The sequence below is a fragment of the Microbacterium lushaniae genome, from assembly GCF_008727775.1.
Classification (GTDB): Bacteria; Actinomycetota; Actinomycetes; order Actinomycetales; family Microbacteriaceae; genus Microbacterium; species Microbacterium lushaniae.
Genome location: NZ_CP044232.1, coordinates 1,811,428 through 2,263,338, shown reverse-complemented (window position 1 = coordinate 2,263,338; position 451,911 = coordinate 1,811,428). Strand labels below are relative to the sequence as shown.

Sequence of the window (451,911 nt, the reverse complement as noted above, 5' to 3'; positions counted from 1 at the left end):
GACCAGTGCGACGTCGATGCGCTGCGTCGTCAGGAGATAGGCGGCGGCGAAGGGGTAGGCGGTGTTGATCCAGCTCACCGGCCGCGAGGAGACGAGCAGCTCACGGGTGACGCGCGCCGCCGACAGCGAGGACGCGCTCATGCCGCCGGCTCCGTCCGGCGCAGGAGAGCGAACACGGCGGGCACCCCGAACGCGGCGCACAGCGGGTAGGCGAAGTCCTCCACCGGCGCCAGGCCGATGCGCAGGCCAGACAGGTGCTCGGGCGGGTAGGTGAACAGGTCCAGCGCGATCATGACGTTGTCGAACACCGCTGTCAGCGCGAGGAGCACCACCGCGGCGACCCCCGAAGCCGCCATCCGCGCGGCGAAGCGCGGCCGCCGCGCCGACAGGGCCGTGACGGCGGCGGTCACGATGAGGAACGGCAGCACGAGCAGCGGATACGTCACCGCCGCACCTCCCTGCGCGAGAGCACGCGATCGGCACCGGCCCAGGCGACGAGGGCGAGGTAACACAGGAAGGCCAGGAAGACCGGCTCCTCCAGCGGCAGGTGGGGCGCGAGGTCGACCCCCAGCAGCAGGTCGCTGCCGCCCTTGACGAACACTCCCGTGAGGATGCCTGCGGCGTCCCACACGAGGAGGAAGAGCGTGCCGATGCCCACGGCAGCCAGAGTAGCCGCCGGTGCGCGTGGCCCGATCAGGCGCAGCCTCAGGTCGAGCACCAGGATGCCGGCGGCGGAGAGCAGGATGGCGAGGAGGTAGGCCCCTGGCACGTCACACCGCCGCGCGAGCGGGCTCGGCGACGGGGCCGGGGGAGCTGTCGCCGCGAAGCCGCTTGAGGACGAGCTCGGCGGAGATGAGGCACATGGGCAGGCCGATGCCCGGGAGCGCGGAGGTGCCGGCGTAGTAGAGGTCGCGCACGCGCCGCGAGGCGTTGCGCGGGCGGAAGACGGCGCTCTGGCGCAGCGTGTGGGCCAGGCCGAGCGCGTTGCCGCGCCACGAGTGCAGGTCGTCGGCGAAGTCGCCGGGCGCGATGGTGCGGCGCACGACGACGCGTTCGGCCAGGTCGGGGATGGCGCACCACTGCGCGATCTGGGCGATGACCTCGTCGGCTGCGGCTTCGATCGCCGCGTCGCCCCCGCCGTCCACGCCGCCGCGTCCGAGGCCCGGGTCGGCGGGCACGGGGACGAGCACGAACAGGTTCTCGTGGCCCTCCGGCGCCACCGTGTCATCGGTCGCACTCGGCCGGCACACGTACAGCGACGCCGGTGAGGGGATGCGCGCATCCGGACCGAAGATCGACTCGAAGTTCTCGCGCCACTTCGGTGCGAACAGCAGCGAATGGTGCGCGAGCTGCGGAAGTTCCCCCCGCACGCCCAGCAGCACCAGCAGGGCACCCGGGCTCGGGGTGCGCCGGTCCCACCACTTCTCCGGATACGTGCGGTCGGAGGCCTGGGTCAGCAGCTGCGTCTCGGTGTGGTGCAGATCGGCGGTGGAGACCACGACGTCGGCGGGGATGATCTCGCCGCCGCGCAGACGCACGCCGCGGGTCGCACCGTCCAGGACCAGGATCTCCTCGACGGGGGCCTCGGTGCGCACCTCCGCGCCGCGCCCGCGGGCCAGGCGCGCGATCGCGGCGATCACCTCCGTGAAGCCTCCGCGCGGGTAGAGCACGCCGTCGTTCATATCGAGGTGGCTCATGAGGTGGTACAGACTCGGCACGCCGTAGGGCGAACCACCGAGGAAAACCGCGGGGTATTCCAGGATCTGGCGCAGGCGGGGGTCGGTGAACCGGGCCTCGACGTGGTCGGCGAGCGTGCGGGTCAGCAGCGGCAGCAGTTGGGGAAGCCGGCGCAGCAGGGCGGGGTCGCGCAGGCCCGCGGTGGTCGTGTAGGGGTCGTAGAGGAAACGCGTGACCGACAGCCGGTAGGCGTCGGCGGCCGATTCCAGGTACGCGTCCAGCCGTGCGCCGGCTCCCGGCTCGATCGACTCGAACAGGGCGATGGCCTCCGCGCGGCCGGAGACGACATCCAGCGGATCGGTGCCGTGCGGGCCGAACACGCGATACGCCGGACGCAGCGGCACGAGGTCGAGCTGCTCCGCCGCGCTCGTGCCCAGCAGCGCGAAGAAGTGCTCGAACACTTCGGGCATGAGATACCAGCTGGGGCCGGTGTCGAAGCGGAAGCCGTCGCGTTCCCACGACCCCGCACGTCCGCCCACCTCCGCGAGCTCCTCGCAGACGGTGACGTCGTGGCCTTCGCCGGCGAGCAGCGCCGCGGTGGCCAGGCCCGCGATGCCGCCTCCGACGATCACGGTACGGGTCATCGGCGGACCTCCCTCGGGCGTGCCGTCGCCGCCGCCCGCAACGCCAGGGCCGCTTTCACGGCGTCGGGCACGCGGACGCGCCCAGAGGCCGGCGGTGTCCGGCGCAGGCGCCGTGACAGCTCGGCGAACAGGTCGTGGGCGGTGCTGACAGCCCGACGGCAGTCGCGCGGCAGGCGCGGGATCACGGCGGCTGCCGCGGCGAGATCGGCGTCGATGCGGTCGAGCACGGCGACCCGCTGCGCGCCGCCGGTGGCCCCGGCGAGGTAGTCGCGCCCGAGCCGTCCGGCGTCGTCGTCGAGGTCGCGCAGGAAGTTGACGTCCTGGAACGCCGCCCCCAGGCGCCGCGCGCCGTCGACGAGATCGGCGGGGGCGGGGGAGGGGCGCGCCGAGCCGGCATTGAGGAACACCTGCAGGCACATCAGGCCCACGACCTCCGCCGAACCGTACACGTACGCGTCGTGCGACCCGGCGTCGTGCGTCGTGGTGTCGATGTCGGTGCGCATCGACGCGAAGAACGGGGCGACCAGGTCTGCTCCGATGCCGCACTCGCGGGCGGTGCGGGCGAAGGCGTGCACGACGAGGTTCGCACTGAATCCACGGTCGATCGCCTCGAGGGTCTCCCGCTCGAGGCTGTCGAGCACCTCGCGCTCGCCCGCGGGGCTGAGGCCGGCGTCGGCGGCGGGACCGTCGACGACCTCGTCGGCCACCCGCACGAGCGCGTACACGTTGCGCACGTGCGGCCGGGGGCGCGTGCCCAGGAGGCGGCACGCCAGGGCGAACGACGTGGAGTAGCCGGCGATGACGGCGGCGGCGGCATCCCGCGCCGTGCGGTCGTACAACGCGAGACCGGTGGGGGCGCGACTCACGGGACGCGCTCCCGCACGGCCTCGACGAGGTCGAGCAGCATCACGCGCCCGGCCTCGGGCAGCACGGAGCGCTCCACCAGCCCGCACGCCTCGTCGAGGGTCTCCCCGACGAGAAGCTCCATCCGCTGACGCGCACCGGATGCGGCGAGGGCGCGCTGCGCGGCACGCACCGCCACGGGCCCGGTGTGGGCGTGCGCGAGGGCATCACTGACCTCGGGCCAGTGATCGCTCTCGCGGGCGAGGGCGATCAGCGGCGTGCGCTTGGCTTCGCGGAGGTCGCCGCCGGCGTCCTTGCCGGCGAGTTCTGCCGGTCCGAAGGCGCCGATGAGGTCATCCACCAGCTGGTACGCCAGGCCCAGGCGGTGACCGAAGTGGCGCAGCGCGAGGCGCACGTCCGGCCGCGCGCCGGCGAGGACGGCGCCGGCTTCCAGCGGGGCCGAGAACGAATAGACCGCGGTCTTGTTGGCCGTGGCCAGCAGGATCGCCTCGGCGGCGACGACGGAGTCGGACACCACCGCGTTCTCCACGTCGGCCAGCTCGCCGACGGCTGAGATGACCACGGCGTCCTCCACGAGGGCCAGCAGGTCGGCCCGCACGTCCGCGGTGACGTCGGCGAGGGCGACGAGGCGGACCGCCTCGTGCAGGAGGAGGTCTCCGGCCAGGATGCCGGCGGCGTCACCGAGCAGCGCCGCGCCCGCGGCATCCGCGCCCCGCACGAGCGCACGCTCACGGAACTCGCCGCCGATGTTCAGGACGCCGCGTCGGTGCGTGTCGTGGTCGATGACGTCGTCGTGCACGACGAACGCGGAGTGCAGCAGCTCGAACGCCGCTGCCACCGCGTACACCGCCGACGGGTCGCGTTGCGCGCCGAGGGTCTCGTAGGTAGCGACGACGAGGGTGGGACGGAAGCGCTTGCCCCCACCGGTGGCGCGCTGGATGGCGGCGCCCAGTGCGTCGGCGGAGCCGTTCATCGGCGTCATGCGGGTGCGCAGGCGCTGCAGCGCCGCGTCGATGGCCGTGTCGATCGCCTCACGCGTGGCCGGGGCCGAGGCGAGGGTGATCATGAGGCCCGGCGCCGTTCACGTGGCGCGCCGAACAGACGCAGCTGCTCGGCCTGCAGCACCAGCCACGGGCTGAACGCCCATGGCGTCGCGCTCAGTGCGGTGGCCAGATCGACGGGGTCGACCCATTCGGCGTCGACGACCTCGAGCGGGTTGAGCTCGGGGTCGTCCGCCGTGCGCGCGGTGTACACGGGGCAGATCTCGTGCTCGACGATGCCGTTGGCGTCGGTGGCGCGGTAGCGGAACAGGGGAAGGGCCAGTTCGATGTCGTCGAGGGTCAGCCCCAGTTCGTGCGACGCGCGACGGCGCACCGCCGAGATCACGGGCTCGGCCGGACGCGGGTGCCCGCAGAACGAGTTGCTCCACACTCCGGGCCACGCGGTCTTGCCCAGCGCACGGCGGGTCACGAGAACCTGCCCGGCGTCGTTGACCACATGGCAGGAGAATGCCAGATGAAGGGCCGTGTCCGTACCGTGCACACTGCTCTTGGGCGCGGTGCCGATCTCGCGACCGTCGTCATCGAGCAGGACGACGTACTCGGTCTCGATCATTGCGCCTCCTATTTGCTAGTTTAGCTAGCGATTGTGGTCGACTATACATAGGTGAGGGAGGAGGTGTCCACATGTCATACGCCGCTTCGGCCCCCGGCGCAAGACGGGAGTCGATCACGGACGCGCTGTTCGCCGTGCGCGCGTTCAGCGACGCCATGGACCGCATGCACAGCGGCATGAAGGGCGACATGGACATGAACACCACCGACTTGGCCGCCCTTCGGATGCTGATCGTCCGGGAGCAGCGCGGGGAGACGGTGAGCCCGCACGACGTCGCGCGGCACCTGCGCATCTCGACGGCATCCACCACGAAGCTGCTGGATCGCCTGTCTGCGACGGGACACCTCGAGCGTCGTCCGCATCCGCATGACCGCCGTGCGCGCGTGGTCGTGCTGACCGAGCGCACGAGACGGGAGTTCTTCACCCACTTCGGCGCGCACCTGGCATCGATGTCCGCCGTCGCCGACGCGTACACCGACGAAGAACTGGCCGTGATCGTCCGCTTCCTCGGCGAACTGGCCGAGGCGGTCGACCCCCGCTGAGCCGCGTCGGCCGCGTGGATGGTGCCGGCAACGAGAAAAGGCGCCCCGTGGGGGACGCCTTCTCTCTTTTCGTTGCGGGGACAGGATTTGAACCTGCGACCTCTGGGTTATGAGCCCAGCGAGCTACCGAACTGCTCCACCCCGCGTCACGAGAATCAGCTTAGCACGGCGCCGACACCACTTCGTGCCGCCCCAGGGGTTGCCATCCGTTCGCGGGGTTGGTCATGATGCCCGAATGCACAGCGACCCGGCGCAGCCGCGCGACGACACGTCCGACGGTCGCGACGAGACCCCGGCCGAGCGCGCCGACCGCAACTGGAACGAGGTGCTGCAGGAGCTGCGCGTCCTGCAGACGGGCACCCAGATCCTCACCGGGTTCCTGCTCGCGCTCGCCTTCCAGCCGGGCTTCTCCGACCTCGACGACGGACAGCGTGTCTTCTACCTCGCGCTCGTGGTCCTCTCCGCCCTCAGCGCGATCGTCGCCCTGGCCCCCGTCGCCCTGCATCGCGTGCTCTTCCGTCAGCGCGCGAAAGGCTCCGTCGTGCGGTACGGGCACGTCGCGCTCCTGTCGGCGCTGCTGACGGTGTCGCTGCTGCTGGCCGGCGTCGTCGCTTTCGTGTTCGACGTGGTGGTGGGGTTGCCCGCGGCCGCGGTGGCCGCGGGTTCGCTGGCCGCGCTCATCCTCGTACTGTGGGTGGTGGTGCCGGTGACGATGCGCGTCCGGCACGCGGGAGGAGACGCATGAGCGCGGAATCGATCGGTCTCGCCATCGCCCAGTTCGCCCCGACGGCATCCATCGCGACGAACCTCGAGGTCATCGGGACTCTCGCTGCGCGTGCGGCGGCGCGGGGGGCACGCGTGGTGGTCTTCCCCGAATACTCCAGCTACTTCATCGACCCCTTCGATGCCTCCCTCGCGGAGAACGCCCAGACCGTCGAGGGGCCCTTCGTGTCCGCCCTGGTGGAACTCGCCCGGACCCACGGCCTCACGATCGCGGCCGGCCTGCTGGAGCGAGGGGATGACGGCGCGCGCGTGCGCAACACCGTCGTCGCCGTGGACGGCACCGGCGTGCTGGCGACCTACCGCAAGCTGCACCTGTACGACGCGTTCGGTCAGCGGGAGTCGGATTGGGTGCAGCCGGGGGAGATCTCCGACCCGGAGACCTTCGTCGTGGACGGCATGAGGTTCGCTCTCATGACCTGTTACGACCTCCGGTTCCCCGAGGTCGCCCGCGTGCTGGCCGATGCCGGCGCCGATGTGGTGCTGATGGCAGCCGATTGGGTGCGGGGGCCGCTGAAGGAGCACCACTGGCGCACGCTCCTGCAGGCGCGGGCGATCGAGAACACCTTCTTCGTGGCTGCGGCCGATCACCCGCCGCCGCTGGGCGTGGGCAACTCGCTCGTGGTCGACCCGCAGGGTGTCGTCATCGCCGGCGTCGGGACGGGCACCGACGTCGCCGTCGCGCACCTGGACCGCGACGCGATCGGGCGCGTGCGCCGCGTCAACCCGGCGCTGAAGCTGCGTCGGTTCCGCGTCGTGCCGGCCTGACGCTCGCCGTCACGGCCGGAGAGCCGCCAGCCGGGATACGGCGTCCTCGAGCACGTCGACGCGCTTGCACGCGGCGAACCGCACGAGCGTGCGGTAGCGGTCGCGATGCCCGGCGGTGGCAAAGGCCGGAAGGGGAACCGCCACCACGCCTGCCCGCTCCGGCAGCGCGCGGCAGAATTCCACGGCATCCGCTGCCCCCAGCGGGGCGGCATCGGCGACCGTGAAGTACGAGCCGGCCGGCTCCGACACGTCGAATCCGGCCGAGCGCAGCCCGGCCCCCAGCAGATCCCGCTTCTCGCGCATGGTCCTCGCCAGGCCGCCGAAGAACGTGTCGGGCAAGCGCAGCCCGGCGGCGATGGCGGGCTGGAACGGACTGCCGTTGACGTAGGTCAGGAACTGCTTGACCGCCAGTACCGCGGCGACCAGGGGAGCCGGCGCGGTGACCCATCCGATCTTCCACCCCGTCACCGAAAAGGTCTTGCCCGCCGAGGAGATCGACACGGTGCGCTCCCAGGCTCCCGGCAGCGTCGCGATCGGCACGTGCGGACCGTCGAAGACGAGGTGCTCGTACACCTCGTCGGTGACGATCACGGCGTCGTGGCGCTCGGCCAGCTCGACGATGCGCGCGAGGACCTCGCGGGAGAAGACGGAGCCCGTGGGATTGTGCGGGTCGTTGAGCAGGATGATCCGCGTGCGGTCGGTGACGGCGGCGGCCAGTTCGTCCAGGTCCGGCTGGAAGTCGGGCCATCGCAGCGGAACCGGCACCAGACGCGCCCCCGCGAGGGCGACGCATGCCGCATACGAGTCGTAGAAGGGCTCGAACACGACGACCTCGTCGCCGGGGCCGTCCACGAGAGCCAGGAGGGTCGCGGCCAGGGCCTCGGTCGCGCCGGCGGTGACGAGCACGTCACGCTCGGGGTCGAGCTGCAGGCCGTAGCAGCGGCGCTGATGCTCGGCGATCGCCAGACGCAGGTCGGGGATGCCCCGGCCGGGCGGGTACTGATTGACACCGCGGGCGATCGCCTCGCGGGCGGCCTCCAGGACCTCGGCCGGACCGTCCTCGTCGGGGAATCCCTGTCCCAGGTTGATTGCCCCCGTTTTCGCCGCCAGTGCGCTCATCTCGGCGAAGATGGTAGGGACGGTCGTTCCGTCCGGTGCCCGCAGGCCGGCACCCTCGGCGGCTCGCCGCCAGGCGCCCGGAATCTCTCGCATCCCCCTCACGCTAGTCGCATAGTCTGATCCCGGTCGCGGCATAGGAAAACCACAGCAACCGGAGCCACGCTGGTAGTGCTTGGCAGAAGGAGCATCCCATGAGCGAGAACCAGGGCAACCGTCCCGAAGACAACGTCCCGGCTGCACCGCCGCACCCGGGCCCCGTCCCGCCGCAGACCGCCTCACAGGCCCCGGCCGGATGGACTGCGCCCGCCGCGCAGAACCCCCAGAGTCCCTACGCCCGTCCCCACCAGGCCTACGGCGCGCCCCAGCCCCCCTACGCCGGCCGGCCAGGGGCACCCGCCGCGCACGCCACCCAGCCCACCACGCCGCTGACCCCGGAGACCCCGGATGAGCCGCGGAAGAAGTCCGGCGCCGGCAAGGTCGTCGGCCTCATCGTGGCCGCGGCCCTCGTCGGCGGCGCGGCGGGCCTCGGCGGCGGCTACGCGGGCGCTGCCCTGTGGGGCGGCGAGTCCGAAGCCGCGCCCGTCGCCGGGCCCGAGTCCATCACCATCAACGACCCCGATGACGCCACCTTGACCACCGCCATCGCTGCGAAGGTCGTCCCGAGCGTCGTGACCATCAGTGCCACCAGCGGCAGCGGCGGCGGCACCGGGTCCGGCGTCATCCTGGACGAGGAGGGCCACGTCGTCACCAACACGCACGTCGTCACCCTCGACGGGCAGTCCGCCGACGCGGCCATCACCGCCACCACGTCCGACGGCCGCGTGTACGAGGCCGAGATCGTCGGCGTCGACCCCATCTACGACCTCGCCGTCATCCAGCTGCAGGATGCCGAGGGCCTCACCCCGATCGAGTTCGCCGACTCCGACAAGCTCAACGTCGGCGACGTGGCCGTCGCGGTCGGGGCGCCACTGGGGCTGTCGAACACCGTGACCACCGGCATCATCAGCGCGCTCGAGCGTTCCATCTCGGTGGCCTCCGCCGCCGTGCCGGACGACGCCGAGAGCGAGGACGGCGGGCAGACACCGCCCGGCCAGGAGGGACCGTTCTTCTTCGACTTCGGGCAGGGCCAGCAGCAGACCGGGTCGAACGAGACCATCAGCATCGCGGTCATCCAGACCGACGCGGCCATCAACCCCGGCAACTCCGGCGGTGCCCTGGTGGACTCCGAGGGACGCCTCATCGGCATCAACGTCGCGATCGCCTCGGCCGGCGGTTCCTCCGGCCAGGCGGGCAACATCGGAGTCGGCTTCGCGATCCCGTCCGACATCGCGGAGCGCGTCGCCGACGAGATCATCGAGACCGGCTCGGCCACGCACGGCCTGCTCGGCGCGACGGTTCAGCCCGCGTCGGCGGTGGAGGGGACCGACATCGCCGGTGCCTACATCGCCGAGGTCACCCCCGGTGGCGCCGCCGACGAGGCGGGCCTGCGGGAGGGCGACATCGTCACGGCGGTGGACGGCAAGCCCATCACGACCTCGATCGACCTCACGGCGCAGGTGCGTGCCCTCGCCGCCGGAGCCGACGCGACCCTCACGTACGTGCGCGACGGGGAGACCCGCACCGCCGACGTGACACTGGGAGAGCTCGGCGCGTAAGCGCAACGGAACGGACGCCACCCCGCGATAGGCTCGCGGGGTGGCGTCCTTCTCGTTCGGCGCGGGGAATGCGCGGAAGCTCCTCAGCATCCCGCTGTACGCCGCCGGGGGACTCCTCACTCGCCTGATCCCGCGCTCGCGCGACCAGTGGGTCTTCGGATGCGCCGTGGGCATCGCCGACGGTGCGCTCGCCCTGTGGGAGGAGGCCACCGCCCGCGGCGAACGGGCCGTATGGCTCGTGGGCACCGAGGGCGAGGCGCGCGAGGCCGAGCGCCGGGGCATCCCGCATGTGCGCAAGACGGGTCTGCGCGGCTTCTGGTGCACCGCCCGCGCGCGCGTCGTGGTCGTCACGCACGGTTTCGGCGACGTCAACCGGTACGCCGTGGCCGGTGCCGTCATCGTTCAGCTGTGGCACGGCATCCCGCTCAAGCGCATCGGCCTGGACTCCGCGGAGACGCTGCGCAGCGGCATCCTGCCCGACTCCCGCGTCGTGCGCGGGATGCTGCGGCGCATGTACGCCGGCGCGACGCGGCGCATCCGCATCCTGCCGGCGGCGTCGCACCTGGTGCGGGGGCGGCTGGAATCGGCGTTCGGGCTGCCCGCCGAGCACGTCCCCGTCACCGGGGAGCCGCGCGTGGACGTGCTGTCGCGTGGCACCGCCGATCAACGCCGCCGCCACGCGCGTGCCGTGATCGACCAGGTCGCCGGGCCCCTCTCCGACGACACGCGCGTCGTGCTGTACGCGCCCACGTGGCGCGACGGCGCGCCCGACCCCGCCGTGCCGTCCGAGGACGAGTGGCGGGCGATCCTCGACGTGCTCGAACGCAACCGCGCCGTGCTGCTGGTGCGCTCCCACCCCCTCGGGGCGGGGGAGTACCGCCCCCCGAACGGCGCCGACCGCGTGCGCGCCCTCGGATCCGACCTGGTCGCCGACGTGACTCCGCTGCTCCCGGGCATGGACGTGCTCATCACCGACTACTCCTCGCTCGCCTTCGATGCCGGTCTGGTGCCGCTGCCGGTGCTGTTCCTGGCCCCCGACCTGGCGGAGTACCGCGCCCGTCGGGGCCTGTACGGCCGATACGCCGACGTCGCGGGAGAGGACTGGGCGCCGTCGTGGACGCAGATCTGCCGGCAGCTGGAGGACGTGCTGCACGCTCCAGCCGAGCGCACCGCGCGCTCGTTCGCTCTGAGCGAACGCGTGCACGCGTACCGTGACGGACGCAACACCCAGCGCGTCTACCGCGCCATCCGCGCCGCTGTCGGCGCGCCGAGAGGAGTCTTATGACCGACGTGCGCTTCCTCGTCCGCGACGACGGCGTCGCGACCCTGGAGCTCTCCGGCACCGGCCCGCGGCCGCAGGCGGTGTCGCTGGTCGGGCGCCGCGCGCGGGCGGAGGGCCGGCTCAGCGGGCGTGGCCGGACGTGGCGGGCGAGCATCGCGCTGCAGGCCGCGCGATGGGGAGGTCCGGAGCTTCCGCTGCCGACGGGGGAGTACGCCATCGCGATCGAGCCCGGCGAGGCCACCGACGCGGATCCACCCGGCGCCCCCGTGCCGATCACGCTCCTCGGCACGCTGCGGGCGTCGTGGGACGGAGCGCACGTGCGGATCGGTCCGCCCGTGAATCCCGCGTACGACTCCGGCGAGGGACAGGAGTCGCTCGAGCGGCGCTACGCCGCCGGGGGCGGCGAGCTGGAGAACGCGGTGTTCTTCGAGAGCTTCTACGGACGCAACGCCAGTTGCAATCCGCTGGCGATCGATCGAGAGCTCGCCCGCCGCGCCCCCGCCGTCACACGGTACTGGAGCGTCGTGGACCTCTCGGTGAGCGTGCCGGAGGGCGCGGTGCCGGTCGTGGAGGGCAGCCCGCAGTGGTGGCGTGCGCGAGGGGCGTCGCGCCTGCTGGTCATCAACGACTGGATGCGGCGGCGCTTCGCACGGCGGCCCGGACAGGTCGTCCTGCAGACGTGGCACGGCACGCCGGTCAAGCGGCTCGCGCTGCACCGGCCGGGATTCGATCCCCGCCGCGCGCTCGCGGTGATCCGGGAATCCCGCCGCTGGAACGTGCTGCTGGCTCAGAACCCGTATGCCGCGGGCATCCTGCGCAAGGCCTACGCCTTCCTGCGGCGGCCGATCTGGGTGGAGGGGTATCCCCGCAATGACATCCTCGTCACCGATGACGGATCGGCCACCCGCGAGGCGCTGGGGATCGCCCCCGATGCGCGCGTCCTGCTGTACGCGCCCACGTGGCGAGACGACCGGGAGGAGATCGTCGACTTCCTCGACCCGGCGGCCCTGGCCGAGCAGACCGGCGCGGTCGTGCTCGTGCGCGGACACTCGCGCACGCTGCAGCCGGGGCGCGACGCGGTGGGTGCGCGGGTGATCGACGTCACCGGGTTCCCCGACACCTCGCGCCTGCTGACGGCCGTCGACGCGCTCATCACCGACTACTCCTCGGTCATGTTCGACTTCTCCGTCACGGGCAAGCCGATGTACTTCCTCGTACCCGACATGGAGCACTACCGGGGAGAGCTGCGCGGGTTCTACTTCGACCTGGGCGACTCCGTTCCCGGTCCGGTCGTGCGCACGCAGGCCGAACTGGTGTCGGCGCTGCGCGACCCGGATCCCGCGGCCTACGCCGACCGGTACGAGCGCTGGCGGCGCACGTTCAACGCCCGCGACGACGGCTCCGCCGCCGAGCGGGTGGTCGCCCGCATCCTCGATCAGGGATTCGTCCGCGGCCCCGAGTAGCCGGCTACGGCAGCGGCGTGTTGCGGTCGCCCAGCCGCGAGGTGTCCACCGTGTCGTGCGCGCCCCGCAGGAGGCCCGCCATGAAGCCCGCCCCCCACGACAGGTGCATCGTGGGCAGCACCGCGAGCGTCCACAGCTTGTCCCGCCAGCCCTTCCCACCGCCCGGTCCCGCGGCGACGACCCCGATCAGGGCCGCGTACACGGCGACGGGGAGGTGCACGATCGAGGCGATCAGCGCCCACGCGCCGCTGAGCACGCGCGTGACCTGGAGGAGCCCCACGCCGATGCTCACGCCCACGGCGACCACGAGCGCCGGGGGAGCGAAGAAGCGCAGCGAGTTGCCCCGCCCGTACCGGCGCACCAGCTCGCCGCGCCACGCCCCGGTGGCGCGGAACTGCCGGACCAGACGCGTCCAGCTCTCCCGCGGCCAGTAGACGACCGACAGCTCCGGATCGAACCACACGCGGTATCCGGCGCGGCGGATCCGCAGGTTCAGCTCCCAGTCCTCGCCGCGGCGGATGGATTCGTCGAACAGACCGACCTCCTCCAGTACCGCGCGCCGCATGACACCGAGGTACGCCGATTCGGCGGGGCCCTCCTTGGTGCCGCCGTGGTACGCGCCGCCGCCCAGGCCGATGGGGGAGTTGTAAGCCCGGGCCACCGCGCGCTGGAAGGGCGTGCGTCCCTCGGCGTGCATGACGCCGCCGACGTTGGCCGCGCGCACGCGCGCGAGGGTCGCCAGCGCTCGGCGGGTGTAGTCGGGGGAGATCTCGGAGTGGGCGTCGACCCGCACGATCGTGGGATAGCGCCCTGCACGGATGGCGCGGTTCAGGCCCACGGGGATGTCGGCGGCGGGGTTGTCCACGAGCAGGATGCGGGCATCGCCCGCCGCGAGGTCGCGCGCGATCAGGTTCGTGCCGTCCGAGGACGGGCCGAGGGCGAGAACGAGCTCGACCGGACCGGGCACGTCCTGGGCCAGCACGGTCTCGACGGCGCGGCGCAGGTACCGCTCCTCGTTCAGGACCGGCATGACGAAGGTGACGCCGGATCCCTCCTCGGGCACGGGGGCGTCCCTGCGTCCGGGCGCGGCGACATGCATCCGACGATCATGCCACGGCGTGGCCGGTGGGTACGCTGGAAGGATGCGATTGATCGGCGACGCCAAGCTCGCGTGGGGGCTGTTCCGCAAGGGACTGTCCAACCGCGCCGCCGCGAAAGCCGTGCGCGGCGCGATCCAGTCGCAGCCGCCGCATCCGCCTCGGCATTACCGCGTTGCGGTGTACTTCGCCGACGGCGCGGTGAACATGTACCAGATGCGCCAGTGGTACAAGCCACTGGCTGCCATCGCGCAGCGGTGGCCCGTGGTCGTGCTCGCGCGATCGGCGTTCGGCACGCGCGCCCTTCTGGCCGATGGCGCCCTGCCGGTGGCCTTCGTGCCGTCGGTGCGCGACCTGGAGCAGTTCGTGGCGGGGCAGGACATCCGCGTCGTGTTCTACGTGAATCAGAACACGCGCAACTTCCAGATGTTCCGGTACGGGCGTCGGTGGCACGTGTTCATCAACCACGGCGAGTCCGACAAGATGTACATGACCACCAACCAGTTCAAGGCCTACGACTACGCGTTCGTCGCCGGCGACGCCGCACGCGATCGCCTGGCGCGGGTCTTGTGGGATTACGACCTGGACGCCCGCACGTTCTCGATCGGACGTCCGCAGGCCGACCACTACTCGGGCGTCCTGCCCTACTCGCCCGACGACCGCACGGTCGTGCTGTACGCGCCCACCTGGGAGGGTGACCGCCCCTCGGCGCACTACGGATCCATCCGCACCCACGGCGAGGCGCTCGTCTCGGCGCTGCTGGCCAGCGGCCGCCACCGCGTCATCTACCGCCCGCACCCCCGCTCCGGGGTCGTGGACCCCGAGTACCGCAGGGCGAATCAGCGCATCATCGCCGCGCTCGCCGCAGCGAACGCATCCGATCCGGGGGCCCAGCACGTGTACGACGACGGGCCCGAGCTGGGATGGCAGCTCGCCGCGGCCGACCTCGCCGTCGTCGACATCTCGGCGATGGTCTACGACCGTCTCGCCGCCGACAAGCCCCTCATGATCACGCGCCCCGCCGACCCGGAGGCGCTCGTGGACACCCACGGCTACCTCTCGGCGTGCGAATGGCTGGATGCGGCGGCGGCGCCCGACATCGTCGCGCAGTCCGAACGCGTGCTCGGCGACCCGGAATCGGTCGCGCGCCTGCAGCACTGGGTGCGGTACTACTTCGGCGACACCACCCCCGGGGCGGCGTCGGCGCGGTTCGGCGCGGCCGTGGAGACCCTCATGGACCGCTGGGAGCAGTGGCACTCACGCCCGGGCGCCGAAGACGACATCATCGACGGCGACGAAGAGGCCGACGTCGACGACTGATCAGCCCGCGGCGATCCGCTGCACGGCCGCCACCGGGATCCGCACCCACCCGGGTCGGTTGCGCGCTTCGTACACGGTCTCGTAGAGCGCTTTGTCGACCTCGAACGCCCTCAGCACGTGGGGGTCGGGGGTCTCGGCCGCACCGGAGCCGGCGTATCCGCGCAGGAAGGCCGCGCGCGCCCTGGCAGCCCAGGCGTGCGCGTCGCCGGCCGTCCCGGCGGGCACGGAGTCCGCGGCGTATGCGAAGGAGCGCAGCATCCCCGCGACGTCGCGGACGGCGAAATCGGGCGCGTGCCGCTCCGACATCGGTCGCAGCGGCTCGCCCTCGAAATCCAGCAGCACCCACCCGCGCCCGGGCACGTCGATGACCTGTCCCAGGTGGAGATCGCCGTGCACCCGCTGCAGCCGCGGCCACGGGGCGGCCAGAGCACGCGCGAAGGTGCGTTCTATCGCCGGAACCGATGCCTCCAGCGCCGGAGCGGCCTCCAGTGCGGCCCGCAGCCGCAGCCGCCACCCCGTCGCCGTGGCATCCAGGTCGTCGGCGGTCGCCGGGCGTGTGGGGAACAGCCGCGCCAGTGCGGCATGGGTCTCCGCCACCGCCACTCCCAGTCGCTCGGCCGGTCCCGCGAAGTCGGTGCCGCGCTCGACCGCGCGCAGAGCGACCCGCCAGGCGTCTTGGACGCCGGGGAAGAACTGCTGGGCGAACGCCAGGGAACCGGCGACCAGATGACCCTCATCACCGGGCGCGCGCCACATGGCCGACACCGCGCCGACCACCGGCGGCACCGAGCGGACGCCGGCCTCGGAGAGAGCGGTCTGCAGCTCGATGTCGGGGTTCAGCCCGGCGTGCACCTGCCGGAAGATCTTGCAGATGACCGGGTGCGCGCGGCCGGCGCCGCGGAAGATGAGGGAGGTGTTGGACTGCTCACCGTCGAGAACGATGGCCGGCAGCGGATGGTGCGAGCCCCGGACATGCGCCGACGAGGGCTCGCCGTACAGCGGCCCGTCCGCGCCGCCGAATCGTCCGCCGCGCGTGACCAGTCCGTAGAGGACGTCGTGGAAGGCGGCGTCGGCGGTGCCGTCGACGAGCACCATCCCGTGTGGGCGCCCGATCTCCGCGGCCGACGGCTCGGATCGCCACACCACCGGAACCTGGTACAGCACGGGGCCGTCTCCGCTGGTGTCGTATACCAGCAGCACCTGCACGCGCGCGTCGGAGGGCCCGCCGAGGTCCCACTCGGCGACCAGTCGCAGCTCGGGCGCAGCGCCCTTGTTCGCGTACCACCTCTGGCGGGGCATCCATTCGCGCAGGCACGCCAGTGTGCTGTCCATGGCTGGGCTACCGTGTGCCGCCGTCGGGGGATCCGGACCCTCCAAAGTGGTCCTCGGCCGGCGCCGCCACCCCGTCTGCCGTGCCGCGGGAGGCGCGTCCGGGCAGGGCGCGGCGTGCGGCCCCACCCGCCCGGCGCGTGGCGCCGCCCACCGACCGCCCCGCCGACGCGAGGCCCCGAGCGGCACTGCCGGCAGCGCCCGCGATGGCCCCGCCCACGCGCTGGGCACCTGCCATCGCGGCCTCTTCGGCACGCCGCGCTCCTGGTAGCGGCTCGAGTTCGGCGGGCCACACGACCGGTGGCGCTCCGAAGGCACGTCGGGAGCCGACGAGCACGCGGCGCCCGAGGATGTTGTTGCCTGCGCCGCCCACGGCGGCCCCGACTCCGAAGGGCAGTGCCTTACCGACCCACGACGCTCCCGCGCGCCCGGCGAACTGCCGCACGAAGACGGATATGAGCCGGTCGACGACGGGGCCGACGGCCGCGCGGGGGAGTGTCTTGGTCACCATCTCGCCCCAGTACCCCGCCCGCGTGGGTCCACGGCCGGTGGCTTCGCCGGCGAGCTGGGCGAGGAGGTCGACGCCCTCCTTGCCCAGCATCAGGGTCAGAACGAGGGCGCGCGCGCGATCGGGGTCGGCGACGGCGATCCCGTGCACTTCGGCGATCGACTGGGCGAAGAGCGTCGTGGCTTCGACGAATCCGACGGTCTCCGCACCGCTGAGCGCGAGGGTGACGCCGGTGCCCACTCCCGGGACGACGGCAGTGGCCCCCACCGCGGCGCCACCGGCGGTGACTCCGGCCAGGTAGCGACGCTCGAGGATCCGTACGAGTTCGGCGGGGGAGGCGTTCGGGTGCCGAAGCCGGACGCTGCGCAGGTGTGCGAGCACGACGGGCCGCTGGATCGCCAGGACGCGGTCGAGGGCTCGAATGGTGCGCGGGTGCTCGTCCGAGCCGACGGGCGGGAGCCCGCCAGACCAGGGCGCATCCTGCGGGAGCGAGTGAATGCGGTGCACTTTATCGCTCATCGGGGCGGTCCGAACGACGACGTGGGCGTGATCTGCCGGGCGCTCAGACGAAGAGGTTGGCGCGCTCGAGGTCTTCGGCGAAGTCCACCTCGACGGCGTAGAGGTCGGAGATGTCCATCGGTTCGAGCCGCAGCCCGTCCTCGGCGATGGCGAGCTCCAGACCGCGCTCGAAGTAGTCCTGGTCGCCCACGCGGGCGAGCTGGCGCTGGAACGACTTCTTGTCGCGCCCCGAGACGAAGTTGATGCCGACGGCTTCGCCGATGCCACCCACGACGGTCTTCGACAGCTCCTTGATGAAGCCGTCGGGGCCGACGGTGTACTTGACCTCTTCGTCGCTGACCTTGGCCGTGTTGACGGTGACGAAGGACTGATCGCGCTCGATGAGCGGGAGTGCCCGGCCGAGGATGCGGGGATCGAACACGACGTCGCCGTTCATCCAGAGCACGCCGCCCTTCCCCGTCTGGGCCAGTGCGCGCAGAAGGCTCTTGGACGTGTTGGTCTGGTCGTAGCGCTCGTTGTAGACGTAGTCCGCGTCGGGGAACGCGTCGACGATGGTCTCGGCGCGATAACCCACGACGGTGAGGATGCGGGCGCCGGGGCCGAAGGCCGCGTGGACGTTGTCGTGCTGCTGCTGCATGATGCTGCGGCCGTCGCTCAGCTCCGTGAGGGGCTTGGGGAGGCTGCGACCGAGCCGCGAACCGAGGCCGGCGGCGAGGATGACGATCTGAGGGGACACTGTTGCTCCTGGGGTTGGTTCATGTCCGGTTAACCGGAATGCCACTCCGTTGTGCGCCCTTCATGGTAGCGAGGAAGCCTGAACAGGGGCATGATATGCGCCACCCGTTGCCGATTCGTGATGCAGGGTGTAGTCCCGGGTCACAGGTAACACCAGGCCTCTGTGTCGGTTCGACTTGCTAGTTTGGGGTGATGACAGCTTCGCTGCCGCTGCCTGACGATTCGCCCCCGGACGTCGATGGGGAAATCGACACGGAGGCGGCTTCGAAGGAGCCGCCGACCCCCGCCGTGATGCCCGCCGACGCGGTCGTCTCCGAGCCCGGGGCGATGGCGAAGACACCCGCTCCCGCGGCTGCCAGGACGACCGCGAAGAAACCCTCCACCGCGAAGTCCGCGGCGAAGAAACCGGCGCCGAAGAAGCCCACGGGGCAAAAGGCCGCGCGCAAGCCCGCCACCAAAAAGGCCCCGTCGACCGCTGCCCGTGCCGTGGTCGATGGCGGCGTGGGCGCGAAGGTCGGTGCGGTCCCGCCGCCCCTGCCCGGCCCACCCCCGCCGCTGCCGGGCCCGCCGCCTCCGCTGCCCGGGCCGCCGGTGCCGGAGGGGCTGGTCATTCCGCCACGTCCGCCGCTTCCGCCCGCCACCGGTCTTTCGGTCGCGCCTCGGCCGGAGGCTGCGGCTGAGCCGGAGCCCGTGGCCGCGCCTGAGCCGGAGCCCGTGGTCGAGCCGGATCCCGTCGTCGAGCCTCAGCCCGAGGCCGCGGTCGAGCCGGAGCCCGTCGTCGAGCACCAGCCGGAGCCGGTGGTCGAGCCCCAGCCGGCGCCCGCTCCCGTTCTGCAGGCCGTCGTGCGGGAGACTGAGCCCGTCGCTGATCCCGAAACCCAGCGGGCTCTCGTCGAGCCCGATCCGCTCGTGGAGTTCGAGCAGCTGGTGGCAGACCTCGAGACCGGACCCGAGGCGCAGACGGAACCGGAACCCACTTCGACCCGCGTTCAGGTGGCCGACGTACCGGGCGCGCCCGCCGTGGACACCGGAGCGTCGGAAGCCCTCCTGGTCGCCCTCGAGCCGGACGCGGAGCCTGTCGCCGACGCCGCCGTGCCCGCGCTCACGCTGCAGGCGGTGACCAAGAGCTTCGGCGGCACGCGCGCTGTCGATCGGATCGACCTCACCGTCCCGGCCGGGTCGTTCTACGGGATCGTGGGCCCCAATGGAGCAGGCAAGACGACGACGCTGTCGATGATCGCGGGCCTCCTCCGGCCCGACGAGGGTGTCATCACCGTCAACGGCATCGACGCACGCGCGCAGTCGACGCAGGCCAAGCGCGCCATGGGGGTGCTGCCCGACCGGCTGCGCACCTTCGACCGGCTGACCGGACGGCAGCTGCTCTACTACTACGGCGTGCTGCGTGGTCTGCCTTCCGCGGTCGTGGAGAGCCGCATCGTCGACCTCGCACGGGCGTTCGACCTCGTCGACGCGCTCGGGCGGTCGGTGTCGGACTACTCCACCGGCATGACCAAGAAGGTCATGCTGGCCGGGGCCATGATCCATTCGCCTCGCCTCCTGGTGCTGGACGAGCCGTTCGAATCGGTCGACCCGGTCTCCAGTGCCGTCATCCTCGACATCCTCTCGACCTACGTCGCCCACGGCGGCACCGTGATCCTCTCCAGCCACGGCATGGAGCTGGTCGAGCGGGTGTGCAGCCGCGTCGCGGTGCTCGTGGCCGGTGAGGTGCTCGCCGAAGGCACGATCGACGAGGTGCGCGGCGCCGGCACCCTCCAGGAGCGGTTCCTCGAGCTGGCCGGCGGACCGGGCGATGTGGAGGGCCTGGAGTGGTTGCACGCCTTCTCCGACTGAGGCTCGCCTCGATGCTCGGCCCCCTGCGGGGCGAGCGCCGTGAGGTGGTCCGTCTGATCGCAGGCCTGGTCGTCCTGGCAGCGGCGACGGCCGTCGCGTGCATCGCGATCCTGAGCCTCGGCGACGCGCCCCCCGCCGAGGCGCTCGTCGTGACGGTGCTGGGTGGGTCGGCGATCACCCTCGGCTTCGCCGTCGCGCCTCTCGTCCTCGGCGCCGTCGACCCGCTCGACCCGCGGCGCTTCGCCGTGCTCGGCCTCCCCCCAGGGCCGCTGTCGGCAGGGCTGGCCGTCGCGGGTCTGATCAGCGTCCCCATCGCCGTCGTACTGGCCCTGACCGTGTGCGCGGCGGTGATGTGGCAATCCCACGGCGCATCGCCGGCCCTGGGGGCAGCATCCGTGGTGCTCTGCGTGCTCACCTGCACGCTCCTGGCCCGCGTGGGCGAGGCCGTCGCGGCGCTCGTCGTGCGCGAACGACGCTCGAGGGAGCTGACCGGGGTCTTTCTGGTCGCGGTGCTGGTGGTGATCGTGCCGGTGGGGGTGTTCCTCGCGTCCTTGGAGTGGGGCGCCGCGGTGCCCGCCGAGCTCCGGGGCGCCGCCGACGCGTTCGCGCTGACGCCCCTGGGAGCCGCGTGGGCCCTGCCGTCCGCGTCCGGCGGCATGGTCGGGACGCTGCTGGGGATCGCGGTCGCGACGGTGGTCGTTCTCGCCGCCATCTGGGTGGGGCTCGTGCACCGCATGCTCTCGCGGGTGGAACGCCCCGTCGCCGTGCGTGAGCGCGGGGGACTGGGTTGGTTCGCCGTGGCGCCGGGCACACCCGGCGGTGCCGTCGCCGCCCGCAGCCTCGTGTACTGGCTGCGCGACCGCCGCTACCTCGTCAACATCCTCGTCGTGCCCGTGGCGGCCGTGCTCACCGTCGTCCCGCTCCTGATCGCCGGTGTGCCGTTGCCGATCGCGGCGCTCGTGCCCGTGCCGATCATGGCACTGTTCTTCGGATGGCTGCCGCACAACGACGTCGCGTACGACTCCACCGCCGTGTGGATGCACCTGGCCAGCGGTATGCGCGGTCGTGCCGACCGGCTCGGCCGGCTCGTGCCGATCATGCTGATCGCGCTGCCGCTGCTGTCGGTCGCCGTCTCGGTCGCCTCCGCGCTGCACGGGCGGTGGGCGGTCCTGCCGGCCCTGGCGGGAGTGAGCGCGTCGTTGTTCCTGTCCGGCCTGGGGCTGTCGAGCATCGCCTCCGCCGCGGCTCCCTACGCCGTCTCCCACCCCGGCGACAGTCCGTTCCAGCAGCCCCAGCGCACGGATTCGCGTGGCGCCATGTCGCAGGCGCTCGTGATGATCGGCGCCATCGTGCTGAGCGCGCCGTCGCTGTGGTGGGGGTGGCTCGCCGTCACCGGCGACCTCTCCTACGCCACCGCGGCGCTGTGGGGCGGCCTCGGAACGGGGGCGCTGGTCCTCGCGGTGGGCGTCGCGATCGGAGCCGTGGTATTCGAGCGCCGGGGCGATCGCATCATGGAGTTCGCCGAGGCGTCCTGACCGACGGTGCGTGCGCGCCGCTACACTGGCACATCATGAGCACGCCACTGGACCAGCCCGATCCGGGCGGAGTCGCCACCCTCGACCGCGAGCTCGAAGAGCTCATCCGCGAAGAGAGCGTCGAGCCGGGCGACCACGAGCGGTTCTCGCACTACGTCAAGAAGGACAAGATCCTCGAGTCCGCCCTCACCGGCAAGCCGGTGCGCGCGTTGTGCGGCAAGAAGTGGACGCCGGGGCGCGACCCCGAGAAGTTCCCCGTCTGCCCGACGTGCAAGGAGATCTACGAGTCGCTTCAGACCTGACCGGCGACCTCGGCCGCCTCGGTGAAGACCGTCGGCAGGGCCGGATCGGAGCGGCTGAGCGCCAGTGCGCGCACCGGCAGCTCCTCACGCACGCGCAGGTGGTGCGCGCGGGCCGCTGCGACGCCCGCCGGGCCTTCGGCAGCGGCATCGATGTCGCCACGGACGACCAGCGGAACCTGCAGCGCGCGAGCGTCGGGGTGTGCGGCGGCATCGTCGAGCTCTTCGTAGCCGTCGGAGACGACGACGAGTTCGCTCGTGGCCACGCCGTCCTCCCGCGTGCGGAACGCGGCCTTCCGGCCGCCGCGTGAGGCCTTGTCGGTGGACGCCTTCGCCACGCCGATCCACGCGCCGGCGTCGTCCTGGCGGGCGACGAGCTTGAACACCATTCCGGCGGTCGGGCTTCCGGAGCCGGTGACCACCGACGTGCCGACACCGTAGGAATCCACCGGGGAGGCGGCCAGTGCCGCGATCGCGAACTCGTCCAGGTCGCTGGTGACCGTGATGCGGGTGCCGGTGGCGCCGAGCGAATCCAGCTGGGCACGCACGTCGGCGGCCACGGTGGGCAGGTCGCCGGAGTCGATGCGGACGCCGCCCAGGCCGGTGCCGGCCACGCGCACGGCCGTCTCCACGCCGGTGCGGATGTCGAAGGTGTCCACCAGTAGTGTCGTGTCGGTGCCCAGCGCCTCGATCTGCGAGCGGAACGCATCCTCCTCGCTGTCGTGCAGGAGCGTCCACGCGTGGGCTGCCGTTCCCATCGTGGGGATGCCCCAGCGCCGGCCGGCGGCGAGATTGCTCGTAGCGCTGAAACCGGCGATGTAGGCGGCGCGGGCCGCCGCGATCGCGGAATCCTCGCCCGCGCGACGCGAGCCCATCTCCGCGAGCGGACGGTCTCCGGCGGCCAGGCTCATGCGAGCGGCCGCCGACGCGATCGCCGAGTCGTGGTTCAGCACCGACAGGACGAGGGTCTCCAGCACGACCGCCTCGGCGAAGGTGCCCTCCACCGTCAGGATGGGCGAGCCGGGGAAGTACAGCTCGCCTTCGCGATATCCGGTCAGGTTGCCGGTGAAGCGGTAGCCGGCGAGGTAGTCGAGCGTGTCGGCATCCACGATCTTCTCGTCGCGCAGGAACCGCAGTTCGTCGTCGCCGAAGCGGAAGTCGCGCAGGAGGGTGAGGAGGCGCCCGGTTCCGGCCACCACGCCGAAGCGGCGGGCGCCGGGGAGGCGACGGCCGAACACCTCGAACACGCACCTGCGCTGCGCGGTGCCGTCGCGCAGGGCGGCGTCCAGCATCGTCAGCTCGTACCGGTCGGTGTGCAGGGCGGAGCTCGCGGTCATGCCGTCACCCTATCCACGGATCCGGCGCCCAGGCGCACGCGGGTAGGGTGGTTTCTCGTGGATGACGCGCCCATCGGGATCTTCGACTCGGGGGTCGGTGGACTCACCGTCGCACGTGCCGTCTCGGCGCAGCTGCCCCGCGAATCCATCCTCTACGTCGGCGACACGGCGCGCTCCCCGTACGGGCCGAAGCCCATCGCCGACGTGCGACGGTACTCCCTCGAGGTACTCGACTCCCTCGTCGAGCAGGGCGTGAAGATGCTCGTCATCGCGTGCAACACGGCATCGGCGGCGATGCTGCGGGATGCGCGCGAACGCTACGACGTGCCCGTGGTCGAGGTCATCGGCCCGGCCGTGCGCACGGCCATGTCGACCACGCGCAACGGCCGCATCGGCGTGATCGGCACCGAGGGCACGATCTCTTCCGGCGCCTACCAGGACATGCTCGAGGTCAATGAGCGCCTCTCGGTGTTCGCTCAGGCCTGCCCCCGCTTCGTGGAGTTCGTAGAAGCCGGCGTCACCGACTCGCCCGAGGTCCTGGACGTCGCCGAGGAGTACCTCGCGCCGTTGCGCCACGCCGGCGTGGACACGCTCGTGCTCGGCTGCACGCACTACCCGTTCCTGGAGGGCGCGATCAGCTACGTCATGGGACCGGACGTGAGCCTCGTCTCCAGCGACACCGAGACCGCGAAGGACGTGTACCGCCAGCTGGTGGGCCGCGACCTGCTCGCCGGAGCGGACGCCGTGGCATCCCACGTGTACGAGGCCACCGGCGCCTCCGTCGACGACTTCGTGCGCCTGGCCCACCGGCTGATGGGCCGCGAGGTGCGCGACGTGCAGCTCGTGCAGACCGGCGCGATCGAGATTCCGCGCTGACGCGCACCCTTCCCTCCTCTGCGGGAGATCGACCCGAACGTCCGCAGAAGAGGGAGACACCCGAATGAAAGGCATCCCATGACCGACATCACCCGCGCAGACGGCCGCGCCGTCGACCAGCTGCGTCCCATCACGATCGAGCGGAACTGGTCCAGCCACGCCGAGGGCTCGGCGCTCATCAGCTTCGGTGGCACACGCGTGCTGTGCACCGCCTCGTTCACCAACGGCGTGCCGCGCTGGCTCACCGGCAAGGGCAAGGGGTGGGTCACCGCCGAGTACGCGATGCTGCCCCGTGCCACCAACGACCGCAACGACCGCGAGAGCATCAAGGGCCGCGTCGGGGGACGCACGCACGAGATCTCACGCCTGATCGGCCGCGCCCTGCGCGCCGTCGTGGACACCAAGGCCCTCGGCGAGAACACCATCGTCCTGGACTGCGACGTGCTGCAGGCCGACGGCGGCACGCGCACCGCCGCGATCACCGGGGCGTACGTCGCGCTGGCGGATGCCATTGCGTGGGGCAAGGAGCGCAAGTTCATCGCCCAGCGCTCCGAAGTGCTGCACGACTCCGTCGCCGCCGTGTCGGTGGGCATCATCGACGGAACGCCCATGCTCGACCTCGCGTACGTCGAGGACGTGCGCGCCGAGACCGACATGAACGTCGTCGTCACCGGACGCGGCCTGTTCGTCGAGGTGCAGGGCACCGCGGAGGGTGCGCCGTTCGACAAGCGGGAGCTCGACCGCCTGCTCGAACTCGGCGTGGCCGGATGCGCCGACCTGCGTGACGCCCAGGCCGCCGCCCTGGCGGGCTGAGCCATGGCAGGGCAGGTCGTCCTCGCAACCCACAACCCGCACAAGGTCGAGGAGTTCCGTGCGATCGTCGCCGCCGTGCGCCCCGACCTCGAGGTCATCGGCTACGACGGGCCCGAGCCCGTCGAAGACGGCGTGACCTTCGCGCAGAACGCCCTCATCAAGGCCCGCGCCGCAGCAGCGCACACGGGGCTCCCGGCGCTGGCGGATGACTCGGGCCTGTGCGTGGACGTGCTCGGCGGTTCACCTGGCGTCTTCTCGGCATACTGGGCCGGGCACGCCAAGGATGCCGCGGCCAACGTGACGCTCCTGCTCGACCAGCTCTCCGACGTCGCCGACCCGCATCGCACGGCTCACTTCGTCTCCACGATCGCGCTCGTGATGCCGGGGGGCGGCGAAGACACCGTCGAGGGCCGCTGGTCCGGGCGCCTCGCCGGCGCAGCATCCGGGGAGGGCGGATTCGGGTACGACCCGATCTTCATCCCCGACGGTCAGGAGCCCGGGGCGGAGCGGACGGTGGGCGAGTGGTCGGCTGCCGAGAAGAACGCCCTGTCGCACCGGGCGCGGGCCTTCGCCGCCCTCGTGCCGCTGCTGGAGCGCATCTGACGCGAGCGAGAATCGTTACCGTTCCCGACTGGGCGAAAGCGGGGCGTGGCCGGTGCGCCGGTTCTAACCTGGGGAACATGCACGATCACGCGCCCGGGATCCGCGGGGCGAGCAATCGCCGCCTGCTGGCGATCTCGCTCGCGATCACGACGGTGGTCATGGTCGTGCAGGTCGCCGGTGCCGCCCTGTCGGGCTCGCTCGCGCTGCTCGCCGATGCGGCGCACATGTTCACCGATGCCGCAGCCCTCGTGATCGCCCTGGTGGCCAGCACGCTGGCCGCCCGGCCGGCGAACGACCGGCGCACCTTCGGTTACCGGCGCGCCGAGGTCTTCGGTGCCCTCGTCAACGGGGTCATCCTGATCGCCCTGTCGGCGTGGGTCGCGGTGGAGGCGATCCTGCGGCTCATCGAGCCGGGCGACACCGAGATCGTCGGCGGGCTGATGCTCGCCGTCGCCGTCGCGGGTCTCGTCGCCAACGCCGTCTCGATGTGGCTGCTCAGCAGCGCTCAGCGGCGCAGCATCAATGTGCGCGGCGCCTACCTCGAGGTGCTGGGAGACCTGCTCGGCTCGGCCGCCGTCATCGTCGCGGCCATCGTGATCCTGCTGACCGGATGGGCCCCGGCGGATGCGGTGGCCTCACTCCTGATCGCCGCCATGATCGTGCCGCGTGCGGTCGGGCTGCTCCGCGAGGTCGGATCGGTGCTGTGGGAGTCGACGCCTGACGGCATGCACGTGCAGGAGATCCGCGATCACATCCTCGGCACCCCCGGGGTGGTGGGAGTGCATGACGTGCATGTGTGGCAGCTCACGCGCGGCGCCCCCGTGTTCAGCGCGCACGTCGTCGTCGACGAGGAGTGTCTGCGCAGCGAAGGGTCCGGGCGCGTCCTGTCGTCGCTGCAGGGATGCCTGTCGGACCACTTCGACGTCGCGCACTCCACGTTCCAGCTGGAGCCGGCGGGGCACGTCGAGCACGACGACGCGCGCCACGCGTGAGGCTCACGACTCCCTGACGACCTCGTCCGGCGCCTTGTCGGGCCGCAGGCCCCGCCAGCGGGCGTGGCGCAGGATGCCGCCGGGGGTGAACTCGGCGAACTCCACCTCGCCGACGAGATCGGGTCGCACCCACAGTGCGTCGCTGGCGTCGGCGCGCGGCACGTCGACGAACGGGTTCTCGTCTGTGCGGCGCGGAGTCAGCTGAGCCTCCAGGTGCGCGAGGGTGGCCTCGCTGAAGCCCGACCCGACGCGGCCGGCGTAGTGCAGGCCGTCGTCGCCGGGCACGCCCAGCAGGAGGGAGCCGATCGTGCCGCTGCGCCCGCCCTTGCCGGGGCGGACGCCGCCGATGACGACCTCCTGCGTGCGCGTGAGCTTGACCTTGAGCCATTGCTCCGAGCGCTCGCCGCGCCGGTACGGCGACGCAGGGTCTTTCACGACGATTCCCTCCAGACCCAGACTGCCGCTGGCCGCGAGCGCGGCGTCGACGTCGTCGAACACCGGGGGGAGCACGAGCGGCCCGGATGCGGAGGCGGCGAACTCCTCCAGGGCGCGACGGCGTTCGCGGAGCGCTCGGGACGCCAGATCCCGCCCGCCACGGGCGAGGAGATCGAAGAGGAAGAGCTTCACCGGGGTGCGCGGTGCCTCGCGGGCGATCTCTCGGGGCTTGGCGAGGTTCATGCGGGTCTGCAGCAGCGGGAAACTCGGCCGACCCTGGCCGTCCAGGGCGACGATCTCACCGTCGATCACCGCGGAGCCGGGGCCGAGACCCAGGTCGACGGTGGTCAGCTCGGGGTACTTCGCGGTGATGTCGTTGCCGCTGCGGGCGCGCAGGTGCAGTCGCTGCCCGTCCCACACCCCGATCGCACGGATGCCGTCCCACTTCGCCTCCACCCACGCGTCACCTTCGCCGGACCAGCGCCGCGCGGCCTGGCGCGCGATCGCCGGGGTCGCCGTGGTGGCGAGCATCGGCCGCAGCCCGGCGCGCGGCGGGATCGTGGCGGCGTCGCCGCCGGGCTCCGGCGGATCGGCGTCGTCCGCACCGGTGGCGGGCGGATCGGCGGCGTCGTCGGCGGGGGCGGGCGGGGCGGGGTCGTCGGCATCGATGGGGACCACGGGCGCGGTCGGCTCGTGGGTGGGTGCCCGCGGGGCGTCGTCGGCGTCGGTGGGGACGACGGGCGCGCCGTCGGACTGCGGATGGCCCGCGGCATCCGTCTTCATCCGGTGCAGCAGCCACGTCGACTTCTCGCCGCTGCCGTCGGTGCGGATGAGGGCGAGGCGGACGCGCCCGAGCGGACCGCCCGGGCGCCCTTCGAGGGTGAAGATGACCTCGTCGTCGCGCCACTTCTCCAGCTCGTAGCGGCCCTCGTCCCAGATCGTCATGGAGCCCGCGCCGTACTGACCGGCAGGGATCGTGCCGGCGAACGTCGCGTACTCCATCGGGTGGTCTTCGGTCTGCACCGCCAGGTTGTTTCGCGCGGTCGTGGCGGGAACGCCCTTGGGGACGGCCCAGCTGGCCAGCACCCCGTCGCGCTCCAGGCGCAGGTCCCAGTGCAGGCGGGTGGCGTGGTGCTCCTGGATCACGAAGCGCGGCAGGCCCCCGGATGCCGTGGTGCCGGCGGGGTTGGCCGGCACCGGCTCGGGCGTGGCGCCGGCGGTGCGCTTGGCGATGTACTGACCCAGGGGACCCTCCTCCGCGGCGCGCGCGCCGGCGGTGAATCCCAGTGCGGCCATCGGGTCGCCGGAGGCCTCCGCCCGCTCCAGCACCTCGGAGAACAGGAGGTGGCGCAGCTCCGGGTCGTCGAGCTCGTCCCACGTGCGGGGCGCGGCGACGGTGGGGTGGGCGCGCCCGCGCAGCGAGAACGGCGCGATCGTGGTCTTGGCGCCGTTGTTCTGACTCCAGTCGATGAAGACCTTCCCCGGGCGGGCGGACTTGGCCATCTGGCTGACGACGAGGTCGGGGGAGTCCGCCTCGATCGCGCGGGCCAGCTCCTTCGCGAACGCCGTGATCGCGTCGCTCGACTGCTCACCGGGCAGCGGCGCGTACAGGTGGATGCCCTTGCTGCCGCTGGTGACCGGGTAGGGCTCCATGCCCATGTCGGTGAGGATGGCGCGCGCCTGGCGGGCCACCTCCGCGCACTCGGCGAGCCCGACGCCGGGCCCGGGGTCGAGGTCGAGCACGAGCCGGTCGGGATTGCCGCGCTCCCCGTCGGGGGTGAACCGCCACTGCGGCACGTGCAGTTCGAGGCTCGCCACCTGGGCGAGGTAGACGAGGGTGGGCACGTCCCCCACGAGCGGATAGTCCTTGGGGCCGGAGGAGTGCGGGATCGCTCGGCGCTGCACCCACGACGGTGCACCGGCTTCCAGATCCTTCGCGAAGAACGACATGCCCGGGTCATCCTCCGTGCCCACGCCGTCGGGCCAGCGCTTGCGCGTGACCGGGCGCCCCGTCACGTGCGGGATGAGTACGGGGGCGATGCGGGTGTAGTACGCGATGACCTCGCCCTTTGTGGTGCCGGTCTCGGGGTAGAGCACCTTGTCGAGGTTCGTGATGCGCAGTCGCCGCCCTTCGATGCGCACCGTCTGTTCACCCGCGGCCATGGCACCACCGTAGCGGCGCGGACGCAAGGGGTTTCGGGGATTGCTGTGACAGGTGTTCACTGGTGGGATGAGGGCGATCTGGAAAGGTGCGCTGACCTTCGGGCTCGTGAACGTGCCGGTCAAGGTGTACTCCGCGACCGAGGACCACGACATGCCGCTGCATCAGGTGCACAACAAAGACGGTGGCCGCATCCGCTACCAGCGCATCTGCGAGGTGGACGGCGAGGTCGTGCCGTACTCCGACATCGACCGGGCCTACGACGACGGTGAGCGCACGGTCGTCCTGACCAAGGAGGATCTGGACTCCCTGCCCTCCGAGCGCAGCCGCGAGATCGACGTGGTGGAGTTCGTGCCCAGCGACCAGGTCGACCTGCTCACCCTGGATCGCGCGTACTACCTCGAGCCCGACTCCGCCTCGCCCAAGGCGTACGTGCTGCTGCGCCGCACGCTGGAGGACACCGACCGCACCGCGATCGTCCGGTTCTCGCTGCGGCAGAAGACGCGGCTGGCCGCCCTGCGCGTGCGCGGCGACGTGCTCGTGCTGCAGACCCTTCTGTGGGCCGACGAGGTGCGCGAAGCATCCTTCCCGGCGCTGGATGAGTCGGTGCGGATCTCGGCAAAGGAACTGGAGATGTCGGCGGCACTCGTCGACAGCTTCGCGAAGGACTTCGACCCGGAGGAGTTCACCGACGAGTACCAGGCGGAGCTGCGCACCCTCATCGACGCCAAGCTGGAGCAGGGCGACGCGCTGGACACCGCAGCCACCTTCGGGGAAGCCGAGGAAGAGGACTCCGGCGGCGAGGTCATCGACCTCATGGAGGCCCTGCGTGCGAGCGTGGAGCGCAGTCGCGCCGCGCGGGACGGCAAGGGGGGCTCGGCTGCCAAGAAGCCGGGGTCCGCCGCATCCGACTCGTCGAAGTCGGGAACGTCGGGGAAGTCGTCCAGCGCCAAGAGCAAGCCCGCATCGAAGTCTTCGACGTCCACGAGCACGGCGTCGAAGAGCTCTGCGTCCAAGAGCCCGGCGTCCAAGACGCCCGCGAAGAAGAAGGCCGCGAAGGCCTCCTGAGCTCAGCCCTTCGGGGCGTCGGGGGAGTGCGGCTGCTCGAACGTGTCGGCGTCGAGGGTGAGCGACCGCGCCTCGGCGGCATCCGTCTCGGGGTCGCCGCCGTGCGGGGCCCGCTTGGCGGCGGCGCGCTCGCGGAAGTAGTGGAACGCGACGAACCCGATCGTGCCGGCGACGGCGACGAGCAGGATCACGTCGATGTACTCGGCCACGAAGTCGCCGACGCCCGGGATGAGGCCGATGCCGTACCCGAGCACCGTCAATCCGAAGCCCCAGATGAGCGCGCCGACGAGGTTGTAGAGGGTGTACTTCCACTTGTTCATGTGGCCCACCCCGGCCGCGATCGGGGCGAAGGTGCGCACGATCGGGACGAAGCGGGCGAGGATGACGGTGAGCCCGCCGAACCGCTCGAAGAACGCATTGGTGCGCTCGACGTTCTTCACGCTGAACAGGCCCGATTCCTTGCGCTCGAAGATCGCGGGGCCGGCCTTGTGGCCGATGAGGTATCCGACCTCGCCGCCGACGAAGGCGGCCAGGCCGATCAGGAGCCCCACGACCCACACGTTGATGCCGAAGACGCCGTGAGGGGCGATGGCCGACGGGTGCGAGAGCAGGCCGGCCATGATCAGCAGCGTGTCGCCGGGAAGGAGGAACCCGACCAGGAGCCCCGTCTCGGCGAAGATGATGAGGCACACCACCAGCAGTGCCCAGGGCCCGGCGGCCGTGATGATCGTCTCGGGGTCGAGCCAGGGGATGAGCGCGGCGTGCGTGATCACGGATTGTCCCGTCGTTTCGGTCGGCGGAGAGGGCGGGTACAGAGCGTCCCCGTGCGGAAGGTGGGACTTGAACCCACATGCCCGGAGGCACAGGAACCTAAATCCTGCGTGTCTGCCAATTCCACCACTCCCGCGAGTGGCTTCAGTCTAGGCGAGCGCTGTGACACCGACAGGGGGATAACCCGACCGTCGGACGGGGGAGCGACGCTGCTGCGTCTCTCTTCCCGCGTGCCGCCGCAAGCCGCTCCGTGCACCCGGCCGGCCGGCCTGACGAGACCGTGGAGATGCGGCTCCGGCCTCAACAGCCGAGTCGGCTGGGCGCCACGCGGCAATACGCGTCGAGCAGCGAACGTGCAGCGGCGGGGCGAGGAACCTCGTCGAGTTCGGAGGATGCCCTGATGAGGTCGTCGGCTGTCGTGAGTACGGCGCGTCGTGCGGGGGGTTTTCCCGTGATCCTCCTGGCCTCGGATGCCAGCTCGCCGCAACTCTTCGCTGTGTCGGGCGCTGCATAGGCGGCTTCGATCACCTCCTCGATCGTGATCTGTTCCAGGGCGGCCGTCTCGACGAACTCCACCGCGCCTTGCGCGCACTTCCACGCGGCGTTCCACTTCGGGGTCGCCTGGGACGTGAAGAGATCGACGAATTCGATGAGCGGAGCGCCGATCGCGCTGAAAGCCAGCCACTGGCGCGTCAGCGCAGGGTCGATGCTCAGGGTGAATCTGCTCCGGTCGAGCGAGACTGTTTCACCCGGGAGGACGAACGCGGGGGCGTACTGACCCGCGTCGCGGTACGCCAGGCTCACCTGCATCCGCATCGCCCTCATGAGAGCTGTCGACCCGGTGGGGGCCGCCACAGCACCGACGACCCACACGGCTCCGGAGTCGTTCGTGAGCTGACTGAACCGGGTCGCCACACACCACCGGAGCTCGCCCAGGTATTGGTCCGACCCTGGATCGTCGGCGTCGAGCGTCCCTCGTTGCGACGACTCGGAGGTGTTCGTCGCGCGGTAGTACACCGTGGGGCAGTCCGCTGTGGCCCCGTGTGCCGGCGGTGAATGCACCGCGCCGCCGACGACGGCGACAGCTGCGATGGCGATGGCTGCGAGAGCACGGAGACGCATGGAGCACCTACCCATCGGCCGAGCCCCAGCGCTCGGCCTGCGTGAGCACGGTACACCCGCCGCGACCACGGTGTCAGGGCTGCGCTCGGGCTTCCCACGCGACACCGCCGGTTCTACGCTCGGGGCCGTGCGACTCATCCGGCGCTCTGCCAACCGCCCGACCCGGCCGGTACGGCGCGAGGTCGCCGACATCGGATGGTTCCTGGCGATCCTCTTCGCCACCAGCGCGGTGTTCTACGTGGTGGGTCCGCTGATCGGCAGTCTGTCGTCGGTGACACGGGCGAATGTGCCGGCGGCGGCGCTCATGTTCGTCTGCCCGGCGATCGCGGCGGTCGTCGTGGCAGCGCGGACGCGGTCTCTGCGGCAGCTGGGCGCCCGGCTGACGGCTCGGCCGCGCGGTGTGTTCACCGGCGTGGTCGCGCTGGTGACGATGCCGGTCGTGCTGGTCGTCTCAGCCGTCGTCACGCGGCACGGGGACGGGTTCGAGGCGCCGGGAACCGCGGCGCTCGGGCTGGCCGGGGTGTTCCTGGTCAGCGCGTTCGCCGAGCAGGTCGGCTGGACCGCGTTCCTGCTCCCTCGCCTGCTCGCGATCACCGGCGAGCTGCGCTGCGGCCTGTTCATCGGGGTGGTGTGGGCGGTGTGGCACGTCATCCCCTTGGTGCAGGCCGGACACGCGGCATCCTGGATCGTCGGTCAGTGCGTGTTCACGGTGGTCCTGATGCTTCTCCTGGTGCGGCTGACCGTGGCCGGCGGATCGGTGTGGTGGGCGGTCATCTGCCAGGCCTCATCCAACCTCGCGTGGGCGCTGTCGCCGGCCGCCGGCAGCGGGTACGACCCGTGGGTCACCGCGGCGCTCACCGCGGCGGTGGTGGCCGTTCTTTACGGCCTCACGCTGCGCTCGTCGAAGCGCGGTGACGGCGGAGAGGCTGCAGCGCCCTCGCCCATGCCCCGAGCTCGTCGAGCATGACGTCGAGCTCCGCCTCGTACCGACCCGTCGCGTGGACACCCTCACGCGTGATGTCGGTGAGATCGATGGCGAGGCTCGTACTGACGTCGGCGAGGTGGAGCTCACCGCAGATGAGCCGGAGGTGCTCGACCGCGCGCACGCCGCCGACGACCCCGTACCCGATGAACCCTGCCGCTTTGTCGTTCCACTCGGAGTAGAGGTGGTCGATGGCGTCCTTGAGCGCGGCGGGGATGGAGCGGTTGTACTCCGGGGTGACGAACACGAACGCGTCGAAGCCGGCGATCAGGTGCGACCAGCGCTGCGTGTGCTCGTCGCGGTACCGGCCGAAGCTGGGCGGGGTCTCCGCATCGAAGCGCGGCAGACCGATCGAGGCGAGATCGACGAGGACGTAATCGGCGTCGCGCCTGCTCTGGGCGTGATCCACAGCCCACCGGCCGACCGAATCACCCTTCCGGCCGCGCCGGATGCTGCCGACGATGACCGCGATGCGCGGCCGTGCAGCCGCGTCATCCGGGCGGCGCTCCGCCGTGCCGGCGGCGCTCACGGCTCGACTCCGACCGCGCCGACGAAGGCGTAGCGGCGACCGGTGGGCGGTTCGGGCGCGCCCTCCTGCCGTCCGGAGATCGTCTGGGCGCCCGACACCGCCCGGTGGGCGTCCTCGGTGGTCCACTCGGCGAGGGCCAGCGCGGGTGAGCCGTCATCGGTGGCATAGAAGGTCGCCGCCACGAGTCCGTCGGCGGCGGCTGTGAGGGCGGCGATCTCGGCGTCGATCCAGATCCTCTGTTCCGCCCGCTCCGCCGGGGGGACGGGTTGCCGGGTGATGACGATGCATCCGGGCTCCTGGTCGATGGCGGGGCCTGTCACGACGCGATGCGGCAGCGCCGTCACGCGCCAGAGCCGCTCGATTCCGGGCACGAGCGCATCGACCGTGCCGCGGGGACTCCGGGTGTCGGCGAGGTAGACATCGCGGGTGGCCGGGTCGGTCCACTGCGCGAGGACCAGGAGCGTGTCGTCGTCGAGGGCGCGGAGAACGGAGAACCTCACCATCCCGGGCGCTGCCGGCATGGTGGCGAGTGCCGCTTCGGCGGCGTCGGACTGATGCTGTCGGTCTCGAAGTCTCCAGCAGCTGATGAACGCGGCGGTGGCGCGGGGATCCCGCATGTTCGGGGCGGCGAATCTCTTCATGCCTCGGTACGCTAAGACTTCAACATTGGTTGAAGTCAAGGCGGTGACCGACATGTCCGGCATTCAGGGCGTGGAAGACGGCATGACGGTGGGACAGGTCGCGGCCGCGACGGGTGTCGCGGCGTCGGCGGTGCGGTTCTACGAGGCGCACGGCTTGATCGCCGGCCGCCGGACGCACGGCAACCAGCGCAGGTTCGACGCCGATGCCCCGTGCCGGGTGAGGATGATCCGCGTGTGTCAGCGGGTCGGGCTCTCGGTCGCCGAGATCCGCGATCTGCTCACGACCCTTCCCACCTCTGGCCGCGCCGAGGTGTCCGATTGGGCGGATCTCGGCGAGCGGATCGAGCGCGAGGTGCACGAACGGATCCGCGACCTCCGCGACGCCTTGGCCGATCTCACCTCGGGCACCATGCTGTGTGAGCTTCCCGGCGTCGCCGACACGCCCACACGCGTCTCCGCCTGAACCGGCCGAGCCTCCCGCGCGGAGCTCTCCAGCTGTGGAGAGCTTCCGCGGGTCCGCCGGGGTTGCGAGCATGCCCGCGTGAGCCTCGCTTACGCGTCCCCCGGTTCGGTCACTGCCGTGGTCACCTGAGGATGAGCCGTCACCAGCCCAGGCGAGATGCCTCCTCGATGTACTTCCGGCGTGCCGCCGAGGACCCTTTGTGCGTCGCAGCAATACTCGGTCCACGCGGCGAAGCTGTTTCTTGCCTTTCTTGATCAATCGCTTGGTGACATCCATCCGAGCCTTCCAATTCCCTGCGCCGTCGCGGTCGAGTGGCGTGGTCACGATCAGGGAGGCTGCGGCGCGGCGGGCACTTCTGCGCACAGGCGTCATCTTGCCGATGCCCACGTGCCCCATCGTGTTGGATGAGGGTCATGTCTGCACCGGTTCGGCCCACCGCGTCGCCTGAGGAAGGACGCGCCGGCGTGAGCGTGCCGACTTTCGTCGAGCGAGAGCAGGAGCTCGAGACCCTGCTCGCGGCCATGCATGGGCGGGATGACCGCTCTGTGTTCTTCGTCGATGGCCCGCTCGGGGCCGGCAAGTCCGCCCTTGTGCGCCGGGCGGTCGGCGTGCTGCGCCGCCAGGCCGAGGATGACCGAACACAGCCACGCGACGTCCGCTGGATCAGCGCGGGACATCCGCGATCCTGCGAACGGCACGGACGGGCGGACTTCGGGGTGCTGAGTCCGGGGGCCGTTCTCGTGGTGGACGACGTGCAGTGGGCCGATGACGATCTTCTCGACACCATCGAGCGCCTTTTGATCGCAGCGACCCCGAGCCCGCTCACGGTCATCCTCGTCCATCGCCCGACCGGTGTTCCGTTGCGGCTGCTCGAGGCGGCACGTCGGTCGGGTGCGCGTCTGGACCGACTCGCCCTGCGGCCCCTGTCCGGTGAAGGCATCGAGTCGCTTCTCGTCGATGTATCGGCGGAGGGTCGTCGCATGATCGCGGCGCACGCCGACGGCAACCCCTTGTTCGCAACGCTGCTGACTCAGGTGTGGCGCAGCGCCCCAGAGGCCAACGCCTTTCGATCTTCTCTCAAGGGCGTTCGGCTCGGCGAGCTGCCCTCAGCCCACGGAGCGCTACGCACCGACATCGAGCGGCTTACGCCGACGCAGCGGATCGTGCTTGGCGCCGTTGCGATGAGCGGGTCGTCTCGTGTTCCAACCGTGCAACGACTCGTCGGACTCGATGCGCAGGTCGTGCGGGCGGCCGAGGCCGAACTGAGGGGCATGGCGATCCTGTCGACACGCAACGACGGCGAAGTGGTCATCGCTCATCCGATTCTTCGGGCCGCGGTGTATCGCAACCTGACGCTCGGCGAACGTCGCCGTATGCACCGCATCCTGATGGAGGATCCGCTCGGCACCGACCCGTTTGCACGCGCGGAGCACTTGTCGATGATCGGCGACGAGCTCTCCGCCGCGGAGGTGGTGGAACTGCGCGAACTCGCGCACGAGCGGCTCATCGACGACCCCGAAGACGCCGTCCGCTGGACGGGGGCGACCCTGCACGTCGTGGACGAACGGCGAGATCTCATCCGGGTGCGTGCGCTCGCCGCAGTCGGTCGCCCCGAAGCGGCGATGCGCGCCCTCGGGTCCTCCCGTGACGATGATGGTCCCGCGCGGCGCCGGGAACGGCTGCGCCTCACTCAGCGACCCGAAGGTGACGTCGACCGCGGGCGGGAATACCTCTGCGTACGGACGGAGTGCGCCGACGCCCTGCTCGCCCGTGACGACTGGTCGGATGCCGCACGCGTCCTTCAGCTGGGGGCAGATGCGAGAGACCGGATTGCGGAGTTGGCGCTGCGCGCGCTCGAAACCACCGAGTTCGCCCATACTGCCGATGCGGTGAAGGCTCTCGCCCGCGCGACGACGGCGCTCGCATCGTGTGACGATCCCGATCTGCTACCCGCGCTGGTGTGGGCGGGAGCCGCAGCCGTGCAGCTTGAGCGATGGGGCGACGCGAACGATCTCTTGGAGAGGGGGGCGCTCGCCGCGCGAGCCGACGGAGATCTCAAGCGTTACGCGATCCTGCAAGCGCTGCTGTCGTACGTGCACGCGGTTCGTGGTGCGGGCGAGTCCGCTTACCGGATGGCGCGGACCGCGCATGAGATCGCCTCCACCGCTCGCGACACCGACACGCTGCGCCTGACTGCCGTCGCGTGTGTGCTCGCGGACGACGTGCGCGGGGGAGCACGGTCGGCGGAGCCGTCACTCGTGCTCCATGCTCCCGCGCCCATGACGGGCTGGATCGCCCGGCTGTCCGCCCCGACGGCGATCTCGCTCGGCGCGCGACGGGGCCGGCCCGCCGCCGACGCGCCCAGTCCTGCGTGGCGAGGAGTGGGGCTGGCGCTTCGCTACTCCGCAACGGCCGAAGCGCGCGCGGCCGAAGGCGACGCGGAAGCTGCGACGCGACTCCTCGACGCAGCATTTTCCGCGCACGAGCGCACGGGCGGGTCCATCGCATCAGGGTGGCTCGGCCTGTCAGCCGCGCGTACCCACCTGATGCTCGGCGACTTCGCACGCGCCGCTGAACGAATGCGACGCGCGCGACACGACTTCGAAGCCGCCGGGATGCCGGGAGCCCGCGTCATCGCCGAGCGAGCCGAGCGAGTCATTTCGGATCGCGCGGCGGCCAGTGCGCTCACAGTGCTCACCAGCCGAGAGACGCAGGTCGCGCGGCTCGTGGCCGATGGGCGGGCCAACAAAGAGATCGCGGCGGTGCTCGGCATCAGCGTGCGAACAGTCGAGGAGCACGTCGCGCGTATCCGCGCGAAGCTCGGCGCCCCCTCCCGAGCCGCCATCGGTGGTGTGCTCAGCCGGCTGGATCCGCGCAACGCCCTCCGGGCGCGGTGAGTCGTGCGTGCCTGTCGAGGCGCCACGCGGCAGGGAGCGGGCCACCCCGGAAACCACGGGTGCAACGCCCGAGTCCGACTTCCTAGTGTCGAGGAGAGATAGTGCGCGCAGCCGGCTCGCGCTGGGGATCATAGGAGGAATCATGTCTGTTTCGCTTCGCCGACTGGCCATCAAGACGGCGGCAGCCGTCGGGCTCGCTGGTGCTTTGACCTTGGGGGGCGCGACGATGGCATCCGCTTCCGAGGGTGAGCTCATCGTCGTCGACACGGGCACGCAATGCGTCGTCTTCTGGCAGACCGCCGATGGCGCCATCACCCACTGGTGGAACACCGACAACACCTGGATCGCTCTGTGACGTCACACCCGTAGTCGCGCGAGAAGCTCGTCGATGGCGGTTCCGACGTTCGTCTCCACGTCGCCGTTCGCCGTGGAACCCTCGCACGACCCGACCGCCCTGTTCGTCGTGTCGGCCCTGTCGCTCGCGGCGACATCGCCGTCGCGGCCTACCAGGTGTACACGGAGAAGGACCGACTGGTCACGGTCTGACCGCTGAGCCCGGCGCTCCGGGCGAGCAGCGGACACCACGCGCCGTGGTCGAGCCTGAACGGCTCGGCCACGGCGTTTCCGCATCTGCGGGGTGTGGACAACTTCCGCGAGCCGTCGGGGGGTTTGCGAGGATGCCCGCGTGAGCCTGGCTTACGCTTCCCCCGTTCCCGCGGCCGCCGCGGTGGCCGAGCGTGTGCGTGAGCGGCTCCGCGCCGAGCAGGCCGATCCCACGCGCGACCCGGAGCTGGCGGCCCGCATCACCGCGGACGAGGTGCGACGGCACAACGACTACGCCCTGGCCCGGGGCCTCGAGCCCGTGGACGACGAAGCGGGGTGCGTGCGCGACGTGCTCGCGCAGCTGTCCGGGTTCGGCCCGCTGCAGCCCTACCTGGACGATCCGACGATCGAGGAGGTGTGGCTGAACGCGCCCGACCGGGTGTTCATCGCGCGCGGCGGATGCGCCGAACGGGTCCCGCTGACCCTCACCGACGCGATCGTCCGGGATCTCGTCGAACGGATGCTGCACACCACCGGGCGGCGGGTCGACCTCAGTCAGCCGTTCGTGGACGCGTCGCTTCCCGACGGATCACGCCTGCACGTGGCGATCCCCGACATCACCCGCCGGCACTGGGCCGTGAACATCCGCAAGTTCTCGCCCGCCTACCGCGACCTCGCCCACCTCGTCACCGCCGGATCGCTCAGCCGGGCCACCGCCGAGATGCTGGCCGAGGCGATGCGCGCGGGGCGCAGCATCCTCGTCTCCGGCGCCACGCACGCGGGGAAGACCACACTTCTGGGCGCACTCGTCGCCGCAGCCGCTCCCGCCCAGCGCATCGTCACGGTGGAGGAGACCTTCGAACTCGGGGTCGAGGCCCCGGATCTCGTGGCGATGCAGGGTCGGCAGCCGAGTCTGGAAGGCACGGGCGAAGTGACCCTACGGCGCCTGGTGAAGGAGGCGCTGCGGATGCGGCCCGACCGGCTGGTGGTGGGCGAGGTGCGGGATGCCGAGGCGCTGGACCTCGTACTCGCGCTGAACACCGGCGTCCCGTGCGCCGCGACGATCCACGCCAACTCCGCTCCGGAGGCGCTCGTGAAGCTCGCCGCGCTGCCGCTGCTGGCGGGGCGGAACATCGATGCGACGTTCGTGACGGCAGCCGTCGCGCGCTCGGTCGACCTCGTCGTGCACTGCGAACGCGACGCGACCGGCATGCGGCGGGTCGCGGAGATCGTGGAGCCCACCGGGCGGATCCTCGGCGATGCGCCGGAGGTGCGCCGCGTCGTTCCGGGGAGCAGGCGATGACCCTCCTGCTGGGCGCGCTGCTCGCCGGGGGAGTCCTGCTGATGGCCTCCCCGTGGCTGTGGCCGCCCGCGCGGCACCCGACGGAGAAGCCCGTCTCGGCGGGAGCGGTGTCGCGACTCCTCGAATCCGCCGGCTTCGGCGGCGTCCGGCCGCGCGTCGTGCTGATCCTGGCGGCCGCGTGCGCGCTCATCGCCGCAGCGGCCGCGTGGCTGGTCACCTCGGTGCCCGCCTTCGCCGCCGTGGTGGCCGCTGCCGGCGCTGCGGCGCCGTTCGTGTGGCTGCGCGCGCGGCGGGTGCGCCTGCTCCGGTCGCGGCGCACCCTGTGGCCCGATGTGTGCGATCTGCTCATCGCGTCGGTGCGCGCGGGGATGTCGCTGCCCGACGCGGTCTCCAGCCTCGCCACGGCCGGACCGCCGCCGCTGCGCTCAGCGTTCGCGGCGTTCGCGGTGGACGTGCACGCCTCGGGCCACTTCGACTCCAGCATCCGGCGTCTGAAGACGGCCCTCGCCGACCCGGTCGCCGACCGCATCATCGAGACCCTGCGGATGGCGCGGCAGGTCGGCGGCACCGAGCTGCCTACGGTGCTGCGGGCGCTGGCGACCTCGGTGCGGGCCGACGCGCTGCTGCGGGGAGAGGTCGAGGCGCGCCAATCGTGGATCCGGGGTGCTGCCGTGCTCGGGGTGGTCGCGCCGTGGGTGATCCTCGTCCTCCTGGCGCTGCGGCCCGAGGGCGCCGAGGCGTACGCGAGCCCCGAGGGCGTCGGCCTCATCCTCGCCGGCGGCCTCGTCTCGGTGGTCGCGTTCCGGCTGATGCTGCGGATCGGGCGCCTTCCCGAGCCCCGGAGGTGGTTCGGATGAGCCCGGGCCTGCTCACCGAACCGGCGCTCGCGGTCATCCTGGGCACGACGCTCGGCGTCGGCGTGTGCCTCCTGGTCTCGCTTGCGCCGCGGGTCAGCGCACCCAGTCTTGTCCGGCGGGTGGCCCCGTACCTCCGGGATGTGACCGACCCGCTCGGACTCGGGCCGGCGCTCTCGCCCGTGCCGACGCTCCGTGAGGCCGTCCGGAGCACCTTCGCGCGTGTGGCGGGGGCGGTCGGCGGCTCGGAGTCGCTCGACCGGCGACTGAGCCAGGCGGGATGGCGGCTGGATGCGGCGGCCTTCCGGGCCCGTCAGCTCGCGTGGGCGCTCGCCGGACTCGCGGCGGGAGGACTTCTCATCGTCGCCGCAGCTCTCGCCGGTCGCTTCACGCCGCCGGCCGTGATCGTGGCGCCCGTGCTCGCCGGCACCGCGGTCGTGCTGTGCGATGCGCGCCTCACCTGGGCGGCGCGCGGCCGCACGCGGCGGATCGAGGAGGAGCTGCCCACGGTGCTCGACTTCCTCGCGCTGTGCCTCTCGGCGGGGGAGGGGATCCTCGACTCGCTGCGGCGTGTGGGCGAGATCGGGTCGGGCGAGCTCACCGGAGAGATCCGTCGCGCCCTGCTGGCCGTGGGTACGGGCGAACCCCTTCCCGACGCGCTCACCGCGCTGGGCCGACGGCTGGAGGTGCCGGCGCTGTCCCGGGCACTCGATCAGGTGGTGGCCGCCCTCGAGCGGGGCGCACCGCTCGCGCATGTGCTGCAGGCGCAGGCCACCGACGCGCGGGAAGGCGCCAAGCGCGCGCTGATCGAGCAGGCGGGACGGAAGGAGATTTTGATGCTCATCCCGCTGGTTTTTCTGATCCTGCCCCTGAGCGTGCTCTACGCCGTCTTTCCGGGGATCTTTCTGCTTCGACTGGGAATCGGCTGACGCCGGAAAGGAGGGTCCGCATGCAACGGATCCATCGCGGGATGCAGCGTCTGCGCACGGCGTGGGGCGACGCGGTATCGGATGAACGCGGCGACGTGCCGGGCTGGGTGCTCATCACGCTCATGACCGCGGGGCTGGTCGTGGTGATCTGGGCGCTGGCGGGGCCGGCGCTCGCGCAGCTGTTCGAGCAGGCCATCTCGCGCGTGTCGGGACTGTAGGCCGCTCATGCGCGGCGCGTCGGTCGGCCACCGGGTTCGGGCAGCCCTGGCCGACGACGCCGGCTCCTCCCCGGTCGAGTTCGTGCTGGTCGGCGCGCTCCTGACCCTGCTGACGCTCGCGGTGATCCAGTTGGCGCTCGGAGTGTATGTGCGCAATGTCGCGCACGACGCGGCCGTCGAAGGCGCGTTCCACGCCGCGCTCGCCGACACGACCCTGGCCCAGGGGGCCGAGCGCACGCGGGAGCTCGTGACGCGTGCCGTCGGTGAGGCCTACGCCGGCGACATCACGGTGGCGGAGTCGGCGGATGCGGGTTCTCCGGCGGTGCGGGTGACCGTGCGCACCACGCTGCCCCTTCTCGGACTGCTGGGCGTCGCCCGGGCGCTGGAGGTGACCGGCCATGCGCCGCTGGAATCCCTGGACTGAGATCAGGACGCGCACCACCGATGACACCGGATCGGCTGCCGTGGAGTTCATCTTCGTCGGACTCCTGCTGCTCGTGCCCGTGGTGTACCTCGTGATCGCGCTCGGGATGATCCAGTCTCAGAGCCTGGGGGCAGAATCCGGCGCGCGCCACATCGCGCGGGCGGTGGCGACGGCCGAGGGTGCGGATGCGGCCGACGCGCGGGCCTCCGGCATCCTGGCGACGATCGTGGCCGAGTACGGCCTGGACGCCGATCGGGTGGAGGTGGAGGTGTCGTGCCGTGATGCGGGCGCGGCATGCCCCGAGGCCGGCGCGACGGTCGTCGTCACGGTGCGCACCGAGGTGCAGCTGCCGCTCGTGCCACCGGTGCTGGGACTCGACCGCTTGGCCCGCATCCCGGTCGAGGCATCGTCGGCACAGAAGGTGTCGCGGTTCTGGAGCGACGGATGAGGCCGGCCCGCCCCCTCGCCGACGACCGGGGGAGCGTCCTGATCCTCACGATCGGCTACGCCGTGCTCGCCCTCGTGCTGGTGCTCGTGTGCGTGAACGCCACGTCGCTGTACCTCGCGCAGAAGCGCCTGGATGCGCTCGCCGATGCCACCGCGCTCGCCGCGGCCGACGGTTTCACCCTCGTCGTGGAGTCCGGCGAGCCGCGCACCGCGCTCACGGACGACCACGTCCGCACGGCGGCGCAGGAGATGGTGGACGCGGTGGGGGAGGAGGCCGTCCTCATGTCGGCGACGGCGGCGGACGGGCTGTCGGCCCGCGTGACGGTGGCGGGGACGTGGCATCCGCCGGTCATCACGATGTTCGTCCCCGACGGCGTCGCGCTGTCGGCGACGGCGACGAGCCGCAACGCGCTGCGCTGATCACGGTCAGGGGGTGCGCGGGACGTACCGGGGCACCCACCGCACGAACCCCGCCGCCCCGAGCAGCCCGATCACGCCGACGAGCGCGATCCCGACCGGCAGCGACACGGCTGCGGTCACGGCCGAGACCAGGAGCGGGGCCGCCGCGCCGCCCGCGTCGGTCAGGGTGCGCCACGATCCGAGGAACGGCGCCGGATCGGCGGGTGGGGCAGCGTCGGCGCCGAGGGTGAGGAGCAGTCCGCTGGACAGGCCGTTGCCCACGCCCAGGACGGCGGCGAACATCCCGAACCACAGGCCGGGGTCTGCGGTGTCGTGGGTGAGGGAGAGGGCGAGGAATCCGGCACCCATCAGCAGCATCGCCGGGAGGGCCGCCCACAGCCGGCCGAAGCGGTCCATCACCTGACCGCTGGCGTAGAACAGGGCGAAGTCGATGGCACCCGAGACCCCGACCACGAGGGCGATGGTCTGCGCGTCCAGGCCGATCGAGACGCCCCACAGGGGCAGCACCACCTGCCGTGCGGAACGGACGGCCGACAGGGATGCCGCGGCCAGTCCCAGCCGCCCGAGCACTCCCCGGAACCGCCACATGGTGCGGAAGACGCCCGCACGCTCGACGACGGGGATCGAACCGGTGACCGCCTCGCCGCTGTCTTCGGCCGCGGCATCCCGGGCGCTGGCCCGCGCCGAGCGTTCCTCGGCGACGAGCGCCTCCTCGGGGTCGCGGCCGAAGAGGACGAGCAGGACGGCGCCGAGCAGCGTGATGCCGAAGAACCAGATCGCCACGTGCTCGTCGGCGAAGATCGCCAGCAGCGCCGCCGAGACGAACGGGCCGAGGAACATCCCCAGACGGAACGTCCCGCCCAGCAGGGACAGGGCCCGCGCGCGGAAGACCAGCGGAACGCGCGTGGTCATGAACGAGTGCCGCGCGAGCCCGAACGCGGCGGCGCAGAACCCGATGAGGAACACCGACGTGGCGAACAGCGCCAGGTTGGGGGCGAGGGCGAGGGCCACGATCGCGCCCAGGGCGAGGAAGCCGGCGCCGGCCATCGCCGGGCGCTCGCCGTAGCGGGCGACGACCCAGCCGGCGGGGATGTTGCCGCACAACTGGCCGACCACCAGGGCGGAGGCCACGAGTGCTGCGACGGCGACGTCGGCGCCCAGGCTCTTCGCGACGACGGGGATGAGCGGCAGCACCGCGCCCTCACCGAGCGCGAACAAGAGCGTCGGCCCGTAGATCATCGGGGCGAAGCGCCCGAGCACGTGCCGCGGCGAATCCGTCATCGTTTCCACCCTAGCCAGGCCCTGGGAACCGGGCGTCCGTATGCATGCCTGGCCGCATGCCCTGCCACGGGGCTCAGTCCCCTGCGCGTTCGGCAGGCGGGCTCCGAGAGCCACCGCGTCAGGCGGTCAGGCCCCATGCGAGGGGATCGAACCGACGTCGACCGCCGAGTCGCGGCGTCCGAGTCGGGTCGACGTGCGGGGGAGGGATGAACCAGACCGAGCCTGCGCTGGGTGGCGCTCCCGGTGGGGTGTCGATGCGGATCTCCCACCCGTCGGCGTGCACGCGATGGTGGCAGGACGTGCACAGCAGGATCGCGTTATCGAGGTCGGTCGGCCCGGAATCCCGCTCCCACCACCGGATGTGGTGCGCCTCGGTGAAGGCAGGAGGCAGATGGCACGACGAGCACCCGCCATCGCGCTCGACGAGGATGAGCCGCTGTGCGGACGTGAAGTGCCGCTTGGCCCGGCCCCAGTCCAAGACTTCGCTGTCGGTGCCGAGCACGCAGGGGATGATGTCGGCAGCAGCGGCCATACGCCGTGCGCTTCCGGCGTCGATGGGCGCCTCCATCCCGTCGATGGTGGCGACCCCTGCGCCGCCTCGCACATCGTCGAGCGTCATCCGCACCACCACGGTCACGGCCGAGGACGGGAGTGCGTCACGATCACAGCCGATGGCGTGACGGCAGATCGCCGCCAGCGCATCGGCACGCATCTGTGTGAGCGAGCGCGATTCTTCGACGGCTGCGCCCTTGCGACGCCAGGACGCGCCGGCATCCGAGTCGCCCGCTGCGTCGACAGGGTCCGCCACGTCATGGTCGCCGTTCCCGGTCGTCGGTGGCGCCGCGTTGTGACCGCGCGATGTCCGGAGCTGGTGGGTGACGATGGCCTCGATCGCGGCCACGACGGGTGCGGCCGACTCCGGGTCGAGCCGTGCCGTGAGGACCGTCATTCCGGCGGCGTCCTGCGCGATCTTCAGTGACCGCTCGCCGTGCTGCTCGGTGACCCGCGGTTCGAGGCCGTCGGGATCGAGATGCGCTTCCGCGCGGCGCAGCACGGCAAGAAGCTCGTCGTAGGTGAGGAGTGGAGCCTTTCGCGCGAGGGTCTCCTCGGCATGGTCGCGGATGGCCTCGTCGACGCGCAGCGACACCCGATCGAGCATGGTCGTGATCGCGCCGGCCGCGGTCACGCTGATGCTGCCGGCGTCGATCGCGGCGGCGATGTGCGGATGCTTCGCCGGGAGGATCTCGCCCGACAGCGACATGCGCGGAGCGGTCGCCTGACCCACCTGGATGAGCCGCACCGCGTCTGCGGTGTGGCCGCCGGTCGCCTCCGCGATCAGCTTCGCGGGCGTCCGGAATCCGTTCTTGCGTGCCAATCCCTCCGTCCCCAGCTCCGGACGTGACCGCGCAGCCACCTCCGCGGCGACGCGTGCGTGCAGCCCATCGACGCGGCGGCGAAGGTCGGCGACACGTTCGTTGATGAGCTTGACCGTCGCATCCGGGAGCGCGCTGGTGTCGGGCGCGTCTCCCCACGCCGCATCCAGTGCCGAGAGGGCCTCGGCGATGGCGGCGGTGGGGCTGGGCATGCCTCGATTCTCGCAGGACCTTCGGACATTTGTTCGAACGATTTCGTATCTGTGGATAACCGCGGCGGTCGCCGGCAGGGCGGCGCAGGACCGTCCGCGCGGGCGGCACCACGGCGGCGGTAGGCTGAACTGCCATGCTCGAATTCGATCTCTCCGCCGACATCCAGGCCCTGCGCTCCACGTTCGGCGACATCAAGGCCGTTGTGGACGTCGAGGCGCTCACCGCCGAGATCGCCCGCCTGAGCGAGGAGGCCGGCGCCCCCGACCTGTGGGACGACGTCGACAAGGCGCAGAAGGTGACCAGCGCCCTCAGCCACCGTCAGACCGAGCTGCGTCGCATCACCGAAATCGAGCAGCGCCTCGATGACCTCGACGTGCTCGTGGAGCTCGCCAACGAGATGGACGACGAAGACACCGCCGAGGAGGCGCGTCGTGAACTCGCCGAGCTCGAGGACGTCATCGGCCAGCTCGAAGTGCAGACGCTTCTGGACGGCGAGTACGACGACCGCGCCGCCGTCGTCACGATCCGCTCCGGTGCCGGCGGCGACGACGCCACCGACTTCGCCGAGATGCTGATGCGCATGTACCTGCGCTGGGCCGAGCGGCACAAGTACCCCGTGAAGGTCATGGACACCTCTTTCGCCGAGGGTGCAGGGATCAAATCCGCCACGTTCGAGATCGACGCGCCGTACGCGTACGGCACGCTGTCGGTCGAGGCCGGCACGCACCGTCTCGCCCGCATCAGCCCGTTCGGCTCTGCGGACAAGCGGCAGACGAGCTTCGCCGCCGTCGAAGTCATCCCCGTCATGGAGGAGGCCGTCGAGGTGGAGATCCCCGAGGGCGACCTCCGCGTCGACGTGTTCCGCTCATCGGGCCCCGGTGGCCAGTCGGTCAACACCACCGACTCCGCCGTGCGCCTCACGCACCTCCCCACCGGCATCGTCGTGTCGATGCAGAACGAGAAGTCGCAGATCCAGAACCGTGCGGCCGCCATGCGCGTGCTGCAGACACGCCTGCTCCTGCTCAAGCGTGAGGAGGAAGCGGCGAAGAAGAAGGAACTCGCCGGCACCATCACGGCGAGCTGGGGCGACCAGATGCGCTCGTACTTCCTCTACGGCCAGCAGCTCGTGAAAGACCTCCGCACCGGCTACGAGGTGGGAAACCCCGCTTCCGTGTTCGATGGAGATCTCGACGGCCTCATCGCCGCCGGCATCCGCTGGCGCAAGCGCAAAGACGACGACTGAGCTCGATTCCACCCGCGGCGACGCGATCGTGACCGGGCGGCGCGTCACGCCGGGTCGCACGAGACGCGCGCTTAGGCTCGATGCGCCATGATCCGGTTCGAAAACGTCAGCAAGAGGTATCGCGGCACCTCCAAACCCGCCCTTGATGCGGTGGACTTCGAGGTGCAGCGCGGGGAGTTCGTCTTCCTCGTCGGCGCCTCCGGCTCCGGTAAGTCGTCGTGCCTGCGGCTCATCCTCCGTGAAGAGGTTCCCAGCAGCGGACGCGTCGTCGTGCTCGGCCGCGACCTGCGGACCCTGTCCAACCGCAAGGTGCCCTACTTCCGCCGTCACGTGGGCGCGGTGTTCCAGGACTTCCGCCTGCTGCCGACCAAGACGGTGTTCCAGAACGTCGCCTTCACGCTCCAGGTGACGGGGGCTTCCCGCGGGTTCATCCAGCAGGCCGTGCCCGAGGTCCTCAACCTCGTGGGCCTCAGCGGCAAGGAGAAGCGCCTGCCGCACGAGCTCTCCGGCGGCGAGCAGCAGCGCGTCGCGATCGCGCGGGCGCTCGTGAACCGCCCGCAGGTGCTGCTGGCGGATGAGCCCACCGGAAACCTCGACCCGGGCACCTCCATCGACATCATGCGGCTGCTGGCCCGCATCAACGCCGGCGGCACCACCGTCGTGATGGCCACGCACGAGGCCGCCTTCGTCGACCAGATGCAGCGCCGCGTCATCGAACTGCAGAACGGGCAGATGATGCGCGACGAACGCCACGGCGGATACGGCGACACGTCGGGCCTGCCGCGCCTGACCCCCGAGGTCGAGAAGGGGGCCGCCGCGGTGGCCGCCCTCACCGCGGTGCTCGAGGTGCAGCGCGAGGTGGCACAAGTGGCCCCCGCCGCGGGTGCCGCGCTGGATGCTGCCGCCGACGAGCTCGCCCCCGCCGTCGCCGACGCTCTCGGCCCCGTCGCCGCCCCGGAGGGCCCCGTCACGCACGAGACGTCGTACGACTTCGGGCGCACGGAAGAGCCCGCCTCCGTGTGGCCGCCGGCACCCGAGGCGTCGCGCGCCGGTCAGCAGACCCGCGCCGCGGAGAGTGCCGCAGACGCACCGCGAGAGGGCGCCGCCGTGGCTGCCGCATCCGCCCCGGTGGTGACCGACCAGGCACCCGCGCACGCCGGAGAAGCCGTCTCGACGCACACGCGCCCCGTCGCCGTCGACTTGCCGCAGGTTGACATCGACGAACTGGGCCTGGCCGACCGGCTTGGTTTGGATGACCGCAAGGATGAAGTGGGGCCCACCTCGTGAGATTCGGCCTCATCCTGTCGGAGGCCTTCTCGGGCCTGCGACGCAACGCGTCCATGGTGATCTCGGTCGTCCTGGTCACCTTCGTGTCGCTGACCTTCGTCGGCGCCGCGATCCTCATGCAGATGCAGATCGCGCAGATGCGCGACTTCTGGGTCGACCGCGCTCAGGTCGCCGTCCACATGTGCACCAGCGTGTCCGACTCCGACACGTGCGTGGAGGGGCTGGCCACCGAGGACCAGGTCACGCAGGTGCGTGCCGGGCTCGATGGTGACGCCCTCGCCCCGCTCATCCGGGACTACCGCTTCGTCACCAGCGAAGAGGCGTACGAAGACGCGCTGGAGCAGCTCGGCGAGGACTACGCCGACATCCTGACTCCCGACCAGATCAACGCCAGCTTCTTCATCAACCTCAAGGACCAGGGCCAGTCGGAGGTGATCGCCGAGGCCTTCGGCGGGATGGAAGGCGTCGAAGAGGTGCAGGACCAGATGCAGTACCTCGAACCACTCTTCGACGCCCTCACGATCGCGACGTATATCGCCGTCGGCATCGCGGCGCTGATGCTCATCGCGGCCGTGCTGCTGATCGGCACGACCATCCGGCTCTCGGCGTTCGCCCGGCGACGGGAGATCGGCATCATGCGGCTGGTGGGCGCATCCAACCGGTTCATCCAGACGCCGTTCATCCTCGAGGGCGTGCTGGCCGCTCTCATCGGGTCGGCTCTGGCGAGCACAGCGGTGTGGGCGATCGTGACCTTCGGCGTCGGCGAGTACCTGCGCGACCGGATCACGTTCGTGACGACGTGGGTCGGCCCGCAGGACGTGGCCCTCGTGGTGCCGGTGATCGTGCTGATCGGCGTCGTACTGGCGGCGCTGTCGGCGGGCTTCGCCATCCGCCGCTGGCTGCGCACCTAGCCGCGCGCGCGACCGCGGCGCAGCACGGTCGGTCGCGCGCCTTGTAGACTGAACGGCTGCGTGTGCCCGGATGCTGAGGGAGGTGGGACATGCCCCGCGAAAAAGGCGAGAAGGTGATCGCGACGAACCGTCGCGCCCGCCATGACTACGCCATCGAGAAGACCTATGAGGCTGGCCTCGTCCTCACCGGCACCGAGGTGAAATCGCTCCGGCAGGGCCGGGCCAACCTCACCGACGGCTACGCCTACATCGACGGCGGTCAGGCGTTCCTGGACGCCGTGCACATCCCCGAGTACTCCCAGGGCCACTGGACCAACCACGCCACCAAGCGCACCCGGAAGCTCCTGCTGCACAAGGACGAGATCATCAAGATCTCCCATGCGGTGTCGGCCGGCGGGTACACGCTCGTGCCGCTGCGGCTGTACTTCTCCGACGGTCGCGCGAAGGTCGAGATCGCGGTGGCCAAGGGCAAGCGGGAGTTCGAGAAGCGTCAGACGATCCGCGAACGCGAAGACAAGCGCGAGGCCGAGCGCGCGATGCGCTCGCGCAACCGCCTCGGCGACTGACCTCAGCGGGCGAGGAAGCGCGCCTCGACGGCCGCGCTGACCACGATGTCGGCCGGCTGGAGTGCGACCCCGGGACCGGAGGACTCCGCCGCCATCGCGCGCATCATCTGCGGACCGCGGTCGGGGTGCGGCAGCAACAGCCCCGCGTCGGCCATCTCCAGCGGCGACACCGACTCCAGACCCAGGGCGCCGGCGTAGGCGCGGGCACGCTCGACCGCGACCTGCACGGCCTCGGCGGCGACCTCGCGCTCGACCTCGGCGCGCGTGGCGGGGGAGAGCTCCCAGTGGACGTCGGTCACCTGGACCGCATCCGTCTCGGCCACTTCGCCGATCCACCACGACAGGGCGACGAAGTCGCGGAACGTCGCGGTGACCTCGATCGAGGCGTGGTGCACGGGCGGCAGCTGTCGGCCATCGGCGTTCCACGGGCGTTCGGACCACACCGACACGCGGCCGCTCGACCACTCCACGACCTCGCCGGAGCGCTGGTGGGCGACCAGGTCGTCGCGCAGCGGCTCGGCCAAGGCCGTGACCCGCTCGATCACCGGCCCCCGCTCGGGTCCGTCTGCCCGTACCGACAGCTGGATGACCGCATGCTCGGGTGTGACGCGTCGCTCCTGCTCACCCCGGACGGTGACGATGACCTCGCTCATGCCGCGAGCATACGGCCAACCCGGGAATGGCGAGGCCCGCGCATCCGTTGTAGTCTGTGAGGCCGGATGCTTCGGCTTCCGGACACACAACTCCACAGCGTGACAGTGGCCCCTCCACACGGAGGATCACGGGGATGATCGGTTTCGACATCGCCTGTGAATTCGCGAGAAGCGGGCCGAGGATACAGGGTTATCTCGTAAACGCTCCCTGTAAACCAATAAGTGCCGAAACCAAGCGCACTGAGTTCGCCCTCGCTGCCTAAGCGAGCCTGAACTCCGTCAGACCGTAGGTGTTCCCGCTACGGATTCTGGCGTCATCTAGGGGACTTGCTGAGCGGTGGCGTCTGGACGCCGCTCGGGACTCTTCCCAGGCTGGGCTCGTCGACTTAGGTGTCTGTGACAAAGGTCGGAGCCGAGCAGAACGTCTGCACAGACTGCGCCCGGAGAAGACGCGATATCTCAGCGATGGACGGGGGTTCGATTCCCCCCATCTCCACCAGCCGCTGTCACAGAGAAGGGCCAGAAACCCGCGGAATTACGCGGATTTCTGGCCCTTTTCGTGCGCTCCGGCGACGCCAGATTCGCCGTTTGCCCACAATTTGCCCACAGAATCGGGGCTTGCCCACAGCTCATACCTGAACGATCCGGATGACGTCGGCGGCGAGAGCGCCCTGATTGAGACGCGCGGCGACGTCGGCCAGGTCGTCCTCGAAGAGGTCGGCGTACGTGTCGAGCGTCATCGCCGCGGACTTGTGTCCGGGCATCCGCTGCACCGCCTCACGTTCGCGCCCGACGAGATCGCGAGGCTCGCGGCCGTGTCATCCAGTTCCGAAGACAGGACTCGCTGATCCCGAGATTACGGGCGGTCTGGCCGACGGGGTTTCCCTGGGCGACCAGATCCAGGGCTCGACGCCGGAACTCCGGCGGGTGGGCAGCAGGCATCTCACGGACTCCTCTCTGAGACGATCATCGCCTCAACTCAGGTGTCCGGAAAAGCGGGTGAGGCTCCGACTCCAACGATCAAGCCACCGGTTGAGCGCCCTACATGGAAGACAGATCCGCGGAGACGGCGGCACGATCGCGGGTGGTTTAGCGTCGCAGACTGTCCACCCGCCTGTACCGAAACGGCTCCAGTCAGATATGGCTGGTAAGTCTCCGCTGCGAGCTCCACTGACTGTGCGCACGCGTCGTCCTGACCCTGTTCGACGTCCGAGTCGCGGCTAGAGTCGCGAACGTGCAGTCCGCCGCCGGCCGTAGTCATGTCCGCCCCACATCCATGTTGACGAGATACGGCGGTGATATGTCGTGAGCGCATGGGCCAACGCCACGAGCCGGATGCACCCCGCGTTGTCGAATCAGCAGGCACTCGCTCTCATCCAGGAGGCGCAGTCAGCACAGAATCTCCTACGCGACGCGCTCGAGGCGATTCGCACAATCCGATTCCCGATCCTGCACACGGACGCCGTATTCACGCTTGGAAGCATCGGCGTCGAAAAAACAATGAAGCTTCTACTGGGGTGCGCCGAAGTGGAGCGGACGGGTCAGTGGCCCAGCAAGAGCACGCTCGTGGCTTGGGGACACGACATCGACGGACTCGCCGATCGATTAGTCGGGACAGCACACGACGGAGCTTCGGGCGCGACCGCGGCAGGCTACGCGAGAACTCTTCTCTCGCGCATCGAGTCGAGCGCAACCCTACCTCTGCTCTTCGCTACGCTGTCGCGGTACGGCAGATCGGGCCGCTTCCACTACCTCGACATATTGGCGACAGATCGCCCGGGCGCGTTCGACTCGCCACTCGATCACTGGAGGCGGCTCGAGACCCACATCGGGCAGACCGAGGCGAGCCTGCGAGGGCCGATTCCCGGAGATGAAGATGAACTAGAGGCTCTGTTGGCGAGGTTGAATGACACCATCGCAGTGGAGTTGGAGGTCTGGTGGTTCGCGGTGCACCGGCTTGGCGTGCAGGGCTGTTTTGGGGAACTGGGCCGCAATGTCGGTTGGGCGCTTTGGGACCCTGCGCGCAGTGCTCCGATCTAGGCTCTTTCCGGGCGCTGAGCCCGCGGACGACACTCCGAGCGCTCCGCTTGCTGGTCGGTCAGCCAGCGTGCGGATCGTGGGCCGCCGCTTTCCTCGAGCCGAGCGAATCCAGCGAAATTGCACAGAGACTCGCGTCCGGCACGCTGACGGGTGGCTCACCGTGCTGGAGCACGCCCGACTCCGGCGGCTGCCAGCATCCCGGCCGATACGAAGGTCGCGATGCCGATGCCGAGCTGCAGCACCGTCGCGATGAGCAGCAAGCCGACACCGCACCACAATGCGACGAATGACCACCGGCGCATCATCAGGGGACGGGCCGCTCCGACTATCAGGCTCACGGTGCACAGGATGATGCTGGGCAGCACCGTCGAGGCCCAGAGGCCCAATCCTGTCTCGCCAGCGGGTCGGGGGCCGGAGTAGAGGGTTGCGGCGTAGTAGGTCCACCAGCCGATCCACCCGATCGGAATCGCAGCCAGAACCAGGAACACGACGGAGCGACCGCGCGACGGCGCCGCAGTCGCAACGAGGAGCCCGGCAACGATGATCAGAGCCGACATCCCGCCGAGCACGACTGCCACACCGAGGTAGCCGATACCGTCGGCGCACACCCATGTGCCGTCCGGGCCCCATTCACCACCGATGCCCCACGAACAGTTGAAGTGGAGCGTGTCGCGCACGAGGCCGAGCGCCGACCATCCGAAAGCTAGTGCTAGGACTCCGCCAATCACGATGGCGAGCGCCGCTTCCGGGCCGCGCTTGCTCCGGACCTCAGCCGCGTTCGGGCGTGCGTCATCCATGGAATTGGCCCTCACCTTCCCGACGTTATCGCCCGCCCGGGCTCTGTGTCGCGTAGCTCCCGATGGTGGTTGAACGTGCCGCCCCTGGAGCGGACTGTCGTGTCGTTGGGAGGTCAGGCCGTCGGTGTGCCGGCTCCCAGGCGAGGCCGTTCTGGTGGCGTCCTCGTTGAGCAGGTGTCGAATGGGCTCCGCATCCTCGGCGGCGCATGACAAGGCAATGAGGCTCATCGTCGACATATCGATGATGCATCCTCGTTTCGCGTAGGCCTCCGCGATCCGGCGCCAGGCGGACGGATCAGCGTCGCTGCCCAACCAGATTCGGAACGTGGCCTGCCCGCCGACGCTTGTCACGTGGCTGATAACGAGCGGCCCCTCGGCCGACGCCACGCACTCGACGGCGTCGCCGTAATTCAGACCGTACGCGTATACCGGGACTGAACGGAGCTGGACCGCATCCCCACGTTCGATTGGGATTGCGATGAGCGCTTCCCAGATCTCGGCCTCGTCCTCAATCCACCCCGTCCATACTTCGACTTCGGCCGCGCTCGACGACTGGACAGGCACCAACCCGGCGCCACCCCAGCGCGCCGGTCGGCTGGGGTGACGAAGATGTCGATCCACTCGCCAACCGTATCCAGTAGCCGCAGCGTCCGGCGCACTAACTCAACTCCAGGCACGCCCGTAGTCGGTCGGTCTCCGGGCGTCGCACGAGAGTCGTAGCTGGCGCTCACCTCCGAGCGCGCGGAGGGGCTCCCCGAGACGTCAGCGGAACGAGTCGAGGGCGCGCTGGTAGCCGTCGCTGTCGTTGCGAGTGGCGTCAGTTATCAGCAGCGCGTTGGGGGTGATCTTGTGTGAGTACTCGCCTTCGCAGGGGATGGGCACGATCTTGGTCAGCCCGGCATGCCATGCCCGGATGAGTGCATCGAGGTCCCTGTGTTCCGGCGAGTGGGACATCCTCTGCCGCATCGACGAGAGGTGAGCATCCATGCCGCGGCGAGACCAGTCCTGGTAGGAGTTGTCGTCGAATAAGGCGTCGCCGAACTCGTCCCGCCACGATGGGCCGACCATCTCGTGAAGGATCTGCTTGCGCTCGGTCGATGCGTCCGCGGTCTGCTGTAGCCGTTCAAACTGTCGGGGATTTTGGCCACGGCCGGCGTGCTCCGCGGCAGCGTGCCACATGCGTGGCCACGCGCGCTCCCACCACACCCGTTCCGCTGCGGACGCACCCCCTCCACTCGCGCCCGCGGGGGTATCGACGAGCAGAGGCGGCAGGTCCGTGCCGTGCAGGTGCAGGTCGTGGGCCTCGCGGATCCACAGCAGCTCCAGCAGCGCGGTGGGTCGGTCGTCCACGGTGATCCCCATGTCGCGTGGCCACGGGCTACCGGGGATCGGTCTGCTCGATCGCATCAACGCTCCTGTCCAGTCACCGCAATCATGCCCACACCTCCGGCCTGCACGCATCCGGTCGCTCAGCGCGCACGGCGGTGCCGTCGCATCGTCACGCCGTTCCGACCTGGGTACGCTAATTTGCGTGCGCGCGAAAGTGTACGTTTGGTCGCTATTGCTTGTCGGCCTCGCGTTGGTCGCCTGGGGCAGCGCGGTACTGTCGTCGATTGGCGGCGTCGCGATCCTCACTCTGGGAGCCGCGGCCTTTGCTGCCGGACTCGTGCTGGTGGGTCTTCGGCTGGTCGGCCAACCGAAGTAGGGATCGATCAGGGGCGCTGGTTGCTGCCCGCGAGCCGGTCGTCAAACGGACGCTCCCTGCACGCTGTGAAGCCGCGTGGCGTGGTTCCTCGATGGGGAGCCGGGGCGATTCAACGCCCGGGGAGGCGAAGCCTCACTCTGAGGGATGGGCCCCGGCTTGTTCGTGCGCGAGGCGGCGATGCCGCTCTCGAGCGAAATCCTGTGCGCGAGGGCCCGCGCCGAGCGCGCGCTGCGATACCGCGAGCACGATGCGAGTGGCCGTCACGACGGGCAGGACAGTGCGACGCACCCCGAGCAATTGTCGGTACGGCCGCGGCAGGCTCGCGACAGCGGCGGCGAACAGCACGCGATAGGCGAGTCGCATCGAGCCGGTGAAGGGCACGTCACGCAAGAACCGCACGACCTCGTCCACGCGCTCGTCGCGGCGGAGCTCTCCACGGTCGAGGAACCCCCGCAGCCTCTCCCTCAGGTCGGCCTCGGTCTCGGGCGGATTCTCCACATGCATGAGGCGCCCAGCGGTCGCCCACTCGCGCACGTATCCGTCGGCTCCTCCAGGGATCGGACCGCCCCACCGCTCGTGCGCGCCCAGAAACGCGTCTGCGAAGGCGAGGTGCACCCATTCCACGAGACGGGCGTCCGACGCCGAGTAGGCGTGAGCCCCGGCATCCGTCGTGTAGGTTCCCGCTACGCGCTCGTGCAGCCGGCCGACGCGCGCCGTCTCCTGCTTCGCCTGCGTCGTCGAGCCGTACGTGACGCAGATGATCCACCGCACGGTGCCCGTCAGTCGGCCTAGTGGATCCTCTCGGTAGCGCGAGAAGTCGTGAACGCCGGCCATCGCGCCGGGGTGGAGGGCTTGGATGAGCAGCGCCCGGATGCCGGCGACGAAGGTCGCGGTGCCGGCGTGGACCGTCCAGACCGCGCCCCCGTCGGGAAAGTACCCGTCGTCGTCGCCCTCGGCGAGCTCACGCACCCACCGGGGCGTGCCGTCCGGATCGCCCGAAAGCGCCGTGAGCAGCCGCGCGCGGAGAGAGGGACCCTTCATGGCTCCAGCGTGCCACGCCCGCTGGAAGACCGGCGCAGGGACGGCCCATCTCGAGCCCACGAGGGGTCTGCCACCGTGCCAGAAATCTCCCGTCGTGAGACTATGGCGCCGTGACCGAACCCGTGCGATTCGTCGTCGATGGTGAAGAGTTCGACGTTGTGAGAGACGGGAGCTCGATTCACCACACCTGGGTGAGCGGCCCGAACGCGAGCTACGGGTTCTCGGTAGGAGGATCGGGCGCGGCAGCGCGCACGGACGATGAGGTTCGCTCCGAGATCCGCGCGTTCTTGTCTGGGATCGACCCGGCCACCGGCTATCTGGCCGAATGACGGTCATTCACCGAACCGGCACAGGCGCATAACCCGGCGGTGCGGCGGGGTCTGTTTTATGCACTGCACGATACCCGCGCGAGCTGGTTGCTCTACGCGGGCGATGCGCGATCCCGCTGATGTAGCCGGGCCGGAGTTGAGGCAGCGCGTTAGAGGATTACGCGGGCGTGGCGAGTTGTCTGTTGTGGAGGGCGATGAGCGCGGTTCCCGGAGCGAAGCCCGCGAGAACTACCGCCACGGACCAGTAGCCCAGCGTCGCCGTGAACATGAAGACACCGACCAACAGGAAGAACACACCCAGTACCCGCATCCAGATGGAACGCTTAGGGGTTTCGTCAGGCTTGGTCCAGTACGGCACTTGACGCCCAGCGTTCGCAAGGTTCACGATCCGGGAGGACCACGTCAGCAGCACGACACCGATGAGGACGCTGAGCCAGCCGACAATCTCCATAGGCAGATTCCACCAGTCGGACACGGTGCAGTCAACGTGGGCATCGCATCTCGTCTCCGCGGATGAGACCGCAAGCCGGTCCGTCTACGCGCGACCGCCTGCTTCGCGGACGACCACATGATCGGGGTGAGGGCCATCGCTGGATTCGTTAGCCGGCAGCGAGCCGATCGGACGCGTGCTTGTTGATGGACTTGCCTAGCTCGAGTGCTTCCAAGGCAATCCTTCGATGGAGCTCGGGAGTCACACGAAGGTTGAGCCGACCGCTGAACGTGCGCGTGGCCAGAGGCTCAGGGACCTCTTCACCTGAATCGCGCATATCGCTTATGACCGATTGCACCAGTTCCTCCAGTCCGGTCAATGCGCTGATTTGATCATCGGCTAGCCATGAGAGGGACGGGAACTCTGCGACGGTGGCTACGAACTCTTCGTCCTCGGCAGACCACTGCACCGCGTAGCGGTAGTGCGTGACGGACGCTTCGATCGTGGTCATTCGTCCATCTCCTTCTTCTTCTCGATCGCAGATATCAGTTGTTTCACTTGGTAGGGCTTGGCCTTCCCGCCCTCACCCTTCTGCAGGTTGATGCGCGGGTCACCCGCCCACGGCATCTTGAAGATCGCCACATGGCTTCCGCTTCCTCTGCGCGGTTCGCCGAGGTAGTGCGATCGCGAGCTTCATGGCGTCACTGAAGCTCACTCCGGTCGGCGAATCTCTCGCGTGTTGCTCTATCTGCCGGACGCCGGTCACGAGACGATGGTGCCACTTTTGGCACCATCCGTCAATCGATCGGGGCGGCCAAGGTTCATTTGCCGGTCCTAGTGTGGGCGCAGGCCCGCGTGAATCGGAGAGTCAGGCCGGGATCAGGCGCTCGACGCGTGCGAGGTCGGCGTCATGCTCGTCGTGCTCGAGTTCGATGTCGTAGTCGTTCTGGATGTTGAGCCAGTAGCGCTCCGAGAGGCCGAGCGCGCGGGAAAGCCGTAGTGCGGTGTCGGTGGTGATCCGCCGCTTGCCGCGGATGATCTCGCTGAGTCTGGTCTGCGGCAGGCCGGTCGCCTGCGCAAGGCGGTAGGCCGTGATCCCTAGTGGCTCGAGGAACTCGGTCTGGAGAATCTCACCCGGGGTGATCGGGTCGTGTGCCTTCGTCATCGGTGGTCACTCCTCAGTGGTAGTCGACAATCTGGACGTCGGTTGGGCCGCCGGATGTCCAGACGACGCGGATGCGGTACTGGTCGTTGATACGAATCGAGTGCTGTCCGTCGCGGTCGCCGGCCAGCTTCTCGAGCCGGTTGCCCGGCGGGATGCGCAGGTCGTTGATCGTCTCGGCTGCGTTGAGCAGGCGAAGCTTCTTCTGTGCAGCACGTTGCAGTTCCTGCCCGAATTGCCGGACATGCTCGCGCGCCCAGACTTTGCGCGTCGGCTCGTCCGCGAAAGAGTGGATCACTCCGCCATGCTAACGCGAGCCGATAGTATTGACAAGCGTAAGTAGGTGAACGAGCGCGCGATCGGTTCGTTCCTGCGCTACACCCAGAGGGCAACGCCGTCCCGCGATACGCGATGATCGCAAGACCCGCCCGCCATGATGCCCGAAGAAGGAGCGGCATCCGTAGCAGCAGCTCCAGTGCCGAAGTCGACGATGGCCGAACTGCGGGGATTGTTCGGCGTTGTTCGCGTGCTGGTGTGCGTCGCGTAGGGTGACGAGATGGATGGGCAGGTTCTCAACGGCGGCAACTCCACCACGGTCGTGAGGGTCGGCGGGACTGTCCATCGAGTGACCGGTTCGTGGACTCCGGCCGTTCACGAGTTGCTGCGTGCTCTGCGCGAGGCGGGCGTGTACGAAGTCCCGGAACCACTGGGCTTCGACGATCTGGGTCGTGAAGTCCTTTCGTTCCTCCCCGGAGACGTCGGCAACTACCCTCTTCCTGACTGGCTCTGGGCGCCGGCGATCCTGGACGATACGGGCAAGCTGCTCCGGCGGATCCACGACGCCAGCGTGCCTCTTGTCGGTCGGGATCTGCCGTGGAGTCTGCCGCGCCACGAACCGGAAGAGGTGATCTGTCACAACGACGTCGCGCCGTACAACATGACGTTCTCTGGTGGCCGCGTGACCGGTCTTTTCGACTTCGACACCGCTTCGCCTGGACCACGCATCTGGGACCTCGCATACCTGGTCTATCGGCTGGCGCCTCTGGGGGAAGACGCTGGGATCGATATCACCCTGGATGAGCGACTGGCTCGCCTCGACCGGTTGGTCGGGGCGTACGGGCTGCCGTTCCGACGCGGTGAGGTGCTCGACACCGTTGCTGCGCGGCTCTTGGATCTCGCGACATATACAGACGGTCGACTACGCCAGACGGGCAACCTGGAGTTTGGCGACCACGCGGCCATGTACCGGCGTGACGCCGCCTACGCCGAGACGCTGTCTCTTCTGATGTAGTGCCGATTCGCGCACGGGGGGATTCGCGGGTGGGTGGGCACTCGACACGGGAGGACAATCTCCCTCGCGTGTTGAGCTCGATGTGGACAGCTCCGCTCAGAGCGCGAGCGCGCGCGGAAGCCACGGACGTCTCGCGGGTTCCTGAAAGGACACGTAAATCGGCATTGCAGCCCACCACCGGGTGCGATGTCCGGACGCGGCGTCTCAGGTGCTGCCCGCTCAAGAGGGCGTCATCGGTGACGTGACCAGGTCGACGGTGGCGAACGGAAACGGCCAGATGTAGGTGCCTGAACCGTCGATGCCGTACAGCGGGATCAGGCTGAACCAGACCTGCGCAATGACGACGGACGCAACCGCGACGACGATCACAGACACCGCCGTCCGATCGATGATGCGGATGGCGGAAGCCTCGTCGTCTGCACGGCGCAGCACCCGTCGCAGTGCGAAGAGCACCATCCCCGTGAAGATGATCACCATGACCGGACTCGGGCGCAGCGACAGACTGACGCACGAGGGTGCGACCCCGGTGAGAGCACCATCGGCGTCGAGGAATTCACCATTTCCGGTGATCCCCCCAGCACACCCGCCCTTGGTTCCTCCGCTGAATACGCAATAGAGCACGCCTGCCGAGACGGCGACGTAGATCAGGCGACGGATCCGCGCGATCACCGCTGCGCCAGGAATCATCTCGCTGGTGGTGGCCGGCACCGCGACGTCATGGGGAACGCTCATGCGCTGAGGTTAGAGGAGCGCGAGCCGAACGTCGACCGCAACCTCCATCTCCATCGATCGCCCTCTTCGTCACATCGACTGAGGCTGGGTCAACGGCACCGTCGCATGGACCCGCCAACCCTCGGGCGTGGGGCCGCTGGTCGCCGCGCCACCCAGTTCCTCTGCGCGATCGACCATCGACCGAAGGCCCACACCCGTGGTCCAGCCGCTCGTGGGGGAGCCGTCGTCCGTCACCGAGAGCTCGAGGATGTCGCCGGAGGCGCCCACCGAGATCGTGCAGTGCGTGGCATCCGAGTGCCGCAGCACGTTCGACACCCCTTCCATGGCGATGCGGAAAGCGGCGAGCTCCACCGCCGGGCTGAGCGGGGGGAGCGCTCCGCCCTCGACGGAGAACCGCACGGTGCGATCGCCCGCCACGATGGGCTGTCGCGTGCGCTGCTCGATCGCCCCGATCAGTCCGAGCTCGTCCAGCTCGATCGGGCGCAGCCCGTACACGACACGACGGACGTCATCCAGGGCCTGTCGGATGTCGGAGCGGACATCGGTCAGCAGCAGCTCGGCGGCGGGTGGATCGGAGCGCAGCATGTTCGACGTCGCATCCGCCTGCAGCGCGGCGCTGGTCAGGATCGGGCCGAGCCCGTCGTGCAGCTCCCGCTGAAGACGCACCCGCTCCTCTTCGCGGGCCTCGATGACGGCGGTTCGGGATGCCTGCACCTGCTCGGCCAGCGTCGAGGCGTGCACGGCCACCGCGAGCGGTGCGGCGATCAGTTCCAGCGAGACGCGGTCATCGTCGTGCATCACGCGTTCGCCCCGCCGCAGGCCGGCGACGAGGTGGCCGACCTCGGATCCGCGATACCGCAGCGGGATCTCCGCCTGCTCACCGTCGCGAAGCTCGCCGGACTCGAATCGGCGCTCGCCGCCGGTGGTGGTCAGCGCGAGATAGGGAAGACGCAGGGCGATCCGCGCCCGCTCGATCACGTCGCCGAGATCCTCTGCGTTACCCAAGCCCTCCCCGACACGGCCCGCGGTCGCCGCCGGATCCGACCGCGTGCCGTAGAAGGCGCGGTCGATGACCCGGCGAAGCGCGAGGCGGAGCGGGTTGAACCCGAGCGCCACCACGATGGCGGCTACGACGGACACCGTGCGGTCCGCGTCCGAGGGCACCACCGCCGAAAGTGCCGCCACCAGGCCCGCGTAGACGGCGATCAGTGCCCCCACGGCAAGGACGTAGAGCAGCGTGCGCGAGAGCACCAGGCGGATGTCGAGCAGCCCGTACCGCACGATGGCGATCGCGATGGAAACGGGAACGAGTCCGAATGTCAGCAGCAGCAGGACCGGCCCGTCGCCGGTGAGCCAGCGCTGCGAGTTGATGACCAGCATGATCACGACGGCGAGGATCACCCAGAGCAGCTGCCGGCGGATGGTCTCATCGCCGCGGACGTAGCGCACGATCAGCGACGCGACCGCTGCCACCAGCACCCCGAGGCCGACGATGCCGGCGGCCACCATGAGCGGCTCAGGCTGGACGAGCCCGATGGAGAGGATGGATGTCGTGGCCCGCGCAGGCGACGGGGCCTCGTCGGCGAGCACCCACGAGACGACCTGGAAGACCGTGTAGCCCACGATCAGCCACGCCAGCGGCGCCCAGCGGCGCGAGGGCAGCCGGCCGTCCGGGAACAGCAGCAGCGCGAGCGGGAAGAGCCCCCCGATCCCGATGATCCACCCGGCGGTCGAGCAGGTGCCCAGCGACCTGGTCACCCACACCGGCCAGCCCGCTTCCACGCCGTAGATGGCACCGAGACCGCAGGCCGGGGTCAGCAGGTGCCCGACGCCGCACGCGATGAAGATCCAGCCGACGGCGTTGGATGGCCGGAACCACGCGATCACCGCGCCGGACACAACGAAGCCGACGGTGAAACTGAGGTTGGTGAGCGTGTAGCTGGAGACGACATCGGCCCACGTCGCCCGCACCATGACGGCAAGGATGACGACGGCGACGGCGAGGGATGCGCAGACCGCCAGCATCCCGACGAGGATCGGCCGCTGAAGCGCCCGGCGCGCCGGTGCCGCCCCGTCGGAGTGTGTCCTCACTTCCGGCCCAGACCGGCATCTCGCGCGAGGACGATCGCCTCACTCCGCGTGGCCACTCCGAGCTTCAAGAAGATCGCCGAGATGTGGTTGCCGACCGTCTTGGGCGCGAGGTGCAGGCGGACGGCGATGGCATCGTTCGCCAAGCCCGCGGCGATGAGGTCCAGAACCTGGCTCTCCCGCGGAGTCAGCGGAGGAAGGGCCGATGCTGCCGGCGACGCGATCCGGCCCAGGATGCGGTCCGCGACGGTCGCGCTGAAGATCGCGTCGCCGGCGGCGACTGCTCGGATCGCGCGCTCGATCTCGTTCTGCTCGGCACCCTTCAACAGATAGCCACGTGCGCCGGCGTCGAGTGCCTCCGAGATCAGCGCGTCCTCATCGAACATCGTCAAGACGAGGACGGCGACGGAGGGGTGGTCGCGCGTGAGCCGGCGCGTGGTCTCGACGCCATCGAGGTCGGGCATCCGCAGGTCCATCACGACGACATCGGGCCGGGACAGCGCTGCCTGTCGCATCACCTCGTGTCCGTTGCCCGCCTCCCCGACGACATCGATCCCCGGGAGCGTGGAGAGCAGGGAGTGCAGTCCGCGACGCACCATCGGGTGGTCATCGGCGATGAGAACCCCGATGGAGGTGCCGTCCGTCTCCCGAGCCCCCATGAGTCGAGTATCGCGGCGGCACGGCGGCGGCGTTAGGGGCAGACCCCCAGCCTGACCGGGAGATTATCCCGGTCGGAGCCGAGTGAAGGCGGGTGCAGCCCCATCCGACCCGGCGCAGGGAGGACGAGGGTCGATCACGTCCGGCGCACACCGCCGCCGGTATCCGCCATCACGAGAAGGAAGCACGACCATGACCAGCAACCTCGGCGCCCCCGCGTCGCACACCGCTCGAAAGACCGCCCCGAACCTGACGCGAGCCGGCATCGTGATCGCCGCCGTCCTGGCCCTCGTCGACATCGTAGGCGGTGTGGCCCAACTCGCTCCGGGCTCCCTCCTTCCGCCCGAGGTCGCCGTCGTTGCGATCGTCCTGGGAGTCGGAACCGCGGTTCTCGTCCCCATCGCCTGGCGTGGTTCGCGGTGGTCGATCTGGCTGATGGCCGCGCTGCGCGCGCTGTCGGCGCTGACGGCAGTGCCCGCGTTCTTCGTGCCGGATGTTCCGACGGCGGCTGTTCTCGCGGCGGCTGTCACCGTCGTCGTCACCGTGGTCGCGATCGTGCTGCTCCTCCTGAAGGGGCAGCGGTCATGAGCGTCACGGCAGGCGCCACCCGTGCGCGGAGGGACACCCGGCGGTTCAGCCGGATCGCCGCCGCCGTCCTCATGCCGGTCGGACCGCTCGCCGTCGCGCTGCTGCGATTCATCATCCCGTTCGACCCGCCGGCTGTTGCGGCGGCCGCAGACCCCGCCAGGCTCGAAGTGGTCATGGCGCTGGGCGCTGTCGCGACGTTCACCCTCGTCCCGGGGGCGTATGCCGCGGTGCACCTCACGCGGCGTTATCAGCCGGTGCTCACGGTGTGGGTCGCGGCCCTCCTGATCCCGGGGTATCTGGGCCTCGCCGGGCTGGCCGTCGTCGATGGTATCGCCCCCGCGGGCGTCCGCCGTGGGGTCGACCCCGCCGCGGTCACGGCGATCTACGACGGCGTCGGCGAGCTCGCGACCGTCACCGTCTTCTTCGGCGTGTTCCTCATCGGGCACATCCTCGGCACCGTGCTTCTCGGCATCCTCAGCTTCCGCGCTCGGCTGATGCCGAGGGCATTCGCCCTGCTCTTCGCCGTGTCACAGCCGTTGCACCTGACCGCGGTGATGCTCGCGAACAACTGGCTGGATCTGCTGGCCTGGTCGCTGACCGCCGCCGGAATGGCGTTCCTGGCGCTTCGCGTCCTCCGCACGCCCGACGAGGAGTGGGACCTCCCGCCCCTGACCGGCCGAACGAGCGAACGTGCGTCACACGCCGTCAGGAGCTGACCGGTCGGCGCCTCGACCACGGGGATCACAGCTCCTCGGGTAGGGGATTGATGGTCGTCACGGCACTCGTGCGGAGCTCGGCGAGCAACGTGTCGAAGCGCGTGGCGGACATGGCGGCACGCCGGCCCGGAAGAAGGGTGCGCATCCCGATGCGTCCGCCGAAATAGCGCGCACGGGGATCCGCCAGGACAAGGCGGGAGTCGTTGCGTGCCACGAGCGCTCGCCGCACGAAGTCATCGAGATGGAAGCGCTCGGGCCCTGCGATCTCGATGTCGTCGTTCGCGGGAGTCGCGAGGATGGTGCGCACGAGTGCGTCCGCCACATCGCCGGCTGCCATCGGCTGGACGAGCGCGCGCGGCAGCCGCACGGAGCCGCCCGCCGTGGCTGCGTCGGCGACCTCGCCGACGAACTCGAAGAACTGCGTCGCGTGCACGAGCGTGTAGGGGGTGCCGGACCCGCGGATCAGGCGTTCTTGCATCGCCTTCGCTGCGTAGTAGGGGATGTCGGTGTGACGGCGCGTCCCGACGATCGTGAGCGCGACATGATGACGGGCGCCCGCGTTCCGGCCCTCGCGGAGAAGGTTGGCCGTGGACCGCCTGAAGAAGGCGTCGGCCGGAGCACCATCGGAGATGGGTGGGCGGGTCACGTCGACGACGACCTCCGCGCCGCGCAGTGCATCGCGCAGCCCGGCTCCCGACGCCGAGTCCACCCCCGTCGAGCGCGCGGCCACGACCACGTCGTGCCCGACCAGCTTGGCGGCGACACGGGTGCCGATCCGGCCCGTCCCGCCCACGAGGACGATTCTCATGGTTCTGCTCCTCTGCTGAGCGGGCGGCGCCGGCGGAAGAGACCGGCGCCGCCCACGGGTTCAGACGGTGACGGCTGCCGCGCGGCCGGCTCGGGAGGCCCTGCCCGCGGCGGCGATGGTGTCGGCCACGGCCGTCGGCTGAGACACCGACACCGCGTGCGACGCACCGGTGATCTCGCGTGTCTCGCGGGCGCCGGCGCGTGCTGCTCCCGCGCGGTGGACGGCGGCGGGGATGTTCCGGTCCAACTCGCCGAAGACGTGCCACGAGGGGATGTCCCGCCACGCGGGCCGATCGGTCGGGAGCCCCTCGGTGAGGGCGGCCTGCGTCACGGGCCGCTGCGTCGCCGCCATCAGCGTCGCGTGCGCCGACGGCACATCGGCGGCGAACTGCTGGGCGAAGACATCCTGCCGGATGACGAACTCGTCACCGCCGCTGTGGACGGGATACGCGTCCAGCGCGTCGGCCAGGGTGCTCCCCGGCTCGCTCGCCGACAGCTCGAATGCGCTCTGCCCGGTGTCGGGCACGAATGCGGCGACGTAGACCAGCGCCACGACGGCGTCGTTGCGCGAGGCCGCTTCGGTGATCACCATTCCGCCGTAGGAATGGCCCACGAGGATGACGGGTCCGCCGGTGGAGGCGATGACATCGCGCACGTAGGCGGCGTCGCCGGCAAGGCTCCGCAGCGGATTGGCCGCGGCCACGACGGCGACACCGTGACCCTGCAGTTGCGCGATGACGCCGTTCCACGAGGCCGACTCGGCGAAGGCGCCGTGGACCAGGACGATGGTGGGCTGGGGATCGGTCATTGTTCTGTGTTCCTTCTCGTCGGGGCGGGTCGTTGAGAGATATGACCGGTCAGGCCGGCGGGATGTGACGGACGCCATCGACCCCGTCGGATCCGGTGAGGGAATGAGGCGGGTTCGGCGTGTCGCGTCACAACACGGCGCGCCGTCCGGTCGACAGTCCAGGGGCACCGTCGCGTGCGCCCACGGCAGAGAGAAGGGTGGAGGGCGCATGGACGACACACCGCGGGCGCAGGAGACGACCGAGGCGCGCACGCCGACAGACGTCTTCGCCGCCGAGCGGCGGCGGCTCTTCGGTATCGCCTATCGGATGCTGGGGAGCGTCGCGGATGCGGAGGACATCCTGCAGGAGGTGTGGCTCCGGTGGGAGCGCACCGACCGCGGCGTCGTGCGAGAGCCTGCCGCCTTCCTCACGACGGTGACCACGCGGCTCTGCATCAACGAGATGCAGTCCGCGCGCGCTCGCCGGGAGACGTACATCGGCCCATGGCTTCCCGAGCCGGTCAACACCGAGGACGACCCCGCGCTCGGCGCGGAGCGCGGGGAGGCCCTGCAGTTCGCGGTGCTCCTGCTGCTCGAGAATCTGACCCCGACCGAGCGGGCGGCCTATGTGCTGCGGGAAGCCCTGGACTACCCGTACGACAAGATCGCGGAGATCGTCCGATCGAACGTCACGAGCGCGCGTCAGCTCGTCAGCCGCGCGCGCCGCCACCTGGCTGAGGGTCGCCGCATCCCTGCGCCCGCTCCGGATCAGCGACGACTCCTCGAAGCGTTCCTCACGGCCGCCCGAGGGGGCGACGTCGCGGCGCTCGAGAAGCTGTTCACCGAGGACGTCGTCAGCTACACCGACGGCAACGGCGTCAAGCTCGCCGCGCGCATTCCGGTGCACGGCCGCGGGCGCGTGGCGAAGTTCGTCGCGGCGTTCTCGAGTCACTTCTGGACGGGCAAGACGGTCGGATGGGTGCAGGTCAACGGCCAGCCCGCGGCCACGCTGTCCGAGGGTGGCGAGGTCACCACGATCGTCACCATCACGTCCGCCGGGGCCGGCATCGCGCAGCTTCTGTGGGTGATGAGCCCCGACAAGCTGCGGCACGTCGTTCCGGCTGGAGCATGACGGCCGGGCGCGGACCCACGTGCGGGAAGCGTGCCCGGGAGCGGACCACCGGCGGCAGACCCACCGCCGTCGACGCTCTCCGGGATGCGGTGGCGAGCGGTCGTACGGCTGCCGTGGCGGCGACACTCCACGCGACCGTGACCCTCGTCGTGGACGGAGGCGGACGCGTCCCGGCGCCCACGGCACCGGTCCGCGGGCGCACCGCCGTGGCGGCCGCTCTTCTCGATGTGCTGCCCCCCGACGCGCGCGCCACGGCGAGGGTCGTCTCCGTCAACGGTGCACCGGCACTGGTCCTGCGGCGTCGCGCGGGCGTGATGGCGGTCGTCGTGACGGCGGTTCGCCGGCGTCGGATCGCCACCGTCTGGGTCGTGGTGAACCCCGACAAGCTCTCCCGCTGGAACAGGTCGTCGTGACGTCACACATCGGTGACTGCTCCGGTCATGACTTGCACGGCGCCGCCCGGGCGCCGACTGGAGAAAGGCAAGAACATGGCAAAGATCGTCGTCATCGGCGGCACGGGTCTGATCGGCTCGAAGGTGGTCGCCAAGCTGACGGAGCACGGGCACGACGCCGTTGCCGCAGCCCCCAACACCGGCGTCAACAGCCTCACCGGCGAGGGGCTGTCCGAGGCGCTCGCCGGCGCTCAGGTCGTCGTGGACGTCTCGAACTCGCCCTCCTTCGCGGACGACGACGTGATGCACTTCTTCACCACGTCGACCACGAATCTCCTCGCCGCCGAGGCGGCGGCCGGCGTGGGGCATCACGTCGCGCTCACCATCGTCGGGACCGATCGTCCGCAGAACATCCCGTACTTCCGCGCGAAGTCGGCGCAGGAGACCCTCATCCGCGAATCCGGTATCCCCTACTCCCTGGTGCACGCCACACAGTTCTTCGAGTTCTTGGGATCCATCGCCGACATCTCCACCGACGGCGACCACACGGTGCACCTGCCCGGCGCGCTCATGCAGCCGATGGCCGCCGAGGACGTCGCCACCGCCGTGGCACGCACCGCGGCCGGCGAACCCGTCAACGGCGATATCGAGATCGCCGGGCCGGAGCAGTTCACGATGGACGAGTTCGTGCGCCGGGGCCTGGCCTTCCGGAACGATCCGCGACAGGTGGTGCAGGATCCCGACGCGCAGTACTACGGCGCGCACATCTCGAAGCAGACGCTCCTCCCGGCCCAGGGCGCCCAGATCTTCACGACGAGCCTGGACGAGTGGCTTCCGGCCAATCCGCCCCGTCGTTAGCGGCTGTGCGGGGTGTCCTCACGGGCGCCCCGCACGGCCCGGGCCGCGGGACGCAGGCGAATCAGGCGTTCGTTCGAAGCAGAGGCTGCAGCTTGTCCGGAGCCATGACCCACAGGACTTGGGACACCCGATCCTCGCGCGCCGCCGTGCGGTGAACGGTTCCCCCGCCGTCGGTGCAGCTGACCGCATCCTCGGCCAGCAGGGTCTCCAGCCGCGCACGATCGCCTCCGCGCGCGGCATCGAGGAACACCCGGAAGAGGCGCCGGTGTCTCTCACCGTCGACGCTGTGCGCTCGGGCGGCGTCCAGATGGGCGCGCGCGCGGCTCACCAGCTGACGGGTGTGGACTGCGGTGACGCCGAGGATCTCCGCGATCTGCCCGTACGGGTAGTCGAAGGCATGGCGCAGGGTGAACGCCGCACGTTCGGCCGGCGTCAGCCGCTCCATGAGGAGCAGGACGGCGAGGCTCAGAGCCTCGTCGCGCTCGGCGCCGAGCGTCGGATCGCTCGATGTGTCGACGGGAGTCGGGAGCCAGGGGCCGATGTAGGTCTCCCGTTGCGCGTGCGCGCTGTGCAGTTCGTTGATCGCCAGGCGGGTCGTCACCGTCGTCAGGAAGGCTGCCGTGTTCCTGACCTCGCCACGGTCGCAGCTCTGCCAGCGGATCCAGGTCTCCTGGACGACGTCCTCCGCGTCGGGCGTGGAACCGAGGATCCGGTAGGCGACGCCGAACAGCCGTCGCCGTTCGGCGTCGAAGACCGTCACAGCGTCGTCGCCGGCGACGTGGGTACCCATGTCACCTCCGCTGCCTGCACCGGCCGACACGCTACCCCGCCCGCCTCGGCGCGGAAGACGCCGTCATGCGCAATCCTCGGCCGCCTCAGCGCGAACTGACGAGGCGCCCCCGCTGCTGCCAGTCGCCGAACCGCGTGGCGGCGAGGTGCGCGCCGGGGGAGGGGAGGAGGTCGTGACGGGACAGCCGGGCACCGAAGTACGTGCCCAGCGGATCGGCGATCACCTCGCGGTCGTCCCGCCGCGACCTCATCTCCCGCACGGCGAGGTCGCGCAGTTCGAAGACCTCGGGTCCGGCGTGCTCGACGATGCCGCGGCGAGGCTCCGCCTCCGCGGCGGCGGCCACGGCCGCTGCGACGTCGTCGGCGGCCATCGGCCGGATGAGCGCGTCGGGCAGGCGCGCGACTCCGCCTTGCGTGGCGGAGTCGGTGATGCTGCGGACGAACTCGAAGAACTGCGTCGCGTGGACGAGCGTGTACGGCCGCGCCGACGTCGTGATGAGCCTCTCCTGATCGGCCTTCGCCTGGAAGTAGCCGCCCTGAGCCCGCGCGAGCCGTTCGGTGTTCACCACCGACAGGGTCGCGTGGTGACGGACTCCGTGCGCAGCACCGAAGGTCAGCAGATTCAGGGTCGAGGCGTAGAAGAACTCCCGCGCGGCGGCCTCGTCGACGTACGACGAATTGGATGTGTCCACGATGACGTGCGCGCCGGCCAGCGAGTCGTCGAGCCCCTCGCCGGTGTACGAGTCCACCCCGGTCGACCGCGCTGCCGCGATCACCTCATGGCCGCGCGACCTGAGCAGTGCGGTTGTGCGGGCACCGATCAGACCCGTGCCTCCGACGACGACGATCTTCATGTCACGGTCTCCGATCCGGCCCACGCGGACCTCTGCCAGGAGTGACCGCCGAGGGGGCCGATCTGTGACACCGCGGCGCATACGACCCCGCGACGGCCGGCGGTCAGCCTGGACGCATCCGCCCCGAGTTCCCACGGATGCCGCGGCTTTCGATGTGCGGCGGGCCGTGCCTGAGCACCCCTACCGGGCAGCTGGAATGGCGAGCATACTGGGCCCGTTCGGGCCGCGCCGAGCACCACGGCGATCTGGGAATCCGATCCACCTCGATGCAGCGAGGAGGCGCCATGTCGCCGAAGCGTCGACGGGACACGCGCGCTCGCGCCGTTCCTCCGCCCCACGTGGAGCGGTTCCTGGGCGGCTGGAGGTATATCGCACTGCCGCCGAGATCCCCCGAGCCGGACGGGGTGACCAGCTACAGCACGCCGAGTGATGTCGCGAACGCGCATGGCGACATCATCATGGTCGACCTCCTGCGCCCGCGGGACCTCCTCGCGCTGACCGCGACCTTCTACGGCGCGGAGCTGTGGCAGGGCGAGGCGGAGGGGCGGCTCTTCCTCGCCAAGCGGGACCAGACCGCTCTGCTCGCCATCGACTACCCCTACCAGCACGGGCACGAGGAAGCGGCTTTCGAAGTCGGCACGGATGCGCCGACGCCGACCCCTCCCGTCGGCTACCGGCCCGCCCGCTCGACCCGGCTGGTGTTCGAGATCGGCGACGACGACGGGATCGACCTGACCACCGAGGGGGTGCTCGCCGCGATGTCGCGGTTGCGGCCCGTCCTGCACCGGCTCGTCGACGACGACGTGAGCCTGCCCGGCGGCCCGCCACCACCGCCGGACCGGATGCCGCCGCATCCCGACAGCGGCGACCCCCGACCGTCTCGGCTGAGGCGGCGGGGCGACGGGACGTTCAGCGAGCCCCCCGGTGCTCGGGAGACCGCGATCGAGGCGCCCTACCGCCTCGTGATCTCGCCCAACCGGACCGGACGGTGGGAGCACGCGACGCGCCCCGTCGCCGAACGGGACGACACCCGCCATGTGGAGCTGTGGCACAGCCGGCTGACGCGGATGCCCCCGGAGCCGGACGCGCCGCCGGCGCCTCCCGAGCCACCCACGGGCACCGCCGTGCGCGCGATCTGGGCACGGGACCGGGACGGGTTGGACCCCTCGGACTGGCAGAAGGTCGCCCCCGCCGCGCTCAGCTCTCCCAGCGAGGCGGAGGACCGGCCGTTCCGCGGGTCGCTCAACCGGCGCGACCGGCACATCCTCGTGCGTCAGAGCGCCGAGACGTGGCCAGGGAAGGCCGGCGCCATCCCGCCGGCCCCCGTGCGGGCCGACAAGCTGTGGCTGTCGGGTCTGGGTGCCTGGCTCGAACTGCACGGTGCGTGGAACTCCACGCCCTACACCGACGCCGGGTACGCCTCGATCCTCGCGTGGGATCACCTCGCACCCTTCGGCCGCGACCAGTACGTGCGGGTGATGTATCCCGGGTTCCTCTTCCCCTTCCGTCATCGCACCGCGCTGGTGAAGATCACCGAGCGCAAGATGAAGACCCGGTCGCCCTCGGTCGCGGCGCTGTTCCAGCGCAAGTTCCTCGTCATCGACGAACCGGTGCGCGAGTACCCCCTGCCGGCCCATCGTGGTTCGCCGTTCCAGCGCGTCGGCATCCGCCCGCTCGTGACCCCGAACCTCGACGATCCCGGCAAGGACGAGGAGAAGTTCTTCTGGCCGACGATCAATCACGTCGACTTCCGCTTCACGATCGACGCCGTCGACCGCGAGGGACGCGCCGTCGCCTTCAGCACGCCGCTGCTGTGGGTGGCGGAGAACCACGTCAGCACCGCCGCGGGCGTCTCCGCCGTCGAGCAGGTGTACGATGCCAGCCCGCACCGCATCATCGACCTCCACGGTCAGGCCGTGGCCTACACACCGCCGACGAACGCCGGCACCTCCGCGACCGAGACCCGGCGCATCCGCCTGCGCGGACGCGCCACGCCCGGGGCGATCACCCCGTTCCTCAGCTCGGCGGACGTCTCGGTCGACGCCGTGCAACGCCTCACCGGCACGGGAGCGACGACCATCGGCTATTACCCCGCGTACGTCGCGGAGGGCGAGAACGCGGGGGAGGTGTGGGCCGCCGTGCTCAACGGCGCGACGCCCATCCCCGCCGTCGTGCCCGGGACGGGGGCTGCCGACGATCCTCCCGTACCCCTCGCGGTGATGGAGTTCGGCACCGCGCCGTCGACCTCGAGCGACCGGGCCGGGGGGTTCGTCACGCCGAGTCTCTCCGTCGGGGGACTGTCCACCGCGAGCGGGCCGGTCAACGACCTCGCGAAGGTCGAGCGGCTCGACTTCGACCCGGCCGGGTTCCTCGCCGGCGTCATGCCGCGCCTGTTCGGCATCTTCAGCCTCGCCGACCTGATCGAGGACGTCGCCGAGAACATCCCCGAGGTCGTGACTCAGTCGCTGGGACCGGCGCTGCAGCTGCTCGACGACCTCCAGCGGGCCGCCGAACGGCTCCAGCGCGCGGCCGGGGTGGTCGAAGACGTCGTGACGCGCGACCTCATGGCGGATGCCGAGGCCGCGGCATCCGGGGCAGCCCAGGCGTTCGCGGACGCACTCGCCGACGTCACGAGCGCCCAGCCCGAGGACCTGGCGGCGACGCTGAAGGCGGCGCTCGAACAGGTCAGGGCACCGCTTGCGGCGCTGCGGCCGAAGCTGCCCGAGCAGACGCCCTTCCTCCGTGACACCCTCACCGACATCATCGACGGGCTCGACGCGGCGATCACGGCGGCCTCCCTCGTCGACGACCTGATCGTCGCGCTGACCGGCCTCGCCGACGCGGTCACCGCCGGCCGCTTCCGCTTCGAGTGGTCGCCGAAGATCGTCACGGGGTGGCCGGCGGCGCCGAACTCCCTCATCACGATGCCCGACGACGCGCTCTCGATCCTGGTGGAGGGCAAGACCGGGGGCCCGGGCCCGTCGACGGCGAGGGCCGCCGCCGAGCTGCGCGACTTCACGCTGCACCTGTTCCCGAGCGAGCCGCTCATGCGCGTGCCGTTCGAGCGCATCGCCTTCGTCGCCGGAGCAGACGGCAAGGCGGAGGTCGATGTCGTGCTCGGCGAGATCGAGTTCGTCGGCGTGCTGAGCTTCGTGGAGACGATCAAGGACCTCATCCCCTTCGACGGGTTCTCCGACCCGCCGCACCTGGAGGTGACGCCGCAGGGGCTCACGGCCGGGTTCAGCCTCGGGCTGCCCTCGCTCGCCGTCGGCGTCTTCAGTCTTTCCAACCTTTCGCTGGGTGCCGATCTGCAGGTGCCGTTCCTCGGCAAGAGCCTGTCGGTCGGATTCAACTTCTGCACGCGCGAGCGCCCGTTCACCCTCGCCGTGGCCTTCATCGGCGGGGGCGGATGGTTCATGATCCGCCTCGCCCCCGACGGCCTGGAGGTGCTCGAACTGGGCCTGGAGACTGGGGCCTCCCTGTCGGTCGACTTCGGCGTGGCCAGCGGCTCGATCTCGGCGATGATCGGCGTCTACCTGCGGCTCGAGTCCGACAAGGGGTCGCTGACGGGCTACTTCCGGCTGCGCGGCGAGGTCGACGTGCTCGGGCTCATCTCGGCCTCGATCGAGCTGTACATGGAACTGACGTACATGTTCGACACCGGCAAGATGCTCGGGCGCGCGCGGATCACCGTCGAGGTCGAGGTGTTCGTCTTCTCCGGGTCGGTGACGATCGAGGCCGAGCGCCAGTTCGCCGGAGCCAACGGCGACCCCTCCCTCGAGCAGCTCATGGTGCGCGACGGCGCCTGGCCCGACTGGGACGAGTACTGGGCCGCGTTCGATACCGAGAGCCTGACGAAAGGACTCCCGGCATGACCACGGAGATCTTCACCGTCATCGCCCTGCCGCGCGCGTGGGTCGCGGGCGTGGGCCCGCACGTGTCGCTCTTCGTGGCACCGAGGCTGGTTCCGGATGCCGCGGAGGGCGCGACCCTCGGCGACTTCGCGTGCTTCCCCGACTGGGCGGGTGCGCTCATGCATCCCGACACCACGATCGTGCTGAGCAATCAGCACGGTCAGCTCCCCGCGCAGGCGAGCCTGACGGTGGCGGATGCATCCCTGTGGGCCGCGGTCTTCCCTGCCGCAACCTCCGTCGCCGGGCCGGCCGCACCGGATTTCTCCGGACGGCAGTGGCGCAGCTTCGACGCGGCCGCCGTGCAGGAGATCGGGCGTGCCTTGACGATGCAGGCGACGCTCATCTCACCGACCGACCCGCCGCTGCCGTCGGCGCTTCCGACCACGCGCCACATGAACCGGGTCATGCCGATGCAGCCGAGCCACGATCCGAAGCCCACGCGCGAAGAGCTGGAGCGACTGCGCGCCCCGCGGCCGTACCGGCGCGGTGAGGACGACCGGGATCAGATCCTCCGTGACCTCAACACCGACATCCGGCGCGAGTTCCCCGACGAGGCGGCGCTGACCGCGCGGTTCGACACGATGCTGGCCGGGTCACTCACCGCGCAGGAGAAGGCCGTGGCCGCCGCATCCGGGTTCGACCGGGGCCTGCTGCAGCTGCATCTCGCGCGCCGCTTCTACGAGCGCCCCGAGTCTGTGGGCGCCTACGCGGAGCAGCCCTCCGTCGCGCCGACGCCGCTCGGGCCGCGCGAGCAGGAGTTCCACGAGCGACTGGCGATGGTGGGAGATCATCCCGAGCTCATGCGGATGCTGGGGCTCGTGGTCGATCTCGAGGTGGACGACCTCGCCGGGCTGTCGCAGTCGACGGTGCTGTCGGCCACGATCACCGTGCCCACCCTGCCGGCCGACGCGTGCCGCTCGCCGCGCGTGCAGGTGCGGGCCGCCCGCGACGGCGCGCTGCTCACCGTCCCCGCATCCGACCAGTGGCAGGACGGCGCGCTCGCCCTGGGCGGCCCCACCTTCACGGTGCTGGATCTGGAGGCGGATGGCACGGCGCTCAAAGCCGAGCGCTACCTCTGGTCGCTGCCCCGGCTCGCCCGGATCGAGGCGAACGGCGCACCCGGTTCGGCGGCCCCGCCCGCCCTCCGTGCCTCCGGATTCACCGTCGCGCGGCGTCAACGGGCGATCGACACGCAGCAGCGGATGTCGCGGCAGACCGCGCTGGGCGCATCCATCGATCTCGGCACCGGCGTCGGCGGGCTCGCGCCGCTGTCGGCCGAGGAGGTCACGCGCGGTTTCCGCGTGGAGGTGTGGGATGACACCGCCAAGCGCTGGGCGTCGTTGCACCGGCGCCGCACCGTGCTCGAGATCAAGGGGCACGAGCCCGTCAAGATCCCCGAGACGCTCGGATACCTGCAGGGCACCACAGCCCACGAGACGCCGGGCGTTCCCGACCCGCCGGTGCACGTGCACGAGGCGCTGTTCGGATGGGACGGCTGGAGCCTGTCGGCCCCCCGCCCGGGCGCGACCATCCGCAACGAACCGGCGTCGGGGGATGACGAGTCCGGGTACGACGAGCAGCCCTATCGTCCCGGGGGGTTCGATGAGCCCGACGCCGACCCGCGGCACGTGCCGAGCCATGTGCTCGGCGCATCGCACACGGTCCTGCCGGGGTCGCTCCCCGTCCTGCGGTTCGGGCGCGACTACGCGTTCCGCGCATGGCAGGTCGACCTGGCCGGCAACAGCCGCGTGCAACCCGGACGGCCTGCCCGCGACCTCAGGAGCGCGCTGGCGCGCGTGCTCGCCGACCGCGTGCTCGGCGCCGACGCCGAGCGGCGCGCCGGGCGTATCGGCGGTGGCTCGTTCGGGCCCGTCGCCACGGCGCTGCGCACAGCGGCCGTCAGCACCATCTCGACCGCACGGTCGGCGACCGCGACGACCCCGCCGACGGGGACGGCCACCGCGCTGCGGACCCTGCTTCCCGACCCGGTCGCCGACGAGGTCAACCGGCGCATCGCCACGCGGCGGCTCGGGGTCGGGGTGCGCGCCGACCTGACGGCGCAGCACGCCGCGCCCAGCCGGCGCGCGATGGTGACCGCCGCGATCCACGACGCCGTCACCCGGGCGCCGCGCATGCCGCTGGCGACCCCGCTCGCCAGCGCGGAGCTCCCGCGGTACCGCGACCTGCTCGTCGACCACGTCGGTCGTGCCGGCGACCTCGCGCCGGCGGTCGTCGGGCGCTCGCTGGCCACGGTCACGCCTCTCCGCCCCTACCTGCGGTGGGACCCGGCGCCCGCTCCCGCCATCGTGCCCACGGGGGCGTACAGCGAAGGCGAGTCGCTGCGGGTCTTCGTGATCCGCAGCGGCGTGACGCAGGATTCCGCGACCGGCGAGATCACCGTCACCGCGCCGGCCGACTACCTGGCATCGGTGCAGGCGACGCATCCGGAGGCGGCGGGGGTCTTCGCCGCCGCCGCCCGGCGCCACCTCGCACCGCCGAAGACCTCCCAGCTGCAGGCGGAGCAGCACGGAGCGTTCGACCGGATCGTCACCGGGCCCGACGGTCCGCGCCGTGCGCTGGCGGCGGCGCTGCGGGAGAACGGCGCCTTCTCCGACCTCGACATCGCCGACCTCGACACGCCCCTGGGGCGCATCCCCGTCGAGCCTCCGCCGCGGATCGTCGCCCAGCCCGGCGTCGATCCCGCCGACGTGCTGAGCCTCCCGCTGGCACACCCGGGCGATCCCGTCCCGGGCGGGCAGTTCGTCGCCAACCCCGGCACGCGCATCCCGCTGCCGTATCTGCCCGATCCGATCGTGCGGGGGATCTCCGTGCAGTTCCCCGAGGCCGGCCTCGATCGCGCCCTCACCGCGCCCTGCGAGTTCGAGGGGTTCACCGTCGACTTCGCGGTGTCGGACCGCGGCTGGCCCGAGGTGTCGACGCTGTCGCTGGCCTTGGAGGGTGCCGACCGGCTGGGGGCGACGGCGGATGCGGCGTCCCTCGTGTTCCGCCTGCCGCCGGGCGACCTCCAGAGCTTCCGGCTCTCCAGCGCCCTCCATCGCGCACGCCTCGAGCACCTCGGCGTGTGGCGGACGCTCGATCCCGCCATCCGCGAGGATCGCATCGTGCGGGAGGCGGTCGCGGACGGACTGCTGTGGGCGTTCACACCCGCCGAGGACGTGCTGCTCGTGCACGCCGTCCCGCGCCCGCTCGAGCGGCCCGACGCCACCGCACTGACCCCAATTCGACCCCTCGGTGCCACGTCGTGCGTGCTGTTCGGCGCGCTGGACGTTCACGGACCCAGCACCGCGCAGGTGACGATGCGCGCCGAGTGGCAGGACGTGTCCGACGACCCCGCCGTCGACGACGACCCCGCCGCCGGCACCGTCGCGGGCACGCGACGCACTCCCGCATCCGCCGTGGCGTTCACGACGCCGATCCGCCCGTCCGAAGACATCGCCATCCTGACCGCCGAAGACGCCACCGTGCCGATCCCGATGCTCGGCACGCTGTCGCTGCACAGAGCCGTGCACGAATTCGGCGACACGCGCCATCGTCGCGTGCGCTATCACGCCGTGGCGAGCACACGGTTCCGCGAGTACTTCCCGCCGGAGCTGCTCGAGGGAGAGCCCGGGACCGAGGCGGGCAGCGTCGCGGGTCGCGCGGTCGAGCTGTCCGTCCCGTCGACGGCGCGGCCGGCACCACCGGTCATCCACTCGGTGCTCCCGCTGTTCCGCTGGTCGCACTCCGATCCGAACGCTCCCGCCTCCGGTGATGCCTCGGAACTCGCCGGCGAGGGCCGCCTCGCGGAGGAGCCGGAGCATCCGATGGCCATCCGGCACCGCCGCCGGGCGGGAGTGCGCATCTACCTCGAGCGCCCCTGGTACACCAGCGGGGAGGGGGAGCTGCTCGGTGTGCTCTTCGCCCTCGGAGCCAAGGACGACCTGCCCGGCCCACCGCCGGCATCCGGCGACGGGCCGGACCTGCTCGGATCGGGCTATCCGTACGTGTCGAAGTGGGGGCAGGACCCCATCTGGACCGGCAACACGATGCCGCTGCGGCCCATGACGCTCATCGACGTGGAGGAGCTCATGCCGTTCCTCGGCTTCGACGAGCACGGCCCCGCCCGACCGGTCACCGCGCAGGTCACGCTGCCCCTGCCGGCGACGAAGGACGTGCCGGCGACGGATGTGGTCATACTCGGGTATCGGCCGCGCTTCAACCCCGACCGCGGCCTGTGGTACGTCGATGTCGCCGTCGATCCGCGCGGGGCGTTCTGGCCGTTCGTCCGGCTCGCCGTCGCCCGCTTCCAGCCCGACAGCGTGCCCGGCGCGCACCTGTCCGACCCCGTGCAGGCGGACTTCGTGCAGCTTCCCCCCGAACGCACCACCACGGTCAGCCGCACCGATGCGACCCACGTGCGGGTCGTGGTGTCGGGCACGGCCTCCAGTGGCACGTCCGGGGCGCCGTCGCGGCCCGTCCCGGTGCCCGGCGCCGACCTCAACCGCTATCTCGTCGCGCGTCTGCAGCGGGCGGATGCGGCGGTGCCGGGCGACCTCGGATGGCGCAACGAGCGCATCGTGGAACTCGTCCGCGCCGGCAGCGGCGAGGTAGCGGCGCAGTGGGCCTGGGCTGCCGACATCGACTCGCCCGAGGCGATACCGCTCACCACCCCCACTGATCGCCCGGCGACGTGGCGCGTCGTCGTGGAGGAGTGGGAGCGCTTCGAGGGCGACCCCGACGGCGACCCGAACAGCGGCGAGCCGGGGCGCTGGGAGCAGCGGCTCGTCTTCGCCGACGAGGTGTACCTCTAGGCGGTGAGTCCGTGCTCCGTCCACGGCCACGAACGCGCGGTCGATGTCGGCGCCAGCGGGTCCATCACCGACCACGACCGGAGCGCGCAGCCGGGCCTTGACGGCTCACTTGTATTTTGCAAGTGTTACCGCATGAGCATCTTCATCACCTGCCCGGTCGAGAGCGTCGACCGCGCGACCGCCTTCTACACCGCCCTCGGCTGGACCCTCAACGACCAGATGTCCGATCACAACGTGTCGTGCTTCGCGATCGCGCCCGAGCAGTACGTCATGCTCGGCAGCCGCGAGATGTACGCGAGCGTCGGCGCCGTGGCGGAGCTGGTGGGTGGACCCGACACGCCCTCGAAGGTCACGGTCTCGTTCGACCTCGGCAGCCGCGAGGCGGTCGACGAGCTCGTCGAGCGTGCCCGCGCCGCCGGCGGACGGATCGGTGACACCGACGACTACCCCTTCATGTACCAGCGCCAGTTCGACGACCCCGACGGCTACCACTACTCACCGTTCTGGATGAAGCCGGACGCCGACGCGACCGCGTGAGCGACCTCGCCGCGGCCCTCGACATCGTCGGAGCACGGTGGGCCCTGCTCATCGTGGAGCGGCTGCTCGACGGGCCGCAGCGCTACGGCGATCTGCAGCGCGACCTCGGAGTGCCGACGAACATCCTCGCGACCCGCCTGCGCGAGCTCGAAGCCGCCGGCGTCCTGTCCCGTCTGCCCCTCCGGCACAACACGCGGGCCTACGCGCTGACCGAGCGCGGGCTTGCGCTGCGCGAGGCGATCGTCGCGCTCGGACGCTGGGGCGCCGAGGGGGCCTAGGTGTGGCTCCGGAGGCGCAGCGTCGAAGCCGCTGGCGTCTCAGCGGCGGAGGAAGTGCTCGCGGGCCAGTGGCGCGATGTCGATGCCATCCACGTCGTCTGCGGCGACCCAGCGGAGTTCGGCGATCTCGGCGCCGATGGTGGGATGCTGCGAGCCGATGTCGGCGGCGAACACCTCGGCGACCACGACGAAGCCCGGTTCGTTGGCGGCGGCGGCCGTGAACGTGCCGAGGGCGGACAGGTCGGCGGGAGCCACATGGATCCCGACCTCCTCGGCGAGCTCGCGGCTGAGGGTCTCGCTCGGCGACTCGCCGGGCTCGGGCTTCCCGCCCGGCTGCATGAACGCCGTCGTCCCGGCCTTGCGCACCAGCAGCAGGCGCCCCTCCGCGTCGAGGATGACCGCGGCCGAGACGTGGATGCGGCGCGCGGGGGCGGGGTCGAGAACGGAGCTCACTGTGGCACGGTACAGGATCCGCCCATCGGCCCCGTCGTAAGATCGTGTGTGCTTCCCGAGACCCCTCCCGCTGCCCTGTCCCCGAGCGGAATCGATCCGGTGGATCTGGAAGTCACGCTCCGTGTCCTGGACGGCATGGCCGGACTCGACGAGTCGCACCCCGACTTCGTCGCCGTCCGGCGGGCGACCGCGCGGATGTTCAAGGCCGTGAAGAAGGTGCGCCGCCGGGAGATCCGGGAGGCGATCGCCACTGCCGACCGCGAGGTCGTCGCGGCCACCGCCACGGGCGCGCCCGACCGCATCGACGACGAGACGCGCGGCATCCCGATCAGCACCGCCACGACCGCGCCCACCGCGGGCACCCTGAAGAAGGCGCGCGGCTGCTATGTCTGCAAGCAGCCCTACACCGTCGTCGACGCGTTCTACCACCAGCTGTGCCCCTCGTGCGCGGAGATGAGCCACGAAAAGCGCAACGCGCGCACCGACCTCACCGGCAAGCGCGCGCTGCTGACCGGCGGGCGGGCGAAGATCGGCATGTACATCGCCCTGCGCCTGCTGCGCGACGGTGCGCACACCACCATCACGACTCGGTTCCCCCGTGACGCCGTGCGCCGCTTCAGCAGCCTGCCGGATGCGCCGGAGTGGATCGATCGCCTCAAGATCGTCGGAATCGACCTGCGCGATCCGGCCCAGGTCATCGGGCTCGCCGACGACGTCGCGTCGGCGGGGAGCCTCGACATCCTCATCAACAACGCGACCCAGACGGTGCGGCGTTCGCCCGGTGCGTACCAGCCGCTCGTCGACGCCGAGCTCGCGCCCCTGCCGGACGGGCCGCTCCCCGAGCTGCTGACCTTCGGTCACACGAACGACCGCCACCCGCAGGCGCTGGAGCGCTCGGTCGCCGGGCATCCCATCCTGGCCGCCGCGGCCGCCCGCGCCGACGAGCTGACCGAGCAGGCGATGGCGGCCGGATCGAGCTCGCTCGAGCGCCTCGCCGCGGGAACCGCGATCGATGCCGGCGGGCTCATCCCCGATCTCCACGACGTGAATTCCTGGACCCAGCGCGTGGGCGAGGTCGACCCCCTGGAGATGCTCGAGGTGCAGCTGGCGAACACCACCGCCCCGTTCCTGCTCGTGTCCAAGCTCCGGCCCTCGCTCGCGGCCAGCAGCGCGCGACGCACCTATGTCGTCAACGTCAGTGCGATGGAGGGCGTGTTCGGCCGGGGTTACAAGGGTCCGGGGCATCCGCACACCAATATGGCGAAGGCAGCGGTGAACATGCTCACGCGCACGAGCGCCCGCGAGATGTTCGAGACCGACGGCATCCTGATGACCAGCGTCGACACCGGGTGGATCACCGACGAGCGCCCGCACCCCACGAAGGTGCGCCTCGCGGAGGAAGGGTTCCACGCGCCGCTCGACCTCGTCGACGGCGCGGCGCGTGTGTACGACCCCATCGTGCGGGGCGAAGCGGGGGAGGACGTGTTCGGCGTCTTCCTCAAGGACTACGCCCCCGGCGCATGGTGAACCTCCCCGCCGTCGGGGCCCGCGTGGTGGTGCGCTATCTCCTGCCCTCGGGGCAGGCCACGGATGCGCTCGGCGAACTCCTCAGCGCCGACGCGGAGACGGTCGTCGTCGACGGCAAACGGGGCGTCGAGCGCATCGCCGTGCGCGACATCGTCGCCGCCAAGCCCGTGCCGCCCGCCCCCGCGCCCCGTGCGCGCCGGACGCCGCGATAGTCGTACCCGGCTGCGGCGTGCGCTGTCACTAGGGTGAGGAGATGTCCGATCCGCGCAGGCGCCCGATCAACGCGGGCGCCCTCTCGATGAGCCCGTCCGAAGCGCCGGAGCGCTGGGACGTGCATGCCGGCGGAGAGGACGCGCCGACGGTTGCCGCGTCTTGGGGCGACTGGGTGCGGCTGGCGCGCCGCATCCTCGACGCCGACGCGCTCTCGCGCGACCTGGAGGCTCGCGGCGACGCGTGGGACCGGGGACACGCGGCCTCCGGGCAGGATGCGGTCAACCCGTACCGGTGACTCAGCGGCGCTTGGCCGGCTTGTCTTCCGCGGATTTCGGCGGCAGGACAGCGACGTCGATGCGCTCCTGACCGGTGCGCGTCGACCACTCGCGGGTGAGCCCCGCCGCGGCATGGTGCGACGCGCGCACCGCACGGTTGTCCGCCCACGAGTTCAACACGTGCCCGGCGTGGCCGCGCACGTGCTCGAGCGTCACCGGGGGGAGCCCGGCGGCCTTGCGTGCGTCTCGGGCGACGATCAGCAGCTCGAGGATGTCGCGGTTCTTCGTCGGCGCACCGGTCGACGTCTTCCACCCGCGTCGGCGGTGACCGTCCATCCACGAGGCGTACGTGTCGATGGCGTACTTGGAATCGGCCTGCACGCGCAGGTGCGGCACATCCGCGTGGTGCTGCAGCGCGCGAAGCAGAGCCAGCAGCTCGCCGATGTTGTTCGTGCCCTCGGGAACCGAGCCGGCGGCCCACTCGCCGTCCATCCCGACCCACGCCCAGCCCGCCGGGCCGGGGTTGCCTTTGCAGGCGCCGTCGGTTGCGACGATGTATTCGGATGGGGCGGGGGAGGAGCTGTCGACCACGTCATCGATCCTTTCACGCTCGCCCCCTCGCTCCTCGCGTCGATGCCGCGCGGGACCCAGGACTCCGCTTGTGCGACACCGGCGTCAGTCGTTTACTGGTGTCATGAAGACGGGTGCGGACGCGGTCGATGCCGTGCCGGCGGCGGTGCGACTCGTGCGCGAGTTCGTCAACACAGTGGAGTGGCAGCGAGATGCCGACGCATGGGAGACGCCGTCCGATCTGGCGGCGTGGTGCAACGGCGAGGGGATCGCGGTGGCCCGAGAACTCACCGGGGACGACCTGACGCTGGCCCGCCGCATCCGGGAGGGAGTGCGTGAGGTGCTGCTGGCGCACGCGGGCCACGACGCCATGCCCGGCGCCCTGGCCGATCTCCGCGATGCGCTCACCCACGTGCCTCTCCGGATGACGTTCGATGCGGAGGGTCGCCCCGGTCTTGCCCGCGGCGACGACGGATCGTCTCCGCTGGCGGCGGTCGTGCTCGCGATCGATACGGCACGGACGGAGGGCAGCTGGATGCGACTGAAGGCATGTTCTCGCGACTCCTGCCGCTGGGCGTACTGGGATGAATCCCGCAACCGGTCTGGCCGGTGGTGTTCGATGGCGGGCTGCGGCAACTACGTGAAGATGCGCCGCCGCAACGCGCCGGCGATCGCGGTGGAGGACGCCATACCCCTGGCCGGCGAGAGCCCGAGGATGCCGCGCATGATCGACGTGGCCGCCCGGGCCGGGGTGTCGGCCAAGACCGTCTCCAACGTCATCACCGGCGCCGTGAACGTCGGCGCCGCCACCCGGCTGCGCGTGGAGGCGGCCATCGAGGAACTCGACTACCGCCCCAACCTCGCGGCGCGGGCGCTTCGGACCGGTCGGAACGTGGCAGGCGGCTAATCCGCGGCGGGAAGCGAAGGCGGAGCCGCCGCGTACGCCGCGGAAAGCCGGCGGTAGGGGGGCGAGACGAAGGCGAGGAGCACGACCACCAGCAGGACCACGCTTCCCCCGACGAAGGCGAGCGCGATGCCGCGGGCCTCGCCCGGGCCGAGGAGCCAGCCGAAGGAGTCGCGCCCCGGCTGCGAATTCATGAACGGGATGAGCCAGAACTGCGCGAGGGGTCCGACCAGGAACGACGACACCGGCGCCGCGGCCGACTCCATGCTCGCGGCGAAGCCGAAGACCCGCCCCTGCTTCTCGAACGGGACGACACGCTGCACGATCGTCTGCTCCGCAGCCTCCGCGATGGGCATGAGGCACATGAAGACGAGGACCCCGAGCGCATAGAGCCACCACCACTCGCGGATCGCGAACGTCATCCCCAGGAGGGCGATCCCGACGTTGACGAGCAGCAGGGTCCGGACGGGGTTCTTCCCGAGACCGAACTTCGCCACCAGGCCGCCTCCGAGGATGAACCCGATGCTCGTGACGCCCAGGACGATGCCCCACACCTCGACGGAGAACAGCGTGAGTCCGTAGGGGTCCATGAGTGCCATGAACACCCCGCCGACGAGATTGTTGAACGTGGAGAACAGGATCAGGGCGAGCAGGCCGGGGACGGCGACGACGGCGGGGATGACCCCGCGGAAGCCCACGTTCTTGGGCGCCTCGCCCTCGACATGCGCCACGCCCTGCTCGGGGAGCGGGACGAACAGGAGATGGACGAGCGCTGCGGCGGTCGCCGCGATCGCGATGACGACCGTCCAGCCCATGCCGAGCAGTCCGATGGACAGGCCGGAGAAGACGCTCGTGACCATGAAGGCGATGCCCTGCACCGCGCCCACCAGGCCGTTCGCCCGATCGCGGCGGTCGGCGGGTACGAGCAGTGTCACCGTCGTGGACAGTGCGATGTTGCGCATGTTCTCCACGACCCCGCCCACCAGGATCACGCCCGCGAACACCCAGAACCACGGCCCGCCCCAGTTCACCAGCACGCTCTCGGGGAACGACAGGTACAGCGCCCCCGCGAGGAGGTAGGTCGTGAGCGTCACGAGGCTGGAGAGCACCATGACGGCCTTCTTCTTCAGGCGGTCCACGATCACGCCGAACACGACGCCCAGGGCGGCCACCAACAGCATGTAGGAGCCGCCGATGATGGCCGTCGCGAGCACCGAGCGCGTCTCCAGGTATGCCCAGAAGGTCAGCGCCCACCACAGATAGCTGGAGGTGACGTTGGCCACCGCGGTGTTGGCGAGCACATGGCCGAACGCGCGCATCGTCCGCGGCCCGGGCGTGACCTGCGCGTCGTCCGGCGGTCTGGTCACGGCGACGGGTTCGGTCATGTGCGGGATCCTTCCGCGTGGTGGGTGGGAAGAGGCAGGAGGGGGAGTACGCTCGATGTGGACGCCGTACACATTCGGTGGTCATACGGTACACACCGGGGTGGAGCTATGCAATGACCAGTGTCAAGACGCGGGCCTATCATCACGGGGACCTCCGACGTGCGCTGATCGAGGAGGGATTCCGGGCGGCGCGTTCCGGGGGCCCCGACGCGGTCACGCTGCGAGAGGTGACGCGTGCGGTGGGCGTCTCACCCAATGCCGCCTACCGGCACTTCGCCGATCGCGGCGAGCTCGTCCGTGCCGCCGCGGCGCAGGCTCAGCTCGCACTCGCCCAGGCGATCTCGGACCGCCTGGAGACCATGCCGGCCGGCTTGCCCGCGCACGACGCATCCGTGGAGCGACTGCGTCTCCTCGGTCTCGGCTACATCGACTTCGCTCGCCGGGAGCGCGGATGGTTCGAGCTGGCGTTCACCGTGCACGACCAGACGCCCAGCGACGCCATCGTCACCCTCGACGACGAGGTCGTCGAGCCTTTCCGCCTGCTGCTGGACGCCCTCGACGGGATGGTCGCTGCCGGAGCGCTCGCTCCAGAACACCGCCCGCACGCGGAGTGGGCGTGCTGGTCTGCGGTGCACGGCTTCGCCGACATCGCGGTGCACGGACCCTTGCAGTGGCAGCCGCCGGCCGTGGTGGACGCGCTCGCCGAGGTCGTCGTGGAAGCCGCCATCACGGGAGTGCGCCGGGCGCCCTCGCCCTCGGCGGTCTCCGCCTCCCGTTCCGCCGGCACCGACGGGACGTCGCTATAGGGAAGGGCATGACCATGTTCGACGGTCGCATCCGCGACGGGTGGGTCGCCGAGCGCATCGCAGGCCGCCATCACGGGTGGGATCCCGATGCGATGGCGGCCCGCATCCTGCGCCTGGGGGAGTGAGCGCTCTCAGTCGCGCTTGGCGCCGCGGGTCCGTCCCCAACTCCTCGGATCCGGGCGGGGATGCGCCGAAACCGGGCCGATGGGGCGGCGGAGGCGCGGGTCTTGAGGAGTTCGGGCGGGGCGGCCGGCTTGGGCGGGGCTGCGGGTCGGACGGGGTTGCAGGGTCGGACGGGGTTGCGGGGTCGGACGGGGTTGCGGGGTCGGGCGGGGCGGCGGTCGGTGCGCGGCGGCGCAGGTTCCGAACTCCTCACATCCGGGCCGGGACGCGCCGGAACTGGGCCGATGGGGCGGTGAAGGCGCGGGTTTTGAGGAGTTCGGGCGGGGCGGCGGGTCGGGCGGCCGGCGGCGGCGTCGGGCGGGGCGGCGGGTCGGACGGTACGGCGGCGGCGTGAAGGATGCCGGGCACAGGCACACCGCGCACCGCCCGCGCGCTGCGCGTATGGGTGCCTCCGCGCGTCAGTGCGCGGCGGCGCCGGTTCCGAACTCCTCGGATCCGGGCGGGGATGCGCCGAAACCGGGCCGATGGGGCGGCGGAGGCGCGGGCTTTGAGGAGTTCGGGCGGATGCGGCCGGTGGACGATCGACGGGGCGCAGGGAGGGTGCGTCGGCGAAGTCGGGCGCCCGCACCGCGGCGCGTCAGCTCGGGGGCCACTCCACGAGCACGAGGCCCTGCTTGGTGTCGGCCATCGTCACCCACGCGTCGCTGAAGAAGTACGTGAAGCCGTACCCGTTCTCATCCGGCGCGATGACGGTATCGGTGCTCTCGGTGACGTAGAACCCGCCCTCGCCCTCCTCGCGGCGCCATCCCGACCCGATGAGCTCGGACTGGGCGCGCTGGATCTGCGCGTCCTCGATGGGAGCCCACCCGTAGATCTGGACGTGGTCGGTGGCGACGGAATAGTCGCCCCACGTGCACTGGATGCCGCCGGGGATCTCGATGCCGCCGATGCGGAAAGGCTGCGCCTGAGCGCTCCATCCGACCTTCTCGAACTCCGCCACGACGCCGGCGGGCACGATCGTCTCGCACGTCGGCTCCGTCGGGTCGACGTCGGCGCCATCGCCCGAGGGCGTCGGAGCGGGGGAGGTGGGCACGGACGTCGGCGGACCCGGCGTCGTGGGGGTGGTCTGTGGCGTGTTCTCGTTCGCGCACCCCGCGAGCAGGACGAGGGGCACAGCGATCGCGAGGGAAGTCACGAGGCGGGGGATTCTCATGCGGGCTCTTTCACGTCGCGGGCGCCGGTGGCGTGCAGGAGGTCGAGGAAGGCGGAGTGCAGGACGCCGTTCGTGGCGAGCGATGACCCTTCGATGAGCGAGTCGGAGCCGTCGTACGCCGTGAACCGGCCGCCCGCCTCCGTGACGATCGGCGCCAGCGCGGCGATGTCGTACTCCTTCACGTCGAACTCGGCGACCATCTCCAGTCGCCCCTCGGCGAGCCACATGTACGGGAGAGCGTCACCGTAGCCGCGGTCGCGCCAGACGCTCCGGGAGAGTTCGAGCAGCGCGGGCAGGTGCCCCGCACCGGCCCACTGCGCGATGCTCTGGAAGCTGATGCTCGCCCGCTCGAGAGTCGACACGTCGGAGACATGGATGCGCCGCACACGGCCGTCGGGTGCGGAGGTCCACGCGCCGGCGGATCGCGCGGCCCACCACCGCCGCCCGATGGCCGGCTGGCTCACCACCCCGACCGTCGGCGCGCCGTCGACGGTGAGGGCTATCAGAGTCGCCCACACCGGGATGCCGCGCAGATAGTTGTGAGTGCCGTCGATGGGGTCGATCACCCAGCGCCGGAGACCGGCCCCACGGGATCCGTACTCTTCCCCCAGGACGCCGTCGTCAGGGCGCTCGGTGGCGAGGATCGCTCGGATCTCCCGTTCGGCGGCCAGGTCGGCCTCCGTGACGTACGACTCATCCGCCTTGGCCGACACGTCGAGGTCGCCGGAATCGAACCGTGCCATCGTCACCGCGTCCGCCGCATCCGCCAGTCTGAGCGCGAGAACGAGATCGTCGGCGTACGGACCGGTCAGAGAAGGCAGCGCGTCGGCGGCAGGGCACACGCGTCCAGGCTACAGGCGCGCGGCGCCCTCGATTCGCGGCGGGGTGGATCCGGATGGTAATGTAAACCCTCGGTTCGCCCCGCTGGAAACGGCATCGGCGACCTGCACCTCTAGCTCAATCGGCAGAGCAACTGACTCTTAATCAGTGGGTTCAGGGTTCAAGTCCCTGGGGGTGCACGAAGCCCCGGAAACTCTCGCCAGTTTCCGGGGCTTTTCTGTTTCCGGCCGCCTCTGCCGTCCGGATCCAGGTCCAGGTCAGGGACACATGGCTCAACGTCCGGGTGAGGCCTCGATCGCGGCGAGCCACGCCATCATGACGGCCTTGGAGTTGCCGTCGTCCACGCCGTCGGCAGGCAGCGCCGCCACGGTCTCCGTCGCGGCGGCGTGAGAGGTGGCGCCGCCCAACGCCGAATACATCAGGACGTACTCGCCCAGCGGGCCGCTGAACGCGCGGGGGCCCGCGTCGGAGACGTTCGCGGCGACGCGATCCGGGTCCTGCCCGAGGTAATTCAGCGTGACGGGGGTCAGGGGCAGCACCTGGATGCCGAGGATCGCCGACGGTTCTGGACTGAACCACGTGGCATAGTCGCGCTTGCCGCCCCACGTCAGCGACACGATGGGGTGGGCGAACCCGTCGGCGAGGGTGGCGGGGTCGGGCTCGAGCCACAGGGCGCGCGCTGCGGCCACTTCCGCCGACAGCAGCCACGCCGCGGTCTGAGCCAGTCCATCGTCCCCGCGGATCTCGGCCCACAGCGCCAGGCCGTTCCACGCCGCGACCGCTTCGGAGCTGGACTCCTGGTTGTTCCCGTCGGCGAAGGGGGACAGCCCCGACGCCCACGAGTGCCCGCGGTACGGGTCGAACACGCGGAGGGGCGGGAGCGCGTCCGCCGCCGCACCGCCGGCGATGTCGGCGGCGAGAGCGTCCATCACCGTTGTCAGTTCAGCGGCCTTGTCCGGCTGGGCGGAGACGAGGGCGGCGGAGGCCGCCAGGAAGTAGCCGTAGTGGAAGTGGTGGTCATTGCCTTCCTCCGACCCGAAGGACGGCGTCAGGCCGACGACGGTCCGCAATCCGTCGTCGTAAACGAAGCAGCGACTGTCACGTTCGCGGCAGCCATCCGCCTCTGCCCACGGTGCGAGCTCGGTCCACAACCGGTCTGCGACGCGTTCGGTCAGTGCCGTGTCGCCGAGGTCGCGCGCCAGGGTGAGGAGCGCGCCGAGCCGGGCGAGGGCCTTGCCGCCGTAGTAGGTGTCGGCGGGGAGTGCGGGCGTGGCATCCAGATCCGCGGCGACCTGAGCCACGATGGCCGCCCGGGTGTCGCCGTCGATCCCGTCCAGATCGAACGACGCGCGCGGCGCGATCTCGGGCACCGTCCACGCCAGCTCCGTACCGCGACAGGCATCCGCGTCGCCGTAGGCCGTAGAGAAAGTGCCCAGCTCGCAGTCCGAACCCGCGTCGGCATAGGTCGGGAACGGCACGAGCACGGTGCTGTCCGTCCCGGCATAGGTCAGGGTTGTTGACGAACCCGAGGCGGTCGTGCCGGGCTCCACGCGCACCGCTTCGATCGGCGCGTCCAGGGCGTCTGCCCACTCGGTCACGTCGGCGCCTTCGGGCATGGCGAACCATTGCGCATGACCTCCCTCCGGGACGGTCAGCGTCTGCCCGTCCCAGCGGGCCCCGGGTGCGACGACCCCGAAGCTCGTTCCGTCTGTGGCGGCGGTCCACACGCCATCGCCGGCCGTGCGCAGCGGCGCGGCGGGAACCAGCGCGCTGTCGCGCGCGGCGGTGAAGCCCACGACGGGCGACCCCTCGGCGATGGTGACGTCGCCGACCGGAGCGTCACCGTCCGACCAGCGCAGGGTGACCGACACCGGATCTGCCCGCACCGCCGCGAAGCGGTCGGCGTCCAGCCCGACGCGCAACCCTCCGCCGAAGGAGGCGGCGATGGTCTTCTCCGTTGTGCTCACCTCTGGCAGGTCGACGGTGAACGCGTCGTCGTCGGCGGCGAAGGCGATGGGGAACGGGTAGACCGGCTGCGGTTCCGCGCCGAAGATCAGGCCGGAATACCAGCGGTTGGTCGGCGGGATGAGATCCTCTGCGAGGCGAGCCTTGCCGATCTGCGCCATGCTCTCCACCGGCAGTGCGGCGATCGATGCCGACGGCTCCGCCGCGCCCGCACCGGCGGGGGCAGCCTCATCCGCAGGCGTCGCGGCGGTGCATCCGGTGGAGACGAGCGCCGCGCTGAACGCCAGCGCCGCCATCAGCCGGCGGGCGGTCACAGCCCGACCTTCCGCAGGAGATCGCGCACCGCATCCCCGACCCCGGCCAGAGGCCCGTCCTGGCGCAGCTGCAGCGTCGCCTGCACGGGGGTCCCGGCCTGGAACATGCCGGTGGCCCTCTTGTTCGACAGCTCCGCGCTCTCGATCCGCACCGTGGACAGCGCCTGCCCGTCGACGGTCGTCACTTCGATGCCGACGACCGCGCCTGGCAGCACCGCTTGATTGGGCAGCAGCAGTTCGACGTCGTTTCCCTCGTCGATGCGCGCGTAGTCCCGTGCGGAAAGCTGGAACTCCGCTTCCACGAACAGCGAGGCATTCTCATCGACGGTCGCCAGCATGCCCCCGGCCTGGGCGAAGCCGCCCTGCGGGACGGCGATCTCCCGCACGGTGCCGTCCACCGTCGCCGCGATGGTCGAGGTGCCGTCGGCGGAGACGCCTGCAGCCAGCGCCGGATCCGCGACCTGGCCCGAGGCGATGTCGCGCTGCAGGTGCAGGCTCCGCACGTCGAAGAGCGGATCGCCCACCGCCACTTCGTCGCCCACCTCGACGTACTGCCGGGTGACGATGCCGCCGTAATCGGTGCCGACCGGGTAGCTCTCCGCGACGATCGTCGCGCTCGTGGAGAGAACGCGCTGCTGCCGCTGGTTGAACACGACCGTGAAGGCGGCCACGAGAAGGAGGACGATGAGGATGCCGGCGGTCATCTTCAGCCGGTTCGCCCACGTCATCGGGCACCTCCCGCGGGGACGAGGGCCGGTTCGTCGGCGGCGGGCTCCGCCGGGCGGGGAGCGAGGGGGAGCGGCCGTGCGACCACCGTCAGCGGCGCCGTCGCGACCGGCGCTGCGGAGCGTGTGGTGCGTTCCTGTGGTCGCGCCAGGGTGCGCGCTTCGCGCAGCGCCGTCACCAGGAACGCACCGAGGATCACGGTGTTGGTGGCGTTCCAGGCGGTCGCGAGGGTCAGCGCGCCGTTGTCGACGTCACGCCAGCCGGCCACGAGGGTCGTCAGCGCGAGGAAGACGAAGAACAGGGTCTGCGGGATGACGAAGTTGAAGGGTGAGCGGCGCGACGCGGAACCGGTGACGTGCCATCCGATGTCCCGCCCCAGAAGGACGTTCCACAGCGCCTTGGCGTAGATCGGGAACGAGACCGTCGCCAGGGTCAGCGTCTCCCACCGGAACGATCCCACGGCGAACCAGGCCAGCAGGATCTGCATGGCGTAGAACCCGCCGTAGTACAGCGCCCAGGTGAAGACGGTGGTCTCGAGGGTCATCGGCCGAAGGTCGAAGTAGATCTCCAGCGGGGGCACGAGCAGGAGCAGGAGCGGGCAGATGCCGGTGAGGTAGAAGGTCGCCGTCACCAGGTACTGGATGCGCTGATCCATGGTCAGCCGGCGTCGCAGGCTCAGCGGGTTGTGACGCAGGAGGATCTCGAAGCCCCCGTCGCCCAGCGCAGTTGCTGCTTGCTGTAGGCCTCGATGGTCTCGGGGGCCTCCCCGACCGCCAGGGCGTCGGGGAGGAAGACCGAGCGCCACCCCCGCTCGTGCAGGAGGAGTGACGTCCACACGTCTTCGGATTTCGAATCGGTGTACATGCCGCCGACCTCGTCGATCGCAGACCGGCGGAAGACCACGTTCGTCCCCACGCAGATCGCCGCGTTGAACCGGTTGCGTCCGGGCTGGACGAACCGGTAGAAGACGGTCTGCATGTACGCGGCTCCGCGTGCCACGACGGTGTGCAGGTTTCCGTACACCTGCGGCGTCTGGACGAACGCGACGTCGTCGTGCACGAACAGCGGCATGGTCTGCAGCAGGAACGTCGGCACCGGGACGAAATCGGCGTCGAAGATGGCGAAGAACTCGCCTTTGGCCAGCGTCACGGCGTGGTTGATGTTCCCGGCCTTGGCGCCGTGGGAGCTGAGCCGGCGGACGTACCGGGCGCCGGCGGCCTCGGCCAGGGCCCGTACATCGTCGGAGCGACCGTCGTCGAGGATCCACGTGCGGTGCGCCCCCTGCATCCCCACAGCGGCCGTGACCGTGCGTCGGACGGTGTCGAGGTCTTCGCCGTACACCGTCACGAGCACATCGATCACGACGGGGCGGCCACTCAGGTGGATGCGGTCGTCGTCGCGGGCCAGACGCGGCAGGAGGCGCGCGGCGGCGTCGTGCGCGGCGTAGTCCCGGGGGTTGCGGCCGCTGGAGAGGATCGTCCACATCGACAGCAGCGCCTGCACGACGAGGATGGACTCGGCGACGATGATCATGACGTACGGCAGCAGATCGCCGCGGCTGTCCGGGGCGAGCAGGAACCCCGCGTACGCCAGCACCCCGATGGTCGCGATCACCACGAGCAGGATCATGACGGGCGTCGGCTCCCCGCCCTTCTCCGGATGCTCTGGCGAGTGGCCGTGGCGGTGTCGGTGCGTGGATGGAATGCGTGCCATTGGGTTCCCTTCCCCATGGACGGCGGTGCCCCCACCCGCAGCGCCGTCGGCACGCATGGATCCCTACCCCAGGTTCCGAGCCCCCAGAGCCCGAAACGTTGACTCCATGCTCCGCACCTCCTGCGTCAACGGTGTTCCCCACGTGTGAACGCTGCATGACGATCGCCTGGGCGGTTGGTGACGCGGGTGCGTTCCGCTCTCGGCGGCGCGAAGGAATCGTCCTCCCCGGCGAGGCGTTGTCGGGGTGGACTGAAGACGACGATCGTCGCCGTCCCGGATCCCGCTGCCGCCGCGGCCGTCGCGGTCGAGCTCGTCGATGACGGAGCGCAGTCGATCGAGCTCTGCGGTGGCTTCGGAACGGAGGTGGTGGCCGAGGTCGCGGCCGCCGTGGATGGCCGCGTCCCCGTCGGCGGAGTCACCTACGGCATGGAATCGGTACCGCTCCTGGCGAAGCTGTTCGACGAAGAGCACTAGGCCCCGGGACCGTCTTCCGGTCCCGGGGCCCAGTCCCCACGCGGGTGTGCGGACAGGCCCGGTGGGTCAGCCCCGTTCGATGACGACGTGCTCGTTCGGCACGACGTGCGTCATCGTCAGACCCGACACGTCGCGTGGGCCGTTGTGGCCGAGGTTCTGCAGGCGCTGCAGCTCCTCCTCGTTCAGCGTCTGGGACTGCAGGGGCGGAAGGCCCTTCACGTCGTCGACGGTGATGCCGAGCCCTTCGCCGACGCGGAGGCCCAGCTCGTCGTCGGCCAGGAGGAAGTGCCACACCATCCGCTGCTGGACCTGCGGCGTCGCCTCGCCGATCAGCGTCACGAAGTTGCGCACCAGGTCGTCCTTCTCCCACTGCTCCATCAGCTGGTAGCGCTGGCCCGCCTGCATGTAGTCGTTCGTGCGCGGGATGCGCGCCCGGGTGAGGCGCCCGCTGATCACCGGTCCCTGCTCGTCCTTGGTCGCGTACTCGGCCTCCCGCAAGCCGCCCATGGTCGACGGCTCGTAGTTGACGTGGGGGTTCTGGCCCTCGCCGAGATCCACGCCGTACGACATCTGCCCACCGCGCTGGTTGGTGGCCACGCGGGCGTTCTTCGGGCTGTTCACCGGCAGCTGCAGGTAGTTCGGTCCCACGCGGTACCGCTGCGTGTCCGAGTACGAGAACGTGCGGCCGACCAGCATCTTGTCGTCGGAGAAGTCCAGGCCGTCCACGAGCACGCCCGTGCCGAAAGCGATCTGCTCGTTCTGGTTGTGATGGTCGCTGACGTTGGCGGTGAGCGTCATGGTGCCCACGAGCTTGGGTTCGAACTCGTTCTCCGGCCACACCTTGGTGTCATCGAGCGGGTCGAAGTCCAGTTCGGGGTGGTCGTCGTCGCTCATCATCTGCACATAGAGGTCCCACTGCGGGTAGTCGCCGGACTCGATGGCCTCGTACAAATCCTTCGAGGCATGGCCGAGGTCGGTGGCCTGGATGTTGGCGGCGTCGTCGTCGGTGAGGCTCTTCACCCCGGCGCGCGGCAACCAGTGGTACTTCACCAGCACCGTCTCGCCGGCGGCGTTCACCCACTTGTACGTGTTCACACCGAAGCCCTGCATCGTGCGGTAGTTGGCCGGGATTCCGCGTGGGCTGAAGAGGTTCACCAGCATGTGCATCGACTCGGGGGTCTGCGACATGAAGTCGAAGATCCGCGCCGGCTCCTGGCGGAAGGTCACGGGGTCGGGCTTGAGGGAGTGGATCACGTCGGGGAACTTGATGGCATCCCGGATGAAGAACACCGCCAGGTTGTTGCCGACCAGGTCCCAGTTGCCGTCCTCGGTGTAGAACTTCACGGCGAAACCGCGCGGATCGCGGGCTGCCTCGGAGGAGTCCCGTCCGCCGATCACGCTGGAGAGACGGATGGCGAGGTCGGTCTTCTTGCCCGGGGTGTTGAAGAGCTTCGCGCGCGTGAACTTCTCGATCGGCTCGTCGCCCCACTTCCCGGTCGCCTCGAAATGGCCGAACGCGACGGCTCCGCGCGCGTGCACGACGCGCTCGGGGATGCGCTCGCGGTCGAAGTGACTGATCTTCTCCAGGAACTGGTAGTTCTCGAGGGTGGCGGGGCCACGATCCCCGACGGTGCGGGAGTTCTGGTTGTCGTAGACCGAGTGCCCCTGACGGTTGGTCAGGATGGGGCGCTCCTCCTCGCTGGGGGCGGGGGGTTCGTTCGCGACATCGCTCATGGCGGTCCTCTCGTTCGTTCCCATCCAGCCTGCGTCGCCGGGTGCAGGTGTCTCACCCCCTCGCGGGCAGCGGGATCGCGAGCTATAGTCGCGGCTCTCCGGCGCGGCCGGTGAAGTGGTCCATGGAGGAGTAGACCCCGAACACCTTGTCGGCCACCAGATCCCACGCGCGGGTGGGAAGGACGCCCCGCGCGGCCATGGCGAGCTTCACCGTCCACGGTCGCAGGACGATCGGCGTGCCCCGCAGCATGCCGTTCCACGCGGCCCGGGTGGCCTGCTGCGGCGTCATGATCGGGGTGAGCAGCGGTCCGCGCGCGCCCTCGAACATCCCGGTCGAGACGTAGCTGGGGCAGTACGTCGTGACCGCGATGTGCCGGTGACCGTCTTTTGCGAGCTCGAGCCGCAGGGAGTCGCTCCAGCCGATCATGGCCCACTTGGATGCGGCGTACACGCTCATGTTGGGGTTGGCGAGCGTCCCGGCCGCCGAGGCGATGTTCAGGATGCGCTTGGGCCGGGATGCGTCCGCCATCATGTCGGGGAGGAGCTCCCGGGTCAGCCACATCGCCGCGAGGGCGTTGATCCGCAGGGTCGCCTCGATGTCGCGGACCGGGTCGTGCTCCCAGAAGGGCGCGCCGCGGACGATCCCGGCGTTGTTGATGAGGATGTCGGGCGACCCGAGGTCGGCCCGCACCGAGGCCGCGGCCGTGCGGATGTCCGCCAGCTGCGACACGTCGACGCGGTAGGGGCGCACGTCGGTCCCCGACCGGGAGAGATCCTGCGCCAGGGCGGTCGCCGCCTCGGCATCGATGTCCCACAGTGCGACGGCACGGGCGCCGGCGGCGACGGCCCGCCGGGCGTAGAGCGCACCCATGCCGCGCGCTCCGCCGGTGATGAGCACGACGGAGCCGGAGACGGGGGAGGATGCCTCGGTGCGAGCGGTCATGACGTGCTCCTCCTCAGTGGGTCGGCGAAGGTCCAGGCGAACGTGCGCTCGGCGTTGGCGAGATACGGGCCGCGTGCCGCGGCATCCTCCCAGGCGTATTCCAGGTCTTCCAGCCACAGGCAGCACGCGAGGAACCGGGCGCGGTCGATGACGGCCGCATCGCTCGCCGCTTCGTCGAGAGCATGCGCCAGCTGCGCGGCCGCGTCCGGACCGAGGTCGCGGTGGATGCGGGCCACATCGCGGGCGGGATCGGTGCGGGCGGCGTCGGTCCAGTCGATCACGCCAGTGATCGCCCCGGACCCGTCGACGAGGATGTGCTCGGCGCCGAGGTCGTTGTGGCACGGGATGCTGTCGCCGGTGTCAGGGGGCAGACGATCGAGCGCGCGGAGGACCTGGCCCGCGCGCTCGGCTCCCAGGCGCGACCGCAGCCGCTCGACCCGTTCGATCGCCTCCTCCCGCCAAGCCTTCATCGGATGGAGGTCACGGGGGAGGGCCTGGGCGGCTCTCGATCGGCGTAGAGCTCGCAGCATCCCGGCCAGACCCGAGATCATCGCGGGGGAGACGGGGAACGCGGTGCGCAGGAGCGGGGTTCCTGGCAGCCGCCGGTAGGCGAAGACGCCGTCCTCGTGCGCGAGGGGCGTCGGCACGGCCACCGGGGAGGTCGCGCCGAGCTGTGTCAGCACGCCGACCTCGCGCTCGACGACAGCAGGCGAACCGAAGCGGGCGATGTGATCGCCGACCTCGACGGTGATGTTCTCTGTTCCGTGGGTCAGCAACCGCGCCGGGGCCTCGGCGGGCCACAGCCGGTGGCGTGCGCCGAACTCCGCGACGCGCGCCAGCGTGCTCGGATCGAGTCCCCGCGTGAGCTCGTCGGCCACGGGAAGCGGGTCAGGCGCGCAGGCGCTTGCGGAGGAGCTTCTGCTCCTTGCCGGAGACGGGTGAGTCCGAGGGCACGATGCCGCCCCGGGTTGCGCGGCGCGTGTCCACGACGCTGCCGATGGCGAGGGCGAGCGAGATCCCCCAGCTGAGGAACGCCAGCGCCGTGCGCCAGGTGAACGGGTCGTTGCTGCGAAGGCTCCGCAGGAGCGTCAGACCGCTGGTGATCGCGCTGACAAGACCGGTGCCGAAGAGGTACTTGCGCATACGCCCACGCTATCGGTGCGGAGGGGACGGGGTCGGCGGGCTTGACATGCAAGGCCCCGGGCCCGCCGGGGACTGCGGGGTAGCCTGGAGAGAACACCGCATGGAGGAGCCCGCGTGACCCAGGCAGAGTTCGTCGTCGTCGCCAACCGTCTCCCTGTCGACCGCATCGCCGACGCCGACCCCGACGACGAGGAAGGCTGGCGTCGTTCGCCCGGCGGCCTGGTGACGGCGCTGGAGCCGGTGATGCGCAAGGCCGAGGGTGCATGGGTGGGCTGGGCCGGTCAGGCCGACCTCGAACTCGAGCCGTTCGACTTCGAGGGGACGCATCTCGTACCCGTCAACCTCTCCGCCGACGACGTGGAGAACTACTACGAGGGCTTCTCCAACGACACCATCTGGCCTCTCTACCACGACGTCATCGCCGCCCCGCGGTTCCGGCGGCAGTGGTGGGAGGCCTACGTCAAGGTCAACCAGCGCTTCGCCGACGCGGCGGCGGACGTCGCGGCGGTGAACGCCATCGTGTGGGTGCAGGACTACCAGCTCCAGCTGGTGCCGCGGATGCTGCGCGAGGCCCGGCCGGATCTGACGATCGGCTACTTCCACCACATTCCCTTCCCCGCATACGGGCTGTACTCGCAGCTGCCGTGGCGACGGCAGGTGCTCGAGGGGCTCCTGGGAGCGGATGTCATCGGATTCCAGCGCGTCGCCGACGCCGGCAACTTCGCCCGCGCCGTGCGGCGGCAGCTGCGCTACGAGACGAAGGCGTCGGGCATCTCGGTGCCCGACGGCAGAGGCGGCACGCGGACGGCCCTGGCAAAGGCCTTCCCGATCTCCATCGACGCCGATTCGTACATCGAGCTCGCCCAGCGACCCGACATCCAGGCCCGCGCCCTGGAGATCCGGGAGAGCCTGGGCAACCCGAAGAAGATCCTGCTGGGCGTTGACCGGCTCGACTACACCAAGGGCATCCGTCACCGTCTCAAGGCGTTCGGAGAGCTCCTCGAAGACGGCCGTGTGAGCGTCGACGACGTCACCCTCGTGCAGGTCGCCAGCCCCAGTCGAGAACGCGTGGAGGCCTACATCCAACTGCGCGACGAGATCGAGCTCACCGTCGGGCGCATCAACGGCGACTACGACACGATGGGCCACACGGCCATCCGCTATCTCCATCAGGCCTACCCGCGCGAGGAGATGGTGGCCCTCTACCTCGCCGCCGACGTCATGCTCGTCACCGCGCTGCGCGACGGCATGAACCTCGTGGCGAAGGAGTACGTGGCCAGCCGCGTGGACAACCGCGGTGTGCTCGTCCTGAGTGAATTCGCGGGCGCCGCCGACGAGCTGGGGAGCGCCATCCTCGTCAACCCGCACGACATCGACGGTCTCAAGGACTCGGTGATGCGGGCGATCAACATGCCCGCCGGAGAACAGGGCCGGCGGATGCGGGCCCTGCGCCGGCGCGTGCGCGAACACGACGTCGAAGACTGGTCGCGTGAATTCCTCGACGCGCTCGCCGCCTTCCACGACCGCACCTCGGCGGTGACGGCATGACCACGACCGTCGCCGAAGACCTCCTGGAGCCCCTCGCCCGCACCCCGCGCCTGCTGGTCGCGCTCGACTTCGACGGCACGCTCTCGCCACTGCAGAACGAACCCATGGACGCGCGGATGCTGCCGGCCGCACGCCGCTGCGTCGAAGCGCTCGCCGCCCTGCCCGACACCGTCGTGGCTCTGGTCTCAGGGCGCAGCCTGCGCGACCTCCGCGTCATCGCCGAGCACGACGATGCCTCGCCGCTGTGGCTGGCAGGTTCCCACGGCGCCGAGTACTGGCAGCCGGGCGTCGGCGCGATCGAACCCCACGAGGACCCGGAGGAGGTCGCCCTCCGCGACCGCCTGCGCGCCCTCGCCGAGGAGGCCACGCGCGGTATGGCAGGCGTGTGGATCGAGCCGAAGACCTTCGGACTCGGCGTGCACACCCGCCGCGCCGACGCCGTGACCGCCGAGCACGCCGACCGCGTCGTGGACGACATCGTGCGCGCGCACGCGCCGGCGTGGCGACGACGCACGGGCCACAACATCCTCGAGTACGCCTTCCGCCACGAAGGCAAGGACACCGCCGTGCGGACGCTGCGCGAACGCGCGGGCGCCTCTGCGGTGCTCTTCGCCGGCGACGACGTGACCGACGAGGACGCCATCCGCTCGCTCGGGCGTGATGACCTGGGCGTGCGGGTCGGGCCGGGGGAGACCGCCGCCACCGTCACCGTCGCCGACATCGCCGCGTTCGCCGACCTTCTCGACGTGCTGGCGCGGATGCGGGGCCGGGCTCTCGGCGTCGCGTCGGACTGAGCTCCCGCCACGCACCGGACTATCGGTAACGCCGATACTCCGCATCGGTGAACCTCTCTTCCCTGATGGTGCGCGTCGTGAAGATAGTGGGTTAGCCGCACCGTTGCGCCCGCCCGGGCTGCCGGTGCGTTCCGGATCCATCAAAGGAGATGAAATGGAACCTCGTCGACCCTTGCGCTACTGGCGCAAGACAGCGGTCGTCACCGCGACCGCCTTGGCACTGACCATGGTGTTCGCGGGCTGCGCCGGACCGTCCACGCCGACCGGTACGTCGGGCGCTCCCGAGCCGGAGGTGCCGGAGGTCATCCCGATGACCGTCGCACGCGGCGCCGTGACGATCGAGAACTCGATCCTCGCGCACGAGCAGGGCTTCTTCGAGGAGGCCGGCCTCGACGTCGACCTCCAGGTCACCGGCGGTGGCGGCGGCGCAGCGACCAACTCGGCGCTCATCGCGGGCGAGATGGACATCGCCGCGACCGACGCGGTCACCGCGGTGCGTGCGATCAACGAGAATATGCCGATCGTCGTGGTCGCGGGTACGAAGTCCGCCGACCCCAACCAGGAGGGCGACGCCTCGGACGGCCTCATCGTGCCGCCCGGCAGCCCGATCGCCGATTGGTCCGACCTGCGCGGTAAGAAGATCGGCGTGCCCGAGCTCGGCGGCCTGCCGCACCTCACGGTCGTCGCGGCGCTCGAGGAGAACGACATCCCGCTCAGCGAGGTCGAGTTCGTGCCGATCCCGGTCGACGCCCTCGTGCCCGCCGCGGAGAACGGCCAGGTCGACGCGATCTTCACGTTCAGCATCTTCCTGCTCCAGGCTGTCGATGGCGGGTTCACCCGTGTCGGCACCGGAGTGCGCGAGTTCCTTCCGTACGCGCCGCAGGTCGTGTGGGTCGCGAGCCGCGAATACGTCGAGAACAATCCCGAGGCGGTCGAGCGCTTCCTGACCGGGCTCGGCGAGGGCACCGAGTTCTCCAACGAGAACCCCGATGAGGTGCGCCGCGTGTACCGCGAGAACACGGAGCTGCCGCCACCCTTCATCGACAACGTGATGGCGCTGGACGTGCTCTCGGTCGAGTTCGACCAGAAGGGCTGGGACCGCATGCTCGAGATCATGAAGACCCTGGGTGAAGTGCGTGACGACCTCACGTTCGAAGAGCTGGTCTGGGAAGGGGCTCGCTGACCGGCATCCGCCGGCAGGTGAGAACACCATCGTGACGTGGACCCAGACCATCCGTGCGAGCGCGGCGGCGGAAACCCGCCGCCGCGCCGTACCGACCATCGCCCTGTGGCGCGTGGGCGTGTTCGTCGCCGGGATCGCGCTGTGGGCGCTCCTCTCGGTGTCGGACGTCGTCCCGGCGGGCTTGCTGCCCTCGCCGTTCGCCGTCGTGGTGGCGCTGACCGAGCAACTCGTGACAGCCGAATACTGGCAGGCGATCGGACTCACTCTGTGGGGCGCAGCCGTCGGGCTCGCGGCCGCAGCCATCGTCGGGATCGCGGTCGGTCTCCTCACGGCGGGTTCGTCCGCCGCGGAACTGTCGATGAGGTTCGTCATCGACTTCGGCCGCGCGTTCCCCGCTGTCGCCCTGATCGCCGTGATGGTGCTCATCCTGGGTCGTGGGATCGAGCTGAAGGCGACGCTCGTGTTCGTCGCCGTCGTCTTCCTCATCATCGTGCAGACGCAGCAGGGCGTGCGCCGCATCCCGCCGTCCATCATCGAGACGGCGCGGGCTTTCCGCACGCCGCGCGCGCTGCTCGTGCGGCGTGTCCTGCTCCCCAGCGCCGCGCCGTCGATCCTGACCGGTCTTCGTCTGGGCGCGTCCGTCGCCGTGCTCGTGGCGATCTCCACTGAGGTCCTCAGCGGGTCGGCGGGCATCGGCAACCGGATCACCGACGCGCAACTGGGAGCGAATCCGCCTCTGGCGTACGCGTACATCGTGACTGCCGGCCTGCTCGGATTCGGCGTGAACGTGGGTCTCGAGAAGCTGCAGTCGGCGATCGTGCGCTGGCGGCCCGCTCTCGATGGGGAGGATTGACATGAACGCGCGCACCTACGGTCCCGTGACCCGGATCATCCTGCTGGCGTGGCTTCCCATCGTCCTCATCGTGCTGTGGTTCGTCGTGTCCGCGCAGTCGACCTCGGTGTTCTGGCCGCCGTTGTCCACGATCCTCGCGAAGTTCGGGGACTGGGCCGCCTCCGGAACGCTGTGGAGCTCGCTGGCGTACAGCTTCGGCAACTACTTCATGGCCCTCATCCTCGCGACGGTCGTGGGGATCGGCATCGGCACCGCGATCGGGCTCATGCCGCGCGCGGGGCAAGTCCTCTCGCCCTACTTGGACTTCTTCCGCACGCTGCCCATCGTGGTGTTCGTGCCCATCGTGATCCTCACGCTCGGCGTGGGCCGCGGGCCGAAGGTGTTCCTGATCTTCCTCGCATGCGTGTGGCCCATCTTGCTCAACGCGATCGAGGGCGTGCGCTCGATCCAGCCCAGCGTGTTCGAGACCGCGCGGTCGTACCGCATCCCGCTCGCGCTGCGCATCCGTCGCGTCGTGCTGCCGGGAGCCGCGCCGCAGATCGCGATCGGCCTCCGGCTGGCGATCTCGATCGGCATCGTGATGCTCGTCGTGAGCGAGATGTACGGCTCGACGGAAGGCGTCGGGCACTTCATCCTGCAGAGCGGGCAGCGGTTCCAGTTGGCGCAAGCGTGGGCGGGGACCCTGCTCATCGGCGTCATCGGATGGCTGTTCACCGCGCTGTACATGTTCGGCGAGCACCGCGTGCTCGTATGGACCCGGCAGGACGCAGAGACGCGTCGTTCCGGGCGCGTCTCGAAGGGAGACAAGTCATGACTCGTGACCTGGCGACGGATGTGGCGCTCACCGCGTCGCACGTGAGCAAGGCGTTCGGCACCGGTGACGATCGCGTGGAGGTGATCCGGGGTCTGCACCTGCAGATCCGCGCCGGTGACGTCACGTGCCTCGTGGGCCCCTCGGGAGTGGGTAAGACGACCCTCCTGCGGCTGCTCGCGGGCCTCGCTGCCCCCACGAGCGGGACGGTGTCGCTGGGTGACGCCGAGATCACGGCGCCGTCCGAGAAGATCGCCGTCGTGTTCCAGGACTACCGCGGTTCACTCATGCCCTGGATGAAGGTCGCGCAGAACGTGGCCTTCCCGCTCGAGGGGCGCGGGGTGGGCAAGGTTGAACGCTTGCGGCGCGCGAACGAAGCGCTCGAGGTCGTGGGTTTGGGTGGCAACGAGGACAAGTACCCGTGGCAGTTGTCCGGCGGCATGCAGCAGCGTGTCGCGATCGCCCGTGCGCTCGCGTACGAGGCGCCCATCATGCTCATGGACGAGCCGTTCGGGTCGCTCGACGCGCAGACGCGCTTCGATCTCGAGGACCTCGTGCTGCGGTTGCGCAACGACATCGGGATCACGATCGTCGTCGTGACGCACGACATCGACGAGGCGGTGTATCTCGGTGATCGCGTGGTCGTGCTCGGCGGGCGGCCGTCGGTCATCGTGGACGACGTGGAGGTGCCACTGGGACGCGAGCGCACGCAGCTGACCACGAAGTCCACACCGACGTTCGTGGAACTGCGCACGCGCGTGCTGGGAGAGATCCAGCAGTACGGCCTGACGCCGACGGCGACGTCCGAGTGAGCGCGCGGCTGCCGTGGGCACGACCCGCAGAGGTGACCGCATGACGACGCAGGGACCGGACGCGCCGTTCGCGCTCGCGCGGTTCCGCGACGGCGAGGGCACGGTGCTCGGGCTCGTCGCGGGGGACCGCATCCGCGCGCTCGGACCCGATGACCTCGGTGCCGCGGACCTGAACTCGTTCCTCGCGACCGGGGAGTGGGGACGCCTCGCCCGTCTCGTGGACGTCGACGGCCCGTGGCGTCCGCTCGCGGACGTGACGCTGACGGCACCCGTCGAGCCGCGTCAGGTCCTCCAGGCCGGGGCCAACTACCGCACGCACGTCATCCAGCTCGCGATCGCGGGGATGACCCGCCGGGACAGCGGTCTGAGCGAGGAGGAGGCGCGTGCGCGTGCGGAACGCGCGATGGACGCGCGGGCCGCGAGCGGTCGCGCCTACGTGTTCATCGGCATGCCGGCGTGCGTCGTGGGCGACGACGAGCCCCTCGTGCTGCCTGCCGGCAGCGAACAGCACGATTGGGAGCTCGAGCTCGCCGCCGTCATCGGGAGCCGCGCGTTCCGCGTGACCCCGGAGGAGGCGCCCGCGCACATCGCCGGCTACACGATCGTGAACGACATCACGACGCGCGACCTCGCGTTCCCGGCGGACATCGGCGGTCTCGGAGCGGACTGGTTCCGTTCCAAGAACTCACCCGGGTTCCTCCCCACCGGTCCTTTCCTCGTCCCCGCGGGCTTCGTGGACCCCAGCGACCTGCGCGTGCGCCTCGACCTGAACGACCGCGCGATGCAGGACGCGACGACCGCCGAGCTCGTGCACGACGTCGCGCACATCGTGTCCACGGCGTCGCACACGCTCCCGTTGCTGCCGGGAGACCTCATCCTCACCGGCAGCCCCGCGGGAAACGGGCAGCACTGGGGCCGGTTCCTGCAGGACGGGGACGTCCTCACCGGGAGTATCACGCACCTGGGCACTCAGGTCGTGCGCTGCGTCGCCGACACGGGGGACCCGGCTGCCTGACCCCGCGCTGCACGCGGTCGCGCGCGCTACGGCGGCGTCACGCCAGGTCGCGCACCGCCTCGGTGAACAGACCCCGCAGCCACTCGTGCTCGGGATCGTTCTCGTGCGCGGGATGCCACCACAGCGCCTCGATGAGCGGAACGGGTTCGAACGGCAGCTCGCACACCGCCACCCCGCCGAGCCCCTGCACGCGCGGGGCGAGCTTGCGCTGGATCAGCGCGAGACGATCCGTGCCGGCGACGTACAGCGGCAGGAGCGAGAAGCTCTCCACGATGGCCTCGATGCGCGGCTGCAGGCCGAGCTGCTCGAGCTGACGCCCCACCGCCGTGAACGACACGCGCGTCTGGTAGGTGAACACCCACGGCGACGCGGACAGCGTCTCCAGGCTCAGCGTCGGGTGCACGCGCGGATTGTCGGCGGCGGCGAGGACCACCCAATCGTCGCGCCACAGGTCCATGCACGGACGGTCGGCCGCGATGCCGTGCGGGAGGATCAGGGCATCCAGCGATGCGAGGCGGTTGAGCACGTCGTCGATGCCCATGCTCGAGGTCGGCACGAAGCGCACGCGCACGCCCGGCGCCTGCGCGCTGGCCAGACGCGACACCGCCGGGCCGATCACCGTCAGCGCGTAGTCGGACCCGTGCACCGTGAAGGTGCGCGAGGATTCCGACGGGTCCCACCGCGATTGGCTCTCGAACACGCGACGGACCGCGTTGAGCGCGTCCGCGGTGTGTTCGGGCAGGCGCGCCGCGAGCGGCGTGAGCTCGTAGGTGTTGCCCCGCCGCGCCAGCAGGGGGTCGTCGAAGTGCACGCGAAGGCGCGCGAGGGCGGCGCTCAGCGACGGCTGGCTCAGGCGCAACCGCTCGGCTGCGCGCGTGACGTTGCGCTCGGTGAGCAGGGCATCCAGCGCCACCAGCAGGTTGAGGTCCAGGCGGGAGAGCAACGGGTCGTCGGGCACGGTCGGGCTCCTGTCTCGGGTGGCCCGACCCTATCGGTAATCCTGATGCTTGCGATAGTGATTCTGCGGTTCCCCAATGGGCTTGCCCTCCCACAGACTCGGCATGCGGCCCCATTCCGCGCCGCTGAAAGGATCGAAGATGATCACTCTGCTTTCGCACTTGTCCTACGTCGCCCTGACCACGCGCGATGTCGATGCGTCGGTCGACTTCTACGTCACGCACGTGGGCATGACCGAGGTGGCCCGTGACGAGGACCGCGTGTACCTGCGCACATGGGGCGACTACTACAGCTACAGCCTCGTGATCGAGCGGGGAGACGAGACGGCGCTGCACTCGATGGCGTGGCGCACGGCGAGCGCCGAGGCGCTCGAGGAGGCGGTCCGTCGCATCGAGGCCAAGGGCGGCGTCGGCGAGTGGTTCGACGGCCACGACATCGGCCGGGCCTACCGCTTCGTGGGACCGTGGGGCCACACGATGGTGCTGCACTGGGATGCAGTGCACCACCGCTACACCCAGGGCGAGCTCGCCTCGACCTTCCCGGACCGTCCGCAGCGCCGGTCGCGTCTCGCCGGCGCGCCGCGTCAGCTGGACCACGTCACGATCTGCGCGAGCGACGTGGACGCGTTCTGCCAGTGGTACCACGAGGTGCTCGGCTTCCGCATCATGGCCCGCACGGTCCTCGAGGAGGCGCCCATCTCGGTGTTCTCGGTGCTCACGACGAACGAGAAGTCGCACGACCTCGGCGTCGTGCTGGACGGATCCACGCGCTCGGGACGGGTCAACCACTACGCCTACTGGTACGACACGCGCGAGGAGATGCTCATCGCTGCGGATCTGCTCATGGAGGCCGGCGTGCACATCGAGTACGGCCCGACGATCCACGGCATCGGCGAGCAGTCGTTCCTGTACTACCGCGAGCCCTCGGGCATGCGCGTCGAACTGAACACCGGCGGCTACCGCAACTACGTACCGGACTGGGAGCCGCAGACGTGGAAGACGTCGCAGGGCTCGTACGACATCTACCGCAACAGCTCGATGCCGCTGTCGCTGACCGAGTCGTTCCCTCCCGCGGACGGACCTACCGCGACCGAGGAAGGCGTCCCGGACGAGATCAAGGGCGACCTGCTCAGGGACAAGGCATGATCCGGCGCGCGACGCGGAGCGTGTCGTGAGCTCCCTGTCCGAGAACCCCGCGGACCTCGACCGCGCCGACGCGCTCGGCGAAGTCGTCATCCGAGCCGAGGAGTACCGCAACTGGGGGCGGTGGGGCGCCGACGACGCGCTGGGGACGCTCAACTTCATCGATGCAGCCAAGCGGGTCGAAGCGGCGCGACTGGTAACGGAAGGCCGGGCCGTCACGCTCGCCCAGGCGTTCAACGAGGACGGTCCGCAGCGCGGGTGGAAGAAGCGCAACAATCCCGTGCACACGATGACGGGTACAGGGCTCGACCACGAGCGCAACCCGGACTACAACCCGCACGGTATCGGGGGCGCGGACGACATGATCGTGATGCCGCTCCAGTGCTCGACGCAGTGGGACGGCCTCGGCCACATCTTCGACCGCGGCCTGGCCTACAACGGGCGTCCCGCGGGTGACGTCGTGACGACGCAGGGCGATCGCGTGACCGGCATCGAGCACGCAGCCGACGTGATCATCTCCCGCGGCGTGCTGCTGGACATGGGCCGCTTCCTGCGCCCCGAGTCCGGCGAGCTCGAGGACGGGTACGCGATCACCGCGGCGGACCTCGACGCGTGCGTGCGCGCTCAGGGTGACAGTGCACGCGTGGGGCGCGGCGACATCGTGCTCGTGCGCACGGGTCAGTTGGCGCGTGCGCGTCGCAACGGATGGGGGGAGTACGCGGGCGGCCCCGCTCCCGGTCTGTCCCTCACGACCGCCGGCTGGCTGCACCGCACCGAGATCGCGGCGATCGCGACCGACACGTGGGGATTCGAAGTGCGTCCCAATGAGTTCGACGAGTCGTTCCAGCCGCTGCACCAGATCGTGATCCCGAACATGGGGCTCACGGTCGGCGAGATGTGGGACCTTGAAGAGCTCGGTGCCGTGTGCGCCGCATCCGGCCGGTACGAGTTCCTGCTGTCCGCAGCGCCCTTCCCATCACGGGTGCGGTCGGTTCGCCGCTGAACCCGATCGCCCTCATCTGAAGTCCCGGGGCACTGCGCCCCATCCACTCTCTGAACGAGGAGGTTCCGAGGTGCCAGCTGTCACCAGTGTCGCGATCGCGGGAGCGGGTGTGTCCGGTCTCGCGGCCGCCATCCGCCTCGCGCGCGCCGGCGTCGCCGTCGACCTGATCGAAGCCCAGCCCGAGCTCACCGCGCTCGGGTCGGGGATCTCCCTGCAGGCCAATGCACTGCAGGCGTTCGCCGCGCTGGGTGTGTGGGAGGACATCTCCGCAGCGGGCTACGCGTTCGACGGGCTCGTACTGCGCGCGCCGGGCCCGGACGCCCCTGTCATCGCACGCCGCGCGGAGGGCTCGACGCGTCTGCCCGGGATGCCGTCGGCGATGGGGATGCCCCGTCCGGCGCTCGCGCGCATCCTCTTCGAGCACGCGCAGGAAGCGGGCGTGCGGGCCCGCTTCGGCATCCGCGCGACCGGGACGCGCGAGCACGACGGCGTCGTGACGCTCGAATCTCCCGACGGGGATGTGGGGACGTACGACCTCGTGATCGGTGCCGACGGACTGCACTCCGCAATCCGCGCGGGTATCGGCATCGCGACCGTGCCCGAGCACACGGGCATGGGGATCTGGCGTGCGTTCGTCTCACGTCCCGCCGAGGTCGAGACGACCGAGCTGTACTACGGCGGGCCCGCGTACATCGCGGGGTACACCCCCACGGGCGCGGACTCGATGTACGCATTCCTCGTGTTCGACGCCGAGAAGCACTTCGACATGCCCGCGGCCGAAGCCGCCGCGTACATGCGCGACCGCTCTCGTGCGTACGGCGGGCCGTGGGACAGCATCCGCGCGGACCTGGACGCGGGGGAGGCCCTCGTGAACTACACGTGGTTCACGCGGCACGTCGTGCCGGCGCCCTGGAACCGCGGGCGCGTCGTGATCATCGGCGACGCCGCGCACTCGTGCCCGCCCACGATCGCGCAGGGCGCCGCGCAAGCGCTCGAAGACGCCCTCATCCTCACGGACCTCCTCGTTGACGCCGCGGAGATCACGCCCGCCCTGTGGGACGAGTTCCACCGTCGCCGCGTCGCGCGCGCGACGGCCGTCGTCGACGCGTCCGTGCAGCTCGCGGAATGGCAGCGCGACGGCGAGGACCACTCCGCGGAGATGCCACGTCTGATCGCCGAGCTCGGCGAGCGCCTCGCCCGCCCGCTGTGAAACCAGGAGGAATCGCATGAAGATCGCACGATGGATGAACCGCGGCGCACTCGAGGAGGGATTCGTCGAGGCTGACGGCGCCGTGCCGCTCCCCGACGGCATCACGGTCGCGGACCTGCTGCGCGGCGGGCTCGCCTTCGCGCACGAGGTGCACGCCGCGACGGTCGGTCGCGCGGCGCGCGCGCTCGCGGACGTCGAGCTGCTGCCGCCTGTCGTGCCCGCCGCCGTGCGCGATTTCGCGGTGTTCGAGGAGCACGTGGAGGGCATGAGCGCGGACGCGCAGGGGCGCCCGAACGTGCCCGCCCCATGGTACGAGTCGCCCCGGTTCTACTTCACGAACCCGCACACGCTGCACGGATCGGGTGCCCGCATCCGCCCGCCTGCGACCGAGCGCCTCGACTACGAGCTCGAGGTCGCCGTCGTGCTCGGCGGTGAGCCGGGGGAGGACCTGGATCCGGCCGAGGCGGCCACCCGCATCTTCGGCTACGCCATCATGAACGACTGGTCGGCGCGCGACATCCAGGGCCGCGAGATGAACGTGCGGCTGGGGCCCGCGAAGGGGAAGGACTTCGCGACGTCGCTCGGTCCCTGGATCGTGACGGCGGACGAGCTGGCCGACCGCATCGACGACGACGGCTTCCTCGCTCTGCGCGCCGAGGTCTCGGTCAACGGCGTCCTCACCGGCGCCGACCTGCTCTCGAACATGGCCTGGACGTTCCCCGAGCTCATCTCGTACGCGTCCCGCGCGTCGCGCGTCGTGCCCGGTGATGTCATCGGATCGGGCACGACGGGCAACGGCGGATGCCTCGCCGAGCTGTGGGGCCTCGCGGGCGGCGCGCTCGTGCCGCCACCGCTGCAGGCGGGCGACGTGGTGAGCATGCGCGTGGAACGCCTCGGCGAACTCGTCGGCATCGTGGATCCGGCTCGCATGCATCCGCACGAGATCCCCCCCGCCCGCCGGCGGCCGCAGCCGCGGGCACGATCGGTGCCCGCCCGGGAATAGACTGCGGGAATGCCCGACAGCACCATCGACATCAAGCCGCGCAGCCGCGTGGTGACCGACGGAATCGAAGCCACCACGTCCCGCGGCATGCTCCGCGGGGTCGGCATGGGCGATGAGGACTGGGACAAGCCCCAGATCGGCATCGCCTCGAGCTGGAACGAGATCACGCCCTGCAACCTGAGCCTGGACCGGCTCGCGCAGGGCGCGAAGGAGGGTGTGCACTCCGGCGGCGGCTACCCGCTGCAGTTCGGCACGATCTCCGTCTCCGACGGCATCTCGATGGGCCACGAGGGCATGCACTTCTCGCTCGTCTCGCGCGAGGTCATCGCCGACTCCGTCGAGACCGTCGTCATGGCCGAGCGCCTCGACGGCACGGTGCTCCTGGCCGGCTGCGACAAGTCCATCCCCGGGATGCTGATGGCCAGCGCACGGCTGGACCTCTCGAGCGTCTTCCTCTACGCCGGCTCGATCGCCCCCGGCTGGGTCAAGCTGTCGGACGGCACCGAGAAGGAGATCACGATCATCGACTCCTTCGAAGGAGTCGGAGCGTGCCTGGCCGGTCGCATGAGCGAGGCCGACCTCAAGCGCATCGAATGCGCCTTCGCCCCCGGCGAGGGCGCGTGCGGCGGGATGTACACGGCCAACACGATGGCCTCGGTCGCCGAGGCGCTGGGCCTGAGCCTGCCCGGATCGGCGGCCCCGCCGTCGGCCGACCGACGCCGCGACTACTTCGCGCACCGCTCCGGCGAGGCCGTCGTGAATCTGCTGCGCCTGGGCATCACGACGCGCGACATCCTCACCAAGGAGGCGTTCGAGAACGCCATCGCCCTCGCGATGGCCCTCGGCGGCTCCACGAACGTCGTCCTGCACCTCCTCGCGATCGCGCGTGAGGCCGAGGTCGAGCTGAACCTGCACGATTTCAACCGCATCGGCGACAAGGTCCCGCACATCGCCGACATGAAGCCGTTCGGCAACTACGTCATGAACGACGTCGACCGCCAGGGCGGCATCCCCGTCATCATGAAGGCGATGCTCGACGAGGGCCTGCTGCATGGCGACGCCCTGACGGTCACGGGCAAGACGCTGGCCGAGAACCTGCGGGATCTGGCCCCCGACCCCGTCGACGGCACCGTCATCCACTCCTTCGACAACCCCATCCACGCCACCGGCGGCATCACGATCCTGCACGGCTCGATGGCGCCCGAGGGCGCGGTCGTGAAGACCGCGGGCTTCGACGCGGCGGTCTTCGAGGGGCCCGCGCGCGTGTTCGAGCGCGAGCGCGCCGCGATGGACGCACTCGAGGCGGGGGAGATCACCGCCGGCGACGTCGTGGTCATCCGCTACGAGGGCCCCAAGGGCGGGCCGGGCATGCGCGAGATGCTCGCGATCACGGCCGCCATCAAGGGCGCTGGCCTCGGAAAAGATGTACTACTCTTGACGGACGGTCGATTCTCCGGCGGCACAACCGGCCTGTGCATCGGCCACATAGCACCCGAAGCGGTGGACGCAGGTCCCATCGCATTCGTGCGCGATGGTGATCTGATACGGGTCGATATCGCGGCTCGCACTCTCGACCTACTCGTCGACGAGACCGAGCTGAGCTCCCGCCGCAACGGCTGGGAGCCGCTTCCTCCGCGCTATACCCGTGGCGTCCTGGCCAAGTACTCCAAGCTCGTGCACTCCGCTGCGGAGGGCGCGGTCACGGGGTAACCCCGGCCCTTCCGTCATCCCTTCTTCGTTCTGAGGATTTCACCATGCCCGTCGAATCCGCCCCGGTCGTTCCGCGGCCACCCGCTCGCGCCGCTGCCGCGCCCGTGCTCACCGGCGCGCAGGCGGTCGTCCGCTCCCTCGAGCTGCTCGGCGTCACCGACGTGTTCGGTCTGCCCGGCGGCGCGATCCTGCCCGTTTACGACCCGCTCATGGACACCTCCGAGATCCGCCACATCCTGGTGCGCCATGAGCAGGGCGCCGGCCACGCCGCCGAGGGTTACGCGTCCGCATCCGGACGCATCGGCGTCGCGATCGCCACGTCGGGACCGGGGGCGACCAACCTCGTCACCGCGATCGCCGACGCCTACATGGACTCGGTGCCGATCGTGTGCATCACGGGCCAGGTCTTCTCCACCCTGATGGGGACGGATGCGTTCCAGGAGGCGGACATCGTCGGCATCACGATGCCGATCACCAAGCACTCGATCCTCGTCAAGCGGGCCGAGGAGATCCCCGCGGCCATCGCGGCGGCCTTCGAGATCGCCGGCACCGGTCGCCCCGGCCCCGTGCTCGTGGACATCACGAAGGACGCGCAGCAGGCCGAGGCGCCGTTCGTGTGGCCGCCGAAGATCGACCTGCCCGGGTACCGTCCGGTGACCAAGGCGCACGGCAAGCAGATCCAGTCCGCTGCGCACCTGCTGGCCGCCGCGAAGAAGCCGGTGCTGTACGTCGGCGGCGGCGTGATCCGCTCCCGCGCGGCCAAGGAGCTGCTCACCTTCGCCGAGACGACCGGCGTGCCCGTGGTCACGACCCTCATGGCGCGCGGTGCGTTCCCCGACTCGCACGAGCAGCACCTCGGGATGCCCGGCATGCACGGCACGGTTCCCGCCGTGCTCGCGCTGCAGGAATCCGACCTGCTGGTCTCACTCGGCGCCCGTTTCGATGACCGCGTGACGGGCAAGGCCGCACTGTTCGCACCCAACGCGCAGGTCGTGCACGTCGACATCGACCCCGCCGAGATCTCCAAGATCCGCGTGGCGGACGTGCCCATCGTGGGTGACCTGCGCGACGTGCTCGTCGACTTGAACGCCGCCTACCGCGACGTCGTGGGCACGAGCACGCCCGACATCTCGGAGTGGTGGTCGTTCCTGGATGGTCTGCGCGCGGAATTCCCGCTCGGTTACGCGCCGACCTCCGACGGCCTGCTCTCTCCGCAGCACGTGATCCAGCGCATCGGGGAGCTCACCGGCCCCGAGGGCATCTTCGCCGCCGGCGTCGGTCAGCACCAGATGTGGGCGGCGCAGTTCATCAAGTACGAACGCCCGAACTCCTGGCTCAACTCCGGCGGCGCCGGCACGATGGGCTACTCGGTGCCGGCTGCCATGGGCGCCAAGGTCGCCGAGCCCGACCGCGTGGTGTGGGCGATCGACGGCGACGGCTGCTTCCAGATGACCAATCAGGAATTGGCGACGTGCGTCATCAACAAGATCCCGATCAAGGTCGCGATCATCAACAACTCCTCCCTGGGCATGGTGCGCCAGTGGCAGACGCTGTTCTACGACGGTCGGTATTCGCACACCGACCTGAACACCGGCCACGACAGCATCCGCATCCCCGACTTCGTCAAGCTCGCCGAGGCTTACGGATGCCTCGCGCTGCGGGTGGAGAAGGAGGAGGACGTGGATGCGGCCATCCGCACGGCCCTGGAGACCAACGACCGGCCCGTCGTGATCGATTTCGTCGTGAGCGCCGACGCCATGGTGTGGCCGATGGTGCCGCAGGGGGTCAGCAACAACTACGTGCAGTACGCCCGTGACCACTCGCCCGCGTTCGAGCAGGAGGACTGAGACGATGCCCAGTCATGTGCTGAGCCTCCTGGTGGAGGACAAGCCCGGTCTGCTCACGCGTGTGGCAGGCCTGTTCGCCCGTCGCGGCTTCAACATCTCCTCGCTCGCGGTGGGCGTCACCGAGATCCCCGGTCTGTCGCGGATCACGGTGGCCGTGGACGTCGAAGACCTCCCGCTGGAGCAGGTGACCAAGCAGCTGAACAAGCTCATCAACGTCATCAAGATCGTCGAGCTCGACCCGGTCAGCTCCGTGCAGCGCGAGCACATGCTCGTGAAGGTGCGCGCCGACAACGCGTCGCGCTCGCACGTGCTGGAGGTCGTCAACCTCTTCCGCGCATCGGTGGTCGACTACGCCCCCGACGCGCTCGTGATCGAGATCACCGGCGACCACGGCAAGGTCGACGCCTTCCTCCGCGCCGTCGAGCCCTTCGGCGTGAAGGAACTCGCCCAGTCCGGCCTCTTGGCCATCGGCCGTGGCGGCAAGAGCATCACCGAGCGCGTCCTGCGCGGCTGACAGCATCCCACCCCCAAAGAGAAAGAACCCCATGGCAGAGATCTTCTACGACGACAACGCCGACCTCTCGATCATCCAGGGCAAGAAGGTCGCAATCGTCGGGTACGGCTCGCAGGGCCACGCGCACGCGCAGAACCTGCGTGACTCCGGCGTCGAGGTCGCCATCGCGCTCAAGGACGGCTCCAAGTCGGCCGCGAAGGCGCAGGAGGACGGTTTCGAGGTGCTCTCCGTCGCGGACGCGACGAAGTGGGCCGACCTCATCATGATCCTCGCGCCCGACCAGCACCAGCGCGGCATCTACAGCGACAGCATCCGCGACAACCTGGCCCCCGGAAAGACCCTCGCCTTCGCGCACGGGTTCAACATCCGCTTCGGGTACATCGACGCGCCCGAGGGCGTCGATGTGATCCTCGTCGCCCCCAAGGCCCCCGGTCACACGGTGCGCCGCGAGTTCGTCGCCGGTCGCGGCATCCCCGACATCATCGCCGTCGAGCGCGACGCTTCGGGCTCCGCGTGGGACACCGCCCTGTCCTACGCCAAGGCCATCGGCGGCACGCGCGCCGGCGTCATCAAGACGACGTTCACCGAAGAGACCGAGACCGACCTGTTCGGCGAGCAGGCGGTGCTGTGCGGCGGTATGAGCCACCTCGTGCAGTACGGCTTCGAGACCCTCACCGAGGCCGGCTACCAGCCCGAGATCGCCTACTTCGAGGTGCTGCACGAACTCAAGCTCATCGTCGACCTCATGTGGGAGGGCGGGATCGCGAAGCAGCGCTGGTCGATCTCCGACACCGCGGAGTACGGCGACTACGTCTCGGGCCCGCGCGTGATCGACGAGCGCGTCAAGGAGAACATGCAGGCCGTGCTCGCCGACATCCAGTCGGGCGCGTTCGCCAAGCGCTTCATCGCCGACCAGGACGCCGGTGCCCCCGAGTTCCTCGCTCTGCGTGAGAAGGAGCAGAACCACCCGATCGAGGCCACCGGCAAGGAGCTGCGCTCCCTGTTCGCGTGGAAGCAGACCGACAGCGACTACACGGAGGGCTCGGCCGCGCGCTGACCCCTTCGCGTTCGCCACGGATGCCCCGGACCTCGCCGTCCGGGGCATCCGTGCGTCGCGGTTCGGGGCATCCGTGCATCGCGGTCCGGGGCATCCGTGCATCGCGGCGGGGCATCCGTGCGTCGCGGCGCTATCGTGAACGGATGCAGAGCGATCCGGACGTTCCCACTTCCCTGGCCATGGACGAGTGGCTCGCGCGCCTGGCCGAGCCCACCGGAGCCCCCGGAGGGGGATCGGCGGCGGGCGTCATGATGGCGCTGTCGGCGGCCCTCCTGCACATGGTGTGCGGATACACACCCGACGAACCCGTCGCCGCCGAAGCGGGCGAGCGTGTGCGGGAGCTGCGGGAGGCGTCACTGCGCGCCTCCGAGGAGGACGGCGTGCGTTCGGTCGCCCTCGGCGCCGCGCTGCGGGAGGACGGCCCCGACCGCAGCGCCCGTCTGTACGACGCGGCCGTGGCGGCCGCAGCATCCTCCGCCGATCTCGCGGAGGTCGGCATCGCCCTCGTGGCGCAGCTGCGCCTGGTCGCGGAGGTGGGCAATCCGCACCTCGTCGCCGACACCGGCGTCGCCTCCGAGTCCCTTCGAGCCGGCCTGGGCGCCGCGCTCATCAACCTGCGCGCGAACATCTCCCTCGCCCGCTCCCACGCCGCCGAAACTCCGGACTCCGGCGACGCTGCGGACTCCGGCGACACTTCGGACTCCGGGCGCACTTCGGACTCCGGCGACCCTTCGGACTCCGGCGTGACGCAGGCATCCGCGGAACTCGGGCGCCTCTCCGACGTCGGCGCCCGCACCGAGCGCGCCCGCTCCGAGATCGACGCGGTCCTCGCCGCCCTCCCGCTCGACTGACTCCGCGAACGTGCACCACCTCGGCGAATCCGCGCCGAATCCGGTGCCGGTTCGCCGAGGTGATGCACTCTCGGCGCGGGCAGCGGGAGGGCACGAAAGTGCATCCCACGATCGCGCCTGTTCGGTGCATCCGCCACGTTTCGAAGTGGCGCGGACGCACGGAAGTGGCGCGGACTCGTGGCGTAGGAAGGCGCGCACGAGGCTGACGCGAACGCACCGGAGTGGCGCGGAACCGGTACCCCGGGCGTGGTGCGGCTGCCGCCCGTGCCCCGGCTCTCCCACGATCGCGCCTGTTCGGTGCATCCGCCACGTTTCAAAGCGGCGCGGACGCACCAAAGTGGCGCGGACTCGTGGCGCGGGCGGGCGCGGACGCACGAAAGTGGCGCGGACGCGCGAGAGTGGCGCGGACTCGTGGAGGGGGCGGACGCGCGCACGGGAAGGGCGCGGATGCGTGAAAGCGCCCCACCGGAAGCGGCGCGGACGCACCAAAGTGGCGCGGACTCGTGGCGCGGGCGGGCGCGGACGCACGGAAGCGGCGCGGACGCGCGAGAGTGGCGCGGTCCGCGGAGGTGGCGGGGCTTACTCTGGGGGAGTGAGCACCGGACGCGACGACGACGCCCTCAGCTGGGGTGGCGACGATGACCCCACGCTCGACCCCGGCACCGAGGCGGCGCCGTCCTCGCCGCCCCCAGCCGGCAAGCAGCCGCGCGACTCGAGCCGTCCCTCGGATGGCTCGCAGCAGCCGCGCGGGTCGCACAGGCTCCCGCGCGGCTTCACCGCCGTAGGGCGGGGGAGTACCGCCGAGCAGCCACCGGCCGCCGCATTCGCCGCCGAGCCCACGGCGCTCGGCAATGCGGGACTCGTGGGAGTCGGGATGATCGCCGCAGCCTTCATCCTCTACTCCGTCGGGTGGCTCATCGTGAGCGTTCGACTGCAGTCCGTCGGCGCGATCCCGGTGCCTTCGGTCTCGCTCATCACGATCACGCTCGCCGCCGCCGCCGCGCCGCTGATCTGGTTCGCCGCGGCGTACTCCCTCACCCGCCGTTCGCGCACGTGGGTGCGCTTCACCTGGCTCATCGCCGGCGTCGTGCTGCTGGTGCCGTGGCCGTTCCTCGTGACAGGAGCATTCGGATGACCGCGGACACCGCACGCGCCCGCGCCACGACGCCGCCGTGGCCCACCCTCGCCGTCGCCGGCATCATCGGGCTGTTCTACGCGTACCTCGTGTGGAGCGCCGTGGATCTGCTCGTGCGCCAGGCGACGGGCCCGCTGGGGCTGAACGGCTGGGGCTGGTTCGTGCACATCCTCCCCATCGTCTTCCCGATGATCGCCTTCGCCGTCGCGTTCGTCATCGGATGGCGCCGCCGGACGTGGGAGTTCGCCCTCGTCCTGGTCGCCGGTCTCGCCGTGGCTGCGGCGTTCTGGACGAACATCCTCGCCTACGCCGTCACGTCGTTCTCGCTGTACGGCGGCTGAGGGCGCCCGGCGTCACACGGTCTTCGCGTCGGGCGAGCCCGCGCTAGGCTGGCGGAGGCCTCGCCGCGCCTCCCGAGGCCGGAGGTGGGCGGCGCCGCATCCGCCCCACCCGTGCGCCAGAAGGATCCCTCTGTGACGAAGCCCGTCGTCCTCATCGCCGAAGAACTCTCTCCCGCCACGATCGACGCGCTCGGTCCCGACTTCGATGTCCGGCACGTCGACGGCACCGACCGCCCGGCGCTCCTGGCCGCACTCGCGGACGCGAACGCCATCCTCGTGCGCTCGGCGACGAAGGTGGATGCCGAGGCCATCGCCGCGGCCCCCGTGCTCAAGGTGGTCGCGCGTGCGGGCGTGGGCCTGGACAACGTCGACATCAAGACGGCCACGACGGCGGGCGTCATGGTGGTCAACGCGCCGACCTCCAATATCGTGTCTGCTGCGGAGCTGACGGTCGGCCACATCCTGAGCCTCGCGCGCCGGATCCCCGCCGCGCACGCCTCCCTCGCGCAGGGGCAGTGGAAGCGCAGCGCCTTCACCGGCACCGAGCTGTTCGAGAAGACCGTCGGCATCATCGGCCTCGGGCGCATCGGCGCGCTCATCGCCGCGCGCCTGCAGGGCTTCGACATGCGCGTCATCGCGTACGACCCCTACGTCACGAGCGCACGCGCCCAGCAGCTCGGCGTGCAGCTGGTCACGCTCGACGAACTCCTCGAGCAGGCCGACTTCCTCACCATCCACATGCCCAAGACGCCGGAGACCACCGGCATGATCGGCATCGACCAGCTCCGGCGCATGAAGCGCACGGCCTTCGTCGTCAACGTCGCCCGCGGCGGGCTCATCGACGAGGATGCGCTGTACGAGGCGCTGACCACGGGCGAGATCGCCGGGGCGGGGCTGGATGTCTTCACCACCGAGCCCCCCGCCGAGGACGGCCCGGCCCGGCGCCTGCTCGACCTCCCCAACGTCGTGGTGACGCCCCACCTGGGTGCGAGCACCGAGGAGGCCCAGGAGAAGGCGGGCGTCTCGGTCGCCCGCTCGGTGCGGCTGGCCCTCGGTGGCGAACTCGTCCCCGACGCGGTCAACGTCGCCGGCGGACTGATCGACCCGTACGTGCGTCCCGGCATCCCGCTCGTGGAGAAGCTGGGGCAGATCTTCGCGTCGCTCGCGCACAGTCCTCTCACGAGCCTGGACGTCGAGGTGCACGGCGAGCTGAGCCAGTACGACGTGAGCGTCCTCAAGCTCGCCGCGCTCAAGGGCGTGTTCACCAACATCGTCAGCGAGAGCGTGTCGTACGTGAACGCACCGCTGCTGGCCGAGCAGCGGGGCGTGGAGGTGCGCCTGCTGACGGATGAGGTCAGCGACGAGTACCGCAACGTCATCACGCTGCGCGGAGCCCTCGCCGACGGGTCGCAGCTGTCGGTGTCGGGCACCCTCACGGGCACGAAGCAGATCGAGAAGCTCGTCGGGATCAACGAGTACGCCCTCGAGCTGCCCATCGAGAAGCACCACCTCGTGATGCTCTACACCGATCGCCCCGGCATCGTCGCGGTCTACGGCCAGCGCTTCGGGGAGGCCGGCATCAACATCGCCGGCATGCAGATCGCCCGTCAGAACGCCGGCGGCCAGGCGCTGTCGGTGCTCACGGTCGACTCGCCCGTCTCCGACGAGCTCGTCGAGCAGGTGCGCTCGGAGATCGACGCCGACCTGTTCCGCCAGATCGAGATCACCGAGTCCTGACCGTCGCCGGCATGCCCGTCAGCCGGCGGATGCGGCGGACTGCACGAGCGCGATGAGCGCGTCGAGCTCGGCGCCGGTGGGGACGGGGCCTGGGACCGAGCCGACCGTCAGCGCGTTGTTGAAGTAGAGGCCGTCGCTGACGAGCATGATCAGCTGCAGCGCCGTCTCATCGCGCGCGTACGGGCGGATCGCCTCCTCCCACGACTCCCGGATGCGGCGCAGCGCCGCCACCGCGGGGGCGCAGCCGTTCTGCGCCAGACGCGACACGGCCACGATGGAGTTGTCCAGGGGAGTGCCGGTGTGCAGCGACGTGCGCATGAACGCCGCCACGGCGCCCTCGGGCGACTGCTTGATCTGCGCGACGTCCTCGGCGGCGAGAGCCTCCATGCGGCTGATCAGTCCGGCCTCGAGGGCGTCCTTGGATGCGAAGTGGTAGAGCAGCCCACCCTTGGACACCCCCGCGGCGCGAGCCGTGGCATCCATCGTGGCGGCCCGGTCGCCTTCGGCGGCGAGGATGGCGGCGAACGCGTCCAGGACGCTCTCGCGGGCGTGCGGTGGTCTGCTCATGGGGTGATCGTGTCCAGGGGTGAGGGGAAGGGCTCCGTGTTACTATACCGGCTGGGCGGTTCAGTTAGGCTTTCGCGCGCACATGCTTCAGATGTCACAACCCACCTCGACCCTGCCCACCCTCCGAGCCGATTGGCGCGGCTGGGTGGCGCTCGTCGTGCTCATGCTGCCGGTGCTCCTGGTCTCGGTCGACAACACGGTGCTCAGCTTCGCGCTGCCGGCGATCGCCCTGGATCTGGCGCCCACCAGCATCGAGCAGCTGTGGATCATCGACGCGTACCCGCTGGTCCTGGCCGGCCTCCTCGTGACGATGGGGACCCTCGGCGACCGGTTCGGGCGCCGCAAGATGCTGCTGCTGGGCGCCACCGGCTTCGGCGTCGTCTCGGCCCTGGCCGCGTTCGCACCGACGGCGTCGCTGCTGATCCTCGCGCGGGCGCTCCTGGGCGTGTTCGGCGCGATGCTCATGCCCTCGACGCTGTCGCTCCTGCGCACGATCTTCCGTGACCGCGATCAGCGGCGCATCGCGATCGCGATCTGGGCCTCGGGGTTCTCCGCCGGCTCGGCCCTCGGGCCCATCGTCGGCGGACTCCTCCTGGAGCACTTCGCATGGGGCTCGGTGTTCCTCCTGGCCGTGCCCGTCCTCCTCCCGCTGCTGATCCTCGCGCCGCTGCTGGTCCCGGAGAGCCGCGACCCGCATCCCGGGCGCGCCGATCCCCTCAGCATCCTGCTGTCACTGGGCACGATGATCCCGATCGTCTACGGCATCAAGGAGCTCGCCGTGCACGGCGTGCTGAGCATCGCGCCGATCATGTTCGTGCTCGGCGTGGTCTTCGGCGTGCTGTTCGTCCGGCGGCAGCTGCGCCTCGAGACCCCCATGCTCGATATGAGCCTGTTCCGGCAGGGCCCGTTCTCGGGGGCCATCGTGGTCAACCTCCTCAGCGTGGTCGGGCTCGTCGGCTTCCTGTACTTCGCCGCGCAGCACTTGCAGCTGGTCGTGGGACTCCCGCCCATGCAGGCCGGACTCGCGCTCGTGCCGGGCCTCGCGGCGATGATCGCCTCCGGTCTCATCGTCGTCCCCATCGCCAAGCGCTGTCCGGCGCGCATCGTCGTCCCGTCCGCGCTGCTGTTCTCCGTCGTCGCGTACGTCGTGGTCGCCTTCGCTGCGGGGAACCTCCCCGTGCTCGTCGCCGCCTTCGCCGCCCTCGGCATCGGCATCGGCGCGGCCGAGACCGTCTCCAACGAGCTGATCCTCTCCAGCGCACCGTCGGCGAAGTCAGGCGCCGCCAGTGCGGTGTCCGAGACCGCCTACGAACTGGGCGCGGTGCTGGGCACCACCATCCTCGGCGGCATCCTCACGGCGCTGTACCGCGCCGGTCTGGTGATCCCCCCAGGGGTTCCGGATGCCGCGGCGGATGCAGCGCGCGAGACCCTCGCAGGGGCCGTGGCCGCCGCATCCGCTCTGCCCCCCGATGTGGGCGCGGCGCTGCACGAGGCCGCCGCGCACGCGTTCGACTCCGGCGTGGTCGTGACCGCCCTCATCGGCGCGGGACTGATCGTCGTGGCCGGGGTCGTCGCGGCCGCTAGCCTGGGAGGGTCCCGCGGCGCGAAGTCCTGACGCGCCGGTTCCTGCAAGGAGTGCCATGTCGCGTGTCGTCAAGCTCGCCGTCGTCCCCGGCGACGGCATCGGTCCCGAAGTCATCGCCGAAGCGGTCAAGGTGCTCGACGCCGCCACCGCGCACAGCGACGTCACCTTCGAGCGCTCGCACTTCGCCCTCGGGGCCGGACGCTACCTCGACACCGGCGACACGCTGACCGACGACGACCTGGACGCGCTCCGCTCGCACGACGCGATCCTGCTCGGCGCCGTCGGGGGAGTGCCCGGTGACCCGCGCCTGAAAGACGCCAACATCGAGCGCGGGCTGCTGCTGCGGCTGCGCTTCGAATTCGACCAGTACGTCAACCTCCGCCCCGCCAAGCTGTACCCCGGGTCCACGGGTCCGCTCGCCGACCCCGGCGAGATCGACTTCGTCGTGGTGCGCGAGGGAACCGAAGGCGCGTACGTCGGCAACGGCGGCTCGATCCGCCGCGGCACTCCGCACGAGATCGCCAACGAGACCTCCGTCAACACCGCCTTCGGCGTCGAGCGCGTCGTGCGTTACGCCTTCGAGCTGGCCGAGCGCCGCCGGCGCTCACTCACCCTCGTGCACAAGACCAACGTGCTCGTGCACGCCGGCGGCATCTGGAAGCGCATCGTCGACCAGGTTGCTGCGGAGCATCCCGACGTGGCCGTAGACTACCTGCACGTCGACGCGGCGACGATCTTCCTGGTCACGAACCCGGGCCGCTTCGACGTGATCGTCACCGACAACCTCTTCGGCGACATCCTCACGGACCTGGCCGGCGCCGTCACCGGTGGCATCGGCCTCGCCGCCTCGGGCAGCATCAATCCCGACGGCGTCCTCCCCTCGACGTTCGAGCCCGTGCACGGATCGGCGCCCGACATCGCGGGACAGCAGAAGGCCGACCCCACCGCCGCCATCCTCTCCGTCTCCCTCCTGCTCGATCACCTCGGGCTCCGCGAGGCGGCCGACCGCATCACCCACGCGGTCGAGGAGGACATCGCCGCGCGGGGCGCCACCGCCCGCACCACGACGCAGATCGGCGACGCGATCGTGGCTCGGCTCCAGGCGTAGTCTGAGACCGAGCTCGCCGCTGCCCTGCTCCCCGACCCGCCAGGACGAACATGACTCTCATCGACACCGATCCCGACACCGGACTCGACCCGCTCGAGTTCGCCGTCACCCGCAACCTCACCGCGAAGTCACCGGCTCAGCGCGCAGAGATCCTCGCCAACCCCGGATTCGGCATGAGCTTCACCGACCACATGGTCGACATCTGCTGGTCGGTGCGCGGCGGATGGCACCGCCCGCGCGTGTCGCCGTACGGGCCGATCTCGCTCGATCCCGCCGCCGCCGTGCTGCACTACGGGCAGGAGGTGTTCGAGGGCGTCAAGGCCTACCGTCACGCCGACGGCTCGATCCACACCTTCCGCCCCGACCAGAATGCGCGGCGGATGCAGCGCAGCGCACGACGCCTGGCCCTGCCGGAGCTTCCCGTGCCGTACTTCGTGCAGTCGTTGCGCGAGCTGATCGCCATCGACGGCGACTGGGTGCCCTCCGGCGATGACCAGAGCCTGTACCTGCGGCCGTTCATGTTCGCCAAGGAGGCGTTCCTGGGTGTCCGCCCCGCGCACAAGGTGGCGTACTACCTCATCGCCAGCCCTGCCGGCGCGTACTTCAAGGGCGGCGTGCAGCCGGTCTCGATCTGGCTGAGCGAGGACTACGCACGCGCCGGACGCGGGGGCACGGGCGCGGCCAAGACGGGCGGCAACTACGCCGCGAGCCTCCTGCCGCAGTCGGAGGCGTACGAGCACGAGTGCGACCAGGTGGTGTTCCTGGACGAGAAGCGCAACGTCGAAGAGCTCGGCGGCATGAACATCGTCTTCGTCTACAAGGACGGCACCCTCGTCACCCCCGAATCCCCGAGCATCCTCGAGGGGATCACGCGCGACTCGATCCTGCAGCTCGCGCGTGACCGCGGGCACAGGGTGCAGGGACGCGCGATCTCGCTCGACGAGTGGCGCGAGGGCGTGGCATCCGGCGACATCACCGAGGTCTTCGCGTGCGGCACCGCCGCAGTGGTGACGCCCATCGGCACGCTCAAGGGCCGTGACTTCATCGACGCGCAGCCCACCGGCTCCCTCGCCCTGGAGTTGCGCCAGGAGCTCACCGACATCCAGTACGGCCGCGCCGAGGATCGCCACAACTGGCTGGTCCGCCTCGACGCCTGACCTCCCACCACGCACCGCGAGACTTCACCCCACCGACGAGACCGCGACATAATGCCGCGGTCTCGTCGGCTGCGTGCAGTCTCGCGGGTGCGGGCGGAGGCCGGGGGACGCGGTGCGTGGGGTGGGGGGTCGGTAGGCTGAGCGGGTGAAGATCGCGCGCTTCAGTCACCAGGACGGCATCCGCTACGGCATCGTCGACGACGGCGAACTCGTCGTGCTCGCCGGAGATCCGATGTTCGCGGGATTCGACACGACGGGGGAGCGCGTGCCGCTCGGAGACGTCGCGCTGCTGGCGCCTGTCATCCCGCGCTCGAAGGTCGTCTGCGTCGGCAAGAACTACGCCGACCATGCCGCCGAGATGGGCGGGGAGGCCCCGGCCGAGCCGCTGCTGTTCCTCAAGCCCAACACCGCCGTCATCGGTCCGGGCGACGTCATCGTGCGCCCGCCGCAGTCCCGCAACACCCACTTCGAGGGCGAGCTTGCGGCGGTGATCGGGCGGATCGCGAAGAACGTGCCCGCCGAGCGCGCGCTGGAGTACGTCTTCGGATACACCGTCGCCGACGACGTCACGGCCCGCGACCTGCAGCGCAGCGACGGGCAATGGTCGCGCGCCAAGGGCTTCGACACGTTCTGCCCTCTCGGCCCGGTCATCGAGACCGAGTTCGACGCCACCAGCGCCGTGCTCACGACCCGGCTGAACGGCGAGGTCAAGCAGCAGGCACCGCTGACCGACATGATCCACTCCGTCGCCGACATCATCGCGTACGCCTCCGCCGCATTCACGCTCCTTCCCGGCGACGTGATCCTCACCGGCACGCCCGCCGGTGTCGGACCGTTCGAGGCCGGTGACACCCTCGAGGTCGAGATCTCGGGCATCGGAGTGCTCCGCAACACGGCGCGGGATGCCTGACACCGACCTTCCCGTCGCGTCCGGGCTCGCCGGCATCCAGCGCCGCACGGTCGCCGTCCTCGCCGCCGCCCAGGGGCTCGGCGGCGTGGCCTTCGGAGCGAGCCTCTCGCTCGGGGTGCTGCTGGCGGCCGATGTGGCCGGAGACGAGTCGGTGGCGGGCCTGGCCACCGCCTCCCTCACCTTCGGCACGGCGCTGGCCGCGATCCCGCTCGCCGTCCTCGCGCGGCGACGCGGACGGCGGCTGAGCCTGACCACCGGGATGCTCGTCGCCCTGGCCGGGGTGCTCCTCGTCCTCGTGGCCACCGGCGTGCGCTCCTTCCCGCTGCTGCTCGTCGCGTTCGCGCTCGTGGGCGCGGGCCAGGCCGTGAACCTGCAGTCGCGCTTCGCCGCCACCGACCTCGCCACCGACGCCACGCGCGGCAGGTCGCTGTCGCTGGTGGTGTGGGCCACCACCATCGGCATCGTGCTGGGGCCGAACCTGGTGGGTCCGGGAGAGGCGATCGGCGCCGTGTTCGCCATGCCCCCGCTCACCGGCCCGTACCTGTTCACGATCGTCGGCCAGGTGCTCGCGGTCGTCGTGTACATGGTGTGGCTGCGCCCGGATCCCCTGCTGCTGGCCGCGCGGATCGCCGTACGCGACGCCGCCTCGCGGCCGGGGACGGCGCATCCCGATCGCCCCGCAGTGGCCCGGTACGCGATCTTCGCGGTGGCCGCCGCCCACGCGGTCATGGTCTCGGTCATGGCGATGACCCCCGTGCACCTCGTGCACCACGGCGCCAGCCTGTCGGTCGTGGGCCTGACGATCAGCCTCCACGTGGCCGGGATGTTCGCGCTGTCACCGGTGTTCGGAATCCTCTCCGACCGGATCGGGCGGGGGTGGACGATCCTCGTGGGTCAGGCGCTCCTGGTCGCCGCGCTCGTCCTCGCGGCCGTCGGCGCCGACAGCATGCCCGCCGTCACCACGGCGCTCGTGCTGCTCGGACTCGGGTGGAGCGCGACGACGGTGTCGGGGTCCGCGCTGCTGACGGAGGCCTCCGCCGAGGAGATCCGCACCCGCCGCCAGGGGCTGAGCGACTTCACGATGAGCCTCGTGGGCGCAGCCGGCGCGGTCGTGGCCGGGTTCGTGCTCGCCGGTATCGGCTACGGCGGGCTCGCGCTCACGGCGCTCGTGTTCGTCGCCGCAGTGTGCGTCGGAGCGCCGATCGCCCTCAAGGCTCGAGTGCGGTGAGAGCGCGGGCGACGTCCTCGACGTCGTTGAACAGGTGGAAGCCCACCCGTGCCCGGCCGGCGCGTCCGGAAGCGGTGATTCCTGCCGCCCGCAGGCGCGCGAGGGCGGTGCCGTCCGCGTCGGGCCACGTCACGATGGCGGATTCCCGTGCGGGCGCGGGCAGGCCCATGCCCTCCCGGAACGCGGCGGCCAGCCCCACCGCGTGGCCGTGCAGCGCGTCGGCGTCCACGTCGGCGAACAGCTCCAGCGCCGGTGCGGCGCCCACGAACGCCTGCCACGCCGGCGAGACGTCGAACCGGCGGGCGGATGCGGCGAACGCGATGTCGGCGCCATAGCACGACGCCCAGGGATCCTCACCGGCATACCAACCCCCCTGCACCGGCCGCAGGTGTCGGCCGAATTCCTCGGTCACGGTGAGGAAGGCCACTCCGCGCGGCGAGCAGAGCCACTTGTAGGCGTGGCAGATGGTCGCGTCGAACCGGGCGGCAGCCACCGGCAGCCAGCCCGCCGCCTGCGAGAGGTCGCACAGCGTCCACGCGCCCACCGCCCGCGCCGCGCCGCTGATGGCTTCGGCATCCGCGATCTCTCCCGTGGCCGATTGGACGAGGGAGAAGGCGACGAGCCACGTGTCGGGGTGCACGGCCGAAGCGAGCTCGGCAAGCGGCGCCGTCCGCACCCGGACGCCGCGCCCGGCCTGCGCGAACGGCAGCATCACGGAGGAGAAGTCACCGTCGGCGCACAGGATCTCGGCGCCGTCGGGGGCGGATGCGGCCACCATCGAGACCGCGACCGACACCTGTGCGGCGATCGCCACGTCGGTCACATCGGTGTGCACGAGCCGCGCGTACGCGGCGCGGGAGCGCTCGGTGTCGTGCACGGCCGCGGCCACGTCGGGCCGGCCGGCGGCGGCTGCGGCCAGGGCGGCCGTCACGGCGTCGACGGTGGCGCGCGAGGGGAGCCCCATCGTGCAGGCGGCCAGGTAGTCGCGGCCGCCGGTGAAGGCGCGCTGGGCATCGGTGAGGGGGAGGGATGCGGGGGAGGTCACGTTTCGAGGCTCCTCTGCGGCGACGCATTGCACCACGACAGGTTCTGGATGCAATCCATGCCGCGCGCTTATGATCCCGGGTGTGACCGATAGTCCCCTCATCGACGACGGCATCGACGCGCACGCGCTCCGCGTGGTCAAAGCCGTGGCCGACCACGGCTCCGTCACCGCCGCTGCACGACATCTCGGCTACAGCCAGCCCGCCGTCAGCCAGCAGCTGCGCCGCCTCGAGCGGAAGGCGGGCATGCCGCTGGTGGAGAGGGTGGGCCGCGGCGTGCGCCTGACCGAAGCCGGGTGGGTGCTCGCCCGCCACGCCGCCGTGGTGACGACCGCGCTGGAGGCCGCGGCCGGAGACCTCGCCGAGCTGCGGGGCCTGCGGGCGGGGCGCGTGCGCATCGCCGCGTTCCCTTCCGCATCGGCGACCCTCGTGCCGCGCGTCATCGCCGCGGTCTCGGCGAGCCGGCCCGGTGTCGAGCTCCGATTCGCGGAGGTCGAGCCGCCCGAGGCGATCACAGCCGTGCGCGAGGACCGCGCCGACATCGCCCTCACCTTCAGCTACGCCGGTGATCGCGGCGATCCGCACGGCGAGAGCGCGACGGGGCTCTCGGTGCGCACGGTCGGGCATGACGACATGTACGTCGTCATGCCCGAAGCGCACCCCGCGGCCGCCGCGGGCGGCGCTGATCTGGCCGCTCTGGCGGGGGAGCGCTGGATCGCCGGCTGCCCGCAGTGCCGAGGGCACCTGCTCGAAGCGTGTGCCCGGGCCGGGTTCACGCCCGACATCGGGTTCGAGACCGACAACTACGTCGCCGTGGAGAGCCTCGTGGCACAGGGGGTCGGCGTTGCACTGCTCCCCGGGATGGCGCTGGCGTCGTTCCCGCTGCTGGCGGGCATCACCGCACGGCGGCTGCCCCGGACCGAGGCGCGGTCACTGCACGTGGTCACCGCCGGCGGCGCCGACCGGGTCCCCCTCGTCCGCGCGACGCTGGCGACGGTGACCGACGTCCTCGACGGCCCATGGGCCCGGGAAGCCCTCGGCTCCGGCGACTAGGATCGGGGGGATGCCTTCCACGCCCGATCCCCGCACCACCACCGCCTCCGGCGCCGACGTCCGCGTCCGCTTCTGCCCCTCGCCGACGGGGCTTCCGCACGTCGGACTGATCCGCACGGCGCTGTTCAACTGGGCGTACGCGCGCCACAACGGCGGCAAGCTGGTCTTCCGTATCGAAGACACCGACGCCGCGCGCGACAGCGAGGAGAGCTATCAGCAGCTCCTGGACGCACTGCGGTGGCTCCGCATCGACTGGGACGAGGGCGTCGAAGTGGGCGGGCCCCACGCGCCGTACCGGCAGTCGCAGCGGCACGACGTGTACCGCGACGTGCTCGCCAAGCTCGTGGCATCCGGGGCGGTGTACGAGAGCTACTCCACCGCCGCCGAGATCGATGCGCGCAACGAAGCCAACGGCCGCGCGAAACAGCTCGGCTATGACAACTTCGACCGCCACCTGACCGACGAACAGAAGGCCGCCTTCCGCGCCGAGGGGCGCGAGCCGGCATGGCGCCTGCGCGTGCCCGACGAAGACCTCACCTACGTCGACCTCATCCGCGGCGAGGTCACCTTCCCCGCGGGCACGTTCCCCGACTTCGTCATCGTTCGTGCAGGCGGAGTGCCGCTGTACACGTTCGTGAACCCGGTGGACGACGCCCTCATGGGCATCACGCACGTCATCCGCGGTGAAGACCTCATGCCCTCCACGGCGCGCCAGCTCGCGCTGTACGGCGCGCTCATCGACGCCGGCGTCACCGACTTCGTGCCGCGGTTCGGGCACATGCCCCTCGTGCTGGGGGAGACCGGCAACAAGAAGCTCTCCAAGCGCGATCCGCAGGCCGACCTCTTCCTGCAGCGCGAGAAGGGCTTCATCCACGAAGGCCTGCTCAACTACCTGGCCCTGCTCGGGTGGTCGATCGCGCCCGACCGCGACGTGTTCTCCCTCGACGAGCTCGTCGCCGCGTTCGACATCGCCGACGTCAACCCCAACCCCGCACGCTTCGACCAGACCAAGGCCGAGTCGATCAACGGCGACCACATCCGGATGCTGCAGCCGGCCGATTTCGCCGAGCGCATCGTGCCGTACCTCGCGCACGCCGGACTCGTGCAGGAGCCGCCGACGCCCGCGCAGCAGGCGCTCATCGACGCCGCCGCCCCGCTCGTCCAGGAGCGCGTGCAGCTGCTGGGGCAGGTGCCGGGGATGCTGGGCTTCCTCTTCGTCGACGACGTGACCTACGAGGCCGACGCGCTCAAGGGGCTCCCGGCGAACGCCGCCGAGGTGCTCGTGGCATGCGTGGGTGCGCTCGAACTCGTCCCGGACGCCGAATTCACCGCGGCCGGCGTGCAGGAGGCGCTCTCCCGCGCGCTCGTGGAGGAGCTCGGCCTCAAGCCGCGCATCGCCTACGGGCCGCCGCGCGTCGCCCTCACCGGGCGCCGGGTGTCACCGCCGCTGTTCGAATCGATGGAGCTGCTGGGCAAGCCGGAGAGCATCCGGCGCCTCGGCGCGCTGGTCGAACACCTGGCGCGATGACACGCCGGTTTGGAGCCGCCGTCGCCGTCGCGTAGACTCGATCCTCGGCAGGACTTCGGTTCTGACCCGGTGGGGTATGGTGTAATTGGCAACACGGCGGTTTCTGGTACCGTTGTTCTTGGTTCGAGTCCAGGTACCCCAGCAAGACGCAGAAAGCCCGGTCCGCATCCCGCGGAGCCGGGTTTCTTGCTTTCCCGCGGTCGTTCGAGCGGGCCGTCGCGGGGACGGCGGTGCAGACTGGGCGCATGGCGCCGTCCGACCCGACTCCTCACGGCCCGCGGAGTCCGATCGACCTCGCCTACCCGTTCACCGGGCGCTGGCTCGTGCAGAACAGCCCCGCCGACCGCGTCCCCAGTCACGGGACACGGCGGTTCGCCACCTCGTTCGCCATCGACTTCGTGCCCGTGGACGACGGCGGTCGATCGGGGGCGATCACGGGCCGCACCCTGGTGCGTCCCGAGCCGGCGCACGCGTTCGTCGGATTCGGGCGAGCCGTCTCGGCGCCCGTGACCGGCACCGTCGTGGCCATGCACGACGGGGAGGACGACCACGACGCCTTCCGAGGGCTTCCCTCGCTCTGGTACGCGCTCACTCAGCCTCGACGAGTGGCGGCGGGCTGGTCGGCGCTGGCCGGCAATCACGTCATGATCAGCCCGGCCCCCGGCGTCGTCGTGGCGGTGTGCCACCTGCGCCGCGGGAGCGTCGCGGCCGCACGCGGTGCGCGCGTCATCGCCGGGGAGCAGGTGGGGGAGTGCGGCAACTCGGGCAACAGTACGGAGCCCCATGTGCACGTGCAGGCCATGGACGGCACCGACCCGTCGTCGGCGACGGCGCTCCCGATCACCTTCGGCGGCCGACTTCCCGCCGGCGGAGCGGTCGTCACCGGTGCGTCCGGATAGCGCGCAGCCCCCGATGGCGGGGGCGGGACCGGTGGCCCTGGCCGCTGCGGTGGCGATAATGAAGCATGGACGCGACGGCGCTGAGTCCTGAGGAGGCTCGGGAGCTCGCCGCCCTGCGCCGCCGGGCGTACGGACCCCACCCCGACATCGCCGCCGATGCCGCTGCGGTGGCCCGGCTGGCCGCCCTCGAGGCGGCGCTGCATCCGGTCGCCGGTTCCGCGTCGCCCCCGCGAACCGACAGCGTCGTCGCGCAGGCGCCGGATGCTGCGTTGCCGGTCGCGCCCGCCCGCGGCGTGTGGCCCGACGAAGAGCCCCGGGCTGTCATCCCGCCCCTCGGCCCACGGGAGGGCCGCATCCCGCCGTGGCGGCGGGCGCGTGCCGCCGCATCCACGGCGATCGGATGGTTCGCCCGACGACGCGCGGTCACGGTCGCACTCGCGTTCGTCGTCGTGGTCGCCATCGCGTGGGGCGGGGCGCAGCTGGCGGCCCCGCAGTCGGACCGGAGCCTGGGTCGGATCCCCGCCGGCGTCGACGGCGAGCGTCTGGCGCGTCAGGGCTTCCTGGACGCCGCCGGTGTCACGGTGGCGGAGGTGCAGCGCTTCGAAGCGTACGAGTCCCTCCAGGTGTGGGTCGTCCTCGCCGACACGGGTGACCGGTGCCTGGTCATCGACGCCGACCGGTACGGCGTGCTGGGATTCAACTGCACGCCGGCGGGCCTTGACCCCGTCATCGACCTGCGGGTGTGGCGGGGGATGCGCGAACAGGTCTTCGGCGATCTCCCGCCCGACAGCTTCCTGCGGTTCGAGCACATCGGATCGCGCGTGCACGTGTGGGTGCGCGCGCCGCTGGACGCCCCCTGACGCAGGCCGGCGACGGACGTCGTCAGATGTCTGCGCTGTCGCCGGGCTCGAGCTCGAGGAATTCGCCGCCGCCCTGTTCGGTCGCCCAGGTCAGGCGCGCGCGGCCCATCCCGCGCCCGGCCACCGACAGCGTCATGTCGTGCGTGCCGAAGGCGCGGCGAGGCGCCACGGCCAGGACGAAGTCCATCGCCTCGCCGATCTTCAGCCACGGGGCGCCGATCGGGGCGGCCAGCAGCTGAATATCGGCGCCCTTGGGAACCGCGTAGGAGTCACCGGGGTAGTAGAAGACGCGGTTGACCAGCACGCCGACGTTGTCGACCACGGGGATCGACTCGTGGATCAGCGCGTGACGTCCGCCGAAGAACTCCAGGTGGAAGGGGCCGAGTTCGACGCGATCTCCCGGAGCCACCACGGTGATGTCATAGCCGGCGGCCGCCCCGGCGACACCGGCCGGCGCGAAGATGGGCACGCCGCCGGTCGCCTTGAGGATGCGGTCCAGATGCTCGGGCGTCCAGTGGTCGGGATGCTCGTGCGTGAGGACGATCCCGATCACGTTCCCGAGGTCGGTGAGGGGCGTCGTGTAGACGCCAGGGTCGATGATCAGCTGCTTGCCCGATACCTCGACCCGCAGCGCCGCGTGCTCGTACTTGGTCACTCGCATACCAGCGAGTCAACCGTGCCGGCCTGTCCACGGCAACCGCGACACCCTCGGGGCGCGCCGATTTGGTCGGGCCGTTCCGGGCGTGGCATAATCGAACGGTTGCCTGACGGCCCCATCGTATAGCGGCCTAGTACGCCGCCCTCTCACGGCGGTAACGCGGGTTCGAATCCCGCTGGGGTCACCAACACGGAAAAGCGCTCGTCCGAACGGACGGGCGCTTTTCCGTTTCCCGCGGCAACTGCGGTCACTGGCGCCCGGTTCGGCGCTCACTTATCGTGTCGTCACGGAGCCGGAACAGCGAGAAGGCGGTGCGACGTGTGCCGATGGCTGGCCTACTCGGGCGAAGCACTCCGGCCGTCGACCGTCGTCCTCGATTCACAGCACTCGCTCGTCGCGCAGTCGCTCCGGTCCTCCCTCGGTGCCGAAACCGTCAACGGTGACGGGTTCGGATTCGGCTGGTACCCCGACGACGGCAGCGAGCCGGCGTTGTTCCACAGCACGGAGCCCGCCTGGAACGACCGGAATCTGCGCGAGCTCACCCGCAGCATCCGCAGTTCCCTGTTCTTCAGCCATGTGCGGGCGGCCACGTCGGCACCGGTGCAGCAGACGAACTGCCATCCGTTCCGCTACGAGAACTGGATGTTCATGCACAACGGCTCCATCGCCCAGTTCCACAAGGTCAAGCGCGACCTGACCTTCGCCGTCGATCCGTCGTTGTACCCGCACATCCTCGGCACCACCGACTCGGAGGTGCTGTTCCACCTCGCCCTCACGTTCGGTCTGCAGGACGACCCCGTCGCCGGGCTGGGCGCGGCCATCCGCCATGTGGAGGAGGTCGGACGCGGTCACGGCCTGCGATTCCCGATGCAGAGCACTGTCGCCGTCTCCGACGGTTCCACGGTATGGGCGTTCCGGTACTCGTCGGAGGGGCGGAGCCGGACGCTGTTCCACTCCGCCGACGTCCCCACGCTGCAGGCGATGTACCCCGACGCCGAGCGCCTCAAGCTGTTCGGCCCACGCGCCCGGCTCCTCGTGTCCGAGCCGCTCAACGACCTGCCCGGGGCTTTCATCGAAGTGCCCGAGTCGACGGTGGCCATCGTCGATTCGTCGGGGTACCACCACCGGCCCTTCCTCCCCGTCGCATAAGCGGGCGACCGACGCGGCATAGCGGTCCCCGGCGGCGCCTGCAACCGTCACCGTGGTCGCCTCCGGCGGAGAGAAAATGAGATATGCCCTCCAATCCCTACGCCTCCCGGCCGTGGCTCGACGCGTACGCCGAAGGCGTGCCCGCCGACATCGCCGAGCCCTCGCAGACCCTGACCGACATGATCGACGCGAGCGTGGCCCGGTTCGGGCGCCGGCCCGCGCTGGAGTTCTTCGGCGCGGTGACGACCTACCGGAGCCTGGGCGAGCAGATCGCCCGGGCGGCGGAGGGCATGCGGCGCCTCGGCGTTCGCAAGGGTGACCGGGTCGCCCTCGTCCTGCCGAACTGTCCCCAGCATGTGGTGGCCTTCTTCGCCGCGCTGCGTCTGGGGGCCATCGTGGTCGAGCACAACCCGCTGTACACCGCGCGCGAGCTCCGGCACCAGTTCGAAGATCACGGCGCGCGCTTCGCGGTCGTGTGGGACAAGTGCGTCGACACCGTCGCCGGTTTCCCGCCCGACCTCGCCGTGGAGCACCTGGTCAGTGTCGACATGACCGAGGCTCTCCCGCTCGCCAAACGCGCCGCGCTGCGCCTGCCGATCCGCAAGGCCAGGGAGTCGCGCGAGCGCCTGACCACGACCCCGCGGACCAAGCACCGGATCGCGTGGAAGAAGCTCCTCGACCACCGGCCGCTGCCGCGCCGCGTCCCGCGCCCCGCGCTGGATGACACCGCACTCCTGCAGTACACCAGCGGCACGACCGGATCGCCCAAGGGCGCCATGCTCACGCACGCGAATCTGCGCGCCAACGCGATGCAGGGGCGGGCATGGGTTCCCGGCCTCGTCGACGGTGAGGAGACCTTCTACGCGGTGCTCCCGCTCTTCCACGCCTACGGCATGACCCTGTGCCTGAGCTTCGCGATGAGTATGGGCGCCCGGCTCGTGCTGTTCCCCACGTTCGATCTCGACCTCGTCACGCAGGCCTCTCGCACGAGCCCGCCGACGTTCCTGCCCGCCGTGCCGCCGATCTACGACCGCCTCGCCCGGGCTGCATCCCGCGGCACGATCGACCTCTCGACGGTGCGGTTCGCCATCTCCGGCGCCATGAGTCTCCCCGTCGCGACCGTGGAGCGGTGGGAGGAGGCCACCGGAGGGATCCTGGTCGAGGGGTACGGGATGACGGAGAGCTCCCCGGTGGCCGTCGGCAATCCGATGGGCCGGACTCGGCGCCCAGGGACCGTGGGCGTGCCGTTCCCCAGCACCGAGATCCGTGTGGTCGATCCGGACGACCCGACGGTCGACCGTCCGCTCGGCGAGACCGGGGAGCTGCTTCTGCGCGGCCCGCAGGTCTTCCAGGGCTACTGGCAGCGGCCCGAAGAGACCGCCGCCACGCTTCTGGCCGACGGCTGGCTGCGCACGGGCGACATCGCATCCGTCTCGCCCGACGGCTTCGTCACGATCGTCGACCGGATCAAGGAGCTGATCATCACGGGCGGCTTCAACGTCTCACCCACGGAGGTCGAGGACGCTCTGCAGGCGCACCCGGATGTGGCCGAGGCCGCCGTGGTCGCACTCCCGCGCCGCGACGGCGGCGAAGACGTGGCGGCAGCGGTGGTCCTGCGGCCCGGCGCCGAGTTCGATGTGGAGGGGCTGCGGGACTACTGCCGCACGCACCTGGCCACCTACAAGGTGCCGCGTCGTTTCGTCGTCGTGGACGAACTGCCGCGCTCGCTCATCGGCAAGGTGCTGCGGCGCGAGGTGCGGGAGAAGCTCCTGGCCGGACGCTGACGGGTCACAGGTAGTCGTTGGCCGCGACCATCCCGATCGGCGTATGCGCGATCTCGCGCCACATCAGCGCGACGCCCGCGTCGAGCGACTCGGCTTGGCGCGAGCGCGCCAGCACGCGCTCGGCCAGCCGGGCGTAGTCGTCGCATCCGTCGGTGAGGACAGCGGTCACGATGACCGAGCGCCCGCCCGCCTGCTCGAGCCGGGTGTGGATGCGGCGGGCCGCCGTGTCGCACTCGCGCCGCACCTCCTCGGCATCCAGCGCGATCCGGTGGACGAGGACGATGAGGTGCTCCAGACGCGGCAGGCGCCGGCACAGCTCCTCGCCGAGGTCGCCGAGCAGGCGCAGCTGCACACGCAGCTCCGCCCGCGTGTGCGCCGCCGTCGCGTCCACTCCCACCACCGCGCCGGAGTGCCCTCCGCACACCTCGGCGACGTCGGCGAAGCTCTCCGCCTCGGGGTGGGCCCGCAGCTCGCGCAGACACGGCAGCGGGTCGCCGAGGACGGCGACGCGTGGGTCCGGTCGCGGCGCGCTAGGCGTTCTCGGCACGGTTCTGGCAATCGATGCAGGTCGCGGCGGAGGGGAGCACTTCCAGGCGGGCGGGCAGGATCGCGCCGTCGCAGCGGATGCAGCGCCCGTAGGTCCCGGCGGCCAGCCGCTCCAGAGCGCCGGTGATCTGCTCGACGGCGCGGCGGGCGCCGGCCAGCGACGCCCAGGCGGCGGGGTCGATGTGAGGGGCGGCGTGGGGAGCGAGTTCGCGGATCTTCTCCTCACGCTCGGCCAGCTGGCTCTCGAGGGTGCGACGGATCGCGGTCAGGTCGAGGTCGGCGTCGGGCAGGGCCGAGGTGGCGTCTTCAGTGCGCATGGTTCTCTTCTCGTTCGGTCGGCGGGTGCGCCGAGGGCGCGGTGGCGGATCGTTCCGCACCGCAGATACGAAAGGCGCGCCGCATGTGCGACGCGCCGAAGCCGGATGAGCCGGAGAGAGGCTCAGGGCGGCGGGGCGCGGTGCGAGGTGCGGAAGAGCAGAACACCTCCGGTGGCGCTCATCCGCGGCGGCAGGATCCCCGCTCGGCCGCTGGACAGCCGCGTCCCGGGCACCGCGAAGCCGCCGCGCGAAGCGGGGGCCGTGGTGCCGATGCAGGAGGAACGGGGCATGGCCTCACCATAGCCCGGAACCAGGAAAAGGCAAGTCGCGCCGTATTTCCTCGACGACGGCGCCCCGACGCGGCCTGTGATGCGGAGCACCGGCGTGTGCGAGGACAATGGCCTCGTGAGCTTCGAGCCTCGCGGCGACGCGCCGGCCGGCGGCGATCCCGCCTGCTGGCTGGCCGCCACGTGCCCCCACTGCGGCGCCGTCGTGGAGCGCGCCGGCTGCTGGCGCTGCGGAGCGCCCCGCGAGGAGGAGAACGGACGTGGCGCAATCATTCACGGGCATGCTCGGTATCGAGCATCCGATCGTGCTGGGGCCATTCGGCGGCCTGTCGTCGGTGGAACTCGTGGCCGTCGTGAGCGAGGCGGGCGGTCTGGGCTCCTACGGCTTGTACGGATACTCGGCGGATCGCATCGCCGACACCGCGCGCGCCATCCGCGCGGCCACCGACCGCCCCTTCGCCCTCAACGTATGGTTGCCGCTGGAGACCGACCCCGGCGCCCCGGCCGCCGGCTTCGACCGTGCCGCCCGGGCCGTGGCGCCCCTGTACGCCGCCGTCGGCGCGGCCGTTCCCACCGCGGTACCCGATGCCCTGCTGCCCCCGGTCCAGGAGCAGTGGGATGCCGTCGTGGAGGCAGCGCCCGCTGCCGTCAGCTGTGTCTACGGCGTGCCGACGGCCGACATGGTCTCCCGCGCCCACGCCCGCGGTATCGCGGTGGTGGGGACCGCGACGACGGTCGCCGAGGCCGTCGCTCTGGAAGGCGGGGGAGTGGATGCGGTGGTGGCCACCGGGTTCGAAGCCGCCGGGCACCGCGTGTCGTTCCTGCGCGGAGCCGAGCAGTCGCTCGTCGGCTCGATGGCACTGGTGCCCCAGGTCGTGGACGCGGTCGCGGTGCCGGTGATCGCCGCGGGCGGCATCGCGGATCGTCGCGGTGTGGCCGCGGCATCCGCCCTCGGCGCCGCCGGGGTGCAGGTGGGCACGGCGTTCCTGAGCACGCGTCAGTCCGCCGCATCCGAGTCGCACCGCCGCAGCATCCGGTCGGCCTCCGCCGATGGGACGGTGCTCACGCGGGCGATGAGCGGGCGCCTGGCGCGGGGGATCCCCAATCACGCGGTCGAGGAGATCGAGGCGGCCGGGGCGATCGCCCCGTTCCCGCTGCAGAACTGGCTCACCGGCGGCTTCCGGGCCGCGGCCGCACAGCAGGATCGTGGCGACCTGCTGTCGCTGTGGGCGGGGCAGGCGGCGCCACTCGCCCGCGAGGACGACGCCCGCCGGGTCTTCGACGAACTGCTGGCGGGAGTGCCGGCCCGCAGCTGAGGCCGGGTGCCGGTGGCGGCGGGAGGCCGCCGAGTCGCGTAGCGTGGAAGGTCGAGTGGGAGGAGACGCCATGCGGGTTGTGCAGTCATCCGATTGGCGGGACGCGATCCCCTTCGACGTCCCGACCCCGGCGGCAGAAGCCGCACCCGGGGAGCTGACACGGTGCTTCGCGTGCGGTGCGAGCGGCGAGCCGCTCCCGCGTACCGAGCTGTGGGCGGTCAAGCATCGCCATCCCAACCACCATGCCGGATTCGTGCGCTTCTACTGCGCGGCGCACACGCCCGCCGCTCCCGCTCCCGCTGCTGCGCCCGCGCCGGCCGCACGCGCCGCCCGGGCTCCCCGAGCGGCGGCGCCGAAGGCTCCCCGCCGGGAGACGCCCGTGCGTCGCACGGTCGACACCGACACGGTCCGCGCGATGTGCCCGGACTGCTTCGTCGAGGTCTCCGCCACCGGCGAGTGCGGCATGTGCGGCCGCCAGGTCGTCTGACTCGTCCAGAATTCAGGAAGATCGGGCCCGGCGACGGCCGTTCCGGGGTCCGGGTCGGCGTGTCTCCTGAGTTTTGAACGGCGCGGCGGCGGCTCAGGAGGCCGGGGGAGCGTCGGGCGGGGAGCGGCGGGCACGGCGCGCGCGGCGGATGAGGCGGACGATGCCCCACACGACCGCCCCGGCCACCGCCGCCACGCCGAGCCACGGGAGCAGGAACCCGACGGCGATCACGATGCCGTTGACGGTGGCGACCAGCCCGTTCCATCCCGCCGCCACACCGTCGGCGAATCCGGCCGGATCGGCCTCCACCGGCGTCGAACGCGGCGTGAGCTGCACCGTGAGGGTGGAGAGGTCCACCTGGCCCTCGAGCCACGCGAGCTGCTGACGGTCGGACTCCAGCGCCGCCTGCCGCTCGGCGAGGGCGGTCTCGGCGGCGATCAGATCCGCCACGTCGGCAGCCTGGGCCAGCAGTTCCGTGAGGCGGGCGACGGATGCTTCGCCCGCGGCCACGCGCGCACGCAGATCGATCGCCTGATCGGTGACGTCCTCCCGCGACACCGTGGAGGAGGTGACCTCGCCCACGTCCGCGAGTGCGGCGATGGCCGCATCCAGGTCGTCGTCGGGGACGCGCACCCTGATCCAGCCCGCGCCCGAGACCGGCCCGGGAACCGGCTCGATGAGCACCTGATCCGCGCCGAAGGGGACGCTCTCGACCGGGGTGTCGCCGGGGATCGCGTCGGCGGCGTTGATGCTGAGCGATTCGACGTACCCGCCGCGCGCCTGCGCGTCTTCCGCGATCCGCTGCGCCGCGTCCGCGACGTCGTCGACCACGATCGTCGCGGATGCGGTGGAGATCACCGCTCGCGGGCTCTGGGCGGCGGCCTCGGCCTGCGCCGGCTCCCGGTCCGCTCCCGCTTCCGGGACGACGGCAGCACCGGAGTCGGTCGCGGGCGCCACGGCGTAACTGTCTCCCCCGCCCGGCAGCGACGACAGGACGCCGGGGGCGATCACCGCCGCGACCACGACGATGGCGGCCGCGGCCGCCCCGACCGACCACCCGAGGGTGCGCCGTCGCTGCTGCCGGCGACGGTCGTCGGCGATGCGTGCGAACACGTCGCGCTCGATGGCCGTGAGGCGCTCGTCGCTGAGTTCGGGCAGCGCCGAAGGGCCGATGTGCGTGTTCATGAGTTCTCCGTCTCGGTCACGGCACCGCGCACGCGTGTGCGGATGCGGGAGAGACGATTGCGCACGACGCCGTGGGCCACGCCGAGCGCTTCGGCGGCGGCCTGATAGGCATAGCCCTCGGCGGCGCACAGCCGGAAGATCTCGCGGTCCAGGTCGCTGAGGCCTTCGACTTCGCGCAGGATCGCGGCCACCGTCACACCGTCGATCACCTGCTTCTCGACGTCGACGGCGTCGGGGATGCTGTCATCCAGCTCGGTCGACCGGTTCCGGTCACGCCGACGGGCGCGCAGTCGGTTCGCCGCCTGCAGCCGGCAGATCGTCGCCAGCCACGGCAGGAGCGACGCGCCCTGCAGCTGCAGGCGAGGGATCTTCTGCCACGCCAGGACGAAGGTCTCCTGCGTGACGTCCTCCGCGTCGGGGGCGTTCTCGAGCAGGCGATGCGCGATCCAGTACACCGGTCGCGCGTACGCCCGGTACAGCGCCCGGAAGGCGAACTCCGATCCGCCCGCGGCCTGCGCCACCAGCGTCGCGTCGTCCACCTGCTCGTGCGTCATGTCGTCCCGTCCCCGGTGGCGCCCCCGCGCCGCCGGCTCATTGTCTCTCAATGAGAGAGTGTCCGGCGGGCGGTAATCGTCTTGTATCGGGGTTCGGCGTACTGTCCTCGCGGTAGACTCGTCGCCGCGAGAGGGAGTATCCCGACAGTGCGCATCCGTCATCACGGGCCCCTCCCCGGGCCCCGGGTACGCGCCGCGACACGCGTCGCGGGGAGAGACTTTCGGCGTCCACCGACCCCTCATTCCCCGAAAGGCCCCGATGGATCTGGAACTGCCGCTCTGGTTCGAGATCGGTTCGCTCGTCGTGCTGACCCTCATCCTGCTGGCCGACCTGCTGCTGATCCTCAAGCGGCCGCACATCCCGTCGACCCGCGAGTCGACGCTGTGGGTGGTGTTCTACGTCACGCTGGCGCTCATCTTCGCCGGTCTCATGTGGGTCTTCGCGGGGGGCGAGTACGCCGGGCAGTTCATCGCCGGCTGGCTGACGGAGTACAGCCTCTCGATCGACAACCTCTTCGTGTTCGTGCTGATCATGTCGCAGTTCTCGGTGCCCCGCCGCTATCAGCAGGAAGTCCTGATGGTGGGCATCATCATCGCCCTGGTCCTGCGCGGCGCGTTCATCCTCGTCGGCGCCGCGATCATCGAGAACTTCAGCCCGATCTTCTACCTCTTCGGCGCGTTCCTCGTCTACACCGCGATCCGGCAGGCGTTCCCCGGCGGCGACCACGACGACGACGCCAAACGCGAGGGCTTCGTCGTCCGCCAGCTGCGCCGCATGATCGACATCAGCGACGAGTACGACGGATCCAAGATCCGCACGGTCGTGGGCGGCAAGAAGATGTGGACGCCCATGATCATCGTGTTCGTGGCGATCGGTGTGACCGACCTGCTCTTCGCGATCGACTCCATCCCCGCCATCTTCGGCATCACCCAGAGCGCCTTCATCGTCTTCACCGCGAACATCTTCGCGCTGATGGGGCTGCGCCAGCTCTACTTCCTGCTCGGCGACCTCCTGGACCGCCTGCGCTACCTGCACTACGGGATCGCGTTCATCCTGGCCTTCATCGGCGTCAAGCTCGTCTTCCACGCCATGCACGTGAACGAGCTGCCGTTCATCAACGGGGGCGAGCACATCGAGTGGGCGCCGGAGATCTCCACGATGGCGTCCCTGGTCGTGATCGTGGCGGCCATGGCCGTGGCCACGATCGCGAGCCTCCTCGCCTCGGCGCGCGACCGGCGGACGGCGGCGACGGCGACCGCCGCAGCGTCCCGCGTGGCCGATGAGAAGGGCACACCGCCCACGGTCTAGCGCTCCTCCACCGAGCGCGGCGAGGGCTGAGTCGCGCGGCGGGAACGACGCTGCGGCGACGCCGCCGCGGCGTCGTCGGGCGCGGCTGACCCGGTGGTATCGTGGGCGCGTGCGGATCGCTCGCCTTCTCCTTAGCGGCCGCGACGAGACCTCGTAACAGGCCTCTCTCGTCGCGGAGTTCGTCGCGGGCTTGATCCCCATTCCGAGGAGAACGGCAGAATCCAATGAGTACGGCGCACCCCGAAATCACGTCCATCCCCGACCGTCCCCGCACTCTGGCCGAGAAGGTCTGGGACGACCACCTCGTCGTCAAAGGCGAGAACGGCGAGCCCGACCTGATCTACATCGACCTGCATCTGGTCCACGAGGTCACGAGTCCTCAGGCCTTCGATGGCCTGCGGGCCGAGGGACGCCCCGTGCGGCGGCTGGACCTCACCATCGCCACGGAAGACCACAACACCCCCACCCTCGACATCGACAAGCCGATCGCCGACCTCACAAGCCGCACCCAGATCGAGACACTGCGCCGGAACGCGGCGGAGTTCGGCGTGCGCCTGCACTCCCTCGGCGACGCCGAGCAGGGCATCGTCCACGTCGTCGGGCCGCAGCTGGGCCTGACGATGCCCGGCATCACGGTCGTGTGCGGCGATTCGCACACCTCGACGCACGGCGCGTTCGGGGCCATGGCGTTCGGCATCGGCACGAGCGAGGTCGAGCACGTCCTGGCGACGCAGACCCTGCCGCTCAAGCCCTTCAAGACGATGGCCATCACCGTCGAGGGCGACCTCCAGCCGGGCGTGACCGCGAAAGACATCATCCTCGCCGTGATCGCCAAGATCGGCACCAACGGCGGTCAGGGGTACGTGCTGGAGTACCGCGGCAGCGCCATCCGCGCCCTCTCGATGGAGGGGCGCATGACGATCTGCAACATGTCGATCGAAGCCGGTGCCCGCGCCGGGATGGTCGCCCCCGACGAGACGACCTTCGCCTACCTCCAGGGGCGGCCGCACGCGCCGACGGGGCAGGACTGGGAGGACGCCGTCGCGTACTGGCGGACGCTCCCCAGCGACGAGGGCGCCGTCTACGACGCCGAGGTGTTCCTGGATGCCGCGGAGCTGGAGCCGTTCGTGACGTGGGGGACCAACCCCGGTCAGGGCGTTTCCCTGAGCGACGTCGTCCCCGACCCGGCCGCGATGACCGACCCCGCCGAGAAGGTCGCCGCCGAGCGGGCCCTGCAGTACATGGATCTGACCCCCGGCACGCCGATGAAGGACGTGCCGGTGGATGCGGTGTTCATGGGTTCGTGCACGAACAGCCGTATCGAAGACCTCCGCGCCTTCGCCTCGATCGTCCGCGGGCGCACCAAGGCCGAGGGTGTGCGCGTCATGGTCGTTCCCGGGTCGGCGCGCGTGCGCCTGGAGGCCGAAGCCGAGGGCCTGGACAAGGTCTTCGAAGAGTTCGGCGCGGAATGGCGCTTCGCCGGGTGCTCGATGTGCCTGGGCATGAACCCCGACCAGCTCGCCCCCGGTGAGCGGTGCGCCTCGACCTCGAATCGCAACTTCGAGGGCCGCCAGGGCAAGGGCGGCCGCACCCACCTGGTCTCGCCGCTGGTGGCCGCCGCGACCGCCGTGCGCGGGACGCTGTCGAGCCCCGCCGACCTGGCACCGCTGCACGAGACCGCGACGATCGGGGCGGAGGCCTGACATGGAGAAGTTCGTCACCCACACCGGTGTCGTCGCACCGCTGAAGCGATCCGCCGTCGACACCGACCAGATCATCCCCGCCGTCTACCTCAAGCGCGTCACCAAGACCGGCTTCGAAGACGCGCTGTTCGCCAACTGGCGCCAGGACCCCGACTTCCTCCTGAACCAGCCGGCGTTCTCGGCCGCGTCGATCCTGGTCGCCGGAGCCGACTTCGGCACGGGTTCCAGCCGCGAGCACGCCGTGTGGGCGCTGCGCGATTACGGCTTCCGCGTCGTCCTCAGCCCCAAGTTCGCCGACATCTTCCGCGGCAATGCGGGCAAGCAGGGCCTCGTCACGGGCGTGATCACCGAGGCCGACCTGGAGCGGATCTGGGCGGCCGTCGACGCCGAGCCGGGGGTGCAGATGACGGTGGATCTCGACAAGCGGGAAGCGGAGATCGGCGATCTCCGGATCGCGTTCGACATCGACGATTACACTAGGTGGCGGCTCCTCGAAGGGCTCGACGACATCGGGCTCACCCTGCGGAACGAACACAAGATCGCGCAGTTCGAGGCACGCCGCGAGGGATGGCGGCCACGGACGCTCCCCGTCCGGTAGCCACGTCAGACCCCACCAGGGTCGGCGCCATCCCCTCGTCAACACCAAGTGAGGTCCCTGCATGAGAGCACTCGTCCCCGACGCCGGTCCCGCCTACTCCGGGCCCGCCGGCGAATCCGGTGAGGTCCTCTCCATCCGCGGGGGCCGCCCGCTGCGTGGAGACGTCGAGGTCAAGGGCGCGAAGAACCTCGTCACCAAGGCGATGGTGGCCGCCCTCCTCGGCGAGACGCCCAGCGTCCTGCGCGACGTGCCGGACATCAGCGACGTGCAGATCGTCCGCTCCCTCCTCGAGGTGCACGGTGTGCGCGTCGAGGACGGCGAGGGCGGCTCGATCCACCTCGATCCCAGCGGCGCCGCGACGGCGCACTTCGAGGAGATCGACGCGTACGCGGGGGCATCCCGCATCCCGATCCTCTTCTGCGGACCGCTGCTGCACCTCCTCGGCGAGGCCCTCATCCCCGACCTCGGCGGCTGCCGGATCGGTGACCGTCCGATCAACTTCCACATGGATGCGCTGCGCGCGTTCGGCGCGGTCGTGGACAAGAGCTACGAGGGCATCCGCATCACGGCGCCCGACGGCCTGCACGGCGCGAAGATCGAACTGCCCTACCCGAGTGTGGGTGCCACCGAGCAGGTGCTGCTGACGGCGGTCAAGGCCAAGGGCGTCACCGAGCTGCGCAACGCGGCCATCGAGCCGGAGATCATGGATCTGATCGCCGTGCTGCAGAAGATGGGCGCCATCATCTCCTACGAGCCGAACCGCGTGATCCTCATCGAGGGCGTCGACTCGCTCCGTGGCTATGACCACCGCGCGATCTTCGACCGCAACGAGGCCGCGTCGTGGGCGTGCGCGGCCCTTGCCACCGACGGCGAGATCTTCGTCCGCGGGGCCAAGCAGCAGGAGATGCTCACGTTCCTGAACGTGTTCCGCAAGGCGGGCGGTTGGTTCGACGTGCAGGAGGACGGCATCCGGTTCCGCCGCGACGGCGCCCTCAAGCCCGTGATGGTCGAAACCGACGTTCACCCGGGGTTCATGACCGACTGGCAGCAGCCCCTCATCGTGGCCCTCACGCAGGCGGAGGGCACCTCCGTCGTCCATGAGACGGTGTACGAGAACCGCCTGGGATTCACCGCTGCGCTCGTGCAGATGGGCGCCGACATCGTCGTGCACCCGCAGGGGATCGACAGCCCCGACCGTCGCGTGCCCCGACGTTCGCTCGAGCAGGCGGCCGTGATCAACGGCCCGACCCCGCTGCACGCCGCGGATGTCGTGGTCCCCGACCTGCGCGGCGGCTACAGCTACGTGATCGCCGCACTCGCGGCCGAGGGGGAGTCGGTGGTCCGCAACATCGGCATCATCCGCCGCGGATACGAGAAGTTCCTCGCCAAGCTCGACGCGGTGGGCGCCGACTTCGACGTCATCGGATGACCGTGGCCCGTCACCGTCGCGTGTCGCGCGAGAAGTCACGGCCGAGCGTCTTCTGGCTGCTGGGGGCCGTGGTCGAGCCCGCGGTGAGCGTGCTCGCCAAGATCGAGATCTCCGGCCGGGAGCACCTGCCTGCGGAGGGCCCGTTCATCCTGGCGGCCAATCACATCTCCGAGTTCGACCCGTGCGTGGTGGCCGTCGCCGTGTGGCGACTGGGCCGGGCGCCGAGCTTCTTCACGAAGGAGAGTCTGTTCCGCATCCCGGTGCTGGGCGCAGCCCTGCGCGCGACGGGGATGGTGCCGGTCGCACGGGCGTCGTCGGGGGTCTCGGCCCGCGAGACGATCCGCAATGCCGAGAAGCTCGTCGCGCACGGGCGCGGCGTCGTCGTCTATCCCGAGGGCTCGCTGACGCGTGATCCCGACCTGTGGCCGATGCGGGGCAAGACCGGCGCGGTGCGCCTGGCCCTCGCGGGAAACCTGCCCATCATCCCGGTTGCGCACTGGGGCGTGCAGGAGATCATGCCCCGGTACGGCAAGCTCCGGCTGTGGCCCCCGCGCCGCCCCGTGCGCGTCGTGTTCGGACCCCCGGTGGACCTCTCCGCATACCGGGAGGGCAGCACGCAGCCGGCGGTGCTCTTGCAGGCGACGTCGGTCGTGATGGACCGCATCACCGATCTGCTCTCGCAGCTGCGCGGCATCCCCGCTCCCCCGAGCGCTGGGATCCCGCGGTGCACGGGCAGAAGGAGACGGGTCGTCTTGAGTCGTAGGCAGGAGGTCCCGCTGCCGCGCGTCGCGGTGCTCGGTGCGGGAAGCTGGGGAACGACGTTCGGCAAGGTGCTCGCCGACGGCGGCGCGCACGTGACCATGTGGTCGCGCCGGCCCGAGCAGGCGGAGGAGATCCGCCAGGCCCACCGCAACACGCAGTATCTGCCGGGCATCAACCTGCCTCGGCAGATGACGGCGACATCCCACCTCGCCGACGCCCTCGAAGGCGCCGACCAGATCTACCTGTCCGTGCCCAGCCAGGCGCTGCGGGAGAACCTCGCGGCCGTGCGCCCGCTCGTGGCGGCCTCGGATGCTCCGATCGTCTCGCTCATGAAGGGCGTGGAGAAGGCGACGGGGATGCGGATGAGCCAGGTGATCGAGGAGGGTCTGCAGTGCGACCCGGCGCGCATCGCCGTCGCCTCCGGGCCGAACCTCGCCCTGGAGATCGCCCGCGAGCAGCCCACGGCCGCGGTGATCTCCTCTACCAGTCAGGCCACCGCCGAAGCCGTGGCGCTGCGGGCCCGCAACCGGTACTTCCGCACCTTCGTGAACACCGATGTCATCGGCACGGAGTTCGGCGGCGTGCTGAAGAACCTCATCGCCGTCGCGATCGGCATCGTCGACGGCGTCGGGTACGGCGAGAACACCAAGGCGTCGATCATCACGCGTGGCCTGGTCGAGATGACGGATTTCGCCGTGGCGCAGGGCGCGCATCCCGAGACGCTGCAGGGGCTCGCGGGTCTGGGCGACCTCATCGCGACGTGCCAGTCGCCGCTCAGCCGCAACAACACCGCCGGAAGGCTGCTGGGGCAGGGGGTGACGCTGCCCGATGTCATCAAGCAGATGCAGCAGACCGCCGAAGGGCTCGCCTCGGTCGCCCCCGTGCTGCAGCTGGCCCGTGAAGTGGGGGTGGAGATGCCCATCGTCGAGCAGGTGAAGATGGTGCTGGACGGCACGATGGACCCTCGCGACATCGCCCCGCACCTCACCACCGACGACGACAAGCCCACGGGCGAAAGGACGCAGAATGGACAAGCCGGTGGTCGTGGTGCTCTTTGGCGGTCGATCCAGCGAGCACTCGATCAGTTCCGCGACGGCGGGCGGCGTCCTTCGGGCGATTGATCGTGACCGTTACCGTGTGATCCCGGTGGGGATCACACGCGAGGGCGCCTTCGTGCTGGAAGACGACGACCCCGACAAGTTCGCGCTGGAGGGTGCGACGCTCCCCGAGGTGGCCGACAACGGCACCCGCATCCGCTGGCCCGAGTCCACGGCGACGCGGGAGCTGACGGTGCTGGATGAGTCGGGGGAGCGCTCGCTCGGCGACATCGACGTGGTGCTGCCGATCCTGCACGGCCGCTTCGGTGAGGACGGCACCGTGCAGGGCATGCTCGAACTGGTCGGCCTGCCCTACGCCGGTGCGGGCGTGCTGATGTCGGCGCTGGGCATGGACAAGCATGTGACCAAGAGCGTCCTTCGATCCGCCGGCGTCCCCGTGGTCCCGTGGGTCGCGGTGAGGCGGGCGGATCTCGTCCGCGACCGCGAGGAGGCCGAGCGCCGGATCGCCGCCCTCGGGCTGCCGGTGTTCGTCAAGCCGAACCGGTCGGGTTCGTCCGTCGGGGTGACGAAGGTCTCCGCGTGGGAGGAGCTGGAGCCGGCGCTGGAGGTCGCGTTCGCGGAGGACTCGGTCGTGCTCGTGGAGCAGGCCGTGATCGGGCGCGAGCTGGAGTGCGGGGTGCTGCCCGGACGCGACGGCGCGCCGACGCGCGTGAGCGTCGCCGGTGAGATCGTCGTCAGCGGCCGCGACTTCTACGACTTCGAGGCCAAGTATCTCGGCGCCCCCGGCATCGACCTGGTGTGCCCGGCCGAGCTTCGCGACGGAGAGCTGGCCGAGATGAAGCGGATCGCCGCGCGCGCCTTCGAGGCGTTGGGCGGGGAGGGGCTGGCCCGCGTGGACTTCTTCTTCACGGGCACGGAGTTCTTCGTCAACGAAGTGAACACGATGCCCGGGTTCACACCCATCTCGATGTTCCCGCGATGCTGGATCGCTTCGGGGATGACCTACCCGGAGCTGCTGACCGAGCTCATCGAGGACGGCCTCTCGCGCGCCTGATCCGTCGCGGCGCCGACCTCACGCGCGTGGCGTGCAGACGGAGCCGGTCTTCTCCAGGATCGGGTTCAGGATCGGTGAGAGCGCACGGAGGGTGTCACCGCTGCGCACGACGTCGTAGTCGAGGTAGACCTCCACCGCGGGGGTGCGTCCGAAGGTCGTGAACCGGTAGTGATCGTCGGCCGCTTCGGATTCGTCGATGAGCCAGTCCACGCCCTCGACCGTTTCGCAGCGCAGGGTCGAGGGGCCGGGTTCTGCCACACCGCACGTGAGGATGATGGCCGTGGGGCTGCCCCACGCGGCGGTGGCCTGCGCATCCGTCCAGCGGCGCTCCTGCCCCGACACCCGGTCGGGGAGACGCACCGAGACCGCGGCGCACGCCGGGTCGCCGGCGTTCTGGGCGGGCTGGAGCGACACCGTCCCCGCGCAGCCGGACAGGGTCGCGGCGGCGAGCAGGGAGAGCGCCGCCGCGGCGAGGAGGCGACGCGGGCGGATCACTCCTCCAGGCTAACCCGCCCGGTAGCGTGGTCGTGTGGGTGAGACAGTGGGCGCGATCGGCGAGGGGGAGATCCTCCGCCGCATCCTGGCCCGGCTCCCGCGCTCGGCGGCCCCCGTCGGCCCCGGTGACGACGCCGCCGTGATCGCGGCTCCCGACGGGCGCGTGGTGGCCACGACCGACACGCTCGTGCATGGTCCGGACTTCCGCCTCGCGTGGTCGTCGCCGTTCGAGCTCGGCTGGAAGGCGGCCGCGGTCAATCTCGCCGACGTCGCCGCCATGGGGGCGCGCCCGACGGCGCTTCTGGTCGCCCTCGCGCTCCCGGATGCCACGCCCGCGGCGTTCGTCGACGGACTCGCCGACGGCCTGGCCGCCGCCTGCGCGGAACTGGCACCCGGATGCGCTGTGGAGGGCGGCGATCTCACGGTGTCCGACACCCTGACGATCGCCGTGACCGCGCTGGGCTCCCTCGACGGGCGCGACCCGGTGCGCCGCAGCGGCGCGCGGCCGGGCGACGAGGTGCGTCTCATCGGCGACCTCGGCGTCGCCGCTCGCGGGCTCGCGGTGCTCTTCGACCGGTTCACCGGGCCCACCGGAGAACCGCTGCCGGTGACCGCGGCAGCGCTGGAGGCCCTTCCACCGCACGAGGCGCACGCCGTCGCACGCCAGCTCGCGCCGTGCCCGCCCATCACGGCGGGAGTGACCGCGGCGATGGCCGGGGCCACCGCGATGATGGACGTCTCGGACGGTCTCGCGCTGGATGCGACCCGACTGGCGCAGGCCTCCGGCGTCACGGTGGAGCTGGACAGCACCACCCTCGGGGCGGATGCGACGGCGGCGCTCACCGGCGGCGAAGACCACGCGCTGCTGGTCACGGCCCGACCGGGTGCGATGTCGCTCGGACGGCGCATCGGCGTCGTCGGGGAGCGCGGTGCGGCTCCGCTGACGGTCGACGGCGTGGAGTACGGACGGCGCGGCGGCTGGGACCCCTACCGCGACTGGGACGCCGGGCGCGGCTGACCCCACCACATGACGGTGTCGCCGTACGCGCGCGTGCGGAGGGCCTCCAGTCCGGCTTCGGCCCACGGCGGTTCGGGCGAGCGGCGCGCCCGCTCGACGATCACCACGGCGTCCTCACTCAGACGTCCGGCCAGCGCCTCCAGAGCGGCGGCCAGATCCGCATCGGGCAGGTCGTAGGGCGGGTCGAGGAAGACGAGGTCGTAAGGGCCCCGGGCGGCGGACCCGAGGAACGTCGTCACGGCGGCGCGGTGCACCCGCAGCGGCGCGGACAGCCGCCCGGACTGTGCGACTCGTGCGGCGTTGCGGCGCAGCACGGATGCGGCCTCCGGAGCCTTCTCCACGAAGTCCACCGCCGCCGCGCCCCGACTGGCCGCCTCCAGTCCCAGCGCGCCGGAGCCGGCGTACAGATCGGCCACCCGTGCGCCGTGCAGGAGGTCCGCCGCATCCAGCGCACCGAACAGCGACTCGCGCACACGGTCGCTCGTGGGCCGTGTGCCGGCGGAGGGGACGGCGATCACCGTGCCGCCTGCGGCCCCGGCGATGATGCGTGTCACCGCATCAGCCTACAAAGAGTGCCGGCCCGCAAAGTCGTGAGCGCGAAATCGGTGTCGTCCGCCATGCCTAGACTCGGATCATGCCCGGCCTCTCCCTCGCCTCGCGCCTGGACGGTGCCGTCGGCGGCAAGACCGCGGGGGCGTTCGAGCGCGCCTTCGGCATGACGACGGTGGGCGATCTGCTGATGCACTATCCGCGCCGGTACGCCAAGCGGGGGGAGCTGACGCCGATCGCATCCCTCCCGCTCGGGGAGCCGGTGACCATCGTCGCGGAAGTCGTCAGCGCCGGTGAGCGCCGCATGCAGAATCGGAAGGGCTCGATCCTCGAGGTGGTCATCAGCGACGGCGACGGCCGGATGACGCTGACGTTCTTCAATCAGACGTGGCGCCTGAAGGACCTGCAGCCGGGGCGACGCGGCATGTTCTCGGGGAAGGTGGGCGAGTACCGCGGCGCGACGCAGCTGACGCATCCCGACTACGAGCTGTTCGAAGACGTCGAGAGCGCACGGATGACGGCGGAAAGCTATGCGCAGCTGCCGATCCCGATCTACCCGGCGACCAGCTCGCTGCCCAGCCCGCTCATCCACAAGACCATCTCCCTCGTTCTGGACGGGCTCGGCGACGTCGAGGATCCGCTGCCGGACGACCTGCGGCGCCGCCACGGACTCCTGGATGCGCGGACGGCGCTCGAGCGCATCCATCGCCCCGAGGTGGAGGAGCAGGTGGGCTCCGCCGTGGCGACGCTGCGCATGCACGAGGCCTTCGTGCTGCAGGCCGCGCTCCTGCAGCAGCGGCAGACCGTGCGGGCGATGTCGGCGCGGCAGCGCCCCGCCGCGCCGGGCGGGCTGCTCGAGCGCTTCGACGCGGCGCTGCCGTTCGAGCGCACGGCCGACCAGGTCGCCGTCGGCGACCGCATCGCCGCTGACCTGGCCGGCGAATGGCCGATGAACCGGCTCGTGCAGGGCGAGGTCGGATCGGGCAAGACGCTGGTGGCCCTGCGCGCGATGCTGCAGGTGGCCGAATCCGGCGGACAGTCCGCGCTGATCGCCCCGACCGAGGTGCTCGCCGCCCAGCACGTGCGTTCGATCGCACGGATGCTGGGACCCCAGCTCGCGCCGGAGCTGATGCCGACGCTGCTGACGGGGCAGCTCCCCGCGGCCGAGCGACGCAGGGCGGCGCTGCGCGTGGCATCGGGTCAGGCCCTCATCGTCGTCGGCACGCATGCGCTGCTGAGCTCGTCGACCACCTTCGCCGATCTGGGACTGGTGGTCGTCGACGAGCAGCACCGGTTCGGCGTCGAGCAGCGCGAGGCACTGCGGGCCAAGGGCACGGCGCCCCACACGCTCGTCCTCACCGCCACCCCGATCCCGCGCACCGTGGCGATGACCGTGTTCGGCGACCTCGACGTCTCCACCATCCGCACCATGCCGGCCGGGCGCGCCGGCATCCAGACGTTCGTCGCACCGGTGGCGGAGAAACCGGCGTGGTTCGCCCGGGTGTGGGACCGCGTCGCGGAGGAGGTCGCCCAGGGCCGCCAGGCGTTCGTGGTCTGTGCGGCGATCGACGCCGAGACCGGCGCGGAGGACGACACCGGCGAGGAGGTCCTCGATGACGCCGGGGAGCCTTCGCGCACGCGGTGGGGCGTGGTGCAGGTCGCCGACGTGCTGTCGCGGCATCCGGCGTTCGCGAGCATCCGCGTGCAGATCCTGCACGGCAAGATGCCCGCCGACGAGAAGGACGCGGTGATGCAGGCCTTCGCTCGCGGAGACATCGACGTGCTCGTGGCCACGACGGTGGTGGAGGTCGGCGTCGACGTGCCCAACGCGTCGACGATGGTCATCCTGGAAGCGGATCGGTTCGGCGTGTCCCAGCTGCACCAGCTGCGCGGTCGCGTCGGCCGCGGGGGAGTGCCGGGGCTGTGCCTGCTGGTCACCGAGGCGAGACCGGGTACGCCGGCTCGCGCCCGCGTGGAAGCGGTCGCCGCCACGCTCGACGGGTTCGAGCTCGCCGAGGTGGACCTGGAGCTGCGCGGCGAGGGGGACGTACTGGGGGCTGCGCAGTCCGGCGCCCGCTCCTCGCTGCGCCTGCTGCGCGTCGTCGCCGACGCCGACCTCATCACGCAGGCGCGGGCGGCGGCCGAAGTCGTCCTCGCGGACGATCCGACCCTCGCCGAGCACCGGGGACTGGCTGCCGCGATCGAACGTCGCGTGAGCGCGGAGGAGCGGGCGGCGCTGGCGAAGGGGTGAGCGCCGCGCCCCGATAGGGTGAGGTCATGAACAGTCGGATCGCCGTGGTGCCGGGGTCGTTCGACCCGCCCACCCTGGGACACCTCGACGTGATCCGCCGGGCCGCCGGGCTGTACGACGAGCTGCACGTCCTCGTGGTGCACAACCCCGGCAAGGAGGCCATGCTTCCGATCGCGCAGCGGCTCGCGCTCCTGGAGCAGTCGGTGGCCGAGAGCGGCATCGACGGCGCGGAGATCGTCGTGGCGTCGTGGACGATGGGGCTGCTCGTGGACTACGCCACCGACGTCGGAGCCGGCGTGCTGGTCAAGGGCATCCGCTCGCAGGTGGATGTCGCCTACGAGACACCCATGGCGATCGTCAATCGGCACCTCGCCCATGTGGAGACGGTCTTCCTGCTGCCCGACCCCGCCCATGCGCTCGTGTCCAGTTCACTCGTGCGCCAGGTGGCGGCTCTGGGCGGCGATGTGTCGCCCTTCGTCCCGCCCGCGGTCGCGCGGTTCCTGGACACCGGCGCCCGCGACTGACGAATCCGCTCCGCTCGTACGCGGGTAGCATTGACGACCGTGAGAAACCGACCTGGACCCTTCTCCGTGGCCGTGCGCGACATCATGCGCCGCCCCGGGGAGATGCGCGAATTCGAGCTGGAGGTCCCTGCACCGGACAAGTGGGGCGAGGGCCTCGTGTCGGTGCCGGGGGGCGAGCCGGTCGACATCGACCTCCGCGTGGAATCCGTCCATGAGGGCATGCTGGTCTCGGGCACGGCCGGCACGACGTACTCCGGCGTGTGCGGACGATGCCTGACCGACATCGCCCAGCCCGTCGAAGTCGAGTTTCAGGAGCTTTTCGCGTATCCTGGGGAAGAAGCGGAGGACTTCGAGGTTCGCGACGACCGTGTGGATCTGGAGATTCTCGTTCGGGACGCGATCGTCCTGTCGCTTCCGTTCCAGCCGGTGTGTCAGCCGGATTGCCCCGGCCTTGATCCGGCTACGGGTGAGCGACTGACCGAGAACATCACGGAGCGGCCGCAGGAATCCGTCGATCCCCGATGGGCCGCCCTGCAGAATTTCACCCCAGAGCCCGACGCCGGCGCACCGCGCCGCGACGTAGAGAACACAGGAAAGAGCTAGACATGGCAGGTAACCCCCCGAAGCGGAAGGTCTCCCGCTCGAACACCCGTTCGCGCCGTGCGCAGTGGAAGGCCGAAGCGCCCACGCTGGTCAAGACGGTCGAGAACGGCAAGGTCGTGTACAGCCGTCCTCACCAGGCGAAGGTGGTCACCGACTCGCAGGGCACCGAGCTGTTCCTGGAGTACAAGGGCCGCAAGGTCGCCGACGTCTGACGTGCCCGAGCGCGAGGCGCTCACCGACGAGCTCGGGGTCGACATCGACCCCGAGCTTCTGTCGCTGGCTCTGACGCACCGTTCGTTCGCGTACGAGAACGGCGGGATCGCGCATAACGAGCGCCTCGAGTTCCTCGGCGACTCCGTGCTCGGGCAAGCCGTGACCGTGCGCCTGTTCACGCAGCATCCCGACCTCGACGAGGGCGAGCTCGCCAAGCGTCGCGCGAGCGTGGTCTCCACCGTCGCCCTCGCAGAGGTCGCACGGACGATCGGCCTCGGCGCGCACCTGCGGCTCGGTCGCGGTGAAGACCTCACGGGCGGGCGCGACAAGGATTCGATCCTGGCCGACACGATGGAGGCCGTCATCGGCGCCACCTATCTCTCGGCCGGTCCGGATGCCGCGACCGCGCTCGTGCTGCGCCTGGTCGAGCCTCTCCTGGCCGATCCCGACCGCTACGGCGCCGCGATGGATCCCAAGACGAGCCTGCAGGAACTGGCTGCGCGTCAGGGACTGCCCGCGCCGGCGTATGAAGTGGACGCACGCGGCCCCGACCACGACCGCCGGTTCACGGCGACGGTGCGGGTGGGGGAGCTGGCCGGCACCGGCGAGGGATCCAGCAAGAAGCAGGCCGAGATGGCCGCGGCGCTGACCGCGTGGCGCCGCCTCAGCACGCATGCCTGAGCTGCCCGAGGTCGAAGTCGTCCGTGGCGGACTGGAGCCCGCCGTCGCCGGCGCCCGCATCAGCGGGGTGACGGTACTGGACGAACGGGCGCTGACCCGTCACCGCGGCAGCGCGTCCGAATTCGAGGCGGCGCTCACCGGCCGGACGATCGAGGGCGCCGCGCGCCGCGGCAAGTTCCTGTGGCTGCCGCTGGCCGGCCAGCCGGAGCAGCCGGAGGCGCTGATGGCACACCTGGGGATGAGCGGGCAGATGCTGCTGCGCTCCCCGGGCGCGCCGACCGAGCGTCACGAGCGCGTGCGTATCGACGTGGATTCGCCGCAGCACGGTGAGCTCGCCGTCGTCTTCGCCGACCAGCGCACGTTCGGCTCCCTCGCCGTCGACGCGCTCGTCCCCACCGCGGACGGCGCTCCGGGCGGCTGGGGAAGCGCTCGTCCGGAGGTGCCCTCGCAGGCCGCGCACATCGCCCGCGACCCGCTGGACCCCGCGTTCGCAGACGCCCGCTTCCGCGACGCGCTGCGAGGCAGGAAGTCCGGCATCAAGCGTGTACTGCTGGATCAGACCACCGTCAGCGGCATCGGAAACATCTACGCCGACGAGGCGCTGTGGGCGGCGCGCCTGCATCCGGCGACTCCCGCGCAGGAGCTGTCGACCCGCGCCGCCCGGCGCCTGCTGGCGGAGGTGCGCGCGGTGCTGGAGAAGGCACTGGCGGAAGGCGGCACGAGCTTCGATGCGCAGTACGTCAACGTCAACGGTCAATCCGGCTACTTCGCCCACTCGCTGAACGCCTACGGCCGCACCGGCCGGCCGTGCCCGCGGTGCGGCCGTCCGATCGTGCGCGTGTCGTTCATGAATCGCTCGAGCCACTACTGCCCGCACTGCCAGCGGGCCCCGCGCGGGGCCTGATCTGCCGGTCCGGAGCCTGACCGGCTGCGCTCCGGTACCCTTGTGTGTAGACCTTGGAAGATCTACGCTTCAAGCGTGTGGAGCGTGGACATCGAGCCCGTTGCCGAATGGCTCGCTTCGCTTGACCAGAAGTCTCGTGAACACGTGGTAGCTGCAATCGAGCTCCTGGAGGAGCAAGGTCCAAACCTGGGCCGGCCCATCGTGGACACGGTGGTCAACTCCAGACACAAGAACATGAAAGAGCTGCGGCCAGGTTCCACAGGTCGATCCGAACTACGGGTGCTTTTCGCCTTCGACACCGAGCGGCAGGCGATCATGCTGGTCGCCGGTGACAAGGCAGGCAACTGGAACCGCTGGTACAAGAAGAACATCCCAAAGGCAGACGACTTGTTCGACGAGCACCTGAGGGACCTGAGGAAGAAGCTGGAAGGAAAGTGAGCGCGATGGCCGTATCGCTGAAGGACTTCGTCGCCGATCACCCCGTCAATCGTGAGCGTGTCGATGCGCACAAGGAGCGGATGCTCTCTGAGGTCCGCGCCTACCGGTTGCGTGAATTGCGCGAGCAGCTGGGACTGACCCAGGCAGAGCTGGCCAAGCGCATCGGCGTCGGCCAGCGTCAGGTTTCGAAGATCGAGCACGGCGACCTCGATAGCGCGAAGGTAGGCACCATCCGTAAGTACCTTGAGGCCGTCGGCGGCGATCTGGTCGTGGAGTACGTCTCCGGCGATCGTCGCCTGCAGGTTGCCTGAGCTCTGAGATCTGGTCTGCGTTCACGCGCTCAGCCCGGCTCAGAGAGGTGTCCACCCGCAGCCCCGGCAGGTTCACTCGCCCGGTGAGAGCACCTTCTTCCAGCCGCCCTCGTAGGCGATCGGGGCGAAGCCGATGGCCTCGTTGATGTCGAGCATGGGCCGGTTCTCCTCCGCGTTGATGGTCACCACGCGAGGCGAGTGGGGTGCGACGCTTCGCCATGCGATCAGGGCTGCGCACTTGACGAGCATCCCCAGCCGGTGGCCGCGGTGCTCGGAGAGGACGAGGGTGTCCTCCTGATGGGTGGCCTGGGTGCCATCGCCCCCGATGACGAGCTCGTTGAACGCGACGATGTCACCGGAGTCGACGTGTTGAGCGGCGGTCACGAGCATCCGGCGACGTGCGTCCAGGTAGAACCGTTCGTGACGGCGCAGGCGATCGGCATCCCACGCCTCCTCGTCGAACTCCAAACCGGCCGCCGGCGCGTCGGTGACCATGCGCGACTTCATCCACGCGTACCCGTCGACGAACTCCGGCGGTGTCGGCAGCTCCCACTGCACGACGCGATAGCCCTCGGCCGCCAGCGTCGCCCGCTGCAGCAACCGGTCGAGGTGGTCGGGCAGGCCGGGATCGGTGAGGTCGAGGGCACCGACCCGCTCCACCTGCTCGAGGGAATGACCGTGCCGCAGGTAGAAGCGGGCCGCATGATCGCGCGGGACGCTGCCGTATCCGGTCGGCGACGGCAGACGGCTCTCGTCAGAGGCGGGATGCTGCGCCCACGACTGCAGCACCGTGCGTCGGTGGGCGCGTGCGGTGTGCTCGACCAACTCGTAGGCCGCACTGCCGATCCCGCGGCCCCACACCGCGCGGCGCAGCTCCACGAGCCAGTAGGCCACGCGGGAGCCCTCCTCCAGCGGGATGTCCACGCCGATCCGGCCGACGATGTCGCCGTCGAGGACGACGGTCCACAGCATCCGGTGTTCGTGCGGCCCGGGCGCGTAGGCGGGGAGCAGCTCGTGCGGGGTGAGGTGGAAGTCGTCGTGTCCGGAGATCTCGGTGGAGACGAGGTTGCGCACGCGCACCATCTCCACGAAATCGCCGGCGTCGTCGGCGTCGGCAGAAGCCGGGAGGGGCAGCGGCCGCAGCTCAAGGCCCGGAGGGGGAGTGCTCATGGGATTCCTTCACGCAGTCGGGGCAGGGCTACCGCGTCGGAGCCGCCGTGCGGCGGCCCCGACGCAGGCATCAGGATCGGGTGGGCAGGAGCGCGGCCATCCGCTGGGCGGTCAGTTCGCGCGCCTCGCGGGCGCGCTGGGCAGAGCGCCGCCGCGAGTGGACGTCGTGACCGGGGGCGGGCTGGATGCTGCGGGTGCCGTGCAGCAGCAGCCACAGGCCCAGGCGCAGTGACAGCCTATCGATCGGCCGCACGGCGTGCGCAAGGGAGCGCAGGTCGTTCAGGACGTCGCGATCGGTGCCGTCGTGTGACCGGGCGAGGTCGAGAGAGGTGTTCATCAGAGGGCTTTCGTGGGTCGAGGAGGTCATCGCCCGATGGGGCGCGAAGGGGCGCGGCGACAAGCGCGCGGGATGCGGGACGGTGCCGCACAGCGGCAGCCGAAGCCGCGGGGGTGGACGGGTCTCCGGCCAGAAGACGGAGTTCTTCCCGGAAGCCGCTCAGCAGGCTGTGGGGGTGGCGCAGAAGGAGACGGTCACAGCGCGGGCCCCGGACGGGGTTCCCATCGGAGTGATGCGAAACGCAATGGGCTGAATCATGGCTGTGACCTCCTCTCGACTTCAGACGCGATCTGAGACGTTAGCGCGCGCGGGCGGCCACGTCAAGCGTTTTCTCAGGAAGCCCCTGCTTCCGGGCGTGTCGGAGCCGGCGGCAGCGCGTCCGCACGGCACGCCGCGCCGGGTTCTCAGACACGTTCGGGTACCGTGAGCCGGTGAGGAACCCGGCCGGGAAGGCGCATCCATGCACCTGAAGAGCGTCACGCTCAAGGGCTTCAAGTCGTTCGCCCAGCCGACGACCTTCGCTCTGGAGCCGGGCGTGACCTGCATCGTCGGGCCCAACGGCTCCGGTAAGTCCAACGTCGTCGACGCGCTCGCGTGGGTCATGGGCGAGCAGGGCGCGAAGACCCTCCGCGGCGGCAAGATGGAGGACGTCATCTTCGCCGGCACCTCCACGCGAGGACCGCTCGGCCGGGCCGAAGTGCAGTTGACCATCGACAACAGCGACGGCGCGCTGCCCATCGAGTACGCCGAGGTCACGATCAGTCGCACGCTGTTCCGCAACGGGGCGAGCGAATACGCGATCAACGGCGAGACCTGCCGCCTCCTGGACGTGCAGGAACTCCTGAGCGACTCCGGCCTCGGCCGCGAGATGCACGTCATCATCGGGCAGGGACGCCTCGACAGCGTGCTGCAGGCCACGCCGGAGGACCGACGCGGGTTCATCGAGGAGGCGGCCGGCATCCTCAAGCACCGTCGCCGCAAGGAGAAGACCCTCCGCAAGCTCGAGGCGATGGAGACGAACCTCACGCGCCTGAGCGATCTGGCCGGCGAGCTGCGCCGCCAGCTGAAGCCTCTCGGGCGCCAGGCGGAGATCGCCCGGGAGGCGGCGACGATCGCCGCTGTCGTCCGAGACGCGAAGGCCCGCCTGTTCGCCGACGAGCTCGTGGCGCTGCGCACGCAGCTGGCCGATCACGCCCGGGCCGAGAACGAGCGGCACACCGAACGGGTCGTGCTCCAGGACCAGGCCGAGAACCTGCGGGTGCGCATCGAGCGGCTCGAGAACGACCAGCGGTCCGAAGCGGTCGACCGTGCGCGGCGGGTGGCGTTCTCGCTGCAGCAGGTGCAGGAGCGGCTGCGCGGACTGTACTCCCTCGCCGGCCAGCGGCTCACCCTCCTCTCGGCGGACGACGACGACCCCGGCGGGTTCTCCGCCACCGTCTCGCGGGGCATGATCGATGACGCCCGCGCCGAGATCGACGAGATCTCCGCGGGGCTGGGAGACGCGCAGGATGCCGCCGCCCAGGCCGCCCGCGCCGTCACCCGCGCCCGCGCCGAACTCGATGCCCTCGACGTGGACATCGCCGCCCAGAGCGCGCTGGTCTCGGAGCACGACATGCGCATCACCGCGCTGCGCGGCACGGCCGAGGCCGCAGCATCCGCCCTGGGGGCCGTGCGATCCGCCGTCGAGCGTCAGCAGCGGGCGCTGGATGCCGCGCTCCTGCGTCGCGCCGAAGCCGAGGCCGAGCGGGAGGGGCTCGAACCCGAGTTCGCGCCCGAGGAGTCGGCCGCCGAGCATTCGGCCGCATACGAACGCGCGCAGCGGGAAGCCCACGAGGCCGAGACGGCCGTGGCGGGGCTGCGCGAACGGCTCCACGCCGCCGAACGCGAGGTGGAGGCGCTCACGGCGCAGACCACCGCGCTGGGCCGCGCATTGGATGTGCGCAACGCCGCCGCCGAGCTCGTGGCCGGGGGAGGAGCCGGCATCCGCGGGCTCGTCAGCGACGCGGTGAAAGTCCGTGCGGGCTTCGAAGCCGCCGTCGCTGCGGCTCTCGGCCCGCTGGCCGAAGGCCTCCTCGTGGAAACGCGCGACAACGCCTTCGCCACGGCGCTCCTCGCGCGCGACGGCGACCTGGGAGTCGTCGACATCCTCACCGCGCAGACCAGCGCCCGCCGCGCCGAGCCGCCCGCGATCGCAGGGGTCGTCGCGGCCGCCGACGTCGTCACCGCCCCCGACGGGGTGAGGGCGCTGCTGTCGTGGGTGCTCGTGGCCGACGATCTGCCTGCCGCCCGCGCCGCCCTCGCCGAGCTCGGGGACGCACCGGCCCCCTTCACGATCGTCACGCGCGCCGGCGAGGTCGTCACGGCCGTGACCGTGCGCGCCGGCTCGGGTGCCGGGCGCTCACGCCTCGAACTGGCCGCCGAGCGCGACGCTGCGGCGGAGCGCCTGACCGAGGTGACCGTCATCGCCGACTCGCTGCGCGAGGCGCTGGTGGATGCGGTGGCCGCGCAGGACTCGGCACGCCAGCGCGCGCGAGAGACGCTGAACGCGCTCCGCGCACAGGACGCCGCCCTCGCCGCCCACGCGGAGAAGGTCAACCGCGCCACCGTCCGCCACGAGGCTGCCGTCGCCGAATGCGAGCGGCTTCAGGCCGGACTCGCCCAGGCGCAGGCCGCCGTGGCCGACGCGGAGGCCGCGGAGCGCGCGGCCGGAGGCGCGCTCGAGCGAGCGCTGGAGGCGCCGCGCCCGATCCTGGATGCCTCAGCCCGCGACGGCCTGCTCGCAGCCCTCGAACAGGCGCGCGACACCGAGATGCGCGCGCGGCTGGACGTCGAGACGCTCCGCGAGCGCGTGCGTGCGGGCGAGGCCCGCGTCATCCAGCTCGAACGCCAGCGCGAACGTGAACGCGCGGCCGCCGAGGAAGCGGCCCGCCGCGCCGTCGTGCGGCGTGCGCAGCGGGAGATCGCCGCCGATGTGGCAGCCCAGCTTCCCGCGCTTCTGGACTCCGTCGACCGCTCGGTCAGTCAGGCGCGCGTGGACCTGGCCGCGGCCGAGTCGGCACGCACGGCGGTGACGGCCGAACTCGCCCAGGCTCGCAGCCAGGAGGCCGCCCTGCGCGATCGCCTGGGCGCGCTCACCGAGAACGTGCACGGCCTCGAGCTGCAGATCCACGAGAAGCGTCTGCACGTGACGAGCCTGCTCGAGCGCGTGCACTCCGAACTGGGCCTCGACGAGGATATTCTCGTTCGGGAATACGGCCCCGACCAGCCGATCCCCTCCGATGCGCCCGCCGCCGAGGGCGAAGACGCGCCGCCGCCGGTCGCGTTCGACCGCGCGGCACAGAAGCGCCGCCTCGCCGACGCCGAGAGAAAGCTCTCCCAGCTCGGGCGCGTGAACCCGCTCGCGTTGGAGGAGTACGCGGCCCTCGAGCAGCGTCACGCGTTCCTCACGGAGCAGCTGGGCGACCTCACGCAGACGCGCAAAGACCTGCTGACCATCATCGACGAGCTCGACGAGCGGATGCAGACCATCTTCGTCGCGGCCTTCGAAGACACCAAGGCCGCGTTCGCGGAGGTGTTCCCCATCCTCTTCCCCGGCGGGACCGGCAGCATCACCCTCACCGACCCGGATTCGCCGCTGACGACCGGGATCGAGGTCTCGGTGCGTCCCGTGGGCAAGAAGATCGAGCGGCTCTCGCTGCTCTCCGGCGGCGAGAGGTCGCTGGCGGCGGTGGCCTTCCTGGTGTCGATCTTCCAAGCCCGGCCGAGCCCCTTCTACATCCTCGACGAGGTGGAGGCCGCCCTCGACGACGCCAACCTCGGCCGGCTCCTCGGCGTCTTCGAGCGCCTGCGCGAGAGCAGCCAGCTCATCGTCATCACCCACCAGAAGCGCACGATGGAGATCGCCGATGCCCTCTACGGCGTCTCGATGCGCCAGGACGGCGTCTCGGCGGTCGTGGGCCAGCGCGTCGGCGACCGCGCGTCGGCCTGACCGCGGCCCGTAGGCTGGAGGCATGGCGGAGAACTCCTGGTCGCTCGGTCGCGCGCTGCGCGGACTGTTCGTCAAGCCCACGATCGACGAGACGACGTGGGAAGCCCTCGAGACGGCGCTGCTCACCGCCGACTTCGGACCCGACATCACCGAGCGCATCGTCGACGAGCTGCGGGAGAAGGTCGAGCGGTTCCACACGACAGACCCGCGTGATCTCCAGCGGATGCTGCGGGAGACCCTGGAGGAGCACTTCGCGAAGTTCGACACGACGCTGCGCCTCACCGAGCGTCCCGCCGTCGTGCTCGTGGTCGGGGTCAACGGCGTGGGCAAGACGACGACCATCGGCAAGTTCGCGAAGTTCCTCCAGCGCTACGGCAGGTCGGTCGTGGTCGGGGCCGCCGACACGTTCCGCGCCGCCGCCGTCGACCAGCTGGCGACGTGGGCCGAACGCGGGGGAGCGGCGATCGTCCGGCCCCAGCACGAGGGTCAGGACCCCGCATCCGTCGCCTTCCAGACCATCGCCTACGCGAAGGAGACCGGCACCGAGATCGTCCTGGTCGACACCGCAGGGCGCCTGCACACCAAGGGCGGGCTCATGGACGAGCTCGGCAAGATCCGCCGCGTGATCGAGAAGCAGGCCCCCATCAGCGAGGTGCTGCTCGTGCTGGATGCCACCACCGGGCAGAACGGCGTCATGCAGGCGCAGGCCTTCCTCGAGCACGCGGGCGTCACCGGGCTGGTCATCACCAAGCTCGACGGGTCCGCCAAGGGCGGGTTCATCCTGGCCGTTCAGGAGCGCACCGGCATCCCGGTGAAACTCCTCGGCCAGGGCGAAGGGATCGGCGACCTCACCGGGTTCACGCCGCATGTCTTCGCCGCGTCGCTCGTGGACTGACCACGGCGACTATCGCAGTACGGAAGGGACTGGTTTCATAGGGCCATGGCGATCGAGCACGACTTCTTCGGACTCCTCGAGTCGGGCCCGGACGGATCCATCTTCTGGTCCGAGAACGTCGAATTGGGCGACCAGACGGTGACGGTCGACCTGACCGCGCCCGATCAGGACGACGTGTCGCAGGGCGCGCTGGATGTTGCGGCGGCGATGGTGTCGTCTCTGGAGGCGATCGACCGCACGGCCCGCAACGCCATGGTGTCCGAGCTCGATGACCGCACGAGCGAGGTGATCGAGTACATCCTCCAGCAGCAGCAGGTGCTGGGCGATGAGCTGGAGGACCTCATGGTCGATGTCTCCGGTGACGTGCACGTGGACGTCATCCGCTCGCTGCAGCTGATGAGCATGACCATCCTCGCCGACGAGCACGGCGGCAGCGAGCCTTTCGCGGTGCTCGAGTACGCGCTCGATCCCGACGCGACCGACGACGTGCTCCTGGTGAACCTCGCCTCCGACGGGCACGTCCAGTCGGTCACCAGCGCCGACTGACGGTGCCTCTGCCGGGAGGGGTCGGTCGCTGAGCGCGTCCAAGCGTCCGACGATCCCCGGGCGGTGCGGACTAGCCTGGGGGGATGCCGGCAGAGGGACGCAGCGGACGCCCGAGGGCCTCGTCCCGCGAGATCCTCGCCGAAGCCGCATGCGAACTGTTCCTCGAGCAGGGGTATGACGCCACCTCGGTGTCCGACATCACCACGCGCGCGGGTGTGAGCCGCTCGAGCTTCTTCAACTACTTCGCCACGAAGGGCGACGTGCTGTGGGCGGCGCTGGATGAACGCATCCTCGCGCTGACGCGACGCCTGCGCGACCAGCCTGCGGGCGACGCGGACGCCGAGGTGCGCAGCGCCGTGGCCGCCCTCGCCGACGGTTTCCGCCCCGACAGCCTTGCGCTGGCGGCGGCGCAGTCCGAGGCGATGGGCATCCGCGACGACCTCCAGCGTGAGGCGGGGGTGCGCAGGGCGCGCATCGCGGAGGCGATCGCCGAGCGGCTCCGGCGCGAGGGCGTCGATGCGCTCCACGCCGACGTGGTCGGGGCAGCGTACGGGGGCGCCGTGCTCGCGGCCATCTGGCGGTGGGCCGTGCGGGGCCCCGGCAGGACGGAGCTTGCCGATGTGCTGGCCGCCGCACTGGCGGTCGTGCCGCGCGCCGACAGCCTCGACCAGGCGGACGGCGCGCTCGCGTAAACTTGCCGCATCATGGCTACCTTCGGCACGCTCTCCGATCGGCTCACCGACACCTTCCGCAACCTCCGCAAGAAGGGCCAGCTCACGCCCGCGGACGTGGACGGAACGGTCCGCGAGATCCGTCGCGCCCTCCTCGAGGCCGACGTGGCGCTGCCGGTGGTGAAGGACTTCACCGCGGCGGTGCGCGAGCGCGCCCTCGGCGACGAGGTCAATCGTGCGCTCAACCCCGCCCAGCAGGTCGTGCAGATCGTCAACGAGGAGCTCGTCGGCATCCTCGGCGGGCAGCAGCGTCGCCTGCAGTTCGCCAAGAACCCGCCGACGATCATCATGCTCGCCGGCCTCCAGGGCTCGGGGAAGACGACCTTCGCCGGCAAGCTCGCGCGCTCGCTGGAGAAGGAGGGGCACACGCCGCTCCTGATCGCAGCAGACCTGCAGCGCCCCAACGCCGTGAACCAGCTGCAGGTGGTGGCCGAGCGCGCCGGGGCGGCGATCTACGCCCCCGAGCCGGGCAACGGCGTCGGCGACCCCGTGAAGGTCGCGCGTGACGGCGTCGAGTACGCGCGCCGCCAGCAGCACGACACCGTCATCATCGACACCGCCGGACGCCTCGGCGTGGATGCCGAGCTGATGAAGCAGGCCGCCGACATCCGCCGCGCGACCAACCCGGATGAGGTCCTGTTCGTCATCGACGCGATGATCGGTCAGGACGCCGTCAACACCGCCAAGGCGTTCCAGGAGGGCGTCGATTTCACCGGCGTGGTGCTGTCCAAGCTCGACGGCGACGCCCGCGGCGGCGCGGCCCTGTCCGTCGCATCCGTCACCGGCCGCCCCATCATCTACGCCTCCACGGGAGAGGGACTCGAGGACTTCGAGCCGTTCCACCCCGACCGCATGGCGTCGCGCATCCTCGACCTCGGCGACATCCTGACCCTCATCGAGCAGGCCCAGTCGGCCTTCGACGAGACCGAGGCGATGAAGGTCGCCGAGAAGCTCGCGACGGAGACCTTCACGCTCGAGGACTTCCTCGAGCAGATGCAGCAGATGAAGAAGATGGGCTCCATGAAGAAGATGCTCGGGATGCTCCCGGGTGTCGGCTCCATGAAGCAGCAGCTGGAGAACTTCGACGAACGCGAGATCGACCGCACCGAGGCGATCATCCGCTCCATGACGCCCGCCGAGCGGCGCAACCCGAAGCTGCTCAACGGCTCGCGACGCCTGCGGATCGCGCGCGGTTCGGGTATGACCGTGACCGACGTGAACTCCCTCGTGCAGCGGTTCGAGCAGGCCGCGAAGATGATGAAGACCATGGCCCGCGGCGGTGTGCCGAACATCCCCGGGATGGGTCCGGTCCCCGGCGCCGGTCGCCCCGGAGCGTCGTCCAAGCGCGGCAAGCAGCAGAAATCCAAGGGATCGCGGTCGGGTAACCCGGCCAAGCGGGCCGCGGAGAACGCCGGCCTGGCCGCATCCGGCCCCGCAGCCCCGACCGGGTCGGGCTTCGGCCTCGGCGGCGGCGCCGGTGCGGCCGAGCCGAGCGAGGCCGACCTCGCCGAACTGCAGAAGCTCCTCGGCCGCGGCTGACCCGCCCGCCCCTCCGTCCCTCCGTCCCCGCGCCCGGATTCAGGGGATTCGCCGAATTCAGGCCGGCATCGGCCCCAGGCGTCCTGATCCGGGCAGATCTCCTGAACTCGGATGCGGCGGAGCCTCCTCCCCACGTGGCGATCGGCGCGTCCTCTCCACGGATCCCGCGCCGAGGTGCCGACCGGCGGCGGCCCGGCGGCACTCTCGGGACATGTCTCGACACCTCGCACTCCTGCAGTGGGTCCGCGAGCGCAACGGCGTGGCCCACACGTCGGCCGCACGCGCCGCCGGATTCAGCAAGCTTGACGTCGCTCGCGCCGTGGAACTCGGGTTGCTGCGCCGCGTTCGCCGTTCTTGGGTCGTCGCACCCGACGCCGATCCCCGGCGGGCGGCGGCAGCGGCGGTCAGCGGCCGGACGACGTGTGTCACGCAGGCCGTCCTCCTCGGGCTGTGGGTTCCGAACCACGACGGGGTGCACGTCGCCGTCGCCTCGAACGCCGCTCGTTTCGACGCGGCCGGCCTCGTCGTGCACTGGGGCGCGGGGCCCGCGCCGGTGGCCGCGACGTCGAACGAAGACCCGCTCGTCAACGTGCTGTTTCATGCGGCGCGGTGTCTTCCACGCACGGAGGCGATGGTCGTGTGGGAGTCCGCTTTACGGGTGCGGCTCGCCGACGCGGCCGTTCTGCAGGCCGTTCAGTGGGGAAGCCCCGCGGCGCGGGAGTTGGCCGACGCGGCATCCTTCCTCTCGGATTCCGGACTCGAGTCCCGTTTCATCGCGGGCATGCGTGCCCTCGGGGTCGCCGTGCGCCAGCAGATCTGGCTGGATGGCCACCCCGTGGACGTGCTCATCGGGGAGCGGCTCGTGGTGCAGCTGGACGGCTTCGCGCATCACCGGGCCGCGGACCGCCGGCGGGACATCGCGCACGACGCTCGACTCCGGCTCCGCGGCTACACGGTGCTCCGGTTCGACTTCCAGCAGGTGCTGTTCGACTGGGCGTACGTCGAGGAGACCGTGGTGCTCGCCATCGCGCAGCGCCTCCACGTCGCCGCTCGCTGATCACGACCGCCCGCCGCTGCTCACCGGATTCAGGAGAATCGCCGAGATCAGGAGCAACGGAGCGAATTGGGTCCTGAATCCGGCGATTCTCCTGAATCGGGGGCCCGGGCGGGGCCGGGGCCGGGGCCGGGGTCAGGAGGCGAAGGTGCGCAGGTGCTCGCGGAGGGTCGGGCCGCTGCGGAACTCCCGGATCAGGTGCTGCGCGACCTCGCGCAGATCGCCGTCGGCGGCCTCGGCCACGGCGATCTGACGAGCCGAGCTCCCGCCGGTGCTCAGGATCGTCTCCAGCGCGGCGAGTTCGCGCCCGCACTTCAGCTCCACGGCGATGTCGGCGATCCCGTCGATCGTCTCGCGCAGGTGCTCCACGACGGGGGCCTGCGTGCCCTCGGCGTCGACGATGATGCGCGCGCCCAGGCCGTACCGGGCTGCGCGCCACTTGTTCTCCCGGATGTACCACGGCGGGATGCGGGGGATCGGCCGCCCTTCGTCGAGGTCGCGGGAGAAGCGTTCCACGAGCGTCTGGGCGAGGGCCGCGACGGCAGCGAGCTCGGGGAGGGTCGACATCCCGTCGCACGCGCGGATCTCGATCGTGCCCCACCGCGGTGCGGGGCGGATGTCCCACCGCACCTCGGTCGCGTCGGCCATCACGCCGGTGCGCATCATGTCGTCCAGGTACGCCTCGTACTGCGCCCAGTTCTCCAGCTGCCAGGGCAGCCCCGCCGTCGGCAGCTGCTGGAAGACCAGCGCCCGGTTCGACGCGTAGCCGGTGCGCTCTCCCGCCCAGAACGGGCTCGACGCCGACAGCGCCTGCAGGTGCGGCAGGTACACCGACAGGGCGTCGATGAGGGGGAAGACCTTGTTGACGTCTTCGACGCCCACATGCACGTGGATGCCCCAGATGAGCATGTTCCGCCCCCACCACTGGGTGCGCTCGATGAGCCTGTGGTAGCGGGTCTTGTCCGTCACCTGCTGGTCGTACCACTGCGCGAACGGGTGGCTTCCGGCGCACAGGAGCTCGACGCCGAGCGGCTCGGTCTGCGTGCGTACGGCGGCGATCGCGTCGGCGATGTCGTCCACGGCGGCGGCCACGGTGTCGCCCACGCCGCTGGTGAGCTCGATCGTGTTGGTGAGCAGCTCCTGCGTGATGGTGAAGCGCTCGAGCTTCGTGCTCTCTTCCAGCGGCTCGACGATGTCGGGTGCGCGGGGGACGAGATCACCGCTTTCGCGGTCGGCGAGCATCAATTCCCACTCGATCCCGACCGACGAACGTGCAGAGGGCGCGAACGGGACCGTCATGGCCACAGTCTGACATGGGGATGCACAGCGGCCGCGCGTTTCGCAGCATCCCCGGATGTCTGGCAGAATAGAGGGCTGGACCGTGTGCTCGACCCTCTATCCAGCCCCGGTCCGACCATTTGAGCTTCCGCCGGATGCGTACCCCACTCCGGCGACCGGTTCGTCACCATCCATACCACCAGGAGAATCGTGGCTGTCAAGATCCGTCTCAAGCGTCTCGGAAAGATCCGCGCGCCCTACTACCGCATCGTCGTCGCCGACTCGCGCACCAAGCGCGATGGTCGTGTCATCGAGGAGATCGGCAAGTACCACCCCACCGAGGAGCCCTCGTTCATCGAGGTCGACTCCGACCGCGCGCAGTACTGGCTCGGTGTCGGCGCGCAGCCGACCGAGCAGGTCGCCGCGCTGCTGAAGCTCACCGGCGACTGGGCCAAGTTCAAGGGCGAGAAGGACACCGCCTCGAAGGTGCGCGTCGCCGAGCCGAAGGCGCCGTTCGAGATCGACTCGTCCAAGAAGTCCGTCGTCAAGCCCAAGGCGGAGAAGAAGGCCCCCGCGGCCGACGCCGCTGCCGACGACGCCGCCGTGGCGTCCGACTCCGAGTAATCCGTTGCTGGCCGCCGCGCTCGAGCACGTCGTCAAGGGGATCGTGGATCACCCCGACGACGTGACCATCCGCTCCAGCACGTCCCCGCGTGGCGACGTGCTGGAGGTGCGCGTGCACCCGGACGACCGGGGGCGCGTGATCGGGCGCGGCGGACGCACGGCCAAGGCACTGCGCACTCTCATCTCGGCGCTCGCGGACGGTCGTCGCGTCCGCGTCGACGTCGCCGACGACTGATGTCGGACGCAGCACAGTCCCGTCCCGCCAAGCCGCCGCGCACACAGCTGCGCGTGGGCCGGCTGGTCAAGGCGCACGGGCTCAAGGGCGCCCTCAAGCTCGAGCTGTACACCGATGACCCCGACGGCCGGTTCGTCCCGGGCGCGACGTTCACGCTGCAGGTGCCGACGTCCTCGCCGTGGCACGGCAAGACGCTCACGGTGCGGGAATTCCGGTGGATGAACAGCCACGCGGTCGCGTTCTTCGAGGGCGTGGACGACCGTTCCGGCGCGGAGGAGCTCGTCCGCGCCATCCTCTGGATCGATGAGGATGCCGCATCCGCTCCCGCCGAAGACGACGCGTGGTACGACCACCAGCTGGTGGGCCTGGACGTCGTGCGCGACGGCGAGGTGGTCGGACGCGTGGCCCGCGTGGATCACATGCCCGCGCAGGATCTGCTGACCGTGACGGTGGGGGAGCGCGAAGTGCTCGTGCCCTTCGTCAAGGCGATCGTCCCCGAGGTCGACGTCACCGCCGGGCGTGTGGTGGTCACTCCGCCGCCAGGGCTGTTCGAAGACCTGCCTCCCGCGGCGGACGACGAACCGGAGCCCGCCGATACGAAGGCCGAGGCAGCCGACGCGACGCCCGACGAGGACGATCACCGGGAGGACTGACGTGCGCATCGACGTCGTCTCGATCTTCCCGTCCTTCTTCGACGCGCTCGAGGTCTCGCTGCTGGGCAAGGCCCGCGGCGCCGGCCTTCTCGACATCCGCGTGCACGACCTGCGCGACTGGACCCACGACCGCCACCGCACCGTCGACGACACCCCCTACGGTGGCGGGGCCGGCATGGTCATGAAACCCGAGCCGTGGGGCGAGGCGCTCGATGACATCGCACGCGACACGTCCGAGCGCCCCGTGTTCGTGTTCCCGTCTCCGGCCGGCGAGGTCTTCCGCCAGTCAACCGCCCGCGAACTCGCGCACGCGCCGCACCTGGTCTTCGGATGCGGCCGCTACGAGGGGATCGACGAGCGCGTGTTCGCGGAGGCGGCGAGCCTCGGCGAGGTGCGGCTGATCAGCCTGGGCGACTACGTCCTCAACGGCGGAGAGGTCGCGGCGATGGCCATGATCGAAGCCATCGGGCGACTCGTCCCCGGCGTCGTCGGCAACCCGCAGAGCCTCGTGGAGGAGTCGCACGAGGACGGTCTCCTGGAGTATCCGTCGTACACGAAGCCGGCCGTGTGGCGCGGTCGGGAAGTGCCGCCGATCCTGCTCAGCGGCAATCACGGCGCCATCGCCGCGTGGCGGCGCGAACAGCAGCTGGAGCGCACCCGCCTCCGCCGCCCCGACCTCCTGGCCGAGTGAGCGCGCCGGCGCGTTGACCCGGCGGGCTCAGTCCACGCCGAGGAACGACCGGTCGGTCAGGATGATGGGGCCCTCGGCGGTGATCGCCACCGTGTGCTCGGAGTGGGCGCCGCGCGATCCGTCGGCGCTGCGCAGCGTCCAGCCGTCCGGGTCGGTCACGAGCCGGTCGGTGGTGGCGAGGAACCACGGCTCCAGGGCCATGACCAGGCCCGCGCGCAGCGGGTAGCCCCGGCCCGGCTTGCCGTCGTTGGGCACGTGCGGGTCGCCGTGCATCTCCCGGCCGACGCCGTGGCCGCCGAAGTCGGTGTTGATGGAGTACCCATCGCCGTGCGCGACGGCGGCGATGGCGGCCGAGATGTCGCCGATGCGATTGCCCACCACGGCGGCGGCGATCGCGGCATCCAGCGCGCGCTCGGTCGTGTCGATGAGCGCGAGGTCTTCGTCACGGGGCGTGCCCACGACGAAGGACACGGCCGAATCGGCGACCCATCCGTCGATCGACACGGCGAAATCCAGCGTCACCAGGTCGCCGTCGCGCAGCGCGTAGTCGTGCGGCAGCCCGTGCAGCACGGCGTCGTTGATCGACGTGCAGATGACCTTCCCGAACGGGCTCGCCCCGAACGAGGGGTGGTAGTCGATGTAGCACGACTGGGCACCGGCGCGACGGATCATGTCGTGCGCGCGCCGATCGATCGCGAGCAGGTTGGTGCCCACCTTCGTCTCATCACGCAGGGTCGCCAGCGCCTCCGCCACGAAGCGGCCCGCCGGCCGCATCGCTTCGATCTCCGCCGGGGTGCGCAACTCGATCATGGGTGTCCTTCCGTCCCCTCCATTGTCGGTCATGTGCCAGCCGAGAGGATGCCGAGGGAAAGCCCGGGCCCGAGACGGCCGCGCGACCCCGGCGTTAGCATCGGAGCATGTGGCTTCGTCGCGCGTTCTTCTGGTGGTTGTTCCCGGCTGCCGTCGTGCTTCCGGCGTGGCTGCTGGCCGGCTGGATCGCCTTCGACGCGAGCGGCTGGGCCCTGCTGTGGGTGCTGTTCCTCGCGATGCCGTCGGTGTTCGTCGCCCAACTGATCCTCGCGTTCCTCGTGCGTGCGCGCTCCAGCGTCCGCATCATGCGCGCCGTGTCGTGGTGGGACGTGCTGGGTTTCGGTGTCTGGCATGCCCTCGTCATCGCCACGGGACTGTTCAGCGCGACGTGGTTCGCCCCGGTCCTCGTCATGGCCCTGTTCGTCGCCGTCGCCCTGTTCTGGCTTACGCTGTGGCAGTTGTTCCGTGAGGCGCGAGACGGCGCGCGGGCGTACCTGCGCGCCGCCGACGGCACCGCCTACCTTCCGCCGCCGCAGCAGCAGCCGCAGCCGAAGGCGAGCGAGACGCCCGTGATCGTCGTCGTCGAGCGGACGCCGGACGCCTGACGGTTTGGGGGCCCACCGCATCCATGGCAGAATGGATGCTTGTGCCCTGACCGGCTCTGCCACAGGGGAGTCCGCCGCGTTCCCGCGGCCTCGGGCACACTCGAAACCTCACCAACCATCGTGCGATCGACCTGTGGCGGTCGCAGGAAGAGAAGATCATGCAGATCCTCGATGCCGTCGACGCGGCCTCGCTCCGTTCGGACATCCCCGACTTCGGTCCCGGCGACACCGTCAAGGTGCACGTGAACATCACCGAGGGCACCCGCTCTCGTATCCAGATCTTCCAGGGCATCGTGCTCGGTCGCTCGGGTGACGGTGTGCGCGAGACCTTCACCGTTCGCAAGATCAGCTTCCAGGTGGGCGTGGAGCGCACCTTCCCGGTGCACAGCCCCGTGATCGACCACATCGAGGTCGTGACCCGCGGTGACGTCCGCCGCGCCAAGCTCTACTACCTCCGTGCCCTGCGCGGCAAGAAGGCCAAGATCAAGGAGAAGCGCGACCGCTGAGCGCAGCTTCGTCCGAGAACGCCCCGGCTTCGGCCGGGGCGTTCTGCGTTTCCCGCTGAACCGCTGGGTGGATTCCCGCTGCGCGCGCCAGGTGTGCGACGCTTGACGGGCGGTTCGCGTCGTCCCTGCGAGCCCGGTGAAGGATCCCATGAGCAGCGAGCAGACCGCATCCGTCCCGTCGGCGGCCGCCGGTCCCGTGGGCGGGGAGCAGGATCGCCGGCGCGGCTGGCTGATCTTCCTGCGCGACGTCGTGGTGATCATGGTCGTGGCACTGCTGGTGTCGTTCCTCGTGAAGACCTTCGTCGTGCGTTCGTTCTACATCCCGTCCGGCTCGATGGCGCAGACGCTGCTCGTGGACGACCGCATCCTCGTCGACGAGGTGACGCCGCGCTTCGGCGGCTACGAGCGCGGCGACGTGGTGGTCTTCCGCGATCCGGGCGGATGGCTCCCACCGTCGGTGAGAGCACCCCGCCCGGCCATCGTGGAGGCGGGGGAGTGGCTGCTGTCCCTCGTGGGGCTCTCGGCGCCCGACAGCGACGATCACCTCATCAAACGGGTCGTCGGTGTCGCCGGCGACCACGTCGTGTGCTGCAACGCCCTCGGTCAGGTGAGCGTGAACGGCGTCCCGATCGACGAGACCGACTACCTCAACCTCCCGCCGGGCCGCAATGCCGCCGAGCCGGTGCCGTACGAGATCGACGTGCCGGAGGGATCGCTGTGGGTCCTGGGCGACAATCGCGACAGCTCCCGAGACTCGCGATACAACCAGGATCAGCCTGGGGAGGGCTTCGTCCCGCTGGAGAACGTCGTGGGCCGCGCGTTCCTCAAGACATGGCCGATGAGCCGTTTCGGTCCCATCGACTTCCACCATGACGTCTTCGCCGGCATCCCCTCCGCCGAGGACGCGCCATGACCGTCGTCGAACCTCGTCTCACGCTCGAGCGGCGCCTGCTGAAGGAGCACGCGCTGATCATCGCGTGCGACGAGGTGGGCCGCGGCGCCCTCGCGGGACCCGTGGCGGTCGGCGCGGCGGTGATCGACCCGGAGCGCTCGCGCAAGCGCATCCCCGCGGGGCTGCGCGACTCCAAGCTCGTGCCCGAGCCCAAGCGTGCTGAGGTGGCCGCGCGGGCGTCGTCGTGGGTCGCCGCCAGCGCCGTGGGGTGGGCGAGTTCCGCGGAGATCGACCAGGTCGGGATCATGCGGGCGCTCGGGCTCGCGGCCATCCGGGCCATCGCCGATCTGCGCAGCCACGGTGTCGTCCCCGAGCACGCGATCGTGATCCTCGACGGCAACTACGACTACATCACCCCCGCCGGGGCGGCAGGGCTCCACGTCACGCCGGTGATCAAGGCCGACCGCGACTGCGCGAGCGCCGCCGCGGCATCCGTCATCGCCAAGGTCGCCCGAGACGCCGTGATGACCGGCCTGCACGACGAGACTCCGGCGTACCAGTGGGTGCGCAACAAGGGCTACGCCAGCCCCGAGCATCGCGACGCGATCCGGGCGCACGGGATGAGCCCGCATCACCGCCAGTCGTGGGCGATCGCCGACGCCCCGACGCTGTTCTGACCCGCCGAGCCCACGCGCCGTGGCCCACCGCACCCGCACGGCGCGCCCTAGGATGGAAACACCATGGATGACGATGTCTTCGAGGACTACGACCGCGAACTCGAACTCGCGCTGTACCGCGAGTATCGCGACGTCGTCTCGCAGTTCCAGTACGTGATAGAGACCGAGCGCAGGTTCTACCTCGCCAACGAGGTCAACGTCGTGCGCCGCGACACCGAGCACGATTTCTACTTCGAGATCTCGATGAACGACGTGTGGGTGTGGGACATCTACCGGGCCGACCGGTTCGTGAAGTCCGTGCGCGTGCTCACGTTCAAGGACGTCAACGTCGAGGAGTTGTCGCGCCGCGACTTCCAGCTTCCCGAAGAGCTCTCGCTCGACGGCTGATCCCGCCTCTCCTCCCCAAGCCCGCCGTTTCGCGCGCCGTCCACGGATGACGCCCGAGCGCGTAGCCGCCCGTGCGTGCACGAGCAGGCTGGGCGCATGGCAGCCAAAGACGACTTCGGCAGGGCGGGCGAGGAACGCGCCGCCGCGCACCTGCGGGCGCACGGGTACACCGTCCTCGACCGCAATTGGCGGTGTCCGCAGGGCGAGATCGACCTCGTCGCGGTGCGCGGGCGCGACCTCGTGGTGGTGGAGGTCAAGTCGCGTCGCTCGGAGGCGTTCGGGCATCCCCTCGAGGCCATCGACGAGCGCAAAGGGGCCCGGTTGTGGCGACTGGCACTGGCGTGGATCGCCGCACACCCGGCGGATGCGCGCGGCCGGCGTCTGCGCGTGGACGCCATCGCCCTGACCGGCATCGACCCGGCCACGGCGATGCTGGAGCATCTCGAGGACGCATTGTGACCACGGCGCGAACGCTCTCGATCGCCCTGTCGGGACTCGACGGCGCCGTTGTCGAGGTCGAGGCGGATCTGACGCCGCAGACACCCGGATTCCGGGTCATCGGGCTCCCCGACAAGGCGATCGGCGAGGCCGTGCAGCGGGTGACCAACGCGTGCGCCAACCGCAATCTGCCCCTTCCGCGGCGTCGGCTGACCGTGAACCTCTCCCCGGCGAGCGTGCCCAAACACGGCTCGGGCTTCGACGTGGCGATCGCCGTCGCCGCCCTGGCCACGGAGCATCCCCTGGATGCGGCACGGTTGGCGGCGACCGTGCACATCGGCGAGCTCGGCCTGGATGGCCGCCTGCGCCCGCTGCCCGGGGTGCTCCCCGCCGTGCTCGCCGCCGCCAGGAGCGGCGTCACCCGCGCCGTCGTGCCGTGGGCGAACCGGGAGGAGGCGCTGCTCGTGGACGGCATCGAGGTCTTCGGCGCCGTGTGCCTGGCCGACGTGCTGCGCTGGCACGGGGCGGCCACCGATGCCCCCGAACTCGACGCCGTCACCGCACTGGGCGGGGTCGAGCCGGTGGCGTCCGACGAGGTGCCCGACCTCGCGGACGTCATCGGACAGCCCGAGGCGGTCGAGGCGATGGTGGTCGCCGCCGCCGGCGGGCATCACGTGCTGCTGAGCGGACCGCCCGGTGCGGGCAAGACGATGCTCGCCCGGCGGCTGCCGGGCATCCTGCCGCCGCTGGATGACGATGCAGCGCTCACCGCCGCGTGCGTGCGCTCGCTCGCGGGCGCGTCCGTGACCGCCCTCTCCCGTACGCCCCCGTGGGAGGCGCCCCACCACAGTGCGAGTGTCGGCGCGCTCGTGGGCGGGGGATCGCGCATCGTGCGCCCCGGCGCCATCGCGCGCGCCAGCGGCGGCGTGCTGTTCCTCGACGAAGCGGGAGAGTTCGCCGCCTCCGCGCTGGATGCCCTGCGTCAGCCACTGGAGTCCGGCACGATCGCCATCCACCGCGCCGGAGCGCACGCGTCGTATCCCGCTCGGTTCCAGCTGGTGCTCGCCACCAATCCGTGCCCGTGCGGTCAGTACGGCGTCCCCGGCGGCACGTGCGTGTGCCCGCCGCACGCGATCCGCCGTTACCTCGGGCGCTTGTCGGGACCGCTGCTGGACCGCATCGACATCGAGCTGTCGCTGCGGCGGGTCTCCGTCGCTCACCGTGACGCCGCACCTTCTGCCACCACCAGTGCCGCCGCGCGCGAGCGGGTGCTCGCCGCGCGCGACCGCACCGTTGCGCGGCTGGCCGACACGCCGTGGCGCCGCAACGCCGATGTACCGGGGACGTGGCTGCGGCAGGGGCCGCTCGCCCTGGCACCGATCGTCCGTCGCCCGCTGGATGCCGCTCTGCACCGCGGCGCCCTCACCCTGCGCGGGTACGACCGCGTCCTTCGGGTCGCCTGGACCCTCGCCGACCTCGCCGGGCGCGCCACCGTGGATGTGGCCGACATCGGCCGGGCGCTCTTCCTCAAGAGGGGGGTCATGGCATGAGGGGGTTCGATCTGTCGCCCGGCGCCTGTGCCGCGGCGCTGCGCGGCGTGCACGTGGCATCCGACGCATCCGCCGACGTGTACGCCCGCGCCGTGTGGAGCGTGCTCACCGAGCCGGGCGACCGTGTCGCCGGGGCGCTGATCGCCCACCTGGGTGCGGCCTCGGCGCTGCGGCACGCCCTGTCGGGCGACACGGAGGAGGTGCCGCTGTCGCCGCGGGATGTGGCGGCCGCACGGGAGCGATGGATGCCGCGTGCCGACCCCGCTCTCGTCGCCACGGCGCTGGAACGAGCCCGCCGGTCGGGCACGCGCCTGGTCGTGCCCGGAGACGCGGAGTGGCCCGCGCGCCTGGACGACCTGGGCGAGCATGCGCCGCACGTCCTGTGGATGCAGGGGACACCCGACGAGTGGGACGCCACCCCGGCCGTCGCCTTGGTGGGGGCCCGCGCGGCGACCGGATACGGCGAGCACGTCGCAGCGGAGCTGGCGTCCGACCTGGCCGGCGGCGGGGTGACCGTGGTCTCCGGCGCCGCGTACGGGATCGACGGGGTCGCCCATCGCGCGGCGCTGTCCGCCGGCGGACGCACCGTGGCGCTCCTGGCCGGCGGTATCGACCGCCCGTACCCGACCGGTCACACCGACCTCATCCGGCGCATCGCAAGCCACGGCGTGGTCGCGGGGGAGACGCCCTGCGGCACCGCGCCCAGCAAATGGCGCTTCCTCGCGAGAAACCGGCTGATCGCGGCGCTGTCCGACGCCACGATCATCGTGGAAGCGGGGGCCCGCAGCGGTTCGCTCAACACCGCCGCGCACGCGGCCTCGCTCGGCCGCGCGCTCGGGGCGGTTCCCGGACCGGTCACCAGCGCCGCATCCGCGGGGGCGCACCGCGTCCTGCGGGAGTTCGACGGCGTGTGCATCACCCGCGCCGACGATGTGCGCGAGCTTCTCGGACTCTCCGTCTCCGCCCCGGCCCTGTCCGGGGGCCGCTCCGCCGAGCTCACGCGCCTCCTGGATGCGGCGAGCACGCGTGTCGCGGTGCCCGCCCTGGAACTGGCTCGCCGCAGCGGGCTCGCCGTGGCCGAGGTCGAGGCGCTCGTGGGACTGGCGTCCCTGTCGGGCGATCTCGTGGCCGACGGGGACGGGTGGCGGCGCGCGCCGACCCGGTGACCCGCCCGCGCGTCCGCCCCCCACGGACGACGCGGCGGGGCATCCTGGGAGGGTGCTGATCAGTGCCGCGATCGATGCCTACCTCGCCGACCTGGAGTCGGTGCGTAGGCTCGCGCCGGCGACCGTGCGGGCCTACCGGTCCGACCTCGACGATCTGACCGCCACCATCGGCGACGTTCCGCTGGCGGAGGTGGACGTCGAGCACCTGCGGGAGTGGTCGTGGGGCGCGGCGCAGCACGGTCTCGCGCGCAGCACGCTGGCGCGACGCACCGCCGCGGTGCGCGGGCTCTTCCGGTGGGCGCGGGAGGAGGGTCTCATCGAGTCCGATCCGACGCTGCGCCTGACCAGCCCGAAGAGGGGGCGGACGCTGCCGCAGGTCGCGTCGGCCGATGCCCTGCGCGGCGTGCTGGAGGCGCTCGCCGACCGGGCGGCCGAGGGCGACCCCGTGATACTGCGTGACTCCGCCGTGCTCGAGCTGCTGTACGGGGCGGGCGTGCGCGTGTCGGAGCTGTGCGGCCTCGACCTGGACGACGTCGATCCGGATCGGCGCACCGTGCGCGTCCTGGGCAAGGGCTCGAAGGAGCGGGTCGTGCCGTACGGCGGGGCGGCCGCCCGCGCGCTGGACGGATACCTCGTGCGTGCCCGGCCCGCACTGGCCGCGCGCGGCGAGGATGCCGGGGCCGCGCTGTTCCTCGGAACTCGCGGGCGACGGCTCGGCGTGCGGTCGGTCTACGATCTGGTCACCCGCATCATCGGCCCGGCGGTGGGTTCGGCGGCGGTCGGCCCGCACGCGCTGCGGCACTCCGCCGCCACCCACCTCCTGGACGGCGGCGCCGACCTCCGCGCCGTGCAGGAGATCCTCGGGCACGCGAGCCTGGGCACGACGCAGATCTACACCCACGTCTCGAGCGAGCGGCTGAAGGAGTCGTACCGGCTCGCCCATCCGCGCGCGTAGCGCCGCGGGGATCGAGGAGCGTGCGGGGGTTCGGGTCCTCGATTCGCGTGATCTCCTCGTTTTCCGGGCCCGGCGACAGGCGGTGGGGGCCGGGCCTACCGTGGGAGCATGACCCGTCGACGTGCACAGCTGGCCGTTCTGGTGGCATCGGTGGCCATCCTCGCCGGATGCGCCGTGCCCGATCCGGTCGTGACCAGGCTGCCTTCCGACCAGGCTCGCCCGGTGCCTTCCGCGACGCCCTCGGACACGGCGACCCCCGCCGTCCCGTCGGCCGATCCCGGCACCGTGCAGGATTGCGCCGGCGCTCCGGTCGCGCTCACGGCGGGTTCGCCCTCCCTCGTCCTGCGCGGCGACTGCCCCTCCGTGCAGGTGGAGGGCAACGACCTGGCGGTGGACCTGTCCGCCGCCGACATCGACGTGCTGGGGGTCGAGGGTGATCGCCTCACCGTCACGGTGGGGGAGACGGATTCGCTCACGCTGCAGGGCAACGACTCCACCGTCACTGCGCGCGACATCGACGACCTGACCATGACCGGCGACCGCAACACCGTCACCGCGACGGACTCCATCGACGCCGTCACGGTGGACGGCAATGACAATGTCGTCCGCGGGATCGACGATGACGCCGTGATCTCCGACGGCGGGGCCCGCAACTCCATCCAGTGACGCGGCCCGCTCAGCAGCACGGCAGGAGGATGGCGCGCGGCACGCCGCCCAGCATCAGCAACGGGTTGATGTAGTCGCCGTTCCGGCGCACCCCGAAATGCACGGCGCCATCGGCGGTGTGGCCACCCGACGAGACCTCGGCGACTTCCTGGCCGCGCGTCACGGCCTCACCCGCGCGCAGCGCCGACTCCACCGGCTCGAACGTGGTCACGAGCCCATCGCCGTGATCGATCGTGAGCACGCCGCGGTCGACCACGATCCCGCTGTACGCGATCACGCCGTCGGCGGGGGAGCGCACCGCACCGTCGGCGGTCAGGTCGATGCCGCGGTGCCCCGCGCCGTAGGCGTGCGCCGGTGCCACGAACGGGCGGACGATCTGCACGGGCGCGGTCGGCCACGTCCACCCCCGCTCCACCGGCACGGGAGGTGCGGTCCCAGTCAGCGCCCACACGGCGGCGACGGCCACGGCCGACAGACGGTGCAACGGATGCGACATGGCCTCAGGATCGCCCGTCACCACCGTCGCGCGTCGCCCGCACACCGCTTCGGTGGACGGTGCCGACGATGCGGGGTGCTGGGGAGGCGCGGCTGGTACAGTAGAAGGGCACCCCGTCCGTCGGGGTGACTCCGCGTGTCCACAGCGCACCGCGGTTCTGAACGAACCGCATCGCGCGGCATCCCGCATCCACCGGTCTCCCGAGCATCCGCCCGGGAGCGGATGCGTGCCGGACACCAGGCTCGCCGCCCACTCGGGCCGGCGCGAAACCAACCGCAACCAGGCGCATCCGCGCCGAGAGAAGGAGAACGGCCATGGCCGTCGTCACCATTCGCCAGCTGCTCGACAGCGGCGTGCACTTCGGACACCAGACCCGCCGGTGGAACCCGAAAGTCAAGCGCTTCATCCTCACCGAGCGCAGCGGCATCCACATCATCGACCTGCAGCAGTCGCTGTCCTACATCGACAAGGCGTACGAGTTCGTCAAGGAGACCGTCGCCCACGGCGGCACGATCCTCTTCGTCGGCACGAAGAAGCAGGCGCAGGAAGTGCTCGCCGAGCAGGCGACGCGCGTCGGCCAGCCCTTCGTCAACCAGCGCTGGCTCGGTGGCCTCCTCACCAACTTCCAGACGATCTCCAAGCGTCTGGCCCGCATGAAGGAGCTCGAGGAGCTCGACTACGAGACCCCCGCCAACAGCGGCTTCACCAAGAAGGAGCTGCTGCTCAAGAAGCGCGAGCTCGACAAGCTGCACAAGTCCCTGGGCGGTATCCGCAACCTGCAGAAGACCCCCTCCGCGATCTGGGTCGTCGACGCCAAGCGCGAGCACCTCGCCGTGGATGAGGCCAAGAAGCTCGGCATCCCCGTCATCGGCATCCTCGACACCAACGCCGACCCCGACGAGTTCCAGTACCCGATCCCCGGCAACGACGACGCGATCCGTTCGGTGAGCCTGCTCACCCGCATCATCGCCGACGCCGCAGCCGAGGGCCTCATCCAGCGTCACCAGCCGGCAGGGGAGGCGACCGAGGTCGCCGCCGAGCCGCTGACCGAGTGGGAGCGCGAGCTGCTCGAGCAGGGTGCCCCGTCGCAGTCCTCCGCCGAGACCGAGAAGGTCGCCGACGTCGCCGAGGCCACCGCCGAGGCGAGCGAGCTCGTCGCCGACGAGCAGGCCATCGAGGGCGAAGCCGCGACCGAGTCGGCCGCCGACGCCGAGGCGGCTGCCGCCGCAGACCAGAACACCGACGAGGCCGCTTCGGCCGAGTCCGCCGAGAAGTAATCGGCACCTGCACCACACTCCCGTCGGCGAGGTCGTGACCAGCGACCTCGCCGACGTCTCCCTCAGAACTCATCAGAACTAGGAGCCACCACACATGGCAAACTTCACGATCGCCGACATCAAGGCGCTGCGTGAGCAGCTGGGCACGGGCATGGTCGACACCAAGAAGGCGCTCGAGGAGGCCGACGGCGACGTCGAGAAGGCCGTCGAGATCCTGCGTCTGAAGGGCGCGAAGGGCAACGCCAAGCGCGCCGATCGCTCCACGAGCGAGGGCCTGGTCACCGCCCGCGAGCAGGACGGCGCCGTGACGCTGCTCGAGCTCGCATGCGAGACCGACTTCGTCGCCAAGAACGAGCGCTTCATCGCGCTGGCAGACAAGGTCGTCGAAGCGGCTGCCGCCGCCTCCGCAGACTCCGCCGAGGCGGCCCTGGCCGCTCCCGCCGGTGACCAGACCGTCGCCGAGCTGATCTCCGACGAGGCGGCCATCATCGGCGAGAAGGTCGAGCTGCGCCGCGTGCGCACCCTGACCGGCGAGCACTTCTCGGTCTACCTGCACAAGACCAGCAAGGACCTGCCGCCGCAGATCGGCGTCGTCGTCGCCTACACCGGCGAGAACGCGGAGGCCGCGCGCAGCATCGCGCAGCACGTGTCGTTCGCCAACCCGAGCTACCTCGCGCGCGAGGACGTGCCCGAGGCCGACGTCGAGAAGGAGCGCGAGATCGTCACCGAGATCTCCCGCAACGAGGGCAAGCCCGAGGCGGCGCTGCCGAAGATCGTCGAAGGTCGCGTGAACGCGTTCTTCAAGCAGGTCGTGCTCCTGGACCAGGACTACGCCAAGGACAACAAGGTGTCGGTGGCGCAGGTCGCCAAGGACGCCGGGATCACGATCACCGACTTCGCTCGCTTCAAGGTCGGCGCGTAACACGAGTGAGAGGCCCGCATCGCTGACCGGTGCGGGCCTTTCCCATGCCCGACGATAAGTTGTACCCGACGAGAGGAAGACACGTGATCGATGAGGCCACGGGACGCCGCCGCGTCCTGCTGAAGCTGTCGGGCGAAGCCTTCGGCGGGGGGCAGCTGGGAGTCAATCCCGACGTCGTCAGCCAGATGGCCCGTGAGATCGCCGCGGCGGTGGACCGCGTCGAGGTCGCCGTCGTCGTGGGTGGGGGGAACTTCTTCCGCGGAGCCGAGCTCAGCCAGCGCGGCATGGACCGCGGGCGAGCCGACTACATGGGGATGCTGGGGACGGTCATGAACGCCCTCGCGCTGCAGGACTTCCTCGAGCAGGCCGGGGCGGCCACGCGCGTGCAGTCGGCGATCTCCATGACCCAGGTCGCCGAGCCGTACATCCCGCGCAGGGCCGAGCGTCACCTGGAGAAGGGGCGTGTCGTGATCTTCGGCGCGGGGGCGGGTCTGCCGTACTTCTCCACCGACACCGTCGCCGCGCAACGCGCGCTGGAGATCGGTGCCACCGAGGTCCTCGTCGCCAAGAACGGCGTCGACGGCGTCTACACCGCGGATCCGCGTCACGACGCCACCGCGACGCGCATCGACACCATCACGTACCGGGATGCCCTGCAGCGCGGGCTCAAGGTCGTGGACTCCACCGCGTTCAGCCTGTGCATGGACAACGGCATGGATATGCGCGTGTTCGGGATGGTGCCTGCCGGCAGCGTCACGCGCGCGCTGCTGGGCGAGTCGATCGGAACCCGCGTCACCGCGTGAGCGGAGCGTGCGCCAGCCGGATGGCGCGCGCTTGTCTAGACTGAGACGTCGAGCCCAACGAATGGAGTCCCCGTGATCGCCGATGTTCTGGCCGACGCTGAAACGCGCATGGACCGCGCCGTGGAAGCTGCGAAAGACGACTTCGCCACCGTTCGCACCGGGCGCGCGAACCCGCAGATGTTCCAGAAGGTGATGGTGGACTACTACGGTTCCCCCACCCCGCTGGCACAGCTTGCTTCGCTGAACAATCCCGAAGCCCGCACCCTCGTGGTCACGCCGTACGACAAGTCCGCACTGAAGGCCATCGAGACCGCGATCCGCGAGATGCCGAACCTCAGCGCGAACCCCACCAACGACGGCAACATCGTGCGCGTCACGCTGCCCGAGCTCACCGCCGAACGGCGCAAGGAGTTCGTCAAGATCGTCCGTGGCAAGGGCGAGGACGCGAAGGTGCACGTCCGCGGCATCCGCCGCAAGTCCAAGGATGAACTGGATGCGCTCAAGAGCGAGGTGGGCGAGGACGAACTCGTCCGCGCCGAGAAGGAGCTGGATGCGTTGACCAAGGCGCACGTCGACGCCATCGACGAGGCGCTCAAGCGCAAAGAGGCCGAGCTCCTCGAGGTCTAGACCCCATGACCGACCCCTCCGGCCCGGAAAGCGCGTCGACTTCGGACGCGCCGCTCTCCCGACGCGAAGCGGCTCGTGCGCGCCGTGCGCAGAGCGCCGCTGACGCCGGAGCCGGCTTCCAGACGCACATCCGCGCCGCACGCACGGAGTTCGAGAGCCAGGTCGCGCACGCGCGCGCGGAGTTCGAAGAGGCCAATGCGCGGATCGCCCAGCGCACGGGACGCAACCTGCTGCTGGCCATCCTCATCGGGCTGGCCGCCGGCGCCGCGGTGCTGGGCTCGCTGCTGTTCTTCAAATGGATCTTCCTGATCTTCGCCGTCACCGCGATATCGCTCGGGATCTTCGAGTTCGGCCGGGCGCTGCAGGCATCGGGACGGCGAGTCGACCTCGTCCCGCAGCTGCTGGCGGGTGCCCTCCTGCTGCTCTCGGGGGCGTTCACGAGCCTGTGGCTGCACTGGGTCGCCGTGATCGCGGCGGTCGTGCTCGTGGTGGTGTGGCGCCTCCTCGGCCAGATGTTCGCGCGCGACGGCCGCTCGTACGGCGATGTGCTCTCCGATGTCCTGATCGGGGGGTTCATCCAGCTGTACGTGCCCTTCATGGGGAGCCTCGCGATGGTGCTCCTCAGTCAGCCAGACGGGGAGTGGTGGGTGCTCGCCTTCCTCATCGTGACGGTCGCCGCCGACACGGGGGCCTACTTCTCCGGCCTGACCTTCGGTCGCGGCGGGCGTCATCTGATGGCCCCGCGGATCAGCCCGAAGAAGACGTGGGAGGGCTTCGCCGGCGCCGCCGTCGCCGCGCTGGCGGCCGGTGTGCTGCTCGCGCTGTTCATGCTGCACCTGCCGTGGTGGGCGGGTCTCATCTTCGGCGCCGTCATCCTCGGCACCGCCACCGCGGGCGACCTGGGCGAGTCCATGATCAAGCGAGATCTGGGCATCAAGGACATGAGTTCGTGGCTGCCCGGACACGGCGGCGTGCTCGACCGGCTGGATTCGATCCTGCCGTCCGCCACGGGCGCGCTGGCGCTGTTCTACCTGCTGAGCCCCCTGGTGGTGACATGACCCTCGAGACGGAGCGGGCTGCCGACCGGGCGGACGACGCCGCGGCCGAGAGCCGCGTGCCGTTCCCCGACGCACCCGGGCGGCAGAAGGGCTATGAGAAGCGTGCGGTGGACGCGTTCCTCGAGCAGGCCCGTGACGCCTTCGAATCCGACGAGCCCGACGCGCTGCGCTCGGCGGAGGTGCGCGCCACGGCGTTCCCCCTCGTCCGCCACGGGTACGCCATCGCCGCCGTGGATGCGGCGCTGGGACGCATCGAAGACGCCTTCGCCGCTCGTGAGCGCGAGCGGGCGATGAGTCGCCGGGGCGCACGCGCCTGGGTGGCGGAGTCGCGCGAGACCGCGCAGGTGGTCCTCGACCGGCTGCTGCGCCCGCACGGACAGCGCTTCGACGGCGTCGGCGTGCTGCGGTACGGCTACCGCGTGGACGAGGTCGATCTCGTCGCCGACAAGATCGCCCGCTACCTCGCAGCGGGGGAGCCGGTGACGGCGGATCAGGTCAGGGCCGTGGCCTTCCGGATGCAGCGCGGCGGCTATCGCGAGGAGCAGGTCGACGCGGTGCTGGATGCCGTCGTCGAGGTCATGCTCGCCGTCGGCTGACGTCGTCCGGGCCGTGCGCCGGCGCCCCGCGCCCCCGGCTCGGCGGATGGCGGGCCGTGGGGCAGGCGACTAGAATCGAGCGCATTGTGACCTCCGGCACCGAGATGACGCGCGCCACCTCCGGACCGATCGTCCGCAGGCCGGGCAACGGCATCGATGTCGTGCCGCCGCCCACCCCGCCGCGCCGCGCGCCGCGCTGGTCGCGTCGACGCGGCGTCCTCGCCGTCTTCGCCGGTCTGTCGGCGCTGGGATTCGTGGCGGCATACGTCGGTCCCACCGGGGCCGCACTCGCGGAGGTCGATCCCGACCGCGTATCGCTTTTCGAAAGCGCCCTCGCCGACACGCAGAGCTATCCGCTGACCACCGGCGACATCGTCCCCGCCACGCTCGAGCGCGGCGCCTACTCCGTGTACGTCACCCCCAAGCCCACGCCGACCCCCACCCCCCGCAGCGTGGCGGCGTCGGCCGGGGCGTCGTCTTCGTCGGGATGGCAGCCGCCGTTCGTCGCGCCCGACCCCGGCACTGCACAGGCGATCGCCTACGAGATGGTCCTCGCGCGCGGCTGGGGCGATGACCAGTTCGCGTGCCTGCGCGCGCTGTGGCAGAAGGAATCCGGCTGGCGTGTCAACGCGTACAACTCCTCCAGCGGTGCGTACGGGATTCCGCAGGCGCTGCCCGGGAGCAAGATGGCCAGTGCCGGCGCAGACTGGGAGACGAACCCGGCGACGCAGATCGCGTGGGGGCTGGGGTACATCGGCGGACGCTACGGCGACCCCTGCGGGGCGTGGGCGAGCTCGCAGAGCCGCGGCTGGTATTGACCGGTGCCCCGCGGGAAGCGGCGCCGTCCGCAGTCATCCGGCGACGACTCCTTGGCGCGCCTGATCGCGGGATGGAAGCGCACCGAGATCCGGCGGGGCATCGAGTGGACCGTGCAGCCGGTCGCCGCCCACGCCGCACAGAAGCCCTACACGTGCCCCGGATGCGGCGGCACTGTCGACCCCGGTGTCGCCCACGTGGTGGTGTGGCGGGCGGACGGCGTGCTCGGTGACGCCGCCGACCTGGCCGGCCGCCGCCATTGGCACACCCACTGCTGGAGGATCGGCTGACATGGAAATCCGGGGACCGCTGGCCCTGCCCGCACGTCGCGAGGAGATCGAGCTGCACACCGACGACGGGCTCACCCTCGTCGGCGAGCTGGCACTCCCCGAGCAGCGCGACCCGGTCGCGACGCTCGTGACGCTGCATCCGCTGCCCACCGCGGGCGGCTTCATGGACTCGCACATCCTGCGCAAGGCCGCCGCGCGCCTGCCGGCGCTGGCCGACCTCGCCGTGCTGCGCTTCAACACCCGCGGCACGAGCTCGCCGCGGGGCACGAGCGAGGGCGCCTTCGACGGCGGTGAAGGCGAACGTCATGACGTGGCCGCAGCCGTGCAGTTCGCCGCCGACCGCGGGCTGCCGCATCCGTGGCTCCTGGGCTGGTCGTTCGGCACCGAGCTCGCCCTGAAGTACGGCCGCGAGCACGACGTCGAGGGCGCCATCCTGCTGTCACCCCCGCTGCACCGCACGAGCGCCGACGAGCTCGCCGCGTGGGCGGGGGACCGCCGTCGGCTGGTCGTGGTCGTGCCGGAGTTCGACGACTACCTCCGCCCGGCCGAGGCCGCCGAGCGCTTCGCATCGGTGCCGGAGGCCACCCTCATCCCGGTCGAGGGCGGCAAGCACCTGTGGGTGGGGGAGAGCCAGACCCGCCGCGTGCTGTCGGAGATCGTGGGTGTCGTCAATCCCGCGGCGCTGCCGCTGCCCACCACGTGGGACGGTCCGGTGCCGCAGGACTGAGCGTCACCGCTCGTTCTGCCGCGGGATGAGCACCTGCCGGTAGATGATCAGGATGCTCGCGGCCACCGGGATCGCCACCAGCGCGCCGAGCAGACCGAGGAGCGATCCGCCGGCGAGGGCGGCGATCACGACGACGGATCCGGGGATCGCGACGGCGCGGTTCATGATCCGCGGGGAGACGACGTAGGCCTCGATCTGCATGTAGATGAGGTAGTAGATCGCCGCGATGAGCGCGGTGGTCGGGGAGCCGAGCCCCGGGAGGAGGCACGTGAGGACGATGATGGTCGATCCCGTCAGGGTCCCCACGAGCGGGATGAGCGAGAAGAAGAACGCGACCACGGCGAGGACCGCGGGGAAGGGAGCGCCGATGATCGAGAGCAGGATCGCGCTGAGCACACCGTTGATGACGCCCAGGCTCGCCTGCCCGATGACGTAGTAGCCCACTGAACGGGTGATCTGCTCGGCCAGGTCGATGAACCGTGCCCGCTTGGATGCCGGGACCAGCTGGTACACGGCAGCCTTCAGCGCCGGCGTGGACGCGGTGAAGTAGATCGTGAGGATCAGCACGATGAACGCGCCGCCCAGGCCCACCACGACGGCGCCGACGAAGCCGAGGATCCCCTCACCGAGGTCGCTGGAGATCGTGCCGAGGTCGAGAGACGTCCACCAGTTCTCGATGTAACCCCACGCGCTGTCCACATCGAGTGCGGGGAACGTGTCCTCCGCCCACGCGCGTGCGTCCTGCACGACGTCGTCCCACTGCAGGTCGGTGGCGATCTCCTCGATCTGGCTGACCAGCTGCGCCACCTGGCTCACGATCACCGGGACGATGGTCAGGATGATGCCGGCGAAGATGCCCAGCACGCCCAGGATCGTGATCAGCACCGCGGCCCAGCGGCGGAGCTTGCGCCGCTCGAGCCACGAGATCACCGGGTCCAGGCCCAGCGAGAGGAACAGCGCGGTCCCGACGTACAGGAGGATCGTGGACAGGGTCTGCACGCTGTTGATCAGCAGCAGGCCGACACCGACCCCGAGCGTCGCAACGAGGGCGACACGGAATGGATTGTGGATCTTCACGCGGGCTCCTGTCAGGCCGCGGCCGAAGCCGCCGATCTCGTTCCGTCAGGATACGCACTGGCGGCCCGCAAACCCCGCAGGCACCCCCTCCCGGTCGACTTTCAGGTCGTTCCCGCTACGCTGGAATGTCGTGTGCATGGCCCCACCCGACGGGCCGGCATCGGGAAGGTGTGGTTCGTGCGTTTCGTGTGGGCAGTCGCAGCGTTCGTCATCGCTGCGCTGATGATCGGTGCGGGCATCGCCCAACGCACGATCTTCGAGCCGCCCCCCGCCGAGGCCACCGCCCTGCCCGCCGGTGAGGAGGAGGCCTACACCGTCATCGACGGCGAGGTCTTGAACCTGTTCCCCGGCGCTCAGACCCTCACGGTGGAGGGGGAGGGCACGCTCTTCGCCGCCTACGGACGCACCGCCGACGTGCAGGCGTGGCTTGCCGACGTGCCGTACAACCACATCACGGTGGACGGGGGAGAGTTCCGCACGCGTGTGGTCGAACCCGAGATCGACCCCGCCGCCGAGGAGCCCGCCGATGCCGCCGAGGAGGCGGAGGGGACAGAGGCCGCCGGACGCACCCCGGTGGGCTCGGACCTCTGGCTCGACGAGTTCCAGCAGGAGCGCCGACTGTCCACGCCCCTGCAGCTGCCGGAGGACATGAGCGTCCTGGTGGCATCGGACGGCACCGCGCCCGCTCCCGCCGACATCACCGTCACGTGGCCGGTCGACCGCAGCACGCCATGGGCCGGGCCGCTCATCGTCGGCGGCGGCATCGTGCTGGTGGCCGGGGTCATCCTGTACCTGCTGGGCATCCGCCATGCCCGGCGCTCGCGCGGGCCGCGCCGCAAGGGGCTCCCGCTTCCGCCCACCGAGCCCATCGACCTGGCCGTCGAAGGCCGCAAGAAGGGCGTCATCAGCTCCGGACGACGCAAGGCGATCAAGGCCCGGCGTCCGTTCGTCGTGGTGCCGGCCATCGCCGTGTCGACCCTGCTGTTCGCCGGCTGCTCGTCCGATGCCTGGCCCGACCTCTCCGTGTCGGCCACTCCATCTCCCACCGCGTCGGTCATCGTCCCGGAGGGTCAGCAGTCGCCGGCGGTCACGGAGACCCAGGCCGAGCGCATCCTCGCGCGCATCTCCACGACGGTGGCGGAGGCGGATGCGGCAGCCGACGCCGACCTGGCCGCGTCGCGTCTGGCCGGGCCCGCACTGGCCGAGCGGCAGACGAACTACGGCCTGCGCGCGCAGCTTCCGGAGCAGACCCCGCTCGCGCCCATCCCCGACCGTCCCGTCGAGATCGTGCTGCCGCAGGCCTTCGACGAATGGCCGCGTTCGTTCATGACGGTCGTGGAGGCCTCTGACGACACCACGGTCGCCCCCACGATCATGGTGATGACCCAGGCCGACCCGTGGTCGGAGTACAAGGCCACCTACATCGCGGGGCTGGAGGCGGCCACGCTGCTGCCCGACCTGCCGGCCACCTACGTCGGGGCCGTGCTGGCCCCGCCGGATTCCCCGTTCCTCCGTCTGCGTCCGGATGAGGTCGCCGCCGCATACGCCGACCTCATCAACAACGGCGAGAACAGCGAGTACTGGAACGACTTCGACACCGCGGGCGACCTGCTCCTGCCCAGCATCCGCGAGAACCAGCAGCAGCGCCTCGATCAGCTCAACCAGACCGGGTCGGGTACGTCGAGCCTCGAGTTCGAGGCGACGGCGGGGTCGGGTGCGCCCATGGCGTTGACGACGCTGGACGGCGGGGCCATCGTGGCCGTCGAGGTCCGCGAGAGCGACATCGTCCGTCCCACCAACGCCGACGCCGTGATCCGGCTGCCCGAGAACCCTGCTGTGCGCGCCCTGACCGGCGTGGAGCAGTCGGCGACGGGCTTCCAGACCACCTACGCCGATCAGCTCTTCTTCTACGTCCCCCTCGAAGGCGAGAACGAACCGATTCGCCTCCTGGGTTACCGGTCAAACATCCTGGAAGCGAAGGTCCTCGAGTGAGCACTCCCCAGCCTGGTGCCGTCCTGCGTGGCGCTGTCGATCTGTCCGCGCTGCGCAACCGCCCGCAAGCGCCCGCGGCTCCCACGGCGGAGCAGGCGGATGCTCCTGCCGGCGCGGTGCCGTCGCTGGTGATGGATGTCACCGACGCGACGTTCGGTCAGGTGCTCGAACTCTCCCGCACGGTGCCGGTCGTGGTGGATCTGTGGGCGGAGTGGTGCGGGCCGTGCAAGCAGCTCTCGCCCGTCCTGGAGAAGGTCGTCACCGAGCTCGGCGGGCGTCTGGTGCTGGCCAAGGTCGACGTCGACGCGAACCCCCAGCTGGCGCAGGGCTTCCGCGCGCAGTCGATCCCGATGGTGGTCGCTCTCGTCGGCGGGCAGCCCGTGCCGCTGTTCACCGGTGCCGTGCCCGAGCAGCAGGTGCGCGAGGTGTTCGCCCAGCTGCTGCAGCTGGCTGCCCAGAACGGCGTGACCGGCACCGTCGCGGTGGCCGGAGCCGAGGACACCGACGGCGAGGAGGCCGCCGCGGAGCCGGCCCTCCCGCCGCTGCACGCCGAGGCGTTCGAGGCGATCGAAAGCGGCCACTACGACCGCGCGGTCCGCGCGTACGAGCAGGCGCTGGCGGAGAACCCGCACGACGCCGATGCCCGCGCCGGCCTCGGGCAGGTTCGCCTGCTCGCGCGCGTGCAGGGCGCCGACCTGCAATCCGCCCGTGCCGCCGCCGCTGCCGACCCGGCAGACCTGGACGCGCAGTTCCTCGTCGCCGACCTGGACATCGCCGGCGGTCACGTCGAAGACGCCTTCGACCGGCTGCTGGACCTGTTCGCGGTGCTCCCCGAGGATCGGCGGGCACCGGTGCGTGAGCGCCTCCTGGAGCTGTTCGGCCTCGTCGGCGACGCCGATCCGCGCGTGACGCAGGCCCGCGGCCGTCTCTCCTCGCTCCTGTTCTGAGGTCATCCGCCGACCGCGCCCGCCGCACGGCGGGCGCCTGCGTCGGCGTGCCCGGAAGCAGGCGCGGCCTGTTCCTGAGAACGATCACAGGTATACCCCTGGGGGTATCGCTACGCTGGATCCAGAGAGAAGAGGAGCCACGTATGTGCGACGTCGCGGGAGTCCGAAAGTGAGGATCGTCATCGTCGGCGGAGTGGCCGGGGGATGAGCTGCGCGGCTCGTGCGCGGCGCCTGGACGAGCATGCCGAGATCATCGTGCTCGAGCGCGGCCCCCACGTGTCCTTCGCCAACTGCGGTCTGCCGTACTTCGTCGGAGGCGAGATCGAGGATCCGGATGCCCTGCTGGTGCAGACGCCCGCGTCTCTGCGGGCGTCCCTGGCACTTGATGTGCGTCCCGGACACGAGGTCGTGGGGGTGGATCCCGACGCGAAGAGCGTGACGGTCCGCGCCGACGGGCGCGTCGAGCAGCTGTCCTACGACGCGCTCGTGCTCGCCCCGGGCGCCACGGCGTTCCTGCCACCCATCCCTGGCATCCGATCGCCGCGCGTGCGGGCGCTGCGTACCGTGGAGGATGCTGTCGCCCTCCGCGATCAGGTGGCCTCCGGCGCCCGGCGGGCGGTGATCCTCGGCGCCGGCTTCATCGGGGTCGAAGCCGCCGAGGCGCTGACGGCACAGGGGCTCGAGGTCTCCCTCGTGGAGATGGCCGCACACCCGCTGCCCCCGCTGGAGCCGGAGTTGGCGTGGTGGGTGTCGCAGGAGCTGCGCCGCCTCGGCGTGGACGTGCACACCGCAGTCGCGGCGACCGCCGTGGAATCCGGCTCAGCCGCCGACGCCGTCGTCCTCGCCGACGGCACGCGCCTGTCGGCGGATCTCGTGGTCGTGTCGGTGGGCGTGCGTCCGGAGACGGCGATCTTCGAGCGCGCGGGGATCCCGTGTGAACGCGGCGCGCTGATCGTCGACGAGCACGGTCGAACGGGCGTCGCAGGCATCTGGGCGGTGGGGGATGCCACCGCGAGCACTGATCCGGTGACGGGGGCTCGTCGTCCCGTCGCGCTGGCCGGGCCGGCCAATCGCGCCGGACGTCTCGTCGCCGACGACATCCTGAGGCCGGGGCTGGCTCGCCCCATCACCCAGCCGGCGGGCACCGCCATCGTCCGGGTGGGCGCGCTGACCGCGGCGCTCACGGGTGCCAATCGTGCAACGCTGGCAGCAGCCGACGTGCCGCACGCCACGCTGCACCTCCACGCGAACCAGCATGCGGGTTACTTCCCCGGCGCGAGCCCCGTGCACCTGGTCGTGCACCTCGACCCCGACAGCGGGCGTCTGCTCGGCGCTCAGGCGGTCGGTCGCGACGGTGTCGACAAGCGCATCGACGTGTTGGCCACCGCGATCGCTGCCGGTCTCTCGGTGGAGGACCTCATCGACCTCGACCTGGCCTACTCGCCGCCCTACGGGCAGGCGAAGGATGTCGTCAACCTCGCCGGCATGGTGGGGGAGAACGTGCGCAACGGGACGCTGGCGCTGTGGTACGCCGACGAACTGGACGAGGTGCGAGCGTCGGCACTCGTGCTCGACGTGCGGCGCGGGGAGGAGTGGCGCTCCGGTCACCTGCCGGGCGCGCTGCACATCCCGCATACCGAACTACGCGGCCGGTTGGACGAGGTGCGCGAGCACGCGGGCGGACGGCCGGTGCGCGTCCTGTGCGCATCGGGCGTGCGCTCTGCCATCGCGCACCGGGTGCTGGCGCAGGCGGGGCTGGACTCCGCGTCGCTGTCGGGCGGCATGCAGACCCTCCGCGCCGTTCTGGGGCACGACGCGGATCACATCCTCGAGAAGGTGCCCGCCCTCGTCGGCGGATGAAGGAGATCGATCATGTGTCGAGCAGTGACATGCAAGACGTGCGGGAAGACCACGTGGGCGGGATGCGGGCAGCATGTGGACCAGGTCCTGGTTGGGGTGCCGCGTGCGCAGCGGTGCCCGGGGCATGACACCGCACCGTCGAAGGGATTCCTCGCACGGCTGTTCGGCCGCTGAGTCGCGTCGGGTCGGCGGGGCTCAGGCGAGCGTCAGGAAGAGCTTCTCCAGCTCCTCCGGAGTGACGGAATCATCGGTGGGATCGGTCAGGCACGACCGCATCGCGGACGCGATGATGGCGTAGCCCGCGCGGTCGAGCGCCTTCGAGACGGCGGAGAGCTGGATGACGACGTCGCGGCAGTCCGCTCCGGAGTCCACGGCGTTGACGACCGCGGCCAGCTGCCCCTGAGCGCGGCGGAGCCGGTTCACGATCCTGCGCTGCTGTGCCTGCGTCTCCGCGTCGCCGCCGCCCGGTCGATCCTCATCCGTCGTCGCGCTCATCTCCGCCTCTCCGTGTGCGCCGGTGCGTGCCCACAGGCGGCCATTCTCCCACGGAAACCGATACCCCGGCGGGTATGAGGGCGTGCACGCGCCGCCGCACTCCGCGTGCGCACTGCCAGCAGCGCGCACGCGACCACGATGACACCGCCCGATATCGTCGTCCACGTGATCGACTCGTGCAGGATCACGCCGGCCCACACGATGCTCAGGACCGGCTGCGTCAACTGGACCTGTCCCACGGTCGCGATCGGGCCGATGGCCAGGCCCCGGTACCAGGCGACGAAGCCCAGGAACATGCTGACGACGCCGAGGTAGGCGAACGCCGCCCACTCCAGCGGTGTCGCATCCGGCGGCCGGTCCACGACGGCGACGCCGGTGAGGACGAGCATGAGCGGGGAGGCGAGGACGAGGGCCCACGAGATCGTCTGCCAGGAGCCGAGCTCGCGTGAGAGCAGCCCGCCTTCGGCGTACGCGATCGCGCACACCACGACGGCGGCGAACAGCAGCAGGTCGGCCGCACCCGCCCTGCCCAGGCCGCCGTGCTGGATCGCGGCGAAGACGACCGCCGCGACGGCACCGAGCCCTGCCGCGCCCCAGAACCACGGGCGCGGACGTTCACCGCCGCGCAGGACAGCCATCACCGCCGTCATGGCGGGCAGGAGCGCCACGACGACGGCTCCGTGACTGGCCGGGACTCCCGTCAGCGCGTAGGAGGTGAGGAGTGGAAAGCCGACGACGGCACCGGCGGCCACGATCCCCACCCGCACCCACTGCCGACCGCGCGGCACGCGCTGGCGAGTGAGTGCCAGGGCGGCGCCGGCGAGGAGAGCTGCGAGCACGGCGCGAGCGGAACCGACGAACAGCGGGGACATCGCCTGTCCTTCGACGGCGACGCGCGTGAACGGCATCGTGAACGAGAACGCGAGGACCCCGACGGCGCCCCACCACAGCCCGGCACCGCGGCCGCGTAGCGGTGGACGATCCGGCGCGATAGCGCTACCTTCAGGCTTCATGAGTGACAGTAGCAGTGAGCGCATCACGGCGGAGCTGCGCTCCTGGATCGCGGCGGCTCCGCCCGGAGCGCAGCTTCCCTCCACCCGTTCGCTCACGCGCAGCCATGGCGCCAGCCCCGTGACCGTGCAGAAGGCGCTGCACACCCTCACCAGACAGGGCCTCATCGAGACCCGGCCGGGGGTCGGCACGTTCGTGAGCAGGCCGCGCGCGACCCGGCCGCACGACTATTCATGGCAGACGGCGGCACTGGGGGCACCCGCTGCACGTCTGCCGCAGTCGACTTCGCTGCGTCAGGCGTCCCCCGACGTCGTCGGACTGCACGAGGGCTACCCCGAGCGCGACCTCCTTCCCCACCGGATGGTGCGGGCCGCCCTGGCCCGTGCGGCGCGCGGCGACGTCGCGGTCACGCGTCCCCCCTCATCGGGAGTCCCCGAGCTGCGGGCGTGGTTCGCGACAGAGCTCGCCGCGGTCACGTCGGCAGGCCTGACGGCCCCGACGGCGAAGGACGTCGTCGTGCTCCCCGGCAGCCAGAGCGGTCTCAGCACGCTGTTCCGCAGTCTCGTGGGTGCCCGCATGCCGCTCCTGATGGAGTCGCCGACCTACTGGGGCGCGATCGGAGCGGCGATGCAGGCGGGCGTGGAGGTCGTTCCCGTCTCCTCCGGGGCCCACGGCCCCGACCCCGGAGAACTGGACCGCGCGCTGACCGAGACGGGAGCCCGGGCCTTCTACGCGCAGCCGACGTACGCCAATCCGACCGGCGCGCAATGGTCGCCGTCCCGGGCCGACGCGGTGCTCCGCGTCATCCGTGCGCACGGCGCGTTCCTCATCGAGGACGACTGGGCGCATGACTTCGGCATCTCCTCGACCCCCTCGCCGCTGGCTGCCCGCGACGACAGCGGGCACGTGGTCTACGTGCGGTCGCTCACCAAGAGCGTCTCGCCGGCCATCCGGGTGGCCGGGCTGATCGCCCGCGGCCCGGCCTTCGAGCGCATCCTCGCCGACCTTCAGGCGCACGTCCTCTACGTCAGCGGCATCCTCCAGGCCGCCGCGCTGGACGTCGTCACCCAGCCGGGCTGGCGCACGCATCTGCGTGGCGTGCGCCAGCAGCTGGCCGCGCGGCGGGATCTCCTCGTCGAGGCGGTCAGCACGCACCTGCCGAGCGCGCACGTGGAGGCCGTCCCGGCCGGCGGTCTGAACCTGTGGGTGCAGCTGCCGGACGACACCGACCTGCCCCGCCTCATCCGCGCCTGCGAGGCCCGCGGGGTCGCCATCGCGGGCGGTGACGACTGGTTCCCCGCCGAGCCGACCGGGCGCTTCCTGCGCCTGAACTACTCCGGGCCCAATCCCGGGGCCTTCCCCGACGCCGTCCGCGTCATCGGGGAGTGCCTCGCCGGGTGAGCACCGCGGGGGTGGAGAGCGTGCCCCGCGCCGACCTCAGCCCCTGCGGGGTGCGGGAAGGCGGACGCCGTCGCGACGGTGGTGCAGCCACAGGACCCCCAGCGGCGGCAGGCTGAGTACGGCGCGGCCGGAGTCGTCGGCGTGCACGACCCCGAGGTTTCCGACACCCGACCCGCCGTACTCGGCGGCATCGGTGTTGAGGATCTCCTCCCACACGCCGTGTTCGGGCAGCGTCAGCTCGTAGCCGTGCAGGGGCGCCCCCGAGAAGTTGCACACCACCGCGACGGTGTTGCCGTGCCAGTCCCGTCGCGCGAAGGCCAGCACGTTGGGGTTCCAGGACGGGGAACCCAGGCGCGTGAACGCCGCGCCGTCGGCGTCGCGCGACCACAGCGCCGCCTGCTCGCGGTACGTGCGGTTCAGCGTCGCCACGAAGTCGTGCAGCTGCGCGTGCGAGGGCTGCTCCAGCATCCACCAGTCCAGGCTCCGGCCCTCGGCCCATTCGGACCTCTGCCCGAACTCCTGCCCCATGAACAGCAGCTGCTTGCCGGGGTGACCCCACATGTACGCCAGGAACGCGCGCATGTTGGCGAGCTTCTGCCAGTGGTCGCCGGGCATCCGCCCGAACAGGCTCCCCTTGCCGTGCACGACCTCGTCGTGGCTGACGGGGAGGATGAAGTTCTCGCTGAAGGCGTAGACGAACGAGAACGACAGCTCGCCCTCGTGGTGCGAGCGGTGCAGCGGATCGCGGGCCATGTACTGCAGCGAGTCGTTCATCCAGCCCATGTTCCACTTGAACCCGAAGCCGAGTCCGGCGTGGTCGGTGGGGGCGGTGACGCCGGGGAAGCTGGTGGACTCCTCCGCGATGATCGCGATGCCCGGGTAGCGCTTGTACGCGGTGCCGTTGACCTCCTTGAGGAAGCGGATCGCCTCCAGGTTCTCGCGGCCGCCGTACTGGTTGGGTACCCATTCGCCGTCGTTGCGGGAGTAGTCCAGGTACAGCATGGAGGCCACGGCATCCACCCGCAGACCGTCGACGTGGAACTCTTCCAGCCAGTACAGCGCGTTGGCGACGAGGAAGTTGCGGACCTCGTTGCGCCCGTAGTCGAAGATCAGCGTGCCCCAGTCCTTGTGCTCACCGCGCCTGGGGTCGGGGTGCTCGTACAGTGGCTCGCCGTCGAAACGGGCGAGGGCGAACGCGTCCTTGGGGAAGTGACCGGGGACCCAGTCCATGATCACGCCGATGCCGGCCTGGTGGAGCCGGTCGATGAGATAGCGCAGGTCGTCGGGCTGCCCGAACCTGCTGGTGGGGGCGTAGTACCCCGTCACCTGGTACCCCCACGAGCCCCCGAACGGGTGCTCGGCCAGGGGAAGGAACTCCACGTGCGTGAACCCCTGCGCGGTGACGTAGTCGATGAGCGGGTCGGCCGCGTCGCGGTACGACAGGCCGGGCCGCCACGAGCCGAGGTGGATCTCGTAGATCGACATCGGAGCCGACACCGGCGCGGTGCGGCCCCGCCGCGCCATCCACGCGTCATCGCCCCACGTGTACGAGGAGTCGGTGACGACGGATGCGGTGGCCGGGGGGATCTCGGCGAAGCGCGCCATCGGGTCGGCCTTGAGGATCCAATCGCCCCGGCGGGTCAGGATCTCGAACTTGTACGTGTCGCCGGCGGCCATCCCGGGCACGAACAGCTCCCACACGCCACTGCCACCCATCGAGCGCATCGCGTGGGCGGTGCCGTCCCACCCGTTGACGTCGCCGGCCACGCGGACGGCACGGGCATCGGGTGCCCACACCGCGAACGCGACGCCGGTGGACCCGTCGAGCGTCCGTACGTGTGCGCCGAGGACCCGCCACAGCTCTTCGTGCCGGCCTTCCCCGATGAGGTGCAGATCCATCTCGCCGAGAGTGGGCAGGTGGCGGTACGGATCGTCCGCGGTGTAGTCGGTGCCGCCTTCATAGGTCGCGGTGATCGTGTAGGCGCCGGGGCGGGTCTGCACGCGGGCGGCCCAGATGCCCGCACGCACATGCTCCAGCCTGGCGCTGGATCCGCCGGCGAGGTCGGCTGTGACGGTGGCGGCGAGCGGTCGCCGGGTGCGAATGATCCACGCGCCGTCGCCGGCGGGGTGCACCCCCAGCACCGAGTGCGGATCGTGATGCGTGCCGGCGGCGACGGCGTCGAGCAGCGCGTCGTCGGGGGTGATGGACAGTGTCATCGTGACTCCTTCACGTGCAGGAGGTGCACCGGTTCGGTGAACGCATCCAGACGCACGAAGTTGTGGTCGGTCCAGGTCCACGTCGCGCCGGTGACGAGGTCTTCGACCTCGTACGGCCGGCCCGGCGGGATGCCCCACACCGTCGTGTCGAGGTGCACCATCGTCTCGCGCACCGAGTGCGGGTCGACGTTGGCCACCAGCAGGACCGTGTCGGAGGCGCCGGTGGGCGAGAGCGCGGCATCCAGATGCTTGGAGTAGACCAGGATCGAGTCGTCGTCGCTCCAATGCACCGAGAGGTTGCGCAGCTGCGCGAGCGCGGGATGTGCGCGGCGTGCCGCGTTCAGCATCCGCAGGTACGGCGCGAGCGACTCGCCACGCTCTTCCGCGCCCTCCCAGTCGCGGAACTTGTACTCGTACTTCTCGTTGTCGATGTTCTCTTCGGATCCGGGCCTGGCCACACTCTCGAACAGCTCGTACCCGGCGTACACGCCGTAGCTGGGGGCCGCGGTGGCCGCGATCGCCGCACGCACCTTGTAGGCGGCCCGGCCGCCGAACTGCAGGTACTCGGTGAGGATGTCGGGGGTGTTGACGAACAGGTTGGGCCGGAGGAAATCGTCGGTCTCGGTGGCCAGCGCCGTGAGGAACTCCTCGAGCTCGTCCTTCGTGTTGCGCCACGTGAAGTACGTGTAGCTCTGCTGGAAGCCGGCCATCGCCAGTCCCTGCATCGGGGCCGGACGCGTGAACGCCTCGGCGAGGAAGACGACGTCGGGGGACTCCGCGTTGACGGTCGCGATGAGCCATTCCCAGAACTGCAGCGGCTTGGTGTGGGGGTTGTCGACGCGGAAGATCTGCACGCCCTGCGCGATCCAGTGGCGCACGATCCGCAGCACTTCGGCGCGGATGCCCTCCGGATCGTTGTCGAAGTTGACCGGATAGATGTCCTGGTACTTCTTCGGCGGGTTCTCGGCGAAGGCGATCGAGCCGTCGGGGAGCGTCGTGAACCACTCCGGGTGCTCCGCCACCCACGGGTGGTCGGGGGAGGCCTGCAGCGCGAGGTCGAGCGCGACCTCGAGGCCCTCGGCGCGCGCGGCGCGCACGAACGCCCGGAAATCGGCGAGGGTGCCGAGGTCGGGGTGGACGGCGTCATGCCCGCCCGCAGACGACCCGATGGCCCACGGCGATCCGGGGTCGCCCGGAGCGGGGTCGAGGGTGTTGTTCGGTCCCTTGCGGTTGGTCTGCCCGATGGGATGGATGGGCGGCAGGTAGAGCACGTCGAAGCCCATCGCCGCCACGGCGGGCAGGCGCTTGGCGGCGGTGCGGAACGTGCCGCTCTTGACGGTGCCGTCCTTGAGGTGCCGGGCGCCCTCGGAGCGCGGGAAGAACTCGTACCAGGCGCCGACGCCGGCCCGCTGCCGTTCCACGAGCAGTTCCAGCTCGTCGCCGACGGAACCGAGCGTTGCCAGCGGACGATCGGCGAAGTACTCCGCCAGCTCCGGGTCGGTCACGATCGCGAGGGCACCCTCGTCGGTGACCGTGGCATCCCGCAGCGCCTTCGCGGCGCCCTGCAGCGCGGTGCGCTCGGCGCGGGGGCGAGTCTTGTCGGCGATCGCCCGATCGAACAGCAGCGCGCCGGACGTGCGCATCAGCGCGGCGTCCACACCCGCGGCGATCTTCACCTCGGCGGCGTGCTGCCACGTGGCGAAGTCATCCGCGAACGCTTCGAAGCGGAACCGCCACACGCCCTGTTCCAGCGGTGCGACGAGCGTCGACCATCGGTCGAGACCGTCGTTGAGGGGCGACAGGCGGTGCAGCGATTCCTCCCCGGCGGGGGAGAAGAGCCGCACGTGCACGCCGATCAGGTCGTGCCCCTCCCGGAAGGCGGTGACGGTGAAGGGCACGGCCTCCTCGACATACGCCGACGGGCGGAAGCGATCACCCGGCACCGAGGGACGGGGGGCGGCGATCGGAATGCGCGGAGTCACGGTCGCGGCGACGGAATCCATCGCCGGCCGGACGGGGATCGCGCTGCCGCTGCGCCACGGACGGGGGGTCGAAGGTCGTGTCGGAGCTGCCACCATCCGAACCTACCCCGGTCGCCGGAAGCGGCACAGGCGGGACCCGGTGGTTGACAAGGGGGCCGGTTTCGGGTCAGACCACCCGGAACAGATGCATCGAGGTGTCGGGCATGACGACCACTTCGCCGGGCTGCAGTTCCCGCGATTCCTCCGTGGGGCGCTCGGTGATGCTGGTCCACAGCGAGATGAAGCGGTCCGCTCCGTCGAGCGGGGGGAGGGTCACTTCGATGGGCGTCTCGTTGCCATGGACGACGAGCAGGATGCGGTTGGGCTCCTCGTGCTCCGGAGTGGAGGCGGCGACGTACTGCAGCGTGCGGTGGGTGGCGCTGGTCCACCGCTGGATCGACATCGTCTCCCCGTGCTCGTCGTACCACTGCATGACGGAGGCCGAGGGCGTGCGGGCACCCGGACGCGCGAACCGGCTGGGGCGCAGCGCGGGGTTCTCCCGCCGGAGCTGCAGGAGCCGCCGCACGTGGGCGGCGAGATCCTCCTGCCAGTCCGCGTGCTCCCACGACAGCCACGTCAGCGCGGAATCGTGGCAGTACGCGTTGTTGTTGCCGCGCTGCGTCCGACCGAACTCGTCGCCGGCGGCGATCATCGGGATACCGGCGGACAGCAGCAGCGTTCCCAGCAGGTTGCGCATCGCCTTGCGCCGCACGGAGAGGATGCGCTCGTCGTCGGTGGGACCCTCGATGCCGTGATTGAAGGAACGGTTCGTGTCGGCGCCGTCCCTGCCGTGCTCGCCGTTGGCGAGGTTGTGCTTGACGTCGTAGGAGACCAGGTCGTGCAGCGTGAACCCGTCATGGGAGGTGACGAAATTGACGCTGGCGAGGGGGCCGCGCTCGGCGCTGAACGTGTTCGACGATCCCGCCAGGCGCGTGGCGAACCCGCCGATACCGGTCGGGGAGGTGTCGGCGCGTCGGGCGTAATCCACGTCGCTCAGCCAGAAATTGCGCACGCGGTCGCGATAGCGGTCGTTCCACTCGTGCCAGCCGGTTCCGAAGTTCCCGGTCTGCCAGCCGCCCATGCCGACATCCCACGGTTCGGCGATCGTCTTGACCCCGGCGAGGGCGGGGTCGTCCACGATCGCGCGCAGCAGGGGATGATCCGGCGTGAACGTGTGCGCGCCGTCGCGACCGAGCGTGACGGCCAGGTCGAGACGGAACCCGTCCACCTGCACGTCGTCGGCCCAATATCGCAGCGAATCCAGCACGAGCCGCGCGGCGGCGTCGGTGGCGGTGTCGACGGAGTTGCCGCATCCGGTCACGTCGATGTAGGTCCCGTCGTCGTGCTGCCGGTAGTACGAGCGGTTGTCCAGTCCGCGCAGACTCGACCGCGGGCCGCCCAGCCCCTCTTCGGCGGTGTGGTTGTAGACGACGTCGAGGATGACCTCGAGCCCTGCTTCGTGCAGCAGCCGGACCATGCCCTTGAACTCCCGCAGCACCGCCTCGGGGCCGCTGCGACGATTCTCGGCGGTCGCGTAGCGGGCGTGCGGCGTGAAGAAGTTGACGGAGTTGTACCCCCAGTAGTTCGTCAGCCCGAGGTTGAGCAGGCGCGGCTCGGTCGCGGAGGCGTGGACAGGCAGCAGCTCGACGCTCGTGACCCCCAGCGCCACGAGGTGTTCGATCATCGCGGGGTGGGCCAGGCCGGCGTAGGTGCCGTGCAGGGCCGGCGGGACGCCGGGGTGGCGCTTGGTGAGTCCCTTCACGTGCGCCTCGTAGATGACGGTGCGATCCAGCGGCACGGCCGGCTTGGGCACCCCGCCCCAGTCGAACCCGCCGTCCACGACGACGGCCCGGTGATCGCCGAACCCGCCGGTGACGATCCCGCGCGCATAGGGATCGAGCAGGAGCGTCTCGCGGTTGAACGTGTTGCCGGGCGCAGCGGGACCGTCGGCGCGCAGGGCGTACCGTGCCCCTGGCCGCAGCAGCTCCGTGGTGACCGCCCACACCCCGCCCCCCACCGGTGCGAGGGGAAGGGTCGCGATCGCCCAGTCCAGGTCGACGTCGTCGAAGACGACGAGCTCGACGGTGTCGGCATGCCCCGACCACACCCGCAGCGTGCCGCCCTCGGGCCCCTGACGCACCCCGAGATCGTCGTAGACGGCGTCCAGCAGGCCCGCCCGGACGGGAGGCACGGGATCAGCTTCGGGTCGCGCCATGCGATCTACAGTAGTTAGGTCGTGCGTCGGGCGCGTGACGACGGGAGGTGGCGGATGCCGGTCTACCTGGACCACGCCGCGACGACGCCGCTGCGGCAGGAAGCGGCCGAGGCGTGGCTGTCGGCCGCATCCGTCGGCGCCAACGCCTCCTCGATCCACGGCGGCGGTCAGGCCGCGCGGCGCGTGCTGGAGGAGGCCCGTGAGCGCCTCGCCGCCGTCCTCGGATGCGAGGCGGTGGAGGTGGTCTTCACCTCCGGCGGCACCGAGTCGATCAACACGGCGGTGAAGGGACTGTGGTGGGCGCGAGGCGATCGCCCCGGCGCCGTCGCCCTGCCCGACGGGGAGCATCACGCCACGACCGACACCGTGGCGTGGCTCGTCGAGCGCGAAGGCGCCGCCCTGCGGCGCGTGCCGCTGGACGGGGTGGGACGCATCGATCCGGGCCTGTTCGAGGAGGCCGCCGCGGAGTCGGCGCTCGCGACGGCGCTCGTCGCCAACAACGAGGTGGGCACCGTGCAGGATGCCGCGGCGCTGGCCGCCGCATCCGCCCGCGCCGGCGCGCCGCTGCACCTGGACGCGGTCTCCGCCCTCGGACACGTGCCGGTGGATTTCGCCGCGTGGCGCGGTGAAGCGCAGGCCGGCGCCGGACTGGTCGCGATGAGCCTGTCGGCGCACAAGGTGGGCGGGCCGGTCGGGGTGGGAGCGCTCGTGGTGGCCCGCTCGGCGCGTCTGGGCGCGCTCGTGCACGGCGGGGGACAGCAGCGGGGCCTGCGGGCCGGCACGCAGGACGTCGCCGGAGCGGCCGCGTTCGCCGTCGCCGCCGAGCTGGCCGAGGCCGAGCGCGAGGGGGAGGCCGCGCGACTCTCGCAGCTGCGCGACACGCTGGTGCGCGGCATCCGCGCCTTCGTCCCGGGAGCGGAGCTGCTCGGCGACCCGCAGGAGCGCCTTCCCGGCAACGTGCACGTCCTGTTCCCCGACGCGGCGGGGGAGACCCTGCTGTTCCTCCTGGATCAGGCCGGCATCGCCGTCTCGACCGGCTCGGCGTGTCAGGCCGGCGTCGCGGAGCCGTCGCACGTGGTGCTCGCCCTGGGTCGCTCCGAGCGCGAGGCGCGCTCGGTGCTGCGCCTGACCCTGGGGCGCACCTCGACCGAGGCCGACGTGTCCGCCTTCCTCGCCGCCCTTCCCGACGCGTACGCGCGCGCCGCATCCGCCGCCGCCCGCGCTCGCCGCTGACGCCCGGCTCACCGGCCGACGCCCTGCCGCCCGGCGTTCGCGTCCGCCGTCGAGGTCGGGTCTCCACCCGCCGTTGCGCAAAACTCAGGAGACACGCCGGTGGGGGTGGCGTTCGGGGCGGCCAGGGGCCCGGATCTCCTGAGTTTTGCGCAGTGCCGCCGGCAGATGGCCCGGGCTGTCGCGGGCCTGCCCCGGGCTGTCGGTGGCGGTGACGGGGAGTGGCGGGTGGACGTCGCGTCCGTCATGCGGTCCTGCCGCCCGGCGTTCGGGCCTCCGTGGATGCCTGGGCGCCGCCCTGCCGTTGCGCAAAACTCAGGAGACACGCCGGTGGGTGTCGGCTCCGGGGCGGCCAGGGGCCCGGATCTCCTGAGTTTTGCGCAGTGCCGCCGGCGGATGGCCGGGCCGACCCCGGGGTGGCGGTGGCGGTGACGGGGAGTGGTGGGTCGACGCCGCGTCCGTCATGCCGTCCTGCCGCCCGGCGTTCGGGCCTCCGTGGACGCCTGGGCGCCGCCCTGCCGTTGCGCAAAACTCAGGAGACACGCCGGTGGGTGTCGGCTCCGGGGCGGCGAAACGCCCGGATCTCCTGAATTCTGCGCAGGGGCGCGGAGAACCCGCCGTCCGCCCAGCCCGCGCTCGGGGCGCGCTCGTAGACTGGAGGAATGCGGATTCTGGCGGCGATGAGCGGGGGAGTGGACTCCGCGGTCGCGGCTGCCCGCGCCGTGGAAGCGGGGCACGATGTGGTCGGCGTGCATCTGGCGCTCTCCCGAGCCGGCGGAACCCTCCGCGCCGGGAGCCGCGGATGCTGCACCATCGAAGACGCGATGGATGCCCGTCGCGCCGCCGACCGCCTCGGCATCCCGTTCTACGTATGGGATTTCTCCGAGCGCTTCCGCGACGACGTCATCGACGACTTCATCTCCGAGTACCGCGCGGGCCGCACGCCGAACCCCTGCATGCGGTGCAACGAGAAGATCAAGTTCGCCGCCCTGCTCGAGCGCGCGCTCGAACTCGGCTTCGACGCCGTGTGCACGGGGCACTACGCGACGCTGATCGACGGGCCCGATGGACGTGAGCTGCACCGGGCGTCGGATGCCGCGAAGGACCAGTCGTACGTCCTGGGTGTCCTGACGGCCGACCAGCTCGCGCACACGTACTTCCCGCTGGGCGACACGCCGTCCAAGGCGCTCGTGCGGGCCGAGGCGGAGGCGCGCGGCCTCACCGTCGCGCACAAGCCCGACAGCCATGACATCTGCTTCATCCCCGACGGTGACACCCGCGGATGGCTCGCCGACAAGGTCGGCGCCGAGCAGGGCCCCATCGTCGACCGTGCCGGTGCGGTCGTCGGCTCCCACGAGGGTGCGCACGCCTACACCGTCGGGCAGCGCCGCGGCCTGCAGCTGGGCACTCCGGCGCCCGACGGCAAGCCGCGCTTCGTCCTCGAAGTGCGTCCGGTGAGCAACACCGTGGTGGTCGGGCCGAAGGAGGCCCTCGCGACGTCGGAGATCTCGGGCTCGCGGTACACGTGGGCGGGCCGCGCGCCCGAGCCGGGGGAGTTCGCGTGTCACGTGCAGATCCGAGCTCACGCCGACCCTGTGCCCGCACGCGCGATGTGGGCGGACGGCACCCTCTCCGTCGTCCCTGACGCCCCGTTCGACGGCGTGGCGCCTGGTCAGACCGCCGTGCTGTACGACGGCACCCGGGTGATCGGTCAGTTCACGATCGACCGGACGGTGTCGGCGGTTCCCGTCCCCGCCTGAAGCCGCAGTGCCGCGCGCGCTCGCCGCATGCCTGCGCCGGGTGGCGGTCTGGGACCTGCGCAAGGGCGGGGCGGCGTCGGTGCCCCTCTCTAGACTGGCCGGGTGGCGAACGGTGACCAACTCCCCGACCTGACCCTCGACGAGGCGCGCACCGAGGCGGCAGACCTCACCACGCGCATCCTCGACGCCCGCGAGGCCTATTACGGACGTGACGCCGAGCTCGTCGACGACGCCACCTACGACGAGTGGATGCGTCGGCTCGAGCAGATCGAGCGGCTCCACCCCGAACTCCAGGGGCAGGACAGCCCGACGCAGTCGGTGGGCGCTGCCGAGAGCACGATGTTCGCGCCGGTCGAGCATGCCGAGCGGATGCTGAGCCTGGACAACGTGTTCAGCTCCGACGAACTGCGTGATTGGTGCGTCAAGACCGCCGCCTCCGCCGGCCGGCCGATCCGCTGGCTCACCGAACTCAAGATCGACGGCCTCGCGATCAGCCTGCGCTACGAGAACGGCGTCCTCTCCTCGGCCGCCACCCGGGGCGACGGGCGGGTGGGCGAGGACGTCACGGGGAACGCGCTGCAGGTGGCTGGCATCCCGCAGCGCCTGTCCGGTACGGGCCATCCGCCCCTCGTGGAGGTGCGCGGCGAGGTGTTCATCCCGGTGGCGGCCTTCGATGAGCTCAACGCACTCCAGGCGCGCCTGCGCGAACGCGTCGTCGCGGAGTCCCTCGCCCGCGGCGGCGACGAGGAGAAGGCGACCCGCAGCGCCGCCCGGAGGTTCCCCGCCTTCGCGAACCCGCGCAACGCCGCCAGCGGCGGACTGCGGCAGCAGCTGGAGAAGAAGAGCGGACTGGAACTGGAGGCCGGGCGGGCCCGCCTGCAGTCACTGCGCCTTTTCGTGCACGGGATCGGCGCGTGGCCGGCGCCCCCGGTGTCATCGCAGAGCGAGGTGTACGGTCTGCTGGCGGAGTGGGGACTGCCCACGAGCCCCTACTTCCGCACATCCGACGACATCGACGGCGTGCTGGAGTTCGTGACCGAATACGGCGAGCACCGCCACACCGTCGAGCATGAGATCGACGGCGTCGTGGTGAAGGTCGACGAGCTGGCGCTGCACGACGAGCTGGGCGCCACCAGTCGCGCGCCGCGCTGGGCGATCGCGTACAAGTACCCGCCCGAGCAGGTCAACACGAAGCTCCTGGACATCGTCGTCTCGGTCGGCCGCACCGGCCGGGCGACGCCGTTCGCCGTGATGGCCCCCGCCCGGGTCGCCGGCAGCGTCGTGCGCCAGGCCACGCTGCACAACCAGGAGGTCGTCAAGGCCAAGGGAGTGCTCATCGGCGACACCGTGGTGCTTCGGAAGGCCGGTGATGTCATCCCAGAGGTGCTCGGCCCGGTCGTGGAGCTGCGGGACGGCAGCGAACGCGCCTTCGTCATGCCCACCGAGTGCCCGGAATGCGGATTCCCGCTGAGCCCGGCGAAAGCGGGAGACATCGACCTGCGTTGCCCCAACACGCGGGCATGCCCCGCTCAGGTGCGCGGGCGGGTGGAGCACATCGGCTCGCGCGGCGCGCTCGACATCGAGGCGCTCGGTGAGGTGACAGCGGCCGCCCTGACCCAGCCGAGCGTGCCCGAGCAGCCTCCGCTGGAGACCGAGGCCGGACTGTTCGACCTCACGCTCGAGCAGCTCGTGCCGATCGAGGTGATCGTCCGCGACACCGAGACCGGCGAGCCGCGTGTCGATGAGAAGACCGGCGATCCCGTGCGGCGGGCGCCCTTCCGACGCAATCCCAGTGCCGCGGAGAAGAAGGCCGGCGCGACCGGCCCGCAGCCGTCGGCGCAGGCGGTGACACTGCTGGAGGAGCTGGAGAAGGCCAAGACCAAGGAGCTGTGGCGCTTTCTCGTGGCGCTGAACATCCGTCACGTCGGCCCCGTCGCTGCGCGCGCCCTCGCCCAGTGGTTCGGGTCGGTCGATGCCATCCGCGCAGCCTCGCGGGACGAGCTCGCCGCCGTGGAGGGCGTGGGCGGCATCATCGCGGATGCGGTGACCGACTGGTTCGCGGTGGACTGGCACCGGGAGATCGTCGAGCGCTGGACTGCGGCCGGCGCGCAACTGACAACGCCCGGCCACCCCGGGCCCGGGGCCGCGGCCGGGGGCGGCGGGGTCCTCGACGGGGTCACAGTGGTCGCCACTGGCTCGCTCGAGGGGTATACGCGCGAGGGTGCCCAGGAGGCGATCCTCCGCGCCGGCGGCAAGGCGGCATCGAGCGTGTCGAAGAAGACCGACTTCGTCGCCGCCGGACCGGGCGCCGGATCCAAGCTCGGCAAGGCCGAAGAACTGGGCGTGCGCATCATCGACGCCGCGCAGTTCCACGTGCTCGTGACGGAGGGTCCTGCCGCGCTCGACGCGATCGCGCCGGACGCGGGATGACCCGGGCCGTCGTCGTGACCGGTGCCGCCGGCGGCATCGGCGCGGCGCTCGTCTCCGCGCTGCGCGAGGAGGGCATCCCCGTGGTCTCCGTCGACGTCGCGCCCGTCGCATCCGCCGACGGGATCGCCATCGTCCGCGGCGACGGGGGAGACCCCGAGGTCGCCGACGAGGCGGTACGGGCGGCGGGAGTGCTCGGCGGCCTCGGTGGCTGGGTGAACGTGTCGGCGGTGTTCTCCGACGTGTGGCTGGACGAGGCGGGCGCCGACGCCACGATGGCCGTGATCGACGCGAACCTGCGCCCCGCCGTGGTCGGATGCGCCGCTGCCGTGCGGGAGTTCCGCCGCATCGGGCGAGGCGGCGCGATCGTCAACGTCAGCTCGCATCAGGGGGCACGACCCGTGCGCGGAAGCCTCCCGTACGCCACGGCCAAGGCCGCCGTGGAAGGACTCACGCGCGCCCTGGCGGTGGACTGCGGCCCCGACGGCATCCGCGTGAACGCGGTGGCCCTCGGATCCATCCGCACGGTGCGATCCGATCGACACCTCGAGGAGCTGCCCGAGCCCGAACGTGCCGCCTTCGGTGCCGCGATCGCCCGGCTGCAGCCGCTGGGACGCATGGGCGAGGCGGAGGAGGTGGCCGCCGTCATCCGGTTCCTGCTCTCGGATGGGGCATCGTTCCTCTCCGGCGCGGTGATCCCGGTCGATGGTGGCCGCGCCGCGCACGGTCTCGACCCCGAGGAGCGCGATCGCTGAGAGCGACCCGGCGCCCCGGCGTTCGTTCGCGTTGACCCGGCGTGTGGCGGGGGAGTTGGACGGCGACCCGTGGCGCGGCGGCGGCTGGTGCTAACCGGAGACGTGCACGCGCGCCGCCGCAGCATCCTCCGCGGCCGGCGCGGACATCCGGCTGAAGTACGCGATCTTGTCGTCGAGGACGCCGATCGCCTTCGCGAGCAGGTCGGCGCGCGCAGTGAGCGCTGCCCGGCGCCCCCGGAGGAAGGTCACGGGGTCCTCTGACGTGTCGCCACCGCGCAGCAGTGCGGCGAACACCCGCAGCTCGGAGATCCCCAGGCCCGCCTCCCGCATGCACGTGACGACCCCGATCCACGCGAGGTCGCTCTCGCTGAACCGCCGACGGTTCGAGGCGTCCCGACCCAGCGGGCCGATGATCCCCTCCTCCTCGTAGTAGCGGAGTGCGTCGGGTGAGAGTCCGCTCGACGCACTCGCCTCGCCGATCGTGAACGTCGCGCTCATCGGGCCACCTCCTCGTCCAGGACGGCTCGCGCGTCGGCACCCAGGTGGAGCTCGAGCGCGTCCATCGTCTCGTCGAGCTGACTGATGCCCGACACCCCCACGATGGGGGTGACCTGCGGGGTGGAGCCGAGAAGCCACGCCAGCACGACCTGGTTCCTCGTGGCGCCGAGCTGTGCGGCGACGCGGTCCAGCGCAGCCAGGCGACGCCGGGTGTCCGCGTGACGGTACGGCTCCTGCAGACGTTCCTCCCGCGTGTACGCACCGGTGAGCAGGGTGCTGTAGGCCCACACCGCCAGTCCCTCCGACCCGGTGTAGTCCAGCGCCTCGGGGGTCGCCACGACGTGGCCCTGGTCCGGGAGCGGGGCGAAGGGAATCGGCTGGAGGTACGTGTGCCGCAGCTGCACGGCCGTGAAGGGCTCCACTCCGCGGGACCGGGCGAGGCTCCGGGCTCGCTCGACGCGCCAGGTCGCGTGGTTGGATGCTCCCAGCCGGCGCACGCGGCCGTCTGCGGCGAGTGCGCCGAACGCCTCCACCTGGGCGTCGAGGTCGACCGAGCGGTCTTCCACGTGCGCCCAGTACAGGTCGACGTGATCGGTGCCCAGCCGGGCGAGGGAGCGGGCGAGGGCGTCACGGATGGTGTCCGGCCGCAGCCCTTCCATGGATTCGGGCCACACTCCGGCGACGGTCGGATCCGCGCCGACCTTGGTCGAGAGGAGAACCTCCTCGCGCACGCCCGGATTGCTCTGGAGCCACGCTCCGATCACCGTCTCGCTGGCACCGCCCAGGCCCGACCCGTCGGTCCAGAACGCATAGTTGTCGGCGGTGTCCAGCCAGCGCCCACCTCGTTCCACGAAGCGATCGAGGATCGCGAAGGACGTGGCCTGATCCAGCCGGGTTCCGAAATACATCGTGCCCAGGGCGATGCCGTCGGTATCTGTCGTCATGGGGGCATGAAACCATCTGGAGCGCACACCATGTCAAGCACACGCGGCCCGCGTCGACCGGCGCACGGACCGGCCGGCCCCTCGGTGGATGCGGGCCGGCCGGTGAGCGCGGGCAGGGTCAGTCGGCGGCGTCGGCGCGGGCGAAGCGATCCTGGTGCTCGGCCACGTCGACGTGCACGGGGGCGGCTGCGGCCGTGCCGTTGTACACGTCGCGGTCGATCTCGTCCGTCGACTGCGCCACGAGCATCGCCACCATCGTGTCGCCGTTGACGTTGAGGAACGTCCGGAAGATCCCGGTGAACCAGTCCACGGCGATGAGGAGTCCGACCGCTTCGATGGGGAGCCCGATGGAGGTGGCGAGGAACATCGCGACCACGGGGAACCCGCCCGGAACCGTGATCGTGCCCATGTTGAGCAGGATCGCCAGCGCCATCCCGAGCACCACCTGACCCGCCGTCAGCTCCACCCGGCCGGCCTGGGCGAGGAACATCACCACGATCATGTAGTTCAGGACCGCACCGTACGAGCCCATCGTGAGCCCGACCGACAGGGTGAAGTTCGCCACCCGCCGGCTGATGCCCACCTTCTCGACGGCGTTGCGCAGGACGGTGGGGAAGGTCACCGCCGAGCTCGTCGTGGTGATGGCCACCACCGTCTGCTCGGCGAGCTTGGCGGGAAGGCGCCACGGGCTCAGACGCGTGCGGACGGTCACGACCACGACGAACAGCGCCGTGATGATCACGACACCGAGGAGGGTCGTGCCGAGGTAGGCCACCGCGGAGGTGATGACGGCGAAGCCGACGTCGCCGGCCAGCGCCGCGAGCAGGCAGAAGACCCCGATGGGGGCGATGTACATCACGAAGCGGATCATCGTCAGGACGATCTGCTGCACCTGGTCGAGGAAGTCCAGCACCAGGCGGCTGCCGGTCTTGGCGATGTAGCTGTTCAAGGCGAGGCCGAACAGCAGCGAGAACAGGATGATCGGCACCATCGTCGCCGTCGACATGGCCGAGAAGATGTTCGTCGAGACGAAACCGAGGATCGTGTCCTGCCATCCCGTCGCCTGCGAGGCCGACTCCGCCAGGGCGGGATCCAGCTCGCCGTCGAAGACCATTCCCGCGCCGGGCTGGATGAGGGTGCCGAGTCCCCAGGCGACGAGGGCGGCGACGGCCGAGAACCCGATCATCCACGAGAACGTGCGTCCGGCCAGCTTGCCCATCCCGGTGCCGCTGAGCGATCCGGTCGCGACGATGACGGAGACCATCACCAGCGGCACGATGGACATCTGGATGAGGCGGATGAACAGATCGCCGATGAACTTGACGTTGGCCGCCCAGTCGCCCACCAGCAGGCCGAAGGCGATGCCCGCGATCGCGGCGATGCCGATGAGGGCGGCCGGGTGGCGAAACGCTCTCCCGTAGCGTCGCGCCCTGGTCGGGGCGGGGGGCGCGCTCGTGAGGGTCGGGGGAACGGTCGTGGCCATGGGGTCCGTCGCTTTCTGTCGAGGACCTCAGTGTGGCGAGGACGGATTTCGGCGCCGGTTCCCCCGCGTTACCGTGCTGTTTCGGCAGCTGCCCCCACCGGGGCGGGCACTCATCGCGGGTGTCAGGTTCCCGACGTCAGCGCGAGCAGGCGCTCGCGGACCTGACGGCGCTGCACCTTCCCGATGAGCGAGCGCGGCAGCTCGTCGACCACGAAGATGCGCCGCGGCACCTTGTAGGGGGTGAGGATGCTGCGCGCGAACGTGCGGATCGCCTCCACGTCTACGTCGTCGTCGGTGTCGTCCAGGACGACGGCGGCGACGACCTCTTCGCCCGAGCGGTCGCTCGGAAGACCCACCACGGCGACGTCGGCGACCTGCGGATGCTGGCGGATCACGTTCTCCACCTCGGTGGGGGCGACGTTGAAGCCGCCGGTGATGATGAGCTCCTTGATCCGGTCGACGATGCGCACGAAGCCGGCCTCGTCGATCGTGACGATGTCGCCGGTGCGGAACCATCCGTCGACGAAGACGGCTTCGGTGTCTTCGGGCTTGCCGTAGTAGCCGCCGAAGACCTGCGGTCCGCGCACCACGAGCTCGCCGCGTTCGCCGGCCGGGACGTCGGTGCGGGGGTCGTCGGGGTCGACGACGCGGCATTCGGTGCCCGGGAGGGGCAGGCCGACGGTGCCGGGCACGCGGTTGTCGGCGACGGGGTTGGCCATCAGCACGGGCGAGCACTCGCTGAGGCCGTAGCCCTCGACGAGGTAGCCGCCGGTGGCCTCCTCGAAGGGCACCACGAGGTCGTGCGGCAGGGCCATCGCGCCCGAGATCGCGATCCCCGTGCCCGCCAGCGAGATGCCCTTCTCCCGCGACGCGGCCAGCAGCCGCTCCGCGATCGGGGGAACGAGCGGCAGGAACGTCGCCGGCCGTTTCTTGGTCACCGCGAGGACCAGGTCGGGGTCGAACTTGGGGAACAGCACGAGCCGCGCACCCATCGACATGGCGAAGGTGAGGCACAGGGTGAGGCCGTAGGCGTGGAACATCGGCAGCACCGCGTACACGACGCATCCGTCGCCCCGGCGGATGGCGGGAACCCAGGCGCGCGCCTGCGCGGCGTTGGCCAGCAGATTCCGGTGCGTGAGCGCGGCGCCCTTGGGCGTGCCGGTCGTGCCGGAGGTGTACTGGATGATGGCGAGATCGTCGGTGCCCGGCCGGGGATAGGTCGTGGGCAGCGGCTCGGCGCGCAGCAGGTCTTCCCACGTCGCCGTGCCGGTGACCTTCTCATGCAGAGCGGCCCGCGACTCGCGCGCCCGCGCGATCGGGAGCCGCAGCGCGGCGCGCGTGCGCAGCGGCATCGCGCGGGTGAGGTCGACGACCACGAGCGTGTCCACGCGGACGTCGTCGGGGAAGGCCTGCACCGCGCCGACGACCTTGCTCCACACGATGGCGTGCGCGGCGCCGTGGTCTTCGAACTGCTTGCGCAGCTCGCGGGGCGTGTAGAGCGGGTTGTGCTCGACGACCACGGCGCCCAGGCGCAGCACCGCGTAGAAGGCGATGATGTGCTGCGGGCAGTTCGGCAGGACGATGGCGACGGGGTCGCCCGCTCGCACGCCCCTGGCCCGCAGGCCCTCGGCGGCGCGGGAGATCTGCTGCTCGAGTTCGCGGTAGGACGTCGTGCGACCGAAGAACTCCAGGGCCGGAGCATCCGGGTAATCCCGCGCCGAAGCGGCGACGATGTCGACGAGCGACCCGCTCACCGGGTCGAGATCGGCGGGCACGCCGTCGGCGTAGCTGTTCACCCAGGGTCGTGGCGGGTCGTACGTGGTCATCCCGCCACCCTATTTCGTGCGCCATGGCCCCGATCGCCCACGCGCCCGCATGCATCGGGGGGTCGCGCGGCAGAACCTAGACTGGGGGGGTGTCTGAAATCACCCCCGATCTCGTGCGCCATCTCGGTGTGCTCGCCCGGATCCAGCTCAGCGACGAGGAGGTCGAGCGCCTCACCGGTCAGCTCGACGTGATCGTCGACAACATCGCGAAGGTCTCGGAGGTCGCCACGCCGGACGTCGTCGCGACGAGTCATCCGATCCCACTGCAGAACGTGTTCCGCACCGACGTGCCCAGCGACGTGCTGAGCCTCGACCAGGTGCTGCAGAACGCCCCGGATGCGGCGGAGAACCGCTTCCGCGTGACCGCGATCCTGGGGGAGGAGCAGTGACCGACGACCTCACGCGCCTGAGCGCGTCCGATCTCGCCGCGCGCCTGTCGGCCGGGGAGGTGTCCAGCGTGGAGGCCACGCAGGCCCACCTCGACCGGATCGCCGCCGTCGACGGCGACCTGCACGCCTTCCTGCACGTCAACGCCCGCGCCCTCGACGTCGCCGCCGACATCGACCGCCGTCGCGCGGCCGGCGAGGAGCTCGGCCCGATCGCCGGCGTGCCGCTGGCGATCAAGGACGTGCTCGTCACGACCGACATGCCCTCCACGAGCGGCTCGAAGATCCTCGAGGGGTACCTCTCGCCCTACGACGCGACGGTCGTCGCGCGCTCCCGCGCGGCCGGCCTCGTGCCGCTGGGGAAGACGAACATGGACGAGTTCGCGATGGGATCCTCCACCGAGCACTCCGCGTACGGCCCGACGCGCAACCCGTGGGACCGCGAGCGGATCCCCGGCGGCTCCGGCGGCGGATCGGCGGCGGCGGTGGCCGCGTTCGAGGCGCCGCTGGCCCTCGGCTCCGACACGGGCGGCTCGATCCGTCAGCCTGCGCACGTCACCGGCACGGTGGGGATGAAGCCCACCTACGGCGGCGTCAGCCGCTACGGCGCCATCGCGCTGGCCTCGAGCCTGGATCAGGTCGGGCCGGTCACGCGCACGGTGCTGGATGCGGGGCTCCTGCACGACGTCATCGCCGGACACGATCCGCACGATGCCACCTCGCTCACCGACTCCTGGCCGTCGTTCGCCGACGCCGCGCGCGACGGCGCGACCGGGCAGGTCCTGAAGGGACTGAAGGTCGGCGTCATCCGCGAACTCCCCGACAGCGGCTTCCAGGCGGGCGTCGCGTCGTCGTTCCGCGATGCGCTCGCGGCGATGGCGGCCCAGGGCGCCGAGATCGTCGAGGTCAGCGCGCCGCACTTCGAGTACGGCGTCGCCGCGTACTACCTGATCCTCCCGGCGGAGGCCTCCAGCAACCTGGCCAAGTTCGACTCGGTGCGGTTCGGGATGCGGGTCACCCCGCACGCCGCTGCCACCGTGGAGGAGGTCATGGCCGCCACCCGTGACGCGGGCTTCGGCGACGAGGTCAAGCGACGGATCATCCTGGGCACCTACGCGCTGTCGGCCGGATACTACGACGCCTACTACGGCAGCGCCCAGAAGGTGCGCACCCTCATTCAGGGCGACTTCGACGCCGCCTTCGCGCAGGTCGACGTCATCGCGACGCCCTCGGCCCCGACGACGGCCTTCCGCTTCGGCGAGAAGATCGATGACCCGCTGCAGATGTACCTCAACGACGTCACGACGATCCCGGCGAACCTCGCCGGCGTGCCGGGGATATCGATCCCCTCCGGCCTGGCCGCGGAGGACGGGCTGCCCGTCGGCATCCAGTTCCTCGCACCGGCGCGGGAGGATGCCCGCCTGTACCGGGTGGGCGCTGCCCTGGAGACGCTGCTCGTGGAGGAGTGGGGCGGCCCGCTGCTGGACCGCGCACCCGCCCTTCCCCAAGCTCAGGGACCGAACGGAGGGAGCCGCTGATGGCGAAAGACACGCTGATGGGCTTCGATGAGGCGCTGGAGCTGTTCGAGCCCGTGCTCGGCTTCGAGGTGCACGTCGAACTGAACACGCGCACGAAGATGTTCTCCGGAGCGCCGAACCCCGCCCACTCCGACAACCACGACGCCGCTCCCAACACCCTCGTCGCTCCGGTGGACATGGGGCTCCCCGGAGCCCTGCCGGTCGTCAACGAGCAGGCCGTGCGCTTCTCGATCTCCCTCGGGCTCGCCCTGGGGTGCTCGATCGCTCCCTCGAGCCGGTTCGCGCGGAAGAACTACTTCTACCCCGACCTCGGCAAGAACTACCAGATCTCGCAGTACGACGAGCCCATCGCCTTCGAGGGCTCCGTCGAAGTGGAGCTGCCCGACGGCACCCTCGTGACCGTGCCGATCGAGCGCGCGCACATGGAGGAGGATGCGGGCAAGCTGACCCACGTGGGCGGCTCGACCGGTCGGATCCAGGGCGCGGAGTACTCCCTCGTGGACTACAACCGTGCGGGTGTGCCGCTCGTGGAGATCGTCACCAAGCCGATCTTCGGCGCCGAGCACTCGGCCCCGGAACTGGCGAAGGCGTACGTGCAGACCATCCGCGACATCGTCCTGTCCCTCGGCATCTCCGAGGCCCGGCTGGAGAGGGGCAACCTGCGCTGCGACGCCAACGTCTCCCTGCGCCCGCGCGGGCAGGAGAAGCTCGGCACGCGCACGGAGACGAAGAACGTCAACTCGATGCGCTCGGTCGAGCGCGCGGTGCGGTACGAAATCCAGCGCCAGGCGGCGATCCTCGCCGCCGGCGGCACCATCATCCAGGAGACCCGTCACTGGCACGAGGACACCGGCACCACGTCGCCGGGCCGGCCCAAGTCGGACGCCGATGACTACCGGTACTTCCCCGAGCCCGACCTGCTTCCCGTCGCTCCCTCCGAGGAGCTCATCGAAGAACTCCGCGCGGCCCTGCCCGAGCCGCCGGCCGCCCGCCGCCGCCGCTTGCAGGGCGAGTGGGGCTTCGCCGACATCGACTTCCAGGGCGTCGTCAACGCGGGCCTGCTCGCCGAGGTCGATGCCACCGTGGCCGCGGGCGCGTCGCCCGCGGCGGCCCGCAAGTGGTGGATGAGCGAGATCAGCCGCATCGCCAACGCCCAGAACCGTGAGGCGACCGACCTCGTCTCGCCGGAGAACGTCGCCGCGCTGCAGCGCCTCATCGACGCCGGCACCCTCACCGACAAGCTCGCACGCCAGGTGCTGGAGGGCGTCATCGCCGGGGAGGGCACGCCGCAGGAGGTCGTGGATGCGCGCGGCCTGGCCGTCGTGTCCGACGACGGCGCGCTGCTGGCCGCGATCGACGAGGCCCTGGCGTCGCAGCCGGACGTGCTGGCGAAGATCCGCGACGGCAAGGTGCAGGCGGCCGGGGCCGTGATCGGCGCCGTGATGAAGGCGATGAAGGGTCAGGCCGACGCCGCGCGCGTGCGCGAGCTCGTGCTGGAGCGCGCCGCGCAGTAGCCCACATCAGGAGAATCGCCCGAGTCAGGAGCATCCGGAGCGATCCGGTCCTGACTCGGGCGATTCTCCTGATTCGGGGCGGTGCCGGGATGTCGGCGGCGGCGGGGAGAATGGACGTATGGGACGCGGCGACGGATCGGGACGCATCGTCTCCGCCGACGGCGCCGACGACACCGGCGCGGGCATCCTGCACGTCGACATGGACGCGTTCTACGCCTCGGTCGAGACGCTCGACGATCCCTCGCTGCGCGGCAAACCCATCATCGTCGGGTCGCCCGAAGGTCGCGGCGTCGTCTCCAGCGCCTCGTACGAGGCGCGGCGCTTCGGCGTGCGCTCGGCGATGCCGGTGTCGCAGGCGCTGCGCCTGTGCCCGACGGCCGTTGTCGTCATGCCGCACTTCGACCGCTACACCGAGCTCTCCCGGGCGGTCATGGAGATCTTCCGCGACTTCACCCCGCTGGTGGAGCCGCTCTCGATCGACGAGGCGTTCCTGGACGTCCGCGGCGCGCGCCGGCTGTGGGGGAGTCCGGCCCAGATCGCACGGATGCTGCGCGCCCGCGTGCTCGAAGAGACCGGGCTCACGTGCAGTGTCGGGGCGGCGGCGACGAAGCACGTCGCCAAGATGGCGTCCACGATCAGCAAGCCGGACGGCCTGCTGGTCGTCCCCGAAGCCGACACGCTCGCGTTCCTCGCCGCCCGTCCGGTGCGCGCGCTGTGGGGCGTCGGCCCGAAGGCCGCCGAGGCGCTGGAATCCCGCGGCATCCGCACCGTCGCCGATGTGCTCGCCTCGCCACGTCCGATCCTCGATCGCGCGCTCGGGCCGGCGATGGGGGAGCGGGTGTGGCAGCTGTCGCACGGGGTGGACGCCCGCGAGGTGCAGACGGAGCACGTCGAGAAGAGCATCGGTCACGAGGAGACGTTCGCCGTCGACATCGCCGACACCCGCGTGCTGCATGTGGAGCTGCGCCGCCTCGCCGACCGGGTGGGCACGCGCCTGCGCCGGCACGGGGTGGAGTCGGCCACCGTCGCGATCAAAGTGCGGTTCTCGGATTTCACCACGCTCAGCCGTTCGCGCACCCTCGCCGAACCGACGGCGGTGGGCCAGCGCATCGGCGAGGCGGCGATCGAGCTGTTCGACGCCATCCCCCGGCCCCTCCCGGTGCGACTGATCGGCGTGCGCGCGGAGAAACTGCGGTCTGCGGCCGGCCCGCTGGGACTGTGGGACGACGACGAGGAGTGGCGGGCCGTGGAGGATGCGCTGGACGGGGCCGCGGAGCGGTTCGGACGGGGTGCCATCACGCGCGCGGCACTGCTCGGCCCGCGCCGCGACGGTGGGTCGCTGCCGTCGCATCCGCTGCCCTCCCGGGAGTGACGCTGGGAACAGCCGCCGCCGGGCACTACGGTGGAAGCATGCCCAACATCGCACTCGAACTCGGTGAACAAGCCGCGCAGTTCGGCGTCACCGCCGCCTACGGAGAGCAGCTCGACGTCGACGGCGTCCGCCTCGTGCCGGTCGCCCTCACCTGGACCGGTTTCGGCGGCGGCGCCGATGAGTCCGGCAACGGCGGCGGGGGAGGTGGCGGCTACACGGTTCCTCTGGGCGCCTACATCCGCCGCGGTGACGACCTGCGGTTCGAGCCGAACATCGTCTCGTTCCTGGCCGTGGCGATCCCGTTCGTGTGGGTGGCCGGGCGCGCTCTCAGCCGTGTCATCCGGGCACTCAAGAAGTAGCCCCGACCCGTTCGCCCGCGCGCTGGAGACGGCGGCGGATGCGGTCGCCCACGCCGTCCGCGGCGTCGCGGCGGCCAACCCGGTCGTTCTCATCGACGGCCGAAGCGGTGCGGGGAAGACCTCCTTCGCGCGGCTGCTGGTCGCGCGCTGGCCCCAGCGGGGGCGCGTTCAGCTGGTCGCGCTGGACTCCCTCTACCCCGGCTGGGACGGTCTGGCGGAAGGTGTGGAGTACGCGCGCTCGTCGGTCCTGGTGCCGCACGCCCGCGGCGTGGTCGGGGTGTGGCAGCGATGGGACTGGGCGCGTGGCGAGCGCGCCGAAGCGCACGCCGTGGATCCGTCTCTGCCGCTCATCGTGGAAGGCTCGGGCCTTCTGACACCCCGCACCGCGCTCCTCGGCGACCTGCGGGTGTGGCTGGACGCGCCCGAGCCGGCCCGCCGGGCGCGCGCGCTGGCACGCGACGGCGACGGCTATCGCCCGCACTGGCAGCGCTGGGCCGCGCAGGAAGACGCGCATCTGGCGGCCGACGAGCCGCAGCGCCACGCCACGGCGAGCTTCACGCTGCTGTGATCAGGCGGCCTCGAGCGCGAGGTCGTGCACGGCCGAGTCGAGGCTCGTGCCGTTGAGGTCGAGGTAGAGACGGCGTTCGGTGATCGAGAGCGTCATCGTGTTGCGCCGTTCGACCAGGGATGCGGCGGCGTCGATGACCCCCGGATCGAAGCTGTGGACGACGATCGTCTCGGCCTGGTGGATGCGCTTCCCCGCCCACGAGGCGACGAGCTTCGCGGGGTCGCGGTGGGTGTACACGCGGGTGCGCTCGGCGAGCCGACTGCCGTAGTGCAGGCGCTCGGCATCCGGTGCCCCCACTTCGATCCAGGCCGTGACGCGGCCGGTGCGGTCGCGCACGAGTACGGCGGGCTCATCCGTGGCCGAGATGCCCTCGCTGAAGCCGATGCCCTCCTCGTACTCGAGGCAGTACGCCAGGACGCGCGTCATCATGAACGCGTCGGTCTCGGAGGGGTGACGGGCCACCCGCAGCGCGAAGTCGTCGTACACGCCTCGATCCACGTCGGCCAGTTGCACTGCGAACGTGTGGACTGTTGCGCCGGCGGCCATAACCATCGAGCCTACGCGTCAGCGGCGGTCTCGCCTGCCGGTGGTAGGTCAGGCCGGGCCGACGGCGGCGACGAGTGCGTCCAGCCGCTGGCCGAGCCAGTCGTACAGGACGGCGCGCGGATCGTCGACCGGATCGTCGTCCTCGTCGACGATGCCCATGCGCGATGCCAGGACCAGACGCAGCGCGGCCAGGGTGCGCAGCCACGCGGCGGATTCCTCGGTGTCGAGGGTCACCGTCAGCGGGCGCATCGCGGTGCGCTCGTCCAGGTCGGCGACGGCGGGGACCGGACCGTGCTGGGCGAGGGTGCCCAGCAGTGTGCGGGCGTCAGCCGCGCGGCGGTCGAGGAGGTCACCGGAGGTGAGGCGGCGGAAATCGCCGGACGCGTCCGGATCGTCGGGGTAGGCGTCGGGCACGAGGCGCGCGACCGCCGGATCGCGCGACGAGCCGGTATCGCCGACCAGTTCGAGGAACTGCTCGGTGATGGCGATCAGATGCGAGACCTCGATGGTCGTGAGCTCGAGCACGAGCAGTCGCCCGCTCATTCGGGAGCCTTCCGGACGGTGGCCCACAGCCCGTAGTCGTGCATCGCTGCGGTGTGCAGCTCCATCTGCTCGCGCGGCCCCTCCGCCACGACGGCATGACTGTCGTGGTGCACGGCGAGCATCAGCCGGGTCGCCTCGGCCGGCGGGTAACCGAAGTACGTCCGGAACACGTGGACGACGTAGCTCATGAGGTTGACCGGGTCGTTCCAGACGACCGTCTGCCAGGGGCGATCGGACACGGCGGCGGTGTCGCGCCGCACGTCCTCTTCGATCAGGGTGCCGCTCATGCCCACCCCAGCTCGTGCAGGCGCGCATCGTCGATGCCGTAGAAGTGGGCGATCTCGTGGACGAGCGTCGTGTGCACCTCGTCGCGCAGGTCCTCGAGCGTCTCGCACGCGGCCAGATGCGACTCGCGGTACAGGATGATGCGGTCGGGCAGTTCGCCGGAGCTGCCGTACCGGTCGCGTTCGGTCAACGACCAGCCGTCGTAGAGGCCCAGGAGGTCCAGGGAGCCGTCCTCGGGGCGGTCTTCCACGACGAAGACGACGTTGTCGAGCCCGTCGACCATGTCGTCGGGGAGGCGGTCCAGTTCCTCGACCACGAGCTGCTCGAAGGTCGCGGCATCCATGCTGCGCGGCCCCGGGGCGTCATCGTTCAGATCGATCATGACGGTGACGGGGCCGGGCGGTGGGAGCGGGTGAGGGAGGAGGGCATGGTCACAGGGTCCGGCGCGGACTGTTCCAACTTAGCCGACCGCCGCGAGCGCACGGCGACCCTCCGGCATGCGCGCTCGCACGACCGTATTGGGGTGAGTAACGGGACTTGAACCCGCGACCCCCTGGACCACAACCAGGTGCTCTACCGACTGAGCTATACCCACCATGCGCCCCGCTCTCGCGGGGCAACCAGACGATTCTCTCACATCGAGAAGGGGTACGCGGACACCGTCGCCGATGCCACTGCGCGCGCGTCATCGCTGGATGGTCCGGGCTCGGGGACGAAGACGGCGCCGCGGTAGTACGCCAGTTCGCGGATGGACTCGTGGATGTCGGCGAGGGCGCGGTGGCCGCCGTTCTTGGCCGGAGCGTGGATGTACGCGCGCGGGTACCAGCGGCGCGAGAGCTCCTTGATGCTGGACACGTCGACATTGCGGTAATGCAGCCAGCGGTCCACGCGCGGCATGTACTTCGCGAGGAACATCCGGTCGGTGCCGATCGTGTTCCCCGCCAGCGGCGCCTTGCCCTCGAGGGGGACGAACCGCTGGATGTACTCCAGTGCCTGGAACTCGGCGTCGGCCAGCGAGACGCCGGAAGGGATCTCCTCCAGCAGCCCGGAGGTGCGATGCATCTCCGTGACGAATTCGCTCATGTTCGCCAGGGCCGACTCGTCGGGCTTGATGACGATCTGGAACCCCGGGTCGATCACGGTCAGTTCGAAATCGGTCACCACGACGGCGATCTCGACGAGCTCATCGACGGTGAGGTCGAGTCCCGTCATCTCGCAGTCGATCCACACGAGGCGGTCGTTCTCGGAAGCTCCCACCATGTGGTCCATCCTAATGAGGACGGCGGGCCCCCCGGTGTCGCACGTCCCCCAGACACGATTCGAACGTGTGACCGGCGGATTAGAAGGCCGCTGCTCTATCCACTGAGCTACTGGGGGTCGATCTCCCAGGTTACCGATGCCGGCGGCCGCGTGCACTGGTGCCCCGCCGCCGTGCGGCGTAGCGTCGGACGCGCACCAGGGAAGGGACGGATCGACGATGAGCCAGACGAGCACTCGACGCCTCTGGGTGGCATATGGACCCGCCGGAGCGGTGGGGAAGATCCAGAAGGACGGCGACGGCTACACCGTTCAGATGGCGGGCGCGGATGCCGCGCTGGGCACGTATCCGTCCATGGACATCGCCAAGCGGGCGCTGCAGTCGCACCTCAAGCCGGGCGCCGAGCCGCCTGAGTACCGGGAGCACTGACCGCACCCGGCTGCGGCGAGCGGTTCTCCGGCGGGATGTCGAAGAGCGGCAGTGCCATGTGCACGAGCGGTCCGATGCTCACGGCGAAGACGACCGTACCGATTCCCACCGTGCCGCCGAGCCACCAGCCGAGGACGAGCACCGAGCCCTCCACCGCGAGCCGGCAGAGCCAGATCGGTGTTCCGAATCGCGCATGAAGGCCGGTCATGAGCCCGTCGCGCGGCCCCGGGCCGAAGCGCGCGCCGATGTAGAGGCCCGACGCCACCGCCACCGCCACGAGACCCGCGCCGAGCATGGCGACGCGGGGGAGCGGTGCCGATGGCGTCGACACGACGGCGAGAGTGGCCTGCATCGCCGTCCCCACCAGCGCGATGTTGGCGAGCGTCCCGATGCCCGGATGCTGATGCAGCGGGATCCACGCCAGCAACACGACCGCGCCCAGCAGGTTCGTCATCCAGCCGACGCCGATGCCTGTCCGCAGGGACAGACCTTCCGCGAGGACCGTCCAGGGGTCCACGCCCAGCCCGGCGGTGACGGTGAGGGCGCACCCGAATCCGTACAGCGCGAGCCCGACGAGCAGCTGAAGGATCCGGCGAGGCACACGCCCATCCCATCATCGGATTGGCCCGCACCCCAGAGTCCAATTCCGCTACGGTGGCATGCATGGATTCGCGCATCTCCGCACGTGCGCTGGCGGCGGGCCTGGGTGGGTGGCGCAGCAGCGAACCGGCGTACGAGGCGCTGGCGGACGCGGTGCGGCTGCTGTGCCTGGACAACCGCCTGGCGGCGCACACGGCGCTCCCGGCCGAGCGTGAATTGGCCTCCGCCCTGCGTGTCAGTCGCACCACCGTGGCCGCGGCGTACCGGAGCCTCCGCGACTCCGGACACATCCGGAGCCTGCGCGGGTCGGGCAGTGTGACCCTGCCACTCGTCCGCACCGACCCGGGCGTCCGGCCGGGTGTCGCCGACGCCATCGACCTGCAGCAGGCCTCACCGCCCGCGTGGCCCGGCCTGGCCGGCGTCATCACCGAGGTGGCCGCCGGAGCGGCGACGCTGGTCGCGCGCTCCGGCTACGACGTGGTCGGACACGCGGGACTGCGGGAGCAGATCGCGCAGCGGTACTGCGAGCGCGGCATTCCCACGGATGCCGACGAGGTGCTGGTGACCTCCGGCGCGCAGAGCGCGATCCATCTCATCGCCGCCGTGCTCCTCGGCCGCGCCGACCGGGTCCTCATCGAGACGCCGACCTACCCGCATGCCGCCGACGCCTTCCGCCGGGCGGGAGCGCGGATGGTGGCGGTGCCGGTGAGCACGGCGGACGGATGGGATCTGGACCGCGCCGAGCAGGCCTTTGCGCGCACGCTGCCGGTCCTGGCCTACCTCATGCCCTCGTTCCAGAACCCGACGGGCCGGACGATGACGCGCGAGGAGGTCGCGTCGCTGTCGGCGGCGGCCGACCGGGTCGGAACGCTCGTCGTCATCGACGAGACGATCGCCGACCTCGTCATCGACGATGACGGCGGGCCGGAGCCCTTCGCCGGCGACACGCGCGTTGTTCGCATCGGTTCCCTCGGCAAGACGGTGTGGGGCGGTTTGCGGGTCGGCTGGGTGCGGGCTCCGGCCGACATCATCCGGCGGCTTGCGGCGGCGCGGCCCGTGCACGACCTGGGCACGCCCGAATTCGAGCAGGCCGTCGCGGCGGCGCTGCTGCCCCGCATGCCCGAGATCATCGTGCAACGCGGCGAGCGTCTGCGCACAGGCCGCGATGCCCTGAGCGCAGCCCTCGCGTCGCTGCTGCCGCAATGGCAGGTTCCGCGGGTGCACGGCGGCGTTTCGCTGTGGGTGGAGCTGGATGCTCCGCTGAGTTCCCCGCTCGTCATCGCCGCGCGCTCGCGCGGCCTGTACCTGTCCGCCGGTGCGCGCTTCGCCGTCGAAGGAGGTCACGACCGGCACCTGCGCGTCCCCTTCACGTCGCCGCCGGACGAGCTCGCGCGCGCGGCCGGGATCCTCGCCGACACGTGGCCCGAGGTGGTCGCCGGCGCTCCGCTGGGACGGGCTGAACGCTTCGACGCCGTCGTGTGACTCAGCCCTGATACCTGCTCAGCCCTGATACCTGCTCAGCGCTGGTACTTGAGGCACTCCAGCGCCTCATCGGACGTCCAGAACTCACCGAGCCGGCGGAACGAGCGGGACGGGGCGTGGAAGCGCTCGGCGGCGTACCGCCATCCGTGGTCGGTGGCGACGCGGTGGACGTGACCGATGACGCGTCCGGAACGGTCGGCCACCCGCCACCGACCGCGGCCGACGACGCGCAGGCGCGCCCAGGCCGGAGCCGGCAGCTCGGGCGTGTCGATCGTGATCATGTCTCCCACGCTAGGCACGCCCTCCGACATCCGGCGCCGGAGGCCGCCGGGGCCGGTGAGCGGAGCGCGTAACGTGGAGGCGACGGCCGATCCCGGGGAGGACTCATGACCACCTTCGTGCTGGCAGGCGGCTGCTTCTGGTGCCTGGATGCCGCCTACCGTGTCCTGCGCGGGGTGACTTCCGTGGTCTCCGGCTACACCGGCGGTGAGACCCCCTCACCGACCTACGAGCAGGTCTGCACGGGACGAACCGGCCACGCCGAAGCCGTCGCAGTGTCCTTCGATCCCGAGGTGATCTCCTCCGACATCATCCTCGACGCGTTCTTCACGATGCACGACCCGCGTCAGCTGAACCGGCAGGGCAGAGACATCGGAACCCAGTACCGCAGTGCGATGTTCTTCGCCGACGACGAGCAGCGCCGAGTCTTCGAGGCCGCGCGCGACCGGGCGTCGCAGTGGTGGGACGGCGGGATCGTGACGACGATCGAGCCTCTCGGCGAGTTCTTCCCCGCAGAGGACGCGCACCAGGACTTCTTCGCGAAGAACCCCACGCAGGGCTATTGCCTGGCCGTGGCCGCGCCCAAGGTCAGCAAGGTGCGCGCCCGCTTCGCCGACTACCTCATCACCGGCTGACCCTCCTCCCCAGGCGGCGTTCGAGCGCCCTTGTCCCCAGCCCGGGCACCGGCCCGTCCGCGCCTCCGTCGGCTCGCGACGATGGTGACAGCTCCGGTGTCCGACGGGCACGCGGTCACCGGAGCATCCGACCGAGAGGATGCGACATGACCGAGATCATCACCGTCACCGGCAACATCGCCACCGAGCCCGAGCAGCGCACGATCGCCGAAGGGGTGCGGGTCACCTCGTTCCGGCTGGCATCATCGCACCGGCGGTTCGACCGCGGGAGCGGGAAGTGGGTGGAGCAGTACACGAACTGGTTCACGGTGTCGGCGTTCCGCGGGCTGGGCGAGCACGCCTACGCGTCGCTGCATCAGGGTGACCGGGTGGTCGTGACCGGCCGGCTGCGGCTGCGCGACTGGGACACCGGAACCAAGCGCGGCACGACCGCCGAGATCGACGCCGACTCCGTCGGCCATGACCTGCTGTGGGGGACCACGTCCTATCAGCGAGCGGACGGCGGGGAATCCGATCGCGGCGCGGGCGACCAGACCCGCACCGGCGAGCAGACCGCGGCGGGCGCCACCGATGCGAGCGGCTGGACCATCCCGGCCGCGACTGCGGATCTGGTGGGTGCCGGTGCGGACCGGGGCTCCGGGGTGCCCGCCGGCTCGGACGAGACTCCGTTCTGAGGCGGCATAGACTTCCCTCGTGGCCCGAACGCTCGTGACCCGGCGTCTTGCCGCCCTCATGTTCGCGGGAGCGCTGGCTGCCACAGTCACCGCGTGCACGCCCGAGCCCGCGCCCACGCCGTCGGCCACGTCTCCGGCACCGGCGCCGTCGACGCCTGCGCCGACGCCGACCGGACCCGCACTGGTTCCCGGCGGCACCGCCGACGACAACCTGCCGTTCTTCACCGACGTCGTGCAGGGGGTGTGGGCCGGGCCGGACGCGGTGGTGGGGCGGGCGTACATCGACGCCCTCACAGCGGCGGGGTTCGACCGGGCGGCCATGCAGGTCACCGCCGACGAGTCGACGGTGGGGAACCCTGCCGAGAGCATCCAGTTCTCCGTGCGGTGGGGCGAAGACTGCCTCATCGGCCAGGTCGGGCCGGCCACGGGCGACCCCGTGACCGCCGTGATGCCCGGGCTCCAGACCGGGGGATGCCTCGTCGGCAACACCCGCCCGATCGACTGGTGACGTCGCCCGCCCGCGCGCGGCAGCGCGTGGGCGGCGGCGGTCGCGGCGGCGGACCGTAGACTGGACAGGTTATGGCGGAATATATCTACTCGATGGTGCGCGCCCGCAAGGCCGTGGGCGACAAGCTGATCCTCGACGACGTCACGATGGCGTTCCTTCCCGGTGCCAAGATCGGCATGGTGGGTCCGAACGGCGCGGGAAAGTCGACGATCCTGAAGATCATGGCCGGGATGGACACTCCGTCCAACGGCGAGGCGAAGCTCAGCCCGGGCTTCACCGTCGGAATCCTCATGCAGGAGCCGGAGCTCGACGAATCCAAGACCGTGCTGGAGAACATCCAGGACGGCATCGCGATCAAGGCCAAGGTTGACCGCTTCAACGAGATCTCCGGTCTCATGGCCGACCCCGATGCCGATTTCGATGCGCTGCTGGCGGAGATGGGCACACTGCAGGAGGAGATCGACGCCGCCGACGCGTGGGACCTCGACTCCCAGCTCGAGCAGGCCATGGACGCGCTGCGCACACCTCCCGGCGACGCCGAGATCGCGCCGCTGTCCGGTGGTGAGAAGCGCCGTGTCGCCCTGACGAAGCTGCTGCTGCAGAAGCCCGACCTCCTCCTGCTGGATGAGCCGACCAACCACCTGGACGCCGAGAGCGTCCTGTGGCTCGAGCAGCACCTGCAGAAGTACCCCGGCGCCGTCATCGCCGTCACGCACGACCGGTACTTCCTCGACAACGTCGCAGAATGGATCGCCGAGGTCGACCGTGGTCGCCTCATCGGCTACGAGGGCAACTACTCCACCTACCTGGAGAAGAAGCGCGAGCGCCTGGAGGTCCAGGGCAAGAAGGACGCCAAGCTGGCCAAGCGCCTCTCCGAAGAGCTGGACTGGGTGCGCTCGAACACCAAGGGACGCCAGGCCAAGTCCAAGGCGCGTCTGGCGCGCTACGAGGAGATGGCCGCCGAGGCCGACCGTACGCGCAAGCTCGACTTCGAGGAGATCCAGATCCCGCCGGGGCCGCGCCTGGGCAGCGTCGTGATCGAGGCGAAGAACCTGCAGAAGCGTTTCGGTGACCGCTCCCTCATCGACGGACTCAGCTTCAGCCTGCCGCCCAACGGCATCGTCGGGGTCATCGGACCCAACGGCGTCGGCAAGACCACGCTGTTCAAGACCATCGTGGGGCTCGAGCCGCTGGACGGCGGCGAGCTGAAGATCGGCGAGACGGTCAAGATCAGCTACGTCGACCAGTCGCGCGCCAACATCGACCCGAGCAAGTCCCTGTGGGAGGTCGTCTCCGACGGCCTCGACATCATCACCGTCGGCAAGGTCGAGATCCCCTCGCGCGCCTACGTGTCCAAGTTCGGCTTCAAGGGTCCCGACCAGCAGAAGAAGGCCGGTGTGCTCTCCGGTGGTGAGCGCAACCGGCTGAACCTCGCCCTCACGCTCAAGGAGGGCGGCAACCTGCTGCTGCTGGACGAGCCGACCAACGACCTCGACGTCGAGACCCTCGGGTCGCTGGAGAACGCCCTGCTGGAATTCCCCGGCTGCGCGGTGGTCATCACGCACGACCGGTGGTTCCTCGACCGCATCGCCACCCACATCCTGGCGTACGAGGGCACCGAGGAGCACCCCGACAAGTGGTACTGGTTCGAGGGCAACTTCGAAGCGTACGAGCAGAACAAGATCGAGCGCCTCGGCCCGGACGCCGCCAACCCGCACCGCTCGACCTACCGCAAGCTGACGCGTGACTGACCGGCCGCGGCTGCACATCCCCATCCACCTGCGGTGGGGCGACCTGGACGCGCTCGGCCACGTCAACAACACCTCGATGCTGAAACTGCTCGAAGAGGCCCGGCTGCGGGCGTTCTGGCGCGGCGACGGCACGGCCGAGCCGCTTCCCACCGCGGTGTTCGACATGGACGTGCTGGAAAACGGCGGCGCCCGGGCGACCCTCATCGCCCGGCAGGAGATCGAGTACTACCGGCCGGTGCCGTACGGGCAGCGCCCGCTGGACGTGCAGCTGTGGATCGGGCGCATCGGCGGCTCCAGCGCCGACGTGTGCTTCGAGGTGTACAGTCCCCTCGGCGACGAGGAGCAGGTGCTGTACGCCCGCGCCACGGCCGTGGTCGTGATCGTCGACACCGCCACCGGCCGCCCGCAGCGCTGGAGCGCCGAGGAGCGCGCCGCCTGGACGCCCTTCCTCGACGACCCGATCGACCACGGGCGGCGCCGTCAGTCCTGAGGGATGCGGACCATGATCTCCTGGGCCACACTGGCGGCCAGGACGCCTTGGCGCGTGTAGATGCGCCCGGTGGCCAGTCCCCGTCCGCCGCGGGCGCTGGGGGACTCCTGCACGTAGAGCAGCCAGTCATCCACCCGGGCGTCGCGGTGCCACCACATGGCGTGATCCAGGCTCGCGACCCGCAGCCCCGGATACGACCACGGGATGCCGTGGGCGCGGAGGATCGGCTCCTGGATCGTCAGATCGCTCAGGTACCCGAGGGCGGCTCGGTGCAGCAGCCGGTCGTCGGGCAGGCGCCGACGCGCGCGCATCCACACCGCCTGCCGCGGCACGGGGTCGCCGGCCACCTCGAAGTAGATCGACGAGGGGACGTGGCGCAGGTCCACGGGTCGCTGAGTGAACAACCGGCGGGTCATGGGATGCTGCGCCTCGGCGCCCAGCGCCGGATCGGGCAGGTCTTCGGGGTTCGGGACCTCGGGCATCGGCTCGTGATGGTCCACGCCCGGGTCCTCGTCCTGGAACGAGGCGATCATGGAGAAGATCGGCACGCCTGCCTGGTAGGCCTGCGTGCGCCGCGTGGAGAAGGACCGGCCGTCGTGGATGCGGTCGACGGAGAAGGTGATGCCGTCCTCGACGTCGCCGGGGCGCAGGAAATAGCCGTGCATGGAGTGGATCATGCGATCCGCCGGGAGGGTGCGCGCGGCGGCGACCACGGATTGCGACAGGACTTGACCGCCGTACACGCGACCGGTGGGCATCGGCTGGGACGTGCCGGTGAAGATGTCCTCGGTGGTGCGTGCGCCGGCGTCTTTCAGATCCAGTACGTCCAGCAGCCCCTGCACCGGATCGATCGCGTCCGACACTCGTCCTCCTACCGGCGGGTGTCCACCGCCCCTTGATAGTTTAGGGCGGGTGTCCCCGCGCCTGATCTTCCCCGACGCCGAGGCCGCGGCGGATCTGCTCACCTTCGCCTCGCGTGCCTCCCGCCTCGGCGACGGCGCGGTGCGACTGCGCGCCGCGGCCGGCACGCTCGTGGTCACCTGCGCTCCGCTGGCCCCCCGGGGCCTGGGCGACAGCACACCCACGATCCTGGGTATGCGCGTGATGGGCGTGGACCCCGAACTCGAGTGCGACCTCGTCGTCGCCGCGGACGCGCTCACGACGGCGCTGGATGACCCCGCATCCGTCGCGCTGCCGGCCACGGCCCTGTCGGCGAGCTGGGCCGGGGTGTCGCCGCCGCGTGGCGGGTGGGCCGCGGCGGGGGAGGTGGCCGCATCCGTCCTGGCCTCCCGCGCGCAGTGGGGGATCGCGGCGGTCGCCGACCGGGTGCCCGTCGATGCCGGGGAGGACGCGGTCCGGGCGGTGCGCGCCCAGGTGTGGGGCCCGCCCGACGACGCCCTGCGCGACCTGCCGCTGGGGGTGGCGTTCACGGCCTTCGCCCTCGGGTTCATCGCCGGCGAAGAGACGGCCGTCCTGCGCGCAGCCGGACCGTGGACACGCATCTCGCTCCAGCGCGGGCACGTCCTGGTCCGCGGGCCCCTGCGGGCGGGACTGACGCCCGTTCGCCGCACCGGCGCGGCCTGAGGAACGGCCGCCGCGCTACAGCGCCGCAGCCGCCGCACGCCCGGCCGCACGGCCGGAGAACAGGCAGCCGCCCAGGAACGTCCCCTCCAGCGCGCGGTAGCCGTGCATCCCACCGCCGCCGAACCCGCTGGCCTCCCCGGCGGCGTACAGGCCCGGTATCGGGGCGCCGCCGTCGCCGAGCACCTGGCCGCCCAGGTCGGTCTCGAGACCGCCCAGGGACTTGCGCGTGAGCACGTGCAGTCTGACCGCGATGAGGGGACCGGCGGCGGGGTCGAGGATGCGGTGAGGTGCGGCCGTGCGGATGATGCGGTCGCCGCGGAAGGCGCGCGCGGAGCGGAGCATCGCGATCTGGGCGTCTTTGGTGAAGTCGTTCGCCATCTCGCGGTCGCGTGCCTCGATCTCGGTGCGCACGCGTGCGCCGTCGAGCGCCTCGCCGCCGGGAAGGGCCCGCATCCCGGCGATGAGGGCGTCCAGGTCGCCCCGTACGACGAAGTCCTCGCCGTGGTCGAGGAAGGCCTGCACGGGGCCGGCCGCGCCCTTGCCCAGGCGCGAACGCACGAGCAGCCCCAGGTCTTTGCCGGTCAGGTCGGGGTTCTGCTCGCTGCCGGAGAGCGTGAACTCCTTCTCGGCGATCCGCGAGGACAGCACGAACCACGAGTGGTCGTAGCCGGTGGTGCGCAGGTGAGCGAGGGTGCCCAGCGTGTCGAAGCCCGGGAACAGGGGAGCGGGCAGGCGCCGGCCGGTGGCATCCAGCCACACCGATGAGGGGCCGGGCAGGATGCGGATGCCGTGGGAGGGCCACACCGGGTCCCAATTGCGGATTCCCTCGACGTAATGCCACATCCGGTCGCCGTTGATGAGCCTGCCGCCGGCTGCGGCCGCGATGCCCAGCATCGATCCGTCGACGTAGGCCGGCACCCCCGCCACCATGGACGTCGGCGGTGCTCCCAGGCGCGCCGGCCACTGCGCACGGACCAGCTCGTGGTTGCCGCCGATGCCGCCGGCAGCGACGACGGTGGCCGCCGCGTTCACCTCGAACGCGCCGACGCCCTCGCGCGAGGATGCGGCGCCCCGCGGCGCGCCGGTGGGTGCGAGCACATCGCCGGCGGCGCCCGTGACCACGCCCCCGTCCGTGCGCAGCTGCGTGACGCGATGACGCGGCAGGATGACGGCGCGTCCGTCCCGCTCGGCGTCTTCCAGCGCGGCCTGGAACGGCGCGAGAACGCCGGGACCCGTACCCCACGCGATGTGGAAGCGGGGCACGGAGTTACCCGGACCGAGTGCGGTGTACCCGCCCCGCTCCGCCCACCCGACGATGGGGAAGAACCCGACGCCCAGCTCCTTGAGCCAGGCGCGTTTCTCGCCGGCGGCGAAGGCGAGGTAGGCCTCGGCCCACTCCCGCGGCCGCGCGTCCTCCGGGCGATCGAAGCCCGCGGTGCCGAACCAGTCCTGCCGAGCCAGGTCGAGCGAGTCGGTGATCCCGAGCCGTCGCTGCTCGGGGGAATCGACGAAGAACAGGCCGCCGAAGGACCACCACGCCTGGCCCCCGAGGTTGGTGCGCGACTCCTGGTCGACCACGACGATCCGCTTTCCCGCCCGCAGAGCCTCGCGTGCGGCGACCAGGCCCGCCAGGCCCCACCCGATGATGAGCAGGTCGGTGTCGTACGTCCGGACGGTCATGGCGACTCCTTCGTCGTCCCGGCGGTCAGCGGCGGTCGTCTCCCGCCAGCGGCAGCGAGGGCCGGACTCCCCGGTCGCCCGTCGCGTCGATCGTGTTCACCATGGCATAGGCGGCCCGGGAGAGGTAATCCCACAGGGTGGCCTCGTGCAGCGGCGGCAGCTCGAGTTCGTCCACCGCCGTGCGCATGCAGCGCAGCCACCGGTCGCGCGCGTCGGCGTCCACGGCGTACGGCATGTGCCGCATCCGCAGGCGGGGATGACCGCGGCCCTGGCTGTAGGTCGTCGGCCCGCCCCAGTACTGCATGAGGAAGAGTGTCAGGCGCTCCTGAGCGGGACCGAGGTCCTCCTCGGGGTACATCGGCTTGAGCACGTCGTCCAGGGCCACCTCGCGGTAGAACACCTCGACCAGGCGGCGGAACACCGCCTCACCGCCGACCTCGTCGAAGAAGCTCAGTGGTTCACTCATGTGCCGGGCCCCTCTGGTTTGTCGGCGGCCGGCTTCCCGGGGGCGCGCTGGGCCGGCGGAGTCTTGGGCGCGGGGGCCGGTGGGGTCTTCGAGGATGCGGCGGCGTCCTTCCCGCCGGAATCCTCCGCGGTGTTGCGCTTACGGCGCGGCTTCCACACGGGGCGCTCCGGCGTCACCGGGTTCGGGCGCGTCCTGGGCGGGTTGGCTCCCCGCACGCGCTGGGCCCCTTCGGGGCCGGAGAGGACGATGGAGTTGAGCTGGGGGATCTTCAGGCCCAGCTCCTCGATGGCGACCTTGAGGCGCATCCGCAGCTCGCGGGCCACATCATCCTTGGTGTTGGCGCGGGTCTTCATCACGATGCGGATGACGAGCGCGTCGCCGCTGACGGACTCCAGGCCCCAGATCTCGGGCTGCTCGATGATGCGCGTGCGCCACTTCGGGTCTTTCGTCAGCGTCTGGGCGGCCCCCAGCATGACGGATTCGACCTCGTCGACGTCGGCGTCGGCCGGGACGGCCAGGTCGACGATGACGCGCGACCAGCCCTGCGACATGTTGCCGATGCGCGTGATCTCGCCGTTGCGGACGTACCACAGCGTGCCGTTGACGTCGCGGACGTGCGTGATCCGGACGCTGACGTACTCCACCACGCCGGTCGCGAGGCCGACGTCGACGACGTCGCCGATGCCGATCTGATCTTCGGCGACGATGAAGATCCCGTTGAGCACGTCCTTGACGATGTTCTGCGCGCCGAAACCCAGGCCCGCGCCGATCGCGGCGGTCAGCAGGGTCAGGGAGGCGAGGATGTTCGGCGCCACGATCCCGGCGATGAGCACGAGGGCGATGACCACGACGGCCACGTTGACGATGTTCTGCAGGATCGATCCGAGCGTGCGCGTGCGCTGCACGAGCCGGACCGCGCTCAGGGGCGAGCGCTCCAGGGCCTGCGTGTCGTCGACGTTCGCCTTGCTCTTGGCGCCGGTGACGATGCGCCCCACGACGCGGCGGATCACGAACCGAAGGAGCCACGCCAGCAGCACGCTCACCGCGATCACGACGACGACGTTGAGGGCCTTGAGGCCGACGTCGGCGGCGACCTCGCCGACGCGCACCCAGAAGTCGGGGGAGGTGACGGAGGTCTCGGGCGGCGGAGTGGGTGCGGACATCCAGCCCATGCTAGCCACGGATGCCTCGGCGCCGGCTGAGCGTCGAGGCATCCGTGCGGCGTGCCGCTCTACTCCGCGTCGCGCTCCTGCACCGACAGCGCGCGCTCCACGCCCGCGAGGTTCTCGTTGACGAGACGGCGGAGGGCGGGCGGGGCGTCGGTGTGCTCGGCCAGCCACGCGCGCGTGGCGTCGCGCAGCGCGACGTTCGCGAGGGGGGCAGGGTAGAGACCGACGATCAGGTACTGCGCGATCTGGTAGGAGCGCGACTCCCACACCGGCAGCAGCATGTCGAAGTAGGCCGTCACGAACTGGGCGAGCGTGTTCACCGTGGCCGGGTGGACGAAGCCGGCCGCCGCAGCGCGCACGATCGTGTTGGGGGCGTCGTCGTTGGCGACGAGCGCGTCCCATGCCGCGGCCTTCGCCGCCGCATCCGGCAGCGCGGCCTTCGCCTGCGCGGCGAACTCCCCGCCCTTGGCGGTGTTGTCGGCCTCGAGCGCGGCGTCGATCTCCTCGACGCCGACCCGCCCGCCCGCGGCCAGGGAGACCAGCAGCTGCCACGACAGGTCGGTGTCGATCTCGAGGCCCTCCAGCGACGTCTCGCCGTCGCGGAGGGCGCGCACCTGCTCCCACTGATCGGCGGTGGCGGCAGCCGAGGCGAACGCGGTGACGAACTGCAGCTGGCTGTCGCTGCCCGCCTCGGCGGCCTGCGCCAGCTCCCACAGTCCCGCCGCGACGCGCTCGCGCGTGGCGTCCCGGCTCTCCGGGGTGACGTAGGAGTTGGCCGCCAGCTGCAGCTGCGCGAGCGTCGTGCGCACGGTGGTCGATTCCGTCTCGGAGCCGATGTTGCGCAGCACCAGGTCGACGTAGTCGCTCGCGGAGGCCTCGGCATCCCGCGTCTGATCCCACGCCGCGCCCCACACCAGCGAGCGGGCCAGCGGGTCGCTGATGTCCTTCAGATGGGCGATCGCCGTGCGAAGCGACCGCTCGTCGAGGCGGATCTTGGCGTAGGCGAGGTCGCTGTCGTTGAGCAGCACGAGGTCGGGGCGGCGGTGCCCGTTCAGCTCCGGCACATCGGTGCGGTCGCCGTCGACGTCCAGCTCCAGGTAGTGCACGCGCTCGAGGGCGCCGTCGGTGAGCTCGTAGAAGCCCACGCCCAGGCGGTGCGGACGGATCGTGGGGTAATCCGCCGGTGCGGTCTGAATGATCCCGAAGCGGGAGATCGTGCCATCGGAGGATTCGTCGATGAGCGGGGAGAGCGTGTTGACGCCGGCGGTCTCGAGCCACTTCTTCGACCAGCCGCTGAGGTCGCGCCCGCTCGTGGCCTCGAGTTCCGACAGCAGGTCGGGCAGCTCGGTGTTGGACCACTCGTGCTTGGCGAAGTACGCCGCCACGCCGGCGAAGAACTGCTCGATGCCCACCCAGGCGGCCAGCTGCTTGAGGACCGATCCGCCCTTGGCGTAGGTGATGCCGTCGAAGTTGACCTGCACGTCTTCGAGGTCGTTGATCTCGGCGACCACGGGGTGGGTGGAGGGCAGCTGATCCTGCCGGTACGCCCACGTCTTCTCCATGGCGTTGAAGGTCGTCCACGCGTGGGTCCACTCGGTGGCCTCGGCCGTGGCGATCGTGGAGGCCCACTCGGCGAACGACTCGTTCAGCCACAGGTCGTTCCACCACTTCATGGTGACCAGATCGCCGAACCACATGTGCGCCAGCTCGTGCAGGATCGTGACGACGCGACGTTCCTTGATCGCGTCGGTGACCTTGCTGCGGAACACGTACGACTCGGTGAAGGTCACCGCGCCGGCGTTCTCCATGGCGCCGGCGTTGAACTCCGGCACGAACAGCTGGTCGTACTTGGCGAACGGGTACGGGTAGGCGAACTTCTCCTCGAAGTAGGCGAAGCCCTCACGCGTCTTGTCGAAGACGTAGTCGGCATCCAGGTACTGCCACAGGCTCTTGCGCGCGTACACGCCCAGCGGGATGACGCGGCCGGACGAGCTGGTCAGCTCCGAGAACGTCGACTCGTAGGGCCCGGCGATCAGCGCGGTGATGTATGACGAGATCCGCGGGGTGGGTTCGAACGACCAGGTCGCCGTCCCGTCGCCGTGTCGCTGCGGCTCGGGCGTGGGGGAGTTGGACACCACCGCCCACGGCTCGGGTGCGGTGACGGTGAACTGGAACGTGGCCTTCAGATCCGGCTGCTCGAAGACGGCGTACATGCGCCGGGAGTCGGGCACCTCGAACTGCGAGTACAGGTAGACCTCGTCGTCGACCGGGTCGACGAAGCGGTGCAGTCCCTCGCCGGTGTTGGTGTAGAGGCAGTCCGCGTCCACGACCAGTTCGTTCTCGCCGGCCAGGCCCGTCAGGGCGATGCGCGAGTCCGAGAAGGCGGCGAGGTCGACCGGGCGGCCGTTGAGGGTGATCTCGCGCACCTCGCGTGCGATGAGGTCGACGAAGGTGTCGGCGCCTTCGGTGGCGGCGAAGCGGATCACCGTCCGCGACCCGAACACCTCCGCGCCCCGCGTGAGGTCGAGGGTGACCTCGTACGAGTGGGTGTCGACGACGGCGCGGCGCTCCTGCGCCTCGATGCGGGTGAGGTTCTCTCCAGGCACGTGCATGCTCCCAGGGGTAAGAGGCGGGATGTCGCGAGGCGCTGCTGGCGCCGGCGGCAACCGTAACAGCCTAGCGCCGGGGTCCCCGGGAACGGAGAGCGGGTGCGGGGGCGGTGAGAGGATGGAGGGGTGCCGCCACAAGCCCCCCAGCCCCCCGCATCCGACCCCGTCCCCTACGCCAGCGCAGCCGCGCGTTCGGGGTTGCCGTGGATCGAAGAACCCGTCGCGTACGACGCGATCCTCCTCGCCGGCTTCGGCGGCCCGGAGGGGCAGGACGACGTCATCCCCTTCCTGCGCAACGTCACCCGGGGGCGCGGCATCCCCGATGAGCGCCTGGAGGAGGTCGCGCACCATTACCGCCACTTCGACGGGGTGAGCCCGATCAACGCGCAGAACCGTGCCCTGAAGGCGGCGCTGGAGGCGGAGATCGAGCGCCGGGGTCTGGGGCTGCCGGTGTACTGGGGCAACCGCAACTGGTCGCCCTATCTCGAAGAGGCCGTGCAGGATGCTGCGTCCGCCGGCGATACCACCCTCCTGGCGATCGCCACCAGCGCGTACAGCTCCTTCTCCAGCTGCCGCCAGTATCGCGAGGACTTCGCGCGGGTGCTGGAGTCGACCGGGCTGGGTGAGACCGTGACGATCGACAAGGTGCGCCAGTTCTTCGACCACCCGGGTTTCGTCACGACGTTCGTGGAAGGGGTGCGCGCGGCGGTCACCGCATTCCTTGCCGAGGGCATCGCGCCCGAGGCGATCCGGGTGCTCTTCTCGACCCACTCGATTCCGCTCGCCGATGCCGAGCGCTCCGGCCCGCGCGATCTGGAGCTCGGGGAGGGCGGCGCGTACGCGGCCCAGCACCGCGCGGTCGCCGAACTGGTGATGGCCGAACTCGCCGAATCCGTCGCCGACGTCGCGTGGCAGCTCGTCTACCAGTCCCGGTCGGGGCCGCCGCAGCAGCCGTGGCTGGAACCCGACGTCAACGACGTGATCGCCGGCCTTCCCGCCGAGGGCGTCGAGGCGGTCGCGATCGTGCCGCTGGGATTCGTCAGTGACCACATGGAGGTTCTGTGGGACCTGGACACCGAAGCGATGGAGGCGGCGGCCGAGGCGGGGCTGCGCGCAGTGCGCACTCCCACGCCCGGCGTGGATCCGGCGTACGTATCGGGACTCGTCGACCTCATCGAGGAGCGGCTGCGGGGGACCCCGGCCGCCGAACGCCCGCACGCCACAGCCCTGGGACCGTGGTTCGACGTCTGCCGGCCGGGCTGCTGCGAGAACGTGCGGGCCGGGTTCAAGCCCGCCGCCGCCGGTGTGGCTCCCTAGGATGACAGTCATGCGCATCCACATCGCCACCGACCACGCGGGCCTGGATTTCTCGACGCAGCTGCAGCATCACCTTGCTGCGCAGGGGCACGAAGTCATCGACCACGGTCCGGTCGACTACGACGCCCTCGATGACTATCCGGCCTTCTGCATCCGCGCGGCCCAGGCGGTCGTGCGCGATCAGGAGGATGGCATCGAGGCCCTCGGCGTCGTCTTCGGCGGCTCCGGCAACGGCGAGCAGATCGCGGCGAACAAGGTGCGCGGCGTGCGCGCCGCCCTGGTGTGGAGCATCGCCACCGCCGAGCTCGCCCGCGAGCACAACGACGCCAACGTGATCGCGATCGGCGCCCGCCAGCACACGTTCGACGAGGCGTCCGCCTTCATCGACCGCTTCGTCGCGACGCCGTTCTCCGGTGAGGAGCGGCATTCCCGCCGCATCGCCCAGATCGCGGCGTTCGAAATCGACGGGGCGCTGGAGCCCGACCCGCGGGCCGGGGCCGCCGGGCCCGCCGTGCTCGCCGACGGCGACGGGTTCGACCCCGAGGCGGGCTGATGCCCGAAGGGCACTCCGTCCATCGCATCGCCCGCCAGTTCGACCGCAACTTCGTAGGACGCCCGCTCGCCGCATCCAGTCCGCAGGGCCGGTTCGCCGAGGGTGCCGAGTTGATCTCCGGGCGCGCAGCGACCTCTGTGCGGGCGGTGGGCAAGCAGATGTTCCTCGAGTTCGACGATGACCTGTGGCTGCGGGTGCACCTGGGCCTGTACGGTGCGTGGGACTTCGCAGGCGAGATCCTCGTCGACCCCACGATCGCTGCGGCGAACGGTCGCATGGGGCAGACCAACCAGCGCGGCACCGACCTCGGCGCCGAGCCGATCCTGGATGCCGCCGGCGAGAACTCGCTGTCGTCCATCGGCGCCCCCCGCAGGGCGCGCGGGCGCGTGCGCATGTCGGAGCAGACCACGGGGCTTCAGGAAGAGCTGGAGTGGCCGCCGCCGGTGGTGGGGCAGGTGCGCCTGCGCCTGCTCACCGACGTCACGTGCGCCGACCTGCGCGGCCCGACCGCGTGCGTGCTGCAGACCCCGGACGAGGTCGCCGCGACGATCGCGAAGCTGGGGCCCGATCCGCTCGTGGACGGCACGGAGGCGGGGGAGGAGCGTTTCGTGGCCGCGGTGCGGCGCCGCGCAACGGCGATCGGCCTGCTCCTGATGGATCAGTCCGTCGTGAGCGGCATCGGCAACGTCTACCGCGCGGAGCTGCTGTTCCGCGCGCGCCTGAACCCGCATACGCCGGGGCGCGATGTCCCCGAAGAGCTCGTCCGTGGGCTGTGGCGCGACTGGGCCCGGCTGCTGACGATCGGCGTCGACATCGGTCAGATGATGACCATGGACGATCTGGATCCCGACGCCTACCGGCGGGCGATGGCCAGCCGTGACGATCGTCATTGGGTCTACCACCGCGCGGGGCTGCCCTGTCGGGTGTGCGGGACGGAGATCGTCGTCGAGGAGGCCGCGGGGCGGAACCTCTACTGGTGCCCCTCCTGCCAGCGGTGATCGCCGCGATCGGAGGGTCCGCGGCATCGGGTCGGCTCCGTCCGTCCCGCCGTGGCGGGGCGCCCGGCCGAGCGCACCGGCGCCGGGCTCTCCCGCGGCAATAGGCTTGCGTCCATGCGACAGAACCCGAGCTTCGCGGTCACCGACATGGGCGAACTGCGGCGGCTGGTGGAGGAGAACCCGTGGGTCACGCTCGTCAGCGCGACCGAGGACGGTCTGGTCGCCTCGCACTACGCCGTGCTGCTGGATGACGACCGCGACGACCTCACCATCGTGGGGCACGTCGGCAAGCCCGACGACCTCATCCACGGGCTGGGTCAGCGGGAGCTGCTCGTGGTCGTGCAGGGGCCGCACGGGTACATCTCCCCGGGCTGGTACGGCGACGCGGCATCCGTGCCCACCTGGAACTTCTTCTCCGCGCACCTGACCGGGGTGCCCGAGCTGCTCACGCCGGAGGAGAACCTGCGGGTGCTCGACCGCCTCGTCGCGCGCTTCGAAAGCGCCCTGCCCCAGCCGCGGCAGCTGTGGGAACGACCCAACGACGCGACGTTCGTGGAGCGGCTGGAGAAAGGCACGGTGGGTTTCCGCCTGACCCCCTCGCGCGTCGTGGCCAAGCGCAAGCTGAGCCAGAACAAGGACCCCGAAGTCGTCGAGACCATCATCGCCGAACTGTCCGGCGACGGTCCGTACGCGCAGCCGCTGCTGGCGGCGGAGATGCAGAGGGCGGCCGACGCGCGGCGGCGCGCATGATCGGGACGCGCGTCGGGACGATCCGCGCGGCTCGGATCGCCGGTGAGGGCAGCGAACTGCTCCCCGACGACGGCCCGGTCGACATCCTCCTCGCGGACGGCCGCATCGCCGACATCGCCCCGACCGGAGCGCTGCGCGCGGTCGGAGAGGTGCTCGACGCCGACGGGGGATGGATCGTGCCGGGGCTGTGGGATCACCACGTGCACATGCTCCAGGCCGCGCTCGCCGGCGAGCGCGTGCCCCTCGGGCACGCCGCATCCGCTGCCGAGGCGGCGGCGGTCATGGGGTCGGTGGCGCCCGTCGACGACCGGCGGGTGGGCACGGGCTTCCGGGACGCGTTCTGGGCCGACCGGCCGAGCCGGGACGCGCTGGACCGGGCCACCGGCGAGGTGCCGACCTACCTCATCAACGCCGACGTGCACAGCGTGTGGCTGAATTCCGCCGCGCTGCGCCGCGAAGGCTTCCCCGCCCCCGCCGACGGCGTGCTGCGCGAGGCGGACGCGTTCGAGATCTCCCGCCGCCTGAACGCGGTGGATGCCGCCGCCGGCGACCGGCGGGTGAGTGCGTTCGCGCGCGCGGCGGCCGCACGCGGGGTGGTCGGCATCGTCGACCTGGACATGGCATGGAACCACGACGCGTGGCAGCGCCGCGTGGGCGACGGCTTCGACCTGCTGCGCATCGAGTACGGGATCTACCCCGAGCACCTCGACCTCGCGATCGCGGCCGGCCTGCGCACGGGCGATCCCGTGCACGGCGACCCCGCAGGCCTCGTCCGGGTGCGGGGACTCAAGGTCATCACCGACGGCTCGCTGGGCACCCGCACGGCGGCGTGCTCGCACGCCTACGGCGACGACGGGGGAAACGGCATGCTCACCGTCGGGCCGGAGAGGCTGCTCGAGCTCATGACGCGCGCGACGGCGGCGGGTCTGGGCTGCGCCGTGCACGCCATCGGCGACGTCGCCAACACCGCGGCTCTCGACGCGTTCGCCATGACGGGCGCGCACGGCTCGATCGAGCACGCCCAGCTCGTGCGCCATGCCGACATCCCGCGCTTCGCTCGTCTGGGGGTGGCCGCGAGCGTGCAACCCGAGCACGCACTGGATGACCGCGACCTCGTGGACACCGTATGGGCACACCAGACGGCGCAGCCCTATCCGCTGAGGTCGCTCGCCGACGCGGGGGCGAACCTCCTGCTGGGGTCGGACGCTCCGGTCACCCCGCTGGACCCGTGGGCGGCGATGGCCGGGGCGGTGTTCCGCACGCGGGGCGGGCGAGACCCGTGGCAGCCGCACGAGCGGCTCCCGCTGGGCGTCGCCCTCGCCGCATCCACCGCCGGAGGCTCCCGCGCCGCGTCGCGGATCGAACCGGGCGCGGTCGCCGACCTGGCGCTGTGCGCATCGGATCCGCGCGCCGCCGACGAGGCCGGCCTGCGGGCCATGCAGGTGCAGGCGACCCTCGTGGCCGGGCGGGTCACCCACGCCCGATGACACGACGAAGCCCCCGGCAGCACCGGGGGCTTCGTCGAGGCATGCTTACTCCGCGAGGTGGGCGAAGAGGAACCAGCGGTCCTTCTCCAGGCCCTCCTTGATCGCGATCGCGACGTCCTGACTGGTCAGGTCGATCTCGTCGAGGCCGTCGATGGCCGCCTGCAGGTCGGTGAGGACGCCGTCGATGTCGGCGATGACGTCGCGGACCATGTCCTCCCACGGGGTGAACCCGGCCGGAACGGCCGACGAGGTCTTCTCGGCGACGGTGGCCAGGCGTCCGTCCACGGGCAGGCCGAGTGCGACGATCCGCTCGGCGGCGTCGTCAGCCCACTCGCGGGCGTGGTCCACGACGGTGTCGAGGAGCTCGTGGATCGCGATGAAGCTGGATCCGCGCACGTTCCAGTGCGCCTGCTTTCCGTTGACCGACAGGGCGGTCAGGCCCGCGACGACCGGGCTGAGGAACTGGGCAGCGGCTGCGGCGACGGTGGGGTCGGCTGCGGTGGCCGGCGTGGTGTGCGTGTGAGTCATGATTCTCGCCTCCGTACTGGGCACGGGATGCCCGAGGAAGACAACGCTACTCAGGCCGAGGCATTGCGCAAGGAAGCGAAGGCTGGGCTTACACGGCGTCGGTGGGCCGAAATCCCGGCCGCGCGCTCCGCGTCGACTACCGTCGAGTGGTGCCTTCCGCCGACCCGCTCCCCGCTCCCCAGAACCTCGGCGACCCGGCGCGACTGCGGCGCCGCCTGCCTCCCGGCCGCTCTCCCGAGCACGCCGAGCCGGCGCGCTTCCTGCCGCACGTGCAGGGTCTGCGCGCGATCGCCGTGCTCCTGGTCGTGCTCTACCACTTCTGGCCAGGGCGGCTGCCCGGCGGCTACGTCGGCGTCGACGTCTTCTTCGTCATCTCCGGGTTCCTCATCACGGGGCACCTCATGCGCGAGCTGACCGCGACGGGCACGGTGCGCCTCGCTCAGTTCTGGGCGCGCCGCGCGCGCCGGTTGCTGCCTGCGTCGCTTCTGGTGCTGCTGTTCTGCGCGCTGGTGGCGATGTCGCCCTACCTCACCCCGACCTCGGCTCTGCCGAACGAGGTGCAGGAGATCGTCGCATCCACGTTCTACGTCGAGAACTGGTTCCTCGCTCTCACCTCCGCCGACTACCTCGGGCACGGCGGCGAGCCCACGACGGTGCAGCACTACTGGTCGCTGTCGCTCGAAGAGCAGTTCTACGTCATGTGGCCGCTGCTCATGCTGCTGGCGGCATGGATCGCGGTGAAGTGGTTCCGCGGCTCCACGCGCCGCGCCGTGCTCGTCGTGCTCGGCGTCGTGTCGGCGGCGTCCTTCGTCTTCTGCGTCGTGTTCACCCTCACCGACCCCGCCCCCGCCTACTTCGTGACCTTCGGGCGCATGTGGCAGTTCGGCGTGGGGGCGATGATCGCGCTCGTTCCGCTGCTGCGGGTGCAGCATCCCGTCGTGAGCTTCGTGCTCGGATGGGGTGGCATCCTGACGCTCGTCTTCGTCGCGTTCCGCTTCGACGGGCAGACGCCGTTCCCCGGCTACGCCGCCGCTCTTCCCACCCTCGGTGCGGCAGCGGTGATCGCGGCGTCGAACACCGAGCGCTGGTGGTACCCGACGCGCATACTGTCGCTGCGCCCGGCGCAGTTCGTCGGCGACATCTCGTACTCGCTGTACCTGTGGCACTGGCCGCTCATCGTGATCGCGCCGTCGGTGCCGTTCTGGGGCCTGACGATCTACCACCGCGTCGCGCTGCTGGTGCTGTGCTTCGTCCTGGCTTGGCTGACCAAGCGCTTCGTGGAGGATCCCACCCGCTCCTGGCGGGCGCTGACCTCCCGCCCGGCGCGCGTGACGCTGTGGTCGTCGCTGGCGGCGATGCTGCTGGTGGGCGGCACCGCGGGCGCGGCGTGGGCCGTGAACGCGCCCGCCTACCGCGACGGGGTGCAGGCGCTCGAGCAGCTGCGGGAGGATCCGCCGGACTGCTTCGGCGCGGCCGCCGTGCTGTCGGAGGAGTGCGCCGAGACGGAGTGGAACGACACCGTGCTGCCGGCGCCGGGCTTCGCCGGCGTTGACCGACCAGCCGACGAGCAGTGCTTCGTCCAGCTGAACAACGCCGACGTCGTCTCGTGCGAGTTCGGCTCCGAGGCCGCCGATGCCCCCACCGTCGCCCTCGTCGGAGACAGTCACGCCTACCAGCTGCTGCCCACGTTCCAGCGGATCGCCCAAGACGAGGGGTGGCGCCTCGTCACGTACTTCAAGGGCGCGTGCCCATGGAATGCCACACCCCTGTCCACGCCCGGGGCGTTCGGGCAGGCGTGCACCGACTGGCGCGCGGGGGTGGCCGAGGAACTGGCCGCCTCGGATGTGGATGCCGTCCTCACGGCGGCCATCGCCACCACGCCGTACTCCGCAGACGGGTTCGACTCCTCGTTCGAGGCGGCGGTGGCCGGTTACCGGGAGGCATGGTCGACGATGACCGATCGCGGGGTGCCGGTCATCACGGTCGTGGACAATCCCGTGTGGGAGACCGATCCCAACAAGTGCCTCCGCATCCGCGACGCCGCCGAGTGCGACGCCCCGCGCTCGGAGGTGCTGGTGGCCGAGGACCCCGTGCGCGCGGCCGCCGAGGGCGCCGACGGCGTGACGCTCCTGGATTTCACCGACGTGTACTGCGCGGGGGAGACCTGCTCCCCGGTGGTCGGCGGTGCCAACGTGTACCGCGACCAGGACCACCTGACGGTCACCTTCGCCGACACGCTCGCGCCGTGGCTGACCATGGCGGTGCGCGATGCGCTCGCGCGGCCTGAGTAGGCTCGCGGCATGACGATCGCCGCCGACGCCACCGTTCTCGCCCTCCCCGACGCGACCCCGTCGATCGATCCGACCGCCTTCGTCGCCCCCGGTGCCCGCATCGTTGGCGCCGTGAGCCTCGCCCCGGAGGCGAGCGTCTGGTACAACGCCGTCCTGCGCGCCGACAGCGCCGCCATCACCGTCGGGGCCGGAAGCAACCTCCAGGACAACGTGTCGGTGCACGTGGATTCCGGTTCGCCCGTGCGCATCGGGGAGAACGTCTCGGTCGGGCACAACGCCGTCGTCCACGGCTGCACCATCGGCGACGGGTCTCTCATCGGCATGGGCAGCGTCATCCTCTCCGGCGCCGTCATCGGCGCGGGGTGCCTGATCGCCGGGGGAGCGGTCGTGCTGGAGGGCACCGTCATCCCCGACGGCTCCCTGGTGGCGGGTGTTCCGGCCAAGGTGCGGCGCGAACTCACCGACGACGAGCGCGCTCGCCTCCGCCGCAACGCCGACGTCTACCGCGACCACCTCCGCACGCACGCCGCCGCCCTGGCCTGACCCAAGCCCGCCGCCGGCTTCTGGCTCGCGGCTCCGACGGCCGCTCGCGTGCCGTGACCCCGTGTGCCGCCGCTCGCGGGCGTGCCGTCCCGAACTCCTCAAATCCGCGCCCGGAGGCGGCAAATACCGGCCCAGTCGCGCCCGTAGGCGCCGTTCTTGAGGAGTTCGGCGCGGGTGCGGCGGCGGAAAGTGCGGAGGTGGAGGGGATGAGCCGGGTTGGAACCCGCGCGGGCGCCTGCCTACCGTGCCCCGCCGCCGCCGCCGCCGCCGCCGCCGCCGCCGCCGCCGCCGCCGCCGCCGCTCCGCCGTACGGGTTTGACGCGCCGGTCCGCTGCTCGGTGCGTGAGCGGGCCTTCCGTCCCGAACTCCGCAAATCCGCGCCCGGAGGCGGCGAATACCGGCCTGGTCGCACCCGTAGGCGCCGTTCTTGAGGAGTTCGGGCGCGGGTGCGGTGGCGCAAAGTGCGGATGTGGAGGGGATGACGGGAATCGAACCCGCACCATCAGTTTGGAAGACTGAGGCTCTACCATTGAGCTACATCCCCGCGGCGGCTCGCGCCGCAGCATCCCGAGTCTAACCGAACGCCGGCGCATCTCCCGACGCGCGGCACGCCGGGCCTCGGGTTCGCGCCACTTCGGTGCGTCCGCCACGTAAAGGGATGGCGCGGATGCGCGGAACAGGCGCGATCGTGGTGTGACGGCGTGCCGGGCGACACACGTACGGCGATGTCCCCACCGGCCCGAGCCGGCGGCACAGGTCGAGCGTGAGCGGATCGACTAGACTTTGCGGGGCCGTTCGTCGTGCGCGCACGTGCGCATCGCCCGGGGCGTAGCTCAGCTTGGTAGAGCGCCCGCTTTGGGAGCGGGAGGCCGCAGGTTCAAATCCTGTCGCCCCGACGTACGAAACCCCACGAACCGGACCTACGACCGCTCGCGTATGCGCGCGGAACACACGAGGAGAACGAACAGGCATGGTCAACAGCACCGTCGAGAAGCTCAACCCCACGCGGGTCAAGCTGCACATCACGGTCTCGCCCGACGAGCTCAAGCCGAGCATCGCTCACGCATACGAGCACATCGCGCAGGACGTGCAGATCCCCGGGTTCCGGAAGGGCAAGGTGCCGGCTCCGATCATCGACCAGCGCATCGGTCGCGGCGCGGTCCTGGAGCACGCCGTCAACGAAGGCCTGGACAGCTTCTACCGCCAGGCCGTCGAAGCCCAGGGCGTCCGCGTCATCGGCCGTCCCAGCGCCGAGGTCGTGTCGCTCCCCGAGCTCAAGGACTTCTCCGGCGATCTCGTGGTCGAGGTCGAGGTGGACGTGCGTCCGGAGTTCGACCTGCCCGACTACGACGACATCACCATCACCGTGGATGCTGCGGAGGTCGACGACGCCGCGATCGACGAGGAGCTCGACCGCCTGCGCGGCCGCTTCGGCACGCTCGTCACGGTCGACCGCCCCGCCGCCACCGGCGACTTCGTCGAGCTGAACCTCGTCGCCACGATCGAGGGCACCGAGATCGACCGCGCCGAAGGCGTGTCGTACGAGGTCGGATCCGGCGAACTGCTCGAGGGCATCGACGAGGCGATCGAATCGCTCACCGCGGGCGAGGAGACGACCTTCCGTTCCAAGCTCGTCGGCGGCGACCACGCCGGCGAAGAGGCCGAGGTGGCCGTCACCGTCACGGCGGTGAAGGAGCGCGAGCTTCCCGAAGCGGATGACGACTTCGCCCAGATCGCCAGCGAGTTCGACACCATCGGCGAGCTGCGTGACAGCCTCAAGGAGCGCGTCGCGCAGCAGTCGACGTTCGCGCAGGGGTCGGCCGCGCGGGACAAGCTCGTCGAAGAGCTGCTCGCGAAGGTGGAGATCCCCGTGCCGCCGCAGCTCATCGAAGACGAGGTGCACACCCACCTCGAGAACGAGAACCGCCTCGAGGACGACGCCCACCGCGCCGAGGTCACCGAGGCCAGCGAGAAGCAGTTCCGCACGCAGATGCTGTTGGACAAGGTCGCCGAGCAGGCGAACGTCCAGGTGTCGCAGGACGAGCTGACCCAGTACCTCATCCAGTCCGCCGCCCAGTACGGGATGGCGCCGCAGGAGTTCGTCGACGCGCTGCAGCAGGGCAACCAGCTGCCGGCCCTCGTCGGTGAGGTCGCCCGCAACAAGGCTCTCGCCGTCGCGCTCAGCAAGGTCACCGTCGTCGACACCGACGGCAAGCCGGTCGACCTGACCGGTTTCGTCGCCGTCGAAGACGAGGCCGCCGCCGAGGAAGAGGTGGTGGAGGAGGCGCAGGAGATCGCCGACGCCGCTGCGGACGCCGACGAGGTGCTCGCGGCCGAGGAGACGCCGAAGAAGGCCGCCAAGAAGGCTCCCGCCAAGAAGGCTGCCGCGAAGGATGCTCCGGCCGAGGATGCTCCGGCCGAGAAGGCTCCCGCGAAGAAGGCGCCTGCCAAGAAGGCGCCTGCCAAGAAGGCCGCCGAGAAGGCTCCGGCCGAGAAGGCCCCCGCGAAGAAGGCCCCTGCCAAGAAGAAGAAGGCTGACGCCGCGGAGTGACCGACGGTGCGTGACAAGGGGGTGGGAGCCACGGCGCCCACCCCCTTGTGCACGGAGAGAGTGAGTATGAGCGACGACTGGAACGCGCGTGTCGACGCGGTGTGGGCCGACGCCGGCCTGAGCGACCTCGAGCGGATCGCCGCCATCGACGCGCTGGCGGCGGAACGGGATGACGACGACCCCCGTGCTCTCTACGAGCGGGCGGGTGCCCGCGACTCCGCGGGCCTCGAGGAGGACGCCGAGCCGCTGTACCGGGCGGCGCTGCGCAGCCCGCTCGCCCCGGACGTGCGCACGCAGGCTGTGATCCAGCTGGCCAGCACGCTGCGCAACCTCGGGCGGGTGGATGAGGCGCTCGCCCTGCTGGAAGCGGAGTACGACCGCACCGAGGGGACGGCGCTGCACGACGCGGTGGCGGCCTTCCTCGCCCTCGCGCTCGTCTCGGCCGGCGACGCCGATCGCGCGGCCGCGGTCGCGCTGCAGGCACTGGCTCCCCACCTGCCCCGGTACACGCGGTCGGTGACCGGGTACGCGCGGGAGATCGCGGAACGACGCGCCTGATCTGCCGACGGCGAACACGCGTACCCCACCCGGGGAGCGCCGGTAGATTCAATGCCAGATCGAACGGAAATTGGAGCACACATGCCCGAACCCCTGGTCGCAACAAGCGTCTTCGACCGGCTGCTGAAGGACCGCATCATCTGGCTCGGCTCGGAGGTGCGCGACGACAACGCGAACGAGATCTGCGCCAAGATCCTGCTGCTGGCTGCCGAAGACTCCGAGAAGGACATCTACCTCTACATCAACTCGCCCGGCGGCTCCATCACGGCCGGCATGGCGATCTACGACACGATGCAGTTCGTGCCCAACGACATCGTCACCGTCGGTATCGGCATGGCGGCTTCCATGGGTCAGCTGCTGCTGACCAGCGGCACGAAGGGCAAGCGCTACATCACGCCCAACGCCCGCGTCCTGCTGCACCAGCCCCACGGTGGCTTCGGCGGTACCGCCAGTGACATCCAGACCCAGGCGCAGCTCATCCTCGACATGAAGAAGCGGCTCGCCGAGATCACCGCGGCGCAGACCGGCAAGCCGGTCGAGCAGATCAACGCCGACGGCGACCGTGACCGCTGGTTCAGCGCCCAGCAGGCGCTCGAGTACGGCTTCGTCGACCACATCCGCGAATCCGCCACCGACGTCATCGGCGGCGGCGGCACCGCCGACAACGGCGCGGACGCCTGAGACCCGCGTCGAAAGAGAAGGACATTCCCGATATGCAGACACCCACTTTCGGTGGCGCGAACCCGCAGGCGTTGCAGATGCCCGGCAGCCGCTACGTCCTCCCGCAGTTCGAGGAGCGCACCGCCTACGGCTACAAGCGCCAGGACCCGTACAACAAGCTGTTCGAAGACCGCGTGATCTTCCTCGGTGTGCAGGTCGACGACGCATCCGCCGACGACGTCATGGCGCAGCTGCTGGTCCTGGAGAGCCAGGACCCCGACCGCGACATCATCATGTACATCAACTCACCCGGTGGTTCCTTCACCGCGATGACGGCGATCTACGACACGATGCAGTACGTCTCGCCCCAGATCCAGACCGTCGTGCTGGGGCAGGCCGCGTCGGCGGCGGCCGTGCTGCTGGCAGCCGGCGCGCCGGGCAAGCGTCTGGCGCTGCCGAACGCCCGCATCCTGATCCACCAGCCCGCGATGGGGGAGGCCGGCCACGGCCAGGCGTCCGACATCGAGATCCAGGCGCAGGAGATCATGCGGATGCGCACGTGGCTCGAGGCGACGCTGGCCAAGCACTCGAACAAGACGGCCGAAGAGGTCAACAAGGACATCGACCGCGACAAGATCCTCTCCGCGGAGGAGGCGGTCGTGTACGGCCTGGTCGACCAGGTGCTCACCACCCGCAAGCGCACGCCCACGGCGGCGCTCACGCGCTGAACGCACTCACCGGAGCCCCCGTCGCATCGCGGCGGGGGCTTCGTCGTTGCGCACACGCTGCGCCATCGGCGTCGCAATACGCTCCGATGTCGGTTGCAGCGGTTAGGCTCGATACACCCTGGACCAAGGTCCTGCACGGGATGAGGAGGAGCGCATGGCACGCATCGGTGAGAGCGCCGACCTGTTCAAGTGCTCGTTCTGCGGGAAGAGCCAGAAGCAGGTCCAGCAGCTGATCGCGGGGCCAGGCGTCTACATCTGCGACGAGTGCGTCGAGCTGTGCAACGAGATCATCGAGGAGCGGATGGCGGAGTCCTCCTCCGGCGTGGTCTCCGACTTCGATCTGCCCAAGCCCCGTGAGATATTCTCCTTCCTCGAGGAATACGTCGTCGGCCAAGACCCCGCGAAGCGGGCGCTGTCGGTGGCGGTGTACAACCACTACAAGCGCATCCGCGCACACGGCACGCTCCAGCCCGCCGAGCAGCGCGCCGAAGACGTCGACATCGCCAAGAGCAACATCCTTCTGCTCGGCCCGACCGGCTGCGGCAAGACCTACCTGGCCCAGACGCTCGCGAAGCGCCTGAACGTGCCGTTCGCCGTCGCCGACGCCACCGCGCTCACTGAGGCGGGCTACGTGGGCGAAGACGTCGAGAACATCCTCCTCAAGCTCCTGCAGGCCGCCGACTTCGACACGAAGCGCGCCGAGACCGGCATCATCTACATCGACGAGGTCGACAAGATCGCCCGCAAGGCGGAGAACCCCTCCATCACGCGCGATGTATCGGGGGAGGGCGTGCAGCAGGCGCTCCTGAAGATCCTCGAGGGCACCGTCGCGTCGGTGCCGCCCCAGGGTGGGCGCAAGCACCCGCACCAGGAGTTCATCCAGATCGACACGACGAACGTGCTGTTCATCGTCGCCGGAGCATTCGCCGGGCTGGAAGACATCATCTCCTCACGCGTGGGCAAGCACGGCGTCGGATTCGGCGCGCCGCTGCACGACAAGGGCGGCGACCTCAACCTCTTCAGCGAAGTGCTCCCCGAAGACCTGCACAAGTTCGGTCTCATCCCGGAGTTCATCGGACGTCTGCCCGTCGTCGCCTCGGTGCACCCGCTCGATCAGGACGCGCTCATGGAGATCCTCACCGGACCCAAGAACGCCCTCGTGAAGCAGTACCAGCGCATGTTCGAGCTCGACGGGGTGCAGCTCGAGTTCGAGGAAGAGGCCCTGCGTGCCATCGCCGACCTCGCTGTCGGGCGCAAGACGGGCGCGCGCGGTCTGCGGGCCATCCTCGAGGATGTGCTCGGTCCGATCATGTTCGACATCCCCTCGGCCGACGACGTGGCCAAGGTGATCATCACGCGCGCCGCCGTCGACGAGGGTGCCGCGCCCACGCTCGTCCTGCACCAGAAGCGCAAGAGCGCCTGACCGTCGCGGTGTCGGCGGCCGCCTCTAGCGTGGACGCATGATCCCCGTTTCACCGTTCCGCATCTCCGTCCCCGACGAGGTGCTGACCGATCTGCGCGAGCGGCTGGCCCGCACTCGGTTCCTGCCCGACTCGCCCCGCCGCATGCCTTCGGGGATGACCGACGAGTACCTGCGTGAGCTGGTGGCGTCATGGTCGACCTTCGACTGGCGTGCCCGCGAAGCCGAGCTCAATGCGCACCCCCAGTTCACGGCAGACATCGACGGCGCACGCGTGCACTTCGTCCATCTGCGCGCGGAGGATCCTGACGCCCCGGCGCTGCTCGTCATGCACGGGTGGCCCCACACGTTCGCCCTGCAGCTGGACTTCGCCGACCGCCTGCGCGACTTTCATGTCGTCGTGCCGAGCTTCCCCGGGTTCGCATTCTCCTCGCCGTATCCCGACGCGCCGATGACCGAGGAGCGTCTGGCGCATACGATGCACGTTCTCATGACCGAGGCGCTGGGATACGAGCGGTACGTGACATATGGCGAGGACGTATCGGCGAACGTCAACGACCTGCTCGCCTCGGCACATCCGGACGCGGTGCTCGGGATCATCGCGACGCACGCGCACTTCGGTACGCAGGAGGAGCGCGACGCGGCGACCGAGCCCGAGGTGCAGGCGTTCTTCGCGCGCCTCGCCGCCGACCACGGCCCCCACGGCGCGTACGGGCACGTCCAGGCGACGCGACCCGACACCCTCGCCGCGGCACTCAACGACTCGCCGGCGGGACTGCTGTCGTGGATCGTGGAGAAGACCGTCGAGTGGGCCGATGTGCCCGCGGGCGACCCGCGCGCCATCGAGACGCGAATCGGGCGCGACCGGCTCCTCACGGAGGCGATGATCTACTGGGTGACGCAGTCCATCGGCACGTCGTTCCGCCCCTACTACGAGGGGGCCGACGAACCGGGTCCGATGGCCCCGACCGATGTGCCGGCCGCGGTGTTCATCCAGCGGCACGAGCACGACTACCCGGAAGTGCTCGCACGTCGGTTCTACCGCGATCTGCGCGTGTTCGAGCGGCTGTCCGCCGGAGGCCACTTCACCGCGGCGGAGATCCCCGACGAGTTGGCCGCGCGTGTGCGATCGTTCGTCGGAGAGCTCGCCGCGCCCTAGCGTTCGCGGTCAGTCCGTGAGACCCCGTCGCTCCAGCAGCGGCTGGATGTCGGCATCCCGTCCCCGGAAGTCGCGATACGCCTCCAGCGGATCCTTCGAACCGCCCACCCCCAGCAGGCGCTGCCGGAACCGGTCGCCGTTCTCGCGGCGAAGCCCGCCGTTCTCGCGGAACCATTCCACGGTGTCGGCGTCGAGCACCTCGCTCCAGATGTAGGAGTAGTACCCGGCGCTGTATCCGCCGGAGAAGACGTGGGCGAAGTACGTCGAGGCGTACCGGGGTGGGACGACCGGGTTGTCCAGTCCGATGTCGGCGAGAGCGGCAGCCTCGAAGGCGCCGACGTCGATGCTCTCCCCGGCCGCCGTCGGCGACAGGGAATGCCACGCCTGGTCGAGCCAGGATGCGGCGAGGTACTCGCTCGTGGCGAAGCCCTGGTTGAACGCCTCCGACGCGTGCAGCCGGTCCACGACGTCCTCGGGCAGCGGCTGTCCGGTCTCGATGTGGCGCGCGTAGTTCGCGAGCACCTCCGGCCAGAACATCCACATCTCGTTGACCTGGCTCGGAAACTCGACGAAGTCACGGAACACCGCCGTGCCGGCGAAGTGCGGATACGTCACACGCGCGAACAGGCCGTGGAGGGCGTGTCCGAACTCATGGAAGAGCGTCGTGACCTCGTCGAGCGTGAGGAGAGTGGGAGTGCCCGGCGCCGGCTTGGAGACGTTGAGGTTGTTGACCACGACCGGCGTCGTGCCCAGGAGCTCGGACTGCGCGACGATCGAGTTCATCCACGCGCCGCCGCGCTTGGTGTCGCGTGTGTAGAGGTCGAGGACGAACAGCCCGAGGGATGAGCCGTCCGGCTCGAACACCTCGAACACGCGCGCATCCGGGTGGTAGGCGTGCAGGTCGTCGCGTTCGCGGAACCCGATGCCGTAGAGCTGCTCCGCGGCGAAGAAGACGCCGTCGCGCAGGACGCGCTCGGCCTCGAACCACGGCCGGAGAGCGGCGGTGTCGAGGTCGTACTCGGCGGCCCGCACCTTCTCCGTGTAGAAAGCCCAGTCGTGCGCCTCGAGCGCGAACGGCACGGACTCGCCGTCGATGATCGCCTGCAGCTTCTCCTGTTCCCGGCGGGCATTGCGCGCGGCCGGCACCGCCAGGCGGCGGAGCATCGCGTGCACGGCCTCCGGCGACCCTGCGGTTTCGTCGGCGGTGACGTACGCCGCGTGGTCCGGGTAGCCGAGGAGCTGGGCCCGCTCGGCGCGCAGGCGCACGATCTCGCGCAGCACTTCGCGGTTGTCGTGCGCGTTGCCCCGTGCGCCCCGCGCGCGGGATGCAGCGAGGATGCGGCGACGGCTCTCGCGCACCGTGAGAGAGGACAGATAGGGGTGACCCGTGGAGAGCGTCAGCGTCACGACGTGCGTGCCGGTGAGCCCGCGCTCGGTGGCGGCCTGTGCGGTCGCTGACAGTTCCCCGGCGGTGAGCCCGTCGAGATCGGCGGCGTCCTCGAAGACGACGGCCAGCTCGTTCGTGTCGGCGAGGAGGTTCTTCTCGAACGTCGTGGTCAGCACCGACAGTCGCTGGTTCAGCGCCATCAGGCGCTCCTTGGCCGCATCGTCCAGCCCCGCCCCCGCCCGCGACATCTCCCGGAACCAGCGTTCGACGAGATAGCGCTCCTCATCCGTCCCCGCGCTCTCGCCGAGGGCCTCGTGCAGCGTGCTGATCCGGGCGTACAGGCGCGCGTCCAGGACGATAGCGTCCTGGTGCGCCGACATGAGGGGTGCGAGGGTCTCCTCGATCTCCTGGATCTCGGCGGTGGCGTCGGCCGAGGCCACGGTGTAGAAGGTGTGGGCAGCGCGCTCGAGCAGCTCTCCGCTGAGCTCGAGGGCGCGCATGGTGTTCTCGAACGTGGGGGAGGCGGGCTGGGCTGCGACGCGGTCCACCTCGGTCCGCTGCACGGCGCAGGCGTGCTCGAATGCGGGGAGATAGTCCTCGGGCCGGATCGCGGAGTAATCGGGCAGGCCGTGGGGGAGGGGGCTCTCGGCGAGGACGGGGTTGGTGCGATCCATCCCGCCAGCGTAGCCGTGGGGGTGAGTATGCAAAGAGAGGGTTGCAAAACAATCTATGCAAAGGTACCTTTGCATTATGGCGAGCGAGACGACGACCGAAGCAGAAGGCGGCCCCGAGCGTCCCAATCGCATTCTGGATGCGGGGGCCCTGCGTGCGCTGGCGCATCCACTGCGCGTGCAGATCTACGACATCCTGAGCCAGTACGGCCCGCAGACATCCAGCTCCCTGGCGGCCCTCACCGGTGAATCCTCCGGAGCGACCAGCTACCACCTGCGCGCACTGGCACGGCAGGACCTCATCCGCGAGGTGACCGGGCGCGGAACCGGCCGTGAGCGGTGGTGGGAGCGCCCGGTGGGCGGCGTGGAGCTCTCCGGGCCCGAAGCGGCGCGCACGCCGGCGGGACGCGCCGCCATGCAGGTGGTCATGACCGAGACCCTCAACCGGCGCCACCAGCAGCTCATGGCGTGGATCGCCACGGCCATGGACACGGAGCCGGAAGAGTGGCGCGGGGCGTCCATGATCTCCACCGGGACCGCGCGCCTCACCTCCGCGCAGCTGGCGGCTCTGACCAGCCGCATCCAGACCATCATCGACGAGACCGTCGACACCTATCGCGATCAGCAGGGCGAAGACGTGCGCCCCGTGACGATCCGCTCCGACGTGTTCCCGCTGCCCCCGGAAGGAGCCTGAGATGACCTCCCTCGCATCGCCCACCCCTCGTGCGCTCGCGCCGTCGCCTGCCGATCGGCTGCTCCTGTGGCTCGCCCGCGAGCTGGAGCGCGTCGCCCAGGCCCGCATCCGCGCGCGGGCCGAGCGCTCCGCCGCGCCCGCGGAACCGTCTGCCGGTCGGATGCCGCGCATGCACGAGCATGCCGCCGCGGTGCACTTGGGCCTCCTTCCGCGGTGACGTGACCATGTCCGTCCGCGATTCTCGGCGAAGGCCGCTCGGGCCGGATTTCGGGAAGCTGTGGACGGCCGCCGCCTTCAGCAACCTCGCCGACGGGATCGGGCGCATCGCCGTCCCGCTGGTGGCCACGACGCTCACTGACGACCCGCTGCTGATCGCGCTGCTGGCGGCGGTGTCATTCCTGCCGTGGCTGGTCTTCGGCCTTCCCGCCGGCATGATCGTCGATCGCTTCGACCGCCGTATCGTCATGGCGATCGCCAACGGGCTGCGCGCCGCCGTGGCGCTCTGGCTTGCGCTGTACGCGCTGTGGGGTGCGCTCGACATCACCGCGCTGCTGATCGGCACGCTGCTGTTCGGGCTGGGGGAGACCCTGTTCGACAACGCCACCAACGCCGTGGTGCCCGGCGTGGTCGGGCGCGACCAGCTGGATCGCGCCAACGGGCGCATCCAGACCGCGCAGGTGACGATCGACGGCTTCGTGGCTGCGCCCGTCGGCGGCGTGCTGTTCGGGGTGGCCATCACGGTGCCGCTGTGGGCCGGCGCGGTCGGGTTCGTCGTTCCCGTGCTCCTGGCGCTGCTGCTGCCCGCATCCGCTGCGCGGCCGCTGCGGGGACCTGTTCCCGCGCCCGACGTGGAGACGACGGGACCCGCCGCCACCCCGGTCGCCGCGCCGCTTCCCCCCGCCTCCGTCCCGGCCCGCGAGGCCATCCGCTACCTGTGGCGTCACCGGTACCTGCGGGCCATGGTCGTCTTCACCTCGGTGATCGGCTCCGCGCTGACGTTCGCGCAGGCCACCATGGTGCTCTACTTCCTCGACGAACAGCACGTGCCGCCCGCGGCGATCGGCTTCGTGACGGCGGGGATCGGCGTCGGCGCTCTCCTCGGTGCCCTCGTGGCAGCCCGCCTCGTGGAGCGGTTCGGACGCGGCGCGGTGATGTTCAGCGCGAACCTCGTGTGCGCCGTCGGTCTGGCCTGCACGTGGCTGGCGCCGGGGCCACTGCCCGCCGCGGCATCCTACGCCGTGTTCGCCTTCGCCGTCTCGCTCTGGAACGTGCCGTGGGGGGCGCTGCGCCAGCAGATCGTTCCGGGTCACCTGTTCGGACGCGTCCTGGGGGTGAACCGCATGCTGACGTGGGGTCTATTCCCCATCGCGACGGTGATCGGCGGGTGGGTGGCGCGGTTCGATCTGCGTCTGCCGTTCGCCATCGCCGCCGGCATCGTCCTCGTCGCCGCGCTCGTGAGCGCACGGCTCCTGATCCGCGGCACGCGTGAGGCCGGCGCCGAGGCCGACGCCGCATCCGTGACTGGGGACTAAGAGATCCCGGTGTCGTCGTCCTTGCGGACGACGACCTCTCCGTCGCGGCCCACCGTGACGATCACGCCGGTGTCCAGCTCGGCGACGGGCCGGTGTTCGAGCCACGTGAGCGTCCAGCGGGGGGTGGGCTGGTGCGCCAGCTGGTCGGCCGGGAGCAGCCGCTCAACGGCGGCGATCTGCTCGTGGAGCGCCTCCGGCACGGCTGCCGGGGGACGCTCACCCATGCTCCAACGGGTTCCGAGTTGCATCAGTCCTCCTGCGGGCTCAGCGTGATGGCGACGACGGACGTCGTCTCCGCGTCGACGATCTCGAGCTGCTCGATGCGGCCGACTGCCCGCAGATCGCCCTCGGCGAGGCGCAGGGCGTCGGCACGCGGCGAAGCGATCGTGATCGAGGCGACCGAGGTCTTCTGCGAGACCTTCGCCTCGGTCTTCGCTCGCCGGATGCCGATGAGGGCTTCCCCGACGGCCGACAGGACGGCTGGGTCGCCGTCGATGCCGAGCGGCTCGGGCCACGCCGAGGTGTGCACCGACCCGTCGTTGAACCATGACCACGTCTCCTCCGCGGCGAAGGCCAGCACCGGGGCGAACAGTCGCACCATGGTGGACAGGGCGGTGCGCAGGGCGAGGGCCGCCGAGGCCTGACCGACATCCGTGCGGTCGTATGCCCGCTCCTTCACCAGTTCGAGGTAGTCGTCGCAGAACGTCCAGAAGAACGCCTCGGTCACTTCCAGGGCGCGCGCGTGGTCGTATGCGTCGAACGCCTTGGTCGCCTCACGCACCACCTGGTCGAGGGACGCGAGCATCGACGCATCCAGGGCGTGCGTGACTTCTGCCCCTTCGGGCACGGGGAAGGACAGGACGAACTTCGCGGCGTTGAGCAGCTTGATCGCGAGGCGGCGACCGATCTTCACCTGCGTCGGATTCTGCGGATCGAACGCCGCGTCGGCGCCGAGGCGGCTGGATGCGGCCCAGTAGCGCACCGCGTCGGTGCCGTGTGCGTCGAGGATGTCGGCGGGCGTCACCACGTTGCCCTTGGACTTCGACATCTTCTTGCGGTCGGGGTCGACGATGAACCCGGAGATGGCCGCATCCGTCCACGGGGCACGGTCATCCTCCAGGACGCTGCGCACCATCGTGGAGAACAGCCACGTGCGGATGATGTCCTGCCCCTGCGGGCGCAGGTCGAACGGCGCCACGAGGTTCCACAGCTCCTCGTCGCGCTGCCATCCGCCGGCCAGCTGGGGGGTGAGGGAGGACGTGGCCCACGTGTCGAAGATGTCCTTCTCGCCCTCGAACCCGCCCGGCACGCCGCGCTGGTCTTCGGTGTAGCCGTCCGGCGCATCCGTCGTCGGGTCGACGGGAAGCCGCGCGGGATCGGGCGTCAGGACACGGTCGTAGTCGCGCTCACCGTTCTCGTCCAGCGCGTACCAGACCGGGATCGGCACGCCGAAGAACCGCTGACGCGAGACGAGCCAGTCACCGGTGAGGCCGTTGGTCCAGTTCTCATAGCGCACGCGCATGAAGTCGGGGTGCCAGCCCATGCCGCGTCCCATCTCGATGAGCGTCTCGCGCAGCTTCGGGTCGCGAGCGCCGTTGCGCAGGTACCACTGCCGCGTGGAGACGATCTCGAGCGGGCGGTCGCCCTTCTCGTAGAACTTCACCGGGTGGGTGAAGGGCTTGGACACCTCGAGCAGATCGCCCGACTCCTGCAGGAGTTCCACGACGCGCTTCTTGGCACTGAACACGGTCTTGCCGGCGAGTTCGGCGTACGCCGCCTTGGCCGCATCCGTCGCGATGACCTCCGGAGCCTCGGTCAGCACGCGACCGTCTTTGCCGAGGATGGTGCGGTTGGGAAGGTCGAGTTCGCGCCACCAGATGATGTCGGTGACGTCGCCGAAGGTGCAGATCATCGCGATGCCGGTGCCCTTGTCCTTCTGCGCGAGCGGGTGCGCGAGCACCGGGACCTCGACATCGAACAGGGGCGTGCGCACCGTCTTGCCGAAGTACGGCTGATAGCGCTCGTCGTCCGGGTTGGCCACGAGGGCGACACACGCGGGAAGCAGCTCCGGACGCGTCGTCTCGATGAGGATGTCGCCCGAGCCGTCGGTCTTGTGGAACGCGACGCGGTGGTACGACGCCTGCTGATCGCGATCCTCCAGTTCGGCCTGGGCGATCGCCGAGCGGAAGTCGATGTCCCACAGCGTCGGGGCCATCGACTGGTACGCCTCGCCCCGGTCGAGATTGCGCAGGAACGCGAGCTGACTCGTGCGGATGGTGTCGTCGGAGATCGTGCGGTAGGTCTGGGTCCAGTCCACCGAGAGGCCGAGCTGGCGGAAGAGATCCTCGAACTGCTTCTCGTCCTCGAGGGTCAGCTGCTCGCACAGCGCGATGAAGTTGCGACGGCTGATCGGGATCTGATCGGCCGGCTTGAGGCTCTTCGCGTCGCCGCGGAAGGGCGGCGTGAAGTCGGGGTCGTACGGCAGGGAGGTATCGCACCGCACGCCGTAGTAGTTCTGCACGCGGCGTTCGGTGGGCAGGCCGTTGTCGTCCCAGCCCATCGGGTAGAACACGGTCTTGCCGCGCATGCGCTCGAAGCGCACCTTCACGTCGGTGTGCGTGTAGCTGAACACGTGGCCGATGTGCAGGCTGCCGGATGCGGTGGGCGGAGGTGTGTCGACGGAGAACACGCCCGGGCGGCCCGCTTCGAGGGCGCGGGCGCGGTCGAAGAGGTACGTGCCCTGCGCGGACCACGCCGCATCCCACTTCTGCTCGAGACCCTCCAGGGCGGGCTTGTCGGGGATGTGCGCGTCGGCCATGGGGTCTCCTCCATATGTGCGGCACTGTGTGAGCGTGCCTGAGTGTGGGATCGCTCCGATTCTACCGTTCGGCCGCTGCCGCGTTCCGGCCCGCTCCCCGGCCCGCGCCCCCCGAGCGGGCCGCCGTGGGAACGCGCCGAGCGGAGGGGGTGTCGGGAAGGGAGGGGGGATTCGACCCGATCGGCCCTCCGCTGCCGACATCTCCTCCGCTCGCTGAGGCCACGGGCGGCGGCGCGAGGCGGCGGGAGGGAGGAGAGGGGGAAGGGGAGAGCAGGGGGGAATGCGGGGACGGGAGGATGCGTTGATCGACTGCGTCCAGAAACCGGATACGGTTGACCCGCCCCTTCTTCGTCTCGAGGTCCACGATGCCCTTCTCCCGCTCGCGTCGGCTCCTGCCCGTCGCACTCGCCGCCGTCGCCGCAGTGACCCTCAGCTCGTGCGCCGGCTCCGGAGGGGATGCGGATGGCGGGGGTGAGGTGGTCTGGGCGATCGAAGGCGCGAACCTCTCGGCCGGGCACATGGATCCGCAGACGAGCCAGCTGGATGTCTCGGCCATGATCCAGCGCGTCGTCCTGGACTCGCTCGTGCACCAGGAGCCCGACGGCACCTTCTCGCCGTGGCTCGCGGAGGACTGGGAGATCGAGGACGACGGCGCCGCGTACGTGTTCACGCTGCGCGATGACGTCGCCTTCCACGACGGCGAGGTCTTCGACGCGACCGCGGTGAAGGCGAACTTCGACCGCATCGCCGACCCCGAGACGGCATCCGCCCAGGCGGCGAGCATGCTCGGCGGCGAGTTCTACGCCGGCACCGAGGTGGTGGACGAGGACACCGTCCGCGTGAGCTTCACGCAGCCGTACGCCCCGTTCCTGCAGGCGGCGAGTACGGCGCTGCTCGGGTTCTACTCCCCGGCGGTGCTCGAAGAATCCGCCGACCAGCTGAAGGCCGGCGGGCCGGGGATCACCGTGGGCACGGGGCCGTTCGAGCTCACCGAGTACACCCCCGATCAGGAGATCGTGTACACGCGCAACGAGGACTACGCGTGGGGACCGTCGGGCGCGGATGCGGCGCAGTTCGAGACGCTGCGCGTGGAGATCCTGCCCGAGGCGGCCGTGCGCGCCGGCGTCGTGGAAAGCGGCGAGGCGGATCTGGCCAGCAACATCCCGCCGAACCTCGCCGCGGAGCTGCCGGACTCCCTCACGGTCGACTCGGTGGAGTACCCGGGCCTGCCGTACTCCCTCTACCTCAACGAGGCGTACGGCGTCTTCGCCGATGAGCGCGTGCGCCAGGCGTTCTCCCGCGCCATCGACGTGGACACCGCAGTGACGGAGATCTTCCACGGCCAGTTCCCGCGCGCGTGGAGCATCCTCGGATCCACCACGCCCGCGTACGACGCGTCGCTGGAGGGGACGTGGGAGTTCGACCCCGACGAGGCCGGCAGGCTGCTGGATGAGGCGGGGTGGACCGCGCGCGACGCCGAGGGCTACCGCGTGAAGGACGGCACGCGCCTGTCGGCGCGGTGGATCGCGTGGACGCCGGTCCCCGATGACCGCGTGGCGCTGGCCAACGCCATCCAGTCCGACCTGAAGGCGGTCGGGTTCGAGATCGTGCGGGAAGTGCTCGAGCCGGGCGCCTACAACGAGCAGTACGGTCCGAAGACGTTCGACCTGACGGACTGGGGGTTCTCGGGCGTCGACCCGGATCTCCTCCGCAGCCACCTGGCCACCGACGGGTTCCAGAACGCCTCGCAGGTCAGCGACCCCGCCGTGGACGCCCTGCTCGCACAGGGCATCGCCACCACCGACCCGGATGCGCGCGCCGACATCTACGCGCAGCTCCAGCAGTGGAACGCCCAGCACGTGGCGATCGTCCCGCTGTACAGCCCGTCGCTCATCACGGCCGTGGGGGAGACCGTTTCCGGGCTCACCTACGATCTGTACGGGCGCCCGCTGTTCTACGACGTCACCCTGGGCTGACCCGCTGACGGCGTCGCGGGCACCCGGCGCGGAGGAGACGATGACCACCGGCAGTGCAACGCGCGTGCTGGCGAGCCTGGGCCGCATGGCCGTCTCCGTCGTCGTGGTGCTGTGGGGTGCGGCGACGCTCGCCTTCGTCGCCTTCCGGCTCATCCCCGGCGATCCGGTCGAGGTCATGCTCGGACCGCAGGCGCAGGTGAGCGACGCCGTGAAGGACGCGATCCGCGCCGATCTGGGCCTGGATCGCCCGCCGTTCGAGCAGTATGTCGCCTACCTCGGCGCGCTGCTGCGCGGCGACCTGGGGGAGTCGTACCAGCTGCGGATGCCGGTGGCCGAGGTCATCGGCCGTCAGCTGGCGCCCACCCTGCAGCTGACGGCGACGGCGCTCGCCGTGGCGGCGATGCTGGCGCTGGTGGTCGCGCTCCTGGCGCGCGGGCGCGTCGCGCGGGGCACCGTCGCGGCCGTGGAGCTGATCGTCCTGTCGTCCCCGGTGTTCTGGATCGGGCTGGTGCTGCTGAGCGTGTTCGCATTCGGCCTCGGATGGTTCCCGGTGTCGGGCACGCGGAACCCGGCGACGATCGTCCTCCCCGCCGTGACGCTCGCCCTCCCGGTGGCGGCCCTGCTCGGACAGGTGCTGCGGGACGGCATCGAAGCGGCCGAGCGGCAGCCCTTCGCCACGACCGTGCGGGCACGCGGTGCGGGCACGGCGTGGCTGACGGTGCACCACACGCTGCGCCATGGCGCGACGGGGGCTGTCACCCTCGCGGCATACTTCGTGGGGTCGCTCCTGGGCGGGGCGGTGCTGGTGGAGACGGTGTTCGCCCGGCCGGGCCTGGGCAGGGTCACCCTCTCCGCCATCACCGACCGCGACCTGCCGGTGATCACCGGGATCATCCTGTTGAGCGCTCTCGTGTTCGTCGTCGTCACGCTGGTCGTCGAAGTGCTCTACCCGATCCTCGATCCGCGCCTGCGCGACGCCGGCACCACCGCGGCACGCGTGCGGAGCGTGGCATGAGCGTCGGCGCGCGGGTGCTGGTGGGTGCCGCCGCCGCCGTGCTGGGCGCGGCGGCGCTGATGGCGATCGCCCCCCAGTTGTTCGCCACGCAGGATCCCCTGCAGACCGACGTGACGCAGGCGCTGCTCCCGCCCAGCGCCGAGCACTTCTTCGGCACCGACCAGAGCGGTCGCGACGTGTACTCGCGCGTCGTCCACGGCGCGTCGCGGTCTCTCGGGATCGGTCTGCTGGCGACGGGCCTGGCACTGACGATCGGCCTCGTGATCGGGTCGCTCTCGGGCGTTTCGCCGCGACTGGTGGATGCGGTGGCCATGCGTGCCACTGATGTGCTGCTGGCCTTCCCGGAGTTCCTCATCGCCCTTGTGGTCGTGGCGATCCTCGGCCCGGGCGGCGCCAACGTAGCGATCGCGGTGACGATCGCCGCGATCCCCGTCTATGTGCGGCTCGCGCGCGCGCAGACCCGGACGCTGCGCACCGCCGAGCACGTCGAGGCCGCGCGGATCCTCGGCGTGCCCGCACCGAGGGCGTTCGCACGCCACGTGCTGCCGGCGGTGCTGGGGGCCCTGAGCGTGCTGGCCACGATCGGCATCGGTTCGAGCATCCTTGCCGCAGCCGGCTTGAGCTTCCTGGGCCTGGGGCCGACCGAGCCCACCCCCGAGTGGGGACTGATGCTCTCCGGCGGTCGCAACGTCCTGGGGCAGGCATGGTGGGTCGCGGTCTTCCCCGGTGCCGCGATCACGCTCACGGTCGTGGCCGCCACGGTCCTCGGCCGCACCCTCCGGGCCCGCGCGGACGGGCGGACGCCATGACGGGCCTGCGGGTGCGCGGCCTGCGCGTGTCGTTCGGAGCATCCGTCGTCGTGGACGGGGTGGATCTGGACGTCGCGCCGGGGGAGTGCCTGGCGATCGTCGGGGAATCCGGCGCCGGCAAGACGCTCGCCGCCCGCGCGCTGCTGGGGCTGACCCCCGCCGACGCCGTCGTCACCGCCGACGAACTCGAGGTCGACGGCGTCGACGCGCGCACCCTCGGCGAACGAGGGTGGCGACGGATGCGGGGCGCACGCGTCGCGCTGGTGTCTCAGGATGCGCTGGTGTCTCTGGACCCGCTCAGACGCATCGGTGCCGAGGTCGCCGAACCGCTGCGACTGCACGAGCCCGGCATGCGCCGCGCTGCCCGCCGTGCCCGCGTGCACGATCTGCTCGCCGACGTGGCCCTGCCCGAACCCCGGCGACGCGCCCGCCAGTACCCCCACGAGCTGTCGGGCGGGCAGCGTCAGCGCGCGCTGATCGCCTCCGCCCTGGCAGCGGAGCCGGCGATCCTCATCGCCGACGAGCCGACCACGGCGCTGGACGCGACGGTGCAGGCGCGCGTGCTCGACCTTCTGCGGGGCATCGCCGACGGCGGGGTCGCGGTCGTCCTCATCAGCCATGACCTGGCCGCGGTGCGGCGCGTCGCCGATCGCATCGCGGTCATGCGGGAGGGCGGATTCGTGGAGACGGGGACCGCGGCCGACGTCCTCGGTGACCCGCGGCATCCGTACACGCGCGCGCTCGTGGATGCGGCGCGCCACGAGCCGCGCGCGGTGTCGACTGCGGACGGGCCGCCGGCGGTGACCGTGCGTCACGTCTCGAAAACGTTCGACCGCCCTGCCGTGCGCGACGTCTCGCTGGAGGTGCCCGCCGGGCGCACGCTGGCCGTGGTCGGGGAGTCGGGGTCGGGTAAGACCACGCTGGCCCGCATGATCGTCGGTGCCACGCGCCCGGACGCCGGTGAGGTGCGCATCGGCGGGGTGGAGTGGGGGAGCGGACACGACGCCGCGCTGCGGCGGCGCGTGCAGTTCGTGCACCAGAACCCGCTGGGCGCCTTCGATCCGCGATGGAGTGTGGGGCGATCGCTGCGTGAGGCGCTGGCGGCCGGAGGCGTGCCGCGAGCGGAGCGTCCCGCGGCGGTGGCGGCTCTCCTCGCGGAGGTCGGCCTGGACCCCGGCCTCGCCCGCCGCCGCCCCGCGCAGCTGTCGGGCGGACAGCGTCAGCGCGCCGCGATCGCCCGCGCGCTCGCGCCCGCCCCCGACATCCTCGTGCTCGACGAACCGGTCTCGGCGCTTGACCCGACCGTGCGCGAACGTGTGCTCGCCCTCCTGCACCGGCTCCAGCAGGAGCGGGGCCTGACCATGCTGTTCGTCTCCCACGACCTGGACGTGGTGGCCTCCGTCGCCGACGAGGTCGTCGTCATGCAGGACGGCGCGGTGGTGGAAGCGGGCGCGACGGCTGCGGTGTTCGCCGTGCCGCAGCATCCGTTCACGCGGGAGCTGCTCGCCGCGCGGTAGCCCTCGGGCGGGTACAATCGTGGACACGAGCATCGATCCGGCCATCACCGGGGAGCTCTCGGAAGAACAGGGCGATCGGCCCTCAGTAGAACCGAGCGGGTCAGGCCCGTCACAGCCGCAGTGAGAGAGGGCTCCTCTCGGCGCGAACCGCCGGGGAAGTCACGCGGGGTGGTACCGCGGTCCGCAAGGGTCGTCCTCGCAGGTGAACACCGACCTGCTGGAGAGACATGACCTACCCGAAGTCCGCGTTCGGACCCGCTGCCGATGCATCCACGAGCCCGGAGCCGGCGGCCGTGGCCGCCGTCGTGCCGAGCCCGAAGTTCCCGGCGATCGAGGCCGACACGCTCGCGTTCTGGCGTGATGACGACACCTTCCGCGCGTCGATCGCCCAGCGCGACGGCGCCGAGGAATGGGTGTTCTACGACGGCCCGCCCTTCGCCAACGGGCTGCCGCACTACGGCCATCTGCTCACCGGGTACGCCAAGGACGTGTTCCCGCGGTTCCAGACGATGCGCGGCAAGAAGGTCGACCGTGTGTTCGGGTGGGACACGCACGGTCTGCCCGCCGAGCTGGAGGCGATGAAGCAGCTCGGGATCACCGAGAAGGACGAGATCGAGCGGATGGGCGTGGCGACCTTCAACGCCAAGGCCCGCGCCTCGGTGCTGGAGTACACGCACGAGTGGCAGGACTACGTCACGCGCCAGGCGCGGTGGGTCGACTTCGAGCGCGGCTACAAGACGCTCGACACCACGTACATGGAGTCGGTGCTGTGGGCGTTCCAGTCGCTGCACGAGAAGGGGCTCGCCTACGAGGGCTACCGCGTGCTGCCCTACTGCTGGCGCGATGAGACGCCGCTGTCCAGCCACGAGCTGCGCATGGACGACGACGTCTACAAGACCCGTCAAGACCCGTCGGTCACCGTCACCTTCCCCCTCGTGGGGGCCAAGGCCGAGGTGCTCGGACTCACCGGCGTCCGCGCACTGGCGTGGACCACGACGCCGTGGACGCTGCCGACCAACCTCGCGCTCGCGGTGGGTCCCGGCATCCGCTACGTCGTGGTGCCGGGTGGCCCGGCGGGAGCTGCCGATGTGCACCGCACGCCCGGCGGCGAGGCCGACGACGCCATCGAGACCTCGGCGCACCGGTACCTGCTGGCCGAAGACCTCCTCCCCGGCTACGCGAAAGACCTCGGTTACGCCTCGGCGGAGGACGCCGCGGCCGCCGTCGAGCAGACCGTGCTCGGTGCCGAGCTGGCCGGCGTCGCCTACGACCGGCTCTTCGACTACTACGCCGACGCCGACCAGTGGGGCACGCACGACGCGTGGCACATCGTCGCCGACGACTACGTCACCACCACCGACGGAACCGGCATCGTCCACCAGGCGCCCGCGTACGGTGAGGACGACAAGCGCCTCGCGGATGCGGCAGGGCTGCCGACGATCCTCTCCCTCGACGACGGCGGGCGGTTCCTGCCGGAGGTGGCCGATGTCGCCGGGATGCTGTGGATGGATGCCAACACCCCGCTCATCCGGCTCCTGCGCCAGAGCGGGCGCCTCGTTCGCGAGGCGAGCTACGAGCACTCCTACCCGCACTGCTGGCGGTGCCGGAACCCCCTCATCTACAAGGCGGTCTCGAGCTGGTTCGTGCGGGTCACCGACATCAAGGACCGCCTGATCGAGAACAACGCGCAGATCACGTGGGCGCCGGAGAACGTCAAGGAAGGGCAGTTCGGCAAGTGGCTCGAAGGCGCCCGCGACTGGTCCATCAGCCGCAACCGGTACTGGGGCTCGCCCATCCCGGTGTGGAAGAGCGATGACCCCGCCTACCCCCGCGTGGACGTGTACGGCTCCCTCGCCCAGATCGAGGCCGACTTCGGCCGGCTTCCGCGCAACGAGCAGGGGGATGTCGACCTGCACCGGCCGTACATCGACGAACTCACCCGTCCGAACCCCGACGACCCGACCGGGCGCAGCACGATGCGGCGCATCGAAGACGTGCTCGACGTCTGGTTCGACTCCGGGTCGATGCCGTTCGCGCAGGTGCACTACCCGTTCGAGAACGCGCAGTGGTTCGATGAGCACGCGCCGGCGGACTTCATCGTGGAGTACATCGGGCAGACGCGCGGGTGGTTCTACGTCATGCACGTCCTGTCGACCGCGCTGTTCGACCGGCCGGCGTTCAAGGCCGTCTCCGCGCACGGGATCGTGCTCGGAAGCGACGGGCAGAAGATGTCGAAGTCGCTGAGCAACTATCCGGACGTTCGCGAGGTGTTCGACCGCGACGGCTCTGATGCCATGCGCTGGTTCCTGATGGGAAGCTCCGTGCTGCGCGGGGGCAATCTGGTCGTCACGGAGGAGGGCATCCGTGCCGGCGTGCGCGAGTTCCTCCTGCCGCTGTGGAACGCGTGGTACTTCTTCGCGACCTACGCCAACGCCGCAGGCCCCTCGACAGGCTCGGGGACCGGGGGCACCGACGGGTACGAGGCGGTGTGGCGCACGGACTCCACCGACGTGCTCGACCGCTACATCCTCGCCCTCACCGGCGAGCTCGTGCGAGACGTCGCCGCCGACTTGGACGGACTGGATTCCACGACCGCGTGCGAGCGGCTGCGCGACTTCGGCGAGGTGCTCACCAACTGGTACATCCGCCGCTCGCGCGACCGGTTCTGGCTCGGAGTGAGCGAAGACGACCCGTCCTCGACCGAAGCGTTCGACACGCTCTACACGGTGCTCGAGACCCTCACGCGCGTCGCCGCCCCCCTCCTGCCCCTGGTCACCGAGCGGGTGTGGCAGGGCCTCACCGGCGGTCGCAGCGTGCATCTGGCCGACTGGCCGGATGCGGCCGCCTTCGCCGGCGCGGAAGACATCCGCTCGGCGATGGATGCCGTGCGCGAGGTCTCGCGCGTGGCCAACGCCCTGCGCAAGAAGGAGGGCAAGCGCGTCCGGCTGCCGCTGCCGCGGCTGACGGTCGTGATGGCCAACGCCCACTCCCTGCGGCAGTTCGAGGGCATCCTCAGCGACGAGCTCAACGTCAAGCGCGTGGATCTGATCGAGCTGGAGCCGGGAACGGCGGCCGAGTACGGCATCTCGCACCGCTTGACGGTGAACGCGCGGGCAGCCGGACCCCGCCTGGGCAAGCTCGTGCAGCAGGCGATCAAGGCCGCGCGGTCGGGCGAGTGGCAGGAGGTCGACGGCGTCGTGACGGCCGGGGGGATCGCGCTGGAGCCGGGCGAGTACGACCTCCTCGTCGAGACGGCGGGCCGCCCAGAGGGCGAGGCGCTGGCTGTGCTGCCCACCGGAGGTTTCGTGGTCCTGGACACCACGACCAACGAGGCGCTGGAGGCCGAAGGGCTCGCGCGGGACGTCATCCGGGCCGTGCAGGACACGCGGAAGGCGGCGGGCTTCGATGTCAGTGACCGCATCCGTCTCGTGCTCGCGTTCGACGACGATGCCGATGCGGCCGCGGTGACGACGGCCTTCGACGTCGCCGACATCGCGGGGGAGACCCTCGCCCGCGAAGCGTGCGTGGTCGCCGGCGGGGCCACGGTGCTCGCACGCGGCACGCTGCGCTCGACGCCGGACGCCGACGCCGACCACACCGGCGAGTTCGCCGCAGGCGCCTTCGCCAACACCGGCGCGTTCCGCGTCGGGGTGACCCGGCTGGCAATGGAGGAGAACGCATGAACGACCGCGCACGCGCCGACGCGGTGTACGCCGCGCTGCTGCAGCGACAGGGTGAGCAGTGGGTGCAGCCGCGCGTGGAGCGCACGCGCCGCGTGCTCGAGCTGCTCGACGATCCGCAGCGCACCTACCGGGTGATCCACATCACCGGCACCAACGGCAAGACGTCGACCAGCCGCATCATCGAGAGCCTCGTGCGTGCGCTGGGCCTTCGCACCGGCATGTTCACGAGCCCGCACCTGGAGCGTTTCACCGAGCGGATCCTGATCGACGGCGAACCGGTCTCCGACGCCGCCGTGGCCGATGCGTGGGACGAGATCACCCCGTTCGTGGACCTCGTCGACGCGGAGCTGATCGCCGCCGGTGATGCGCCGCTGACGTTCTTCGAGCTGCTCACGGTCCTGGCCTTCGTCGTGGCCGCCGACGCCCCCGTCGACGTGCTCGTCCTGGAGGTGGGCATGGGCGGGTCGTGGGATTCCACGAACACCGCCGACGGCGACGTCGCCGTGATCACCCCGGTCGATCTGGACCACACCGATCGGCTGGGGTCGACGCTCACCGAGATCGCGCGCGTGAAGGCGGGGATCATCAAAGACGGTGCGGCCGTCGTGTCGGCCCAGCAGGATGCGGCCGTCGCACGCGTGCTGCGCGAGGCCGCATCATCCCGCGGCGCGACGATCGCCTTCGAGGGGGACGAGTTCGCCCTCGCCGAGCAGCGCCTGGCCGTCGGCGGACAGCAGATCTCCGTGCGGGGCCTCGCCGGCACGTATGCGGACGAGTATCTGCCGCTGTACGGCGCGCACCAGGGCTCCAACGCCGCACTGGCGATCGCCGCCGTGGAATCGCTCATCGGCGGCGCCTCCCAGCCGCTCACCGAGGAGGTCGTGGGCGATGGCCTGGGGCAGGTGACCTCTCCCGGTCGCCTGCAGCTGGTCGGCGCCCACCCCACGGTGCTCGTGGACGCCGCCCACAATCCCCACGGCGCACGTGCGCTGGTCACGGCCCTGCGGGAATCGTTCGATGTGGACGAGTGGGGTGTCGTGCTGGGAGTGCTGGGCGACAAGGACGCATCCGGGATAGTCGAGACGCTCGCCCCGGTCACCGCACACCTGTTCGCGACCGCACCGGATTCGGAGCGCGCGAGCGACCCCGATTCCCTGGCGGATCTGGCCGAAGCCGCCGGTCTCGCCGTCACCGTGCACCACGGGGTCGAGGACGCCGCGGACGCGGCGCGTGAGTGGGCCGCGGCATCCGATCGCCGGGCGGTCGTGATCGCCGGTTCGGTCGTGCTGGCCGGCGAGGCCCTGAGGGTTGCCGAGGTCGAAGGCTGGAAAGACGGGTGGCAGGCATGACGTCGCGCGTTCGGCGGCGCCGGGGCGCGGCGGAATCACTGGGGGCGGTCGTCCTCGGGTTCGAGTCGATCGTCGTCTTCCTGGGCGGCCTCGTCGTGTTCGGGCTCAAGGAGGTGCCGCCGGGGATCGAGCCGTGGTGGGCCGTGGTGGGCGGCAGTGTCCTGGCCGCCCTGATGGTCATCACCGCGGGCATGCTGCGCCACCGCTGGGCCATCGCGGTCGGGTGGGTGCTGCAGCTGATCCTGGCCCTGGGCGCTCTGCTCCTTCCGGCCCTGGGGCTCGTGGCGCTCATTTTCGGCGGCATGTGGGCGTATGCGACCATCAAGGGGGCGGCTCTGGATCGGCGCAACGCCGCCGCCTCGCACGGAACCTCGAACGGAGAATGAACATGGCAACCGAAGAGACCCTCGTCCTGGTCAAGCCGGACGGTGTGGCCCGCGGGCTGACCGGGGCGATCCTCGCGCGCATCGAGGCGAAGGGCTACGCGCTCGTGGACATCCGGCTCGTCGAGCCCGACCGCGCACGTCTGGAGCGCCACTACGCCGAGCACGAGGGGAAGCCGTTCTACGAGCCGCTCCTGGAATTCATGATGTCCGGCCCCGCCGTGGCGATCCGCCTCGCCGGAAACCGGGTCATCGAGGGATTCCGTTCGCTGGCCGGCGCCACCGACCCCACCTCCGCGGCACCGGGGACGATCCGCGGTGACTTCGGACGGGACTGGGGCGTGGCCGTGCAGCAGAACCTCGTGCATGGCAGCGACAGCCCCGAGTCCGCGGCCCGCGAACTCGAGATCTGGTTCGGCTGACCTATTCGCGCACCTCGAAGGTGACGGAGGCGTCGGCGCAGCTCGCGCCGTCGGGGCACGTGGCCGATTCCCAGTAGTTCGCGATGTGCGCGATCGCCGGTCCTGGGCCGATCGTGGGTGGGACGGTGATACGCACCGCGAACGAGCCGTCCGCCTCGGGCTCGACGAAAGCACGTGCGAGCGGGATCGTCGCGTCCGCGGGCTGGATGCGCACCTCCCATCGCACCCCCTCCTCGGCGGGGCATGCGCGGACCGTCTGCACGGTCACGATGCGCCCGGGGCGGGGGGCGTCGGGAGTGACCGCGAGCTCCGGAACGCACACCTGCTCCGGCGTCGTCGACGCGCAGCCGGCGATCGTCGCGCCGGCGAGGATGCTCAGCGCCAGTGCGACCGCAGAACGCCGCGACCTCACAGCGACCCGATCACGTCGAGGCGCAGCTGCGCGATGATCGCGATGACGGCGAAGGACAGGACCACCACGAGCGGCAGCCAGCTCATCAGCACACCCGCGGCGCGGCGTACCGCGGGGGAGGCGGGGAGGATTCCCTCCCGCAGCACGTGCAGCAGCACGGCGTAGAAGGTGGGGATCGTCACCGCCCACGTCACCATGCACCACGGGCACAGGGTCGACAGCGAGAAGATGCTCTGCGCGATGAGCCACACCACGAATGCGAGCGCACCGGCCGTCCCCAGCGTGAACAGCCACCAGAACCAGCGGGCGAACCGCGCGCCGGCCAGTAACGCCATGCCCACGACGACGGGGGCCATCCACCCGGTGAGTCCCAGGATCGGATTGGGGAAGCCGAAGACGCTGCCCTGCCACGAGTCGAGATTCTTGCCGCACTGGATGAGGACGCTGAAGTCGCACGACGCCGTCGATCCGGGATCGGCGAGGAGCTGCAGGCGCTCCATCGTGAGCGAGTATGCCGCCCACCAGCCGACGACCCCGGCGATCACCAGCCATACCGCCAGAGCCTTCGGTGAAGCGGGGGAGGGCGCTGTGGTCATGGCGGGATTATGGCACCGCGGCCTGGACGCCGCCGCCCTCGCGCGCCGGAGATAAGACCGGTTCGGTGAGTTGACTGCGCTGAGCTCCCGGAAGTGCGATAATGGACGATGATGCACCGCGGCCGCGCCGCAACCGCATCACGACAGACTTCGGGCGATGGACGCCTTTCGCAGTACGAGCTTCGGGCCGACTGCAGACCGAGAGAGTTCGTGGCACCGCCGGGTGCGGCGCCGCATGAGTTTCCGGGTGACGCGCGGTGTCGCCCTCGAGGAGTACGCCAGAGATGGCCGATGCAACAGAAAACCAGCCGGAACACACCGACGAGACCCTGAGCGCGCCGGAAGCCTCCGCCGCCTCGCCTGCCTCGACCGAGGCCGAAGCCGTGCTCGACGCGGTCGAGGCCGTGGAGGGTGACGAGGGCGCGCCCGCCGCGCTCACGCTGCCCGAAGCGGAAGAAGACCCCGCACCCGAGGCGCAGCCGGACGAGGATGCAGCGTCCCAGGCGCAGCCAGACGAGCCCGCCGCATCCGAGGCGCAGCCGGACGAGCCCGCCGCATCCGAGGCGCAGCCGGACGACGCTCCCGCACCCGAGGCGCAGGCTGCCGAGCCCGAGCAGCCCGCCGCATCCGAGGCGCGGCCCGCCGAGCCCGAGCAGCCATCCGGACCGCCGACGGCGGTGTCGCTGGGTCTGCTGCCGGAGACCTTCGTGTCGTCGGTGAGCACCGCGCTGCACTTCTACGCTCCCGAGATCCCCGAGCTGCCGGCCGCCCGCCCGGTCGAGGAGGAGCCCGCCGGTCCTGCCGGCGCCCGCCGCCGCAATCGCCGGCGCGGCGCCAACGGCGCCGACGACCTGGTGGAGGCCGAGCAGCCGCCGGCTCCCCGTCAGCGCGCGGTGGAGTACGTCACCGAGCCGCAGCGGATCAAGGGATCCACGCGCCTGGAGGCGAAGAAGCAGCGTCGCCGTGACGGGCGGGAAGCGGGGCGTCGTCGCCCCGTGGTGACGGAGGCCGAGTTCCTCGCCCGCCGCGAGGCCGTGGACCGCGTCATGGTCGTGCGGTCCAAGTACGGGCGTGTCCAGATCGCCGTGCTCGAGGACAACGTGCTCGTCGAGCATTACGTCGCCCGCAATCAGGATGCATCCCTCATCGGCAACGTGTACGTCGGACGCGTGCAGAACGTGCTGCCCAGCATGGAGGCGGCCTTCGTCGACATCGGCCGCGGCCGCAACGCGGTGCTGTACTCGGGCGAGGTCGACTGGGACGCCGTCGAGACCGGCAATCAGCCGCGGCGCATCGAACTGGCGCTGAAGTCGGGCGATCGCGTGCTCGTGCAGGTGACGAAGGATCCGGTGGGCCACAAGGGCGCCCGCCTCACCAGCCAGATCTCCCTCCCCGGTCGCTACCTCGTGTACGTCCCCGGCGGCGCGATGAACGGCATCTCCCGCAAGCTCCCCGACACCGAGCGGGCACGGCTGAAGAAGATCCTCAAGGAGGTGCTCCCCGAGTCCTCCGGCGTCATCGTGCGCACCGCGGCCGAAGGAGCCACCGAAGACCAGCTCACGCGCGACGTGCAGCGGCTCACGGCGCAGTGGGAGCACATCTCCCAGCAGGTCGAGTCCATCCAGGCGCCCGCCCTCCTGCACTCCGAGCCCGACCTCCTCGTGAAGATCGTCCGCGACGTGTTCAACGAGGACTTCACCAAGATGCTCATCCAGGGGGAGGACGCGCAGCAGACGATCTCGTCGTACCTCGCCGGCGTCGCCCCCGACCTGCTCGAGCGTGTCGAGACCTACGAGGGCGACGGCGATCCGTTCGACGAGCTGCGGATCACGGAGCAGATCGAGAAGGCGCTGGACCGCAAGGTGTGGCTGCCCTCCGGCGGGTCGCTGGTGATCGACCGCACCGAGGCCATGACGGTCGTCGACGTCAACACCGGCAAGTTCGTCGGCTCAGGCGGCAACCTCGAGGAGACCGTCACCAAGAACAACCTCGAAGCGGCCGAGGAGATCGTCCGCCAGCTGCGCTTGCGCGATATCGGCGGCATCATCGTCGTCGACTTCATCGACATGGTGCTCGAATCCAACCGCGACCTCGTGCTTCGTCGCCTGGTGGAGTGCCTCAGCCGCGACCGCACCAAGCACCAGGTCGCCGAGGTCACCTCGCTCGGGCTCGTGCAGATGACGCGTAAGAAGCTGGGTCTGGGCCTGCTGGAGACCTTCAGTGAGCCGTGCGAGGTGTGCGCCGGTCGCGGGGTCATCGTGCACCACGATCCCGTCGTCAAGCACCGCTCCAGCAGTGCCGCACCCTCCTCCGGACGCCGTGGACGCGGAGGCGCCGGTGCCAACGGAGGCGGCAACGGCGGCTCCAGCGGAACGCACGTGATCACGGAGGGCGTGAAGTCGGCGCTCGCCCAGATCGCCGCGTCCACCATTGCCACCCCGGCAGCCGACGAAGACGGTGAGCAGGTCGCCCCCGAGCCGATCGAGCAGGTCGTCGAGGCCCCGGCGCGCAAGACGCGCAAGAAGCGTTCGGATGCGTCGAAGTCCGAGCGCACGGAGAAGGACCTGCTGCTGGATTCGGTGCTCAATGCGCTCCCCGAGCCCAAGGCGCCCGGTCAGGGGCGGTCGCGGCGACGCGTCACCACGGCGGCCCTCAGCGGGACACCGGTGCAGGCCTCGCCCTCCGACGAGGACTGAGGGATCAGCGGTTCCGGCGCCGATCGCGCGCCGGAACCCGCAGTCCCGACGCGATGAGGCGCCGCGTGAGCTCGCGGCCGTCTACGTGTTCGGCGCCGCCGGCGACCAGCCTCGCGTGCGCCTCCTGGGGCACGTCGTAGTGGTCGAGATCGAAGCTGCGGCGGGGGATGCCGTGAGCCTGCGCGAAGGCGTGGAGCTCGCCGAGATCGGAGTCGCTGACCAGGTGCGCCCACAGGCGCCCGTGTGCCGGCCACATCGGCTGATCGATCAGGATCACCACGCTCAGATCCTACGGGGGCCGCTCCGACACGCGGCTGGAGCCGCCACTTTGCCAGGCGTTCGGCCATCGGGTAAACTCGACCCTTGGTGCGTTGCGTTCGCCCCTCCCATGCCCGCGATGAGACGATTCGCGGGCGGTGAGACGGGGAACCGCACCAAGACTTTCCGTCATCAGACAAACCGGAGCCGTGCGCTCCCAAACGAAACAGGTGTGAAGTGGTTTACGCAGTTGTGCGCGCCGGCGGCCGGCAGGAGAAGGTCGAGGTCGGCTCGGTGGTCGTTCTCGACCGCCTCGCCGCATCGGTGGGCGACAAGGTGCAGCTTCCCGCGGTTCTCCTCGTCGACGGTGACGCTGTCACGACCGATGCCGAGAAGCTCGCGAAGGTGAGCGTCACCGCCGAGGTTCTCGGCGAAGAGCGCGGCCCGAAGATCGTGATCCAGAAGTTCAAGAACAAGACCGGTTACAAGAAGCGCCAGGGGCACCGCCAGGACCTCACGCGCGTCAAGATCACCGGCATCAAGTAAGCCAGGGAGACGTAGACATGGCACATAAGAAGGGCGCAAGCTCCACCCGTAACGGTCGCGACTCCAACGCTCAGCGACTGGGCGTCAAGCGCTTCGGCGGCCAGGTCGTCGGCGCCGGCGAGATCATCGTCCGCCAGCGCGGCACCCACTTCCACCCCGGCGCCAACGTCGGTCGTGGCGGGGACGACACGCTCTTCGCGCTGTCGGCCGGCGCTGTCGAGTTCGGCAGCAAGGGCGGCCGCAAGGTCGTCAACATCGTCGCCGCCGCGGAGTGATCCGCAGCACCGACACTGTTTACCGAGGGGGTGGGCATACGCCCACCCCCTCGTTTCATCCCGCGGTGCGCCTGACGGCGCCGCCCGCATCCGCCCCCCACGCACGAAGGGAACCCGCATGGTCACGTTCGTCGACCAGGTGACGCTGCATCTGCGTGCCGGCAAGGGCGGCAACGGCTGCGTGTCGGTGCGCCGCGAGAAGTTCAAACCGCTGGCCGGCCCCGACGGCGGTAACGGCGGACACGGCGGCGACGTCGTGCTCGTCGCCGATCCGCAGGTGACGACGCTGCTGTCCTATCACCACTCGCCGCACCGCTCCGCCGGCAACGGCGGCTTCGGAATGGGCGACCACCGTTCGGGCGCCGCGGGGGAATCCCTCGAGCTTCCCGTGCCCGTGGGCACCGTCGTCAAGTCACCGGACGGCGAGACCCTCGTCGACATGATCACCCCGGGCATGCGCTTCGTCGCCGCCCCGGGTGGGCAGGGCGGGCTCGGCAACGCCGCCCTCGCCTCGCCCAAGCGCAAGGCCCCCGGCTTCGCCCTCCTCGGGACCCCCGGGTGGGAGGGCGACCTCGTCCTGGAACTGAAGACCGTCGCCGACGTGGCGCTGGTCGGATTCCCCTCGGCCGGCAAGTCGAGTCTGGTCGCCGCCGTCTCGGCCGCGCGTCCGAAGATCGCGGACTATCCGTTCACCACCCTGCACCCCAATCTCGGCGTCGTGCAGGCCGGCGATGTGCGCTTCACCATCGCCGACGTCCCCGGCCTCATCGAAGGGGCGAGCGAGGGCCGTGGACTGGGGCTGGAGTTCCTCCGCCACGTCGAGCGATGCACCGTCCTGGTGCACGTCCTGGACTGCGCGACGCTCGAGCCCGGTCGCGACCCCCTCACCGACCTCGATGTCATCCTCGCCGAGCTGGCCGCCTACCCCGTCCCGGAGGGGCAGGTGCCCCTGCTGGATCGGCCTCAGGTGGTCGCCTTGAACAAGGTCGATGTGCCCGAGGCGAAGGATCTCGCCGACCTCGTCCGCCCCGACCTCGAAGCCCGCGGCCTGCGCGTGTTCGAGATCTCCACGGTGAGCCGGGCGGGTCTGCGCGAACTGACCTTCGCGCTGGGCGATCTGATCGCCCAGCACCGCATCGACCAGGCCGCCGAGCAGCCGGAGGAACGCATCGTCATCCGGCCGAAGGGCTCGGAGCGCGAGTTCAGCGTGCGCGTGGAGGGCGGCTCGTGCGGTCCGCTGTACCGCATCCTCGGTGACAAGCCCGTGCGGTGGGTCCAGCAGACCGACTTCCAGAACGACGAAGCGGTGGGCTATCTCGCCGACCGGCTGGAGCGTCTCGGCATCGAGAACGAGCTGTTCCGCGTCGGTGCCACTCCTGGTGCCACCGTCGTCATCGGCGAGGGCGACGGCGTCGTCTTCGACTGGCAGCCCTCGCTGTCCTCGGCCGCGGAGCTCATGGTCGCCCCGCGCGGCAGCGACCCGCGTCTGGACGACAGCACTCGGCGCACCACCGCCCAGCGGCGCGAGCGGTACCACGAGCGCATGGATGCCAAGGCCGACGCGCGCGCCGAGCTCGAAGCGGAAAGGCGTGCGGGCCGAGACGGAGCGGACGGATGACCGCACTCACGCGCGGCGCGATCCCCGCGGCCGACCGTGTGGTGGTGAAGGTGGGGTCCTCCTCCATCAGCGGTGACAACGCCCATCGCATCGACACCATCGTCGAGGCGCTCGCGGCGGCCCATGCTCGGGGCACGGAGATCGTGCTGGTGTCCTCCGGCGCGATCGCGACCGCTCTGCCTTTCCTCCAGCTCGAGGGCCGCCCCACCGACCTCGCGACCCAGCAGGCGGCCGCCGCCGTGGGCCAGAACGTGCTGATGTGGCGGTACCAGACCTCGCTCGACCGGTTCGGTCTCCTCGCCGGCCAGGTGCTCCTCACCGCCGGCGATCTCGAACACCCCACGCCCCGTTCCAACGCCCGTCGGGCGATGGAGCGACTGCTGGGCCTGCGGATCCTTCCGATCGTCAACGAGAACGACACCGTCGCCACGCAGGAGATCCGCTTCGGCGACAACGACCGTCTCGCGGCGCTGGTGGCCCAGTTGATCGGCGCCGACGCGCTCGTCCTCCTCAGCGACATCGAGTGTCTCTACACCCGGCCCCCCGGGGAGCCCGGGGCACGCCCCATCCACACGATCGAAGCCGGCGACGACATGCAGGGCTACGAGTTCGGCACGGTCGTGGTCAACAGCGTCGGCACCGGGGGAGCGGCGACCAAGGTGTCCGCAGCGCGGCTGGCCGCCGCATCCGGTGTCGGAGTGCTCGTGACCAGCGCCGACCTCGTCGCCGACGCGTTGGGCGGGCGGGAAGTCGGCACGTGGTTCGCTCCGGCCGCCGTCGCCCGCCCCGCGCCCACCGGCCCGGTCGGAACCGTCGCCGCGCCCCGTCGATAGACTGACACGATGACCACCGTCGCCACCTCCGCGCGCGAGCGGATGCTGCTCGCCAAGGACGCGTCACGCTCGATCGGGCTGCTGGACGGAGCGACGAAGGAACAGTTGCTGCACGCGATCGCGGCGCGGCTCGAGGCCGACACCGACGACATCGTCGCGGCCAACGCCGAGGACCTGGAGCGGGGACGCGAGCAGGCCATCGGCGACGCGCTGCTGGACCGGCTGCGCCTTGACCGGCCCCGCGTGGCGGCGCTGGCCGACGCCGTGCGCGCCGTGGCCGAACTGCCCGACCCCGTCGGCAGGGTGCTCGACGAGCGAGTGCTGCCCAACGGCCTGCGCCTGCAGAAGGTGGCAGTGCCGTTCGGTGTCGTGGGCACGATCTACGAGGCGCGCCCGAACGTGACCGTCGACATCGCCGCGCTCGCGCTGCGATCGGGCAACGCCGTGGTCCTGCGCGGCGGCACGGCGGCGGAGCGGACCAACGCGGCGCTCGTGCGCAGCATGCGCGGTGCCCTGAGCGAGCTCGGATGCGACCCCGAAGCGGTGCAGACCGTGGACGAGTTCGGTCGGGACGGGGCGCGCGAACTCATGCGGGCGCGCGGGATCGTCGACGTGCTCGTGCCGCGCGGGAGTGCGCAGCTGATCGAGACCGTCGTGACCGAGTCGCTCGTTCCGGTCATCGAGACCGGTGCCGGCGTCGTGCACATCCTCGTGGACGCCAGCGCACGCGCGGACTGGGCCCGCGACATCATCGTCAACGCCAAGGCGCAGCGGCCGAGCGTGTGCAACGCGGTGGAGACGGTGCTCGTGCACCGCGACGCCGCCGAGCGCGTGCTCCCCGGCGTCCTGGCGGCGCTGGCGGAGGCCGGTGTGACGGTGCACGGAGACGAGTCGGTGGTGCGGATGCATCCCGCCGCCGTCCCCGCCGGCGAGGAGGACTGGGCGACGGAGTACCTCAGTCTTGACCTGGCCGTGCGCGTCGTGGACGATCTGGACGACGCACTGGAGCACATCCGGCGCTACTCGACCCACCACACCGAGTCGATAATCACCGAAGACCCCGGCCACGCCGAGCGGTTCCTGGCGGAGGTGGACTCCGCGGTCGTGATGGTGAACGCCTCGACGCGGTTCACCGACGGCGGGGAGTTCGGTTTCGGCGCCGAGGTCGGGATCTCGACCCAGAAGCTTCACGCCCGCGGACCCATGGGTCTGGCCGAGCTGACCAGTTCCAAGTGGCTGGCGCGCGGTGACGGGCAGATCCGCGCGTGAGCGCACTAAAATGGCAGGGCGCGCCGCGCTCGACCCGAACGGAGACCGGATGACCACCGCCACCTTGATCGCCTTCGCTGCCGCGGAGGCGGAGCACCACGGGAACGTCGCTCTGGAGACGTTCTGGTACGGAGCGGTGGCGCTGGTCGTGTTCGCCTTCCTCGGGATCGTCACGCTGTCCTACCGCAACGTCGCGAACCGCCACGCGCCGAAGGCGGAGGCCTACGCGCGCACTCACCCCGCGCCGAGCCGCGAGGGACACGGCCACTAGGCCCACTGGATGTCGGGGGAGCGCGCGCCGCGGATCGGGGTCATGGGTGGGACGTTCGATCCCATTCACCATGGCCACCTGGTCGCCGCCAGCGAGGTCGCGCAGAGCTTCGACCTCGACGAGGTCGTGTTCGTCCCCACGGGACTGCCGTGGCACAAGGAGCACGTCACCTCCAGCGAGCACCGCTACCTCATGACGGTCGTCGCGACGGCGTCGAACCCGCAGTTCACGGTCAGCCGCGTCGACATCGACCGCGGGGGAGTGACCTACACGATCGACACCCTCCGCGATTTGAAGGCCCAGCGACCCGACGCCGAGCTGTTCTTCATCTCCGGTGCCGACGCGGTGGCGCAGATTCTCAGTTGGAGGGACCATGATGAGTTGTGGGACCTCGCGCACTTCGTCGCAGTCTCACGACCCGGCCACGTACTGAACACGGAAGGCTTGCCCACCGACGACGTCAGCCAACTCGAGATCCCCGCGCTCTCGATCTCGTCGACCGACTGCCGTGATCGCGTGCGTCAAGGTCATCCCGTGTGGTACCTCGTCCCCGACGGGGTCGTCCAGTACATCGCAAAGCATCACCTCTATCGGAGCAAGGCATGAGCACATCAGATCAGCCCGAATCCACCCCACTGACCCGTCGCCGTCTGCGCGAGATCCGCGCCACCGGGGCCACCCCGATCATCCCGCCGGCCGGCGCGGAGGTCGATGACGACGTCCGCGAGACCCCTGCACCCGAACCTTCCGTCCCCGTCGTCGCAACTCCGCTTCCGCGTGCGGCCGATCCCGCTCCCGTGCCTCCGGCGCCGCTGCCCGAGGCCGCCGTCGATCTCGGAGTGTCGCCGCTGACCCGGCGGCAGGCCCGCACGCAGGAGCGCATCCGCACGGCGTCCGTCCCCGTCATCCAGGTCGACGCGATCCCCGTGCACGCGGCGACGGTCGTCCCGCCGGCGACCGAGCCGGCGACGGCTGCGGCGGATCCCGCGGACGACGAGGACAGGCCCGAAGAGACGGATGCTGCAGCCGAGCCGGTGTCGGCAGTGCCGGCCTCTGCCGTGCCGACGTCCGATCACGGCGGCCCCGCCCACGACCTGACGAGCCTCACCGAGTCCGAGTCCGAGTCCGACTCCGAGCCTGAGAGTGAGCCCGAGCTCGAGTCCGAGCCAGAGGACGCGCCTGCGGCCTCGGTGGTGAACCCGGAGCTGGGATCGGGTCTTCTCGCCGGCGAGCAGCCGCCGGTCTCGATCCCGCCGTCGTTCGACCAGCTGATCGCGCGGAGCGGATCGGGATCGGGATCCACATCCACGCCCAACGCCCTGATCCTCTCGCAGACCCCTGCAGCCACGCCGCTCTCACCGATCTCGGCCACCGGCGAGGTGCTCATCACGGGATCGTTCGACCTGCCCGCGGGGCTGGGATCCAACGGACACGCCCACGGAACCACCGACGGCAAGGATGTCGACGCCACCCTGATCGACGGAGAGCTGCCGGCCTCCTCCTCCCCGACACCCATCGCCGCCAGCGCCGCGATCAGCACGGCCCGGCACTCCGGCGAAGAGATCATCCGTCCCCCCGCCCCGGAGAAGGGCAACAAGCTCATGCTGGCGCTGGTCATCACCGCCGGTGTGCTCGCCCTCGCCCTGGTGGGCGTACTCATCCTCGCCGTGACGACCGGAGTGTTCTGATGGCCGCCACCGAGTCCTCCCGCACGATGCTCGACGTCGCCGCCCACGCGGCCGACTCCAAGGGCGCCGAAGATCTCATCGCCCTGGATGTGTCGCAACCGCTCCCGCTGGTCGACATCTTCCTGCTGGCCACCGGGCGCAACGAGCGGAATGTCGCTGCGATCGCCGACGAGGTCGAGGCCAAGCTGCTGGAGGCCGGCCACAAGCGGCTGCGCCGCGAGGGTCGCGCCGAGTCCCGCTGGATCCTGCTGGACTTCGGCGACCTCGTCGTACACGTCTTCCACGAGCAGGAGCGCGTGTACTACGGTCTCGAGCGGCTCTGGAAGGACTGCCCGCTCGTGCCGATCGACCTGCCTACGCCCGCGGAATAGCCCCCGCCCCGCTCACTGCAGGCAGAACTCGTTCCCCTCCGGGTCGCGCATCTGCCAATAGCGTTCGGGCCACGGTCCCCAGTTCTGCTCCACGAGGCGCACGACCTGCGCGCCGAGCCCCACGAGCCGGTCCTTCTCCGCATCCAGCAGCTCCGGCGAGATCTGCAGCTGGCCGTCGGGACGGTCGGCGGTGACGTCGATGTGGATGCGATTGCGGTCGGTCTTCGGCCCGTCGGCATGGTGGAAGAACAGGCGCGGCCCGCGGCCGGAGGGATCTTCGGCGAGCCCGCGTCGTGCGAGGTCGTCTTCGGTCAGGCCGCTCGCGAGCAGGGCTTCGCGCAGCTCACCGTCGAACGTCGAATGCGGGTACCTGAAGACGTCGGACCAGAACCGCGCGAGCGCGGGCGGATCGTCGGCGTAGAACACGATGTTGCCGAGTGAGGGCATGGCATTCCCTTCGTTGTGAGCACCATATCCGGCACCGCCGACGCCCGTGCTGGTTCGAGCGAGGTCTCGGAATGTAGTAACCTTGGGGGGTTGCCTCGTGAGGCAGCATCCGGGCCTGTGGCGCAGCTGGTAGCGCACCTGCATGGCATGCAGGGGGTCAGGGGTTCGAGTCCCCTCAGGTCCACCAAAACTCCCGGTAAAGCACCGAATCTTCACTCTCTGATCAGGGAGCTTGGATGTTTGGTCGTCGTTTACTGGACACTTCACCGGAGCGCCGCAGTGCGCTCTCGGACCTTCTCGAAGTATCTGGAAGGTACGCGGAAAGGGACGCGCACCTTCGCTATATGGACGCTGTTGGCGCCTCCGAGTCAGGACACGGGAACTACGTCTCGTTGGCCGAGCTTGCTGCCGAGCTGAAGGTCTCCGTCCAGACGATCTACGACCTGCGGAGCAAGGGCCGTGGACCCCGTGGATTCCGCGTCGGCACGCAGCTGAGATTTCGCAAGAGCGAGATCGACGCATGGGTGCACCGAATGGAGCTGGCAGACGAGTAGCGACACAGCGGGGGAGTGTTGTGAACGGGGGGCGGCCGCGCACCCAGATCGGTTCATACGGAACCATCAGTGTCAGGAGGCGAGGATCGTCGTACGTGGCGTTGGCGCGGATTCGCGACGCCGACGGGCGCTTGCGGAGAGTGACGGGCGCCGCCCGCACGGGCTCGGCAGCTCGAGCGAGGTTGAGGCAGCGTCTGCTCGAACGGCCCGGTTTCGGGACCGGGGGATTGCTCGACCTCACCAGCTCCTTCCGGGATCTCGCCGGCCTGTGGCTCGAGGACCTCGAGCTGCAGAAGCTATCCGATGGGACAAAGGAGAACTACCGTGACGATCTCCGTCTCCACGTGCTGCCTCAGTTCGAGCACTTCACGCTGGGCGAGATCACGACGGGGCGGGTCGAATGGTTCCTCCGCTCCGAGCGCGCGGTGTCATACTCGCGAGCGAAGCACTCGCGGACCATGCTCAATCTCCTCTTCGGTTTCGCGCTCCGGCACGATGCCATCCCGCGGAACCCGGTGCAGGGAACGAGTCCGCTGCGTCGGCCGAAGGGCGAGCCGCAAGCGCTGACCGTGGCGCAGATCAGCGCCATCCGCGACGCCGCGACGCCGCGACTCGGTGGCGGACGGGACCGGACGTGAAGGGTCCGAAGCCCGACGGTCAAGTGCGCGACGTCATCGAAGTGCTCCTCGGCACTGCGTTGCGCATCGGTGAGTGCCTCGCTCTCCGCGTGTGCGATGTCGAGGACGGTCCCAGCGGGATGACGATCTCGGTGAAGGGGACGGTCGTGTTGCGCACCGGCAGCGGGGCCGTACGCCAAGACCACCCCAAGTCCGAGCACTCCATCCGCCGAATCGCGGTCCCCGACTTCGCCGCGGACGTCCTTCGTGCACGGCTTGCCGGCATCTCGGCCATCGATCCGACACGGACCATCTTCGCCAATCGTGCGAGCAAGCCACTGAGCCTGTTCAATGTGCGACGGGCCTTCCGAGCGTTCCTCGAGCTGGCAGATCTCGTGGGGGAGCGGATCACGTTGCGCTGGTACCGACGGACCGGTGCAACGGTTATCGCGCGCGGGGCGAGCGCCGACGCTGCCGCCACCTTCCTCGGCCACGGATCGAGCGCGATCACAGAAGGGCACTACATCAAGCCCGACCGCAGCGTGGATCGGGGGCTGGCGGGAATCCTCGAACGGACGCTACGCCGGGTCGACCCCGATACCTCGTTGCTCTCGACCGACGACGGAGCGGTCGATGATCCGGCGCTGGACTTCCTCGACGAGGAAGACATCGAAGTGGCATAGTAACTATTCGATCGGTCCACCTCGATCGTTCGTGTCCCAACTCGCGAACGGTCCGCCGTTCGGGCCGTGGTTCCGCAGGAACTCACCGTGGACCCGCTCGTAGGCGAGGCGGAGGGTTCTTGACCAGCCGATGACCCAGGAAGCTGGCACGATAGCGGACTTCGGTGGCGTTCACCCGGCGATCTCGATGGTGCCCTACACGCGGTCGAACGCGTCCACCAAGATCCACGTGCTCGTCGGCCCTTCGCGCGCTGCGAGGAGCGGGTGCCACGGGCGCGGTTCGGCCATTGGGCTTCCTCCTCGGGCCGAACATGCACGACAGTAGACCGACCAGCAGACATCGCCGCGCGAATCGTGGGCGCTGGGTGCGCACCTTCATGCCATGAGCGATCGTGAGCGCGCTGACGCCGTCCTGGAGTACGTGGCTGTGCTCGCGTTCTTGTACTACCCCGGCATCGAGGTGGATGATCCGAGCTATAGCCTCGCCGACGACATTGAATGGTGTCTCGCGCGGCTCGGCGATGTGTCCGACGCCGAGCGGGAACGGATGCGTGCGCTCTTCGCAAGAGCGATCACCGACCCCACCGCGACGCGCGAGGAGTTGTTCACAGCTCTCGTTGAGCTCGACGGCGCTCTCGCAGTGGACCACCATGAGTGACGCGCCGCCGAGCGACGACGAGCGGGCAGCGCGCCTGGCCGCACAGCGGAACGCATGGAACGACGCGCACCCGACCTACTGGGGTGTCGTGACCATCCACGCGCGCTGATGTTCAGGCGGAGGGTGGGAGCGTCTCGTTCTGGACGACGTGCACACGGAGCGCAGGTGGATCCTGCAGGACCCATCCCTTGGACTCGGCATATGCGACGGTCTTCTCGAAACCCGCCTCCCATCCTGCCGGGAGGTTCGCGCCGAGGGCAGACGCGCGCAGGAATGCCAGGGTAACGGCGATGTGGTCGTCATCGACGACGTGGCCCGCATGCGTCGAGCGCAGGATGCTGTCGGCATCCACCCCGGGTTCGATGACAGCGTCGAGCGCGCGGAGCTCCTCGAGATCGGTGACGGTGACGCCGTCTGTTGTGATGTGTATGTGCAAGACCGTCCTTTCGTGAGGTGGGATGACGCGAGTACAACGTCCTCGGGTCAAACGATGTGCATGGCTCGCAACATGAGCCAGACGCTGGCGCGCGTATCGGGATCTTGGAACGAGGCGCCAATGGCTTGCTCGACTGCGTGCAGGTGTGCGCGCAGGGTATGGCGGTGAACTCCGAGCTCGGCTGCCGCCTGCGTGATCGAACCGTTGGTGCGCAAGTATGCGGCGAGCGCAGCGATCGCGTCTTCATACCGCGCCTCACCCAGGACCGTCTTCAACTCGGACACGGCATCTCGCGCCCACGTCCCGAGAACCTGCTGTGGAACGAGCGCCGTGATCGGGCTGGCCAGGCTCGATGACGACCGCACCACGTCTCTGGCGAGCGCTCGAGCCGTCGCGTGCGCGCGCAACGCGCTGTCGTACGCGTCCGCCACGTCGTCGAAAGCAACCGGTCGTGAGACACCGATGCGCATGGCGCGAGTGAGGAGGTCATCGATGTTGCGCTCGCTGCGGTCGGCGGTTGTGATCACCACGATCCGCTGCTCGAGCAGAGCCATCTCGCAGCCCGCGAGCGCGGGAGACCGCTCGAGCTCGTCGATGAGCTTCGCATTGTCTTCTGGGGCCGTCGCGACCAGCACCACGACATCATCGTCGCGGTAGGGGAAGGGAGCGAGGTCGGCGATATCGCTGAGAAGGTCGACATGGTCTTGTACGCCTGTCACCAGTGCGCCCACGCGGCGCCGTCGGGCAGCCCGCTGTATGCGTGTCTCCCCGGCGCCACGATCCAGGTGGAGGGCGAGCATGGCAACGGCCGATGCGATCACGCCGCGGTCGGAGTCGCCGAGCTTTGATGCGTGGGTCACAGCGAGATAAGCGGAGGGGCGTTCGTCGAGGCCAATCGGATAGATGAGCGCGTTCCCCGCATTTCCGAGAGCGATGCTTGCGGTGATGTGCAGGCCCCGCGGGATGATCTGCGTGATCTCGTCTGCGATCACCGGAAGCTGGTCGTGCGGAAATCGGGAGCTGGCCTCCTGGACTTTGCCGTCCGCGCGGATGAGAGCTGCCGCAGCCGCGTCGATGGCGCCTCCCAGACGGTCGACGATGAGGTGAGCCCCGTCCGCCCGTAGCGCTGCACGAGAGAAATCTCGTTGCACGTCGAGGGCGCGGATGCGCGCTTCGTACTTCGCGCGACTGAGTAGATCCACGATCGCCTGTGTGACGCCGATGAATCGTGTGCTCAGCGGCACCTCGAAGACGGTCACCCCCTGCGCATCTGCTTCATGCAGGAGTCGATCGGGCGCCTTCCCAAGGACGTGGGGTCCGATCGCGATGCCGACGGCGATGACCCCACCCTCGCGCAGACGAGAGACATAGTCGCGCATCGCGGAAGAGGAGTCGCGGTCCAGTGAGAGTGCCGTCGTGAGGAGGATGGTTCCCGGCTCATCCCAATATGCAGTGGGGTCGGGCAGCTCGCTCACCGAGAAGCCCGTGAGCGAGAGGTCGGGGGTGTAGGTCGCGGAAACGACGCGGAGTCGGAGGGTGGGGTCCTCGACGATGTCGCGGAGAGCTGGACCATTCACAGGCACGGCATCATCATGGCGCATCTATAGACACTTCGGCAGGAGAAAACGAGCGAAAAGTGTTACCGATTTGTTTCGTGCTCGAAACGGATGCCCTCGTGGCGCGCGGTCGGCACTGATTTATACAACTTGGCGTCTTGGGACGGGTTTACGGCATGTCAGAGTATTCCCACCTCCAGCGGCTCGTTGAGCGTGTCGCCGACTACCCCCAAATTGAAAGGTGCGCCGATGTCGCGTACGAAGAAGGCTGTTCTCGCCACAGTCGTCACGGGTTCACTGCTCGCAATCGCGGGGTGCGCCGGGGACACCGGTGCCGATGCAGAGACCGCGACGGATGGGTACAGCACCGTCACGCTCAAGGCAGTCGCCAACTCGCGATCGTCACTCCCGTTCCAGGCTTGGGAGGCCTTCGCTGAAGACCTCGCAGAGCGCACCGACGGAGCGATCACGGTCGAACTCACGGACATGGCCGAACTCGGCTTCAACGGTTCCGAAGCGATCAGCCTCGTCTCCGATGGCCTTGCAGACATGATGGAGATCATCCCTGGATTCGTCGCCGGTGAGCAGCCGCTCATCGAGGGCGTGCAGCTGCCGGGCGTCTTCGATGGCTTCGACACCTCCAAGTCTGCGTGGGAAGCGTGGTCCTCGGGTCTGGATGGACTCCCCGAATCCACTGGCGGTCACGTACTCGGTTCGATCGGGTGGGAGTGCATCTACCTGTGGAGCGACCGCGATATCACCGACCTCGCAGACATCCAGGGCATGAAGGTGCGCGCGTTCGGTGAAGCACAGTCCGACATCGTCCGCTCGCTCGGTGCCGAGCCGGTCTCCATGCCGCTGGCAGACACCTACGCTTCGATGCAGCGCGGTGTCATCAACGGTGTCATCACGGGTGCCACCGCCGGCTCCGACCTCAGCCTCGGAGAGGTCTCCTCGCACCTCGTTGACGTGAACCTCGGTTGCACCGGTGCGCTCGCCGTCATGAACGAGCCGATGTGGGAGTCTCTGACGGACGCTGATCGCGACGCGATCACGGCATCCGCCGAGGTCTTCAGCGAGACGAGCTGGGACATCGCCCGTGAGGCCACCGAGGGTGGCACGGTCCGCGCCGAAGAAGCAGGCGTCGTCGTCGTTCCCGTCGACAGCGAGTGGAGCTCCAAGCTCGCCACGATGTCTCAGGACGTTGTGGTGAAGAACTGGGCTGCTCGTTCCGGCGAAGACGCTGTCGCCGTCTTCAACGAGAACCTGGCCACCTTCGCCGGCTTCTCGATCAAGTAGTTTCCTCCCGGCCCTCGGCCTTCTATTCCTAGAGGAGTCATCACTCATGACAATTGTCACGCGAGCGCGAGCGCTCCTGGGACACGTCGCCCGAGGGCTGGGATTTCTCGCGGGGGGGTTGATCGCGGTGATCGCGGTCTTCCTCCTCGCGGACACCCTCTCGCGGCACTTCTTCTCGATCTCCACTGGTGCGACCGAGCAGATCGTCTCGGTTCTCGCCGCCTTCACCCTCGCCGCGGCATTCCCCTACGGACTGCAGGCGGGGTCGCACATCATGATCGAGGTCATCGTCACCCGCTATCCCGCGAAGCTGCACCGTCTCTGTGCGCGTTTCAGCTCGCTCGCGATGGCGGCGTTCACGGGCATCATCGCGGCGGCGCTGTGGACGGTCGCTGACCGCTCACTTGCCACCGGCGCTGTCGTGCAGTCCACCTCCGTCCCCATCGCTTTTCCGCAGACGTTCGCTGTCATCGCCTTGGTGTTCATGACCGTTCTCGCGCTGCTCGACGCCATCGTCGGACCGGCGGCGCACCCTGCACTCGACGGTGAGGTCGCCTGATGCTGCTGGAAGCCCTACTCGTCCTGATTCTCGTTCTCGCGGGCGCGTTCGTCTTCGGAACCCATGTCGCCGTTGCGCTCGGGTTCGTCGGCATCATCTTGCTGACCTTCTTCTCCGACCGGCCGACGCTCGGCCTCATGGGTCACTCTGCCTGGGAACTTTTCTCCGACACGACCCTCATCGTCATTCCGCTGTTCGCCTTGATGGGCGACCTGCTCGTGCGCAGCGGTGTCACCGACAGCATGTATCGCACGATGGCGATGTGGATGGGCCGCGTCCCCGGCGGGCTCCTCCATACGAACGTCATCGCTTCGGCGATGTTCGGTTCGGTGTCGGGAACCTCAGTCGCGGTCGCCTCCACGATCGGTTCTGTCGCCATTCCTCAGCTCTATGAAAAGGGCTACCCCCGCCCCATGGTGCTCGGCTCGCTCGCCGCGGGCGGAACCCTGGGAATCATGATCCCGCCGTCGATGGTGCTCGTCATCTATGGCATGATCGCGAAGGAATCCATCGGAGACCTGCTCATGGCCGGCATTGTGCCGGGCATCATGCTGACGCTGCTGTTCATGCTCGTCGCGCTGTATTTCGGCATCCGACGTAGTGACCTCCCGCGCGGCGAGAGCGTGCCCGTGGGGGAGAAGATCCGTGCGTCGCTGTCTCTCGTTCCGTTCATCGCGCTCATGCTCATCGTGGTGCTCTCGATCTACCTCGGTATCGCGACGGTCACGGAATCTGCCGCCTTCGGCGTCGCGGGAGCGTTCGTCCTTGCCCTGCTGAAGAAGCGGGTCAACTGGTCGATGCTCAAGGAGACGTTCGCGTCGACGGCGGCGACCACCGCGATGATCATGTTCTTGCTTCTCGGGGCGAACATCATGCAGACGGCGCTGGGATACCTCGGTGTTCAGAGGGCCGCGGGTGAAGCACTCGTCGCAGCCAACCTGTCGCCGTTCATGCTGATGCTCATCATCGTGATCGTCATGCTCATCGCGGGCGCATTCCTTGACTCGCTCGCCGTCATCGTCACAACACTTCCGATCATTGTTCCCCTCGTCGCGGCGGCCGGCTTCGACATGATCTGGTTCGGCGTCATCGTCGTCCTCCTCGTCGAGGTGGGAATGATCACCCCGCCGTACGGGATGAACCTGTTCGTGCTGCACGGCGTACAGAAGAAGCTGTACCCCGACGCGAAGCTCGGCGACGCGTACCGCGGTTCGTGGCCGTTCGTGTTCGCCATGATCGTCGGCTTGGTGTTGCTCTGGGCCTTCCCCGATCTCGCCACCTGGCTTCCATACTCCGCCTCGTCCTCCTAACGGCGCTGTATCGCTGGTCGCCCGATGATTCCGGGTGGCCGGCGGTGATTGCCGCACCCGAAAACTTCTACTGATCCGTTCCGACAAAAAGGAGGGTGGCATCGTGCTGCTCAAATTCCGTGAACTGGCACCCGGTACTCGCCCGGACGCCGCAACACTGGTTCTACTCAACGCGATGGGTTTGGACTCCCGTGACTGGCCGGCTCTGCCCGAGCTCGACGGGCGTCGTGTCGTCGCGCTGGATCGTCGTGGCCACGGCGAAAGCGCGTACGAGCCCACGCCCGGCGCGGACGTGTTCGCAGATGACGTCATCGAAACGCTCGACGCGGAAGGCATCGAGACCTTCGCGGTCCTCGGCGTCTCGATGGGCGGCTGCGAGGCGATCGACATCGCCACTCGGCATCCCGAGCGCGTGACTGACCTGATCGTGATCAACACCTTTGTGCAGGTGACCGCTGAGGAACGCGAACGTCGCCTCACTGGCCTGGATTCCGACTTCCAGACCTTCACGGTCGCGGAGTACGCCGTACGCCTGGTCGAGGGGATGACCTTCGCCGCGCTTACCGATCAGACCAGGGCGACCCTCATCGAGCGCTTTGTCGGCGTATCGCGGGAGGCCTTCCGGGGCCTCATGGAGGGTCTCTACACCCTCGATCTCACGCCGCGTCTGGGCCAGATCACGGCGAACGTGACCGTGATCGGCGCGAGCGAGGACCGTCGAACGCCGATCGACAGTGTCCGCGCACTAGCCGCGGACCTTCCTGGCGCGTCGTTCGAGTCCATCACCGACGCCGGCCACTTCCCGCACATCGAACAGCCCACGCAATTCACCGACCTCGTCAGCGCAGCTCTCGCGCGACCCACCAACGACAAGGAATAGCACCATGATCTCGCGCTTCAGCGTTCTCTATCAGGGCGGCGTCATCGACGGCGATCAGCTTGGGTATGACGGTCCGGCCGTCCACGAGCGTCGCTACGACAACGACCGGCTCATGTCGGTCTACGACGCGAGCCTCCGCATTGCACGGGCATGCGACGAATGGGGCTACGACACTCTGTGGCTGGCCGAGCACCACTTCCAGCACGAGGGCTACGAGGTTCTGCATAACCTCCCTATGACGTCGCTGTGGCTCGCGCAGAACACGACGAAAGTGCGCCTGGGCTGCGGCTTCAACATCATTCCGACGTGGAATCCGCTTCGTCTGGCGGAGGACTACGCGACGGCAGACCACCTCACCGGCAACCGCATTCGGTTCGGTGTCGGCCGGGGGTACCACGAGCGTGAGATCGTCACCATGAACCCGGCCATGATCGGGATGCCCGACGCTGAGCGTCGCGCGTACTTCGAGGAGGAGGTCGAGGTTCTCCGCAAGGCGTTCTCCGAGGACGACTGGCAGCACCACGGCACCTACTTCGATCTTCCCCCGAAGGGATCGACCCACCGCGGCGAGGCGTTCGAGACGATCACGCTTGTCCCCAAGCCCACTCACGAGGTGGAGATCTGGCAGCCCACCACGAGCGGTAACCCCGCTGGGCTCGACTTCATGGCGCGCAACAACATCCGCGGCATGGTTGCGGGAATGCCGCTCACCGTGACGTACGCCATCGCTGAGGGCTACCGCGACGCCTACGCACGCCAGGGTGTTGAGCTCGAGCTCGGAGAGAACCTCATCGTCGGTATGCGCGCGTTCGTCGCGCCCACCGAAGAAGAGGCGCGCGCCCAAGCGCTGCCCAACTTCGAGGAGTACGCCAAGTTCGGTGCTCCGCTGGGTGTGTTCCTCTACACCGACGAGCTCATCGAGCTGCACAAGGAAGCCGGTCTGCCGATTCCCGAGCAGCCGCGCATGACGAGCTTCGAAGACACGCTCGCCTCGGGCGCGTGGTTCGCAGGCACCCCCGAGCAGCTCGTGACCTGCCTGCGCGAGATCGAAGCGCGGCTTCCCGGTCTGGAGGAGTTCCTCTTCAACCTGCACATTCCCGCGTCGCACGCTGACAACCTCGAATTGCTCCGCATCATCGCGGACGAGGTCATGCCGCACTTCGCCCCGAAGGAGGCGTGATGACCACGCTCAGCCCCGACCGCACGCTCATCATCGACGGCTGCAACCCCTCGAACTGGGATTCGCCCGTCGTCTACGACTCTCTCCTTGCCGGGGGAGTGGCGGCCGCCAACGCGACGGTTGCTGTCTGGGAAGGCTTCGAAGAGAGCGTCGACGAGTGCGCCAAGTGGCAGCGCCGGTTCAAGGCGGATAACCGCCTCATCCAGGTGCGCACGGCGGCGGACATCGAACGCGCCCACGTTGAGGGAAAGCTCGGCGTCATTCTCGGATGGCAGAACATCTCGCCGATTGAGAACGACTTCGAGCGCCTCGAGGTGTTTCATACCCTCGGCATCCGCATTGTGCAGCTCGCGTACAACCTGCGCAACCTCGTCGCGAACGGATGCTACGAGGAGAAGGACGAGGGTCTGTCGACCTTCGGCAAGCTCACCGTCCGCAAGCTTAACGAGCTCGGCATGCTGATCGACCTCTCGCACGTCGGTGATCAGAGCAGCCTCGACACCATCGAGCACTCCACGGCCCCGGTGGCGATCACCCACGCCAACCTGCGCGAGTTCTCCAATCACGCGCGCAACAAGCCGCGCGCCGTCGTGAAGGAACTCATCGATCGCGGTGGAGTCATCGGCGCGAACGCGTTCCCGCGCTTCCTGCCGGGCGGTTTCGACGCCACGATCGACGCGTTCTTGGACGCCATCGACGACGTCGTTCAGTTCGCGGGCCCCGACCATGTCGCCATCGCCACCGACCTCTGCGAGGGGCAGGACATGGCGTACTGGCACTACCTCCGCCGCCTGCACGGCAAGATCCCCGGTGCACAGCCCCAGGTGCCGCGCCCGGACCCCGCGCTGGCTGGTCTGGATACCGGCAAGGAGATGCCGAACATCGAGGCGGGCCTGAAGGACCGGGGTTATGACGACGCGTCGATCAAGAAGATTCTCGGTGGCAACTGGCTGCGCCTGTACCGCGAGGTGTGGGGGTCGTGACGACCGCGTCCGGGGCGGCCGCTGCATCTGCGGTAGCCGCCCCGGCGGGACGTGCCGCCAGCTCGCTATCCTTGCGTGGCGCGCGCGCGGACGGCGGCGCTTTGTGGTCTGCGGTGACCCACGCGCCGACGAGCGTGTGCGCGATCACGGCTCTCCATCCCGATGGCGAGGCCGTTTCGATGGTGGTGGGCACGTTCGTGTCTGTCTCCATCGAGCCGCCCCTGATCGGGTTCTTTCCCTCGGCGGGCTCTTCCTCGTACGCGAGACTGCGAGAGTGTCCAACATTTGTCGTCAACGTGCTGGCGCACGGCCACGAGGAGCTCGTGCGGGTGCTCGCGACGAAGGGCGCGTCGGACAAGCTCGCGGGTGTCGGGGTGAACTCCTCGCCCGGGGGCCTGCCGATTATCGACGGCGTGGCGGCGTGGTTTGAGTGTTCCCTCGCCGGATCGATGTCGCTCGGGGACCACGACTTCATCGTCGGCGAAGTCCTCGCGTTCGAGGCTTTCGCTTCTGTCGTTCCGCTTGTGTACTTGCAGGGCAGCATCGGGTCCTTTCGGACAGCCACGGCGGCTCTGCCGAGCGAAACGTCGATCGTGCCGGTTGTGCGCGCGATTGAAGCGGAGCGTCCTGCTCTTGACGGGCTTGCTTCGGATCTCGGTCGCGAAGTCGTGGTCTTCGCCCGTGTGGGCGACGAGCTCATTGCGGTGGCTTCCGTGGGCGAAGAGCCCAATCGTGCCACGAGTGTGCTCGGTCGGCGGCTGCCCTTTGCCCCGCCATTCGGGGCACTCCTGATCGATGGGGACTCCGAGCTACGGGATTGGCTCGCTCGGTCGCGCCGCAGTGAACGGCTCGAGGACTGGCCGGATCGTGTGGAGCGCGCGCGTGAGCGTGGAGCCTCGGTCGCGCTGGTCTCGCAGCCTCACGGAGCATTCGACGGCGTGGTGGAGGAGTTCTCCCGCGGCAGCCACACCCCGCATCTGCGGCGGCAACTCCTCGCGGCGATGAGCGAGCTCGAGGAAAACTACGAGCCCGATGACGGCGCGCTGCATTCGGGGGCAGCGGTCCGGTCCGTCCAGGTGCGCGGCAGAATCGCGGATGTAGATGTGCTCTTGGCGGTGCACGGCATCTCCCAGGAGATCTCGCCCTCCCAGTGCGAGGACATCATCGCTCAGCTGGCGCGCGCGGCGGCACAGCTGCGGTGACGCGTAGACGCCTCGTCGATCCGTGGAATGATTCCTCGAGAACCCGCGAGCGCTCGTGGACTTCCGACCGGAAGGACTCTCGATACGTCGCTGCCCCCTGACTCCGCCTTGCATCGCGTGGGTGCGCTCGCTCTCACCGCAGGGACCGCCTTCGTCGTCGCGGGCAGCGCCGCGTGGCTCGTCGTGACGAAGCAGCTCCGGGCCGAACGGATCGAGGTGCCGGGCAACGCTCCGATCTTCGCAGGCCAGCCCGTACAGGGTCCTGTCAGTGCGTACGTCGAGGCGCTCGTCATCAAAGGCAACGCTGAGCGTGGTGCGGGCGGTCGGACTTTCGCCGACATCAGCGCCGCGCTACGCGGCGTCGACGCTCACAGCTATGAGGCGCGGGACCTGCGCAACCAGAGCTCTGCGCTCTCGACAGCGGCCTCGCTGCGCACGTCCCTCATGACGTCGGTGCTGGCTTTCGGTGTGAGCGCCCTCGTGGCGGGCCTCGGGCTCTTCCTCACAACCGCGGCGACCCAGCTGCTCCGGGTCGGGAAGCAGTCATGACCGATCCGAATCTCGACGCTCTCCCTGCGTGCCCGCAGTGCCATGAGGCGCACACCTACGAGCAGGGCGCACTGCTCGAGTGTCCGATGTACGGGCACGAGTGGTCGGCTGAGTCCGCCGAGGACGTCTCGGAATCGGCGGCAGCGATCACGGATGCCGTGGGCAACGGGCTCGCCGATGGCGACACCGTGACGGTCGTCAAGGATCTCAGGGTGAAGGGCGCCGGCGGGGGTGTGGTGAAAGTCGGAACGAAGGTGCGCGGCATCCGCCTCATCGAGGATGGCGTCGGAGACCACGACATCGTGCGAACGTGCCGTGATTCGGTCGGATGCAGCTCAAGTCGAGTGTCCTGAAGAAGGTTCTATGACCCCCACGCACGCACCCATTTGCCGCAACACGCCCTGACCGGGCTCGGCGTTAGGGCGTGTTGCGGCAAAAATGGGTCGTTGCAGCGCCCGCGAGGCGGCGGCGCGGAGAAACCACGAGGGGCCCGCTCTTGCCGGATCGAGCCGGGTGAGGCCTACACGAACCATTGCTTCAGTGCGCTGCTGGCCTGACCGCGAACGGCGACTCGAGTTGTAGTCACCAACTAGACGGTTCAGAAACATCTAGAGTCTTCGATGACCGTCCTGATCCCTCGAGGGCCAGTCGCGTATGGTGGATCTCACCACCACTGGAGTGAAGCTGAGGGGCTGGATTCCGGGGGTTTTGGCAGTCGGTGAGAGACCATCCGGGCCTGTGGCGCAGCTGGTAGCGCACCTGCATGGCATGCAGGGGGTCAGGGGTTCGAGTCCCCTCAGGTCCACCGAAGTCGAGAATCCCGAAAACGCCCCGTCCGATCGGCGGGGCGTTTTCGTGTCCGGGCGCTCCTCGGCCGCCTATCCCGCGGGCCCTTGGCGCGGGGTGGGAAGCGTGCGAGCGAAGGCGCGGAGTTCCCGGACGTAGCCGGCTCGGTCGTAGCGGTGGATCACGTGGTTTGCGCGCGATCGCCAGAGTCGGGTCTGTGGGGGCGAGGGCGACGACTCGGCGGGCATCGTCGTCGTCCATCGCGCCGACGAGGCCGTAGCGCTCCAGTCGCATCCACCGGGCATGCATCAGCAGGATCGGCGCGGTGGTCGTGCGCAGAGCCTGTTCGTGGGAGAAGTCGGCGTAGATGCGCCCGTCCACGAACGACCGGGCGAAGTCGGGGTCGAACATCGACAGTGAGCGGAACAGGTCGCCGAAGGATGATGGTGCCCACCACGCCTGGAAGCCGGATGGCTCACCGGGATGCTGCTGCTCCCAACGGGATACACCACGGCCCAGGGCGTCGACCACCCAGTCGGGCATGCGCTTGACCCGGCGGGGGGAGACCGGCAGCTCCTGGCCGCGGAAGTAGTCCGCCAGCTGCCGGTGCGTGACGTCGCCGAGCACGTCCACGGCGTGGACCAGACCCTGGTAGACGAAGCGATCGCGATCGCGGAACCGCGGCCACTCGACGGAGAAGACCGGGGCGTCCTCCAGCACGATGGCCGCGACCGAGTCGGGAGCGTTCGCCGCCAGCCAGAGCGCGAGGATCCCTCCGGAGGAGTTGCCCGCCACGACCGCCGGACGTCGGACGACCCGCTCGAGGAAGTCTTCCAAGTGACGCCCGACCGTGTTCCACGTGTAGTCGCCGGGGGTCCACGTCGAAGACCCATGGCCGGTGACGTCCACGGCGAACACCTCGAAGTCGTCGGACAGATCCGCAGCGACGGCCGTATACGTCTGCCACGTTCCCATCTGCGCGGGGATGAGCACGAGCGGCGTGCCGTGCGCGGGCCCCCGCACGAAGCTCAGGGTGACGCCGTCGGCGACCGGGGCGAACTCGTGCGTGAACCCGCGGCGCGCGAGGCTCGGCGGCAGGGGTCCGTGCCAGCCTTCGTGAGGATTCCGATACATTGATGGGAGTGTCCCACGATCTTCTCGCGACCGCGAGTAGTGGATACGCTCGGGGCATGGGTTCCCCCCACGAGCAGGCGGAAGCGGATGCGGTACTGCCGCCGCGATTGGCCGCCAGCACCCCCTACCTGCTGACCCGCGCCGTCCGCTCGGCGGCGAGGCTCTCCCAGAGCCACTTCGCCGGCGAGGCCCTGCGCTTCCCCCACTACGTCGCCCTGTGCTGGCTCGAGCATCTCGGCCCGTGCGCGCAACGCGACCTCGCGCGTGCCATGTCGGCCGATCCCAGCGACCTGGTGACGGTGCTCGGTGCACTCGATGACGCGGGGCTCCTCACGCGCGAGCACGATCCCGCCGACCGGCGCCGCAACCTCCTCGCCGTGACCGAGACGGGGCACATCTGGTTGAGCGAGCGTCACGCACGCGCCCGCGATTACGACGCGATCCTCTGCTCCGCCACATCCGACGGCGGGGCTGCCCTGCGTCGCCAACTCACCGCGCTTGTGGTGACCGACCCGGCGCTGTGACGTTCGCGGAGCATCCCCCCGTCAGCGGATCAACTCGGCCACGACGAGATCCACGGCCGCGTCGTCGTGCAGGAAATGCGTCGACAGGCGCACGGACATGGCCACCACCGTGCGGAACTCCGCCTCCTGCTCGCTGCAGTATGCGCGGAAGAGATCCCGGAGGAATGCAGCCTGCGCATGCTCGACCCGCTGGACCGTGGCGCGGGCGGTCGGGTCACGCCGCGACCAGGTGCGAATCGAGACCTCCGTCTGCACGCCGAGGGCGGGCGGTACCTCGGATCGCAGTGCCAGAGCCAGCGCGCGCACACGCTCACGCGGGTCGCCCTCGACGCCGACCCGGCCGGCGATCCCCTCGGTGACCTCCTGCTCCCACGTCGACAGCACCTCCGCGAGGAAGCGGGCCCGAGTGCCGAAGTATCCGTAGAACCCGCCCTTGCTCACCCCCAGGCGACGTGCCAGCGCTTCCGGCCCGACGGCGTCCACCCCCTCCTCGGCCAGGACGACGAAGGCAGCGTCGATCCAAGCCGATCTCGTCGTCTTCAGATTCACCATGCGGCGCTCCCACCCTTGCCGCCCTGGCGGGAGGCGGCTAACCTCTCGAACTATACGCTCGCGCACACTTGGAGGGCGCCATGACACGCATCACACCCGGCGGCACTGCAGGAGACGTGCGCGGCGGGGTTCTGTCGCCCGCGGAGGCGCCCTTGCGTCTGGACATCACGCCCACGTACGCGGATCGCTTCACCCTGGTCACCGACGTCCGCGCGAGCCCGCGACGCTGGGCGGAAGCGACCTTCGAAGAGGGCATCGATCGCGCCAGCCGTTCCCTCATCTTCCACACCGTGCTCGGACTGGAGGTGGGGCCCGACGGCCGCCCCGACGCCGTGGCAGGGTGGAAGATCCACGCCGAGGATCAGGAACACATCCTTCTCGGTGTCCGCGGCCCGGGGGCGGTCGCACGACTCTTGATCGACACGTCTGCCGGGTCGGTGAGTCTGACCACGGCCTTCGCGTTCTCGTCGCGCCGCCGCAGGCTCGTGTGGGCGCTGGTCTCCCGCGTGCACCGACGCCTCGCCGCGCCCACGCTGCGTACGGGCGCACGGCTGCTCAGCAGCACCGGCGATGCTGGCGCCGGTGCGGGGGAAGCGCACTGACGGGGACGGTCGGGCCCGGGTAGCCTGCGGGCATGACCGGTACGGGCTGGAGGGGGCCGGGACCGCCGTGCCCACACCCCGAGGAGGACGCATGACGATGACGGACGCATCGTGGCCGCCGCTGCCCGTGCAGGAGTGGGCCGATACCCGGGACACCGTTCAGCTGTGGACGCAGATGGCGGGCAAGGTCCGCCTGGCCCTCACGCCCCTGGTGAACCACTGGTGGAACGTCCCGCTGTATGTGGACAGCCGCGGGCTGACCACGTCGCTCATGCCGCTGGGAACCGGAGGCCTGGAGATCCGGTTCGACTTCGTCGACCACCGGCTGCGGATTCTGCACACCGACGGTCGCGAAGGCGACCTCGCCCTTCGCCCGGGGACGATCGCGGCGTTCTACGCCGAGTTCACCGGGCTGCTGGCCGAGCTCGGCGCAGACGTCGAGCTCTACCCCGTACCAGTCGAGCTTGCCGATGTCGTCCCCTTCGATCAGGACACGCGCCCTGCCGCGTACGACCCCGAGGCGGCGCATCGGTTCTGGATCTCCCTGGTCTCCGCCTCGCGCGTGTTGAACGGGTTCCGCGCCGCCTACCGGGGGAAGGCGAGTCCCGTGCACTTCTTCTGGGGCGCGTTCGATCTCGCCACCTCGCGCTTCTCGGGCCGCCCGGCTCCGCGTCATCCGGGCGGCGCGCCCAACTGCCCCGACCGGGTGATGCACGAGGCGTACGACTCCGAGGTCTCCAGCGCCGGATACTGGCCCGGCGGCGCGGGAGAGGGTGCCTTCTACTCGTACGCCTACCCCGAGCCGCCCGGCTTCCGAGAACGAGACCTCGGCGTGGACGGCGCCTACTTCGACGACGACCTGGGCGAGTTCCTGCTGCCGTACGCCCGGGTCCGCACCGCCGAGGACCCGGATGCCGCCCTGCGGGGATTCCTCGACGCGACGTATCGGCGCGCGTCCGCATCCGCCACGTGGCCCCGCGAGACCGGTCGCGCATGACCGCCGCGGAGGGCCGCCCGCCCGCGGGCGCGCGGAGCGACGCCGAGCCGGGCGGCGCGGAGGAGATCGCGGTCGCCCGCGACGCACTGCGCACAGGCCCGTGGACCAGGCCGTCGGACGCGACGGCGATGGACCCTCGGACTGAGGGGACCACCAGGCACGACACGTAGGCTCGCGGGCATGATCCGGCTTCCTCTCGCCCTGCTGGGGGCGGCAGCGATGCTCCTTCTGGCCGTGGCTGCCCCGCATCCTGCCGCGCACGCGGACAGCGCGCCCGAAGTGCGCGTGGTCGCCGCCCCGGAGGACGCGGAGGACCGGCTCGCACGTGCCGCCGACCTCGCGGCGGGGATGTCGCTGCGCGAGAAGGCCGCGAGCGTCGTGATGGGACACATCCCCACGACCGACCCGGCCGCCGCGTCCGCATACGTCACCGGCAACGGGCTGGGCGGATTCATCCTGATGGGCGCCAACGTCCCCGGCGACGAGGAGTCGCTGCGCGCGCTCACCGGTGCGCTCACGGCGGACCCCTCGTTCCCGCCGCTCATCGCGATCGACCAGGAGGGCGGCGATGTCTCCCGCCTGCCCTGGGACGGCTTCCCCGGTGCCCGCACGCTGCGGGAGGAGGCATCCGGTGCGACCCAGGACGCGTTCGCCGCACGCGCCGCGCTGGTGGACCGAGCGGGCATCTCGGTCAACTTCGGCGTCGTCGCCGATGTCACCGCCGACCGGTCGATGTTCATCTTCGGCCGGAGCCTCGGGGCCGACCCCGACGGCGCCGCTGCGCGCGTCGCCGCTGCCGTGGCGGGGGAGGGCGCGCACGCGGCATCCACCCTCAAGCACTTCCCGGGGCATGGTGCCGCTCCCGGCGACTCGCACGCGGGCATCCCCGAAAGCGGAAAGAGCCTCGCCGAGTGGATGGAGACGGATGCGGTGCCCTTCGCCGCGGGCATCGACGCCGGTGCTCCGTTGCTCATGTTCGGCCATCTCCGGTATCCCGCGGTGGATGAACTCCCCGCATCCCTGTCACCGCAGTGGCACCGGATCGCGCGGGAGGAGCTCGGCTTCACGGGGGTGTCGGTGACCGATGACCTCGGGATGCTGCAGGCCTCCGGCGATCCCGCCTACGCCGACCCGGTGGCCAACGGCGTCGCCGCGCTGGCAGCCGGCAGCGACCTGGTGCTCTCGGTCATGTTCAGCACGGCCGACTCCGCTCCCCGGATGGTGGACGGGATCGTCGCCGCGGTCGAGTCGGGTGCGTTGCCGGCGGCGCGGCTCGACGAGGCCGCCACCCGCGTGGCAGCCCTGCGGCTCGCCCGCGCCGACGCCGGTGCGGGCTTCGTGCCGTGTCCGGGGTGCAGCCCCGCGGGCTGAGGCACCGTCGTCAACACGACGACCGTGCACCGGAGAGGAGCGCCGTCGTGCCCGAACTCCTCGCATCCGCCCGCCAGGCCTGGTCGACGCTCGTGCCCGAACTCCTCGCATCCGCCCGCCGGGCCCGGCCGGCGCTCGTGCCCGAACTCCTCAAATCCGCCTGCTCGACGGCCGCGGGCCCGGTCGGCCCCGGGTGCCCGAACTCCTCGAATCCGCCCGCCCGATGGCGCCGGGCCCGGTCGGCCCCGGGTGCCCGAACTCCTCAAATCCGCCCGCCCGACGGCCGCGGGCCCGGTCGGCCGCGGGTGCCCGAACTCCTCAAATCCGCCCGCCGGACGGCCGCGGGCCCGCGGGATTCCGGGCCGCGGCCGCGCCCCACGCCGGGTTTTTGAGGAGTTCGGGTACAGGCCGGGCGGGTAGGGCCGGAGGCGCAGCTGCGCCTCGCGCGGGGTCTTTGAGGAGTTCGGGTACGGGCGGGGGCGGGTAGGGCCGGGCGCGGCTGCGCCTCACGCGGGGTTTTTGCGGAGTTCGGGCACGGCGGGCGGCGGGTTCGCGCCCTGCCCTCCGTGCCGGGCGCGGGGTGCAGCCCCCGGGCTGTCACGCCACGAGAGCCAGCAGCCGCTCGCGCAGGACACCCGCACGCTCGGCGAATCCGCGCTGCTGCCGCACGTAGTCTGCCTTGCCGTCCGAGGTTTCGATCGCCACCGGCGTGTACCCCCACTCGGTGAGGTCGTACGGGGAGGCGCGCATGTCGAGCTCGCGGATGTCGCGGGCCAGGGTGAAGCAGTCCAGGAGCAGCTCGCCGGGCACCAGGGGCCCGAGCTTGACGGCCCAGCGGTAGACGTCCATCCCCGCGTGCAGGCAGCCGGGCTGCTCGAATGCGACCTGTCGGTCGCGCGAGAGGGCGTCGCGGTTGCGCGGAACGGCGTCGGGGGTGAAGAAGCGGAACGCGTCGAAGTGCGTGCACCGCAGATCGTGCGCCTCCACGACGGCGTCGGTGCCGGCCTGGCCCAGGCGCAGGGGAGCGGTGTGACGGGCGCTCGGGCTGCGGTACAGCATCGCCCACTCGTGCAGCCCGAAGCATCCGAACACCGCGCTGCGGCCGGCGGTGGCCGACAGCACCCCGCGGATGCTGCGGATCAGGTCGCCTCGCTCGGCGCGGTGGCCCTCGACGTCGACCCGGGCGCTGCCGGGGCCGTTCCCCGGGCGGTACCACCGCCACGCGGTGCGCTCCGGGGCGTCGGCCAGCTCCACGCCACCTCCCGGGTGCCACCGGCGCAGCAGGGCCGGCCGGTACGAGTAGTACGTGAAGAGGAAGTCCTCGACCGGGTGCGTCTGACCACGCGCGGCGCGGGCGCGTCGGCCTGCCGTCAGCGCGTCGGCACGCTCGGCATGGGCATCCACCCGCGCGCGCCAGTCCGCCGCATCCATCACCACGGCGTCCATGGCCAGTGGGTCCATCACCACGGCGTCCACGGCCGGCGGGTCCATCACCACGGCGTCCATGGCCAGTGGGTCCATCACCACGGCGTCCATGGCCACTGGGTCGGAGACGTCGGCGCGCATCCTTCGAGGATAGGCGCCGCACCGGTGCGCACACGGGGCCGGAGACGCGAAAGGCAGGGGATGCCCTGCCACGTCCAGGATATCGCCCGGACGGGGGCTTGCGGCAAGACCCCCGTGTGGGAGCAGGATGGGCGGTCCCGCGCGCCGAACAGGCGCGGGAGAGGACACGGGATGAGTGATGTGATCATCGTCGGCGGGGGGCCGACGGGGATGATGCTGGCCGCCGAGCTGCGACTGCACGGCGTGGAGGTGCTCGTCGTCGAGCGGGACCTGGAGCCCACGCGGCAGGTGCGAGCCTTGGGACTGCACGTGCGGAGCATCGAGCTGATGGATCAGCGCGGGCTCTTGGAGGAGTTCCTGGCGCACGGCACACAGCACCGGATGGGCGGGTTCGTCGCGAGCATCGAGGCGCCCTGGCCGGACGACCTGGACACGGCGCACGGGTACGTCCTCGGCATACCCCAGCCCGTCACCGACCGGCTGCTGACCGCGCACGCGGAGCGCCTCGGCGCGCAGGTGCAGCGGGGCGCGGAGGTGGTGGCTCTCGCACAGGATGCGGCGGGGACGGAGGTGACGCTCGAGGACGGGTCGGTGCTGCGCGGGGGGTTCGTGGTCGGGTGCGACGGCGGGCGCAGCACGGTGCGCCGGCTGCTCGGGCTCGCCTTCGACGGTGAGGCGGCCACCGCGGAATGGCTGCTGGGGGAGATGCGGGTCACCGCCTCGTCCGAAGACATCGCCGCGACCGTGACGGAGGTGCGCCGCATCCATCACGACTTCGGGCTGGGGCCGTCGGGGGAAGGGCTGTACCGTGTGCTCGTCCGGGCCGCCGCCGTCGCCGAGGATCGGACCGCGCCGCCCACGCTGGCGGAGATGAGGCAGCAGCTGCGGGCCTACGCCGGCACCGACTTCGGCGTGCACGACCCGCGCTCGCTGTCGCGTTTCAGCAACGCCACCCGGCTGGCGGAGCGATACCGGGTCGGGCGCGTCCTGCTTGCCGGCGATGCCGCGCACGTGCATCCGCCGCAGGGCGGGCAGGGGCTCAACCTCGGCATCCAGGATGCGGTCAACCTCGGCTGGAAGCTGGCCGCCGAGGTGACCGGCCGCGCGCCGGCGGGGCTGCTGCACAGCTACGAGAGCGAACGCCGTCCGGTCGCCGCCGACGTGCTGGCCACCACCCGCGCGCTGGGGGAGCTGCAGTCCACTGAGCCCGGTCCCCGGGCCGTGCGAGGGCTGCTCACCGAGCTCATGGGCGTCGAGGGGGTCAACCGTCATCTCGTCGGGAAGATCACCGGAATCGGCATCCGGTACGACCTGGGGGAGGGGCCGGACCTCGTGGGGCGGCGCCTCCGCGACGTGCCGTTGGCGCACGGACGCCTGTACGAGCACATGCGGCGAGGGCGGGGGCTGCTGCTGGATCGCACCGGCACGCTCACCGTCGCCGCGGGGTGGGCCGACCGAGTGGATCATGTGGTCCACCACAGCGAGCGGGTGGATGCCGCCGGCGTGCTGCTGCGACCGGACGGCTACGTGGCGTGGGAAGGGGAGGATGAGGCCGGCCTTCGCTCCGCGCTCGAACGGTGGTTCGGCGTACCGCTGCCCTGACGCTCACGCGGCGTCGAGGAAGCTCCGCACGTCCCGGTAGTAGCGCCGCCGCAGCGTCGTGCCCAGGTGACCGGTCCGCGGGTACAGCACCAGCTGCGCGTGCGGGATGCCCTCGGCCGTGCGGCGGAACAGCTCCGCCGAGTAGTAGCGATCGCGCTCGGCGCCGACGATCAGGGTCGGGGCGGCGATCTCGCCCAGCCGGTCGCCGACGTCGAACGTGTCCTCGGCGTCGACGACGGCGAGGAGGTCAGGACCCGAGCGCCCGAACACCCCGCGCCCCATGAGCCACCCCACCGCCCCGAACGCGGCGGCACCCCACGATCCTGCCGCCATCGCGCCGATGCCGGCGGCGCCGGCCCGCCGGGGCCTCCCGGCGCGCACGGCCGCTGCCAGTTCTCGCTGCACGCGGCGGCCCTCGTCGCTCAGCCGGTGCGCCGAGGCGACGACGACGAGGCGCCGGACCAGCTCGGGATGGTCCAGGGCGAGCTGCAGCGCGACGCTGCCGCCGGTGGACACCCCGATGACATCCACCGGCGGCGACAGCTGCGCGCGGATGGCGTCGGCGCCGTCCTGCGCGATGCGGCCGATCGTGGTGGGCGGGACGAGATCCTTGCGCCGGTTCATCCAGATCAGCTCACGGCCCCGGGCCAGCGGTGCCAGCAGCTGCCGCTGCATCCACATGTCCGCACCGGAGGGGAGGTCGGGCGTTCCCGACAATCCGGGGAAGAACACCGTGTGCGCGCCAGCCCCGAGGCGGAAGTACGCCACTCCTGGCGGCCATTCGCCCCGCGCGGTGATGGCGGGTCGCGTCACGGGCGCGTCACTCCTCGACGGGCTCGATCAGCTCAGGGCCATTGTTGCGGACGTTCCCGACAGCTTTGGACACGACGTGGTCCTCGAGGGTGTCTGCGATCGCCGGTGCGGCATCGATCGCGGCGTCCAGGACGTCGCGCACGTTCTCGGTCGAGGGGTCGAGCCACGCGTCCGCATGGTCGGGATCCATGAACAGGGGCATCCGGTCGTGGATCGACCCGAGGTGTCCGATGGAGTCGCGGGTGAGGATCGTGAAGCTCAGCAGCCAGCGGCCGGGGTCATCGTCGGGGACGGCGGGGTTCTTCCACCACTCGTACAACCCCGCGAAGAACATCGGGCTTCCCGCGGCGGGATGGATGAAGTGCGGCACCTTCCCCGTGTCGGTCACCTTCCACTCGTAGTACCCGCTGGCGGGGATCACGGCGCGGCGCTTGTGCAGCGCGCGGCGGAACATCGATTTGTCTTCGAGCTCCTCGCTGCGCGCGTTGAACGCCCGCGCACCGATCTTGGGATCTTTCGCCCACCCCGGAACCAGTCCCCAGCGCGCGGCTTCCAGGCGACGCGTGGGCGGGTCGGTCTTGGCCGAATCCAGCACGATCGCTGCGCGATCGGTCGGGGCGATGTTGTACGACGGCGCGGGCAGATCCTCTGCCTCCGCATCCACCCGGAGTACCCCGACGAGCTCGGAGCCGACGTTCGCCACCACGAATCGACCGCACATGCGTCAACGGTACGCGAGACCGCCGACGTCAGGCGTGCGGGTCGGTGGAGACGATCCCCACGTCCTCCAGCCGCTCCAGCAGGCCCGCTCCGTCGGACTCGGTGACCCACGGCACGTTGGCGGCCGAGTGGTCGTCCACCACCGTGCGGCCACCGGCGAGCACGGCTTCCGTGGGGGAGAGCCGGCGGATCGCCACGGCGGCCACGTGGCCCGGATGTTCGATGGCGAACTTCGTGTAGATCTGGTCGTCGTGCTGGCCGTCGTCGCCGACCAGGAGCCAGCGGATCTGGGGGAACTCCGCCGCCAGACGCTGCAGATTGCTCGACTTATGGTCCTTTCCGCTGCGGAACCACCGGTCGTGCGTGGGCCCCCAGTCGGTGAGCAGGATCGACCCGGGCGGGAAGAGGTGACGACGCAGGAAGCGGATGAGGGTGGGGGCGACGTTCCACGCCCCCGTGGACAGATACAGCACGGGCGTGCCGGGGTTCTCCCGCGTCAGCCGCTCCAGCAGCACTGCCATCCCGGGCACGGGCTGGCGGGCGTGCTCGTCCACCACGAAGGAGTTCCACGCCGCCAGCAGCGGCCGGGGAAGCGCGGTGACCATCACGGTGTCATCGACGTCGGAGACGACGCCGAAGCGCACGTCGGAGGCGACGATGAACACGCGTGTCTCGGCGGGCTCGCTGTCTTCCACCGACATCGTCACGGTCTGCCAGCCGGGGTCCAGGCGAGCGGGGACGACGGTGTCGATGACGCCGCCGCGATCGGCGACGACCTCGTGGGTGGTGCCCTGCACGGTGATGCGCACCTGCGCGTACCCGACCGGGACGGCGACGAAGCTGCGCCAGCCCCGCACGCTGGCGTATTCGCCGGAGGCATCTTTGCGCATCGGTGGGGCGATCAGGACCCGGCCGACCACGCGCACCCAGTCCTCCCCGCCGTAGCCGGGGAAGCCTGTCACCTGCGGGCGCAGCCCCCTCCCGCGCGCGCGACGCTCGCGCCAGGAGTGCAGGCGGCGCTCGAGACGGGCGAGCCAGAGGATCTTGGTGCGTGGGGGCGGGGAGGAGGACATCGTCTCTAGCTTTCCACGTCCTCAGGCTCCGGCTCGTCCAGGTGTCGCCGCTCGAGGCGTTCGATGACTTTCTTGCCGACGAAGACCAGCACGAGGAAGACCACGATCACACCGACGAAGATGTAGCCCGCGGAGTGGAGCGTGTCGGCCAGCTCACGGTACGTCCCCGCCGCCAGAGCCGCAACCGAGATGTACAGCGACGACCAGACCACGCACGCCGGTGCCGTCCACGCGAGGAAGCGCCGGTAGCTGTATCCGCTCATCCCCACCGTGAGGGGAACCAGTGAATGCAGCACCGGCAGGAAGCGCGACAGGAAGATGGCGGGGCCCCCGCGGCGGCGCAGATACCGCTCCGAGCGTTCCCAATTGCGCTCGCCGATCCGCCGGCCCAGCCGGGACGCCCGGATGCGGGGGCCGAGGAAACGGCCCAGGGCGAAGCCGATGCTCTCGCCGATCAGCGCCCCCACCAGCACGGCGACGCCGAGCGCGACGCCCTCGACGACCGACGAGACCGCCGTTGCGGCGACGATGACGATCGTGTCGCCGGGGACGACCAGGCCCACCAGCACGCTGGTCTCGAGCAGGATCGCCAGGCCCGCCACGAGCGTGCGCACGACGGGATCCACGCTCTGCACCACATCGAGCACGTCCGTGAGGATCTCGTTCACGGGTGAGAGCCTAGAGCCGCTCACCCCCTCTAGCCTGAGAGCGTGCTTCCGCCGATTCCCGCCGCGCCCCTCCCACGGTGGGTCGACCCCGCGGCCGCGTTCGCCATGCTCGCGGCCGACCGCTCCCACGTGTTCTGGCTCGACGCCGGCCCCGACGCCCGGACGGGGTGGAGCTGGGTGGGCGCAGGCGACCCCGAAACAGACACGGCCAGGGTGCGATCGGTGGATGCGACGCAGCATCCGAAGATGTCGCCGGCCGGTCCGTTCCTCGGCGGGTGGGTCGGATGGGTGGGCTACGAGGCCGGAGCGGAGGCGGCCGGCGCCCCGGTCCGCGATCGCGGCGACGCGACCCCGGACGAGATGTGGGTGCGAACGGACGAACTGATCGCGTTCGATCACGCCTCCGGGCGGGTGTGGGCGATGTCGGCATCCGGCCGCGCCGAGGCGGTGGTCGACGCTCTGCTGGCGGCGCCTCCGGCCACCACGCCCCCCGCGGCCGACGAGGCCCGGGCCACCGCGCGGCACGCCCCGCGGGAGTACGCCGCGCTGATCGAACGCTGCCGCGACGCCATCCGCGAAGGCGACGCGTACCAGCTGTGCCTGACCACGCGTTTCGAGATCGAGATCGAGGGCGAGTTCGACCCCCTCGCCGTCTACGGGCGTTTGCGTCGGGCGGCACCGTCACACCACGGCGGTCTCCTCCGTTTCGGCGACGTCGCACTGGTGAGCGCCACCCCGGAACGCTTCCTGGAGCTGGCGGAGGGGACCGTGCGCACGCACCCGATCAAGGGCACCCGGCGGCGGGGCGCGGATGCGTCGGCGGATGCGGCCCTTATCGAGGATCTGCGGAGCGATCCGAAAGAGCGCGCTGAGAACGTCATGATCGTGGATCTGATGCGCAACGATCTGTCGCGCGTGTGCGACGCCGCCAGCGTCACGGTCGAACGGCTCCTGGAGGTGGAGACGTATCCGACGGTGCATCAGCTGGTCAGCACGATCGCCGGGACGCTGGAACCCGGTACGACCGTGGGGGACGTCTTGGAAGCGACCTTTCCGGCGGGCAGCATGACGGGGGCACCGAAGCTGTCGGCCATGTCGATCCTCCACGACCTGGAGGGCGGCCCGCGCGGGGTGTTCGCCGGGTGTTTCGGCTGGATCGGCAGCGACGGGTCAGGCGACCTCGCGATGGTCATCCGCAGCATCCTCACCCGCCCCGACGGGGCGTACGTCGGTGCGGGAGGCGGCATCACGTGGCGCTCGCAGGCACAGGCGGAGGTGGCGGAGGTGGCGTTGAAGGCGCGCGCACCGCTGGCCGCGCTGGGTGCGGGGCTGCCCCCCGGCTGGTGAGGACGGCGTTCCGGTAACGTTGACAGAGCGCCTTCGGCGCGAAACCCGACGTTCCAGATTGGCTTCTCCGTGTCCCGAACCACGACCCCCCCGACCGCTGCCGAGAGCGGTGGATTCGACCCGCACGCGATCCAGCGGAAGTGGCAGAACCTCTGGGCCGAGCGCGACCCGTTCCGTGCCGGTGGCGACGAGGATTCCCGCCCGCGCAAGTACGTGCTGGCGATGTTCCCTTACCCGTCGGGCGACCTGCACATGGGGCACGCCGAGAACTACCTCTACTCCGACATCGTGGCGCGGTTCTGGCGTCACCGCGGATACAACGTCCTCAACCCGATCGGGTGGGACTCCTTCGGGCTGCCCGCCGAGAACGCCGCCATCCAGCGCGGCGCCGACCCCGTGAAGTGGACGTACGCGAACATCGCGCAGCAGAAGGCGAGCCTGCACGACTACGGTGTCTCGTTCGACTGGAGTCGCGTGCTGCACACCAGCGACCCCGAGTACTACCGCTGGAACCAGTGGCTGTTCCTGAAGCTCTACGAGCGGGGGCTGGCGTACCGCAAGGAGAGCCCGGTCAACTGGTGCCCGTTCGACCAGACGGTGCTCGCCAACGAGCAGGTCGTGGACGGTCGCTGCGAGCGCTGCGGCAACGAGGTCGTCAAGAAGAAGCTGACCCAGTGGTACCTGAAGATCACCGACTACGCCGACCGCCTGCTGGATGACCTGAACCAGCTGGAGGGCTTCTGGCCGCAGAAGGTCATCCAGATGCAGCGCAACTGGATCGGCCGCTCGATCGGCGCCGACATCGACTTCGAGATCGAGGGCCGGCCGGGCACCGTGACGGTGTTCTCCACGCGTCCCGACACCCTGTACGGCGCGACGTTCTTCGTCGTGGCCCCCGACTCCGATCTGGCCGCCGAGCTGGTGGCGGATGCTTCGCCCGAGGCGCGTATGCGCTTCCAGGACTACCTGGACGGCGTGCGCAAGACCACCGACATCGACCGGCAGTCCAGCGACCGGCCGAAGACCGGTGTCTTCCTTGAGCGCTACGCCATCAACCCCGTCAACGGGGCGCGGCTTCCGATCTGGGCCGCCGACTACGTGCTGGCCGACTACGGGCACGGGGCGGTCATGGCCGTCCCCGCGCACGACCAGCGCGACCTTGATTTCGCGCGCGCGTTCGACCTGCCCGTGACCGTCGTGGTCGACACCACGGCGCCGGTGACCGGTGCCATCCCGGTGATCGAGGTGGACGAGGACGGCGTGCCCATCGATCCGCTCGGCGGGCAGCTGGACGAGGTCCACCCGGCCCGTACGGGCGTGGCGCTCACCGGCGAAGGCCGGATGGTCAACTCCGGGCCGCTGGACGGACTGTCCAAGCGCACGGCGATCGCCAGGGTCATCGACATCCTCCAGGCCAGCGGCCACGGTCGTGCGGCGAAGACCTACCGCCTCCGCGACTGGCTGATCTCCCGCCAACGCTTCTGGGGCACGCCCATCCCGATGATCCACACCGAGGACGGGCGCATCCTGCCGGTACCCGAGGATCAACTCCCCGTGCGCCTGCCCGATGTGGAGGGGCTGGATCTCACCCCCAAGGGCACGTCACCGCTGGGCGCGGCATCCGGGTGGGTGGACACGGTGGACCCCGAGACGGGAGCGCCCGCGCGGCGTGACCCCGACACGATGGACACGTTCGTGGATTCGTCGTGGTACTACATGCGCTTCCTCTCGCCCGGAGATGAGACCCAGCCGTTCTCCAGCCGCGAGGCGGACAAGTGGGGGCCGGTCGACTTCTACATCGGCGGCGTCGAGCACGCGATCCTGCACCTGCTGTACGCCCGGTTCGTGACCAAGGCGATGTTCGACATGGGCATGGTCGAATTCACCGAGCCGTTCTCCAACCTCATCAACCAGGGCATGGTCATCCTGGGCGGCACGAAGATGTCCAAGAGCAAGGGCAACCTCGTGCTGTTCCAGGAGGAGCTGGACACCCACGGGGCCGACGCGCTGCGCGTCGCGCTTGCCTTCGCGGGGCCCGTGGAGGATGACAAGGATTGGGACGACGTCTCCACCACCGGGGCGGCGAAGTTCCTGGCGCGGGCGATGCGTGTCGCGCACGACGTCGACAGCAGCCCCGACGTGGTGTGGGCCGAGGGCGATGCAGCGCTGCGCCGTGTGACCCACCGCCTGCTCGCCGACGCGCCCGGCCTGGTCGAGCAGACCAAGTTCAACGTCGTCGTGGCGCGTCTCATGGAGCTCGTGAACGCCACGCGCAAGGCGATCGACTCGGGCGCCGGCGCGAGCGACCCGGCGGTCCGCGAGGCGGCGGAGGTCACGGCCATGGTGCTCGACCTGTTCGCCCCGCACACGGCCGAGGAGATGTGGGCCGTGCTCGGCTACGAGCCGTTCGTGGGCCTCGCGACGTGGCGCTCGCCCGACCCCACCCTGCTGGTGGAGGAGACCGTCACGACCGTGGTCCAGGTGGACGGCAAGGTGCGTGCCACCCTCGAGGTGCCCGCCCGCATCGATGCTGCCGCACTGGAGGCCCTGGCCCGCGGCGACGCCAAGGTGCAGCGCGCGCTCGGCGAGCGCGAGATCGTCCGTGCGGTCGTGCGCGCCCCGAAGGTCGTCAGCTTCTCCACGAAGTAGCCCCGGCCGGCGGGTCTGAGCACCGGCGTCGCTGCCCTCAGGGGGCGGCGACGCCGGGGATCTGCTCTCCGGAGAGCTCCTCCACGACGCGGACGGCAATGGGCCAATACCTCCCATAGTGCTGAGGGTCGCGGTTGATCTGCGTGCGGTGGGCGATGAGGGTCGGTTCCGTCTGCAGGCGCTCCGGCTCGGGGACTTTCTCGAGCATGGCGGCATAGAAGAGGGTCGCGGCGGTGCGGGCATCGAGGCGCTGTTCGCGGGTCCCCCAGCCGTCCTGCTGCTGGAACAGTCCGATCGACGTCGTGCGCGATCCGTCGGGGTTGGTGACGCCGCTCGTCTCCCAATCGCCGTAGTCGATGTTGCGCAGTGACGACTCACCCATCGCGGTCATGACGGCGATGGCCTGGTCGCGCAGTGACAGGCCCATATCGGCGCCCGCGGCCATGATGGTCGCCGCATTGCCGAGTTGCTCGGCGTCGTACGCCGGGGGCGGTGCCACCGTGAGCGGTACGGCGGTGAAGTCGCCGCCGATCTCGCCCAGGCCCTGCGCGGCGTCCTCGAACGCCTGGACGGCTGTGCCGACCAGGACGGCGACGCCGGCGATCAGCACGACGCAGACCGTGCTGACGATCGAGGTCACCGTGATGCGCGCGCGGCGAGCGCGTCTCGCCCGCGCTGTGCGGCGGCTCCGGCACCGTGTGCGCGTGCGCGCGCGCTTGCGTGCGGCAGCTGAGGAGGAACCCGTGCGCGTCACCCCCGGATTCTCGCATCCTTCGAGGCCTCTCCTCCCCAGTCCGCGTCTCCGGCGCCCCGCTCCACGGGTGGTCCGTCTCACCGCGCTCCGGAGTCGCGCGCGCCCTAGCCTGGCGCATGTGGAGTCGGGACATGAGCGAGGCCGGGCCCGCCGGCGGCTGGGCGCGGGAGCAGCCATCGTCCTGGTGCTGGCGGTGTTCGCCGTGACCGTCGGCATCGGCATCGTCCGGGGCGCGTCGGGCGCCGCCGAGACCGTGCCGCTCGCCTCCGAGCCCCCGTCCTCGCCGTCTGCCTCGGCCGTCGTCTACGTCCATGTCGCCGGGGCGGTCGGCGCACCCGGGCTGTACGCCCTGCAGCCGGACGCGCGGGCCGTCGACGCGATCGCCGCTGCCGGCGGCTTCGCGCCCGACGCCGACCGCGGTGCCGTCAACCTCGCGCGGGCCGTGCAGGACGGCGAGCAGATCGTCGTGCCCGTCGCGGGTGCGATGCCGGACCCGGCCGCGGCGTCACCGGTGGATCCGATGGTCGACCTCAACACCGCGGATGCGGCGGCGCTGGAGGAGCTCCCCGGTATCGGGCCGGCGTTGGCCGACCGCATCCTCACCTGGCGTGAGGAGAACGGGCGATTCGCGAGCGTCGAGGACCTTCTGGCCGTGCCCGGGATCGGCGAGAAGCTCCTCGCGGGCCTGCGTGAGCAGGTGCGGGTGTGAACGCTCGGCGCGGGGTGCGCGTGGTGCCGCTGGCAGCGACGGCGTGGGCGGCCGCGGTGTTCGCGGTCCTCGCCCCGCCGTGGGCGGGCTCGGTGGCGGTCATCCTGTGCGCCGGCGCGGCGACGGTGGTCACCGGGATGCTCGTGACCACCCGGGCGCGCGCAGGATGGGGCGTGGTGGCGGTGTGCCTTGCCGTCGGTGGTGCGGTGTGCGCGCACGTCGGCATCGTGCAGCCCGCGCGAGCGGAGGCGCGCTCGGTCGCGGAGCCGGGGCGCGCGGTCGACGTGGAGGCCACCGTGACGGGCCGGCTCGACCCTTCCTCGTCCGGGGATGTGTGGTTCGACGCGACCGCCCGCACCATCCGCGCCGGCGCCGAGGCGGTCTCCGGTGCGGCCACGGTGCGCCTGGGGGTGCCGGCGGCGGATGCGGCGTCGCTCGCGGGCGTCGACCTCGGGGCGCGCATCCGTGTTCGGGGCGTCCCGCTTCCTCCCGAAGCCGGGGAGCGGGAGGTCGCCGTCATCCGTGCGTCCGCACCCGTGGAGGTGGTGGACCCGCCCGCGGGGATCTGGGCGCCGCTCGCACAGCTGCGCCGCGGCCTGGCGGATGCGGCTGCACGTCTTCCGCCGCCCGGGGCGGCACTGATCCCCGGTCTGGCCCTCGGCGACACCGCGGCGGTGGACGCCACGCTGGAGGAGTCGATGCGCAGCGCCGCGCTGACGCATCTGACCGCCGTCTCCGGCGCCAACTGCGCGATCGTGGTCGGGCTGGCGTTCGGCGTCGCGGCACTGTGCGGGGCTCGCCGCGGGGCGCGCGTTGCCGCGGGCCTCGGCGCGCTCGGCGTGTTCGTTCTGCTCGTGACCCCCGAACCCAGTGTCGTGCGCGCGGGTGCGATGGCCTCGATCGCGATGCTCGCGGTGGCACTGGGGCGTGCCGGCTCGGGCCTGGCGGTCCTGAGCGTCGCTGTCGCGGCGCTGCTGATGATCGATCCGTGGCTCGCTCTCACATGGGGCTTCGCCCTCTCGGTGGTCGCAACCGCCTCGCTGCTCGTGCTCGCCGGTCCCCTCGCCGCAGTCCTGGGTCGGTGGATGCCGCGGATGCTTGCGCTGGCCATCTCCGTTCCGCTCGCGGCGCAGCTGGCATGCGGGCCTCTCCTCATCGTGCTCGATCCGCACGTGGCGATCCTGGGCGTCCCGGCGAACATGCTCGCCGGACCCGCTGCGCCACTGGCGACGGTCGCCGGGCTCCTGGCGTGCGTGGCGGCGCCCCTGCCCCTGGTGCAGGACGGCCTGGTGGCCATCGCCTGGCTTCCGGCTGCGTGGATCGCCGGTATCGCCGACACGGTCGCCGCGCTGCCGGCCCAGCGACTGCCCTGGCCCGAGGGGGTACCGGGAGCCGTGGCGCTGGCTGTCGTGTGCAGCGCCCTGATCGCGGCTCTCCTGGTGCCTCCGGGCACGAAGGGCCGACGCATCCTGCGCGGCGCGAGCGTCGCGGTCGTCACAGCGACGCTCGGTTGGGGTGCGGGGCAGGCGGCGCTGGTGGGCGTCGCCGCGCCGTGGACCGTTCCGGCCGCATGGCAGATCGCGATGTGCGACGTGGGCCAGGGGGATGCCGTGCTGGTGCGCTCGGAGTCCTCCGTCGCGCTGATCGACACCGGGCCCGATCCCGCCCTCCTCCGGCAGTGCCTGGACCGATTCGGCATCGCGCGTCTCGACCTGCTCGTCCTCACGCACTTCGACGCCGACCACGCCGGGGGAGTGGAGGCGGTGATCGGCCGGGTCGCCCGCGTGTGGCACGGCCCGCCCGACACCGACGGGGCCCGCACGCTGGCCCGGCTGGAGGCGGGCGGAGCCGCGCGCCGGCAGGTGCTCACCGGCGACGCCATACCGCTGGGCACCGCCGCCGTGCGCGTCCTGTGGCCCGCGGCATCCGTGCACGAGGCCGGGAACGACGCGAGCATCGCCATCGAGGTGCGCGACGGCGGCGTGCCGCCGATCCTGCTGCTCGGCGACCTCTCGGCCGAACCGCAGGCCCGCATGCGGGCGAGTGCATCATCGCGGGACTACGCCGTGGTCAAGGTCGCCCACCATGGCAGCGCCGACCAGGATCCCGCTCTCTACGACGCGGTCGATGCCGAACTCGCGCTCATCCCGGTCGGACGGGACAACGACTACGGACATCCTCGGGACAGTCTCCTCTCAGTGCTGCGTGCCGGTGGCACGCGCGTGGCCCGCACCGATGTGGATGGAACCGTGGCGGTGTGGCAGGAGGACGGTGGGCTCCGGCTGTGGCGGGAGCGGAGCGTCGCAGACGGTCATTAGGCTGGAGACATGGCCTCGACATCCCGGCGCAGCGCGCCCGCCAAGGCGCGCTCGGCGATCCCGCAGGTGTCGTGGCGCGATCCGCAGCCCGCGCCGATCGTGCTGGTCTCGGGGCCGGAGGAGATCTGCGCCGAGCGGGCCACCGCCGGCATCCGGGAGTACCTGAAGGCCGAGGATCCCAGCCTCGAGGTCACCGATCTGCGCGCGGATGATTACGCACCCGGAACCCTCCTCGCCGTCACATCGCCCTCGCTGTTCGGCGAGCCTCGTCTGGTCCGCGTATCGGGTGTGGAACGGTGCTCCGACGCGTTCCTCGCCGAAGCCGTGGGCTACCTCGCCCAGCCGCAGGAGGGTGCCACCGTCATCCTGCGGCACACGGGAGCGAGCGTGCGCGGCAAGAAGCTCCTCGACGCCATCCGCGCCGGCGAGGGCGGGGGCATCGAGATCGCCTGCCCGGCGATCAAACGGGATTCGGACCGCTACGACTTCGCGGCGGGGGAGTTCTCCGCCGCGCGCAAGCGGATCGCGCCGACGGCGCTGCGTGCGCTGGTGTCGGCCTTCGCCGACGACCTCACCGAGCTGGGCTCTGCGTGCCAGCAGCTCATCGCCGATGTGCCCGGCGATATCGATGACCGGATCGTCGAGCGGTACTACGGCGGGCGCGTGGAGACCTCCGCGTTCACCGTCGCCGATTTCGCGATCGCCGGACGATACGGGGATGCGCTGCTGGCGCTGCGCCACGCGCTCGCATCGGGCTCGGACCCCGTGCCCCTCGTCGCGGCCGTGGCATCCAAGCTTCGCACCATGGCCCGCGTGGCCGGGAGCCGCGAACCCTCCCGGGCGCTTGCCGCGCGCCTGGGCATGAAGGACTGGCAGGTCGATCGCGCCCGCCGCGACCTCGTCGGATGGTCGCAGGTGACCCTGGGCATGGCGATCCACGCCACCGCGCGGGCGGATGCCGAGGTCAAGGGCGCCTCGCGCGACCCCGTGTTCGCGCTGGAGCGGATGATCACCGTGATCGCCACCCGGGCGCCGTTCGCGGCCTGAACCTCCGCGGCCTGGATGCGCCCGGGCACGACGAAGGCCCGTCCCGCGAACGGGACGGGCCTTGATCGTGGTCTTAGAGGGCTGCGACCTTCTTGGCGATGGCCGACTTGCGGTTCGCCGCCTGGTTCTCGTGGATGACGCCCTTGCTCACGGCCTTGTCGAGCTTCTTGGTCGCCGTGACCAGTGCCTTCTGCGCGGCGGCCTTGTCGCCGGCGGCGATGGCCTCGCGCGTACGACGCACTTCGGTCCTCAGCTCGCTCTTGACGGCCTTGTTGCGCGCACGCGCCTTCTCGTTGGTCTTGTTGCGCTTGATCTGCGACTTGATATTCGCCACGTTCGACGGTCTTTCGTTCGGAGTGATCTGGTCAATGCCGCGAGACAAGAGAGGGGTGTCGCACGGCGGTCGTGAGGGTGGGAACCCACACGCAAGCCAATCACCGAGTCTATCAGTCTTGCTCGATGGTCGTGATCGCGAGGTTCAGCACCGCGTTGAAGACCTCCGGGCGCATCGCGGAGACCAGGTGTGTGGTGCGCGGGACGACGATCAGTTCGGCGTCGGGGGCGACCTTGCGGAACAGCCGCTCGTTGATCCGGAGCTGGTCGTACTGACCGTTGACGAACCACACGGGCACGCGGATGCGTCGGAGCGCCGTCAGCAGATCCAGCACCGACAGGCTCGCCATCGCGGCGTCCTGGGCGTCGAACGCGTAGCCGCCGGCGCCGAAGTCGTCCCGCGTCTCGGCGGGGAGCGTCTTGCCCAGCATGTACTTCGTGATCTTGATGCCGCGGCCCGGCAGCGCGTCGAAGCCCCGCGCGATCATCCGGTAGGCGGCGAGCCCCACGCCACGTGGGATGGCGGTGCAGGATGCGGCGACGAGACCGGCGACCGGCGGCGCATCGGCCGCCCCGGCGTACTCGATCGTCAGGAGCCCGCCCATCGAGTGCCCGACCAGCAGGACGGGCCCGTGCTCGGCAGCGGCACGGACGGCGGAGTCGATGGCGGCGAAGGCGCCCTCGAGGCTGAACGTCTCGCCGAGGCGCGATCCGTGCCCGGGCAGGTCGACGGCGGTCACAGGGATGCCGCGTTCTCGGAGGTACGCCACCTGCGCGCGCCACATGGTGGCCGACGTCCGGATGCCGTGCACGAGCACCACCTGGACCGTCATGCCGTCCAGCCTAACCACGCCCCGCGCGCCCCTCGAATGTGCATCGAGTCGGCGAGAGTGCACCGAATCCGGTGCACTCTCGCCGAGTCGATGCACTCTCGGCGTGGCGCCCGGTGGACGGGCTGCGGCGCCTGCCCGTTCCTCAGGCGCCGCCCCCGTAGAATCGACGGGACATGTCACCCCGTGCCCTGAAGCCTCTCGAGCCGTCTGCGACCCCTCCCGAGCTGATCCGCAACTTCTGCATCATCGCCCACATCGACCACGGCAAGTCGACGCTGGCCGATCGGATGCTGCAGATCACCGGCGTCGTCGCCGACCGCGACATGCGCGCCCAGTACCTGGACCGCATGGACATCGAGCGCGAGCGCGGCATCACGATCAAGAGTCAGGCCGTGCGCATGCCGTGGGCCTCCGCCGCCGAGACGTACGCGCTGAACATGATCGACACCCCGGGTCACGTCGACTTCACCTACGAGGTGAGCCGGTCGCTGGCCGCCTGCGAGGGCGCGATCCTGCTCGTCGACGCCGCGCAGGGCATCGAGGCGCAGACCCTGGCGAACCTGTATTTGGCGCTGGAGAACGATCTGCACATCATCCCGGTGCTGAACAAGATCGACCTCCCCGCCGCCGACCCGGAGAAGTTCGCCGCCGAACTGGCCGGCCTCATCGGCGGCCGCCCGGAGGACGTGCTGCGGGTCAGTGGCAAGACGGGCCAGGGCGTGGAAGAACTGCTGGACCGGATCGTCGAGGAGATCCCCGCGCCCCGCGGTGACGCCGACGCGCCCGCGCGCGCCATGATCTTCGACTCGGTGTACGACGCCTACCGCGGTGTCGTCACCTACGTGCGCATGATCGACGGCGCACTGGAACCGCGCGAGCGCATCCAGATGATGTCGACGAAGGCCACCCACGAGCTGCTCGAGATCGGGGTCTCCAGCCCGGAGCCGGTGCCCTCGCGCGGGCTCGGCGTCGGCGAGGTCGGGTATCTCATCACGGGCGTGAAGGACGTGCGCCTGTCGAAGGTCGGCGACACGATCACGACGGCGCGCAAGCCCGCCACCCAGGCTCTGCCGGGCTACACCGACCCCAAGCCGATGGTGTTCTCCGGGATCTACCCGATCGACGGCAGCGACTACGGCGACCTCCGCGAGGCGCTGGACAAGCTGAAGCTGTCGGATGCGTCGCTCCACTACGAACCGGAGACCTCGGTCGCGCTCGGCTTCGGGTTCCGCTGCGGCTTCCTGGGTCTCCTGCACCTGGAGATCATCACCGAGCGGCTGTCCCGTGAGTTCGATCTCGACCTCATCACCACCGCACCGTCGGTGACGTACGAGGTCACCACCGACACCGGCGAGACGATCTCGGTGACCAACCCCAGCGAGTATCCGGATGGGCGCGTCGCAGAGGTGTCCGAGCCCATCGTGAAGGTCGGCATCCTCCTGCCCAAGGACTACGTGGGCACCGTGATGGAGCTGTGCCAGTCGCGTCGCGGCTCGCTGCTCGGCATGGACTACCTCAGCGAGGACCGCGTGGAACTGCGGTACATCATGCCGCTCGGCGAGATCGTCTTCGATTTCTTCGACCACCTGAAGAGCCGGACGCAGGGATACGCCAGTCTCGACTACGAACCGGCCGGCCAGCAGACGGCCGACCTCGTGAAGGTCGACATCCTGCTGCAGGGCGAAGCGGTCGACGCGTTCTCCTCGATCGTGCACCGTGAGAAGGCCTACGCGTACGGCACGATGATGACCGAGCGCCTGCGCAAACTCATTCCGCGGCAGCAGTTCGAGGTCCCCATCCAGGCGGCCATCGGTGCGCGGATCATCGCCCGCGAGAACATCCGCGCCATCCGCAAGGACGTGCTGGCCAAGTGTTACGGCGGCGACATCACCCGCAAGCGCAAGCTCCTCGAGAAGCAGAAGGAGGGCAAGAAGCGCATGAAGATGGTCGGCCGCGTCGAGGTGCCCCAGGAGGCGTTCATCGCCGCGCTCTCCGGCGACGTCGAGGGCAAGCAGAAGTAGGCGCGCGAAGGCCGCGACGTCACGCCGCGGGCGTCCGGAACGCCTTGACCAGGCGAGCCGCCTCGCTCCGGTCGCCCCCGACGACGACGCCGCCGTCGTGCTCGGCGGCGGCAAGCGACGTCGTGCCGAAGAGCACCTCGCTCCACGCGGTCGCGTCGGCGCGGATGCTGGTGCGCGCTGCCGCGGGGAGTCCCGGCGTCACCGTGAGTCGCCCGTCGTCGGAATCGACCGTGTAGGGGAACGAGGGCGGATCGGAGAGCCGTCCGTCGTGCAGTGTGAGGGCGAGGGCGGGGCCGCTCGACCATCCGGGTGGTGCCATGGTGCGCATCGCCAGCGCCACGCCGTCCGGGGTCATCCCGCCGGCGGTCTCGGGGGAGGGGCCGGCGGAGTACCATCGGCCGAGCGACTCCAAGACCGACTCGAGCCCGCGCCCCCACGGCGTGGCCTGGTAGGCGCGCGTGCGACCGAGGTCGCTCAGCACGACCGGTTCGACGACCCCGGCGGCCTGCAGTGTCCGCAGGCGCTCGCTCAGCACGCTCGGGGTGATGCCCCGCACCGAGGCGAGCAGGTCGGCGAAGCGCTTGGGGCCGAGGACCACCTCGCGCGCGATGACGAGCGACCACCGATCGCCCACGACGTCCAGCGCGTTCGCCGCGCGGCAGGCATCGCCGTGCTCGGCGTAGGTGTGCTTGATCGGCACGTCGGCCCGCCCTTCAGCAATGTTCGCCGCAATCTTTACACGACTGCGCGATAGGTTTAGCGTACCGCGCATGGACACTCACCGCACACCGCTGCCACCGATCGTCGACGGCGAGGAGTGGGACCGCCGACGCGCCGTCCTGCTCGCGCGCGAGAAGGCGCACACTCGCGAGGGCGATGCGATCGCCGCGGAGCGCCGAAGGCTCCCCATGACGGAGATCGACCCCGTGGCCCTGATCGGGCCGAACGGCGCGACCTCGCTCCTGGACATCTTCGACGGCCGCGACGAACTCGTCGTCTACAAGCACATGTGGTTCGACGGGCAGCCGTTCGAAGAGCAGTGCGAGGGCTGCACGATCAGCATCTGGGACTTCCAGGATGCGGTCTACCTCCGCGAGGCCGGCGTCTCCTTCGCCGTCTTCACGGAGGGCCCCTACGAAGAGGTCGCGCCGTTCCGCGAGTTCATGGGCTACACGCATCCGTGGTACTCCACTCGCGGCATCACCGATCCCGCGATCGCGGGGGGTGGTGGCATCTCGAGCTACCTGCGCGTCGGTGGCCGCGTCTTCCTCACGTACGAGACGTACGGCCGCGGGGTCGAGACGATCATGAGCTCGCTGCACCTGCTCGACCTGACGCCCTACGGACGCCGTGAGGCGTGGGAGGACTCGCCCGAGGGCTGGCCTCAGATCGCGCCGTACTCGTTCTGGCGCAGAGACGGCCGTCCGACGGCGCAGTGGACGCGGCCGGGAGCGACCGCCGTGCACAGTCACGAGCACGCGCACGTTCATCAGTGACGCCCCTCGGGGTGCGGCCGCAGACATCACTCGGCAACGCGAAGTAGCCTGGAAGGCATGCGCCGCGGGACTTTTCGAGATGAGACGGTGGACTATGCCGCCGTGGGGGCCACGCAGGCGCCCGACCTCCTCCAGTACCCGCCGGAGCGCTCGATCCCCGCGGAGGAGAGCTGGCGGATCGGCAGCGGCGAAGAGCGCTTCACCACCGCGAGCGAGGCCCTGCTGTCGTGGGCTGCACAGCGGGAAGGCGGCCTGACCATCACCGATGTGCGCCCAGCTCCCGGCCCGATGTACTCGGGTGTCGGATACGACGCCGAGGGCAACCCGATCGCACCCAGTCGCCTTGAGTCCGAGCAGCGGTTCGACGCGGAGGGCATGCCGTTCGTGGCCCCGGGGACGACCGTCCGCCTGCACGGACGCGTGCGCCGTCTGCGCGCCGACGCCGAACTCCGCGTGATCTCGGTCGTCGAGGAGCCCCGCCGCGTCGGGTTCATCCTCGGAACCGTGGGGAATTCGGTCGTCAGCGGGGAGGAGTTCTTCCTGCTGGAGTGGCGTGACAACGACGAGGTGTGGTTCACCGTGCGCGCCTTCGACGCACCCGCCGCGCTGATCTACCGCCTGTATCCCCGGCTCATCCGCCACCGCCGGCGCGACCTCTTCCAGCGTTATCTGCGCGCGATCTCGCCGCTGTACGCCACGTCGTCCTGATGGGCGCTGCCCTTCCTCTCGGCGACCCGGCACCGGCCGACGGCGCGCTCCCACTCGACGTGCGCACCGATGCCGGCGTCGACTTCGGCGTATACCTGCACGTGCCCTTCTGCCGCGTGCGGTGCGGGTACTGCGACTTCAACACGTACACCTCCTCCGAGTTGCGAGGCGCGCGTCAGGACCAGTACGCCGACACGCTGCTGCGTGAAATCGAACTGTCGGTCGGCGTGATGGCGGCGGCCGGCCCGCTGCGGGCCGCATCCACCGTCTTCCTCGGCGGCGGCACGCCCACCCTCCTGCCCGCGGGCGACCTCGCGCGGATGCTCGACGGCGTGCGCGATGCGTACGGCCTCGTTCCCGGGGCCGAGGTGACGGTGGAGGCCAACCCCGACACCGTGACGGATGCGGTGGCCGCCGAACTGGCCGCGGCCGGGGTGACCCGCATGTCGATCGGAATGCAGTCCGCCCGCCCGCACGTGCTGGCGGCACTTGACCGCACGCACGACCCCGCCAACGTGCGCACCGCGGTCGCCGCCGCGCGTGCGGCCGGCCTGGATGTGAGCGTCGATCTCATCTACGGCACACCGGGGGAGTCGCTGGAGGACTGGCGCGCCTCGCTCGAGGAGGCGATCTCGCTCGGACCCGATCACCTGTCGGCGTACGCGCTCATCGTGGAGGACGGGACGAAGCTGGCCCGCCAGATCCGCCGCGGAGAGCTGGCCGAACCCGACGACGACCTCGAAGCCGACATGTACGAGCTCGCCGACGACATGCTCGGCGCCGCCGGACTGCAGTGGTACGAGGTCTCCAACTGGGCGCGTGGGCCCGAGCACCGCTCCCGTCACAACCTCGCTTACTGGCGCGGCGCCGACTGGTGGGGCTACGGCCCCGGCGCGCACAGTCACGTCGCGGGGCTGCGGTGGTGGAACGTGCGTCACCCCGCCGCTTACGCCGCGCGGCTCGCGCAGGGCGCCTCGCCGGCGGCGGGGCGGGAACGGCCGGATGCGGCATCCCGGCGTCTGGAGGAGGTCCTGCTGCGCTCGCGCATCCGCGAGGGCTACCCCGTCGCGGAGCTGCTCGCGGAGGGGCGGCACGCGGTGGCAGGGCTCGTGGCGGACGGCCTCGTCGAGGGAGCGGACGCGGTGCGCGGCCACATCGTGCTCACGCGGCGCGGGCGGCTGCTGGCCGACGCGGTCGTCCGCACCCTCACGCAGTGAGCCTCGGCGGCCGTTCGGACTTCTCCGCTAGAATTGGCACTCAGAGTGTATGAGTGCCAGCGCCTGGAAAGGAGTGCCATGGTCACCGAACGCGGGCTCCAGGTGCTGCGGGCCATCGTGCAGGACTTCGTCGACACGAGAGAACCGGTCGGCAGCAAGGCGATCGTCGAGCGGCACGCGTTCGGCGTATCGGCGGCGACCATCCGCAACGACATGGCGCTGCTGGAGGATGAGGAGCTGATCATCGCTCCCCACACCTCCTCCGGGCGCGTTCCCACCGACAAGGGCTACCGCGTCTTCGTCGACCACCTGGCGGAGCTGCGCCCGCTCTCGGCTGCGCAGCGTTCGGCGATCGTGTCGTTCCTCGACGACTCGGGCGACCTCGACGACCTGCTCGGCCGCACCGTGCGCGCTCTGACGCGCCTCACGGGCCAGGTCGCGATGGTGCAGTACCCCTCGTTCGCGACGGCGAACGTCACCCACGTCGAGCTCGTCAGCCTGGGCGGCGGCCGCATGCTCGTGGTCGTCGTCACCGACACGGGTCGCGTGACGCAACGGATGGCGTTCTCTCGCGAGGAGCCCACCGAGTCCGATCTGGCCCAGCTGCGCAGCCGGATCGGAGGCCTCGTCGTGGGGCACTCGGTGCGCGATGCGTCCGAGCGCCTGGCCACGATCCTCAGCGGCAGCTCGCCCGCTGCCGGCGGCGTCGACGCCATGGCGCAGCCGATCCTGCGGGTGCTGGCGGAGGAGCTCGAGGAGTTCCGGCAGGACCGGCTCGTCATGGCCGGTGCGGCGACGCTCGCGCGCCGAGAATCCGACTTCCGCGGCAGTATCTACCCGCTCCTGGAGGCGATCGAGGAGCAGGTGACGCTGCTGCGCCTGATGAGCGAGATGGTCGCCGACGAGCAGGGTCTGTCGGCGAGCATCGGACGTGAGAACGAGCCGTTCGGCCTGACCGAGGCATCCGTGCTCGTGAGCGATTACGACGCGCCGGCCAGCGGTGCCCGGGTCGGGCTGCTCGGTCCCACCCGGATGGACTATCCCTCCAACCTCGCGGCGGTCCGCGCCGTCGCGCACTATCTGACCCGGATGCTCGAAGAGGACGAGAACAGCCGCTGAGGCGCATCCGGTCTACGAACGATCCCGCCGAGAGCGGGCAGGAAGGCGACTGTGGCTGACCATTACGAGGTCCTTGGCGTCGCGCGCGACGCGTCACCCGACGAGATCAAGCGTGCGTACCGGCGACTGGCACGAGAACTGCATCCCGACGTCAATCCCGGCGAGGATGCGGCGGAGCGCTTCAAGCTCGTCACGCACGCGTACGACGTGCTCAGCGACCCGGATCAGCGCCGCCGGTACGACATGGGCGGCGACTCGAATCCGTTCGCCGGCGCGGGAGGGGCCGCAGGCTTCGGCGGCTTCAGCGACATCTTCGAGACCTTCTTCGGCGGTGCCGGCGGCGGGCGCGCCGGGCGTCCCCGGTCGCGGCGCGAGCGCGGGCAGGATGCGCTGGTGCGCGTCAACCTGGAGCTCGGCGACATCGTGTTCGGCACGCACCGCGACCTCGAGGTCGACACCGCCGTGCTGTGCGAGACGTGTCAGGGCTCGTGCTGCCAGCCCGGCACGTCCGAGGTGACGTGCGACATCTGCCACGGCAGCGGCAACGTCCAGCGCACCGTGCGGAGTCTCCTCGGCAACGTCGTGACGTCCCAGCCGTGCACCACGTGCCAGGGCTACGGGACGACCATCCCGTACCCGTGCGCGACCTGCCAGGGCCAGGGCCGCGTCCGCGCGCGCCGCACCGTGTCGGTGGACATCCCCGCCGGCGTGGAGACCGGCCTTCGCCTCCAGCTCCCCGGCTCGGGCGAGGTCGGCCCCGCGGGCGGCCCGAACGGCGACCTGTACCTGGAGATCCACGTCGCCGCGCACGAGGTGTTCAGCCGCGAGGGCGATGACCTGCTGGCGACCCTGGAGGTGTCGATGCCCGACGCCATCCTGGGCACCGAGACGACGATCGAGGCTCTGGACGGCGAGGTGGAGCTGGAGGTGCGTCCCGGTGTGCAGTCCGGTGACGTCCTGACCATCAAGGGCCGCGGCATCACGCCGCTGCGCGGCACGCAGCGCGGAGACCTGCGGGTGGGCGTGCATGTGGTGACCCCCACCCGCCTGGACGGCAAGGAGCGGGCCCTCATCGAGGAGTTCGCCCGCCGCACGAAGGCGCCGGGGCCGCACCTGGCGGAGTTCCATCAGGGGCTGTTCGCGAAGCTGCGCGACCGGTTCCGGAACGGCTGACCCGTGGCGCTGCACTTCCTCGCCGACACCGCGTCCACCGCGCAGCCCGGCGATGACGTGGTGCTCAGCGGAGCCGAGGCACACCACGCCGCGAACGTCCGGCGCCTGCGTGCGGGGGAGACGGTGACCGTGGGCGACGGCCGCGGAGTGTGGCTGGAGGGTGCAGCGACGCAGGTGTCTGCGCGGGAGGTGGTCGTGCGCGTCGCGACGCGCACGACGGTGGATGCGCCCACCCCGCAGCTGATCCTCGTGCAGGCCCTCGCGAAGGGTGACCGCGACGAGCTCGCGGTGCAGGCGGCCACCGAGCTCGGCGTCGACCGCATCATCCCGTGGCAGGCCGAGCGCAGCGTGTCTCGCTGGGACGGCAAGGCCGACAAGGCCCTCGCCCGCTGGCGCACCATCGTGCGGGAGGCCGCCAAGCAGGCCCACCGCGCGTGGCTGCCCGAAGTGGCGGAGCCCGTCGACACCGCCGGGCTCACGCGGCTGATGCCGGGGGTTCGGATGCTGGTGCTCGAGCCGTCGGCGACACAGCCGCTGACCGCTTTGGACCTCGGCGCCGATTCCCGCGGAATCGCTCTCGTGGTCGGTCCCGAAGGCGGTGTGTCGCCGAACGAGCTGTCGGCGCTGTCGACCGCCGGCGCGGAGCCGGTGCGCCTCGGGACGACGGTGCTTCGGACCTCGACCGCGGGCGCGGCGGCCCTGTCGGTCGCCAACGTCGCGCTCGGCCGCTGGTGACACCGGTCTCCTGATCGCCTACCCGCCCCGTCGGCAGCGGGGTCGCGAGGGGCTCGCCTCGTAGGGGTGGCCGGTGAATAGACTGGACCTATGAGCGAACCATCGATCTTCACGCGCATCCTCGAGGGCGAAATCCCCGGCGAGATCATCGCGGAGACCGAGAACGCCTTCGTCATCCGCGACATCGCACCCAAGGCTCCCGTCCACCTGCTGGTGATCCCCAAGTCGAGCGAGTACCGCAACGTCGTCGAACTGGCCGCCGGTGACCCGAGCCTCCTCGCCGAGATCGTGGGCCTTGCCAACAGCGTCGCGGCCGAGCACGCGGGGGGCGACTTCCGCCTCGTGTTCAACACCGGACCCAAGGCGGGGCAGACCGTCTTCCATGTCCACGCGCATGTGCTCGGCGGCGACCTGGATGAAGCGAGCCTCGGTGCCTGACGATTCCGACGTCGCCGTCGATCACGTCTACGCGGACGGCGTGGCGATGGTGCAGCTCCTCGGCCCGCAGGACCGGCTGCTGCGTGTCGTGGAGAAGGAGCATCCCGACGTGGACGTGCACGTGCGCGGGAACGAGATCACGCTCACCGGGCCCCGCGAGGCGGTCGCTCGCGCGCGCTCCCTCGTGGACGAGCTCCTGGCGATGACCAAGGCGGGACACGGTCTCGACCCCACCGACGTCTCCAGCTCCAGCCGCATCCTGCGCAGCAGCGCCGAGGCCGGTGGCGGTCCGCGCCCCTCCGAGGTGCTCGGGGAGGCGATCCTCTCTTCGCGCGGCAAGGTCATCCGGCCCAAGACGCTCGGCCAGAAGGCGTATGTGGACGCCATCGACGAGAGCACCATCGTCTTCGGGATCGGGCCGGCCGGTACGGGGAAGACGTATCTCGCGATGGCCAAGGCAGTCCAGGCGCTCCAGCGCAAAGAGGTCAGCCGCATCATCCTCACCCGGCCCGCCGTCGAAGCCGGCGAGCGGCTCGGGTTCCTTCCCGGCACGCTCACCGACAAGATCGACCCCTACCTGCGACCGCTCTACGACGCCCTCAACGAGATGATCGACCCCGAGATCGTGCCGAAGCTCATGGCAACGGGCACGATCGAGGTCGCACCGCTGGCCTACATGCGCGGGCGCACGCTCAACGATTCGTTCGTCGTGCTCGACGAGGCGCAGAACACCACGCCCGAGCAGATGAAGATGTTCCTCACGCGTCTGGGCTTCGGCACGCGGATGGTCGTCACCGGCGACATCACGCAGGTCGACCTGCCCCAGGGCACGTCCGGTCTGCGCCTGGTCACCCGCATCCTCTCCAGCGTCGACGACATCCACTTCGCCTACCTCACGAGCGACGACGTGGTGCGGCACACACTCGTCGGCCGCATCGTCGACGCGTACAGCGAGTACGACGAGAAGCGCCTGGTCGCCAAGCGCGAGCGCGACGAGGCCGGCGAGTTCGCCAATCGCGCCGAGCGCCGCGCCGGCCGCACCGGCGGGCCGCGCGACCACATGCCGAGGCGAGGCCGATCATGACCATCGAGATCAACAACGAGTCCGGCGTCGAGGTGGACGAGAAGGTGCTGCTGCGCCTCATGGAGTACAACCTCGACGAACTGCACGTCAGCCCCGACGCCGACGTCGCCATCGTCCTGGTCGACGAAGGCGCCATGGAGGCTCTGCACGTGCAGTGGATGGACGAGCCCGGTCCCACCGACGTGCTGAGCTTCCCCATGGACGAGCTGCGCCCCGGCACCGAAGACATGCCCACACCGGCGGGGCTCCTGGGCGACATCGTGCTCTGCCCGCAGGTGGCCGAGGCGCAGGCGGTCGCCGCCAAGCACTCGACCCAGGACGAGCTCATCCTCCTCACCACGCACGGCCTGCTCCACCTCCTGGGGTTCGATCACGCGGAGCCGGCCGAGGAGCGGGAGATGTTCGCGCTGCAGAAGGACCTCATCGTGGGCTTCCAGTCGGCTGAACGCCGCCGTCGCGCATGACCGAAGCGCTCCTGCTCGTCGGCGCGCTCCTCCTGGTCGCCTTCGGCGGGCTCATGGTCGCGGTGGAGGCGGCGCTGGGCGTGACGTCGCGCTCCGACCTGGCCGACCTGGCCGCCGAGGGGCGCAGCGCCACCTCCCTGCGCCGGATCGCGGCAGACCCCGACGCGCACGCCAACGCCGTCTCGTTCATCCGCGTCCTGGCCGAGACCAGCGCGGCCGTGCTGGTGACGGTGGCGTTCGTGCTGCTGTTCGACAACCTCTGGTGGGCGACGCTGGCAGCGGCGGTCATCATGACCGCGATCTCCTTCGTCGCGGTCGGGGCCAGCCCGCGCTCGGTGGGCCGCCAGCACGCCCGGGGGCTCCTGCGCGCCGCGGCGCCGGTGATCCGGGGTCTGCGCATCATCCTCGGCCCGCTGGCGTACGCTCTGGTGGCTCTGGGCAACCGTGTCACGCCCGGCGTCTCGCACGGCTCATCCTTCGCCTCAGAGGAGCAGCTGCTCAGCATCATCGACGAAGCCGCCGAGAACGAGCTCATCGAAGAGGATGACCGCGAGCTCATCCATTCGGTCTTCGATTTCACCGACCGCTACGTGCGCGAAGTGATGGTGCCGCGCACCGACATGGTGTCGGTCGACGCCGGGGCGAGCACCCGCGAGGCGCTCACGCTGTTCCTGGAGAAGGGCATCTCGCGCGTCCCGCTGATCGACGACGAGGCCGACGACGTGGTCGGGATGCTGTATTTGAAAGACCTCGTGCAGTTCGGGTTCCGCGACGAGCAGGGGTGGCGGGATGCTCCCATCCGCCGCATCGCCCGCCCTGCGGTGTTCGTGCCCGAGTCGATGCGCGCCGAGACACTCCTGCAGCAGATGCGGCGTGACGCCGTGCACGTGTGCCTGGTGATCGACGAGTACGGCGGCGTGTCGGGGCTCGTGACCCTGGAAGATCTCATCGAGGAGCTCGTGGGCGACATCTCCGACGAGTACGACGCCCGCTCGAGCGAGATCACCGAACTCGAGCCCGGGAAATTCCGCGTCAGCGCGCGGCTGGGCGTGGACGAGGTGGGCGACCTGTTCGGCATCGAGGTGGACGACGAGGACGTCGACTCCATCGGCGGCCTGCTGGGCAAGGCTCTCGGCCGCATCCCGCAGCCGGGGGCCACGGCCGAGTACGCCGGGCTCGTGATGACCGGCGGCGCATCCCGCGGACGCGGGCGCGGGATCGCGACGGTTTTCGTCGAGCGCGCCGAGGAGCCCGCATCCGAGGAGACGCCGACGCGTCCGCGCACCGGGGAGATCCGGGTGGACCCTAGACGGGACACCGACACCTCTGCCTAGGATGGGTGCCCCCGGCGCCCATCGAACCGACGCGGGACACACGAGAAGTCGGAGGCAGCCCGATGTGCACGGCAACCAATTACACGACCAAGGACCACTACTTCGGTCGCAACCTCGACCTCGAGTTCTCCTACAACGAGGCGGTCACCGTCACCCCGCGGAGTTTCCCCTTCGAGTTCCGTAAAGAGCCGGCGCTGGACACGCATCACGCCATCATCGGAATGGCGACGGTGGTGGACGGCTATCCGCTGTATTACGACGCCACGAACGAGAAGGGCCTCAGCATGGCGGGGCTGAACTTCCCGGAGAACGCCGACTACAAGCCTGAAGCCGACGGCAAGACGAACATCACGCCGTTCGAATTCATCCCGTGGATCCTCGGGCAGTTCGAGACGGTGGCGCAAGCGCGCACGGCGCTCGCTTCGCTGAACCTCGTGAAGATCAATTTCAGCGACGCGTACCCCCTTTCGCCGCTGCACTGGATCATCTCCGACCGGAACGAGTCGATTACTGTAGAGAGTGTGAAGGAGGGGCTGAAGGTCTACGACAACCCCACCGGTGTCCTCGCCAACAACCCCACCTTCGACATCCAGAGCTTCAAGCTGAACGACTTCATGCACCTGTCCACGTACCCTCCCGAGAACAGGTTCTCCGAGGACCTGCCGTTGGACACCTACAGCCGCGGAATGGGCGCGATCGGCCTTCCCGGGGACCTGTCGTCCTCCTCCCGCTTCGTCAAGGCGGTGTTCACGAAGATGAACTCGGTCTCGGGAGACTCCGAATCGGAGTCGATCAGCCAGTTCTTCCACATCCTCGGATCCGTCGCCCAGCAGCGGGGATGCGTGCATGTCGGCGACAAGTTCGAGATCACGATCTATTCGTCCTGCTGCAACACCGATCAGGGCGTCTACTACTACACGACCTACGAGAACAGCCAGGTCACCGGCGTCGACATGCACAAGGAAGATCTCGACGGCACGGCGCTGGCCTCCTACCCACTGATAAAGGGCCAACAGATACACATGCAGAATTGATGGACCACGCCTCCGCACCCGATAAACGATCCGGCTTCGTCACCTTCGTGGGTCGACCCAACGTGGGCAAGTCCACGCTGACGAACGCGCTCGTCGGGGAGAAGGTCGCGATCACCAGCGACAAGCCGCAGACGACGCGCCGCGCCATCCGCGGCATCGTCAACCGCCCCGGTGGGCAATTGGTGATCGTGGACACCCCGGGCATCCACCGCCCGCGCACCCTGCTCGGCCAGCGCCTCAACGACCTCGTGGAGCAGGTGCTGGGCGACGTCGACGTCATCGCCTTCTGCGTGCCCGCGACCGAGAAGGTGGGCCCCGGCGACCGCCGGATCGCGGATTCGCTGTCGGGGTACGCGCGCGCGAAGAAGGTCGCCATCGTGACCAAGACCGACGCCGCCTCGCGCGAGCAGATCACCGAGCGCCTCATCGAGGTCGACGCGCTGCGGGAGGACTGGCATGCGGTGATCCCGCTGTCGGCCCTCACCCACGATCAGCTGGACGTGCTGGCCGACGAGCTGCTCCCGCTGATGCCGGAGGGGCCCGCCCTGTACGAGGAAGGCGTCGTCACCGACGAGTCGCTGGAGGACCGCATCGCCGAGATCATCCGCGAAGCCGCGCTGGAAGGCGTGCGCGACGAGCTCCCGCACTCGATCGCCGTCACGATCGACGACATCGCCACGCGGGAGACCGGATCGATGACCGACATCCACGCGAGCGTGGTCGTCGAGCGCGACAGCCAGAAGTCGATCATCATCGGTCACAAGGGATCCCGGCTGCGGGATGTGGGCGCGCGGGCGCGCGCGCAGATCGAACCGCTCGTCGGCACGCGGGTGTTCCTGAAACTCCACGTGCGCGTGGCCAAGGAATGGCAGCGCGACCCCAAGCAGCTCGGGCGCCTGGGCTTCTAGCCCTCCCGCACGGAGCGCAGCGCCGAGGTGACCACGACCAGGCCGTCGCCGTACTGGGCGTCGGCCTGGCGCTGCCACGTCCCGTCGTCCCACACCACGACGACCTCGAGCCGGCCGTCGCGGGGGGTGGCGGTCAGGAACGCGTCGGCGAAGCGGCCGACCGCCTCCTCGCCGATCCGCGCCAGCTCCTCCTCGTCGGCCGTTCCCGTGCCGTCGGGCCAGGGGAACGGCTCCGGGTCGTACAGGGCCAGAGGCGTGGCATCCGTCGTCACCGTGAGCGCCTCACCGTCGTAGCGGCCCTGCACCGCGTAGGCCCCCCAGCGCACGTCGCCGGAGGAGGCATCGGGCACGACGTCGTCCCACGACCAGCCGTGCAGAGGGATGCCGCGGCATTGCGGCGGGAACGACTCGGCCACCGGCCCGAGGCACAGCTGCGCGCCGTCGCCCTCGTCGAGCACCGTTCCTGCTCCCACCACCTCCTCTTCCGGCAGCGCGGGCTCCTGCCGGCCGGCGGCGGAGGGGGTGCTCGCGCACCCGGAAAGCAGGGCCGCCGCCGTGCACACGGCAAGCAGGGGGGTCGAACGCAGGATCCGCCGCATACCTGAGTGTGTCTCCACAGCCCGGATCGTCTCACGTCGTTCGACCGCGCGAGCGAGCAGGTGTAGCCTGACATCGTGCTTTCCGGCGGTCTGCTCCTTCTTAGCTGCCGCGGCGAGGCCTCGTTCTAAGGGCCTTCCTCGTCGCGGAGCTTGTCGTCGGCCCGAATCCTCGACAACCGGAAGCGATCCCTCATGAAGAACACCCAGCAGCCGTCGGGCATGCCGACGCACAAGTACCGTCCGTTCCACGAGCAGATCCGTGTCGACCTGCCCGATCGCACGTGGCCCGACGCACGCATCACGACCGCGCCGCGCTGGTGCGCCGTCGACCTGCGTGACGGCAACCAGGCCCTCATCGACCCGATGACACCCGAGCGCAAGCGCGTGATGTTCGAGCTGCTCGTGCGCCTGGGCTACAAGGAGATCGAGGTCGGTTTCCCCAGCGCCAGTCAGCTGGACTTCGACTTCGTCCGCCAGCTCATCGAGGAAGACCTCATCCCCGACGACGTCACGATCCAGGTGCTGACCCAGGCGCGCGAGCACCTGATCGCCCGCACGTACGAGTCTCTCGCCGGCGCGAAGCGCGCCATCGTGCACCTGTACAACTCCACGAGCGTCGTCCAGCGCGAGGTCGTGTTCCGCACCGACAAGCAGGGCATCATCGACATCGCGCTCGAGGGAGCGCGCCTGTGCCGCCAGTACGAGAAGACCGTGCCCGAGGTGGAGATCTTCTACGAGTACTCGCCGGAGAGCTACACCGGCACCGAGCTCGAGTTCGCCGTGGACATCTGCAACCAGGTGCTCGAGGTGTTCGAGCCGACCCCCGAGCGCAAGGTCATCATCAACCTGCCCGCCACGGTGGAGATGGCCACGCCCAACGTGTACGCCGACTCCATCGAATGGATGTCGCGGCACCTGAACCACCGCGAGAACGTCATCCTGTCGCTGCATCCGCACAACGACCGCGGCACCGCCGTGGCAGCGGCGGAGCTGGGCTACATGGCCGGCGCCGACCGCATCGAGGGATGCCTGTTCGGCAACGGCGAGCGCACCGGCAACGTCGACCTCGTCGCCCTCGGCGTGAACCTGCTGACGCAGGGCGTGGACCCGCAGATCGACTTCAGCGACATCGACCAGATCAAGCGCACCGTGGAGTACTGCAACCAGCTGCCCGTGCCCGAGCGCAGCCCGTGGGCCGGCGACCTCGTCTTCACCGCGTTCAGCGGGTCGCACCAGGACGCCATCAAGAAGGGCTTCGAGGCGATGGAGGCCCGCGCGCAGGCGGCCGGCGTCAGCGTCGACGAGATCGAGTGGGCGGTGCCGTACCTCCCGGTCGACCCGAAGGACCTCGGCCGTTCGTACGAAGCCGTCATCCGCGTCAACTCGCAATCGGGCAAGGGCGGCGTCGCCTATCTGCTGAAGAGCGATCACGCGCTGGATCTGCCGCGGCGTCTGCAGATCGAGTTCTCCGGTGTCATCCAGGCCAAGACCGACACGGACGGCGGCGAGGTCACGAGCGCCCAGATCTGGGAGGTCTTCACCGACGAGTACCTCCCCACGTCCGTCGAGGACAACCGGTGGGGACGGTTCGAGCTGGTGGGAACGCGCACCTCGAGCGATCTGACCGGTGACGTCGAACTGAACGTGCGTCTGCGCGACGGCGACGAGGTCGAGGAGGCCACCGGCCACGGCAACGGCCCCATCGCGGCGTTCCTCGACATCCTGCACGACCGGGGCTTCGACATCTCGCTGTACGACTACGTCGAGCACACCCTCAGCGCCGGCGGCGACGCGCAGGCGGCGGCGTACGTCGAGCTGCAGGTCGATGACCAGCGGCTGTGGGGCGTCGGCATCGACGGCGACATCTCGACAGCGTCGCTGAAGGCGGTCGTCTCCGCGGTGAACCGCGCCATCCGCGCCCGCCGCGAGTCGCCCTCGCTCGCCGCGGTCTGACCACCTGCCGCTCCGCTCCTGCCCCGAGAAGCCGCGCAGGCGGCATCTCACGGCAGGAGCGGGCGGGAGGTCAGTCTGCGTCGTGGGGGCGCACGACCGGGATGGTCGAGGTCTCGACGGCGACCTTGCGCCGATGCAGCATCCGCTGTTCCGGCAGCGACACGTCGAAGACGACGGCGAGGATGCGGATGACCGTCGTCACGACGATCCCGGCGATCGCCGCGATCTGCAGCGGCGCGCCGAGCGCCTCCGCGGTGGCCAGGACGGCGCATCCCGCACCGGCGGCCACCGCATAGAGCGATCCGACGTGCATGATCGCCACCGGCAGGCCCATCATCATGTCCCGCAGCACGCCACCCCCCACCGCCGAGCACACCCCGACGAAGACGGCGGGCACCGGCGGAAGGCCGATTGCGAGCGCCTTGCTCGTCCCGAACGCGCCGAACAGCCCGATCACGAGCGCGTCCAGCGCGATGATGGCGGCGTTCAGGCGCTGGAAGATGCCGGCCAGCAGCATCCCGACCAGGGCGGCGCCCGAGGCGGTCAGCAGGTACCAGTTGCTCTGCAGCGTCGCGGGGACCACCCCCAGCAGCAGATCGCGGATGAGGCCGCCGCCCATCCCGGTGACGATGCCGATGATCGCCACGCCCAGCAGGTCCAGCCGCTGCTGACCGCGGAAGCCCGATGCGAACAGCGCCCCCTGAACGCCGCCGAGGCCGACGGCGAGGAGGTCGGCCCACAGAGGGATGATGAGCATCTGCGACGTCATGGAACCATTCTCCTGGCGCGCGCTTCGCGGGGAAGCCTCAGGCGGGCGGATAATGGGGTGGTGCCCACCTACCGCGACGAGGTCGTGGTCCTGCGGACCCACAAGCTGGGCGAAGCGGACCGCATCGTGACGATGCTCGGTCGCCGGCACGGGAAGATCCGCGCGGTGGCCAAGGGGGTGCGCCGCACGTCGTCCCGGTTCGGCTCGCGCCTGGAACCGTTCATGGTGGCCGACGTGATGCTGTACAAGGGCCGCTCGCTCGACATCGTGCAGCAGGCGGAGTCCCTCGGTGCGTACGGTGCCGACATCGCCGTGCACTACGACCGGTACACCTCCGCGAACGCGATGGTGGAGACCGCCGACCGCCTGAACGAAGCGGAGGCGACCCCGCAGCAGTACCTGCTCCTCGTCGGCGGCCTGCGCGCGCTCGCGCGTGGCGAGCACGCCTCCCGCAGCGTGCTGGACTCGTACATGCTGCGGGCGATGGCGCTGTCGGGATGGGCGCCCGGCCTGGACGAATGCGCGCGGTGCGCAGCCCCCGGTGAGCATGAGGCGTTCGTCGCACAGCTGGGCGGGATGGTGTGCGCCGCGTGCGCCCCGGTGGGGTCGGCGCGCGTGGCGGCCCCGACGGCGTCGCTGCTGCGCTCACTGCTGCGCGGTGAGTGGCAGCAGGTCGACGAGGCGGCACCGGCGGCGACCAGCGCCGCATCCGGGCTCATCGCGGCATACGCGCAGTGGCATCTGGAACGTGGCATCCGCTCGCTCGCGCACGTGGAAGCCGGATGATGGCAGCCAAGCCCTACACGCATCGCGACGCGGTGCCCTTCCGACCCGTGGACTGGACCGGCGAGTATCCGCCGACCTACCCGCGGGGGGCGGTGCCGGCACACGTGGCGATCGTCATGGACGGGAACGGCCGGTGGGCGAACCGCCGCAGCCTGACCCGTGTCGAGGGGCACCGGGCGGGGGAGGCGGCGCTGCTGGACGTCGTGGCCGGGGCCATCCAAGCCGGGGTGAAGCACCTGTCGGTGTACGCGTTCTCGACCGAGAACTGGAAGCGCTCTCCCGACGAGGTGCGCTTCCTCATGGGGTTCAACCGCGAAGTGCTCCACCGTCGTCGCGACCAGCTCAACGAATGGGGCGTGCGGGTGCGGTGGGCCGGACGCAAGCCGCGCCTGTGGGGATCGGTCATCAAGGAGCTGCAGTTCGCCGAGCAGCTCACCGCCGGCAACGACGTGCTGACCCTCACGATGTGCGTCAACTACGGCGGGCGGGTCGAGCTCGTCGATGCGATGCGACGGATGGGGGAGGAGATCGCCGCCGGACGATTGAAGCCCTCCGCCATCACGGAGCGGCTGGTGGCCCGGCACCTCTACCAGCCCGACATGCCCGACGTCGACCTGTTCGTGCGCTCCAGCGGCGAGCAGCGCACGTCGAACTTCCTGCTGTGGGAGTCCGCGTACGCGGAGTTCGTGTTCCTCGACACGCTGTGGCCCGACTTCCGGCGCACCCACCTGTGGGATGCGATCGACGTCTACCTCGACCGCGACCGCCGGTTCGGGCACGCGGTGGATTCGCCCGGCGGCATCTGACCACATTCCGTCCGATCATGCCGCTCCGGGAATACGAGAGGCGCCGGTGCTCGTTGCACGTGTTGTGAGTGAAGCGATCAAGATCGACGTGTGGAGTGACATCGCCTGCCCCTGGTGCTACATCGGCAAGCGGAACCTGGAGCGTGGCCTGGCGGAGGTGTCGACCGACCCCGACGCCCCGCAGGTGGAGGTGGAGTACCACTCGTTCGAGCTGTCGCCGGACACTCCGGTCGATTTCGAGGGGAGCCAGATGGACTACCTCTCCCAGCACAAGGCGATCTCCCGCGAACAGGCCCAGCAGATGCTGGAGCGCGTCACCGGCGTCGCCGCCGAGGCGGGGCTCTCGTACCGGTTCGATCTGCTCCAGCACACCAACACCGTGAAGGCCCACGAACTGCTGCACTTCGCCAAGGCGCAGGGCCGTCAGCTGGAGATGGTCGAGCGGCTGATGTCGGCGTACTTCGTCGAGGGCCGCCACCTGGGCCGAACCGACGAGCTCGTCTCGCTCGCATCCGAGGTCGGTCTGCCTGCCGACGAGGCGCGCGCGGCTCTGGAGTCGCAGCGCCACCTCGGCGATGTGCGGGCCGATCAGGAGCAGGCCGCCGCGTACGGCATCAACGGCGTCCCGTTCTTCGTGATCGATGGTCAGTACGGCGTCAGCGGCGCGCAGCCCCCGGCGGCTTTCGCTCAGATCACGCGGCAGCTGTGGGCCGAACGCGCCGGGCAGCCGGCTAACGTGTCGGCCGGATAGGGCCCGTCAGCGGGGGAGCGCGTCCTCGATGACAGAGACGATCGCCTTGTCATCGGGCGCGACCTGCGAGCGGAACCGGTGTACGCCTCCCGCGGGCGTGATCACGAACTTCTCGAAGTTCCACAGGACGGGACCGTGCGTGCCGTCGAGGTCGGGTGCGCTCTTGAGCGCCTTGTAGACCGGCGCTGCGGCCGACCCGTTGACGCGCACCTTGTCCATGATGGGGAAGGTCACGCCCCACGTGGTGGAGCAGTACTCCAGGATCTCCTCCACCGAACCCGGCTCCTGCCCCAGGAACTGGTTGCAGGGAAAGCCCAGCACCGTCAGTCCCCGATCGCCGTAGGTGCGCTGGAGCTCCTCGAGCTTCTCGTACTGGGGAGCCAGTCCGCACTTGGAGGCGACGTTCACGACCATCACGACACCGTCGCCGTAGTCGCCGAGCGTGGCGGTGTTTCCCTCCGCCGTGCGGAAGGGGATGCTGCGCAGATCTGTGGACTCCGTCGTCATCTCCCCAGGTTAGTTCCTGCCCGCGGCGGCAGGCTCCGTTCGTCTGGGAGAATATGACTGTGACCACCGCCCTCGCCCCGACGCGCCCGCTGCGCATCGGACCCCACGTGCTCGACGCCCCCGTCGTGCTTGCGCCGATGGCAGGCATCACCAACACCGCGTTCCGGCGTCTGTGCCGCGAGTACGGCGCAGGCCTCTACGTCAGCGAGATGATCACGACCCGGGCACTCGTGGAGCGCAACGCGACCACGATGCGCCTCATCCGCCACCACGAGTCCGAGACGCCGCGCTCGATCCAGCTCTACGGCGTCGATCCCGCCACGGTCGAGGCGGCCGTGCGCATCCTCGTGGAAGAAGACCGCGCCGATCACATCGATCTGAACTTCGGATGCCCCGTGCCCAAGGTCACGCGCAAGGGCGGGGGAGCGGCCCTGCCGTGGAAGACGTCGCTGTTCCGCGACATCGTGACCCGCGCGGTGCGCGCAGGAGGCGACGTGCCGGTCACCGTGAAGATGCGCAAGGGCATCGACGACGATCACCTCACGTTCCTGGACGCGGGCCGGATCGCGGAGGATGCCGGCGCCGCCGCCGTCGCGCTGCACGCCCGCACCGCGTCGCAGTTCTACTCCGGCGTCGCGGACTGGGCGGCGATCACGGCGCTGAAGGAGGCCGTGACGAGCATCCCCGTGCTGGGCAACGGAGACATCTGGTCGGCGGAAGACGCCGTGCGCATGATGGCCGAGACCGGATGCGACGGCGTCGTCGTGGGCCGCGGCTGCCTCGGCCGCCCGTGGCTGTTCGGCGACCTCGCCCGCGCGCTCGGGCCTTCGACGGCCGCGGCCGGTGCGCCGGTGGATGCCACGCTCGGCTTCGTCGCGCAGGCGTTCCGGCGCCACGCCGAGCTGCTCGTGGAGTTCCTGGAGGACGAAGCCCGCGGATGCCGCGACATCCGCAAGCACGTGGCGTGGTACTTCAAGGGCTACCCCGTGGGCGGTGACGTGCGCGCGGCGCTGGCCACGGTGTCCACCCTCGCCCAGATCGATGAGCTGCTGGCCGGGCTCGACCACGACGCCCCGTACCCCGGCGCCGCCGCCGAAGGGCAGCGCGGCCGCGCGGGCAGCCCCAAGCGCGCAGCGCTGCCGGACGGCTGGCTGCAGTCCCGCGAGCTGGGCGACGCCGCATCCCGCCACCTGGCCGAGGCGGAGCTGGATTCCAGTGGCGGTTGAGGTCACGTCCGGCGGCTCCGCCCGGCCCGCCGGTTACGGCGACTCCGACGCCGACCGCTTCCGTCCGGAGGAACACCGCTCCCGCCGCGACGACTTCGCCCGCGATCGCGCCCGCGTGCTGCACTCGGCGGCACTGCGGCGCCTGGCCGCCAAGACACAGGTGCTCAGCCCGGCCAGCCCCGCCGACTTCGCCCGCAACCGCCTGACGCATTCGCTCGAAGTCGCGCAGGTGGGCCGCGAACTCGCCACGGCTCTGCAGCTCTCACCCGACGTGGTCGACACCGCGTGCCTCAGTCACGACCTGGGGCACCCGCCGTTCGGTCACAACGGCGAACGAGCCCTCAACGAGTGGGCCGAGGACATCGGCGGATTCGAGGGCAATGCGCAGACCCTGCGCATCCTGACCCGGCTCGAGCCCAAGGTGATCGATGCCGATGGACGCAGCCATGGGCTGAACCTCACTCGGGCGAGCCTGGATGCCACGTGCAAATACCCGTGGACGGCGGATCACCCCGTGCCCGACCCCGGCGGCCGGCTGAAGTTCGGGGTCTACCCCGACGACGAGTCGGTCTTCCGGTGGATGCGCGAGGGCGCGCCCGGCCGGGTGCGCTGCATCGAAGCGGAGGTCATGGACCTCTCCGACGACATCGCCTACTCGGTGCACGACTTCGAAGACGCCATCACCAACCGCTACCTCGATCCCTCCCGGCTCTCCGATACCGCCGAGCACGGCGCCCTGCTCTCGGCCATCCAGACGTGGGTGGGATACGACTTCGCCCGCGACGAACTGGAAGACGCCCTCTTCCGGCTCATGCGCCTTCCGGAATGGATCGACGGCTTCGACGGCACGCGTCCCGCGCTGGCACGGCTGAAGAACCTCACGAGCGACCTGATCGGACGATTCGCGCGAGCGGCGACCACCGCGACGCGCGAGGCCTATCCCTTCGAGACGCTCACGCGCTACCGTGCCCACGTGGTGGTGCCCCGCGTGATCGAGGCCGAGATGGCCGTGCTCAAGGGCATCATCGGCGCCACCGTCGTCTCGATCGAGGGGCGCCGGGCGCTGTACAAGGAGCAGCGCCGCGTGCTCAAGCGGCTCGCCACCGCCCTGTGGGAGGCGCCGGAGGCGCTGGACCCCCTGCATGCGGCCGACTTCGGCGCGGCAGAGGACGACGCGCAGCGCAAACGCGTCGTGGTCGACCAGGTCGCCAGCCTGACGGATCAGCTCGCCCTGGCCTGGCACAGCCGCCTGGTCGGCGAGGTGGACGCCGCATCCATCGGGATCTGGGCACCCGGAGCGACGCGCTCGGCGGGGATCGGACGCTGATGGCCGGCCGCATCCGCCAGAGCGACATCGACGAGGTCAAGGCCCGCACGAACATCGCCGACATCGTGGGGGAGCGGGTCGCGCTCAAGGCCGCCGGGGTCGGATCGCTCAAGGGCCTGTGCCCATTCCACGACGAGCGCAGCCCGAGCTTCCACGTGCGCCCGCAGGTCGGCTACTACCACTGCTTCGGATGCGGCGAATCCGGCGATGTCTATTCGTTCCTGCGGGCGATGGACCACGTGTCGTTCACGGAGGCGGTAGAGCGTCTGGCGGCACGGGTCGGGTACACCCTGCACTACGAGGACGGCGGCGCAGCGCCCGAGACCAGCGGCCGGTCGCGGCTGTACGCCGCCAACGCGGCGGCGGCGGAGTTCTATCGTGCCCGGCTGTCCGACCCCGACGCCGACGCAGGCCGGCGCTTCCTGGGGGAGCGCGGATTCGATGCCGGCGCCGCTGCGCACTTCGGAGTCGGCTACGCGCCCAAGGGTTGGTCGGCGTTGACCGACCATCTGCTGGCGCAGAAGTTCACGCGCGAGGAGATCACCCAGGCGGGGCTGGTGTCGCAGGGCCAGCGCGGGGTGTACGACCGGTTCCGCGGGCGCCTGGTGTGGCCGATCCGCGACGTGACCGGTCAGGTCATCGGCTTCGGCGCACGCAAGCTGTACGACGACGACCCCGGCCCGAAATACCTCAACACCTCCGAGACGCCGATCTACAAGAAGGCGCAGGTGCTCTACGGCCTCGACGTCGCCAAACGCGAGATCTCCCGCGCCCACCGGGTGGTCGTGGTGGAGGGGTACACCGACGTGATGGCCTGCCACCTGGCCGGCGTGACGACCGCGGTGGCCACGTGCGGCACGGCGTTCGGCACCGACCACATCACGGTGCTGCGACGGGTCATGGGTGATGACTCGGCGTCGGGCGAGGTGATCTTCACGTTCGACCCGGATGCGGCGGGCCAGAAGGCCGCGCTCCGGGCTTTCGGCGAGGAGAAGAGGTTCGCGGCGCAGACGTACGTCGCCGTGGCGCCTGGAGGCCTGGATCCGTGCGACCTGCGGCTGGAGCGCGGTGACGGAGCCGTACGGGCGCTTCTGGAGACGAAAGCCCCGATGTTCGAGTTCGTCATCGACCAGCGCCTGGCCGGCTTCGACCTCGCCACGGTGGAAGGGCGAGCCGGCGCTCTCCGCGCGGCGGCGCCCATCGTCGCCGAGATCCGCGACCCCTCCCTCCGCCCCGGGTACACGCGCGTGCTCGCGCGCCGCCTGGGGCTGGACCTGCCGGAGGTCGCCGCCGCCGTCGAGCGGGCCGCACGGGCGGCGAGCCGCACGGGGAGCACCGAGCGCCCCGCCGCGCCGCGTGCGGGCGCTGCCCAGGACGAGCAGCCGGTGCAGGTGCGCGTGTCGATCGCCTCGCTGCCACGTGACCGAGACACGGCGCTCGAGCGCGATGCGCTGATGTCGTTCCTGCAGTACGGACACAGGGTCGACCCCGTCATGCTCGCCCGGGCCCTGGCGGTGACGTTCCGTTCGCCCGCGCTGGAAGTGGTGCGCACGGCCATCGCCGCCGGTGTGGATGCCGCCCGACCGGGGTGGGCCGCCGATGTCGTGGGTTCGGTGCGCGAGCCGTTCCGCTCGCTGGCCGCAGAGCTGCTCACCGCCGATTTCCCTGCGCGCGACGAGAACCACGCCGTGGCGTCGGCGAACGACCTCGCCCGGCGTCTGGTGGTGCGTTCGCTCGAGCGCGAGAAGACCGACCTCCTCGGTGCGATTCAACGCGTTCCCGCCGACTCCGAGGAGGGCCGGGGCTTCCGCATCCGACTGCGCGATCTCGACCGGGAGCGGCAGCGTCTGATCTCGGCCGAGTAGCGCGAGGCTCCCTGCGCACGGCAGGATGGAGGGGTGCGTCGCCTCACCGAAGCGGATACCGCCGTCCGCGCCGACGATCTGTCCCTCGCTCGTAGCGGCACGAGGGTGGTCGAGGGAGTGTCGATCACCCTGCCGCGCGGGGGAGTGCTCGCCGTCATGGGCCCCACCGGCGCCGGCAAGTCCACGCTCGCGGCCTTCCTCGCCGGCCGCACCGAAGACGGGCTGAGCGCCGTCGGCGGCTCGGCCGACGTCGAGGGCATCGATGCGCGCCATCCCGGCCGCGCACGCCGGCAGCTGACCTACGTGGTCGGATACATGCCGCAGCGCGCCGGCGCTGACCTGCCCTCGCGCCTGACCGTGTCGGAGGTCATCGCCGAGCCGATCACCAGTCGCGACCGCCGCGTGAACGCGCGTGCGCTGGCGGTGCGCGTGGCGACGCTCCTGGACGAGATGCAGCTGCCCCTGGGCGCCGCGGCGAAGTACCCGTACGAATTGAGCGCCGGGATGCGCCAGCGTGTCGCCCTGGCGCGTGCCCTCGTGCTCGAGCCCCGACTGCTGGTCGCGGACGACCCCTACGCGAACCTCGACATCGAGGTGCGCACCGCAGCCCGCGACGCGATCATCCGGCGCCGCGACGATCACGGGATGGCTGCGCTGATCGTCACCAACGACGTGGACGCGACGCGCGAACTCGACGCCGACGTGCTCGTGCTGCGGGGCGGGCACCCGGTGGCGTACGGCCACGGCGCCGACGCGCTCCTGTGGACCCCCGACGGCACCGATGCGCAACGCGCGGCGGTGCGCTGAGTTCGGAACTCGCGCGATGCTTTGCTAGCATGGTGGGGTTGCGCGCACGACGCGGAACATATTCCTCGGTAGCTCAATTGGCAGAGCAATCGGCTGTTAACCGATAGGTTCTTGGTTCGAGTCCAAGCCGGGGAGCGAGAGTACCGCGTCATCTAACGCGGCTCTCACCTAAGGCCCGGGCTTCCACCCCGGGCCTTTCCCTTTGTGCCCGACACGCCGGGTGCCGACGATGTCGGGAAACGGTTCTCGCGTGTCCGGATGCTGCGTCGCACCGCTGCCGGGTAGCCTCGGACGCAGCGGAAGGAGTGCGGCGGATGGGGGAGCGCAGGATGCGGACGAAGGGTGAGCGGGTACCGCGCCACGGACACGCGTTCGTCACGGTCACCGCCCGTGACGCGAACGGCTTCCTGCACCACTTCGACGAGATCGAGGCCCCCGTGGGCGCACTTCATGAAGCCCTCGCCATCCTCCAGCTGAAGTCCACGGCCATGGAAGCCGCGCACCGCGAGGCCCACTCGGCCTGACGGCCCGCGTCAGGCGGCGCGGCGCAGCGGCGGGTACTCGTCAGCTCGGGCGGCGACCTCATCGGCCGGGTGCTCGACGAGCGCGATGACCCGATTGGCCATGAAGCGGGCTGTGCGCACCGGCGTTCCCGAGCGGGTCACCTCGGAGACTTCGACGAGGCCTCTGCCATGGGTCACGTCCACTCGGCGCCCTGCGCGGCTTGCTTCGATCTCATACGTGCGAGCGGCGCCGCCACCCGCGTCGATCACGATCTCTACCCGATCACCCTTCATGCGTTCTCCTCCGCAGGGGAGAACAGTCCAGGTCAGCCGCTTATTCCTGCCCTCCGCTGAGCGGGCTTGCATCCAGTTCGCGCAGGAGCGCCGCCACATCGTCGTACACGGCGACAGCGCCGGCGGAGCGAAGGTCATCGCGTCCGGTTCCGCCGCTGAGCACGCCGATGCAGGGCACCCCGGCGCGAGCCGCGGCCTGCACGTCCCACACCGCGTCGCCGACCATGACGGCGCGGTCCGGCGTCACGCCCGCGCGCTCGACCGCGACATTGAGGATGTCAGGTTCGGGTTTCGCGGTCTCGGCGTCCTGAGCCGAGGTGACCACATCCAGCGTGTCGCCCATGTCGAGCACCTGCAGCAGGATCTCGAGCTCTTCCGGCGGAGCGGAGGTGGCCAGCACGATGGTGTGTCCGCGATCGGCGAGAACCTGCAGCAATTCGTGTGCACCGTCGAACACACGCAGGCGCTCGGACATCGCTGCATAGAGCCGCGCGTGCGCCTCCTTCACGGCCGGGCCGACCGCGTCGGCCTGCTCGCCGAGCAGTTCGTCCAGGAGTATTCCGGAGTCCATCCCGATCGCGCGATGGATCCGCCACGTATCCACGGGGTGATCCGCCTCCCTGAACGCACGTGACCACGCGTCCACGTGGAGGTAGTTCGAATCCACGAGGGTCCCGTCGATGTCGAACAGCACGGCCAGAGGCGTCGAGCGATCGGATGCGTCCATGCGCCTACTCAAGCGCCCACCCGGCCCCTGAGAACAGGGGTGGCGGCTGGAGGCCGGATGTGACAGACGCCGCCGTCCGTCAGGCGTCGAGGTCGTCCACGCCCGGCAGCCAGGCGGCGCCGGGCCGGCCCCACCCGCGCTTACGGGCGATCTTCTGCGTCGTCTTCCAGTCGCTGTCATCCAGGCGGTCGATGTAGAGAACGCCGTCGAGGTGATCGAATTCGTGCTGCATGATCCGTGCGCGCCACCCCGACACCTGGATGCGCACGGCCTCTCCGTCGAGGTCGGTTCCGGTGACCACGACCTCTTCCGAGCGACGGAGCGGGAACCGCTCGCCGGGGAACGACAGGCACCCCTCCGACTCGTCGTCGGGATCGGGGACGCCGGGCTCCAGCGGACGCATCCACAGGTCCGGGTTGATGATCACACCCCGCCAGGGGGCACCGTCGTCGTCGGTGTAGCTGTACACGTACAGCCGCAATCCGACGCCCACTTGGGGAGCGGCGAGGCCCACGCCGGGCGCAGCATCCATCGTCTCGAACATGTCGGCGACGAGCCGGCGGATGTCGTCGGTGATCTCGGTGACGGGGTCGGCGGGGGCGTGCAGGACGGGATCGCCCATGATGCGAATCGGGAGAACAGCCACGCCTTGAGCCTATCGAGCGGCTTGGGCGGATAGTGTCGAGGGGTGATTGGCGTCGACCTCTCGCTGGGGGATGTCACCGACGAACTCGTCGGCATCTTCCGCGACCCCGGGATCCTGCTGGGGATCCCCTTGGCGTTGCTGGGTGCGGTGTTCATGTCGTTCGGTGCGCAGTACCAGCACCGCGGTGTCGCGAAGGTGGAGCGGCTCTCCGGCAAGGCGGGAACCTCCGGCCTGAACGGCGGGCAGCTGCTCGCGCTCCTGAGTCGCCCGTCATGGGTCGTGGGCACCGTCATGCTGGCGCTCGCGATCGCGTGTCAGCTGGGTGCGCTCTCGGTGGCTCCGCTGATCCTCGTGCAGCCGCTGGGGGCGGTGGCGCTGGTCGTCACGACGCTGCTGAACGCTCGCCTGTCAGGGCATAAGCCGACGCGGCAATCGATCATCGCGATCGGCGCGTGCATCGGCGGCATCCTGATCTTCGTCACGATCGCGGCCTTCTTCGCCACCGAGCACGAGGTCGGCACCAGCGAGCTGTTCATCATCCTCGCGATCCTCGCCGTGGTGATCGTGGTCTTCGCGGTGCTGTGGGTGTGGTTGCGCAAGCGGATGCGCGCGCTGTTCTACATCACCGCGGCCGGCGTCATCTACGGCTTCGTCGCCACCCTTGCCAAGGTCGTGATCAGCCGCATCCAGAGTGGCGACTTCGAGTGGCTCACGCTGCTGTGCGTCGTGGCCCTCCTGGCCGCCGTCGCCGTCGGGGCGTACTTCGTGCAGACGGCCTATTCGGTGGGCCCTCCCGACCTCGTCATCGCCGGCCTCACGGTCATCGACCCTCTCGTGGCGGTGCTCATCGGACTGCTCGTGCTCGGCGAGGCCTCGACCGCTCCCGTCTGGGCGCTGGTCGGATTCGCCGTCGCCGGCGCCGTGGCGATGTGGGGCGTCATCCAGCTCACGCGGCATCACCCGCAGATCGTGAGCGACTCCCAGGAACTGCCCATCCCGCGCAGCAGGGGCAGCAGGAAGCCGCGCACCGACTGATCGCGGAGGCGTCCCGGCCGGTAGGCTCGATGCGCAGGGGGCGGTGGCCAAGCTGGTCAAGGCAGCGGGCTCATAACCCGACGATCGTGGGTTCAAGTCCCACCCGCCCTACAGATCGCCACCGCGTGGCGCTGGTGCGGCGCGTGGCCCCAGGGCCGTGCGTACGCGCGGCGCTGGTGCGGCGCACGGCGGTGCGTACGCGCGTCGCGTCGCCCGGGACCGGTCGCTCCCGTTCGCCCCACGGTCGTCCCGAACTCCTCAATGGCGGCGCCGAACCGGCGCACGAGGGCCGGGTTCGGGACGATCCGGCTCGTATTTGAGGAGTTTGGGACGCCGGCGGTTGGCTGGTGCCCTAGGCGGGCTGTAGGGGGCGCGTGGAGCCTGGCTGGTGGTCGGAGCGGCGCGGGTGCGGGCGCGCCCTCCCGAACTCCTCAAAATCAGCGCGCAGGGTCGGCCAGAGGTCGGATCGAGGCGGATCCGGCTCGGATTTGAGGAGTTCGGGAACCGGCGCGGTGGATCGCGACGGCTCAAGTGGCATACGCACGCGGGTGCGTTTTGCGTGTGAGCGCGCCGGGACCGCGGCGGAACCGGCGGCGATGGCCAGCGACCGTCTCGTTCGCGGGCAGGATCGCCGAGCGTGCATACGCAGCAGATGCCCGAACTCCTCAAATGCGGGCGGTTGCAGGTGACAAGGGGCCCGATCCGGGCGGATCCGACTCGGATTTGAGGAGTTCGGGAACTGGCGCCGTGCGTGGTGCGGCGGGCACGTGGTCAGGGCATCGCGTTGCCGATGTAGGAGTACTTCACGAAGACCTCCGACGCGAACCCGGCTTCTTCGAGCACACCCTGCACGGCGGCGAGCATGTAGCGGGAATCCCACCCCATGTAGAGGAAGTGGCTGTCATCGAGGTCGTCCCATTGGCCGTTCCACGACTGCGCGTCGTACACCGGTCCGCCGCGACGGGCGCTGAAGGCGACGACCGACTCGCGTGAGTCCGCCCACAGGCGCTTGAAGATGCGGTTGAAGAGGTGCTTGACGTCGTAGACCTCCCAGTGCTCGCCCCGGTACTCGACGTAGTCCCACTCCCGCTGCCACCCGCGCGGCCATCCGCGGCGCTTCTTGGCGTCGAGGATGGGGGTGAGGTCGTCGTCGTCGATGGCCACCACGGGCGGCTTGGCCCACAGCCGCAGGAACCGCTCGCTCAACGCGGCGGATCGGGCGGAGATCGCGGCAGTGCCCCACCCGGCGACGTCTCCGAGTTCGGTCGACAGCTCGATCGCGCTGCGGATGTACGCGGCATCCCGCTTGTCGGGGAAGGACCGATCTGCGGCCCGCTCTGCCAGCCCCTCCTCGAGCAGGGTCAGGTTCCCGAGGGTCTTCGCGAGCGCCCGGTGACTGTTCTGCTCGTCCTCGCTGTACTCCGACCACGCTCGCACCCCGTCGCCCGACCAGGCGTCACCCGGCGCGAGCGGGAAGATGTATTCGACCTCGAGGTCGGCGGGATTGTCCAGACCGCTGAGGCGGCTGAGGACATACGCCGGATGCGGCAGATCGCTGTACTTCAGACCCACTCGAACCCGCTCGTCCGACGGGGTGATGCGGGAGATCGCCCGCTCCAGCGCGTCGCCGCCGTCCGCCCGCGCGCGGCACAGGCGCGCCACGAGCCGGTCGTTGGTCAGGCCCGAGACCGTCCGCCGCAGCAGCAGCGACTGCACGTAGCCGATCGTCCGCAGAAGGTCGGACGTGGGGAGGGTGCCCGCCTGGTGCTCGCCGTACGCCTGCATGACGAGTGGATACATGCCGCGCCCGAACACGTTGAGGTACTGCAGTTCGCGCGCGACGTCGGGATCGGCGGCGTGTGCGGGTTCCAGCAGCACGCGGTAGATCTCGGAGTACGCCTTCCACTCCGCCGCCGCGGCGCGCAGATTCGTCCGGTCCAGGCGCGGGAACTCGGCCCGGAACGCGTCGTACACACCCCGCTCGCCGACCGTCGTGACTTCGCGTCCCGTGCGCATGACGAGGTAGTGCCGCCAGAACGCAGCGATCGAATCGCCCGTGTTCTGCTCGATCGGGAGCCAGTACTCGTCCTCGATCTCGGTCTGCTCCGCGTGGGTGAGCCCCATGAGCACGTAGTTGTGGATGAGCTCGTGATCGCGCAGCGGCTCCCCGGTGGAGTTGAGGCTCTCGAAGATCTGCTGCGCGTTCGCGCCGGCTCCCAGGGTGATCGCGACGTGCTCGAGTTTCTGCAGTCCGCGCCAGATGCGCGGCGCCTCATCCAGGCTCACCTGGCTGCGGAAGAAGGAGTAGTTGTCGTTGAAGCGCGACTCCCGATCGCCGCCCTCTTCGAGCCGGTCAAGGACCACGGCTTCGAACAGGTCGGCCCAGGCGCGATGCGGGCGGAGTTTCGTCCGGGTGGGGTCGGCGGCCCGCACGAGAACACGCTCGAGGTCGCCTGCGAGCGCCGGGTCGGTGGCGCGAACGGTGTGGTGCAGGGCGGCGATGAGGAGCATCAGCGTTGTGATGCGCTGCTGCCCGTCGATCAGCACGAGCTCGGGAGATCCGTTGGCCCGGTCGCTGTTCGCGGCGGAGAGGATGGAGCCGATGAAGTGCATCGTGCGCTCATCGGCGTCGGCGACGGCGCGGATGTCGGCGAGCAGCTGCTCGCATCCGCCGATGTCCCACCGGTACTGCCGCTGGTAGACCGGGACGACGATGTTCGTGCCGGGGGAGGAGAGCCAGCCGATGGTGTTGACCGCGTTCGCATCGACATTCGTGGCGCTGACCATGACCCGTTCCGACCTCCACTCGCACGAATGGGCCGCGTGTCGTCCGGATCGGCGCACGGAAGCCCACGCGAGTCTAACCGAGGGGGCCTGAACGAACGGGGAGGGCGATTTTCCCCGGCTCGCCTCCCCGAGCCCTCGCAGAGGCCGCAGGTAGGCTTGCCTTACCAGGGCCTGGAAAAACGTACTGGCCCCCTACGGAAGGCATGACTCACCTCATGGGTTACATCAAGTCCGCCGCTCTCGAAGAGACCGGCTACGTCGTCCTCGACCGCTACAACCAGGAACTCGACCCCAAGGAGTGGCTCGACCTGGAGTACGTCGACTGGAAGTCCTCCGGCGACACGCGATTCGCCCCGCTGGCCTCGAAGGACGGCGAGATCGAGTGCGGCGGTTTCTGGAGCGGCAAGACGCCCCGCACCGACAAGGACGGCATCTGGATCCCCTCGCAGGTCGAGAAGGCGCCGAACCTCGTCCGCCGCGCGCAGGAGCCGGGCGCGAACGTCGGTCGTTGCCGCATCATCGAGCTGCAGCCGAACACCTACGCCGACTGCCTCTACAACCTGCACCAGGACGACAACAACCGCCTGAACCCGGATGGCACGGGCTGGGTCGTCCGCGGGTTCTTCAACCTCACCGACGACAAGGACAGCTTCTTCGTCCTGCGCGACAACCGCACCGACCCGAGCGTGGAGTACCGCATCGCACTGCCCGCCGGCGCGCAGCTGATCGTCGACACGCAGCGCCTGTGGCACGCCGCGACCCACCCGGGCAAGGACCCCCGCTACTGCCTCATCACGTCGTGGACGTCCGGTCCGGAGCTGGACGCGTACATCGAGAAGTACAACGGCCGCACGCACGTGCCGAACTACGAGGTATCGCAGGAGTACCTCGAGGCCGGACAGGCGGAGCAGACCCGTCGCCTCGCCGCGCGTGCCGCCGCTCTCGCGGCCCGCGGTCAGGCGGACCAGACCGTCATGAGCGAGGCCTGACCCCGTCTCACCGAGAATCGACGAGGGGCGTTCCGACTGGATCGGGGCGCCCCTCGTCGTTCCCGCCGGTGAGGGCGGGGCGGGTCAGCGCGGGGACGGCGCGCCGGATGCGGTGGCCGCGGCGATGAGAGCCGTCACGTCGAGCGGTTCGGTGGGGGGCAGGTCGACGTCGCTGGAGGTGACCTCGCGCACACGGGCTGTGTGCTGACGACCGGGGGCGAGGTCGGTCATGACGAGTTCTTCTCGTCGCCGCCGCCGATGGCGATGCTCCGGGGTGCTGCACCACCGCTGAGCGGGATGGTGACTTTGAGCACCCCCTTCGTGAACTTCGCGGTGATGTCGCCCTCCTCCGCCTGCTCGGGGAGGACGATGCTCCGGTAGAAGCTGCTGCTGCTCTCCCGGATGACGTACTTCTTGTCCTTGTCCTCTTCCTTCTCGCGCCGCTCGGCCGAGATGACGAGAGCACCGCGGTCGACCGTGACCGTGACGTCCTTCTCGTCGAAGTTCGGGAGGTGCGCTTCCACGATGAGCGCCTTGTCGCCTTCGGTGTAGATGTCGGTGGTCGGAACCTTGCCACGCACGTCGGGGAGGAGGTCGTTCATGACGCTCCGGCGGAGCGCATCGAGCCCGGTGAAGGGGTCGAATCGAACCAGATTGCGGGCCATTGTTGCGTCCTTTCGCCGAAGCGCGCCGTGTGGCGAGCTGCCGTGGTGCTGCCGGGGCAGCACGGCCACACTCACGCACATCGAGAGGGGCGGGTAGTGCCATTGGTCCTGCCGGCGGGTGGCCCTCGCGCGCGGCCTGCTGACGCGCCCGGCCAGGCCGCCGGCCGACCCTTGCGGGCGCTGTGCGGCCACCTGAGGATGGGGGCATGGCCCGCCCTCCGGAAGCCGCGTCATCGCCGTACGGCGTCCCCGACCCGGTCCGCACGGATGCGGCGGCCATCGCGCGCGCCCTGGATGTCGATCCCGATCACGGCCTCTCGGCGGCAGAGGCCGCACGACGCCTGGCCGAGGTGGGACCGAACGAACTGCGCAGCGCGGAGCGCAACCCGCTGTGGCGGCGCATCCTGGTGCAACTCGCCGACCCCCTGACACTGCTTCTTCTGGCCGCCGTGGTCATCTCGGTGATCGCGTGGATCCTGGAAGGGGCCCATGGACTGCCCATCGACGCGATCGTGATCCTCGTGATCATCCTCGTGAACGTGGCGCTGAGCATCATCCAGGAGGCACGGGCTGAGGATGCGGTGGCTGCGCTGTCTGTCATGACGAGAACGCGCTCGACGGTGCTCCGCGACGCGCAGAAGATCACCGTGCCCAGCGCGGAGCTCGTCCCCGGTGACATCCTGGTCCTCGCGGAGGGCGACGAGGTCGGAGCCGACGGTCGCCTCCTCAGCGCCAACTCCCTGCGCATCGCCGAGGCATCCCTCACGGGTGAGAGCGAAGCGGTCGAGAAGCGGCCCGACACCCTCCGTGGGCCCGGATCGATCCCGCTCGGCGACCGCGCCGACATGGTCTACAAGGGCACCGCTGTCAACCGGGGCACGGGCAGGGCGATCGTGACGGCGACGGGGATGTCGACGGAGATGGGCGCGATCGCGACCATGCTCGATCGGACGGTGCAGGACGCCACGCCGCTGCAGAACGAGGTCAACCACATCGGCAAGCTGCTCGGGCGGATCGTGGTCGTCATCGCGATCGTGGTGATGATCACGGTCGCGCTGATCCAGGGCCTCGACACAGCGGCCGATTTCGTGCAGGTGCTGCTTCTGGGGGTGTCCCTCGCCGTCGCGGCGGTGCCCGAGGGGCTGCCCGCGGTCCTCTCGGTGGTCCTCGCCCTCGGCGTGCAGCGCATGGCCAAGCGCAATGCGGTGGTCAAGAAGCTCTCCAGCGTGGAGACCCTCGGATCGGCATCGGCCATCTGCACGGACAAGACCGGAACGCTCACGACCAACCAGATGACGATCCAGCGGGTGCTGACCGCTTCGGGGGCGGTCGAGATCGAGGGAGTGGGCTACGCGCCGGTGGGACGGGTCATCGGCGCCGGAGGGGACCCTCCCGTCGGCGACCTGCAGCGGGAGGCTCAGCTCGCGCTGGCTGCCGGCGCTCTCGCCAACGACGCGCAGCTGACCGAAGACGCCGGGAGCTGGACGATCCAGGGTGACCCCACGGAGGCGGCCTTCCTCGTGGCGGCGCGCAAACTCGAGGGCACGGGGGAGTTCGTCTCGCGTTTCGATCGGGTGGGGGAGGTGCCCTTCAGCTCGGAGCGCAAGATGATGTCCACCGCCGATCGCAACAGCGACGGCGCGGTGGTGATCTTCAGCAAGGGGGCGCCGGACGTGCTGCTGGAGCGCTGCACGCACGTTCAGGTCGGTGCATCCGTCGTGCCTCTGGATGCGGCGCACCGGGACCGCGCCCTCGCCGACGTGGACAACCTGTCGCAAGCGGCCTACCGCACGCTCGGGGTGGCCTACCGCATCGCACCCGAGCTGAAAGCCGATGGGGACGCCGTCGAGATCGACGACGCGCACGAACGGGATCTGGTCTACGTCGGGGTGGTCGGGATCATCGATCCGCCACGGCCGGAGGTGCGTCCCGCGATAGCCGAGGCCCATGCGGCGGGCATCCGCGTCATCATGATCACCGGCGATCATCCCGTCACGGCGGCGCGGATCGCGCGCGACCTGGGCATCATCTCCGGCGGGGAGGAGGCGTTGCCGGGAGCGCGGCTGGACCGCATGGACGACGCCGAACTGCGGGAGGCGGCGCGCGCCTATTCGGTGTTCGCGCGCGTCGCGCCCGAACACAAGCTCCGCATCGTCGACGCCCTCCAGGACGACGGCTACATCGTTGCGATGACCGGCGATGGCGTGAACGACGCACCCGCGCTCAAATCCGCCGACATCGGGATCGCGATGGGGATCACCGGCACCGAGGTGACGAAGGAAGCGGCGAACATGGTGCTCGCCGACGACAACTTCGCCACCATCGTCGAGGCCGTGCGCGAGGGCCGGGTGATCTTCGACAACATCCGGAAGTTCCTGCGCTACCTGCTGTACTCGAACATGGGCGAGGTGCTCACCGTCTTCTTCGGCATCGTGTTCGCCGGGGCGCTGGGCCTGACCGGCGCCACCGAGGGAGAGCTCGTGCTGCCGCTCCTGGCCACGCAGATCCTGTGGATCAACCTCGTCACCGATTCCGGCCCCGCACTCGCCATGGGCGTCGACCCCGAGATCGACGATGTCATGGAGCGTGCCCCGCGCGGACCCCACGACCGCGCCATCGACGGCGGCATGTGGATCGGGATCGTCGTGACCGGCCTCGTCATCTCGATCGTGACCCTGCTGACGATGGACGTCTTCCTGCCGGGTGGTCTGGTTCCCGGCGGCACCGACACCCTCGATGTGGCGCGCACAGCCGGGTTCACCACGCTCGTCTTCGCGGCGCTGATCACCGCCTTCACGGCTCGGTCGGCGGAATCCAGCGCAGCGCGCGGGCTGTTCTCGAATCCGTGGCTGTGGGGCGCGGTGACACTGGCGGTCGTCCTGCAGGTGGCCGTCGTGTCACTGCCGCCGCTCCAGGCCGCCTTCGGCACCGCGACGCTGCCGTTCGGTCACTGGATCGTGTGCCTGGGCATGGCGTCGGTCGTGCTGTGGGTGGAGGAGGCCCGGAAGCTGTTCGTGCGGGTGCGGGCGCGCCGCAGGGAGCTCGCGCGCGTCGCGGCGGGGTGACCGGGAGGAACGCCGAGCGGCGCCGCTCGCGGCGGCGCCGCGCGGATGGAGGGGCCACGCGGGTCGAGGGGATCACCCGGGTCGAGGGGATCACGTGGGTCGAGGAGCGGATGCTCCCGCGGCATCCTCCATCTGCCGGATCTCCTCGAAATCGGTGCCCCACGCACGCCGACGGCGTCAGGACCTAGTGCTCTGGCCACGCTCCTGCGCCCGGCGGACAGTGAGTCCAACGGAAAGGACTGCCCCCCATGACAGACCCCAACTACTCCCTGCTCGTCGCGGCGTACGACGACGAGTCGTCGGCGCAGGGCGACTTCACGGAGATGAAGCGGGCGGACGACCTCAACGTCGTCGCAGCCGTGGTGCTCTCGCGTGATGCCGAAGGCAAGGTGCATGTGAAGGAGCACGGCGGCCGAGTGGTCGTGTACGGAACGACGATCGGCGCCGTCGCCGGTCTCGTGATCGGGCTCTTCGCTCCGCCCCTGCTGCTCACCGGCGTGATCGGAGCGGTCGTCGGAGCCGGCGTCGGCGCCGGTGCGGGTGAGCTCATCCAGCGCCATGAGGAGAAGCAGATCGGCGTGGATGCGGACGAGTGGCTGCCGGTGGGATCCTCGGCCATCGTGGCCGTCGTCGACGACGTCTACCTGGACCGCGTCGACAGGGCCTTCGAGAAGGCGAGCAAGCACATCGCCAGGGCGATCGACAAGGGCGACTACGACGCCGTCGTGAAGGCGGTCAACAAGGGCGACGAGAAGATCGTCGAAGCTCTGAACTCCTGAACGCACGCCCGACCCGTCGACGCGCGGGAAAGACGCATAGGCGGGTCGGGCGAACGTGCTTGTCATTTCCCTCGTCAGCGGGCGATAATGGCGGCAGCACAACTGAACACGCCGGTTTCGGTCAGGTCGTAGGGGAAGACGCACCTGACGAAGGAGAGACCATGGCGAGCACGTCTTCGCGCGGAGTGATTCTGATTCACTCGGCGCCGCGCGCGTTGTGCCCCCACCTCGAGTGGGCCGTCGGCCGTTCGCTCGGCCGGGCCGTCAATTTCGAGTGGGTGGATCAGCCCGTGCTGACTGGAGCACGCAGGGCGGAGTTCTATTGGGAGGGCCCGGTGGGCACCGGTGCCGCACTCGCGACCGCCATCCGCGGCTGGGAGCACCTCCGCTTCGAGGTCACGGAAGACCCCACTCCCCGCAGCGACGGCGGACGCTGGATGCACACGCCGGGTCTGGGCATCCACTACGCGCAGACCGATGCGGCCGGCAATGTCGTGATCGGCGAAGACCGCCTGCGCTATGCGATGGAAGTCTCCGCAGGCGACGCGCATGAGCTCCGCCGTGAACTCGAGGTCGCCCTCGGGGCGGCGTGGGACGAGGAGCTGGAACCGTTCCGGCACGCGAGCGACGACGCTGCCGTGGTGTGGCTGCACAAGGTGGGATGACCCGCAGACCTCGGGCGCGGCGACGCGTGGGTACCGGAGGCCGGTGAGCACTCCCGGCGGCTGGGACACCGTGCGCTCGCCCGATACATGACGAAGACCCCGTGCCACGAGCACGGGGTCTTCGTCATGCAGGGTCACACCGAGGCGAAGGCCACCACCGCGTTGTGCCCGCCGAACCCGAAGGAGTTGCTGATGGCTAGGTGGTCTCCCGCGCCGAGCTGCGTGGGCTCGCCGGAGATGCGGAACGGCACGTCGGGGTCCTGCTCGGTGAGGTTGATGGTGGGGGGCGCCACCCGATCGCGCAGCGCGAGCACCGTGAAGATCGCCTCGAGCGCGCCGGTCCCGCCCAGCAGATGTCCGGTCGAGGCCTTCGTCGCGGAGACGGGGATGTCGTCGACGCGAGCGCCGAACACGGCGCGCAGCGCCTGGTACTCGTTCGGGTCGCCCACGGGCGTGGAGGTCGCGTGCGCGTTGATGTGCGTGACGTCATCCGGCGACGCCCCGGCCATCTCCAGCGCCTGCCGCACGGCGCGGGCCGCGCCGTGGCCCTCCGGGTCGTTGGCGGTGATGTGGTGCGAGTCGGCGGTCACGCCTCCGCCGACGAGGGCGCCGTAGATCTTGGCGCCGCGGGCGCGGGCGTGCTCCTCGGTTTCGAGGATGAGCACGGCGGCCCCCTCTGCCATCACGAAGCCGTCGCGGTCGATGCTGGCCGGTCGCGAAGCCGTCTCGGGGCTGTCGTTGCGCTTGGACAACGCCTGCATGGAGGCGAAGGCGGCGAGGGTGATCGGATGGATCGCCGACTCGGTGCCGCCGGCGATCACCACGTCGGCGAGGCCGTCGCGCAGGTGTGAGAGGGCGTTGACGAGCGACTCCGTGCTCGACGCGCACGCGCTTGCCACGGTGCGCGCATAGGCACGCGCACCGAAGTGGAGCGAGAGGTTGCCCGCGGCGGCGTTGGGCATGAGCATCGGCACCGTCATCGGCATGACGCGGCGCGGACCCTTCTCGCGGAGGGTGTCCCACGCGTCCAGCAGCGTCCACACGCCGCCGATGCCGGTGGCGAAGTCGACGCCGAGGCGGTCGGGGTCGACGTCTGGGCTGCCCGCATCCGCCCATGCCTCCATCGCCGCGACCATGGCGAACTGGGAGGCGGGATCGAGGCGCTTGGCCACTGGCCGCTGCAGGACCGTGTCGGGGCGCACCTTGGCCTCGGCGGCGAAGGTGACCGGAAGCTGATACTCCTGGACCCAGTCGTGCTCCAGGCTGCGGGCGCCGGATTCGCCCGCCAGGAGGGCGGACCAGCTCTCCGGCGCGGTGCCGCCGATGGGGCTGGACGCGCCGATGCCGGTGACGACGATGCGAGTGGTGCTCATAGGGCTCCTCAGGGAACCGGTGGGGGCGAACCCCCACCGGCAAGCGATTACGCCTGGTTCGTGGTGATGTAGGTGACGGCGTCACCCACGGTCTTGAGGTTCTTGACCTCGTCGTCGGGGATGGTGACGCCGAACTTCTCCTCGGCGTTCACCACGATCGTCATCATCGAGATCGAGTCGATGTCGAGGTCGTCCGTGAACGACTTCTCCAGCGCGACCTCGTCGGCCGAGATGCCGGTCTCATCGGTGATGAGCTCGGCCAGTCCGGCGAGGACCTCTTCGTTGGTGAATGCCATGGGTTTCTCCTGTTCTTGGGGTTCGCGGGCCCCGGAGGGCCTTGTTCAGTCTAGAGTCCGCGCCGCGGCGGCTAAGGGAGCACGACCACCTGCGCGCCGTACACCAGTCCCGCTCCGAACCCGATCTGCAGTGCCAGACCGCCGCTGACTTCGGGGTGCTCCTCGAGGAGCCGGTGCGTGGCCAGGGGGATGGATGCGGCCGACGTGTTGCCGGTGGTGGCGATGTCTCGGCCGATCACGACGGTGTCGGGGAGTCCGAGCTGCTTGGCGAACTCGTCGATGATGCGCATGTTGGCCTGGTGCGGGACGAACGCCGACAGGTCGGATGCCTCCACCCCGGCGGCCTCCAGGGCCTGCCGCGCGACCTTCACCATCTCCCACACCGCCCAGCGGAACACCGTGGGGCCTTCCTGACGCAGCGTCGGCCACGGCGCGCGCCCCTCCCGGAACTCCTGAAGGGTGTGGTTCATGCCGACCGCATCCGACTTCGAGCCGTCGGAGCCCCAGATGGTCGGACCGATGCCGGGGGTGTCGCTCGGGCCGATCACGACGGCGCCGGCGCCGTCGCCGAGGAGGAAGGAGATGCTGCGATCGGTGGGATCGACGATGTCGCTGAGTTTCTCGGCGCCCACGACCACGGCGTGGCGGACGACGCCCCCACGCACGAGTGCGTCGGCCTGCGCGACGCCGTACGCGAAGCCGGCGCATGCGGCGTTGACGTCGTAGGCGGCGGCCGGATTCGCGCCGATCCGGTCGGCGACGATGGCCGAGACCGACGGCGTCTGCTTCGGGTTCGTCACGGTGGCCACGATGACGGCGTCGATGTCGGATGCGGGGATGCCCGAGTGCTCTACCGCCTCGGCGGCGGCGGCCGTGGCCAGTTCGATCGCGGTCGTGCCGGCGCCTGCTCGCACACGGGTGATGATGCCGGTGCGCTGGCGGATCCACTCGTCGCTGGAATCGATCGGGCCGACGAGGTCGTCGTTGGGCACCACGTTCTCGCCGCGCGCGGCGCCGTAGGCGTAGATCCTCGTGTGGGCGGGGCCTTGCGCCTGCCTGAGAGCGGCGGTCATGCGGTGTGTCCCTTCAGGAGCGCGACGGCGGCGGGAATGTCGTCCGGCGTCTTGACGGCGACGGTGGGCGTGCCGCGCAGTCCTCGCTTGACCAGCCCCGTCAGGGTACCGGCGGGGGCGAGTTCGACGACGCCGGTGACGCCGCGCGTTCCGAACGATTCCATGCACAGATCCCAGCGCACGGGTGAGGCGACCTGCGAAACGAGCAGGTCCAGAGCCGCACGGCCATCGGTGACCACCGATCCGTCGGCGTTGGTCCAGAGTGTGAGAGCGGGATCGGCCGGGGCGATCTCAGCAGTCGCCGTACGAAGCACCTCGACCGCCGGCTGCATGTACCGGGTGTGGAATGCACCGGCGACCTGCAGCGGGATCACTCGGCTGCCGGGCACCGGGTTGTCGGCGAGGTCGGCCAGCGCCGGCAGGCTTCCGGCCGCCACGATCTGGCCGCCGCCGTTGTGGTTGGCGGCGGTGAGGCCGAGACCCTCCAGGTGCGCGAGCACCGCGCCGGAGTCGCCGCCGATCACAGCACTCATGCCGGTCTGCTCCAGCGCAGCGGCATCCGCCATCGCCCGTCCGCGGAGCCCCACCAGCCGCATCCCCTCGGCCTCGGAGAGCACGCCGGCCGCGACGAGCGCGGCGATCTCGCCGACGGAATGGCCGGCGACGCCGTCGGCTGAGCTCCCCGCCTCTTCGACCAGCGCCGCCCACGACAGCAGGCTCGCCGCGACGATGAGCGGCTGGGCGATCTTGGTGTCGCGGATGCGGTCCGCGTCCCATTGCGTGCCCGCGGCGATGAGGTCGACGTCCGCGGCCTCCGAGGCACGCTCGAGGCGCTCACGCGCTCCGTCGAGGGCGAGCCACGGGGAGAGGAACCCGGGGGTCTGCGAACCCTGTCCGGGGAAGACGGCGATGATCACCGTTCCATCCTGTCAAGGAAGTGGGGGACGGTTTCGGAGATCGTCGGACAAGTATCGGCGAGACCTTTGTGGGCACTCCACATCATTGCGGTGTCCTTCTGAGCGTCGTGGGGCGGCGGCGCGTCGCATCCGTACCGATCGCGCCGAGGATGAGAGCCGTCTGCAGGATGAGCGCTTCCCGCGGGCCGGTCGCATCCCATCCGATGACCTCCGACACGCGCTTTAGGCGGTAGCGCACGGTGTTCGGGTGCACGAACAGCTCGCGGGCGGTCGCCTCGAGGGAACGGCCGTTGTCGAGGTAGCTCCACAGGGTGGACACGAGATCGGTGCTGTGGGTGTGCAGCGGGCGGTAGATGCGCTCGACGAGGGTCTGCTTGGCGAGAGGGTCGCCGGCCAGGGCTCGTTCGGGGAGCAGGTCGTCCGCCTCGACGGGGCGCGGGGCGCCGCGCCACGCACGTGCCACCGCGAATCCTGCGAGCGCCGCGCGGGCGCTCTGTCCGGCGTCGACGAGGGCGGGGACGGTGGGGCCCAGGACGAGGTGGCCGGTGCCGAATCCGGGCTCAAGGCGCCGGGTGATCTCGACGAACGGGAGCTCGGGGGTGGTGTCGTCGTTGCGGGCCGGCTGCGCGCGCCCCACCACGAGGACCAGCCGTGTGCCCTGCACGCCGATCAGCACGTCTACGCCGAGCTTGCGGGCGGTGCGACGCAGTTGATCGACATCGAGCTGCGGGGGAGTGGTGCCCACGAGCACGGCGACCTCTCCGTGACCGTGCCAGCCCAGCGCCGCGATGCGGCTGGGCAGCTCCTCGTCGGCCTCGCCGGTGAGGATCGAATCCACCACGAGTGCTTCCAGACGTGCGTCCCACAGGCCCCGGGCCTCCGCCGCTCGCGCGTAGACGTCGGCGGCGGCGAAGGCGACTTCACGCGAGTACAGCAGGATCGCGTCGCGGACGTCGTCGCTGCGGCCGGTGACGCGCTCCTCCGTCACTTCCACCGTCGCGCGGATGAGCTGCAGCGTCTGCTGCAGGCTCACGCTGCGCAGCAGTTCCCGCGGCGCGACAGCGAAGATGTCGGCCGCGATCCACGGCGTGGACGTGGGGTCGTCGTACCACTGGATGAACGAGGTGATGCCCGCCTGCGCCACCAAGCCCACCGCTGAGCGGCGGGCCGGTGGCATCTCGGCGTACCAGGGGAGGGAGTCGTCGAGGCGCTTGATGGTCGCCGTCGCCAGATCCCCCGAGATCCGGCGCAGCCACGCCAGCGTCTCGGCTTTCTCGGCGGGCTTGGTCTTACCCGCGGTCATCGGTGGATCAGCTCTCCCCGCCGGCGTTTCCGCTCGTGCCGGCCGTCACATCGTGCAGACGGTACTTCTCGATCGCCTGCACCGACAGCTGCGGATCCACCGCGCCTTCGGCAGCGAGCGCCTGCAGTGTGCGCACAACGATCGACGGGCCGTCGATCTTGAAGAAGCGCCGCGCTGCCGGGCGGGTGTCGGAGAATCCGAAGCCGTCGGCGCCGAGCGTGTGGTAGTTGTGCTGCACCCAGGGGCGGATCTGCTCCTGCACGGCGTGCTCGAAGTCGCTGACGGCCACGACGGGACCGGGCGCGCCGGCGAGCTTCTCGGTGACGTACGCCGTCCGTGGCGCGTCCTCGGGGTGGAGGAAATTGTGCGAGTCCGCGGCGAGCCCGTCGCGACGCAACTCGTTCCAGGACGTCACCGACCACACGTCCGCGGCCACGCCCCAGTCGTCCTTGAGCAGCTGCTGCGCCTCCAGCGCCCACGGCACCCCCACGCCGGAGGCGAGGACCTGCGCGCGGGGGCCTTCGCCCGAACCCGGGGAGATGCGGTGGAGGCCCCGGACGATCCCATCGACGTCCACGCCCTCGGGCTCCGCCGGCTGCACGATCGGCTCGTTGTACACCGTGAGGTAGTACATGACGTTCGGGTCGGGGTGGTTGCCGCCGTACATCCGCTCGATGCCCGAGCGGACGATGTGAGCGATCTCGTACCCGTACGCCGGGTCGTAGGTGATCACGGCCGGGTTCGTCGAGGCCAGCAGCGGGGAGTGGCCGTCGGCGTGCTGAAGTCCTTCGCCGGTGAGGGTGGTGCGTCCGGCCGTGGCGCCGATGAGGAAGCCACGCGCCATCTGGTCGCCCGCCGCCCACAGGGCGTCGCCGGTGCGCTGGAAACCGAACATCGAGTAGAAGACGTACACCGGGATGAGCGGCTCACCATGAGTCGAGTACGCCGTCCCGGTGCCGGTGAACGCCGCGAGGGCGCCGGCTTCGTTGATGCCGACGTGGATGATCTGGCCCTGCGGGCTCTCCTTGTACGCCAGGAGCAGCTCACGGTCGACGGAGGTGTAGTGCTGACCGTTCGGGTTGTAGATCTTCGCGGTCGGGAAGTACGCGTCCATCCCGAAGGTGCGGGCCTCGTCGGGGATGATCGGGACGATCCGGTGCCCGAAGTCCTTGGCGCGGAGGAGGTCCTTGAGCAGGCGCACGAACGCCATGGTCGTGGCGACCTCCTGCGTTCCCGAGCCCTTCTTGGGCAGGGCGTAGGCGTCGTCTCCAGGCAGCGACAGCCCCACGTGGTGCGTGCGACGCTCGGGCAGGAACCCGCCGAGGTCGCGGCGGCGCTCGAGCAGGTACTGGATCGTCTCGTCCTGCGCGCCGGGGTTGTAGTACGGCGGGAGGTAGGGGTTCTCCTCGAGCTTGGCGTCGCTGATCGGGATGTGCATCGCGTCGCGGAAGAGCTTGAGGTCGTCGAGGGTCATCTTCTTCATCTGGTGGGTCGCGTTGCGGCCCTCGAAGTGCGGACCCAGGCCGTAGCCCTTGATGGTCTTGGCGATGATCACGGTCGGCTGGCCCTTGTGCTCGACGGCCGCCTTGAAGGCCGCGTACACCTTGCGGTAGTCGTGACCACCGCGTTTGAGGTTCCAGATCTGCTCGTCGGAGTAGTCCTTCACGAGCGCGGCGGCGCGCTCGTCGCGCCCGAAGAAGTGCTCGCGCACGTAGGCGCCGCTCTCGGCCTTGTAGGTCTGGTAGTCGCCGTCGGGGGTGGCGTTCATGAGGTTCAGCAGCGCACCGTCGGTGTCGCGCTTGAGCAGGTCGTCCCACTCGCGGCCCCACACCACCTTGATGACGTTCCAGCCGGCGCCGCGGAAGAAGCTCTCCAGCTCCTGGATGATCTTGCCGTTTCCGCGGACCGGGCCGTCCAGGCGCTGCAGGTTCGCGTTGATGACGAAGGTCAGGTTGTCCAGGCCTTCGTTGGCGGCGACCTGGAGCTGACCGCGGCTTTCGACCTCATCCATCTCGCCGTCGCCGAGGAAGGCCCACACGTGCGACTCGCCGGCGTCCTTGATGCCACGGTTGGTGAGGTACTTGTTGGTCATCGCCTGGTAGATGGCGTTGATCGGCCCGAGCCCCATCGAGACGGTGGGGAACTGCCAGAACTCCGGCATGAGGCGCGGGTGCGGGTAGGAGGGGATGCCGTTGGGTGCGGCCGACTTCTCCTGGCGGAACCCGTCGAGCTGGGCCTCGGTGAGGCGTCCCTCCAGGAATGCGCGGGCGTAGGTGCCGGGGGAGGCGTGGCCCTGGATGAAGATCTGGTCGCCGCCGGAGGGGTGGTCGTGGCCGCGGAAGAAGTGGTTGAAGCCGACCTCGTAGAGAGCCGCCGACGAGGCGTAGGTGGAGATGTGGCCGCCCACGCCGATGCCGGGGCGCTGCGCGCGGTGCACGGTGATCGCGGCGTTCCACCGGACCCACGCGCGGTAGCGGCGCTCGATCTCCTCGTCGCCGGGGAACTCCGGCTCGTTCTCGGGGGCGATCGTGTTGATGTAGTCGGTGGTGGGCACCATGGGCACGCCCAGGTGCAGGTCCTTGGACGCCTTGAGGAGGCTCAGCATGATCTCCCGGCCGCGTCCGTGGCCCTTGGCCTGCACGAGCTGCTGGAGGGATTCCTGCCATTCAGCGGTCTCGTCGGGATCGCTGTCGAGCGGTCCCTGCGAGTACGGATCCTGATCGTGAACAGTCACGGAAGACCTTTCTTCGGCTGGCAGATCGTGCCAGGCAATCGCCAATGGTGCGCACGAAGCGTTGTCCGCTCTGTACAACGCGCACCTCGACCAGCCTAGCGAGTCAGCAGCGCGGCCGGACCCCCGGAGGACGCGCGGTAAGGACCTCAGGATGCTGTCCGTTCCCTCCTGGCGGGGGCCCACTCCTCGCTCCCGCCGCGGGGATCATCGGGAAAAATGATTTCCAAATCGGAAAGCATTTGTTATCGTTTCCGTTATGGAAACTACCGCTGCCATTCCGGATCCTGGTGAAGCCGCCGCGAGCCTCGACGCCATCGCCGACGCTCAGACCGCGGTGCGAGACCGCCCCTGGCCGATCTGGCTGTATGTGATCAACGCCCTGCTCCTGGGAGGGGTGGCCATCGCAGGACTGGTCGACTCATCGACGATCGGGGCTCTCGTGGTGGGGGCGCTGGCGGTCGCACTGGTCGCCCTCAACTACTGGGCCGGACGACGAATGGGGGCGCCGTTCGCAGTTCCCACCAGTCGCGGGTTCCTCCTGCTCGTTGCCGTCGCGAGCGTGTTCGTGCTCGGCTCGTTGCTCGCCCGCTTGGCAGACTTCGACTGGGGCATCATCGCGTGCGCGGTCGGGGCGACGTCCTGCTACAGCATCGGCGCGGTCCTGCACTTCCGGAGCACGCGCCGATGAGTGGACAGCTCGACGCGGTGATCCACCCGATGCACCGGCTGAAGGTGTGCGCCATGCTCGAGACCGCGGGGAGCGTCGAGATGTCCGTCATCCGCGACGCGGTGGGCTTGAGCGCGTCTGCGCTGAGTAAGCAGGTCAGCGCACTCGTGGAGGCGGGATACGTCCGTCAGGAACGATCGCGCGGCGATTCGCGGCGCATCTGGCTGTCGCTGACCGAAGACGGCAGGAACGCCTACCGAGGCCACGTTCAGGCACTGCGCGAGATCGTCGCCGCACAGGGCAGCTCCGCAGATGAGGGTTCTCCCCAGCGGCTATGACCGTCGGGCAGAGACGGGCGGGCCGCATCGCAGTCGGAGAACGTGAGCGCCCGGGGACGGTGCGCCGATGTGGTGGTGGGCCCTGCCGGGATCGAACCGACGACATCCACGGTGTAAACGTGGCGCTCTACCAGCTGAGCTAAAGGCCCTCGCCGTCCAGTCTAGGGCGGCGAGCAGTCTCCGCCCGAGGTCAGAGGCCCTGCCCCACGGACCACAGCCGGTCGGCCCGCCCGGAGATGGCCTCCGAGAACGTGAACGCCTGCGCGTCGGTGAGGGATGCGACATAGTCGAGCACCCCGCGGGCCTGGGCCAGCCGGTCGCGCTCGTCCGCGGTGCGGGGGGAGCGGCCGCTGCGACGGAACGGCTCGTATCCGTCCCGCGCGAGCTCGATGAGTTCCTGCAGCCGGCGGGGGACGCGGTCGCGATCGTGTTCGTCTTCGAGCCAGGCCATCAGAGCATGCACGGAGCGGCTCAGGATGCGGCTGAGCCCGCGCTGGTGGATCGCGAGGTCGGGGCGGCTGAGGACGAAGTGCTTGTGCACGAACTTCAGCACCTCGACGTGGTGCCACGCCGTGGTCGACAGGCGGATCGGCCCCGAGCGCGGGTCATCCGCCGAGGTCGGCGCCGCGGAGGCCTGGAGCGCGCGGATCCACCGGTCCGTGAAGGTGGCGAGTTGCCGTTCGGCGGTCAGCGACCCGTCGAACGGACGCGCCAGCAGGTCGTCCACGAGCTCCTCGTGCACGGTCGAGACCGCGTCGTGGAAGGCGTCGTCGTCGGCCACCCACGCGTCGTCGCGGCGCATCTTGCGGCGGAGCCTCTCGATGGCCGCACCGCGCTCGGTCTCCGCGCGCACCTCGTCGTCGTCGCGCCCGCGCCACTGGGCGGCCGCCTCCAGCCATCCGTCGAACTCCGCCGCGATCGGTGCGTGGTTGAGGATCCCCGCGCGATAGAAGTCGTCGACGTCGTGGACGGAGTACGCGATGTCGTCGGCGATGTCCATCACCGCCCCTTCCACCGACTGCCGGAAGGGTGCGATCCCCAGCTGGGTGCGCGCCTGCTCGAGGTCGGCCCCGTCGATCTCGTAGGCGGAGTACTTGAAGACGTGCAGCCCCCGCTCCGCCGTCCGCCGCATGCCGCGGGGTGCACCACGCTCGCCCAGCTGCTCGCTGTTGACCGCGGGCGTCCACGGGTATTTCGCCGTCGCCACCCGCACGGCCGACGTGAGGTTGAGGCCTGTGGGCACGTGCTCGGTGACGTCCAGTGCGGTCAGGATGCGGTAGGTCTGCGCGTTGCCCTCGAACCCGTCGGTGAGACCGAGCTCTTCGCGCGCGACCCGGTTGAGCACCGACTCCCCGAGGTGACCGAACGGAGGATGCCCGAGGTCGTGCGCGTGGGCTGCGCACTCCACGACGGTCTCGTTGCAGACCTCAGGTCCTCCGGAGCGCTGGGAGCGATCGTTCAGATGACGGGCGACGGCGCGCGCGATGGCGCTCACCTTGAGGGTGTGGGTGAGGCGGTTGTGCACGGGAGCGCCGGAGATGGACGGCGAAACCACCTGGGTCACGGCCGACAGCCGGGAGAAGTACGGGGAGAACTGGATGCGCTGCAGGTCCAGCCCGAACGGATCGCCGACCTGACGGCCGTGCTCCGGATGCACCCGTGCCGTGCCCCCCTCTTCCGTGACGGTCGGTTCGTCTTCCACAGAGTTCCTCTCGCTTACCCGGCAGTGCTCCGCCCGCAGTGTAGCCACGGCATCCGCCCCCTCCGGCCCCCTTGCGCCCGGCGCGGGCGCCCGGCAATCGCTCTCGCGCCGATCGGCGGGGGTGGCCGTCGCCCCCCGGCGGTAGGTTGGGAGCGTGAACGCCGACCCCGCCGACCAGCGCAAACTGCTCGATCTCGCCGAACTCGACGGGCGCATCAAACGCCTGCGTGCCGCCAAGGCCAATCCGCCGCAGGCCGCGCGGGTGCAGGAGCTGCTCGCCCAGCGCACGACGCAGACCCACGAGCTGACGCGCCTGATCGGCCTCCGTGACGATCTGCTTGCCGAGCTGGCGCGGATCGAGGCGGATGTGGCCGTCGTCGACGCGCGCGCAGAGCGCGACGCCCAGCGGCTGGCCACGAGCGCCAACGCGAAGGAGGCGCAGAGCCTCGAGAACGAGCTCGCCTCGCTCGCGCGGCGCAAGTCCGACCTCGAAGACGGCGAACTGTCCGTCATGGAAAGGCTCGAGACGGCCGACAGCGAGGTCGCAGCTCACGAGGCGCTCATCGCCGCGACCAACGACGAAGGCGCGCGCCTCAGCGCCGAGGCCAAGACCGCCGTCGCCGACGCCACTCGCGATCTGGAGGCCGCCGAGCGCGACCGCGCGGCGATCGCCGCGGCCATGGCCGCCGACCTCGTCGCGATGTACGACCGCATCTCCGCACGCGGGCCCGGCGCCGGGCTGCTGCGCCGGGGCACGTGCGAGGCGTGCATGATGGTGCTCTCCGGCACGGACATGAGCGCGGTGCGCCAGGCTGCCTCCGACGCGGTGATCACGTGCCCGGAGTGCGGAGCGATCCTGGTCCGCACCGACGAATCCGGTCTGTGACCACGCTCGTCGTCGAGGCGGACGGCGGATCCCGCGGCAACCCGGGGATCGCCGCCGGAGGCGCGGTCGTGATGGACCCCGACGGCCACGTCGTGACGGAGCTCGGCGTGTACGTCGGGGTCGCCAGCAACAACGTCGCCGAGTACAACGGGCTGCTGGCCGGGCTGTCGGCGGCGTTCGAGCGCGATCCCGAGGCCACGGTGCACGTGCGGATGGACTCCAAGCTCGTCGTCGAGCAGATGACGGGGCGCTGGAAGGTGAAGCATCCCGACATGCGGGCGCTCGTGGAGCAGGCGAACACGCTCATCGCCGGTCGCCCCGTGACCTATGAGTGGGTGCCGCGCCTGTCGAACGCGCGGGCAGACAAAGCCGCGAACGAGGCGATGGACCGCCGCGAGAGCTTCCGCCGTGACCTCGACCCGCGTGGACAGCGCTGACCGCGTCTGGACCGTTCTCGGTCGAGCCGACGGCCGCGTCATCGCAGTCGACCTGGATGCCGAGGGCCGTGAGCGCGCGCGCATCGAGCTGACTCCGGCCGCGCTGCCGCGGTGGCTGGCCGAGCGCGAGGCGGCGGACGCGCCGCGGTGGGTGTGGCACGACACGCCGGGGTGGTACGACGCCCTGCTGGCCGACGGCATCCGGGTGACCAAAGCGCATGACCTGCGCCTCGTGCACGCGATCCTCCGTGACGCCGTGGCGGTGACGGAGGATGCCGGCTTGCGCGCCGCCCGCGGATGGGACGCGCCGGCGGTCGTGCCCGGCGGCGAGGCAGCACTGTTCGACCTGGGTGAGCATGCAGCCGGGCCGCCCGATGACATCTCCTCGGCCCTGGCCGAGTTGACACGGCAGCGGCAGGCGCTGGCCCGCTCCCGCACGCCGGGCGCCCTGCGGCTGCTGGCGGCGGCGGAGTCGGCGGGAGCCCTGCTGGCGTGCGAGATGCGAGCGGCAGGCCTGCCATGGGATGAGTCGGCCCACGATGCGATCCTCCGCGACGCGCTGGGGGAGCGGGAGGGCGGCGCACTCCCCGCCCGGATCCAGCAGCGGGCAGCGGACGTGCGCGCAGCCCTCGGCGATCCGGCGGTCAGCCTCGATTCCCACCCGAAGCTGCTGCGGGCGCTCCACCGCGCCGGCGTGCTGGTGGATTCCACCAGCCGGTGGGAACTGGAGCGGCACGAGCATCCGGTGATCGCGCCCCTGGTGGAGTACAAGCGCCTCATGCGGCTGTACACGGCGAACGGCTGGGCGTGGCTTTCGGAGTGGGTGCGCGACGGGCGCTTCCGGCCCGTCTATGTTCCCGGCGGGGTCGTCACGGGCCGGTGGGCGTCCTCGGGCGGAGGCGCGCTGCAGATCCCGCGCCAGCTGCGCGCGGCCGTGCGCGCCGACCCGGGATGGTGCCTGGTCATCGCCGATGTCGCGCAGCTCGAACCACGGATCCTGGCCGCAATGGCACGCGACACCGCGCTGGCCGAGGCTGCGCGAGGCCGTGACCTGTACGAGGGGATCGTGGCGCAGGGCGCCTTGCCGACACGCGCCGAGGCGAAGGTGGCCCTGCTGGGCGCCATGTACGGCGCGACCACCGGAGACAGCGGCCGCCTCGTCCCTCGCCTGCGCCGCGCGTTCCCGCACGCCATGCGGCTGGTCGACGAGGCGGCGCGCACGGGTGAGGACGGCGGCACCGTCTCGACGTGGCTCGGGCGCACCTCCCCGCGCCCGGATGCCGCGTGGTCGGCGTCGCAGTCCCAGGCCAGCGATGCCGAAGCCGCAGAAACCGACCGCACGCGGGCTCGCCGGTCGGCCCGCGACAGGGGGCGGTTCACCCGCAACTTCGTCGTGCAGGGGACCGCCGCGGAGTGGGCGCTCGCGTGGCTGGCCGATCTGCGGCTGCGCCTTGCGGCTCTTCCCGACGTTGCGGAGGATGACGCCGCGCCACGCTCGGGCTCGGCCTTCGCGCGGCGACCGCACCTGGCGTTCTATCTGCACGACGAGATCATCGTGCACGCCCCGCTGTCCTACGCCGATGCGGTGGCCGCGTGCGTGCGGGAATCCGCCGCATCCGCGGGGCGCCTGCTTTTCGGCGACTTCCCGGTGGACTTCCCGCTCGACCTGTCGATCGTGGAGACCGCAGGCGCGAAGTGACGGCTGTCAGCGCCCCGACGGCTAAACTCGGGGTGCGAATGGGTCGGCTGGACGGTCGCGTCGCGTGCGGTTCGCCGCATCGCGCCGAGGAACGTCCGGGCTCCACAGGGCAGGGCGGTGGGTAACACCCACCCGGAGTGATCCGCGAGACAGTGCCACAGAGAGCAGACCGCCCCGGTTCCGACCGGGGTAAGGGTGAAAGGGTGGTGTAAGAGACCACCGGGATCGTGGTGACACGATCCGCACGGCAAACCTCGCCCGGAGCAAGGTCAGACAGGGGATGTTGACGCGGCCCGCCGAGTCCCCGGGTAGACCGCTGGAGCGGCACGGCAACGTGTCGCCGAGAGAGATGACCGTCCACGGAGCTTCGGCTCCCGGACAGAACCCGGCGTACAGGCCGGCCCATTCGCCCTCTCGCTACTCGGTGACCGCCGGGACGGCCCCCGGCACCGCGAGGCCGAGGGCGGCGGCGCCGATGATGCCGGCGTTGTTGCGGTGCACGGCCGGGACGATGGGCGTCTTCAGATCGAGCAGGTGCAGGAACTCCGACGCGTGCTTGGACACGCCGCCGCCGACGATGAACAGGTCGGGGCTGAAGAGGAACTCGACGTAGTCGTAGTACCACTGCAGGCGCTCCGCCCACTGCTCCCACGACAGGCTCTCCCGCTCCATCGCGGAGTAAGCGGCGTAGCCCTCGGCGTCGCGCTTGTGGTTGGCGCGCTGAAGGTGACCGAGCTCGGTGTTGGGCACGAGCACGCCGTTGTAGATCATCGCCGACCCGATGCCCGTGCCGAGGGTCGTCAGGAGCACGAGTCCGTCGACGCCCTTCGCCGCGCCGTAGCGCACCTCGGCGATGCCGGCCACGTCGGCGTCGTTGGCGAAGTGGATGTCGCGGCCCAGGCCGTCTTCGAAGAATTTCTCGGCCTCGAAACCGATCCATTTGTCCGACACGTTGGCCGCCGACAGCGTGCGGCCGTTCTTCACGATCGCGGGGAACGCGACGCCCAGGGCGACGTCATGGTCGTCGGCGACGCCGAGCCGGTCCAGGACGGTCCGCACCGCGGTCAGGACATCGTCGGGCTCCGCCCCGCGCGGGGTCGGGACCTTCATCCGGTCGCTGAGAAGCTCACCCGCCTCGAGGTCCACGATGCCCGCCTTGATGCCGGTTCCGCCGATGTCCACTCCGACCGCACGAGTCGCCTTCGATGCCATGGGCCCAGCCTATCCAGCGGGCACGTGCAGGTCAGTAGGATCGACGGAGGTGCCCGGACCGATCCGGGGCGCACGCGAACGCAGGGAGTCAGGGTGAGCACCGAAGGCGAGAAGTACTGGTACAACCTCTCCACCGGCGAGGTCGAGCGTGGGTATGCGTCTCCGGCGATCGACCGGGCAGGACCGTTCGACACGGCCGAGGAGGCCGCCCGCGCACCCGAGCTGTTCAAGGAGCGTTCGCGCGCATGGGCCGACGACGAGGCGCGCGAGGACAACTGGGGCGCGGAAGGCTCCCGGAACTGAACCGGGAACGAGGGGGAAGTATGGACAAGCAGCGGGACTTCGTACTGCGCACGATCGAGGAGCGCGGCGTGAAGTTCGTGCGCCTCTGGTTCACGGACGTCATCGGCACGCTCAAATCCGTCGCGATCGCGCCGGCGGAGGTCGAGGGCGCCTTCGGTGAGGGGCTCGGCTTCGACGGGTCGGCGATCGAGGGCCTGACCCGCTCATACGAATCGGACCTGCTCGCCCACCCCGATCCCACGACGTTCCAGATCCTGCCATGGCGGGGCGAGATCGACCCGACGGCCCGGATGTTCTGCGACATCACCACGCCCGACGGGGCTCCCGCCGTCGCCGATCCCCGGCACGTCCTCAAGCGCACGCTCGCGAAGGCCGCCGATGCCGGCTTCACGTTCTACACGCACCCCGAGATCGAGTTCTATCTGCTCAAGTCCTCGGCGCTCGGGGTGGACGGACGCCCCGTGCCGGTGGACTCCGCCGGATACTTCGACAACGTGCCCGGCGGCACAGCGCACGATTTCCGCCGCCGGTCGGTGCGGATGCTGGAAGACCTCGGCATCTCGGTGGAATACAGCCACCACGAAGGCGGGCCCGGGCAGAACGAGATCGACCTGCGCTACGCCGACGCTCTCACCACCGCCGACAACATCATGACCTTCCGCACCGTGATCAAAGAGGTCGCGATCGAGCAGGGCGTGTACGCGACGTTCATGCCCAAGCCGATCAGCGGACAGCCCGGCAGCGGCATGCACACGCACATGTCGCTGTTCGAAGGCGACATGAACGCCTTCTACGAGGAGGGCGCTCAGTACCAGCTCTCGCGTGTCGGGCGGCAGTTCATCGCAGGGCTCCTGCGTCACGCGAACGAGATCTCGGCTGTGACGAACCAGTTCGTCAACTCCTACAAGCGGCTGTGGGGCGGCGACGAGGCCCCCAGCTTCATCTGCTGGGGGCACAACAACCGTTCCGCGCTCGTGCGCGTGCCGCTGTACAAGCCGAACAAGGGGCAGTCCTCGCGCGTCGAGTACCGCGCGCTGGATTCTGCCGCGAACCCCTACCTCGCCTACGCGCTCATGCTGTCGGCGGGTCTGAAGGGCATCCAGGAGGAGTACGAGCTCCCCGCGGAGGCGGAAGACAACGTCTGGTCGCTCAGCGACGCGGAGCGGCGCGCACTCGGCTATGCGCCGCTGCCGCAGAGCCTCGACCACGCGCTGGGGTACATGGAGGAATCCGAACTGGTCGCAGAGACGCTCGGTGAGCAGGTGTTCAACTACGTGCTGCTGAACAAGCGTCGCGAGTGGCAGCAGTACCGCTCGCAGGTGACGCCGTTCGAGTTGCACAGCAACCTCGAGATGCTCTGAGCCCAACCGCAGATGACGTCGGGCGAACGCTCCACCGCGCTGACGGCGCTGGCCCGCCGCGGTTTCACGCGCCTGGGCGAAGCTGACGGGCTGCTGACGGAGCTGGCCGAAGCGACCGGGCTCTCGCGGGAGAACCTCGCCGACGCGGCGTCGCTCGGGTCCGACCCCGACGACGCCCTCGGCGCGGTGGTGCGGATCGCGCGCCGCGATCCGGCCGCCGTCACCGACCTGTCCGACGACGTGCTGGGCTGGGCGGCTCTGTGGCGCCTGGTGGGGGCCTCCAGCGGATTCGCCGGGTTCTTCCTGCGTCACCCCGATGAGCTCGCCCACCTGCGCGGTGCCGGGTACCTCCTGCCCGACGATGCCTCCCTCCGCCGGGAGCTGGCGGAGGCGGTGGGTGAGAGCGACGGGTTCGCTGCCTCCGGCGGTGAGGACGCGTGTGTCGCGCTGCGGGTGGCGTACCGGCGGGTCCTGGCCCGCATCGCCGCGTTCGACCTCGCCCAGCCCGACCCGGCCGATGTGATCGACCGGGTGTCGGCGCGTCTGGCGGATGCTGCGGGGGCGGCGCTGGAGGCATCGCTCGCGGTCGCGAGGGCCCGTGTGTCGGGGTCGGGCGGGACGTCGACCCTCTTCCCGCGGGAACAGGTCGCCGCCGCCCGGCTGGCGATCGTCGGCATGGGCAAGGCGGGCGCCCGGGAGCTGAACTACGTCAGCGACGTCGACGTCATCTTCGTCGGTGGCACCGCCGACGAGGACGTGGTGACCGAGGCGCGAGCGATCGACATCGCCACGCGCCTGGCCGTGCAGACGATGAGAGGGATCTCCGGCCCCGAGATCGAGCCGGCGCTGTGGGAGGTCGACGCGAACCTCCGGCCGGAGGGCAAGCAGGGAGCGCTCGTGCGGTCGCTCGCGTCCCACCTGTCGTACTACGACCGGTGGGCGAAGAGCTGGGAGTTCCAGGCGCTGCTGAAGGCCCGCCCCCTCGCCGGCGACGTCGGCCTGGGCGACGCCTATGTCGACGCCGTGCAGCCGAAGGTGTGGACCAGCGCCGGGCGGGAGAACTTCGTCGACAGCGTGCAGCGCATGCGCGAGCGGGTCACCGACAACATCCCGGCCGAGGAAGTGCCGCGGCAGGTCAAGCTCGGGCCCGGCGGCATCCGCGACGTGGAGTTCACCGTGCAGCTGCTGCAGCTGGTGCATGGACTCACCGACGACCGCATCCGCCAGCGGGGCACTCTCGAGGCCTTGGACGCGCTCGTGGCCGAGGGGTACATCGGCCGTTCCGACGCGAGCGCGTTCGCGCGCGATTACCGGATGCTGCGCCTCATCGAGCACCGCCTGCAGCTGCGTGCGCTGCGCCGCACGCACCTGATGCCGACCCGCCCGGAGGAGCTGCGGTCGCTGGCGCGGGCCACCGGCCTCGCCGACACCGGCGCCGGCGTGCAGGAGCGATGGGAGGCGATCAAGCGCGAGGTGCGCGACATCCACGTGCGGCTGTTCTACCGCCCTCTGCTGAGCGCGGTGGCGGGGCTGGCGGAGGAGGAGCGGTCACTGTCGCCCGCACAGGCGCACGACCGCCTGGCGGCGATCGGTTTCCGCGATCCTGCCGGTGCGCTGCGGCACATCGCCGCACTGACGACGGGTCTCAGCCGCAAGGCCACCATCCAGCGGCACCTCATGCCGATCATGATCCGCTGGTTCGCCGACGGCGTGGATCCCGACTACGGGCTGCTCGCCTTCCGCCGCATCAGCGAGCGCCTGGGCGACACGCCCTGGTTCCTGCGGATGCTGCGGGATTCCTCGGGTGCCGCCGAGAGCCTCACGCGGCTGCTGTCGGGCTCGCGCTATGTCGGCGAGCTGATGGAGTGGATCCCGGAATCGGCGGCGTGGCTCGACGACGACGATCTGCTGCGGCCCCGCAGCGGCGTCGCGCTGCAGGAGGAGGCACGCGCCATCCAGACCCGGCACGCGTCGGTGGAAGACGCGATGAGGTCGGTGCGAACGCTGCGGCGACGGGAGATGCTGCGCACCGCGATGGCCGCCGTGCTCGGCCTGCTCACGATCGACGAGCTCGCCGGGGCGCTCACGACCATCACGGAGGCGACCATCCAGGCCGCGCTGCGCGCGGTGCGCCGGGAGATCGTGCCGCCCGAGGACGACGCCCTGGACTTCTCCGTCATCGCGATGGGGCGCTTCGGCGGTGGGGAACTCGGGTTCGGCTCCGACGCCGACGTGATGTACGTCTACCGCCCGAACGGGATCGACCCCCAGCGGGCGCACCAGCTGGCGCTGCAGCTGGTGACAGCGCTCCGCCAGTACTCCGAAGACCACCGGCTGCCGCTGGATCTGGACGCGGGACTTCGCCCGGAGGGGCGCAACGGTCCCATCGCCCGGTCGCTGGATGCGTACGCCGAGTACTACCGGCGCTGGTCGCTCTCGTGGGAGGCGCAGGCTCTTCTGCGCGCCCGGGGCGTGGCCGGCAGCGTCAAGCTCATCGACGCGTTCATGTCCCTGGCCGACGAAGTGCGCTATCCCGAAGCGGTCGACCCGCACGGGCTGCGGGAGATCAAACGCATCAAGGCGCGGGTCGAGAACGAGCGGTTGCCGCAGGGCGCCGATCCCGCGCGCCACCTGAAGCTCGGACCGGGTTCCCTGAGCGACGTGGAATGGCTCGTGCAGATCCTGCAGCTCCAGCACGCCCACGCCGTCCCCGGGATGCGGACGACCTCGACCCTGGCCGCCCTCGAGGCGGCCCGGGCGGCAGGTCTCGTGGGCGACACGGATACGGAACGGCTCACGGCAGCCTGGCGCCTGGCGAGCCGCCTGCGCTCCGCGGCGACCCTGCTGTCGTGGCAGACGAGCGATGTGCTGCCCACCGACCGCGCGAAGCTCGACGGCATCGGCCGCATCCTGGAGTACCCACCGCGCTCGGCCACGCGCGTGGAGGAGGACTACCTCGCCACCACCCGCCGCGCCCGGCGGGTCTTCGAGAAGCTCTTCTACGGATGAGCGGGGGAGCGGTGCAGCCGCGCGCCGTCGTTGCCGGGGCGAGCGGCTTCGTGGGTTCCGCGCTGGTGGACTCTCTGGGCGGGCGCGGCTATGAGGTGAAGACGATCGGCCGCTCCGGCGACGCGGTGTGGGGCGACACCGCAGGCATCGCGGCCCTCATCGACGGTGCCGAGGTGCTCGTGAACCTCGCCGGCAAGTCGGTGAACTGCCGATACACCGACGCGAACCGCGACGAGGTCCTGCGTTCGCGGGTGGAGACGACCCGGCAGCTCCGGGAGGCGGTCCGGGTCGCCTCACGGGCCCCGAGAGTGTGGCTCAACGCCTCGACGGCGACGATCTACCGGCATGCGATGGACCGCCCCCACACCGAGGCGGCGGGCGAGGTCGGCACGGGCTTCTCGGTCGATGTGGCGCGGGCGTGGGAGCGGGAGTTCTTCGCCGGCGATCTGCCCGGGACACGACGTGTGGCGCTGCGCATGGCGATCGTCCTCGGCGACGGACCGGCGACGCGGATGCTGCTGCGACTGGCGCGGGTGGGCCTGGGCGGTCCGCAGATCGACGGATGGTGGTTTCCGCACCGCCGCTATCGCGGCATCGGAACGCAGGCCTCCGGTGACGGCCGGTCGGCGGTGCACCGCACCCGCGGGCGTCAGCGGTTCAGCTGGGTCCACCTCGAGGATGTGCTGGCGGCGACGCACTTCCTCATCGAGCGGGACGACCTCAGCGGTCCGGTCAACCTCGCGGCGCCGCATCCGGTGGACAATCGCACGCTCATGCGGACGCTCCGGCGTGCCGTCGGCATGCCGGTGGGGCTGCCCGCATACCGGTGGATGCTGGAGCCGGCGATGTGGGTGCTGCGGACGGAACCCGAACTCGTGCTCAAGAGCCGCTGGATGCTGCCGAAGACGCTGACGGACGCGGGATTCGAGTTCCGGCATCCGGAGCTCGAAGGCGCGGTCGCGGAGCTGCGTTCACGCCGACGAGTTGCAGCGCTCAGCGAGCCGATGCCGTCGCCAGTGAATCGCGCAGCTGTTCGGCAGCGCTGACGGCGAAGTTCTTCAGCAGGGCACCCTTGCGCAGGATCTCATCCTTCGACATGCGGACCGACGGGTAGAGGAGCAGCCGGACCATGAGTTCGGGTGCGGTGCCCTCGGCGAGGAAGATGGGCGCCACGAAACCGATCACCTGGTACTGGGCGTCGTCAAGGAGACTGTCGATCTCGCGCCCGCGGGTGCTCTCCGCCATTCGGCGCGTCACCATCGCATGACGTCCTTTGACCGCGTCGTCGCTCCCGTCGACCTCCGGGAACACCGCCGGCCAGTGGGCGGCGTCGTCGGGGGCCACGTTCACCGACCAGCCCCAGCGACGAGCGTCTTCGAGGTGACGTCGGTATGAGGCGATCTCGTCGCGGGTCGCGCCGATCGCTTTGTCGATCCACGAATCCTGTTCGCGTGCATCGGCCCACGCGACGTACTGGGCACCGATGGGAGGGGCGATGGGATACCTGGTGCCCAGGGGGGTGATCTGACTGCCTCCCGGCGCAGCGGCGGTGGCCAGTGCGACCGAGTCGCCCGCTACTCTCCCGAACAGCGTCAGCTCCCCGCCGAGCTCTCCGGCTGCCTGCTCCACCGGGGAGCGGAGCACCTGCGCCTGCGTCACGGCACCGCTCATCCCACGGCCTTCCGTCACGACGAAGGACTTGGGCGCGAACTCGCCGTACCCGCCGCGGAAGAACAGAAGCGGGACCGTGGGGCGCTCGGTGTAGAGGTCGGTGACCGCGCCGATCACGATGTAGTGGTCGCCCGCTTCGGCGACGGAACTGAGATCGCACTCGATGACGGCGACGACACCGTCCAGAACGGGATTCCCCGCAGGGGAGAGCCGCCAGTTCTCGTCGTCCATCTTCCGTGGGTCTGAGCGAGCCAGTCGGCGGACGAGCTCTTCCTGATCGTGCGCGAGGATGTTCACGGCAAAGCGGGACGCGTCCTTCAGTCGGGCGAACGAAGTCGAGGTGCGGTTCGGAAGGAATGCCACCAGTGGGGGGTCCAGGGAGACCGACGTGAACGTCCCGACCACCATGGCCATGGGCTCGCCGGCGGCGGAGAGGGCGGTGATGACGCTGACGCCCGTCGGGTAATGACCGAGGACATCGCGGAACTGCTGGGGATCGATCGATGGAGCCATGGCGGTGTACCTCCGGGAGGGCGGACTAGAGAAGCCCCGCCTGTCGACGGTTGAAATCGACAGTCCGGGGGTCGACGTCGGCGCGCGTCTGCGCCATGGATTGGGACACACGGTTCGCCGCCGCGAGGATCGGCTGGACCAGTCCGGCGGGATCATGACGTCCCACGAAATAGATTGCGTTCACGGCAGCGATCACCGACAGATCCGGCCCGAGTACGGGCGCCGCGACGGATCCTGTCTCCAGGGAGATCGTTTGTGGTGCGATGAAGTACCGCCGGCGCCGGATGTCGGCCAGATGCTCGCGGATCACCACGGGGTCCACCATGGTGTGCGGCGTGTACTGGTGCAGGGGGCGGGATAGGTACTCATCGACGAAGTCGTCGCTGGAGTACGCCAGGAGGACCATGCCGGTTCCTGCGGCATGCAGCGGGAGACGGCCACCGATACGGTTCTCGCCGGAGTAGTTCGGCAGGGTCCGCAACGCCTCGAGGAAGAACACATGGTGGTCCTCCCGGGCTGCGAGCTGGACACTCAGCCCCGTTTCCTGGTGGAGGCGGATCAGGCTGGGAAGCGCGCGTTCGCGTAGCTGAAGAGCGCGTGTGGAGCTCGAGGCCAGCTCGAGGATCTTGTTGCTGAGACGGTACCGACCCGATGGATCCTGTTCGACGCCGCCCCACTCGACGAGCTCTTTGACCAGTCGGTGCGTCGTGGTCAGGGTCAGGTCGGCGTAGCGGCTCAACTCGGAGAGGGTGAGCGCGCCACCCCCGCGCGCGAAGGCGCCGAGCAGCGAGAGAACACGACCGGCCGCGGTACGAGTTGGCCCGCGGGTGGCCCCGGCATCGACCGCTTCGTCATCGGGCCGTGCAGAAACGTCGGGGGGCGCTTCCGAGTGGATCATGACGTGCGCCGTCAGACGCGATCGGCCGTCAAACTCAGCCACGCAAGGCAGTTGTCCGAAGCCACCTGCGCGTACGCGGCCGGATCGAGATCGAGCGGCTCGAGCAGGTCCGCCAGCTGAGCCGGGCGATTCATCGCGGGGAAATCCGTGCCGAGCATCACACGGTCGGCGCCGATGTAGTCGATCAGGAACCGCAGCCCACGGGGATCGAACACCATCGAGTCGTAGGAGAATCGGCGAGCGATGGAGCTGGGTTTCTCCGCCGAGCGGGATTCCGCGGGTGTCGTCTCCCAGAAGTAGTCGGCGCGCGCCACCATCGCCGGGAACCCGCCGGCTGCGTGGCTGAACATGACGTTGGTCAGCGCGCAGTGCGCAGGGTGGTCGCCGAAGGCGATGGATGCAGCGCCGCGGGACGCTTCGATGCCCACCCCGATGGACGCACGCATCTGGGGAGGTACGCCCACCTCGTCGGCGCGGGGGAGCGTGTGGACGAAGATCACGAGACCGAGCCTCTCCGCCTCCTGGAAGACCTCCAAGAATCGCGAATCCCCGATCGCGACGCCGTTCACATGTGAGCCCACTTCGATCCCGCGAAGACCGAGGTCGCGAACTCGGGTCAGCTCGTCGGCGGCCGCGGCGGGGTCCTGGAGGGGTACCATTCCGAGCGCGTGGATACGGCCGGCTCCCGCTTCGGCGAGCCCAGCCAGCTTCTCGTTGACGTATCTGTGGAGCGAGCGCGCGGTCTCGGAGTCGATCGTGTAGTTCAACAGTGGCGGCATCGGCGAGATGACTTCGGCATCCACGGCGGCGTCGTCCATCGCCTCGATACGACGCTCCACCTCGAAGTAGGCATCGCGTAGCCGCATTCCGAAGGAGCCGAAGGCCAGATCCCGTGCAGTGTCGCCTGACACCGGTGTCATCGTGGGGAAGCCGGAGTCTGCCGGATAGTCCTTGGGGACGACATGTGCGTGGGCGTCGATGATCATCGTTCTCTCCATTGAGTGGTGACTGCGTGTGGGCAGTCGGCGCGTGCGTGTGCCAGGTCGTCGGGCGTCGATCAGGCGGGTTGGGGATTCCCCTCCGTCGGGTATACGAGCTCGATACGTGTCTCCGGGAGTCCGAGCGCGGAGCTCAGGAAGCTCTTCATGACCTCCTTGGGCACGAGACAGTCTCCGCAGATCCCGTCCGCGGCGGAAACCGTGACCACCGCGTCGTCGGGCGTTCGGGCGACGGCCATCTCGTAACCGTCAGTCGCGAGTGACTCCGTCAACTCCTCGAGATTAACAGTCATGACAGGTCCTCTCTGAACAGGGCGGTGGGCGGCGTCGCTTCTCCCGCACCACCGATTATCCGGAGGTCAGTGGCCGACGCGCGGCGCGCATTCCGTCACGCGGAAGGATCCCGGCGTCTCGGGGAGCGTTTCCGTCGGACGGAAGTGCCGGTATCCAGCAGCGCCGGCCGCCGCGCTAATGGGTACCACGGGTGTTGCGGGCTGCCGGCACGGCTCACCCGCGAGTGAAGGGCCCATCGATGGAGATGCCGACTGTGCGTGACCTGCCCAGTGCCAAGATGCATGCGAGAGGACCTGCGGGTCGCGTCGCTGTCGGAGCGGTGGTCCGCTCGTGAAGGCGGCACTGCTCCATTACGGCAGGCTGCTCATCTCCTCGCTCGTGCTGTTCGTCGCTGTCCTGACGGTTCTGTTCCTCCTGCTCGAGCTCGCGCCAGGCGATCCCGTCCAAAGCCTCGTCGGTGACAATCCCGTTTCGGAGGAGTTCCGCTCGGAGCTGATTGCCGCCTTCGGCCTCGACCGGCCACTGTGGGAGAGGTACCTGATCTTCCTGGGCAACGTCTTCACCGGAAACCTGGGCTACTCGTTCGGCACATCGATGACTGTGGCCGAGCTGATCATGAGCCGCATCGGCAACACCCTGGCGCTCGCGCTTCCCGCTTTCATCCTGTCCACCGTGGGCGGGCTCGCTCTCGGTGCGTTGGCGGCGCGCACGCGCTCCCGTGCCCTCGATGGCGCGATCTCGGGTACCGCGGTGGCGCTGTTCTCCATCCCCAACTTCTGGCTCGGTCTCCTCCTCCTGATGGTCTTCTCCCTTTGGCTCGGCTGGTTTCCGACTCAAGGCAAGAGTCCCTACGGGCAGGAAGGCATCGATATCCAGTACCTCGTCCTTCCGGTCATCACTCTCGCCACGACCGAGCTCGCCTACAAGACGCGCATCATGCGTTCGTCGGTCATCGAGGCACTGGGCCAGGACTTCATCGACACGGCTCGCTCGAAGGGGCTGAGCAAACAGCGCGTGCTGTGGCGCCATGCGATCCCCAACGCTCTGCTGCCCATGATCACCATCAGCGGTTACAGCCTCGGATTCACCCTCGCCGGCTCGGTGGTCATCGAACGCGTGTTCGGTTGGCCCGGGATGGGGTTGCTGCTGTACGACGCGGTGCAGCGCAACAACAACCAATTGGTGCTCGGTGTGGTCGTGGTGCTGACGCTGTCGATCATCGTCATCAACTTCCTCACGGACGTCGTCTACGGGCTCGCCGACCCCCGACTGCGGGCGCGGTTCACCGCTGGAAGGAGAACGGCATGAGCGGTCAGAACATCCTGGCCGGGGTCGGAGCACCCCTGGATGCACCCCCTACCGGTGCTGTGCCGACCGCCCCAGCAGGGGAGCGGACCCCCTCGGTCTCGAAGCGATTCTTCAGCCGGCCCGCAAACATCTTCTTCCTGGCGCTTCTTGCTCTGATGGTGGTGGCGGTCGCGGTGGGTCCGTTCCTGGCAGCCAACCCGGTCACCACCAGCTCCGACGTGCTCGTCCCGCCGAGCGGTGACGCCCTCCTCGGTACCGACCAACTCGGACGGGACTATCTCTCGCGCATGCTGCTCGGTGGACGGGTCTCACTGGTGGTGGGATTCAGCGTGGCTTTGGCATGCATGACGGTGGGCTTGATCATCGGCGGTCTCGCCGGCTTCTATGGCGGCTTCGCCGACACGGTGCTGGTCCGGCTGGCCGAGTTCTTCCAGGTCCTCCCCGGAATCGTTCTCGCGATCGTCGCCGCAGCGCTGTTCGGTGCGAACGTCTGGCTCATCGTCATCATCCTCTCTGTGACGATGTGGCCGGCGGTTGCCCGTATCGTGCGGGCGGAGGCGATGCGGATATCCCAGCTCGGTTACGTCGAATCGTCGCGGGCCGCAGGCTTTCACAGCCTGCGCATCCTCTGGTCGGACGTCCTGCCCAACGCGATGCCGCCGGTCATCGTCGCCACGACGATGACGGTAGGACGGGCGATCCTGGTCGAGTCCGCGCTGGCGTTCCTCGGCATCGGCGACACCAACACCCCCAGCTGGGGTGCGTTACTGAACTCCGCCCAGTCCTACATGCAGACCGGGTGGTGGTTGGCTCTCTTCCCCGGCCTGTGCATCTTCCTCGTCGTCCTCGCCGTGAACATGCTGGGCGATTCCCTCAACGACACGCTCAATCCCACGATCGGGAGAGTGAAATGACCCAGCTGGATTCCCTGCCCACGATGACGAGTGCCGACGCTGAACGGGAGCCCCTTCTTCGTGTCCGCGGACTCGCTGTGGAGCTTCCCACGGGTGAGCGCAGCAGCGTGCGCGCTCTGCGGGGTGTGACGCTCTCCGTCCGCCGGGGGGAGCGCGTGGGCATCGTCGGAGAGTCGGGATCGGGGAAGTCGGTCACGGGCCGGACGATCGCCGGACTTCTGCCGACCTCACCACGGGTGAGGGTCGAGGGCTCGGTCCAGTTCGACGGAACGGAACTCGTCGGCGCCTCCGCTCGTGATTGGCAGAACATGCGCGCCCGGAACGTGGGCATGATCTTCCAGGACCCGCTCACGTTCCTGAACCCGACGATGAAGATCGGTGTGCAGGTCGCAGAATCGGTCCGAGCCAGCGGACGAGTGCAGCGCGCCTCGGTCAGGGGGGAGGTTCACCGTTTCCTGGAGCTGGCCGGCTTCGAAGAGAGCACCAGGGTGGCGAACCAGTTTCCCCACGAGCTCAGCGGCGGGATGCGACAGCGGGTGCTGATCGCGATCGCGATCGCCAAGAAGCCGCATCTGATCATTGCGGACGAGCCGACGACGGCACTCGACGCCACCGTGCAGGCCGTGGTTCTGAAGACCTTGGAGCAGACCGTTGAAGAACTCGGGAACTCCCTCGTGCTGATCTCGCACGACCTCGCGGTGGTCTCCGGGATGACAGATCACCTGTACGTGATGTACGGCGGTCGCGTGGTCGAGTCGGGCCCGACACGGGAGGTCATGACCGATCCGCGTCACCCCTACACCCAGGCGCTGTTGCGCAGCGTCCGCAGTATCACCGACGACGACGTCGACCTCTATTCGATGCCACCCGCGTTGCGGGAATGGCTCGCGCAGGATGACACCTGCATCGCGCACGACCGGAGGGACGACTGATGTCGGCATCGTCGAAGCCAGAACCCCTCCTGGAAGTGAAGGGTGCGTCAAAGACGTTCCGATCACGACGGGGCATGGGTGCTGCCCACGCGGTCATCGACGCCAGCCTCGAGGCGCGCCCCGGGCAGTTCGTCGCGATCGTCGGCGAAAGCGGCAGCGGGAAGAGCACCCTGGCACGGATGATCCTCGGGCTGACGCCGGTCACCACCGGCTCGATCGAGTTGGGCGGCGTGGATCTGACTGCCATGAACCGCGCACAGCGATGGGAGTACCGCCGAGCGGTCCAGGCTGTGCTGCAGGACCCCGCCGGCTCACTCAATCCGCGAAAGACGGTGCGGCGTGCGCTGGAGGAGATCGTCCGTCTGCACCATGTCGCCGCCGGCTCGTCGGCGCGGGCCGGCGCCGTCAGTGAAGCCCTTGAGCTGGTGGGCCTGAGTCCCCCAGACGCCTTCCTGGATCGCTTCCCGCACGAGCTGAGCGGCGGACAGCGCCAACGAGTTCTGATCGCCCGCGCCGTCGTTCTGAATCCACGGATCATCGTCGCGGACGAGGCGGTCTCTGCCCTTGACGCGTCCGTGAAGGCGGGGATTCTGCGCGTGATGATGTCGCTCAAGGAGCGTCTCGACGTCGGGTACCTCTTCATCACGCACGATCTTCCCGTCGTGAAGAAGGTCGCGGACTACGTGTACGTCATGAAACTGGGGCGCGTGGTGGAACACGGCTCGAAGGAGCAGATCTTCGCCGACCCGTCCCATCCATACACCCGCACGCTTCTCGCCGCATCCCCCATCCTCTGACGCACGTGGCCTCCTTCCCGGGCAACCGTTCCAGCCAAACCAAGAGAAAGGCTCAACGATGAGCAACAGGACCAAGAGAACAGCTCTCGTCGCAGGCGCCGCCGCGATGCTGCTGGCGATGAGTGCGTGTTCCGCGCAGAACCCCGAGGCCGACAACGGCGGCGGCGACGACGTCGAACGCGTGTACATCGAGGCCATCAGCGCGGACCCGACGGGCCTCAACCCGCAGTTCGCCGGTGGCCCCATCCCACTGCGTTTCGGGTTCGCCATCATCGGCACCCTCGTCGAGACCAACGACCAGTACGAGATCAGTCCGGGTCTGGCGAAAGAGTGGGAAGTCAGCGCCGATGGGCTGAGCATCACGCTCCACCTCGAGGAGGACGTGCAGTGGCATGACGGCGAGCCATTCACGTCGGAGGACGTGAAGTTCAACTTCGAGGAGATCATGCCGCTTCAGACGTTCGGCAAACCGCTCACCGATGTGGTCACCGCGATCGAGACGCCTGATGACACCACCGTCGCACTCACTCTGTCCCGTCAGTACGGTCCGTTCATGGAGGCGCTTTCCCAGCAGGCCATCCTCCCCAAGCACGTCTATGAGGGCACCGACTACGTCACCAACCCGGCCAACATGGCGCCGATCGGTACCGGGCCGATGATGTTCGAATCCTTCACGCCCGGCGAGTCGGTCATTCTCGTCAAGAACCCGAACTGGTGGCGCGGAGAGACGCAGGTCGACCGTGCCGTGTACCCCGTGATGACCGACGTCAACGCGCGCACCATGGCGCTGCTGGCGGGGGAGCTCGACTCCGCGGTCATCGACCCGGCGCAGCAGGATCAGGTGGAGACGAACCCCGCATTGACCCTCACCGAGCGGGGCGTGTTCCGCCAGACCATCCCGGTCTCGTTCAACACCCAGCTTCCGGAGCTGGCAACGCCCGAGGTGCGGTCGCTGATCTTCTCCGCGCTGGATCGGGACGCGATCACCGAGCTGGGACTCAACGGTCTCGGCGAGCCCGCGACCACGATCTTCCCCGACAGCCTCGAGTGGGCACAGAATCGCGAGGTGGACTTCGACGCCGACTTCGCGAGGGACCTGGAGGCGATCGGCGAGGGACTCGACGAGGCCGGTTACCCGGTGAAGGACGACGGGTGGCGCTTCTCGCTCGACCTCCGCTACATCTCCGCACTGACGGATGTGGCAGCGGTCGCCGAGGTGGTCAAGTCCTCCCTGGAGGACATCGGCGTCCAGGTCAACCTCCTGGGCACCGCCGAACCCGTCTACCTCGAGGCGGTCTACCAGCAGAGCGACTTCGGTCTGATGCTGCTGCGCAACACCGTCGGCGCCGACCCCAGCCTGGGCCTCACACGGTGGATGGCGTGCAACCCGAACCGTATCCCGCTCAGCAACCCCACCGGGCTGTGCGACGCAGAGGTCGACGGGGCATCGGCCGGCGCCCTTGCCACGATGGACCGTGACGAGCGCGCGAAGCACTTCAAGGCCCTTCAGGCGCGTGCAGCAGAACTCGTCTACTGGATGCCGTTGACCTGGTCGAACGGCGCGAACTACACCGTCAGCTCGGAGCGCTGGACCGGTCTGGCCGAAGGAACCGGCCAGACGAACACGCCGGCGTGGGCGGACATGGAGTGGAACGGCTGACGCCTTGACTGCGGAGACGCCCGTGCGTCTCCGCAGTCGAGCCGCACGGCGCGAAAGGGAGCGCGCATTCACGCGCCCCCGGCCAGAGAGAGAGAGCGATCATGGCAATGAGGATCATCAACCCCACCGCGAGTCGCGCCACGCACAGCGCGGAGCAGTCGCCGCAGCCCGCCCCGCGGCCGCGCGAGCTCGCCGGTCTACGGGTAGGGCTGCTGGAGAACACCAAGCGCAACGCGGCGGAGGTCCTCGCGGACATCGGCCGTGCACTGGCCGAGACCGACCGGACGGCCGACCTCATTCCGTACCGGAAGGAGGACTTCGCCCTGCCGCTGCCGGAGGACTTCCTCGCGGAGATCTCCGGCACGTGCGACGTGGTGGTGATCGGAGTAGGGGACTGCGGCTCCTGCAGCGCGTCGGCGGTGGCTGACGGCATCGCGCTGGAAGCGCTCGGAATTCCGACTGCGGTCATCTGCACCGAGGCTTTCGAAGTGACCTCCAGCGCCATGGCGCGACTGAAGGGCCGCGCCGACTTCCCGTTCATTCTGACGCCGCATCCGGTGGCGAACCTGGACCAGGTTCAGGTCCACGAACGCGCGGGCACCCTCGTGGACGCCGTCCGCGCGCGGTTGCTCGGCGCATGAAGGAAGGAACACCATGACTGACTCCCCTTCCGCGGAGACGACCCTCGACGCGGACGCGACCGTCGCAGTCATCGAGCACATGTACGCGGAGGGCTGGTCGGATGGTCTGCCGCTGGTGCCGGCTACCGAGGCCGGTGTGGCGGAGTTCCTCCGTTACACCACGCGCGATCCCGACGAGGTGATCGCGCGGGCCATAGCGCTGGGCAGCAGCGCGACCGTCCGCGACGTCGCCGTGCACGCGCTCATGGCAGGATGCCGGCCGGAATACCTTCCGGTCGTGCTCACGGCATGGGAGGCCCTCTCCGCGGAGCGCGCGGCGCGCGGCGGCGGATGGCAGTCCACGAGTGGGCCGGCGCCCCTCGTGGTCGTCAACGGCGAAGTGGCCGCGGAAATGGGCTTCAACTCGACCGGCGGAGTCCTCGGTCCCGGCTTCCGCCCCAACGCCACAGTGCCACGTGCCATCGGCCTCACCGTGCGCAACAGCCTCGGGATACGCCCGCACGAGCTGGAACAAGCCACCCAAGGGCTTCCCGGGCGGTGGTCTCTCTGCATTGCAGAGAACGAGGAGGAGAGCCCCTGGGATCCCGTCTCGGTGGACAACGGCTTCGCCCCCGGTGAGAGCGCAGTCAGCGCGATGCTGCTGCGCACGTGCGAGTTCGTCGACAACCGCAGCTTCCGCTCCCCTGAGGAGGTCTTGCGCGACTTCGCGGATACCATCCGTCGGTCGGGTTCGTGGATGTTCCGCTACGCCTCGGTGGGCATCCTCCTCAACCCCGAGCACGCGCGACTGTTCGCGTCGGCCGGGATGAGCAAGCAGGACGTACGCGCCTGGCTCGTCGAGCACACGGGCCGCACGGAGGCGGACCTCTCCCGGAACGGGAAAGGGCTGAGCCACCTCCCGGAAGGTCCATTCCCGCCCGATCATCATCATCCGCTGTTCCGGGATGCCTCGCCGTCGAGCCTCCCCATCATCGTCGCGGGCTCATCCAACGCGGCCATGTCGATGGTGCTCCGGGTGTTCGGCACGTGGTCGGGCCAGTCGTTCGCGCTGCGATGAGTTCCGCTCCTGTCGCCCTCGTGACCGGTTGCGCCAAGCCGGACGGAATGGGCGCGGCCATCGCGAGACGCCTCGCCGCCGAGGGACGCGCCGTCGTCGTGACGGACCGATCCTCCGGGGGCATTCCCAATGACGGGGATGTCGCAGCGGAGCGCCCGGAGGATTCGCTCGGGGAGCTCGCGGCAGAGATCGCGGCCGCCGGCGGGAGCGCCGCGTCGCTCCTCTGCGACATCGGGGACGAGGCATCGGTCGCGAACACCCTCGAGGAGGTCGATCGTCGATTCGGACGGCTCGACATCCTCGTGAACAACGCGGCGGCACCCCAGGGCGCGGACCGGGCAGACATCCTGGACGTCCCGCTCGATGCGTGGGAGACCCAGTTGCGCGTGAATCTCACCGGGTCCTTCCTCATGGTGAGGGGGGCGGTCGCGCTGATGCGTCCGCGTCGCTACGGCCGTATCGTCAACATCTCGTCCATGGCCGCGTTGGAGGCCGCGGGCCGATCCACGGCCTACTCCGCCTCCAAGGCGGGTGTGCTCGGGCTGACGAGGTCGCTCGCCATGGATGTGGCCGGTTGGGGTATCACCGTCAACGCGGTGTGTCCGGGCCTGGTGGCCACCAGCCGTTCGATGCTGGGGCGGCGCGGGGAAGACCGGCATGCCGCGATGCGTGCGAGGGGTGAGAGGATCGCGGTCGGCCGAGTGGGGACGACGGGAGACATCGCCCACGTCGTGGCTTTCCTCGCGCACGAGGACTCCGGCTACCTCACCGGGCAGGCGATCGCCGTCGACGGCGGCGGAATGAGCCCGTATACCGTGGGGCGCCCGGACGTGCCGCAATCCTGACCGACCAGCACCGCGGACGACGCGAGGCATGAAAAAGTGGGGCCGCCCTGAGTGCGGCCCCACTTTGCTGTGGGTCAGACGAGGTGGGTTGCTCGTGCTTTCCCGAGCTCCTCCTGGGTCATGGCGAGACCCGAGCGTTCGCGGAACGTGTCGCCGACGTAGTCATCCCGGAAGTATCCCCGCTCCTGCAGTTCCGGAACCAGCAGGTCGAAGACCGCGTTCATCCCCAGGGGGATGCTGGGCATGTTGAAGTTGTAGCCGTCGCACGCACGTGACTCGAACCACTCGATCATGCTTTCGGCGATCTTGTCGGGTGTGGCGACCATGACCCGGTGACCGACGGCGCGTGAGAGATGCAGCATGAGCTCCCAGACCGTCCGCTCCTCTGCGAGCTGGCGGAACAGGTTCCACCGCTCCATCCGGCTGGGGTCGGGGATGAAGCGCTCCTGCGGAATGCGGTCGGTGAGCTCGAGGTCGCTGAGGTCCATGTCGAGGAAGTGCTCGAGCATCCGTCTCCCATTGGTCTCGTGGATGCAGTTCTCGAGCTCCTTCGCGAGTTCCTCCGCCTCTTTCTGCGTACGTCCCGTGATGGGCATGATGCCGGGCAGGATGCGCACCTTCTCAGGGTCACGGCCCTTGTCCTGGACCTTTCGCTTGTAGCTGGCGTAGAACGCCTCTGCGTCGGCGCGGTCCGGCTGCACGGTGTAGATGAGGTCGGCGACGGAGGAGCCGAGCTCTATGCCCGCGGGGGACTGGCCGGCCTGCACCAGCACCGGCTGGTTCTGTGGCGAACGCGGGATCGCGAGGGGACCCTCGACGCGGAAATGCTCACCGACGTGATCGATCCGTCGGATCCGGTCTGGATCGACCCACAGCCCGCGCGTGCGGTCGTTGATGATCGCATCCGCGTCCCAGGCGTCCCACAGCTTCTGGACGACGTCCACGAACTCCGTGGCGCGCTCGTATCTCCAGTCCTTGGGGGCAGGTCACGGCCGTAGTTCTCGTTGCCATTGATCGAGGTGACGATGTTCCACCCCGCGCGGCCGCCGCTGAGCATGTCGAGAGCGGCGAACTGACGGGCCACGGTATAGGGCTCGTTGAAGGTGGTCGACTGCGTTCCGATGAGCCCGATCTTGTCGGTGTGCCCGGTCAGAGCGGACAGCGTGACGACCGGCTCGTACACGGACACACCGCGGTAGCTGGACCGCTGCAGAGGCTGAGCGCTCACACTGTCGGCGATGAAGATCGCATCCAACTTCGCGCGCTCGGCCGCCTGAGCCATGTCACGGATGATGCTGAGCTGACCGATCTCATCCGCGCGGCTGGTCGGATGCATCCAGGCATCGTTGTGGTAGCCGAAAGCCGTCATGAAGATGGTCAGCGTCATCTGTCGATTCGGTCGTGCGACCATGGGCCTAGCCTCCTTGCTGGGTACTCGGCGCCACCGCGCCGAGTGTCGAATCCACGATTCCGTGTCTGCAGTCCGCGGCCTATCGGGCATTCCGCGGGGCGGAACGCCCGCCGGTCATCTCTGACCGGCGCCGTCTTCTCCGGGGACGACGATCACGTGCACGGCATCCTCGCCCGCCACGTCGCCCGCCAGCACCGCCAGCGCGGTGTCCAGCTCCCGCAGGGAGAAGGTGTGCGTGTGCATGAGTTCCAGGGGGTGACGCCCCGACTCGATGACCCCGATCGCGGCCCGGATCGCCAGCGCGTCGACGCCCCGTGCGCCTCGTATGGTGATCGCCTTCGTGATCAGGCGGTCGGTGACGATGGGTGCCGGCCGGCCGTTCTTCAGGCCGGCGATCACGATCGTCCCGCCGATCCTCACGACCTCGAGTGCATCTTGGATCGGGTCGAGGGCGACGGGAGTCACGTCGAGCACCACGTCGGCCAGGCGACCCCCGGTGATCTCGAGGACACGTGCGACGACGTCTTCCGTCTCGGCGTTGATCGTGGCATCCGCACCGAGCCGCTCCGCCAGCTTCAGCTTGTGCGCATCGCGACTCAGGCCCGTGACGATCACGGTCTCGGCTCCCGCGTCCTTCGCGGCCAGCGCGGCGGCGATGCCCCGCTGCCCGGCACCGAACACGACGACGACGTCGCCCTGGCCGGCGCCACCGAGGTGACACGCCCAGCGGATTCCTGCGGCGATCGGATTGTAGAGCGCGGCCACCTCGATGGGGACCTCACGGCTGATGGGGTGGACCACCGAGTTCGGGTGGACGTACATGTATTCGGCGAACCCGCCGGTGAGGGGGGTGGGGGCTTCGAATGGGCGATACCCGTAACTGCCGAGCGTGTCCGTGCACTCGGTGAACTCTGCCGACGCGCACTTGTCGCAGGCTCGGCACGGGACGACGACCTCGACGCAGATGCGGTCACCGACTGCCACTCCCCATTGCTGCGCAGCCTGCGCGCCGATCGACTCGATGATGCCGAGGGGCTCGTGACCGGGGACGATTCCGTAACGTACACGCGGATCCTCGCCGAGATACTGCTCGACATCGCTGCCGCACAGCCCTGCCGCCTCGATACGGAGGACGGCGCCATCGGCTCCCGCGTGCGGCATCGGGAAGTCAGTCATCTCGATCTGGGAAGGCCCCGTCAGTACGGCCGCTCGCGCGTTCGTCATCGCTACCCCTTTGTGGTTCTGGCGATCGGTCATGACTGCATGATCCGACTGGATGAAAGTCAGCGTAGGTGGCGGCACCCCCCACAGAAGGCGGTCTTCCGTCATGTGGGAGGAGTCTTCTTCGTACCTCGCCAGGCGGTTTTACGATCGCGCGGGAGGAGTAATGATGAGGACGATCTCCGTATCCGTAGTGGTCGGCAACCCAAAGGCGAATTCCCGCACGCTGGAGGTGGCAAAGACGCTCGCAGAGTGTCTCCTGGTGCCCGGCACCTACGACATGTCGGTCATCGACCTGGCAGAACATGCGGGGGACATCTTCGATCAGACAGCCGCAAGCGTCAACGAAGCGGTCGCGAGGGTAGCCGGCAGCGACCTCGCGATCTTCGCCGCTCCGACGTACAAGGCCGCCTACACCGGGCTGCTCAAGGCATTCCTGGACCGGTATCCGTCTGATGGGCTGAGCGGTGTCACGGCGATTCCGCTCTTGACGGGGGCGGACCTCGGCCATTCGCTCGCTCCCTCCGCGACACTCACGCCGTTGCTGACAGAGCTGGGAGCCGTCGTGCCCGGGCGAGGGTTCTATTTCGTGACGTCGCAGATGGACTCCATGCGCGACATCGTGCAGCGAGCGGCGGAGGTGTACGTGCGGAACATGGGCCAGGTCGCACGGTTGCTCCCCGTCCTGGCAGATCAGGAGCAAGCGTGATGACAGGTCAGTCGCCGATGGCGTACGTCAGCGCGTTCTTGTAGTCGCTGACCGGCAGCACGCCCCGCGGGAACGGCTCGACGCTGACGTGCACGCGGAGGCGCCGGCGCACTTGCTCCTCCGCGGCTTTGAGGGCCGATGCCGCCGCATCCGGATGCGCGTCGTCACGCAGTTCCACTTCCAGCGGGATGGGCTCATCGAATCGCACCTGGTCGAGGGAGGTCTTGCGTACGCGCATCAAGCCGGTCAGGTGTTGGGTCGCAACTTCCAGGACGACATCGCGGATCGACGTCGGATACACCTTTGTGGACTCGAAGATCAGCATGTCGTCGGTGCGCCCCACGCACCGCACCGTCGGTGAGGTCCGCCCGCACGCGCACTCCGTCGCCGTCACGAGCAGTTGATCGCGGGATCGGAAACGCACGACTGCCGACGCTTCACGGCTGAGCGTCGTATAGACGGCCTCGCCGGTGACACCCTGCTCCCACGGCACATGCCCGAGCGTCTCGGGATCGATGAGTTCGACGAGTACGTCGGGTGCCGCGGTGAAGTGCATGCCCTGCCCCACGTGGCACTCCGCCCACAATGCGGGGAGGACATCGCCGATCCCCATCATCTCGCTCACTCGCGTGGCGCTCCACCCGTCCATGATCGCATTTCGGATATGGGGTACCCCCGCGCCGGGTTCGCCCCCGGCGATGATCGTTCGAACCGCGAGATCCGACGTGGGGCGCTCGAGAATCTCTGCACAGCGCTCGGCGAAATGCGCAGCGAAGGACGCGGTTGAGACGAGGACATTCGCCCGTGTCCGCTCGAGGGCCGTCACCATACGCGGTAGCGTCTGGCCGCCCACCCAGGCGAGGGCGCCGCCTGCCGCACGAATGCCGTCGGCATATGGCAGTCCTCCGGCCACGATCGCCATGCCGGTGGTGTGTGCCACGATCGAGCCCGGCCCCACTCCGGCGGTTCGGTAGGCGTTGCCGATCGCAGACCGCCACCGTCGGAGATCGGGCCCCGTCAGGCCGAAGAACACGGGCGTACCCGTTGTCCCGGATGAGCTGGTGATCTGGCGCAGTTGATCTGTGGGCGCAAGCTGGTACGGGCCCAGCGGGCGCTCGGGGTCGATCGTCGACTGAGTCGAGCGGAGGTCTTCCTTCGTGGTGAAGGGGACCGCGACGAGGTCCTCTATGGCGCGAACCTGCGCGACGCCCCGCAGCCGGCCGCGCCACTCCTCATTCTCCCGGAGGCGGTCCAGCATCACCACGAAATCGCGGACGAGTCGCTCTTGCAACATGGGCCACGGCATGGTGTCCATGTCGGGATTCCACAGCGGGGTCTGCGGTGCGCTGGTCACGATTTGCCGGGCTCCGGCTTCGCGCCTGCCTGGCCCATGTTCCTGGGTGCGAAGCCGCCGCCGTCTACGGCGAGAGTCTGACCGGAAACCCACCTCGCTTGGTCCGTCAGCAGGAACACCGCCGCGGCGGCCACGTCCCACACCGTACCCTCAGTGCCCAGCGCGACCGCACGACGACGCTGCTCACGTTGGTCGGGCGTCATGCCGCGCGCCGCGAACGCACCCCAGATCATTCCCACGCGCACGACGTTCGCGCGAATCCCGCGCGGCGCCAACGTCGCAGCCAAGCCGGTGGTCATCTTCTCAAGAGCCCCTTTCGCGATGCTGTAGGGGAGTGAGGGCCCGGTGGCCTGGGCGGCACTGGAGGAGATCGTGACGATCGCGCCTCCCGAGCGGACATGTCGATGTGCATGACGCAAGAGGCTCCACGCTTGTGTGAGGTTCAGAGCGAAGGCTCTCTCCCACTGCTCGACCGAGGACTCCAGCGTGGGCTCCAAGCCCAACCCGCCGATGGAATCGGCCACGACATCGATACCGCCGAAACGCTCCACGACAGCCTCGACAGCAGCCGCCACGGCGTGATCGTCGGTCATGTCAAGAACGAAACGCTCCGCTCGCGCACCCGCTTCGTGGAGTAGGCGAACAGCGCGGTCTGCTGCTTCCGAGTCTCTGTCCAAGATGGCGACCGCTGCGCCTTCGCGTGCGGCAAGCCACGCGATGGCGAATCCGACACCGCCTTCGGGACCGCTCAGACCGCCTCCTGCGACGAGGGCGACCTTGTCCTTCAGCCAGGGCGAACCACCTCGAGCGATGGGATCGTGGGGGACATCGAAGGTGCCTGAGTGCGTCGCCGCGTCATTGCTCGGATTCACGTGACCACTTTCGTTCGCGCAGAGCGTGGCACGTAGGATCCCTCCCATCCAACGGAAGACTGGCTCCGTCGACGAGCAGGGGGGCGATTGCGCGTGACGGGGCCGCTCCGCGCTCCGAAGACCGCCGTCTGCCACTGGATCTGCCCCGCGGCCCGAGGGGGACTGCGGGGGCGCCGTCGGCGGGGTGCTTGTCTAGCGCGCCGCCGACGTCACGGCGGGGGCCGGAACCGAGCGTTCTGTCGTTCCGTCGGGTCGGATGGGGTCCGACACCTTCGGGCGAAGCGCGCGGGCGAAGGCGAGGAACTGAGCGACCGGTAATGAGGCATTCTGCGGTTGCCACGCGAATCCGATGATGCGCCGGATCGGCCGGGGCGGTGCTGCCAGATCCATCCCCTGCGCGCGGGCGGCCGGCGCTGCGATGCGCGGGAGCACCGCCACCGCTCGTCCCGACCTGGCGACCGACACCGCCGCCGTCGTCACCGGGCAGGCTGGAGGACGCCGGGTGTGACGGATGCGGGGATCGGACGCAATCGCGGCCACCAGCAGCGCACCTGCTCGCGGTACCGGCGGAACGCGTCTCCGAATCGCGCTTCGAGGTCGCGCTCCTCGTGAGGACGCACGATGAAATTCCACACCAGCGATCCGCACACGGCGTAGATCACGACGAGCCACGATGACACCATCAGCCCCACCGCCGCACCCTGGACGATCCCCGCCAACGCCATGGGGTTGCGGACGAACCGGTAGGGCCCGCCGACGACGAAGCGCGTCGCCGCATCCGAGGGCAGCGGCGTGCCCGCGCCCCGTGTGGACATCACGACCGCCGCCCAGATCCCGAGTGCACTGGCGAGAAGGAAAACGACCCACCCTGCCACGGTGACGGCGAGCGGGAACTCCACCGAGAGCTGCCAGCGCTGTTCGAAGGCGCCGATCACGAACGGGACGACGCCGAGAAGCACACCCCAGAAGATCGCGACCTGCACCGCGGTGGCGCGGACATGCCGTGCCCGTGCGGCGGTGGGCTTCGCCGTGCGGAACCGCAGCGGCCCGATCAGCAGCAGCTCCGTGGGAACGCGTCCGGTTCGCACCAGGAACAGCGCCACGACCGAGCCGGCCGCCGACGCGATCATCAGCACCGCTCCCACTCCGGCCAAGCTCGTCAGCGTCGCGTAGCCCGCCAGCAGGGCCGCGACCAGCGAGGTCCACAGCGTGGCGAGCGCCGCGGGCGCGCGGGCGCCGAACGCGGCAAGCGCCGACATCACGACGAAGAGGGGCACATCCCACAGCGCGACCACTACCGGGTCGAGCTGGCCGAGAGTCGCGGTGCGGAGGTCGGGGGAGAGGAACACCGCGATCCACCACAGGGCGCCGGCCGACGCTTGCACACCGAAGTATGCGCGGCCCCACCCCATCGCTGCACAGTAACAGGCGCCGCTCGCGCGTGCGGTATGTCTCGGGCCGCGCTGGACGCCAGAGCTGCCAGGGCGCGCCGCTCGGTTCGACGCCTCCGCCACCATGGCGTCCCGCCTCGCCACGTTTGCACTTGGCGGTGAGCAGTGACAGCCTGGCCGCGAGCACCCGCACAGGAGGCGTCGATGCATCCGATCGAAGCGCCACTCCCGGCGGAAGCCGATCACACCGCGCTGACCCGCGCCGTCGAGCGCAACACCGCGGAACTGCTGCTTCGCATGGGCGACGCGGCCGGCGGACACCGGCGCGACGGCGAGGTGTCGTGGACGCTCGGCGGTTCCCCGCTCGACTACCACAACGCCGTTGTGGCGGCGCGACTGGACGAGCATTCCGCCGACACTGCGATCCTGGAGAGCCGAGAAAGGCTCAGCCGCGCCGGGGTGCCCGGCTCCTGGCACGTCGGCCCATCCATGCGACCGCCCGACCTGCCGGCACGGCTGCAACGCGCCGGCTTCGACCCGGATGGCGAAGAGCCCGGCATGACCGCTCGGCTCGACCGGATCCCACCTGGCCCTTCAGCCGCCCTGGCCATCGAGGTCGTGCGCGATGCCCAGACCCTGGCGGAGTGGATCCAGGCCCTGGGCAGCGGGTTCGGCGAAGGGCCGCGTGAAGCCGAGTGGGTGGGTGAGGTGTTCCTCCGCATCGGCCTCCACCGGCCCGAGCTCCGCCACCTCCTCGCGCGGCAGAACGGCCGGGTGGTCGGCACCGCAACGCTGCTGATCGCCGGAGGGGTCGGCGGTCTGTACTTCGTCATGACGGTGCCGGATGCTCGCCGACAGGGGATCGGCGCCGAGATCACCCGAGCGGCGATGCGCCGTGCACGCGATGCGGGCATGCACCATGCGGTGCTCACGTCGTCGGCCATGGGCCGCACGATCTACCGGTCGGTGGGCTTCCGAGAGGTGTGCACCATCCGGATGTTCACGTGGCGACCGAGCTGAGTCGTCTTCCCGCGACGAGACGCCGGCGGAGAACGAGGAAGGCCCTCCGAGCCCCTGTTCGCACGCGGGACTCGGAGGGCCTGTGACCCTGCGAGGAGTTACACCCCGAAGTACAGCTCGTACTCGAACGGGTGCGGGCGCTGGGCGATCGGCTGGATCTCGTTCTCGATCTTGTACTCGATCCAGGTCTCGATGAGCTCTTCGGTGAAGACGCCGCCGGCGAGCAGGAACTCGTGGTCGGCGCGCAGCGCTTCGAGGGAGTCCAGCAGCGAGTTCGGAACCTGCGGGATGTTCTTGGCCTCTTCGGCGGGCAGCTCGTACAGGTCCTTGTCGACCGGCTCGTGCGGCTCGATGCGGTTGTTGATGCCGTCGATGCCGGCCATCAGCTGCGCCGCGAACGCGAGATACGGGTTGCCCGAGGCATCCGGCGCACGGAACTCGATGCGCTTGGCCTTCGGGTTCGACCCCGTGATCGGGATGCGGATGGCGGCCGAACGGTTGCCCGCCGAGTACACCAGGTTCACCGGCGCCTCGAAGCCCTTCACCAGACGGTGGTAGCTGTTCAGCGTCGGGTTGGTGAAGGCCAGGATCGCCGGGGCGTGCGCCAGGATGCCGCCGATGTACCAGCGCGCGACGTCGGAGAGGCCCGCGTAGCCGGTCTCGTCGTAGAACAGCGGCTTGCCGTCGTTCCACAGCGACTGGTGGGTGTGCATGCCCGAGCCGTTGTCGCCGAACAGCGGCTTGGGCATGAAGGTCGCGACCTTGCCCCACTCCAGCGCCGTGTTCTTCACGATGTACTTGAACTTCAGGATGTCGTCGGCCGCGTGCACCATCGTGTCGAAGCGGTAGTTGATCTCGGCCTGACCGCCCGTGCCCACCTCGTGGTGGGCGCGCTCGAGGATGAGACCCGCCTCGATGAGCTTGAGGCTGATGTCGTCACGCAGGTCGGCCTGCTTGTCGACGGGGGAGACGGGGAAGTAGCCGCCCTTGTAGGGCGTCTTGTTCGCGAGGTTGCCGCCCTCCTCGGCGCGGCCGGTGTTCCAGGCGCCCTCCTCGGAGTCCACGGAGTAGAAGCTGGAGTTCTGCTTCACCTCGTAGCGGACGTCGTCGAAGATGTAGAACTCGGCCTCGGGGGCGAAGTAGGCGGTGTCGGCGATGCCGGTGGAGGCGAGGTACTTCTCCGCCTTCTTGGCGACCTGACGCGGGTCCTTCGAGTAGATCTCGCCGTTGCGCGGGTTGTAGATGTCGAAGACCATGATGAGCGTCTTCGCCTCGCGGAACGGGTCGAGGTAGGCGGTCGTGACATCCGGGATCAGCTGCATGTCCGACTCGTGGATGTTCGCGAACCCGCGGATCGACGAGCCGTCGAACAGCTGTCCGACCGTGAAGAAGTCTTCGTCGACGGTGGATGCGGGGATGTTGAAGTGCTGCTGCACGCCCGGGAGATCCGTGAAACGGATGTCGAGGAACTTGACGTCCTCGTCCTGGATGAACTTCAGCACCTCGGATGAATCTTTGAACATGTGAAGACTCCAGAGGTAGGGCATCGGGACGCGCCGGCCTGCCATGGCTGGCCCCTTTAACCTACCCAGAGGGCATTGCCCAGCAGTGTCTCCTATGTTTCGGGCATGTTACGCGCGGCTGATTAGGCTGGAGCCATGCCCGACGAACTGCCCGCCGACTCCTACCCAGGCGAGCGTCTGGGGCTGCCCGCCCATGGCAGCGGCAGTCTCGCTCCGCTGGGCCGACGGGTGCTCGCGATCATCGTCGACTGGACGTGCGCGGTGGTCATCTCGATCGCGTTCTTCTCGTATGACGCGCTCGCGACCTCGACGATCTTCGTCATCGTGCAGATCCTCTTCATCCCGACCATCGGCGGAAGCCCCGGGCACCGCCTGTTCGGGATGCGGGTGCAGCGGGTTCCGAGCGGGTGGCCGGGACTGTGGCGTCCGGTCGTGCGGTCGGTGCTGCTGGCGCTGGTCATCCCCGCTGTCATCTGGGACGCAGACAACCGCGGCATGCATGACAAGGCCGCCGGCACCGTGCTCGTTCGCGCCTGAGCGCGTCCGGCCGCGGCGTGCTGCGGCCCGATGCGGGTCAGCGGGGGCGCGGGGCGCGGACCTTGGTCGGGTCGACACCCTTGGGGATCGGCAGCGACGTGACCGATTGCGAGATCGAGTCGATGCGCTTGATCACCGCGGCCATCGTGGCGCGGTCGATCTTCTTCGGCAGCGCCTTGATCGTGGAGGCCAGGTCTTTGATGGGCACCTCGTCGGGTCCGTGCCCGACGTAGAAGACGTGCACGGGCACGCCGGAGGCGACGCGCTGCACCTTCGAACGCTCATCGTTCACCAGGCGCGTGAGGCGCCCGCGTGCGCCTTCGCCGATGATGACGACACCGCCTCGTCCCACGGCGCGGTAGACCGCCTCCTGGGTTCGGGGGTTCACCCCGACGGGCATCTCCGAGGCGCTCCACTTGCGCCCGAGCCCCGTCGACAGGACGTGCCCGGCTGCACCGGGCATTCCGTCGATCTTGCGGTACATCGCCTTGGTCGACAGGCGGGTCATGGTGATCATGGCGCCCAGCGCACCGGCCATGAGGCCCGTGACGCCCCACAGGATGATGCTCCACACCGCGACCGGCGGGATGAGGAAGCCCACCCCGATGCCGAGGGCGATGCCGGCCAGCAGGACACCGATCAGCGCGTAGGGAAGCCAGCGGTAGGCCTCGCGCGTGAACCGGAAGAGGGTACGGAGCTGCGAGAAGAAGCCGGGGCGCTTCTCGGGTGCGGAACTGCGAGCGGCCATGCTTCTGATTGTAGCTACGGCGCGCGCATCTCCCGTCCTGCACAGGGCGCCATCCCGACGGGTTCTCCCCGAAGCTGCAGCGACCGCGGATGAGAGGCCGTGGCGCGGCGAAGCTGGCACGGTGTCGTCGCAGCCTGATCTGTCCGCGTACACCGTCTTCTCGGTCATGCGGGCGGTCGGTCCGCCCGACGCGCCCTTCGAAGGCGTCCTGGCGCGAGGACCGGGCGGAGGCATGGCCTACCTCGTCGATCGGGAGCGGCTGGAAGACTGGCCCGCGTGGCGGCTGCCGCCTCACGCGCACGTGCTCGCGCCGTTGGACATCATCCGCCGCCGCGACGGCCACGACATCCTGCTTCCCGCGCTCGCCGATCGACTCGACCGCCTGCTGTCGCGCCGAGGCGGTTCGTCGGTCCCACTCTCCGACGGGGAGGCGCTGACCGTCGCCGTCAGCGTGCTGCGCGGTCTGCAGATCGCGCACGGTGAGCAGGTCGACGGTGAGACCGCGTCGTGGTGGGTCACGGCGGAGGGAATGCCTGTCTTGGTCTACGGACCCGGCGACGGCTCCGCCGTGCGGGCATCGGCCGACATCCTCTCGACGCTCGCGGACGGCGCGTCCGACGAGGGCTTCGCCGAGGTGCTCGCGCAATCGGCCGCGGCGGTCGTCGAGCCCCGCACGCTCGTTCGCGACATCGAGCGGTGGGAGGACGCGCTGTTCGCCGCCGTGCAGCCCGAACCGCTGGCGACCGACATCGTCGGGCCGACGGGCCGACGCGCGAGGGCGCACGCGGCCGATCCGCTCCCCGTGGACCGCGACGCGCATCGGCGTCCGTGGTGGAGCGCGCTGGCGTTCGCCACCGACGCGGTACTCGGCGATGCCGCATCCGATCTGGTGCACCGCACCAAGGCGCAGCTGGCCCGCCGCAGCGGCGGACGTGTTCGGCCCGTGCTCCTGGCTGCGGGCCTTGCCGCCGTCGTACTCGTGGTGGGACTCAGCTGGCCGGACGGGGGAGAACCCGACCAGGCCTCGGGCGTCGAGGTCGATGAGCCGACCCCGGTGCCCTCGGAGAGCTCGGCGGAGCCGCAGGTGGATGCTGCGGCCGAGGATGCTGCCGCCGCTCTGGTGCGTCTGCTGGACGCGCGGGCCGGATGCTCCGATGCGGCGTGCCGCGCGGCGGCTCAGGAGGATGCGGCGCAGGACCTGCCCGCGGGAGCCATCGATGCCCCGGCGCGCACCGTGACGCTGCTGGATGACTTCGGTGGTCTCGCGGTGCTGCGGGTGGACGCACCGGATCTGCGGTCCCAGCTGGTCACGGTCGTGGTCACCCCGGCGGGATGGCGGATCCGCGACGCGTTCGACGTCGCGGATCCGCCACCGTGATCAGATGCCGAGGTTGCCCTCGAACTGTGCGGCTTCGAGGCGGTTCTTGACCGCCGAGAGGAAGCGCGCCGCATCCGCGCCGTCGACCACGCGGTGGTCGTACGACAGCGCGAGGTAGACGTAGGAGCGCACCGAGATGGCGTCCTTCCCGTCGACGCTGACCACGCCGGGGCGCTTGACGACGGTGCCGGTGCCCAGGATCGCCGACTGCGGGAGGAACACCAGCGGGGTGTCGAACAGTGCGCCGCGCGACCCGGTGTTGGTGACCGTGAAGGTGCCGCCGGCCAGCTCGTCGGGCTTGAGCTTGTTGTTGCGCGTGCGAGCGGCGAGGTCGGCGATCTCGTGCGCGATCTGGGCGAGGTTCTTCCCCGCGACGTCACGCACCACCGGGGTGAGCAGACCGCGCTCGGTGTCGACGGCGATCGAGATGTTCTCCGTCGGCGGGTAGACGATGCTCTCGCCGTCCACCGTCGAGTTGATCACGGGGTAGGCCTGCAGGGCCTCTGCCGCAGCCAGCACGAAGAAGGGCAGGAACGACAGCTTGTCGCCGGTCTTCTCCTGGAACTCGGCCTTGACCCGGTCGCGGTACGAGGCGACCTTCGTGACATCCACCTCGACGACGGTCGTCAGCTGGGCCGTGGCCTGCATGGACGCGACCGCCCGCTCGGCGAGCACCTTGCGCAGGCGCGACATCGGCTGGGTCGTGCCGCGCAGCGGCGAGACCTCAAGCGGCGCAGGCGCAGGAGCGGACGCGGCAGCAGGTGCCTGCTCGGCGGGGGCCTTCGCGGCTGCCTCGGCGGCCTTCAGCACGTCTTCCTTGCGGATGCGGCCGCCGACGCCCGTGCCGGTGACCTTCGTCAGGTCGACTCCCTGCTGCTGGGCCAGACGACGCACCAGCGGCGTGACGTAGGTGATTTCGTCGGCCGATGCCGCCAGCGACTCCGAGGAGGTCGAGGGGGGCTGAGGAGCAGGGGTCGATGCGCCCGTCTCCGGTGCGGGCTGTGCCGGAGCAGGCTGTGCAGCTTCGGCGGGCTTCTCCGGCTCGCTCTGCTTCGCAGGCTCGGCCGCTGCGGGCTCGGGCTGCGCGGCGGGCTGGTCGGCGTCGACGGGCTTCTCGGTCGAGGGCGCCTCTGGGGCGGACTCCGCGGCCGCAGCGGGGGCGGCGCCGCTGCCGATGCGGGCGAGCGCTGCGCCGACGGCCACCGTCTCGTCCTCCTTGACCAGGACCTCCTGAAGCACGCCGGCAACCGGCGAGGGGATCTCGGTGTCGACCTTGTCGGTGGAGATCTCCAAGAGGGGTTCGTCGACGGCGACATCGTCACCGACCTGCTTGAGCCAGCGGGTGACGGTGCCCTCCGTGACGCTTTCGCCCAGTTCGGGCAGCACGACTTCGCGGCTCTCGCCACCATCGGAGGCCGGCTGCTCGGCAGGCGCCGAATCCGACGACGCCGCTTCGGACGATGCGGCGGGCGCGGGCTGCTCGGCCGGTGCGGCCTCAGCAGGAGCCTCGGCGGGCGCGGCCTCGGCGGCGGCAGGCGCCTCCTCGGCGGGCGCGGGGGCTTCGGCGGCGGGGGCGTCATCGCTGGAGGAACCGGACCCGTCGCCGATCTTGGCCAGGACGGCGCCGACTTCGACGGTCTCGTCCTCCTGGACGAGGATCTCCTCGAGCACCCCGCTCACGGGGGACGGGATCTCGGTATCGACCTTGTCAGTCGAGATCTCCAGCAGGCCCTCGTCCTCCTGGATCGTGTCACCGACCTTCTTGAGCCAGCGGGTGACCGTTCCCTCGGTGACGCTCTCTCCGAGCGCGGGGAGGACGACGGAAGTGCTCATGAGCTTGTCTCCTTCGGAAGCGGATTCATGTCTAGCTTAGTGACGCGTTGCGCACCCTCAGAGCGAGTGCAGCGGAGAACCCGCCAATGCGAGGAACGCTTCGCCCAGCGCTTCGCTCTGGGTGGGGTGGGCGTGGACGTAGGGGGCGACGTCTTCGGGGTGGGCCTCCCACCCCACGACGAGCTGCGCCTCGGTGATGAGTTCGCCGACGCGATCGCCGACGAGGTGAACGCCCACGACGGGGCCCCCCTTGAGGCGGATCACCTTCGCCACACCGGCGGTGCCGAGGATCTCGCTGCGGGCGTTGCCGGCGAGGTTGTACTCGGTCACCTCCAGCGCGTCGGCGCCGTGCTGCTCGGCCGCCTGGGCGTGCGTCCAGCCGACCGAGGCGACCTCCGGGTGCGAGTAGGTCACGCGCGGGATGTGGTGCTCGGGGATGCGGACGGGGGAGCGGCCGGCGATCTCCTCGGCGACGAACATCCCCTGCTGGAATCCGCGGTGGGCGAGCTGCAGGCCCACGACGACATCGCCCACCGCCCACACGTGCGGCACATCCGTGCGCAGGCGCTCGTCGGTGCGGATGAACCCGCGGTCGAGCACGACGCCGGCCTCTTCCAGGCCGAGACCGGCGGTGGCGGGGCCGCGGCCGACGGCCACCAGCAGGTAGTCCGCCTGCACGCTGGTGCCGTCCGCCAGTTCCACGGTCACGGCATCGGCGGTCTGCGCGACCGAGGAGAACCGCGTGCTCAGCCGCAGATCGATCCCGCGCTTGCGGTAGGCCCGCTCGAGACCCTTGCTGGCGGTCTCGTCCTCGGCGGGCACGAGGTGGTCGAGTGCCTCGATGATCGTCACCTCGGCGCCGAACGATCGCCACATGCTGGCGAACTCGGCGCCGATCACGCCGCCGCCGAGCACGGCCACGCGGCTCGGGATCTCGTCGAGTTCGAGCGCCTGTTCACTGGTGAGGACGCGTCCGCCGATCTCCAGGCCGGGCAGCGTCCGGCTGTACGAGCCCGTCGCGATGACCACATCCGTCCCGCGGTAGAGGTCGTCGCCCACCCGGATGGCCGGTCCCGCTTCGAGCCGGCCTTCACCGGCGACGACGGTGATCCCGCGGGCGGACAGCAGCCCCTGCAAGCCACGGTGCTTCTTCGCGACGATGCCCTCGCGGTACGCCCGGACGGCCGGCGCGTCGATGCCCTCCAGGCTCACCCGCACTCCGACGGATGCGGCGGCCCGGGCGGTATCGGCCACTTCGGCGGAGTGCAGCAGCGCCTTGGTGGGGATGCAGCCGCGATGCAGGCACGTGCCGCCGACCTTGTCCTTCTCGATCACGACGACCTTCGCGCCGAGTTCGGCCGCGCGCAGTGCGGCGGCGTACCCGCCGCTGCCGCCGCCGAGGACGACGAGATCGGCGGTGTGCTCGGTCACGACGCCGCCTCGGTGGCCAGAAGCTCGATGAGCGATCGCACCGTTGCGCCGGTGACGCCCTTGTCGGTGAATCCGTAGGGGGCGCCCTTGTTCATGCCGACACCGGCGATGTCCAGGTGCACCCAGGGGATGCGCGGCGCGTCGTCGGCGTCGGAGGTGCGGCCCACGAAGTGGCGCAGGAACAGACCGGCGAACAGCGATCCGCCGGCGGGGTCGCCGATCTTGGCGTTCTGCAGGTCGGCGATGGGGGAGTCGAGTTCGTCGACCATGTGGTCGGGCAGGGGGAGCTGCCATGCGAGCTCGTCGACTCGGGCGGCGGCGCCGAGGTAGCGGGCGACGGCCTCGTCCTCACCCATGACGCCGGTGTGACGGTTGCCCAGGGCGACGGTGATCGCGCCGGTGAGGGTCGCGACGTCGATCAGCAGGTCGGGCCGCTCCCGGCTGGCGGCGGCCAGCCCGTCGGCGAGCACCACACGGCCCTCGGCGTCGGTGTTCAGCACCTCCACGGTGGTCCCGTCCAGAGTGCGCACGACGTCGCCGGGACGGGTGGCCCGGCCCGAGGGCATGTTGTCGGCGATGCACATCCACGCGGTGACCCGTACGGGCAGGCGCAGTGCCGCCGCCGCGCGCACGACGGCGAGCACGGTGGCCGCGCCGCACATGTCGTACTTCATGCCCACCATCGACGCGGCAGGCTTGAGCGACAGGCCGCCCGTGTCGAACGTGATGCCCTTGCCCACGAGCGCCACCGAGCGCTTGGCCCCCGCGGGGGAGTATTCCAGTCGCACCAACCGCGGCGGTCGATCCGATCCTTGACCGACCGCGAGGATACCGCCGTACCCGCCGTCGCGGAGCGCCTCCTCGTCGAACACCGTCACCGTGACCGGCAGCTCGGCGACCGACTCGCTGGCGCGCTCGGCCAGGTCGGCGGGGCCGAGCCACTCGGCCGGGGTGGTGACGAGGTCCTTCACGAGGGCGACAGCGTCGGCGATGGCTGCGACGGCGTCGACATCGGCAGGGTCAGGCGCCGCCGAGGTCGACACGATGACCTCCGTCGCGCGGGAGGGCGGCGCCTCCGACTTGTAGCCGCTGAAGCGGTATCCGCCGAGAGCGGCGCCTTCGGCCAGCGCTCGCCACGACGCATCCGCCGTCGCTGGCGCGGCCAGGGCGACACGCGCGAAGCCGGTCAGCTGGCGGATGCCGACACCCGCCGCCGCACGCAGGGCCGCCGGAGTGGGGGCGGGTCCTGCGCCCACGACCGCGACCGGGGTCGTGCGCCCGGGAAGCGACACCCGCTGGAACGACCCTGCCGCACCGGTGAAGCCGACGGCGGCGGCCGCCTCCGTCAGGCCCGGCCACTGGGGGATCCGGGTGTCGTCCTGCAGGGTCGGGAGGACGAGGAGGATGGCGTCGGCAGGGATCTCATCGAGGGGGGCGCTGCTGTGCGACACGGAGGGGAACGGCATGCGTCCCATCCTAGGTACGCGTGTTCGCTGTGAGCGGGATGGGGCGATGTGCCTTGCGCTCCGCGCGCTCGTAGAGTTGAGGCATGCCCCATCCCGCGCCGTTGTTCGAACGCGCCGTCTCGGCCCCGCCGGTGCCGTCCGGGCTTCCGCTGGTGATCGCGCTGACCGGTTTCACCGACGCCGGTTCAGCCGTGTCGCGTCTCATCGAGTACTTCCGTGACGACCTCGAGCCGGCCCCTGTCTTCGTCTTCTCCAACGACGCGCTCCTGGATTACCGTGCGCGTCGTCCTGTCGTGTCCTTCGAAGAAGACCACCTGACCGGATACCGTCCGCCCCGGCTCGAGCTGTCGCTCGCCCACGATGCGCTCGGTCAGCCGTTCGTCCTGCTCGCCGGGTACGAGCCCGACTTCGCGTGGGACGCGTTCGCCGACGCGGTCATCGAGCTCAGCGCCGGGCTGCAGGTGTCGTCGGTGACGTGGGTGCACGCCATCCCGATGCCCGTACCGCACACCCGTCCGATCGGCTCGACCGTGAGCGGGACCCGCGGCGATCTGGTCGAGGCGCATTCGGTGTGGCGCCCGCACACGCGGGTGCCGGCAACGGTGGGGCACCTCCTGGAGTACCGGTTCTCTGAAGCCGGCGCCAAGGTCGCCGGCTTCGTGCTGCTCATCCCGCACTACCTCGGCGACACCGAGTATCCCGCCGCGGCGTTGGCGGGCATGGACAGCATCACGGTGGCGACCGGGCTCGTCTTCGACGGCGACGGTGTCCGTGAGGAGAACCGGGAGTATCTGGAGAAGGTCGACGAGCAGGTGTCGGGCAGTGACGAGCTGACGCGGATGCTCGAGGGCCTCGAGGAGCGATACGACTCCTATATGGCCGGCTCCACGCACGCCACGCCCATCATCCACACGGGCGACCTGCCCAGCGCCGACGAGCTGGCCGCGGAGCTGGAGCGGTTCCTCGCCACCCGGCCCAGCGGTGACGACGACAAGCGCGGCGGCCCAGCCCTGGGCTGACCGGTTTCTTGCCCGACCGAGGAATAAGCGCCGGATCCGGCGGGTTGTCTCTGGTGTATTCTCCGCGCGTAATGCCGGTCGGAGAAGGTATGAGACAATGAAGGAACTGACCCGTTGTCGGCCGTCGGAGGAAGCCCAGCTTTCGCCGCGGACTTGACAAGGGTCTTACTAGTGTCCGAGAACGACCGGCGAGCGTGCGACCCACGACCCCGGTGAAAGGCGAAACGTGGCAGGCACGAACACCAAGACCCGCTCCCACAGCGGCGAGGACACCGAACTCGACGCGGTCGACGAGACCGCTGCTGCGTCGTCGAAGAAGACGGCAGCGAAGAAGGCGCCCGCGAAGTCGAAGGCGGCCCCCGCCAAGGCGAAGGGCAAGGCCAAGACGAAGGCCGACGACGACGAGGAGATCGACGACGTCGAACTCGACGCGGATCTCGAGGACGGCGACGAGGCGACCGGCGACGACAGCGCCGAGGAGGCGGCTCCCGCCGCCGCCAAGGCCACCCCCGATGCCTCCGAGGAGGAGGACGAGGAGGAGACCACCAAGCCGGCCTTCACCGAACCGCTCCCCACGGGTGCGATCGTCATCTCCTCCACCGACGAGGACGACGTCCCCGTCTACTCGGCGCAGATCACCGGCGCCACCGCCGACCCGGTCAAGGACTACCTCAAGCAGATCGGCAAGGTGCCGCTGCTGAACGCGGCCGAAGAGGTCGAGCTCGCGATGCGTATCGAGGCGGGGCTGTTCGCCGAAGAGAAGCTGTCGCACATGTCGGCGGCGGAGAAGACCAGCCAGCTCGGGCTCGACCTGCAGTGGGTCGCCCGCGACGGCCAGCGCGCCAAGTCGCACCTGCTGGGCGCGAACCTGCGCCTCGTGGTCTCCCTGGCCAAGCGCTACACCGGTCGCGGCATGCAGTTCCTGGACCTCATCCAGGAGGGCAACCTCGGCCTCATCCGCGCCGTGGAGAAGTTCGACTACACCAAGGGCTTCAAGTTCTCGACCTACGCGACGTGGTGGATCCGTCAGGCCATCACGCGCGCCATGGCCGACCAGGCCCGCACCATCCGCATCCCGGTGCACATGGTCGAAGTCATCAACAAGCTCGCCCGCGTCCAGCGGCAGATGCTGCAGGACCTGGGTCGCGAGCCCACGCCCGAGGAGCTCAGCCGCGAGCTGGACATGACGCCCGAGAAGGTCGTCGAGGTGCAGAAGTACGGCCGCGAGCCGATCTCGCTGCACACCCCGCTCGGCGAGGACGGCGACAGCGAGTTCGGTGACCTCATCGAAGACACCGAGGCGGTCGTCCCCGCGGATGCCGTGGGCTTCACGATGCTGCAGCGTCAGCTGGAGTCGCTGCTCGACTCCCTGTCCGAGCGTGAGGCGGGCGTGATCCGCATGCGCTTCGGCCTCGGCGACGGCCAGCCCAAGACACTCGACCAGATCGGCGACACGTTCGGCGTCACGCGCGAGCGGATTCGTCAGATCGAGTCGAAGACGATGGCGAAGCTGCGTCACCCCAGCCGTTCGCAGTCGCTGCGGGATTACCTCGAGTGACCGGTGAAGCCAACGCCGGCAAGGCGTTGACGGTCACCGTCGAGGGAGCCTCGTTCGCCCGCATCCCGATCCGTACGCGAGTCGTGATGCCGGGCGACGAGCTCGACCCGTTCATCCGCGAGTACGCTGCGGACGTCGTCCAGCCGGGCGACATCTTCTTCGTCACGGAGAAGATCGTCGCGATCACGCAGGGCCGGTCGTACCTCGTCGAGCAGATCCACCCGCGGCGTCTCGCGCTGTTCCTGTCCCGCTTCGTGGTGCGCACGCCCTACGGCATCGGCCTGGGCATGCCCGAGACGATGGAGATGGCGCTGCGGGAGTGCGGGGTGCCCCGCATCCTCTTCGCTGCCGCGGTCTCGGCCGTCACGAAGGCGTTCGGTCGCAAGGGCGACTTCTATCGCATCGCAGGGGACAAGGCCCGGGCGATCGACGGGCCCACCAGCGGCACGATCCCGCCGTACAACAAGGCGGTCGTACTGGGCCCCGAGCGTCCGCGCCAGGTCGCCGCTCACCTGAAGTCGCTGTTGGGCGGCACGGCCGAGGTGGCCGTCGTCGACATCAACGACCTGGGCGGGAACATCCTCGGCTCGACGCTCGACAAGGCCGGTGAGCGCCGCCTGCTCGCGATCCTAAAGGACAACCCCCTCGGCCAGGGCCACGAGTCGACGCCTCTCGGCGTCGTCCGCCCCGCCTGACCCCTCCCGCGCCACCGCCGGCCCTGGTCCTTTCGTGCGCGGCCGGCCCCGCCCGGCGCCCGGCCCCGCCCGGCGCCCGGCCCCGCCTCGTCCTCGCGTGCGCGCCACCACCCGGCGCCCGGCATCGCCTGGACTTGCTCGCCTGCCTCGTCCTTGCGTGCGTTCCTCGCCCAGCGCCCGGCCTCGCCCGAGCTCCTCAATTGCGCCGCGTCCGCTGCCGGTTCGGCCGGTTTATGCCCGACCCGGCCGCGTTCTTGAGGAGTTCGGGATAGCCGGAGGCGTGCCCGGCGGGGAGCACGGCGGTGCCACGCCGCGCACGTCAAGATCCGGCGATCCGGCGGCGTGGGGCCTCGCCAGTCGCCCGCCCCGCCCGAACTCCTCAATTCCGCCGCTTCCGGTGCCGGTTCGGCCGGTTCATGCCCGATCTGGCCGCGTTCTTGAGGAGTTCGGGATGGCCGGAGGCGTGCCGAGCGGCGAGGACCGGGGCGTCACGCCGCGCACGTCAAGCCGCGGCGAGGACCGGGGCGTCACGCCGCGGACGTCACGGCGCGGGGATTTGGCGGCGCCGGGGCGTCGCCCGTCACCAGCCCCGCCCGAACTCCTCAATTGCGCCGCGTCCGCTGCCGGTTCGGCCGGTTTAGGCTCTGCCCGGCGGCGTTGAGGAGTTCGGGCTAGCGGGAGCCGTGACGGGTGGCGAGCACGGCGGTGTCACGCCGTGCACGTCACGCCGCGGCGAGGCGGCGGTGCCACGCCGCGCACGTCAAACCTCGGCGGTCCGGCGGCGCCGGGGCCTCGCCAGTCGCCCGCCCCGCCCGAACTCCTCAATTCCGCCGCTTCCGGTGCCGGTTCGGCCGGTTTACGCCCGATCTGGCCGCGTTCTTGAGGAGTTCGGGATGGCCGGAGGCGCGCCGGGCGGGGAGCACGGCGGCGTCACGCCGCGCACGTCACGCCGCGGCGATCCGGCGGCGCGGGGATTTGGCGGCGCCGGGGCCTCGCCAGGCGCCCGCCCCGCCCGAACTCCTCAATTGCGCCGCGTCCGCTGCCGGTTCGGCCGGTTTATGCCGGGTCTGGCGGGGTTATTGAGGAGTTCGGGATAGCGGGAGGCGTCAGAAGGGCGAGGGCCGGCGGTGGTGCCCGGGATGCCGGCGGAGGTGCCCAGGATACCGGCGGTGGTGCCGGGGATACCGGCGGCGGTCAGAAGCCGATGGCGGCGCGGTAGCGCGGCTTGTGGCCGGTGCGGATGCCCGTGACGCTCGGCTTGTTCTCGTACACGCCGGCGCCCCAGTTGCCCTCCACGAGCACCGGACCCTCGGGGGTCACGACGATGTCCCAGCCGACGTACTGCACCTGCGGCACGACGCGGGCGACACGGTCCACGAACGCCCGCACCTCATCCATCATCGGCAGCTGGAAATCCGCGATGCGGAAGCCGGAGTCGGGGTGATGCTCGTGCACGTGACCGTGCGAGTCGTAGCCGGCGCCGACGGCATGCCCGTCGTCGTCGAGCATCGTGTAGAAGCCGCCGAAGGTCATCTGGTCGCTCACCGCGCCGCGTCCGAACTTCTGCGCCATCGCCAGGATGTGCGTCGTCGTACCGTCGAAGAACGCCGTCACGCGCGTGGTGTTGACCGTGCCCGGGCACACCGCGGCGAGATCGGGATGCTGCTGAATGACCTGTTCGAGGAGCAACTCTCCGCGCTCCCGAAGTCCGGCGTGGAACGCGCTCCAGTCCTCGACCTCGGCGGCGTGGTAGCGGTGCACGCCGGTACCGGCCTGGCCGACGGGCTCCTTCGTCACGATCGTGCCGTGGCGTTCGGTGAACGCCCGCACGGCGTCGGCGTTGTCGTCCTCGACCACCATCCACTCGCGGTGCAGGTGCTCGCTGAAGACGCGGTCGAAGGCGATCTTGTCCTGGAACAGATGCCGGTAGTCGGGGTGATCGTACTTCTGCGAGATCTGGTTCGACACCGGATGCGTCATGTACGTCGCACGCTCGGCAGGGGTGAGGATCGCGAAGTCGTAGTCGATGTAGTCCTGGAATCCCACGTTGCGGAATCCGGCCTGCCACAGCATGTCGACCACCACCGCGGGCATCCACTTCCCGTGCTGCTGCGAGGCCTCGCGGGCCCGCTCGAACACCGACCCGACGTCGATGCGGCGCGCGCGGCCGATCAGGTAGCGGACTCGGGGCGCGAGGGCGAAGCCTCTTCCAGGCATGCGGTCTCCGGGGTGGGCGGGAGGGGACCCGGATAGTCTAGGGGGCGTGACTGCGCCGTACCTCGGAAGCTCCCGGGCCGTGCCCGGTGCAGCGGCCACGGTGGCGCGGCTGTCCGCAGCGGCGCTCGAACACAACGCCGCTCTGGCGCTCGAGCGCGGGCCCGGCCCTGTGCCGGCCCTGTATGCCGACGCGTGGGGCCACGGCGCCGAATGGGTGACCGCAGTGCTCGCGCACCTCGACATCGACCCCGCGGCCGTCGACGCCGAGACGCTGTTCGGCCTTCCCGAGCCCGACGCCCGGACGCGTCCGGTCCTGACGCTCACCGGACGCGTGCTGTCCACGAAAGACCTGCGCGCGGGCGAGGGCGTCTCATACGGCTACGCGCATCGCGCCGCCGCCGACACGCGTGTCGCGCTCGTCACCGGCGGCTACGCCCAGGGGATCGTCCGGATGCTGGGGAACCGGGTGGCCGTGCGGATCGGCGCGGCGCTGCATCCGCTCATCGGACGGGTGGCGATGGACGTGTGCGTCGTGGACATCACCGAGCACCCGGTCTCCCGCGGCGACGAGGTCGTCTACTTCGGAGACCCGCGCGACCAGGCGCCGTCGCTGGCCGGCTGGGCCGCCGCGACGGGGTGGACGGCGGGCGAGCTGGTCACCGCGGCGGGGCTGCGCGCCGTGCGGGAGGTGCGCGGATGAGCGCCCGACTGATCGTCGACCTCGATGCCTTCGCCGCGAACCTGCGCCTCGTGCGGGAACGGATAGCCCCTGCCGACCACATGCTCGTGGTCAAGGACGACGCGTACGGTCACGGGCTCCTGCCGATCGTGCGTCGGGCCCACGCGGAGGGGGTCCGCTGGTTCGGCGCCTTCGACACGGCCACCGGCCGGACGGTGCGCGAGGAACTCGGACCCGACGCACGGATCTTCGTGTGGATGCTGGAGTCGGCGGCCGATCTGTCCGCCGCGGTGGACGCCGACCTGGATGTCGGTGTCGGCAACGCGCTCCTCCTGGAGGATCTCGCAGCCCTCGGGCCTCGTCCCGCAGACGCCCTGCGTCCGCGGGTGCATCTGAAGATCGACACCGGGCTGCACCGCAACGGCATCCGAACCGAGGAGTGGCCGGACGCCGTCGCTCGGGCCGCCGAGCTGCAGCGGGCCGGCGTGCTCGGAGTGGAGGGCGTGTGGAGTCACATCGCCGAGGCATCGGATGCGGAGGACGACGCGGCCCGGGCACTGTTCCTGCAGGCCCGCCAGACCGCCGCCGCCGCCGGGCTGTCGCCGGGATTCGCGCATCTCGCCGCCAGCGCCGCCGGTTTCACCCGGCCGGAGTTCCGCGAGGACCTCGTCCGCATCGGCGCGTTCGCCTACGGCATCGCGCCGGCCGGCGGGCCGGATGCCGATTCGCTGGGCATCGTCCCGATCGCCTCGCTGCGCGCCGAGGTGATCACCACCGACGGCACACATGCGCACGTCGGGGTGGGAAGCCTCGACGGCATTCCCTCGCCGTTCGGGGGGATGCTCAGCGTGCGGACGCCCGGAGGGGTGCGCCGCGTCGTGACCGTGCGAGCGGATCGGCTGATCGTCGAGGGGTGGGACGGGATGACCGTCGGCGACGAGGTCATCGTGCTCGGCGCGGGTGGGCTGCACACCGCGACGGAGCTGGCCGAACGGATCGCCACGATCGGCGAGGAGATCGCCGTGCGGATCTCGCCCCGGATCGAGCGGGTCTACCCGGGTGCGCCTGCCAGGTGAGGGTCAGGCGTTCTCGGTGAGACGCGCGGTCTCGTCGTGCCACGAGGTGGCGACGTTGCGCAGCTTCTCCTCGTACTTGCGGCCGTGGTGCGCGCAGAACAGCAGTTCACTGCCGTTCACCTCTGCGGCGATGTATGCCTGAGCCCCGCACGAGTCACACCGGTCGGCTGCGGTGAGACGGTACTCGAGGACGGCAGCGTTGTCGGTCGGTGTCGATAGCGTGTTCATCTCGGTACCCTCCTCCGGTGCTCGCGGTGCTTCGCTCAATTCATACAACCACGCCCCGGGGTGGCCGAAGCCCGCCGTGCACGGCATTTCGCTCACCGCGTACGGCGGCCCAGGGCCGCCGTGTGTCTGCAGCCCCGTGGGGGAGGGCGCGGTTATCGTGGGAGATTGTGACCGCCGAGTATTCCGCCCACCACCTTCAGGTGCTCGAAGGCCTCGAAGCCGTCCGCAAGCGCCCCGGGATGTACATCGGGTCCACCGACTCCCGTGGCCTCATGCACTGCCTGTGGGAGATCATCGACAACTCCGTCGATGAGGCCCTGGGCGGACACGGCGATCGCATCGAGATCACCCTGCACGGCGACGGCAGCGTCGAGGTGCGCGACCATGCACGCGGCATCCCCGTCGACATCGAGCCGCGCACCGGGCTGTCGGGCGTCGAGGTGGTCTTCACGAAGCTGCATGCCGGTGGCAAGTTCGGTGGCGGATCGTACGCGGCTTCCGGCGGTCTGCACGGTGTCGGCGCATCCGTGGTCAACGCCCTCTCCGAGCGTCTCGACGTCGAGGTCGACCGCGCCGGCAAGACGTACGCGATGTCGTTCCACCGGGGCGAGCCGGGCGTGTTCGCCGGCCCCACACCGGATGCGCCGTTCACCCCGTTCGACAAGAGCAGCGAGCTGCGCGTGGTGGGCAAGGCCCGCAAGGGCGTCACGGGCACCCGCATCCGGTACTGGGCCGACCGCCAGATCTTCACGAAGGATGTCGCCTTCGGGTTCGACGAGCTCGAGCAGCGCGTCCGTCAGACGGCGTTCCTCGTGCCGGGCCTGGAGATGGTGGTCCGTGACGAACGCGGCGCCGATCCCGTCGAGACCTCGTACCGCTTCGACGGCGGCATCTCGGAGTTCGCCGAGTTCCTCGCCCCCGACGCCGGCATCACCGAGACCTGGCGCCTGACGGGGTCTGGCACCTTCACCGAGACCGTCCCCGTGCTCCAGCCCACCGGCGCGATGGTGCCCACCGATGTGGAGCGCGAGTGCGAGGTCGACGTGGCGCTGCGGTGGGGAACCGGCTACGACACCGTGATGCGCTCGTTCGTCAACATCATCGCCACCCCCAAGGGCGGCACGCACCAGCAGGGGTTCGAGCAGGGCCTCATGAAGGTGCTGCGCAGCCAGGTCGACCAGAACGCACGCCGCTTGAAGGTGGGCAACGACAAGCTCGAGAAGGACGACATCCTCGCCGGGCTCACCGCCGTGCTCAACGTGCGGCTCCCCGAGCCGCAGTTCGAGGGGCAGACCAAGGAGATCCTCGGGACCCCGGCCGTGCGGCAGATCGTGTCGTCGGTGGTCACGAAGCAGCTCGCCGCGCGCTTCGCCTCCACCAAGCGCGACGACAAGGCGCAGACCTCCCTGCTGCTGGACAAGGTCGTCTCCGAGATGAAGTCGCGCATCTCCGCGCGCACGCACAAGGAGACCCAGCGCCGCAAGAACGCCCTCGAGTCCTCATCGCTGCCGGTGAAGCTCGTGGACTGCCGCTCGAACGACGTCGCCGACTCCGAGCTGTTCATCGTCGAGGGAGACTCCGCGCTCGGCACCGCCAAGCTGGCCCGCTCCAGCGAATACCAGGCGCTGCTGCCCATCCGCGGCAAGATCCTCAACGTCCAGAAGGCGTCGGTCAGCGACATGCTCTCCAACGCCGAGTGCGCCGCGATCATCCAGACCATCGGCGCCGGGTCGGGTCGATCGTTCGAGCTGGATGCGGCGCGGTACGGCAAGGTCATCCTGATGAGCGACGCAGACGTGGATGGCGCGCACATCCGCACCCTCCTGCTCACGCTGTTCTTCCGCTACATGCGGCCCCTCGTGGAGGCCGGCCGGGTCTTCGCCGCCGTGCCGCCGCTGCACCGGGTGGTCGTGATGAACCCGGGCACGAAGCCCCACGAGACGATCTACACCTACAGCGAGCAGGAGCTGCACGCCCTGCTGACCAAGCTCACCAAGTCGGGCAAGCGCTGGCAGGAGCCGGTGCAGCGCTACAAGGGTCTGGGCGAGATGGACGCCGACCAGCTGGCGACCACGACGATGGACCGGGCAGGGCGCACGCTGCGCCGCGTACGCGTGGAGGACGCCGAGCTTGCCGCGGGCGTCTTCGAGCTGCTCATGGGCAACGAGGTGGCTCCGCGCCGCGAGTTCATCGTCGAAGCCAGCGACCGCCTCGCACGCGAGCGCATCGACGCCTGACCCCCGCTCGGTCGCCGACCTTGCCGGAGCCGCGCGAACGACGGGGTCAGCGGGCCGTCGTGCCCAGCGCGCCGATCACGCCGTCGACGGGCGTGCCGGAGGCGTCGCGCTTCGCGCCGGAGGGCGGCAGCTGACGGACGGCCCCGTCGGAGCCCACCGCCCGCGGGTCCGATCCGACCCACGCGAGGGTCAGGACGTCTTCGCCCTTGAGGAACCGCTGCGCGCGCACGCCACCGGTGCCGCGGCCCTTGGCCGGGTATTCGGTGAACGCCGACACCTTCGCGCTGCCCGCGTCCGTGCCCGCGATCGCCGACGCCGACCCCGCGACGGTGACCACGACCGCGTCGAAGGCGGATGCTCCGACCGCCGAGAATCCGATCGCCTCGACACCGTCGGCCAGGCGCATGCCCGCCATGCCGCCGGCGGCGCGCCCCTGCGGGCGCACCGATGACGCGTCGAAGCGCAGCAGCTGCGCGTCGCCGGAGATGAAGACGAGCTCGGCGCCGTCGGAGGCGGGGGCCGCGCCGATGACGCGGTCGCCCTCGCGCAGCGTGATGATCGAGATGTCGTGCTTGTTCGAGGGCAGCTCGCTCGCCGAGACGCGCTTGACCACGCCCTGGGCCGTGCCCAGGGCGATGGGTGGATCGGCCACGAGCGGCACGATCGCCACCACGTGCTCGCCACCGGTGAGGCCGAGGTACTGGTCCGCCTTCGTGCCGGCCGCCAGCTGTACGGCGTTACCCGGAACGGAGGGCAGGTCGACGGGGGAGAAGCGGACCAGGCGGCCGGCGCTGGTGACCGCGCCCACGTCGCCGCGGGTGGTGCTGTCCACCGCCGAGCGGATCGCATCGTGCTTCGAGCGCCGCGCCGGCGTCACGATGCCCTCGTTCGGGGCGTCGGGGGAGCGCTCGGCCCGCACCATCCGCCCCGTCGCGGAGAGGAAGACCCGGCACGGCGCATCCGCGATCTGCAGGTCTGCGGCGGCTGCGGCACGGGAGGAGCGAGCGGTGACCGGACCACCGTTCAGGAGCATCGTGCGACGAGGCGTGCCGAGAGCCTCGGAGGTGGCCTCCAGCTCCCGCGCCACCTGGGCACGAAGCAGTGCGGGATCGCTCAGCAGCTTCACCAGCGCGTCGATCTCGGCCTGCAGCGTGTCTCGCTCGGCCTCGAGGTCCATGCGCGAGAACTTCGTGAGCCGCCGCAGCCGCAGCTCGAGGATGTACTCCGCCTGCGCCTGGCTCAGGTCGAACACGTCCATCAGCCGCGCGCGGGCCTGTTCGCCATCGTCGGAGGTGCGGATGACCTGGATGACCTCGTCGATGTCGAGGATCGCGATCAGGAGGCCCTCGACCAGGTGCAGGCGCTCCCTGCGGCGGGCGAGGCGGTATTCGCTGCGCCGCGTGACGACCCGGATGCGGTGATCCAGGTACACCCGCAGCAGGTCGCGCAGGCCGAGCGTCTGCGGCTGGCCGTCGACGAGGGCGACGTTGTTGATGCCGAAGGAGTCCTCCATCGGCGTCAGGCGGTACAGCTGCTCGAGCACCGCATTCGGGTCGAACCCGGTCTTGATGGCGATGACCAGGCGCAGCCCGTTCGTCCGGTCGGTGAGGTCGGTGACGTCGGCGATACCGGCGAGCTTCTTGCTGGTGACGGCGTCCTTGATCTTCTCGATCACCCGCTCCGGCCCGACGAGGTAGGGCAGTTCGGTGACCACGAGCCCTGTGCGCCGCGGGCCGAGCGACTCCACCGACACCTTCGCGCGCGTGCGGAACGTGCCGCGGCCGTTGGCGTACGCATCCCGGATGCCGTCGAGTCCGACGATGATGCCGCCGGAGGGCAGGTCGGGGCCGGGCACGAACTCCATGAGCTCTTCGAGCGTGGCCTCCGGATGCTGCAGCAGATGGACGGCCGCCGCGACCACCTCGATGAGGTTGTGCGGCGCCATGTTCGTCGCCATGCCCACGGCGATCCCGGATGCGCCGTTGACGAGCAGGTTCGGGAACGCCGCCGGCAGCACCTCGGGCTGCTGGAACTGCCCGTCGTAGTTGGGGATGAAATCGACGACGTCTTCGTCCAGGTCGGCGGTCAGCGCCAGCGCGGGCGGGGCGAGACGGGCCTCGGTGTACCGGGGGGCGGCCGGCCCGTCGTCGAGGGACCCGAAGTTGCCGTGGCCGTCGACCAGCGGAACGCGCAGCGAGAACGACTGGGCCAGGCGTACGAGGGCGTCGTAGATGGGTGCGTCGCCGTGCGGGTGCAGCTTTCCCATCACCTCGCCCACGACGCGGGCGCTCTTGACGTGGCCGCGGTCGGGCCGCAGGCCCATCTCGGCCATCTGGTACAGGATGCGCCGCTGCACCGGTTTGAGGCCGTCGCGCGCGTCGGGCAGGGCACGGGAGTAGATCACCGAGTACGCGTACTCGAGGAACGACCCCTGCATCTCGGTGGAGAGATCGACGTCTTCGATGCGTTCTTCGACGGCAGGGGAGGGGCGGGAAGAGGGCATGTCCGTGTGGGCCTCGGGTCGGCGGAGTCGGGCGAGGCGGTTGCGCCTCGACGGAGGGCCGCCCGCCTGTGCGAGACTGGCCCGGATGCCTCTCAGCCTACCGGCGTACCCACCCCGAGCCCGGAGCCTCACCGGTGTGCTGACCGATGCGCTGGCCGCACTCGGCGGCACGTCGGAGTCTCTGCCTCCGGCCCGAAGCGCCATCGTGTTCGTCATCGACGGGCTCGGCGCCGCCAACCTGGCCGCACGGCGGGGTCATGCGCGCTTCCTCTCGTCGCTGTCCTCACGCCAAGCGGTCGCCCGTACGGTGTTCCCCTCCACGACGGCCGCCGCACTCACGAGCCTCCTCACCGGCACCGATCCCGGTCGGCACGGGATCGTCGGCTACCGCGTGCGCGTGCCGGGCACATCCTCCGCGCCCAACCAGTTGCGCGGGTGGGAGACGGACGGCCTCGATCCGCTCACGTGGCAGCGCTCGGCGCCGATCCTCGAGCGCGAGCGAGAGCTGGGCCGGCCCACGTTCGTGGTGACGCGCTCGGAGTACCGCGGCACCGGGTTCACCGAGGCGACCATGCGCGGCGCGCAGATCGTGGGGGTCGACGACCTCGGCGAGCGGGTGGAGACGGCCGCGCGCGTGGCGGCGGAGCATCCCGGCGCCCTCGTGTACCTCTACGCCCCCGACCTCGACAGCGTCGGACACCGCCACGGGTGGGAGTCGGATCAGTGGACGGCCGCGCTGGAGCGCGTGGATGCCGCGGCCGCGCGACTGTCGGGTGCGCTGCATCCCACCACCGGCGCGCTCATCACCGCCGACCACGGCATGGTCGACGTCCCTGCGCACCGCCGGCTGCTCTTCGGCGAGGACTCACCCCTGTGGGCCGGTGTCGCCGTCGTCGGCGGTGAGCCGCGGATGCTGCACCTGTACGCCGAGCCCGGCCGTGCCGCGCACGTGCATGCGGCGTGGGCCGCGGCCGAATCCAGCAGGGCATGGGTTCTCACCAGGGCCGAGGCCGTCGAGGCGGGGCTGTTCGGGCACGTGGACGCGGAGGTCGCCGAGCGGATCGGCGACGTGCTCGTGGCCGCCCGTGCCGCCGTGGCGTATTACGACGACCGCGAGCCCGACAAGGCGTCGCAGCGCATGGTCGGGCAGCACGGGTCGCTCACCGTCGAGGAGCGGATCGTGCCGCTGCTGCGGCTGGGCGCGTTCGCCTGATCCGTCAGCTCTCGTCGCCGCGGGCGCCGAAGACGATCTCGTCCCACGACGGCATCGACGTGCGACCCCGGCGGCGTCCGCCGGAATCGGATGCGGGCGCCTGCGTGACGGACGCCTCCGCGTCGGGAGCACCGGATCCGTCGTAGCCCGGCTCGAGTGCATCGAACAGCGCCACGGGTGCGGAGGTGCGGTGCGGTGCGGTCTCGGTGCCGGGAAGAGGCTCGCGCTGGCCACGACGGCGACGGAGCGCCTCGAGCAGATCGGCGGTCTCTGTGGAGGTGACCGAGGCGTCGGGGGCTCGACGGGCGGCGTCCTGCGTCGCGTGCGGCGGCGGGCCTGCCTCGGGCATCGGCTCGGTGTCGTTCTCGATGCGACGGGGGCCGAACGCCCCGCTGTCGAAGCGGGAGTCGTCCTTCGCCAGCGGTACGTCCAGGGCGCGCAGGCGGGGGATGAGCCCTTCGGGCAGTGAGCCCTGGCGCGACAGCTGGATCGCGTCGGCGTTCTGCGGCGACAGCGTGCTCCGACGGGGGTCGAATCCCCAGCGCGCATCGTGGTCGATCGCGTTCGCGGTGAACTCGAGCTTGACGACCCAGCCGGTCGATTCCTTCCAGCTGCTCCACCGCTCGCCCGTGGCGTGGGCCTCGGCGAGCTTGGCCCGGACGGCGGCGCCGAAGGTGACGTGCTCGTGCTCGAGTTCGCCTCCCAGCAGCACCGGCACGGCGAGAGCCTGACCGACGACGTGCTCACGCTCGGCGAGGACGGGCCGCTCGAACTTCACGACGTCCTCCAGGCGAGCACCCATGAGGGCAGCGACTTCAGGGGCCGACATGCCGGCGCGGATGTGCGCCTGCACCTCACGGGGACTCGGGCGCGGGCCTCGGTCCTCTGCGGTGCGTTCACGCCGCGCTCGGCGCATCTCGCCGCGCAGCACCTCGTCGACGGCGAGAGTGAATCTCTCGCCGGACTCCGTCGCCAGGACCAGGAGGTTCTCCTCGGTGCCGATGACTTTGAGCTGTTCCATGCGAAACACCCCTTCGATCTGCGGTCAGCGCCCATGCTGACACAGCCATCGCCCGGCGCCGGGAATATCGCGGGCGCGCCGCGCGTTTTGCCGGTGTTCCTCCGATGACGGCGATGCCGTCCCAGCCGTGCGCATTTGCGAAACGTCGGGCCGTCATGCAAACTATGGCCGCCCGATCGGGCACGGCACCCCCTTCAGTTCCGCCCGAAACCCCCCTTTAGTTCCACCCGAAAGAAGAGACGTTCACGCATGGCGACCGATTACGACGCACCCCGCAAGACCGAGGACGACAGCGAGTCGATCGAGGCCCTGAAGGAGCGCGTCCCGGACAAGACCTCCGGCGCGATCGACGTCGAGGATGCCGACAACCCCTCCGGCTTCGAGCTCCCCGGGGCCGACCTCTCCGACGTCGAACTCGACGTCGTCGTCCTCCCGCCCCAGGAGGACGAGTTCACCTGCTCCAACTGCTTCCTCGTGAAGCACCGCTCGCAGCTCGACCACGACGGCGGCTCCGGCCCTATCTGCGTGGAGTGCGCGGCCTGACCTGAGCGCGGCGAATAGCCGCGGACAGCCGCTCCGGCGTGCGCGTGGAGATCACCCACGCCGGAGTGGGGTCGTCCGGGTCCGTCACGGGCACCGTGACCACCCCGTCGATCCCGCCCCGCAGCAGCATCCACGCCCGCCGGTCGATCTGAGCCCCCCTCGCCTGCCGCGCCTCCTCGTGCGTGGCCGGCACGGGCTCACCGAGCAGGTCTGCATCGATGTGGGCGGGTCCGGCGTAGAGCACGCCATCACGCACCTCCACGACCGGAGACAGCGCGATCAGGCCTACGACGACTCCGATCCCCACCACCGCTCCGACGATGAGGGCGACCGTGCGGTCGACCGGAGTCAATACGAGCGCGGCCATCGGACCGCAGACGGCGGCGGCCACGAGCACCCACAGGGAAGGGCTCAGCCGCTCGCGATAAGTGATTGCACCGCGGATGCTGCACCTTCCCATCTGCATTACCCTCATGGGGTGACCGATACCGTCGACGTCCCCATTATCGCCGCCGCGGCTCCCGTGTACGCCCACCCCGGCGACGCCGGCGCCGACCTCACGGCGGCCGAGGCCGTCCGTCTCGAGCCGGGGGAGCGCGCCCTCGTGGGCACGGGCGTTCGCATCGCCCTTCCCGACGGACACGTCGCCTTCGTCGTCCCGCGCAGCGGCCTGGCCGCCAAGCACGGCATCACCGTGGTCAACGCGCCGGGCACGGTGGACGCCGGCTACCGCGGCGAGATCAAGGTCGCCCTGCTCAACACCGACGCACGCGAACCGTTCGAGGTGGCGGTGGGAGATCGCATCGCCCAGCTGATCGTGATGCCGGTTCCCCCGGTGCGCTTCCTGCCCGTCGACACTCTGCCCGACAGCTCGCGGGGGAAGGCGGCTTCGGATCCACCGGATACTCGACTTCGAAGGAGGGGGCGCGCGCATGACCGATGTGTCCCCCGAGGCCCCCGTCGGCAAGGAAGCCCCCGCCGACCGCGACACCGCCGGCCCGTTCGACGAGTCCGAAGCCAATCCGGTCCGGCCCTACATCGATCTGGGCGGCATCAAGGTCCTGCCTCGCGAAGGACTGAACCTCCGCCTGGAAGTCGAGGAGCAGACCAAGCGCATCGTGGCGGTGGGCCTGGACTACGCCGATTCGACGCTGCAGGTGCAGCCCTTCGCAGCTCCCCGCACGACGGGGCTGTGGACCGAGACACGCGAGCAGATCCGCCAGCAGGTGCGACAGCAGGGCGGCCGCGTCGAGGAGCGCGAGGGACCGCTCGGGCCCGAGCTGCTCGCGGAGGTCCCGGTCGTGGCCGGGCCCGACGGCACCGGCAAGCGGCTCGCCCGCTTCGTCGGCGTCGACGGCCCGCGGTGGTTCCTGCGCGGCGTGATCGGCGGAGCTGCCACGAGCGACACGGATGCCGCGGCCAAGGTCGAAGACCTCTTCCGCTCCATCGTCGTGGTGCGGGGGACGGCTCCCATGCCGCCGCGCGATCTGATCCCGCTCAAGATGCCTGCGGTCCCGGGTTCGGCGTGACCGACCCCGAGCGGCCGACCGGCCCGGCCGACGTCGGCTCCGGAGCATCCACGCCCGACACCCCGCCTCCCGCCTCCGAAGCGCTGCGCGCGGCGTTCGGTCAGGCGGCTGCCCGGGCGGCGGGGCTGAGCGCCGACGGCGCGGAATCCACCGGGGCGGCGGTGTGGACCGCCATGGGCGGATGGCGCGGCATCCTCGAATCGGTGCTGCCGAGCCTCGCGTTCGTCGTGCTGTTCACCCTCACCTACGACGACCGCGTCGGGCAGGGGAACCTGTGGCTGAGCCTCGGGGTCTCCGTCGGGATCGCCGTGGTGTTCAGTGTCATCCGCCTGGCGCAGCGGTCGCCTGCCAGTGCCGCCCTGGGCGGACTGGTCGCCACGGCGGCGGCGGCGGGCCTGGCGCTGTGGACCGGCCGAGGGCAGGACAACTTCCTCTTCGGCTTCCTCACCAACGGCGCCTACGGCACCGCGTTCCTGATCTCGGCGCTCATCGGGTGGCCCCTGATCGGGCTGGCCGTCGGTTTCCTCATGAACGAGGGCACCGGATGGCGCCGGGACCGGCGGAAGCGTCGCGTGTTCTTCTGGCTATCGGTGGCGTGGGCGGCACTGTTCATCGCGCGCCTCGCGGTGCAGCTTCCGCTCTACTTCGCCGGCGAGGTCGCCGCCCTCGGCACCCTCAAGATCATCATGGGACTGCCGCTGTTCGCCCCCCTCGTGGCGGTCACATGGCTCGCCGTCCGGACGCTCTACCCGGCGCGGCAAACCTGATACATTTATCTTGACATCGAGATAAATTCTCTCGTCTTCCCGGTTAGGACAGCCTTCCTAGCCGCCGCGAGATGCGGCGGGGAAGATGAAGAGGGCGGGTTCGCCCCCGCATCCGCCGACGAAGGAGACGAACGTGTCCACGGTTGACAGCTTCGGTGCGAAGAGCACCCTGACAGTCGGCAGCACCGACTACGAGATCTTCCGCATCGACACCGTCGAGGGTTACGAGAAGCTCCCGTTCAGCCTCAAGGTGCTGCTGGAGAACCTGCTGCGCACCGAAGACGGTGCCAACGTGACCGCCGAGCAGATCCGGGCACTCGGATCCTGGGATGCCGCGGCCGAGCCCGACACCGAGATCCAGTTCACGCCGGCCCGCGTGGTCATGCAGGACTTCACCGGCGTGCCCTGCATCGTCGACCTCGCCACGATGCGTGAAGCCGTGGCCGCGCTGGGTGGAGACCCGTCGCGCATCAACCCCCTCTCACCGGCCGAGATGGTCATCGACCACTCGGTGATCGCCGACCTGTTCGGCACGCCCAACGCCCTCGAGCGCAACGTCGAGATCGAGTACGAGCGCAACGGCGAGCGGTACCAGTTCCTCCGGTGGGGTCAGACCGCCTTCGACGACTTCAAGGTCGTCCCGCCCGGCACCGGCATCGTGCACCAGGTGAACATCGAGCACCTCGCCAAGGTCGTCTACGACCGCACCGTCGACGGCGTGCTCCGCGCCTACCCCGACACGTGCGTCGGCACCGACTCGCACACCACCATGGTCAACGGCCTGGGCGTCCTGGGCTGGGGCGTCGGCGGCATCGAGGCCGAGGCCGCGATGCTCGGCCAGCCGGTGTCGATGCTGATCCCGCGGGTCGTCGGCTTCAAGCTCACCGGCGCGATCCCCATGGGCGTCACCGCCACCGACGTCGTGCTGACGATCACCGACATGCTGCGCAAGCACGGCGTGGTGGGCAAGTTCGTGGAGTTCTACGGCGAGGGCGTCGCATCCGTCCCGCTGGCCAACCGCGCCACCATCGGAAACATGAGCCCCGAATTCGGCTCCACCGCGGCGATGTTCCCCGTCGACGACGTGACCCTGGACTACCTGCGCCTGACCGGTCGCAGCGACGAGCAGGTCGCGCTGGTCGAGGCGTACGCCAAGGAGCAGCACCTGTGGCACGACCCGGCGGTCGAGCCGGTGTTCAGCGAGTACATGGAACTCGACCTGTCCACCGTGGTCCCCTCCATCGCAGGACCCAAGCGCCCGCAGGACCGCATCGAGCTGTCCCGCTCGAAGGAGCAGTTCGAGCACGACCTCCTCGACTACGCCGAGCCCGGCGCGCACACGCCCGTGGACGCGGCGGTGGAAGGAACCTTCCCCGCCTCCGACCCGATCGGCTTCACGCCGCAGGATGAGACGAGCCAGGGCGAGCCGCCCTCGGAGGTCAGCCACCAGCACGAGCACGAGGCGCAGTCCCTGAATCACGCGCCCTCGGCGGTATCGAAGCCGACGAAGGTGACGCTGGAGGGCGGGGAGTCCTTCATGCTCGACCACGGCGCCGTCACGATCGCGGCGATCACCTCGTGCACCAACACCTCCAACCCCTCGGTCATGCTCGCCGCGGGCCTGTTGGCCCGCAACGCGGTCAAGAAGGGGCTGAAGGCCAAGCCGTGGGTGAAGACCACGCTGGCTCCCGGCTCGAAGGTCGTCACCGACTACTACGAGAAGGCCGGCCTGACGCAGGACCTCGAAGACCTCGGCTTCTACACGGTCGGCTACGGCTGCACGACGTGCATCGGCAACTCGGGCCCGCTCATCGAAGAGGTCTCGACCGCGATCAATGACAACGACCTCGCCGTCACCGCGGTGCTCTCGGGCAACCGCAACTTCGAGGGCCGCATCAACCCCGACGTGAAGATGAACTACCTCGCGTCGCCGCCCCTGGTGATCGCGTACTCGCTGGCCGGATCGATGAACTTCGACTTCGAGACCGACCCGCTGGGCAAGGACACCGAGGGCAACGACGTGTTCCTCAAGGACATCTGGCCCGACGCCGCGGAGGTCCAGGCCACCATCGACTCGTCGATCAACGAGGAGATGTTCACGCGTCAGTACGCGACCGTCTTCGAGGGCGACGAGCGCTGGCAGAACCTGCCCACGCCCACCGGTGACGTGTTCGAGTGGGACGAGGCATCCACCTACGTGCGCAAGCCCCCGTACTTCGACGGCATGACGATGGAGCTCACCCCCGTGCGCGACATCACGGGTGCGCGCGTCATGGCTGCGCTGGGCGACTCGGTCACGACCGACCACATCAGCCCGGCCGGCAACATCAAGGTCGACAGCCCCGCGGGCCGGTACCTCGCCGAGCACGGCGTGGACCGCAAGGACTTCAACTCCTACGGATCGCGCCGAGGCAACCACGAGGTGATGATCCGCGGCACCTTCGCCAACATCCGCCTCAAGAACGAACTGGTGCGCGCGGTCAACGACGGCGCGATCGTGGAGGGCGGCTACACGCGCGACTTCACCCAGCCCGGTGGTCCGCAGTCGTACATCTACGACGCCTGCCAGAACTACGCCGCGCAGGGCACGCCGCTGGTGGTGTTCGGCGGCAAGGAGTACGGCTCCGGCTCGTCGCGCGACTGGGCGGCCAAGGGCACGAGCCTCCTGGGCGTGAAGGCCGTCATCACCGAGAGCTTCGAGCGCATCCACCGCTCCAACCTCATCGGCATGGGCGTGGTCCCGCTGCAGTTCCCGGAGGGCCAGAGCTGGGCCTCGCTGGGTCTGGACGGCACCGAGATCGTCTCCATCCAGGGTCTCGAGCAGCTCAACGAGGGCGTCACGCCCAAGACCGTGCGCGTCACGGCCGAGCCGAGCGAGTTCTCGCCGGAGGGCAAGGAGACGGTCGAATTCGATGCGATCGTCCGCATCGACACCCCCGGTGAAGCGGACTACTACCGCAACGGCGGCATCCTGCAGTACGTGTTGCGCTCACTGGTCTGAACATCGCGCAAGGCGGCCCCGGGGGAGACCTCGGGGCCGCCTTGCGCATCCCCGGGGACGCGGCGCAGATCGTACACGTCGGCCTGTTCGCGCGCTGTGCAGGCCCCGTCCAGCGGCGCGCGGCTAAACTCGGAGCACGGCGCCCCGGCGCTGCGACCGGTCGGAGAAGGATCCCATGGAACTGCTACCCACCATCACGAGTCCCCGTGACATCGACGCGCTGGATGTGACGCAACTCCAGCAGCTGAGCGCGGAGATCCGGGCGTTCCTGGTCGAGAACGTCTCCCGCACCGGCGGACACCTCGGTCCGAACCTCGGCATGGTCGAACTCACGATCGCCCTGCACCGGGTCTTCGACTCCCCGTCCGACCCGATCATCTTCGACACCGGTCACCAGTCCTACGTCCACAAGCTCCTCACGGGTCGTCAGGATTTCTCCCGTCTGCGCTCGCGCGGGGGCCTGGCCGGCTACCCGCAGCGATCCGAGAGCCCGCACGACGTCGTGGAGTCTTCGCACGCGTCCAGTTCGCTGAGCTGGGCCGACGGCGTCTCGCGCGCGTTCAGCCGCACGGGGCGGCGTGACCGCCACGTCGTGGCGGTCGTCGGCGACGGCGCCCTCACCGGCGGCATGACGTGGGAGGCGCTCAACAACATCACCGACGACAACGACCGCAACCTCGTCATCGTCGTCAACGACAACGGCCGGTCCTATGCGCCGACGATCGGCGGGATGGCCCGCTACCTCAACCGCGTGCGCACGAACGACGCCTATCGCACACTGCACCGCGGCTCCGACTCGCTCTTCCGCAGCCTCGGTCCGGCCGCGCGCGCCCTGTATCGCGGCGTGCGGGGAGGGACGCACGGCTTCCTCTCGCGCTTCACCAACAACGTCGCGCTGTACTCCAACCTCGACATCAAGTACCTCGGACCGGTGGACGGCCACGATCTCGAGGTGCTCCTGGAGACCCTCGAGCTGGCCAAGTCGTACGGCGCGCCCGTGATCGTGCACGCGATCACCGAGAAGGGCCGCGGCTACGCGCCGGCCCTCAGCGACGAGGCCGACCAGTTCCACGCCGTGGGCAAGATCGATCCGATCACCGGCGAGCCCCTTTCGGCCAGCAACGGCAACGACTGGACCGACGTGTTCGCCCGCGAACTCGTCGAGATCGGGGGAGAGCGCGACGACGTCATCGCGATGACCGCCGCGATGCTGCGCCCCACGGGCCTGCAGCTGTTCGCCGAGCGCTTCCCCGACCGCGTCTACGACGTCGGGATCGCCGAACAGCACGCTGTGGCTTCGGCTGCGGGCCTGGCGTTCGGCGGGCTGCATCCGGTCGTCGCGATCTACGCGACCTTCATGAACCGCGCCTTCGACCAGGTGCTCATGGACGTCGCGCTGCACGGAGCGGGTGTCACCTTCGCGCTGGACCGGGCCGGGGTCACCGGGCCGGACGGTCCGAGCCACCACGGCATCTGGGACCTCGCGATGCTGCAGCTGGTGCCCCGCATCCGCATCGCGGCGCCGCGGGATGCCGCGCGCCTGCAGGAGGAGTTGCGCGAAGCGGTGGGCGTGGACGACGCCCCCACCGTCGTGCGCTACCCGAAGGGCGCGGTCGCTCCCGACCTGCCGGCCCTCGAGCGGCTTCCCGACGGCGTCGACGTGCTCGCGCGCTCCGACGCGGAGGACGTGCTGCTGATCGGCATCGGGCCGATGGCCCACGTCGCGATGGATGTCGCCGCGCGCCTGCGCGCGCAGGGCATCGGCGCCACGGTCGTCGACCCGCGCTGGGTGATCCCCGTGCAGCCGTCGATCGTCGAGCTCGCCGGTCGCCACCGCCTCGTCATCACGATCGAGGACGGCATCCGCGTCGGCGGTGTCGGCACGCGCGTCCGGCAGGTGCTGCGCGAGGCCGGCATCGACACGGCAGTGGATGAGCTGGGCGTTCCCGACGAGTTCATCCCGCATGCCTCCCGCGAGCAGGTACTCGAGGATGCGGGCCTGACCGCCGCGAAGATCGCCCAGGACGTCGTCGCCCAGGTGCTCGGCACGCGCATCCCCGTAGCCCGCCCGACGGAGCAGGAGCCGGTGTGGCTCCTCGACGTCTCGGCCCGCCGCGACGCGCAGGAGCGCTGACGCGCCCGCCTCACCCCTCGCCCGCGTCACTTTCGTGCGTCCGCGCCACTTTCGTGCGTCCCGCGCCACTTTCGTGCGTCCCGCACCCGCGCCGCTTTGGTGCATCCGCGCCACATCCGTGCGTCCCGCATCCGCGCCACTTTCGTGCGTGCGCGCCACATAGAAGCGTGGCGGATGCACCGAACAGGCGCGAACGTGGGGCTCGCCTGTGGCGGCGACATCGCCCGCGCGATCTCGGCAACCCCCGGGCCACTCCCGTGCGCCCCGCATCCGCGCCATTTCCGGGCGTCCGCGCCACATAGGAACGTGGCGGATGCGCCGAACAGGCGCGAACGTGGGGTTGCACTACGGGTAGCCCACGTCACCGCGCCACATCGGCAGACTCCGCGCCACTCAGGTGGGTCCGCGCCATCCTCGTGCGTCCGCGACACTCCCGCGCATCGACGCCGCGCGGATCACGCATCCGCGCCATTTCCGTGCGTCCGCGCCACATAGAAGCGTGGCGGATGCGCCGAACAGGCGCGAACGTGGGGACAGGCCCCCGGCGGCGCGGCCACAGGCGCAGGCGAGGGACGGCGGGAGTCGAGGGGAGAGGCGACGGGGGAGAGGCGAAGCGGGCAAGGGAAAGGGCGGCCCCGGACGGCCGCCCTTTCCCGGATGCTGCTCAGCCGCCGATGCCGCGGATGGGCGGGTGGTGGAACGTGTCGCCGAACACGCGCTCCGACGCGCCCTCGCGGTCGAGGTACGGCGAGGCCCCGCCGTCGATGAACGGCCATCCGGCACCGAGGATGAGGCACAGGTCGATGTCTTCGACCTCCGGCACGACGCCCTCATCGAGCATGATGCGGATCTCCTGCGCGAGCCCGTCCTGCACGCGGCGCAGGATCGTGTCCTCGGATGCGGGGGAGGAGCCGGTCTTCAGCACCTTCTGTGCGGCCTTCGTCCAGCCCGTCACGCGCCCGCTCTTGTCCTTCTCGACCACCTCGGGCAGCTCGGCGAGCTGGTGGAAGTTCTCCGATGCGAAGAAGCGGTCGGGGAAGGCTGTGGCCATCGTGTCCTGCACGTGGGCGGCCACCTTCCACCCGACGAGGTCGATGAGCTGGAACGGCGTCATCGGCAGCCCCAGCGGCGCGAACGCCTTCTCGACCGTCAGGAGCGGCGTGCCCTCGTACACGGCGCGAGCGGCCTCGCCCATCACCTTCGCCAGGAGCCGGTTGACGACGAACCCGGGCGCGTCGGCGGTGAGCACCGCGTTCTTGCCGAGGGTCCGCGCGACCACGAACGCGGTCGACAGCGCCGCATCCGACGTGTTCGGCGTCCGCACGATCTCGATCAGCGGCATCACGGCGACGGGGTTGAAGAAGTGGAAGCCGACGAGCCGCTCCGGGTGGGCGAGCTTGGCTCCGATCTCCTCGACCGAGAGGGATGAGGTGTTGGTCGCCAGGATCGCGTCCTCCGCGATCAGCGGCTCGATCTCGGCGAACACCTGCTGCTTGACGCCGACCTCCTCGAATACCGCCTCGATGACGAAGTCGCAGTCGGCGTACTGGGCCTTGTCGGTCGTGCCGCTGACCAGGGCCCGCAGGCGGTTGGCGGTATCGGCGTCGATGCGGCCCTTCTCGTGCAGCTTGCCGATCTCCTCGTGGATGTGGGCGACGCCCTTGTCCACGCGCGCCTGGTCGAGGTCGGTGATGAGCACCGGAACCTGCAGCTTGCGCACGAACAGCAGCGCGAACTGGCTCGCCATGAGACCGGCTCCGATGATGCCGACCTTCTGCACCTTCTTGGCCAGCGCCTTGTCGGGAGCGCCGACGGGCCGCTTTGCGCGCTTCTGCACGAGGTCGAAGGCGTACATGGATGCGGCGAACTGGTCGCCGACGATGAGGTCGGCGAGGGCTTCGTCCTCACGGGCGAAGCCTTCGGCCTTCGTGCCGCTCTTGGCCTTGTCGAGCAGCTCGAGCGCGGCGTACGGCGAGCGGGGGACGGTGCCGATGCGGCTTTCGAGCATGTTGCGGGCCATCTTGATGGCGATGGGCCACTTGGTCAGACGCTCGATCTTGCCGGGCTCGTTCTTGCGCGTGACCTTGACGGCGCCGGTGAGCACGCCGTCGGCCCAGCGCAGCGAGTCTTCGAGGTAGTTCGAGGCCGGGAAGATGGCGTCCATGATCCCCAGCTCGTGGGCCTGCTTCGGCTTGAGCACCCGGTTCTGCTTGAGCGGGTTGGAGATGACCACCTCGAGCGCGTTCTCGATGCCGATGAGGTTCGGGAGCAGGTACGCACCTCCCCAGCCCGGGATGATGCCGAGGAACACCTCGGGCAGCGCGATGGCCGCGGCCGACGCATCCACCGTGCGGTAGGTGGAGTTCAGCGCGATCTCCAGGCCGCCGCCCAGGGCCAGGCCGTTCACGAACGCGAACGAGGGCACGCCCAGGTCGGAGAGCGAGCCGAGCACCTGGTGGCCGCGCTGCGCGATCAGTCGCGCGACGTCCTTGGACGGCAGGTTGGAGACCTCCGACAGGTCGGCACCCGCGGCGAGGATGTACTGCTTGCCCGTGATCCCGACCGCGTGGATCTCGCCGGCCGCCGCGCGCGCCTTCAGCTGCGCAAGCGTCGCGCCCAGCTCGGCGAGGGTCGCCGGGCCGAGCGTGTTGGGGCGCGTGTGGTCGCGGCCGTTGTCGAGGGTGATGAGGGCGAGCACCTTGCCCGATGCCAGTCGCACGTCGCGCACGCGAGAGTGCGTGACGACCTCGTCGGCGGACAGGGACTCCAGCACGGTGAAGTCGATGTCGTCGTAGTTGGTCATTCCTGCCGTCACTTCCGCTTCTTGCCGTCGAAGTAGGGGTTCTCCCAGATGATCGAGCCGCCCTGGCCCAGGCCCACGCACATGGCGGTGAGGCCGAAGCGCACGTCGGGACGCTCGGCGAACTGCGCCGCGAGCTGGATCATCAGGCGCACACCGGATGCTGCGAGGGGGTGGCCGACCGCGATGGCACCGCCCCACGGGTTCACGCGAGGGTCGTCATCGGCGATGCCGAAGTGGTCCAGCAGCGAGATCACCTGGATCGCGAACGCCTCGTTCAGTTCGAACAGGCCGATGTCTTCGATGGTCAGGCCCGCCTTGCGCAGCGCCTTCTCCGTCGAGGGGATGGGGCCGATCCCCATGATCTCCGGTTCCACACCGGCGAACCCGAACGACACCATCCGCATCTTGGGGGCGAGGCCCAGTTCCTTCACCGCGGCGGAGCCCGCCAGCAGCGACACCGTCGCGCCGTCGGTCAGCGGCGACGAGGTGCCGGCGGTGACGCGCCCGTGCGGACGGAACGGGGTCTTCAGGCTCGCAAGCCCTTCCATCGTCGTCTCGGGGCGTCGGCCCTCATCCTCGGCGGCGAGGTTCCACGCGCCTTCGGCGTCCTTGACCGCCACCGGCACGAGGTCTGGCTGGATCTTGCCGGCCTCGTATGCCGCCTGCAGCTTCTGCTGGCTGAGCATGCCGTAGCGGTCGGCGCGCTCCTTCGTCAGGTGGGGGAAGCGGTCGTGGATCCGCTCGGCCGTGACGCCCATGTTCAGGGCGCCCGGGTCGACGAGCCTCTCGGCCACGAATCGAGGGTTGGGGTCGGCGTTGGCGCCGATGGGGTGGCGACCCATGTGCTCGACGCCGCCGGCGAGGGCGAGGTCGTACTGCCCGAAGCCGATCGAGGCACCCATGGTGGTCACAGCCGTCATCGCCCCCGCGCACATGCGGTCGATCGCGAGGCCCGGCACCGTCATCGGCAGTCCCGCGAGGATCGCGGCCGTCCGCCCGAGGGTGAGGCCCTGATCTCCGGTCTGCGAGGTCGCGGCGATGGCGACGTCGTCGATGCGGTCTTTGGGCACCGCGCCGTTTCGTTCCATCAGTCCGATGATCGCTTTGACGATGAGGTCATCGGCGCGGGTGTTCCAGTACATGCCTTTCTCGCCGGCGCGGCCGAAGGGCGTGCGCATTCCATCGACGAAGAAGACGTCCGAGATCTCGGCCACTCTGCCTCCAAAAGTAGGGATGCCGTCAGCCTATGAGGCGGGCCGTAAGGCCCCGAATCGGTTGGATCGAACCTACGAAGGGTCCGACGCCGCGTCGACGGGCGGATTGATGGATTCCACAAAGGCATCAGCGATTGACTGTGCGGTCTGCTCAATCTGCCAGGGCCGGGCACCCAATTCCTGCAACGCCTGGCCGATGGTGTCCGCCGTGATGTCGGCCGGCGGCGCCCAGGCGACGCGGCGGAGCACCTCGGGGGTGAGCAGGTTCTCGGTCGGCATCCCCAGCTCGTTGGCGACAGCCTCCACGACGGGGCGCGCCGCCCGCAGGCGCGCATCGGCCTGCGGGTTGCGATCGGCCCACGCGCGCGGTGGCGGAAGGGAGTCGGAGGGCACGCGGTCCGGGGGCAGTTCCGCCGTCTCGCGCCCTGCGACGATGGCGTTCCACCACCGGTCCAGCTGGGTGCGGCTGGCGCGCCCGTTGAAGTCCTTGATGGCGGCGAGCTCCTGCTTGGTCTGCGGATCCGCGATCACCGCCGCCACGAGCGAGCGATCCGGGACCAGGCGCCCGGGCGCCACATCCTGATCGCGCGCGAACTCCTCGCGGGCCAGCCACAGCGACCGGGCCACCGCCAGCGAGCGTCGCCCGCGCACGGTGTGCAGACCGCTCATCCGGCGCCACGGATCGTCGCGTGGTGGCTTCGGCGGCCGCGCGCGGACGGCTTCGAACTCCTGTGCGGCGAACTCGGTCTTGCCCTGCTCGCTCAGCTGCGCGACGAGCGCATCGCGCACGTCGACGAGGTGCGCGACATCCAGCGCGGCGTATTCCAGCCACGATTGGGGCAGCGGGCGCGTCGACCAGTCGGCAGCCGAATGGGCTTTTGCCAACGTGATGCCGAGAGTGGACTCGACGACCGCGCCGAGTCCCACCCGCTCGTGCCCGAGCAGCCGGGCCGCCAGCTCCGTGTCGAAGATCTCGATCGGGTCCAGTCCACGCTCTCGCAGCGACGGGAGGTCTTGACTGGCGGCGTGGAAGACCCACTCGGCGTCGCCGATGGCCTCTTGGAGAGGCGTGAAATCGGCGATCTCGACGGGGTCGAACAGATAGATGCCCGCGCCGCGGCGGAACACCTGGATGAGGTAGGCGCGCTGCGAATAGCGGAACCCGGAGGCGCGCTCGACGTCGACGGCCACCGGCCCCGTTCCGGCCGCGAGCGCGCGGACGGCGGCCGAGAACGCCTCTTCGTCGGCGATCACGGAATACTCAGTCACCCACAGACCTCCGCGCGCCGAAGACGGCGATCCCCTCGGAACCAGGCGGAAGTCCGGCGAGCATGCACACCAGTTCCGCCCACGCTTCCACGTGCGGCCCGAACGGCGCGTCCGGCGACCACGACGCGCGCAGTTCGATCTGCGCCCCGTCGCCGTGCACGGCGAGAGACCCGAAGCCCTTGGACAGCGTCTTGGTGGCGGTGCCCGATGCCGAGTGATGCCCGGCACCGCGCGAGGCCAGTGCGTCGGTCAGCCACGACCACGCCACATCCGCCAGAAGGGGATCGATGCCGATCTCGGCCTCCAGCGGGGCCTGCGCGAAGCACACGATGCGCCACGCTCCGCCCCATGGCTCCGGCTCGTCGGGGTCATGCAGCAGGATGAAGCGGCCGGTGCCGTAAGGGGAGTCGGTACCGCTCTCGTCCGGCCGCACGTCGCCGGCCAGCGCGAGGGCGTCAGGGGCCAGTCCCGCCGGCGCGGGAATCTCTCGCACGGCGAAGTCGGATCGGAACGTGAGCGACCGCAACTGCTCGGCGGCTTCGACGAAGACGCTCGACGTCCCGTCGGGAGGAAGCTCGGTCACGGCCACAGACTAGAGTGAGGCCTCGATGAACGCCTCCAGGCGCGCCGCAACCTCCGGCGCCTCCCCTCGTTACGCGGGCGCCCTCCACGCGGCGATCGCGCTTCTGGGGATCTCCCTCGGGGTCGTGGTCACCGCCATCGGCGCGATCTCGGTGCGGGTGGCCCGCCGCGTCGTCACGCCGGCCGACCGCGTGACCGATACCCGCATCGTCGACCTGGACACCAGCGCGCAGACGGTCACGCTGACCCGCAACGCCGACACCGAGCTGCCGGGACGGTACGGCCTGTTCACCTCCGGCACCCTCCCGTACGTCAAGCTGGGATCGGTGCTGTCCGAAGATCAGGGCACCGTCAAGCGCAAGCTGCTCACCCACGTGGATTCGGGAGCGCACCTGTCACCCGACGCGGCGTTCAGCGGCTGGTACTACGACCGGCCCGAAGACCTCCAGCTCCCGTTCCGCAACGAACTGGTCGGCTCGCCCCTGGGCCCGTGTCCGGCGTGGATCTTCCCCGCCGAGGTGGACTCGGATCTGTGGGTCGTGCAGGTGCACGGGCGAGGCACGACGCGCGCGGAGGCGCTGCGCGCCGTGCCGCTGTTCCATTCGCTCGGGTACACCTCGATGCTCGTGTCCTACCGCAACGACGGCGAGGGGCCGCGCAGTCGCACGGGCACCTACGCGCTGGGCGCGACGGAATGGCGCGATGTGGATGCTGCGATCGGCCACGCACGGCGGCTCGGCGCGCGTCGGGTGGTCGTGATGGGGTGGTCGATGGGTGGTGCCATCGCCCTTCAGGTCGAGCTCAACTCACCCCACCAGGACGTGCTGGTCGGCCTCATCCTCGACTCTCCCGTCGTGGACTGGCGGGTCGTCCTGCAGTACCAGGCGCGCCAGCTGCGCCTGCCCGCGCCCGTGACGGGGATGGCGCTGGGCGCCCTGGGCTCGGAGTGGGCCGCCCCGGTCGCGCGCACGGGCGGCGCGATACCGTTCGATCGGCTGGACGGGGTGGCACGCGCGAGCGAGCTGCACCACCCGATCCTCCTGCTGCACAGCGACGACGACGGCTTCGTGCCCTCCGACGCGTCGCACGATCTCGCCGCGGCACGCCCCGACCTGGTGGAGATGCACACCTTCACCGTCGCTCGCCACACGAAGCTGTGGAACTACGACCAGGAGCGGTGGTCGCAGGCCATCACCGAGTGGCTGAGGCGGCGGGGTCTCACCGTCGAGGGCGAAGACGCAGGTAACTGAACGCCGCCTCGTCGACCAGCATCCCCGCGAGATCCGTGGCGACCCGGGCGTGGATCGGCAGGAACGGGCGGGCTGCGGCCTCGAGCGCCGGCGCCACCGAGACGCAGTATTCGTCGATGACCCCGGCAGCGGCGAAACGGGCGGCCAGTGTCGGCCCGCCCTCGCACACGATGCGCGGCAGGCCGCGGTCGGCGAGGGCGTCGCAGATCGCCGCCGGCTCGAGGTCGTCGCCGCCGGCGACCGCGACCACCTGCGCGCCGGGCAGACCCGAGCGATCCTGGACCTCGGCGGCGCGGGCCTCAGGGCAGATCAGCAGCACGCCCTCCATCGTGTCGCCGAGCCGATGGCCGTCGAGATCGCCGCTGACCGTGACGACGGCCAGGCGTGCACGCCGGGGGAGGACGTACCCCTCCGCGCGCACGGTCGCAGCACCCACGACGACGACGTCGGCTGCCGCGCGGATGATGCCCAGGAGCGCACGATCGGTCGGACTGGTCAGCGTCTCACTCGTGCCGTCGGAGCCGGCCGCGGCGCCGGTGAGGCTCGTGATCATGTTCAGGCGCACGTAGCGGGCCTCATCGCGCGCGTAGAGAGCCTCGAGCCACGCGCGCCCTTCGGGGGTTCCGATGTCGTGCGCGCCGCCGCCGGCGGGCACGACCTGCGTGACCTGCACCTCAGGCCGCGCGCTTGGCGCGCACCTGGCGCTTGGCGCGCATCAGCATGCCGGTCATGCCGGCGATGCGGAGGGGGCTGACCGCGCGGGTCAGTCCGATGCTCTGCGGGAAGTCGTCGGGGATGGCGAGCACCTCGTCGGCGCTCAGCCCGCTGATGCCCTGCACCAGGATGCTGGCGAACCCGCGCGTGGTGGGGGCTTCCGCCGGAGCGGTGGCGTGCATGGCCACGCGGTCGTCGGAGTCGACGTCGATGACGATGTACACCGGCGACTGGCACTCCACGACGCGCTCGCACATCTCGGGGTGGCCGTCGTACTGCGCAGGCACCGGCGGGAGCTCCTGGGAGTACTCCAGCAGCAGCTGCAGACGCTCGGGCTCCTCGAGCTCGAGGAACTCGTCGCGGATTTCCGCCAGGGTCGCGGGGAGAAGGGTCTCGGTCATCCCCGCCATCATCCCACGCTCCACGGCCATCCGGCCGGGCCGCAGTCCGACACCGAGACCCGTCCCGTCACTGCGCGTGCAGGGCCACTGAGCGTGCAGGGTCACTGAGCGTGCAGGGTCACTGAGGCTGTCGAAGTGTCCCCGGCTCGGTGCCGGTTGCGATGGGAACGCGCACGGCGCTGCCCCACTCCGTCCACGATCCGTCGTAGTTGCGGACGTTGTCGAAGCCCAGCAGGTGCTGCAGGACGAACCACGTGTGGCTGGATCGCTCCCCGATGCGGCAGTAGGCCACGATCGCGTCGCCGTCCTTGAGGCCGGCTCCATCGCGGTAGATCGCATCCAGCTCGGCCCGTGGCTTGAAGCCGCCGTCTTCGGCGACGGCCTTCCCCCACGGCACGTTCTGGGCGGTGGGGATGTGGCCGGCCCGCAGCGCACCCTCCTCGGGGTAGGCCGGCGCCGTCGTGCGCTCTCCCGAATACTCCTCCGGGCTGCGCACGTCCACCAGCGGGTTGCCGAGATGGGCCAGCACGTCGTCCTTGTAGGCGCGCAGCAGCGCGTCGTTGCGCTCGACCACGGGGTACTGCGTGGCCGGGCGCCCGGCGGGCTCGGTGGTCATCGGGCGCCCCTCGGCGATCCACTTGTCGCGTCCGCCGTCCAGCAGCCGCACGTCCTCGTGGCCGAACAGCGAGAACACCCACAGCGCGTAGGCGGCCCACCAGTTGTTCTTGTCGCCGTAGAGCACGATCGTGTCGTCGCGGGAGATCCCCTTGCGGCTCATGAGTTCGGCGAATCCGGCGCCGTCGACATAATCGCGCACGACCGGATCGTTCAGCTCGGTGTGCCAGTCGACCTTGACCGCGCCGGGGATGTGCCCGATCTCGTACAGCAGCACATCCTCGTCGGATTCGACCACCACCAGTCCCGGCGTGCCCAGACGCTCCTGCAGCCAGTCGCCGGAGACCAGGCGCTCGGGGGCGGCGTACTCGGCGAACTTGGGGGTCGTGGTGTCGTACTCGACGGTCATCGTTGCTCCTCGGTCGGGACGGGGAAGGGTTCGGCGTAGGCTGGATCGCGCCCCTTCGACCCTAGATCCGCTGCGGGGTGCGGGCTCCACTCGAGTAAGACGGCGACACAGGACGGGCAATGACCTCGACAGGCACCTCCACCGGGACGGGGATCGTCCATCTGGTCGATCGGACGCCGGAGGTGACCGGATCGGAGATGGTCGCGGCGCTCGTGCCGCCGCCCCAGTTCGACGAGGCCACGTTCGACTCGTACCGCGCGGATGCGGAGTATCCGTCTCAGCAGGACGCGAAAGAGCGCCTGCTGGCCTTCTCCGGCCACGGCCCGGCAGCCGCCCGCGGCGGACTGTTCCGCCGTGCCAAGAAGGTGCCGGAGACGAAGCCGGGTGTGTACCTGGACGGCGGCTTCGGCGTCGGCAAGACCCACCTCCTCGCGGCGGTCTACCACGCGCTGCCGGCTCGCCGGAAGTACTTCGGGTCGTTCATCGAGTACACGGCCCTCGTCGGCGCCCTGGGCTACCAGAACACCGTCGAACTCTTCCGCGGATCCGATCTGCTGTGCATCGACGAGTTCGAGCTCGACGACCCGGGCGACACGATGGTGATGACCCGGCTGCTGGGAGAGCTGGTGTCTTCGGGGACGCGACTGGCCGCCACCTCCAACACCCCGCCCAACGCCCTCGGCGAGGGCCGGTTCGCGGCGCAGGACTTCCTGCGCGAGATCCACGCGATGTCCGCCAGCTTCGACACGATCCGCATCGACGGCACCGACTACCGCCAGCGCGCGATCGACGGCGCCGCCGTGGTGCGCACGCCCGCCGAGTACGCCGCCGACGTGGAGGCTGCCGGCACCGACGGCGTCGCCTCGGACGATGACTTCACCGCGCTCCTCGCGCATCTCGCTCGCGTGCACCCCTCGCGGTTCATCCGGCTCATCGACCGGGTCGATCTCGTCGGTCTGCGCGACGTCGCTCCGCTGGTGGACCAGTCCGCTGCCCTCCGCTTCGTCGCCTTCATCGACCGCGCGTACGACGCGCAGATCCCGCTGCGGGCCACCGGCGCTCCGCTGAACGAGGTCTTCGGGGCCGACATGCTCGCCGGCGGCTACCGAAAGAAGTACCTGCGCGCGATCTCGAGGCTCGTCGCCCTCACGCACGCCTGATCGCCGCGGCGTCCGCGCCTCCACGGCGCCCTCTCACGCCGCTTCGGCGGCGGATTCGTGCGATCCTCCCGGGCCGTCGAAACACGATGTTTACCGGCGGGCCCTCCGTGTAACCAACGCGAAACACGTTGCGCACGCCCCCGGAAACCGCTCGTCGCGAAACTGGGCTCGCCCGAACCGTCCGCTACCCGATGTTCTGCGGATGCCCGGGTCCTGAGTTACACGACACATGGATGAGGATTCTCATGGACAGCGGAAATCTTGCCTGGGCCGTCGCCGCAACGGCGCTCGTGCTCTTCATGACGCCCGGGGTGGCGTTCTTCTACGGCGGGTTGGTCAAGGCCAAGAGCGTCGTCAGCATGATGATGATGAGCTTCGGTGCGCTCGGACTCGTCAGCGTGCTGTGGATCCTCTACGGCTTCAACATGAGCGCGGTGGAGAGCACGTGGTCGTTCGCCGGCAACCCGTTCTCCGACTTCGGTCTCGCCTCCCTCGATGACAACGGACTGGTCGGCGCCGCCTACGGCGCGACGTTCGCGATCATCACCGTCGCCCTGATCTCCGGCGCCATCGCCGACCGCGCGAAGTTCGGGTCGTGGATGATCTTCGCCGGCATCTGGGCCACCGTGGTGTACTTCCCCGTCGCCGCGTGGGTGTGGGGCGGAGGCTGGATCTTCAACCTCGGCGAGGTCTTCGGCTTCGACGCCGCCGTCATCGACTACGCCGGTGGCACCGCAGTGCACATCAACGCCGGCGCCGCCGCCCTCGCGCTCGCACTCGTGCTCGGTAAGCGCGTGGGCTTCCAGAAGGGCGCCCACAAGCCGCACAACGTTCCGCTGGTCATGCTGGGCGCGGCCATCCTGTGGTTCGGCTGGTTCGGGTTCAACGCCGGCGCGGAGGGCACCTTCGGCCTGCTCGGCACCGAGGACTCCTCGGTGGGCCTCATCATCATCAACACGATCGGTGCGACGGCCGCGGCCGTCATCGGCTGGATGATCATCGAGAAGGTCAAGGACGGCAAGGCCACCTCGGTGGGGGCCGCCTCCGGTGCCGTCGCCGGCCTCGTCGCCATCACCCCGGCGTGCGCCGCCCTCGCCCCCGGCTGGGCGCTGCTGCTGGGCGTCGTCACCGGCGCGGTGTGCGCCCTCGCGGTGGAGCTGAAGTGGAAGTGGGGCTTCGACGACTCCCTCGACGTCGTCGGCATCCACCTCGTCGGAGGACTCATCGGAACCATCTACCTCGGCTTCTTCGCCACCGGCACCGGACTGTTCCTCGGCGGCGGCTGGGAGCAGCTCGTGCTCCAGGTGATCGCCGCAGCCGGCGTGCTGGTGTATTCCTTCGTCGTCGCCTTCATCATCGGCTTCGCGATCGAGAAGACGCTCGGCTTCCGCGTCAAGAACGAAGACGAGATCGCCGGTGTGGACACCTCCGTTCACGGCGAAGAGGGATACGCCATCGTCAACGACTGACGATGCTGACCGGGGGGCCCCGCGGATTCGTCCGCGGGGCCCTCTCGTGCGCGTGGGCGCTCGCTAGGGTGGGGCGGTGCCGTCCCGCCTCGTCTCCGCCCTCACGCGCCTCCTGCGGCCCGCCCGGAGGAGCGCGGTGCCGGCGGATTCCGATCCCGGCCGCTCGGGCGCGACGGCCACGGTGCAGGTGACCCCGCCGGGTCGGCGCGGCGTCGTGATGACCTACGCGCCGGATGCGGACGGTGCACCGGATGCCGGCGAGATCGTGTGGACGTGGGTGCCGTATGAAGAGCGGGACGGCCGCGGGAAGGACCGGCCGGTGCTTGTCATCGCGCGGCAGAGCCGCGACCGCGTCTACGCCGTGCGGCTGACCAGCACGCCGCATCCGGGTTCGGCCGACCACGTGGCGCTGGGCCCGGGGGAGTGGGACAGCCGGCGCCGACCGTCGTGGGTCGACCTCCACCAGCTCTACAGCGTGCACGACCGGGGCATGCGCCGAGAGGCATCCGCCCTCGACGCCGTCCGCTTCGCACGGGTGTCCGACGCGCTGCAGCAGCGCTACGGATGGCGCACCGGCCGCTGATCAGCTCAGGAGTCCCTCGTGGAGCGCGCGGAGCACCGCGTTCGTGCGGTCGCGGGCGCCGAGCTTGGTGAGGATCGCGGACAGATGGTTCTTCACCGTGCCTTCCGCCAGGAACAACGCCTCGGCGACCTCCCGGTTGGCGTAGCCGGATGCGACGAGCCGGAGCACCTCGCGTTCCCGATCGGTCAGCCGCTGCGCGGGAGGGGCGTCGGATCCGGCCGGTGACGGCCCCGACCGGAGCGCACGGAGCATGCGGTCGGTCAGCGCCGGGGCGATGAGCGTGCCGCCGTCGGCGAGGATCTGCACGGCGGAGGTGAGCTGGTCGAGCGTGACGTCCTTCAGCAGGTAGCCCCGTGCTCCCGCGCGCAGGGCGTCGAGGACGAGCACGTCGTCGTCGAAGGTGGTGAGAACGAGCACCGGCACGTCGATGTCACGCCGCTGCAGCTCCTGCAGGGTCCACACGCCGTCGTACTGCGGCATCCGCATGTCCAGCAGGACCACGTCGGGGCAGGCGTCGAGGATGATCCCGATCGCGGCGCTTCCGTCGCCCGCCTCACCGACCACCTCGATGCCGGCGACGGCGAGCAGCCCGCCGATGCCCTGCCGGATGAGCGCCTGGTCGTCGACGATGACCACGCGCGTCATGTCGCCGGCACCCTGGCCACGACGGCGAAGCCGGCCCGCCCGTCGAAGGCGATCTCGCCACCGAGGGCCACCACGCGTTCGCGGAGTCCCGACAGCCCGTTGCCCAGGACCACGTCGGCGGTGCCGCATCCGTCGTCTTCGGCACGGAGGGTGATGACATCGTCCTCCGACGTGACCTCGATCCGCAGCTTGGTCGCTTCGGCGTGGCGGAGGGTGTTCGTGACGATCTCCTGCGCGGCCCGGATGAGCGCCACGCGCTGCTCCTCGCCGATGCGCACCCCTGGCGACACCGCCAGCGAGACGGCGAGCCCTGGCACCGCCGCGGTGATCTGTCGGAGGGCGGTTTCCAGGTCGGGAGCCTCGGTGCGCAACTGGCCCACGGTGGCGCGGACGTCGCGCAGCAGGTCGCGCGCGACGCGGTCGGCGCGGTCCAGGTGCGCCCGCGCCGCGATCGCGTCGACGTGACGGGCGGTCTCCAGTTCCAGCGTCAGCAGGGTCAGCTGATGACCGAGCAGATCGTGGAGGTCGCGCGAGATGCGCAGCCGTTCGGCCGTGCGCGCCGACTCCGAGAGCAGGATGCTGGCCGCCTGCAGTTCGACGTGGGCGGCAGCGAGCTCGCGCCGCATCCGCCGCTCCCGGATGAGGGTGGCACTGCTGAGCACCGTGGCGACCTGGATCAGCAGGTAGAACCCGGTGACGAGGGCCGGCTCGGTGGGGTTGGCGGAGCCCGGGAGGGTCACGGCGAGCACGACGGCCGTGTTCAGGACGGCCACCGTCAGTCCCACCCACAGCGGGAACAGGTACACGCTCGTCGCGGCCGTGACCACGAGCAGGATCAGCAGAAGCCCGGTGTTGCGGGCGGTGAGCACCGCCACCCACACGCTAACGACCGCCACCGCGTATGCGCCGTGCCCCACGATTGCGGGGGAGCGGACCATCGTTGCTGTCAGCAGCGCTGTCAGGAAGAGGGCGAACAACGCGATCCACCAGCCGCGGGGGATCGCCGGGTCGCCCGCCCCGAACAGCGTGGGTGCGGCCACGCCCACTGAGACGACGAGCATGGCCAGGCCCGCCCCTGCTTCCGTCCCGAGCCGCCGCACCCTCCCACCATAGAGCGGCGCCCGGGCGTCCCATCCCTGCCGAAAGTCATGGCGCACAAGGGTGACTTCCCGCACGCGAGGCGTGCGGTGACCGCTTCCTAGCGTGGAGTCATGACGACAGCTGAACCGGCGATCCGCGTCGAGGGCCTGACGAAGACATATCGGCGCAAAGTGGCCGTCGCCGACCTGAGCCTGCGGGTGGCGCAGGGGGAGACCGTCGGGATCCTCGGCGCCAACGGGGCGGGAAAGACCACGACCGTCGAGATGATCGCGGGGCTTCGTGCACCGGATCGGGGGCGTGTCCGTGTGCTCGGGCTCGACCCCCGACGCGACCGCGCGCAGGTGCGGCAGGTGCTCGGGGTGCAGCTGCAGGAGGCGTACCTGCACGGAGCGCTGCGCGTGGAGGAGCTGGTGAAGCTGTACCGGAGCTTTTACCCCCGGCCGCGACCGGCCGACGAACTCATCGAGATGGTAGGCCTGGGCGAGCATCGCCGCACGCCGTTCGAGAAGCTCTCCGGCGGTCAGCAGCAGCGCCTCTCGATCGCGCTCGCCCTGGCCGGGCGCCCGCGCGTGCTGATCCTGGACGAGCTGACGACGGGACTTGATCCGCAGGGCAGGCGTCGAATCTGGAGCACGATCGAGCAGCTCAAGCGCGACGGCGTGACGATCCTGCTCGTGAGCCACGCCATGGAGGAGGTCGAGCGGCTGTGCGACCGCGTGGCACTGCTCGATGCCGGCCGACTGCGGGCGCTGGGGACACCGCAGGATCTCATCGACCTCGCGGGAACCGGATCGTTGGACGACGCCTTCGTCGCACTGACGGGCAAAGACCTGGAGGATGCCGCATGAGCGCCGTGATCTCCGCACACCGGCCGGGGCTCCGGTCGATGCTGATCCTCATCGCGTGCGAGGGGAAGATGGTCGCCCGCGATACCGCGGGACTGATCGTGCCCTTGGGGGTGCCGCTGATCATCCTCCTCACCAGCGCGGGAGCTGCGGGCAGCCAGGAACTGGGCAACGGCTTCACGGCCCTCGATCTCTTCGTGCTGCCCCTCGTGCTCGTGATGGTGATCGCGACCATCGGCATCGTGAACATGCCGAGCTTCCTCGCCTACTACCGGCGCTCCGGGATCCTGCGCCGGCTCGCGGTGACGCCGGCCTCCCCGGCCATGGTGCTCATCGCGCAGGCCGTCGTCAGCATCCTGCAGACCCTCATGGGCACCGCTCTGGCCCTGGGAGTCGCCTTCCTCGCCTTCGGTGCCCACCCGCCGCGCCACCTCGGCGTCACCGTCGCCGTCATCGGGCTGACCATGGCCGCGATGTACAGCGTGGGCATGGTTGTCGCCGCTGTGGCGCCCACGCCCAACTCCGCCGTGGCCATCGGCCTGGCGGCCTTTCTCGGGCTCGCCGCCCTCGGCGGCATGTTCGGCGGTCGCCAGGCGCTTCCCGAACCGCTCGCCGAACTGGGCGGGTGGCTGCCCTTCGGAGCGGCGGTGGATGCGATCTCGGCGGCGTGGGCGGGCAGCGCCGTGGATGCCGCGTCGCTGGTGAGCCTCGGCGTGACCGTCGTCGTGGGGGCCGGTGTCGCCGCCGCACTCTTCCGCTGGGAGTGAGCGCCGCGGCTGCAGAAAACACGAAAGCCCCTGAATGATCAGGGGCTTCACGTGGGCGATACCAGACTCGAACTGATGACCTCTTCCGTGTGAAGGAAGCGCGCTACCAACTGCGCCAATCGCCCGTGCGGTCCTCTGCAGGACCTCCACGATCCTAGCGGATGCAGCCACGGTGATCGAACCGCGCCGGCGGGACACGCGCGGGGTGCGCCGGTTTGGCGCGTGGGCTCAGGATCGGCTAAAGTCGATCAAGTGCCCGGGTGACCGGGTCACGCGGATGTAGCGCAGTTGGTAGCGCACAACCTTGCCAAGGTTGGGGTCGCGAGTTCGAGTCTCGTCATCCGCTCGAGTGGATCGCCACCCGGGGAAACCCGAAAGCCGATCGCGACACGTGGGTCGAACCACACACGGTGGCGTGGCCGAGCGGCTAGGCACCGGCCTGCAAAGCCGTTTACACGGGTTCGAATCCCGTCGCCACCTCCACTCAACAAACGAATAGCCTTTCAGGCGCGATTGGCGCAGCGGTAGCGCGCTTCCCTGACACGGAAGAGGTCACTGGTTCGATCCCAGTATCGCGCACCACCTTGAGACCCCCGGTTCGCCGGGGGTTTTCTCGTTCCCGGGCGCCCGCGGCTCATGCGTGCCGCATGCATCTCCGAATCAGGAAGATCGCCCGGATCAGGCTTCGTGGGACCGCAGGCGTCCTGATTTGGGCGATTCTCCTGATTTCGGGCAAACAGCGCGAGGCCCCCTCGCCTCAAGCCCGGCGCCGACCTGTTGACCGTGTTCCGGCAACACGGTGGAGGCTGTTCGGGCGCGAAGAGACCTTCGCTCGCACGAGAGGAGGATGGATGCGCTCGCTCGTCCCCGACTATCTCGCCGACGTGCTCGCCGACGTCGCATCGGACACCTCCGGTGAGCTGGCGGGCTACATCCCCGAACTGGCCAGCGCGGATCCTGACCGACTCGCCGCAGCCTTCGCCACCGTCGACGGCGAGGTCTACGGCGCGGGAGACATCGACGCGGCGTTCACGATCCAATCCGTTTCCAAGCCCTTCGCCTACGCGCTCGCACTCTCAGACCGCGGCTTCCCCGCTGTCCTGGACAAGGTCGGAGTGGAGCCCTCCGGGGAGGCCTTCAACGAGATCTCCCTCGAGACCGGCACGGGGCGCCCCCGCAACCCCATGATCAACGCCGGTGCGATCACCGTGCACTCACTCGCTGGGGCGGACGATCCCGAGCCCGGTGCCCGCGTCGAACGGATCGTTTCCGGACTGTCGGCGTTCGCCGGCCGGCCGCTCCGGATCGACGAGGCGATGTGTGCCTCCGAGATGGACAATGCGCACCGAAACCTCGCGATCGCGCACATGCTGCGCAGTCACGGCATCCTCACCGAGGATCCCCGGGCAGTCGTCGATGGCTACATCCGCCAATGCTCGGTGCTCGTCACCCCGCGCGACCTGGCCGTCATGGCCGGGACTCTCGCCAATGGCGGAGTGAACCCCGTCACCGCCGAACGGGTGGTGGACGCGGCAGTGGTGCGTCAGGTCCTCAGCGTCATGGCCACGTGCGGGATGTATGACGCGGCGGGGGATTGGGCGACCCAGGTCGGCATACCCGCCAAGAGCGGCGTGTCCGGCGGGTTGATCGGTGCGTTACCCGGTCAACTCGGCATCGCGACCTTCTCACCGCGACTGGACGAACACGGCAACAGCGCCCGCGGCGTGTCCCTGTTCGAACGGTTCACCACCGATATGGGTCTGCACGTGATGGATGTCCCGCCCGCCGCTCAGGCCGTCGTCCGCTCCAACCACATCCGCGGTCACGGGTCGGCCGCGGTGCGCATCCTGCAGGTGCAGGGCGGGATCCGCTTCGCGGGAGCCGAGCGCATCGTGCGGGAGTTCGTCGCCGACCCGCCTCTGCAGCGCACGGTGGTCCTGGATCTCGCGCGCGTCTCCTCGATCGACGATGTGGCACGGCGCATGCTCCTCGAACTCGCACGCCGCCTCACCGCGGACGGCCACGACGTCTCCTTCGTCGATCCGGAGTCGCTCGTCACCCGCAGCAGAGGGTCGGGCGGATGAGGTGGACGGCTTCATCTCCGACGCTCGCTGTACGTATGGCCCCGAGTCGCCCCGTTGTAGCGGCGCCGGAGCGCGTCACCGGACGAGTTTCCCGTCGGAGTCCCGGGGGCGGACCGGATGCCCGCTGAGGACGGAGATGCGGTTGAACGCATTGATCGCGATCGCCACCCATTCGGCCGCCACGAACGTCGACTCGCCGAGAACAGCGAGGGCGCCAGACAGTTCGTCGCCCGACCCCTCGGACAACGGCAGCTGCGTGGTCGCCTCGGCTATGGCGAGCACGGCACGCTCTCGCTCGCTGAAGATGCCGCTCTCGCGCCAGGCCGGCAACACGTCCAGCTTCTGCTGCGGCATGCCGGCCTGTCTCGCCTCGCGCGAATGCAGGTCGAGGCAGAAAGAGCACCCGTTCAGCTGCGAGGCACGCACCTTGATCAGTTCCGACTCCTGCGCCGAGACGCCCTGCTGCACCGCACCCTCGCGGATCACCGACGAGAACGCCACGACCGCCTTCCACGCCTCAGGCATGACCTTGTCCACCGCTGGACGCATGTGACTCCTCCTCCGTGTATTGATCGATTCCGTTGCCGCTGTTCCCAGACGACACCACATGTTCTCGGCACAGGGTCAACTCCCGCAGAAGGCACCCGTGCAGCTCGCCGCGTCGCTCACGCACACCCGAGGCAGGAAGCACTTGACCCGGTTCCGACAACACGGTGTGTCCTTGCGGCTTGGGCGGCACTCGGCCGCCGGGATCGAAAAAGGACGAGCATCATGGGATACCTCACCGTCGGAAACGAGAACAGCGCCCCGATCGAGTTGTACTACGAAGATCAGGGAGCCGGCCAGCCTGTCGTCCTGATCCACGGCTATCCGCTCGACGGGCATAGCTGGGAACGTCAGACCCGCGAACTGCTCGCCCAGGGCTACCGTGTCATCACGTACGATCGCCGCGGATTCGGCCAGTCATCCAAGGTGAGCACCGGCTACGACTACGACACCTTCGCGGCCGACCTCAACACTCTGCTCGAAACGCTCGACCTGCGCGATGTCGTGCTGGTCGGATTCTCGATGGGCACCGGAGAACTCGCCCGCTACGTCGGCCGCTACGGACACGAGCGCGTCGCCAAGCTCGCCTTCCTCGCCTCGCTCCAGCCCTTCCTCGTGCAGCGAGATGACAACCCCGAGGGCGTGCCTCAGGCGGTCTTCGACGGCATCGAAGCCGCGGCCAAGGAAGACCGCTTCGCCTGGTTCACCGACTTCTTCAACGACTTCTACAACCTCGATGAGAACCTCGGATCCCGCATCAGCGCGCAGGCCGTGACCGCGAGCCAGAACGTCGCGGCCGGGAGCGCACCCGTCGCCGCCTACGCGGTCGTGTCGTCGTGGATCGAGGACTTCCGTGACGATCTCGAGGTCGTGCGCGCGGCGGGCAAGCCCACGCTCATCCTGCACGGCACGAAGGACGACATCCTCCCGATCGACGCGACGGCCCGCCGCTTCCGCCAGGCGGTGCCGGCAGCCGACTACGTGGAGATCGAGGCCGCTCCCCACGGGCTGCTGTGGACGCATGCCGACGAAGTGAACCAGGCCCTGACCGGCTTCCTGGCCAAGTAGCCGCCGCAGCGCGAAAGGAGAACCCTCATGGATGCATCGCACAACGTCACCGCGCCCAGACGCGCCACGCCGACCGCGCCGGGTTGGCCGGAGATGCTGGCAGGCGGAGCGGCATACGGCCTGATGATCGTTCTGGTCGTGTGGCTGCTCCCCGGGGTGGCGGACCCTGCCGTCGCCGGGGTCGTGGGACTGCTCGCATCGGGGGTGATGGGGCTCGTGGCTCTCGCGGTCGCGGTGCTGATCCGCATCCGCGGTCTTTCGGCGTTCGGCTTCCGCCGGGCCAGGCCACGCCATCTGGCGATCGGTGCGGTGCTGGGTGTGGCTGCGTACGTGCTGGGGGTCGTCGCCGCCGTCATCTACACCGCCGTCACCTCCGACGCGGAGAACATTCAGACGAGCTACCAGGCTGCCGCATCGGGAGGGTGGTGGTCACTGGTTCTCGGCCTGATCGCCGGGGCGATCCTGACCCCTGTCGGGGAAGAGAGCTTCTTCCGTGGTGTGGTGGCCAACGCTCTCCTCGCGCGATACGGCGCGTGGGTGGGGATCCTCGGGAGCGCGGCCGTCTTCGCGATCGCCCACGGCATCAACACCGTTCTGCCGGTCGCGTTCGTCGTCGGGGTTCTCACGGCGCTGCTGTACCGCGCGTCCGGCTCGATCTGGCCGAGCGTCGTCCTCCACGGCACGAACAACGCGGTCGCTTTCGTGCTCCCGGTGATCGTGGGGCTCGCCACCTCGTGACGTCGTCCGATCCGGCACCAACCACCCTCATGCCCCCGAAACCCGAAGGAGAAGCACGTGAATGAATTCAAGGTCGGCGACACCGTCCAGGCCACCGGATCCAGGATGACCGGCAACGTCGGAACCGTCATCTGGATCGACCACAAGCGGGAGAGGTACCTGGTGCTGATCACCCCGCAGACGCAGAACTACTTCACGGCGGACGAGCTGAAGCTGTACGCACGGCGCAACGGCGGAAACTGACCCCAGAACAGGAATATCGCCCAGATCAGGCCCCGTGGGGCGGCAGAGATCCTGATTCGGGCGATTCTCCTGTTTTCGGTAGTCAGCGTAGGTAGGCGCCGACCACGAGGGCGCCGCGGATGTCGCGGAACGCGTCGATCAGACGCGCCACCGCCGGCCGGCCGAGGGTGCTCAGCTGCAGATCATGCGGACCGAGCTTCTCCAGCTTCCCGGTGCGGATGCGGACCACTTCCCAACCGGTCGCGCGCAGCAGTCGGTCCTTCCGGATGTCGGCCTGCTCGCGTTTGCCGACGTGCTCGAGGCCGTGCCGGCCGGTGCTGTCGTACTCGACGGCGATCCGCAGCTCGGGAAGCAGGATGTCGGGCCACACCTCCAGGTGATCGAAGAACGGGCGGCTCGTCCGCAGCGCGTTGCGGTCGGCGGTGACGGAGAGCCGCTCGAACAGGTCGCTGCGGAGGCGGGCTTCGACGGCGGAGGCCGGCTTCGGGGCGCACGCGCTCACGAACGCTTCACCGCGGGCGACGGATGGGGTCTTCGGGCACAGCTGTCGTTTGGGGCGCGGCGCGCGGGCGGGGGAGTCGGGCGTGCGCAGCCGTGGAGGCTGGGCGAGGGCGGCGCATTCGGGACACCACGCAGAACGCCGGCGTTCGCGCCCCGGGCGGTTGCGCTGCTCCATCGGGGTGGCGGCGAAACGATGACCCGCATCGCACTCCCAGCACAGCAGCACGTCGGCCGCCGGCGGGATCTGCGTGAGGGTGATGCCGGCATTCACGTCCGGATGGTACTGACGGATGAGCACCGGGAAGGGTGCCCACGCCTCCCGGTACGTGCCGACCGGGTACGGTACGTCGGCACCTTTGGAGAACTGCCGGCGCGCCCACCACAGCTCCACGCGCTCCGCCATGCGCCGACCGTACCTGTGACCACCCCCACCGGCCCGGGGCCGTGTCGGGGCCACCGGCTATCGTCTGAGGCGGCCGGAAGGAGGCACCGGCCGTGGGCACGAATCGGAGGTACGCGCATCGCGTCGATGCGCGGATGGATGACCGCATCCTCGAGCGCGTGTCGCACGACGGCCCGCTGCAGACGCTGACACCGGGTGAACTCGAGCTCGACCGGCATCCGCTGACCATCACGCCGATCCCCGAGCCGGTGCGGGCGTGGGTGCGTTTCGGGGAGACTCCCGTGCGGGTGGATGCCGAGGCCCTGCGCTGGACGCCGCGGGCCATCGGCATCCGGTTCCGGGTGGGCGAGAGGGAAGTCCGCACGTGGGTGTGGGCCTCGGCCGTGGACCGCGACACTTCCCGCTGAGCGTCCGAGGCCTCGGGGGAGTCCGACACTTCCTATGACTCGGCTATGCCCGATAGCGAACCTCCGGGCGCGGCGCAAGTGGAATCGTGAGCGGTCCCGGATTCTGGCAGAGTCAGACTGGCGCGCGCCTGCGCGCCACCCGACGACGACGAAAGACCACCGATGCGAAAGCCCATGATTCCCACCCTTGCCGTCCTCGCTGCTGCGGGACTGTTCGCCCTGACCGGATGCGCCGGCCCGGCCGACACGGCCAGCGACAAGGAATCCACCGGTTCCGGCTCGAGCAGCCAGGAGCCGACGACCGAGGCATCGGAGCCGGCCGAGGAGGACCAGAGCGTCGAGGAAGCGTGCGCGATCGCCAACGAGGCGGTCTCGTCGGTGCAGGGTGACCTGAACGACGCGATGGCGAATCCCACGGATGCCGCCATCGTGACCTCCGCGATGGAGAAGGTGAACGTTCAGCTGACCGGGGCGGTGGAGGAGATCACCAACCCCGAGGTCGAGACGGCGATCACCACGTTCCAGACCCAGTTCGCGTCGCTGAGCGACCAGCTCGTGGCCATCCAGTCGGGCACCCCGACGCAGGAGCAGGTGACGGCGCTGCAGGCCAGCGCGACGGAGCTGCAGGCATCGGCCACGGAGATGGCTGAGATCTGCTCCTGATCCCACACGAAGGGGCGTCATCGGCAACGGTGGCGCCCCTTCGCCGTTCCTTCGGACGGCGCACCGTCGTGGAGCGGCGGCGCACCGGTCTTCGAGCGGTGTCGTGCCGCGTGGTCAGAGCGCCAGCGGCAGCACGGCCGCCGCGACGGTGAGCGGGGCGACGACCAGCCCGAGGACGACGAATCGCGTCCACCGGACCTCCACGCCCATGGCCTTCAGCCGCCCGAACCACAGGAGCGTCGCCAGCGACGCCCACGGTGTCAGGAGCGGTCCGGCATTCACGCCGACCAGGAGCGCCGCCAGACGCTCTCCGCCGCCGGCAGCCGATTCCAGCGCGAGGAAGGCGGGCAGGTTGTTCACCGCGTTGGCGGCGACGAGGCCCGCTCCGGCGACCTGCCACACGCTCTCGTGGCCCACCAGAGCAGCCGTCAGGACACCGAGGCCCAGCTGCTCGGCCGCACCGACCACGACGAACAGGCCGCCTGCGAACAGCAGCAGCGACCACGGGACGACGGTGGGCCGGATCGCGCGCGGGGCGCGCCACAGGAAAGCCGCGCCCAGGACTGCGGCTGCCGCCAGCGCCGGGATCCATGGCGCGATGCCGATCACGAGCAGCGGCAGGAGAACGGCCACCACGACGCCGGCCACCCGCAGCAGCACCGGATCGGAGACCTCCGGCGGCGCCGCGGGTTCGTGGCGGCGGGGGAGGCGCGGGAGGAAGACGACCGTGAGCACGACCGCCGAGACCACGATCGCGATGGCAGCCGACGGCCCCAGGAGCGTCAGGAACCGCCATGGATCCGTCACGCCGGCCCGCTCCGCCGCGAGCAGGTTGGTGAGGTTGGACACCGGCAGCACGAGCGATGCGGTGTTGGCCAGCACGACGGTCACGAAGGCGAACGGCAGCGGATCGAGCCGGTGCTGCCGGGCCATCGTCACGACCACCGGGGTCAGCAGCACCGCGGTGGTGTCGAGGGAGAGGAAGGCCGTCGTCACGGTGGCGAGGCCGAGCACCAGCAGCCACAGCAGCCACGTCCGCCCTCGTGCCGCGCGGGCGAGGCGCTCCGCCACGAGGTCGAACAGCCCGGCCGCGGCTGCCAGCTCCGCCACGATCGTGGCGGCGACCACGAACAGCAGCACCGGCCACACGCGCTCCGCGATGGTCGCGAGCTCGGAGGGCGGCAGCACCCCGGCGAGCACGGCGACGCCTCCGATGACGCACAGTGCGCCGCCTGCCAGCCCCAGCCTCACCGCTCCATCATTCCGTGCCGCGGCGGTAGACTCGCGCCATGGAACTCCGGATGCTGCGCAGCCCTCATGCCGCGGCATCCGTGCGCCCTCCGGCGCGAACGCTCGGCGCCTGAGCGGGCGGGGCGCAGCGGCGCCCGAAGCTGAGACACCCTTGCGCCGGGCCACTCGAGGGCGGCCCGGTAGCCTAGATCCCGAGCCACCCCAGGAGAGTTCCCGTGACTGATGTCGCCTCGCCGTCGGACGTGTCGTACCCGGCCGACGGCTTCGCCCTGTTCCCCGACCGCTCGGTCGTCGCCCTCCGCGTCAACGGCGAGCTGAAAGACCTCGCCACCACGGTGCAGGAAGCGGATGCGGTCGAGCCCGTCCGCATCGACAGCCCCGACGGCCTGTCGATCCTGCGGCACTCGACCGCGCACGTGCTCGCCCAGGCCGTGCAGCGCATCAACCCGCAGGCCAACCTCGGCATCGGCCCGCCGATCACCGACGGGTTCTACTACGACTTCGGCGTCGCAGAGCCTTTCACGCCCGAGGATGTCAAGGCCATCAAGAAGGAGATGGAGCGCATCGTCCGCGAGGGCCAGCGATTCGTCCGCCGCGTCGTCACCGACGAGGAGGCGCGCGCCGAGCTCGCCGACGAGCCGTTCAAGCTCGAACTCATCGACCTCAAGGGCGGGACTGCCGCCGAGGGCGCCGACGTCGAGGTGGGAGCGGGCGAGCTCACCATCTACGACAACGTCAACCGCGACGGCGAGACGGTGTGGAAAGACCTGTGCCGCGGCCCGCATGTGCCCGGGACCCGCATGATCGGCAACGGGTGGGACCTCACCCGCATCGCCGGCGCCTACTGGCGCGGCAGCGAGAAGAACCCGCAGCTGCAGCGCATCTACGGCACCGCGTGGCCCACGAAGGACGAACTGCGCGCCTACCAGCACCGCCTCGAGGAGGCCGGCAAGCGCGACCACCGCAAGCTCGGCAAGGAGCTCGACCTGTTCTCCTTCCCCGATGAGATCGGCTCCGGCCTGTCGGTGTGGCACCCCAAGGGCGGCGTCGTCCGGGGCGAGATGGAGCAGCACGCGCGTCGCCGCCACATCGAGGGCGGCTACACGTACGTGTACACCCCGCACATCTCCAAGCAGGACCTCTTCCTGCAGTCCAACCACCTCGTGACCTACAAGGAGGGCATGTTCCCGCCCATCCGCCTGGACGAGGAGCGCGACGCGGCGGGGGAAGTCACCAAGCAGGGCGTGGACTACTACCTCAAGCCCATGAACTGCCCGATGCACATCCTCATCTACAAGGAGCGTGCGCGCAGCTATCGCGACCTGCCCATGCGCCTGGCCGAGAACGGCACGGTGTACCGCAACGAGCTCTCCGGCGCGCTGCACGGGCTCACCCGCGTGCGCGGGTTCACCCAGGACGATTCGCACCTGTTCGTGACCCCCGATCAGCTCGAGGCGGAGACCACGCGCGTGCTGGAGTTCGTCCTCTCGATGCTGCGCGACTTCGGCCTGGACGACTTCGAACTCGAGCTGTCGATGCGCGACGACGAGAAGTCGAAGTGGATCGGCTCGGACGAGTTCTGGGAGTACTCCACCAACGCCCTGCGTCACGTCGCCCACGCGAGCGGTCTGAAGGTCACCGAGGTGCCCGGCGAGGCAGCCTTCTACGGCCCGAAGATCGACCTCAAGACGCGCGACGCCCTCGGCCGGGTGTGGCAGCTGTCCACCGTGCAGGTCGACGTCAACCTGCCCGAGCGCTTCGAGCTCGAGTACACCGGACCCGACGGCGAGAAGCACCGGCCGATCATGATCCACCGTGCTCTGTTCGGCTCGGTCGAGCGCTTCTTCGCGATCCTCCTCGAGCACTACGCCGGCGCCTTCCCGGTGTGGCTGTCACCGGTCCAGGCCGTCGGCATCCCGGTGGCCGACGAGTTCGCCGACTATCTCGGCGACATCGTGGATCGCCTCCGCACGGAGGGCGTGCGGGCCGAGCTCGACCACAGCGATGACCGCATGCAGAAGAAGATCCGCACGCACACCACCCAGAAGGTGCCGCTCCTGCTGATCGCGGGGGAGCAGGACCGGGCAGCGGGCACCGTGTCGTTCCGCTTCCGCGACGGCAGCCAGGAGAACGGCGTCCCAGTGGACGACGCGGTGCGCCGCATCCGCGAAGCCATCGCGACGCACGCACTCGTGAACACCGCGGAGGACCTCGCGTGACCGAGGCGCCGGAGGAGGACGCGCGGCTCATCGCCGCCGCCGACCTGCCCGGCGTGCCCGACGAGTTCCAGCGACTGTGGACCCCGCACCGCATGGCGTACATCCAGGCCGGCCCCGAGCCGCTGCGCGAGGTGTGCCCCTTCGATGAGGCACCGCTCAAGAGCGACGAAGACGGCCTGATCGTCGCGCGCGGCGAGACCGCGTATGCGCTGCTGAACCTGTTCCCGTACAACTCCGGGCACCTGCTCATCTGCCCCTACCGCCACATCGCGACCTACGACGAGGCGACGGCGGACGAAGTGGCCGAGATCGGCGCGATGACGCAGACCGCGATGCGCGTGCTGCGGGCGGTGTCGCGATGCGACGGGTTCAACATCGGCATGAACCAGGGTGCGGTCGCCGGCGCCGGGGTCGCCGCGCACCTGCATCAGCACGTCGTACCGCGGTGGGCGACGGATGCGAACTTCTTCCCGATCATCGCCAAGACCAAGGCGCTGCCTCAGCTGCTCGGCGAGGTTCGTCAGGCCGTCGCCGACGCGTGGCCGGCAGCCTGAGCCGCTCCGGTCGGGGCTGGGCCTGTGGAACGTCGGGGCGGGACACGCGGCGACGGTAGCGTGAAGGCATGACCACCGCCCCGCCGCGCCGCGCGCGTGCCGCCAGCCTTCTCGTCCTGATCGCCGCTGCGACCCTCGGAATCTCCGCGTGCACGGCCGTCCAGCCCCGCCCAGAGCCCTCGAGCACAAGGGAGTCGGCGCCGGAGGAGACGACCCCGGCCCCGGAGGAGACGGCCGCGGGGTCGGCACCCGTCGCCGATGCCCTCGCCGAGCGCGACGAGTTCTTCGCGACCCAGGGGCAGCCCGTCGACGGCTCGCTGCCGACGCCGCAGACGCCCGAGCAGCAGGAATTCCTCGACCAGCAGCGTGCCTACGTCGAGTCTCAGGGCGGCACGTGGGACGAGTTCTACGACGGCGTCGCCCTCGCCGTGACCCTGGATGCGTGCGAGACGTCGATCCTCAACGGCCACGAGATCGACGTCGACACCGCGCGACTGCACATCGACAGCTCGCCGTTGATCGCCGAGATCTCCGGTGGAGACGCCGACGCCACCCAGGGGCTTGCGAGCATCATGGTGTTCGGCACCGGGTTCATCTGCCCCGCCGACGCACCCCAGTGGGAAGCGGCCTTCACGGCCCTGTACAGCTGACCTCAGCGGAGCTGTCGCACCGCGAACTGCATGCGGGGGTGCGCGTAGGCCTCCTGCGACTCGACGAGCTGCAGCTCCCGCTCGCCCGAATCGAGCGTGCGCTGAAGCAGGTCGAAGACACTGGATGCGGTGCGCGCGAGCGCGTCCGCGGCATCCCGCGTGCGCGCGTAGTGGGCGGTGAACAGCGCCGCCGTGACGTCACCCGATCCGTTGGCCTTCATCGGCAGCAGAGGGGTCTGCACGATCCACGCGCCGGAGTCGTCGGCCACGAGCATCTCGATCGTGTCCGGCTCGCGGTCGGGGCGCTCCACGCTGGTGACCAGGATCGTGTGCGGTCCCATCGCACGGGCGGCATCGACGGAATCGAGCGTGGACTCCAGAGTGTCCGGCTGCGTGCCGGTGAGGAAGCCCAGCTCGAACTGGTTGGGCGTGATGATGTCGGCCACCGGCACGACGCGTTCGCGCAGCAGCTCGGGGATCGCCGGTGCGACGAAGCATCCCGACTTGGCGTTTCCCATCACCGGGTCGCATGCGTACAGGGCGCTCGGGTTGGCGGCCTTTACCCGCCCGACCGCGTCGACGATGACATCGCCGATCCCCGCACCGCCCTGGTATCCCGACAGGACGGCGTCGATCTGCGGGAACACCCCCCGCTCCTCGATGCCGGTGATGACAGCTGCGACATCCGCCGGATCGATGAGCGGTCCGCGCCACGCTCCGTACCCGGTGTGGTTGGAGAAGTTCACGGTGTAGACCGGGAGCACCTCCACACCGATGCGCTGCAGCGGGAACACCGCCGCGGAGTTGCCCACGTGACCATAGGCGACGGCGGACTGGATCGACAGGATCTTCACCGCTCGATCATCCCACTTCCTCGCACGCCTTCACGCCGTCCGTGCCCGCAGATACGCTCTGCGTCATGAACGACGCGAGCGTCCTGTCCGCCCCCGCGCCGTCCAGGCCGCGCATCGATTCCCTCGACGTGGTGCGCGGTGTGGCGATCGTGGGAACGCTCGGCACGAACATCTGGGTCTTCTCCCACCCGTGGGGCTTGGTGGGCCTGCTGGCCTCCCCGGTCCCACCCGGAACGGGAGAGGCCGAAGGCGTGACGCAGCTGGCCCTCATGGCTCTGGCGCAGGGGAAGTTCCTCGCCCTGCTGTCCCTCGCCTTCGGCATGGGCGTGCTCATCCAGCACGACGCCGCGCAGCGTGCGGGTCGTCGATGGCCCGGGCGCTACCTGTGGCGGTCCGCCCTGCTGTTCCTGGACGGCGTGGTCAACTACATCCTCATCGCCGAGTTCGACGTGCTGATGGGCTACGCGGTGACGGGTGCCATCGTGGCCTGGCTGCTGATCACCAGGCCCCGCACGCAGCGGGTCATGATCGCGGTGTTCGGCGCCCTGCACCTCGTCCTCATCACCGGCATCGTCGCGCTCGTCGCCCTGAACCCGTCCAGCGGCAGCCTCCCGCCGGGGCCGAGCCCGTACGCGACCAACTCGTTCCTGGAGCTGGCCGCGTTCCGCCTGGACAACGTCGTGCTGTTCCGTGCGGAGCCGGTGCTGATCGGGTTCCTGACCCTCGCCATGTTCCTCATCGGAGCCACGCTGCTGCGGGCGGGGATCTTCGCCGCCGAGGGCCGGCGACTTCGTCGCCGGCTCATGATCCTCGGCGCCGTGGCCTTTCCCGTCGACTTCGCCCTCGGCGTGGCGGGAGGACAGGCGGGACTGCTGGCGGAGCGCTACATCCTCGCGCCGCTCGTGGCGCTGGGCCTGCTGGCGCTCATCGCAGAGCTGTGCCTGCGACGCGGCACGGAGGGATGGGTCGCGCAGCGGACTCGGGAGGTCGGCCGGGTCGCCCTGAGCGCGTACATGCTGCAGAACCTGCTGGGCGGCGCACTGTTCTACGGATGGGGACTCGGGCTCGCCCAGACAGCCGCGGCCTGGCGCATCCCGGTCACCGTGGCGGGGTTCGTCGCGATCACCGCGGTCGTGGTGCTCCTGGCGCACCTCTGGCTCCGCCGCTTCGCCCTCGGCCCGGTCGAATGGCTGTGGAAGCGCGCGGCGAACATCGGCTCCCGCCCCGCCGCGCGAGACACGGCCCGGACAGCGCAGGGACGATAGCGCCGCTCACGGTCAGCGACCGGCGCGTGCCGCCTCCGCGATGTCCGCCGCGAGGCGGTCGGCATCCGCATCCGGCAGATCGTGCACCGTCACCCGCAGGTGAGGGGTCTGCGCCACGCCGTCGAGCGCGAACTCGTCACCGGTGCGCGCGAGCCAGCCCCTGCGCATGAGGTGCTCGGAGGCGACGCGGGCGGGTGCCGTCATCGGTACCCACAGGTTCAGCCCGTCGCCGGGATCGCACGCCACGCCGTGGGCGCGCAGGCGTTCGGCGAAGGCGGCGTTGCGCTCGGCGTAGTGCAGCGAGGCGCGGGCCAGCAGCTCACCCACGTCGGGATCGGTGACGAGCGCGTGCACGAGGCGCTGCAGCAGGTGACTCACCCACGTCGTGCCGGGACTCAGCCGCATCGCCAGACGCTCGGCCGTGCGCGAGTCGGTGCCGGCCACCGCGAGGCACATGTCCGGCCCCAGGAACTTCGACACCGACCGTACGAGCGCGAAGCGGCGGTGGGCGGGGCCGATGATCGAGTGGTACGGCCGGCGCGAGAGCATCGAGAAATGATCGTCCTCGATGATGAGGACGTACGGATGCTGCGCGAGCACCGCGCGCAGGTCGGCGGCGCGCTGGGAGCTGAGGCTCACCCCGGTGGGGTTCTGCGCGCGCGGTGTGCACACGATCGCACGCACCCCGGCATCCAGCGCCGCCTGGAGGCCGGCGACGGTCATGCCTTCGTCATCGACGGGCACCGGCACCGCGCGGTAGCCGCCGAGTCGGACGGTGTGGATCGCGGAGAGGAAGCACGGCGTCTCCAGCGCGACGGCATCATCGCGCGTGAGCGCCTGGGCCAGCAGCCGTTCCACCGCATCGACGGCGCCGTTGGTGACGGTGACCGCCACCTCGGCGGGCGCGAGATCGGAGCTCAGCCATCGGTGCGCCCACTCCTGAAGGTCACGGTCGATCACGGGTTCGCCGTACAGCACCGGGCGCCCGGCCACGCGCGCGAGGGCCGAGGAGAGATCGGGGATGAGGGTCGCGTCGGGGTTTCCCGTTCCCACATCGCGCAGCACGCTGTCCGCCGCGAACCCCTCCTGGGCGACGGCGGATCGGGGCGCGATGCGGGTGCCGGCGCGGCCGCCGGCCACGACGAGGCCCGCTTGCGAGAGCTGCCGGTATGCGGCCACAGCCGTGTTGCGGTTCACTCCCCGCTGCTCGGCCAGCGTGCGCACGGGGGGGAGGGTGTCGCCGGGGCGAAGGTCGCCGCGCTCGACGAGGGCGCGGATGCTGTCGGCGATCTCGCTCGCCGAGCGCCCGGCGATCTGAGGGTGCATGTTGTCCGTCATCACGCGTGAGTCTACGAAACGTGCCGTGCTATGTTCTGGCCTAGGTCAAAGATGCCCGCGGCATCGGACCCCCTTCGAAAGGACGTCGACATGGTCACCACCGGCACTGAACGAGTCAAGCGCGGACTCGCCGACATGCTGAAGGGCGGCGTCATCATGGACGTCGTCACCGCAGATCAGGCCCGCATCGCCGAAGATGCCGGCGCGGTGGCGGTCATGGCCCTCGAGCGGGTGCCCGCCGACATCCGCTCCCAGGGCGGCGTCGCGCGGATGAGCGACCCCGACCTCATCGACCAGATCATCGCGGCCGTGTCGATCCCCGTGATGGCCAAGGCCAGGATCGGACACTTCGTCGAGGCGCAGGTGCTGCAAGAACTG

437 protein-coding genes, 18 tRNA genes, 2 other RNA genes and 8 pseudogenes (2 of these 465 cut by a window edge) are annotated in these 451,911 nt (G+C 70.3%); 296 read left to right on the top strand and 169 right to left on the bottom strand.

Translation table 11 applies throughout. The features are described from left to right. The 7 genes in view from F6J85_RS10840 to idi are tightly spaced (at most 1 nt apart) and all read right to left on the bottom strand, a layout consistent with a single transcriptional unit that may run on beyond the window. Positions 1-141 carry the beginning of a prenyltransferase gene (locus F6J85_RS10840; RefSeq protein ID WP_150924984.1) on the bottom strand. It extends 756 nt beyond the left edge of the window, so the window shows 141 of its 897 coding nt (coding positions 1-141); its start codon is at positions 139-141; its stop codon lies beyond the left edge, outside the window. Continuing rightward, positions 138-446 (bottom strand): lycopene cyclase domain-containing protein, encoded by a 309-nt coding sequence (locus F6J85_RS10835; protein WP_150918242.1) that lies wholly within the window; start codon positions 444-446, stop codon positions 138-140. Before F6J85_RS10835 ends, F6J85_RS10840 begins: the two co-directional genes overlap by 4 nt. After that, entirely contained in the window at positions 443-769 is a 327-nt protein-coding gene (locus tag F6J85_RS10830; RefSeq protein WP_150918244.1) for a lycopene cyclase domain-containing protein, read from the bottom strand. The genes F6J85_RS10835 and F6J85_RS10830 overlap by 4 nt, the downstream gene beginning before the upstream one ends. 1 nt (position 770) lies before the next feature. Further along, on the bottom strand, positions 771-2,321 hold the full coding sequence (crtI, locus tag F6J85_RS10825) for a phytoene desaturase family protein (RefSeq protein ID WP_150924983.1): 1,551 nt from the start codon (positions 2,319-2,321) through the stop codon (positions 771-773). Beyond that, complete coding sequence (locus F6J85_RS10820; protein WP_150924982.1) at positions 2,318-3,187, bottom strand: phytoene/squalene synthase family protein; 870 nt, start codon at positions 3,185-3,187, stop codon at positions 2,318-2,320. The genes crtI and F6J85_RS10820 overlap by 4 nt, the downstream gene beginning before the upstream one ends. Further along, positions 3,184-4,251, bottom strand: coding sequence for a polyprenyl synthetase family protein (locus F6J85_RS10815; RefSeq protein WP_150924981.1), 1,068 nt, complete (start codon positions 4,249-4,251; stop codon positions 3,184-3,186). Before F6J85_RS10815 ends, F6J85_RS10820 begins: the two co-directional genes overlap by 4 nt. Then, positions 4,248-4,799: an isopentenyl-diphosphate Delta-isomerase gene (gene idi, locus F6J85_RS10810; RefSeq protein WP_150918252.1), complete on the bottom strand. Its 552-nt coding sequence runs from the start codon at positions 4,797-4,799 to the stop codon at positions 4,248-4,250. Before idi ends, F6J85_RS10815 begins: the two co-directional genes overlap by 4 nt. Positions 4,800-4,870: 71 nt before the next feature. Between idi and F6J85_RS10805 the strand changes: the two genes are divergently transcribed. Next, positions 4,871-5,341 (top strand): MarR family winged helix-turn-helix transcriptional regulator, encoded by a 471-nt coding sequence (locus tag F6J85_RS10805; RefSeq protein WP_150924980.1) that lies wholly within the window; start codon positions 4,871-4,873, stop codon positions 5,339-5,341. A 72-nt stretch (positions 5,342-5,413) separates the two neighbouring features. Here F6J85_RS10805 and F6J85_RS10800 read toward each other — a convergent pair. Then, positions 5,414-5,487, bottom strand: a tRNA-Met gene (locus F6J85_RS10800). A gap of 89 nt (positions 5,488-5,576) precedes the next feature. Here F6J85_RS10800 and F6J85_RS10795 point away from each other — a divergent pair. Next, on the top strand, positions 5,577-6,086 hold the full coding sequence (locus F6J85_RS10795; RefSeq protein ID WP_150924979.1) for a DUF6328 family protein: 510 nt from the start codon (positions 5,577-5,579) through the stop codon (positions 6,084-6,086). After that, on the top strand, positions 6,083-6,889 hold the full coding sequence (locus tag F6J85_RS10790; protein WP_150924978.1) for a carbon-nitrogen hydrolase family protein: 807 nt from the start codon (positions 6,083-6,085) through the stop codon (positions 6,887-6,889). Before F6J85_RS10795 ends, F6J85_RS10790 begins: the two co-directional genes overlap by 4 nt. 9 nt (positions 6,890-6,898) lie before the next feature. On the opposite strand, the gene F6J85_RS10785 is transcribed toward F6J85_RS10790, so the two are convergent. Next, positions 6,899-8,101 (bottom strand): pyridoxal phosphate-dependent aminotransferase, encoded by a 1,203-nt coding sequence (locus F6J85_RS10785; protein WP_150924977.1) that lies wholly within the window; start codon positions 8,099-8,101, stop codon positions 6,899-6,901. Between the two features lie 98 nt (positions 8,102-8,199). Here F6J85_RS10785 and F6J85_RS10780 point away from each other — a divergent pair, with 98 nt between their 5' ends. From F6J85_RS10780 to F6J85_RS10770, 3 genes are read left to right on the top strand one after another with little or no spacing between them, the layout of a single operon-like run. Next, on the top strand, positions 8,200-9,663 hold the full coding sequence (locus F6J85_RS10780) for a S1C family serine protease (RefSeq protein ID WP_150924976.1): 1,464 nt from the start codon (positions 8,200-8,202) through the stop codon (positions 9,661-9,663). A 40-nt stretch (positions 9,664-9,703) separates the two neighbouring features. Continuing rightward, positions 9,704-10,948: a CDP-glycerol glycerophosphotransferase family protein gene (locus F6J85_RS10775; RefSeq protein ID WP_150924975.1), complete on the top strand. Its 1,245-nt coding sequence runs from the start codon at positions 9,704-9,706 to the stop codon at positions 10,946-10,948. Continuing rightward, positions 10,945-12,408 (top strand): CDP-glycerol glycerophosphotransferase family protein, encoded by a 1,464-nt coding sequence (locus F6J85_RS10770; RefSeq protein WP_150924974.1) that lies wholly within the window; start codon positions 10,945-10,947, stop codon positions 12,406-12,408. The genes F6J85_RS10775 and F6J85_RS10770 overlap by 4 nt, the downstream gene beginning before the upstream one ends. A gap of 4 nt (positions 12,409-12,412) precedes the next feature. Here the strand turns inward: F6J85_RS10770 and F6J85_RS10765 are convergent, their stop codons facing one another. Then, on the bottom strand, positions 12,413-13,507 hold the full coding sequence (locus tag F6J85_RS10765; protein WP_150924973.1) for a glycosyltransferase family 2 protein: 1,095 nt from the start codon (positions 13,505-13,507) through the stop codon (positions 12,413-12,415). A gap of 43 nt (positions 13,508-13,550) precedes the next feature. Between F6J85_RS10765 and F6J85_RS10760 the strand changes: the two genes are divergently transcribed. Next, positions 13,551-14,825 (top strand): CDP-glycerol glycerophosphotransferase family protein, encoded by a 1,275-nt coding sequence (locus F6J85_RS10760; protein WP_150924972.1) that lies wholly within the window; start codon positions 13,551-13,553, stop codon positions 14,823-14,825. On the opposite strand, the gene F6J85_RS10755 is transcribed toward F6J85_RS10760, so the two are convergent. From F6J85_RS10755 to F6J85_RS18010, 4 genes are all read right to left on the bottom strand, one after another. Further along, a complete protein-coding gene (locus F6J85_RS10755; protein WP_150924971.1) occupies positions 14,826-16,157 on the bottom strand; it encodes a maltokinase N-terminal cap-like domain-containing protein in 1,332 nt (443 codons plus the stop codon). It lies immediately after the preceding gene. A gap of 7 nt (positions 16,158-16,164) precedes the next feature. Next, positions 16,165-17,181, bottom strand: a complete 1,017-nt coding sequence (locus F6J85_RS10750) for a hypothetical protein (RefSeq protein WP_238706925.1) — start codon at positions 17,179-17,181, stop codon at positions 16,165-16,167. Between the two features lie 43 nt (positions 17,182-17,224). Then, the gene (locus F6J85_RS10745) at positions 17,225-17,917 is read right to left on the bottom strand and encodes a phosphocholine cytidylyltransferase family protein (protein WP_150918272.1); all 693 of its coding nucleotides are present in this window, start codon (positions 17,915-17,917) and stop codon (positions 17,225-17,227) included. A gap of 178 nt (positions 17,918-18,095) precedes the next feature. Then, a complete protein-coding gene (locus F6J85_RS18010) occupies positions 18,096-18,527 on the bottom strand; it encodes a hypothetical protein (RefSeq protein ID WP_238706924.1) in 432 nt (143 codons plus the stop codon). Positions 18,528-18,606: 79 nt separating this feature from the next. Between F6J85_RS18010 and F6J85_RS10740 the strand changes: the two genes are divergently transcribed. Genes F6J85_RS10740 through F6J85_RS10730 form a run of 3 tightly spaced genes read left to right on the top strand, consistent with a single transcriptional unit; the run spans position 18,607 to position 21,604 of the window. Then, entirely contained in the window at positions 18,607-19,767 is a 1,161-nt protein-coding gene (locus tag F6J85_RS10740; RefSeq protein ID WP_238706923.1) for an ABC transporter ATP-binding protein, read from the top strand. Between the two features lie 11 nt (positions 19,768-19,778). After that, complete coding sequence (locus F6J85_RS10735; protein WP_238706922.1) at positions 19,779-21,302, top strand: hypothetical protein; 1,524 nt, start codon at positions 19,779-19,781, stop codon at positions 21,300-21,302. A gap of 35 nt (positions 21,303-21,337) precedes the next feature. Further along, positions 21,338-21,604 carry a DUF3039 domain-containing protein gene (locus F6J85_RS10730; RefSeq protein ID WP_135067488.1) on the top strand — a complete coding sequence of 89 codons (267 nt, stop codon included), beginning with the start codon at positions 21,338-21,340 and terminating at the stop codon, positions 21,602-21,604. Here the strand turns inward: F6J85_RS10730 and F6J85_RS10725 are convergent. Next, a complete protein-coding gene (locus F6J85_RS10725) occupies positions 21,595-22,938 on the bottom strand; it encodes a nicotinate phosphoribosyltransferase (protein ID WP_150924969.1) in 1,344 nt (447 codons plus the stop codon). The genes F6J85_RS10730 and F6J85_RS10725 overlap by 10 nt on opposite strands. 57 nt (positions 22,939-22,995) lie before the next feature. Here F6J85_RS10725 and murI point away from each other — a divergent pair, with 57 nt between their 5' ends. The 4 genes from murI to F6J85_RS10705 all read left to right on the top strand — a co-directional run bounded on the left by murI (position 22,996) and on the right by F6J85_RS10705 (position 26,222). Next, a complete protein-coding gene (gene murI / locus F6J85_RS10720; protein ID WP_150924968.1) occupies positions 22,996-23,814 on the top strand; it encodes a glutamate racemase in 819 nt (272 codons plus the stop codon). Between the two features lie 78 nt (positions 23,815-23,892). Then, a complete protein-coding gene (gene rph / locus F6J85_RS10715; protein WP_150918280.1) occupies positions 23,893-24,627 on the top strand; it encodes a ribonuclease PH in 735 nt (244 codons plus the stop codon). A gap of 3 nt (positions 24,628-24,630) precedes the next feature. Further along, complete coding sequence (rdgB, locus tag F6J85_RS10710; protein ID WP_150924967.1) at positions 24,631-25,230, top strand: RdgB/HAM1 family non-canonical purine NTP pyrophosphatase; 600 nt, start codon at positions 24,631-24,633, stop codon at positions 25,228-25,230. 77 nt (positions 25,231-25,307) lie between these two features. Then, entirely contained in the window at positions 25,308-26,222 is a 915-nt protein-coding gene (locus tag F6J85_RS10705) for a cation diffusion facilitator family transporter (protein ID WP_150924966.1), read from the top strand. A 3-nt stretch (positions 26,223-26,225) separates the two neighbouring features. Here F6J85_RS10705 and F6J85_RS10700 read toward each other — a convergent pair whose 3' ends face one another. After that, positions 26,226-28,820, bottom strand: a complete 2,595-nt coding sequence (locus F6J85_RS10700; RefSeq protein WP_150924965.1) for an ATP-dependent DNA ligase — start codon at positions 28,818-28,820, stop codon at positions 26,226-26,228. A 67-nt stretch (positions 28,821-28,887) separates the two neighbouring features. Here F6J85_RS10700 and ku point away from each other — a divergent pair, with 67 nt between their 5' ends. Continuing rightward, complete coding sequence (ku, locus tag F6J85_RS10695; protein ID WP_150924964.1) at positions 28,888-29,886, top strand: non-homologous end joining protein Ku; 999 nt, start codon at positions 28,888-28,890, stop codon at positions 29,884-29,886. Positions 29,887-29,888: 2 nt separating this feature from the next. On the opposite strand, the gene F6J85_RS10690 is transcribed toward ku, so the two are convergent. The 3 genes from F6J85_RS10690 to F6J85_RS10680 all read right to left on the bottom strand — a co-directional run bounded on the left by F6J85_RS10690 (position 29,889) and on the right by F6J85_RS10680 (position 31,779). Further along, positions 29,889-30,659 carry a DedA family protein gene (locus F6J85_RS10690; protein WP_150924963.1) on the bottom strand — a complete coding sequence of 257 codons (771 nt, stop codon included), beginning with the start codon at positions 30,657-30,659 and terminating at the stop codon, positions 29,889-29,891. A 52-nt stretch (positions 30,660-30,711) separates the two neighbouring features. Further along, a tRNA-Leu gene (locus F6J85_RS10685) sits at positions 30,712-30,793 on the bottom strand. 164 nt (positions 30,794-30,957) lie between these two features. Continuing rightward, the gene (locus F6J85_RS10680) at positions 30,958-31,779 is read right to left on the bottom strand and encodes a hypothetical protein (RefSeq protein ID WP_150924962.1); all 822 of its coding nucleotides are present in this window, start codon (positions 31,777-31,779) and stop codon (positions 30,958-30,960) included. A gap of 127 nt (positions 31,780-31,906) precedes the next feature. On the opposite strand from F6J85_RS10680, the gene F6J85_RS10675 reads away from it, so the two are divergent. Next, complete coding sequence (locus F6J85_RS10675; RefSeq protein WP_150924961.1) at positions 31,907-32,746, top strand: CPBP family glutamic-type intramembrane protease; 840 nt, start codon at positions 31,907-31,909, stop codon at positions 32,744-32,746. Here the strand turns inward: F6J85_RS10675 and F6J85_RS10670 are convergent. Together F6J85_RS10670 and F6J85_RS10665 are read right to left on the bottom strand one after the other, a co-directional pair. Continuing rightward, the gene (locus F6J85_RS10670) at positions 32,667-33,290 is read right to left on the bottom strand and encodes an NADPH-dependent FMN reductase (RefSeq protein ID WP_238706921.1); all 624 of its coding nucleotides are present in this window, start codon (positions 33,288-33,290) and stop codon (positions 32,667-32,669) included. The two genes, F6J85_RS10675 and F6J85_RS10670, sit on opposite strands and share 80 nt — an antisense overlap. Further along, positions 33,287-33,931 (bottom strand): hypothetical protein, encoded by a 645-nt coding sequence (locus tag F6J85_RS10665; RefSeq protein ID WP_150924960.1) that lies wholly within the window; start codon positions 33,929-33,931, stop codon positions 33,287-33,289. Before F6J85_RS10665 ends, F6J85_RS10670 begins: the two co-directional genes overlap by 4 nt. Between F6J85_RS10665 and F6J85_RS10660 the strand changes: the two genes are divergently transcribed. The 10 genes from F6J85_RS10660 to F6J85_RS10615 all read left to right on the top strand — a co-directional run bounded on the left by F6J85_RS10660 (position 33,906) and on the right by F6J85_RS10615 (position 42,429). Then, positions 33,906-34,394: a MerR family transcriptional regulator gene (locus tag F6J85_RS10660; protein WP_202980825.1), complete on the top strand. Its 489-nt coding sequence runs from the start codon at positions 33,906-33,908 to the stop codon at positions 34,392-34,394. The two genes, F6J85_RS10665 and F6J85_RS10660, sit on opposite strands and share 26 nt — an antisense overlap. Before the next feature lie 464 nt (positions 34,395-34,858). Beyond that, a complete protein-coding gene (locus tag F6J85_RS10655) occupies positions 34,859-37,291 on the top strand; it encodes a helix-turn-helix transcriptional regulator (RefSeq protein ID WP_191906585.1) in 2,433 nt (810 codons plus the stop codon). A gap of 142 nt (positions 37,292-37,433) precedes the next feature. Then, positions 37,434-37,646: a hypothetical protein gene (locus tag F6J85_RS10650; RefSeq protein ID WP_150924958.1), complete on the top strand. Its 213-nt coding sequence runs from the start codon at positions 37,434-37,436 to the stop codon at positions 37,644-37,646. 330 nt (positions 37,647-37,976) lie between these two features. Beyond that, positions 37,977-39,137: a TadA family conjugal transfer-associated ATPase gene (locus tag F6J85_RS10645; RefSeq protein WP_150924957.1), complete on the top strand. Its 1,161-nt coding sequence runs from the start codon at positions 37,977-37,979 to the stop codon at positions 39,135-39,137. Further along, positions 39,134-39,994, top strand: a complete 861-nt coding sequence (locus tag F6J85_RS10640; RefSeq protein ID WP_150924956.1) for a type II secretion system F family protein — start codon at positions 39,134-39,136, stop codon at positions 39,992-39,994. The genes F6J85_RS10645 and F6J85_RS10640 overlap by 4 nt, the downstream gene beginning before the upstream one ends. After that, positions 39,991-40,920: a type II secretion system F family protein gene (locus F6J85_RS10635; RefSeq protein ID WP_150924955.1), complete on the top strand. Its 930-nt coding sequence runs from the start codon at positions 39,991-39,993 to the stop codon at positions 40,918-40,920. Before F6J85_RS10640 ends, F6J85_RS10635 begins: the two co-directional genes overlap by 4 nt. A 20-nt stretch (positions 40,921-40,940) precedes the next feature. Then, positions 40,941-41,138: a hypothetical protein gene (locus tag F6J85_RS10630; protein ID WP_150924954.1), complete on the top strand. Its 198-nt coding sequence runs from the start codon at positions 40,941-40,943 to the stop codon at positions 41,136-41,138. 7 nt (positions 41,139-41,145) lie between these two features. Beyond that, entirely contained in the window at positions 41,146-41,562 is a 417-nt protein-coding gene (locus tag F6J85_RS10625) for a TadE/TadG family type IV pilus assembly protein (protein ID WP_150924953.1), read from the top strand. Beyond that, the gene (locus F6J85_RS10620; protein ID WP_150924952.1) at positions 41,537-42,010 is read left to right on the top strand and encodes a TadE family protein; all 474 of its coding nucleotides are present in this window, start codon (positions 41,537-41,539) and stop codon (positions 42,008-42,010) included. Before F6J85_RS10625 ends, F6J85_RS10620 begins: the two co-directional genes overlap by 26 nt. After that, complete coding sequence (locus tag F6J85_RS10615; protein ID WP_150924951.1) at positions 42,007-42,429, top strand: pilus assembly protein TadG-related protein; 423 nt, start codon at positions 42,007-42,009, stop codon at positions 42,427-42,429. Before F6J85_RS10620 ends, F6J85_RS10615 begins: the two co-directional genes overlap by 4 nt. Positions 42,430-42,435: 6 nt before the next feature. Here F6J85_RS10615 and F6J85_RS10610 read toward each other — a convergent pair whose 3' ends face one another. Continuing rightward, positions 42,436-43,710, bottom strand: a complete 1,275-nt coding sequence (locus tag F6J85_RS10610; RefSeq protein ID WP_150918333.1) for an MFS transporter — start codon at positions 43,708-43,710, stop codon at positions 42,436-42,438. Positions 43,711-43,828: 118 nt separating this feature from the next. Beyond that, positions 43,829-45,295: an HNH endonuclease gene (locus F6J85_RS10605; protein ID WP_150924950.1), complete on the bottom strand. Its 1,467-nt coding sequence runs from the start codon at positions 45,293-45,295 to the stop codon at positions 43,829-43,831. A 134-nt stretch (positions 45,296-45,429) separates the two neighbouring features. Between F6J85_RS10605 and prfB the strand changes: the two genes are divergently transcribed. From prfB to smpB, 4 genes are all read left to right on the top strand, one after another. Then, positions 45,430-46,539 (top strand): peptide chain release factor 2, encoded by a 1,110-nt coding sequence (prfB, locus tag F6J85_RS10600; protein WP_150918337.1) that lies wholly within the window; start codon positions 45,430-45,432, stop codon positions 46,537-46,539. An 87-nt stretch (positions 46,540-46,626) separates the two neighbouring features. Then, the gene (ftsE, locus tag F6J85_RS10595; RefSeq protein WP_150924949.1) at positions 46,627-47,826 is read left to right on the top strand and encodes a cell division ATP-binding protein FtsE; all 1,200 of its coding nucleotides are present in this window, start codon (positions 46,627-46,629) and stop codon (positions 47,824-47,826) included. Continuing rightward, positions 47,823-48,737 carry a permease-like cell division protein FtsX gene (gene ftsX, locus F6J85_RS10590; protein WP_150924948.1) on the top strand — a complete coding sequence of 305 codons (915 nt, stop codon included), beginning with the start codon at positions 47,823-47,825 and terminating at the stop codon, positions 48,735-48,737. Before ftsE ends, ftsX begins: the two co-directional genes overlap by 4 nt. A gap of 89 nt (positions 48,738-48,826) precedes the next feature. Then, positions 48,827-49,303, top strand: a complete 477-nt coding sequence (gene smpB / locus F6J85_RS10585) for an SsrA-binding protein SmpB (RefSeq protein WP_135067402.1) — start codon at positions 48,827-48,829, stop codon at positions 49,301-49,303. Positions 49,304-49,305: 2 nt separating this feature from the next. Here smpB and F6J85_RS10580 read toward each other — a convergent pair whose 3' ends face one another. Further along, a complete protein-coding gene (locus F6J85_RS10580) occupies positions 49,306-49,956 on the bottom strand; it encodes an SIMPL domain-containing protein (protein ID WP_150924947.1) in 651 nt (216 codons plus the stop codon). 130 nt (positions 49,957-50,086) lie between these two features. Between F6J85_RS10580 and ssrA the strand changes: the two genes are divergently transcribed. Continuing rightward, positions 50,087-50,455: a transfer-messenger RNA gene (gene ssrA, locus F6J85_RS10575) on the top strand. A 130-nt stretch (positions 50,456-50,585) separates the two neighbouring features. Here ssrA and F6J85_RS17815 read toward each other — a convergent pair. Together F6J85_RS17815 and F6J85_RS18335 are read right to left on the bottom strand one after the other, a co-directional pair. Further along, positions 50,586-50,782, bottom strand: a pseudogene (locus tag F6J85_RS17815) (site-specific integrase); the annotation flags it as partial. A 32-nt stretch (positions 50,783-50,814) separates the two neighbouring features. Beyond that, positions 50,815-50,898, bottom strand: a pseudogene (locus F6J85_RS18335) (hypothetical protein); the annotation flags it as partial. Between the two features lie 363 nt (positions 50,899-51,261). Here F6J85_RS18335 and F6J85_RS10560 point away from each other — a divergent pair. Further along, positions 51,262-51,996, top strand: a complete 735-nt coding sequence (locus tag F6J85_RS10560) for a hypothetical protein (protein ID WP_150924945.1) — start codon at positions 51,262-51,264, stop codon at positions 51,994-51,996. A gap of 155 nt (positions 51,997-52,151) precedes the next feature. Here F6J85_RS10560 and F6J85_RS10555 read toward each other — a convergent pair whose 3' ends face one another. Together F6J85_RS10555 and F6J85_RS10550 are read right to left on the bottom strand one after the other, a co-directional pair. Further along, complete coding sequence (locus F6J85_RS10555) at positions 52,152-53,414, bottom strand: DUF4265 domain-containing protein (protein ID WP_150924944.1); 1,263 nt, start codon at positions 53,412-53,414, stop codon at positions 52,152-52,154. 141 nt (positions 53,415-53,555) lie between these two features. After that, on the bottom strand, positions 53,556-54,155 hold the full coding sequence (locus tag F6J85_RS10550; protein ID WP_150924943.1) for a hypothetical protein: 600 nt from the start codon (positions 54,153-54,155) through the stop codon (positions 53,556-53,558). 169 nt (positions 54,156-54,324) lie between these two features. Here F6J85_RS10550 and F6J85_RS17695 point away from each other — a divergent pair, with 169 nt between their 5' ends. Next, positions 54,325-54,498: a hypothetical protein gene (locus F6J85_RS17695; RefSeq protein ID WP_191906584.1), complete on the top strand. Its 174-nt coding sequence runs from the start codon at positions 54,325-54,327 to the stop codon at positions 54,496-54,498. Between the two features lie 132 nt (positions 54,499-54,630). Here the strand turns inward: F6J85_RS17695 and F6J85_RS10545 are convergent, their stop codons facing one another. Then, a complete protein-coding gene (locus tag F6J85_RS10545; RefSeq protein WP_150924942.1) occupies positions 54,631-55,539 on the bottom strand; it encodes an oxygenase MpaB family protein in 909 nt (302 codons plus the stop codon). Between the two features lie 110 nt (positions 55,540-55,649). Here F6J85_RS10545 and F6J85_RS10540 point away from each other — a divergent pair, with 110 nt between their 5' ends. Further along, positions 55,650-55,868 (top strand): hypothetical protein, encoded by a 219-nt coding sequence (locus tag F6J85_RS10540; RefSeq protein WP_150924941.1) that lies wholly within the window; start codon positions 55,650-55,652, stop codon positions 55,866-55,868. Positions 55,869-56,025: 157 nt separating this feature from the next. Here F6J85_RS10540 and F6J85_RS10535 read toward each other — a convergent pair whose 3' ends face one another. The 5 genes from F6J85_RS10535 to F6J85_RS10515 all read right to left on the bottom strand — a co-directional run bounded on the left by F6J85_RS10535 (position 56,026) and on the right by F6J85_RS10515 (position 57,758). Further along, a complete protein-coding gene (locus F6J85_RS10535) occupies positions 56,026-56,319 on the bottom strand; it encodes a hypothetical protein (RefSeq protein ID WP_150924940.1) in 294 nt (97 codons plus the stop codon). Between the two features lie 148 nt (positions 56,320-56,467). After that, a complete protein-coding gene (locus F6J85_RS10530) occupies positions 56,468-56,809 on the bottom strand; it encodes a type II toxin-antitoxin system HicB family antitoxin (RefSeq protein ID WP_150924939.1) in 342 nt (113 codons plus the stop codon). Next, positions 56,806-56,940, bottom strand: coding sequence for a hypothetical protein (locus F6J85_RS18165; RefSeq protein ID WP_275094039.1), 135 nt, complete (start codon positions 56,938-56,940; stop codon positions 56,806-56,808). The genes F6J85_RS10530 and F6J85_RS18165 overlap by 4 nt, the downstream gene beginning before the upstream one ends. Before the next feature lie 226 nt (positions 56,941-57,166). Continuing rightward, complete coding sequence (locus tag F6J85_RS10520) at positions 57,167-57,463, bottom strand: HigA family addiction module antitoxin (protein ID WP_150924938.1); 297 nt, start codon at positions 57,461-57,463, stop codon at positions 57,167-57,169. Positions 57,464-57,476: 13 nt separating this feature from the next. Next, entirely contained in the window at positions 57,477-57,758 is a 282-nt protein-coding gene (locus F6J85_RS10515; RefSeq protein ID WP_150924937.1) for a type II toxin-antitoxin system RelE/ParE family toxin, read from the bottom strand. Between the two features lie 258 nt (positions 57,759-58,016). Between F6J85_RS10515 and F6J85_RS10510 the strand changes: the two genes are divergently transcribed. Beyond that, positions 58,017-58,751 carry an aminoglycoside phosphotransferase family protein gene (locus tag F6J85_RS10510; RefSeq protein WP_150924936.1) on the top strand — a complete coding sequence of 245 codons (735 nt, stop codon included), beginning with the start codon at positions 58,017-58,019 and terminating at the stop codon, positions 58,749-58,751. A 219-nt stretch (positions 58,752-58,970) separates the two neighbouring features. On the opposite strand, the gene F6J85_RS10505 is transcribed toward F6J85_RS10510, so the two are convergent. The 3 genes from F6J85_RS10505 to F6J85_RS10495 form a co-directional block, all read right to left on the bottom strand. Beyond that, a complete protein-coding gene (locus tag F6J85_RS10505) occupies positions 58,971-59,483 on the bottom strand; it encodes a hypothetical protein (RefSeq protein ID WP_150924935.1) in 513 nt (170 codons plus the stop codon). Positions 59,484-59,552: 69 nt separating this feature from the next. Next, on the bottom strand, positions 59,553-61,508 hold the full coding sequence (locus tag F6J85_RS10500) for a sensor histidine kinase (protein WP_150924934.1): 1,956 nt from the start codon (positions 61,506-61,508) through the stop codon (positions 59,553-59,555). A 62-nt stretch (positions 61,509-61,570) separates the two neighbouring features. After that, complete coding sequence (locus F6J85_RS10495; protein ID WP_191906583.1) at positions 61,571-62,230, bottom strand: response regulator transcription factor; 660 nt, start codon at positions 62,228-62,230, stop codon at positions 61,571-61,573. 190 nt (positions 62,231-62,420) lie between these two features. Between F6J85_RS10495 and F6J85_RS10490 the strand changes: the two genes are divergently transcribed. Further along, positions 62,421-62,816: a hypothetical protein gene (locus F6J85_RS10490; protein WP_150924933.1), complete on the top strand. Its 396-nt coding sequence runs from the start codon at positions 62,421-62,423 to the stop codon at positions 62,814-62,816. Beyond that, a complete protein-coding gene (locus tag F6J85_RS10485) occupies positions 62,813-63,532 on the top strand; it encodes a hypothetical protein (RefSeq protein WP_150924932.1) in 720 nt (239 codons plus the stop codon). The genes F6J85_RS10490 and F6J85_RS10485 overlap by 4 nt, the downstream gene beginning before the upstream one ends. Before the next feature lie 25 nt (positions 63,533-63,557). Here F6J85_RS10485 and F6J85_RS10480 read toward each other — a convergent pair whose 3' ends face one another. Both F6J85_RS10480 and F6J85_RS10475 read right to left on the bottom strand, forming a co-directional pair. Further along, on the bottom strand, positions 63,558-64,340 hold the full coding sequence (locus F6J85_RS10480) for an SDR family oxidoreductase (protein WP_191906582.1): 783 nt from the start codon (positions 64,338-64,340) through the stop codon (positions 63,558-63,560). A gap of 60 nt (positions 64,341-64,400) precedes the next feature. Continuing rightward, entirely contained in the window at positions 64,401-65,147 is a 747-nt protein-coding gene (locus F6J85_RS10475) for an alpha/beta fold hydrolase (RefSeq protein ID WP_150924931.1), read from the bottom strand. A 208-nt stretch (positions 65,148-65,355) separates the two neighbouring features. On the opposite strand from F6J85_RS10475, the gene F6J85_RS10470 reads away from it, so the two are divergent. The 3 genes from F6J85_RS10470 to F6J85_RS10460 all read left to right on the top strand — a co-directional run bounded on the left by F6J85_RS10470 (position 65,356) and on the right by F6J85_RS10460 (position 67,508). Beyond that, positions 65,356-66,258, top strand: a complete 903-nt coding sequence (locus F6J85_RS10470; RefSeq protein WP_150924930.1) for an RNA polymerase sigma-70 factor — start codon at positions 65,356-65,358, stop codon at positions 66,256-66,258. Next, the gene (locus F6J85_RS10465; protein WP_150924929.1) at positions 66,255-66,671 is read left to right on the top strand and encodes a sigma-70 family RNA polymerase sigma factor family protein; all 417 of its coding nucleotides are present in this window, start codon (positions 66,255-66,257) and stop codon (positions 66,669-66,671) included. Before F6J85_RS10470 ends, F6J85_RS10465 begins: the two co-directional genes overlap by 4 nt. A 75-nt stretch (positions 66,672-66,746) precedes the next feature. Beyond that, the gene (locus tag F6J85_RS10460; protein ID WP_150924928.1) at positions 66,747-67,508 is read left to right on the top strand and encodes an SDR family oxidoreductase; all 762 of its coding nucleotides are present in this window, start codon (positions 66,747-66,749) and stop codon (positions 67,506-67,508) included. A gap of 61 nt (positions 67,509-67,569) precedes the next feature. Here the strand turns inward: F6J85_RS10460 and F6J85_RS10455 are convergent, their stop codons facing one another. Both F6J85_RS10455 and F6J85_RS10450 read right to left on the bottom strand, forming a co-directional pair. Further along, positions 67,570-68,298, bottom strand: coding sequence for a sigma-70 family RNA polymerase sigma factor (locus F6J85_RS10455; RefSeq protein ID WP_150924927.1), 729 nt, complete (start codon positions 68,296-68,298; stop codon positions 67,570-67,572). Positions 68,299-68,383: 85 nt separating this feature from the next. Next, a complete protein-coding gene (locus F6J85_RS10450) occupies positions 68,384-69,151 on the bottom strand; it encodes an SDR family oxidoreductase (protein WP_150924926.1) in 768 nt (255 codons plus the stop codon). A gap of 404 nt (positions 69,152-69,555) precedes the next feature. Here F6J85_RS10450 and F6J85_RS10445 point away from each other — a divergent pair, with 404 nt between their 5' ends. The 4 genes from F6J85_RS10445 to F6J85_RS10430 all read left to right on the top strand — a co-directional run bounded on the left by F6J85_RS10445 (position 69,556) and on the right by F6J85_RS10430 (position 78,691). Then, a complete protein-coding gene (locus F6J85_RS10445) occupies positions 69,556-73,026 on the top strand; it encodes a hypothetical protein (RefSeq protein WP_150924925.1) in 3,471 nt (1,156 codons plus the stop codon). Beyond that, on the top strand, positions 73,023-77,876 hold the full coding sequence (locus tag F6J85_RS10440; RefSeq protein ID WP_150924924.1) for a hypothetical protein: 4,854 nt from the start codon (positions 73,023-73,025) through the stop codon (positions 77,874-77,876). The genes F6J85_RS10445 and F6J85_RS10440 overlap by 4 nt, the downstream gene beginning before the upstream one ends. Positions 77,877-78,008: 132 nt before the next feature. Continuing rightward, positions 78,009-78,413, top strand: coding sequence for a VOC family protein (locus F6J85_RS10435; RefSeq protein ID WP_150924923.1), 405 nt, complete (start codon positions 78,009-78,011; stop codon positions 78,411-78,413). Beyond that, positions 78,410-78,691 (top strand): winged helix-turn-helix transcriptional regulator, encoded by a 282-nt coding sequence (locus F6J85_RS10430; RefSeq protein ID WP_150924922.1) that lies wholly within the window; start codon positions 78,410-78,412, stop codon positions 78,689-78,691. The genes F6J85_RS10435 and F6J85_RS10430 overlap by 4 nt, the downstream gene beginning before the upstream one ends. Positions 78,692-78,730: 39 nt before the next feature. Here the strand turns inward: F6J85_RS10430 and F6J85_RS10425 are convergent, their stop codons facing one another. Further along, positions 78,731-79,144, bottom strand: a complete 414-nt coding sequence (locus tag F6J85_RS10425; protein ID WP_191906581.1) for an NUDIX hydrolase — start codon at positions 79,142-79,144, stop codon at positions 78,731-78,733. Between the two features lie 48 nt (positions 79,145-79,192). Here F6J85_RS10425 and F6J85_RS10420 point away from each other — a divergent pair, with 48 nt between their 5' ends. The 3 genes from F6J85_RS10420 to F6J85_RS10410 are packed head-to-tail and all read left to right on the top strand — an operon-like array spanning position 79,193 to position 81,179. Further along, on the top strand, positions 79,193-80,671 hold the full coding sequence (locus F6J85_RS10420; RefSeq protein WP_150924921.1) for an SDR family NAD(P)-dependent oxidoreductase: 1,479 nt from the start codon (positions 79,193-79,195) through the stop codon (positions 80,669-80,671). After that, positions 80,665-80,883 carry a putative acetyltransferase gene (locus F6J85_RS10415; protein WP_150924920.1) on the top strand — a complete coding sequence of 73 codons (219 nt, stop codon included), beginning with the start codon at positions 80,665-80,667 and terminating at the stop codon, positions 80,881-80,883. Before F6J85_RS10420 ends, F6J85_RS10415 begins: the two co-directional genes overlap by 7 nt. 41 nt (positions 80,884-80,924) lie before the next feature. Continuing rightward, the gene (locus F6J85_RS10410) at positions 80,925-81,179 is read left to right on the top strand and encodes a hypothetical protein (RefSeq protein ID WP_150924919.1); all 255 of its coding nucleotides are present in this window, start codon (positions 80,925-80,927) and stop codon (positions 81,177-81,179) included. A 1-nt stretch (position 81,180) separates the two neighbouring features. Here F6J85_RS10410 and F6J85_RS10405 read toward each other — a convergent pair whose 3' ends face one another. Next, positions 81,181-81,750 carry a ribonuclease H family protein gene (locus F6J85_RS10405; protein ID WP_150924918.1) on the bottom strand — a complete coding sequence of 190 codons (570 nt, stop codon included), beginning with the start codon at positions 81,748-81,750 and terminating at the stop codon, positions 81,181-81,183. A gap of 103 nt (positions 81,751-81,853) precedes the next feature. Here F6J85_RS10405 and F6J85_RS10400 point away from each other — a divergent pair, with 103 nt between their 5' ends. Then, positions 81,854-82,636 (top strand): CGNR zinc finger domain-containing protein, encoded by a 783-nt coding sequence (locus tag F6J85_RS10400; RefSeq protein WP_150924917.1) that lies wholly within the window; start codon positions 81,854-81,856, stop codon positions 82,634-82,636. Here the strand turns inward: F6J85_RS10400 and F6J85_RS10395 are convergent. Next, positions 82,633-84,018 carry an MFS transporter gene (locus F6J85_RS10395; protein WP_150924916.1) on the bottom strand — a complete coding sequence of 462 codons (1,386 nt, stop codon included), beginning with the start codon at positions 84,016-84,018 and terminating at the stop codon, positions 82,633-82,635. The genes F6J85_RS10400 and F6J85_RS10395 overlap by 4 nt on opposite strands. Before the next feature lie 113 nt (positions 84,019-84,131). Between F6J85_RS10395 and F6J85_RS10390 the strand changes: the two genes are divergently transcribed. After that, complete coding sequence (locus F6J85_RS10390) at positions 84,132-84,824, top strand: TetR/AcrR family transcriptional regulator (RefSeq protein ID WP_150924915.1); 693 nt, start codon at positions 84,132-84,134, stop codon at positions 84,822-84,824. Between the two features lie 760 nt (positions 84,825-85,584). Here F6J85_RS10390 and F6J85_RS10385 read toward each other — a convergent pair. Continuing rightward, complete coding sequence (locus tag F6J85_RS10385; RefSeq protein ID WP_150924914.1) at positions 85,585-86,160, bottom strand: hypothetical protein; 576 nt, start codon at positions 86,158-86,160, stop codon at positions 85,585-85,587. Further along, a complete protein-coding gene (locus F6J85_RS10380; protein ID WP_238706920.1) occupies positions 86,157-87,002 on the bottom strand; it encodes an inositol monophosphatase family protein in 846 nt (281 codons plus the stop codon). Before F6J85_RS10380 ends, F6J85_RS10385 begins: the two co-directional genes overlap by 4 nt. Positions 87,003-87,106: 104 nt before the next feature. Here F6J85_RS10380 and F6J85_RS10375 point away from each other — a divergent pair. Next, positions 87,107-87,179: transfer RNA gene (locus tag F6J85_RS10375), tRNA-Lys, on the top strand. A 93-nt stretch (positions 87,180-87,272) separates the two neighbouring features. Here the strand turns inward: F6J85_RS10375 and F6J85_RS10370 are convergent. From F6J85_RS10370 to F6J85_RS18000, 4 genes are read right to left on the bottom strand one after another with little or no spacing between them, the layout of a single operon-like run. Then, positions 87,273-89,279: a glycosyl hydrolase gene (locus F6J85_RS10370; RefSeq protein ID WP_150924913.1), complete on the bottom strand. Its 2,007-nt coding sequence runs from the start codon at positions 89,277-89,279 to the stop codon at positions 87,273-87,275. Continuing rightward, the gene (locus tag F6J85_RS10365; RefSeq protein WP_150924912.1) at positions 89,276-90,007 is read right to left on the bottom strand and encodes an HlyD family efflux transporter periplasmic adaptor subunit; all 732 of its coding nucleotides are present in this window, start codon (positions 90,005-90,007) and stop codon (positions 89,276-89,278) included. Before F6J85_RS10365 ends, F6J85_RS10370 begins: the two co-directional genes overlap by 4 nt. Further along, entirely contained in the window at positions 90,004-90,660 is a 657-nt protein-coding gene (locus tag F6J85_RS18005) for a hypothetical protein (RefSeq protein WP_238706919.1), read from the bottom strand. Before F6J85_RS18005 ends, F6J85_RS10365 begins: the two co-directional genes overlap by 4 nt. Before the next feature lie 20 nt (positions 90,661-90,680). Continuing rightward, a complete protein-coding gene (locus F6J85_RS18000; protein ID WP_238706918.1) occupies positions 90,681-91,718 on the bottom strand; it encodes a glycosyltransferase in 1,038 nt (345 codons plus the stop codon). 186 nt (positions 91,719-91,904) lie between these two features. Between F6J85_RS18000 and F6J85_RS10355 the strand changes: the two genes are divergently transcribed. Next, positions 91,905-92,192, top strand: a complete 288-nt coding sequence (locus F6J85_RS10355) for a DUF6506 family protein (RefSeq protein WP_150924911.1) — start codon at positions 91,905-91,907, stop codon at positions 92,190-92,192. Positions 92,193-92,258: 66 nt separating this feature from the next. Here F6J85_RS10355 and F6J85_RS10350 read toward each other — a convergent pair whose 3' ends face one another. From F6J85_RS10350 to F6J85_RS10335, 4 genes are all read right to left on the bottom strand, one after another. After that, the gene (locus F6J85_RS10350) at positions 92,259-93,926 is read right to left on the bottom strand and encodes a catalase (RefSeq protein WP_150924910.1); all 1,668 of its coding nucleotides are present in this window, start codon (positions 93,924-93,926) and stop codon (positions 92,259-92,261) included. Between the two features lie 82 nt (positions 93,927-94,008). Next, positions 94,009-94,869 (bottom strand): SDR family NAD(P)-dependent oxidoreductase, encoded by an 861-nt coding sequence (locus F6J85_RS10345; protein WP_150924909.1) that lies wholly within the window; start codon positions 94,867-94,869, stop codon positions 94,009-94,011. Next, the gene (locus F6J85_RS10340) at positions 94,866-95,747 is read right to left on the bottom strand and encodes a phosphotransferase family protein (RefSeq protein ID WP_150924908.1); all 882 of its coding nucleotides are present in this window, start codon (positions 95,745-95,747) and stop codon (positions 94,866-94,868) included. The genes F6J85_RS10345 and F6J85_RS10340 overlap by 4 nt, the downstream gene beginning before the upstream one ends. Before the next feature lie 10 nt (positions 95,748-95,757). Then, entirely contained in the window at positions 95,758-96,012 is a 255-nt protein-coding gene (locus tag F6J85_RS10335) for a hypothetical protein (protein ID WP_150919925.1), read from the bottom strand. 114 nt (positions 96,013-96,126) lie between these two features. Between F6J85_RS10335 and F6J85_RS10330 the strand changes: the two genes are divergently transcribed. The 7 genes from F6J85_RS10330 (at position 96,127) to F6J85_RS10300 (ending at position 103,028) form a co-directional block, all read left to right on the top strand. Then, positions 96,127-97,560: an alpha,alpha-trehalose-phosphate synthase (UDP-forming) gene (locus F6J85_RS10330; protein ID WP_150924907.1), complete on the top strand. Its 1,434-nt coding sequence runs from the start codon at positions 96,127-96,129 to the stop codon at positions 97,558-97,560. After that, entirely contained in the window at positions 97,557-98,354 is a 798-nt protein-coding gene (otsB, locus tag F6J85_RS10325) for a trehalose-phosphatase (RefSeq protein WP_150924906.1), read from the top strand. Before F6J85_RS10330 ends, otsB begins: the two co-directional genes overlap by 4 nt. A 154-nt stretch (positions 98,355-98,508) precedes the next feature. After that, positions 98,509-99,537 (top strand): ABC transporter substrate-binding protein, encoded by a 1,029-nt coding sequence (locus F6J85_RS10320; RefSeq protein ID WP_191906580.1) that lies wholly within the window; start codon positions 98,509-98,511, stop codon positions 99,535-99,537. Between the two features lie 31 nt (positions 99,538-99,568). Then, the gene (locus F6J85_RS10315) at positions 99,569-100,390 is read left to right on the top strand and encodes an ABC transporter permease (protein ID WP_191906579.1); all 822 of its coding nucleotides are present in this window, start codon (positions 99,569-99,571) and stop codon (positions 100,388-100,390) included. A 1-nt stretch (position 100,391) separates the two neighbouring features. After that, positions 100,392-101,204, top strand: coding sequence for an ABC transporter permease (locus F6J85_RS10310; RefSeq protein WP_191906578.1), 813 nt, complete (start codon positions 100,392-100,394; stop codon positions 101,202-101,204). Continuing rightward, a complete protein-coding gene (locus F6J85_RS10305) occupies positions 101,201-102,013 on the top strand; it encodes an ABC transporter ATP-binding protein (protein WP_150919931.1) in 813 nt (270 codons plus the stop codon). Before F6J85_RS10310 ends, F6J85_RS10305 begins: the two co-directional genes overlap by 4 nt. Before the next feature lie 40 nt (positions 102,014-102,053). After that, entirely contained in the window at positions 102,054-103,028 is a 975-nt protein-coding gene (locus tag F6J85_RS10300) for a fumarylacetoacetate hydrolase family protein (protein ID WP_150924902.1), read from the top strand. A 37-nt stretch (positions 103,029-103,065) separates the two neighbouring features. Here F6J85_RS10300 and F6J85_RS10295 read toward each other — a convergent pair whose 3' ends face one another. Then, positions 103,066-103,986, bottom strand: coding sequence for a LysR family transcriptional regulator (locus F6J85_RS10295; protein ID WP_150924901.1), 921 nt, complete (start codon positions 103,984-103,986; stop codon positions 103,066-103,068). Between the two features lie 139 nt (positions 103,987-104,125). Here F6J85_RS10295 and F6J85_RS10290 point away from each other — a divergent pair, with 139 nt between their 5' ends. The 12 genes and pseudogenes from F6J85_RS10290 (at position 104,126) to serA (ending at position 117,535) form a co-directional block, all read left to right on the top strand. Continuing rightward, a complete protein-coding gene (locus F6J85_RS10290; RefSeq protein ID WP_150924900.1) occupies positions 104,126-105,130 on the top strand; it encodes a VOC family protein in 1,005 nt (334 codons plus the stop codon). Positions 105,131-105,155: 25 nt separating this feature from the next. Further along, positions 105,156-106,150: pseudogene (locus F6J85_RS10285) on the top strand (cyclase family protein). Positions 106,151-106,200: 50 nt separating this feature from the next. Continuing rightward, positions 106,201-107,340 (top strand): FAD-dependent monooxygenase, encoded by a 1,140-nt coding sequence (locus F6J85_RS10280; RefSeq protein WP_150924899.1) that lies wholly within the window; start codon positions 106,201-106,203, stop codon positions 107,338-107,340. Positions 107,341-107,356: 16 nt separating this feature from the next. Continuing rightward, positions 107,357-108,343: a fumarylacetoacetate hydrolase family protein gene (locus F6J85_RS10275; RefSeq protein ID WP_150924898.1), complete on the top strand. Its 987-nt coding sequence runs from the start codon at positions 107,357-107,359 to the stop codon at positions 108,341-108,343. A 9-nt stretch (positions 108,344-108,352) separates the two neighbouring features. Beyond that, positions 108,353-110,053: a dihydroxy-acid dehydratase gene (gene ilvD, locus F6J85_RS10270; protein ID WP_150919953.1), complete on the top strand. Its 1,701-nt coding sequence runs from the start codon at positions 108,353-108,355 to the stop codon at positions 110,051-110,053. A 44-nt stretch (positions 110,054-110,097) separates the two neighbouring features. Further along, positions 110,098-111,900 carry an acetolactate synthase large subunit gene (locus tag F6J85_RS10265; RefSeq protein WP_150924897.1) on the top strand — a complete coding sequence of 601 codons (1,803 nt, stop codon included), beginning with the start codon at positions 110,098-110,100 and terminating at the stop codon, positions 111,898-111,900. A 4-nt stretch (positions 111,901-111,904) separates the two neighbouring features. Beyond that, positions 111,905-112,414, top strand: a complete 510-nt coding sequence (gene ilvN, locus F6J85_RS10260) for an acetolactate synthase small subunit (RefSeq protein WP_150919951.1) — start codon at positions 111,905-111,907, stop codon at positions 112,412-112,414. A gap of 31 nt (positions 112,415-112,445) precedes the next feature. Beyond that, on the top strand, positions 112,446-113,471 hold the full coding sequence (gene ilvC, locus F6J85_RS10255; protein ID WP_150924896.1) for a ketol-acid reductoisomerase: 1,026 nt from the start codon (positions 112,446-112,448) through the stop codon (positions 113,469-113,471). 143 nt (positions 113,472-113,614) lie between these two features. Then, positions 113,615-114,322 carry a cyclodeaminase/cyclohydrolase family protein gene (locus F6J85_RS10250; protein WP_191906577.1) on the top strand — a complete coding sequence of 236 codons (708 nt, stop codon included), beginning with the start codon at positions 113,615-113,617 and terminating at the stop codon, positions 114,320-114,322. A gap of 592 nt (positions 114,323-114,914) precedes the next feature. Further along, a complete protein-coding gene (locus F6J85_RS10245; protein ID WP_150924894.1) occupies positions 114,915-115,457 on the top strand; it encodes a DNA polymerase III subunit gamma/tau in 543 nt (180 codons plus the stop codon). After that, positions 115,454-115,798, top strand: coding sequence for a bacitracin resistance protein (locus F6J85_RS10240; RefSeq protein ID WP_150919947.1), 345 nt, complete (start codon positions 115,454-115,456; stop codon positions 115,796-115,798). The genes F6J85_RS10245 and F6J85_RS10240 overlap by 4 nt, the downstream gene beginning before the upstream one ends. Before the next feature lie 132 nt (positions 115,799-115,930). Further along, positions 115,931-117,535 carry a phosphoglycerate dehydrogenase gene (gene serA, locus F6J85_RS10235; RefSeq protein WP_150924893.1) on the top strand — a complete coding sequence of 535 codons (1,605 nt, stop codon included), beginning with the start codon at positions 115,931-115,933 and terminating at the stop codon, positions 117,533-117,535. An 18-nt stretch (positions 117,536-117,553) separates the two neighbouring features. On the opposite strand, the gene F6J85_RS10230 is transcribed toward serA, so the two are convergent. After that, the gene (locus tag F6J85_RS10230; RefSeq protein WP_150924892.1) at positions 117,554-118,102 is read right to left on the bottom strand and encodes a TetR/AcrR family transcriptional regulator; all 549 of its coding nucleotides are present in this window, start codon (positions 118,100-118,102) and stop codon (positions 117,554-117,556) included. 82 nt (positions 118,103-118,184) lie between these two features. Here F6J85_RS10230 and F6J85_RS10225 point away from each other — a divergent pair, with 82 nt between their 5' ends. From F6J85_RS10225 to F6J85_RS10205, 5 genes are all read left to right on the top strand, one after another. Further along, the gene (locus tag F6J85_RS10225; RefSeq protein ID WP_150924891.1) at positions 118,185-119,717 is read left to right on the top strand and encodes an MFS transporter; all 1,533 of its coding nucleotides are present in this window, start codon (positions 118,185-118,187) and stop codon (positions 119,715-119,717) included. 25 nt (positions 119,718-119,742) lie between these two features. Further along, positions 119,743-120,795 (top strand): 3-isopropylmalate dehydrogenase, encoded by a 1,053-nt coding sequence (locus F6J85_RS10220; RefSeq protein WP_150924890.1) that lies wholly within the window; start codon positions 119,743-119,745, stop codon positions 120,793-120,795. A gap of 50 nt (positions 120,796-120,845) precedes the next feature. Beyond that, positions 120,846-121,952 (top strand): branched-chain amino acid aminotransferase, encoded by a 1,107-nt coding sequence (locus F6J85_RS10215; RefSeq protein ID WP_150924889.1) that lies wholly within the window; start codon positions 120,846-120,848, stop codon positions 121,950-121,952. 145 nt (positions 121,953-122,097) lie between these two features. Further along, positions 122,098-122,862, top strand: a complete 765-nt coding sequence (locus F6J85_RS10210; RefSeq protein ID WP_150924888.1) for a fumarylacetoacetate hydrolase family protein — start codon at positions 122,098-122,100, stop codon at positions 122,860-122,862. Beyond that, the gene (locus F6J85_RS10205; RefSeq protein ID WP_150924887.1) at positions 122,855-124,090 is read left to right on the top strand and encodes an MFS transporter; all 1,236 of its coding nucleotides are present in this window, start codon (positions 122,855-122,857) and stop codon (positions 124,088-124,090) included. The genes F6J85_RS10210 and F6J85_RS10205 overlap by 8 nt, the downstream gene beginning before the upstream one ends. Here the strand turns inward: F6J85_RS10205 and F6J85_RS10200 are convergent. After that, on the bottom strand, positions 124,071-125,135 hold the full coding sequence (locus F6J85_RS10200; RefSeq protein WP_238706916.1) for an aminotransferase class V-fold PLP-dependent enzyme: 1,065 nt from the start codon (positions 125,133-125,135) through the stop codon (positions 124,071-124,073). The genes F6J85_RS10205 and F6J85_RS10200 overlap by 20 nt on opposite strands. A gap of 82 nt (positions 125,136-125,217) precedes the next feature. Between F6J85_RS10200 and F6J85_RS10195 the strand changes: the two genes are divergently transcribed. The 5 genes from F6J85_RS10195 to F6J85_RS10175 all read left to right on the top strand — a co-directional run bounded on the left by F6J85_RS10195 (position 125,218) and on the right by F6J85_RS10175 (position 129,473). After that, positions 125,218-126,186, top strand: coding sequence for a LysR family transcriptional regulator (locus F6J85_RS10195; RefSeq protein WP_238706915.1), 969 nt, complete (start codon positions 125,218-125,220; stop codon positions 126,184-126,186). Positions 126,187-126,196: 10 nt separating this feature from the next. After that, positions 126,197-127,714, top strand: a complete 1,518-nt coding sequence (gltX, locus tag F6J85_RS10190) for a glutamate--tRNA ligase (RefSeq protein WP_150924884.1) — start codon at positions 126,197-126,199, stop codon at positions 127,712-127,714. Positions 127,715-127,784: 70 nt separating this feature from the next. Continuing rightward, positions 127,785-127,856, top strand: a tRNA-Gln gene (locus tag F6J85_RS10185). Between the two features lie 103 nt (positions 127,857-127,959). Then, positions 127,960-128,613 carry a M23 family metallopeptidase gene (locus F6J85_RS10180; RefSeq protein WP_150924883.1) on the top strand — a complete coding sequence of 218 codons (654 nt, stop codon included), beginning with the start codon at positions 127,960-127,962 and terminating at the stop codon, positions 128,611-128,613. A gap of 65 nt (positions 128,614-128,678) precedes the next feature. Then, positions 128,679-129,473 carry a hypothetical protein gene (locus F6J85_RS10175; RefSeq protein ID WP_150924882.1) on the top strand — a complete coding sequence of 265 codons (795 nt, stop codon included), beginning with the start codon at positions 128,679-128,681 and terminating at the stop codon, positions 129,471-129,473. Positions 129,474-129,495: 22 nt separating this feature from the next. Here F6J85_RS10175 and F6J85_RS10170 read toward each other — a convergent pair whose 3' ends face one another. Continuing rightward, entirely contained in the window at positions 129,496-130,134 is a 639-nt protein-coding gene (locus F6J85_RS10170; RefSeq protein ID WP_150924881.1) for an MBL fold metallo-hydrolase, read from the bottom strand. Between the two features lie 108 nt (positions 130,135-130,242). Between F6J85_RS10170 and F6J85_RS10165 the strand changes: the two genes are divergently transcribed. From F6J85_RS10165 to F6J85_RS10155, 3 genes are all read left to right on the top strand, one after another. Continuing rightward, positions 130,243-130,318 (top strand) — tRNA-Glu (locus F6J85_RS10165). A gap of 131 nt (positions 130,319-130,449) precedes the next feature. Beyond that, on the top strand, positions 130,450-131,280 hold the full coding sequence (locus tag F6J85_RS10160) for a class II glutamine amidotransferase (RefSeq protein ID WP_150924880.1): 831 nt from the start codon (positions 130,450-130,452) through the stop codon (positions 131,278-131,280). Positions 131,281-131,363: 83 nt separating this feature from the next. After that, on the top strand, positions 131,364-133,064 hold the full coding sequence (locus tag F6J85_RS10155) for a long-chain-fatty-acid--CoA ligase (protein ID WP_150924879.1): 1,701 nt from the start codon (positions 131,364-131,366) through the stop codon (positions 133,062-133,064). Positions 133,065-133,068: 4 nt separating this feature from the next. Here the strand turns inward: F6J85_RS10155 and F6J85_RS10150 are convergent, their stop codons facing one another. From F6J85_RS10150 to F6J85_RS17690, 3 genes are all read right to left on the bottom strand, one after another. After that, the gene (locus F6J85_RS10150; protein ID WP_150924878.1) at positions 133,069-133,611 is read right to left on the bottom strand and encodes a hypothetical protein; all 543 of its coding nucleotides are present in this window, start codon (positions 133,609-133,611) and stop codon (positions 133,069-133,071) included. Then, complete coding sequence (locus tag F6J85_RS10145; protein ID WP_150924877.1) at positions 133,595-133,927, bottom strand: TraR/DksA family transcriptional regulator; 333 nt, start codon at positions 133,925-133,927, stop codon at positions 133,595-133,597. Before F6J85_RS10145 ends, F6J85_RS10150 begins: the two co-directional genes overlap by 17 nt. Positions 133,928-134,049: 122 nt before the next feature. Then, positions 134,050-134,217 (bottom strand): hypothetical protein, encoded by a 168-nt coding sequence (locus F6J85_RS17690; RefSeq protein WP_191906576.1) that lies wholly within the window; start codon positions 134,215-134,217, stop codon positions 134,050-134,052. 257 nt (positions 134,218-134,474) lie between these two features. On the opposite strand from F6J85_RS17690, the gene F6J85_RS10140 reads away from it, so the two are divergent. Next, entirely contained in the window at positions 134,475-135,530 is a 1,056-nt protein-coding gene (locus F6J85_RS10140) for an NAD(P)H-dependent flavin oxidoreductase (protein ID WP_420846072.1), read from the top strand. 70 nt (positions 135,531-135,600) lie between these two features. Next, positions 135,601-136,017, top strand: coding sequence for a glucose-6-phosphate dehydrogenase (locus tag F6J85_RS10135; protein ID WP_150924876.1), 417 nt, complete (start codon positions 135,601-135,603; stop codon positions 136,015-136,017). Between the two features lie 93 nt (positions 136,018-136,110). Here the strand turns inward: F6J85_RS10135 and F6J85_RS10130 are convergent, their stop codons facing one another. Together F6J85_RS10130 and F6J85_RS10125 are read right to left on the bottom strand one after the other, a co-directional pair. Then, on the bottom strand, positions 136,111-137,202 hold the full coding sequence (locus tag F6J85_RS10130) for a DUF4349 domain-containing protein (protein WP_150924875.1): 1,092 nt from the start codon (positions 137,200-137,202) through the stop codon (positions 136,111-136,113). Continuing rightward, positions 137,199-137,756, bottom strand: coding sequence for an RNA polymerase sigma factor (locus F6J85_RS10125; protein WP_150924874.1), 558 nt, complete (start codon positions 137,754-137,756; stop codon positions 137,199-137,201). The genes F6J85_RS10130 and F6J85_RS10125 overlap by 4 nt, the downstream gene beginning before the upstream one ends. Before the next feature lie 259 nt (positions 137,757-138,015). On the opposite strand from F6J85_RS10125, the gene F6J85_RS10120 reads away from it, so the two are divergent. From F6J85_RS10120 to F6J85_RS10095, 7 genes and pseudogenes are all read left to right on the top strand, one after another. Then, entirely contained in the window at positions 138,016-139,065 is a 1,050-nt protein-coding gene (locus tag F6J85_RS10120; protein ID WP_191906575.1) for a TerC/Alx family metal homeostasis membrane protein, read from the top strand. Between the two features lie 224 nt (positions 139,066-139,289). Then, positions 139,290-140,768, top strand: a complete 1,479-nt coding sequence (gene leuC, locus F6J85_RS10115) for a 3-isopropylmalate dehydratase large subunit (RefSeq protein ID WP_150924873.1) — start codon at positions 139,290-139,292, stop codon at positions 140,766-140,768. A 1-nt stretch (position 140,769) separates the two neighbouring features. Next, on the top strand, positions 140,770-141,366 hold the full coding sequence (leuD, locus tag F6J85_RS10110; RefSeq protein ID WP_150924872.1) for a 3-isopropylmalate dehydratase small subunit: 597 nt from the start codon (positions 140,770-140,772) through the stop codon (positions 141,364-141,366). Between the two features lie 61 nt (positions 141,367-141,427). Beyond that, the gene (murA, locus tag F6J85_RS10105) at positions 141,428-142,795 is read left to right on the top strand and encodes a UDP-N-acetylglucosamine 1-carboxyvinyltransferase (RefSeq protein ID WP_150924871.1); all 1,368 of its coding nucleotides are present in this window, start codon (positions 141,428-141,430) and stop codon (positions 142,793-142,795) included. Then, positions 142,792-143,232 (top strand): annotated as a pseudogene (locus F6J85_RS17995) (lysophospholipid acyltransferase family protein); the annotation flags it as partial. The gene murA and the pseudogene F6J85_RS17995, both read left to right, overlap by 4 nt. 354 nt (positions 143,233-143,586) lie before the next feature. Further along, positions 143,587-144,678, top strand: a complete 1,092-nt coding sequence (locus tag F6J85_RS17990) for an NAD(P)H-dependent glycerol-3-phosphate dehydrogenase (protein ID WP_420846145.1) — start codon at positions 143,587-143,589, stop codon at positions 144,676-144,678. Next, positions 144,584-145,669, top strand: coding sequence for a D-alanine--D-alanine ligase family protein (locus F6J85_RS10095; protein WP_150924869.1), 1,086 nt, complete (start codon positions 144,584-144,586; stop codon positions 145,667-145,669). The genes F6J85_RS17990 and F6J85_RS10095 overlap by 95 nt, the downstream gene beginning before the upstream one ends. An 18-nt stretch (positions 145,670-145,687) precedes the next feature. Here the strand turns inward: F6J85_RS10095 and F6J85_RS10090 are convergent, their stop codons facing one another. Next, entirely contained in the window at positions 145,688-146,164 is a 477-nt protein-coding gene (locus F6J85_RS10090) for a DUF3515 family protein (RefSeq protein ID WP_224793621.1), read from the bottom strand. A gap of 34 nt (positions 146,165-146,198) precedes the next feature. Between F6J85_RS10090 and thiL the strand changes: the two genes are divergently transcribed. Further along, the gene (gene thiL, locus F6J85_RS10085; protein ID WP_150924868.1) at positions 146,199-147,182 is read left to right on the top strand and encodes a thiamine-phosphate kinase; all 984 of its coding nucleotides are present in this window, start codon (positions 146,199-146,201) and stop codon (positions 147,180-147,182) included. Here the strand turns inward: thiL and rsmD are convergent. Beyond that, positions 147,152-147,736 (bottom strand): 16S rRNA (guanine(966)-N(2))-methyltransferase RsmD, encoded by a 585-nt coding sequence (gene rsmD, locus F6J85_RS10080; RefSeq protein WP_150924867.1) that lies wholly within the window; start codon positions 147,734-147,736, stop codon positions 147,152-147,154. The genes thiL and rsmD overlap by 31 nt on opposite strands. Positions 147,737-147,816: 80 nt before the next feature. Between rsmD and F6J85_RS10075 the strand changes: the two genes are divergently transcribed. The 8 genes from F6J85_RS10075 (at position 147,817) to F6J85_RS10040 (ending at position 153,656) form a co-directional block, all read left to right on the top strand. Then, on the top strand, positions 147,817-149,982 hold the full coding sequence (locus F6J85_RS10075; RefSeq protein WP_150924866.1) for an ATP-dependent DNA helicase RecG: 2,166 nt from the start codon (positions 147,817-147,819) through the stop codon (positions 149,980-149,982). A gap of 26 nt (positions 149,983-150,008) precedes the next feature. After that, a complete protein-coding gene (gene coaD, locus F6J85_RS10070; protein ID WP_150921622.1) occupies positions 150,009-150,506 on the top strand; it encodes a pantetheine-phosphate adenylyltransferase in 498 nt (165 codons plus the stop codon). A 102-nt stretch (positions 150,507-150,608) separates the two neighbouring features. Then, positions 150,609-151,109, top strand: coding sequence for a YceD family protein (locus tag F6J85_RS10065; RefSeq protein ID WP_150927336.1), 501 nt, complete (start codon positions 150,609-150,611; stop codon positions 151,107-151,109). A gap of 2 nt (positions 151,110-151,111) precedes the next feature. Then, positions 151,112-151,321: a 50S ribosomal protein L32 gene (gene rpmF / locus F6J85_RS10060; RefSeq protein WP_127818873.1), complete on the top strand. Its 210-nt coding sequence runs from the start codon at positions 151,112-151,114 to the stop codon at positions 151,319-151,321. A 1-nt stretch (position 151,322) separates the two neighbouring features. Then, positions 151,323-152,003, top strand: coding sequence for a ribonuclease III (gene rnc / locus F6J85_RS10055; protein ID WP_150921621.1), 681 nt, complete (start codon positions 151,323-151,325; stop codon positions 152,001-152,003). Next, positions 151,996-152,907 carry a bifunctional DNA-formamidopyrimidine glycosylase/DNA-(apurinic or apyrimidinic site) lyase gene (gene mutM, locus F6J85_RS10050; RefSeq protein WP_150924865.1) on the top strand — a complete coding sequence of 304 codons (912 nt, stop codon included), beginning with the start codon at positions 151,996-151,998 and terminating at the stop codon, positions 152,905-152,907. Before rnc ends, mutM begins: the two co-directional genes overlap by 8 nt. An 84-nt stretch (positions 152,908-152,991) precedes the next feature. Next, on the top strand, positions 152,992-153,345 hold the full coding sequence (locus tag F6J85_RS10045) for a type II toxin-antitoxin system RelE/ParE family toxin (protein WP_238706914.1): 354 nt from the start codon (positions 152,992-152,994) through the stop codon (positions 153,343-153,345). A gap of 5 nt (positions 153,346-153,350) precedes the next feature. Then, positions 153,351-153,656, top strand: coding sequence for a helix-turn-helix domain-containing protein (locus tag F6J85_RS10040; protein ID WP_150924863.1), 306 nt, complete (start codon positions 153,351-153,353; stop codon positions 153,654-153,656). Between the two features lie 72 nt (positions 153,657-153,728). On the opposite strand, the gene F6J85_RS10035 is transcribed toward F6J85_RS10040, so the two are convergent. Then, a complete protein-coding gene (locus F6J85_RS10035) occupies positions 153,729-154,826 on the bottom strand; it encodes a GNAT family N-acetyltransferase (RefSeq protein WP_150924862.1) in 1,098 nt (365 codons plus the stop codon). Positions 154,827-154,896: 70 nt separating this feature from the next. Continuing rightward, a complete protein-coding gene (locus F6J85_RS10030) occupies positions 154,897-155,163 on the bottom strand; it encodes a hypothetical protein (protein WP_150924861.1) in 267 nt (88 codons plus the stop codon). 460 nt (positions 155,164-155,623) lie between these two features. On the opposite strand from F6J85_RS10030, the gene smc reads away from it, so the two are divergent. From smc to F6J85_RS10000, 6 genes are all read left to right on the top strand, one after another. Continuing rightward, complete coding sequence (gene smc / locus F6J85_RS10025; protein ID WP_150924860.1) at positions 155,624-159,151, top strand: chromosome segregation protein SMC; 3,528 nt, start codon at positions 155,624-155,626, stop codon at positions 159,149-159,151. Positions 159,152-159,173: 22 nt separating this feature from the next. Then, positions 159,174-160,046 carry a signal recognition particle-docking protein FtsY gene (ftsY, locus tag F6J85_RS10020; protein ID WP_150924859.1) on the top strand — a complete coding sequence of 291 codons (873 nt, stop codon included), beginning with the start codon at positions 159,174-159,176 and terminating at the stop codon, positions 160,044-160,046. A 45-nt stretch (positions 160,047-160,091) separates the two neighbouring features. Further along, positions 160,092-160,592 carry a DUF2004 domain-containing protein gene (locus F6J85_RS10015; RefSeq protein WP_150921615.1) on the top strand — a complete coding sequence of 167 codons (501 nt, stop codon included), beginning with the start codon at positions 160,092-160,094 and terminating at the stop codon, positions 160,590-160,592. An 83-nt stretch (positions 160,593-160,675) separates the two neighbouring features. After that, positions 160,676-161,284 (top strand): TetR/AcrR family transcriptional regulator, encoded by a 609-nt coding sequence (locus F6J85_RS10010; RefSeq protein WP_150924858.1) that lies wholly within the window; start codon positions 160,676-160,678, stop codon positions 161,282-161,284. A 12-nt stretch (positions 161,285-161,296) separates the two neighbouring features. Then, positions 161,297-162,862, top strand: a complete 1,566-nt coding sequence (gene ffh / locus F6J85_RS10005; RefSeq protein ID WP_150924857.1) for a signal recognition particle protein — start codon at positions 161,297-161,299, stop codon at positions 162,860-162,862. A gap of 211 nt (positions 162,863-163,073) precedes the next feature. Next, the gene (locus F6J85_RS10000) at positions 163,074-163,919 is read left to right on the top strand and encodes an endonuclease domain-containing protein (RefSeq protein ID WP_150924856.1); all 846 of its coding nucleotides are present in this window, start codon (positions 163,074-163,076) and stop codon (positions 163,917-163,919) included. A gap of 132 nt (positions 163,920-164,051) precedes the next feature. Here the strand turns inward: F6J85_RS10000 and F6J85_RS09995 are convergent, their stop codons facing one another. Further along, on the bottom strand, positions 164,052-165,215 hold the full coding sequence (locus F6J85_RS09995) for a glutamate--cysteine ligase (protein ID WP_150924855.1): 1,164 nt from the start codon (positions 165,213-165,215) through the stop codon (positions 164,052-164,054). A 189-nt stretch (positions 165,216-165,404) separates the two neighbouring features. Between F6J85_RS09995 and rpsP the strand changes: the two genes are divergently transcribed. The 4 genes from rpsP to trmD are packed head-to-tail and all read left to right on the top strand — an operon-like array spanning position 165,405 to position 167,397. Beyond that, entirely contained in the window at positions 165,405-165,818 is a 414-nt protein-coding gene (rpsP, locus tag F6J85_RS09990) for a 30S ribosomal protein S16 (RefSeq protein WP_150924854.1), read from the top strand. 4 nt (positions 165,819-165,822) lie between these two features. Further along, positions 165,823-166,053, top strand: coding sequence for an RNA-binding protein (locus F6J85_RS09985; RefSeq protein ID WP_135067122.1), 231 nt, complete (start codon positions 165,823-165,825; stop codon positions 166,051-166,053). Beyond that, complete coding sequence (gene rimM, locus F6J85_RS09980) at positions 166,053-166,706, top strand: ribosome maturation factor RimM (protein ID WP_150924853.1); 654 nt, start codon at positions 166,053-166,055, stop codon at positions 166,704-166,706. Before F6J85_RS09985 ends, rimM begins: the two co-directional genes overlap by 1 nt. Before the next feature lies 1 nt (position 166,707). Then, positions 166,708-167,397, top strand: a complete 690-nt coding sequence (gene trmD / locus F6J85_RS09975; RefSeq protein ID WP_150924852.1) for a tRNA (guanosine(37)-N1)-methyltransferase TrmD — start codon at positions 166,708-166,710, stop codon at positions 167,395-167,397. 27 nt (positions 167,398-167,424) lie between these two features. Here the strand turns inward: trmD and map are convergent, their stop codons facing one another. Further along, complete coding sequence (gene map, locus F6J85_RS09970) at positions 167,425-168,207, bottom strand: type I methionyl aminopeptidase (RefSeq protein WP_150924851.1); 783 nt, start codon at positions 168,205-168,207, stop codon at positions 167,425-167,427. A gap of 107 nt (positions 168,208-168,314) precedes the next feature. On the opposite strand from map, the gene F6J85_RS09965 reads away from it, so the two are divergent. The 10 genes from F6J85_RS09965 to F6J85_RS09920 all read left to right on the top strand — a co-directional run bounded on the left by F6J85_RS09965 (position 168,315) and on the right by F6J85_RS09920 (position 176,049). Beyond that, positions 168,315-168,812 (top strand): MFS transporter permease, encoded by a 498-nt coding sequence (locus tag F6J85_RS09965; RefSeq protein WP_150924850.1) that lies wholly within the window; start codon positions 168,315-168,317, stop codon positions 168,810-168,812. Positions 168,813-168,970: 158 nt separating this feature from the next. Next, positions 168,971-169,318: a 50S ribosomal protein L19 gene (gene rplS, locus F6J85_RS09960; RefSeq protein ID WP_135071207.1), complete on the top strand. Its 348-nt coding sequence runs from the start codon at positions 168,971-168,973 to the stop codon at positions 169,316-169,318. A 148-nt stretch (positions 169,319-169,466) separates the two neighbouring features. Continuing rightward, positions 169,467-170,231 (top strand): signal peptidase I, encoded by a 765-nt coding sequence (gene lepB / locus F6J85_RS09955; RefSeq protein ID WP_150924849.1) that lies wholly within the window; start codon positions 169,467-169,469, stop codon positions 170,229-170,231. After that, the gene (locus F6J85_RS09950; protein ID WP_150921914.1) at positions 170,228-170,887 is read left to right on the top strand and encodes a ribonuclease HII; all 660 of its coding nucleotides are present in this window, start codon (positions 170,228-170,230) and stop codon (positions 170,885-170,887) included. Before lepB ends, F6J85_RS09950 begins: the two co-directional genes overlap by 4 nt. A gap of 63 nt (positions 170,888-170,950) precedes the next feature. Continuing rightward, on the top strand, positions 170,951-171,274 hold the full coding sequence (locus F6J85_RS09945) for a DUF2469 family protein (protein ID WP_135067100.1): 324 nt from the start codon (positions 170,951-170,953) through the stop codon (positions 171,272-171,274). A 96-nt stretch (positions 171,275-171,370) separates the two neighbouring features. Continuing rightward, complete coding sequence (locus F6J85_RS09940; protein ID WP_150924848.1) at positions 171,371-171,733, top strand: YraN family protein; 363 nt, start codon at positions 171,371-171,373, stop codon at positions 171,731-171,733. Next, complete coding sequence (locus tag F6J85_RS09935) at positions 171,730-173,262, top strand: YifB family Mg chelatase-like AAA ATPase (RefSeq protein ID WP_150924847.1); 1,533 nt, start codon at positions 171,730-171,732, stop codon at positions 173,260-173,262. The genes F6J85_RS09940 and F6J85_RS09935 overlap by 4 nt, the downstream gene beginning before the upstream one ends. Then, positions 173,259-174,428, top strand: coding sequence for a DNA-processing protein DprA (dprA, locus tag F6J85_RS09930; protein ID WP_150924846.1), 1,170 nt, complete (start codon positions 173,259-173,261; stop codon positions 174,426-174,428). The genes F6J85_RS09935 and dprA overlap by 4 nt, the downstream gene beginning before the upstream one ends. Positions 174,429-174,480: 52 nt before the next feature. Then, a complete protein-coding gene (locus tag F6J85_RS09925) occupies positions 174,481-175,383 on the top strand; it encodes a tyrosine recombinase XerC (protein ID WP_150924845.1) in 903 nt (300 codons plus the stop codon). A 108-nt stretch (positions 175,384-175,491) separates the two neighbouring features. Further along, positions 175,492-176,049 carry a DUF3060 domain-containing protein gene (locus F6J85_RS09920; protein ID WP_150924844.1) on the top strand — a complete coding sequence of 186 codons (558 nt, stop codon included), beginning with the start codon at positions 175,492-175,494 and terminating at the stop codon, positions 176,047-176,049. A 10-nt stretch (positions 176,050-176,059) separates the two neighbouring features. Here the strand turns inward: F6J85_RS09920 and F6J85_RS09915 are convergent, their stop codons facing one another. Further along, positions 176,060-176,545, bottom strand: coding sequence for a murein hydrolase activator EnvC family protein (locus F6J85_RS09915; RefSeq protein ID WP_191906574.1), 486 nt, complete (start codon positions 176,543-176,545; stop codon positions 176,060-176,062). 314 nt (positions 176,546-176,859) lie between these two features. On the opposite strand from F6J85_RS09915, the gene rpsB reads away from it, so the two are divergent. From rpsB to F6J85_RS09870, 9 genes are all read left to right on the top strand, one after another. After that, on the top strand, positions 176,860-177,822 hold the full coding sequence (gene rpsB / locus F6J85_RS09910) for a 30S ribosomal protein S2 (RefSeq protein ID WP_150924843.1): 963 nt from the start codon (positions 176,860-176,862) through the stop codon (positions 177,820-177,822). 94 nt (positions 177,823-177,916) lie between these two features. Beyond that, positions 177,917-178,744 carry a translation elongation factor Ts gene (gene tsf, locus F6J85_RS09905; protein ID WP_150919658.1) on the top strand — a complete coding sequence of 276 codons (828 nt, stop codon included), beginning with the start codon at positions 177,917-177,919 and terminating at the stop codon, positions 178,742-178,744. Between the two features lie 83 nt (positions 178,745-178,827). Further along, complete coding sequence (gene pyrH / locus F6J85_RS09900; RefSeq protein WP_150919659.1) at positions 178,828-179,547, top strand: UMP kinase; 720 nt, start codon at positions 178,828-178,830, stop codon at positions 179,545-179,547. Between the two features lie 72 nt (positions 179,548-179,619). After that, the gene (gene frr, locus F6J85_RS09895; protein ID WP_150924842.1) at positions 179,620-180,174 is read left to right on the top strand and encodes a ribosome recycling factor; all 555 of its coding nucleotides are present in this window, start codon (positions 179,620-179,622) and stop codon (positions 180,172-180,174) included. Positions 180,175-180,179: 5 nt separating this feature from the next. Beyond that, positions 180,180-181,232: a phosphatidate cytidylyltransferase gene (locus F6J85_RS09890; protein ID WP_150924841.1), complete on the top strand. Its 1,053-nt coding sequence runs from the start codon at positions 180,180-180,182 to the stop codon at positions 181,230-181,232. Beyond that, a complete protein-coding gene (locus tag F6J85_RS09885) occupies positions 181,229-181,828 on the top strand; it encodes a DivIVA domain-containing protein (protein ID WP_150924840.1) in 600 nt (199 codons plus the stop codon). Before F6J85_RS09890 ends, F6J85_RS09885 begins: the two co-directional genes overlap by 4 nt. Before the next feature lie 86 nt (positions 181,829-181,914). Continuing rightward, positions 181,915-182,646 (top strand): aggregation-promoting factor C-terminal-like domain-containing protein, encoded by a 732-nt coding sequence (locus tag F6J85_RS09880; RefSeq protein WP_238706913.1) that lies wholly within the window; start codon positions 181,915-181,917, stop codon positions 182,644-182,646. Between the two features lie 3 nt (positions 182,647-182,649). Continuing rightward, a complete protein-coding gene (locus F6J85_RS09875) occupies positions 182,650-182,934 on the top strand; it encodes a hypothetical protein (RefSeq protein ID WP_150924839.1) in 285 nt (94 codons plus the stop codon). Between the two features lies 1 nt (position 182,935). After that, entirely contained in the window at positions 182,936-183,661 is a 726-nt protein-coding gene (locus tag F6J85_RS09870) for an alpha/beta hydrolase (protein WP_150924838.1), read from the top strand. A gap of 3 nt (positions 183,662-183,664) precedes the next feature. Here F6J85_RS09870 and F6J85_RS09865 read toward each other — a convergent pair whose 3' ends face one another. Further along, entirely contained in the window at positions 183,665-184,738 is a 1,074-nt protein-coding gene (locus F6J85_RS09865) for an AI-2E family transporter (RefSeq protein WP_150919665.1), read from the bottom strand. A 177-nt stretch (positions 184,739-184,915) separates the two neighbouring features. Here F6J85_RS09865 and F6J85_RS09860 point away from each other — a divergent pair, with 177 nt between their 5' ends. The 3 genes from F6J85_RS09860 (at position 184,916) to F6J85_RS09850 (ending at position 189,537) form a co-directional block, all read left to right on the top strand. Continuing rightward, complete coding sequence (locus tag F6J85_RS09860; protein ID WP_191906573.1) at positions 184,916-186,730, top strand: DUF8094 domain-containing protein; 1,815 nt, start codon at positions 184,916-184,918, stop codon at positions 186,728-186,730. Beyond that, a complete protein-coding gene (locus F6J85_RS09855; protein ID WP_150924836.1) occupies positions 186,727-187,677 on the top strand; it encodes a tetratricopeptide repeat protein in 951 nt (316 codons plus the stop codon). Before F6J85_RS09860 ends, F6J85_RS09855 begins: the two co-directional genes overlap by 4 nt. A 204-nt stretch (positions 187,678-187,881) precedes the next feature. After that, the gene (locus F6J85_RS09850) at positions 187,882-189,537 is read left to right on the top strand and encodes an FAD-dependent oxidoreductase (RefSeq protein WP_338037084.1); all 1,656 of its coding nucleotides are present in this window, start codon (positions 187,882-187,884) and stop codon (positions 189,535-189,537) included. A 195-nt stretch (positions 189,538-189,732) separates the two neighbouring features. Here the strand turns inward: F6J85_RS09850 and F6J85_RS09840 are convergent, their stop codons facing one another. Both F6J85_RS09840 and F6J85_RS09835 read right to left on the bottom strand, forming a co-directional pair. Beyond that, entirely contained in the window at positions 189,733-190,032 is a 300-nt protein-coding gene (locus F6J85_RS09840; protein ID WP_150924834.1) for a metal-sensitive transcriptional regulator, read from the bottom strand. Next, positions 190,029-191,045: a DMT family transporter gene (locus F6J85_RS09835; protein ID WP_150924833.1), complete on the bottom strand. Its 1,017-nt coding sequence runs from the start codon at positions 191,043-191,045 to the stop codon at positions 190,029-190,031. The genes F6J85_RS09840 and F6J85_RS09835 overlap by 4 nt, the downstream gene beginning before the upstream one ends. On the opposite strand from F6J85_RS09835, the gene F6J85_RS09830 reads away from it, so the two are divergent. Next, complete coding sequence (locus F6J85_RS09830) at positions 191,044-192,444, top strand: aminotransferase-like domain-containing protein (protein ID WP_150924832.1); 1,401 nt, start codon at positions 191,044-191,046, stop codon at positions 192,442-192,444. The two genes, F6J85_RS09835 and F6J85_RS09830, sit on opposite strands and share 2 nt — an antisense overlap. Before the next feature lie 36 nt (positions 192,445-192,480). On the opposite strand, the gene glgB is transcribed toward F6J85_RS09830, so the two are convergent. From glgB to glgX, 3 genes are all read right to left on the bottom strand, one after another. Continuing rightward, the gene (gene glgB, locus F6J85_RS09825) at positions 192,481-194,661 is read right to left on the bottom strand and encodes a 1,4-alpha-glucan branching protein GlgB (protein ID WP_150924831.1); all 2,181 of its coding nucleotides are present in this window, start codon (positions 194,659-194,661) and stop codon (positions 192,481-192,483) included. After that, complete coding sequence (locus F6J85_RS09820; protein ID WP_150927330.1) at positions 194,658-196,664, bottom strand: alpha-1,4-glucan--maltose-1-phosphate maltosyltransferase; 2,007 nt, start codon at positions 196,662-196,664, stop codon at positions 194,658-194,660. The genes glgB and F6J85_RS09820 overlap by 4 nt, the downstream gene beginning before the upstream one ends. A 145-nt stretch (positions 196,665-196,809) precedes the next feature. Further along, complete coding sequence (glgX, locus tag F6J85_RS09815) at positions 196,810-198,897, bottom strand: glycogen debranching protein GlgX (RefSeq protein WP_150924830.1); 2,088 nt, start codon at positions 198,895-198,897, stop codon at positions 196,810-196,812. Positions 198,898-198,951: 54 nt separating this feature from the next. On the opposite strand from glgX, the gene F6J85_RS09810 reads away from it, so the two are divergent. From F6J85_RS09810 to F6J85_RS09795, 4 genes are all read left to right on the top strand, one after another. Further along, entirely contained in the window at positions 198,952-200,130 is a 1,179-nt protein-coding gene (locus F6J85_RS09810) for a cysteine desulfurase family protein (protein WP_150924829.1), read from the top strand. Positions 200,131-200,789: 659 nt separating this feature from the next. Next, complete coding sequence (mnmA, locus tag F6J85_RS09805; protein ID WP_150924828.1) at positions 200,790-201,887, top strand: tRNA 2-thiouridine(34) synthase MnmA; 1,098 nt, start codon at positions 200,790-200,792, stop codon at positions 201,885-201,887. A 102-nt stretch (positions 201,888-201,989) separates the two neighbouring features. Next, positions 201,990-204,317 (top strand): NAD-dependent DNA ligase LigA, encoded by a 2,328-nt coding sequence (ligA, locus tag F6J85_RS09800; protein ID WP_150924827.1) that lies wholly within the window; start codon positions 201,990-201,992, stop codon positions 204,315-204,317. Then, the gene (locus F6J85_RS09795) at positions 204,314-205,069 is read left to right on the top strand and encodes an SDR family NAD(P)-dependent oxidoreductase (RefSeq protein ID WP_150924826.1); all 756 of its coding nucleotides are present in this window, start codon (positions 204,314-204,316) and stop codon (positions 205,067-205,069) included. Before ligA ends, F6J85_RS09795 begins: the two co-directional genes overlap by 4 nt. A gap of 90 nt (positions 205,070-205,159) precedes the next feature. Here the strand turns inward: F6J85_RS09795 and F6J85_RS09790 are convergent, their stop codons facing one another. The 4 genes from F6J85_RS09790 to F6J85_RS09775 all read right to left on the bottom strand — a co-directional run bounded on the left by F6J85_RS09790 (position 205,160) and on the right by F6J85_RS09775 (position 209,820). Next, a complete protein-coding gene (locus F6J85_RS09790) occupies positions 205,160-205,567 on the bottom strand; it encodes a MerR family transcriptional regulator (RefSeq protein WP_150924825.1) in 408 nt (135 codons plus the stop codon). Beyond that, on the bottom strand, positions 205,564-206,511 hold the full coding sequence (locus F6J85_RS09785; protein ID WP_150924824.1) for an aldo/keto reductase: 948 nt from the start codon (positions 206,509-206,511) through the stop codon (positions 205,564-205,566). Before F6J85_RS09785 ends, F6J85_RS09790 begins: the two co-directional genes overlap by 4 nt. 118 nt (positions 206,512-206,629) lie before the next feature. Further along, the gene (locus tag F6J85_RS09780) at positions 206,630-207,994 is read right to left on the bottom strand and encodes a dicarboxylate/amino acid:cation symporter (protein WP_150924823.1); all 1,365 of its coding nucleotides are present in this window, start codon (positions 207,992-207,994) and stop codon (positions 206,630-206,632) included. Positions 207,995-208,116: 122 nt separating this feature from the next. Beyond that, positions 208,117-209,820: a long-chain-fatty-acid--CoA ligase gene (locus F6J85_RS09775; protein WP_150924822.1), complete on the bottom strand. Its 1,704-nt coding sequence runs from the start codon at positions 209,818-209,820 to the stop codon at positions 208,117-208,119. 89 nt (positions 209,821-209,909) lie between these two features. Between F6J85_RS09775 and gatC the strand changes: the two genes are divergently transcribed. The 6 genes and pseudogenes from gatC to F6J85_RS09745 all read left to right on the top strand — a co-directional run bounded on the left by gatC (position 209,910) and on the right by F6J85_RS09745 (position 215,557). Next, positions 209,910-210,209 (top strand): Asp-tRNA(Asn)/Glu-tRNA(Gln) amidotransferase subunit GatC, encoded by a 300-nt coding sequence (gene gatC / locus F6J85_RS09770; RefSeq protein ID WP_150924821.1) that lies wholly within the window; start codon positions 209,910-209,912, stop codon positions 210,207-210,209. Beyond that, positions 210,206-211,744, top strand: coding sequence for an Asp-tRNA(Asn)/Glu-tRNA(Gln) amidotransferase subunit GatA (gene gatA / locus F6J85_RS09765; RefSeq protein ID WP_150924820.1), 1,539 nt, complete (start codon positions 210,206-210,208; stop codon positions 211,742-211,744). The genes gatC and gatA overlap by 4 nt, the downstream gene beginning before the upstream one ends. Then, entirely contained in the window at positions 211,744-213,258 is a 1,515-nt protein-coding gene (gatB, locus tag F6J85_RS09760; protein ID WP_150924819.1) for an Asp-tRNA(Asn)/Glu-tRNA(Gln) amidotransferase subunit GatB, read from the top strand. Before gatA ends, gatB begins: the two co-directional genes overlap by 1 nt. Before the next feature lie 85 nt (positions 213,259-213,343). After that, positions 213,344-214,630 (top strand): annotated as a pseudogene (locus F6J85_RS09755) (DNA polymerase IV); the annotation flags it as partial. Between the two features lie 38 nt (positions 214,631-214,668). Further along, a complete protein-coding gene (locus tag F6J85_RS09750; RefSeq protein WP_150924817.1) occupies positions 214,669-214,989 on the top strand; it encodes a hypothetical protein in 321 nt (106 codons plus the stop codon). Next, entirely contained in the window at positions 214,964-215,557 is a 594-nt protein-coding gene (locus F6J85_RS09745; RefSeq protein WP_238706912.1) for a nucleoside/nucleotide kinase family protein, read from the top strand. The genes F6J85_RS09750 and F6J85_RS09745 overlap by 26 nt, the downstream gene beginning before the upstream one ends. On the opposite strand, the gene F6J85_RS09740 is transcribed toward F6J85_RS09745, so the two are convergent. The 7 genes from F6J85_RS09740 to F6J85_RS09710 all read right to left on the bottom strand — a co-directional run bounded on the left by F6J85_RS09740 (position 215,558) and on the right by F6J85_RS09710 (position 218,308). Next, entirely contained in the window at positions 215,558-216,103 is a 546-nt protein-coding gene (locus F6J85_RS09740; protein ID WP_150924816.1) for a YaeQ family protein, read from the bottom strand. A 48-nt stretch (positions 216,104-216,151) separates the two neighbouring features. Then, on the bottom strand, positions 216,152-216,646 hold the full coding sequence (locus F6J85_RS09735; protein WP_238706911.1) for a DUF2017 family protein: 495 nt from the start codon (positions 216,644-216,646) through the stop codon (positions 216,152-216,154). After that, positions 216,643-216,933 (bottom strand): ATP-dependent Clp protease adapter ClpS, encoded by a 291-nt coding sequence (gene clpS, locus F6J85_RS09730; protein WP_150924814.1) that lies wholly within the window; start codon positions 216,931-216,933, stop codon positions 216,643-216,645. The genes F6J85_RS09735 and clpS overlap by 4 nt, the downstream gene beginning before the upstream one ends. After that, positions 216,930-217,313: a metallopeptidase family protein gene (locus F6J85_RS09725; RefSeq protein ID WP_238706910.1), complete on the bottom strand. Its 384-nt coding sequence runs from the start codon at positions 217,311-217,313 to the stop codon at positions 216,930-216,932. The genes clpS and F6J85_RS09725 overlap by 4 nt, the downstream gene beginning before the upstream one ends. Before the next feature lie 137 nt (positions 217,314-217,450). Beyond that, positions 217,451-217,526 (bottom strand) — tRNA-His (locus F6J85_RS09720). 38 nt (positions 217,527-217,564) lie between these two features. Next, positions 217,565-218,191, bottom strand: a complete 627-nt coding sequence (gene orn / locus F6J85_RS09715; protein WP_150924813.1) for an oligoribonuclease — start codon at positions 218,189-218,191, stop codon at positions 217,565-217,567. A gap of 44 nt (positions 218,192-218,235) precedes the next feature. After that, a tRNA-Arg gene (locus F6J85_RS09710) sits at positions 218,236-218,308 on the bottom strand. Positions 218,309-218,408: 100 nt separating this feature from the next. Between F6J85_RS09710 and F6J85_RS09705 the strand changes: the two genes are divergently transcribed. Continuing rightward, a complete protein-coding gene (locus tag F6J85_RS09705) occupies positions 218,409-218,618 on the top strand; it encodes a methyltransferase (RefSeq protein WP_150921456.1) in 210 nt (69 codons plus the stop codon). Here F6J85_RS09705 and yczE read toward each other — a convergent pair. Continuing rightward, complete coding sequence (gene yczE / locus F6J85_RS09700) at positions 218,578-219,219, bottom strand: membrane protein YczE (protein WP_238706909.1); 642 nt, start codon at positions 219,217-219,219, stop codon at positions 218,578-218,580. The genes F6J85_RS09705 and yczE overlap by 41 nt on opposite strands. A gap of 62 nt (positions 219,220-219,281) precedes the next feature. Between yczE and yczR the strand changes: the two genes are divergently transcribed. Beyond that, positions 219,282-220,700, top strand: coding sequence for a MocR-like transcription factor YczR (gene yczR / locus F6J85_RS09695; RefSeq protein ID WP_150924812.1), 1,419 nt, complete (start codon positions 219,282-219,284; stop codon positions 220,698-220,700). Between the two features lie 35 nt (positions 220,701-220,735). Here yczR and F6J85_RS09690 read toward each other — a convergent pair whose 3' ends face one another. Beyond that, positions 220,736-220,981 carry a hypothetical protein gene (locus F6J85_RS09690; RefSeq protein WP_150924811.1) on the bottom strand — a complete coding sequence of 82 codons (246 nt, stop codon included), beginning with the start codon at positions 220,979-220,981 and terminating at the stop codon, positions 220,736-220,738. Between the two features lie 105 nt (positions 220,982-221,086). Between F6J85_RS09690 and msrA the strand changes: the two genes are divergently transcribed. The 5 genes from msrA to F6J85_RS09665 all read left to right on the top strand — a co-directional run bounded on the left by msrA (position 221,087) and on the right by F6J85_RS09665 (position 225,037). Then, a complete protein-coding gene (gene msrA / locus F6J85_RS09685) occupies positions 221,087-221,614 on the top strand; it encodes a peptide-methionine (S)-S-oxide reductase MsrA (RefSeq protein WP_150924810.1) in 528 nt (175 codons plus the stop codon). 146 nt (positions 221,615-221,760) lie between these two features. Further along, positions 221,761-222,288, top strand: coding sequence for a single-stranded DNA-binding protein (ssb, locus tag F6J85_RS09680; protein WP_150921452.1), 528 nt, complete (start codon positions 221,761-221,763; stop codon positions 222,286-222,288). A gap of 19 nt (positions 222,289-222,307) precedes the next feature. Continuing rightward, positions 222,308-222,796 carry a DUF6993 domain-containing protein gene (locus tag F6J85_RS17985; protein ID WP_238706908.1) on the top strand — a complete coding sequence of 163 codons (489 nt, stop codon included), beginning with the start codon at positions 222,308-222,310 and terminating at the stop codon, positions 222,794-222,796. Between the two features lie 71 nt (positions 222,797-222,867). Continuing rightward, the gene (gene ettA, locus F6J85_RS09670) at positions 222,868-224,547 is read left to right on the top strand and encodes an energy-dependent translational throttle protein EttA (protein ID WP_150924809.1); all 1,680 of its coding nucleotides are present in this window, start codon (positions 222,868-222,870) and stop codon (positions 224,545-224,547) included. After that, positions 224,540-225,037: an acyl-CoA thioesterase gene (locus F6J85_RS09665; RefSeq protein ID WP_150924808.1), complete on the top strand. Its 498-nt coding sequence runs from the start codon at positions 224,540-224,542 to the stop codon at positions 225,035-225,037. The genes ettA and F6J85_RS09665 overlap by 8 nt, the downstream gene beginning before the upstream one ends. Here the strand turns inward: F6J85_RS09665 and F6J85_RS09660 are convergent. After that, positions 225,028-225,900: an acyl-CoA thioesterase gene (locus F6J85_RS09660; RefSeq protein WP_238706907.1), complete on the bottom strand. Its 873-nt coding sequence runs from the start codon at positions 225,898-225,900 to the stop codon at positions 225,028-225,030. The two genes, F6J85_RS09665 and F6J85_RS09660, sit on opposite strands and share 10 nt — an antisense overlap. A 49-nt stretch (positions 225,901-225,949) precedes the next feature. Between F6J85_RS09660 and F6J85_RS09655 the strand changes: the two genes are divergently transcribed. Continuing rightward, the gene (locus F6J85_RS09655; protein ID WP_150924807.1) at positions 225,950-226,621 is read left to right on the top strand and encodes a DUF8185 domain-containing protein; all 672 of its coding nucleotides are present in this window, start codon (positions 225,950-225,952) and stop codon (positions 226,619-226,621) included. Positions 226,622-226,636: 15 nt separating this feature from the next. On the opposite strand, the gene F6J85_RS09650 is transcribed toward F6J85_RS09655, so the two are convergent. The 4 genes from F6J85_RS09650 to pepN all read right to left on the bottom strand — a co-directional run bounded on the left by F6J85_RS09650 (position 226,637) and on the right by pepN (position 232,542). Beyond that, entirely contained in the window at positions 226,637-228,301 is a 1,665-nt protein-coding gene (locus F6J85_RS09650) for an FAD-binding dehydrogenase (RefSeq protein WP_150924806.1), read from the bottom strand. A 25-nt stretch (positions 228,302-228,326) separates the two neighbouring features. Continuing rightward, positions 228,327-228,767 (bottom strand): globin, encoded by a 441-nt coding sequence (locus tag F6J85_RS09645; RefSeq protein ID WP_150924805.1) that lies wholly within the window; start codon positions 228,765-228,767, stop codon positions 228,327-228,329. Further along, positions 228,764-229,930: a mechanosensitive ion channel family protein gene (locus F6J85_RS09640; protein WP_150924804.1), complete on the bottom strand. Its 1,167-nt coding sequence runs from the start codon at positions 229,928-229,930 to the stop codon at positions 228,764-228,766. The genes F6J85_RS09645 and F6J85_RS09640 overlap by 4 nt, the downstream gene beginning before the upstream one ends. Before the next feature lie 68 nt (positions 229,931-229,998). Then, on the bottom strand, positions 229,999-232,542 hold the full coding sequence (gene pepN / locus F6J85_RS09635) for an aminopeptidase N (protein WP_150927320.1): 2,544 nt from the start codon (positions 232,540-232,542) through the stop codon (positions 229,999-230,001). Positions 232,543-232,671: 129 nt separating this feature from the next. Here pepN and F6J85_RS09630 point away from each other — a divergent pair, with 129 nt between their 5' ends. From F6J85_RS09630 to F6J85_RS09610, 5 genes are all read left to right on the top strand, one after another. Next, the gene (locus F6J85_RS09630; protein ID WP_150924803.1) at positions 232,672-233,862 is read left to right on the top strand and encodes a ferrochelatase; all 1,191 of its coding nucleotides are present in this window, start codon (positions 232,672-232,674) and stop codon (positions 233,860-233,862) included. A 10-nt stretch (positions 233,863-233,872) separates the two neighbouring features. Beyond that, positions 233,873-234,415, top strand: coding sequence for a ribose-5-phosphate isomerase (locus F6J85_RS09625; RefSeq protein ID WP_150924802.1), 543 nt, complete (start codon positions 233,873-233,875; stop codon positions 234,413-234,415). Then, positions 234,415-235,413, top strand: coding sequence for an Fpg/Nei family DNA glycosylase (locus tag F6J85_RS09620; protein WP_150924801.1), 999 nt, complete (start codon positions 234,415-234,417; stop codon positions 235,411-235,413). The genes F6J85_RS09625 and F6J85_RS09620 overlap by 1 nt, the downstream gene beginning before the upstream one ends. Positions 235,414-235,527: 114 nt before the next feature. Then, a complete protein-coding gene (locus tag F6J85_RS09615) occupies positions 235,528-236,163 on the top strand; it encodes an FMN-binding negative transcriptional regulator (protein ID WP_150924800.1) in 636 nt (211 codons plus the stop codon). Beyond that, the gene (locus F6J85_RS09610) at positions 236,160-237,650 is read left to right on the top strand and encodes an amidohydrolase (protein WP_150924799.1); all 1,491 of its coding nucleotides are present in this window, start codon (positions 236,160-236,162) and stop codon (positions 237,648-237,650) included. The genes F6J85_RS09615 and F6J85_RS09610 overlap by 4 nt, the downstream gene beginning before the upstream one ends. Positions 237,651-237,695: 45 nt before the next feature. Here the strand turns inward: F6J85_RS09610 and F6J85_RS09605 are convergent, their stop codons facing one another. Continuing rightward, positions 237,696-238,178, bottom strand: coding sequence for a Dps family protein (locus F6J85_RS09605; RefSeq protein ID WP_150924798.1), 483 nt, complete (start codon positions 238,176-238,178; stop codon positions 237,696-237,698). Positions 238,179-238,327: 149 nt separating this feature from the next. Between F6J85_RS09605 and F6J85_RS09600 the strand changes: the two genes are divergently transcribed. Together F6J85_RS09600 and F6J85_RS09595 are read left to right on the top strand one after the other, a co-directional pair. Then, complete coding sequence (locus F6J85_RS09600) at positions 238,328-240,469, top strand: acyltransferase family protein (RefSeq protein ID WP_150924797.1); 2,142 nt, start codon at positions 238,328-238,330, stop codon at positions 240,467-240,469. 9 nt (positions 240,470-240,478) lie between these two features. Beyond that, complete coding sequence (locus F6J85_RS09595) at positions 240,479-241,012, top strand: gamma carbonic anhydrase family protein (RefSeq protein WP_150924796.1); 534 nt, start codon at positions 240,479-240,481, stop codon at positions 241,010-241,012. Between the two features lie 470 nt (positions 241,013-241,482). On the opposite strand, the gene F6J85_RS09590 is transcribed toward F6J85_RS09595, so the two are convergent. Continuing rightward, positions 241,483-241,556: transfer RNA gene (locus F6J85_RS09590), tRNA-Gly, on the bottom strand. A 278-nt stretch (positions 241,557-241,834) separates the two neighbouring features. Between F6J85_RS09590 and F6J85_RS09585 the strand changes: the two genes are divergently transcribed. From F6J85_RS09585 to F6J85_RS09555, 7 genes are all read left to right on the top strand, one after another. Next, positions 241,835-241,908: transfer RNA gene (locus tag F6J85_RS09585), tRNA-Pro, on the top strand. A 74-nt stretch (positions 241,909-241,982) separates the two neighbouring features. Then, on the top strand, positions 241,983-243,563 hold the full coding sequence (gene tig, locus F6J85_RS09580; RefSeq protein ID WP_150924795.1) for a trigger factor: 1,581 nt from the start codon (positions 241,983-241,985) through the stop codon (positions 243,561-243,563). Between the two features lie 66 nt (positions 243,564-243,629). Next, positions 243,630-244,121 carry a tetratricopeptide repeat protein gene (locus F6J85_RS09575; RefSeq protein ID WP_150924794.1) on the top strand — a complete coding sequence of 164 codons (492 nt, stop codon included), beginning with the start codon at positions 243,630-243,632 and terminating at the stop codon, positions 244,119-244,121. An 81-nt stretch (positions 244,122-244,202) separates the two neighbouring features. Continuing rightward, positions 244,203-244,802 carry an ATP-dependent Clp protease proteolytic subunit gene (locus F6J85_RS09570; RefSeq protein WP_150920825.1) on the top strand — a complete coding sequence of 200 codons (600 nt, stop codon included), beginning with the start codon at positions 244,203-244,205 and terminating at the stop codon, positions 244,800-244,802. Positions 244,803-244,834: 32 nt separating this feature from the next. Beyond that, positions 244,835-245,509: an ATP-dependent Clp protease proteolytic subunit gene (locus tag F6J85_RS09565; RefSeq protein ID WP_150924793.1), complete on the top strand. Its 675-nt coding sequence runs from the start codon at positions 244,835-244,837 to the stop codon at positions 245,507-245,509. A gap of 154 nt (positions 245,510-245,663) precedes the next feature. Further along, positions 245,664-246,932 carry an ATP-dependent Clp protease ATP-binding subunit ClpX gene (gene clpX / locus F6J85_RS09560; RefSeq protein ID WP_150924792.1) on the top strand — a complete coding sequence of 423 codons (1,269 nt, stop codon included), beginning with the start codon at positions 245,664-245,666 and terminating at the stop codon, positions 246,930-246,932. Positions 246,933-246,969: 37 nt separating this feature from the next. Continuing rightward, positions 246,970-248,088: an epoxide hydrolase family protein gene (locus F6J85_RS09555; RefSeq protein WP_150924791.1), complete on the top strand. Its 1,119-nt coding sequence runs from the start codon at positions 246,970-246,972 to the stop codon at positions 248,086-248,088. A gap of 9 nt (positions 248,089-248,097) precedes the next feature. Here the strand turns inward: F6J85_RS09555 and F6J85_RS09550 are convergent, their stop codons facing one another. Next, positions 248,098-250,149: a M3 family metallopeptidase gene (locus F6J85_RS09550; RefSeq protein WP_150924790.1), complete on the bottom strand. Its 2,052-nt coding sequence runs from the start codon at positions 250,147-250,149 to the stop codon at positions 248,098-248,100. Positions 250,150-250,225: 76 nt separating this feature from the next. Between F6J85_RS09550 and F6J85_RS09545 the strand changes: the two genes are divergently transcribed. Genes F6J85_RS09545 through F6J85_RS09535 form a run of 3 tightly spaced genes read left to right on the top strand, consistent with a single transcriptional unit; the run spans position 250,226 to position 252,372 of the window. Next, positions 250,226-250,840 carry an ArsR/SmtB family transcription factor gene (locus F6J85_RS09545; RefSeq protein ID WP_150924789.1) on the top strand — a complete coding sequence of 205 codons (615 nt, stop codon included), beginning with the start codon at positions 250,226-250,228 and terminating at the stop codon, positions 250,838-250,840. 1 nt (position 250,841) lies between these two features. Next, complete coding sequence (locus F6J85_RS09540) at positions 250,842-251,057, top strand: hypothetical protein (protein WP_150924788.1); 216 nt, start codon at positions 250,842-250,844, stop codon at positions 251,055-251,057. A 7-nt stretch (positions 251,058-251,064) separates the two neighbouring features. After that, entirely contained in the window at positions 251,065-252,372 is a 1,308-nt protein-coding gene (locus F6J85_RS09535) for an MFS transporter (protein ID WP_191906808.1), read from the top strand. Here the strand turns inward: F6J85_RS09535 and F6J85_RS09530 are convergent. After that, a complete protein-coding gene (locus F6J85_RS09530; protein WP_150924786.1) occupies positions 252,369-252,620 on the bottom strand; it encodes a hypothetical protein in 252 nt (83 codons plus the stop codon). The two genes, F6J85_RS09535 and F6J85_RS09530, sit on opposite strands and share 4 nt — an antisense overlap. Then, positions 252,620-255,190: a valine--tRNA ligase gene (valS, locus tag F6J85_RS09525; RefSeq protein WP_150924785.1), complete on the bottom strand. Its 2,571-nt coding sequence runs from the start codon at positions 255,188-255,190 to the stop codon at positions 252,620-252,622. The genes F6J85_RS09530 and valS overlap by 1 nt, the downstream gene beginning before the upstream one ends. A gap of 365 nt (positions 255,191-255,555) precedes the next feature. On the opposite strand from valS, the gene F6J85_RS09520 reads away from it, so the two are divergent. The 8 genes from F6J85_RS09520 to ndk all read left to right on the top strand — a co-directional run bounded on the left by F6J85_RS09520 (position 255,556) and on the right by ndk (position 266,344). Further along, positions 255,556-257,166: an ABC transporter substrate-binding protein gene (locus tag F6J85_RS09520; RefSeq protein ID WP_150924784.1), complete on the top strand. Its 1,611-nt coding sequence runs from the start codon at positions 255,556-255,558 to the stop codon at positions 257,164-257,166. A gap of 40 nt (positions 257,167-257,206) precedes the next feature. Continuing rightward, positions 257,207-258,181: an ABC transporter permease gene (locus F6J85_RS09515; RefSeq protein WP_150924783.1), complete on the top strand. Its 975-nt coding sequence runs from the start codon at positions 257,207-257,209 to the stop codon at positions 258,179-258,181. Then, positions 258,178-258,990 (top strand): ABC transporter permease, encoded by an 813-nt coding sequence (locus tag F6J85_RS09510; protein WP_150924782.1) that lies wholly within the window; start codon positions 258,178-258,180, stop codon positions 258,988-258,990. Before F6J85_RS09515 ends, F6J85_RS09510 begins: the two co-directional genes overlap by 4 nt. Next, positions 258,987-260,507 (top strand): dipeptide ABC transporter ATP-binding protein, encoded by a 1,521-nt coding sequence (locus F6J85_RS09505; protein ID WP_150924781.1) that lies wholly within the window; start codon positions 258,987-258,989, stop codon positions 260,505-260,507. Before F6J85_RS09510 ends, F6J85_RS09505 begins: the two co-directional genes overlap by 4 nt. Positions 260,508-260,734: 227 nt before the next feature. Next, positions 260,735-264,190, top strand: coding sequence for an isoleucine--tRNA ligase (ileS, locus tag F6J85_RS09500; RefSeq protein WP_150924780.1), 3,456 nt, complete (start codon positions 260,735-260,737; stop codon positions 264,188-264,190). Further along, a complete protein-coding gene (locus F6J85_RS09495) occupies positions 264,187-265,539 on the top strand; it encodes a bifunctional folylpolyglutamate synthase/dihydrofolate synthase (protein WP_150924779.1) in 1,353 nt (450 codons plus the stop codon). The genes ileS and F6J85_RS09495 overlap by 4 nt, the downstream gene beginning before the upstream one ends. Next, positions 265,536-265,925 carry a DUF4233 domain-containing protein gene (locus tag F6J85_RS09490; protein ID WP_150924778.1) on the top strand — a complete coding sequence of 130 codons (390 nt, stop codon included), beginning with the start codon at positions 265,536-265,538 and terminating at the stop codon, positions 265,923-265,925. Before F6J85_RS09495 ends, F6J85_RS09490 begins: the two co-directional genes overlap by 4 nt. 2 nt (positions 265,926-265,927) lie before the next feature. After that, the gene (gene ndk / locus F6J85_RS09485) at positions 265,928-266,344 is read left to right on the top strand and encodes a nucleoside-diphosphate kinase (RefSeq protein WP_150924777.1); all 417 of its coding nucleotides are present in this window, start codon (positions 265,928-265,930) and stop codon (positions 266,342-266,344) included. Between the two features lies 1 nt (position 266,345). Here ndk and F6J85_RS09480 read toward each other — a convergent pair whose 3' ends face one another. Further along, positions 266,346-266,756: a hypothetical protein gene (locus F6J85_RS09480; protein ID WP_150924776.1), complete on the bottom strand. Its 411-nt coding sequence runs from the start codon at positions 266,754-266,756 to the stop codon at positions 266,346-266,348. Then, positions 266,753-267,352: a vitamin K epoxide reductase family protein gene (locus F6J85_RS09475; protein ID WP_150924775.1), complete on the bottom strand. Its 600-nt coding sequence runs from the start codon at positions 267,350-267,352 to the stop codon at positions 266,753-266,755. The genes F6J85_RS09480 and F6J85_RS09475 overlap by 4 nt, the downstream gene beginning before the upstream one ends. A 284-nt stretch (positions 267,353-267,636) precedes the next feature. Here F6J85_RS09475 and F6J85_RS09470 point away from each other — a divergent pair, with 284 nt between their 5' ends. After that, positions 267,637-270,048 (top strand): Rne/Rng family ribonuclease, encoded by a 2,412-nt coding sequence (locus F6J85_RS09470; RefSeq protein WP_191906571.1) that lies wholly within the window; start codon positions 267,637-267,639, stop codon positions 270,046-270,048. Between the two features lie 4 nt (positions 270,049-270,052). Here the strand turns inward: F6J85_RS09470 and F6J85_RS09465 are convergent, their stop codons facing one another. Next, a complete protein-coding gene (locus F6J85_RS09465) occupies positions 270,053-270,328 on the bottom strand; it encodes a DUF4031 domain-containing protein (protein ID WP_150921107.1) in 276 nt (91 codons plus the stop codon). A 215-nt stretch (positions 270,329-270,543) separates the two neighbouring features. Between F6J85_RS09465 and rplU the strand changes: the two genes are divergently transcribed. The 9 genes from rplU (at position 270,544) to rsfS (ending at position 277,177) form a co-directional block, all read left to right on the top strand. Continuing rightward, the gene (gene rplU / locus F6J85_RS09460; RefSeq protein ID WP_135066842.1) at positions 270,544-270,852 is read left to right on the top strand and encodes a 50S ribosomal protein L21; all 309 of its coding nucleotides are present in this window, start codon (positions 270,544-270,546) and stop codon (positions 270,850-270,852) included. A gap of 17 nt (positions 270,853-270,869) precedes the next feature. Beyond that, positions 270,870-271,127, top strand: a complete 258-nt coding sequence (rpmA, locus tag F6J85_RS09455; protein ID WP_135066839.1) for a 50S ribosomal protein L27 — start codon at positions 270,870-270,872, stop codon at positions 271,125-271,127. Between the two features lie 118 nt (positions 271,128-271,245). Then, positions 271,246-272,745 (top strand): GTPase ObgE, encoded by a 1,500-nt coding sequence (gene obgE, locus F6J85_RS09450; RefSeq protein ID WP_150924774.1) that lies wholly within the window; start codon positions 271,246-271,248, stop codon positions 272,743-272,745. Then, entirely contained in the window at positions 272,742-273,578 is an 837-nt protein-coding gene (proB, locus tag F6J85_RS09445; protein WP_150924773.1) for a glutamate 5-kinase, read from the top strand. Before obgE ends, proB begins: the two co-directional genes overlap by 4 nt. Positions 273,579-273,587: 9 nt before the next feature. Further along, positions 273,588-274,847 (top strand): glutamate-5-semialdehyde dehydrogenase, encoded by a 1,260-nt coding sequence (locus F6J85_RS09440; protein WP_150924772.1) that lies wholly within the window; start codon positions 273,588-273,590, stop codon positions 274,845-274,847. 49 nt (positions 274,848-274,896) lie between these two features. Continuing rightward, the gene (locus F6J85_RS09435) at positions 274,897-275,118 is read left to right on the top strand and encodes a hypothetical protein (RefSeq protein WP_150924771.1); all 222 of its coding nucleotides are present in this window, start codon (positions 274,897-274,899) and stop codon (positions 275,116-275,118) included. A 9-nt stretch (positions 275,119-275,127) separates the two neighbouring features. After that, a complete protein-coding gene (nadD, locus tag F6J85_RS09430) occupies positions 275,128-275,724 on the top strand; it encodes a nicotinate-nucleotide adenylyltransferase (RefSeq protein WP_150924770.1) in 597 nt (198 codons plus the stop codon). Then, complete coding sequence (locus F6J85_RS09425; RefSeq protein ID WP_150924769.1) at positions 275,721-276,806, top strand: hypothetical protein; 1,086 nt, start codon at positions 275,721-275,723, stop codon at positions 276,804-276,806. The genes nadD and F6J85_RS09425 overlap by 4 nt, the downstream gene beginning before the upstream one ends. Beyond that, positions 276,806-277,177: a ribosome silencing factor gene (gene rsfS, locus F6J85_RS09420; RefSeq protein ID WP_150924768.1), complete on the top strand. Its 372-nt coding sequence runs from the start codon at positions 276,806-276,808 to the stop codon at positions 277,175-277,177. Before F6J85_RS09425 ends, rsfS begins: the two co-directional genes overlap by 1 nt. A gap of 12 nt (positions 277,178-277,189) precedes the next feature. On the opposite strand, the gene F6J85_RS09415 is transcribed toward rsfS, so the two are convergent. Next, positions 277,190-277,624, bottom strand: coding sequence for a VOC family protein (locus F6J85_RS09415; RefSeq protein ID WP_150924767.1), 435 nt, complete (start codon positions 277,622-277,624; stop codon positions 277,190-277,192). A 111-nt stretch (positions 277,625-277,735) separates the two neighbouring features. On the opposite strand from F6J85_RS09415, the gene F6J85_RS09410 reads away from it, so the two are divergent. From F6J85_RS09410 to F6J85_RS09390, 5 genes are all read left to right on the top strand, one after another. Continuing rightward, positions 277,736-277,811, top strand: a tRNA-Ala gene (locus F6J85_RS09410). A 49-nt stretch (positions 277,812-277,860) separates the two neighbouring features. After that, the gene (locus tag F6J85_RS18280) at positions 277,861-278,178 is read left to right on the top strand and encodes a helix-turn-helix transcriptional regulator (RefSeq protein WP_420846065.1); all 318 of its coding nucleotides are present in this window, start codon (positions 277,861-277,863) and stop codon (positions 278,176-278,178) included. Positions 278,179-278,360: 182 nt separating this feature from the next. Beyond that, positions 278,361-278,816, top strand: a complete 456-nt coding sequence (locus F6J85_RS09400; protein ID WP_191906570.1) for a tyrosine-type recombinase/integrase — start codon at positions 278,361-278,363, stop codon at positions 278,814-278,816. A 23-nt stretch (positions 278,817-278,839) separates the two neighbouring features. After that, positions 278,840-279,478 carry a tyrosine-type recombinase/integrase gene (locus tag F6J85_RS09395; RefSeq protein ID WP_191906569.1) on the top strand — a complete coding sequence of 213 codons (639 nt, stop codon included), beginning with the start codon at positions 278,840-278,842 and terminating at the stop codon, positions 279,476-279,478. 382 nt (positions 279,479-279,860) lie between these two features. Further along, positions 279,861-280,136 carry a hypothetical protein gene (locus tag F6J85_RS09390; RefSeq protein ID WP_150924763.1) on the top strand — a complete coding sequence of 92 codons (276 nt, stop codon included), beginning with the start codon at positions 279,861-279,863 and terminating at the stop codon, positions 280,134-280,136. A 112-nt stretch (positions 280,137-280,248) separates the two neighbouring features. Here the strand turns inward: F6J85_RS09390 and F6J85_RS09385 are convergent, their stop codons facing one another. Continuing rightward, entirely contained in the window at positions 280,249-280,572 is a 324-nt protein-coding gene (locus F6J85_RS09385; protein WP_150924762.1) for a hypothetical protein, read from the bottom strand. A gap of 47 nt (positions 280,573-280,619) precedes the next feature. After that, on the bottom strand, positions 280,620-282,173 hold the full coding sequence (locus F6J85_RS09380; RefSeq protein ID WP_150924761.1) for a helix-turn-helix domain-containing protein: 1,554 nt from the start codon (positions 282,171-282,173) through the stop codon (positions 280,620-280,622). A 204-nt stretch (positions 282,174-282,377) separates the two neighbouring features. On the opposite strand from F6J85_RS09380, the gene dctP reads away from it, so the two are divergent. From dctP to F6J85_RS09330, 10 genes are all read left to right on the top strand, one after another. Then, positions 282,378-283,427 carry a TRAP transporter substrate-binding protein DctP gene (gene dctP / locus F6J85_RS09375; RefSeq protein ID WP_191906568.1) on the top strand — a complete coding sequence of 350 codons (1,050 nt, stop codon included), beginning with the start codon at positions 282,378-282,380 and terminating at the stop codon, positions 283,425-283,427. 46 nt (positions 283,428-283,473) lie between these two features. Next, complete coding sequence (locus F6J85_RS09370; protein WP_150924759.1) at positions 283,474-283,986, top strand: TRAP transporter small permease; 513 nt, start codon at positions 283,474-283,476, stop codon at positions 283,984-283,986. Beyond that, positions 283,986-285,296, top strand: a complete 1,311-nt coding sequence (locus F6J85_RS09365) for a TRAP transporter large permease (RefSeq protein ID WP_150924758.1) — start codon at positions 283,986-283,988, stop codon at positions 285,294-285,296. Before F6J85_RS09370 ends, F6J85_RS09365 begins: the two co-directional genes overlap by 1 nt. A gap of 103 nt (positions 285,297-285,399) precedes the next feature. Then, the gene (locus F6J85_RS09360) at positions 285,400-286,176 is read left to right on the top strand and encodes an alpha/beta fold hydrolase (protein WP_150924757.1); all 777 of its coding nucleotides are present in this window, start codon (positions 285,400-285,402) and stop codon (positions 286,174-286,176) included. Between the two features lie 4 nt (positions 286,177-286,180). After that, entirely contained in the window at positions 286,181-287,356 is a 1,176-nt protein-coding gene (locus tag F6J85_RS09355; RefSeq protein WP_150924756.1) for an LLM class flavin-dependent oxidoreductase, read from the top strand. Next, positions 287,356-288,339, top strand: a complete 984-nt coding sequence (locus F6J85_RS09350; RefSeq protein WP_150924755.1) for a dipeptidase — start codon at positions 287,356-287,358, stop codon at positions 288,337-288,339. The genes F6J85_RS09355 and F6J85_RS09350 overlap by 1 nt, the downstream gene beginning before the upstream one ends. A 113-nt stretch (positions 288,340-288,452) precedes the next feature. Further along, entirely contained in the window at positions 288,453-289,541 is a 1,089-nt protein-coding gene (locus F6J85_RS09345; protein WP_191906567.1) for a flavin reductase family protein, read from the top strand. A gap of 117 nt (positions 289,542-289,658) precedes the next feature. After that, entirely contained in the window at positions 289,659-290,090 is a 432-nt protein-coding gene (locus F6J85_RS09340; RefSeq protein WP_150924753.1) for a hypothetical protein, read from the top strand. Beyond that, the gene (locus F6J85_RS09335) at positions 290,087-290,443 is read left to right on the top strand and encodes a PhnA domain-containing protein (protein WP_338037083.1); all 357 of its coding nucleotides are present in this window, start codon (positions 290,087-290,089) and stop codon (positions 290,441-290,443) included. The genes F6J85_RS09340 and F6J85_RS09335 overlap by 4 nt, the downstream gene beginning before the upstream one ends. Before the next feature lie 379 nt (positions 290,444-290,822). Continuing rightward, positions 290,823-290,895 (top strand) — tRNA-Ala (locus tag F6J85_RS09330). A gap of 230 nt (positions 290,896-291,125) precedes the next feature. On the opposite strand, the pseudogene F6J85_RS18275 reads toward F6J85_RS09330, so the two are convergent. Further along, positions 291,126-292,010: pseudogene (locus tag F6J85_RS18275) on the bottom strand (alpha/beta fold hydrolase); the annotation flags it as partial. Positions 292,011-292,066: 56 nt separating this feature from the next. On the opposite strand from F6J85_RS18275, the gene F6J85_RS09320 reads away from it, so the two are divergent. Continuing rightward, on the top strand, positions 292,067-292,534 hold the full coding sequence (locus tag F6J85_RS09320; RefSeq protein ID WP_191906566.1) for a MarR family winged helix-turn-helix transcriptional regulator: 468 nt from the start codon (positions 292,067-292,069) through the stop codon (positions 292,532-292,534). A 21-nt stretch (positions 292,535-292,555) separates the two neighbouring features. Here the strand turns inward: F6J85_RS09320 and F6J85_RS09315 are convergent, their stop codons facing one another. Next, the gene (locus tag F6J85_RS09315; protein ID WP_150924751.1) at positions 292,556-293,086 is read right to left on the bottom strand and encodes a TetR/AcrR family transcriptional regulator; all 531 of its coding nucleotides are present in this window, start codon (positions 293,084-293,086) and stop codon (positions 292,556-292,558) included. A gap of 80 nt (positions 293,087-293,166) precedes the next feature. On the opposite strand from F6J85_RS09315, the gene F6J85_RS09310 reads away from it, so the two are divergent. The 3 genes from F6J85_RS09310 (at position 293,167) to F6J85_RS09300 (ending at position 296,056) form a co-directional block, all read left to right on the top strand. Beyond that, positions 293,167-293,688 carry a hypothetical protein gene (locus tag F6J85_RS09310; RefSeq protein ID WP_150924750.1) on the top strand — a complete coding sequence of 174 codons (522 nt, stop codon included), beginning with the start codon at positions 293,167-293,169 and terminating at the stop codon, positions 293,686-293,688. A gap of 91 nt (positions 293,689-293,779) precedes the next feature. Then, on the top strand, positions 293,780-294,685 hold the full coding sequence (locus F6J85_RS09305) for a DUF5996 family protein (protein ID WP_150924749.1): 906 nt from the start codon (positions 293,780-293,782) through the stop codon (positions 294,683-294,685). A gap of 180 nt (positions 294,686-294,865) precedes the next feature. Next, on the top strand, positions 294,866-296,056 hold the full coding sequence (locus tag F6J85_RS09300; RefSeq protein ID WP_150924748.1) for a glycoside hydrolase family 3 N-terminal domain-containing protein: 1,191 nt from the start codon (positions 294,866-294,868) through the stop codon (positions 296,054-296,056). Between the two features lie 597 nt (positions 296,057-296,653). On the opposite strand, the gene F6J85_RS09295 is transcribed toward F6J85_RS09300, so the two are convergent. Beyond that, complete coding sequence (locus F6J85_RS09295; RefSeq protein ID WP_150927316.1) at positions 296,654-297,487, bottom strand: 3-methyladenine DNA glycosylase; 834 nt, start codon at positions 297,485-297,487, stop codon at positions 296,654-296,656. A gap of 306 nt (positions 297,488-297,793) precedes the next feature. Here F6J85_RS09295 and F6J85_RS09290 point away from each other — a divergent pair, with 306 nt between their 5' ends. Then, positions 297,794-299,224, top strand: coding sequence for an FAD-dependent monooxygenase (locus F6J85_RS09290; protein ID WP_150924747.1), 1,431 nt, complete (start codon positions 297,794-297,796; stop codon positions 299,222-299,224). 3 nt (positions 299,225-299,227) lie between these two features. On the opposite strand, the gene F6J85_RS09285 is transcribed toward F6J85_RS09290, so the two are convergent. From F6J85_RS09285 to F6J85_RS09270, 4 genes are read right to left on the bottom strand one after another with little or no spacing between them, the layout of a single operon-like run. Then, positions 299,228-300,037 carry an alpha/beta fold hydrolase gene (locus tag F6J85_RS09285; protein WP_150924746.1) on the bottom strand — a complete coding sequence of 270 codons (810 nt, stop codon included), beginning with the start codon at positions 300,035-300,037 and terminating at the stop codon, positions 299,228-299,230. 7 nt (positions 300,038-300,044) lie between these two features. Further along, positions 300,045-300,758, bottom strand: a complete 714-nt coding sequence (locus F6J85_RS09280; RefSeq protein ID WP_150924745.1) for an SOS response-associated peptidase — start codon at positions 300,756-300,758, stop codon at positions 300,045-300,047. Between the two features lie 28 nt (positions 300,759-300,786). Then, the gene (locus tag F6J85_RS09275; protein WP_150924744.1) at positions 300,787-301,830 is read right to left on the bottom strand and encodes an App1 family protein; all 1,044 of its coding nucleotides are present in this window, start codon (positions 301,828-301,830) and stop codon (positions 300,787-300,789) included. A gap of 5 nt (positions 301,831-301,835) precedes the next feature. Continuing rightward, a complete protein-coding gene (locus tag F6J85_RS09270; RefSeq protein ID WP_150924743.1) occupies positions 301,836-302,498 on the bottom strand; it encodes a DedA family protein in 663 nt (220 codons plus the stop codon). 42 nt (positions 302,499-302,540) lie between these two features. Here F6J85_RS09270 and F6J85_RS09265 point away from each other — a divergent pair, with 42 nt between their 5' ends. Together F6J85_RS09265 and leuS are read left to right on the top strand one after the other, a co-directional pair. Next, positions 302,541-303,845: an anthranilate synthase component I family protein gene (locus F6J85_RS09265; protein WP_420846064.1), complete on the top strand. Its 1,305-nt coding sequence runs from the start codon at positions 302,541-302,543 to the stop codon at positions 303,843-303,845. Positions 303,846-303,914: 69 nt separating this feature from the next. After that, entirely contained in the window at positions 303,915-306,494 is a 2,580-nt protein-coding gene (leuS, locus tag F6J85_RS09260; RefSeq protein ID WP_150924742.1) for a leucine--tRNA ligase, read from the top strand. A gap of 37 nt (positions 306,495-306,531) precedes the next feature. On the opposite strand, the gene F6J85_RS09255 is transcribed toward leuS, so the two are convergent. Then, positions 306,532-307,134 (bottom strand): peptidase M23, encoded by a 603-nt coding sequence (locus tag F6J85_RS09255; RefSeq protein ID WP_238706906.1) that lies wholly within the window; start codon positions 307,132-307,134, stop codon positions 306,532-306,534. Positions 307,135-307,366: 232 nt separating this feature from the next. Here F6J85_RS09255 and F6J85_RS09250 point away from each other — a divergent pair, with 232 nt between their 5' ends. From F6J85_RS09250 to holA, 3 genes are read left to right on the top strand one after another with little or no spacing between them, the layout of a single operon-like run. Next, complete coding sequence (locus F6J85_RS09250) at positions 307,367-307,957, top strand: ComEA family DNA-binding protein (protein WP_238706905.1); 591 nt, start codon at positions 307,367-307,369, stop codon at positions 307,955-307,957. Continuing rightward, entirely contained in the window at positions 307,954-310,275 is a 2,322-nt protein-coding gene (locus F6J85_RS09245; RefSeq protein WP_238706904.1) for a ComEC/Rec2 family competence protein, read from the top strand. Before F6J85_RS09250 ends, F6J85_RS09245 begins: the two co-directional genes overlap by 4 nt. A 9-nt stretch (positions 310,276-310,284) precedes the next feature. Next, entirely contained in the window at positions 310,285-311,322 is a 1,038-nt protein-coding gene (gene holA, locus F6J85_RS09240) for a DNA polymerase III subunit delta (RefSeq protein ID WP_150924739.1), read from the top strand. Between the two features lie 73 nt (positions 311,323-311,395). Here the strand turns inward: holA and rpsT are convergent, their stop codons facing one another. Both rpsT and F6J85_RS09230 read right to left on the bottom strand, forming a co-directional pair. Continuing rightward, positions 311,396-311,656: a 30S ribosomal protein S20 gene (gene rpsT / locus F6J85_RS09235; RefSeq protein ID WP_150924738.1), complete on the bottom strand. Its 261-nt coding sequence runs from the start codon at positions 311,654-311,656 to the stop codon at positions 311,396-311,398. A 112-nt stretch (positions 311,657-311,768) separates the two neighbouring features. Continuing rightward, a complete protein-coding gene (locus tag F6J85_RS09230) occupies positions 311,769-312,488 on the bottom strand; it encodes an alpha/beta fold hydrolase (RefSeq protein WP_150924737.1) in 720 nt (239 codons plus the stop codon). Positions 312,489-312,661: 173 nt separating this feature from the next. Between F6J85_RS09230 and lepA the strand changes: the two genes are divergently transcribed. Next, a complete protein-coding gene (gene lepA / locus F6J85_RS09225) occupies positions 312,662-314,509 on the top strand; it encodes a translation elongation factor 4 (protein WP_150924736.1) in 1,848 nt (615 codons plus the stop codon). 19 nt (positions 314,510-314,528) lie between these two features. On the opposite strand, the gene F6J85_RS09220 is transcribed toward lepA, so the two are convergent. Continuing rightward, entirely contained in the window at positions 314,529-315,209 is a 681-nt protein-coding gene (locus tag F6J85_RS09220) for a winged helix-turn-helix transcriptional regulator (protein WP_191906565.1), read from the bottom strand. A gap of 70 nt (positions 315,210-315,279) precedes the next feature. Here F6J85_RS09220 and F6J85_RS09215 point away from each other — a divergent pair, with 70 nt between their 5' ends. The 12 genes from F6J85_RS09215 to era all read left to right on the top strand — a co-directional run bounded on the left by F6J85_RS09215 (position 315,280) and on the right by era (position 326,219). Next, positions 315,280-316,005, top strand: a complete 726-nt coding sequence (locus tag F6J85_RS09215) for a DUF899 family protein (RefSeq protein ID WP_150924734.1) — start codon at positions 315,280-315,282, stop codon at positions 316,003-316,005. Between the two features lie 57 nt (positions 316,006-316,062). After that, positions 316,063-316,713 carry a DUF1990 family protein gene (locus F6J85_RS09210; protein WP_150924733.1) on the top strand — a complete coding sequence of 217 codons (651 nt, stop codon included), beginning with the start codon at positions 316,063-316,065 and terminating at the stop codon, positions 316,711-316,713. After that, positions 316,713-317,930: a radical SAM family heme chaperone HemW gene (hemW, locus tag F6J85_RS09205; RefSeq protein WP_150924732.1), complete on the top strand. Its 1,218-nt coding sequence runs from the start codon at positions 316,713-316,715 to the stop codon at positions 317,928-317,930. Before F6J85_RS09210 ends, hemW begins: the two co-directional genes overlap by 1 nt. Positions 317,931-318,008: 78 nt before the next feature. Next, positions 318,009-319,049 (top strand): heat-inducible transcriptional repressor HrcA, encoded by a 1,041-nt coding sequence (gene hrcA, locus F6J85_RS09200; protein ID WP_150924731.1) that lies wholly within the window; start codon positions 318,009-318,011, stop codon positions 319,047-319,049. A gap of 51 nt (positions 319,050-319,100) precedes the next feature. Beyond that, entirely contained in the window at positions 319,101-320,222 is a 1,122-nt protein-coding gene (gene dnaJ, locus F6J85_RS09195) for a molecular chaperone DnaJ (RefSeq protein WP_150924730.1), read from the top strand. Between the two features lie 3 nt (positions 320,223-320,225). Further along, complete coding sequence (locus F6J85_RS09190; RefSeq protein WP_150924729.1) at positions 320,226-320,957, top strand: 16S rRNA (uracil(1498)-N(3))-methyltransferase; 732 nt, start codon at positions 320,226-320,228, stop codon at positions 320,955-320,957. 90 nt (positions 320,958-321,047) lie between these two features. Continuing rightward, entirely contained in the window at positions 321,048-321,395 is a 348-nt protein-coding gene (locus F6J85_RS09185; protein WP_150920324.1) for an HIT domain-containing protein, read from the top strand. Next, positions 321,373-322,479: a PhoH family protein gene (locus F6J85_RS09180; RefSeq protein WP_191906564.1), complete on the top strand. Its 1,107-nt coding sequence runs from the start codon at positions 321,373-321,375 to the stop codon at positions 322,477-322,479. Before F6J85_RS09185 ends, F6J85_RS09180 begins: the two co-directional genes overlap by 23 nt. Further along, complete coding sequence (gene ybeY / locus F6J85_RS09175; RefSeq protein ID WP_150920326.1) at positions 322,476-322,943, top strand: rRNA maturation RNase YbeY; 468 nt, start codon at positions 322,476-322,478, stop codon at positions 322,941-322,943. The genes F6J85_RS09180 and ybeY overlap by 4 nt, the downstream gene beginning before the upstream one ends. Then, positions 322,940-324,277: a hemolysin family protein gene (locus F6J85_RS09170; RefSeq protein WP_150924727.1), complete on the top strand. Its 1,338-nt coding sequence runs from the start codon at positions 322,940-322,942 to the stop codon at positions 324,275-324,277. The genes ybeY and F6J85_RS09170 overlap by 4 nt, the downstream gene beginning before the upstream one ends. Positions 324,278-324,339: 62 nt before the next feature. Continuing rightward, positions 324,340-325,311 carry a choloylglycine hydrolase gene (bsh, locus tag F6J85_RS09165; RefSeq protein ID WP_150924726.1) on the top strand — a complete coding sequence of 324 codons (972 nt, stop codon included), beginning with the start codon at positions 324,340-324,342 and terminating at the stop codon, positions 325,309-325,311. After that, complete coding sequence (gene era, locus F6J85_RS09160) at positions 325,311-326,219, top strand: GTPase Era (protein ID WP_150920329.1); 909 nt, start codon at positions 325,311-325,313, stop codon at positions 326,217-326,219. The genes bsh and era overlap by 1 nt, the downstream gene beginning before the upstream one ends. On the opposite strand, the gene F6J85_RS09155 is transcribed toward era, so the two are convergent. After that, complete coding sequence (locus F6J85_RS09155; protein ID WP_150924725.1) at positions 326,216-326,836, bottom strand: hypothetical protein; 621 nt, start codon at positions 326,834-326,836, stop codon at positions 326,216-326,218. The two genes, era and F6J85_RS09155, sit on opposite strands and share 4 nt — an antisense overlap. Positions 326,837-327,010: 174 nt before the next feature. On the opposite strand from F6J85_RS09155, the gene leuA reads away from it, so the two are divergent. Then, positions 327,011-328,771: a 2-isopropylmalate synthase gene (gene leuA / locus F6J85_RS09150; RefSeq protein WP_150924724.1), complete on the top strand. Its 1,761-nt coding sequence runs from the start codon at positions 327,011-327,013 to the stop codon at positions 328,769-328,771. 70 nt (positions 328,772-328,841) lie between these two features. On the opposite strand, the gene F6J85_RS09145 is transcribed toward leuA, so the two are convergent. Continuing rightward, the gene (locus F6J85_RS09145; protein ID WP_150924723.1) at positions 328,842-329,540 is read right to left on the bottom strand and encodes a trimeric intracellular cation channel family protein; all 699 of its coding nucleotides are present in this window, start codon (positions 329,538-329,540) and stop codon (positions 328,842-328,844) included. A 60-nt stretch (positions 329,541-329,600) separates the two neighbouring features. On the opposite strand from F6J85_RS09145, the gene recO reads away from it, so the two are divergent. The 3 genes from recO to F6J85_RS09130 all read left to right on the top strand — a co-directional run bounded on the left by recO (position 329,601) and on the right by F6J85_RS09130 (position 331,883). Beyond that, positions 329,601-330,326 (top strand): DNA repair protein RecO, encoded by a 726-nt coding sequence (recO, locus tag F6J85_RS09140; RefSeq protein ID WP_150920333.1) that lies wholly within the window; start codon positions 329,601-329,603, stop codon positions 330,324-330,326. Then, complete coding sequence (locus F6J85_RS09135) at positions 330,326-331,132, top strand: isoprenyl transferase (RefSeq protein WP_150924722.1); 807 nt, start codon at positions 330,326-330,328, stop codon at positions 331,130-331,132. The genes recO and F6J85_RS09135 overlap by 1 nt, the downstream gene beginning before the upstream one ends. 64 nt (positions 331,133-331,196) lie before the next feature. After that, on the top strand, positions 331,197-331,883 hold the full coding sequence (locus tag F6J85_RS09130) for a DsbA family oxidoreductase (RefSeq protein ID WP_150924721.1): 687 nt from the start codon (positions 331,197-331,199) through the stop codon (positions 331,881-331,883). Between the two features lie 6 nt (positions 331,884-331,889). On the opposite strand, the gene F6J85_RS09125 is transcribed toward F6J85_RS09130, so the two are convergent. Continuing rightward, a complete protein-coding gene (locus F6J85_RS09125) occupies positions 331,890-332,390 on the bottom strand; it encodes a glutathione peroxidase (protein ID WP_150924720.1) in 501 nt (166 codons plus the stop codon). Positions 332,391-332,443: 53 nt separating this feature from the next. Here F6J85_RS09125 and dusB point away from each other — a divergent pair, with 53 nt between their 5' ends. The 6 genes from dusB (at position 332,444) to F6J85_RS09095 (ending at position 338,139) form a co-directional block, all read left to right on the top strand. After that, entirely contained in the window at positions 332,444-333,616 is a 1,173-nt protein-coding gene (gene dusB, locus F6J85_RS09120) for a tRNA dihydrouridine synthase DusB (RefSeq protein WP_191906563.1), read from the top strand. Continuing rightward, entirely contained in the window at positions 333,606-334,943 is a 1,338-nt protein-coding gene (locus tag F6J85_RS09115) for a deoxyguanosinetriphosphate triphosphohydrolase (protein WP_191639910.1), read from the top strand. The genes dusB and F6J85_RS09115 overlap by 11 nt, the downstream gene beginning before the upstream one ends. Beyond that, a complete protein-coding gene (dnaG, locus tag F6J85_RS09110; RefSeq protein WP_150924718.1) occupies positions 334,943-336,808 on the top strand; it encodes a DNA primase in 1,866 nt (621 codons plus the stop codon). The genes F6J85_RS09115 and dnaG overlap by 1 nt, the downstream gene beginning before the upstream one ends. Before the next feature lie 33 nt (positions 336,809-336,841). Then, positions 336,842-337,615, top strand: coding sequence for an ATP-binding cassette domain-containing protein (locus F6J85_RS09105; RefSeq protein WP_150924717.1), 774 nt, complete (start codon positions 336,842-336,844; stop codon positions 337,613-337,615). Between the two features lie 62 nt (positions 337,616-337,677). Then, positions 337,678-337,750, top strand: a tRNA-Asn gene (locus F6J85_RS09100). 179 nt (positions 337,751-337,929) lie between these two features. Then, positions 337,930-338,139: a hypothetical protein gene (locus F6J85_RS09095; protein WP_150924716.1), complete on the top strand. Its 210-nt coding sequence runs from the start codon at positions 337,930-337,932 to the stop codon at positions 338,137-338,139. 9 nt (positions 338,140-338,148) lie between these two features. Here F6J85_RS09095 and F6J85_RS09090 read toward each other — a convergent pair whose 3' ends face one another. The 3 genes from F6J85_RS09090 to def form a co-directional block, all read right to left on the bottom strand. Next, positions 338,149-338,412 (bottom strand): hypothetical protein, encoded by a 264-nt coding sequence (locus F6J85_RS09090; RefSeq protein ID WP_150924715.1) that lies wholly within the window; start codon positions 338,410-338,412, stop codon positions 338,149-338,151. A gap of 40 nt (positions 338,413-338,452) precedes the next feature. Next, entirely contained in the window at positions 338,453-339,139 is a 687-nt protein-coding gene (locus tag F6J85_RS09085) for an HAD family hydrolase (protein WP_150924714.1), read from the bottom strand. A 79-nt stretch (positions 339,140-339,218) separates the two neighbouring features. After that, the gene (gene def, locus F6J85_RS09080) at positions 339,219-339,785 is read right to left on the bottom strand and encodes a peptide deformylase (protein WP_150924713.1); all 567 of its coding nucleotides are present in this window, start codon (positions 339,783-339,785) and stop codon (positions 339,219-339,221) included. 42 nt (positions 339,786-339,827) lie between these two features. Between def and F6J85_RS09075 the strand changes: the two genes are divergently transcribed. Both F6J85_RS09075 and F6J85_RS09070 read left to right on the top strand, forming a co-directional pair. Continuing rightward, positions 339,828-340,820, top strand: a complete 993-nt coding sequence (locus F6J85_RS09075) for a DMT family transporter (protein ID WP_150920343.1) — start codon at positions 339,828-339,830, stop codon at positions 340,818-340,820. A 37-nt stretch (positions 340,821-340,857) separates the two neighbouring features. Then, positions 340,858-340,931 (top strand) — tRNA-Ile (locus F6J85_RS09070). Between the two features lie 660 nt (positions 340,932-341,591). On the opposite strand, the gene F6J85_RS09065 is transcribed toward F6J85_RS09070, so the two are convergent. Continuing rightward, entirely contained in the window at positions 341,592-343,607 is a 2,016-nt protein-coding gene (locus tag F6J85_RS09065) for a DUF262 domain-containing protein (protein WP_150924712.1), read from the bottom strand. Between the two features lie 215 nt (positions 343,608-343,822). On the opposite strand from F6J85_RS09065, the gene F6J85_RS09060 reads away from it, so the two are divergent. Beyond that, positions 343,823-344,596: a hypothetical protein gene (locus F6J85_RS09060; protein ID WP_150920345.1), complete on the top strand. Its 774-nt coding sequence runs from the start codon at positions 343,823-343,825 to the stop codon at positions 344,594-344,596. A gap of 84 nt (positions 344,597-344,680) precedes the next feature. Here F6J85_RS09060 and F6J85_RS17685 read toward each other — a convergent pair whose 3' ends face one another. Further along, the gene (locus F6J85_RS17685; protein ID WP_191906562.1) at positions 344,681-344,827 is read right to left on the bottom strand and encodes a hypothetical protein; all 147 of its coding nucleotides are present in this window, start codon (positions 344,825-344,827) and stop codon (positions 344,681-344,683) included. Beyond that, entirely contained in the window at positions 344,824-345,261 is a 438-nt protein-coding gene (locus F6J85_RS09055; RefSeq protein ID WP_191906561.1) for an Hsp20/alpha crystallin family protein, read from the bottom strand. Before F6J85_RS09055 ends, F6J85_RS17685 begins: the two co-directional genes overlap by 4 nt. A gap of 206 nt (positions 345,262-345,467) precedes the next feature. Here F6J85_RS09055 and F6J85_RS09050 point away from each other — a divergent pair, with 206 nt between their 5' ends. From F6J85_RS09050 to F6J85_RS09040, 3 genes are all read left to right on the top strand, one after another. Continuing rightward, on the top strand, positions 345,468-348,326 hold the full coding sequence (locus F6J85_RS09050; RefSeq protein ID WP_150924710.1) for a cation-translocating P-type ATPase: 2,859 nt from the start codon (positions 345,468-345,470) through the stop codon (positions 348,324-348,326). A 248-nt stretch (positions 348,327-348,574) separates the two neighbouring features. Beyond that, the gene (locus tag F6J85_RS09045) at positions 348,575-349,105 is read left to right on the top strand and encodes a DUF1269 domain-containing protein (protein WP_150924709.1); all 531 of its coding nucleotides are present in this window, start codon (positions 348,575-348,577) and stop codon (positions 349,103-349,105) included. Positions 349,106-349,266: 161 nt separating this feature from the next. Then, complete coding sequence (locus tag F6J85_RS09040; RefSeq protein ID WP_150924708.1) at positions 349,267-349,770, top strand: DUF3145 domain-containing protein; 504 nt, start codon at positions 349,267-349,269, stop codon at positions 349,768-349,770. 134 nt (positions 349,771-349,904) lie between these two features. On the opposite strand, the gene F6J85_RS09035 is transcribed toward F6J85_RS09040, so the two are convergent. The 6 genes from F6J85_RS09035 to aceE form a co-directional block, all read right to left on the bottom strand. Continuing rightward, positions 349,905-351,143, bottom strand: a complete 1,239-nt coding sequence (locus F6J85_RS09035) for a beta-ketoacyl-[acyl-carrier-protein] synthase family protein (RefSeq protein WP_150924707.1) — start codon at positions 351,141-351,143, stop codon at positions 349,905-349,907. Between the two features lie 47 nt (positions 351,144-351,190). Beyond that, entirely contained in the window at positions 351,191-351,439 is a 249-nt protein-coding gene (locus F6J85_RS09030) for an acyl carrier protein (RefSeq protein ID WP_135066657.1), read from the bottom strand. Positions 351,440-351,510: 71 nt separating this feature from the next. Further along, a complete protein-coding gene (locus tag F6J85_RS09025; protein ID WP_150924706.1) occupies positions 351,511-352,512 on the bottom strand; it encodes a beta-ketoacyl-ACP synthase III in 1,002 nt (333 codons plus the stop codon). Beyond that, positions 352,509-353,429 carry an ACP S-malonyltransferase gene (locus F6J85_RS09020; protein ID WP_150924705.1) on the bottom strand — a complete coding sequence of 307 codons (921 nt, stop codon included), beginning with the start codon at positions 353,427-353,429 and terminating at the stop codon, positions 352,509-352,511. The genes F6J85_RS09025 and F6J85_RS09020 overlap by 4 nt, the downstream gene beginning before the upstream one ends. A gap of 82 nt (positions 353,430-353,511) precedes the next feature. Then, positions 353,512-354,732, bottom strand: a complete 1,221-nt coding sequence (locus F6J85_RS09015; protein ID WP_150924704.1) for a PucR family transcriptional regulator — start codon at positions 354,730-354,732, stop codon at positions 353,512-353,514. A 7-nt stretch (positions 354,733-354,739) separates the two neighbouring features. Continuing rightward, positions 354,740-357,466 carry a pyruvate dehydrogenase (acetyl-transferring), homodimeric type gene (gene aceE, locus F6J85_RS09010; RefSeq protein WP_150924703.1) on the bottom strand — a complete coding sequence of 909 codons (2,727 nt, stop codon included), beginning with the start codon at positions 357,464-357,466 and terminating at the stop codon, positions 354,740-354,742. Between the two features lie 256 nt (positions 357,467-357,722). Between aceE and F6J85_RS09005 the strand changes: the two genes are divergently transcribed. Together F6J85_RS09005 and F6J85_RS09000 are read left to right on the top strand one after the other, a co-directional pair. Next, the gene (locus F6J85_RS09005; RefSeq protein ID WP_150924702.1) at positions 357,723-358,154 is read left to right on the top strand and encodes a hypothetical protein; all 432 of its coding nucleotides are present in this window, start codon (positions 357,723-357,725) and stop codon (positions 358,152-358,154) included. After that, entirely contained in the window at positions 358,151-358,471 is a 321-nt protein-coding gene (locus F6J85_RS09000; RefSeq protein WP_150924701.1) for a transcriptional regulator, read from the top strand. Before F6J85_RS09005 ends, F6J85_RS09000 begins: the two co-directional genes overlap by 4 nt. A 73-nt stretch (positions 358,472-358,544) precedes the next feature. Here the strand turns inward: F6J85_RS09000 and F6J85_RS08995 are convergent. After that, positions 358,545-358,620, bottom strand: a tRNA-Val gene (locus tag F6J85_RS08995). A 41-nt stretch (positions 358,621-358,661) separates the two neighbouring features. Further along, positions 358,662-360,173, bottom strand: a complete 1,512-nt coding sequence (locus tag F6J85_RS08990) for a deoxyguanosinetriphosphate triphosphohydrolase family protein (RefSeq protein WP_202980823.1) — start codon at positions 360,171-360,173, stop codon at positions 358,662-358,664. A 154-nt stretch (positions 360,174-360,327) separates the two neighbouring features. On the opposite strand from F6J85_RS08990, the gene F6J85_RS08985 reads away from it, so the two are divergent. The 4 genes from F6J85_RS08985 to rnpB all read left to right on the top strand — a co-directional run bounded on the left by F6J85_RS08985 (position 360,328) and on the right by rnpB (position 363,604). Then, positions 360,328-361,059, top strand: coding sequence for a zinc ribbon domain-containing protein (locus tag F6J85_RS08985; RefSeq protein ID WP_150924699.1), 732 nt, complete (start codon positions 360,328-360,330; stop codon positions 361,057-361,059). Continuing rightward, positions 361,056-361,496 (top strand): reverse transcriptase-like protein, encoded by a 441-nt coding sequence (locus F6J85_RS08980; RefSeq protein ID WP_191906560.1) that lies wholly within the window; start codon positions 361,056-361,058, stop codon positions 361,494-361,496. Before F6J85_RS08985 ends, F6J85_RS08980 begins: the two co-directional genes overlap by 4 nt. Beyond that, positions 361,468-363,195, top strand: coding sequence for a bifunctional 3'-5' exonuclease/DNA polymerase (locus tag F6J85_RS08975; protein WP_238706903.1), 1,728 nt, complete (start codon positions 361,468-361,470; stop codon positions 363,193-363,195). The genes F6J85_RS08980 and F6J85_RS08975 overlap by 29 nt, the downstream gene beginning before the upstream one ends. 39 nt (positions 363,196-363,234) lie before the next feature. Then, an RNA gene (gene rnpB / locus F6J85_RS08970) (RNase P RNA component class A) lies at positions 363,235-363,604 on the top strand. An 8-nt stretch (positions 363,605-363,612) separates the two neighbouring features. Here the strand turns inward: rnpB and ppgK are convergent. Then, positions 363,613-364,407, bottom strand: a complete 795-nt coding sequence (gene ppgK / locus F6J85_RS08965; protein WP_150924697.1) for a polyphosphate--glucose phosphotransferase — start codon at positions 364,405-364,407, stop codon at positions 363,613-363,615. A gap of 93 nt (positions 364,408-364,500) precedes the next feature. On the opposite strand from ppgK, the gene F6J85_RS08960 reads away from it, so the two are divergent. The 4 genes from F6J85_RS08960 to F6J85_RS08945 are packed head-to-tail and all read left to right on the top strand — an operon-like array spanning position 364,501 to position 370,126. Continuing rightward, positions 364,501-364,710, top strand: coding sequence for an SPOR domain-containing protein (locus F6J85_RS08960; RefSeq protein ID WP_150924696.1), 210 nt, complete (start codon positions 364,501-364,503; stop codon positions 364,708-364,710). Positions 364,711-364,730: 20 nt separating this feature from the next. Further along, positions 364,731-366,071, top strand: coding sequence for a glutamine synthetase family protein (locus tag F6J85_RS08955; protein ID WP_150924695.1), 1,341 nt, complete (start codon positions 364,731-364,733; stop codon positions 366,069-366,071). Positions 366,072-366,083: 12 nt separating this feature from the next. Next, positions 366,084-369,080 (top strand): bifunctional [glutamine synthetase] adenylyltransferase/[glutamine synthetase]-adenylyl-L-tyrosine phosphorylase, encoded by a 2,997-nt coding sequence (locus F6J85_RS08950; RefSeq protein ID WP_150924694.1) that lies wholly within the window; start codon positions 366,084-366,086, stop codon positions 369,078-369,080. Then, positions 369,077-370,126, top strand: a complete 1,050-nt coding sequence (locus tag F6J85_RS08945; RefSeq protein WP_150924693.1) for an epimerase — start codon at positions 369,077-369,079, stop codon at positions 370,124-370,126. The genes F6J85_RS08950 and F6J85_RS08945 overlap by 4 nt, the downstream gene beginning before the upstream one ends. Here the strand turns inward: F6J85_RS08945 and F6J85_RS08940 are convergent. The 4 genes from F6J85_RS08940 to F6J85_RS08925 all read right to left on the bottom strand — a co-directional run bounded on the left by F6J85_RS08940 (position 370,074) and on the right by F6J85_RS08925 (position 373,453). Further along, on the bottom strand, positions 370,074-371,264 hold the full coding sequence (locus tag F6J85_RS08940) for a flavin reductase family protein (protein ID WP_191906559.1): 1,191 nt from the start codon (positions 371,262-371,264) through the stop codon (positions 370,074-370,076). The two genes, F6J85_RS08945 and F6J85_RS08940, sit on opposite strands and share 53 nt — an antisense overlap. 25 nt (positions 371,265-371,289) lie before the next feature. After that, entirely contained in the window at positions 371,290-372,204 is a 915-nt protein-coding gene (locus F6J85_RS08935; RefSeq protein WP_150924691.1) for an IclR family transcriptional regulator, read from the bottom strand. Continuing rightward, complete coding sequence (locus F6J85_RS08930; protein WP_150924690.1) at positions 372,174-373,148, bottom strand: amidohydrolase family protein; 975 nt, start codon at positions 373,146-373,148, stop codon at positions 372,174-372,176. The genes F6J85_RS08935 and F6J85_RS08930 overlap by 31 nt, the downstream gene beginning before the upstream one ends. A gap of 71 nt (positions 373,149-373,219) precedes the next feature. Further along, on the bottom strand, positions 373,220-373,453 hold the full coding sequence (locus tag F6J85_RS08925; RefSeq protein ID WP_150924689.1) for a hypothetical protein: 234 nt from the start codon (positions 373,451-373,453) through the stop codon (positions 373,220-373,222). Between the two features lie 331 nt (positions 373,454-373,784). Here F6J85_RS08925 and F6J85_RS08920 point away from each other — a divergent pair, with 331 nt between their 5' ends. The 8 genes from F6J85_RS08920 to F6J85_RS08885 all read left to right on the top strand — a co-directional run bounded on the left by F6J85_RS08920 (position 373,785) and on the right by F6J85_RS08885 (position 381,608). Next, a complete protein-coding gene (locus F6J85_RS08920; RefSeq protein ID WP_150924688.1) occupies positions 373,785-374,762 on the top strand; it encodes an ABC transporter permease in 978 nt (325 codons plus the stop codon). After that, complete coding sequence (locus F6J85_RS08915; protein WP_150924687.1) at positions 374,759-375,676, top strand: ABC transporter permease; 918 nt, start codon at positions 374,759-374,761, stop codon at positions 375,674-375,676. Before F6J85_RS08920 ends, F6J85_RS08915 begins: the two co-directional genes overlap by 4 nt. Next, complete coding sequence (locus tag F6J85_RS08910; protein ID WP_150924686.1) at positions 375,673-376,608, top strand: ABC transporter ATP-binding protein; 936 nt, start codon at positions 375,673-375,675, stop codon at positions 376,606-376,608. The genes F6J85_RS08915 and F6J85_RS08910 overlap by 4 nt, the downstream gene beginning before the upstream one ends. 74 nt (positions 376,609-376,682) lie before the next feature. Then, positions 376,683-377,405, top strand: a complete 723-nt coding sequence (locus tag F6J85_RS08905; RefSeq protein WP_191906558.1) for an ATP-binding cassette domain-containing protein — start codon at positions 376,683-376,685, stop codon at positions 377,403-377,405. A gap of 58 nt (positions 377,406-377,463) precedes the next feature. Next, the gene (locus tag F6J85_RS08900; RefSeq protein ID WP_150924684.1) at positions 377,464-379,065 is read left to right on the top strand and encodes an ABC transporter substrate-binding protein; all 1,602 of its coding nucleotides are present in this window, start codon (positions 377,464-377,466) and stop codon (positions 379,063-379,065) included. A 101-nt stretch (positions 379,066-379,166) separates the two neighbouring features. Beyond that, complete coding sequence (locus F6J85_RS08895; RefSeq protein ID WP_150924683.1) at positions 379,167-379,706, top strand: UGSC family (seleno)protein; 540 nt, start codon at positions 379,167-379,169, stop codon at positions 379,704-379,706. Positions 379,707-379,719: 13 nt separating this feature from the next. Beyond that, a complete protein-coding gene (locus tag F6J85_RS08890; protein WP_150924682.1) occupies positions 379,720-380,763 on the top strand; it encodes a hypothetical protein in 1,044 nt (347 codons plus the stop codon). Further along, positions 380,760-381,608: an SDR family NAD(P)-dependent oxidoreductase gene (locus F6J85_RS08885; RefSeq protein ID WP_150924681.1), complete on the top strand. Its 849-nt coding sequence runs from the start codon at positions 380,760-380,762 to the stop codon at positions 381,606-381,608. The genes F6J85_RS08890 and F6J85_RS08885 overlap by 4 nt, the downstream gene beginning before the upstream one ends. Before the next feature lie 74 nt (positions 381,609-381,682). Here F6J85_RS08885 and F6J85_RS17980 read toward each other — a convergent pair whose 3' ends face one another. The 3 genes and pseudogenes from F6J85_RS17980 to F6J85_RS08870 form a co-directional block, all read right to left on the bottom strand. Continuing rightward, complete coding sequence (locus tag F6J85_RS17980; protein ID WP_150924680.1) at positions 381,683-382,552, bottom strand: LLM class flavin-dependent oxidoreductase; 870 nt, start codon at positions 382,550-382,552, stop codon at positions 381,683-381,685. A gap of 56 nt (positions 382,553-382,608) precedes the next feature. Beyond that, a pseudogene (locus F6J85_RS18160) lies at positions 382,609-382,977 on the bottom strand (LLM class flavin-dependent oxidoreductase); the annotation flags it as partial. A 156-nt stretch (positions 382,978-383,133) separates the two neighbouring features. Then, complete coding sequence (locus F6J85_RS08870; RefSeq protein ID WP_150924678.1) at positions 383,134-384,243, bottom strand: zinc-dependent alcohol dehydrogenase; 1,110 nt, start codon at positions 384,241-384,243, stop codon at positions 383,134-383,136. Between the two features lie 166 nt (positions 384,244-384,409). On the opposite strand from F6J85_RS08870, the gene F6J85_RS08865 reads away from it, so the two are divergent. Further along, the gene (locus F6J85_RS08865; protein ID WP_202980822.1) at positions 384,410-384,949 is read left to right on the top strand and encodes an NADPH-dependent FMN reductase; all 540 of its coding nucleotides are present in this window, start codon (positions 384,410-384,412) and stop codon (positions 384,947-384,949) included. Positions 384,950-384,956: 7 nt separating this feature from the next. Here the strand turns inward: F6J85_RS08865 and F6J85_RS08860 are convergent, their stop codons facing one another. From F6J85_RS08860 to F6J85_RS08850, 3 genes are all read right to left on the bottom strand, one after another. Further along, a complete protein-coding gene (locus F6J85_RS08860) occupies positions 384,957-386,303 on the bottom strand; it encodes a phenylacetate--CoA ligase family protein (RefSeq protein ID WP_150924677.1) in 1,347 nt (448 codons plus the stop codon). Further along, a complete protein-coding gene (locus F6J85_RS08855) occupies positions 386,300-387,175 on the bottom strand; it encodes an SDR family NAD(P)-dependent oxidoreductase (protein WP_191906556.1) in 876 nt (291 codons plus the stop codon). Before F6J85_RS08855 ends, F6J85_RS08860 begins: the two co-directional genes overlap by 4 nt. Positions 387,176-387,651: 476 nt before the next feature. Continuing rightward, positions 387,652-388,587 carry a methyltransferase family protein gene (locus tag F6J85_RS08850; protein ID WP_150924675.1) on the bottom strand — a complete coding sequence of 312 codons (936 nt, stop codon included), beginning with the start codon at positions 388,585-388,587 and terminating at the stop codon, positions 387,652-387,654. 183 nt (positions 388,588-388,770) lie between these two features. Here F6J85_RS08850 and F6J85_RS08845 point away from each other — a divergent pair, with 183 nt between their 5' ends. Continuing rightward, positions 388,771-389,586, top strand: coding sequence for a GNAT family N-acetyltransferase (locus tag F6J85_RS08845; protein ID WP_150924674.1), 816 nt, complete (start codon positions 388,771-388,773; stop codon positions 389,584-389,586). 98 nt (positions 389,587-389,684) lie between these two features. Here the strand turns inward: F6J85_RS08845 and glnA are convergent, their stop codons facing one another. Beyond that, complete coding sequence (glnA, locus tag F6J85_RS08840) at positions 389,685-391,109, bottom strand: type I glutamate--ammonia ligase (protein WP_150920386.1); 1,425 nt, start codon at positions 391,107-391,109, stop codon at positions 389,685-389,687. A gap of 135 nt (positions 391,110-391,244) precedes the next feature. On the opposite strand from glnA, the gene F6J85_RS08835 reads away from it, so the two are divergent. After that, the gene (locus tag F6J85_RS08835) at positions 391,245-391,646 is read left to right on the top strand and encodes an RDD family protein (protein WP_150924673.1); all 402 of its coding nucleotides are present in this window, start codon (positions 391,245-391,247) and stop codon (positions 391,644-391,646) included. A gap of 37 nt (positions 391,647-391,683) precedes the next feature. Here F6J85_RS08835 and F6J85_RS08830 read toward each other — a convergent pair whose 3' ends face one another. Next, positions 391,684-392,394: a DUF4191 domain-containing protein gene (locus F6J85_RS08830; protein ID WP_150924672.1), complete on the bottom strand. Its 711-nt coding sequence runs from the start codon at positions 392,392-392,394 to the stop codon at positions 391,684-391,686. A 121-nt stretch (positions 392,395-392,515) separates the two neighbouring features. Here F6J85_RS08830 and F6J85_RS08825 point away from each other — a divergent pair, with 121 nt between their 5' ends. After that, positions 392,516-393,772, top strand: a complete 1,257-nt coding sequence (locus F6J85_RS08825; RefSeq protein ID WP_150924671.1) for a hypothetical protein — start codon at positions 392,516-392,518, stop codon at positions 393,770-393,772. Here the strand turns inward: F6J85_RS08825 and sucB are convergent, their stop codons facing one another. From sucB to F6J85_RS08810, 3 genes are read right to left on the bottom strand one after another with little or no spacing between them, the layout of a single operon-like run. Next, positions 393,773-395,605, bottom strand: a complete 1,833-nt coding sequence (gene sucB / locus F6J85_RS08820; protein ID WP_150924670.1) for a 2-oxoglutarate dehydrogenase, E2 component, dihydrolipoamide succinyltransferase — start codon at positions 395,603-395,605, stop codon at positions 393,773-393,775. It abuts the gene before it with no gap. Positions 395,606-395,662: 57 nt separating this feature from the next. Continuing rightward, the gene (lpdA, locus tag F6J85_RS08815; RefSeq protein ID WP_150924669.1) at positions 395,663-397,036 is read right to left on the bottom strand and encodes a dihydrolipoyl dehydrogenase; all 1,374 of its coding nucleotides are present in this window, start codon (positions 397,034-397,036) and stop codon (positions 395,663-395,665) included. Continuing rightward, a complete protein-coding gene (locus F6J85_RS08810) occupies positions 397,033-398,502 on the bottom strand; it encodes a leucyl aminopeptidase (RefSeq protein WP_150924668.1) in 1,470 nt (489 codons plus the stop codon). Before F6J85_RS08810 ends, lpdA begins: the two co-directional genes overlap by 4 nt. An 83-nt stretch (positions 398,503-398,585) precedes the next feature. Here F6J85_RS08810 and F6J85_RS08805 point away from each other — a divergent pair, with 83 nt between their 5' ends. From F6J85_RS08805 to F6J85_RS08795, 3 genes are all read left to right on the top strand, one after another. After that, positions 398,586-399,521 carry a proteasome assembly chaperone family protein gene (locus F6J85_RS08805; protein WP_150924667.1) on the top strand — a complete coding sequence of 312 codons (936 nt, stop codon included), beginning with the start codon at positions 398,586-398,588 and terminating at the stop codon, positions 399,519-399,521. A gap of 226 nt (positions 399,522-399,747) precedes the next feature. Continuing rightward, entirely contained in the window at positions 399,748-401,079 is a 1,332-nt protein-coding gene (locus F6J85_RS08800; protein WP_150924666.1) for an RNA polymerase sigma factor, read from the top strand. Further along, on the top strand, positions 401,076-401,774 hold the full coding sequence (locus tag F6J85_RS08795) for a coenzyme F420-0:L-glutamate ligase (protein ID WP_150924665.1): 699 nt from the start codon (positions 401,076-401,078) through the stop codon (positions 401,772-401,774). Before F6J85_RS08800 ends, F6J85_RS08795 begins: the two co-directional genes overlap by 4 nt. 1,194 nt (positions 401,775-402,968) lie before the next feature. Here the strand turns inward: F6J85_RS08795 and F6J85_RS08790 are convergent. After that, on the bottom strand, positions 402,969-403,991 hold the full coding sequence (locus tag F6J85_RS08790; protein WP_150921010.1) for a sugar-transfer associated ATP-grasp domain-containing protein: 1,023 nt from the start codon (positions 403,989-403,991) through the stop codon (positions 402,969-402,971). 46 nt (positions 403,992-404,037) lie between these two features. Between F6J85_RS08790 and F6J85_RS08785 the strand changes: the two genes are divergently transcribed. Together F6J85_RS08785 and F6J85_RS08780 are read left to right on the top strand one after the other, a co-directional pair. Further along, positions 404,038-404,691, top strand: a complete 654-nt coding sequence (locus F6J85_RS08785) for an alanine racemase C-terminal domain-containing protein (protein WP_238706902.1) — start codon at positions 404,038-404,040, stop codon at positions 404,689-404,691. Continuing rightward, positions 404,688-405,746 (top strand): alanine racemase, encoded by a 1,059-nt coding sequence (locus tag F6J85_RS08780; RefSeq protein WP_150924663.1) that lies wholly within the window; start codon positions 404,688-404,690, stop codon positions 405,744-405,746. Before F6J85_RS08785 ends, F6J85_RS08780 begins: the two co-directional genes overlap by 4 nt. A 3-nt stretch (positions 405,747-405,749) precedes the next feature. Here F6J85_RS08780 and F6J85_RS08775 read toward each other — a convergent pair whose 3' ends face one another. Further along, positions 405,750-405,974: a DUF7455 domain-containing protein gene (locus F6J85_RS08775; RefSeq protein WP_150921013.1), complete on the bottom strand. Its 225-nt coding sequence runs from the start codon at positions 405,972-405,974 to the stop codon at positions 405,750-405,752. Between the two features lie 167 nt (positions 405,975-406,141). On the opposite strand from F6J85_RS08775, the gene F6J85_RS08770 reads away from it, so the two are divergent. Further along, positions 406,142-408,211 (top strand): DNA gyrase/topoisomerase IV subunit B, encoded by a 2,070-nt coding sequence (locus tag F6J85_RS08770; RefSeq protein ID WP_420846061.1) that lies wholly within the window; start codon positions 406,142-406,144, stop codon positions 408,209-408,211. Between the two features lie 46 nt (positions 408,212-408,257). Here F6J85_RS08770 and F6J85_RS08765 read toward each other — a convergent pair whose 3' ends face one another. Beyond that, positions 408,258-410,714, bottom strand: a complete 2,457-nt coding sequence (locus tag F6J85_RS08765) for a DNA gyrase/topoisomerase IV subunit A (protein ID WP_150924662.1) — start codon at positions 410,712-410,714, stop codon at positions 408,258-408,260. 85 nt (positions 410,715-410,799) lie between these two features. On the opposite strand from F6J85_RS08765, the gene F6J85_RS08760 reads away from it, so the two are divergent. Continuing rightward, positions 410,800-411,927, top strand: a complete 1,128-nt coding sequence (locus tag F6J85_RS08760) for an alkaline phosphatase family protein (RefSeq protein ID WP_150924661.1) — start codon at positions 410,800-410,802, stop codon at positions 411,925-411,927. Positions 411,928-411,931: 4 nt separating this feature from the next. Here F6J85_RS08760 and sepH read toward each other — a convergent pair whose 3' ends face one another. Continuing rightward, positions 411,932-412,948, bottom strand: a complete 1,017-nt coding sequence (gene sepH / locus F6J85_RS08755) for a septation protein SepH (RefSeq protein ID WP_150924660.1) — start codon at positions 412,946-412,948, stop codon at positions 411,932-411,934. Between the two features lie 249 nt (positions 412,949-413,197). Here sepH and F6J85_RS08750 point away from each other — a divergent pair, with 249 nt between their 5' ends. Next, a complete protein-coding gene (locus tag F6J85_RS08750; protein WP_150924659.1) occupies positions 413,198-413,491 on the top strand; it encodes a DUF4193 domain-containing protein in 294 nt (97 codons plus the stop codon). Here F6J85_RS08750 and F6J85_RS08745 read toward each other — a convergent pair. After that, on the bottom strand, positions 413,466-413,951 hold the full coding sequence (locus F6J85_RS08745) for a DUF3093 domain-containing protein (protein WP_338037082.1): 486 nt from the start codon (positions 413,949-413,951) through the stop codon (positions 413,466-413,468). The genes F6J85_RS08750 and F6J85_RS08745 overlap by 26 nt on opposite strands. Before the next feature lie 18 nt (positions 413,952-413,969). Here F6J85_RS08745 and dut point away from each other — a divergent pair. The 5 genes and pseudogenes from dut to dxs all read left to right on the top strand — a co-directional run bounded on the left by dut (position 413,970) and on the right by dxs (position 420,922). Then, positions 413,970-414,427, top strand: a pseudogene (dut, locus tag F6J85_RS08740) (dUTP diphosphatase). After that, positions 414,424-415,020, top strand: a complete 597-nt coding sequence (locus F6J85_RS08735; RefSeq protein ID WP_150921019.1) for a DUF3710 domain-containing protein — start codon at positions 414,424-414,426, stop codon at positions 415,018-415,020. The pseudogene dut and the gene F6J85_RS08735 overlap by 4 nt, the downstream one beginning before the upstream one ends. Next, positions 415,017-415,787 carry a DUF3159 domain-containing protein gene (locus F6J85_RS08730; protein WP_150924658.1) on the top strand — a complete coding sequence of 257 codons (771 nt, stop codon included), beginning with the start codon at positions 415,017-415,019 and terminating at the stop codon, positions 415,785-415,787. Before F6J85_RS08735 ends, F6J85_RS08730 begins: the two co-directional genes overlap by 4 nt. A gap of 133 nt (positions 415,788-415,920) precedes the next feature. After that, on the top strand, positions 415,921-418,788 hold the full coding sequence (locus F6J85_RS08725; protein ID WP_150921021.1) for an aconitate hydratase: 2,868 nt from the start codon (positions 415,921-415,923) through the stop codon (positions 418,786-418,788). Between the two features lie 175 nt (positions 418,789-418,963). Beyond that, positions 418,964-420,922 carry a 1-deoxy-D-xylulose-5-phosphate synthase gene (gene dxs / locus F6J85_RS08720; RefSeq protein WP_150921022.1) on the top strand — a complete coding sequence of 653 codons (1,959 nt, stop codon included), beginning with the start codon at positions 418,964-418,966 and terminating at the stop codon, positions 420,920-420,922. A gap of 664 nt (positions 420,923-421,586) precedes the next feature. Here the strand turns inward: dxs and F6J85_RS08715 are convergent. The 4 genes from F6J85_RS08715 to F6J85_RS08700 form a co-directional block, all read right to left on the bottom strand. Beyond that, complete coding sequence (locus tag F6J85_RS08715) at positions 421,587-423,725, bottom strand: 3-hydroxyacyl-CoA dehydrogenase NAD-binding domain-containing protein (RefSeq protein ID WP_150927304.1); 2,139 nt, start codon at positions 423,723-423,725, stop codon at positions 421,587-421,589. 8 nt (positions 423,726-423,733) lie between these two features. After that, a complete protein-coding gene (locus tag F6J85_RS08710; RefSeq protein WP_150924657.1) occupies positions 423,734-424,939 on the bottom strand; it encodes a thiolase family protein in 1,206 nt (401 codons plus the stop codon). A gap of 72 nt (positions 424,940-425,011) precedes the next feature. After that, positions 425,012-426,208 (bottom strand): ribonuclease D, encoded by a 1,197-nt coding sequence (locus F6J85_RS08705; RefSeq protein WP_150924656.1) that lies wholly within the window; start codon positions 426,206-426,208, stop codon positions 425,012-425,014. Then, positions 426,201-426,791 (bottom strand): DUF3000 domain-containing protein, encoded by a 591-nt coding sequence (locus F6J85_RS08700; protein ID WP_420846059.1) that lies wholly within the window; start codon positions 426,789-426,791, stop codon positions 426,201-426,203. The genes F6J85_RS08705 and F6J85_RS08700 overlap by 8 nt, the downstream gene beginning before the upstream one ends. A gap of 25 nt (positions 426,792-426,816) precedes the next feature. On the opposite strand from F6J85_RS08700, the gene F6J85_RS08695 reads away from it, so the two are divergent. Then, entirely contained in the window at positions 426,817-428,040 is a 1,224-nt protein-coding gene (locus F6J85_RS08695; RefSeq protein ID WP_150924654.1) for an alpha/beta hydrolase family protein, read from the top strand. Here the strand turns inward: F6J85_RS08695 and F6J85_RS08690 are convergent. The 3 genes from F6J85_RS08690 to F6J85_RS08680 form a co-directional block, all read right to left on the bottom strand. Beyond that, positions 428,009-428,713: a dihydrofolate reductase family protein gene (locus F6J85_RS08690; RefSeq protein WP_238706901.1), complete on the bottom strand. Its 705-nt coding sequence runs from the start codon at positions 428,711-428,713 to the stop codon at positions 428,009-428,011. The two genes, F6J85_RS08695 and F6J85_RS08690, sit on opposite strands and share 32 nt — an antisense overlap. A 1-nt stretch (position 428,714) precedes the next feature. Further along, complete coding sequence (locus tag F6J85_RS08685; protein ID WP_150924653.1) at positions 428,715-429,155, bottom strand: SufE family protein; 441 nt, start codon at positions 429,153-429,155, stop codon at positions 428,715-428,717. A 118-nt stretch (positions 429,156-429,273) separates the two neighbouring features. Further along, entirely contained in the window at positions 429,274-430,179 is a 906-nt protein-coding gene (locus F6J85_RS08680; protein WP_150924652.1) for a sulfurtransferase, read from the bottom strand. A gap of 119 nt (positions 430,180-430,298) precedes the next feature. On the opposite strand from F6J85_RS08680, the gene zapE reads away from it, so the two are divergent. The 3 genes from zapE to F6J85_RS08665 all read left to right on the top strand — a co-directional run bounded on the left by zapE (position 430,299) and on the right by F6J85_RS08665 (position 433,391). Continuing rightward, the gene (zapE, locus tag F6J85_RS08675) at positions 430,299-431,339 is read left to right on the top strand and encodes a cell division protein ZapE (RefSeq protein WP_238706900.1); all 1,041 of its coding nucleotides are present in this window, start codon (positions 430,299-430,301) and stop codon (positions 431,337-431,339) included. A 245-nt stretch (positions 431,340-431,584) separates the two neighbouring features. Continuing rightward, positions 431,585-432,808, top strand: coding sequence for an ammonium transporter (locus F6J85_RS08670; RefSeq protein WP_150924651.1), 1,224 nt, complete (start codon positions 431,585-431,587; stop codon positions 432,806-432,808). Positions 432,809-432,884: 76 nt separating this feature from the next. Next, on the top strand, positions 432,885-433,391 hold the full coding sequence (locus F6J85_RS08665; protein WP_150924650.1) for a type II toxin-antitoxin system PemK/MazF family toxin: 507 nt from the start codon (positions 432,885-432,887) through the stop codon (positions 433,389-433,391). On the opposite strand, the gene F6J85_RS08660 is transcribed toward F6J85_RS08665, so the two are convergent. Beyond that, on the bottom strand, positions 433,392-434,036 hold the full coding sequence (locus tag F6J85_RS08660) for a response regulator (protein WP_150924649.1): 645 nt from the start codon (positions 434,034-434,036) through the stop codon (positions 433,392-433,394). Continuing rightward, positions 434,033-435,136, bottom strand: coding sequence for a sensor histidine kinase (locus tag F6J85_RS08655; RefSeq protein WP_238706899.1), 1,104 nt, complete (start codon positions 435,134-435,136; stop codon positions 434,033-434,035). The genes F6J85_RS08660 and F6J85_RS08655 overlap by 4 nt, the downstream gene beginning before the upstream one ends. A gap of 111 nt (positions 435,137-435,247) precedes the next feature. On the opposite strand from F6J85_RS08655, the gene F6J85_RS08650 reads away from it, so the two are divergent. Both F6J85_RS08650 and F6J85_RS08645 read left to right on the top strand, forming a co-directional pair. After that, a complete protein-coding gene (locus tag F6J85_RS08650; protein ID WP_150924648.1) occupies positions 435,248-435,985 on the top strand; it encodes an ABC transporter ATP-binding protein in 738 nt (245 codons plus the stop codon). Next, complete coding sequence (locus F6J85_RS08645; RefSeq protein WP_150924647.1) at positions 435,982-436,749, top strand: ABC transporter permease; 768 nt, start codon at positions 435,982-435,984, stop codon at positions 436,747-436,749. Before F6J85_RS08650 ends, F6J85_RS08645 begins: the two co-directional genes overlap by 4 nt. A gap of 52 nt (positions 436,750-436,801) precedes the next feature. Here F6J85_RS08645 and F6J85_RS08640 read toward each other — a convergent pair. After that, a tRNA-Val gene (locus F6J85_RS08640) sits at positions 436,802-436,874 on the bottom strand. Between the two features lie 148 nt (positions 436,875-437,022). Here F6J85_RS08640 and F6J85_RS08635 point away from each other — a divergent pair. From F6J85_RS08635 to F6J85_RS08620, 4 genes are all read left to right on the top strand, one after another. Next, positions 437,023-437,095: transfer RNA gene (locus tag F6J85_RS08635), tRNA-Gly, on the top strand. A gap of 63 nt (positions 437,096-437,158) precedes the next feature. Then, positions 437,159-437,232 (top strand) — tRNA-Cys (locus tag F6J85_RS08630). Between the two features lie 24 nt (positions 437,233-437,256). Beyond that, positions 437,257-437,331, top strand: a tRNA-Val gene (locus F6J85_RS08625). Positions 437,332-437,600: 269 nt separating this feature from the next. Further along, complete coding sequence (locus tag F6J85_RS08620) at positions 437,601-438,833, top strand: glutaminase (RefSeq protein WP_150924646.1); 1,233 nt, start codon at positions 437,601-437,603, stop codon at positions 438,831-438,833. A gap of 75 nt (positions 438,834-438,908) precedes the next feature. On the opposite strand, the gene F6J85_RS08615 is transcribed toward F6J85_RS08620, so the two are convergent. Continuing rightward, positions 438,909-439,334: a carboxymuconolactone decarboxylase family protein gene (locus tag F6J85_RS08615; protein WP_238707104.1), complete on the bottom strand. Its 426-nt coding sequence runs from the start codon at positions 439,332-439,334 to the stop codon at positions 438,909-438,911. A 270-nt stretch (positions 439,335-439,604) separates the two neighbouring features. Between F6J85_RS08615 and F6J85_RS08610 the strand changes: the two genes are divergently transcribed. Genes F6J85_RS08610 through F6J85_RS08600 form a run of 3 tightly spaced genes read left to right on the top strand, consistent with a single transcriptional unit; the run spans position 439,605 to position 441,428 of the window. After that, positions 439,605-440,447 (top strand): alpha/beta fold hydrolase, encoded by an 843-nt coding sequence (locus tag F6J85_RS08610; RefSeq protein WP_150924644.1) that lies wholly within the window; start codon positions 439,605-439,607, stop codon positions 440,445-440,447. A gap of 27 nt (positions 440,448-440,474) precedes the next feature. Next, positions 440,475-441,185, top strand: coding sequence for a CPBP family intramembrane glutamic endopeptidase (locus F6J85_RS08605; protein WP_150924643.1), 711 nt, complete (start codon positions 440,475-440,477; stop codon positions 441,183-441,185). A gap of 57 nt (positions 441,186-441,242) precedes the next feature. After that, complete coding sequence (locus F6J85_RS08600) at positions 441,243-441,428, top strand: KOW domain-containing RNA-binding protein (RefSeq protein ID WP_150924642.1); 186 nt, start codon at positions 441,243-441,245, stop codon at positions 441,426-441,428. Between the two features lie 82 nt (positions 441,429-441,510). Here F6J85_RS08600 and F6J85_RS08595 read toward each other — a convergent pair whose 3' ends face one another. Continuing rightward, positions 441,511-442,332 (bottom strand): zinc-ribbon domain-containing protein, encoded by an 822-nt coding sequence (locus F6J85_RS08595; protein ID WP_150924641.1) that lies wholly within the window; start codon positions 442,330-442,332, stop codon positions 441,511-441,513. Positions 442,333-442,424: 92 nt separating this feature from the next. On the opposite strand from F6J85_RS08595, the gene F6J85_RS08590 reads away from it, so the two are divergent. Continuing rightward, on the top strand, positions 442,425-442,739 hold the full coding sequence (locus tag F6J85_RS08590) for a hypothetical protein (RefSeq protein ID WP_150924640.1): 315 nt from the start codon (positions 442,425-442,427) through the stop codon (positions 442,737-442,739). A 174-nt stretch (positions 442,740-442,913) separates the two neighbouring features. Beyond that, a complete protein-coding gene (locus tag F6J85_RS08585) occupies positions 442,914-443,402 on the top strand; it encodes a hypothetical protein (protein WP_150924639.1) in 489 nt (162 codons plus the stop codon). 114 nt (positions 443,403-443,516) lie between these two features. On the opposite strand, the gene F6J85_RS08580 is transcribed toward F6J85_RS08585, so the two are convergent. Further along, positions 443,517-444,653, bottom strand: coding sequence for an SLC13 family permease (locus F6J85_RS08580; RefSeq protein ID WP_238707103.1), 1,137 nt, complete (start codon positions 444,651-444,653; stop codon positions 443,517-443,519). 215 nt (positions 444,654-444,868) lie between these two features. Between F6J85_RS08580 and thrS the strand changes: the two genes are divergently transcribed. From thrS to F6J85_RS08565, 3 genes are all read left to right on the top strand, one after another. Further along, on the top strand, positions 444,869-446,872 hold the full coding sequence (gene thrS / locus F6J85_RS08575) for a threonine--tRNA ligase (RefSeq protein ID WP_150924637.1): 2,004 nt from the start codon (positions 444,869-444,871) through the stop codon (positions 446,870-446,872). Next, entirely contained in the window at positions 446,869-447,426 is a 558-nt protein-coding gene (locus F6J85_RS08570) for an HIT family protein (RefSeq protein ID WP_238707102.1), read from the top strand. The genes thrS and F6J85_RS08570 overlap by 4 nt, the downstream gene beginning before the upstream one ends. A 68-nt stretch (positions 447,427-447,494) precedes the next feature. Then, positions 447,495-448,076, top strand: a complete 582-nt coding sequence (locus F6J85_RS08565; protein ID WP_150924636.1) for a hypothetical protein — start codon at positions 447,495-447,497, stop codon at positions 448,074-448,076. A 2-nt stretch (positions 448,077-448,078) separates the two neighbouring features. On the opposite strand, the gene pdxY is transcribed toward F6J85_RS08565, so the two are convergent. Continuing rightward, a complete protein-coding gene (gene pdxY / locus F6J85_RS08560; protein WP_150924635.1) occupies positions 448,079-448,930 on the bottom strand; it encodes a pyridoxal kinase PdxY in 852 nt (283 codons plus the stop codon). 65 nt (positions 448,931-448,995) lie between these two features. On the opposite strand from pdxY, the gene F6J85_RS08555 reads away from it, so the two are divergent. Continuing rightward, positions 448,996-450,195, top strand: a complete 1,200-nt coding sequence (locus tag F6J85_RS08555) for a DUF418 domain-containing protein (RefSeq protein WP_150924634.1) — start codon at positions 448,996-448,998, stop codon at positions 450,193-450,195. 12 nt (positions 450,196-450,207) lie between these two features. On the opposite strand, the gene F6J85_RS08550 is transcribed toward F6J85_RS08555, so the two are convergent. Further along, the gene (locus tag F6J85_RS08550) at positions 450,208-451,521 is read right to left on the bottom strand and encodes an aminotransferase class I/II-fold pyridoxal phosphate-dependent enzyme (protein ID WP_191906806.1); all 1,314 of its coding nucleotides are present in this window, start codon (positions 451,519-451,521) and stop codon (positions 450,208-450,210) included. 102 nt (positions 451,522-451,623) lie between these two features. Here F6J85_RS08550 and pdxS point away from each other — a divergent pair, with 102 nt between their 5' ends. Beyond that, on the top strand, positions 451,624-451,911 hold the 5' portion of the coding sequence (pdxS, locus tag F6J85_RS08545; protein WP_150924632.1) for a pyridoxal 5'-phosphate synthase lyase subunit PdxS. Its footprint extends 597 nt past the window's final position; only the first 288 of its 885 coding nucleotides appear in the window; its start codon is at positions 451,624-451,626; its stop codon lies beyond the right edge, outside the window.

Bases quoted from the DNA above. Each gene is read 5' to 3' on its own strand.
- crtI (WP_150924983.1), bottom strand. From the start codon at position 2,321: ATGACCCGTACCGTGATCGTCGGAGGCGGCATCGCGGGCCTGGCCACC.
- F6J85_RS10815 (WP_150924981.1), bottom strand. From the start codon at position 4,251: ATGATCACCCTCGCCTCGGCCCCGGCCACGCGTGAGGCGATCGACACG.
- idi (WP_150918252.1), bottom strand. From the start codon at position 4,799: ATGATCGAGACCGAGTACGTCGTCCTGCTCGATGACGACGGTCGCGAG.
- F6J85_RS10805 (WP_150924980.1), top strand. From the start codon at position 4,871: ATGTCATACGCCGCTTCGGCCCCCGGCGCAAGACGGGAGTCGATCACG.
- F6J85_RS10795 (WP_150924979.1), top strand. From the start codon at position 5,577: ATGCACAGCGACCCGGCGCAGCCGCGCGACGACACGTCCGACGGTCGC.
- F6J85_RS10790 (WP_150924978.1), top strand. From the start codon at position 6,083: ATGAGCGCGGAATCGATCGGTCTCGCCATCGCCCAGTTCGCCCCGACG.
- F6J85_RS10785 (WP_150924977.1), bottom strand. From the start codon at position 8,101: ATGCGAGAGATTCCGGGCGCCTGGCGGCGAGCCGCCGAGGGTGCCGGC.
- F6J85_RS10780 (WP_150924976.1), top strand. From the start codon at position 8,200: ATGAGCGAGAACCAGGGCAACCGTCCCGAAGACAACGTCCCGGCTGCA.
- F6J85_RS10770 (WP_150924974.1), top strand. From the start codon at position 10,945: ATGACCGACGTGCGCTTCCTCGTCCGCGACGACGGCGTCGCGACCCTG.
- F6J85_RS10765 (WP_150924973.1), bottom strand. From the start codon at position 13,507: ATGCATGTCGCCGCGCCCGGACGCAGGGACGCCCCCGTGCCCGAGGAG.
- F6J85_RS10760 (WP_150924972.1), top strand. From the start codon at position 13,551: ATGCGATTGATCGGCGACGCCAAGCTCGCGTGGGGGCTGTTCCGCAAG.
- F6J85_RS10755 (WP_150924971.1), bottom strand. From the start codon at position 16,157: ATGGACAGCACACTGGCGTGCCTGCGCGAATGGATGCCCCGCCAGAGG.
- F6J85_RS10750 (WP_238706925.1), bottom strand. From the start codon at position 17,181: ATGAGCGATAAAGTGCACCGCATTCACTCGCTCCCGCAGGATGCGCCC.
- F6J85_RS18010 (WP_238706924.1), bottom strand. From the start codon at position 18,527: ATGACCAGCCCCTCCGGCACCGGCGGCCCGGGCAGCGGAGGCGGCGGG.
- F6J85_RS10735 (WP_238706922.1), top strand. From the start codon at position 19,779: ATGCTCGGCCCCCTGCGGGGCGAGCGCCGTGAGGTGGTCCGTCTGATC.
- F6J85_RS10730 (WP_135067488.1), top strand. From the start codon at position 21,338: ATGAGCACGCCACTGGACCAGCCCGATCCGGGCGGAGTCGCCACCCTC.
- F6J85_RS10725 (WP_150924969.1), bottom strand. From the start codon at position 22,938: ATGACCGCGAGCTCCGCCCTGCACACCGACCGGTACGAGCTGACGATG.
- rph (WP_150918280.1), top strand. From the start codon at position 23,893: ATGACCGACATCACCCGCGCAGACGGCCGCGCCGTCGACCAGCTGCGT.
- rdgB (WP_150924967.1), top strand. From the start codon at position 24,631: ATGGCAGGGCAGGTCGTCCTCGCAACCCACAACCCGCACAAGGTCGAG.
- F6J85_RS10705 (WP_150924966.1), top strand. From the start codon at position 25,308: ATGCACGATCACGCGCCCGGGATCCGCGGGGCGAGCAATCGCCGCCTG.
- F6J85_RS10700 (WP_150924965.1), bottom strand. From the start codon at position 28,820: ATGGCCGCGGGTGAACAGACGGTGCGCATCGAAGGGCGGCGACTGCGC.
- ku (WP_150924964.1), top strand. From the start codon at position 28,888: ATGAGGGCGATCTGGAAAGGTGCGCTGACCTTCGGGCTCGTGAACGTG.
- F6J85_RS10680 (WP_150924962.1), bottom strand. From the start codon at position 31,779: ATGCGTCTCCGTGCTCTCGCAGCCATCGCCATCGCAGCTGTCGCCGTC.
- F6J85_RS10660 (WP_202980825.1), top strand. From the start codon at position 33,906: ATGTTCGGGGCGGCGAATCTCTTCATGCCTCGGTACGCTAAGACTTCA.
- F6J85_RS10665 (WP_150924960.1), bottom strand. From the start codon at position 33,931: ATGAAGAGATTCGCCGCCCCGAACATGCGGGATCCCCGCGCCACCGCC.
- F6J85_RS10650 (WP_150924958.1), top strand. From the start codon at position 37,434: ATGTCTGTTTCGCTTCGCCGACTGGCCATCAAGACGGCGGCAGCCGTC.
- F6J85_RS10640 (WP_150924956.1), top strand. From the start codon at position 39,134: ATGACCCTCCTGCTGGGCGCGCTGCTCGCCGGGGGAGTCCTGCTGATG.
- F6J85_RS10635 (WP_150924955.1), top strand. From the start codon at position 39,991: ATGAGCCCGGGCCTGCTCACCGAACCGGCGCTCGCGGTCATCCTGGGC.
- F6J85_RS10630 (WP_150924954.1), top strand. From the start codon at position 40,941: ATGCAACGGATCCATCGCGGGATGCAGCGTCTGCGCACGGCGTGGGGC.
- F6J85_RS10625 (WP_150924953.1), top strand. From the start codon at position 41,146: ATGCGCGGCGCGTCGGTCGGCCACCGGGTTCGGGCAGCCCTGGCCGAC.
- F6J85_RS10620 (WP_150924952.1), top strand. From the start codon at position 41,537: ATGCGCCGCTGGAATCCCTGGACTGAGATCAGGACGCGCACCACCGAT.
- F6J85_RS10615 (WP_150924951.1), top strand. From the start codon at position 42,007: ATGAGGCCGGCCCGCCCCCTCGCCGACGACCGGGGGAGCGTCCTGATC.
- F6J85_RS10610 (WP_150918333.1), bottom strand. From the start codon at position 43,710: ATGACGGATTCGCCGCGGCACGTGCTCGGGCGCTTCGCCCCGATGATC.
- F6J85_RS10605 (WP_150924950.1), bottom strand. From the start codon at position 45,295: ATGCCCAGCCCCACCGCCGCCATCGCCGAGGCCCTCTCGGCACTGGAT.
- prfB (WP_150918337.1), top strand. From the start codon at position 45,430: ATGCTCGAATTCGATCTCTCCGCCGACATCCAGGCCCTGCGCTCCACG.
- ftsE (WP_150924949.1), top strand. From the start codon at position 46,627: ATGATCCGGTTCGAAAACGTCAGCAAGAGGTATCGCGGCACCTCCAAA.
- smpB (WP_135067402.1), top strand. From the start codon at position 48,827: ATGCCCCGCGAAAAAGGCGAGAAGGTGATCGCGACGAACCGTCGCGCC.
- F6J85_RS10580 (WP_150924947.1), bottom strand. From the start codon at position 49,956: ATGAGCGAGGTCATCGTCACCGTCCGGGGTGAGCAGGAGCGACGCGTC.
- F6J85_RS10550 (WP_150924943.1), bottom strand. From the start codon at position 54,155: ATGGGGATCACCGTGGACGACCGACCCACCGCGCTGCTGGAGCTGCTG.
- F6J85_RS10545 (WP_150924942.1), bottom strand. From the start codon at position 55,539: ATGAAGGGTCCCTCTCTCCGCGCGCGGCTGCTCACGGCGCTTTCGGGC.
- F6J85_RS10535 (WP_150924940.1), bottom strand. From the start codon at position 56,319: ATGGAGATTGTCGGCTGGCTCAGCGTCCTCATCGGTGTCGTGCTGCTG.
- F6J85_RS10530 (WP_150924939.1), bottom strand. From the start codon at position 56,809: ATGACCACGATCGAAGCGTCCGTCACGCACTACCGCTACGCGGTGCAG.
- F6J85_RS10520 (WP_150924938.1), bottom strand. From the start codon at position 57,463: ATGACGAAGGCACACGACCCGATCACCCCGGGTGAGATTCTCCAGACC.
- F6J85_RS10510 (WP_150924936.1), top strand. From the start codon at position 58,017: ATGGATGGGCAGGTTCTCAACGGCGGCAACTCCACCACGGTCGTGAGG.
- F6J85_RS10505 (WP_150924935.1), bottom strand. From the start codon at position 59,483: ATGAGCGTTCCCCATGACGTCGCGGTGCCGGCCACCACCAGCGAGATG.
- F6J85_RS10500 (WP_150924934.1), bottom strand. From the start codon at position 61,508: ATGCTGGCGGTCTGCGCATCCCTCGCCGTCGCCGTCGTCATCCTTGCC.
- F6J85_RS10495 (WP_191906583.1), bottom strand. From the start codon at position 62,230: ATGGGGGCTCGGGAGACGGACGGCACCTCCATCGGGGTTCTCATCGCC.
- F6J85_RS10490 (WP_150924933.1), top strand. From the start codon at position 62,421: ATGACCAGCAACCTCGGCGCCCCCGCGTCGCACACCGCTCGAAAGACC.
- F6J85_RS10485 (WP_150924932.1), top strand. From the start codon at position 62,813: ATGAGCGTCACGGCAGGCGCCACCCGTGCGCGGAGGGACACCCGGCGG.
- F6J85_RS10480 (WP_191906582.1), bottom strand. From the start codon at position 64,340: ATGAGAATCGTCCTCGTGGGCGGGACGGGCCGGATCGGCACCCGTGTC.
- F6J85_RS10475 (WP_150924931.1), bottom strand. From the start codon at position 65,147: ATGACCGATCCCCAGCCCACCATCGTCCTGGTCCACGGCGCCTTCGCC.
- F6J85_RS10470 (WP_150924930.1), top strand. From the start codon at position 65,356: ATGGACGACACACCGCGGGCGCAGGAGACGACCGAGGCGCGCACGCCG.
- F6J85_RS10465 (WP_150924929.1), top strand. From the start codon at position 66,255: ATGACGGCCGGGCGCGGACCCACGTGCGGGAAGCGTGCCCGGGAGCGG.
- F6J85_RS10460 (WP_150924928.1), top strand. From the start codon at position 66,747: ATGGCAAAGATCGTCGTCATCGGCGGCACGGGTCTGATCGGCTCGAAG.
- F6J85_RS10455 (WP_150924927.1), bottom strand. From the start codon at position 68,298: ATGGGTACCCACGTCGCCGGCGACGACGCTGTGACGGTCTTCGACGCC.
- F6J85_RS10450 (WP_150924926.1), bottom strand. From the start codon at position 69,151: ATGAAGATCGTCGTCGTCGGAGGCACGGGTCTGATCGGTGCCCGCACA.
- F6J85_RS10440 (WP_150924924.1), top strand. From the start codon at position 73,023: ATGACCACGGAGATCTTCACCGTCATCGCCCTGCCGCGCGCGTGGGTC.
- F6J85_RS10435 (WP_150924923.1), top strand. From the start codon at position 78,009: ATGAGCATCTTCATCACCTGCCCGGTCGAGAGCGTCGACCGCGCGACC.
- F6J85_RS10415 (WP_150924920.1), top strand. From the start codon at position 80,665: ATGGTGAACCTCCCCGCCGTCGGGGCCCGCGTGGTGGTGCGCTATCTC.
- F6J85_RS10410 (WP_150924919.1), top strand. From the start codon at position 80,925: ATGTCCGATCCGCGCAGGCGCCCGATCAACGCGGGCGCCCTCTCGATG.
- F6J85_RS10400 (WP_150924917.1), top strand. From the start codon at position 81,854: ATGAAGACGGGTGCGGACGCGGTCGATGCCGTGCCGGCGGCGGTGCGA.
- F6J85_RS10395 (WP_150924916.1), bottom strand. From the start codon at position 84,018: ATGACCGAACCCGTCGCCGTGACCAGACCGCCGGACGACGCGCAGGTC.
- F6J85_RS10390 (WP_150924915.1), top strand. From the start codon at position 84,132: ATGACCAGTGTCAAGACGCGGGCCTATCATCACGGGGACCTCCGACGT.
- F6J85_RS10385 (WP_150924914.1), bottom strand. From the start codon at position 86,160: ATGAGAATCCCCCGCCTCGTGACTTCCCTCGCGATCGCTGTGCCCCTC.
- F6J85_RS10365 (WP_150924912.1), bottom strand. From the start codon at position 90,007: ATGACGTGGGCGAACCGGCTGAAGATGACCGCCGGCATCCTCATCGTC.
- F6J85_RS18005 (WP_238706919.1), bottom strand. From the start codon at position 90,660: ATGGATCAGCGCATCCAGTACCTGGTGACGGCGACCTTCTACCTCACC.
- F6J85_RS18000 (WP_238706918.1), bottom strand. From the start codon at position 91,718: ATGGCACGCATTCCATCCACGCACCGACACCGCCACGGCCACTCGCCA.
- F6J85_RS10350 (WP_150924910.1), bottom strand. From the start codon at position 93,926: ATGAGCGATGTCGCGAACGAACCCCCCGCCCCCAGCGAGGAGGAGCGC.
- F6J85_RS10345 (WP_150924909.1), bottom strand. From the start codon at position 94,869: ATGACCGCTCGCACCGAGGCATCCTCCCCCGTCTCCGGCTCCGTCGTG.
- F6J85_RS10335 (WP_150919925.1), bottom strand. From the start codon at position 96,012: ATGCGCAAGTACCTCTTCGGCACCGGTCTTGTCAGCGCGATCACCAGC.
- otsB (WP_150924906.1), top strand. From the start codon at position 97,557: ATGACCACGACCGTCGCCGAAGACCTCCTGGAGCCCCTCGCCCGCACC.
- F6J85_RS10320 (WP_191906580.1), top strand. From the start codon at position 98,509: ATGGAACCTCGTCGACCCTTGCGCTACTGGCGCAAGACAGCGGTCGTC.
- F6J85_RS10310 (WP_191906578.1), top strand. From the start codon at position 100,392: ATGAACGCGCGCACCTACGGTCCCGTGACCCGGATCATCCTGCTGGCG.
- F6J85_RS10305 (WP_150919931.1), top strand. From the start codon at position 101,201: ATGACTCGTGACCTGGCGACGGATGTGGCGCTCACCGCGTCGCACGTG.
- F6J85_RS10300 (WP_150924902.1), top strand. From the start codon at position 102,054: ATGACGACGCAGGGACCGGACGCGCCGTTCGCGCTCGCGCGGTTCCGC.
- F6J85_RS10290 (WP_150924900.1), top strand. From the start codon at position 104,126: ATGATCACTCTGCTTTCGCACTTGTCCTACGTCGCCCTGACCACGCGC.
- F6J85_RS10275 (WP_150924898.1), top strand. From the start codon at position 107,357: ATGAAGATCGCACGATGGATGAACCGCGGCGCACTCGAGGAGGGATTC.
- ilvD (WP_150919953.1), top strand. From the start codon at position 108,353: ATGCCCGACAGCACCATCGACATCAAGCCGCGCAGCCGCGTGGTGACC.
- F6J85_RS10265 (WP_150924897.1), top strand. From the start codon at position 110,098: ATGCCCGTCGAATCCGCCCCGGTCGTTCCGCGGCCACCCGCTCGCGCC.
- ilvN (WP_150919951.1), top strand. From the start codon at position 111,905: ATGCCCAGTCATGTGCTGAGCCTCCTGGTGGAGGACAAGCCCGGTCTG.
- ilvC (WP_150924896.1), top strand. From the start codon at position 112,446: ATGGCAGAGATCTTCTACGACGACAACGCCGACCTCTCGATCATCCAG.
- F6J85_RS10250 (WP_191906577.1), top strand. From the start codon at position 113,615: ATGCAGAGCGATCCGGACGTTCCCACTTCCCTGGCCATGGACGAGTGG.
- F6J85_RS10240 (WP_150919947.1), top strand. From the start codon at position 115,454: ATGACCGCGGACACCGCACGCGCCCGCGCCACGACGCCGCCGTGGCCC.
- F6J85_RS10230 (WP_150924892.1), bottom strand. From the start codon at position 118,102: ATGAGCAGACCACCGCACGCCCGCGAGAGCGTCCTGGACGCGTTCGCC.
- F6J85_RS10225 (WP_150924891.1), top strand. From the start codon at position 118,185: ATGCTTCAGATGTCACAACCCACCTCGACCCTGCCCACCCTCCGAGCC.
- F6J85_RS10220 (WP_150924890.1), top strand. From the start codon at position 119,743: ATGTCGCGTGTCGTCAAGCTCGCCGTCGTCCCCGGCGACGGCATCGGT.
- F6J85_RS10215 (WP_150924889.1), top strand. From the start codon at position 120,846: ATGACTCTCATCGACACCGATCCCGACACCGGACTCGACCCGCTCGAG.
- F6J85_RS10205 (WP_150924887.1), top strand. From the start codon at position 122,855: ATGCCTGACACCGACCTTCCCGTCGCGTCCGGGCTCGCCGGCATCCAG.
- gltX (WP_150924884.1), top strand. From the start codon at position 126,197: ATGCCTTCCACGCCCGATCCCCGCACCACCACCGCCTCCGGCGCCGAC.
- F6J85_RS10180 (WP_150924883.1), top strand. From the start codon at position 127,960: ATGGCGCCGTCCGACCCGACTCCTCACGGCCCGCGGAGTCCGATCGAC.
- F6J85_RS10175 (WP_150924882.1), top strand. From the start codon at position 128,679: ATGGACGCGACGGCGCTGAGTCCTGAGGAGGCTCGGGAGCTCGCCGCC.
- F6J85_RS10170 (WP_150924881.1), bottom strand. From the start codon at position 130,134: ATGCGAGTGACCAAGTACGAGCACGCGGCGCTGCGGGTCGAGGTATCG.
- F6J85_RS10155 (WP_150924879.1), top strand. From the start codon at position 131,364: ATGCCCTCCAATCCCTACGCCTCCCGGCCGTGGCTCGACGCGTACGCC.
- F6J85_RS10145 (WP_150924877.1), bottom strand. From the start codon at position 133,927: ATGCGCACTGAAGACGCCACCTCGGCCCTGCCCGACGCCGACCTCGAC.
- F6J85_RS17690 (WP_191906576.1), bottom strand. From the start codon at position 134,217: ATGCCCCGTTCCTCCTGCATCGGCACCACGGCCCCCGCTTCGCGCGGC.
- F6J85_RS10135 (WP_150924876.1), top strand. From the start codon at position 135,601: ATGCGGGTTGTGCAGTCATCCGATTGGCGGGACGCGATCCCCTTCGAC.
- F6J85_RS10130 (WP_150924875.1), bottom strand. From the start codon at position 137,202: ATGAACACGCACATCGGCCCTTCGGCGCTGCCCGAACTCAGCGACGAG.
- F6J85_RS10125 (WP_150924874.1), bottom strand. From the start codon at position 137,756: ATGACGCACGAGCAGGTGGACGACGCGACGCTGGTGGCGCAGGCCGCG.
- F6J85_RS10120 (WP_191906575.1), top strand. From the start codon at position 138,016: ATGGATCTGGAACTGCCGCTCTGGTTCGAGATCGGTTCGCTCGTCGTG.
- leuC (WP_150924873.1), top strand. From the start codon at position 139,290: ATGAGTACGGCGCACCCCGAAATCACGTCCATCCCCGACCGTCCCCGC.
- leuD (WP_150924872.1), top strand. From the start codon at position 140,770: ATGGAGAAGTTCGTCACCCACACCGGTGTCGTCGCACCGCTGAAGCGA.
- murA (WP_150924871.1), top strand. From the start codon at position 141,428: ATGAGAGCACTCGTCCCCGACGCCGGTCCCGCCTACTCCGGGCCCGCC.
- F6J85_RS10095 (WP_150924869.1), top strand. From the start codon at position 144,584: ATGGACAAGCCGGTGGTCGTGGTGCTCTTTGGCGGTCGATCCAGCGAG.
- F6J85_RS10075 (WP_150924866.1), top strand. From the start codon at position 147,817: ATGCCCGGCCTCTCCCTCGCCTCGCGCCTGGACGGTGCCGTCGGCGGC.
- coaD (WP_150921622.1), top strand. From the start codon at position 150,009: ATGAACAGTCGGATCGCCGTGGTGCCGGGGTCGTTCGACCCGCCCACC.
- F6J85_RS10065 (WP_150927336.1), top strand. From the start codon at position 150,609: ATGCGCGAATTCGAGCTGGAGGTCCCTGCACCGGACAAGTGGGGCGAG.
- rpmF (WP_127818873.1), top strand. From the start codon at position 151,112: ATGGCAGGTAACCCCCCGAAGCGGAAGGTCTCCCGCTCGAACACCCGT.
- mutM (WP_150924865.1), top strand. From the start codon at position 151,996: ATGCCTGAGCTGCCCGAGGTCGAAGTCGTCCGTGGCGGACTGGAGCCC.
- F6J85_RS10040 (WP_150924863.1), top strand. From the start codon at position 153,351: ATGGCCGTATCGCTGAAGGACTTCGTCGCCGATCACCCCGTCAATCGT.
- F6J85_RS10035 (WP_150924862.1), bottom strand. From the start codon at position 154,826: ATGAGCACTCCCCCTCCGGGCCTTGAGCTGCGGCCGCTGCCCCTCCCG.
- F6J85_RS10030 (WP_150924861.1), bottom strand. From the start codon at position 155,163: ATGAACACCTCTCTCGACCTCGCCCGGTCACACGACGGCACCGATCGC.
- smc (WP_150924860.1), top strand. From the start codon at position 155,624: ATGCACCTGAAGAGCGTCACGCTCAAGGGCTTCAAGTCGTTCGCCCAG.
- ftsY (WP_150924859.1), top strand. From the start codon at position 159,174: ATGGCGGAGAACTCCTGGTCGCTCGGTCGCGCGCTGCGCGGACTGTTC.
- F6J85_RS10015 (WP_150921615.1), top strand. From the start codon at position 160,092: ATGGCGATCGAGCACGACTTCTTCGGACTCCTCGAGTCGGGCCCGGAC.
- F6J85_RS10010 (WP_150924858.1), top strand. From the start codon at position 160,676: ATGCCGGCAGAGGGACGCAGCGGACGCCCGAGGGCCTCGTCCCGCGAG.
- ffh (WP_150924857.1), top strand. From the start codon at position 161,297: ATGGCTACCTTCGGCACGCTCTCCGATCGGCTCACCGACACCTTCCGC.
- F6J85_RS10000 (WP_150924856.1), top strand. From the start codon at position 163,074: ATGTCTCGACACCTCGCACTCCTGCAGTGGGTCCGCGAGCGCAACGGC.
- F6J85_RS09995 (WP_150924855.1), bottom strand. From the start codon at position 165,215: ATGACGGTCCCGTTCGCGCCCTCTGCACGTTCGTCGGTCGGGATCGAG.
- rimM (WP_150924853.1), top strand. From the start codon at position 166,053: ATGTCGGACGCAGCACAGTCCCGTCCCGCCAAGCCGCCGCGCACACAG.
- map (WP_150924851.1), bottom strand. From the start codon at position 168,207: ATGATCGAGTTGCGCACCCCGGCGGAGATCGAAGCGATGCGGCCGGCG.
- F6J85_RS09965 (WP_150924850.1), top strand. From the start codon at position 168,315: ATGTGGCTTCGTCGCGCGTTCTTCTGGTGGTTGTTCCCGGCTGCCGTC.
- rplS (WP_135071207.1), top strand. From the start codon at position 168,971: ATGCAGATCCTCGATGCCGTCGACGCGGCCTCGCTCCGTTCGGACATC.
- lepB (WP_150924849.1), top strand. From the start codon at position 169,467: ATGAGCAGCGAGCAGACCGCATCCGTCCCGTCGGCGGCCGCCGGTCCC.
- F6J85_RS09950 (WP_150921914.1), top strand. From the start codon at position 170,228: ATGACCGTCGTCGAACCTCGTCTCACGCTCGAGCGGCGCCTGCTGAAG.
- F6J85_RS09945 (WP_135067100.1), top strand. From the start codon at position 170,951: ATGGATGACGATGTCTTCGAGGACTACGACCGCGAACTCGAACTCGCG.
- F6J85_RS09940 (WP_150924848.1), top strand. From the start codon at position 171,371: ATGGCAGCCAAAGACGACTTCGGCAGGGCGGGCGAGGAACGCGCCGCC.
- dprA (WP_150924846.1), top strand. From the start codon at position 173,259: ATGAGGGGGTTCGATCTGTCGCCCGGCGCCTGTGCCGCGGCGCTGCGC.
- F6J85_RS09920 (WP_150924844.1), top strand. From the start codon at position 175,492: ATGACCCGTCGACGTGCACAGCTGGCCGTTCTGGTGGCATCGGTGGCC.
- F6J85_RS09915 (WP_191906574.1), bottom strand. From the start codon at position 176,545: ATGTCGCATCCGTTGCACCGTCTGTCGGCCGTGGCCGTCGCCGCCGTG.
- rpsB (WP_150924843.1), top strand. From the start codon at position 176,860: ATGGCCGTCGTCACCATTCGCCAGCTGCTCGACAGCGGCGTGCACTTC.
- tsf (WP_150919658.1), top strand. From the start codon at position 177,917: ATGGCAAACTTCACGATCGCCGACATCAAGGCGCTGCGTGAGCAGCTG.
- F6J85_RS09890 (WP_150924841.1), top strand. From the start codon at position 180,180: ATGACCGACCCCTCCGGCCCGGAAAGCGCGTCGACTTCGGACGCGCCG.
- F6J85_RS09885 (WP_150924840.1), top strand. From the start codon at position 181,229: ATGACCCTCGAGACGGAGCGGGCTGCCGACCGGGCGGACGACGCCGCG.
- F6J85_RS09870 (WP_150924838.1), top strand. From the start codon at position 182,936: ATGGAAATCCGGGGACCGCTGGCCCTGCCCGCACGTCGCGAGGAGATC.
- F6J85_RS09850 (WP_338037084.1), top strand. From the start codon at position 187,882: ATGAGCTGCGCGGCTCGTGCGCGGCGCCTGGACGAGCATGCCGAGATC.
- F6J85_RS09840 (WP_150924834.1), bottom strand. From the start codon at position 190,032: ATGAGCGCGACGACGGATGAGGATCGACCGGGCGGCGGCGACGCGGAG.
- F6J85_RS09830 (WP_150924832.1), top strand. From the start codon at position 191,044: ATGAGTGACAGTAGCAGTGAGCGCATCACGGCGGAGCTGCGCTCCTGG.
- F6J85_RS09835 (WP_150924833.1), bottom strand. From the start codon at position 191,045: ATGAAGCCTGAAGGTAGCGCTATCGCGCCGGATCGTCCACCGCTACGC.
- glgB (WP_150924831.1), bottom strand. From the start codon at position 194,661: ATGACACTGTCCATCACCCCCGACGACGCGCTGCTCGACGCCGTCGCC.
- F6J85_RS09820 (WP_150927330.1), bottom strand. From the start codon at position 196,664: ATGGATTCCGTCGCCGCGACCGTGACTCCGCGCATTCCGATCGCCGCC.
- glgX (WP_150924830.1), bottom strand. From the start codon at position 198,897: ATGGCGCGACCCGAAGCTGATCCCGTGCCTCCCGTCCGGGCGGGCCTG.
- F6J85_RS09810 (WP_150924829.1), top strand. From the start codon at position 198,952: ATGCCGGTCTACCTGGACCACGCCGCGACGACGCCGCTGCGGCAGGAA.
- mnmA (WP_150924828.1), top strand. From the start codon at position 200,790: ATGCGGATTCTGGCGGCGATGAGCGGGGGAGTGGACTCCGCGGTCGCG.
- F6J85_RS09795 (WP_150924826.1), top strand. From the start codon at position 204,314: ATGACCCGGGCCGTCGTCGTGACCGGTGCCGCCGGCGGCATCGGCGCG.
- F6J85_RS09790 (WP_150924825.1), bottom strand. From the start codon at position 205,567: ATGAGCGCGACGTTCACGATCGGCGAGGCGAGTGCGTCGAGCGGACTC.
- F6J85_RS09785 (WP_150924824.1), bottom strand. From the start codon at position 206,511: ATGACGACAGATACCGACGGCATCGCCCTGGGCACGATGTATTTCGGA.
- F6J85_RS09780 (WP_150924823.1), bottom strand. From the start codon at position 207,994: ATGGCCACGACCGTTCCCCCGACCCTCACGAGCGCGCCCCCCGCCCCG.
- F6J85_RS09775 (WP_150924822.1), bottom strand. From the start codon at position 209,820: ATGACCACGTACGACCCGCCACGACCCTGGGTGAACAGCTACGCCGAC.
- gatB (WP_150924819.1), top strand. From the start codon at position 211,744: ATGGCGAAAGACACGCTGATGGGCTTCGATGAGGCGCTGGAGCTGTTC.
- F6J85_RS09750 (WP_150924817.1), top strand. From the start codon at position 214,669: ATGCCCAACATCGCACTCGAACTCGGTGAACAAGCCGCGCAGTTCGGC.
- F6J85_RS09740 (WP_150924816.1), bottom strand. From the start codon at position 216,103: ATGGCCGCCGGCGCAACAGTCCACACGTTCGCAGTGCAACTGGCCGAC.
- F6J85_RS09735 (WP_238706911.1), bottom strand. From the start codon at position 216,646: ATGAGCGGGCGACTGCTCGTGCTCGAGCTCACGACCATCGAGGTCTCG.
- clpS (WP_150924814.1), bottom strand. From the start codon at position 216,933: ATGAGCGGCACCCTGATCGAAGAGGACGTGCGGCGCGACACCGCCGCC.
- F6J85_RS09725 (WP_238706910.1), bottom strand. From the start codon at position 217,313: ATGATCGATCTGAACGATGACGCCCCGGGGCCGCGCAGCATGGATGCC.
- orn (WP_150924813.1), bottom strand. From the start codon at position 218,191: ATGGTGGGAGCTTCCGAGAACGACCGCCTCGTGTGGATCGACTGCGAG.
- F6J85_RS09705 (WP_150921456.1), top strand. From the start codon at position 218,409: ATGAGCCAGACGAGCACTCGACGCCTCTGGGTGGCATATGGACCCGCC.
- yczR (WP_150924812.1), top strand. From the start codon at position 219,282: ATGGATTCGCGCATCTCCGCACGTGCGCTGGCGGCGGGCCTGGGTGGG.
- F6J85_RS09690 (WP_150924811.1), bottom strand. From the start codon at position 220,981: ATGATCACGATCGACACGCCCGAGCTGCCGGCTCCGGCCTGGGCGCGC.
- msrA (WP_150924810.1), top strand. From the start codon at position 221,087: ATGACCACCTTCGTGCTGGCAGGCGGCTGCTTCTGGTGCCTGGATGCC.
- ssb (WP_150921452.1), top strand. From the start codon at position 221,761: ATGACCGAGATCATCACCGTCACCGGCAACATCGCCACCGAGCCCGAG.
- ettA (WP_150924809.1), top strand. From the start codon at position 222,868: ATGGCGGAATATATCTACTCGATGGTGCGCGCCCGCAAGGCCGTGGGC.
- F6J85_RS09650 (WP_150924806.1), bottom strand. From the start codon at position 228,301: ATGACCGTCCGGACGTACGACACCGACCTGCTCATCATCGGGTGGGGC.
- F6J85_RS09645 (WP_150924805.1), bottom strand. From the start codon at position 228,767: ATGAGTGAACCACTGAGCTTCTTCGACGAGGTCGGCGGTGAGGCGGTG.
- F6J85_RS09640 (WP_150924804.1), bottom strand. From the start codon at position 229,930: ATGTCCGCACCCACTCCGCCGCCCGAGACCTCCGTCACCTCCCCCGAC.
- F6J85_RS09625 (WP_150924802.1), top strand. From the start codon at position 233,873: ATGCGCATCCACATCGCCACCGACCACGCGGGCCTGGATTTCTCGACG.
- F6J85_RS09620 (WP_150924801.1), top strand. From the start codon at position 234,415: ATGCCCGAAGGGCACTCCGTCCATCGCATCGCCCGCCAGTTCGACCGC.
- F6J85_RS09615 (WP_150924800.1), top strand. From the start codon at position 235,528: ATGCGACAGAACCCGAGCTTCGCGGTCACCGACATGGGCGAACTGCGG.
- F6J85_RS09610 (WP_150924799.1), top strand. From the start codon at position 236,160: ATGATCGGGACGCGCGTCGGGACGATCCGCGCGGCTCGGATCGCCGGT.
- F6J85_RS09605 (WP_150924798.1), bottom strand. From the start codon at position 238,178: ATGACTCACACGCACACCACGCCGGCCACCGCAGCCGACCCCACCGTC.
- F6J85_RS09595 (WP_150924796.1), top strand. From the start codon at position 240,479: ATGACGATCGCCGCCGACGCCACCGTTCTCGCCCTCCCCGACGCGACC.
- tig (WP_150924795.1), top strand. From the start codon at position 241,983: ATGGTCAACAGCACCGTCGAGAAGCTCAACCCCACGCGGGTCAAGCTG.
- F6J85_RS09575 (WP_150924794.1), top strand. From the start codon at position 243,630: ATGAGCGACGACTGGAACGCGCGTGTCGACGCGGTGTGGGCCGACGCC.
- F6J85_RS09570 (WP_150920825.1), top strand. From the start codon at position 244,203: ATGCCCGAACCCCTGGTCGCAACAAGCGTCTTCGACCGGCTGCTGAAG.
- F6J85_RS09565 (WP_150924793.1), top strand. From the start codon at position 244,835: ATGCAGACACCCACTTTCGGTGGCGCGAACCCGCAGGCGTTGCAGATG.
- clpX (WP_150924792.1), top strand. From the start codon at position 245,664: ATGGCACGCATCGGTGAGAGCGCCGACCTGTTCAAGTGCTCGTTCTGC.
- F6J85_RS09555 (WP_150924791.1), top strand. From the start codon at position 246,970: ATGATCCCCGTTTCACCGTTCCGCATCTCCGTCCCCGACGAGGTGCTG.
- F6J85_RS09550 (WP_150924790.1), bottom strand. From the start codon at position 250,149: ATGGATCGCACCAACCCCGTCCTCGCCGAGAGCCCCCTCCCCCACGGC.
- F6J85_RS09545 (WP_150924789.1), top strand. From the start codon at position 250,226: ATGGCGAGCGAGACGACGACCGAAGCAGAAGGCGGCCCCGAGCGTCCC.
- F6J85_RS09540 (WP_150924788.1), top strand. From the start codon at position 250,842: ATGACCTCCCTCGCATCGCCCACCCCTCGTGCGCTCGCGCCGTCGCCT.
- F6J85_RS09535 (WP_191906808.1), top strand. From the start codon at position 251,065: ATGTCCGTCCGCGATTCTCGGCGAAGGCCGCTCGGGCCGGATTTCGGG.
- F6J85_RS09530 (WP_150924786.1), bottom strand. From the start codon at position 252,620: ATGCAACTCGGAACCCGTTGGAGCATGGGTGAGCGTCCCCCGGCAGCC.
- valS (WP_150924785.1), bottom strand. From the start codon at position 255,190: ATGGCCGACGCGCACATCCCCGACAAGCCCGCCCTGGAGGGTCTCGAG.
- F6J85_RS09520 (WP_150924784.1), top strand. From the start codon at position 255,556: ATGCCCTTCTCCCGCTCGCGTCGGCTCCTGCCCGTCGCACTCGCCGCC.
- F6J85_RS09515 (WP_150924783.1), top strand. From the start codon at position 257,207: ATGACCACCGGCAGTGCAACGCGCGTGCTGGCGAGCCTGGGCCGCATG.
- F6J85_RS09510 (WP_150924782.1), top strand. From the start codon at position 258,178: ATGAGCGTCGGCGCGCGGGTGCTGGTGGGTGCCGCCGCCGCCGTGCTG.
- F6J85_RS09505 (WP_150924781.1), top strand. From the start codon at position 258,987: ATGACGGGCCTGCGGGTGCGCGGCCTGCGCGTGTCGTTCGGAGCATCC.
- ileS (WP_150924780.1), top strand. From the start codon at position 260,735: ATGACCTACCCGAAGTCCGCGTTCGGACCCGCTGCCGATGCATCCACG.
- F6J85_RS09495 (WP_150924779.1), top strand. From the start codon at position 264,187: ATGAACGACCGCGCACGCGCCGACGCGGTGTACGCCGCGCTGCTGCAG.
- F6J85_RS09490 (WP_150924778.1), top strand. From the start codon at position 265,536: ATGACGTCGCGCGTTCGGCGGCGCCGGGGCGCGGCGGAATCACTGGGG.
- ndk (WP_150924777.1), top strand. From the start codon at position 265,928: ATGGCAACCGAAGAGACCCTCGTCCTGGTCAAGCCGGACGGTGTGGCC.
- F6J85_RS09475 (WP_150924775.1), bottom strand. From the start codon at position 267,352: ATGACCACAGCGCCCTCCCCCGCTTCACCGAAGGCTCTGGCGGTATGG.
- F6J85_RS09470 (WP_191906571.1), top strand. From the start codon at position 267,637: ATGGCCGATGCAACAGAAAACCAGCCGGAACACACCGACGAGACCCTG.
- rpmA (WP_135066839.1), top strand. From the start codon at position 270,870: ATGGCACATAAGAAGGGCGCAAGCTCCACCCGTAACGGTCGCGACTCC.
- obgE (WP_150924774.1), top strand. From the start codon at position 271,246: ATGGTCACGTTCGTCGACCAGGTGACGCTGCATCTGCGTGCCGGCAAG.
- proB (WP_150924773.1), top strand. From the start codon at position 272,742: ATGACCGCACTCACGCGCGGCGCGATCCCCGCGGCCGACCGTGTGGTG.
- F6J85_RS09440 (WP_150924772.1), top strand. From the start codon at position 273,588: ATGACCACCGTCGCCACCTCCGCGCGCGAGCGGATGCTGCTCGCCAAG.
- F6J85_RS09435 (WP_150924771.1), top strand. From the start codon at position 274,897: ATGACCACCGCCACCTTGATCGCCTTCGCTGCCGCGGAGGCGGAGCAC.
- nadD (WP_150924770.1), top strand. From the start codon at position 275,128: ATGTCGGGGGAGCGCGCGCCGCGGATCGGGGTCATGGGTGGGACGTTC.
- F6J85_RS09425 (WP_150924769.1), top strand. From the start codon at position 275,721: ATGAGCACATCAGATCAGCCCGAATCCACCCCACTGACCCGTCGCCGT.
- rsfS (WP_150924768.1), top strand. From the start codon at position 276,806: ATGGCCGCCACCGAGTCCTCCCGCACGATGCTCGACGTCGCCGCCCAC.
- F6J85_RS09415 (WP_150924767.1), bottom strand. From the start codon at position 277,624: ATGCCCTCACTCGGCAACATCGTGTTCTACGCCGACGATCCGCCCGCG.
- F6J85_RS18280 (WP_420846065.1), top strand. From the start codon at position 277,861: ATGTTTGGTCGTCGTTTACTGGACACTTCACCGGAGCGCCGCAGTGCG.
- F6J85_RS09390 (WP_150924763.1), top strand. From the start codon at position 279,861: ATGAGCGATCGTGAGCGCGCTGACGCCGTCCTGGAGTACGTGGCTGTG.
- F6J85_RS09380 (WP_150924761.1), bottom strand. From the start codon at position 282,173: ATGCGCCATGATGATGCCGTGCCTGTGAATGGTCCAGCTCTCCGCGAC.
- dctP (WP_191906568.1), top strand. From the start codon at position 282,378: ATGTCGCGTACGAAGAAGGCTGTTCTCGCCACAGTCGTCACGGGTTCA.
- F6J85_RS09370 (WP_150924759.1), top strand. From the start codon at position 283,474: ATGACAATTGTCACGCGAGCGCGAGCGCTCCTGGGACACGTCGCCCGA.
- F6J85_RS09365 (WP_150924758.1), top strand. From the start codon at position 283,986: ATGCTGCTGGAAGCCCTACTCGTCCTGATTCTCGTTCTCGCGGGCGCG.
- F6J85_RS09355 (WP_150924756.1), top strand. From the start codon at position 286,181: ATGATCTCGCGCTTCAGCGTTCTCTATCAGGGCGGCGTCATCGACGGC.
- F6J85_RS09350 (WP_150924755.1), top strand. From the start codon at position 287,356: ATGACCACGCTCAGCCCCGACCGCACGCTCATCATCGACGGCTGCAAC.
- F6J85_RS09335 (WP_338037083.1), top strand. From the start codon at position 290,087: ATGACCGATCCGAATCTCGACGCTCTCCCTGCGTGCCCGCAGTGCCAT.
- F6J85_RS09320 (WP_191906566.1), top strand. From the start codon at position 292,067: ATGGGTTCCCCCCACGAGCAGGCGGAAGCGGATGCGGTACTGCCGCCG.
- F6J85_RS09315 (WP_150924751.1), bottom strand. From the start codon at position 293,086: ATGGTGAATCTGAAGACGACGAGATCGGCTTGGATCGACGCTGCCTTC.
- F6J85_RS09310 (WP_150924750.1), top strand. From the start codon at position 293,167: ATGACACGCATCACACCCGGCGGCACTGCAGGAGACGTGCGCGGCGGG.
- F6J85_RS09305 (WP_150924749.1), top strand. From the start codon at position 293,780: ATGACGATGACGGACGCATCGTGGCCGCCGCTGCCCGTGCAGGAGTGG.
- F6J85_RS09300 (WP_150924748.1), top strand. From the start codon at position 294,866: ATGATCCGGCTTCCTCTCGCCCTGCTGGGGGCGGCAGCGATGCTCCTT.
- F6J85_RS09295 (WP_150927316.1), bottom strand. From the start codon at position 297,487: ATGGATGCGGCGGACTGGCGCGCGCGGGTGGATGCCCATGCCGAGCGT.
- F6J85_RS09290 (WP_150924747.1), top strand. From the start codon at position 297,794: ATGAGTGATGTGATCATCGTCGGCGGGGGGCCGACGGGGATGATGCTG.
- F6J85_RS09280 (WP_150924745.1), bottom strand. From the start codon at position 300,758: ATGTGCGGTCGATTCGTGGTGGCGAACGTCGGCTCCGAGCTCGTCGGG.
- F6J85_RS09275 (WP_150924744.1), bottom strand. From the start codon at position 301,830: ATGTCCTCCTCCCCGCCCCCACGCACCAAGATCCTCTGGCTCGCCCGT.
- holA (WP_150924739.1), top strand. From the start codon at position 310,285: ATGGCCTCGACATCCCGGCGCAGCGCGCCCGCCAAGGCGCGCTCGGCG.
- F6J85_RS09230 (WP_150924737.1), bottom strand. From the start codon at position 312,488: ATGACGGTCCAGGTGGTGCTCGTGCACGGCATCCGGACGTCGGCCACC.
- lepA (WP_150924736.1), top strand. From the start codon at position 312,662: ATGTCACCCCGTGCCCTGAAGCCTCTCGAGCCGTCTGCGACCCCTCCC.
- F6J85_RS09215 (WP_150924734.1), top strand. From the start codon at position 315,280: ATGGACACTCACCGCACACCGCTGCCACCGATCGTCGACGGCGAGGAG.
- F6J85_RS09210 (WP_150924733.1), top strand. From the start codon at position 316,063: ATGCGCCGCGGGACTTTTCGAGATGAGACGGTGGACTATGCCGCCGTG.
- hemW (WP_150924732.1), top strand. From the start codon at position 316,713: ATGGGCGCTGCCCTTCCTCTCGGCGACCCGGCACCGGCCGACGGCGCG.
- hrcA (WP_150924731.1), top strand. From the start codon at position 318,009: ATGGTCACCGAACGCGGGCTCCAGGTGCTGCGGGCCATCGTGCAGGAC.
- F6J85_RS09185 (WP_150920324.1), top strand. From the start codon at position 321,048: ATGAGCGAACCATCGATCTTCACGCGCATCCTCGAGGGCGAAATCCCC.
- F6J85_RS09180 (WP_191906564.1), top strand. From the start codon at position 321,373: ATGAAGCGAGCCTCGGTGCCTGACGATTCCGACGTCGCCGTCGATCAC.
- ybeY (WP_150920326.1), top strand. From the start codon at position 322,476: ATGACCATCGAGATCAACAACGAGTCCGGCGTCGAGGTGGACGAGAAG.
- F6J85_RS09170 (WP_150924727.1), top strand. From the start codon at position 322,940: ATGACCGAAGCGCTCCTGCTCGTCGGCGCGCTCCTCCTGGTCGCCTTC.
- bsh (WP_150924726.1), top strand. From the start codon at position 324,340: ATGTGCACGGCAACCAATTACACGACCAAGGACCACTACTTCGGTCGC.
- era (WP_150920329.1), top strand. From the start codon at position 325,311: ATGGACCACGCCTCCGCACCCGATAAACGATCCGGCTTCGTCACCTTC.
- leuA (WP_150924724.1), top strand. From the start codon at position 327,011: ATGAAGAACACCCAGCAGCCGTCGGGCATGCCGACGCACAAGTACCGT.
- F6J85_RS09145 (WP_150924723.1), bottom strand. From the start codon at position 329,540: ATGACGTCGCAGATGCTCATCATCCCTCTGTGGGCCGACCTCCTCGCC.
- F6J85_RS09135 (WP_150924722.1), top strand. From the start codon at position 330,326: ATGGCAGCCAAGCCCTACACGCATCGCGACGCGGTGCCCTTCCGACCC.
- F6J85_RS09125 (WP_150924720.1), bottom strand. From the start codon at position 332,390: ATGACGACGGAGTCCACAGATCTGCGCAGCATCCCCTTCCGCACGGCG.
- dusB (WP_191906563.1), top strand. From the start codon at position 332,444: ATGACTGTGACCACCGCCCTCGCCCCGACGCGCCCGCTGCGCATCGGA.
- dnaG (WP_150924718.1), top strand. From the start codon at position 334,943: ATGGCCGGCCGCATCCGCCAGAGCGACATCGACGAGGTCAAGGCCCGC.
- F6J85_RS09095 (WP_150924716.1), top strand. From the start codon at position 337,930: ATGGGGGAGCGCAGGATGCGGACGAAGGGTGAGCGGGTACCGCGCCAC.
- F6J85_RS09090 (WP_150924715.1), bottom strand. From the start codon at position 338,412: ATGAAGGGTGATCGGGTAGAGATCGTGATCGACGCGGGTGGCGGCGCC.
- F6J85_RS09085 (WP_150924714.1), bottom strand. From the start codon at position 339,139: ATGGACGCATCCGATCGCTCGACGCCTCTGGCCGTGCTGTTCGACATC.
- F6J85_RS09065 (WP_150924712.1), bottom strand. From the start codon at position 343,607: ATGGTCAGCGCCACGAATGTCGATGCGAACGCGGTCAACACCATCGGC.
- F6J85_RS09060 (WP_150920345.1), top strand. From the start codon at position 343,823: ATGGGTTACATCAAGTCCGCCGCTCTCGAAGAGACCGGCTACGTCGTC.
- F6J85_RS17685 (WP_191906562.1), bottom strand. From the start codon at position 344,827: ATGACCGACCTCGCCCCCGGTCGTCAGCACACAGCCCGTGTGCGCGAG.
- F6J85_RS09055 (WP_191906561.1), bottom strand. From the start codon at position 345,261: ATGGCCCGCAATCTGGTTCGATTCGACCCCTTCACCGGGCTCGATGCG.
- F6J85_RS09050 (WP_150924710.1), top strand. From the start codon at position 345,468: ATGGCCCGCCCTCCGGAAGCCGCGTCATCGCCGTACGGCGTCCCCGAC.
- F6J85_RS09045 (WP_150924709.1), top strand. From the start codon at position 348,575: ATGACAGACCCCAACTACTCCCTGCTCGTCGCGGCGTACGACGACGAG.
- F6J85_RS09040 (WP_150924708.1), top strand. From the start codon at position 349,267: ATGGCGAGCACGTCTTCGCGCGGAGTGATTCTGATTCACTCGGCGCCG.
- F6J85_RS09035 (WP_150924707.1), bottom strand. From the start codon at position 351,143: ATGAGCACCACTCGCATCGTCGTCACCGGCATCGGCGCGTCCAGCCCC.
- F6J85_RS09030 (WP_135066657.1), bottom strand. From the start codon at position 351,439: ATGGCATTCACCAACGAAGAGGTCCTCGCCGGACTGGCCGAGCTCATC.
- F6J85_RS09025 (WP_150924706.1), bottom strand. From the start codon at position 352,512: ATGACCGCCGCTCTCAGGCAGGCGCAAGGCCCCGCCCACACGAGGATC.
- F6J85_RS09015 (WP_150924704.1), bottom strand. From the start codon at position 354,732: ATGACCGCGGGTAAGACCAAGCCCGCCGAGAAAGCCGAGACGCTGGCG.
- F6J85_RS09005 (WP_150924702.1), top strand. From the start codon at position 357,723: ATGGAAACTACCGCTGCCATTCCGGATCCTGGTGAAGCCGCCGCGAGC.
- F6J85_RS09000 (WP_150924701.1), top strand. From the start codon at position 358,151: ATGAGTGGACAGCTCGACGCGGTGATCCACCCGATGCACCGGCTGAAG.
- ppgK (WP_150924697.1), bottom strand. From the start codon at position 364,407: ATGGCATCGAAGGCGACTCGTGCGGTCGGAGTGGACATCGGCGGAACC.
- F6J85_RS08955 (WP_150924695.1), top strand. From the start codon at position 364,731: ATGGACAAGCAGCGGGACTTCGTACTGCGCACGATCGAGGAGCGCGGC.
- F6J85_RS08950 (WP_150924694.1), top strand. From the start codon at position 366,084: ATGACGTCGGGCGAACGCTCCACCGCGCTGACGGCGCTGGCCCGCCGC.
- F6J85_RS08945 (WP_150924693.1), top strand. From the start codon at position 369,077: ATGAGCGGGGGAGCGGTGCAGCCGCGCGCCGTCGTTGCCGGGGCGAGC.
- F6J85_RS08940 (WP_191906559.1), bottom strand. From the start codon at position 371,264: ATGGCTCCATCGATCGATCCCCAGCAGTTCCGCGATGTCCTCGGTCAT.
- F6J85_RS08930 (WP_150924690.1), bottom strand. From the start codon at position 373,148: ATGATCATCGACGCCCACGCACATGTCGTCCCCAAGGACTATCCGGCA.
- F6J85_RS08925 (WP_150924689.1), bottom strand. From the start codon at position 373,453: ATGACTGTTAATCTCGAGGAGTTGACGGAGTCACTCGCGACTGACGGT.
- F6J85_RS08915 (WP_150924687.1), top strand. From the start codon at position 374,759: ATGAGCGGTCAGAACATCCTGGCCGGGGTCGGAGCACCCCTGGATGCA.
- F6J85_RS08910 (WP_150924686.1), top strand. From the start codon at position 375,673: ATGACCCAGCTGGATTCCCTGCCCACGATGACGAGTGCCGACGCTGAA.
- F6J85_RS08905 (WP_191906558.1), top strand. From the start codon at position 376,683: ATGGGTGCTGCCCACGCGGTCATCGACGCCAGCCTCGAGGCGCGCCCC.
- F6J85_RS08900 (WP_150924684.1), top strand. From the start codon at position 377,464: ATGAGCAACAGGACCAAGAGAACAGCTCTCGTCGCAGGCGCCGCCGCG.
- F6J85_RS08895 (WP_150924683.1), top strand. From the start codon at position 379,167: ATGGCAATGAGGATCATCAACCCCACCGCGAGTCGCGCCACGCACAGC.
- F6J85_RS08890 (WP_150924682.1), top strand. From the start codon at position 379,720: ATGACTGACTCCCCTTCCGCGGAGACGACCCTCGACGCGGACGCGACC.
- F6J85_RS08885 (WP_150924681.1), top strand. From the start codon at position 380,760: ATGAGTTCCGCTCCTGTCGCCCTCGTGACCGGTTGCGCCAAGCCGGAC.
- F6J85_RS08870 (WP_150924678.1), bottom strand. From the start codon at position 384,243: ATGACGAACGCGCGAGCGGCCGTACTGACGGGGCCTTCCCAGATCGAG.
- F6J85_RS08865 (WP_202980822.1), top strand. From the start codon at position 384,410: ATGAGGACGATCTCCGTATCCGTAGTGGTCGGCAACCCAAAGGCGAAT.
- F6J85_RS08850 (WP_150924675.1), bottom strand. From the start codon at position 388,587: ATGGGGTGGGGCCGCGCATACTTCGGTGTGCAAGCGTCGGCCGGCGCC.
- F6J85_RS08845 (WP_150924674.1), top strand. From the start codon at position 388,771: ATGCATCCGATCGAAGCGCCACTCCCGGCGGAAGCCGATCACACCGCG.
- glnA (WP_150920386.1), bottom strand. From the start codon at position 391,109: ATGTTCAAAGATTCATCCGAGGTGCTGAAGTTCATCCAGGACGAGGAC.
- F6J85_RS08835 (WP_150924673.1), top strand. From the start codon at position 391,245: ATGCCCGACGAACTGCCCGCCGACTCCTACCCAGGCGAGCGTCTGGGG.
- F6J85_RS08830 (WP_150924672.1), bottom strand. From the start codon at position 392,394: ATGGCCGCTCGCAGTTCCGCACCCGAGAAGCGCCCCGGCTTCTTCTCG.
- sucB (WP_150924670.1), bottom strand. From the start codon at position 395,605: ATGAGCACTTCCGTCGTCCTCCCCGCGCTCGGAGAGAGCGTCACCGAG.
- F6J85_RS08810 (WP_150924668.1), bottom strand. From the start codon at position 398,502: ATGCCGTTCCCCTCCGTGTCGCACAGCAGCGCCCCCCTCGATGAGATC.
- F6J85_RS08805 (WP_150924667.1), top strand. From the start codon at position 398,586: ATGCCCCATCCCGCGCCGTTGTTCGAACGCGCCGTCTCGGCCCCGCCG.
- F6J85_RS08790 (WP_150921010.1), bottom strand. From the start codon at position 403,991: ATGCCTGGAAGAGGCTTCGCCCTCGCGCCCCGAGTCCGCTACCTGATC.
- F6J85_RS08780 (WP_150924663.1), top strand. From the start codon at position 404,688: ATGAGCGCCCGACTGATCGTCGACCTCGATGCCTTCGCCGCGAACCTG.
- F6J85_RS08775 (WP_150921013.1), bottom strand. From the start codon at position 405,974: ATGAACACGCTATCGACACCGACCGACAACGCTGCCGTCCTCGAGTAC.
- F6J85_RS08765 (WP_150924662.1), bottom strand. From the start codon at position 410,714: ATGCCCTCTTCCCGCCCCTCCCCTGCCGTCGAAGAACGCATCGAAGAC.
- F6J85_RS08760 (WP_150924661.1), top strand. From the start codon at position 410,800: ATGCCTCTCAGCCTACCGGCGTACCCACCCCGAGCCCGGAGCCTCACC.
- sepH (WP_150924660.1), bottom strand. From the start codon at position 412,948: ATGGAACAGCTCAAAGTCATCGGCACCGAGGAGAACCTCCTGGTCCTG.
- F6J85_RS08750 (WP_150924659.1), top strand. From the start codon at position 413,198: ATGGCGACCGATTACGACGCACCCCGCAAGACCGAGGACGACAGCGAG.
- F6J85_RS08745 (WP_338037082.1), bottom strand. From the start codon at position 413,951: ATGGGAAGGTGCAGCATCCGCGGTGCAATCACTTATCGCGAGCGGCTG.
- F6J85_RS08735 (WP_150921019.1), top strand. From the start codon at position 414,424: ATGACCGATGTGTCCCCCGAGGCCCCCGTCGGCAAGGAAGCCCCCGCC.
- dxs (WP_150921022.1), top strand. From the start codon at position 418,964: ATGGAACTGCTACCCACCATCACGAGTCCCCGTGACATCGACGCGCTG.
- F6J85_RS08715 (WP_150927304.1), bottom strand. From the start codon at position 423,725: ATGACCAACTACGACGACATCGACTTCACCGTGCTGGAGTCCCTGTCC.
- F6J85_RS08695 (WP_150924654.1), top strand. From the start codon at position 426,817: ATGAACGCCTCCAGGCGCGCCGCAACCTCCGGCGCCTCCCCTCGTTAC.
- F6J85_RS08685 (WP_150924653.1), bottom strand. From the start codon at position 429,155: ATGACCGAGACCCTTCTCCCCGCGACCCTGGCGGAAATCCGCGACGAG.
- F6J85_RS08680 (WP_150924652.1), bottom strand. From the start codon at position 430,179: ATGACCGTCGAGTACGACACCACGACCCCCAAGTTCGCCGAGTACGCC.
- zapE (WP_238706900.1), top strand. From the start codon at position 430,299: ATGACCTCGACAGGCACCTCCACCGGGACGGGGATCGTCCATCTGGTC.
- F6J85_RS08670 (WP_150924651.1), top strand. From the start codon at position 431,585: ATGGACAGCGGAAATCTTGCCTGGGCCGTCGCCGCAACGGCGCTCGTG.
- F6J85_RS08660 (WP_150924649.1), bottom strand. From the start codon at position 434,036: ATGACGCGCGTGGTCATCGTCGACGACCAGGCGCTCATCCGGCAGGGC.
- F6J85_RS08650 (WP_150924648.1), top strand. From the start codon at position 435,248: ATGACGACAGCTGAACCGGCGATCCGCGTCGAGGGCCTGACGAAGACA.
- F6J85_RS08645 (WP_150924647.1), top strand. From the start codon at position 435,982: ATGAGCGCCGTGATCTCCGCACACCGGCCGGGGCTCCGGTCGATGCTG.
- F6J85_RS08620 (WP_150924646.1), top strand. From the start codon at position 437,601: ATGCGCTCGCTCGTCCCCGACTATCTCGCCGACGTGCTCGCCGACGTC.
- F6J85_RS08610 (WP_150924644.1), top strand. From the start codon at position 439,605: ATGGGATACCTCACCGTCGGAAACGAGAACAGCGCCCCGATCGAGTTG.
- F6J85_RS08605 (WP_150924643.1), top strand. From the start codon at position 440,475: ATGGATGCATCGCACAACGTCACCGCGCCCAGACGCGCCACGCCGACC.
- F6J85_RS08595 (WP_150924641.1), bottom strand. From the start codon at position 442,332: ATGGCGGAGCGCGTGGAGCTGTGGTGGGCGCGCCGGCAGTTCTCCAAA.
- F6J85_RS08585 (WP_150924639.1), top strand. From the start codon at position 442,914: ATGATTCCCACCCTTGCCGTCCTCGCTGCTGCGGGACTGTTCGCCCTG.
- F6J85_RS08565 (WP_150924636.1), top strand. From the start codon at position 447,495: ATGACCACCGCCCCGCCGCGCCGCGCGCGTGCCGCCAGCCTTCTCGTC.
- F6J85_RS08555 (WP_150924634.1), top strand. From the start codon at position 448,996: ATGAACGACGCGAGCGTCCTGTCCGCCCCCGCGCCGTCCAGGCCGCGC.
- F6J85_RS08550 (WP_191906806.1), bottom strand. From the start codon at position 451,521: ATGCACCCTCAGATCGCCGGGCGCTCGGCGAGCGAGATCGCCGACAGC.